Below are 456,606 nucleotides of genomic sequence, written 5' to 3' on the forward strand. Positions count from 1 at the left end.
GGTACATCACGAGCACGACCAGCGCGACCGCGAGCATCAGTTCGAACTGCACGTCGCGCACGGCGGCGCGGATCATCGTCGTGCGGTCGGTGACGATCTCCACGTCGAGCGCGGCCGGCAGCGTTTCCTGCAGCTTCGGCAGCTGCGCCTTGATCGCGTCGACGGTCGCGATCACGTTCGCGCCCGGCTGGCGCTGCACGTTCAGGATGATCGCCGGGTCGGCATTCACCCACGCGCCGAGCTTGGTGTTCTCCGAGCCGGCGACGACCGTCGCGACGTCGGTGAGCATCACCGGGCGGCCGTTCTTGTAGGCGACGACCGCGCTGTTGTACTGGTCGGCGCTCGTCAGCTGGTCGTTCGCGTTGATCGTGTACGCGCGCGTCGGGCCGTCGAAGTTGCCCTTCGGCGTGTTCACGTTCAGGTTCGAGATCGTCGTGCGCAGGTCGTCGAGGTTCATCCCGTACTTCGCGAGCGCGGTGGGGTTCGCCTGGATCCGCACGGCCGGGCGGTTGCCGCCCGACAGGCTGACGAGACCGACGCCCGCAACCTGCGAGATCTTCATCGCGAGGCGCGTGTCGGCGAGATCCTGCACCTGCGTGAGCGGCAGCGTCTTCGACTTGACGGCGAGCGTCAGCACCGGCGCATCGGCAGGGTTGACCTTCGCGTAGATCGGCGGGGCAGGGAGGTCGGACGGCAGCAGGTTGCCGGCCGCGTTGATCGCGGCCTGCACTTCCTGTTCGGCGATGTCGAGCGGCAGGTCGAGCGAGAACTGCAGCGTGATCACGGACGAGCCGGCCGAACTCTGCGACGACATCTGGTTCAGCGACGGCATCTGCCCGAACTGCCGTTCGAGCGGCGCGGTGACCGACGAGGTCATCACCTCCGGGCTCGCGCCCGGGTAGAAGGTCTGGACCTGGATCGTCGGATAGTCGACTTCCGGCAGCGCGGCGAGCGGCAGGAAGCGCAGCGCGACGAGACCGGCCAGCATGATCGCCGCCATCAGGAGGGCGGTACCGACCGGCCGGAGAATGAAGAGGCGGGATGGATTCATCGAGCGGCCCGCGCGTTACTGGGCCGCGGAGGCCGCTGCCTGCGACGCGCCGTGCTTGTGCCCGCCGCGATGGCCGCCGGCGCCCGATGCGCCCGACGCCGCACCGGCGCCGCGTGCGCCCGACGCGCCTTTCGGCTTGTCGGCCGGGATCGAGATCTTCGCGCCTTCGCGCAGGCGGTCGGAGCCGTCGGTCACCACGCGCTCGCCGAGCGACACGCCGCTGACGATGCTCGTGCGTTCGCCGTCGACCGGGCCGATCGTGACCTTGCGCACGGTCACCGTGTTGTCGGGTTTCACGACGTAGACGAACTGGCCGATCGAGCCGGTCAGCACGGCCGAGGTCGGCACGATCGTCGCGTTGCGCAGCACGTCGACGAGCAGGCGCGTGTTCACGAACTGATTCGGGAACAGCATGCCTTCCTTGTTATCGAAGTTCGCGCGCAGCTTGACCGTGCCCGTGCTCGTGTCGATCTGGTTGTCGAGCGTCGCGAGCGAGCCCGTCTCGAGCGGCACCGTGTTGTTGCGGTTGTACGCGGTGACCGACAGCTTCTGGCCCGCGTTCACCTGCTTGAGGATCTGCGGCAGGTTGTCTTCCGACGTCGTGAAGATCACGCTCATCGGCTGCAGCTGCGTGATCACGACGAGGCCGTTGGCATCGCCGGGCGTCACGTAGTTGCCGGGGTCGACCTGGCGCAGGCCGACGCGGCCCGACACCGGCGCGGTGATGCGCGCGTACGTGAGGTTCAGCTTCGCGGAATCGATCGCGGCCTGGTCGGTCTTCACCGCGCCTTCGTATTGCTTGACGAGGGAGGCCTGCGTATCGACGGTCTGCGACGCGATCGAGTCCTGCGACAGCAGCGTCTGGTAACGCTTCAGGTCGAGGCGGGCCGTCGCGAGCAGCGCCGAGTCGCGCGCGTGCGTGCCTTCGGCGTTCTCGAGCGCGACCTGGTACGGGCGCGGGTCGATCTGCGCGAGCAGGTCGCCTTTCTTGACGATCTGGCCTTCCTGGAATGCGACCGACTGCAGGTAGCCGGACAACTGCGTCTTGACCGTCACGTTCGCGAGCGGCGTGACGGTGCCGAGCGCGGACAGCACGATCGGCATTTCGCCCTGGGTCGCGGTCGCGACCTGCACGGGCTGCGGAATATTCGCCATCGCGGCGGGGCCGCCACGGCCGCGCTTTGCGCTGCCGGCGCTGGCCGCGGTACCTTGCGCCGTGCTGCCGGCCGCCGGCGTGCGGTTCCACGGATGCCACCACAGCAGGCCGCCGATGACGACGACCGCGAGCGCGCCGGCCATCAGCGTGCGGCGCGGGCGCCGCGCGGCGGGGGACGCGGGGTCTTTCGAAGGGGGCGTGGGCTTTTGTTCGTTATCCATCGTGATCTGTCAGGAAGACGGCGCGGCGGGCCGGAAATCGGACTGCTGGGCTGCGCGTGGGCGAGCGGTGCCGGGGAGGGGGCGCCCGGCTCGGTCCGGGCCCCCGCCGGCTGCGCGGGAAAAGAGCGGTGCGCACCGCGAGTGCGGCGCGACGATGGGCATGATCCTACGTCCCGTCCCCGTTACAGTCCAGTGGTCTATCTTTCAACGGGTTACGGTCGTTACAGAACGCGACAGTGCGATGACGGAACGCTTACACGCTGATGCGACGGGCCGGTGCGCCGCCGATCTCGCGGGTGATTTTCGCGATACATTCGTGCAGCGCGGGCACCACGTGTTCGTGCAGCCATTCGGGCGGGCACTGGTGCGACGCGCCACCGCAATTCACCGAATAGCGCTGGCCCGACGGGCCGACGAAACCGGCCGCGACGGCATTCAGGCCTTCGCGCCATTCGCCGATCGCGATCGCGTGGCCGTCGCGCATCGCGTCGTCCAGCGCGGGGGTCAGGCGGGCCGACACATGCGGCCAGTCGTCGCCCGCCGTGGTGCGCAGCGACTCGAGCAGCAGGCGGCGTTCGTCGTCCTCGAGTGCGGCGAGATACGCGCGGCCGACCGCGGTGCGCGCGATGTCCATCCGCGAGCCGATTTCGAGGCGCGTGACGAGCACGGCCGAGCGTGGACGGATCACGTCGATCGCGACCATGTCGAGCCGGTCGCGCACCGCGAGGTGCACGGACAGCGACGTGCGTTCGGCCAGCTCGATCATGAACGGCCGCGAACGCGCGCGGATGTCGAAGTTGCGCAGGAAGCCGTGGCTCAGTTCGAGCACCGACGCGGTGAGCACGAAGCGCTCGCTGTCGGGCAACTGGAACAGGAAGCCGGCGCTGACGAGCGTCGCGGTGATGCGCGAGACGGTCGGCTTCGGGATGCCGGTCAGTTCGGTCAGCTCGCGGTTGCTGACGGGGGCGTCGGCCGCCGCGATGCGGCGTAGCACGGCGAGGCCGCGGGCCAGGGCGGTGATCTCGTCGGGCGACGATTCACGGTCCCGCGACGCGGGAGGGGTTACAGTTGTCGACACGAGGGATTCTCTCTAATTCCGAAACTCGATTTCAATTTTGTTGGTATTGTAGGACTATTGTCAAAGGATGCATGTTCTGCGGGCGAACCGGTCATTGGATGAGATTTTACGGGTTCACCCTTGGTTTATTAGGAAAACGCTCAAATGAGCGTTGCCAGAAAGTGCATGAACCGGTGCAAATACCGCTTGACTTGTCGGGCGGAAACGGAAAGAATGTCTCACGTTTTCGAAACATCGTTTCAAGAGTTTAACCGGCAACGATGTTTCGCGCAGTCTCTCAGGTTCTAGCACGGCCCTCGGAATGGCTAGAACTTTTTTAGCGCCACGGTCTCCGTGGCGCTTTTTTTTGCCCGTTTTCCGGCGACCGCCCGGTTTGCCGCGATCGAAGGTCCGCTTCGTTGGAGCGGGGCCGGCACCGCTTGCCGCGTCCTGCACGATCCACCGCCACCCCCCGCGATTTTAATTAATTTCTGCTATCGGGAAAATTTCGGCAATACGTCGCCGGTCGTCGTGCGTCTTGCATCGGACAAATCCGGTGCCACGACGCGTCTGCCCGAACGTCGCACGTCCCATCCGTGCGGAGCATGTCGCCCCTCCGTGTGCCGGAGCCCCCCTATGCAAAAGTAGGGGGGTGACCCATCCCGGCCAGCCGCGCACCTCTGCAGAATCCAGATACGGGCCGATGCGAACACTTCGCCGGCCCGCGTCCGCAGCACAGCATGACGCCCAGCCCGTATCGCTGGTTGACCCCTTGGATGGAGGTCATATGTTCAGTACCCGCGCGTGTTGCAACAGTGTGGCGGCACTGTTGCTCCTGATGTGCGCCGTTCCCTCGTTCGCCCAGTCGTTCCGGGTCCAGTGCCCGTTCACCACGCCGTCGCACCCGACCGCGCTGGCGCCCGGTGTCGGCGAACCCGCTTACACGAAGCCGACCTATACCGGCCAGAATTCCACGTCGACCGGCACCGTGAACGGCGCGATCAAGTGCCAGCAGATCTCGGGCGGCGACGGCTATGCCACGATGGCCAACGGCGTGCAGACCTATCTGTTCGCGTTCGGCCCGCTGTCCGGGCTCGCGGACATCAAGGCCGGCCTGCCTGGCACGGAGCTCGCGTCGGTGTTCAACACCGTCGGCGACCCGAGGACGGACCCGACCTACAACGGCGCGGTCGGGCTCGCGCCCGATCCGGATGCCGGCGGCGCGCTGACCGGCCACGTCGATCCGCGCCCGATCATGGACATCGGCGTGATGAACGGCAACCAGCCCGCGCCGATGATGGCGATCGACGAGGACGACGAGTTCTTCCTCACGCTCACGAACGTCGGGATGATCATGCGCCCCGACCTGTTCGAGAAGCATACGGTGCACTTCCACGGCTATCCGAACGCGTCGTCGTTCTATGACGGCGTGCCGGACGCGTCGGTCGCGATCAACATCGGCGCGAGCTTCACGTACTACTATCTCGCGCCGGATGCGGGCACCTATTTCTGGCACTGCCACATCACGCCGCCGGAGCACCTGCAGATGGGCATGGTCGGCCAGATCTACGTGCGGCCGCGCCAGGACCGGGTGCCGAAGGGCGTGTCGCTGTACGACGCGCTCATGACGCAGCAGTCGGACCTGCGCACGCGCTGCGGCAACGACATCCTGTGCTCGACGCCGCTGCCGCCGCAGAACAACGGCCTCGTGCGGGCGGCCAACGTCAACATTCCGCCGACCACGCCGGAGACGCTGTCGCTCTACGCATACAACGACGGCGACGGCTCGACCGCGTACGACGTCGAGTATCCGATCCAGATCCATGGCTTCGATCCGAACTTCCACTTCGTCGGCATGACGTTCAATCCCGAACCGTTCACCGACATGAAGGACAAGTTCTTCCTGCTGAACGGCCGCAGCTATCCGGACACGGTGACCGAAGGGGCGATGTCGACGCCCGCTTCGGACAGCTCGATGCATCCGTCGCAACCGCTGCCGACGCTGGTCAACATTCCGGCCGGCGGCCGCGCGCTGTTGCGGATCTCGGATCTCGACGTGACCGAATACCAGACGCTGGCGTCGCTCGGCATCCCGATGCACGTGATCGCGCTGAATGCCCGCATGTTGCGCGACATGGCCGGCAACAACATGGCCTACGACACGAACTCGATCACGCTCGCGGGTGGCGAGTCGCTCGACCTGATTCTCGACGCCAGCGACAAGACGAAGTACCACTCCGGCCAGATTTTCTACCTGTACACGCCGAACCTCGATCACCTGTCGAACGATCAGGAGAACTTCGGCGGCCTGATGACCGAGGTCCACATCTGCAGCGCCGTGGACCCGCTCACGAAGCACTGCACTCTTTGATGACCAGGGCGCGCCCGCTGATGCGGGCGCGCCCGGCCGGGAAGTCCTGCCCTGAGGAGAAAAGCCGTGGGACACATCACTCATCATGCGTGGACCGCGACGCTCGCCCGTCTCGGACGGCTCGCACGCGTCGGCGTCGCGACGCTCGCCGCGTTGCTGTCGGTGCACGCGCACGCCGCCGCGCCGGGCATCACCGGCAAGGTCTTCAACCTCACGGCCCAGGAAGCGCGCATCACCCAGCCGGACGGCACGAGCGTCTATTCGTGGGGCTACGGCTGCGCGGCGACCAGCGCGACGTCGCTCGTCTTCTCGCCGTCGACGATCACCGGCGCGACCTGTCCGACGATGCAGATCCCCGGTCCGACGCTGATCGTCAGGCAGGGCGACATCATCACCGTGACACTCACCAACAACCTGCCGGCGGCAGCCGGCAACACGTCGATGCTGTTTCCCGGCTTCGTCGTGTGCACCGGCACCCTGAGCCCGGACGGCAAGACCTGCACCGGCACCTCCGGCGTTGCCGGGCTGCTCGCGCAGGAGGCGCAGCACGGCGCGACGGTCACCTACACGTTCGTCGCGGCGACGCCGGGTACGCATGCGTACTACAGCGGCACGCAGGGCGATCTGCAGATCGAGATGGGGATGTACGGCGCGATCATCGTGCTGCCGAATACGGCGGTCAACACGGCGGGCTGCATGGCGCTGCCGGATTCGGGCCGGCCGTTCGGCCAGCGCGATTTCCGCAACGCGGCGGCGGCATTCGACAACAGCGCCGCCTGCTATGACCGTGAGTATCTTTTTCAGTTCTCCGAAATGGATCCGCGCATCCATCAGCAGGCGGAGCAGCAGGTCGCGGCGAATACGTCGTGCACCAGGCCGACCGGCTGCATGACGGTCGAGACCGAGCCTTATCACCCGGCCTATTTCATGGTCAACGGCCGCTCGATGCCGGACGACATGGATCCGAACTACGCGCCGCAGTACCCGCACCAGCCGTACAACGGCAATCCGCACATGCATCCGGGCGAACTGGTGCTGCTGCGGATCATCGGCACCGGCCGCTGGCAGCATCCGTTCCACGAGCATGGCAACCACGTGCGCGTGCTGGCGCGCGACGGCAACCTGTTGCTCAGCCCGGTCGACCCGAACCACCCGGCGAACCCGCGGCTGCCGGCCGGCCCGCTGCTGTTCACGACCACCACGACGCCGGGCGCGACGATGGACGGGATTTTCTACTGGACCGGCAAGGGCCTGAACTGGGACGTCTACGCGCACTACCCGGGCGACGGCTCCGTCTGCGTGCCCGACGCGAACGGCTACTACACGACGGCGTCGAACCCGCCGGCGCCGCGCAACGCGCCGAACTACTACGAGTGGTGCCAGGACCACGGCAAGGCGCTCGAGAAGGCGCCGTTCGGCAAGGTCGCCAGCGGCGGGCCGGTCACGTTGCCGGACTCGAACATCCTGACGAACGGCTTCTGGTATGGCGGCAGTCCCTATCTCGGGCCGGACGCGACCGTGCGTGCGACGGCGCCGACCGGCACGTCGCCACCCAGCAACACGATCCTGAACCCGCCGGCGACGGAAGCAGGCTTCGCGTTCATGTGGCACTCGCATAACGAGCGCGAGATCACGACGAACAACATCTTCCCGGGCGGAATGATGATGATGATGCTCGTTGATCCTCCGGTATTTCCGATCGACGAATCCAATTAGGGGTGGGGAGAAAGACGATGAGATCCACCAAGCTCACGGCGACGCTCCTTGATCTGTTCAAGGCGGGGGTCGCGGCATCCATCTTGCTGACGGCAGGCGAAGCCTGTTTCGCGCAAGCGGTCGTCAATCTGACGGCGAAGGCGTCCACGGCGGTGATGCCGGACGGGCAGGCCGTGCCGATGTGGGGCTACAGCTGCACGCCGGCTGCCGTGGCGACGGTGCCGGCCGCGAATGCGACCTGCGCGGCGGCGAATCCGGCCGCCGGCGCGAACTGGTCGCCGGTGGTCGTCACCGTGCCGGCCGGGCAGCTGCAGATCAACCTGACGAACAACCTGCCCGCGCCCGTGCCGACCTCGCTCGTCATCGTCGGCCAGCTGGGCGGCGGTCTGGGCGACAAGCCGACGACCACGCCGAGCCCGGTCCATCCGACGCAGACCGCCACGACCTGGCCGATCGTCACGGCGACCTCGACCGCGCCGATGGCGTCGTTCGTGCCGCCCGCGCAAGGGCCGCGCGTCCAGTCGTTCGGGACCGAGGTGGCGCCGTCGACCGATCCGAAATCGCACACGACGCTCACCTGGACCAATCTCAAGCCCGGCACCTACCTGCTCGAGTCGGGCACGCACCCGTCGATCCAGGGGCCGATGGGCCTCTACGGGGTGCTGGTGGTGAAGAGCCCGAGCGTCCCCAGCTCGACGTGCGCATCGACGAAACAGGCCTATCCGAATTCGGTGTCCTGCTATGACGCCGACGTGCCGCTCGTGATGAGCGAGATCGATCCGGTGCAGAACGCCGCGGTCGCCGCGGCCGTCGCGACCAAGGGCTTCAGCGAAACCGCCGCGTGGTCGGGGCAGCCCGGCGGATGCGGCGACTCGAAGTCGGTCACGTTCGGCACCTGCTATCCGCCGGTGGTGAACTACGATCCGCGCTACTACCTGATCAACGGCGTGGCCTTCGATCGCACCAACCCGAACGCGTCGGCCTTCCCGCCGAGCGCGATGGTGCCGCCGTCGACCGGGCAGGTGCTCGTGCGCCTGGTGAATGCCGGGCTGCGCATGCACGTTCCGGCGGTGGTCGGCGCGCAAACGGGCAATCCGTCCGCTCCCGGCTTCACGCTGATCGCCGAGGACGGTAACGTGATTCCCGGCGCCGCGCGCATCCAGAACGCCGTGTTCATGGCGGCCGGCAAGACCTACGACCTGATGCTGAACGCGCCGGCCGCCGGTGCGATGCCGGTATACGACCGGCAGTTGAGCCTGTCGACCAACAACATGCGCGATGGCGGGATGCAAGGCTACATCGCGGTCAACAACGCCCAACCGTCGGCGACTGCCGGCATCGGCGAAACGCCGACCGCCGCGGGCGCGAACTATTACTTCGTGCCGGGCACGACGCTGACCGTGTCGGATCCGGCCAAGGGCGTGATCGCGAGCGACTCCGGCGTGTACGGCGTGAAGGTCCAGACGCCGCCCGCGAGCGGCACGCTCACGTTGAATACCGACGGTACGTTCACGTATCTATCGAGTAGCACTGCGAACGACAGTTTCGTCTATCAGTCGACCAACGGCACGCCGCCGGTGACGGCGAAAGTGACGTTGACCGCCTGCACCACGAGCAACAAGTGCCTGTCGGTCCCGACGGCCGGCAATGCGAGTTTCGCGAGCAACATCGCGTCGCAGATCCAGGTCGGCGCACCGGGCGTGCTCGCCAGCGCGAACGATCCGGCCGGGTTGCCGCTCACCGCGCAAATCGTCGCGTCGAGCGCGACGAACGGCACCGTGACGCTGAATCCGGACGGCTCGTTTACCGCGGTGCCGTCGACGCCGCGGGTCGGCAACGGCGCGGCCGCGCAGACGATGACGTTCCAGTACAAGGTCACCAATACGCAGATGCAGACGAGCGCGAATGCAGGGACGGTGACCGTGACCTTCAATCCCGGCAGCGGGCTGGTCGTGAACGTGATGGACGCGCCGAGCATGGCGCCGGATGCGACCGCGCCGAACAAGGCGGTCAAGCTCGCCGACTATCGCTGGATCATCGAGGAAGACCGCACGATGCAGATCGATCCGGCCTGCCAGGTGAATTCCGCGACGGGACGGCCGGCGAACTGCCCGCCGCTGCCGGTCCCGAGCCTCGGCACGAACTTCCATACGAGCTATATGCCGGTGGTGGCGTCGGGTTGCGTCGGTACCGTCGCATGCGAATCCGGCCAGACAGTGTACGACCCGGTGTCCAACACGCACGTGGCGACCGTATGCGACGTCGGCAACGGCGTGTGCCGTACCGGCCCGAACGTCTCGCAACAGGCGCCGGTCGATCCGAAGTACGTGGCGCTCGATCCGACCAAGCATTACTACATCTCGATACTGCCGGGCGATGCCGGTAACACGTTCACGAACGGCGGCGGCGTGTCGCCGGACGGCAAGCGGCCATTCAGCATCGCGCTCGACTGCCCGTCGGGCCCGAGCGGCGCGGATTTCGCGCCGGGCACCGGCAAGTGCGGCCACAGCATGGGCGGCGCGCCGATTGCGCCCGCGCAGGTCGCGGCGGCGAAGGCCGGACAGACCGGTGCGGGACAGGCCGGGCAGCTCAACGTGCTGTTGACGGAAACGCCGTACCAGACCGCGAAGCTGTCGGTGTTCGTGTTCGAGGACGATGCGCCGCTGAACGGCGAAGTGGATGTCAGCGGCGGGTCCGACGGATTCGGCACCGCACGCGAGCCGGGGCTCGGCGGATTCGAGATCAAGCTCTGGGACGATGCGGGCGGCACCGGCGACCCGACCGGACAGATGACCTACGACATGTTCAACATGCCGCTGTCGAATTCGCTGCAAGGCACCGTCGATCCGCTCACCGGGCTCAATGCGTGCCCGATCTCGACGGCGACCGACGGCCTGGTCGGCATGATTCCGACCTGCCCGAAATACGAATCGGACGGCAAGACGCTGTCGCCGCTCGTCGGCCAGGCCATCATCGCCAACCTGATGCCGGGCCGCTACGGCGTGATCGCGACACCGGCGGCCGACCGGATCGGCCGCGGCGAGGAGTGGCTGCAGACCAACACGCTCGACGGACAGAAGGCGCACGACGCGTTCATCAAGGTCGGCGGACCCGCGTACTTCCAGGAGTTCGGGCCGGCCGGCTATCACGTGTCGATCGGCTTCGCGAATCCGAAGATCATCAACGCGCGCAGGACCAACGCGGCCAAGACCGGGATATGCGACACCGGTCCGTGCCCGAACACGCTCACGGGCCGCGTGACGAACCTGCACTACAGCCGCCCGCCGAACGAGAACCTGTACAGCAGCGGATCGCGCGATTCGCTGGCGTTCTCGCAATGCTATGTGAGCGTCGGCGATCCGGACAGCGAGGACTACGGCTTCACGAAATGCGATAGCCAGGGGCGGTTCACGATCAGCGGCTTGCCGAGCGGCACGACCCGCATCACCGTGTTCGATCAATGGAACGACCAGATCGTCGACGGGCTGGCCAAGGCGGTCCAGTTGCCCGCGGCCAACGGGAGCACGACGGTCGACGTCGGCGACCTGTCCGTGCTGCAGTGGCATACGAACCTCTATACGCGGACCTTCATCGACCTGCACGGCGACGGCATCTCGCATCCGGACGACCCCGGCATCGCGCTGGCATCGGTCAACATGCGGTTCCGCGACGGCAGCTTCTCGAACTTCAACAACACGGACGGCAATGGTTACGCGCCGTTCAACGAAGTGTTTCCGCTGTTCAACTGGTACGTGGTCGACGACGACCTGACGCGCTTCAAGTCGACCGGCACGCACGTGGTGTACGACGCGGGCGGTCCGGTGGACGGCACCGGCGCTGCCGGCAGCGGGCACTCGACGGTGGCCGCGAACTTCGCGAACACGGCCGAAACCGTGCCGCTGCCGTCGAACCTGCATGTGCCGGGCGCCCGGTATTGCGCGGACGCGGATTGCGCGTCGACCGGCAGCGGTTCGACCGGGCGGGTCGATCCGCCCTGGACGGGCACGGAGGCATGGCAGGGCTTCTCCGGCCAGAACTCGTTCATCGAGTACGGCAAGACGCCGTTCGCGAAGGGCGAGAACGGCGGGATACGCGGCGAGGTGATCTACGCGTCGACGCGGCCGTTCGACGATCCGACGCTGCTGATCCACACGAAGTGGACCCCCGACGTGCCGAACGTCACGGTCAACCTGTACCAGGAGGGCACGGCCACGGACGGCACGACCAACCTGACGCTGGTGGACACGACCAAGACGGCGAGCTGGGACGACTGGGCGCAGGGCTTCCGCGCGGACGGCGTGACGCCGAACATGAACTGCCCGGGCCAGGATCCGAACGACCCGTTCTACTTCACGCTGAAGAACAGCACCAACTGGCTCGATCCGCAACATCGCCAGCTGCCCGCGAACGCACAGTACAAGTGCTACGACGGCATGCACGCGTTCAACCAGATCCAGCCGGCGCCGTATGACGGGATGTACAAGTTCCCGAGCGTGACCGCGACGGATGCGAACGGCAAGCCGGTCGCGTCGAACTGCACGATCTGCGTCGGGAAGAACCCCGTCGACGGCACGCCGATGCTGCCGGCCGGCAAGTACGTGGTCGAGATCATCGTGCCGCCGGGCTACGAGCTGGTGAAGGAGGAAGACAAGAACATCCTGATCGGCGACAACTACATCGCTCCGGTGACGCAGCAGTTCGCCGGCATCGGCGCGATCTTCATCCTGCCCGACCAGGCCGCGGTGAACTCGACGTACAACAAGAACAACCCGCAGAACCCGACCACGAACCTCGGTTCGACGCCGCATGCCGAAGGCGACACCGGCAGCGTCGAGCGGTTCTGGCCGTGCGTCGGCGAGCTGCGCATCGTGCCGGACTACATCAGCCTGTTCCCGGGATCGAAGGAAGTCGCGCCGTTCGCCGGTGCATCGCGGCATCTGTGCGATCGCAAGGAGGTGATGCTGACCGACGAGGAATCGGTGCTCGCGAAGTTCTGGATTTTCAGCTCGACGCACGTCGCGGCGCACTACACGGGCTTCATGCTTGACGACTTCTCGTCGGAGTTCGACCCGTATTCGCCGCAGTTCGGCGAGAAGTTCGCGGTGCCGAACGTGCCGATCTCGTTCAAGGATTTCTCCGGCAACGAAACCTCGCGCACCTATACGGATCAATGGGGCATCTACAACGGGCTGACGTTCTCGACCTGGGAAGTGAACCCCCCGAACCCGACCGGGTATGCGCCGACGATGATGGTCGCCTGCATGAACGATCCGGGCCCGATCCCCGATCCGCAGCACCCCGGCAAGACGATTGCCGATCCGCTGTACAACCCGGCATACAGCCAGTTCTGTTACGAGATTCCGTTCATGCCCGGACAGACGCAGTACATGGATACGCCGGTGGTGCCGGTGCAGTCCTTCGCGGACGGCTATAACCAGCCCGACTGCGCGTATCCGGATGCGACGCCGGCGATCTCGAGCGTGACCGGCGATGCGATCGGCGCCGGCGCGGGCCCGTGGGTCAGCGCGCCCGGCAAGCAACTGACGATCAACGCGCTGGGCGACCAGCAGGTGGTGAACCACGCGTATACAGGACCGAGCCAGACCACGGCGCCGTTCAACCAGAAGTTCATCACGCGCCACTACGGCTTCGGCGCGACGCAGGGCACCGGCTCGGTCACGATCGCGGGCGTCAATGCGACGGTCGTGTCGTGGAGCGACTCGAAGATCGTGGTGCTCGCGCCCGACCTGAGCCTTCCGTCGCTCCCGTCGCTGAAGGTGCCGTCGACCTGCACGATCCAGCAGATGGGCGCACCCGCGACGCAGTGCGGCGAGCTCGTGATCACGGCCGGCAACGGCAAGCGGTCGATCGATGCGGTCACGGTGACGATCGGCGGCAAGGCGCCGACCTACGTGAGCGGCGAGAACGGCGCGAGCAATGTGCTCCAGACGGCGATCAACAATGCGAGCGCGGGCGACATGATCGTCGTCGGTCCGGGCACGTACAACGAGATGCTGGTGATGTGGAAGCCGGTGCGGCTGCAAGGCGTGGGCGCAGCGTCGGTGACGATCAATGCGAATACGCATCCGTCCGGCAAGCTCGATCCGTGGCGCAGGCTGATCGCGTGCCTGTTCGGCACGTCGCTGAACGGCGGGGTGATTTCGGCCACGTACGACCCGACGAAGCCGATCTCGTCGACCAACAACCCGTACGATCCGTCAGGCACCTACCAGTGCCCGGTGCAGATGCAGGGGCACGTGGACCCGATTCCGTTCGAGCCGACCGTCGGTTGGGACAGCACGCAGAACGGCAACCTGGGCGAGCTGCTGATCGAGCCGTCGCTGCTGGGCGCGTATGAAGGCGCGGGCATCACGGTACTGGCCAAGGGTGTGCAGCCGAGCACGAACTGCACCGCGAACGGCATCTGCACGATGCTCACGGCGCACGACTGCACGACGGACCCGAACAACCCGAACTACGGCAACTTCCTGTGCAACCCGTCGCGCATCGACGGGGTCACGGTCACCAACAGCTCGCAGGGCGGCGGCGGGATCTTCCTGCACGGCTGGAACCATTACACGGAGGTATCGAACAACCGCGTGACCGGCAATGCCGGCACGCTGTCGGGCGGCATCACGGTCGGCCAGGTGGAAGTGCCGGACGGCAACATCGCCGCGGACGGCGTGACGCAGTTGCCGTTCATGTACAACACGTTCGTCAACGTTCACCACAACGCCGTCACGGCAAACGCGTCGTATGGCGACGAGATCAACTCGACCACGCCATCCTCGGCCGGCGGCGTGACCCTGTGCTCGGGCGCCGACTACTACCGCTTCAACTACAACTGGGTCTGCGGCAACATGAGCAGCGGTGACGGCGGCGGCGTCTCGCACTTCGGGTTCAGCTACAACGGCGACCTGTCGCACAACGTGGTGTTGTTCAACCAGAGCAACAACCCGACGTTGCCGACGTACGGCGGCGGGATCATCGCGCAGGGGGTGCCGCCCGACGGCACGTTCTGCGAGAACTCGACCGTCGACGTCGATTGCGCGCCGCAGCTGTCCGACGGCATCGGCCCGAATCTCGTGATCGACGGCAACCTGATCATGGGCAACACGGCGGAAAGCGGGAAGGGCGGCGGCCTGCGGCTGCAGAACGTCAACGGCACGGACGTGCAACGCAATCTCGGCAATCCGAACAACTGGTACCAGGTGCGCGTGATCAACAACATCATCGCGAACAACGTGGCCGGCTGGTCGGGCGGCGGCGTGTCGCTGCAGGATGCGGTGCGCGTCAGCTTCATCAACAACACGGTGATCGCGAACGATGCGACGGCGTCGGCGGGCGTGCTCTTCAATACGCCGGCCGCGTCGCAGTCGAACGTGGCGCCGCCGGGATGCACGAGCAGCACGACCAGCGCGGAATCGACCTGCACGAGTTTCATCGAGACATCGACGCAGCAGCCGGCCGGGCTGGAGACGACGACGCATACGCAGAACCTGATGGCGGCGTTCGTTCCGCCCGCGGGTTTCACGGGGCAAGTCACCTGTCCCGCGAACGCGCCGAACTGCACGAAGTTCTCGAATCCGGTGCTGAGCAACAACCTGTTCTGGCAAAACCGCTCGTTCTACATCTCGGTGAGTGCGCAGCCGAACCCGAACATACCCGGCTTGCAGAACGCGGTCACGCTGAACCCGGTCCTGAACCAGAAGGGGCAATCGACAGGCTTCTGCGTAACGGGCGGCGCGACTCCGCCGTTCTACTGGGACATCGGCGCGTACGGCGACACCGGGCCGGCCAATCACCAGTCGGGGCTGACCATGAACCCGCAGTACTCGATCATGACCAGCACGGCCGGCTACGCCGCGACCAACAAGGCAGCGGATCCGCAGACAACCAGCCAGTACTGCAACGGCTCGCGGGTGCCGCCGGAAGCCGGCGGGAACGGCTTTGCCGTACCGCCCGGGATCGCCGACGCGGTGTTGCCGAACCCGTTGTTCGGGCTGATGCCGTCGGCCACGCCCGATGAAGGCAACCAGTGGATCAACATGTCGTACGGGCCGCTGTCGCTGTCCAACGAGGCGCTCCAGCCGGGCAGTGCCGGCTACAACGTGATGATGGGCAACTACTCGATCAAGGGCACGTCGCCGGCGATCGGGGCGGCCACCGCGAACGGCGCGCCGAATCACGACATCTTCGGCACGCCGCGGCCGCAAGCCAACGGCTACGACATCGGCGCGGTCGAGTACGTCGCGCCTGGCCTGCTCGGCGGCCTGCTCGGCGGCGGTACGCCGATCGACCCGCTCGCATTGGGGAGCCAGCCGACCGGCCTGGCCGCGCTGATCCCCGGAGGCGGCGGAATTCCGGGCGGCGGTGGCATCCCGGGTGTCGGCGGTATTCCGGGCGGCGGTGGCATCCCGGGCGGCGGTGGAATTCCGGGTGTCGGTGGCATCCCGGGCGGCGGCGGCATCCCGGGCGGTGGTGGCATCCCGGGCGGCGGTGGAATTCCGGGTGTCGGTGGCATCCCGGGCGGTGGTGGAATTCCGGGCGGTGGAGGTATCCCGGGCATCGGCGGCATCCCGGGGATCGGCGGAATCCCGGCCATCTTCAGCCGTAACGTGCCGCTGCCGCCGATCAAGGCGCCGGCGCTGAGGCGGCCGCAGGCAGGGGCGCGGCTGGCTCCGCCGGTGACCCGGCCGCTGCCGGCCGGCGCGTTGGCGCAGTCTCCGGCGCTGGCGCGGCCGCAATCGGCTGCGCTGCTGCAGGCCCCGGCCCGGACGACGCCGCGCGGCCGCACGCAGACGCCTGGGCAGTTGCCTGCGCAGACACGCACGCAGCCGCCCGTGCGGCTGCCGGCGCCGACCCCGGCGCAGGCGCTACCCGCGCCGCTCACGGGAGCGATGCAATGAAACGGGCGGCCGTCCGTGCGGCATCGATGCTGCTGCTCGCGGGCGCTGCCTGCCTTGCCGCGGTCCGGCCTCAGCCGGCCGCGGCCGGGCAGGATGCGCCGGCCGGGCCCGCGGCCATCCGGCACTCGCCTTACCTGCCGGTGAGCCTGCCGCGGCAGGCGAAGGCCTACTACCAGATGGCGAAGGGCATCGACAACTTGCACGTGCGCAGCACCGCGTCCGGCAACCTGATCCGTTTCAGCTACCGCGTGACCGATCCCGACAAGGCGCGGCTGCTCGGCGACACGAAAGCGACCGTCTACCTGTACGGCGAAACGAGCCACGCCATGCTCGTGATTCCGGTGATGGACCAGATCGGTGCGCTGCGGCAGACCGGTCAGCTCGAGACCGGACGCGAATACTGGATGGTGTTTTCCAACAAGGGAGGGCCGATCAAGCGCGGCGAACGGGTCAGCATCCTGATCGATTCGCTGCACATCGACGGGCTGGTGGTCGAGTAATCACATACATGCGCATGCCGCCGCGCATCGGCAACGGGCGGCCTGCATGCGGGGAGAGCAGTCATGAACCGGTTTCTTTTCAAGTCGATTTCGGCGGCATGTGCCGCCGGCTTGTTGACTTGCGGCCAGGTCGCATCCGCGGCCTCGGCGGCGGGGAATGCGCAGGAGGCGTCGGCGTCGCACATGGACGCCGCGCAGATCGCCGAGCGCAATGCGGCGGCCCGTGGCGGGCTGCAGGCGTGGCGGGCGGTGTCGTCGATCAGGATGACGGGGCAGCTCGATGCGGGCGGCACGAAGAACGTCAGGCTGCCGTTCACGCTGACGTTGAAGCGTCCGCGCAAGAGCCGGCTCGAAATCCAGTTCGAGCAGCAAACGGCGCTGCAGGTGTACGACGGCTCGCAGGGCTGGCTGGTCCGGCCGTACCTCGGCCGCAACGATGTCGAGCCGTATACGCCGGCGCAACTCAAGTCCGCCGCGTCATCGGCCGAACTCGACGGGCCGCTGATCGATTACGCGGCCAAGGGCACCACGATCCAGGCGCTCGGCACGGAGCAGGTGGAAGGGCACCGCGCGTATGTGCTGAAACTGACGTCGAAGGAGGGCGCGACGCGCCGCCTGTGGGTCGACGCGTCGAGCTTTCTCGAACTGAAGATCGACGGCGAGCCGCGCGTGCTGGACGGCAAGACGCACAGCGTCGCCGTGTTCTATCGCGACTACCGGAAGGAGAACGGCCTCGTCTTGCCGCACACGCTCGAGACCGTCGTGAGCGGCGTCAAGGGAGCGCACCGGATCACGATCGAGCATGTCGCGCTCAACGAGCCGGCCGACGATGCGATGTTCGGCAAGCCGCCGCTTACCTTCGCGAAGGCGCCGAGTCACCCCGCCGAGACCCGGACGAGGTGACCACCATGGGACGGATCGGATCGTGGGTGCTCGCCGGCTGCGCGATGGCGGCCTTGTGCGGGTGCGAGCAATTGCCGGGGCAGGGCCTCGGCGTGGACCAGATCGTCGAGAAGAACATCGCGGCGAGAGGCGGGCTCGACGCGTGGCGCAAGGTCCAGACGATGGTCTGGTCGGGCCATGTGGACAGCCCGAACGCGCCGGTGCGCAACATGCCGTTCGTCCTGGCGATGAAGCGCCCGAACAAGACGCGCTTCGAGATCACCGTGCTCAACCAGAAGGCCGTGCGCGTGTTCGATGGCCGCGAAGGCTGGAAACAGGCCGCGAGCGGCAGCGCCGGCGTGCGGCCGTATACGCCGGGCGAGCTGCTGTCCGCGCGCGACGAGCAGGTGATCGACGGCCCGCTGTTCGACCACGATGCGAAGGGCATCGGCGTGACGCTGGAGGGCGTCGACCCGATCGGCGGGCACGATGCATACCGGCTGGCGGTGAAGCTGCCGTCCGGTGCGGTCCGGCATGTGTGGATCGACGGGCGGAGCTTCCTGGACGTGAAGGCCGACCGCCAGGTGCGCGGGCCGAGCGGCCCGCTCACGGTGGAGGTGAACTACGGCAACTTCAAGCTCATCGACGGCCTGCAAATCCCGCTCAGGATCGAGAGCGGAACGGCAGCCTCGCCGACCAAGGACACGCTGATCATCGACAAGGTGTCGCTGAATCCGCCGCTCGACGATGCGCTCTTCGGCCGGCCCGTATCGCCGGGCGGACGCCGGGCGGCGTCGATCGATGCGCGCGTGTCGGCGGCCCCGCCGGGCGTGGCCCGGCCGACGGCACGGCCATGAACGGCATCCGGGGGCGAGCGCGCGCCCTCGCGGCGGCGTGGCCGCCGGTCTCGCGCGGGCGGCTGGCGCGGTGGGTGGTGCTGGCCGCGCTGTGCGCAAGCGCGGGCAACGCGATCGGCGGCGAGCCGGCGGCACCCGTCGTGCCCGCGGACGCGGGAGAAGCCCTCTTCCAGCGTGGCATCCTCGGTTCCGGTGCGCCGCTCGAAGCCGTGCATCAGGACGGCGTGCGCCTGCAAGGCGCCGCTGCCGCCTGCGTCAATTGCCATCGGCGCAGCGGGCTGGGCTCGAAGGAGGGCAACAACATCATTCCGCCGATCACGTGGCGCTACCTGGTGCATCCGCGCGCGCAGACCGCCGAGGATCTCGACATCCCGTACGTTCCCGGCATGCGCACCGATCGCGAGCCGTACACGGAAGAGCGGCTCGCGCGCGCCGTGCGCGACGGGATCGACCCGGAGGGCAGGCCGCTCGGCGGACTGATGCCGCAATACGCGCTCGGCGACGCCGACATGGCCGCGCTGACGGGCTATCTGAAGCGTCTCGATCGCCGCCCGCCGTCGGGCGTGACGGACACGGTGCTGCATTTCGCGACGATCGTCACGCCGGACGCGGACCCGGTGAAACGGGCGGGCATGCTCGACGTCCTGCAGCATTACTTCGCGGACAAGAACGCGTTTCCGTTCGGCACGACGCCGCCGCTGCGTTCCACGCGAAAAATGATGTTCATGGTCAATCGCCGCTGGGAACTGCACGTGTGGGAACTGAACGGGCCGCCGGACACGTGGCGCGCGCAGTTGACGCAGTTGCTCGCCCGACAGCCGGTGCTGGCCGTGGTGTCGGGGCTCGGCGGCAGGAACTGGGCGCCCGTTCACGACTTCTGCGAGGCGCAGGCCGTGCCCTGCCTCTTTCCGAACGTCGAGGTGCCGGTCGAAGCCGAGCACGATTTCTACTCGGTGTACTTCTCGCGCGGCGTGCTGCTCGAGTCGGACCTGATCGCGAAGCGCGTGCTGGACGAAGTCGGCGCGCGGCCGGTGAAGACGGTCAGGCAAGTCTATCGCGCGGGCGACAACGGCGAGCGCGGCGCACAGGCGCTCGCCGCGGCGCTGAAGGCGCGCGGCATCGCGGTGTCGAATCATGCGCTCGCACCGCACGACGGCGTCGCGCGCGCGTTGCGCGGGATGCCGCGCGACGATGTGCTCGTGCTGTGGCTGAGGCCGCCCGATCTCGCGGCGCTCGAGCATGTGCCGCCGACGGTGGACACCGTGTTCATGTCGGGGCTGCTCGGCGGGCTCGACGGCACGCCGCTGCCGACGAGCTGGCGCGCCGTCACGCGCGTCGCCTATCCGTTCGACTTGCCCGAAGGGCGGCGCGTGCGCGTCGACTACGCGTTCGGCTGGTTCACGATCCGCAAGATTCCGATGGTCGCGCCGCAGGTGCAGGCGGATACCTATCTCGCGTGCGGCCTGCTCGCCGAGACGCTGAGCCACATGGTCGACGCGTTCGTGCGCGAGTATCTCGTCGAGCGCATCCAGGACATGCTCGAACGCCGCATCCTGACCGGCTACTACCCGCGCCTGACGCTCGCGACCGGGCAGCGCTTCGCGTCGAAGGGCGGCTATATCGTCCGGTTCGCCGGGCCGGACCGCACGAAGATCTCCGCCGACGGAGACTGGATCGTTCCCTGAGCCGTCGCGCGCCTTCGGATGGAGTAGGAAACAGGCCGCGTATGGAGGGAGTCGCCCCATGTCGGTTTCGACGCGTGCATCGCACACTGAAGACATCGTGCGACATGGCGATGTCGCGCCGGAGCATCGCGGCATACGATGCGGGGAGGGAAACCGTCATGACAACGTTCCTGGCCGGCCATGGTGTTCGACATCGCCGGGCACGTCGCGGCTGGCTGGCCGCGCTCGCGGTGCTCGCGTTGCTGCAATTGCATGTCGCGCACGCGTTGCCGATCTTCGCGCGCCAGACCGGGCAGAGCTGCGTCGCGTGCCATGCCGGCGGACAGTTTCCGGAACTCACGCCGTACGGGCGCATGTTCAAGCTGAACGGCTACACGTTCGGCGAACGAACGATTCCGCTTGCCGCGATGGCGATTGGCGACCTGAGCAAGACCCGCTACAACAGCGACTCCAGCGGCGCGCCGATCAACCCCAAGGACGGCCTGCCGATCTTCGACTTCGCGAGCGTGTTCCTCGCCGGGAAGATCACCGACCATCTCGGCGGCTTCGCGCAGTTCACCTACATCGCCCACGATCATCAGGACGGCGACGGGCGATGGAAAGGCCACTGGACGTCGGATAATACCGACTTCCGCTTCGTCGACCGGATCATGACGTCGGCGAACGACCTGATCGTCGGCTTGACGGTGCACAACAACCCGACCGTGCAGGACGTATTCAACACCGCGCCGGCATGGGGTTACCCGTACGTCTCGTCGACCATCAGCCCGGTGGCGAAGATCCCGAACCTGCCCTTGCTCGAAAGCGGGGCGCTCGCGACGCAGGCGGTCGGCACCGGCGCCTACCTGTACTGGAACAGCCTGCTGTACGCGGAGCTGACCACCTACAGCACCGCGGACGGCATCTGGTCGTTCCTGAGCCACGGGAACAACGAAGGGAACCCGAATCACCCGCAAATCTATCTGCGCGGCTACAACCCGTATGCGCGCATCGCGCTGACCCACGACTGGGGGCCGCATAGCGTGATGGTCGGCGCATTCGGCTTCAGCGTCGACGTCTACCCGAACGACGCGAACAATTTCCCGATTTTCGGGACCGGCGTCACGCGTTTTCGCGACTATGGTCTCGACGCGCAATACGAATACTTGCTCGAGCCGCACACGATCACCGCGCAGGCGCGCTACGTGCGGGAGAACATTCACGATCCGAACAATTTCATCGTGAGCGACAACACGTCCGCGAACCTGAATTCGTTGCGGCTCAAGGCGTCGTACGTCTACCAGGCCAAGTACGGCGTCAGCCTGTCGTTCTTCAATACGACGGGTACGGCCGACAGCACGGCCTACGCGGCGAGCGCGAACTTCCATCCGAATACCCAGGGCTGGACGCCGGAAATATTCTGGATGCCGGATCAACACGTGCGCATCGGCATCCAGTACACGCACTTCACCAAGTACCTCGGCGCGACGACCAACTACGACGGCAACGGGCGCAATGCGAGGGATAACGATACGTTGTTTCTCTATCTATGGCTCGCTTCCTTCTGACCTCCCGTTCGGCCTCTCCCGCGCATCCGGCTGATTGGACCCCGCGCGATGGGAGAGGAGCGCGCATTTCGCATCGCGTGTCGATGAGAATGCGCGGCGGCGCCGAACGGGATCGCATCGGAAGGTGGCAGAAAAGGCGGCAGGGAGGTCGGTGACATGAACAAAGTGGCCCATATCGTCTCGCTCGCGATGGTGCTGGCCGGGGCGGGTTGCCACGACCTGGAGCGGTCGCGGCAAGTCGACAACCCGGCCGTATCGGGCAAGACCATCGCGCTGCAGGTGTGCTCGAACTGTCACGGCGCGACCGGTGTGTCGGTGTCGCCGATGTTTCCGAAGCTCGCCGGACAGCGCAAGGAATACCTCGTCGATCAGTTGACCGACTTCAAGAGTCACGCGCGTGCCGACCCGAACGCGAAGCGGTTCATGTGGGGCTTCACGCACCTGACCGACGCGCAGATCGACGAACTCGCCACCTATTTTTCGAGTCAGCCCGCCGTGCTCGGCGAAGCCGACGATCGCGCGCTCATCGACGCGGGCCGGGCGATTTTCGTGGGGGGCCTGCCGGACAAGGGCGTTGCGGCGTGTATCGGATGTCACGGCCAGCATGGGGAAGGCGTGAGCGGTTTTCCTCGCCTCGCCGGCCAGCATGCGGATTACGTTCGGAAGCAGCTCGCGATTTTCCGGGAAACCGACACACGGCCTCGCGGCGCGATCATGAAGAGCGTATGCGCGAACATGACGGAGCAGGACATGCGCGCGGTCGCGGCATTCGTCGAGGCATTTCCGGCTGAAACCGGCGTACCGGCGAGCCCGGCGAAAGCCGGCGCATCGGTGAACCCGCCGGAAGCCGGCGCATCGGCGAACCCGCCGGAAGCCGGCCCATCGGCGAGCCCGCCGTCCGACCAATGAGCACGCCCCGCCTGATCGGCGGCGCACGTGCCGCGGCAGGCAGGCGACCGGCGCCGACCGTGATCATTTAGGTGTCTCGTCTCCCCCGGGGCGGGGCGCCTCTTTTTCTTCCAACCCAGCGCAGTTCCATTCCGGTGAATGCCATGAAAGCGATGCAATCCTCACGCGGCGGCACGGCCTCGGTCGCCAGGCTGTCGTATCTGCGACAACGCGCGTCCGCCGCGGGGCGTGCATGCGAGCCGGACCACGACCGTCCGTTCCTCGCGCGCCTGTCGTTGCTCGACTGGCTGTTCGCCCTGGCGCTCGTGGTGGGCGCGGGCCATGCGCTCGTGCACGACCACGCGCACATGGATGACTACGACAAGGCGGTGATGATCGGCACCGTGCCGGCGCTCATCGCGCTCGGCTGGCGCTGGAAGCCCGCGCGGCTGATGATGGCGTCGATCGCCGTGCTGGCGCTGCTGTCGATCCAGATCTACCAGGGCGATCTCGCGCGCGCCGATTCGGCGTTCTTCCTCAAGTACTTCCTGTCGAGCCAGTCGGCGATCCTGTGGATGAGCGCGCTGTTCGTGCTCGCAACGATTTTCTACTGGATCGGCTTGCTCGCGCGCTCGGAGTCGGGCTCCGCGATCGGCCAGAAGCTAACGTGGGTCGCCGTGCTGATGGGCTTCACCGGCCTGATGGTGCGCTGGTACGAGTCCTACCTGATCGGGGCGGACGTCGGGCACATTCCGGTATCGAACCTGTATGAAGTGTTCGTGCTGTTCAGCCTGATCACCGCGCTGCTCTATCTGTATTACGAAGGCCACTACGGCACGCGCGCGCTCGGTGCGTTCGTGCTGCTGGTGATCAGCGCGGCCGTGGGCTTCCTGATGTGGTACTCGGTCGCGCGCGACGCGCAGCAGATCCAGCCGCTCGTGCCGGCGCTGCAGAGCTGGTGGATGAAGATCCACGTGCCGGCGAACTTCATCGGCTATGGCAGCTTCGCGCTGTCGGCGATGGTGTCGGTCGCGTACCTGATGAAGGAGCGCGGCGTGCTCGCCGATCGCCTGCCGACGCTCGACGTGCTCCACGACGTGATGGTCAAGTCGATCGCGGTCGGTTTCGCGTTCTTTACGATCGCGACGATCCTCGGCGCGCTGTGGGCCGCCGAAGCATGGGGCGGCTACTGGAGCTGGGACCCGAAGGAAACCTGGGCGCTGATCGTGTGGCTCAACTACGCGGCGTGGCTGCACATGCGCCTGATGAAGGGCCTGCGCGGCACGGTGGCCGCATGGTGGGCGCTCACGGGCCTGCTCGTGACGACCTTCGCGTTCCTCGGCGTCAACATGTTCCTGTCCGGGCTGCACAGCTACGGGCGGCTCTGAGGCGCGCGCGGCGGCGCCTACCGTGTTCTACCCATGCACTTCGGCGAGCATTACCACTACAAGCCGGACGCGTGCCGAACCAGAATGTCTGAAGGGGGATCGCCGCATTGCGCGGTGACGTAGGAGGAGCCATGAGACGGGTCTACTTTCTGTTGCCGACGACGCAATGCGCGCAGTCGATCGTCGGCGAGTTGCTGTCGCTGCGAATCGAGTGGCGACATATCCATTGCCTCGCCAATCACGATGTGATGCGCGACGGGTTGCCGGAGGCGACGCTCGCGCAGCGCAGCGACCTGCTGCCGTCGCTCGCGCGCGGCACCGCGGTCGGCTTCGGGACCGGCATGCTGCTCGGGCTGCTCTTGCTGGTGTTCCCGCCCGACGGCTTGCGGATCGGCGGCGGCGTCGTCGTGGCGATCACGCTGTTCGGCGCGGCCTTCGGCGCATGGGCGGCGACGATGATCGGCGTCGACGTGCCGAGCACGCGCCTGAAGCGCTTCGAGGACGGCATCGAGCACGGTGAATTGCTGATGATGATCGACGTTCCGACCGACCGCGTTCACGAGATCGAGGATGCGATCAAGCTTCACCACACGGATGCGCATCTGCAGGGCGAAGATCCGACCATCCCCGCATTTCCCTGATCGTCGCTCGACCCGTCGGCCGGTGTCACGCCGGCCGCCATGCGCGGCCGCACGCCATCGCTCGGTGACGCCGGGCCGCGGATCGTCCGCGCGTCGCCGGCGGCACCGCGTGCCGCCCGCGTTTCAGTTCGCGGTGAGGAGCCGTTTGTAGCGCGCCAGGACGCGCGGCACGTACTCGCGCGTCTGCGGAAACGACGGAATGCGATAACCGGCCCGAATCACGGCGTTCTCCCCGGCGTTGTAGGCAGCGAGCGTGAGTTCGACGTTTTCCTTGAACAGGTCGAGCAGGAAACGCAGATACCGCGCGCCGGCCAGCACGTTGTCGCGCGGATCGAGCATGTCGCCGCCCGAGAAGCGCCGCGCCGTTTCCGGCATCAATTGCATGAGCCCGCGCGCGCCTTTGTCCGAGACCGCCTTCGGGTTGTATCCCGATTCGACGTCGATCACCGCGCGAAGGAGTTCGGGCGGAACGTTGAACGCCGCGCTTGCCTCGGTGATCACGTCCGCGAACGACGACGCGACCGCCGATTTCGGCGCGGCATGCTTCACTGCCGATGCGCTCGGCCCTTCGGCCGCGACGATCACTTTCAGATTGGCCGTGCCGGGCTCGTTGGTCAGGACGATGGCGCCATTGCTCGCCACCGTGCCGTAAATCTGCGCGTGCGCGGCGCACGACCATGCCGAGCCGATTCCCACGCATGCGGCAACGAGCGCTGTTCCCAATACGGATGAAGGGCGGCTGTGCATCTTTCTGGCCTCCTGCATCTGCATTGTCGTTGCGGGTACATCGGATCGGCAATGGGGCGACCTCCTACACTTCGATGCCGCGAAACACCCCCGCGGCGGCGCTGCAAAACTGTTACACAAGTAATGGTCGGTAGCGCCCGATAACCGGGCGAAGTTGACGATTCTTACGCGCAGAAGTTGGTTTCTCCTCAATGCGCGCGTCGTTGCAGCATGAATCGTTTCCTGCGCGGCGGAACGGATCGGATAGTCCCGCTATCCGTAGTCCTACTGATGCGACGCACCACGTCGGAGCGATTCAACCCTGCAACATTCCTGCCATCGCGCGACGTTCGCGCGGGCGCGTGTCCGGCCGGGGTGCCCGCGCGTGGCGCGGTGGCGCGATCCTTGCTCGGAAGACGGACGTGGCCTGTCGCTCGCGAGACGGGGCCATCAGACCGGATCGCGGAACGCAGCGAAGAAATCGTCCGGCACCGTGCAAACGAGGCGTCGAGATCCGACGTGGTGCAAGCGCGGAAAACTTGGGGGAAGCCGTGAATACAAAATGTCGCGTGATGATTGCAGAAGATCACGATCTGCTGCGAAACGGGCTACGGTCGATGCTTTCCGCGCAAGGCGACTACGAAGTCGTCGGCGAGGCGCGCGACGGCAAGGAAGCGTGCCACCTGGCCATGACGCTCGCGCCGGACCTGATCCTGATGGATCTGTCGATGCGCGGGATGAACGGTATCGATGCGAGCGCGACGATCAAGCGGCGGGTACCGACGATCCGCATCGTCGTGCTCACCGTGCATCAGAACGAGGAGTACGTGCGCGAGGCGCTGCGTGCAGGCGTCGAAGGCTACGTGCTCAAGGACGTTTCGTTTGACGAATTGCTGCTCGCGATGCGCATGGTCATGCAGGGAAAGCGGCACCTGAGCGCGGATGTGTACGGCTACATGGTCGACTCGTTCGTGACCGGCCGCGAAACGCCCGCGCCCAAAAAGGCGTGGGACATCCTGACCGCGCGCGAACGCAGCGTGTTGAAGCTGATCGCGGAAGGGCGCACGAACCGGCAGGTCGGCCAGTACCTGAGCCTGAGCCCGAAGACGATCGAGAAGTACCGGGCGAGCATGATGCACAAGCTCCATCTCGCGAATCTGACGGAACTGGTGCTCGTCGCGATGAACATGGGTCTGTTGACCACGCTCGCGGCGAAATGCGCGGAAACGGATGTGGCCGACGTGCCGGCCAGGCCGGTCGACGACGACGTGCAGGTGCCCGACGCCGTCGCGCGGCTGGACGACTATCCCGCTGGCGGCGCGAAGCGCTGAGCGTTGCCGGTATCAGAGCGGCCAGGTTGCCGAGACACGCGTGCCCGTCGTGGCGGACGACTGGATCCCGAACGTGCCGCCGTGCGACTCGATGCGATGCTGCATGCCGATCAGCCCGAGCCCCGCCGAGCGTGCGTCGTCGGTCGCAAGCGGATGGCGCTCGTAGCCGACGCCGTTGTCGTCGATCGTCAGCAGCAGCCCACCGGCATCGTGTTGCAGGCCGAGCACGATTTCGGTGGCCTGCGCATGCTTGACGACGTTGTGCAGCGCCTCCTGCGCGACCCGGAACATGTCCGCTTTCAGATGCTCGGGAATCTCGTCGTCGTCGACGTTGCAATTGAACTCGACCGACAACTGGCTCGCGTCACGCTCGATGCGGCGGCACAGCGACGCGAGCGCGGCCGGCAGCCCGAGCCTGTCGAGCATCGGCGGCTTCAGTTCGCCGCAGATCTGGCGCACTTCGCCGATCGTCTCACGAATCCGCAGCACGGCGACGTCGAGCAGAATCGTCGCGTCGGCGATCTCGCCGCGACGAAGCCGCATGAGCGCGTCCTCATTCATCAGCTTGATGAGCGTCAGTGCCTGGCCGAGCCCGTCGTGCAATTCCGCGGCGAGGCGATGCCGCTCCTTCTGCTGGCCCATCAGCAGATACGTGTGGCACGCATGGACGCCCGCATCGTTGGCCGCGTCGCCGCGTCGTGCGGGCTCGGGCATCGGCGATTCCTCGAACAGCGTCAGCCACAGCCCGGTGCCGGGCAGTGCCTGCCGATAGATGACGAATTGCGCGGGATGGCCGCTTCGCCCGCCGAGCATCGCCGTGAACGAATGTTGCTCGCGCGCGGCACTCGCGGCGAGATTGTCCACGAGCCCGACGTGGGCGTCGTCGGGTGCCAGGTCGCGCAGCTGCCGGCCGACGAGTTCGGCGCCTTTGTATCCGAACAGCGCGGCGGTGCTGCGATTGACCGATACGAACGTGCCGTCGTCGGCGAGAATGGCGAGCGCCGCGCCCCGTGCGTCGGTGACGACGGCGCGGCGGCGATCGTCGTGACGAAGCGCACTGCGCAGCTTGCGCATCGCGTCGATCAGATCGAGCAGCCTGATCCTTGGCCCTTCGGGCTGGCGTTCAGTCATGGTGGCTCCCGAGGCGCGTCTTCAGGAAAACGTAAGGTTTCGACCATTCTAGGACGTGACCGATGCGGGCCGCAACATGGGGATTGCGCGTGTTCGTCATAGGGAAACGCCTGCCGCGTGCATTGCGGGATCGTGCCGGGCGGGCATGTCCTACCGGCCTTTGGGGGGCGTCATCCCATGACGCTCTCCGGCAAATTCATGACACTGCATGGGCGGGGCACGGAATTGTCCGCTGCCTCGCTCGTGTCATGGAGGCCGGTATGAACAGGATCGCCAGATCGACGATGGGCGCATTCGTGGTCGCGGGCGTCGCCCTCGCCGCGGCGCCCGCATGGTGCGCGTCCGACGGCGGCGCGATGGAGAACGCCGGCGCAGCGGCGCTCGAAAGCGCGGCGGCGACCGGGAGCGCCACGGACAACCCGGCACCGGAAGCCGTCGACAGTTCGATGGACAAGGACATGCAGAACGGTGTCGAACACGCTGCCGGAAACGCAGCGGACGGCACCGACGGGAATGCCGCCGCCGGCGCGGCGATGCCCGCGCCGGCGCACCCGATGGAGCACGCGATGGAGCCGGCGAGTGACCCTGCCGCGGCGCCCGCCGCGGGACCCGCGATGGCGCCCCCGACCGACGCTCCCGCGCAGCCCGTACCGGCCGCGCCTGCCGGTAACGCGGTCGACAAGGCCGGCGCACCCGTGAGCGACGGCGCGACGGAAGCCGCGGGCATGCACATGCATCACGCGATGATGCCGGGAACCGTGCACACGATGGTCCAGTATGCGGCGCCGACGGTTCAGCTCGTGCGAGACGACGGTCGGACCGTCTTGCTGGCCAAGGAGCTCGACGACGGCCGGCCGGTGATCCTGACGTTCATCTACACCAGCTGCACGACCATCTGCCCGATGATCAGCCAGACGCTCGAGCAATTGCAGGGCGAACTCGGCGCCGACCGCGACAAGGTCCACATCATGTCGATCTCGATCGATCCGGAGGCCGACACGCCGGAGCGGCTCAAGGCTTACGCGGCACGCTTCGGCGCCGGCCCCGAATGGCAGCACTACACCGGGACCGTCGAGGCGAGCGTGGCCGCGCAGCGCGCGTTCAACGTCTTTCGCGGCGACAAGATGAACCACACGCCGGTGACGTTCGTGCGGGCCGCGCCGGGCCAGCCGTGGCTGAGGATCGACGGTTTCGCGACGCCCACCGAGCTGCTCGCTGCCTATCGCGACGTCGTCGCGTCCAACTAGTGCCTGTTCCCGCCGACAGCGGGCCGTGGGTGCCACGTTTCTGCGAGGGAGCGTCGAAATTGGACAACAAGCATCGTGTGCTGATCGTCGAGGATCAGCATCTGTTGCGCGTCGGCCTGAGTCATCTGGTTTCCGAGCTGGCCGACTACTGCATCGTCGGCGCGGCGAGCGGCGGGGTCGAGGCATGTCATCTCGCCGAGAAGACCCGACCCGACCTGGTCCTGATGGATCTGTCGATGCCGGGCGGCAGCGGCTTCGAGGCAATCGCGACGCTCAAGCGCAACGTGCCGCATGCGCGGATCATCGTCCTCACGGTTCATCACGGCGAAGACGACGTGAGCGAGGCTTTCGCCGCGGGTGCGGACGGCTACGTGCTCAAGGACTCGCCGTTCGCCGACCTGGTGCGCGAGATGCGCTTCGTGATGCAGGGCAAGTGCGTGGTCAGCCTCGACGCCTATCGCGCCCGCGCCGGCCTGCATGGGTTGCGCGACGCGAACGCGCACAAGGCGCGCTTGTGGAGCGCGCTGACCAATCGCGAGCGCACCGTGTTGCGCCTCGTCGTCGAGGGGCACACGAGCCGGCAGGTCGGCGAGTGCCTCAAGGTCAGTCCGAAAACCGTGGACAAGCACCGCGCCAATCTGATGCGCAAGCTCGGCATCGCCAACCTGACCGGCCTGGTTCATTTCGCGATCGACATCGGCGTGCTCGCGCTGAACGACGACGACCGTGTGTGAATTCCCTCCATTGCCGCATCGCCCAACTGGGGGGGATCTACCCATGGGGATGGACGGCACTCCCTACTTCTGGCGCGTACCCGCGTGAACAAGAATGCAATCAACGGCATCCGCGGCGCCGACGCCGCGGGTTGATACAGGGAGGGAAGCCGTGAGCCATGGATCGTCCTCGATGCCGGCCGGCGGGCCGGACCGGCGGCCGCGCGACGAACGAAGCGTGTGCCGCGCACGCGCGAGCCGCGGCTTCACGTTGCTCGAACTGCTTGTCGTGATGGTCATCATCGGGCTGCTGGCGGGGCTCGTCGCGCCACGGTATTTCGAACAGGTCGGCAAGTCGAACGTGAAGGTCGCGCGCGCGCAGATCGTGTCGCTCGGCCAGGCACTGGATCAGTACCGGCTCGACGTCGGTTCGTATCCGACCACCGAGGAAGGGCTCGATGCGCTCGTGAACAAGCCGCAAAGCGCATCGCGGTGGAGCGGCCCCTATCTGCAGAAGGCCGTCCCGGCGGATCCGTGGGATCGGCCCTATCAGTATCGCTCACCGGGCGAACACGGCGACTACGACCTGTTTTCGCTCGGCAAGGACGGACGCGGGGGCGGGACCGGCGAGAACGTGACGATCTCGTCGTGGTAGCGGCGCGGTCATGGTGCGCGGCGTGAGCAACCGCAAGGAGAGTCGACGTGAAATTCGTGCTGCGGGTATTCGATACGGGCGGGTCGGTGCAGACGCTGCGGATCGACAGCGATTCGCCGGCGAACGCCGCATCGCTCGCGCGCGCGCGCGGCCTGCGCGTCGTGTCGGTCAGCGCGGACGCCGCGCGGCAGCGGCGCGGCACGAACCGGTTCGGGATGCCGCGTGCGCGCTTCGACGTCGACATGTTCGCGCGCGAGCTGGCGGCGCTGCTCGATGCGGGCGTCGGCCTCGTCGACGCATTGCGCACGCTCGGCGGCAGCACCCGGCGCGAAGCGTCCGTCCAGGTGTATCACGACCTGCTGCGGCATCTCGAGGAAGGGCAGGCGCTGTCGATGGCGCTCGAGCACGCGAGCCCGATCTTTCCGCCGGTGCTGGTGGCGTGCGTGAAGGCGAGCGAGCAGACCGGCGGACTGGCCGACAGCCTCACGCGTTATTCGGTCAACAGCGCGACGCTGCGGGAGCTGCGCGCACGCGTCGTGTCGGCGGCGATCTACCCGACGGTGCTGCTGTTCGTCGGCGCGGCCGTCGTGCTGTTCCTGCTCGGCTTCGTGGTGCCGCGGTTCGCCACGCTCCTCGAACACAGCGGGCGCGAACTGCCGCTGATGTCCCGGCTGCTGATGGCGTGGGGCGGCATGGTGCACGCGCATGGCACCGGGCTGGCCGTTGGCCTGGCCGTGCTGGCGGTCGCCGCCGGGCTCGCGCTGCGGCGGCCGGCCCTGCGGATCTGGCTCGCCGATCGCCTGCTGGCGCTGCCCGGCATCGGGCAACACTTCCGCGTGTTCCGCCAGTCGCAGTTCTATCGCACGACCGCGATGCTGGTCGACGGCGGCATTCCCGCGATTCGCGCGTTCGACCTCGCGCGCGGCCTGGTGGGCCGTGCCGATCAGGCCGCGCTCGCAGCCGCGCTCCAGCAGATCCGCAACGGCGCGAAGATGTCCGATGCGTTTCAGCAGGCCGGCCTCGCGGACGCGATCGGCTATCGCCTGCTGACGGTGGCCGAAAAGACCGGCGCGCTCGGGCCCGTCCTCGACCGGATCGCCGGATTCCAGGAAGCGCAGGTTTCGCGCACGATCGACCTGATCTCGCGACTGATCGAACCCGCGATGATGATCGTGATCGGCGTGGTGATCGGCGGCATCGTCGTGTTGATGTACATGCCGATCTTCGAGATCGCGTCGAGCATTCAGTAGGCCGTCCCGGAGATTCGCATGGACACCGTCATTTCTCCCGTCGATCCCGATCCCGACGCGGATGCCGGCCAGCGCGACCTGCGCGACTTGCTTCGCACGCTCGGTGAACGCCACGGGTCCGGTATTCGCGCGCTCGAGGCATTGACCGCGCACACGGCGCTCGGCGCGGACGAAATACGCGAGCGGCTCGCCGCGCAGTTCAGGATGAAACCGATCGGCATACGCGAGCTGAACCGTCTGGAGCCGGATTTCGAGCGGGTGCCGTTCGTCGAGGCGATGGCGCGTCTCTGCGTGTGCCTGCGCGATCCCGACAGCGGCGCGCTGCTGTTCGCGATCGCCGATCCGCTCGATGCCCGCACGCGCGGCTGGGTCGAACACCGGATGCGCGCGCACCCGACGCTGCCGTACCGATGGGCGCTCGCGAGCGCGGGCGACCTGGGCGCTTATCTTGCGGTGCGCGAGAAGGACATCCGCGCGATGGATTCGCTCGCGTTCGACGACCCGATCCAGTGCGCGCCCGATCCGGCGTCGCTCGCGTTGACGCTGCAGGGCATCAGCAGCGACGACAGCCCGGTGGTGCGCCTGCTCAATTCGACGATCTACGATGCGCTCAAGATGCTGGCGAGCGACATCCACCTCGAATGCAGGGCGGCCGGCTTGATGATCAAGTGCCGCGTCGACGGCGTGCTCACGGTGGTGGGGCGGGTGGAGGGCCGCGACGTCGCGGATCAGGTGCTGTCGCGCGTGAAGGTGATTTCCGAACTCGACATCGCGGAGCGCCGCATCCCGCAGGACGGGCGCTTCAAGGCGATGTACGCGGGACGCGAAATCGATTTTCGCGTGTCGATCATGCCGAATCAGTTCGGCGAGGATGCCGTGTTGCGGATTCTCGACCGCTATCAGCTCTCCCAGGCGTCGGGCGGCCTGACGCTCGAGGCGCTGGGGTTCCAGCCGGCCGACACGCGCTTCATGCGGTCGGTCGCGTCGATGCCGTACGGCATGCTGCTCGTCACGGGGCCGACCGGCAGCGGCAAGACCACGACGCTTTACGCGATCCTCACCGAAATCAACAACGGGCTCGAGAAGATCGTGACGATCGAGGATCCGGTCGAGTACCAGCTGGGCGAGATCCTGCAGATTCCGGTCAACGAGGCGAAGGGCCTGACGTTCGCGCGCGGCTTGCGCTCGATCCTGCGGCACGACCCGGACAAGATCATGGTCGGCGAGATCCGCGATCCCGAAACCGCGCAGATCGCCGTGCAGGCGGCGCTGACCGGCCACCAGGTGTTCACCACCGTGCACGCGAACAACGTGTTCGACGTGATCGGCCGGTTCACGAACATGGAGGTCGATCCGTACAGCTTCGTATCGGCGCTGAACGGCGTCATCGCGCAGCGGCTGCTGCGCCAGTGCTGCACGGACTGTCTCGACGAGGACACGGTGGACGCGGATGCGCTCGCCCGTTCGGGCATCGACCCGGATACGGCCGGCAGCTACCTGTTTCGACGCGGCACCGGGTGCGCGATGTGCCGCGGCAGCGGCTATCGCGGCCGGCGGGCGATCGCGGAGGCGCTGCGCATGAACGACGAACTGCGGCAACTGCTGTCCGAGCGCGCGCCGCTCGGGCACATCAAGGCCGCGGCGCTGCGCTACGGGATGACGACGTTGCGGGCGGCGGCGCTCGACCTGGTCCGGCGCGGCGAAACGACGCTCGAGGAGATCAATCGTGTCACCATGGTCGAATGATCGTCTTGCCGTCGGTGTCGGGACGCGCGAGATCGCCGTCGGCATCCGCACGCGCGCATTGTGGCGGCCGGACCGGCGCGGGTTCGTCGCCGATCCGCTCAGCGTCGCCATTCCCGATGCGCAGTTCGGCAGCGAGGCGGGGATGCTCGATGCGCTGCGCGCCGCGCTGGCCGCGACGCACGATGCCGATGCCGGCGCGAAGCGGGCGCCGGTGCGCGGCGCGCATGTCGTGCTCGACGATTTCTGGTGTTGTCATGCGATCCTGCGCGGAGACTTTCGCGCGCTGCACGCACGCGAGCTGGAGGAAATCGCGCTCGCGCATTTCTCCGACACGTACGGCGTCGCCGCGGAGTCGCTGGTTGCGCGCTTCGACGTGCGGCGCGGTGGCCGGGTGCTCTTTGCCAGCGCGCTGCCGCGTACGCTGTACGACGGCATCCTCGGTACCGGTGCGGCCGGCGACGTGCCGATCCGCTGCCTGCGCGCGGCCCTTCCGGAGACGCTCGGCCGGTTCGCGGTGAAGCCGGACGGCGATGCGATGCTGCTCGTCGTCGACGAGGCGCTGCTGCAAGCGGTCATGATCGAGCACGGCGAGTGGGCCGCGTACGACACGCAGCGCCTCTTTCCGGGCGAGTCCGACGACGCGTCGCGGCTCGCCGAGCTCGCCGAGCAGCTGTTCGAGCGCTCGGCGATGCGCACGGGCCTGAAGCTCGACGCCTGCAAGGTCTATCTGTTCGGCACCGACCTGGACGTTGCGCCGTTCGACGCGCGTTTCGCCGCGGTCGCGCTGCCGGGCCGCGCGGCGCACGACGGTTCGCCCGCGCGCCGATTGCTGGAGTACGCGCCATGATCCGCACGCTCGACATCGATTTTTGCCGGCGCCGCGCGCGCATCGGCGCCGGCGGAGTGATCCTCCTCGTTGTCGCCGCGTTGCTGTGGAGCGCGTGCGCCGTCCGGCTCTGGCACACGTACGCGGAAAACGATCGCATCAGGGAGAGCCTGACGGTCGTCCAGCATCGCCTGCTCGCGCAGCAACACGTCGCGAAGCCGCCGCCGACCGCGGCCGCCCGGCTTGCGGAAAAGCAGAGCCAGGCCGTGCTGCGCGAGCTGACCGTGCCGTGGCAGACGCTCTTCTCGATCGTCGAGGACTATCCGGGCCATGACGTCGCGCTCATCGGCATCGACCAGAACCCGGCGCAGGGCCAGATTCGCATCACGGCCGAAGCGAAGGACCCGGACGCGATGATCGCGTACCTGAAGTACTTGCAGACGAGCGTCGTGCTGCGCGAGGCGACGCTCAACGGTCATCTCGTCGAGGAGAACGTGGCGGGCAAGCCGGTGCGTTTCCAGATCACGGCCGTCTGGAGGAAATCATGAAAGCCGATCGTTTCGCGGACCGCCTGCTCACGCTTCGCTTCGAGTGGCGACGCGCCTTCGGTCTGCCGGGGCTCGCCGGCGTGCTGATGCTCGGCGCGGCCGCCATCACGTATGCGGCGATCGCGGGTGTCGAGTCCGACACGCGCGCGATGCTTGCGTCGGCCAGTGTGGTGCGCGCCGCACCCGGCCATCGTCGCGTGGATGTGCGCGGCACGGCGGCGGACGCGACCCCGCTCGACGCGCTGCCCGCGCTCTTTCCGGCTTCTTCGCAAAGCGCGGAAGACATCGCGTCGATCTTCGAGCAGGCGCGCGACAGCCACCTGACGCTCGGGTCGGCCGAGTACCAGATGACGACCGAGTCGGGCGGCCGCTTCGCGCGCTACCAGGTGCTGCTGCCGGTGAAGGACCAGTACGGCGCGATCCGCCATTTTCTTGCATCGGTGCTGAACCACGTGCCGAACGCGGCGCTGCAGGAGATCCACGTCGAGCGTCCGGCAGTGGGCAGCAGCATTCTCGACGCGCGGGTGCGTTTCGAGCTCGTCTACCGGAGCGCCCAGCCATGATCTCCGCCGCCATGAAGCCCGCTTCGCGCCATCGGCTCGCACTCGCGCTGGCTTGCCTCGTCGTCGCCGGTGCCGGATATCGCGTGCTGGTGGCGGCGATGCAGCAGCCGGCGCCGGCTGCCGCAAGCATCGTGGTGCGTCACGACGGGGTGCGGGCGGCGCCCGCGCCGGCCCGTGTGCGCGTCGCGCCGGCCTCTCAGGCCGCGGCGCCCGCGCCCGCGTCGCATGCAGCGGCGGCGACCCCGCGCGAGCAGCTCGCCGCATTGCGTGCGCCCGTGTCCGTCGAAGCCGCGCACGATCCGTTCACGGCGTCGTCATGGCTGCCGCCGCCGCCCGTCGTGCCGCCGCCGCCCGAGACGCGTCCGGCGCCGCCGACCGCGCCGCCGGTGCCGTTCGTCTATCTCGGCCAGCAGGATGCCAGGTCGGCGAAGCCGCAGGTGTTCCTCGGCAACGGAGACCAGTTGCTGATTGTTTCGCCGGGTGACGTGATCGGTGGCCAGTATCGGGTCGAGTCGGTGTCCGCGTCGAACGTGGTGCTCACCTATCTGCCGCTGAACCAGGTCCAGACGGTGCTCATTCCAGTGGAAGGAAAGTAAATGAAAACCATACGTACACGGGATGCGCGCCGCGATGGGGACGACGGCCGGTCGACATGTCTTGGCTCCGCCCCCCGGGCCGCTGCGCGATCGGTGCCGCCGGCCGGCCGGTGCGCGACGAAACGCGCGCTGGCGATCGCCGTGGCGCTGCTCGCATGCGGCGGATGTGCGCATGTGCCGAACCTTCACGACGATCCGACCAATGCACAGGTGAAGATCGACGCAATGCACGACCGCAAGGAGGCCGTCGACGATCTGCTCGACAACGCGGACGCGTTTCGCCAGAAGAACGAGTTCGACGACGCGGCACGCTCCGTCTACATGGCGATGCAACTCGATCCGACCAGCGAGCGCGCGCGCCGGATCGGCACGATGATCGACCAGGACCGCAAGCATCTGGCGATTCTGCAGGAAGCGGACCGCATGATGAAGCGCGGTTCGTACGCGCAGGCGGCCGAGCGCGTGCATCGCGTGCTGGTCGAGGATCCGGCCAATGCGATGGCGGCAAGGATGCAGGCGGAGCTCGTCGAGAAGCGCCGCCAGCAACACGCGGAGCGCGACGACAAGCTCGCGGCGTCGTCGATCATGCGCACGCCGGTGTCGCTGCAGTTCCGCGACGCGAACGTGCGGATGGTGTTCGAGGCCTTGTCGCGGACATCCGGGCTGAACGTCATTTTCGATCGCGACGTGCGCGCCGATCTGAAGACGACGATCTTCGTGCAGAACGCGTCGCTGCAGGACACGGTCGACATGATCCTGTTGCAGAACCAGCTCGACAAGAAGCAGATGAACGCGAACACGCTGTTCATCTACCCGGCGACGCCGGCCAAGGAGCTCGAGTACCAGGAGCTCAAGGTGCGGACGTTCCAGTTGTCGAACGTCGACGCGAAGCAGGTGCAGTCGCTGCTGAAGAGCCTGTTGAAGGTGAAGGAAGCGGTGATCGACGAGCGCGCGAACACGGTGACGATCCGCGGCACCCCCGACATGATCAAGGTCGCCGAGGAGATGATCGCCGCCCAGGACTTGCCGGAGCCGGAAGTGATGCTCGAGGTCGAGGTACTGGAGGTGTCGCATGACCGGATGTCGCAGCTGGGCATCAACTGGCCCAGCTCGTTTACGGTGTCGACGCCGAGCTCGGCCGATACCTGGGGCGTGCTGCACCATCTGCCGATCAATGCGCTGAACGTCAGCAGCCTGTCGGCCACCGCGGACTTCAAGCTGACCGATACCGACGCGAATCTGCTCGCGAGCCCGCGCATCCGCGCGCGCAACAAGGAGAAGGCGCGCATCATGATCGGCGACAAGGTCCCGGTGATCTCGAGCTCGAGCACGCCGAGCACCAGCGGCCCGTCGTTTACGCAGATGATCCAGTACCTCGACGTGGGCATCAAGCTCGAGGTCGAGCCGCAGGTCTATCGCGACGGCGACGTCGGCATCAAGCTGAATCTCGAGGTCAGCAACATCACCAACACGATCTCGAGCGGCAACTCGCAGGGGCTGAGCTCGCTCGCCTACCAGATCGGTACGCGCAGTGCGGCGACCAGCCTGCGGCTGCGGGACGGCGAAACGCAGATCATGGGCGGCCTGATCTCGGACGAGGATCGCCGCAACGCGAACAAGGTGCCGGGTCTCGGGCAGTTGCCGGTGCTCGGCCGCCTGTTCTCCGATCACGGCGGCGATCACAAGAAGACCGAGATCGTGCTGCAGATCACGCCGCATATCGTCCGGCCGCAAGTGGCGGCGGACGCGGACACCCAGGAGGTATGGTCGGGCACCGACGTCAACGTGCACGCCGATCAGCTGCGACTCGATCCGGTTGCGCTGAACGCGGAGGCGCAGAACGCGGAGGCGCCCGCCGCGCCGACGGCGAAGGTCGTTCCGGGCAGCGTGGGAGGCGGGACGTCGGGCGGCAGGGCGCCGACCCCGTTGGAGGCTGCCGCGATCCGCGCGCAGCCGTCGCCCGAGAGCGGCGCGTTCGGACAGATGCCGGCCGCACCGCGTACGACGCCGCCCCCCGAACCTTACGGCGGGCGGTTCTCGAGGCCGCAAACGGCATTGCCTGCACCGGCCGGCGGGGGCGGCGGGGCAGCCGCGGCGGAGCCGCCGCCCGCAGGCAACGAAGTCGCGCCGGCGCCGGGCACCACCGTGACGCCGGTTGCGTCGCCCGCGCCGGCCGAGCAGCCTGCCGCGGCTGCCAATGCACCCGCCGCCGCACCGGCGGCCCCGCCTCCGACGCTGCAGATGCCGGCGGGCGACATTCCGAGCGAAAACCCGCTTCGCCCGGTCGGGAAGTGAGCCGTGGCCGCGCGCAATGCAGCGACTTGCGTCGGCCGCGGCAGCCGCATCGGCCTGCGCGGCTTCACGTTGATCGAGATGGTCATCACGCTCGCGCTCGTGGCGATCCTCGCGCTCGCGGTCATGCCGTTCTCCGAACTGCTCGTGCAGCGGCAGAAGGAACAGGCGTTGAGTGCCGCGTTGCGCGAGATCCGCACCGCGCTCGATGCGTATAAGGAGGCGAGCGACGCGGGGAAGATCGACAAGGAAGCCGAATCGTCCGGCTATCCGCCGTCGCTGACCGTGCTCGTGACGGGCGTGAAAAATGCCCGCGACCCGAAGGGCGGCCTGGTGATGTTCCTGCGCCGCGTGCCGCGCGATCCGTTCTTCACCGGCGCCCCCGATACGCCGGACGAGGACACCTGGGACGTGCGTGCATACGGCACGCCGCCGGAGCCGGCGGCGGACGGGCCTCCAGGGGGCTTCGAGCCCGGCAAGGACGTGTTCGACGTGACGTCGAAATCGGCGCGTATCGGCATCAACGGCATTCCGTACAAACAGTGGTGACCGGCCATCATGAAACTCGCTCGCATCCGCAGGATCCGCGGCTTTACGCTGATCGAAATCGTGGTCGTGATGGCGCTCATCGGACTGCTTCTGACGTTGGCCGTGCCGCGCTACATGCACAGCATCGAGCATGGCAAGGAGCAGGTGAGGCTGCAGAACCTCGCGGTGATGCGCAATGCGATCGACCAGTATTACGGCGACAACGGGCAGTATCCCGAGACGCTCGACGAGCTGGTCGCGAAGCACTATTTGCGGGCGGTGCCGGTCGATCCGGTCAACGGCGACGACAAATGGGCGACGCTTGCCTCGCCGGACGAGAACAAGCCCGGCGTGTACGACGTCGGGCCCGCGAGCGGCGCGCAGGGCGTGCTGCCGGGCGTCGCGGCAACGGCTGCGGCTGTGGCGGGGGCAGCGAAATGAAGCGGGCCGGGCGCCGCGTCGCGCGCGCGCTGCAGGCCCGCCGCCGGCGGCAGCGCGGGCTCGTGCTGCTTGCCTTGCTGATCGCGCTGATGCTGATGTCGATCGCCCTGGCCGGCGCGCTGGACGTCTGGTCGCTGCAGCGGCGTCGCGAGCAGGAGCGGCAACTGCTGTTCGTCGGCGACCAGTACCGGAAGGCCATCGTCGGCTATTACCGGCTCGCGCGCGCGTACCCGCAGACGGTCGACGATCTGCTGGAAGACACCCGCTTCGCGAAGCCCATGCACCACCTGCGCCGCGCGTATCCGGATCCGGTCAGCGGCAAGAACGACTGGTCCTTCTTGTGGCGGGGCGAGCGCTTCTACGGCGTGTTCAGCAGCTCGGACGGCGCGACGATCAAGCGCACGGGATTTCCGGATCGGTACATGGATTTCGAAGGAGCCGAGACCTATCGGCAATGGAAGTTCCTTTACCTCGCGCCCGGGCTGTCCGCGCCGCCCGCCGACGCGCCGGCGATTGCCCCGGCGATGCCGGCCAGTGCGCCGAGCCTGTCCGGTTTTCCGGGAGGCACGCTGCCGGGACAGGGCCTGGCCGGCCGGCATTGACGCGCTCGCCGCACAAAAAAAAGCGCGACGCCCGCAACGGGCATCGCGCATCAAACGGCGTGGAGCGCCGACGAATGAACGGTGATGAAGAACGGGGCCCACCAGGGGGGGCGGACCTTCCTCGCGTGACCCGGTCAGGCCTTCGCGAGCTGGATGCTGGTCTGCTCGGCCGTCAGGTAGCCGACGCTGGCGCCGAAGCGGTCCTTGAAGTTCGTGCGCACGAGCGGATCGAGCGTCGGCTTGACCTTGTCGTGCAGCGGCGATTCCCAGTCGCCCGCGTGCTGGAAGTTGCTCATGATGTAGGTCCAGCCGTTGATCTCGTCGACCGCGTGCAGGCCCGTCGATTCGGCGCCGGCCGGGCACGACAGCACGCGCACGAGCGACTTCGTGTCGACGTTGTAGGCCCACAGGAAGTTGTTCACGTGCATGCCCGAGTCTTCGCCGATGAACAGCGTGCGCAGCTTTTCGGAGAACTTCAGGTTGTCCGGGTTCGCGATCTTGTCCGGGTTCGCGAGGTTGCCGAGCCCGTCGGCCGCGGCGAGATCCTCGCCGACGAGCGCGGCCGGCGCGCCCATGTCGACCGGCACCCATTCGCTGTCGATCGCGCTGCCCGTCGTGTCGCGCTGGCTGCCCTTCAGGTTCAGCGCATAGACGGCGCCCGCGGCGATCTTCTTGTCGACCGCGACGTCGCGCGATACCGCGTTGCCCTTGACCATCGACGTCTCGATCCGCGACATCGCCGTGTAGACGATCTTGTCCTTCGCGTTCACGGTCGTGCCTTCGAGCTTCGTGAAGCCCATGCTGCCGCCGAGCAGCGCCGCGTAGCGGTGCGTCTCGAGGAACGCGGCCGCCTTTTCCATCCCCGGCTTCACGCGCATCCAGTTGAACTTGCCGCCGAAGTGGATCTTCGTGTAGCTCGCATCGTTCGGGTCGGTGGTCGTCAGGTCCATGATGTCCGACGCCTTCAGCGTGTTCGCGAGCGCCTCGATCTCGCCGCTGGTTGCGTGGCCGATCCTGATCCACGTGAGCGTCGCGGTGCCCGCGCCGGCGGACGACGTCTGCGTCCACTTCGCGACGTACAGCGTGCCGGCGGACAGGTCGGCCGCCTTGTCGGCGACGAACATGAACAGGCCGCCGTTGGTGGCGTCGTCACCCATCATCACGGTGCGCTGGTCCGGCATCACCTGGATCAGCTCGTGCGAGATGCGGCCGAGGCAGTAGTGCTTCTTCACGGTGCCCGTGCCGTCCGGATTCACGGTGATCTCGGGCAGGTGGCCGTAGTGGTAGGGGTTCGCCTTCGTCTCGTCGCCGAACGTGTTCTTGCTGAACGCCTTGAATTGCGCGTCGGTCGCGACCTTCGTCGCGTCCGGCTCGTACTCCTCGCTCGACAGGTGCGTGCCCCACGGCGACAGGCTCGCGCCGCACGTGATCCACAGGCCGTGCGCCTTCGACGTGTCGACGTTGTGGTACTTGACGACCTTCAGCGCGCCGTTGGCCGGATCCTGATCGAGCGTGATCACCGCGATCGGCGACGGCAGCTGGCCGTATTGCGAAGCGCTCGCCTGGTCGCGCGTCGTGTATTCGAACTGCACGACGGCGAACACCGTGTTGCCCTTCACGCCGGGCACGTTCGCGTTCTTCAGCGTCAGCAGCGAGCTGCCGTCCGGGCAGTCGGAATAGAACTGGCGCTCCTTGCCGGCCACCGAGCGATCGATGATCGGCTGGTTGTTGATGTCGTAGTAGCCGCCCGCGAGCGTCGTGCCGCCCTTGCCGTCCGGCACCAGGTCGCCCGTCACGAAGAACGGCCGGTACGCCAGCTTGAAGTTGCGTGCCGAGCCGTCCGAGAACGACACCGACAGCGTCGAGCCGACCGTCGTCGTGGCCATCGCGGCCGCGTTGTCGAGCGTCGGGGCGGCCATCGCCGAGAACGTCGCCGACGTGTACGCGGCGGCGACCGGGGCCGGCGTCGACGCGGGATTGTCGTCGCCGCCGCAACCCGTCAGCAGGGCCGGCAGCGCGAGGCCGGAAAGGGGAAGCATCGGCGCGCCGGCGAGGATCTTCAGGGCCTGACGACGGGCAGCATTGGGCAACGCGGGCATGTGGAGTCCAGTTTCGGTTGTTGGAAGAATGGCCTTCGCGAAGCAGGCGGTCGGCAAGCTCGGCGAAGGCAAATTGAAAACTGGACGGAAGTGTAGGGACGCTAGATGAAAGTTTTTTGAATTGAAAACGTAATGATGTGTCGGGCGGCCGTCAGGTGAACGGACGGCCGCCGGGCGCAAGCGTTTGCGCTCAATCGCGTTCGGGCGTTGCCGAGATGCGGTGGATCGACAGGTCCGCGCCGTCGAACTCGGCTTCGCGGTCGAGGCGCAGCCCGACGGTCGCTTTCAGCGCGCCGTAGACGAGCGTGCCGCCGGCGGTCGCGATCGCGATGCCGCCGAGCGTGCCGACGAGTTGCGACAGGAACGACACGCCGCCGAGACCGCCGAGCGCGGGCAGGCCGAACACGCCGGCCGCGAGGCCGCCGAGCGCGCCGCACATGCCGTGCAGCGGCCACACGCCGAGCACGTCGTCGATGCGCCACTTGTTCTGCACGCAGGTGAACATCGCGACGAACAGCGCACCGGCCGCGGCGCCCGTGACGAGCGCGCCGATCGGGTGCATCACGTCGGAGCCCGCGCACACCGCGACGAGGCCCGCGAGCGGCCCGTTGTACGTGAAGCCCGGGTCGTTGCGGCCGGCCATCCACGCGGCGAGCGTGCCGCCGACCATCGCCATCAGCGAGTTCACGGCGACGAGGCCGCTGATCTTGTCGAGCGTCTGCGCGCTCATCACGTTGAAGCCGAACCAGCCGACCGCGAGCACCCACGCGCCGAGCGCGAGGAACGGGATGTTCGACGGCGGGTGCGCGGCGATCCGGCCGTCCTTCGCATAACGGCCGTGGCGCGCGCCGAGCAGCAGCACGGCGGGCAGCGCGACCCAGCCGCCGAACGCGTGCACGACGACGGAGCCCGCGAAATCATGGAACGGCGCACCGAACGCGTGCGTGAGCCAGGCCTGCACGCCGAAACGCTCGTTCCAGGCGATCCCTTCGAAGAACGGATAGATGAAGCCGACGATGATCAGCGTCGCGACGAGCTGCGGATTGAACTTCGCGCGCTCGGCGATGCCGCCGGACACGATCGCGGGGATCGCCGCCGCGAAGGTCAGCAGGAAGAAGAAGCGCACGAGCGCATAGCCGCTGTGCTGCGACAGCGTGCCGATGTCGTCGAAGAACTCGACGCCGTACGCGATCGTGTAGCCGATGAAGAAATACGCGAGCGTCGACACCGAGAAGTCGACCAGGATCTTCACGAGCGCGTTGACCTGGTTCTTCTTGCGGACCGTGCCGAGTTCGAGAAATGCGAAGCCCGCGTGCATCGCGAGCACCATGACGGCGCCGATCAACAGGAACAGTGTGTCGACGCCGGATTTCAGACCATCCATGCCGTGGCTTCCTTGCGCAAAAAACGGGCAAGGAATGCAAGTATCGAGCCAACTTGGTGAACGGCTGCGTGGAGTTGGTGCTTCAATGCCGTGGGTTGCGGCAATCCGGTGAATCGTGCACGGGAAGGGGGCGTGGCCGGTGCGGGGGTGACGTGATGCCGGATGCACGCGTGTGGTGCGACGTGTGCGGAACTGGTGCGCGAGATATGTCGATTGGCGCGGCGTGGTGCGTGATGGTGCGTTGCCGCGCACCGTTGCGGCGCGTCAGTGGCGCGGGAACAGCGGCGGCGGCCGGCGCAGCCGCAGCGCGCACGCCGACCAGTAGGCGGCGACGGTCGTCAGCCCGAGCGCGGCAAACGCGAGTGCCGCGAAGCCCGCCAGCGACTGACCGTCGGCGGTGGGGCCGAGGATGCCTTCCGCGACGATCAGCGCGGCCGTCCAGAAGCCGATCACGGCCTGCGTGAGCAGGCGCGCGGACGCGACGCGGCGCGGGCGCCCGGATTCGGCCAGGCGGCGCGCCGACGGCGGGCGCAGGCACAGGAACAGGGTGGCGGCGAGCACGGCGGCCAGGGCGATGAGCCAGTCGACGAGGAAATCCATGAGAAAAAGGGGGCGCGTCCAAAGCGGATTGAAGCGTGCCCACTTTAGTGTCCTCGCGTGTGCGATTGAATCAGACGAGTCCGAAATTGAAAGCCATTTTTAATCACGGTGCGTGATTGGCCCTGTTCCACAGGCGGTATCATCGACGTCGGTCCAACCACGAGGCCGCGCGACGCGCGGCCGGAGATTGCTGATGAACATGAAGACATCGCGGGCGCGTCGCGTGCCCGGGTCCGTACTGGCGGCCGTGGCCGCGGGTGCGCTGTTGTTGCTTGCGGGCTGCGAGAAGTCCGGCGCGCCGGTCACGCAACCCGATACGGCCGCGAGTGCGGCCGCCGATGCCGCGAACAATGCGGCCAAGGCGCTCGACCAGGTCGCGAGCACCGTCAACCAGCAGCTCAACGCCGCGAAGGCCGGCATCGCGTCCGCGGCGTCGGCCGTGCCGCCGCTGTCCGCGAGCGGCCTCGCCTCCGCCGCGCAGGCACAGATCGACGCGGCCGCGTCCGCGGTCGTCGCGCATGCGGCTTCCGAAGCCGGCGCGAAAATCGCCGAAGCCGGCAAGAAGCTCCAGCAGTGGAGCCAGCAGAATGCGCCGGGCGCCAAGCCCGCGAGCGGAGAGTGACGCGGGCTTGCATGATCCGCTAAATGTAATTATGATGGTTACATATGTCGCCGGTTGCGGGATGGGCCGGCGTCGTCAAGTGAGTCAGGAATGAATACCAGCAGCCGGTTCGCGTTTGCCGTCCACGTGCTTGCCTTGCTGTCGATGCAGGAGGGCGTGCCGTTGTCGTCCGACATCATCGCGGGCAGCGTGAACACGAATCCGGCGCTGATCCGCCGGTTGCTGTCGATGCTGGCGGCCGCGGGGCTGACCACGTCGCAACTGGGCGCGGGCGGCGGTGCGCTGCTGGCGCGCGAGCCCGGCGCGATCACGCTGCTCGACGTGTATCGCGCGGTCGACGATGCGCAACTGTTCGCGCTGCACCGTGAGGCGCCGAATCCCGCGTGTCTCGTCGGGCGGCACATCCAGAGCGCGCTGGTCGACTACATCGGCGACGCGCAGCGGGCGATGGAAGCGTCGCTGGGCACGCGCACGCTGGCCGACGTGACGGCCGACGTGCTGGATCTGGAGCAGCGCACGCAGCAGGCGGCACGCGCCGGCGGGTGACTGGCGGCAAGGCAGGAGGCCGGACGGCGCGAGAGGCGTGGCGGCCGGCACAACGGGGGCTTTGCCCCGTTTTTTTCGGTCTTATATGTAATTAACTACGTTACATATTTTTCTTACTGGAGAATCGATATGACGCAACGTACCTTGAATATCGCGCTGTTCGGCGCCACCGGCACGATCGGCTCGCGCATCGCCGCGGAAGCGGCACGACGCGGCCATCGCGTGACCGCGCTGTCGCGCCATCCGGGTGCAGCCGGCGATGGCATCACCGCGAAGGCGGCCGACCTGTTCGACGCGGCCAGCATTGCGGCCGCGCTGCCGGGCCATGACGTCGTCGCGAGCGCGTACGGCCCGAAGCAGGAGGATGCGGCGAAGGTCGTCGCGGCTGCGAAGGCGCTGGTTGCCGGCACGCGCCAGGCGGGGCTGAAGCGGCTCGTCGTGGTGGGCGGCGCCGGTTCGCTCGAAGTTGCGCCGGGCAAGCAGCTCGTCGACAGCGAAGGTTTTCCGGAAGCGTACAAGGCGGTCGCACTCGCGCACCGCGATGCACTCGACTACCTGAAGACGGTCGGCGATCTCGACTGGACGTTCTTCGCGCCGGCCGCGCTGATCGCCCCGGGCGAGCGCACGGGTACGTTCCGCACGGGCGTCGGCAAGCTGATCGCGGACGCACAAGGCAACAGCAAGATCTCGGCGGAAGACTACGCGGTCGCGTTCGTCGACGCGCTCGAGCAAGGCAGCTTCGTGCACGAGATCGCGACGGTCGCGTATTGAGCGGTGCGCTGACGCTGGCCAGTGGCGCGTGAGCGCCGGGCTGGCTGCGATTTGCAGGAACGCCAGGCGATTCCCCTTCACGGGCGGAGTCACCTGTTTCTTTTGGCGCGTGCGGTGTGGCGGCGGATTCGCTCGCTCCGCGCGCGTGCGGGATCGGTATTTATACCGGTCGACGCGGCGAAGCCGTTTTCATATTGTTCCCCGTTGTGCAGGATGCATAGAATAAATTTCTATCGACGAGGGACTGGAGAAATGGACGCCATCGATCGCAAGCTGCTGGAGCTGTTGCAGGCGGATGCCACGCTGCCGATCGCGGAACTGGCGCAGCGCGTGAACCTGTCGCAGACGCCGTGCTGGAAGCGCGTGCAGCGGCTCAAGGAAACCGGCGCGATTCGCGCGCAGGTTGCGCTGTGCGATCCGCGCAAGCTCGGGGTCGGCACGACCGTGTTCGTCGCGATCCGCACGAACCAGCACACCGAGGAATGGGCGCAGCGTTTCACGCAGGCCGTGCGCGACATGCCGGAAGTGGTCGAGGTGTACCGGATGAGCGGCGAGACCGATTACCTGCTGCGTGTCGTGGTAACCGGCATCGACGATTACGACCGCGTCTACAAGCAGCTGATTCGCGCGGTGCCGCTGTTCGACGTCAGCTCGTCGTTTGCGATGGAGCAGATCAAGTATTCGACCGCGCTGCCCGTGCGCGATCTTGCCGAGCCGGCCTGACCCGGCAATGAAACGCGTCGTTGAAACGACCCGGGTGCGCAGCGTGCTCGCGAGTTCAGCGGCCGCGCGCCAGGGCGCGCGCGCGTTCGTCGGTCAGCGCGTCGCGGCGCACGAAATCCGCGACGAACGGGCTGGCCGGATGGTGATGCAGCGCGTACGGCGTATCCCATTGCGCGAGCTGGCCGTCCTTCATCACGCCGATCCGGTCGGCGATCGCGAACGCCTCGGCCTGGTTGTGCGTGACGAGGATCGCGGTATGGCCCGTGCGTTTCAGGATGTCGCGCAGCTCGAACGCGAGCCGTTCGCGGGTATCGACGTCGAGGTTCGAGAACGGCTCGTCGAGGAGCAGTAGCTCCGGCGACGGTGCGAGCGCACGCGCGAGTGCGACGCGCTGCTGCTGGCCGCCCGACAGCTCGTGCGGATACGCGCCGCCGGCATCGGCGAGGCCGACGAGTTCGAGCATTTCCGCGACACGCACGCGCCGTTCGGCCTTCGGCATGCGCCGCAGGCCGAACGCGACGTTGTCCGCCGCGCTCAGGTGCGGGAACAGCGCGTAATCCTGGAACATCATGCCGATGCGCCGCCGCTCGGGCGGCACGTCGAGCGATGGCGCCGCGATGGGCACGCCGTCCAGCATGATGCGTCCCATGCGCACCGGCTCGAAGCCGGCGATCGCGCGCAGCACTGTGGTCTTGCCGCAGCCGGACGCGCCGAGCAGGCAGCCGATGTCGCCGCGCGGCAGCGCGAGGCTCAGCCCGTCGACGACGGTGCGGCGGCCGTGCGGCGTGTCGTAGGCGAGGCAGAGGTCATCGAGTTCGAGCAGATTCACGGTGTCAGGCTCCGATCTTGTGGCGGGTGCGGGCGAGCAGGATCACGGGCACGAGCCCGGCCAGCACGATCGCGAGCGCGGCGACCGCGCCTTCCTCGTAGGTGCCGCGCGCGGCTTCCGCATACAGCCAGGTCGCGAGCGTGTCGAAGTTCAGCGGACGCAGCAGCAGCGTCGCCGGCAATTCCTTCATCGCGTCGACGAACACCAGCAGCGCGCTCGTCGTGAGCGCGGGCCGCAGTAGCGGCAGGTGCACGCGGCGCAGCGTGCCGCCGGCCGTCTCGCCGAGCGAGCGCGCCGCCTGTTCGAGCGACGGCGGAATGCGCGCGAGGCCGGCCTCGATGCTGCCGGCCGGGATCGCGAGAAAGCGCACGGTATAGGCGATCACGAGCGCGGCCGACGAGCCCATCAGCAGCAGCCCGTCGCGGCCGAGCGCCGCGCCGAACAGCCGGTCGGCCGCCGCGAACGGGATCAGCAGGCCGATCGCGAGCACGGTGCCGGGCACCGCATAGCCGAGGCTCGCGATTCGCGCGCACACGCGGGCCGGGCCCGCGCGGGCGCTGTCGCGTTGCGCGCGCGCGGCCCATGCGACGACGAGCCCGCACGCGAGCGTCGCGACGGTGGCGGCGGTGGCGATCGTCAGCGTGTTCGCGAGCCCGGTCATCAACTGTGCGGATACGCCGCCGACCAGATGCAGCCGCTTGGCCGTCTCGACCGCGAGGTACGCAGCCGGTGCGCCGAAACCGAGCAGCACGGGCAGCCAGCCGATCACGGCGGCGCCCAATGCGGCCGTGCCCGTCAGGCGGCGCGGCGCGATCGGCCGCATGCGCCGGCCATGCGCGTAGCGCTGGCGGCGGCGCCCGTAGCGTTCGAGGACGATCATGCCGACGACGATCGCGAGCATCGCGAGTGCGATCTGCGCGGCACCGGCGAGGTCGGAGCGCGTGATCCACGTCGTGTAGACGGATACGGTGAGCGTTTGCACACCGAGGAATTCCGACGCGCCGATGTCGTTCAGCGTTTCGAGCAGCGCGAGGCTCACGCCCACCGCGATCGCGGGCCGCGCGAGCGGCACGACGACGCGCCAGAACGTGGCGATGCGTCCCGCGCCGAGCGTGCGCGCGGCTTCGAGCAGGCTCGCGGACTGCGTGACGAACATCGCGCGCGTGCTCAGGTAAACATACGGATACAGCACGAAGCCGAGCACGAAGATCGCGCCGGGCAGCGAGCGCAGGTCGGGCAGGCGGAACTGGCGCGGGCTGTCGAAGCCGAGCAGCCAGCGGACCGCGCCCTGCACCGGGCCGATCGGGTGCAGCAGGTCGAGATAGGCGAACGCGACGATGTAGGTGGGAACCGCGAGCGGCAGCAGCAGCGCCCACGTCAGCATCCGGCGGCCGGGAAAGTCGTATGCGGTAACGAGCCACGCGCAGCCGGTGCCGACGATCGACACGATCGCGCCGACGCCCGCGAGCAGCAGCAGCGTATTGACGAGCGCCTGCGGCAGCACGAATTCGGCGAGATGGCGCCAGTGCGCGAGATCGGCGTCGAACGCGGCGGCCACGAGCACCGCGAGCGGCGCCGCCACAGCCGCGGCGATCGCCAGCGCCGCGAGCAGCCACAGGCTGCCCGCGCGCGGCAGCACGCGCGGCCGGCAGGGCGGGCGGCGCCCACCGCCGGCGGGGGTTGCGTCAGTTGTCAAAACCGACCTTGTCGACCAACTGGCTCGCCTGCTTGCGATGCTTCGCGATGTCCGCCAGCGGCAGCGGGTCGATCTTCAGCGTGCCGAAGCTGGCGATCACCGGGTCGAGCTTCACGTTCGCGCGCACCGGGTATTCGTAGTTCGCCTGCGCATACAGCGCCTGCGCTTCCGGCGACACGAGGTACTCGAGCAGTTTCACCGCGTTGGCCTTGTGCGGCGCATGCTTCGCGACCGTCGCGCCGCTGATGTTCACGTGCGTGCCGCCGCTCTTCGCGTTCGCGAACGTCGGCCGCACGACCTTGATCGCGTCGCCCCACTTGCGCGCATCGCTGCCGGGCTCCGCATTCTTCATGTGGCCGACGTAGTAAGCGTTCGCGAGGCCGACGTCACAGATGCCGCCGAGGATGTCGCGCGCGACGTCGCGGTCGCCGCCCGTCGCCTTGCGCGCGAGGTTCGCCTTCACGCTGCGCAGCCACTTCTCGGTCGCCGCTTCGCCGTCGTGCGCGATCATCGCCGCGACGAGCGCCGTGTTGTACGGGTGCTGGCCCGAGCGGATGCAGACCTTGCCCTTCCATTTCGGATCGGCGAGATCCTCGTAGCGGAACGCATCGACCTTCAGGTCCTTCTCGACGTACAGCACGCGGTCGCGCAGCGACAGCGCGTACCAGTCGCCGTTCGCGCCGCGCAGGTTCGCGGGAATCGCGTCGTCGAGCGCCTTCGAGCGCACCGGCTGCGTGAGCCCGCCGTCGACGAGGTCGAGCAGGTTGCCGACGTCGACGGTCATCAGCACGTCGGCCGGCGACTGCGCGCCTTCCGCCTTCACGCGCTCGAGCAGGCCGTCCTTCACGAACACCGTGTTGACCTTGACGCCGCTCTGCTTCGTGAAGGCATCGATGAGCGGCTGGATCAGCTTCGGTTCGCGGGTGGTGTACAGGCTCACTTCCTCGGCCGCGTGGGCCAGCGGCGCGAATGCGGCGGCGGCAAGGGCGAGGGCGCCGGCAAGCGGCAGCAGGCGGGTGCGCGGATTCGACATGAAGACTCCGGAAGGGGCAGGTGGACGATGGGAGCGTTCCGGGGCGCGCCTGCCGCCCGAGCGACCCGAAACATTACAAAATGAAAGACTCGAGATTCTAGATCGAAATGGGAACGATTATCAAATGAAAGCTTGCGGCGGGCGGGCGGAGGGCGGGGAAGGGGATCGGAAACGGCGCGTCGCAGCGGGCGCGCAAGCGCGTAGAATGCCCGCTTCGATGAATTTGACGGAGTCGCCCCGACCATGAACGATCAGCGCAAGAAGAACCCTGTCCGCAACGTGAGCATCCTGATCGTCGTGGCCGTGCTGCTCGTGATCGGGACGATCCTGTACAACGCGATTTCGCAGAAGCACGCGTACGACGAGGCCCATCCGGCCGAGGCCGCGAGCGCGGCGTCGCACTGACGTGCCGATGCGCGGCCCGCCGGGCCGCGCACGCAGGTGCAGGCGAAGGGGATGAATCCCCGGCTGTTGGCGCGCGGGATGCCGTGCGGAGCCGGGAGAGAAGCGGGCGCCGGAACCGGCGCGCCGCGTAGGCAGGTCAGTCGTGCGTCAACGTGACGCAGGGGCGAACTTCGGGCGGATCCGTGCGTAGAACACGGCCGCGAGCAGCGCGAGCCAGGCCGCGCCGACATACAGCGCGACGCGCGTGTCCTCGAACCAGCCGAGCATCACGATCACGAAGCCCATGAACGCGATCGTCAGTGCCGGCGCGACCGGCCACAACGGCACCTTGAACTTCAGCGCCGCGACTTCGGCGCTCGACAGCCGGCGGCGCATCGCGACCTGCGACAGCAGGATCATCAGCCACACCCACACGGTGGCGAACGTCGCGATCGCGGCGACCATCAGGAACACGTCCTTCGGCATCAGGTAGTTGAGCAGCACGCCGACGAGCAGCGCGACCGCCATCACGAGCACCGTGACCCACGGCACACCGTGCCGCGACGTCGTCATCAGCACGGCCGGCGCCTGGCCCTGGCGCGCCATCCCGAACATCATCCGGCCCGCGCCGAAGATGTCGCTGTTGATCGCGGAGATCGCCGCGCTGATCACCACCAGGTTGAGGATGGTTGCAGCCGACTTCACGCCGAGCGCCGAGAAGATCTGCACGAACGGGCTGCCGTCGTTGCCGACACCCGTCCACGGGCTGATCGACATCAGCACGACCATCGTCAGCACGTAGAACAGCAGGATGCGCGCGGGCACCGCGTTGATCGCGCGCGGAATCACGCGCTCCGGATCCTTCGCCTCGCCGGCGCTCATCCCGATCACCTCGATCCCGCCGTACGCGAAGATCACGACCGACAGCGACGCGATCAGCCCGCCGACGCCGTTCGGCAGGAAGCCGCCATGGTTCCACAGGTTCGCGAACGTCGGCACGTCGGCCGAATGGCCGAAGTGCATGCCGGTCAGCAGGATCGCGACGCCGCCGCCGATCATCGCGATGATCGCGCCGACCTTGATGATCGACAGCCAGAACTCGAGCTCGCCGAACACCTTCACGTGGCACAGGTTCAGCCCGCAGATGATCGCGACCACGCCGAGCACCCAGATCCATTGCGGGACATCCGGAAACCAGAAGCCCATGTAGATGCCGAACGCGGTGATGTCGGCGATCGCGACGATCACCATTTCGAGCGTGTAGGTCCAGCCGGTGACGAATCCGGCGAACGGGCCGAGGTTCTCGGTCGCGTAGTGGCCGAACGAGCCGGCGACGGGCTCGCGCACGGCCATCTCGCCGAGCGCGCGCATCACCATGTAGACGGCCGCGCCGCCCAGGATGTACGCCAGGATCACGGCGGGGCCCGCGAGCTGGATCGCGGACGCCGAACCGTAGAACAGGCCCGTGCCGATCGCCGAACCCAGCGCGAGAAAGCGGATGTGCCGCGCGCTCAGGTGGCGCTGCAAGTTTTTCATCGTGTCTCCGATATCGTTATGCGACGGACCGGGCGAGCGGGGCCGGTCCGATTGGCTCAAGTTGTATAGACAACTTAAATGTGAACAAATGATAACAAGCCGGGCCGGGTGACCGGAATCGGGTATTCCCTGACTGGCGCGACGGGCGCAATGCGGGGCGGGGCGGTCGTACCTCGAGGGCGCGGGCCGCGTGGGACGGGCGGGTCATCATGCTTTGGGGATCGCTGAATCGGGGAGCGCCGGGGCCGAGCCGCGGCATGCGCGGGCCGGCCACCGGCGGGGTAAAGCCGTAGTCAGGCAGGCAGGCGGATCACGCTCGCATCCTTGCGGATCAGCAGCGACGACGCGAGCATCTGCTTGCACTGGTGCGCGAGCACCTTCAGGTCGTGCGTGAGCTCGGCCCCCACCGCATCGGATTGCTCCGCGGACACGACCATCGCGTCGAGGTCGCGCGTGATCTGCTTCGACGCGTCGAGCTGGTCGGCGGGCGGCGGCTCGCCCGCCTCGGCCTTCTCGAGATTGTCGAGCACCGCGGCGAGGCCGCGATGCAGCGCGTCGTCGTGGAGGATGCTGCCGTCGGCCGCGCAGGCCGTGCGGATCAGCGGCGCGGCGGCCGTGATCTGCGCGCCGAGCACGTGCGTCTGCACGAGCAGGTCGTTCAGTTCGGGCACGAAGCGCTGGTGCGCCTTCGGCTCGATCATCATCCGCTGGAACGCCTGCCCGAGATTCGCGAACGCGATGTGCACGTCCTTGCGCGCGAGGCGGTAGCGGTAGTCGTCGTCGAGGGCCGTGGCCGGCGTCTCGATGGCCGCGGCGACGACCGGCACGACGGCCGCGCCGTCGGCGGTCGGCACCGGCGGCGGCGACATGCCGCGCCCGGCGCGCCACACGGCTTCGAAATACTTGCGGGTGGCGGTGAGCATGTCGGCGACCTGCTTGCCCATCAGCCGGTATTCCCAGTACGGGAACAGCCGGCTCGCGGCGATCGCGATCATGCAGCCGACCACGGTGTCGATCGCGCGCTCGCCGATGATCCGCATGCTGCCCGGCGCGAGCAGGTGGAACATCAGCAGCACGTACGACGACGTGAACACGACGCTCGCCGCGTAGTTGAACAGCAGCAGGCTGTAGCTCATCACCATCGACCCGAACATGATCGCGATCAGCAGGTGCGTATCCTTGACCGTGTAGATCAGCGCGACGCTCGCCGCGCAGCCGATCAGCGTACCGACGATACGCGCCGCGTTGCGCTGCTTGGTGAGCGAATAGCCGGGCTTCAGGATGATGATGGTGGTCATCACGATCCAGTACGCGTTCGTGAGCGGCAGCAGCCGGCCGAGCCAGAACCCGACCGCCACCGCGATCGTCACGCGCAGCGCGTGGCGGAAGCTCGGCGAGCGCATGTTCAGGTTCGAGAAGATCAGGAGCGGCGACATCCGGCGGCGCTGCAGGAAGCGCGTGAGCGCCTTGTCGATCTTCAGTTCGGTTTGCTGCGGATCGGCGTGGCCCGACAGGTTGCGGCGCATCCGGTCGATCAGGCGCGTCGCGCTCCAGATGCGCCGGAACGTGGCCAGCACGGCCGCATACGCTTCCGCATTGGTGGCCGGGAAGTTCTTCTTGCGCATCAGCTCGATCTCGTACTCGATCGCGCGCAGCTCGGCCTTCACGCTGATCCGCGAATGCGGTGCGCGGTTCTCGAGCACCGCGAGGCCGATTTCCTCGAGATCGGCAGCCGCCTTGCGGATCAGGTCGCGGTAGAAAATGATCAGATCGGAGCCGCCGAACGTGTTGCGCACCAGCGGGTAGTCGGTGTGCGCGCCGACGAACAGCTCGTGCAGGTCGACGCTGTTGATGAACAGGTTGTACATCGTCGTGCGGCCGGGGTCGAGCTTGCCGCGGCGCAGCTTCGGCAGGTTGCGCAGCACGATGTCGCGCGCGGTTTCCTGCGTTTCGACCGCCGTGATCTGCTTGGCGACGAGATTGCGGTAGCACTCGTCGAGATCGGCGTCGAGATCGTAGAACTGCGCGCGCGCGAGCAGGTAGTCGGCGCACGCGAACAGGCTCTCGGCCAACGCCTGCTGCTCGATCCGGCGCGCCTGCCATTGCGACACGAGCGTGGCCCAGTACGTGTACCAGAGGCCGCCCGCGAGAATCCAGCCGGCGTTGATGAACGCCTGCAGCGGCGTGAACTTCTCCTCGAGCGTCATCACCATCATGAACAGCGTCGCGAAGCTGATCTGCGGCCAGCGGTTGCCGTAGACGACGATCAGCGACAGCACGAAGGTGAGCGGCACGATGGTGAGCCACAGCACGAAGATGTTCGGTGTCGCGAGGCCGGTGGCGAGCGCGGCCAGAAAACCGATCACGCTGCAAGCGAGCATTTCGTTGTGCTTGTACTTGAGCGGGCCGGGCATGTCGACGACACAGGCGCCGAGCGCGCCCGTCGAGATCGTGAAGCCGAGCTCCCGGTTGTGAAACACGATCAGGCACAGCACGGCCGGCAGCGAAACGCCGACCGCGATCCGCAGGCCGCCGAAAAAGTACTGGCTGTAGAAAAACTTTCTGATTTCGACCGAATAGCGCATCGATGGGCTGAATAGCAGACGAAGACGCCCGGGGGCGGCATCTTGACTGGCGACGAGTCTATCGTATTTCGCGATCCGTAAAACCTGGCCTTCCGGACGAGGTTCGCGACGGCGGCCCATTTGCTATCCTTGGTGATCCTGTTCGCCCGGCCCGGCCGGCGCGAGGTTCCGACGCCCGCTTCATGCTCCATCTCTTCTATTCGAATCGTCACGAAACGCTGGCCGACGCGCTGCTCGAGGATCTGGCCGCGTTCCCGGCCCGCAATGGCCCGTGGGCGCCGCAACAGGTCATCGTGCCGAGCGCGGCGCTGCGCCGCCGTCTCGAGCTCGACATCGCCGCGCGCAACGGCGTGTGCGCGAACGTCGAGTTCACGTATCTCGCGCAATGGCTGTGGGCGCAGATCGGCCGCGTGCTGACGGTTCCTGCGCGTTCGCCGTTCGCGCCCGATCGCCTCGTGTGGCGCTGCTACCGGCTGTTCGCGCAGGCGGCCGACGGTGCGCCGTGGCTCGCGTCGCCGCGGCTGGCCGCGTATCTGTCCGCGTCCGACGATGCGATGCGCTACGAGCTGGCACACCGCGTCGCGGCCGTGCTCGATCATTACCTGACCTATCGCCCCGAATGGCTGGCCGCATGGCAGGCCGGCGAGTCCGTGCTCGCGGGCGACGGCGCGCCGCGCGGGATCAGCGACGCCGCGCGCGACGACGAGCGCTGGCAGGCCGCGCTGTGGCGCGCGCTACTCGCCGAGCTGAGCGACAGCGGCACGCCGCCGGCGCACCGTTTCCTCGTCGAGGCGCGCCATCTCGATCCCGAAGCCATCGCGCGCGCGGACTGGCCGGAATCGGTCAGCGTGTTCGCGCTGCCGACGATGCCGCCGCTGCACGTCGCGTTGCTGCGCGAGCTGTCGCGCTGGATCGACGTGCGCGTCTATGCGCTGAACCCGTGCCGCGAATTCTGGTTCGACATCGTGACCGCCGCGCATGCCGAGGCGCTCGATGCGGCCGGGCGGCTCGATTACCAGGAAGTCGGTCATCCGCTGCTCGCCGAATGGGGCCGGCAGACCCAGGCGCAGCTGCACATGCTGCACGAGCTGACCGAAAGCGCCGCGTCGGGCGACGCGTCGCGTTTCGTCGAGAATCCGGCGCCGACGTGGCTCGCGCGCGTGCAGAACGCGATCCTCGAACTGCAGCCGGAGGCCGAAATCGGCGACACGCCGGCCGAGCGCGGGATCGAGGTGCACGTGTGCCACAGCCTCGCGCGCCAGCTCGAGGTGCTGCACGACCGGCTGCTCGCGTGGTTCGACGCCGACGCGAGCCTGCAGCCGTCCGACGTGCTCGTCGCGGTGGCCGATCTCGCCGCGGCCGGGCCGCTGATCGACGCCGTGTTCGGCACGGCCGGCGCCGGCGGCTCGCGCGTGCCTTACCGGATCACCGGCCTGCCACCGTCGCAGGCGAACCCGGTCGCGCGCGTGCTGCTCGACTGGCTCGCGTTGCCGGAGCGGCAGGTCGGCGCGCCCGAGCTGGTCGAATGGCTGCGTGTCGACGCGGTGGCGGCGCGCTACGGCATCGATGCGGCAGCGCTGGAGACGGTGCAGACCTGGCTCGCGGCGGCCGGCGCGCGACGCGGGCTGTCGCCGCTCGTGAGCGACGATGCCGCCGTGCCGTCGCCGCGCCATACGTTCTCCGATGCGCTCGCGCGGCTCTTTCTCGGTTATGCGATGCCGGAAGGTGCGGCGCCGGTCGGCGCGTGGCTGCCGATCGAGGCGGCCACCGGCAGCGAGGCCGAACTGCTCGGCCGGCTCGCGCGCTTCACCGACGATCTCGACGGCTTCGCGCGGCGGCTGGCCGAATCGCATACGCCGCAAGGCTGGAGCGAGCTGTTCGCCGATACGCTCGCGCGGTTCTTCGATTCGGGCGCCGCGTATGCGGACGCGCTCGCGGGCGTGCGCGACGCGCTCGACGCGATGCTGGCCGCGATGACGGAGGGGGCGCCCGATGAGGCGTTGCCGGCGGCCGTCGTACGGGCGGGGCTGGCCGCCGCGCTCGACGATCCGGCGCGCGGCGGCGTGCCGTGGGGCGGCGTCACGTTCTCGTCGCTGACGAGCCTGCGCGGCCTGCCTTATCGCGTCGTCTGCCTGCTCGGGATGGACGATGGCGTGCTGCCGAGCCTCGCGCGTGCCGACGAATTCGACCTGATGGCCGTGTTGCCGAAGCTCGGCGACCGCCAGCGCCGCGACGACGAGCGCAACCTGTTTCTCGACCTGCTGCTCGCCGCGCGCGACCGGCTGATGATTGCCTACACGGGCCGCAGCATTCGCGACAACGCGCCGTTGCCGCCCGCGGCACTCGTCGACGAACTGCTCGACCATCTCGCGCTCGTCACGGCCGGGCCCTACGCGGCGCCGGACGCGGTCGATGCCGCGCGGCGCGCATTCGTCGTCGAGCATCCGCTGCAACCGTTCGCGGCCGCGTATTTCCAGCCCGGCAGCGAACTCGTTTCCTTCGACGCCGAGCGTGCGACGCTCGCGTCGCTGCTGGCCGCCGAGGCGTCGCGCGACGGGCCGCGCGAGCTGCCGTTCTTCGCGCAGCCGCTGCCGGCCGAACCGGTCGAGCCTGTCGCATTCAGCGAATTCGAACGCTTCTGGCGCCATCCCGCGCGTGCGCTGCTGCGCGCGCGGCTCGGCATCGTGCTCGCCGACGCGCAGGCCGAACTGCTCGACACCGAGCCGTTCGCGCTCGACTTCGCCGGCAGCGATGCGCTTGCCGAGCGCGTGCTGCCGTTGCTGATCGAGTCGGACGAGGGCGGCGTGCTCGATCACGCGCTGCGCATCGCGGACGCGAGCCCCGAACTGCCCGGCGGCGCGACAGGCGCCGTGTGGCGCGACCAGGCGCTCGGTTCGATGACGCAGCTCGCGTCGAACGTGCGCCGCGCGCTGGCCGACGGGATCGAGCGGCGGCCGTTCACGCTCACCGTCGTGCCGGCCTGGCCGGATACCGAACAGGCGCTGTTCGGCGCCGACGACGCGCGGCTGTCGGCCGACGCGGTGAGCGCGCCGCTCGACCTGCACGGCACGCTGAACCGGCTCACGCCGGCCGGGCAGATCATCTATCGCTATGCGCGGCCGAGTGCGCGCGACTACCTGTCCGCGTGGCTCGCGCATCTCGTCTACTGCGCGGTGGAGCCTGGCGGCCCGCGCCGCACGCTGTGGTTCGGCAGCGGCGGTGCATTCGAGCTGACCCCCGTCGCGGCGCCGCTCGAGCAGCTCGCGCCGCTGGCCGCGCTGTTTCGCGCGGGGCGGCGCATGCCGCTGCGGTTTTTCCCGCGCAGCGCGTGGGCGAGGGTGTCCGACGGCGAGGCGAAGGCCGCGAGCGTCTGGATCAACGAGCGGGTCGTGAGCGAAGCCGACGATCCGGCCATCGCGATCGCGTGGCGCGGCGCGCATGCATCGCTCGACGAGCCGTTCGGCACGCTTGCGCGGCTCGTGTTCGATCCGCTCGTCGCCCATCTGAAGGAGGTCGCATGAGCGCCGTGTCGCAGCCGCAGCAGGCGCTCGAACTCGATGTGTTCGCGTGCCCGCTCGACGGTGTCAACCAGATCGAGGCGTCGGCCGGTACCGGCAAGACCTGGAACATCTGCGCGCTGTATGTGCGCCTGCTGCTGGAGAAGGATCTCGGTGCGGATCAAATCCTCGTCGTGACCTTCACGAAAGCGGCGACCGCCGAGCTGCACGAACGGATTCGCGGCCGGCTCGCGCAGCTCGCGCACATGCTTGTCAACGGAGATGACGGTAGTGATCCGTTTGTAACGCGCTTATTCGAGACTACGCTCGGTGCAGGCGCTGCGATTGATCGCAAAATGGCCCAAAAGCGGATCGGCCGTGCGCTGCGCGCGTTCGACCAGGCCGCGATCCATACGATCCATGCGTTCTGCCAGCGCGCGCTGCAGGAAGCGCCGTTCGCGGCGGCGATGCCGTTCGCGTTCGACATGGAGGCCGACGATGCGTCGCTGCGCTTCGAACTGGCAGCGGATTTCTGGCGCACGCGCGTCGAGCCGGCAGCCGCGCGCTGGCCGGGCTTCGCGACCTGGCTCGTCGAATCGGGCGCCGGCCCGGCCGCGCTCGATGCGCAGCTCGCGCGCCGGCTGAAGAAGCCGCTTGCCGCGCTGCGGTGGGACGGCGTGGTCGAGCCGGACGAATCGGCCGAGGCGGCGGCCGCCGAATGCTTCGCCGAGGCCGAGCGGATGTGGGCCGCCGAGCGCGACGCGATCGATGCGTTGCTGCGCGTCGCGCAACCCGCGCTCAACCAGCGCTCGCACAAACCCGAGGCCGTGGCCGATGCGCTGGCTGCATGGACCGCGCATTTCGCGCAGGGCGACGCGACGGCTGCGCTGCCGAAGGCTGCGCTGAAGCTCACCCGCACCGCGCTCGTGAAGGCGACGAAAAAAGGCGGCGCGACGCCCGAACACGCATTCTTCGACGTGGCCGACGCGCTCGAAGCGGCCGTGGCCGCGGCCGAGGCCGCGCAGCGCGCGCGCTGGCTCGCGCTGATCGCCGAATGGCTCGACATGGCGCCGGGCGAGCTGGCCGAGCGCAAGCGCACGCGGCGCGTCGTCTCGTTCGACGATCTGCTCGCGAACCTGTACCACGCGCTGCATGCGCATCCGTGGCTCGCCGAGACGCTGCGCGCGCGCTATCCGGCCGCGCTGATCGACGAGTTCCAGGATACCGACCCGCTGCAGTTCGCGATCTTCGACCGGATCTTCGCGCCGGGCGGGCCGCTGTTCCTGGTCGGCGATCCGAAGCAGGCGATCTACAGCTTCCGCGCGGCCGATCTGCATACCTATCTCGCCGCACGCGCACGGGCGAGCGCGTGCTACACACTCGCGGTCAACCAGCGTTCGACGCCCGCGATCGTCGACGCGTGCAACCGTTTCTTCATGTCGAATCCGCGCGCCTTCGTGCTCGACGGGCTCGACTACTACGCGGTGCGTGCCGGCACACGCGTGCGCGCGCCGTTCGTCGACGCAACCGATCCGGGCCCGGCAGGCGACTTCCGGGTGTGGGCGTTGCCAGGCGGCGAAGGCACGTTGCTCAAGCGTGATGCACAGGCACAGGCCGCGCAGGCCTGCGCCGCCGAGATCGCACGGCTGATGCGCGGCGCGCGCGAAGGGCGCGTGCGGCTCGGCGAGACACCGCTGTCGCCGGGCGATATCGCGGTGCTCGTGCAGACGCACCGGCAGGGCAGTCTCGTGAAGCGCGTGCTGGCCACGTGGGGCATCGGCAGTGTCGAACTGGCGCAGGCCTCGGTGTTCTCGACCGGCGACGCCGAGCAGCTCGAACGCGTGCTGGCGGCGATCGATGCACCGGGCGACCTGCGGCGCCTGCGCGCGGCGCTCGCATCCGACTGGTTCGGCCTCGATGCCGGCGCGCTGTGGCGGATGGAGCAGGGCGAAGGCGACGCGCAACGGGAAGCATCGGCGGCGGACAGCGCCGACGCGATGAGCTGGGTCGAGCGCTTCTCGCGGTATCGGCTGTTGTGGCGCGAACGCGGCTTCGCGGTGATGTGGCGCACGTTCACGCGGGAGCTGCGGATTGCCGAGCGCCTGATGGCCGGCGCGGACGGCGAGCGCCGCGTGACCGACATCAACCATCTGGCCGAACTGACGCAGGCGCGCGCGTCCGCGCAGCCGGGCATCGCGCCGACGCTGCGCTGGCTCGCCGCGCAACGGCTCGACGGCGGCGGCGAGGAAGCGCAGCTGCGGCTCGAATCCGATCGCAACCTCGTGCAGATCGTCACCGTGCACAAGTCGAAAGGCCTTGAATACGCGATCGTGTTCTGTCCGTTCCTGAACGACGGCGGGTTGCGCGAGCCGCCCGCGTCCGCATTGCCCGATGCGCGCGAGTATCACGACGAGGCGGGCGACGCGGTGCTGCATTACGGCTGCGACGACGAGGCAGCCGAGCATGCGGCGCGGCAGGCGCTGCGCGAGCAGGCGGCGGAACGCGCGCGGCTCGTCTACGTGGCGCTCACGCGCGCGGTCTATCGCTGCTACGTCGTCGCCGGGCCGTACCTGTCGTCGCGCTCGACGCGTGAATCGCGGCGCAGCGTGCTCAATTGGCTCGTCGCGGGTGCCGGCCAGTCGTTCGATGCGTGGCTCGACGAGCCGCCCGACGAAGCCGCGCTCGATATGGCGTGGCAGGCGCTCGCGGGTGGCCCCGTGAGCGTCGCGCCGCTGCCGGCGCCCGTGCGCCCCGAGCGGCTCGCGGCGGGGCACGACGCGTCACAGACGCTCGCGGCGCGCCATGCGACGCGCGTGCTGCGCGATGCGTGGCGGATGGCCAGCTTCAGTTCGCTGACCGCGTCGATGGCGCGCGAGGAGGCGGGCGTCGCGGCCGTGCCCGACGACGAGCTGCGGCCCGATCACGATGCGCTTGCCGAGGTGGCGCCGGATGGCGAATGGCTCTTGGCCGATACGGTCGCGCCCGAGCCGCCGGACGACGATATCCTCGTGTTCCCGCGCGGCGCGGCGGCCGGCGAGTGCCTGCACCGCCTGTTCGAACTCAGCCGCTTCACCGAGCCCGAGTCGTGGCCCAGGGCCGCGCTCGGCGCGCTGCACGACCGGCCGGTCGAGGCCGTGCCCGAGCTGGCCGCGCGCCTGCCGGCGATGATGGTGCAGCTGGTCGACGATGTCGTGCGCACCGAGCTCGTGCCGGGCATGCGGCTCGCCGATCTCGATCCCGCGAAGCGGCTCGACGAAATGGGTTTCCTGTTCCCGGCGCCCGCGCTCGACCTGATGGCGCTGCGCCGCCTGCTGGTCGCGCACGGCTATCCGGACGTTGCACTGGAGGCGGGCATGCTCGCCGGTTTCATCAAGGGTTTCATCGACATGATCGTCGAACACGACGGCCGCTTCTGGATCGTCGACTGGAAGTCGAACCATCTCGGCACGACGCCGGACGCCTATGGGCCGCGCGCGCTCGACGTCGCGATGGCCGATCACGCGTATCACCTGCAGGCGCTGCTCTATACGGTCGCACTGCACCGCTACCTGCGCGGCCGGCTGCCCGATTACGACTACGACACGCATATCGCGGGTTACCTGTACCTGTTCGTGCGTGGTGTGCGGCCCGGCTGGCGCAGCGACGGCAAACCGGCCGGCGTGCATGCGCGGCGGCCCGAGCGCGCGCTCGTCGACGCACTCGACCGGATGATGGACGGGGGCCGCGCATGAACGCGCAGGACGACACGCTCGAATTTACCGGCGGCCTCGTCGCGCGCCTGCCCGAACCCGCCGATTTCGGCATCGCACTCGCGGAAGGTTTCGCGCGTCGCATCGGCGATCTGGCTCGTCGCGCCGGTGCGCCGGCCGCGGCCGCGCGCTGGGCGGCGCGTGCCGCGTTCGCGACGAGTCGTGCGACCGCGAGCGGCCACGTATGCGTCGCGCTCGGCGCGCTCGCGCAACGCTACGAAGCCCCGCTCGACGAAGTCCGCGCGGCGCTTGCCGCGAGCGGCGTGGTCGCGTTCGGCACGCTCGCACGCGGCGACGAGCGGCCGCTGATCGTCGATCGCCACGACCACCTGTACCTGTCGCGCTATTTCGACTACGAGCGGCGGCTTGCCGATGCGCTCGTCGCGCAGGCCGGCGTGGCCGCGCCGGACGAAGGTCTCGCGCCCGACCGGTTGCGCGACAGCCTCGCGCGTTACTTCGGGCCGGCAACCGGCGAAGTCGACTGGCAGCGCGTCGCGGCGATCGTCGCGCTGACGGGCCGCGTGACGATCGTCAGCGGCGGCCCGGGCACGGGCAAGACGACGACCGTCGTCGGCGTGCTGGCCTGTCTGCTCGACGCGCATCCGGGGCTGCGCGTCGCGCTGGCCGCACCGACCGGCAAGGCCGCGCAACGGATGCAGGAAGCGCTGCACGCACGGGCCGGCGACCTGCCGCCCGAACTCGCGGCGCGCCTGCCGGATACGTCATACACGCTGCACCGGTTGCTGGGCGGCGGCGGGGCGGCCGGGTTCCGGCATCATCGCGACAATCCGCTGCCGTACGACCTGATCGTCGTCGACGAGGCGTCGATGATCGACGTCGCGCTCGCCGCGCATCTGCTCGATGCGCTCGCGCCGGGTGCGCGGCTCGTGCTGCTCGGCGACAAGGACCAACTCGCCGCGGTCGAGGCGGGCGCCGTGTTTGCAGAGTTGAGCGCGCGGCCGGCGTTTACCGCCGCGGCGCGCACGCGCATCGCGCAGGCGCTCGGCATCGACGAGGCGGCATTCGTCGCGGCGCTGCCGGTGCAGGACGAAGCCGCGACCGCGGCGATTCCGGCTGCAGATCCGGTTTCCGCCGCGGCCCGGGCGCCGGCGCCTGCCGCGGCCACTACGCGCAAACCAGCGTCGCGACGGAAAGTCGACGTGCGGCAGGCATCGCTTTTCGACGACGAACCGCAGGATGACGACAGTGCGCCGTCCAGCGTCGCGCCGCCGCCGGCCGCAGGCCCGGTGCTGACCGAAACCGGCGAGGCTGGTGACGCTGGCGCGGCAGGCGACGCCCCTGCGTGGATCGAGGTCGACGAACTTGCGTGGCTCGACGCCGTCGAGCTGCCGCCGTTCGACGCGGGCGACGTGGCGCTTGCATCGGTCACATCGATCCTGCCGGGCGAACCCGCCGCCGCGCTAGCCACGCCCACGCCCGCACCGCTCGCCGACTGCGTGGTCTGGCTCGAACGCAATTACCGCTTCGGTCTCGATTCACCGATTGGGCGGCTGTCGCTCGCGATCCGCAGCGGCGACGTGCAGGCCGCGCTCGACGCGCTGCCCGCCGACGATTCGGCCGCCGCGTCATTCCACGACGATGCGGGCGAGTCGCTCGCGTCGTCGACGGTCGAGCGGCTCGCGCGGCGCTTCGGTGCTTACCTCGATGCGTTGCGCGACACGCTGGCCGCGCCGGTGCCCGATCCGCTGCCGCTGTTCGACGCGCTCAACCGGTTCCGGATCCTGTGCGCGACCCGCAGCGGCTTGCGCGGCGCGGAGCACGTCAATGCGCTCGTGGCCGCGCACGTGCGCCACGCGGCGCGGGTGCCGCTCGCGGTCGGCGCGCACTGGTTCACGGGGCGGCCGATCATGGTGACGCGCAACGACTATGCGCTCGGGCTGTTCAACGGCGATATCGGCATTGCGCTGCCCGACGCGCACGGCGTGCTGCGCGTGTGGTTCAGGCGCGCGGACGGCACCGCGCGCGCGGTGTCGCCGGCCGCGCTGCCGCCGCACGAAACCGCGTTCGCGCTGACGGTCCACAAGTCGCAGGGCTCGGAATTCGACGAAGCCGCGCTCGTGCTGCCGGCGTCGTTCGGCCGCGTGCTCACGCGCGAACTCGTCTATACGGCCGTCACGCGTGCCCGCACGCGTGTGCAAGTGATCGGGCCGCGGCGCGTGCTCGCGCAGGCGGTCGCGACGCGTACGCAGCGCGATTCGGGGCTCGCGGCACGCGTCGACGAGGCGCTGGAACGGCGCCGCAGGGAGGCTGCGCGATGATGATCCGCTACACGCTCGATCCGGCCGAAGTCGAATGGACGGCCGTGCGCGCGCAGGGCGCGGGCGGGCAGAACGTGAACAAGGTGTCGAGCGCGATTCACCTGCGCTTCGATATCCGCGCGTCGTCGTTGCCGCCCGTCATCAAGGAGCGGCTCCTTGCATTGTCCGACCAGCGCATCACGCGTGACGGCATCGTCGTGATCAAGTCGCAGGAATATCGCACCCAGGAGAAGAATCGCGAAGCCGCGCTGGCGCGACTCGATGCGTTGATCAGCGGCGTTGCATTCACGCCGCGCGCGCGGGTCGCCACGCGGCCGACGCGTGCGTCGAAGGAGCGGCGGCTCGAGCACAAGTCGCGCCGCAGCGTGGTGAAGTCGGGAAGAGGGAAGGTGACCGACTGACGAATGGATGAGCGGCCGAACGACGGGTGCGGTAGCCGGTCGCCCGCCGTCGCACCGGCTACCGCATCACGGTCCCGGCGCTGTCGAGCACGAAGTCGACGCAGAACACGACCAGCCGGTTCTGCGCGCGGATCGCGACGGCGGCCGTATAGCAGTCGCGGCCTTCCGTCAGCGAGAAGTGCGGGCCCATCAGCGCGACGCGTCCGGGCGCGGCGATCGCGCGCTGGAAATACGGGCGCCGCGACCAGTTGCTGTGGGTTTCCGGGAAGAGCGGCGAGAGGCGGGTGACGCCCGCCTGGCCGTCGTCGGCGCGCGCGCCGATCGACGGCAGGAACTGCTCGCCGGTTTCGTCGGTGACGAACACGCGGCGCGCGGCCGGCACCGCGAACACGCGCTGCGCGGCGTCCTGCAGGTTGCCGCTTGCGGAAAACGCCGCCGCGCCGGACAGCACGAGCCGCTCGATCGCGTCGAAGCCGGGCTGCTCGGCGACGACCGGCGCGTGCCGGCGCGCGATGAAGCGCTGCCACGCGGCGTCGAGCATCGCGGGTGCTGCCGCGCTGGCATGGGCGATCGATGCATCGGGCTGGCCGAACTGGAAACCCTGCACGAAATCGATGTCGGCTTCCATCAGCGCCTGCAGCGAGTCGTCGCTCTCGACGCCCTCGGCGAGCACCATCGCACCGGCCTGATGCAGCATCGACACGAGGTGATGCATGATGCGGCGATCGTCGGCCGAACCGGTCGAGCGTACGACGAGCGAGCGATCGAGCTTGACGATGTCGGGGCGCGCGCGCCACACGCGGTCGAAGTTCGAGAATCCCGTGCCGAAGTCGTCGATCGCGATCAGGAAGTCGCGATGCTGGATCATGTCGATCGTGCGGGCGAGCTCGGCTTCGTCGCGCGACGGCTGTTCGACGACTTCCAGCACGATGCGGTTCGGCGGCAGCGCGAAATGCCGGCACAGCGCCTCGACGAATTCGCGCTGCACGAGGCCCGAGTCGAGCACGCGCGGGTTGACGTTCAGGAACAACCAGCCGTCGCCGATGCCCTGCGCGATGAAGTTGGCCGTGTGCAGGCAGCGCGCGAGCCGGTCGAGCAGCAGCGCGTCGGCGTCGGCGCGCGTCTTGTCGAACAGCGCGGCGGGCGAGATCATTGCGCCGTTCGAATCGACGACGCGCAGCAGCGCTTCGTAGCCGACGACCCGCTTGTGCGTGATCGACAGCACGGGCTGGAACACGCTGCGCAATGTCGTGGTGCGATAGGTGGCGACCCAGCCGCCGGGCGTCGGCGTGAGGCGTTCGAGCAGGGAGTCGAGCGAGAGGTCGCGGGCGGGCTTCATGTCAACGGTGCCCGGGAATGAGCGGCGGAACGGCAGCGCGCCGCCACGCTGAAGCAGTCGCACGCGCCGGCGGACGCGAAAGGACGTGGGGCATCGAGACCGCCTTCTGCGGGTAAGTGTTCGGAGTGTAACGGGAACGCGGCCGCTCGCGTATCAGGGAAACTCCAGACGCACGCGGGAATGCGACTGCGGCCGGCGCTGCTCGCATGCGTGCCGCGCATGATCGCCGCGTAGCGTCGGGCGTCGCCGCCGCACATGACAATCCGGCCGCATGGCATGCGCGGCAAGGCGAGGCGGGAAATCCCGACAGCCGCCAAATGGCGAACGAACGTCGCCGTCAGCGGAATGCCGGCCGGACCGCGGCACTATTCGAGGGCGCGGCGATGAATAGCCGGCGCCCGGTCGTCACGCATCACGCCCGGAACGATGGCGGCGCGTGCACCCGAATGTATCGTCAGGTCGCTTCGCCGCTGCGCGGCCGGATCCCGGGAATCCGCTTGATCGCGCCGGTCGCGAGCGCGGTGCCGACGAGTACGATCGCGCAGCCTTCGATCATCACGGCCGACACGTGTTCGCCGAGGAACAGCGCGCCCCACAGCAGGCCGAACACGGGGATCACGAACGTCACGGTAATCGCGCGGGCGGGGCCGATGTGCGCGATCAGGTGGAAGAAGATGAAATATGCGATGCCGGTGCAGGCGACGCCCAGCGCGAGCACCGAGCCCCATGCGTGCGCGCTGACCGGCGCGGCCGGCCAGGTGGCGATCGCGAACGGCAGCAGCAGGACGGTCGAGCCGATCATGCTGCCGGTCGCGTTGACGAGCGGGTCGACGCCGGTCAACTTGCGCTTCGTGTAGTTGGCCGCGACGCCGTACAGCAGCGTCGCGCCGAGCGCCGCGGCGGCGGCGAGCGCGGTCGCGGCGGCGCCCGTTTCGCCGTGCGCATTCGCGATCTGGTTCCATACGAGCGTGAGCACGCCGGCGAACCCGATCACGAGGCCGAGCGCGCGCGGCAGCGACAGCTTGTCCTTCAGCCACAGGTAGGCCACGAGCGCGCCCCACAGCGGCGTCGTCGCATTGATCACCGACGTCACGCCGGCCGACAGCGTCAGTTCGGCGAACGCGAACAGACAGAACGGAATGCCCGAGTTCAGTGCGCCGACGACGAACAACGGCCACGCATGACGGCGCAGGCGGGCGCCGAGATCGGCGGGTTTGAAGCGCGTCAGCGCGAAGCAGGCGAGAAACAGCGCGCCGATGCCCACCCGCAACGCCATCAGCGGCGCGACGCCGAAATCGACGACGCCGACTCGGATGAACAGGAAGGACGCGCCCCACAGGGCGGCGAGCACGGTCAGCAGGAAAGCGTTCTTGGGTGACATCGATCGGCGAGGGCGGGACGGGATGCGAGGAATCTTACACCGCGTTACCGCCCGGTCGTTTCACGATCGGATGAAACGACAAGAAACGGCCATTCCGGCCGTTTGCCGCCGGGCGGCGCACGCCCCGCCACATGCGGCGCGGCCGATCAGGTCAGTGATGACGCCAGCCGCCGCGTCCGCCGAAGCCGAAATTGAGCGACAGCGCCGGGCCCCAATAACCGCCCCACGCTGGCGCATAGGCCGGCGCCGGATAGTAGTAGGCGGGGGCCGGATCGACATACACGGGCGCGGGCTGTACCGGCACCGGCGCCGCCGTGTAATAGCCGCCCGGATAATAGCCGTACGGGTAGTAGCAGCCGGCAAGCGTCGTGCAGGCAAGCGCCGCGGCGACGAGGGTCCTGTTCATGATGTGTCTCCGGCGGAGCCGGCTATCGGCAGATGCTTGAAGCTTAGGCCGAGTCCCGATGACACGGTATGAGAAACGGTAACCGATCATTTCCGGGGGGAGCGGCCGCGCCTGTTGCGGCACCACAGACGAAAACGGCGCTTCCGCACCGCGGAAACGCCGTTGAACCACCGGCCTGCGGCTGGGCGGCGACGCCCAGCCGGCCGATCTCGGACTGCTTACTTGCCGACCTGGTTACCGATGATGCCGCCGGCCGCCGCGCCGCCCAGCGTCGACAGCGCGTTGCCGCCGATCGCCGCGCCGGCGACACCACCGACGCCCGCACCGATTGCCGTATCGCGCTGGCGTCGCGACATCGAATCGCAGGCCGACAGGCTGGCCACTGTCGCGACGAGGAGAGCGTATACCCCAAAACGCCGAATCGAATTCATGATCGTTGTCCTTGTGGTAGTGAACGGGAAGGCGCACGACCGGCTGGCGGCCGCGCATGAACCCAATCTACGCGCCGTCCCCCGACGCTGCTGTAAGGACTTGTTAAGGCTCGCGCGGTTTCGTAATCAATTGTTTCGCATGGGCCGGCAGGCATGCGACGTGCGCAAAAAAGCCCGCTCGAAAGCGGGCTTCGTGCGTGGCGCGGCGATCCGGCGGAAGCGCCGGATCGCGCGTTCGCTTACTGGCGATGATAGATTTCGGCGCCGGTCTTCACGAACTCGACCGCCTTCACTTCCATCCCCTTCTTCAGCGCTTCGGTTTCCGACACGCCCTGCTGCGCCGCGAACTCGCGCACGTCCTGCGTGATCTTCATCGAGCAGAAGTGCGGGCCGCACATCGAGCAGAAGTGCGCGACCTTCGCCGAATCCTTCGGCAGCGTTTCGTCGTGGAATTCGCGCGCCTTGTCCGGATCGAGGCCGATGTTGAACTGGTCTTCCCAGCGGAACTCGAAGCGCGCCTTCGACAGCGCGTTGTCGCGCACCTGCGCGCCCGGGTGGCCCTTCGCGAGGTCGGCGGCGTGCGCGGCGAGCTTGTACGTGATGATGCCTTCCTTCACGTCGTCCTTGTTCGGCAGGCCCAGGTGCTCCTTCGGCGTCACGTAGCAGAGCATCGCGGTGCCGAACCAGCCGATCATCGCGGCGCCGATGCCGGACGTGATGTGGTCGTAGCCCGGTGCGATGTCGGTGGTCAGCGGCCCGAGCGTGTAGAACGGCGCTTCCTTGCACCAGTCAAGCTGGAGATCCATGTTCTCCTTGATCAGCTGCATCGGCACGTGGCCGGGGCCTTCGATCATCACCTGCACGTCGTGCTTCCACGCGATCTGCGTGAGTTCGCCGAGCGTCTTCAGCTCGCCGAGCTGCGCTTCGTCGTTCGCGTCGTAGATCGAGCCGGGGCGCAGGCCGTCACCGAGCGAGAAGCTCACGTCGTACGCCTTCATGATCTCGCAGATCTCTTCGAAGTGTTCGTACAGGAAGCTTTCCTTGTGATGCGCGAGGCACCACTTCGCCATGATCGAGCCGCCGCGCGACACGATGCCGGTCATCCGGTTCGCGGTGAGCGGCACGTATTGCAGGCGCACGCCCGCATGGATCGTGAAGTAGTCGACGCCTTGCTCGGCCTGTTCGATCAGCGTGTCGCGGAAGATTTCCCAGGTGAGGTCCTCGGCCTTGCCGTTGACCTTTTCCAGCGCCTGGTAGATCGGCACCGTGCCGATCGGCACCGGGCTGTTGCGGATGATCCACTCGCGCGTTTCATGGATGTGCTTGCCGGTCGACAGGTCCATCACCGTGTCGCCGCCCCAGCGGATCGCCCACGTCATCTTGTCGACTTCCTCGCCGATCGACGACGTGACGGCCGAGTTGCCGATGTTCGCGTTGATCTTCACGAGGAAGTTGCGGCCGATGATCATCGGCTCGGATTCCGGGTGGTTGATGTTCGCGGGGATGATCGCGCGGCCGCACGCCACTTCCGAGCGCACGAATTCCGGCGTGATCTCGGCCGGCGCGTTCGCGCCGAAGGCCGCTGCGCCGAACGCCTGGCCCGGGTGCTGGCGGCCCATCATCGCGGCGAGCTTCGCGCCGTTCGGGCCGCTCGCCTTCAGGCTCTCGAGGTACTCGGCGCGGCGCTGGTTCTCGCGGATCGCGATGTATTCCATTTCCGGCGTGATGATGCCCTGGCGCGCGTAGTGCATTTGCGTGACGTTCTTGCCGGCCCGGGCGCGGCGCGGGTTGCGGTGCAGGCCCGGGAACCGCAGGTCGGCGGTGGCCGGGTCGGCCGCGCGCTCGAGGCCGTACCGGCTCGACAGGCCGCCGAGCACTTCGGTGTCGCCGCGCGCCTCGATCCAGCCCTGACGCAGCGCGGCCAGGCCCGCGCGAATGTCGATCTTCGCGTCCGGATCGGTGTAGGGGCCCGACGTGTCGTACACGTAGATCGGCGGATTCTTTTCGCCGCCGAAGCCGGTCGGCGTGTCGGCCTGCGTGATTTCACGCATCGGCACGCGGATGTCGGGCTGGGAGCCGGTGACATAAACCTTGCGGGAATTCGGCAGCGGGGCGACGGCCGCGGCATCGACATGAGCGTCGGCGGACAGAAACTTCGGATTGGCGTTCATGCAATCTCCTGTGTGAGCGCCGGACAGGCGCTTCGGCGCTTGCCCGGAGCCCTTGACGTATGTGGGGCTCGAGCTAAGCAGGAGACGAGGCTTGGTGAGGCGGCGGATTTCGTCAGAAGGATGGCGGCGAAATCCGTACGCTTCCCTGCGCTGGCATTATCCAGATCAGGTTCAAAGGGTATTTCTCACCCGCAATGCCGGTTGTTTGACCGGGCGCATTGCAGGACCCCCGCGTTAGCAGCGCACACGATACACTGGCTTGGCGGCGGTTTCAACCGGGAGAGGATCGGCTGCCCCGGTGCGGCCGCAGCATGGCGGGCGGCACGGTGGCCCGTCGAAATGGCAGCGCGCGTCGCCGCCGCATGGCCTCCCGGCTTGGCCGGCCACGGCAATGCGGCGCAGCATGACGCGCTTGCGCGCAACTTCAAAAAAAATTTTCGCAGCGGCTGTCATTTCCCGCGACGTCGTCCGTCTATTCGGCTCCTTAAACCCATGTTGTTCTGGAGAGATGTCATGAAAAAAGTACTGATTGCCGCTTGCGTCGCCGCTTTCGCCACGATCGCCACGGGCGCGTATGCGCAGAACGATGCGATGTCGCAGCCGGGGTCGTCGATGTCGAAGGACGCGATGGGCCACGACGCGATGGCCAAGGATGCAATGGGCCACGACGCGATGAAGAAGGACGGCATGAAGAAGCATGCGATGAAGAAAGACGCGATGAAGAAGGACGCGATGTCGCACGACGAGATGGGCAAGCCGTCGGGCGACAAGATGGCGCCGTCGAACTGACGAAAGGCGGACGCGGCGCGGCCGGCGCGTGCGTCGCACGGCGGCCGCCCGCATCGCGTCCTGTCCCGTCGACTCATTCCGGGAGTCTTCATCATGCAAACCGTTCCCGCCACCGGCCGCGCGGCCGCCACGCCGCCCGCGCGCCCGATCCATCCGCTGTGGGTGCGCGCGAGCCACTGGCTCAACGCGCTCGCGGCGATCCTGATGGTGCTGTCCGGCTGGCGTATCTACGACGCGTCGCCGATCTATCCGCCGTTCACGTTCCCGCACGGGATCACGATCGGCGGCTGGCTCGGCGGCGCGCTGCAATGGCATTTCGCGGCGATGTGGCTGCTCGTCTTCAACGGACTGTTCTATCTGACGATGTCGATCGCGACGGGGCGCCTCGCGCGCAAGATGCTGCCCGTCACGCCGGCGTCGATCTGGCGCGACATCCGTGCCGCGGTGAGCGGGCGGCTGTCGCACGCCGACCTGAGCGTGTACAACGCGGTGCAGCGCGCCGCGTACCTGACCGCGATCGTCGATCTCGTCGTGCTGGTGCTGTCGGGGCTCACGATCTGGAAATCCGTGCAATTCCCGCTGCTGCGCGAATTGTTCGGCGGCTACGACAACGCGCGTGTCGTGCACTTCTGGGCGATGTCGCTGCTCGTCGGATTCATCGTCGTTCACGTTGCGATGGCGCTGCTGGTGCCGCGCTCGCTGCTCGCGATGCTGCGTGGGCGCTGACCCGTCAACCTCGGGTGAAGGAAATCATCATGTCGGAATCCGAATACACGCGCGACGGTTCGCGCTGGACGCTCGACCGGAAGTCGCTCGAACTCGACGTGCGCCGCGAGCTCGAGATGCCGTCGCGGCGGCTGTTCAACCGGCGCGTGCTGACGCTTGGCGGGCTGACGATGCTGACCGGCTGCACGCTGAAGGACGACGCGTCGGTCAACACGTTCCTCGAGACGGTGTCGCGCATGAACGACCGCGTGCAGGCCTGGCTGTTCAGCGGCGAGCGGCTCGCGCCGACCTACACCGAAGCCGACATCACGCGACCGTTCCCGTTCAACGCGTACTACGGGATCGACGACGTGCCGCACGTCGACGCGTCGACGTATCGGCTCGTGCTGTCCGGCCGCGTGACGGGCAAGCGCGTGTGGACGCTCGACGAACTGTATGCGCTGCCGCACGCGGAACAGATCACGCGGCATATCTGCGTGGAAGGGTGGAGCGCGATCGGCCGCTGGGGCGGTACGCCGTTCGGCGCGTTTCTCGCCCGCGCCGGCGCCGACACGCGGGCGAAGTACGTCGGCTTCAAGTGCGCGGACGATTACTACGAGAGCATCGACATGCCGACCGCGCTGCATCCGCAGACGCTGCTCGCATTCGACTACGACGGCCATCGGTTGCCGCCGGAGTTCGGCTTCCCGATGAAGCTGCGGATGCCGACCAAGCTCGGCTACAAGAATCCGAAGCACATCATGGAGATCTTCGTGACCGATACGTTTCCGGGCGGCTACTGGGTCGACCAGGGGTACAACTGGTTCGGCGGATCGTGAGCGGTGCATGGCGTGCGATGGCGGCGCGTGCCGCGATGCGTCGGGCGTCGCGGCATCGCACGTGACGCGTCACGCGGATTCGCGCACCTGGAGGTCGACGCGCAGGCCGACGGCCGCCGCCATGTTCACGAGCGCGTCGAGCCCGAACAGGTTGATCTTGCCGCGCATCAGGTCGGACACGCGCGGCTGCGTGACGCCCAGTCGTTCCGCAGCCTGGGCCTGACTGAGTTCGAGCTGCGCGATGCGCTGCTTGAGCGCGATCATCAGTTCGGATCGCAGCTTCATGTTCTCGGCTTCGGCCGGCTGGCCCTCGATTGCGTCCCAGACGCTTGAATAACGGTCGGTGGTCATCGTTTCCTCTCCATCGTCAGTGCGCGATAGCGCCGGGCGGCCAGTTCGATATCGGCTCGGGTGGTGCGCGTCGCTTGCTTGCGGAAGCAGTGCAGCACGTAGACGGCGTCGGCGAACGTCGCGACGTAAATGATCCGGAACGCGCCGCTCGCATCGCGCAGGCGAATTTCCCGCACGCCGACGCCGACGGTGCGCATCGGCTTCCAGTCGTCGGGTGCGAACCCGCGTTGTACCTGGTCGATCTGGTGGCCGGCTTCGCGTCGCGCAGGCAGCGGAAAGCCGCGCAGATCCGCGAGCGCGCTGCCGACGAAGACAACAGGTTTCGGCGGGAGAATGGTCGAATTATACAAAATTTTGTATGGGCGGTGCAGGTGTCGAAGGAAGGTCGTTCAGCGCATGCGGCGCGTGAGCCGACCGTCACGATAAGGGGGAAGTGCTGGCTGGCGCGCAGGACTGGCCGTTCGGCCGATGGCTGACTCGATCGCGACGGATCGCGTGAATGGCGTGAATGGCGGGTCGGATCGACACCGTGGCAACGCACGCGTGTCGCGTATCCGGCCCCCGATTTCACCTGCACGCCGGCCGGGAAATGTCGCGCGGAAACATCATTCGCGATCCTTTCAGACTGGTCCGACGATGCTTTCGAATCCTTGATGCCATAATGCCGAGCGTGCGCAGCCGAAGCGGTTGCGCGCGTTTTTTTGTCCCTCTGCCGCCGCTTGCCGGTTCTCTTTCGTCGCCGTTCGCACTGCCATGTCGTTCCGCACGTTCGCTCTGCCTTCCCGGTCCCGCCAGGGCCGTTTGCCGGCATCGCCGGTGTCTTTCAGCGGAGCACGCGGCGTGACGTGCGGGCAGGCTGCTCGATGACGCCGCTCGACCGTCTCCTCGATTTCTTCGCCCGCTTCTCGTTCCGGATCCGCCTGCCGCAAAGCCGCGGCGGCCGCGTCGCGCTGGCGCTCGTCTTCATTTATTTCGTGTGGGGTTCGACCTACAGCGGCCTGCATTTCGCGCTGCAGTCGTTCCCGCCGCTGTTGCTGTCGGGGCTGCGCAACCTGCTCGGCGGCATCGGCCTGTTCATCTTCGCGCTGCGGCGCAAGCCCGAATGGCCGACGCTGCTCGAAATCCGCAATGCGGGGATCGTCGGCACGATGCTCGTCGCGCTGTCGTCCGGCACGATCGCGCTCGGGATCAGTCTGGTCAGTAGCGGCTCGGCCGCGGTGATGGTGGCCACGGTGCCGCTGTTCGCGACCGTGATCGCCGCGGTTGCCGGGCGGCCGGTCACGAAAGGCGAGTGGTCGGCCGTGGCGCTCGGGATGGTCGGCATCGTCGTGCTGAATTCGGGCGGCGCGGCCGCGCAGAGTTCGGCGCTCGGCACGATCTGCGTGCTGGCCGGCGCCCTGTTCTGGGCCGGCGGCGCGCATCTCGCGACGCGGCTCAAGCTGCCGTCCGACCTGTTCCTGTCGACGTCGCTGCAGATCGGCCTCGGCGGCATGATCTCGACGCTCGTCGCATGGCTGGTCGGCGAACGCGTCGAGCACCTGATGGTGGGGCCGGTGTTCGCGTTCCTGTACCTGATGGTGTTCTGCACGATGGCCGCGTACGTCGCGTACGGCTACCTGATCCGCCACACGAGCCCGATCATCGCGAGCAGCTGCATGTACGTGAACCCGATCGTCGCGGTCGCGCTCGGTGCGCTGCTGCTTGGCGAGCCGGTGACGATGGCGACGGTGGTCGCGACGGTCGCGATCCTCGGCAGCGTCGGGCTGTCGTTCGTGTTCGATCCCGCGCGCCGGCCCGCGGCGCGCGCGGCGGCTGCCAGCTCGGCGGCCATGGCGGCTGCGTCGACGGCGGAGGCCGCAGCGGCGCCCGAACCGATCGCGGTGCCGGATGCGGCGCCGATCCTGGCGCCTTCCGCCGTTCCGCTGGCCGTGCCGGCGCCGGGCGCCGTGATGGATCCAGCCGCGGTCATTGAACCGGCACCGGCGTTCGCTACGCCGCCCATCGCTGAACCGGCGCCGGCGTTCGCCCCGTCACCCGCCGCCGAACCGGCCGCACCGCGCGTCGACGCGTGACGCGGCCGTGGCCGTGGCCGGTCGCGCTCAGTCGCGCCGGCCGCCGCGATGGTGGAACCAGCCCCCGAGCGCGGTGAACACCAGCCCGGTCGTGCACATCCCGATCCAGCCGAACGCGTGCCATGCGGCGACGCCGGCCGACGAGCCGAGTGCGCCGCCGATGAAATAGCACACCATGTACACCGTGTTGACGCGGCTGCGCGCCTCGGGCTTCAGCGCATAGATGCGCGACTGGTTCGAGATCTGCGCGGCCTGCACGCCGACGTCCAGCACGATCACGCCGATCACGAGCCCGACGAGGCTCGAGCCCGACAGCGCGAAGATCATGAACGACAGCGCGAGCAGCGCGATCGCGAGCGAGATGATCGCGCGCGGGCCGCGCTTGTCCGCGAAGCGGCCCGCGTACGGTGCCGCGAGCGCACCCGCCGCGCCGACGATCCCGAACAGGCCGGCTGCCTGCGGGCCGAGATGAAACGGCGCGCCGGCGAGCAGCAGCGTCAGCACGGGCCAGAACGCGCTGAATGCCGCGAACAGCGCGGCGCCCGTCAGCGATGCCTCGCGCAGCCCGCGCAATTCGACCGCCAGATGCCACATCGAGCCGAGCAGCTTGCCGTACGACAGCGTCGACGTCGGCGAGCTGCGCGGCAGCCGCAGCACGATCACGGCGGCGAGTGCGACGAGCGCCGCGACCGACGCGGAGAATACCGCGCGCCAGCCGAAATACTCGGCGACGAAACCGGCGGCCGTGCGCGCGAGCAGGATGCCGAGCAGCAGGCCGCTCATCACGGTGCCGACCGCATGCCCGCGTTCGGCCGGCGGCGCGATCTCGGCGGCGAACGGCACGGCCTGTTGCGCGATCGTCGCGAGTACGCCGATCGCGAGGCTCGCGACGGCGAGCACGGCCAGCGACGGCGCGGTGGCCGCGACGATCAGCGCGACCGACAGGCCGGCGATCTGCATCAGGATCAGCCCGCGGCGGTCGAAGCGGTCGCCGAGCGGCGCAAGCAGGAACATGCCGGCCGCATAGCCGAGCTGCGTCGCGGTCGGCACCGCGCCGATCCACGAAGCGCCGTCGGGAAATGCCGAGCGGAAGCTGTCGAGCAGCGGCTGGTTGTAGTAGATGTTCGCGACGGACACCCCCGCGATCGTCGCGAGCAGCAACAGCAGGCTGCGCGAATAGTGGGGCGAGGCGGCGTCGGTCGGACGGTCGGTGGAGGCGGTGGACATGGCTGCGCGAACGGAAGTGGGGCGGCGCAGCGCGCGGCGCACGCGGCGGGTGCGCAGGCCGGCGGGGCGCCGTCGAGGCTGCCGATCATACCGGAGCGACGGGAATCCTGCCGGACGGGGGCAGATCGGCCAAACCGGCCGAACCTGCGTAACCGGCCGGCCGCGGCCCGTCATCGTGCGTGCGTCAACCCGTCAGTCGACCAGCTCACCCGTCGGTTCATAGAACGGATAGGGCCCGGCGCCTTCATCGACATACACGTGATGCGACGTCATCCCCGCATCGGGCACATAGTGATGGACCGCGAACGCCGGCGGTTCGAGCCGGAACGCGGAGGGCCCATCGGTCCGCAGGTCGAATGCGACCTGATGGGCGGGCGACGGCACCGCGGCGGCGAGCGTGCCGCCGAAGCGCGTGAACATCGTGCGATGCACGTGGCCGCACAGCACGCGCTCGACGTTCGGATGGCCGCGCAGCAGCGCGTCGAGTTTCGCGGAAGCGGCGGGCGCGAGGCGCAGCTTGTCCATGTGGCCGATGCCCGACGCGAACGGCGGGTGATGCAGCGCGACGATCACCGGACGGTCGCGCGCGGCGTCGAGCTGCGCGGCGAGCCAGGCGAGCCGTGCATCGCAAAGGTCGCCATGGCTGGCGCCCGGCACCCGCGAATCGAGCGCGAGCACGCGCACCGCGCCGACGTCGAGCGCGTATTGCACGAATTCGCCCGCCTGCAGCTCGGCGCGATCGGCGAACGCGCGGCGCAGCCCGGCGCGGTCGTCGTGATTGCCGATCATCAGGTAGTACGGAATCTCGAGCGCGGCAAGCAACCCGCGCAGGTTGCGGTACTCCTCGTCGTGGCCGAAATCGGTCAGGTCGCCGGTGACGAGCACCGCATCCGGGCGCGGAACGAGCGCGTTCAGTTTTTCGATGCAGCGCGTGAGCGCGGCCGCGGTGTCGACGCGCCGGTACGCGAGCTGTCCCGGACGCTTGATGTGGAGATCGCTGATTTGAGCAAGCAGCATCGTCGTTCCTCGGAATTGTCTGATTGTTGTCGCGGCGTCATGCGCCGCGGTGGGGTGCTGCATGAATGATGCCGGAAGGACGGATCAGGCGCCGAGCGCGATCAGGCCTTCCGGTGCGACCGTGAGGCCGACCGCCGTGCCGCGTGCGAGCGCGATGCGGCCCGGCACGTCGATCACGAGCGCGTCGGGGGCCGCGTGCTCGATCGTGAGCCGCGTGCGCTCGCCGAGGAACGCGCATGCGCTCACGGCACCGCGCAGCGGCGCATGCGCGGGATCGGCCAGTTGCGCATCCTCGGGGCGGAAGAACCACTCGTCGGCGGCGTGCGGCGTCGCGATCGCGCCGCCCGTGGTCACCAGCGTGCCGTCGCGCCATTGCCCGGCGAGCCGGTTCAGCGTGCCGATGAACTGCGCGACCGTGCGGTTGGCCGGGTGGTAGTAGATGTCGCGCGGCGTGCCGATCTGCTCGATGCGGCCCGCGCCCATCACGACGATCCGGTCGCCGAGCTCCATCGCCTCGGCCTGGTCGTGCGTCACGTAGACCGTCGTCACGCCGAGTTCGCGCAGCAGCGCATTCATCTCGCGACGCAGCGTGTCGCGCAGCTTCGCGTCGAGCGCGGTCAGCGGCTCGTCGAGCAGCAGCACGCGCGGCCGCACCGCCAGTGCGCGGGCCAGTGCGACGCGCTGGCGCTGGCCGCCCGACAGCTGGTCGATCGGCTTGTCCGCATGCGCGTCGAGCCGCATCATCGCGAGCAGCTCGTCGACGCGCTCGCGCAGCGCGCGCGGTTCGGTCTTGCGGATCTTCAGCCCGTAGCCGACGTTGCCGCGCACCGTCAGGTTCGGAAACAGCGCGTAGTTCTGGAACACCATGCCGACCTGCCGGCGCTCGATCGGCAGCGCGGTGACGTCGTCGTTGCCGAATGCGATCGTGCCGCCGGCGTCCGGCGTGTCGAGGCCCGCGATCAGGCGCAGCGTCGTGGTCTTGCCGCAGCCCGACGGCCCGAGCAGCACGAGCGTTTCGCCCGCGCCGATCGACAGGTCGAGCGGTTCGAGCACGCGCGTGCCGCGGAACGTCTTCGCGCAGCGGGTCAGGGTGATGGGGGTGGAATCGAGTTTCATGTCTGCGAGAAATTCAGCGCGGGCGCTTCTTGAGTGCCCGCGTGCCGGACGGATCGACGCCGAGCCACTGCATCGCGACGAGCAGCGGCAGCGTCATCAGCAGGAACAGGATCGTGTACGCGCTGCCGACTTCGAGGCGCAACGACGCATACGTATCGGCGAGCCCGACCGGCAGCGTCTTGGTGTCGGGCGTATGCAGCATCCACGTGAGGTTGAATTCGCCGATCGACAGCGTGAGCACCGCGAGCGCCCCCGCGACGATGCCGGGGCGCAGGTTCGGCAGCACGATCGTGACGAAGCGCGTGACGAACGATGCGCCGAGGCTGGCCGCGCCTTCCTCGAGCGTGCGCAGGTCGGCGCCGGCCGCGACGGCCGCCACCGCACGCACCATGAACGGCAGCGTGAACACGACGTGGCCGACGACGATGAACCACAGGCTCATCCGGAACGTGGTGAAGCCGCCGTACACGACCAGCAGCGCGAGCGCCGACGCGAGGCCGGGCAGCGCGACCGGCAGCACGAGCGCCTCCTCGATCGCGCGCGCGGCGCGGCTCTTGCTGCGCGCGAGCGCATAGCCGGCCGGCACGCCGACCGCGAGCACGATCGCGAGCGTCGCGAACGCGACATAGAGCGACAGCGCGACCGAGCCGTGATACTGCTGCCACACCTGTTCGAGCCAGCGCAGCGTGAGGCCGCTCGACAGGCCGCGGAAATAGTTGACGGTGAGGCCCGCGAGCACCGACATCACGACGGGCACGATCAGGAACGCGCACAGCAGCAGCGTGACGCCCCATTGCAGCGCGGCGATCGCGCGCGCGCCGGTGACGCGCGGCGCGCGGCGGGCGACGCCGTTCGCCTGAGCGGGAGCGGGTGCCGGTGAGGGCGACGGCGCGGAAGAGCCGGAAAGCGATTGCATGCGGGAATCCTCAGGCCGCGGCGGCGGCGGTGTGGCCGGTGAAGCGGCGCGCGAGCGCGAGCACGGCCCAGGTGACGATGCCGAGCACGATCGACAGGCCGGCCGCCGTCGCGATGTTCGCGTTCAGCGTGAACTCGGTATAGATCGTCATCGGCAGCACGTTCAGGTCGGTGGCGAGCGTGAACGCGGTGCCGAACGCGCCCATCGCCGTCGCGAAGCAGATCGCGCCGGCCGCGATCAGCCCGGGCGCGAGCGCGGGCAGCACGATGTCGACGAAGATGCGCCACGGCGATGCGCCGAGCGAACGCGCGGCTTCCTCGAGCGACGCGTCGAGCTTCGACGCGGCCGCGATCACGGTGACGATCACGCGCGGAATCGAGAAGTACAGGTAGCCGATGAACAGCCCGGCGACCGAGTACGCGAACACCCACTTGTCGCCGGTGAGCTTCGCGGACAGCATGCCGATCAACCCCTGCCGGCCGGCGAGCATGATCACCATGAAGCCGACGACGACGCCCGGGAACGCGAGCGGGAACGTGAGCAGCGCGAGCAGCACGCGCTTGCCGGCGAATTCGCGGCGAGCAAGCAGGAGGCCCGAGATCGTCGACAGCGCGAGCGTCGCGAGCGTGACGCCCGCGGACAGCGCGATGGTTTCGCCGAGGCTCTTCATGTAGCGCGCATTGCCGAGCAGCGCCGCGTAGTGCGGGAAGAACGCGCCGTCGGCGGACACCTGCACGAGTGCCGCCATCGGCAGCAGCCAGAACGCGGCGAACACCGCGAGCGCCGGCGCGACGAGCGCGACGCGCCAGCGCAGCGGGAAAGTCAGGTCGAGCATCGATGAGGTCCGCCGCTTACTGCATGACCTGCAGGTATTGCTGGCCGAATGCCTGCTGGCCGGCTGCCATCTTGCCGAAGTCGACCGGTTTCGCACGCGCATATTCGCTCGCCGGCAGGAACTTCGACGCGATGTCGGCGCCGAGCGTCTGCGCGCGCACCGGACGCAGGTACGCATTGGCCCACAGCTTCTGGCCTTCGTCCGACAACACGAAGTCGAGCACCTTCTTGCCGTTCGCGTCGTGCGGGGCGCCCTTCACGAGACTCATCACGTACGGCACGGCGATCGTGCCTTCCTTCGGAATCACGAACTCGACGTTCGCGCTGTCCTTGTACTTCGCGCGATACGCGTCGAAGTCGTAGTCGAGCAGGATCGGAATTTCACCCGACAGCACGCGCGCGTACGCGGTCTGCTTCGGCACGATCGGTGCGTTCGCCTTCAGCTTCCTGAACCAGTCGAGCGCCGGCTTGAAGTTGTCGAGGCTGCCGCCGAGCGCCTGGTTCACGGCCACCGCGCCCGCATAGCCGACGAACGCGCTCGACGGGTCGAGATAGCCGACCATGCCCTTGTATTCCGGCTTCAGCAGATCGGCCCACGAGCGCGGTACCGGCTTGCCGTCGAGCGCGTCCTTGTTCACGAAGAAGCCGAGCGTGCCCGAATGGATCGCGAACCAGTAGCCTTGCGGGTCCTTCAGGTTCGCGGGGATGTCGTTCCAGTGCGAGGGCTTGTACGGCGCGATCACGCCCTTGTCCTTCGCCTGGAACGCCGACGACACGCCGAGATAGACCACGTCGGCGACCGGGCTCTTCTGCTCGGCGATCAGCTGCGCGATCGACTGGCCCGAGTTCTTGTTGTCGAACGGCACGCGGATGCCGGTCTTCTGCTTGATCGCCGCGATCTGTGCGGCCCAGTCGGCCCATTCGGGCGGGCAGTTGTAGCAGATCGCCGTTTCGTCGGCGTGGGCGGCGGGCGTGCCGGCGAGGAGCGCGGCGCAGGCGACGGGCGCTGCAAGCGCGCGCAGCAGCGAGGTCAGGCGAAAGGACACGGTAGGTCTCCGGGCGAGGGTGAGGCGCTGGGGTGGGGGGGGGTGCAGGGTGTGCGGCGCGGGTTCAGGCCTTGCGCAATTGCAGGTCGGTGGCCGGCGGCGCCACGGTTGCGCCGTCGCGTACTACGTGCGGCAGGATCAGCGACGTGCGTTCGATCGCCGCGCCGCCGATGCTTTCGACGAGACGCTGCCATGCGTGGCGGCCGATGTCGCGATTCGGCGTCGCGACGCTCGCGAGCGGCGGCGCGAGCAGTTCGCCGAGCGCGATCCCGTCGAAGCCGAGCACCGACAGGTCGTCGGGAATCGAGAAGCCCGCGCGGCGCAGGCCGCGCATCACGACCATCGCGAGCAGGTCGTTGCTGCAGAAGAGCGCGGTCGGGCGCGTCGCGTGCGCGGTGAGATGCGCGAGCACCGCGTCGGGCAGCTCGGGCGCGTTGAAGTCGACTTCGACCGGCGGCAGCGTGGTGACGCCGATTTCCTCGAGGGCCTGCGCATAGCCGAGATGACGCTGGCGTGCGCGATCCGACGCGGCGAGCGAGCCGGCCAGCATCAGCACGCGGCGGTGGCCGCGCGCGGTCAGCAGCCGCACGCCGTCGTACGCGGCACGGCGGTTGTCGACCGACACCGACGGGCGACGCTGCGTGTCGTTGTGCATCAGCACGTAGTGCGGGCCGTCGTGGTCGAGCATGTCGAGCAGCGGGTGGGTATCCGCGTCGGCGACGGTGAGGATCAGCCCTTCGACGCGCTGCTCGCGCAGCGTCTCGATCGCGTGGCGCTCGCGCGCCGCGTCGTATTCGGTCGTCATCAGGATCAGCTTGAAGCCGGCCGCGGTCGCGAGTTCGTCGATGCCTTGCAGGCAGTCGGCGAACACGGGGTTCGACAACGTCGGCACGACGACGCCGACGAGCCGCGTGCGCTCGCCGCGCAGTTGCCGGCCGAGCGGGCTCGGGCGGAACTGCAGCGTATCGATCGCGGTGCGGATCGTTTGCAGCGTGGCGGGGCTGACGGTATGCGGGGCGTTGATCGCGCGCGAGACGGTGGCGATCGAGAAGCCCGCGAGGGCAGCGACGTCCTTGATGGTCGAGGTCATGAAACCTTGCGATGTAAACGTTTTCGGCCGGGAAATTATCGAAAACGTTTGTGACTTCGCGATGACTTAGGCGACGCTTGTTTCGCAAAAAGCACGAGACAAAAGTCTGACGGATAGGGCCGTTGGACGACGCGGACTCGATTGTATCGGGGATGCTGCGGCGCGGGAGGAAATCGTTGGCGGCGGTGCGGCGGCGTCGACGACAACGGATGAATCCGTGGGGGGTGTGATGCGGCGCCGCGGAATAAGGGAACGCATGGGCAAGCAATGGTAGAATCGCGTCCGCCCTCTTGCCGGGGTGATGAAATTGGTAAACATAGCGGACTTAAACGATTGAGTGCCCGGTCGGAAACGGTCGGTGCAGAACCCTTCAAATTCGGCGAAACCCCTGATGCGCGCATCGAGGCAACGCCGAGCCAAGCCTCGCGGCATCCGCGAGGAAGGTGTAGAGACTAGACGGGGGGCGCCTAAGGCGCATGGGCAGCAGGTCAGCCCGCGCGCGACGGCGAAGGCATAGTCCAGCGCACGAACGGCATCGCGCACGCGACGCCGGCTTTGAAAGAAGCAGTGTGACGAAAATCCGCCGCCTTAACTGGCTTGCCGGTTCGAGTCCGGTCCCCGGCACCACCTAATTCAGTAGCGAAAGCTATCCTGCCTGTAGCAAACCCAATCCTACCAAGGCTTTCCGTGCTATCTTCCCGCTCCGGGAAGGTAGCCGCGTTGTAGCAAAAACAAGCCATTTTTGCACCCGCGTGCACCAGAAATGCACCACGATTTGCACCAGGGGGCAGGATGGCGACATACACGAAGCGCGGCGGCGTCTGGCGCGCGCAGGTGCGCCGCAAGGGCGTGAGCGTATCGGAGACGTTCCAGAGCAAGGCGGACGCTGTCGCCTGGGCGACACGGATCGAGCACGAAATCAACGTGGGCAAGCTGACGCCCGGCACGAAGCACACGCTCGCCGATGCGCTCCGCGAGTATGAAAAGCGCGTCAGCCCGACGAAGCGCACCGCGCGCTGGGAGGCGATCCGCTTCGCCGCGTTCATCCGGAATTTTCCTGACCTGGCTGCGATGCCGCTCGCCGATGTGACGGCTGAGCACATGGGGCGATGGCGCGATGCGCGGCTTGCCGGCGACGAGAGCGCGGGCCGCAGCAAGGTCGGCACGGCGACGGTGCTGCGCGAGATCAACCTGCTGTCGCACGTGTTCACGACGGCACGGGACGAATGGAAATGGATCACTGAAAGCCCGCTGACTGGCATGCGGCGCCCGACGGAACCTGAGCCGCGGAAGCGGCGCATCACGGATGAGGAGGTTGGGCGGTTGCTCGCCCGGCTCGGATATCGAGACGATGAGACACCAGTGACGAAGTCAGCGCGCATTGGCGCGATGCTCGTGTTCGCAATCGAGACGGCTATGCGGGCGGGAGAGATCGAGGGGATGACGTGGGATGCGGTCGACCTGAAGAAGCGCTACGTGCATCTGCCGCGCACGAAGACCGGCGTGACCCGCGACGTACCGCTGTCGCCGCGCGCGCTTGCCGTTCTGAAGCAGCTCGATCCGCTGAGGAAGGAATTCGGGGGGAATGTGTTCGGAGTCGAACCTGCGCTACGGAGCGCACTGTTCGCGAAGGCGAAGAAGGCGGTGATGCTGGATGACCTGCATTTCCACGACGCGCGCCGCGAGGCGCTGACGCGGCTTTCCAAAATTTTCAGCGTGATGGAACTGGCGAAGATCAGCGGCCACCAGGATCTGCGCATCCTGCAGGCGGTGTACTACGCGCCGCATGCCGCTGATCTTGCCGACAAGCTCCATCAGGCTTCGACGTGAGACTCGGCCCACGCGATCACGTCCTTCGCGCGCCAGAGTGGCCTAGCCCGTTCTGTCGCGCTCTTGCCTGACGGGATGCGGATCGGACGCGGGAACCCGTCCTGCGTGATGATCCACTGCCGCGTGTGCTGCTCGCTGCGGTGCAGATATTTCGCCAGTTCGGCCAGATCCCACAGCGCGTGCGGCGTCAGGCGCGCGGCAATTTCTTGAGCCAGTTCGGTGATTTCGGTCATCGTGCCCTCGTGGTCAAAGCGAGCTCGACGCGGCGGCTGATCTCGCGATCGTAGCCGGCGAGCGTGGATTGCAGGTTGGGTGCGAGACGCGGCCCGGCGGCCGGCGTGTCGAGTGGCGCGCGCGGCATGGCTGCAGGCACCACCTCGTATGCGGTGTTCGTCGTGACGCGCCGATCGATCCGGATGCGGCCTGCGTAGAACAGCGTGTCGAGGAAGCACTGCACGAACGCCGTCGACGTCTGCAGCTCGGCCGCGATCTGCCGCGCGGTGTGCGTGCCGGTGCGCAGGACGTCGAACACGGCGGTACCGTTGATGCGGCGGCTGGTCATCGGCCTTCTCCTGCGCGGGCGCCGTCAATCCCGGGCCTCATATTTGTCTTGCCGAATATGGATAGATGCCAGTTTGCGCATGCTGCGGACGTTGTGATGATGTGATGCTCGGCCTTCTTGGCGTCGCACGCCACAGCCGCATGAAGCGCTTTCCCTGCGAGATAGCCGACAAGCCAGAACCAGTCGGCCGGCGTCTTTCCAGCATCGTGCTCGCTGCTCCAACGCTGTCGCTGGTGCTCTGCCTCAATGCTCACAGCTTTCAGAAAGTCGTCGGCGTGCGGCGTATTGATGATCGCGTTAAGGCGCTCGATTTCGGCTCGAAGCTCTGTCACCTCGGCGCACGGCTCCGGCTGCTCGCACTGTTGGCACCGGAACGCCACATAGACTTCGCGGAGCGCCGACTCGACGGTCGGATATGCGACCGTGTCCCAGCACTCGGGATAATGGATCGCCTGCGCGAGTTTCGGCTCCGGCTGCTGAGCGGCGAGAAGGGCGCGACAGAACGCAAAACGGCGTTCTTCCATCGAGCTGAACGGAGTCATGCGACTTACTTCATGCTCGGCGCTCTTGATTGCATCGTGGACCTGTTGGTCCGTCAGCGTCTTATTCATGCTGGGCTCCATTCGATCAGCGGTTGGTCGGCGCGGACGTATAGTGGGTGCCGCGGTGAACCGTCCTTCGTCATACCGAGACACCACAGGCGCGCACCGGCATCGCGCAGGATCTTCGAGACGGCGGAAACTCGATCGGGTCGAGCGTTAGCACCCCATGCACACACGACGTCGTGATACTCGCGGGCGAATTTCGCCAGGTAGAGGTCGTTGTCGGGGCCGATTGGATCTTCGTGAACCCACAGCGCGGCGGGATCGGTCGAGCGAAGCGCATACAGATTCGCCACAGAAATTCCGTTGCAGTCCCACGTCTTCGCAAAACCGCGACAGCGACGGATCGTCGGGTCGTCCAAACTGGCGTCGGCCGTACTCGGATTGAGCATCAGGAATAGCGCGGTCGACTTCATGGGCGACATGCTGTCGGCCGGCCGCGAAAGCAGATAGCGGTATTGCCCGCACGGACTGATGATGGCGCTCATCGCTTGGCTCCTTCGAGAAGGTCGTCGATCTTCGAGAACAGGTCGATGACGCGCGTCGGCGGGTCGTTTTCCCACTCGACGTTGGACAGTTCCTCGCGCGCCTGGCGAAGTGCCTCCGTCAGACCTTGCCGAGTGGCGACCTGCGCGGGCGGGGCGGTGTAGACGGGAATCAATCCCCCGATTCTGTCGGCGCTTGATTTGTTGCGCGTGAAGTAGTTGCCGCCTCGTGGCTGAGCCCATCCGAACGGCTCCGCCTCTTGCCCCGCTGCCGCTGCGGCAAGGTCACGTACCGCAGAAATGATTTGATCTCGGGCTTTGATGCCGAATTCGCCTCGGTCGCGCCATTTCGGGTCGACATCGCGAAGAACGGCCTGAATGGCACGCAGGTCTTCAATGGCGGCTGCGGGCTGCGATGCTGCCGCGCGGGCTCGACGCGGACATTCAGATTCTTCGCACCACGATCCCGGATGATTGTTTCCGGGGCAAGTGCATTGCGTATCGTCGGTGTCGTCTTTGAAGCCGCGGTAATGCTCGCAGCGATCACGGAAGTCTTCGAATGATGCCGCCCGCTCATCTGCATGCCCTGCCGTCCGATAGGCGTGATGTAAGAACTCATCGACGAGAATTTTGGTCTTGTCATCACCGGGATTCGCGTCGAACTGGTCTTGATGCGTTTGGATGTAGTCCCACGCAGGAGAGAGCGTTGCGATCAAGTTGTCAAAAATCCCCTTCGGAATAGTTTTCTGGGCGTCTGCCGGCGCTGCCGCTGCATCTGCGGAGGGCGACGGAGGGGCAGCAGCGAGCATGGCATCCCATTGCACGAGTAACTGATCGCCCGGTTGCCTCCATCGATCGTCAGCTCGCAGCGCGGCCGACTTCATTCCTTCGGTCGGCTCGACTGGCACCAGCTTCCACCCCTCTGCCACCGCTCCCGCCACCTCAGTGCGAGGGGAGCGGGAAAGGGAAGCTTCCTGCTCGGCTTGCTTGCGACCGACATGCCAGTACGGCGCGAGCCAATGGTCGGCGCTCGGCGGCGGATTCGTGTTCTGGTAGCCGAAGGCCATTGCGCCGTCGATCGCCTCGCACGTCAGCTTGCGTTCGAGCTTGATTTGCTCGGGCGTCATGCTCTTGCGAATATCGGCTTCAGTCGCCCCTTCCGCCCCCGCCACATTGGGCGACGAGGCGCGGGCCGCAGCAGCGATTCGGATAGCTTCGCGAGCAAATTCGGCGCGCACCTTCGCATAGCTGCCGAACACGTTCGGTACTGTCTTCTGGATTCTCTCGAATACATCGCACCATTCTGCGTCGGACATGTCAAACGCCGCCCGCTCATCCGCCCCAGTGCCCGTGCCTTCGAGCGGGGCGGACGGCGTGTCGGGGTGCGTCACGTCGTGCAGTCGCTGTTTCAATTCGTCGACCATGTTGCGGTAACGCTGCACAAGCGCTTCAAGATGCGAGATTCGTTCACCGGCCGGCGCTTCTTCGTGCTGCTCGACAGGGAAACGAGCCTCGCGCTCGCGCTCACATGCGCCCATGCCGCAGTCGCGCGAGCATTCGGCGTCGGCGATTGCGCAAACTCGTACGGCTGCGCGGTTGTTGTCGGTGGTGGTCATGGTAGTCCTCATTCGAAATCGATCGCGCTCTGCTGAGCGAGGTTCGGTGCGGTATGGAAAAGCGATTCCTGGCGCTGCGCATCCTCGATGCGGCGGCATGCAATTTCGAAGTATTTCGGTTCGCGCTCGATGCCGATGAAGGCCCGACCTTGTTGAACGGCAGCAACTCCGGTCGTGCCGCTTCCCATGTAAGGGTCAAGAATGATTTCCGCCTCCGGGACGAACGCAATGCACCACGCCATCAGTGAAATCGGCTTCTGCGTTGGATGAACCTTTCCCGGGGTTCCGCGCGTGGCGCTCTCCTTGAAGATGGCGGCAGGGCGCGACAGGTTCGACCATGCCAGCTCAACTTGCGAGAAGTTCTCCCATGGCTGTTCCTTGTCCCAAACGAGAATTGCTCGGGCCGGAGGGAGCGGGAAATAGTTTCCGCCCCAGATGATTTGCCAATTCAACATGCTCCGCAGGGCATCGAAAGTTTCAGCACTGGGTGCAATGTCCCATTCAACATTGGACTGATTCAGCAGTCGATTCTTCAGCGTGCCGGAACCAATTTGGCGCGGCGACTTGCGCACGACCGCACCCGCGACATCACCGGCAAGATTCAGAATCCCATATGGCGGATCAGTAATCACCGCATCCACGCGCGGCAACGTTGGCAAAAGGTCTAGGCAGTCCCCGAGATAGAGCGTCGCGTCGCCGATCTGTACCTTCTCGCTCATCGTCATCCTCAATCAGTATTCATCGTGAGAGAAGGGTGAATGCTGTTGCAGCCACTCGCGGTACTTGGCCGTTTCCAAGGGCTTTAATGCGGTGTGCCCGATGGGCCATCCCATAAGCCACTCGACCCACTCGGGGTTCATTGGGCCAAGATGGCCACGTCGAGCAAGTTCTTCTGAGAGCCTCACTCCGCGGCTGCTTTCCATCATTCGTTCGCGTAGTCGTTTCTCGGCTGGGTGCCCCTTCGTATCTGTTGCCGTTGGCGTGGGCCACAACCCAGATGCGCTCGCGCAAGTGTGGAGCTTCGGTATCGGCCGCAGAAACGATTCCCCATTCCGCATCGAACCCCATCGCGGCCAAGTCTCCGAGAACTCGTCCGAGTCCCCGAGAAGTGAGCATTGGGCTGTTTTCCACTTCGACTCCGAGGGGTTGTACTTCGCGAATGATCCGAGCCATTTCGGTCCAGAGTCCGCTTCGTTCGCCGTCAAGCCCGTCGCCGGTGCCCGCTGCGCTGACGTCCTGGCATGGAAACCCGCCAGCCACGATGTCAACAATTCCTCGCCAAGGTCGGCCGTCAAAGGTTCGAACGTCATCCCAAATCGGGAACGGAGGAAAGGTGCCGTCGTTTTGCCGAGCGACAAGGACGGCTTGGGCGTAGGGATCAAATTCAACGGCGCATACGCATCTGTTTCCCTGCAGCTGACCCGCAAGGATTCCTCCACCAGCGCCCGCGAAAAGATGAAGCTCATTCACTCGTCATCCTCAATCAGTAGAACAGCATCAATGTCGTCCGCGCGGTTCGCATGTGGCAGCGTTGACATGAATAAGCCGGCGTGACGGCGCCCACCCATCACCCACGCGGACGGCATTGAAGCCGGGTTGCCGCGCGAGTGGGGCGCGCGGCAGGTGGGTCAGTGCGCTTCGTGTGCGAGGTCGCTGCCTTCGAATGGATCTCGGTCGTCGTCGTCCTGCGCATGGCCGAAAAGTCCCGGATCGACGTAGTTGTCCGGAGGCGTCAGCGTGATGCCGATCTCCTGCTGAACGCGGCGGCCGATTTTTCCGTGATCCTCATCATCTTTTGGATGGGCATTCACCTTGAACGACACCTCAACAGAACCGCCGTCCATGGTCACGAATGCGATTTCCTTGATCTCGCAGTCGGCCAGGAGAACGTCTTCGGCACCGGAGGCGCCGATGTGGAAGCGCAGCAGATAGCCCTCGTACTTGCGATCCCATGCGAGGTTGCGCATAAACGGGAAGCGCAGCTCGGTCAGGCTGTCGTGCTCCATCGGCAGCTCGCCGGCCTTCGGCTGCGGCTTGCGATACAGCGCGTTGCGCAGGCTCGCGTCGAACATTTCGAGCACTTCGCCGCCTTGGACGACGTACAGGCCGATCGAGATTGCGGCGACGCGCTCGGCGCCGTGCTTCTCGCTGACGTTCGTGCACGAGACGATCTTCGCGAGGGTGTTGTCGAGGTTGAACATGCTGTCTCCTGAGGATGAGGGTGAGTTACGTGCGAACCCAACCAGTAGCGGTCGAGCGAATCTTTCCGGCCTTACGCAGCGCTTGAAGACGACGATCGACAATGCGCCAAGATGAGACTCCAAAACGGGAGCGTGCAGTACCTTCTTCCTTCGCGATCCGCTCGCTTTCGGCACGGATTTCCCCCGCATCGACGAACGCAAACTTCTTCGGTGTTTCGTTGATCGCCGCGAGAATCAGCGCATCGAGCTTTCCGTATTTGCTTGTCGTCATATCAGGCTCCGAGCAGCACTTCGCGGCGATCCTGATACGCCTGCTCGAGCTTCACGTACTCGGCCTGCGGCAGATCGCGCGCGCTGTCGAGGACCAGGGCCAGCACTTCGGCGTCGTCCGCCTTCTGGATCTGCGCGAGCAGGTCGTCGTAGCTTGGCAGCGTCATGTCGGATTGCTGCGCTCGCTGATCGGTCAGGCCGGGCGGCGGATCGATCTCGCCGTCATCGTCCTGTTCGTCATCGGTCGGCGTGATGTAGTCGCCGTCGAGCACGGTATCGAGCGCCTGCGAGCGACCAGATGCGCCGACATCGTCGATCGCGGCCGCGCTCGCGAGCTCGATGCTCACGGGCAGGTACTTGAACAGGCGGCGCAGCACGGTCTTGCGGCCCATTTCTTCGTAGTGCTGGCCCCAGACGGTCTTTTCCTTGTCGCGTGCGAACTTGTAGTTCTGGCTGGCGTCGCGGATCTCATTGACCTGCTCGGCGCTCATCACCTCGAACGCGTGGCCCCCGCCGACCAGCTTCGCGACCGCGTAGAAGGCGATGACGCGGCCGCGCGCGGACATCGCCGGTTTGTGTTCCAGCTTCTCGTCGAGGCCGAACGCATAGTCGAAGTGATCGTGCTCGTGCACGGCGTGCGCGGCGATGCTAACGACCTGGCCGGAGCGGCGCGCGAGGTCGATCAAGCCCTTGTAGCCGATGACGATCTGCGTCTCGACCTTGTCCGTCACCCACTGGTTGCCGACTTTCTTCTTCTTCTCGAACGGGATCAGGTATGCATGGCCAAGCGGCGTGTTGGGTTCGAGGCCGAGTTGGGAGCACTGCACGACTGCACCCATCAGCGATTCGACCGTGCACTCCATCAGCTTCGGCGTCGTGCGCAACGCGCCGAGCGCGATCTTCAGCATGCGATCCGGGCTCACGTGCCGCGGCAACACTGCAGCGAGCGTCCCTTTCTGTGATTCGAAGAACTGCTTTACGCTGCCAATGCCGGCCTCGCGCGCGACCATCTTCGAGGTCGATTTCAGTTGAGCCAGGTTGGTTGTCGTTGCCATCGTTATGCCTCGTCCGTCGTGAAAGCCCATTGGGGCAGGGTGATCAAGGTGATTTCCTTCGAGTAGCCCGGCCATTCGCAGGCCGCGTCGCAGCGCGTATAGGTCGCGAGGTTGCGTGCGTAGTCGGCGCGGCCCTGCTCGCGCGACATGTCGTCAAGCATCATTGCGTGCGCGACGAACGGCCATTCCGTCTCGACCGCGACGAACACGAAGGCGCGCACTTCTTTGCTGGCCGCGTGCTCGTAGCCGTCGCTGTAGAACGCGTCCTGCACGTGGTAGCGCTTGCGCGCGGCCTGCCGGCGGAACTCGTCCGGGCTGGCGCTGCTGAAGGTCTTGACGTCAACGAGCAGCACGCTCGATTCGGTCAGGTCGTGCGCCCAGTCCGGCCGGCAGCGGCATGCCGCGCCTGTCGACGGATCGGTCCAGAACGCCGACACCTCGGCGCGGCCGCGCGACAGTGCCTCGCGGATCTCCGGCAGCGCGCGCACGGCGTCCGACTGGCGCCATGCGGTGTCGTATTGGTCCGGCTGGATCGCGATACGGCCGGCGTTCTCGTCGACGAAGTCCTTCCAGACCTTCGTGTTGCGGTTGACGCTCGGCCCGAGCACGTAGCGCTTGCCGAACTCGTCCGGCTCGAGGATCGCGCAGTGCGCAAGATTGCCTTCGAGCTGGCCGCCGCGCGTCGTCGGCGCCGGCCGGTTCGGATCGCGATGGAGCGCCCAGAAGTGCGCGGGCGACACGTTGATCGTGTCGAGCTGCGATTTCGAGATCTCGGGGCGCGAGTGGTACACGTCGATGTCGAGGTGTTCGATCAGCATCACGCCCCCCACGCGCCGCGCACAACAGGCGCTTCGAACAGCTGCGGCAACACGAGCCATGCGAACAGGAACAGGATCGCGCCGAGCACGGCCCAAAGCGACACGATCTCGACCACGTTGCGGATCAGGCGCTTCACATTGCACCTCCAGCACGCAGCGCGACAGCGAGCCACCAGAAGGCACCGATGCATGCACCTGCGCCAACGGCCGAGCCGATCTGGATCGACAGGTGCACTCGCTCGCACGCTCGGTAGAGGTCGTTGTCGTTTGCGGCGCGCATCACAGACCCTCCCCGCAGGCGCGGAAGTGCCGCACCGGCTCCGGCGCAGCCTTGCGCCCGGCCTTGATCAGGGCAGCGTCGAGGGCCATGCGGATGCCTGAGGTCAGCAGGATTGTCCCCGAGTCAGCGTCGGTCGCGATGATTTCGAGGATCTCGGCCATGTCGTTCATGCGCGTCGCGCACTCCTGCCACGCTTTCCAAGCCTTCGCGGTGTTGTCGGCCAGATACCAGCCGCAGTTGCCCGTCACCAGATGCAGCTCTTCACGCGAGGCCCATGCCTCGAACGCGTCGCGCGTCTGCTTGATCTTGTCCATGTGGTCCCTCGTTGTGATGTGCGTTACGACGCGAATGCCTTGCGTTGCGTGTCGAGCCACGTTTCAGCCCATTCGAGCGCGAGCTTCGAAGCCGCGTTGGTTTCGGGCGTATCGCCCTTACGGATCGCCATGAAGAAACGCTCGACCGGGCGCGACGCGTCTTTCGGAATGCCGAGTTCGGATGAATCGACGTCGATCCCGCGAGCGTTGGCAATCGTGCCGACGAGACAAGCGCACTCGCCCGAATAGGTCGATCCGTCGACGCGCCCAGCTTTCAGCGCATCAATGAGCGCGGGTACCTCGCGCGGTGCCTGCGAAATGACTTCGATGAAATCGGCCTTGATCGGCAGCAGGTCCGCGCCGCTCAGGTACGCGCCGCGCAGGTCCGCGCCGCTCAGGTACGCGCCGCTCAGGTACGCGCCGCGCAGGTACGCGCCGCTCAGGTCCGCGCCGCTCAGGTCCGCGCCGCGCAGGTCCGCGCCGCGCAGGTCCGCGTCGCTCAGGTCCGCGCCGCTCAGGTCCGCGCCGCTCAGGTACGCGCCGCGCAGGTCCGCGTCGCTCAGGTCCGCGCCGCTCAGGTACGCGCCGCTCAGGTACGCGCCGCGCAGGTCCGCGCCGCTCAGGTCCGCGCCGCTCAGGTCCGCGCCGCGCAGGTCCGCGCCGCTCAGGTCCGCTCCCTGCTTGCAAGCCATTTCGACGGCGATTTTCATCGAATCAGCCTCGCACTCGAAAATGACCTTTAGCGTCCAGCGGTTCAGGATTTCGATCTTCATGTGGTGCTCCGGGTGGTTGTTCAGTCGTGGTACCAATGGTCGTTTTTCTCGACGCGCTTGATCTCGCGCACGATCACGACCAGGGCGAGGATCAGCACAGCAGCGGCGCCGATCAGGAGGCGGGTGGCGGTCATGTCAGCACCAGACGACGTGTTTCCAATCGACCATGCGACGGATCGACCAGTGGCGACGCAACGCGGGCAACTCCATGTCCGGGCATGCGACTTCGAGATAGCCGCCCGCGAGCGGCACGATTTCGGTGTGGAGGCGATGGCCGTTCATGTCATGCCTCGTCGAACAGGCGAACGCGGGTCGGCACGCGCCCACCGCCGGAGTACTCGGCTATGCGCTTCGCCGCGGCAGAGAAGGCGTCTTCGAACGCAGCCATCAGCAGCCACTGAAAATGCGCGCGGTCTGAGGTGTCGCGATAGGCGTCGACGATCTTTCGTTGCTCGGATTCGTTCAGGCCGGCGAGCGCTTCGAGCACGTCGTCGAGCGTGACGACTGCGGTCGCGCGCTCGAGCGCTTCGTCGGCGTCGGCCTGCGCGTCGTTGAACTGCTGCAGCTGCCGATCCGACCAGAAGTCGGCCGCGCGTTCGGTGGTGGTGGGGTGGAGCATGGTGGCCTCGAAATGTTCGGTGCGTTGAGCACATTAAACATCACGGGTTATTTCATGTCAAGCACACTATACAAAATGATGGTTCAGAGGACGCGCTCTCTTCGTGGCGGCGAAAAAAAGCCCGCGTATGCGCGGGCTAATCTGCTTTCAGTTTGATGTCAGTTTTGGTGAAATGCCGCGCATTCGACTGTGTCGCGATTGAAAGGGCTGCTGCATTGCAAGACCAGATTCCGAACCGAGAAATCGGCCTGGGCACGTGCAATGTGCTCGATGTATTCCTTCTGGGTCAGGCACTCACCCGAGTCTGCGCGATAGGAGCACATGAACTTGTCACCCCGATCGCGAATGTCTTGCCCCCATATTCTCAAGGCTCCAATGAGAATGAGGGGGATCACTATCCATGCAATCACAGTTTTCATATGCGCTCGCTTTGCTTATGGACGATGCGCCCGATGATGAAAGTGTCCCCGTTGAGCGGGCGGTCGCGGTAGATTCGCTTGTCCTGGTTGTCGGAAGCGGCAACCCATTGGCCATCGGTGCGGAACAGGCGCTTGACGACGACCTCACCGTCGAAACTGAGCGCGAAGACAATCCCGTCCTTCGGCGTCGTGTCGGCAGAATTCACCACTACCCAGTCACCGTCATAGAGGCCCGGCTCCATGCTTGCGCCGCCCACCTTGATCGCGAGCAGCTTCGCCGGTTCGTAGCCGTTCCCCTCATACCAGCTTCGATGAAATACGATCGGGGCATGATCTTCTTCGAGAGGCTCGACGCCGAAGCCGGTGATCCCGGCGGAAATTTTGATCTTCACTCGTCTGATCGCCGGATATTCAGGGTTTTCCTGTAGGGAAATTTCCTGCAGGCTGGCTGGTTTCATCCTGCCACGCCCTGTCGCGAGCCAATTCGGCGAAACAGACAGAGCAGATGCCACTTTTAGGAGGTTCTCACCCTCCAAACTTGTGGTAGCGCCCGTCAGCCAGAACGAAACGGCACCGCGCGTCACCCCTACGCGCCGGCCGAGTTCGGACTGATTCATACGTGCTTCTTGAAGGGCCGCGCGGAGGCGGTCTGCCAGTGTTTTCATGTCTAGCAGACTAATCCCTTGTACGTTAAGTGAGCTTGACATATGATTTGTCTAGTGAGCTATACAAAGAGGCAAAAATGCTGATGACCAAGCAACAGGCGATCGACATCTTCGGTAGCGGCGCCGAACTCGGCCGTGCCGTGGGGCTGACTCGCGGCCGCATTTCTCAATGGCCCGACGAGCTTGAACAGCGAGAGACAGATCTCGTCGTCGGTGCCGCCCTTCGTTTGGGTAAGCCTCTTCCGGATGGCTTCGTCAACCAATCCGCCCAGGTGGCCGCATGAAACCCCGCGCCGAATACCGCAACGAGGTGAAAACCCGTTTGCGCGATCGCGTCTATGACGCGCTCCAGTTCTACAAGCAGTTGCATGGCATCGACTCCGATTCGGCCGCGCTCAACCGCATCGCGGAGGTGGCGCTGTTTGGCGTTGTCGGCACTTTGCCCGCGCAGCTCGTGCCCGTCAGTGCCGATGCGGGACAGGCCGGCCCGAAGGTGCGCGCATGAGTGGCGCCCGCGTGGAGCAAACGGTCGCGCTGCCTGTCATCGACGCAGCCGATCTGGCGATGCGCGCCGCGGCGCAACAGATCTCAATCCCCGATTACCTCGGCTATCACGTGCTCAGGAGCGCCTATGGCGCGATGCACCCGGTCGTGATCGCCTTCGAGCAGCGTCCCAAAATGGGACAAGCGGGGACAGAGGAGGGCGACCGTGATTGACCTCTGGATCGACGCCTTCATGGCGCTGCTGATCTCGTTCGCCTTTGGCGCGTGTTGGAGGTGGGCGTGAACGACCTCCCGAATCCTCTCACCGCCGGCGCGGAGGTTCGCCATGCGTGATTACTCGCGCGTCTCTCCGAAATTCTGGATCGGCGAGACCGGTAAGAAATTGAAGAAGTCGGGGGCCGAAGCAGTCGTCGTCGGCCTCTATCTGATGACGTCGCCGCATTCGAACATGCTCGGACTGTTCTACCAGCCCGAATTGCTCATCGCGCACGAAACTGGTTTGGGCATCGAAGGGGCATCGAAGGGGCTTCAAAGGTGTATCGAGGCCGGATTTTGCGCGTACGACCGCGAGTCGGAGATGGTCTGGGTGTTCGAAATGGCTCGTTTTCAGATCGCGGAGAAGCTGTCGGAGAGCGACAAGCGCTCAATCGGTGTGCAGAACGAATACAACCAGCTTCCCGAAAACCCTTTCCTGGCGGCCTTCTACGACCGATACGCGAAGGTCTTCAATCTCACGAAAAAACGCGAATCTAAGGCGTTCGAATTAAGCCCCTCGGAAGCCCCTTCGGAGCCCCATCGAAGCCAAGAGCAGGAACAGGAACAGGAACAGGAGGATATGTCGGGCATGCCCGACGCTGCCCGGGACATCCTGTCCTACCTCAACGAGAAAGCGAATCGAAATTTTCAGGCGGTTCCTGCGAACACGAAACTCATCGCTGCTCGCATTCGCGAAGGGGCGACAGTCGAGCAGCTGAAGGCCGTGGTGGATGCGAAGGTCAAGGACTGGTCGCATGACCCGAAGATGTGCGAGTACCTGCGTCCAGCGACGCTTTTCAACGCCGAGAAGTTCGGGCAGTACGCCGGCGCATTGGGTGCGGTCAAGCCAAACGGCGCGGATCCGGCTGGCGAGCTTGTGCGGAACGCTCGAGGCCAGTTGGTCGACAACCCCTTCGCATGATTGCCATGACCCGCTATCCCGCCAACTCCGAAGCCCTCGTCGCCATGCGCCGTCGCCGTCAGGCTCCGGCCGGCTCGGTGCTCGTTTCGTTCGTTGGATCGCTGCAGTGGTCGAACGTGACCCTGCATGCCTCGGTCAGCGAGCGCTACGACTGGCGGCCGATTGCGGCCTTGGATGTCGAGACTTTCGCTTCGGCTTCGATCGCGTTTCCTGCGCTACTGCGCTCGCTGGTCGACATGGCTGCTGCCGTGCCGCGGCGCATGGTGCTGACGTTCCGCGAAGGTCCGCGCGTTGAGCTCGGCGAATGGCGCCAGATCACCGACTTCCGTGTTTTCGACTGGTGCCCGATGGCACTCGGCGGTCCCTGCTGGGACGACGCCCGGGCACTCGCATCGCGCATCTTCGCCGAGCTCGGCAAGTCCATTCCCACCCCGTACGACGAGGCCTGCACGCTCGTCATCAAAGCCGCACAGGAGGCCCAGCAGTGGCACGCATGATTCCCGATTCGATCGACTGGAACGCCTACGTCAACGACGCAGACGACGGTCGTGCGGACGTTCGTCGAGCGTCCGAATTCTTCGACATGGTAGTGGATGCGTTCCATGGCGAGGCGCAGCTGCAGACCGGTGTGTCGACGCCGTGGTCGTCCCTTGGCAAGGATCTCGCCTTCCGTCCGGGTGAAGTCTCGCTATGGGGTGGCATCAACGGGCACGGCAAATCCGGAGTGCTCGGGCAGGTGATCCTGCATGTGATGTCGCAAGGCGAGCGTGCATGCATTGCTTCGATGGAAATGCCTCCGCACAAGACGCTCGAGCGCATGGCGCGCCAGGCCGCCTGCAACGAAGCGCCGGCACAGACGTACCTGCGTTCGCTCGAACGCTGGACCGACGATCGGCTCTGGATCTACAACCACATCGGCACCGTGCAGCGTGACCGGATGCTGGCCGTGTCGCGGTACTGCCGCAACGAGCTCGGCATCTCGCACATGGTCATCGACAGCCTGATGAAGTGCGGAATCGCGCCCGACGACTACGCCGGGCAGAAGAATTTCGTCGATCAGCTCTGCTCGCTGGCGCGCGATACGGGGCTGCACATCCACCTCGTGCACCACATCCGCAAGGGCGAGCGCGAGACCGACATTCCCGACAAATTCGACCTGAAGGGTGCTGGCGAAATCACCGATCTCGTCGACAACCTGCTCATCGTTCATCGCAACAAGCGCAAGGAAACGGAGCTGCGGAAGGATCTCGACGACGAGAAGCGCGCAATGTTCGAAGCGCAGGCCGACACGGTGCTGATCTGCGCCAAGCAGCGGCATTACACCTGGGAAGGGAATCTGAAGCTTTGGTTTGACCAAGCGTCGCTGCAGTACCGAGATAGCCGCACGGATGGGGCGCAGTTCCTTGATCTCGAAACCGGCGAATGGAGGCAGGTATGGGCACGATGAACGCATCCACTACGCCTGCGCACGTGATCCTTCCGCCCCAAAAGCCGGAGGGCGCATGACGATCATCATCGGCTGCGACCCGGGCCTCACGGGCGCGCTCACGTTCCTTGGCGCCAACGGAGAACTGCTGTCGGTCGAAGACCTGCCGACATGCCCGATCCCCACTGCCGGCCCGAAGGCGCGCGTCAAACGCAAGCTCGACGCGCGCGCGCTTCGCGAGATCCTGCGCCGCGGCGTTCCCGCTGACGAGCGCGCAATCTTCGCGATGGAGGACATGCAGCTGCTCGGCGGTTCATCCGTGCAGACCATGGGGGCGCTGGCGCATACGCGGGGTGTTCTGGAGGCTGTCGCGATCCTCTGCGACATGCGCATGGAGTACGTGACGCCGCAGCGCTGGAAGCGCTTCTATGGGCTCGGTGCGGACAAGGCGCAATGCCTAGATGCCGCGCGCCGGCTCTATCCGCATGCACCGCTCACTCGGGCGAAGGACCACAACCGTGCCGAGAGCATGCTGATTGCGCGCTGGGCGCAGAGGAACCTCGTATGAGCCCGCACTTCTGGCGCGCGAACGAGAAAGCGCTCGTCACGCGCATGTACGAGGCCGGTGCGCCCCTCCGCGAGATCGCTGCAGCCACCGACGTCAGTGAAGACGCGATCCGCGGTGCTGTGGGTCGATGGAAGCTGCACCGGCCCGAAGGGCATATCGGCATCGAGATGCGCACGAACCTCGCATGGCCGCGCATTCGCGCCGTACTCGTGGAATCCGATGGCATGACGATCGCCGAAATTCGGTCGGCAGCCGGCGTCAGCAAGCCCGCGGTGCTGAAGGCGCTGGCCGAGCACCGCGGCGAGCTGCACGTCGTGCGCTGGATTCCGACGTCGCGGAAGCCTCGCGCGGTATGGGCGCTGGGAAAGCGTATGGACGCGCCGAAGCCGGTCAGGATGCGCGCGACGAAGCAGCGTTGCGCATTGGGCCAGATGGTGGCGCAGCTTCTACGGGAGGCTGCATGATGGTCTCTGTCCTCCAGCTCGCCGGCATGCTCCCGCGCGACCCGCAGTTCCGCGAGTGGGTCGGCGGCTTCGTCGACGGCGATCCCGTCTCGGTCGACGAGGCCGCAGCATTCATCCGCGCCGTGTGCAAGGTCGAGTCGCGCCGCGAGCTGGCCACCGATACGCATGCGGCCGATCGCTTCAACCACTTCCTGCGCCGGCCGTTCGTCGACTGGCGCGACAACCAGCGGCACAACGAACGGAGAGCAGCATGAATCAACCGAATTTCTATGCAGGATTGGGTATCGGGCAGGCCAGTACCGCGTCCATTCAGTCGATCGAGCAGCACCAGAAGCAAATGGCAGCGTCCGCGCAAATTGCGCCCCCGGATACCGTGCGCAGCCTCGCAGAACGCGCGCATCAAGCTATGGAAGTGCTCGATCTCGAGCTTGCATGTCTCGCTGAGCGCTTGCAGCCGGTTAGAGAGCCGACTCCTTGCGATACGGGGGAGGCCTCGCCGCAGACGCCGGCATATCCGGAAGCGATCGCTATGCTCCGCGCGCTGGTGGATCGAATTGAAAGCCGCGCTGCGGCAGTCCGGCAGGTCAGTGCCGAACTGCGCATCTGAGCACCGCGCTACGCCGATGCGTACTCGGCCGCTGGCTCCTGCGACACGGGCGATTTCCCACATGACCGGAGCCATTCATGCCAGCCACCAGCATCGCCATCATGGCGTCGATGCAATCCAGCATCGCGGCAGCCAACGCGGCCCGCGCAGAAGCGGAGGCGCATACCGCTCGCTGTATCGCTGACGTCGGGTCGTACAACCAGGCGACTGCGGACGTGGCGCGTTCGCAGTCGTATGCCGAATGCGTGCTGTACCTCCACCCAGCCACGACTCCCAGCGAAATGCTCGCGATGAAGATCGGCATTGCCATACTGCTCGCGATGCTGGTGATCGGGATCGCGATCGGCGTGCACAAAGGGCGTCGGGATTACTGCACGGGACCATGGATAGGGGCGTTCTTCGGGGGATGTCTGGCTGGTTGCGCATGGTTAGGTGGCGTTTTGCTTTTCGCCGCATTCGCATTCCTCCTTTCGTGATCGGAGCCTGCATGAATCGCAACGACGAAATCGACGATCTGCTCGAAGACTGGTATGACTGGCAGCAGTCCTACCGTCCGAAGCTCGGTTATGGTGGGGCCGATCCTGCTTGCCGCGAATACCGCGCTGGCTGGCGCGAGTCGTCGGATCTGGCTGATGCAGCGGACATGCGCGCGCGCAAGGCGGTCTGCGAGGCCGTCGATGCATGCGTGTCGCGTCTTGATCTACGTGGCCGCGTGGCGATTCAAACCGAAATGCGCAATCGGTTCAGCGGAGCGCGTTCCTGGTCGTCGATTCGGCTGCAATCTCCGCTCCCCGACGAATACGCACGGGCGAAGGATCTGCTGCGTCCGATGTTCGAGGCGCGTGATCTGGTCGAGACGGCGCAATGAATCCCACTTGTAAACCCGATAGCAGCAGCCTATAATCCGCGCCGTGGGGGAGTCGTTCGCCCTCAGAAAACCGAATTCAGCATCCGAAAGCCCGCTTGGCATCCGCCAGCGGGCTTTTTGCTTTGGAGCATGCCATGGCGACGATGAGCACGAAGAAGCGCGACAAGCTGCCCGCGAAGGCGTTTGCGGGCCCGGACCGGTCGTATCCGGTCAACGATCGCGCTCACGCGGCGAACGCCAAGGCGCGCGCATCGCAGGCCGTCAACGCCGGCCGCATGTCCCCGAGCGAGAAGTCGAAGATCGACGCCAAGGCCGACAAGGTGCTCGGCGAGTCCCCGAAGCGCGGCGAGCGCACAGCCAAGCACAAGGCCAAGAAGTGAATCTTCCGCAAGCCGTGAGTGCGCGAACCGCGGCAGCTGTCGACGTATTGGAAGCCAGTGGTCTCCGCCGGATTCCGGAACTCGTGCTGGCGACGGGCGGCAGCAATTCCCTCAACGAACGGAGCATGACATGGACGAACTGAACGCAGCGCCGAGCAGCACCGAGCCGACGCAGGAACCGAACGCCGAGCGCGAAGCGCTTCCGGACTGGGTGAAGAACGGTCAGCCGCCCGTGCAGGAGGCTGGCACGTCCACATCGGGGGAGCAATCGAGCGTTTCTGGCGATACGAGCGCATCCGCCGAGAACGATACGGTGGACGCACCTACCATTGATGCCCCCGCAGTCGGCGGCGGCGTCGATGCCCCGTCGCACCTCCTGCTGCTCGATGCCATGCTCGCCGAGATCGAGCGCAAGATCGCCGCCGGCATTCACACGTTCGCGCACGAGGTCACCGCGGCGCGCGACCATCTGGCGAAGCTGCTTTAACGCCATGCGCACGGAAGCCACGCACGTGATTTGCTGCCCGGCGAGCCCGAACGACGGCAAGCGCGTGCGCATCGTGGCCGATCCCGGCTACAACGTGCTGGCCGATCGCGCGGATGATCCGGATTGGCTTTCGGTCGAAATGGTCGATACCGGCGTTCACGGCTCGATCGAACGCAGGTTCGTGGCGGAGATCGCCTGACGATGGCCGCGCCGTCCAAGTTCAAGCCCGAGTTCGTCGAACTCGCGCGGAACTACTGCCTGCTCGGTGCGACCGACGTCGAACTTGCGCGCTTCTTCGGCACTACAGACCGCACGATTCGCACGTGGAAGCAGCAGCATCCGGAGTTCGCGGAGGCGCTCGAGCAGGCGAAGGCAGAAGCTGACGCACAGGTGCAGAACAGCCTTTTCCGTCGCGCAAACGGGTACAGCCATCCGGAAGTCGACATCAGGGTTGTCAACGGCAAGATCGTGAAGACGGACCTGATCAAGCACTACGCGCCGGATACTGTGGCATGCATTTTCTGGCTCAAGAACCGGCGCCCGGACCAGTGGCGCGACAAGGTTGACCACGAGCACGCCGGCAAGGACGGCGGTGCCATCCAGTTCCAGCGCGTCGAGCGCCGCATCATCGATCCGAAATCGGAATGACCATCCTCGAAATCCAGACGCCGCGGGTATTTGCTCCGCTGCTCGCCCCTGCGCGCTACAAAGGCGCGCACGGCGGCCGTGGATCGGGGAAATCGCATTTCTTCGGTGAGCTGTGGCTCGAGGAAAACGTCTCAGACAAGTACGACTTCGTCTGCCTCCGCGAGACGCTGAAATCGCTCGAGTTCTCGGTGAAGAAGCTGCTCGAGGCGAAGATCGCTGCGTTCAACGCTGGCGACTACTTTGAGGTGCAAGACCGCCGCATCATGTCGCGCCACGGTGGCGTCACGATTTTCGAGGGCATGCAGAACCACACGGCCGACTCCATCAAGTCGCTGGAGGGATTCGACCGCGCGTGGTTCGAGGAAGCGCAGAACGCGTCTGAGAAAAGCCTCACGCTGCTGCGCCCGACGATCCGCAAGCCCGGTTCTCAGCTTTGGTTCGGGTGGAACCCGAGCAAGCCGACAGATCCGATTGATGTCCTGCTGCGCGGCGCCGAGCCGCCGCCGGATTCGATCGTCGTCGAGGCGAACTTCATGGACAACCCGTGGCTGCCGCGCGAACTCCACGAAGAAATGGAGTACGACAAGCGCCGCGACCCCGACAAGTACGCACATGTGTGGCTGGGCGGCTATCAGCAGCGCAGCGAAGCGCGCGTGTTCAAGAACTGGCACGTCGAGGAATTCGAGCGGCCTGCCGGCACGGTTTTCCGCCTGGGCGCCGACTGGGGCTTCGCGAGCGATCCTTCGGTGCTGATCCGCTGCGACATCGACGGGAACCGCCTGTACGTCGACTATGAGGCGTATCAGGTCGGCTGCGAGATCGTGAACCTGCCGGAATTGTTTATGGCTGTTCCGGAGGCCGAGAAGTGGCCGATTACGGCCGATTCGGCACGTCCGGAGACGATCAGCCACATGCAGAAGCACGGCTTCCCGAAGATCCGCGCCGCGATCAAGGGCGCGAAGTCGCTGGAAGAGGGCGTCGAGTTTCTGAACTCGTTCGACATCATCGTGCATCCGCGGTGCAAGCACCTGATCGATGAGCTGACGCTCTACAAGTACAAGGAAGACAAGCTGACCGGCGCCGTGCTGCCGATCCTGGAGGACAAGGACAACCACGTGATCGACGCGCTGCGCTATGCCTGCGAAGGCGCGCGCCGGGCTACCAAACCCGCGAAGTCGAAACAACCCGTCGTGCGCCGCTCTGTCATGGGCGGCGGCGCTTGGATGAGCTGATGGCCCGCAAACCGAAAGAAGATTCGAGCGCGAAGATCGTCGCCGAGGCGAAAGAGCGCTTCGAGCATTGCCAGGAGTTCGAGTCCGAGTTTCGGCAGCGCTTCGTCGAAGATCTGCGTTTCTCGAACGGGGACGCTGACAACGGATGGCAGTGGCCAGACCAGATCCGCACCACGCGGGAAGGCGATGCACGCCCGTGCCTGACGATCAACAAAGTGCGTCAGCACAACCTGCAGATCATCAACGACGCGAAGCAGAACAAGCCGAGTGTCAAGACGCTGCCGGTCGATGGCGAGGCCGACATCGAGATCGCGAAGATCCTCGACGGCATCGTGCGGCACATCGAATACAACTCGCACGCCGAAATCGTGTATGACACCGCGACAGAGTTCGCGGTGCAAGGTGGCCTCGGCTACTGGCGCATCGTCTGCGAATACGCGCACGACGGCTCCTTCGATCAGGAAATTTTCCTGCGGCGCGTCAAGGATCCGCTGACGATCTACCTCGACCCGGACATCGAGTCGGCGGACGGCTCGGATGCGAAGTTTGCCTTCGTGTTCGAGGAAATGACGAAGGCCGAGTACGAGGCGCGCTATCCGGGCGAGGAAGCGCAGAGCGTCGTGTTCGGCGACGACACGCAGAGCGACGGCTGGATCAGCAAGAACAAGATCCGCGTGTGCGAGTACTTCCGCAAGACGGCGAAGGTCGATAAGCTGGTGAATCACCCGGTCAATGGCCCGGTGCGCCTGTCGGAGATCGAGGACGCGAACGAGCGCGCGGCGATCGAGAAGGATGCGTCGATCCAGAAGCGCGAGATCACGGAGCCGCAGATCACGTGGTATCTGATCGCGGGCGACAAGATCATCGACGAGAAGCCGTGGGCAGGTCGCTACATTCCGATTGTGCGTGTGGTTGGCGAAGAAATCGTCATCAACGGCAAGGTCGAGCGCAAGGGCCATACGCGGAACCTGAAAGACGCGCAGCGCATGTATAACTACATGTCGTCGGCGAATGTCGAGTACATCGCGCTTCAGACGAAGACGCCCTTTGTCGGGCCAGCGGAAGCGTTTGAGGGCTACGAATCCGAATGGGCGAATGCGAACAAGGACAATCTGCCGTACCTGCCGTACAACTCGCGCGACGAAGCTGGAAACCCGATTGATCGTCCGCAGCGCGAACAGCCGCCAGTAGGCGCGAATGCGTACCTGACCGGCATGCAGAACGCCCAGCAGGAACTGATGATGGCCTCGGGCCAGTATCAGGAGCAGTTCGGGCAGCCGTCGAACGCGCAGGCCGGCGTGGCGATCCAGGCGCGGCAGCGTCAAGGCGATCGCGCAACGTACCACTTCATCGATAACGTGGCGCGCGCGATCCGCTACACGGGCCGCGTGCTGATCGACCTGATCCCGAAGATCTACGACACGCAACGCGTGGTGCGTATCGTCGGGGAAGACGGCACCGAGACATTCGCGACGCTCGACCCCGAGCAAAAGCAGCCGCTTCAGCAGGTGCCCCATCCGTCGATCGCCGACAAGGTGCAGTTGATCTTCAACCCGGGCATTGGCCGCTACGACGTGACGGTGGAAGTCGGCCCGAACTACGAGACGCGCCGGCAGGAAGCATTCAATGCACTCACGCAGATCATGGGCCAGGATCAGGAGCTGATGAAGGTGGCCGGCGACCTGCTGTTCAAGGCGGCTGACTTCCCGATGGCCGACGAGGTGGCCGAGCGCCTGCATCGCACAATTGACCCTTCGATCTTGGGAGAAGGCTCGACGCCTACCGAGAAGGACATGGAAGGCAAGATGCAGCAGATGGGCCAGATGATCGAGCATCTGACCGCCGAGCTTCAGAATGCGCGGCAGGGGAAGGATGCGCAGGAAACGAACATCAAGGCATACGACGCGGAAACGAAGCGCCTCGCGGCCTTGGGCCAACCGCTCGATCCGCAGATCGTTGCGCACGTCGCGACGCAGGTCGTGATGCAGATGATGGGAACCGGCGCGCCGGAGGGCGCACCACCTCCGACGCCTGACCCGATGCAGCAGCCACCCCAGAACCCGCCGAGTGCGGGTTTTTCTTTGCCCGCACCTCAAGGACAGTGACATGAGCTATCCCGGCATCCTCCAGGACCTCGGGTCCACCAGCCCGATTCAGGGCGTCTACAACATCAAGCAGACGCTCACGCCGGCGCAGGTCGCCGCGAACACCAGCGCCGAACAGACGTTCACGGTGCCGGGCTTGCAAGTCGGCGATTCGATCGACGTCAACAAGCCGTCGCATCAGGTCGGCTTGTCGATCGGCAACGTGCGCGTCTCCGCGGCGAACACGCTCGCGATCCAGTATGTGAACACGACCGCCAGCCCGATCACGCCGACGGCCGAGCAATACATCATCGGCGGCCAGCGCTAAGGCTATGAACGTCGTCCAGTTTCCTCGCGATACGACTCCCGAAACGCTTGGCGAAAACCTCACTGAGTTCGCGCGCGATGGAAATGTGAAATGGGTCGTGATGGTGATCGTCGAGGCAGACGATTCACTCCGATTCGAATGGTCGAAGTTGCCGAGCAATCTTGCAGCGCTCGGTGCCGTTGAGTTTTTGAAGCAGCACCTGATGTCGATCTAAACGACATCGCTTTTCCAGAAGGCCCGCATCCGAAAGGAGCGGGCCTTTTTGCTTTCCGTACCGGCGCGGCATCACCGGGCGCAAATCCTTGGATACGTCCATGCAAACCGAAGACAACGCAGTACCGACGGAAGTCACCGTACCGCCGACGACGGAAACCCCGGAACCGGCGCACGAGCCCGCTGAAACGAGCACGGAATCGGGCACCGAGCAACCCGCAGGAGTAGTCGACCAGCAGCCGCAGGAAAAGCCCAAGAGCGATTGGGTGCAACGGCGCATCGATCAGCTCACGCGGGAGAAGCACGAGGAAAAGCGGCAGCGCGAAGCCCTCGAGGCGCGCCTTCGTGAACTCCAGCCGGACACCGCGACACCCCATGCGCAGCCGATGACCGCGGACCAGATCCGCGCAGAGGCGAAGCGCCTCATCGAGCAAGAAAAGTTCGATGCGGCCTGCAACAAGGTGTTCGACGCCGGCAAGACTGAGTTTCCGGACTGGGACGCATCGTTGCGCACCTTCCAGATGCTCGGCGGTGCATCGCCGGAGTTCCTGGAGGCCGTCACGGCGATGGATGCCGGTCACAAGGTGCTCCATCACCTCGGCCAGCACCCCGAAGAAGCCGAACGCCTGCTGTCTCTTCCTCCGCTTCGCATGGCGCTTGAACTCGCCCGTCTGGAAACGACGGTAGGTCAGGCGAAACCCGCTCCCGTATCGAAGGCGCCCGCGCCGATCTCGCCTGTTGGCGGCAAGTCCGCTCCGGTTGAACCGGAGGAATTTGCCTCGACGGCGGATTACGTCGCATGGCGCAAACGCAACCGCTCATGAGGTTTTAAATGCCGAACACTCTTCTCACACCCGTCAAGATCCTCGACGAATCGCTGATGATTCTCGAGAACATGCTGACCTTCACGGCCCGCTCGAACCGCGACTACTCGGACGAGTTCGCAGTCAGCGGCGCGAAGATCGGCGCGACCGTCAACGCTCGCAAGCCGAACCGCTTCGTCGGTACGACCGGCCCGGCGCTGAACATCGAGAACGTGAACGAAACGTCGGTGCCGATCACGCTGACGACGCAGTTCCACGTCGACTTCACGTTCAGCTCGCAAGAACTGACCCTCATCGTCGACGAGTTCGCCGACCGCTACATCAAGCCGGCGATGGCGACGATCGCCAACAAGATCGATTTCGACGGCCTGGGTCTGGCGACGACGGTCGCGAACAACGTCGGCACGGTCGGCACCGTTCCAAACGACATCAAGGTGCTGCTCGATGCAGGCGTGAAGCTCGACAACGAAGCCGCTCCGCGCGACGGCCGCCGCACGGTCGTGTGGGATCCGGCCACGAACGGCTCGATGGTGAAGTCGGCCGCCGGCCTGTTCAATCCGTCGAACAAGATCGGCGAGCAGTACGACAGCGGCATCTTCTCGCCGTCGGGCCTCGGCTTCGACATCGGCATGGACCAGAACGTGAACACGTTCACGACCGGCACGCGCACCAACGGCACCGTCTCCGGCGCAGGCCAAACCGGCTCGACGCTGCTCGTCACGGGCCTCGGTGCCGCGGCGACGGTCAAGAAGGGCGACACGTTCACGATCGCGGGCGTCTTCGGCGTGAACCCGCAGAACCGCCAGTCGACCGGCGTGCTGCGTCAGTTCACGGTGCTCGCCGACGCGACCGCCGACGGTTCCGGCAACGCCACGCTGTCGATCTTCCCGGCGATCAATACGGCCGCGTCGAACCAGCAATACCAGACGGTCACGGCCGGCCCGGCGAATGCTGCTGCGGTCACGTGGGATATCGCTGCATCGACGCAGTACACGGCGAGCCTCGCATATCACCGTGACGCGTTCACGCTGGCAACCGCCGATCTCGAAGACGTCAGCAAGTACGGTGCCTGGGGCGCGCGTCGCGTGCACAAGGGGATCTCGATGCGGATCGCTCGTCAGTACGCGATCGGCACCGATACCGTCCCGTGCCGGATCGACGTGCTGTACGGCTGGGCGCCGGTGTACAACGAGTTGGCCTGCCGGATCGTCCGCTGATGGGCGTCCTGCTTCAGCAATCGACCCCCGCTTCGGCGGGGGTTTTTGTTTCCGGAGGCGACGTGTTCCAAGAATTCCCGATGTGGGTCAATGGCCCTGACGGTGCGCAGCAGATCGTCGAATCGCAGGCCGCGTTCGAGGCGCTCGGCGAAGGCTGGAGCAAACCGGTGCGCGTCGAACTCGTGCCGCGCGAGCAAGCGCCGGATTTCGTCGAGTATCCGAAGTGGGTCGGCGACGTCCTCGTGCACAGCGCCGAGGAAGAGGCTGCGCTCGCGCCGGCCGTCGAAGCGGATGACGAGCGGGCAGCGCTTATCCAGATCGCCGAAGAGAAGGGCATCAAGATCGACAAGCGCTGGTCGAACGACAAGATCCGCGCGGCGCTGGAGGCAGCGTGACAACCGCCGTCGACCTGATCACCCTCGCGCTGAAGGACATCGGCGCGCTGGGTATCGGGCAGTCGATCTCGCCCGATGACACCGAGGATGCGCTGAACACGCTGAACATGATGCTCGGCCAGTGGCAGGGCGAGCGTCTGAGCGTTTATCACCTCGTCGACACGGCGCTGCAATCGACCGGCGCGCAGTCGTACACGGTCGGCCCCGGCGGAAACTTCAACACGCCGTCGTGGCCGTACCAGATCAACGCAGCATACGCGCGCCTGAACCCGGGTACTGCGACGCCGATTGATTACCCGGTGACGATTATCCCGGCGCGCGAGGATTACGCCCGCATCGCGCTCAAAGCGCTGCAGTCGTTCCCGAATTACGCGTTCTACGACTCGGCATGGCCACTCGGCACGCTGTTCATGTATCCGGTACCGAACGCGAGTTTCGAGCTGCACATCGTGACGCTCGAGGAACTTCCGCAGTTCGAGACGCCGGCCGATGTGATCAATCTGCCGCCGCAGTACATGGCCGCGATCCGCTACAACCTCGCGTGCTATATCGCGCCGTCGTATCAGCTCGATCCGCAGCCGGCGCTCGTACGCCTCGCGATGAACGCGAAGCGCGCCGTCAAGCGAATGAACGTGCAGATCAAAGCGATGAGCATGCCGCGCGGGCTGGCGACGAAGCAGCGCTACAACATCTATTCGGATCGGCCTTACTGATGCGCGTCCCTCTGACCATCGGCGCGTATGCCGCGAAGAGCCTGATCGCGGAGGCGCAGCGCTGCGTGAACCTGTACGGCGAGCAGAACCCGCAGGATGCGCCAGTGCCATTTACGTATTACCCGACGCCAGGGCTCACGCTCGTGTCGACGCCCCCGGTCACGGCAGAGTCGCGCTGCATCTACACGGCTTCGAACGGAAACCGATACGAGGTCGTCGGCGCCGACGTCTACGCCGTGAACGCCTCGAACGTCTATTCGCAGATTGGGGCGCTTTCGTCGGCAAGCGGACCGGTTTCGATGGTGGACAACGGGACGTCCATGTTCATCGTCGACGGAACGACGAGTGGCTACATCGTGACGATCGCCTCAAATACGATGACACGTTGCACCGACCCAGCTTTTTACGGTGCCGACAAGGTGGACTTCGTCGACGGATATTTCATATTCAACCGGCCTGGGACCTCGCAGTTCTATATTACGAAGTATCTTGATGTCGCATTCGATTCACTCGACATCGCCTCGAAGTCGACCTACTCGGACGAGCTCGTGACGCTCGCGGTGATGCATCGCGAGATCTGGCTCTTCGGTGCGCTGACGACGGAAGTGTGGTTCAACACGGGTGCGTCTGACTTCACGTTCGGCCGGATGCCTGGCGTATTCATCGAACACGGCTGCGCCGCGAAGCACTCCATCGCAAAAATCGATTTGGCGCTGTTCTGGCTTGGCCGCGACCTTCAGGGGCAGGGCGTTGTATTCGCCGGACGGAACTATCAGGCCGAGCGCATCTCGACGCATGCGCTCGAGCAAGCGATCAGCACATACAGCCAGATCGACGATGCGATCGGCTTCTCTTATCTACAGGGCGGCCATGCGTTCTATGTACTCACGTTTCCGACTGCCAATGCGACGTGGTGTTTCGACACGGCAACTGGGCAGTGGCACCAGCGTGCGTATCTCGAGGCGGACGGCGCATTGAGTCGACACCGTATGAACTGTCATTCGTTCAATGGTGGCCGCAATCTGGTCGGAGACTGGAAAACAGGAGCCGTCTACGCGCTTGACCCCAACGCATATACCGATAATGGCGCGCCGATCCAGCGCATCCGATCCTTCCCGCATATTCTCGGGGCCGACGGCAACCGCGTGATGTTCCGCCAGTTCATCGCGGATATGGAGGTTGGCGCGGGGATGCCAGATGACGCCACCGATCCGCTCGTCAGCCTGCGATGGAGCGATGATCGCGGCGCGACGTGGGGCAATCCGGTGACGGCCACGATGGGGCGCCGCGGCGAATTCAGAACCTCGATCCAGTTCCAGCGTCTCGGCTATGCCCGTGATCGCGTGTTCGAGCTGTCGTGGTCGGAGCCCGTCCGTACGGCGCTCAACGGCGCGTGGGTGGACGTTTCGAGGGCGCGCACATGAACCTGAATGCGAATTTTCCAGCCGCCGCTCCGCTTGATTCGCAGGGGCGCCTGACGTCTGAATGGCGCATGTTCTTCATGGCGCTTTTCAATCGAGGCGGCGGAAGTACCGGTGTTGATGTTTCGGCGCTCCAGTCCCTGGTAGATGCACAAGGACTCCAGATAGCCGAGCTATTCCTGCTCGAGAACGGAAATGCGACGGGGGCCGTGATTTGTACGTTGATGGCACGCATCACGGCGCTCGAAAAATCCCTTCAGAGCTTCGCGCCTGTAACTGTCACGACGCGTTATTCCATCCCCATTCCTGAATCGGTCGCAGTGCCACTGCAGGCGTCCGATGACCTTCGAAAACTCATCGAGGCTGAAGCATGAGCGTGAACTGGAAGGAACTCTATCAAGGTGTGCTAGGAGGTGCACCGGCGGCGACATACTCGCCTGGCGCAGCCCTTCAAGGCGCAGCGCATACCGTCAATCTGTGGAACCCCACGGCGGCGGCAGTCACGGTCAATTTTTACCTCGTGCCGAATGGAGGAGCCGCCGGAGACGGTACGCGCATTCATCGCGTGTCGGTCGCGGCCGGTGCGTCGATGATGGTTCCGGAAGTGATCAATACGAAGATCGTGAACCCGGCGGCGCTCTATGCGGACGGCAACGGTGTGACGCTGACGATCACGGGTGCGGAGGCGACAGCATCGTGAAAATCACCATCGAGACGTTCACCCGCGAACTCGCAGACGAAATCGTGCCGCTCGGTCAACAGAGCTGGGATGAATGTTCGGAAATCAAGAAGGACACATGCGCGTATCACGGGCAGCGCGGTCTTGAGATCGATCCGGACATCGATCAGTACCTTTACCTGTCCGACCATCAATCGCTGATCGCATTCACTCTGCGCGACGATGAAGGCGCTCTGCATGGCTATGCCCTGGCGATCCTCTATCGGAGCCTTCACCTGAAGACTGAACTGTGCGGTAACGTCGACACATTCTTCGTGCAGCCTGATCATCGCCGCTCGATGCCGCGTCTCATGTCGAAGATAGAAGACACGCTCCGCGAGCGCGGCGTCAGCATTATCGGCTGGCCGGTCACGATGACTGGGGGGCTGTTTGAGATTCTCAAGCGCCGCGGCTATATCGCCGACGACGTCGTGATGGAACTCAAGCTCAAAGATTTGCCGGGAGGTGAAACATGTGCGTAGCTGCAGCAATTGCGGGAGCTGGTGTTGTTGGTAGCGTTGCCTCCGGCGTGATCGGTTCGAACGCTGCGGGCGACGCGGCGCAAACGCAGGCCGATGCCGCAAACAATGCGGCGGCGCTCCAAAATCAGCAGTGGCAGCAAACGCAAGCCAACCTTAAGCCCTATCTTGAGTTGGGGAGCGGCTTCATCAATCCGCTCGTTACCGCTCTCGGTTACACAATGAACGGACTCGGGAACGTTACCGGGACGATCGATTCGAATCCACTGCAACAGAAGTTTTCCTATGCAGATTTCCAAGCGCCGACAGCAGCTGAAGCTGCCGCCACTCCCGGATATCAGTTCACCCTGGACCAAGGACTGAAGTCCGTGCAGAACGGGGCAGCAGCTCGCGGCCTCGGCACTTCTGGCGCCGCAATGAAGGGTGCAGCCAATTATGCGACAGGACTCGCAGATTCGACCTACAACGACGTGTTCAACCGAGCGCTGAATACTTACAACACGAATCTCGGCAAAGCGCAGAGCACGTTCCAGACGAACTACAACAGCGCCGCGAATAATGCGAACCGCTTGCTGGGCGTCGTTGGCAACGGCCAGAACGCGGCCGCGACGAATGGCTCGCTCGGAGCGGCGGCGGTCGGCAACATCGGCAACACGCTGACTAGTGGAGCGAATGCGCAGGCTTCCGGCATTGTTGGCGGGGCGAATGCTCTCTCTGGTGCCCTGGGTAGCCTTGGCAGCGGCGCGATGACCTACGGGCTACTGAACAACAACGCACTGGCGAGCGCGACCGCCGCGAACCCAACGTATGGGACGACTGCGGCCGGCAACCCGATCTACTTCCAGGTGTGAAGATGCCGCTCGATCCTTCGATTCCGCTCCAGTTCAAGACAGCCGAATTCAACCCGCTGCAGCAGGCGCTGCAGGTCGCGCAGTTCCGCGCGATCAATGCAAGCGGGCAAGCTCAGCAGCAGCAGCTTGCTGCCAATCAGGCCGCATCCGAGGCGTTCAAGCAGTCAACCGATGCGAATGGGAATACGGACTACAACAAGTTCCGGTCGATCATGGCATCCGGTGCGGGCGCGTACAACCTGCCGCAAATCAACAATTCGATTCTTGATGCACAGCAGAAGCAGGCGACCTTAACGGGAACGAATCTGGATCAGGCGATGAAGACGCAGAGCGCGCTGCGTCAGGGCCTCGGCAGTCTACTGACGAAGCCCGATCTGTCTCCGCAGGACGTGATGAATTTCGGCGTGACGCAGCTGCAAGCCGGCGCGATCACGCCGCAAGTCTTCCAAGCCGAAATGCAGTCGATGCCGTCCGACCCGCAGGCACTCCGCGGATGGCTGCAGCAGCACTACATGTCTGCTTTGAGCGGAGAGACGCAGCTGAACGCGATGATGCCGAAGTACGCGCAGGTCAACACGGGGCCCGCGACGGTCGCAGTCAACCAGAATCCGCTCGCGGCCGGTGGCGGCGTCGGTACGGTCGGCTATACGGTGCAAAACGGCCTCTCGCCCAGCGAGGCGCTAGCGCCTGGACTCACGCTCAACAAGAACGGTCAGCCGACCACATACACGAAAGGTCAGATGGCCGGCGGACAGGTTCCGCAAGTACCCGGCGGAGGATATGCGACGGGTGCGCCGCTCGGTGCATCCGATGTCGCCAGCGGCGCGGCGACGCGCTACAACACACTGCAGACGGCAGCCTCGCAGGCCAAGCCGATGATGCAGACCTACGACCTCGCGAATCAGGCGGTGCAAGGAGCGATCGCCGCAGGCAAGGGCGCGGGTCCGATCGCATCCGCAGGTGGCGTTGTGCAGACGCTCCTCGGCGCGCTCGGCCAAAAGCCGACGGGCGATTCGGTCAAGGACTATCAGTTGGCCGTGAGCTACCTGAACAGCGCAGCAGACCAAGCAGCGCAATCGCTCGGCCTGTCGGGCAGCGATGCACGCGTGGCTGCGGCCAAGGCTGGTCAGCCCGATCCGAACAACATGAACCTGCCGGCACTTCAGGAATCGATCGCACATGCGAAGGGCCTTCAACAAGCACTGCTCGACCGTCAGCAAGCGACGACGAACTTCCTCGCGCAGAACGGCAACAACACGAGCCAGTTGCCGCAGTTCGAAGCGAAGTGGAATCAGTCATTCAATCCAGACGTTTCCTACATTCGCTCGCTCGCTGATCCGGCTGCGCAACAGGCCGCCATGCAGCAGCTGAAGGCGCAGGGCAAGTTGCAATCGTGGATGAAGGACTATCAGGCCATGAAGGCGCTTGGGGCATTCTGATGGCAGACGTTCAGGGGTTCATCCAGCAATTCGGGCCGGTGGCCGCGGCCGTCAGCCAGCGCATCGGCGTCGCGCCTGACGTGCTGCTCGGACAATGGGGTCTTGAAACGGGGTGGGGGAAGTCGATCGTGCCTGGCACGAACAACCTCGGCAACATCAAGGGCCCCGGCGTCGCCGCAAAGGACAACCAGACGGGGTCCGTCGACCAGTACCGCGCGTATCCTTCGCCGCTCGACTTTGGCAACGACTTCGTCAACATGATCGCGAATCGGTATCAGAGCGCGGTCGGGAAGGGCGCGGATGCGACGGCCTACGCAGGAGCGCTGAAGGCTGGCGGTTATGCCGAAGACCCGAAGTACGTTGGAAAGCTCTCGAGCGCGGTGGACATGGTGCGCAAGTTTGGCGATACGATCGCCTCGGCGCTATCAGGCACGGCCAACGCGAGCGAGTTGACGCCGGCACAGATGGGAGGCGCGCCCGTGATCTCAGCGACGGGACAGCGCCTGAACGGGCCGCAGACGACTGGCGCGCCGGCACCGACAGCCGCTGCGCCGACGGCGTCGACCGGCGATCCGCTGCTCGACATGGCCCATGGCATCATGGGCGGCATGCCGAAGCCCGCGAACCAAGCCCCTGCCGCAGGTGCTGTGCCCGCGAGCCAGCCTGCACAACAATCCGACGATCCGCTGATGGCGATGGCTGCCGGCGTGATGGCAGGAAAAGGCGCGTCGCAAACTGGCACCGCAGCCACGCCGGCCAGCGGGGCATCCCTCCAGCCGACCATTACCAGCCAGCCTTGGCAAACGCCTGGCTCCGTCACAATGGGGATCGGCGATGCGATCAAGGGCGGCGTTCAATCGCTCGTGCATGGTGGCGCATGGCTCGCGAACAAGATTGCTCCCGATTCGCAGTTCGCGAAGGACATCAATGCCGCGGTGCCGCAGATCGACCAGACCATTCAGGCTCAGAATGCGCAGTACGCGGCAGATCGCGCGGCGCAGCAGCCTCAGACGCTTACGGGCGTCGTGACAGGACAACGGCAAGCGCCCGGTATCGACTGGGGGCGAATGGCCGGCAACGTGATTGGAGCCGCCCCTCTGGCGGCGACGTTGCCGGCTGGGAGCGGCGTTCTTGGCAGCCTTGGCGCGGGCGCTCTGTCAGGTGCGGCAAGCAGTCTGCTTGAACCCGTCACGACGCCCGGGAATTTCCTGCAGCAGAAGCTTGGACAGGCAGCCACCGGCGCGGCCGTTGGGGGTGTCGCGAATCCATTGGTGAAGGCACTCGGTGCGGCCATTTCTCCAACCGTCGGTGCGGCCCAGCAGCGGATGCTGGATTCGGGCGTGACGATGACGCCTGGTCAAATTCTCGGGGGCGGTTTTGCGCGAACGGAAGCGAAGCTTTCGAGCGTCCCGTTTCTTGGGGACATGATCAAGAATGCCCAGCAACGCACGCTTCAGGATTTCAATCGAGCGACCTATAACGAGGTTCTCGCGCCGATTGGCGCCACTTACGAAGGGCCCGCAGGTCAAGAGGCGATCGGGGCTGTTCGCAATGCGATTCGGGATGCCTACGACGATTCGCTAGGGCGCATGTCGTTTCAGGCTGCCGATCCCGGCTTCCAAGCGGACATCCTTCGTCTGACCGATATGGCTCAGCAGCTTCCCGCTGCGCAACGACAGACATTCATGAATACGCTGCGCACTCAGATATTCGGGAAGGTCGGCCCTCAAGGAAACATGGATGGTCAAACCCTGAAGGGCGTGCAAGAAGAACTCGGCGATCTCGCGCGAGGCTACTCGGGGGACCCGTCTTTCGACAATCGCCAACTCGGGGCCGCTATCGGCGAAATTCGATCGGCCGTCGAGAATTCGCTTGCTCGGACAAATCCCGCAGATGCAGTGGAAGGGCTTGCGAATGCGAACGCCGCGTATGCGCGATTTGCGCGCATGCGTGCTGCCGCGGCATCTCAAGGTGCCATGAACAATGAAGGCATTTTCACGGCCGCCCAGCTGCAGAACGCAGTCAAGGCAGGTGATCGATCGGCCGGAAAGGGGGCAACTGCGGCCGGGAATGCGCTGATGCAGGACTTTTCGACAGCAGCTCAGTCTGTGCTTGGGTCGAAATATCCAGATTCAGGAACCGCCGGCCGCGGCTTGATGGCGCTCCTCGCGCCCGGGTCGATCGGCGCGGGCCTAGCCACAGCACCGCTATCGACCCTTGGGACGCTCGGCGGCATCGGCCTCGGGGCGCTTCCCTATACAGGCCCCGGGCAACGTCTTGCGCAGGCTCTCTTGACGGCTCGCCCCGGGTTAGCGGTCCCAGTACGGAATGGGCTTTCCCAGTTCGTCGCTCCACTCGCCGCGCCGACGGGCAATGCGCTCATCAATGCGATCGCACCAAGCAAATAGGTGTTTTTTGATGACCGGGACGGCTGCCCCAATCACGCCATATGACGCTGCAACGACGATAGCTCGAACAGTTTGGTCGTCCACTTGATTCCCCGAACCCCGCCCAGTGCGGGGTTTTTCAATTATAGGCCACCCACTGCGGTGGCCTTTTTGCTTTGAGGTAGCAATGGCTTCCATCCTTCCGAACGGGAAAACGCAGTTCATTGATCAGAACGGCAAGCCGCTCGTCGGTGGCTCTGTCACGTTCTATGTGCCGGGCACGACCACGAAGAAGGACACATGGCAGGACATCGCCATGACGGAACCGAACACGAATCCGGTCGTGCTGGATTCGCGCGGCCAAGCGACGATCATTGGAACTGGATCATATCGCCAGGTGGTTATGGACGTCTTCGGCGCGACGATCTGGGACCAGGTCGTCAGTGAGCCGACCGGGATGCTTTCCGACGGCACAGGCTCGTCGCTCGTCGGATTTATTCAGAGTGGCCCCGGCTCTGTATCTCGCACCGCCCAGGACAAAATGCGCGATAACGTCAGCATCGCCGACAAGGGCCCGTTGAACGCCGATGGCATCAACGACGATACGACTCCCGTCGAGAACGCGATTGCGACCGCGCCGAATGGTGGAACGGTAAACCTGAACGGCAAGTCGATGCGCGTAACGGGCGTCGACAACCAGTATGGGATCGAGTTCGAGGGCGGCGGTGAACTGCTGATCGCCGCGCCGCAGGGGGGCGTCTACGCGCAGAACTCCTATGGCGATCGCTTCCAGCGCTTCATCGGCAAGGAATATCTCTACCGCCTGTTCCTGCGCCTTCAGGTTGGTGGCACGCTGACGATGTTCATCTACGGCGATTCCACGGTCGCCACCGCTGCGAATGGCGGCGGCTATGCGGGCCCGGCATTCGAGCCGCAGCAGCTGCTGACCGACTATATGATCCGCGTGAAGGGCGTACGCAATCCGATCGCCTGCACGAACCGCGGTATCGGTGGAACCCGTATCGCGCAGATGAACGCGATCCCGGACATCGACGAGGTGGGCGGCACGACAGACGTGTTCTGGATCAAGTATGGCATCAACGACATTCAGGATGGCCTCGACGGCTTCAAGACGAACCTGCGCGCGAAGCTCGCCGAGATCCGCGCGCAGTCACATGGGACTGTCGATCAGCTTTCGATCATCCTCGTCGGGCCGAACGCGATCTATGACCCGCAGCACGGTCGCTCGTCGCAATGGATGGAGCAGATCCGCGGCATCTACGTGGCCGCCGCGCGCGATTACAAGTGCGCGTTCTTCGACGCGTACGCGACGATGCGAGACGCGAACTGGATGCCCGGCAAGATGCTCTCCGACGACTGGGGCAACGGGCAGGGTGTCCATCCCTTGAGCATTTTCCAAAACATGATCTGGGGCAAGCTCGTCGACGAGATCATGGGCGATGCCGAAATGCTCCCGTACTCGAGCAACGTCTGGCAGGCGCTCACGCCGCTCAACGGCTGGTCGTATTACGGTGGCAGCACACCCGGCTACTACGCGAGCATGAGCCGCGATGGCTGGGTGGACGTGCGCGGCACGATGAAGGGCGGCACGGTCGGCGCGAACGTGAAGGTCGCGCAGCTGCCTGCCAGCATGACGCCCCTCTATACGCAGATCTTCGGGTGTGGTGGCGCAAACGGGCCGTGCCTGCTGCGCGTCAACCCGGACGGATCAATCGATCAGGCCGATACGAATGCCAGCGCGACGTATATCGATCTGTCCGGTATCCGCTTCCAGATTCGGGGGTGAGATGGCAGAACCGACATCGAACATTGCCACGAGTCTCGCAAGCGCCATTCAAAGCGCGGTCGCGCAAGTTTTGGGAGCCGGCGGTCTTGCCGTTGCTGGATGGAACTGGCTGGCAGGCCATGACATCGCGTGGTTCGTGGGCGCTTCCTCGCTAGTGCTGATCTGGATGCAGATCGCTGATCGACTACGTGGGAAAGGGAGGGCGCGATGAGCAGCTTCGACAATGCGTTCGACGCACTGATCGGAAACGAGGGCGGATACTCGAACAACCCGAAGGATCCGGGCGGCGAAACGATGTGGGGCGTGACAGCGCGCGTCGCACGCGCGGCCGGCTATACCGGCGCGATGCGCGATCTGCCGCGCGATACCGCGAAAGCGATCGCGAAGCGTCTGTACTGGGATCCGCTGCATCTCGACCAGTTCGACCCGCGGGTCGCGTTTCAGATCTTCGACGCGAACTACAACGGGGGGCATCCCGTGATCTGGATGCAGGGCGGCGCCGGCGCCACCGTTGACGGCGTGCTCGGGCCGAAGACGATCGCAGCCGTTCAGGCGACCGATCCGCTGCGCTTCATCCTGCGCTGGAATGCCTTACGCCTGACCTATTTCACCTCCCTGGCGACCTGGGCGACGTTCGGCAAAGGCTGGGCGCGGCGTGTCGCCGGCAACCTCACTAAAGGAGCTGCGTGATGCCCCTGATCCCCATTGCAATGGCGCTCGCACAATTCGCGCCGATGATCGCCGGCTGGCTCGGCGGCTCGAAGGCCGAAGACGTCGCGACCAAGGTCGTCGGCGTGGCGCAGGCCGTCACGGGGCAGTCGGCTCCCGAAGCCGCGCTCGCGGCACTGCAGGCTGATCCGAACCTCGCGCTGCAGTTCCAGAAGGCCGTGCTTGAGCAGCAGGCGCAGCTCGCGCAGATCGATGCGCAGTTGCAGGAGGCCAAGCTCGGCTACGACAAGGACATTTACACGGCCGAGGCGGCCGACCGCGACAGCGCGCGCCGGCTCGCCGCGCAGCAGCCGAACGACTGGGTGCGCCCGACCGTGACGGTCGTGCTCCTTATCGGCTGCTTGGCAGTCGTGTTCCTGATGCTCGATGGCCGGGCAGCGCAGGTCATGAAGGATCCGACCGCCGCGGGCACGCTCGGCATCGTGATCGGCTACCTCTTCAATGAGCTGAAGACGGCGCTCGGCTTCTACTTCGGCATGACTAAAGATGCCTCGATGCAGACGCAGACGATCACCCAGTTCGCGGTGTCGCCTGGAAGCGTGACGCCGGCTGCCGACCAAGCCGGCAGTACGAGCACGACTACGACGCGGTGATCGTCTCAGCTCACAAATAGCGCTGCGCGAGCGCGTCGCAGGTCTCATCGTCCAGCTCATCGAGGCCCGTCGCTCGCACCCAGCAGGAGCACCCGTGGTTCGGTCGCGCGCGCATGGGCGAGCATCGCGGGTGCGTGCAGTGCGCGATGCCGGCGCCGGGTTCTGCGGTTCCGGCCCAATGCTCGCAGGTCCAACACGTGCGCATGACCGTGCGGATGTGTAGCCCGATATAGGGGGTCGCTTTGGTTTCCACGATGTAAAGCAATACTGTATGGCCGTACAGTGTAGCGCGCCGGTTCGATTCCGAAACCGGGATTGGCCGATGAATTGGGAGCAGTCGCTACAAATCTGCACCATGCTTTTTCAAGCTGTTGATTTTTATGTGATATAGCTTCCGGTCCCCGGCACCACGATCGCTTCATCGCGATTCGATAAAGGGACGAAAGCCCGCGAGAAGCCATGCGCTCGCGGGTTTTTTGTTTTTGTGGCGTGGCATCGGCGGTAGTTGCCCGCGACCGAACGGCGACGCCACTGCCATCAGAGACGCGTCGAATGGACGGGCAGGTCGGTCTGCGGCGGCATCAGGCATGTGGTGGAACTCGCGCCGCCTGACGAAGCCGCGCGCCCCACCACGCAAACGTCACGCCATGAAGTGACTCGGAGTGTACGAATCACACCGCTCGCGCACGAAGGCCAGATTGCGCGTGCGCGACGTGTCGATGCGAAAGCCCGTCACCTCGTGACCCGAGCGTTCCACCGTCACGACGCCGCGCATGACGGCCATCTGACCGGCAGGGTCGAACGTGAAAATGTCGTCGGCCACCGGCTCCAGCCGGTAGCCGGCACTGCCGGCGGCGCCGGTCATGGTGAGGGTGAGTTCACCGTTCGTCACGGCGATCGTCGCACGTGCCGCGGCATCGTGACTGTGATACGTGCCCGCCAGGCCCGCCGACGCATCGGAGAGCGACGGCGCGTGATCGGGCAAGCGCTCGAGCGTCTCCGCGTGACCGCAGTCCACCAGCTCGATCGCCGTCACGCGAGCCGCCGCCGTCGACGCTCGAGGTTTGATCAGCAGCGCTCTGCCTGTGCCGTCGTCAACCCGCAATCCGGCCGCCGTCTCGATGAGCGGCTGGGGCATCTGCTCGACGTTCTGAAAGCTCGCGTTGAGCTGCCCGTTGCGATCGCCGATCACGCAATACGTCCCGGACACACGGGAGTGGAACCTGCCGAGCAAGGTTTCGTGCCCGGCAGTTTGCAGGGGCGTGGCGGGCTTCGCGCCAAGGACGGCATCGCCCAGCACGATATCGACGATTTGCGTCGCCACTTCAACCGGATTGACTGCTGCGCCGTTCGTGAGAATGATGACGTCCAGTGCGTGCTCGGCCACCGTCAACATCTGACAAGATCCACCGAACACCCCGCCGGCATGGTGCAGCACCTCCACGTCGCGATGCGGCGTGAGCATCAGCCCGAGCGCGTAGACGCCTTCCGCGCCGCTCGAATAGTGTGGTCGGGTCAGCATCTGGCGCCAGCTTGCTTCGCTGCCGACCCGTTTGGGGCCGCGCAGATGCGCGAGCCAGCGCAGCATGTCGTCGACCGTCGACACGATCCCGCCTTCGCCGAGCACTTCCCACGTCGGAAAGAGGCCGCGCATGAATCCGCCTTTTCCATCCGGCACATGCTGGGTCGCCATGCGTGGGCGGATGCGCATGTCGTCGGCGACCGATTCCGTGTCGACCATGCCCATCACGTCGAAGATGCGCGCCTTCAGGAAGGTCTCGAAGGGGATGCCGCTGACCCGCTCGATCGCGAGCGACAGCAGGTGATATCCGCCGTTGCAGTAGATCATCCGCTCGCCCGGCGGAAAATTGACGTCGCGTTGCCGCACTTGCGCCGCCAGCACGCCGCCACGCGGCAACGTCGCGACGCCTTGCGCGAGCAGCGTGAGATCGAGATAGCAGCGGTAACCGCCCGTATGCGTCATCAGTTGGCGCAAGCTGGGGTCGCCTGCGAGCAGCGGCAGCTCGGGCAGGTACGTGCGGATCCCGGCGTCGACGTCGAGCTTGCCGTCTTCGGCGAGCAGGAGGGCGGCAAGGCAGGTGAAGTGTTTGCTCGTCGAGCCGATGCGCAAGCGCGTGGCCGGCGTGTTGGCGACGCCGTGTTCCAGGCTTGCCATGCCGAAGCCTCGCCGGTAGAGGACGTCGCCTCGATGCGCGACGGCCACGACGAGGCCGGGTTCGTCGCTCCTGTTGAAGCGGTCGAAAAGGGTATCCAGTTGCTCGACGATGTCGTGCGATGCTTGAGTCATTTTAGGTATCCCTATGATTTAGAACGGAACGGTCAGCGCCGCGCCGATCGTGCGGGGCTGAATCACGCTGACGAGCGCCGGGCCGCCCATCGGTATCAGCGACGTACCGGCGGCGATCAACGCGCGACGGTCGAACAGGTTGCGAACATAGAATGCCAGGCTGAACTTCCTGAAATCCACGCCCGCTTGCAGATCCGTGATCGCGTAGCCCGGCAACGGATAATCCGGCCGGCCCGAGCTGGCGTCGAACCCGCTATGACGTCGGCCGACAAAACGTTGGGTCACACCCGCATACGACGGATACCCTTGCGCGGTGAACAGATAGGTGCCCGAGAGCGTGGCGGCGACCTTGGCCGAGTTCGGCAAGGGCGCGCCCGCGGTCGTCCCCGCGTTGGCGTTGCCGCTCGTCAGGCTGGCGTCGATGAGCGACAGGTTCGCACTGAAGTTCCAGTGCGGGTTGGGGCGGAACGTGCCGGAGAACTCCAGGCCCTTGATGCGCGCGTTGCCGGCGTTGATGACCTGATTGACGCCATCGACCGTGCCGAGCTGCTGGATGTTCTTCCACTCGATGTCGTAGACCGACGTTTCCAGCGACAGCCGCTTGTCGAGCAGGTCGGCCTTGTAGCCCGCCTCATAGCTCCACAGCGTGTCGGGTGCGAAGGTCGGGCTACCCGCCGCGCGCATGCCGGTGAGGGGATCGATCAGCAGCGCATTCGGGCCGCCGGGCCGGTATCCGCTCGCGATGCGGACATACGCATTGCTGTTGGCGGTCAGCGCATAGCGCGCGGTGAACATGTAGGTCTTGCTGGTGTCCGACGACGGTGCCGAGATGGTCTGGGTCGGGCCGGCGAGCGTGCCGTAGGTCGTCTGCTCGTAGGTCTGGGTATTGTGGGCGATCCGCACGCCGCCGGTCAGCGAAAGCCGCGGCGTCAGGTGATAAGTGATATCGCCGTATGCCGCGTACTCGTTGTACGTGCTGGGCGCCTGGAGCTCCGACAGGTCCGGGCCGGGCGAGCCGTCGGGCAAGGTCGTCAGAAAGCCTTCGCTCGAATGGCTGCGCTCGTGCGTATAGAAGAGGCCGGCCAGCCATTCGAGTCGCTGGTTGCCTGGCGAAGTCAGGCGAAACTCCTGGGTCACCTTGTTCGTGGTGGCCACATCCTTGGCGACCACCGACCCCAGGTTCAGCCCTTGGGCGGCAAATAGCGGCCCGTAGACACCGGTCAGGTCCTGCGGCGCACTCGTGTTGACCCTTTGATACGACGTGATCGAGTTCAGGCGCGCCCAGCCGAGCTCGTATTCGATTCCGGCCGAATAGAGCTGGATGTTTTGATGAAAGGGCTGCGGGGCGAACTGTCGCGTGGTCAGGTCCCCCCAGACCGGCTTGCCGTCGGCGCCATATTCAACGTAGTTCGGATCGTTGCGATTGATGTTTTGCGAGAGCGCGGTCAGCCGGACCGTCAGATCGCGGGTGGGCGTCAGCAGTAACGACGCGCGAGCACCGTAGGTGTCGCCGCGATCGATGTGGGTGTCCGCCTTGGGGCCCACTGCGTCGACATACCCGCCATCGTGCTGGCCGAACACGGAGACGCGCAGCGCGGCAACGTCGGTCTTCAGCGGGATGTTCAACGTTGCGTTGGCCGTCCCGCTCACCCCGCCATGCGCCGTTCCCGATACGCCGGTGCCGACTTGCCCGGAAAATTGACTGGAGTCCGGTTCGTTGGTCACGTATTTCAGCAAGCCGCCCATCGCACCCGCGCCATACAACGTGCCCTGCGGACCTCGCAGGATTTCGACGTGGTTGAGGTCGAGCAGGCTCATGTCGAGCGAGAACGTTGCACTTTGGGAGAACAGCGTGCTGCCGCCGAACGCGACGTCGTCGACGTACATGCCGACCGTCGGCCCCGTCTGCACACCGGTCGTCACGCCGCGAATACTGACCTGACCGGCCCCGCTGCCGCCGCTGGCGTTCAAGTCGACCCCCGGCTCCGACGACAGGAAGTCGGACATCGTTTTCGCGCCGCTCTTCTGCAGTTCGTCGGCCGACAATACATTGACCTGCATGGGGACTTCGCGAGCCGGTTCACGTCGGCGTGTCGCGGTCACCACGACGGTATTGAGCGTCGCGCCACCCTTGCCTTGCGCCTTCGTCACCTCGGCCGCAGGGGTGTTCGGCGTCGCGGCGCCGGGCGCGGCGATGGGCGTCGCGGTGGACGCCGCGTCAGGCGCGGCGACCTGCTGCGTCGTCGCGGGCGTTCGCGCCTGTTCCTGCGCGTGCACGCCCAACGATGCCAACCCGAATACGGGGCCGACGAAGAGCGGAGCGTAACGTCTGCCGTGCCGCAGCGGTAGCGTTACCGAAACCGCCGCGTGCTTCGTCCGGTTTTTCATCTTCACCATTGTCTCCTCCTGGTTTTGCAATCGACTGAACGCGATGCCGTGTAGCGCAACTCAGGGTGAACGGTAAGTGCCGGTTATTTCTGGTTCATGTGGCGTTTGTATCGGTGCTGATACAAACGATCGGTGACGGAGCGGGGCCGCCACACGGGCCGACGCGGTGCAAAACCGGGACGAAGACTTGTTTCGGGTTTGCAATAAAGGGCTCACATGGCCCCTACATTCACGGGCGATAATCGACGCCATCGCTCGCCGTTGGCCAGGACCATGCACAAACCCCGCTTCGATTCAGCTTTCTATCGCCTGTTCTTCGTGATGATCTCGATCATCCTCGTGATGCAGATCAGTGCCGGCCTGTTGCTCTTCAAGCTCTACAGCACCGCGCCGTTCAAGCCGCCGCCCGGGATGAGCGCGGCGTTGCAGTGGGGCGCCGCGGTGATGATCCAGGTGATGCCCGCGCTGATCTCGTCCTGGATCGGCGCGCGCATGCTGGCGGCCCCGTTCCGAACGCTGGCCGTCGGCGCCGCCGAGCTGTCGAGGAATATCGATGCGCCGCCCATCCGGGAAATCGGTCCTGTCGAGGCACGTCAGGCCGCCAGCGTGTTCAACACGATGCAGGCGTCGCTGCGGCGGCAAATGAGTGAGCGCAACCGCTTCCTCGCCGCCGTATCGCACGATCTGCGCACGCCGCTGACGCGCATGAAGCTGCGTCTTCGATCCGCTCAGGATACCGAATTGAGCGAACGAATCAGGGACGATATCGACGAGATGACGCAGCTTCTGGAAGCCACCCTGTCGTTCCTGCGCAATGAAGAGGTGGTCGAGGCGTTCAGTCCGGTCGATATCAATGCACTGGTGGATGCCATCGCGGAAGATGCGGCCGAACACGGTCAAAAAGTGACGATCAGTGGTGAGGTGCCGCCGATCTCGGCGCAGCCGCTGGGCCTCAAGCGCTGCCTGACGAATCTGGTCGCCAACGCGATTCGATACGGTGAAGACGCGCACATCCGCCTGATCGACGCACCGTCGTGCGTGCGGATCCAGATCGTCGATCACGGCCCGGGCATCCCGGAGTCGCAACTGGAGCGCGCGCTGGAGCCGTTCTACCGCGTGGAAAGTTCGCGCAACCGGAACACGGGCGGGACGGGGCTGGGCCTCGCCATCGCGAACGACGTCGTGAAGCGTCACGGCGGGGAACTGGTGTTGCGCAACAGTCCGGAAGGCGGGCTGGTCGCACAGGTCACGTTGCCGCGTCGATAGGGAGAAGAGCCCGGAGCGACCGTTGGCACTGCTCTGTTTCACGCTTGATACAGACTGCTCACAAAGCGGAAATGGCGGGTGCTTATAGTCGATTCACGTCCTTCACTCCCATTCGGCAGACCTCGTCATGAAGATATTCACGGCTCAGCTTTCGACGGAAACCAATACCTTTGCCCCGTGCCCGACCGGATGGGGCGGCTTCGAAGAGTTCACGATTTTTCATGGCGACGCGAGTGTGCGCGAGCCCGACGGCGTGGGGCACGTGCTCGCGGAAGTGCGGCGCCTCGCGCAGGCCGACGGTCACTACATCGTCGAAGGCCTGTGTGCCGAAGCCCAGCCGTCTGGCCGCACGATTCGTGCGGTCTACGAATCCCTGAGGGACGAAATTCTCGATGGCGTAAAGGCCGCCTTGCCGCTGGATGCCGTGATTCTGCTGCTGCACGGCGCGATGGTGGCGGAGGGCTACGACGATTGCGAAGGCGACCTGCTCGCCGGCGTTCGCGCGGTGGTCGGCCCCGACGTGCCGATCTCGGTCACGCTCGACCCGCACTGTCACTTCACGCAATTGATGAAGGCATCGGCCGATGTCCTGATCGCTTACAAGGAGTATCCGCACATCGACGCCGTCGAGCGGGCGCGCGACGCCTATCGACTGACGCTCGATATGGCTGCCGGACGCATCCGTCCGACGATCGGCGTGTTCGACTGCCGGATGGTCGGCGCCTGGCACACCACTAGCGAGCCGATGGCGGGGTTCGTCCGGCGCATGCAGTCGTTCGAAGGGCGCGACGGCGTGCTGTCGGTGTCGCTCGGCCATGGGTTTCCGTGGGGCGACGTGCCGGAAGCCGGCGCGAAACTCTGGGTGGTGACGGACGACGATCTCGCCAAGGCCGACGCGCTGGCGGCGCAACTGGCGCGCGAGTTCTGGGAGTTGCGCGACGCGACACGCCCCGCATGGCTCGATATCGATGCCGGGCTGGATCGCGCGCTGGCGTTCGAGGGCGGGCCGGTCGTGCTGGCGGATGTCGCGGACAATCCCGGCGGCGGCGCGCCGTGCGACAGCACGTTCATTCTGCGTCGCGTGGTCGAGCGACGGATTTCCAATGTAGCGATCGGGTGCTTCTGGGATCTCGGTGCCATCCAGATCTGCAAGGACGCGGGTGTCGGGGCCACGCTGGATCTGCGCATCGGCGGCAAGTGCAGTGTGTACTCCGGCGAACCGGTGGACCTGCGCGTCACCGTCCGCAACGTGGTCGAGCGGCATACGCAAAGCATCATGGGCCTCGAGCAACCGCTTGGCCGGGCAGTGTGGGTGGAAGCGGACAACGGGCTCGACATCGCGCTGATATCGGTTCGCACCCAGGTGCTCGGCGTGGACGCATTCACCGGCCTTGGCATCGACTTCGCCGGCAAGAAGCTCGTGGTCGTGAAATCGACGCAGCATTTCCAGACCGACTTCGCGCCGCGTTCGAAAGCCGTCTTTCATATCGCCGCGCCAGGGGCGCTCACGATGAACTTTGCCGAACTGGACTATCGGCTTCGTGACCTCAACTACTGGCCGCGCGTGTCGAATCCGTTTGCGTCGGCGAGGTGAATACATGCCGGCGCGGTTCGGCGCCGGCACGTATCAGGCTTCGGCGTGTACCCGTGTGAAAACCAGATGCCGGGTACGCGCGGTATCGACGCGAAAGCCGGTCATGTCGCCGCGCGTTGCGTCGCGCGTCAACGTAAGCATTCCGGTCGTGATGTTCACTGGATCGATCGGCACCAGTTCGAAAGCATCGTGGGCCAGCGGCGTGAGGCGGTAGTCGCAATGGCCCACCGCGCCGTGCAGGCGAAGCACGATGGCTTCGTCGTCGAGCCGAATGATCGCGTGGGCATCGGCGTCGTGGCTTGCAAATGTGCCGGACATCGCAGCGGCGAGATCCGGCGTCATCGCGGGCGCTTCGCCGACGCGTGCGAACGTGTCGACATGGCCGCAATGCACGATGCGCAGGCTGGAGAGATCGTTCGGTGTGCAGGACGATCCCCACCGCAGCGCCAACAGACCGTCGCCGCTCGCTTCCAGCTGGACGTCGTCCAGTTCATCGGCGCTGTCGTAGAGCGTCATCGAGCGTCTGGGGCAAAGGGGGCCCGCCAGCACCAGCGCACCGTCATGATCCTCCAGGGCATACACGGCGCCGGTGCGGGTCGACCGGTAGCTGCCGAGGCGTGCCGCGTGATCCGCGGCGCGCGCCGCGACAGGCGGGCCATCGCCATCCAGCTCGTCCGCCAGCACGATGTCGACGACACGCTTCGACAGTTCAAGCGGTGCGTCGAGCGCGCCGTTGCTGAGCAATACGATGTCAAGCCCGTGCGCCACCGATACCAGCATCTGGCAAGTTCCACCCACGACGCCACCGGAATGCTGCATCAGCTCGACACCTCGGTAGGTGCTCTGCGTGAGACCGAGCGAGTATTGGCTGCGCAGACCGCTGGAGAATACGGGCAACGCCAGCATCTGGCGCCAGGTGTCGGCGTTGCCGACGATCTTCTCGCTGCATCGCAGGTGCGCGGTCCATCGCAGCATGTCGTCGACGGTCGAGACGATCGAGCCTTCGCCGAGCAGTTCCCACGTCGGAAAGATGCCGCGCCGGAATCCGCCCATGCCGTCAGGCACATGCATCGTCGCGATGCCGTGCTCGATCTTCATGTCGTTGGGTACACATGCGGTGTCATGCATGAGAAGGGGCGCGAAAATATGGGTCGCGAGGAACGCGTCGAACGGCATCCCGCTCGCACGTTCGACGGCAAGCGAAAGCAGGTGATAGCCGCCGTTCGAGTACATCATGCGTTCTCCCGGCGGAAAATTTTCGTCGTGCTGACGTTGCTGCGAGGCGAGGAACGCGCCAGGCGGCGACATGGCGAGACCCTGTGTCAGGAGCGCCAGATCCAGTGCGCATCGCTGCCCGCCGCGATGCGACATCAACTGCCGCAGCGTCGGGCGGCCCGCGGCCGGCGGCAGCGCCGGCAGATACGTGCCGATGGGGGCATCGGCGTCGAGCGCGCCGCGCTCGCACAGGAGCAGCACGGCGAGGCAAGTGACATGCTTGCTGACCGAGCCGATGCGCATGCGGGTGGCCGGCGTGTTGGCGATGCCGTGTTCGAGGCTGGCCAGGCCGAACGCGCGCCGATACAGCAGCTGGTCGCGATGGACGATGCCGGCGATCAATCCGGGTGCATCGGCGCGGTGATCACGCGCGAACAGCGTGTCGAGCTGCGTCGTCGTGGTGGATGAGTCGGATGTCATGTCGATGGCTCAGCGAGAGGAGGCGGGGGCGCCGGCGTGGCCCCAGACGTTGGACGGGCAGTGCAGCAGGCCGTCGGTGTACGCGACACCCGGCTCGCGATCGCGTGCGAGGAAGATCGGTCCGTCGAGATCGACGTGATCGCACAGTTGCCCGAGCAGAAACGCGGGGGCGATCGCCAGCGAGGTGCCTGCCATGCAACCGACCATCACGGACAAGCCCGCTTCGCGCACCCGCGCGGCAAGGTCGAGTGCGCGCGTCAGGCCGCCGCATTTGTCGAGCTTGAGGTTGACGATGTCGTAGCGGCGCGCGACGGCGGACAGGTCGCCGAGATCCTGAAACGATTCGTCGGCCGCGAGCGGGACCGGACAATCGATTGCTTCGAGACAGGCGTCCACGCCGATCGCAAACGGCTGTTCGAGCATGCCGACATCAAGCTGTTGCAGCACGAGGAGCATCGTGTCGAAGTGCGCGCGTGACCAGCCCTGATTCGCGTCGACGGCGAGCGGTATTTCCGGGTGCACGTCACGGATGGCGAAGAGGCGCGCGGCGTCGGCGGCGCTGCCGTCCAGCTTGACCTTCAGCGCCCGCGCGTGGGGCAATCCCTGCGCGACCCCGGCCATCGCATTCGGCGTATCCACGCCGATCGTCATCGTGGTCCGCAACGGGCGCGGCTCGGAGAGGCCCGCGATGCGCCAGGCAGGCATCGCTTGCCGTTGCGATTCGAGCGCCCACAATGCCGCATCGACCGCATTGCGTGCGCCGCCGGGCGGCAATACGTCGAGCAATCGCGCGCGCGTGATGCCCGCTTCGATCGATGGTCGGACGCGCTCGATTTGCGCGGCGATGGATTCCGGCGTTTCACCGAGGTAAAAGACCCCGGAGGCTTCGCCGTTGCCGGCGTGGTGCCCGTCGTCGACGGTCACGCTCACGAGGCGAGCGGCGTCGATGACGTGGCCGGTGATATGGAACGGCGTGGCCAACGGCCAACGTTCGATACGCAGCGAAAGTGAGAGCGGGCGGGGTGACATGGGAGCGGAAGGAGGAGGGGAATTACGCATAGCGTTCGATCGCGTCGCGCACACCACGGCCCGCCGCACGCATCAACAGGCAGGCGGCAAAGAAGCCGAACGCCGCCACGCAGACGATCGACCACAGCAAGCCCTGGCTGAACGCATGCAGACGATCCGACATGAACCCGATGAACACGGGGCTGCCGGACTGCACGATGATCGACGTCAGCGCGCCGATCGCCGCCACGCGCGAGCGCAGGTGAGCGGGGCAGATGTTCTGCATGAGGGTGGGAAACAGCACCATGCCGGCGACCATGCAGGCGAGCTGTGCGCCGAAGAGCGCGTAGACCGGCGTCAGCGAGCCCACGGCCAGATACAGGAACGACAGGCCGCCGGCGACCAGCGCGCCACATTCACACACACGCAATGGCGCGAGTACGCCGAAGCGCGCTCGCATGCGGCCTGCAACGAGTCCGCTGAGCACGCAGCCCGCGATGCCGCCGGCCATCGCCGCCACACCCATGCCGCCGCCCGCTTCAGCCGGTGTCGCGCCGAAGGTTCGCACCGCCACGACCGGCATCCATGTCGCGACACCGCCGAACGACAGGTTGACCAGCCCGATGGCGCCAAAGAACTTGAGCATCATGATGGCTTCGCGCCGGAAGTAGACCGGTGCGGACGGCAGCGGCGCGGAAGTCCGGTGACGCGCGGTGGCTGCTTCCGTATCGCCGTGCTTGCCGGGGCGGATGAGCAGAACCAGCACGGCCAGCACGGGGGCGGGCAACGCAACGGCAAAGAACGCGAGCCGCCACGGTTCGAGATCGGCGAGTCCCGCCGGCAACGCGCCGTGCGCCGCCGCGATGCCGTGCATCAGTGCGCCGCCGAGCGCCATCCCCGCCCCTGAGCCCAACAGGTTGGCGAGCGCGAAGATCGCATTGGCGAGCACGCGCCGGCGCGCAGGGAACAGATCGGGAATCAGGCCGTAGATCACCGGCACCAGTCCGGCTTCGCCGATTCCCAGCCCGACGGTGGCGATGAACAACTGCCAGAAGTGGGTGGTCATGCCGCAGATCACGGTGGCGGCGCTCCAGACGAGGACGCACGCGACCAGCACGACACGGCGATCCACGCGGTCGGCGACCCAGCCGATCGGCAACGACGCCACGCCGGCGAACAGGGCGATGCCGGCGCCTTGCATCAGGCCGATTTGCGTGTCGGTCAGCCCGAAATCGTGGCGGATGGGTTCCGTCAGCAGGATCAGCATCTGACGATCGACGAACGCGAAGAACGCCACGATCACCAGAATCGCGAGACCGAACCATGCGCGCGGCCCGGCCGGTGAATCGGATGGCGGGCTCGAGGCCGCCACGGGGGCGAGCACGTCGGGGTTGGAGTCGAACATGAGGGCTCCGTGATGAGAAGGCGGTTACTGCATGAACTGCTCGTTGCCCACGAGCCCGATGCGGTTCGCGCCGAGCCGCTGCGCGGAGGCCATGACCATGGCGACGGCGCGGTAAGGCGCCGCCTTGTCGGGTCGCAAATGCAGTTCGGTCGGCGCGGGGTCGACGGCGACGTCGTGCAAGCGCGTTTCCAGTTGCTCGCGCGAATGCAGCGTCTCGCCGTTCCATGCGATGGCGCCGTCGGCCGCGATATCGATCTGCACCACCGGCGGTGTCCGCGGCTGCGACGGCGGTGCGCCGGTCGGCATGTCCAGCTTGACCGCGTTCGTCTGGATCGGAATGGTGAGGATCAGCATGATGAGCAGGACCAGCATCACGTCGATGAGCGGTGTGGTGTTGATCTCGATCATCACGTCGGGTTCGTCGGCGTTGCCGGTGGGCATCGTCATGGCCATCTCGGGTCTCCTGGTCGGTATGAAGGGATCATTGGCGCGGCGGCGGTTCGGTGATGAAGTCGACCTTGACGATGCCCGCCCGCTGGCAGGCAAACACGACCCGGCCGATGGCGGCGTAGCGCGCGTCGAGATCGCCGCGGATGTGGACTTCCGGTTGCGGCGACTGCACGGCAACCGCCTTGAGTTTCTCGACGAGCGTTGCGGCATCGGGCACGCGCCGTTCGTCCCAGAACACGTCGCCCTCTTTTGTCACGGCGAGAATCACGTTCTGCGGCGTCGTTTGCAGCGGCTGCACGGTCTCCTTGGGCAGCGTGACCGGCACGGTGTGCGAGACCACCGGAATCGTGATGAGGAAGATGATCAGCAGCACCAGCATCACGTCGACCAGCGGCGTCGTGTTGATGGACGACATGGTCTCGTCGTGCTCGGCGCCGTCGCGGGAGCCTGTGGTCATGGCCATGGCTTACCCCACGCGGGTCAGGGCGGCGGCCTTGGTCGCGGCGGCGGCCCCGGCCGTGGTCGTGCCGGTCAGGAGGACGATGTGCAGTTCCGTCGAAAACCCGCGCACGCGTTCCATCACCGCCTTGTTGCGGCGCACGAGCCAGTTGTAGCCGAGCACGGCGGGCACCGCGACGGCCAGGCCGATGGCCGTCATGATCAGCGCTTCGCCGACCGGCCCCGCGACCTTGTCGATGGAGGCCTGACCGGCGATGCCGATCGCCGTCAGCGCGTGATAGATGCCCCACACCGTGCCGAACAGGCCGATGAACGGCGCGGTCGAACCGACGGTGCCGAGAAACGCGAGGCCGTCCTGCAGGCGGCTCGAGACGGACGTGGTCGCCCGCTCGATGGCCGCCGCGACCCACTGGTTGAGGTCGACCTGTTCGACCAGCGCGCCTTCGTGATGGTCGAACGCCGCGAGACCGGTTTCGGCGATGAAGCGGAACGGGCTGCCGGCGTCCAGTTTTTTCGTGCCTTCGCTGAGACTGCCCGCTTTCCAGAAACCCGTTTCCGCCGCCTTCGCGCGGCGCAGCACACGCGCTTGCTCGAGCAGTTTCGCGACGATGATGTACCAGCTGCCTATCGACATGACGACCAGGATGAGCAGCGTGCCTCGTGCGATGAAATCCCCGCCTTTCCAGAGCGCATCGAGGCCGTAGGGATTCGTCACCGTGTCGGTGGCGGCGTGGGCGGCGCTGGCCGCGAGGAACAGTGCCGTCGCCAGGGCGGCCTTGCGGGTTCGGTTGAGCATGAATGTCTCCTGAAATGCGTTGCCAAGTGGAAAGGGAACGGCTGTCGGGGGCAGCCTCAATCGAGCTTGAAAGAGAAGGGCACCTGCACGCGGACTTCCTCGCCCTGTGCGACGCAGTGGAACTGCCGCACGGCGTTTTCCGCGGCCCGGTCGAGAACGGGCGCGGCCGACTGGGTCACGCTCAGGTCCTTGACGTTGCCGTCGGTGCCGACCACGAACGTCACGACGACGTCGCCGGTCAGGTTGTCCTTCAGCGCTTCACGCGGATAGCGAATGGCGGCGCGGACCTGCGTCGAGTTGGGACACACCACGCCGACGCTCGTCGACACCGGCGCCGCAGGGGCGGGCGGCGCCGGCGGCGCGACGGGGGCCGACGGCGCGGGCGTGGTCGACTGCGCGGCGATCGCGTTCGGCGACTGCGGTGCCGCGACGCGCACTTCCGGGGGCGGCACGAACGGCGGCGGGGGCGCGACGTGCTTCGGCGGCGGCGGTGCGATGTGCTTCGGCGGTGGGGGTGGGGGCAGCGGCGGCTTGATCTCTTCGATGATGCGCGTCTCGATCGGCTGACGAATCACGTCCACGACTTTCGTCGCGAGACCGGTGAGCAGTGCGTAGACGATCACCGCATGCAATCCGACCACGAAGGCGATGCCGCCGATGCGCCGGACAGGCGGCTTGGGTTGTGCGTAGTTCATGTCCCGCGTGTCTCCTGCGTCGATATGACTTGGGAGCCACGTTAAAACCCGGGCATTTCTGGTTCATATCGGCTTTGTATCGGCGCTGACACAAAGTCTTTCCGGATGGGCCTTGTCGCGGCGGGACTCGGGAAACCAGACGGAGCGGCGAAGGCGGACGATGGCCAGCGGCGTCTCTTCGGGAAAATACCGGGCGGGTTATCCATGACGTGAACGCTCGTCAGGCATCCCGATCGTTCCGGATGACCTTGTGGGGCAAGGTGCCGGGGCAATTATTTCAACGCTGCAACAATTCGTGCAAAAAGCCCTTATATTGGCGGGCAATAATGAGTGAGGCACATCTCACCGCCGCAACATCGGAGACAAGACGCCGTGAACAAAGCGATTCGTATTCTCGTCGTCGACGACGACTCGCAGATTCGCAGCCTGTTGTGCGACTGCCTGGCAGACTTCGGCATGACGACCGCGCAAGCCGGCAGCGGCGCGGAAATGCATCACGCGCTCGGCGAGGGCGGCTTCGATCTCGTGGTGCTCGACCTGATGCTGCCGGACGACGACGGCCTCAATCTCTGCCGCGAGATTCGTGCGACCTCGGAGATTCCGTTGATCATCCTGACCGCGCGCGGCGAGATGACCGACCGGATCGTCGGGCTGGAACTGGGCGCCGACGACTACATCGTCAAGCCGTTCGAGCCGCGTGAACTGGTCGCGCGCATCCAGACGATCCTGCGCCGCGTGCGTGCGCAAACGCAGGGCCGGACGCGGGCGCAGGAGGAAAGCCGCTTCGCCGGATGGCGGCTTCACCAGATCGGACGCCACCTGATCGCGGCCGACAACACGGTCATTCCGTTGTCGAACGCGGAATTTCGCCTGCTCAATGCGTTCCTCGCCGCGCCGGGGCGAGTCCTCAGCCGCGAATACCTGATGGATACCGCGCGCGGCAAGTCGATCGACACGTTCGACCGCAGCATCGACGTGCAGATATCACGCTTGCGTCAGAAGTTGCGCGAGGACATCAAGGAGCCGCGCCTGATTCGCACGATTCGCGGGGAAGGGTACATGCTGGATGTCGGTCATCGTTAGGGTTGCGTGCCGATCGTGGCCGTGATCGCGTGCGGTTGTTGCGGCGCGCAGCCGAACGTGAGCCGCGGGTCGTCGTGGTCGCTCGCGGGTACGTGCCTGCCGCGATCGGGCGGGTGTGGCATCCCACCCGGGATCGGCTGATTCCCGCGTCGGCGGCACGGTGGCGATATCGTCCGACGCATTCGGTATGCGGCCGCGGCGACGCCGGCAAATTCCCGTCCGGGCCCGGTTCGAAGCGGCACGGCCACGCGTGTTCGCGCGCCACGGCGGCCCCGCCCGCTGGTCGTCCGGTGTCCGACATGGCAAATCTGCTCACCGCAATCGAGCGGCTTGGGCATCGACGTCCGCCGCCGCAAGGCATAGATTTCCGAGGTTGACGTGCCTATCCGCACGCCAACCCGCGCGCAGGCCGGCAACCGGCCGCGCGTTCCTAATCAGCGTGAGACACAATCGAGCGTGGAGACGACACGATGAGCCTGTCAGAGCCATTGCGTCTGCATGTGCCGGAGCCCACCGGGCGCCCGGGCTGCAAGACGGACTTTTCCTATCTGCATCTATCGCCGGCCGGCGCCGTTCGCCGCCCGCCGATCGACGTTGCCGCGGCGGACACCGCCGATCTCGCCCGCAGCCTCGTGCGCGTGCTCGACGACAGCGGCAAGGCCGTCGGCCCGTGGGCACCGGATCTCGACGATGCGCGGCTGATCGCCGGCCTGCGCGCGATGCTCAAGACCCGCATTTTCGACGCGCGCATGATGATCGCGCAGCGTCAGAAGAAAATCTCCTTCTACATGTTGAGCCTCGGCGAAGAGGCGATCGGCACCGCGCACACGATGGCGCTGCGCGACGGCGACATGTGCTTCCCGACCTACCGGCAGCAGAGCATCCTGATCACGCGCGACGTCCCGCTCGAACGGATGATCTGCCAGCTGATGTCGAACGAAGGCGACCCGCTGAAAGGCCGCCAGCTCCCCGTGATGTACTCGGATCGCGACGCGGGCTTCTTCTCGATCTCCGGCAACCTCGCGACGCAGTTCATCCAGGCGGTCGGCTGGGCGATGGCGTCGGCGATCAAGGGCGACACGAAGATCGCGTCCGCGTGGATCGGCGACGGCGCGACGGCCGAATCCGACTTCCATACCGCGCTCACGTTCGCGCACGTGTACCGCGCGCCGGTCGTGCTGAACGTCGTCAACAACCAGTGGGCGATCTCGACGTTCCAGGCGATCGCGGGCGGCGAAGGCACGACCTTCGCCGGGCGCGGCGTCGGCTGCGGGATCGCGTCGCTGCGCGTCGACGGCAACGACTTCCTCGCGATCTACGCGGCGTCGAGCTGGGCGGCCGAACGCGCGCGCCGCAATCTCGGCCCGACGCTGATCGAGTGGGTGACCTACCGTGCGGGCGCGCACTCGACGTCCGACGACCCGACCAAGTACCGGCCGAGCGACGACTGGTCCCATTTCCCGCTCGGCGATCCGATCGAACGCTTCAAGCGCCACCTGATCGTCAAGGGCATCTGGTCCGACAGCGCACACGAAGCGTTGACGGCCGAGCTCGAGGCCGAGGTGATCGCCGCGCAGAAGGAAGCGGAGAAATTCGGCACGCTGGCCGACGACCGGATTCCGTCGCCGGCGTCGATGTTCGACGACGTGTACAAGGAGCTGCCCGCGCACCTGCGCCGTCAGCGCCAGGAACTGGGAGCGTGATCATGGCGCAACAAGAGACAGGCACGGCAACGCAGCCGATGACGATGATCCAGGCGCTGCGCTCGGCGATGGATGTGATGCTCGGGCGCGACAGCGACGTGGTCGTGTTCGGGCAGGACGTCGGTTATTTCGGCGGCGTGTTCCGCTGCACCGAAGGACTGCAGAACAAATACGGCAAGTCGCGCGTGTTCGACGCGCCGATCTCCGAAAGCGGGATCGTCGGCGCGGCGGTGGGGATGGGCGCGTATGGGCTGCGCCCGGTGTGCGAGATCCAGTTCGCCGACTATTTCTATCCGGCGTCCGACCAGATCGTGTCGGAAGGCGCGCGGCTGCGCTATCGCTCGGCCGGCCAGTTCATCGCGCCGATGACGATCCGCATGCCCTGCGGCGGCGGCATCTACGGCGGCCAGACGCACAGCCAGAGCCCGGAGGCGATGTTCACGCAGGTGTGCGGGCTGCGCACGGTGATGCCGTCGAATCCGTACGACGCGAAGGGGCTGCTGATCGCGTCGATCGAGAACGACGATCCGGTGATCTTCCTCGAGCCGAAACGGCTGTACAACGGGCCGTTCGACGGCCATCACGACCGGCCGGTCACGTCGTGGCTCAAGCATCCGGCCAGCGCGGTGCCCGAAGGCTACTACACGGTGCCGCTCGATACGGCCGCCGTGGTGCGCCCCGGCAACGACGTGACGGTGCTGACCTACGGCACGACGGTGCACGTGTCGCTCGCCGCGGCCGAGGAGACGGGCATCGACGCGGAGGTGATCGACCTGCGCACGCTGTGGCCGCTCGATCTCGACACGATCGTCGCGTCGGTGCGCAAGACCGGCCGCTGCGTCGTCGTGCACGAGGCGACGCGCACCTGCGGCTACGGTGCGGAACTGGTGTCGCTGGTCCAGGAACATTGCTTCTACCACCTGGAGGCGCCGGTCGAGCGCACGACGGGCTGGGATACGCCGTATCCGCATGCGCAGGAGTGGGCGTACTTTCCGGGCCCGGCCCGGGTCGGTGAAGCGTTGCGACGCGTGATGGAGGCGTGAGATGGGGATTCATGTCATCAAGATGCCGGATATCGGCGAAGGGATTGCCGAGGTCGAGCTGGTGGCCTGGCACGTGGAAGTCGGGCAGACGATCAAGGAAGACCAGCCGCTCGCCGATGTGATGACCGACAAGGCGGCGGTCGAGATTCCGTCGCCGGTGACGGGCAAGGTGATCGAGCTCGGCGGCCGGATCGGCGAGATGATGGCGGTCGGCAGCGAGCTGATCCGCCTCGAGGTCGAAGGCGACGGCAACCTGAAGGCCGGCGCACCGGTGCGGGAATCAAAGGTAGCAACCGCACCGGTCGCTTCGGCGCCGTCGCAGGCGGTAGCCGAGGCGCCGGCGGAATCGTCCGCCAAGCCCGCCGCGAAGCACGCACCGGCGGAGCCGCGTCGTGCGAAGCAGGCCGAGCACGCGGAGAAAGCGGAGCCGCCGCGCGCGGCGCTCGCGCCGGGCGAACGGCCGCTCGCGTCGCCGGCGGTGCGCCAGCGCGCATGGGACATGGGCATCGAGCTGCGCTATGTGCGCGGCACCGGTGAAGCAGGGCGGATCCTGCACGCGGACCTCGATGCGTATGCGGGCACTGGCAGCGGTGCGGCGCGCGGTTCGCACGCGCAGGGCTACGCCGAACGCAACGACGAAACCGACGTGCCGGTGATCGGCCTGCGGCGCGCGATCGCACGCAAGATGCAGGAAGCGAAGCGCCGCATTCCGCACTTTAGCTACGTCGAGGAGATCGACGTCACCGAGCTCGAATCGTTGCGCACGGAACTGAATCGCCGCCACGGCGACACGCGCGGCAAGCTCACGCCGCTGCCGCTGCTGATCCGCGCGATGGTGATCGCGTTGCGCGACTTCCCGCAGATCAACGCGCGTTTCGACGACGAAGCGGGTGTCGTCACGCGCTACGGCGCGGTGCACATGGGCGTCGCGACACAGACGGACGGCGGCCTCACGGTGCCCGTGCTGCGTCATGCGGAAGCGCGCGACGTGTGGTCGATTTCCGCCGAGATCGCGCGGCTCGCCGATGCGGTGCGCACGAACCGCGCGCAGCGCGACGAGCTGAGCGGCTCGACGATCACGATCTCGAGCCTCGGTGCGCTCGGCGGCATCGTGTCGACGCCGGTCATCAATCATCCTGAAGTCGGCATCGTCGGCGTGAACCGCATCGTCGAGCGGCCGATGATTCGCGACGGCGCGGTCGTCGCGCGCAAGATGATGAACCTGTCGTCGTCGTTCGACCATCGCGTCGTCGACGGCGCGGATGCGGCCGAATTCATCCAGGCCGTGCGCGCGGTGCTCGAGCGCCCGGCACTGCTGTTCGTGGAGTGATCACGCAATGAAGAACGAACACACCACGCTGCTGGTGATCGGCGGCGGCCCGGGCGGCTATGTCGCCGCGATTCGCGCCGGCCAGCTCGGCATTCCGACCGTGCTCGTCGAGCGCGACCGGCTCGGCGGCACGTGCCTGAACATCGGCTGCATTCCGTCGAAGGCGCTGATCCACGTAGCCGATGCATTCGAACAGGCCCGCGGTCACGCGGGCGAGGGCGCACTCGGGATCCGCGTGCGCACGCCCGAGATCGACATCGGGAAAAGCGTCGCCTGGAAGGACGGCATCGTCGACCGGCTGACGCGCGGGGTCGGCGCGCTGCTCAAGAAGAACGGCGTGCGCGTGCTGCACGGCGATGCGCAGGTGGTCGACGGCAAGACCGTCGACGTCGTCGGCGGCGGCCATACGACGCGCATCAGCTGCGAGCACCTGTTGCTCGCGACCGGCTCCGAACCGGTCGCGCTGCCGTCGATGCCGTTCGGCGGGCATGTCGTGTCGTCCACCGAGGCGCTGTCGCCCGAGACGTTGCCGAAGCGGCTGGTCGTCGTCGGGGCCGGGTATATCGGGCTCGAGCTCGGGATCGTCTATCGCAAGCTCGGCGTCGACGTGAGCGTCGTCGAAGCGGCGGAGCGCGTGTTGCCCGCGTACGATGCCGAACTCGCGCGGCCGGTTGCCGATTCGCTCGCGCGGCTGGGCGTGCGGCTGTTGCTCGGCCACACGGTGCTCGGGCTCGCGGAGCACGGCGCGGTGCGCGTGCAGGCCGCCGATGGCGCGGAGCAGACGCTGCAGGCCGACCGCGTGCTGGTGGCGGTGGGCCGCCGGCCGCGCGTCGACGGCTTCGGGCTCGAGTCGCTGCCGCTCGATCGCAACGGCCGCGCGCTGTGGATCGACGACGAGTGCCGGACGTCGATGCGCAACGTCTGGGCGATCGGCGACGTCGCCGGCGAGCCGATGCTCGCGCATCGCGCGATGGCGCAGGGCGAGATGGTGGCCGAGCTGATCGCCGGCAAGCGCCGCAAGTTCGTGCCCGCATCGATCCCGGCCGTGTGCTTCACCGATCCGGAGATCGTCACGGCCGGCTGGTCGCCGGACGACGCGCGGGCGGCCGATGTCGACTGCGTGAGCGCGTCGTTCCCGTTCGCGGCGAACGGGCGCGCGATGACGCTGCAGGCGACCGACGGCTTCGTGCGTGTCGTCACGCGGCGCGACAACCACCTGATCGTCGGTTGGCAGGCGGTCGGGCGCGGCGTGTCGGAGCTGGCTGCCGCGTTCTCGCAGTCGCTGGAGATGGGCGCGCGGCTGGAGGATATCGGCGGCACGATCCATGCGCACCCGACGCTCGGCGAAGCGCTGCAGGAGGCCGCGCTGCGTGCGCTTGGGCACGCGGTGCATGTGTGACGGGCGAGCCTCCTGAAAAAGCGCCGCGGATGCGCAACGCGCGTATCCGCGGCGATATTTACGACAGGTAGACGGCAGACACGTTCATTCGATATCCGGCACGCTGCGATGCCGGTGCTCCGGGTTTCGCCTAGTCCTCCGGATCGTATTGACCGTCGTCCGTCCTGCTGCGGCCGGCGGATGCCGCCCGCATCCTCAATTCCCGCGGCGTTACGCCGAAGTGCCGCCGGATCGCGGTCGACAGGTAGCTTTGCGTGCCGAATCCGCAGTCCAGCGCGATCGACAGGATGCTGTCCGACGTATGTTCGAGCAGCAGGCGTGCGCGTTCCAGCCGCCGCTCGATGATGTATTGCGCCGGCGTGCGGGAAAACTGCATCCTGAATGCGTCGATGGTCGCACGCTCGCTCATGCCAACCAGTCGGCAGAGGTCGGCCGTGTCGATACGGCTTTCCAGCGACGCATCGATGAACCGGTTGATCGTCTGTGCGCACAGCGGCGCGCTGGCGGTGTCGGCTGTCAACGGCTGATCGGCGGCGTGCGGGTTTCGCCGGTAGGTGGCGCCGGGCGGTTCGCCGAAGCGACGGTAGTACTCCCGAATGAAGCGCGCCGTGATCGAGAATCCATGCGCATGCAATGTCGCATCGAAATCCGGCCCGTCGCCTCGCGCGAGCGCGCGGTTCACGTGGCGAAAGCGCGCTTCGTAGCGCAGCTCGGTCGATGACCGGCCTGTCAGGCGGCGGATGCCGTGCTCCAGCGCCTCGGTCGCGCAGCCGAGCACGTGCGCGATCGCGCCGAGCGTTTTCCACCGCAGCGGCGCGTCCTCGAGCATGTGGATTGCCATGCGCGTCTGGTGTTCGGGCGTGCAATGGTCGCGGTCGAACAGCGCGCCGTGGTTGTTCGCGTGGCCGGCCACCATGATCTTCAGCATGTGTTCGAGCAACGCGTCGACGGCGACGCCGGGAATGGGCGACATCCTGATCATCCGGCGCAGGCAGCCGGCCGCGGCGTTCCATTGCATCCGCAGCTCGGGCGAGACCGGTGTCAGCCCGAACTCGACCGGCTCGAGCCCCGGCCGGCCAATCCATTGTGCGAGAAAGCGGTTGACCCGGTCCGCATCGATGATGACCGACAGATGGCCGAATCCGTCGCCACCCGTCGTGCAGAACGAGTGGCCAGTCGACGAAATCGGCATGACGTCACCCGTCGCGCAGGCCGCATCGTCTCCGTTGCTTTCGTAACGAGCCTGACCACGACGGCAGGACAGGAACAGGTAATTCGGACGCGCATCGTTCGAGCGGAAGTGAAAAGGCATCAGGTAGTCGACGTCGTAGACGCCGATGCCGTTCCATTCATGTCCCGTCATGCTGACATTCCGACGAACCGCGTGCTGCGCCGTGAACTGGTTGTCGGCATAGATCGTGCCGATGAAATCGGACACTTCGTCGGGGTCGTCGCTGTGAAACCGGTGCGTCCTGTGAAGCGGGTCGCTCATGCTGGTTTCCACTCCGAACGGATGCCGGCGCGACTCGATGCCGGCGGCGGCGTGACGGGACGCACGCAACCGGCGTGCGTGCCCACTATTGCACCTTGCCGGCGCATCGTGCGTCAAGAATTGTCAAACGGGAGGCTGCACACGGAAGGCCCGTGTTGTCTGATGAAACACCGCGCGGCAACGTCGATGTGTCCGCTCGGCCGGCTTCCGGATTTTCATTTTTCCGGTACGCATTCTTGAAAGAACCGGCACGGTCGGAACGCTAATATGGTTGAACCGATTGTTAGTCAATCGTGGATAGTGCATCTCGACGCGCCACGTTCATTCGCGCCATCGGCTCGACTACACTCGATCCATCCCAATACTTTCAGTGATCCGGAGTTTTCGAATGAACACAGCATCGATGGCAGACAAGGTCGTATTGATCACTGGCGTCTCGTCCGGTCTCGGTCGCGAACTGGCGCAACGGCTGCTCGCAGAAGGTGCGCGGGTCGCGGGCACCGTACGCGGCGCGGAGCAGGTCGCCGAATTCGAACGGCTTGCGCCCGGGCGTGCGCTCGGTGTCCTGATGGACATCACGCAGCCCGACACGGTAGCGGCGGGCGTGCAGCGTGTGATCGAGCAGTTCGGCCGGATCGACGTGCTCGCCAACAATGCTGGCGTCGGCACGGTCGGCGCGGTCGAAGAGACGACCGAAGCCGATGCGCAGCAGATCTTCGACGTGAATTTTTTCGGCGGGTTGCGCCTGATCCATGCGGTCTTGCCCACCATGCGCCGCCAGCGCTCGGGGCACATCGTGCAGTTCTCGTCGATCGCCGGGTTCGCGGGCTACCCGGGGCTGGGCGTGTACGCCGCGGCCAAGGCCGCGACCGGCGTGCTCGGCGAGGCATTGGCCGGCGAGCTCGCACCGCTCGGCATTCATGTGACGGTGCTGACGATCGGCATTTTCGAAACCCAGTTCGCCGGACGTTCGCTGGCGTATACGTCGAACCGGATCGACGACTACGCGGACACGCCGGCCGGCCAGTTCCGCGGATTCATCGGCCAACTGCAAGGCAAGCAGCCCAATGTGCCGGAAAAGGGCGCACAGGCGATCGTCGATATCCTCAAGGCGGAGAAGCCGCCGGTCCATCTCGCGCTCGGTGCCGATGCGGTGGGAACGATGCTCGGCCGAGCCGAATCGATCGAGCGTGATATCCGCGCATGGGAAACCGTGTCGCGATCGACTCAGCGCGACTGAGCGGGTATCCGGTTCGTTCGGGTAAGGTCCGGATTAATAGTATCGGTGTGCTAAGTAACAGGAAGGAAACGTCGTGAATCGGCCCTCGTCGCGATCGATATCGCGCGGGCCAGGCATGCGTCCGGATGCGCTGGACGCGAAACCGTGGAGAAGCAGACATGAACAATCGAACAAGCGTGGCGATCGTGACCGGCGCATCACGAGGTATCGGCGCGGCAATCGCGCGGCGCCTGGTGGACGACGGGCTGGCCGTCGTCATCAATTACGCAGGCAAGGCGAGCGAGGCCGAGGAGCTGGCGAGCGATCTCGCGGGCGAGGGCGGGCAGGCGGTCGCGGTCCAGGCGGACGTCAGCGATCCGGCTGCCGTGGCGCGGCTGTTCGATGTGGCCGAAGCGAAGTTCGGCGGCGTCGACGTGCTGGTGAACAACGCCGGGATCATGAAGCTGGCGCCACTGGTCGATAGCGACGACGCGCTGTTCGACACGCAGATCGCCATCAACCTGAAGGGGACGTTCAACACGCTGCGCGCGGCGGCGCGCCGGCTGCGCAACGGCGGGCGCATCGTCAACCTGTCGAGCAGCGTGGTCGGACTGAGGCCCGAGACGTACGGCGTCTATACGGCCACCAAGGCAGCGGTCGAAGCGATGACGGGCATCCTGTCCAAGGAGCTGCGCGGTCGCTCGATCACCGTCAACGCCGTCGCGCCGGGGCCGACCGCGACCGACCTGTTCCTGAACGGCAAGTCGGCGGAGCTGATCGAGCGCCTGTCGAAGATGAATCCGCTGGAGCGTCTCGGTACACCGGCCGATATCGCGAACGCGGTCGCGTTCCTCGTCGGTCCGGACGGTGGCTGGATCAACGGGCAGGTGCTGCGCAGCAACGGCGGGATGGTTTGAGTCCGCACGGATCGTATCGAAGGATCGCAGTCGTCAATCAAGGAGCGTCGTCATGGGCAAGACCATTCTCATTACCGGTGCGTCGAGCGGCTTCGGCCGCCTGACGGCCGAAGCGCTGGCGGCGGCCGGCCACACCGTGTTCGCGTCGATGCGCGATACGGCCGGACGCAATGCGCCGGTCGTCGCGCAGATGGCCGCGCAGTCGAAAGCGCAGGGCATCGATCTGCGCACCGTCGAGATCGACGTGCAGTCGCAGGATTCCGTCGACGCCGGCGTCGCCAGCGTGATCGCCGAGGCCGGCCGCATCGACGTGCTGGTGCACAACGCGGGGCACATGGTGTTCGGTCCCGCCGAAGCGTTTACGCCGGAGCAGTATGCGCACCTGTACGACGTGAACGTGCTGAGTACGCAGCGCGTGAACCGCGCGGTGTTGCCGCATATGCGGAAAAGCGCCCGAGGCCTGCTGCTCTGGGTCTCCAGCAGCAGCTCGGCGGGCGGCACGCCGCCGTACCTGGCGCCGTATTTCGCGGCGAAGGCCGCAATGGATGCGATCGCGGTGCAGTATGCGCGCGAGCTGTCGCGCTGGGGCATCGAGACGTCGATCGTCGTGCCGGGCGCATTTACCGGCGGCACCAACCATTTCGCGCATGCGGGCGCGCCAGCCGACGCGTCGCGTGCGGCCGAATACGATGCGGGGCCGTATGCGGGCTTCGGCGAGCAGGTGCTGAAGGCGTTTGCGGACATCGTGCCGGCCGACGCCGACGCAAGCGAGGTGGCACGTGCGATCGTCGACATCGTGGGCATGCCGTTCGGCAAGCGTCCGTTCCGCGTGCACATCGATCCGACGCAGGACGGCGCGGCTGTCGGCTTCGCGGTGCTCGACCGCGTGCGTGCGGAGATGCTGCATCGCGTCGGCCTGTCCGACCTGCTGCAGCCGAAAGCGAATGCGTAACGTGCCGGGCGGCCGGCCGCAGCCGGCGCGGGGCCACTGATCCGGAACGTCATCTCGGACGTGGATCGAACAGCAAATGAATCAGGAGAGCGAAATGGCAAATCATGAAATCAAGGGCAAGACCGTACTGATCGCCGGCGGCGCGAAGAACCTGGGTGGCCTGATCGCACGCGATCTGGCCGCGCATGGCGCGAAGGCCGTCGCGATTCACTACAACAGCGCAAGCTCGAAGGCGGACGCGGAGACGACGGTCGCGGCGATCAAGGCGGCCGGCGCCGAGGCGGTCGCATTCCAGGCGGACCTGACGAGCGCGGCGGCCGTCGAGAAGCTGTTCGCCGATGCGGTTGCGGCGGTCGGCCGCCCGGACATCGCGATCAACACGGTCGGCAAGGTGCTGAAAAAGCCGTTCACCGAAATCAGCGAAGCGGAATACGACCAGATGAGCGCGGTGAACGCGAAGTCGGCGTTCTTTTTCCTGCGCGAAGCGGGGCGGCACGTGAACGACAACGGCAAGATCGTCTCGCTGGTGACGGCGCTGCTCGGCGCATTCACGCCTTATTACGCCGCGTATGCGGGTACGAAGGCGCCCGTCGAGCACTACACGCGCGCGGCGGCGAAGGAGTTCGGCGAGCGCGGCATTTCGGTGACGGCAGTGGGGCCCGGACCGATGGACACGCCGTTCTTCTACCCGGAGGAGGGGGCGGACGCGGTCGCGTATCACAAGACGGCCGCCGCGCTGTCGAAGTATTCGAAGACGGGGCTGACCGACATCGAGGACGTCGTGCCGTTCATTCGTCACCTGGTCAGCGACGGCTGGTGGATCACCGGCCAGACGATCCTGATCAACGGTGGCTATACGACCAAGTAACACACCTCGGCTGCCCGAGTTTCGTCCGGCGCGCGTTGCCTGCCCGTCACGGGTCGGGGCAGGACGACGGGCGGCCTTCTTTCATCGAGGATCGGCATCGTGAACACCGACATACTCCACCATCCGGTCGTGCGGCGGGCGATCGACGCGCTCCAGCAAGGCGATGGCGCGGCATGGGCCGCGCTGTTCGCGCCCGATGCGACGCTGTACGACGACGGCCGGCCACGAGACCTGCACGCATTCAACCGGGACGCGATCGGGACCGAGCGCTTCACGACGATCGATCGCGTCGACAACGACGGGCTCGAGATCCACGGCCGGTTTCATTCGGATCGCTGGGGCACGTTCCGTACGTACTTCAAGTTCCGGGTCGACGCCGATGGCCGGATTACCCGGCTCGACATCGGGCAGGCCTGAGCCGTCCGCATGCCGCCCGTTGCCGCTCCGGCCGGCGGCTTCCCCAAGGAGAACGCGACCATGTCGAACCCCTACCAGTCCGTGCTCGACGCGCAACGTGCGCGCTTCGACTCGGACGTCACGAAAACCCATGCATGGCGCATCGCGCAGCTCGACCGGATGGAGCGGATGCTGCACGATCACCAGGACGCACTGTGCGCGGCGCTGTACGAGGATTTCGGCAAGCCGCCGTTCGAGCAACTGTTCGAAATCTCCGTGCCGACCGGTGTCATCCGCTACTACCGCGAGCATCTGCACGAACTGATGGCGCCGCAGACAGTGGCGATTCCGCCCGCGCTGGAGGCGGCCGGCAACGCCGGCATGATCTACAAGGAGCCGTACGGCGTGACGCTCGTGATCGGCCCGTTCAACGCGCCGATTCTGTTGCTGCTGGATCCGGCGATCGCGGCATTGGCAGCCGGCAATACGGTGGTGCTGAAGCCGGCGAACACCACGCCCGCGACGGCCGCGCTGCTGAGCCGGCTCGTGCCGCAGTACTTCTCACCGGAGGACGTCGCCGTCGTCACGGGCGGTCGCCAGGAAATCGGCGCATTGCTGGAATTGCCGTTCGACTTCATCTTCTTCACCGGCAGCTCGGCGGTCGGCAAGGTCGTGATGCGCGCCGCCGCCGAGCATTTGACACCGGTCTTGCTGGAACTCGGCGGGCAGAACCCGTGCATCGTCGACGAAACCGCGAATCTCGACATCGCGGCCGACCGTGTCGCGTGGGGGCACAACGCGATCTCGGGACAATGGTGCATCGCGCCTGGCTATGTGTACGTGCATGAATCGGTGGCCGAGGCCTTCATCGCGAAGCTCAAGGCGTCGATCACCGCGATGTACGGCGACGATCCGCAACAAAGCCCCGATTTCGCGCGAATGATCAGCGAACACGATGCCGAACGCGTCGCGTCTTACATCGTCGCCGACAAGGTCGTGCACGGCGGCCGCCACGACATCGCGGCACGCTATGTCGAGCCGACCGTGCTGTACCCGTCGACCTGGGACGATCCGGCGATGCAACAGGAAGTGTTCGGCCCGGTGCTGCCCGTGCTGCCGTACCGTGACCTGCGCGAGATCGTCGGCATCATGAAGCGCAAGCCGAAGCCGCTCGCGTGCTACGTGTTCAGCAAGCGGCAGGCGAGCATCGACTGCGTGCTCAACAGCCTGTCGTTCGGCGGCGGATGCGTGAACCAGACCAACCTGCATTGCTGGATCGACAGTTTGCCGTTCGGCGGCGTCGGCAACAGCGGGATGGGGAAGTACTACGGCAAGGCCGGCTTCGACGCGTTGAGCAATACCAAAGCGATGCTGATCGGCAATCCCGACGCGGTGCTCGACGTGTTCCCGCCGTATGCGGGAAAGGACATCGGCAAGATGCTCGGCGTCTTCGCGTAACCGGGGGCACGATGCATACACTTTGGACGATCGTCGCCGGCGTGCTGTTGCTGGCCGTGTTCCTGTTGTTCGGACAATTGTGGGGCACGCACGCGGCATCGCTGGCGTTTGCCGCCCAGGCGTTCGTGCCGGTCTGGCTCGTTGTCTCGCTGGCCAACCTGTGGGTTGGCGTGTATCGGGCCGGCTACGGCGTACGCGAGGAGCTGCCGATCCTCGCGATCGTATTCGGCGTGCCGGCCGTGGTTGCGGTGGCTGCCACGCTGCTGTTCCAACGCACCTGAATCGCAGGAGGACGACGGGCCGTGTGCGGGCACGGCCGTCGTCGACGTGCCGCTTCCATTCACCCGTCGTTCATCTCTTCGCCATGAAGATCGATATGCCATTGTTTGCCGCGCCGCCGGCGCAGGCCGTCATCATGTTCTGGATCGATGCCGGGCCCGCGCAATGGTTCGCAAAACATCCCGATTTCGATCGCCGCTTTCGCGAGCGCTTTCTCGATACGCACCTGGCCGCTGCAAGGCGCGAGCTGGACGGCTGGTTGTCGACGCCATACGGGACGCTCGCGCTGCTGTTGCTCACCGACCAGTTTCCGCGCAATGCGTTTCGCGGCACCGCGCGCATGTATGCGACCGATGCGATCGCACGGCAGTTCGCGATGCACGCGTACGAGCACGATCAGATGGCGCAGGTCGAACGGCCGCTGCGCCTGTTCTTCTGTTTGCCGTTCGCCCATTCCGAAGACCTCGACGACCAGCGGATTTCCGTCGAACTGAACGGCAGGCTCGGCCAGCCGTGGCTGTCGCATGCGATCGGGCACCGGGAGATCGTCGCGCGCTTCGGCCGCTTCCCGCATCGCAACGCGCTGCTCGGCCGCGAGACGACGCGCGACGAGGCGCGCTTTCTCGCATCCGGCGGCTTCGCCGGATGAGCCCACCGGTTCGCGCGGCATGGCCGCCGCGGCGGCCATGCGTGCGTCAGCGCAGGAACTCGATGCCGAACGTGCCGGCCGTATCGACGATATGCCCCGCGTGCGGTGCCTCGAAATGACCGGGCAGCAGCAGTGCGCCGTGCTCGACGCAATGCGCGAGCAGCTCGAAGCGGCTCTTCGCGGCGAGCGTGCGATCGTCGCAGACCTTGCTGCTCCATTGCCAGAACGGGATCTGGATCGGCGAGTGCAGCATGTCGCCGCTGAACACGCCGCGCGAGCCCTGCGACGTCAGCTCGATGCGCACGTGACCCGGAGAATGGCCCGGCGCGTGGCGGATCAGGAACGTGTCGTCGAGCTCGTAGGTGTCGTCGAACATCGTGGCCTGGCCGGCCTCGATCACGGGCAGCACGCTGTCGTTGTACATCGGGCTGAACCACGCGGGGCCGGCGGGGCCTTCGCCCCGGATCGCGCGGACCAGGTGATCGTGCTCGACCTGCGAGATCACGTAGCGCGCGTTCGGGAAGGTCGGCACCCACACACCATTGACGAGCTGCGTGTTCCAGCCGACGTGATCGGCGTGAAGGTGGCTGCACATCACGTAGTCGATTTCCTCGGGCTGGATGCCGAGTGCGCGCATCCGGTCGAGATAGCGCGTCGACAGCCGGTGCATTTCCGGCAGCCCCGGCCGCTCCTTGTGGTTGCCGATACAACTGTCGATCAGCACCGTATGCCGGCCGGTCCGCACGATCCAGCTGTGCACGGGCATCGGGATGCGGCCGCTTTCGGGATCGTAGTGCGTCGGCGCGAGCCAGTGCTCGTGTTCCGCCACGCGTGCGCGGTCGAAGTCCGGCAGCCAGCTCTGCGCGGTTTCGCCGAGCAGCGTCGTGTCGTACAGCCGGATGATTTCGACGTTGCCGAGTGCGAGGGAGAAGGCATGCGGTTCGGCATTCGTGATGTGCGCATGGCAATGCGCATGCCCGCAGGAATGGGTCATCGGTGTCTCCTGAATGAATTGGAATGAATCGAAGCGGGGCGTGGTGCGCTGCCCCGCGCGCGACTGTCTATATCCGTGCCGTGGCGCGTGCCTGCGCCTGCGGCACCGGCACGGCTTTCCCGGTCATGAAATCCGCCGCGCGTTCGGCCATCATCATGATCAGCGCGTTGGTCGGCCCGCGGATGATGCGCGGGATCGCGGAGCCGTCGACCACCCGCAAGCCGGCCACGCCGCGCACGCGCATCTGCGTATCCACCACGGCCGCCGGATCGTTATCGCGGCCCATGCGGCACGTGCCGACCGGGTGATGAAGGGTGATCGCGATGCGGCGAATGAACGCGTCGACGTCTGCATCGCTCTGGACTTGCGGGCCCGGTGCGATCTCTGCGTCGATGAACGGGCGCAGTCCGGCCTGCGCGCCGATTTCCCGCATGCGCCGGAACATCTCCCGCGCAGCGATGCGGTCGTTCTCGGTGGCGAGGAAGTTCTGTTCGATCCGCGCATGCTCGGCCGGATCGGCCGACTTCAGCGACACGCGGCCGCGACTTTCGGGCGTGAGGAAAATGCCCTTGATCGCGAACGAATCGGCATACGCATGCTTGAACGGCTCGAAATACGGAGCGGCGTTCATCGCGCCGGCCGCGAGGATCAGCTGCACGTCCGGCAGCGGCAGGTGAGGCTGGCTCCTGACCAGGCCAAGCGCGGCGGCGGGGATCGTGCTCGAGAAGCCGTTGCCGCCGGCAAACGTGCGCACGACGTCGAACGCGATGCGATCGGCACGCATCATCCGGTGCAGCGGGCCGGGTTCCTTGCGGCTCCAGCGCAGGTCGAACACGATGTGATCGTGAAGGTTCGTGCCCACGCCGGGCAATTCGACTGTCGACGCGATGCCGTGCGCGCGCAGGCTGTCGGCCGCGCCGATGCCGGAGAGCATCAGCAGTTGCGGCGAATTGATCACGCCGCCGCAGAGGATGACTTCGCGGCGCGCATCGGCGCGGTAGTCGGATTCGCCCCGGCGATACTCGATCGCGATGGCGCGCGGCGCGCCCCGGTCGGTATCGAGCACGATGCGCTTCGCGAGGGCACCCGTCACCAGCGTGACGTTGCCGCGCGCGAGCGCCGGGCGCAGGTAGGCGACCGCGGCGCTGCAGCGCAGGCCGTTGCGGATCGTGGCCTGCATCGGCCCGAAGCCTTCGACGGATGCGCCGTTGTAGTCGTCGTTCTCGGGATAGCCGCAGGCACGTGTCGCGTCGAGGAAGCCACCCACCAACGGGTCGCGATAGTCGAGCCGGATCACGGTGAGCGGACCGCGGCCGCCGCGCAGCGCCGATTCGCCGCGCTCCCACGATTCGGAGCGCTTGAAGTACGGCAGCACCGCGTCGTAGGACCAGTCGGTCAGGCCGAATTCGTCGGCCCAGCCTTCGTAGTCTTCCCGCGCGCCGCGTGCGTAGGCCATGCCGTTGATCGACGACGAGCCGCCTACTACCTTGCCGCGCGCGCATTCGATCCGGCGGCCGTCCATGCCGGCTTCCGGCTCGGTGAAATAGCCCCAGTCGAACAGCCGGTTCTTCAGGATCTGGCCCCACGTCAGCGGCACCTTGATGTACGGCGAGCGATCCTGCTCGCCGGCCTCGATCACGAGGATGCGGACGTTCGCGTCCTCGCCGAGCCGGTAGGCGAGTGCGCAACCGGCCGAGCCGGCGCCGACGATCACGTAGTCGTACGTATCGGTTTTCATCGACGCACCTCGCGGTGCCGGGCGGCAGGGCAGGCCGGCGCGACCCGCGAACGCGGGGCGCGGCGACCGGCCGGAACAGACGTCGAACGAACCATGATGTCTCCAGGTGGGCCTGAACGCAGGCCTCTCGGTTGTGGGTTCATTCGATTGTGCGTAACCTGAAACATATCTTCCAATACGTATTACGGTGCTATCCGATACCCGGATGGCTATGGGCGAGGGGACTGTGCGCGGATTCGATTCGTATCTCACTTTTCAGAAGCTCGAGGTGTTCTGCACGGTGGTCGAGCTCGGCAGCGTCACGCGCGCGGCCGACCGCCTGTGCATCGCGCAGCCGGTCGTGACCGCGCACGTGCGCAGCATGGAGAAGCGGCTCGGCTACGCGCTCGTGAAGCGCGCCGGCCGCAACATCGCACTCACGGAAGCCGGCGAGCGCATCTATCGCTGGGCGACCGAGGTGATCACGCGCACTCGCGAGGTCGAGCGCGAACTCGCCGGTCTCGAGCAGGGCGAAATGGGCACCGCGGTGGTGGCGACGTCGATGTCGATCGGCTCGTACGCGTTGCCGCCGCTGTTCGCCGAGTTCCACCGGCGGCAGTCCGACGGGCTCGTGACCGTGCAGATCCTGACGCCGCAGGCGGCCGTCGATGCGACCCGTGTCGGCGGTTGCGATTTCGCGGTCATCCTGATCGCGGCCAATCAGGATCTCGAAGGGTTGGCGACCATTCCCGTGTGGGAGGACGAACTGCTGCTCGTGTGCGGCGCGTCGAGCCCGTGGGCCGCGCAGCCGGCCGGCGATCTCGACCTGCGCCGCGTACCGTTCGTGAGCACGCCGCGCAACCAGCCGCGCCGCGAGCTCGAAGAGGCGCGGCTGCGCGAGCGCGGCCTCGAACAGCGCAAGGTCGTGATGGAACTCGGGCATCCGGAGGCGATGAAACACGTGGTGCGCGCGAACCTCGGCGTGAGCTTCATGTTCGCGTCGGCGGTGCGTGCGGAGATCGAGCGCGGCGAACTGGTCGTGCTCGATCGCCCGGAGCTGTCGATGAAGGTGCCGATCTATCTCGTGCATCGCGACGACAAGCGCTTCTCGGCGTTCCAGGCCGAACTCGTGCAGTTCATCGTCGATTCCGCGTCGCCGGGCGCGGCAGCGGGCGTCCCGAATTCATAGTCATCGGGCTATCTGTTTGGCGATCAATAGCTAATAGACCTATGGTCGGCGCGGTCCTAAGCTGGCCGGGTGCTTGACGGTCCGCCTCGCGACGCGAAGCGGGCGTGCGCACTGCCAGTCAACCCGAAAACAGGCCGACCCATGTGTACTCTTCATCTTCAATCCGGCGGCGCAGCCGCGTATGCGGACGATGCCGGGCGTCCCGCCGATGCGCCGGATCCCGCGCTCGTCGAGGATCTCGTCTGCGCGAACCGCATCCTGTTCGACCAGGGCATCGTCGATGCCTTCGGTCACGTCAGCGTCCGTCACGACAAGGATCCGCAGCGCTTCCTGCTGGCGCGCAACATGGCGCCGGGCACCGTCGGCATCGACGACATCGTCGAATTCACGCTGGACGGCGTGCCGGTCAATGCCGGCGGGCGCGCCGTCTATCTGGAGCGTTTCATCCACGGCGAGATCTACAAAGCGCGTCCGGACGTGCACGCGATCGTGCACAGCCATTCGCCGACCGTGCTGCCGTTCAGCGTGACGCAACGCACGCCGCTGCGGCCGGTGTGCCACATGAGCGGATTTCTTGGCGCGGGTACGCCGGTGTTCGAGATTCGCGATACCGCCGGCGATGCGACGGACCTGCTCGTGCGCGACAACGCGCTCGGCGCGGCGCTGGCGCAGCGGCTCGGCAGTGCGGCGTTCGTACTGATGCGCGGTCACGGTTCGACCGTGGTCGCGCCGACGCTCAAGCAGGCCGTGTATCGCGCGGTCTACGCGGAAGTGAATGCGCGGATGCAGATCGAGGCCCTGCAACTGGGTGACGTGGTTTATCTGAGCGAGCAGGAAGCCGCGACCGCGTGCGCGAACATCGAAACGCAGGTCGAGCGCCCGTGGGCGCTGTGGAAGCGGCGCGTGCAGCACGAGCAACACACGGGCGCGCGTTGACCGGCGATCGAATCATCGAGGAGACGAGTATGGACGAGCAGTGGATAACCGGCCGTTTGCTGATCGACGGCGAACTGGTGGAAAGCGAGACCGGCGAGTGGGCGGCGTCGATCAACCCGGCTACCGAGGAAGTGATCGGCCGCGCGCCAGCCGGTTCGCGCAAGGACGTCGCGCGTGCAGTAGACGCTGCGCAGCGCGCGTGGCCTGCGTGGGCCGAACGCACCGGCGAGGAGCGCGGCGAACTGTTGCGCGGGTTTGGCGAGCGCTTGCTCGAACGCGCGGAGGCGTTGTCACGCATCGAGGTGCTCGATTCAGGCAACACCTACGTGCCGACGCTCGCGAGCATGCACGAGACGGTGCGCAGCCTGCGCTATTACGCGGGGCTCGTGCACGGGCTGCACGGCGAGACGATCCCGGCCACCGGCCGCCATCTGCACATGACCGTGTACGAGCCGTACGGCGTCGTCGGCCGGATCGCCGCGTTCAATCATCCGGCGATGTTCTCCGCGGCGCGTACCGCATCTGCGCTCGTGACCGGCAACACGGTGGTGGTGAAGCCGCCCGAAACGTCGCCGTTGTCCGTGCTCGTGCTCGGTGAGGTCGCGCGCGAGACATTGCCGGCCGGCGTGTTCAACATCGTCAACGGCACGGGCGCGGAAGTCGGCGATGCGTTGGTGCGCCATCCGGACGTGAAGCGTCTTGCGCTGATCGGGTCCGTGCCGACCGGGCAGGCGATCCAGCGCAGTGCGGCGGAGGTGGGCGTCAAGCACGTGACGCTCGAGCTGGGCGGCAAGAATCCGATGATCGTGTTTCCGGACGCGGATCCGGACGCGGCCGCCGAGAGCGCGGTGCGCGGGATGAATTTCTCGTGGCAGGGCCAGTCGTGCGGATCCAATTCGCGGCTGCTGGTGCACGACGACATTTACGACGACGTGCTCGCGCGTGTCGTCGAGCGCGTGGCCGCGATCCGCGTCGGCGATCCGATGTTGCCCGACACGGGCATGGGCCCGATCAATTCGCGCAAGAGCTACGAACACGTGATGAGCTTTCTCGACCCGGCGCAGACGCATGGCGCGCGGCTGATGACGGGCGGCCGCCGCCCGCCCGGGCACGCTTTCGAAAAAGGCTTCTGGGTCGAGCCGACCGTCTATGCCGATGTCACGCCCGAGATGCGGCTGTGGCGCGAGGAAGTCTTCGGCCCGATTCTGTCGGTCGCACGATGGCGTGATGTCGACGAAGTGGTCGCGATGGCCAACGACACGGAATACGGGCTCTCGGCAGCGATCTGGACCAACGACATCCGGCAGGCGCTCAACACCGCGCGTCGCATCCGTGCGGGCAGCGTGTTCGTCAACGGCAGCAACACGCACTTCCTCGGCGTGCCATGGGGCGGCTTCAAGAACAGCGGCGTCGACCGGGAAGAGGGGATCGAGGAAATGGTCAGCTATGTCGAGAAGAAGGTCATCAACGTGATGCTGTAACAGGCGCGACTCGCCGCCGGTCGTTCCCGTCATCGACGGGTTCGGCCGGCGACGGCGCGCGCGATCCATCAGTCGACGCCGGGTAACACGGCCCACGGCGGCGCATCGAGCGGGGAACACATATCTCGCACGCGCCGATTAGATAGTTTTACTAATAAAAATGACAGGCCGGCGTGCGGTTCGCTCGTATGCGAACGGTGCGTCGGACACTGACGGTTTGGAGACAGCATCCGTGAGAATGAAGACAATGGCCGTCGCGTTGGCGATGGTGTCGTGCCACGTGCACGCGCAGAGTTCGGTCACGCTGTTTGGTCTGGTCGACAACGGCATTTCGTACGTGAGCAATTCGGGCGGCAAGGCGCTGGTTCAGGCGATGTCCGGCATCCAGGCGCCCAACCTGATCGGGATCCGCACGGTCGAGGATCTCGGCGGCGGGTTCCAGGCGCTCGTCTTCATGGCGTCGCAGCCCGATATCAACAGCGGCACGGTGCGCGGCGGCGCACTGTCCGGACGCGAGTCCTATGTCGGCATCGTCACGCCGTACGGCACCGTGACGCTCGGCAGGCAGTTCGACTACATGTTCGACAACCTGTCGCTGCATCGCTGGGGGCACGAGATTTCGTATGTCAGCCTGTACCAGCTGCCGGGCGGCCCGTTCTCGAAACTGGGCGCGGCGCTCGGCACCTTCGACTACACGCGTACGGCGGGCGGGGGCGCAACACCGAACGCGATCAAGTTCACGTCCGCGTATTACGGCGGGTTCCGGTTCGGCGCGTTGTATGGCTTCAGCAACATCGCCGGGCAGACCGGCAGCAACAACCTGTCGAGCTTCGGCGTGTCCTACGACAACGGGCCGTTGCGGCTGGATGCGGCGTACACGTATTCGAAGGAAGAGGGAATCGACAACGGGCACCTCGGCATCCGCAATGCCGGCGCGGGCGGACGCTATACATTCGGCGACTTCGCGCTCGACGCGCTGTACGTGAATACGCGCAACACGCTGACGGGCGCGCACGTCGACACCTACGAGATCGGCGGGCTGTACCGGTTCGCGCCGGATTTCTTCGCGTATGCGAACTACCTGTACGCGAAGGGCAACCGGCAGCTGACCGGCAATCATTCGAACCAGGCCGGCATCACGCTCGATTACCTGTTGTCGAAGAAGACCGACGTCTACATGAGTGCCGTGTATCAACAGGCGAGCGGCGGCGAGGACGTGATCGCATCGGTGTGCGGCACGTTCACCGCATCGTCGGGCGCGCGGCAGGGCGTGTTGCGGGTCGGCGTTCGAACGGTGTTCTAGGCGATCCGCGCCCGGCATTCACTTTGCCGTCACCTCCCGATAGAACGCATCGATCGCCTCCACCATCTGCGACAGCCCCGGCTGTTCGAGCGGATAGTGGCCCGCGTTGTCCAGCATGACGACCTTCACCGGCACTTTCCGCACGCGCTGCAGGAACGGTTCGCTCAGGTGCAACGGCGTCCAGCGGTCCGCGGCCGGTTGCGTGAGCAGGATCGGGCACACGGCGAAATCCTCCGGCTCGACCGCCGGCCGGTACGACATGTAGGAATCGAGAAACGCGATCGTCATCGCGTTGCCGGCGGACGTGCGATCGGACAGCCACACCTTCAGCGCGTCCCGATCGTTGACGAGCGCGGACATCTTGCTGGCGAGCGTCATCGGCACGCGCATCGATTTCAGCGGGGTCATCGCGGTGAGATGCATCATCGGGCCGCCGACGCGGCTCATGAACACGCTGCGCGCGGTTTCATCGCGCACCTGCTGAAGGCGCTGGTCGAGGAAGGTCATCCCGATGATGCCCTTGACCTTGCCGTTCATCACGGCCACGTGATACGTGAGCATGCCGCCCGCGCTCAGCCCGTAGAGCACGATCGGCCGGCCGTCCTTCGCGCGCTCCGCGTCGATCAGGTCGCTGCCCGCCCGCACCCAGTCGTCATAGCGGACCAGTGTGCCCTTGGCGACTTCGGTCATCCCGTACTCGGGCATATCGACCGCGAGCGTTTCATAGCCGCGGCGCGCCAGTTGCTCGCCGAGGATCATCGACATCTGCCGGCCGTTGGTGCCCACGCCATGGAACAGGATCACCTTCACCCGCGCCTGGCGGTTGCGGTACGTGTCGAGATGCATGCGATGGCCGTGCCAGGACCACCATTCTTCCGCCGGTTGCTGGCCGTCCTTCCACTGGAAGTCGGTCGGAAGGAATGTCTGCATGTCGCGCCAGACGGGATGGTCGGCGTAGGTCTTGGGCATGGTGGCGGACTCCGGTGGATTGGGCGAAACGGCGTCGTCGGCCAGTGCCGGTGCGAGCGATGCGCTCGACAGGCCGGCGGCCAGCAGCAGCGTGCGGGCAGGACGAAAGAGCGAGGAGCGCTTCATGGGGATCGACGCCGTGCGGTTGCGATGTCGTTCATCATCGGCGCGCGGGCTCGCGCGATCCATGCTGGGGCGGGCCAACCGCTTTAGAATCTAGGCCAACCCACGTCGCGAGGCGTCTGATGAATGTCTGGAACTTTGCCCGCAGCCCGGCTTCCGTCCTGCTGATGATCGACTTCGGCCGCGACCGCAAGATCGCGCCGCAGGCGTTGCTCAAGGGGTCGCAGCTCACGCTGAAGCAGCTTGCTGACCCGGACTTCACGGTGCTGGCCGCGCAGGAACTGGCGGTGGCGTCGAACCTGCTCGACCTGACCGCCGGCGAGGCCGGCGTCGGCCTCAAGGTCGGCCTGTCGTACCAGCTTTCGGCATACGGGCTGCTCGGCTACGGGCTGCTGAGCAGCGCGACCGGCATGGACGCGATCGCGCTCGCGGGCCGCTACCTGGCGCTGACCTATACGTTCGTCGGGATGACGTTCCGCCGGGCCGGGCAGCGCGACGTGATTCAGTTCGACGCGTCGCCGGAGCTCGCAGCGAACGTGCAGCGCTTCTTCGTCGAACGCGCGATGGGCGCGACGTGCCGCGTGCTGCGCGACGTGATCGGCAGCGCGTTCGCACTCGCGACGTTCGATCTTGCGTATGGCGTCGGCCCCGGCACTGACGCTGACGCGCAGCAACCGGTGCTCGGCGCGAAGATCCGGCACGGCCAGCCCGCCAGCACGCTCACGTTCGAGCATGCGCATCTCGAGCGGCCGTTGCCGCAGGCGAATGCCGCGACCGCGGCGATGTGCGAGCGCATGTGTGCCGAGCTGATCACGCGCAGGCGGACGCGCGTCGACCTCGTGTCGTTCCTGAACGAGTACCTGGCCACGCGCCCGTTCGACCGGCCGCCGCAGCTGAAGGACATCGCGACGCTGCTCAACACCAGCGAGCGCACGTTGAAGCGCCGGCTGCAGGAGGAGGGCGCGTGCTTCCGGGACATTTCGAGCGCGGTGCGCAAGACCCGCGCGCAGGCGTTGATCGCGGAAGGGCGGCTGTCGATCAAGGAAATCGCGCAGGAACTGGGATTCAGCGACATGTCGTCGTTCTCGCAGGCGTACAAGCGCTGGACGGGTGTCGCGCCGAGCGTGTCGCGACAGGCGGCGGGTTTGTAGCGCACCCTGTAACTTTTGGAGATGTTGGAGGGTTGTCGGCGCCGAGTCGGCCGACGATCATGGGGGAAGCCGTAAGCCGGGCCGTTCCCGGCTCGCCAACGCAGGCTCTACTCGGAAGGATCGGACATGAAATTGCTGCTCGTCGGCGCGACCGGACTCGTCGGGCGTCACGTCCTCGAAGTCGCGCTCGCCGACGCGCGGGTCGATCAGGTGATCGTCGTCGCGCGCCGCCCGTTGTCGCCGCACCCGAAGATGCGCGCGCTCGAGGTCGATTTCGATCATCTGCCCGACACGGCCGACTGGTGGCACGCCGATGCCGTGATCTGCGCGCTCGGCACCACGATGCGGGCTGCGGGCTCCCAGGCGGCATTCCGGCGCGTCGACCACGACTATCCGCTCGCGATCGCGCGGCGCGCACACCGCTCCGGCACGCCGGCTTACGTGCTGAATTCCGCACTCGGCGCGGATCCGGCGTCGCGCATCTTCTACAACCGCGTGAAGGGCGAGGTCGAGCAGGCGCTCGCCGGCGTCGGGTTCGCGTCGCTCACTTACGTGCGGCCCGGCCTGATCGGCGGCAGCCGCGACGAATTCAGGCTCGGCGAGCGGCTGCTGGTGTCCGTGTTGAACGTGGCCCGGCCTGTTTTGCCGGCGAAGTGGCGCGTGAATCCCGCGTCGCGGATCGCCCGCGCGATGCTCGACGCGGCGATCGACGCGCGGCCGGGCGTGCAGGTCATTGCGTCGGACCAACTCGTCTGACGCAAAGCGGGCGGCGCGCGCCGGTCACTGATCCGCGAAGCCGTCGAGCCCGCCGAACCGTTCGGCAAGCGCCGCCGTGAACGCCGCCAGCGCTTCGCTGCCATCGCAGTTCCTTGGCGTCGCGAGCTGGAATTCGACCGTATGGCTCAGCTTGCTCGCGAGCAGCCGGCGCATCTTGCCTGCGGCGACCCACGGCGCCGCGACATGGTCGGGCAGGAAGCCGACATGCGCGCCGGACAGGATGAAGATCACGTCGGCGTCGACGTTTTCGGAGAACGCGGTCGGTTGCGCGTCGCGCGGCACCGCACCCGACGTATTCGTCTTGTAGAGCCGCGCGACGTTGCTCGCGTTCGCAATGTCGTTGACCGACACGGTCTTCTTCGCGAACAGCGGATGCCGCGCGCCGCAGTGCAGCGACTGGTGTTCGACGAACAGCGGTGCGTAGTGCAGGCCGGCCTGGTGGCCGGAAAAGTAGCCGATCGCGAGCTGCAGTTCGCCCTTCAGCAGCCGGCGCTCCAGTTCGTCGGGCGGCACCTCGATCATTTCGATCAGCACATCGGGCGCCCGTTCGCGGAAGCGGCCGACGCTCGCCGCGATCGATTCGACGACGTCCGGTGCGAGCCGCTCGGACAGCCCGATGCGCAGTTCGCCGAGCAACGTACCCGACACGTGCTGCGTATCGCGCGTGAACACGTCCATCGCGTGCAGGAGCCGCCGCGTCGACTGCAGCACGCGCTCGCCCTTCGGCGTCAGCCGGAAGCCGCTCTTGCCGCGATCGCACAGCCGGAACCCGAGGCGCGTCTCGAGCTTGGCCATCTGCGTGCTGATCGTCGAAGGCGCCATGCCGAGCGTGCCCTGCGCGGCGCTGAAGCCGCCGCTTTCGACGATCGTCAGAAAGAGCCGCAGCAACTGCAAATCCATGTCTCTCAATCGGGTCAGCATGGCGATACGTCGCGTTTCGTGAAGTCGGCTTATGTTAGTTCATATTTTTCGTCGGATGCCGTGACGGCAGAATCGGGCACGAGGTCGCGAGCCGCGCGGCCGTTTCCCACCAGACAGGAATCCGACGATGAGCCAGAACGATTTCGCCTTCACGCGCGACAGCCTCTACGGCACGCAGGCCGAACCGACCTTCGCGGGCGCGACGAGCTTCATGCGCCGGCGTTTCAGCCGCGATCTCGGCGGCGTCGACCTCGCGATCACCGGCGTGCCGTTCGACTCCGCCGCGTCGCATCGGCCCGGCACGCGCTTCGGCCCGCGCGGGTTGCGGATCGCGTCGACGGGCATCGCGTGGGAGCGCCCGTGGCCGTGGTCGTTCGATCCGTTCGACGTGCTGGCCGCGGTCGACTACGGCGATTGCGCATTCGATCTCGGGCAGCCCGAATCGGTGCCGGGTGCGATCGAGCGGCATGCGGATGCGATCCTCGCGCGCGGCTGCGCGATGCTGACGCTCGGCGGCGATCACTTCATCACGTATCCGCTGCTGAAGGCGCATGCGAAGGTGCACGGGCCGCTGTCGCTCGTGCACTTCGATGCGCATACCGACACGTGGCCCGACCGCGACGTGAAGCGCATCGATCACGGCACGATGTTCTATCACGCGGCGCGGGAAGGGTGGGTCGTGCCCGAACGGTCGGCGCAGATCGGGATCCGGACGACCAACGACGAGCCGATGGGCTTCGACATCCAGGATGCGCGCCGGGTGCATGCGTCGACGCCCGCCGCGGTCGCCGCGCGCATTCGCGAGCGGGTCGGCGACCATCCCGTGTACCTGACGTTCGACATCGACTGCCTCGATCCGGCGTTCGCGCCGGGCACGGGGACGCCGGTCTCGGGCGGGTTGTCGAGCCATCAGGCGCTCGAGATCCTGCGGCATCTGGACGGCATCAACCTGGTCGGCATGGATGTGGTCGAAGTGTCGCCGCCGTACGATCATGCGGAAATCACGTCGCTGGCCGGCGCGACGATCGCGCTGGAGCTGATCTGCCTGTACGCATCGCGCCGGCGGCGAGCCATGGAAAAATAGATTCGTAAAAGTGTTTCGTCTTACCAAACAGTAGTGCGATCGCGGCCCTGCGCTGACCTACGATGGAAACATTGCATCCATCATCCGCCGAGCCGTGTGCACTCACTACCGCGCCCCCGACGAAGACCCGGGCATCAGCGAACTGAAGATCGGCATCGGCGATCTGTATCGCCGCGACCCGTGGGCCCCCGACGTGTATCCCGACTACGCGGCGCCGATCGCGCGCGCCGCCGGCGACGGCCTCGAAGTCGTCATGGCCGTGTTCGGCTTCTGGCCGAAATTCATGCAGCCGGAGCGGCTCGACGAGAACGGCCGTAAAAAGAAGAAGCTCGACACGGTGAACGCGCGCGCGGAAACGGTCGGCTCGTCGCGGCTCTACGGCAACGCGTGGCGCAACGGCCAGCGCTGCCTGATTCCGGTGCGCTGGATCTTCGAACCCTGCTACGAAACCGGCCGCAACGTGTGGCAGCGGATCGGCGTCGACGGCTGGCAGCCGTACTGCGTCGCCGGCATCTGGCGGCGCTACGAAGGTGACAACGGCCGCGAGCGCGTGGGCATGGCGATGCTCACGGTCAACGCGGATACGCACCCGCTGTTCGCGCGGATGCATCGGCCCGGCGAAGAGAAGCGGGGCGTCGTGATGCTGCGCCGCGACGATTACGACGAATGGCTGCACGTGCGCGACATCGAGGCCGCCCGGCGCATGCTGAATCTCCTTCCCGCCGCCGACATGACGGCCGAGCCCGATCAGGCATCGCCCGCACGCGCCTGAGCTTTCATTATTCCGACATTCATCTTTCGACTGGACAGGCCGAACGTAGCCCGATCATTCGGACATTTTCGAAAATCGGCGGATTCCGGGTAATCACCGATACCTCACAAGTTGTATATACAAGATCATCCGCTGGCAATGTCGGCACACATCGTGCCGCTTGCGCGCCAGTGCGCAGACCATGCGTGCGTGGCGCATGCCGGCGATCCACGGCGCCCCGCACCCGCCGAGCCGAAAGGGCGGCTCGCAGCTTCCCGTCTCGTTCAAACCATTTGTGATCCTGAGTATTTTGGAGATTTCCCCGTGTCAACGAATCCCAGTGGAAAAGCCGGCGGCCTGATCGAAGTCCGTTCGATCGACTTCATTCCCGACGCCGAGCGCCACGGCGGCTTGCTGAGCCAGTTCACGCTGTGGCTGTCGGCGAACATGCAGATCACGGCCATCGTCACGGGCGCACTCGCGGTCGTGCTCGGCGGCGACGTGTTCTGGTCGCTGGTCGCGCTGCTGCTCGGCCAGTTCATCGGCGGCGCGGTGATGGCGCTGCATGGCGCGCAGGGGCCGCAGCTCGGGCTGCCGCAGATGATCTCGAGCCGCGTGCAGTTCGGCGTCTATGGCGCGATGATCCCGATCGTGCTCGTGTGCCTGATGTACATCGGCTTTTCCGCCAGCGGCTCGGTGCTGGCCGGGCAGGCCGTCGCGCAGTTGCTGCACATCGACGACGCGGCCGGCATCCTGCTGTTCGCGGCCGTGATCGTCGTGCTGACCGTGTTCGGCTATCGCGCGATCCACGCCGTCGGCCGGATCGCCAGCGTGGTCGGCATCGCCGCGTTCGTCTACATGTTCACGCAGCTGTTCGCGAACCACGACATCGGCGCGCTGCTCGCGAACAAGCATTTCTCGCTCGCGAGCTTCCTGCTGTCGATGTCGCTGTCCGCGTCGTGGCAGATCGCGTTCGGCCCGTACGTCGCCGACTATTCGCGCTACCTGCCGCGCTCGACGTCGTCGGTCGCGACGTTCGTCGCGGTCGGCCTGGGTTCGGTGATCGGCGCGCAGGCGGCGATGGTGTTCGGCGTGTTTGCGGCCGCGCTGGCCGGCGGCCAGTTCGCGCACCATGAGGTCGCGTATATCGTCGGTCTGGGCTCGACGGGCGCCGTGGCCGCGCTGCTGTACTTCAGCATCGCGTTCGGCAAGGTGACGGTGACGGCGCTCAACGCGTACGGCAGCTTCATGTCGATGGCGACGATCGTCAGCGGCTTTCGCGGCAAGCACGCCGTGTCGTCGCGCAGCCGCCTCGTGTACATCTTCGGGATGATCTGCGTCTCCACGCTCATCGCGCTCGCGGGCCGCCATTCGTTCCTGAAGGAATTCACCGCGTTCATCCTGTTCCTGCTCGCGTTCTTCACGCCGTGGAGCGCGATCAACCTGGTCGATTACTACTGCTTCACGCGCTCGCGCTACGACGTGCCGGCGCTGTCCGATCCGGACGGCCGCTACGGCCGCTGGAACGTGATGGCGATCACGATCTACGTGGTCGGCATCCTCGTGCAGTTGCCGTTCATGTCGACGCACATCTACACGGGGCCACTGGTCGACGCGCTCGGCGGCACCGACATCTCGTGGATCCTCGGCCTGGTCGTGCCGGCCGTGCTGTACTACATCGGCGCACGCGCATCGCGCCGCAGCATTCCCGAGCGCCTGATCCTGCCGCTCGAACGCAGCGAAGTTCACCACTGACGACACGTCACGCGCCTCGGGCCGGCCGGCTGCCGGCCTGACTGTCGCGCGAGCCGGGCGCCGCCTGCGCCCGGTTCTTCCCCACGTTTTCTTTCCCGCGATGCCGGTGCGGCGCGACTGCCGCGCCCGGTGTCGTTTCATTCTCTGACCATTGAATAGTATGACTAAACAAACGATAGCGCGCGGAAGCGATTCCCGGGCGCGGATGGTGCACACAGGGCTTCGCATGACGGTCGCGGTGGCGTGCGTCGCCGGACCGGGCGCCGCGTTCGCTCAGGACGGCGTCACGCTGTACGGCGTGATCGACGAATTCGCGCAGTACGTGAATACGGGCAACGGCTACACGGCGGCGATCAATTCGGGCGGCCAGTGGGGCAGCCGATTCGGGCTGAAGGGCGGCGAGGATCTCGGCGGCGGGCAGAAGATCGAGTTCGCGCTGGAGAACGGCTTCAATCCGAACGACGGTTCGCTCGCGAGTGCGGGCAGCCTGTTCAACCGGCAGGCGTGGGTCGGCATCGCGGGGCAGTGGGGCAAGGTGCGGGCGGGCCGCCAGAATTCGCCGCTGTTCAACGACCAGGGCGGACAGGATGCGTTCGGCGGCGTCACGCAGGCGTCCGGCATGGACAACCTGACCGTGTTCGCGTTCCGCACCAGCAATACGCTGTCGTACCAGAGCCCGGAGATTGCCGGCTTCCAGGGCGGGCTGTACTTCGGATTCGGCGATGCGGGCGGCGTGCGCTCGGCAGGCTCGAGCCAGCAGTTCGACCTGACCTACGAACACGGGCCGTTCGGCGCGTTCGTCGCGGGCCAATGGCTGAAGAACGCGACGGCGACCACGACCGATCGCACGATCATGGCCGGCGCGTCGTACGAGATCGGCAAGGCCACCGTGTACGGCGGCTTCTCCGCGGTGAAGTGGGCCGATCTCGGCATCGATTCGCGTGTGTACGGGCTGTCGGTCAAATACCAGTTCAATCCGGCGAACTACGTGGCGCTCGGCTATGCATATCTGCACGACCAGTCGTCGCAGGGCAACCATGCGGACCAGCTCGGGCTGATGTACGAGTACGACCTGTCGAAGCGCACGAGCTTCTACGGTGCGCTGTCGTACCTGCGCAACCGCAAGCAGGCCGGCTATACGCTCGCCGGTGCCGCGAACCCCGGCCTGCCGCTCGCGTATCCGGGGGCGAATGCACGGGGTGTGCAGCTGGGGATCGTTCACCGGTTCTGAAGGATGCGTCGCGCCGCGCTCACGCCGGGTCAGCGGACGGCGTGAGCGCGGCGCGCGCGTGTCGCCACGGCGACGTTCAGAATCGATGCCGGATACCCATGCCGACCAAGGCCTGCGTGTTGCCTGACGCAGGTGAAAGCGTATTGATCTGTGCTTGCGAAAACGGCGTGTCGTCGCCGTGCACGCGCTGGTAGACGGCGTCCAGATACACCTGCGTGCGCTTGGACAGCGTGTACTCGGCGAGCAGGCCGAACTGGTTCCAGTGCGGATGCTTGCCGTCCACGCTGGCTGTCGTATAGGTGTACGCGCCTCTCACGTCGACCGCGGCCGTTGCGTGGAACGTCGCATTCAGTTCGTAGTTGTTGAAGCTCAGCCCGCTCGCACCGGTGAAGGCCGGGTTCTGCCACTCGCCCGTCGGCATCTCCAGGATCGTGCGCGTCACGTTCGAGCCGATCTCGAACCGGTCGAATGCGTAGTGCGCGCCCAGCCCGAAGATGCGCTGGCGCGCGGCGGTGAAATTCGCATCGAGCACGTCCACGGCGCCCAGCGAGCCGGGTGCATCGTCGCCGGGATGGTCGAGCTGCTCGTAGACGGCGGCAAGCTTCAGGCGGCCGGTTTCGTAGGCGAGGCCGGCGGCCCACAGCCGGTTGTCGGCGAAACCGGCGCCGTGGCCCGAGGTGGCGCCCGCCTTGTTGCTGAACGCGTACATGCCGCCGAACGTGACGCCCGCCAGTTCGATGCTCTGGTACTTGACGGCGTTGTTGACCATGTAGGTCGCCCACAGATTGTCGTTGTCGTACGGATGTGCATGGAGCGCGCCGCCCCAACTGCCGGTGGCGGCGAATTCGCCGAGGTAGTCACCCACGCTGTCGAGCATGCGTCCAAGCTTGATCGTGCCCGCGCTCGCGCTGCTCAGGCCGATCCATGCATAGTCGCCGAAGATGCGGCCGCTCGGCCAGGCCGTGCCGTTGGCGATCGAGAAGGCGGAGCCGAGCTTGAAGACGACCTTGTTGCCGCCGCCGAGATCTTCCGCGCCGCGCAAGCCCCAGACGCTGGTTTCGGTTGGCGACGAAAGGAGCTGCACCGCGTGCTTGCCGCCCTGGTTGGTCGAATAGAACAGGCCGCTGTCGATCACGCCGTAGAGCGTGACGCTGCTCTGCGCGTGCGCACTCAGCGTACCAAGCGCGAGTGCGCACGGCAGGACGATTTGTTTTTTCATATGAATCGGAATCCTGATTGTATTGCGTGGGGAGTGGAATGCGATCGAAGCCGTTTCCATCACGTCATGCGCGGTCGATCTGCGCGTGCCGCGACGCGCGCGGCATGCGGTGGCGGGCTAGCGCGTAGTAGAGCGCGCCGGGCAGGGCCATGCCGACGATCCACGACACGTCGATGCCGCCGAGCAGGTGAAATAGCGGGCCCGTATAGAGTTCGGTCGACATGAACGGAATCTGCGCCAGCACGCCGACCACGTAGCACGCGATGCCGGTCGCGTTCCACTTGCCGTAGCGGCCGTTGACGTCCGACAGCGCCGCTACGTCGATCGGCTCGTGCGACACCCAGTAGTAGTCGACGAGATTGATCGCGCTCCACGGCGTGAAGAACGCGAGCAGGAACAGGATGAAGTGGGTGAAGGTGCGCAGGAACGCGTGATCGGCGACGAGCGCGAGGATCGTGTAGGTCGCGACGACGGCGAGGGTCAGCACGATCCGCGCGCCCAGTCCGATCGATTTCTTGCCGCGCAGCGCGGCGGAGATCGTGGCGACCGACATGAAGCCGCCGTACACGCACAGCGTCGACGCGATCAGCTTGCCGAACATGATCGTCAGGTACAGCGTCGTCGCAACCAGCGCGATGCCGCCCGAACCGATGCCGACCATGTAGGCGACTTCGTGCCCGGCGAACTGTTTGCCGGCCAGCGCCGCGGCGAACACGCCGAACGTCATCGCGAGCTGGGAGCCGAGCACCGAGCCGGCGCCGATCGTGAGGAAGGTGCGCAACGGCGACGTCGCGCGCGGCAGGTAGCGCGAGTAATCGGCGACGTACGGGCCGTACGTGATCTGCCACGATGCGGACAGCGATACCGCGAACAGGAAGGTCGGCCACGTGAAATGCCGGTTGGCGAGCAGCAGCGCCGCGTTGTGGCCGCGCGTCAGGCTGAACAGCAGGTAGACGAACATCAGCCCGCCGACCACGCTGTAGATGCGCCCGACCGCGTGAATGGCGCGATAACCGAACAGCGCGAGCAAGGTCACGACCACTCCGAGCATCACGATGGCCTGGGCGGGGCTCACGTGCATCAGCTGACCGAGCGCCTGGCTCATCAGCACCGTGCCGCTCGTCAGGAAGCCGATATACATCACGCAGACGAGCGCGAGCGGAATGATCGCGCCGTAGATGCCGAACTGCACGCGGCTGAGGATCATCTGCGGCAGTCCGGTTTGCGGCCCTTGCGCGCCATGCAGCGCCATGATGGTGCCGCCCGCGATCTGGCCGACGAACAGCCCGACGATCGACCAGAAGACGTCGCCGCCGAGCACGACGGTCAGCGCGCCGGTGACCGCGCAGACGACGGTCAGGTTGGCGCTGACCCACAGCGTGAACTGGCTCAACAGGCCGCCGTGGCGCTCGCTGTCGGGGACGGGTTCGATCGAGCGGTGCTCGATCAGGGTGTCCTTGTCGGACGCGGTGGTGCTCATGACGCTGTCTCCGTGGACGGATGATCCGTCGTGTCGTTATGTGCGGCGTTGAATGCCGGATGGGGCGATGCGGGGTTCGGGCGGCGCTCGTCAGCGCGTCGCGGCTGCCGCCGGCGCACTGCGTTCGTCGCGGCCGGCATGGATCGGTTCGGCGCCGGCGCCCAGCCGCGCGCGCAGGATCGATGCGAACATCGCGACGCCGATCGGCGCGACGTCGTCGTTGAAGTCGTATTCGGGGTGATGGCACATGTGGCCGCCCTGGCCGAGCAGAAAGTGGCAGCCGGGGCGTGCGTCGAGGAAGTTCGCGACGTCGTCGCCGGCCATCAGCGGCGTGACGTCGCCGATCACGTTTTCCGCGCCGACGACCTCGCGCGCGGCGTCCATCACGCACTGCACGGCGTCGGCGTGGTTGACGATCGCCGGCGTGCCGTCGAGCAGTTCGAGTTCGATGCGCGTGCGATGGGCGAGCGCGACGCCGTCGCAGATCGCCCGCATCCGCTCGAGCGCGAAGGCACGCGTGTCGTTCGACAGCGCGCGCACGGTGCCGCCGAGCACGGCTTCGTGCGGAATCACGTTGAACGCATCGCCGGCGTGAAAGCGCGCGATCGAGATCACGACGCTTTCCAGCGGATCCACCGACCGGCTCGCGATGGTTTGCAGCATCGCCACCAGGTGCGCGCCGATCGCGACCGGGTCGACGCCGAGGTGCGGCATGCCGGCGTGGGTGCCGACGCCGTGAATGCGGATCTGGAACCGGTCGGACGAGGCCTGTTGCGCGCCGGCGCGCACGCCGATCCTCGACGGCGGCAGCATCGGGTCGTTGTGGAGGCTGTAGATTTCGTCGAACGGAAATCGCTCGAGCAAGCCGTCGTCGAGCATCGCGCGGCTGCCGCAGACGATTTCCTCGGCCGGCTGGAAGATCAGCACGACGCGGCCGCGGAAGTGGCGATGCTCGGCGAGATGGCGTGCGGTGCCGAGCAGGATCGCGACGTGGCCGTCGTGACCGCAGCCGTGAAAGATGCCTTCGAACACCGACCGGTAGACCGGGCGGCCCAGCTCCCGCATCGGCAGCGCATCCATGTCGGCGCGCAACGCGACGGTGCGGCCGGCGCCGAGCGTGCCGTCGACGATGCCGACCACGCCGGTCTGTCCGACACCGGTATGAACGTCGATGCCGAATTCACGCAACCGCGTCGCGATGAAGTCGGCCGTGCCGCGTTCCTGGAAGGCGATTTCCGGTTTGCTGTGAATGAGCCGGCGCCAGTCGCGCATGTCGGCTGCCAGCGCCTGGATCGGTGGGGAAATGGGCATGATCGGGTGTCGCCTCTGCAAAATTGGTAGAGAAGCACGCTGCTGCTTCGGGGGCGGGAAACGGGGTTCCGTTGAAACCGATGCTATGTGGAGAATTTCGCGTCGGCCAATGCGAATAACCAGACGGGCGATGCAGACCTTGCATGGGCCCGGCGGGCCGCTGCCTGCGGTCAATGCGGATGTCTCGCCTGCGGGGATGGTGGTATATACAAGCCGACTGCCCCGGCTTCGGTGAAGCGGTGCGTCGGCCTTCGATGCACGTCCGTCGCCGGGCTCACCCTCCGCCGCAGTCCGTTCGACGGCAGGTCGAACCGTTGCCGTCATCCGTCCGAGGACCGTCGTGAACATCCGGAAACTTCGCCATGCGCTGGGCCTCGCCCAGCACCTGACGTTCAGCCGCGCGAGCGTCGACGTCAATCTCAGCCAGCCCGCGCTGTCCCGCAGCATCCAGTCGATCGAAGCGGAACTCGGCGTCGCGCTGTTCGACCGCCATCCGAACGGCGTGTCGCTGACGCCTTACGGCAAGGTATTCGCCGAACGCGCGCGGCGCATCGTGATGGAAGCCACGGAATTGCAGCGCGACCTGGCGCTGATGCAGCATGGCGAATTCGGCGAGCTGGCGATCGGGCTCGGCGCGACGCCGGCGATCCTGTTGACGGGGCCGCTGATGGACCATTTCCTGCGCGAGGCGCCGCAGGTGCGCGTGAGCTTCAAGCGCGGCCGTCGCGATACGCTGCTGCGACGGCTGCTCGAGGAGCACGTCGACCTTTTCATCGGCGACATCGCGCAACTCGAGGACCACACCGACCTGCAACTGACCCGGTTGCCGCGCTGGCCCAGCGGCTTCTTCTGTGCGCCCGACCATCCGCTCGCACGCCGGGGCGCGGTGACACGCGACGCGCTGCTGCAGCACCGGCTCGGCTCGATCGAGCTGTCGCCGTGGGCGCTGTCCGATCTGTGCGAGTACTTCGAGTGCGCGTTCGATGCGTCGATCTCGTTTCGCAGCGACGACTTTCGCGACGTGGAGGCCGCGGCGTCGATGGGCGGGATGGTCGTGTTCGGCAATTCGGCGGCGTTTCGCGATGCGCTGCGGCGCGGGACGCTGGTCGAGCTGCCGCTCGATCCGCCGTTTCGCCGCGAAGCGCGGCTGGGGCTCGTGACGCTGGCCGCGCGGACGCTGTCACCGGCCGCGATGCGCGCGAAGGCGCTGGCCGAATCGGTCTTCGCGGACTACGCGGCGATGGCGCTCGGGGCGGCGCAGCGATGAACGACCGGCCGACGGGCAACCGGCGGCGCCGTGCCGGCTACTTCCCCAACCGCTCCGCCAGCGAATAGCGCTGCATGCAGCGCTCCATCGCGTCGAGAAACGCGTGCTCGGCCGCGTTCATCTTGCGATCGCGATGCCACAGCAGGAACACGTCGACATCGACGAGCCCGTCGTCGGGCGGCAGCCGCCACAGTCGCTGCTGGGCGATGTCGTCGCGCACGATGTGCTCGGGCAGGCAGCCGATCCCGTAGCCGGCGAAGATCAGCCGCCGCACTTCCTCGAGGCTCGGCGACGACGCGACGATGCGCCCCGTGAAGCCCCGCTGGTCGCGAAACACGGTGAGCGGCGACAGGCTGTCGCCGATCTGGTCGCTCGTGAACGACACGAAATTCTCGGCGAGCAGATCGTCCATCCGCAGTTGCGTCTGCCCGAACAGCCGGTGATGGCGGCCGCAGTAGATCGCATAGCGCTGGCGCAGGAAGCAGCGCATCTCCAGCTTGTCGTGCGGCGTGCGGCACAGGCCGAGCCCGGCCGTGGCCGTTTTCTGCAGCAGCGAAGACAGAATGTCGGACGAGCGCATCACTTCGATCTGCAGATCGATGCGCGGGTACGCACGATGGAAGTCCGCGAGGAATTCGTCGTAGACGGGCGACTCGATGCGGCTCACCGTCAGCAGCCGGATCGATCCGGTCAGGTCGGCGGTGCTGTCGTCGATTTCGGTCTCGAGGCGCGAGATGCCGCCGTAGATGTCGCTCGCGATCCGGTAGACGGCTTCGCCGGCCGGCGTTGGCGCGAAGTGCGTGCCGCGCCGCTCGATCAGCTTGCGCTCGAGCGTGTCCTCGAGCCGCCGCAACGCCTGGCTCACGGCCGGCTGCGTGACGTGCAGGCGCGCGGCCGCGCGGCTCACGCTGCGCTCCTGGATGATTACCAGATAAGTGCGCAACAGGTTCCAGTCGAGGCGGTCGTTCAGGAACGGGGCGAGGTCGGGGCGCATCGGGTCTCCGGGCGAGCCGTCAGGGTAGGTATTAGCTGAATTTATACGGCGAATAATAACTTGAAATTTGACTAATGATTTGCGGTCGCCGATAAAGGAGGGGTGCCGCAGCGTGCGGCGCAAGGCCGCGACAGACGGCCGTCACACGAATTGCGCGTCGCCCGCAGCGGCGCGCATCAGGAGCCCGCATGACCCAGTCCCTTTCTTCCGCCCGCCAGCCGGCGCGCGCCGCGACGGCCGCATTCATCGGCACGATGATCGAGTGGTACGACTTCTACATCTACGCGACCGCCGCCGCGCTCGTGTTCGGCGAACTCTATTTTCCGTCGCATGACCGCTTCGTCAGCACGATGGCGTCGTTCGCGACGTTCGCGGTCGGCTTCTTCGCGCGGCCGCTCGGCGGCGTGATCTTCGGCCATCTTGGAGACCGCATCGGTCGCAAGAAGGCGTTGATGACGACGCTGATGATGATGGGCGTCGCGACCGTCTGCGTCGGGCTGCTGCCCGACTATTCGAAGGTCGGCATGCTCGCGCCGGTGCTGCTCGTCGCGCTGCGCGTGGTGCAGGGGATCGCGGTCGGCGGCGAATGGGGCGGTGCGGTGCTGATGGCGGGCGAGCATGCGCCGCAGGGGCGCCGCACGTTCTTCGCGTCGTTCGCGCAGCTCGGCAGCCCGGCCGGGCTGATCCTGTCGCTGATCGCGTTCCGCGCGGTCACGTCGATGGACAAGGCCGACTTCCTCGCGTGGGGCTGGCGTCTGCCGTTTCTCGCGAGTTCGGTGCTGCTCGTGGTCGGCATCCTGATCCGGCTCGGCGTGAACGAGTCGCCGGAATTCGCGCGTGTGAAGGAAGCCCACCGCACGGTGAAGCTGCCGGTCGCGGAAGTGTTCCGCTCCGCGTCGGGGCTCGTGGCGCTCTGCATCGGCGCGAACACGATCGGCATCGCGGGCGTCTACTTCACGAACACGTTCATGATCGCGTACACGACGCAGTACGTCGGCGTGTCGCGCTCGCTGATCCTCGACAGCCTGTTCGCGGTCGCGATCATCCAGTTCGTCGCGCAGCCGATCGCCGCGTGGATCGCCGAGCGCATCGGCGGCGCGCGCTTCCTGAAGCTCGCGGCGCTGCTCGCGATGCTGTCGCCGTATCCGATGTTCATGCTCGTGCAGGGCGGCACGTCCGCGTCGCTGATCGCGGGCATCGCGCTCGCGGTCGTCTGCATGGCCGGTTTCTATTCGGTGATCGCGGGCTTCGTCAGCGACGTGTTCCCCGCGCACGTGCGCTATTCGGCGATCTCGCTCGCCTACCAGGTTTGCGGTGCGATCGCGGGCGGGCTGACGCCGCTCGTCGGCACGTGGCTCGCGCATCGCTTCGCGGGCCAGTGGTGGCCGCTCGCGGTGTTCTACACGTGTCTCGCCGGCATCTCGCTGCTGTGCATCGTCGCGCTCGACGCACGCCGCGCGGCACGGCCGGCCGCCGCCGAAGCGCTCGGCTCGCAGTGACCCTCAACGAACGAATTCATCCGGAGTGCACATGAAAGACCTGCTGGAAATCGACGGCGCCCGTTTGTGGCAGAGCCTGGCGGACATGGCGCGTGTCGGCGCGACGCCGCGCGGCGGCGTGCGGCGCCTCGCGCTCACCGATGACGATCGTCGCGGGCGCGACCTGTTCGCGCAGTGGTGCCGCGACGCGGGAATGACGGTGAGCGTCGATGCCGTCGGTAACCTGTTCGCGCGGCGCGACGGCATCGATGCGCAGGCAGCGCCGGTGCTGATCGGCAGCCACCTCGACACGCAGCCCGAAGGCGGCCGCTTCGATGGCGTCTATGGCGTGCTCGCCGCGCTCGAACTCGTGCGCACGCTGAACGACGCCGGCATCGCGACCGACAGGCCGCTGGAGATCGTGTCCTGGACCAACGAGGAGGGTGCGCGCTTCGCGCCGGCGATGCTCGGCTCGGCCGTGTTCACGGGCGCGTTGCCGCTCGACGAAGCGCTCGCGAAGCAGGACGCCGACGGCGTCACGCTCGGCGCGGCACTCGACGCATGCGGCTATCGCGGCACGCGTGCGATGGGCGGCGCGGTTGATGCGTACTTCGAAGCGCATATCGAACAGGGCCCCGTGCTCGAGGCGAACGGCACGACGATCGGCATCGTCACGGGCGGACAGGCGATCCGCTGGCTCGACGTGACGGTGACGGGCGTGGCCGCGCATGCGGGCACGACGCCGATGCCGTATCGCAAGGACGCGTATTTCGCGAGCGCGCAGATGGCGCTCGAACTCGAACGGATCGTCGCCGGTCATGCGCCGCGCGGGCTCGCGACGATCGGCCAGGTCGGCATCCGCAATGCATCGCGCAACACCATTGCGGGCGACGTGACGTTCACGGTCGACCTCCGCCATCACGACGATGCGCAAGTCGATGCGATGGAGCGCGACTTGCGCGAGGCGTGCACGCGTGTCGCCGCCGCGCGCGGCGTGCAGGTCGCGATTGAGACCTGCTGGCGCAGCCCGGCGACGCCGTTCGACCGCGACTGCGTCGAACAGGTCGCGCAGGCGGCCGCCGCGTTCGGCTATACGAACGAGCGGATCGTCAGCGGCGCCGGGCACGACGCGATCCTGCTCGCGCGTTGCGTGCCGACCGCGATGGTGTTCATCCCGTGCGTCGACGGCCTGTCGCACAACGAAGCAGAGGATGCGCTGCCGGATGACGTGACGCGCGGCACGAACGTGCTGCTTCATGCGGTGCTCGCGCGCGCCGGCGTCGCGGCGGGCGTGGCCGTGGCGGCCGCCGCGCAGCACGCATGACGCGGCGAACCGGCAAGCCGACCAATCGAAACACCGACGAGGGCGAACGATGAAAACCTATTTCCACCCCGAGCAATTGCTGCACCATCCGCGCAGCTACCTGTCGCGCGGCCAGATGCGCGAGCCGCAGGAAGTCCCCGAGCGCGCGGCGCGGCTCGTCGCGGCCGTGCGGTCGCTCGACTTCGACGTGCGCGAGCCGGCCGACCGCGGCACCGCGCCGATCGCGGCCGTGCACGACATGAACTACCTGCGCTTCCTGGAAGAGGCGCATCGCGACTGGAAGCAGATGCCCGACGACTGGGGCGACGAAGTGATGTCGAACGTGTTCGTGCGCGACCCGAATCCGCTGCGCGGCGTGCTCGCGAAAGCCGCGCGCTACCTCGCCGACGGCAGCTGCCCGGTCGGCGCGAACACGTGGCGCGCCGCGTACTGGTCCGCGCAGGGCGCGCTGGCGGCCGCGGCCGACGTCAACGACGGCGCGCGCGAGGCGTACGCGCTGTGCCGGCCGCCCGGCCATCACGCACGTCGCGACGCGGCCGGCGGCTTCTGCTACCTGAACAATGCGGCGATCGCCGCGCAGTCGCTGCTCGGCCGTCACCGCCGGGTCGCGATCCTCGACACCGACATGCATCACGGGCAGGGCGTGCAGGAGATCTTCTACGGCCGCGACGACGTGCTGTACGTGTCGATCCACGGCGACCCGACCAACTTCTACCCGGTCGTCGCGGGCTATGAGGAAGAGACGGGCACCGGGGCCGGCGACGGCTTCAACCTCAACCTGCCGATGCCGCACGGTGCGCCGGAGTCGGCGTTCTTCGAGCGGCTCGACGATGCGCTGCGCGCGCTCGCGCGGTTCCAGCCCGATGCGCTCGTGCTCGCGCTCGGCTTCGATATCTACAAGGACGATCCGCAATCGCAGGTGGCCGTCACGACCGACGGTTTCGGGCGGCTCGGCGGCGCGATCGGCGCGCTCGGGTTGCCGACGGTGATCGTGCAGGAAGGCGGCTATCACCTCGACAGCCTCGATGCGAATGCGCGTGCGTTTTTCGGTGGGTTCGCCGCCGCGCGCTGACCGGCGCGGCGGCGCACGGCCACGTGCGTGCGGGTTCAGGTTTTCCGCCCGCACGCCGATAATTCGCGCATATGCTGAATGGATGCACGAAGGAGAGCCGCACGATGACAGCCGACCCAATCAGACGCGGTGCGATCGCGCTCGCGCTCGCGCTGGCCGCGCCCGGCGTAGGGTCCCTCGCGAACGCGACGGAGCCCTCGATTCCGCTGCGCGTCAGTCTCACCATTCCGGAAACGTGCACGATCGGCACCGGCGCGCCGCAGGGCGTCGCCGATACCGGCATCCCGAGTGTCAGTTGCGCGCACGGCACGCCGTTCATGCTCAGCCACGCGCCGCTGCCCGATGCGCGGTCGGCGTCGCGCGGCGTGGGCGCGGGTGCGGGCGCGCCGTCCGCATGGACCGTCATGTTTTGAGCGGGCGCGCGCCCGCTCGCTCGTACCCCTGAACGCTAGAAACTGATCGTCGCGGTGATCGTGTCGCTGTAGTTGCCGGGAGCGGGCGTCGTTTGCGCCGGCACCGCGCCGTACACGGTCACGACCTGCGACGTGCCCGTGCCGACGCCCGTGACCGTCGAACTGCCGCCCGTGCCGTCGCCCCACGCGATCGAGCGCGCGGCGTCCGTGTAAAGCCCGTAGCCGATCGCGCCGCCACCGCCGCTGCGCTGCATCTGGCGCGCCGTCACGTTGCCGCTGCCGCCGCCGTTCAGCGCGATTTGCCATGCGTCGCCGTTGGTGCACTGCGCGGTGATCGAACCGCTCGCCGTGAGCGAGCCCGACAGCAGGCTCGCGGTGCCGAAGCTCACATTGGTCGCGCTGATGTTGCAGTTGTTGACGACGTTCGCCGTCGCGCTGAACGGGAAGGTCCCGTTCGACGTCGTCAGCGACGCGCAGGTCGGCGCGCCGAGCAGGTAGAACCCGGTGTTGATCGACGTCGTGTTGCCGCCGAAGGTCTGCGAGTAGGTCGTGGTGCTGTTGCCGGTCGTCGGGACGGTCGGCTGGTTCCCGGTGATCTGTCCGTACACCGTGACCGTCGCGGACGCGCTCGTGCCGAGCGCAGGCTTGACCAGCGTGACGGACGCCGGTGTCGTGCCGGAATACACCGAGCCCCATGCGACCGAATGCCCGCCGTCGAGATAGAGGTCGTATTGCATCGCGTTGCTGCCGTTGACGAGGCTGCGCGGGCTCGTGCCGCCGAGGTTCAGGCACACGAGCACGTTCGGCGTCAGCGAGACGGCCGACCACGTGCAGGTGATGCTGACCGTACCGGTCGCGGCGACCGGCGCGTTCGAGATCGGGCTGACCGAGCCGAAGCTCACGTTCGATGCGGTCGCCGTGCAGCTTTCGGCCTGTGCGTGACGGGGCGAGCCGCACCACGCGATGAAGGCGACGAGGACCAGTAGCGCGATCCTCACGGCGTCGTCCGGCACGTGAGGGGCCCGATGGTCGGCAGTGTGCCGTTGCCGGGCGCGGTGAACGCGAATGCCGCGACACAGTGCTGCGTGCCGTAGTCGATCGCGAGGTGGTTGTCGTCCTGCAGTCCGTCGATGAACGTGAGCCCGTCGTAGCCGACGATCGTATCCGCGCCGCTTTCGGCGTGATGCACGCGCGCGCCGGCCGGCAGCGGGCGGCCGGTATCGTCGTGCAGGATCACCGATGCCGCGCGATAGCGTGACACGCCGAAATGCGTGAACACGCCCGATTGCGCCTGCGGCACGACCGTCATCGACGTGCGGGCGATCCGCGCATCGGCGGGCAGCTTCATCGCATCGATCGCGATCCGGTTGTTCTGGTACGCATTCAGGTCGGGCACAAGCAGGTGCCCGGCACGATCGGTCGTGCCGATCACGCGGTTTTCGTGCAGCACCGGGATGCCCGCGACGCCGTCGGTCGACACGAGCGCGAAGCCGTCGGTGATGCGGCGCGACAACAGGAGGCTGCCGTCCATGAACACGAGCGCGCCGCTGACGTCGAGCGACGCGCCGGTCTGGCGGTCGATGTTCTGCGTGGCCGCGATGACTTCGCCCGCATGACCGAGATAGCGGACTTGTGCCTGCCGGTACGGCACCGCGCCCGTGCCGCCCGCCTGTACGCCCCAGCCCCAGCCGCCGTCGTAGTCGGGCGGTCGGCTCGCGTCGACGGTGTAGTTCGACTGGCCGCGCTGCCGGCCGACGGTCGTATTGATCGACGTGTTGCGGCCGAGCCCGATGTTCAGCGATACGAACGCGCCGCTCGCGCCCTGCTGCGCGAAATCGCGGTACGCGCTCATGGTCAGCGACGCGAGATCGCCGAGGCCCAGCGTATACGACACGGTGCCGATCCGCGCGCTCGGGCCTTGCGGCATCCGGAAGCCGATGTAGCTGAGCGACAGTGTCTGGCGGCGGATGAAGGGCAGCGCGAGCGTCGCCTGGTCGGTGGCCGCCGGCACGGTCGCGCCGTCGCGCGAGGCGAGATCGCCGTAGCGGCCGAACGCGCGGATCGTCTGCGCGTTGATCGAGAAGCGCGGTTCGATCAACTGGTAGCCGGCGCTGACCTGCGTGCCCGGAAAGCGGCCGGCGCTGCCCGCGACCGCACCGCTCACGACGCCCGCGTAGCCGAGGCGCAGCAGCGCGCCGACGCCCGCGTTGAGCACGCCGCCGGTTGCTTCCGCATGCCCTTCGACCGTCAGCGCGTGGCTGATCCCGCGTCGCAGCGAGCCGCTGACGGCCGGCCGCGCGTCGTAGTCGAACGACTGCAGCCCGTAGTTGCGCCGCAGGAAGCCGGCCTCGAACGAATAGCTCGACAGCCCGGCGGACAGCATGCGCGTATCGACGTAGAGCGGCACGGACGTCGCGACGGTGCGCCCGAGCGCGTCGCGCGTGATGACGGTCGCCTGGCCGGCGCCCGTGATGCCCGGCACGTCGTGAATGATGAACGGGCCGCTCGGCACGTTGCCGGTGTACTGGCGCACGTTGTTGATGTACAGGTCGACGGCCGACGGCACGGCCGCGGAGCCGGCGAGCGACGGGATCGGGAACGTCACGAGATCGGGGCGCAGCGCGAAATTGCTGCGCCACTGGAAGCCGCCGAGGCGCACCGAGCGCGTCCACGCGAGCGACCCCGAGATCGCGTCGCCGATCTGCGTCGTGCTCGGCCGCGCCGGGTCCGAGTGGCTCCATGACGTATCGAAGCGCGTGTAGCGCCGCTGGCCGTTGTAGAAGGTCGCGACGCCCGTGGTGTCGAACACGCCGCCCGGATCGAAGTAGCGCACGTCGGTGTAGAGCGAGTACTGCCGGTCGCCGAGCGTCTGCGCGTACGCCTCGTAGTTGATCGCGAGGCCGCGCGACGCGCTGGCCGCCTGCGTCGGCGGCAATGCGCGGCTGTCGATCGCGTAGGGGCGGCGCAGCGTATCGGGCATCTGCAGTTCGACGCGCTGGCGTGCCGCGTCGTAGCGGTAGTGCAGGCCGGGAATCGTGTCGAGGTCGACCGTCGCCGCATCGGCGATGCCGAGCCGGTCGGTCGCGACGCCGATCGTGTGCAGGTCGGCGCCGCTCGCCGACAGATGGCCGTCGCGCTCCCGGAAGTGCGCGAGCAGCGCCGTGTTTTCGCCGTTGACGCTGACTTCGAGGATCACATCGTGCGTGCTGTCGGTCATCACGAGCGCCGAGGGTTCGTCCGCATGCGCCCAGCCGAGCGCGAAGAGGCCGCCGGCCACGACGGCCGCGACCGCGGTGCGCGGGGAGCGTCGCGGCGCACCGCGTCCGTTGGCCGGGACCGAGCCGGTGTGTGGCGAAGGGGGACGGGTCGGGCGGCGCACCGGCGGACTAGCCCGGCGGCTCCACCGCGACGACCGCGCTGGCTGGCTGCGAATTGACGGTCGCCCGCACCGTGACCTTGCCGCCGAGCGTGACGCCGGCCGGCAGCGGTACGCTCCACTGGCCCGTGCGGCCCGCGAGTGCATAGCCGAGCAGGCCGCGCGTGAGCGGGTATGTCTGCCCGTCGCCGGTCACGAGTTCGACGGACGCCAGTTGCGCGCGCCGCGTGCCGCCGTTGCGCACCCGCAGCACCCAGCCGCCGTTGTAGCGCAGCAGCGCCCAGTCGAGTCGCGGCGCGCCGTCGGCGGCAGGCTCGACGAACACCGGAATCGAATAGCGCAGCCTGATCGACACGCCACTGGCCGGCGTTTCGCCGGGCGGCGGCAATTCGTCGATCAGCAGCCGGTAGGCCTGCTCGGTGCCGGATGGCACGCGCGATGCGCGCACCACGCGGATCAGTTGCTCGGACTGTGTGCCGACCTCGATCAGCGGTGGGCTGGCCAGCAGGTCCTGCGTGGGCGTCAAGGTGTCCTGGCCATCGCTCTGGTTCCAGAGGAACACGCGCACCTGTCCGTACACCGGGCGTTCGCCCGGATTGCGCAGCGTGATGCCGCTGGCCGTGTCGTCGGCGCCGAACTCGATCGTGACGGGGGAAATCTGCAGCGACGCGGCGTGCGCGGCGCCGGCCGCGCACAGCAGCGCGACAAGCGTTCGACGGAATGCGGTCATGCGTTGCGGCGCCGGTCAGAAGTAGACGGTTGCGGTGACGGTCGTCTGATAGGTGTCCGGTTTCGGCGTCGCCTGTGCGGGCACCTGGCCATAGACGGTCAGCGATTGCGCGGCGCCCGTGCCGGTGCCGGCCACGGTGTTCGTGCCTTGCGTGTTGCCCCAGATCGTCGTGCGCCCGGCGTCCTGGTAGAGCTGGAAGTCGACGGTCGTGGTCGTGTTGCCGGTGGTCGTGCCGGCCATCAGGCGGCTCGCGACGGTCGAGCCCGTGACCGTGCCGGCGTCGAGGCCGACGTTGTACGGCGTCGTATTGGTGCAGGTGACGCTGACGGTCGTCTGCTGGTTGATCGCGGTGGCCAGCACCCCGTTGGTGCCGAACGCGAGCGGGTTCGCGGCGATCGTGCAGTTCGGCTGCAGCGTCAGCGTGACGTTGAAGGTCGCGGTCGCGGTGCCGTTCGAATAGGTGGCTGCGTCGGCGGCGGGTGTCGACAGGCCGATGGACAGCGCGAGCGACAACATCGTGGAAGCGATGGCGAGTTTCACACTGATCCCTCATCGATCGATTTTTCGTTGGATTTATGCCGCGCTTGATCGCGCTACGTTGTCGCAAATCCTGATACGAATCGGCAATTCTTTCAATCTTTAAATTCACCCTGTTTCATTTTGTTACATTTGCGGGTCTATTAATTGAATAAAGGTACGGGGAATTTCTTTTCTCGATTTCTCGTGTGGGATTGGCATAAGTCATTACCTTGCATTGCAGCAAAAACGAGTAATTCATGCGGGGTTCGGGACTATTTTTCGGGTTGATTGGAAGGATTGAGTCGGCCGGCGGGGAATGGGCTAAATAATGTGCTGGATGCGGTGAAGAAGAAATGAAAGTGAATCATTTGAATGAATTGAATCGTTTTTCATTCCGAAAACGTATTGCATCGGGAGCGCTGAAAGATTGCTGGAGATTCGGGACTTTTCCCGCTCGCGGGGCGTTGAATCGAAGTCGACCGTTGAAAACGAAAACGGCGCGCATTGCGCGGCCGTGAGCGTGGGTCGGTACGGATCGGTGGCCCGGCATGCATCTCCGGCGCGCGACGTGTCGCGCTTACGAATTCGCAGCGGCCGGTGCGCGGCGCTGCTGCGCGATCTGCACGAAGACGAGTGCGAGTCCCGCCGCGGCGATCAGTCCGCCGACGAGCGGCACGGCCGCATAACCGAAGCCCGCCGACAGCGCCGCGCCGCCGGCCGCCGCGCCGAGCGCGTTGCCGAGGTTGAACGCGCCGATGTTGACGGCCGACGCGAGCCCCGGCGCTTCGTGGGCCGCCCGCATCACGCGCATCTGCAGCGGCGGCACGACCGCGAACGTCGCGACACCCCACACGAGCAGCGTGACGGCGGCGCCCGCATGCGTGCGGGCGAGCACCGGGAACGCGGCCATCGTCGCGATCAGTAACAGCAGGAACCCGATCAGCGTGCCGTCGAGCGAGCGGTCGGCGAGGCGGCCGCCCGCGATGTTGCCGATCGAGAAGCCGACGCCGATCAGCACCAGCATCGCGGTCACGAAGCCGGGCGTCGCGCCGGTCAGGTGTTCGAGCGTCGGCGCGACATACGTGTAGAGCGTGAACATCGCGCCGGCGCCGAGCACGGTCGTCCCGAGCGCGCCGAGCACGACGGGGCGCGTCAGCACCGAGAGTTCGGCGCGCAGGTCGGGCATCTTGCCGGCTTCGCCCTTCGGCAGCGCGGCGAACAGCCCGGCGATCGCAACCAGGCCGAGGCCCGCGGTCGCCGCGAACGACATGCGCCAGCCGATGATCTGGCCGAGCCAGGTCGCTGCCGGCACGCCGCCGACGTTCGCGATCGTGAGACCCATGAACATCGTCGCGACCGCGCTCGCCTGCTTCTCGCGCGGCACGAGGCTGGCCGCGACCACCGAGCCCAGTCCGAAGAAGGCGCCATGGTTGAGGCTCGTCACGAGGCGGGCGAGCAGCAGCGTCGTGTAGTCCGGCGCGAACGCCGACAGCAGGTTGCCGATCGTGAAGATCGACATCAGCGCGATCAGCGCCGAGCGGCGCGACCAGCGCGCGAGCAGCAGCGTCATCAGCGGCGCGCCGACCATCACGCCGATCGCATAGGCGCTGATCAGCATCCCGGCTTGCGGAATCGACACGTGCACGCCGTCGGCGATCACGGGCAGCAGGCCCATCGGCGAGAACTCGGTCGTGCCGATGCCGAACGCGCCGGCGGCGAGTGCCAGCAGCGGCAGCGCGGCGCTGCCGTCCGGGCGGGAGGGAGAGGAAGTCGTGGTCTTCACGCGATGGGCTCCTGGAGTCGAGAAACAGCGAACGGCACGGACCGTTGAGGACAGGAAGAAGTGTGCCTGCATGACTTTTGCGGAAAAAGCCGTGTACGGACGAAATTATCTTGATTTCATGTCAACAATGCAGCGGGCGCTTGAGGCCGGGTGGCGCGGCGGGTGAAAGCGCTGCTTTTGTGAAAGATATTTGTAAAGTCGGGCGGGTGGCTTCAGGCCGGGAGATCGCGATCCATCGGCGCTTCGACGCGGACTGACGGTCGCTCCCGCCGGATGAACCGGAAGCCGCGTGCCGACTGCGCGGCGATGGGTGGTCGCGCGGATCGGACGGGCCGCCCAGGCGGCCGGCATCGCGCCGGGCGAATCTCGCATCGTCGCCGAAAACCCTTTGCAGACAAGGCCCGCAGGCAAAAAAAGCCCCGATCACAGGGGGACCGTGACCGGGGCGGAAACGCATCCTCTCTTTGGCACGAGGGTTGGATGCGCGCGCAGTATATTTCGGGTCATGACAATTCGAAGCGACGTTAAACGGCCGTTTTTGGTGCCAATTTAAAAACACCGGTGCTGCGGCGTCCGGTGTCGTCGTTTTGTAAGAATTTGCGCAAAAAAGATGCGGCTGTTTAGCGTGTTTCGGCAGCCGAAGCGACGGTTGGGCGGAAGGGGGGCGCCCGTCATTCGGCATCGCGAATCGGGTCGCTCAAGTGCCGGGTGAGTTCGCCGCATCTGCTGCACATTCAGCCCGCTCAGCTCGCTTCGCCGGTCGCATCACGCACGGCTTCGAGAAACCGCGCGACGACGGGCGACCGGGGCACGGCCGCACCGTCGAACACGAACTCGATGTCGAAGCGGCGCGCGAGTTCGTCGAGCGCGACGAGCCGGACCGTGTGCGGGCAGGTCGGCGACGCGCTTTCCGGCACGAATGCACAGCCCATTCCGGCCGCGACGAGGCCGATCAACGTCGGAATGTCGCTGCCCACCTGCGCGATGCGCGGCGTGAAGCCGGCACGCTGGCACTGCGCCATCAGGAACCGGTGGTGCGCGGCGGAGCGCTGCGCGTCGAACCAGACGAACGGCTCGTGCGCGACGTCGGCCAGCGTGCGCGGCGCGGTGAGGCGTCCACCCGGCGGCGCGGGCATCGCGAGCACGAAGCGGTCGCTCAGCAGCCGCACGCCCGACAGGTGCGGCGCCTCGTCCTGACGCCACGCCATGATCCCGCCGTCGAGCTGGCCGCGCATCAGCGCGTTCGCCTGTTCGGCCGACAGCATCGGCGCGATCGACAGCTTCACGTCCGGGCACGCGTCGCGAAACGCCTTGAGGACGGTGCCGACGACGGGCAGCGGCAGGCAGTTCGGCAACGCACCGAGCCGCAGCTCGCCCAGCTGGCCGGCCGCGCTGCGCAGCGCGCGCTCACGGCTGTCCTGCAGCGTCGCGAGCAGGCCGGTCGCGTCCTGCAGGAAGCTGGCGCCGGCCGCCGTGAGCGTGACGCCCGTTGCGCGGCGCACCAGCAGCGGCGTGCCGATCGCGTCCTCGAGTTCGCGGATCTGTCGCGACAGCGCGGGCTGGACGATGCCGGCCGCCCGGGCGCCGGCCATCACGCTGCCGGCTTGCGCGACGGCCACGAAGTAGCGCAGGTGACGCAATTCGATCTGGCGCATGCGGCATCCCTTCAGGTTCATTGATATACCTGTCGAGCATAGCAAATGCCATTCAATGGTATTGGAAAGTATGGGGGGCGTGCCGTACGATGACCGCCATTGCCGCCCGCCGTTGCACGTCGCGCGCGTTTCCCCCCGTTCCTCACTGGTCCCGCCCCATGCCCCTTCATATCCCGACCCCTTATCTCCGCTCGCCAATCGCCTCCCGCCGGCTCGGCAGGACCATCCGGCTGAAGCTCGATGCGCTGCAGCCGTCGGGCTCGTTCAAGCTGCGGGGCATCGGCGCCGTCTGCGAAGCGCGGCACGCGGCCGGCGCGCGGCGGTTCGTGTCGTCGTCGGGCGGCAACGCGGGCATCGCGGTCGCGTATTGCGGCCGCGAACTCGGCGTGCCGGTGCTCGTCGTCGTACCGGAAAGCGCGTCGGCCCGCGCCCGCGAGCTGATCCGCGTCGAGGGCGCCGAACTCGTCGTGCACGGGGCGAGCTGGGCCGAGGCGAATGCGTTCGCGCAGTCGGCACTCGGCGAGCATGATGCGTTCGTGCATCCGTTCGACGATCGCGTGCTGTGGCAGGGCCACGCGACGATGATCGACGAGATGGCGGCGGCCGGCCCGAAGCCCGACGCGATCGTGGTCGCGGTGGGCGGCGGCGGGCTGCTGTGCGGCGTGCTCGAAGGGCTGGCGCGCAACGGCTGGCACGACGTGCCGGTGGTCGCGGCCGAAACGGAAGGCGCCGACTGCTATGCGCGCTCCCTCGCGCAGGGGCATGCGGTCGAATTGCCGGCGATCACGAGCATCGCGACGTCGCTCGGCGCGAAGCGGCCGTGCGACGCGGCGGTCGAATGGGCCGCGCGACACGAAATTCACCCGGTCGTCGTGTCCGATGCCGAGGCGGTGGCCGCCTCGCTGCGTTTCCTCGACGAGCACCGGATCGTCGTCGAGCCCGCGTGCGGCGCCGCGCTGGCCGCGCTCGAGCGGCCGGTGACCGGGCTCGCGTCGGCGAAGGAGATCGCCGTGATCGTCTGCGGCGGCGTGACGGCGACCGTCGAGCAGATGCAGACGCTGCGCGCGACGTTGCGGTAGGCGGGGCGACCGGCCCTAGCTGGCCTGTCGGATGACGGCCGGACGGCAGCCGATCCCGGCGAACGTCGGCATCGGCTGCGCATACACCGTCGCGAAGCATCGAAGCAACCTCAGCGACACAACGGGTATGCAGCCGGCAGCACGGAAATTCCCGTGATGAATGAGGGAGAAAGGTGCGTATCGTCGCGCGGCGCCGGATGGGGCCGGGCGCGACGATACGGACGGCCGGTCAGTGGGCGGCCGGTGCGCTCGCGCCGGACGGTGCGGACGAGGCGACGGGGTTCGCGGCGGCAGGCGCGGGCGATGTGCTCGGGGGCGCCGATGCCGATACGGGGGCCGAGGCGGTGGGTGCAGGCGCCGGTGTGACCGGTGTCGGTGTTGCAGCGGCCGGTGCCGAAGCGGCCGGCGACGATGCCGGACCGGAAGCGGATGCAGGCACGGAAGCCGAAACCGGCGCGGACGCCGGTGCGGGCATCGACGACGCGGCCGCTGAAGGCGCCCCACCCGAAGCCGAACCCGACCCCGAACCCGACGACGCCACCGGCGCGGCAGCCCGCATCGCCGCCGGCGCGACCACGGCCGACGCCGCGGCCGGCACGGCGTTCGCCCCCGACTCGGGCGCGACCGCCGGCAACGAAAGCGGCACCGGCGCCGCGGGCGGCGTCGGCACGACCGGGGTCGTCATCTTCATCGGCTCGCCTTGCGGCGTCGGCGCGGGTTCGGGCAGCGGCGTGACGGGTTCCTTCTCGGCGGCCTTGACGGTCGCGCGGTCGCGGCGGGCCGGGTCGATCTTCAGGAAATGCTCGACGAGATTGAAAAAGCGCTCGTAGAACACGCCGGCGGGAATCGTCTCGCTGGCGGTCTTGACGAGCGCGTCGTCGCTCGACCCGATCGGCAGCGACAGCGAGCCGAACACGCTCAAGCCGACACTGGCCGACGTATTCGACTTCTTCAGCGTATAGCGATCCTGCACCGCGTTCACGTACGCGATGCTCGACGTGCCGTCCGCGTTCGCGTCCGCGCACACGACGTGAAACTCGATCACGACGTGCATGTCGTTGTTCGGCTGGAAATTCTTGCTGCCGTCGACCGCATCGTTGCGCGACGACGACACCACATAGCCCTGGCTCAGCAGCGCGCGCCGCGCGGCCTCGCAGGCCGCGTCGGATTTCGAGTGGAACGTATGCGCGTACGGGCTGCTGGTCGCGTCGAACTGTTCCTGCTGGTAGATCGGCTTGGGCGGCGACGAGCACGCCGCCAGCACGGTCGCGGCCGCGAGCGCGCACGAAACGGAAAACAGGCGAAATCGGTTGTGCATGGCGTCTTTCAGAAGGCTTGGCGAGAGGCCGCGCAACGGCGGTGCCTGGATGAAGCGCGCGGCAATCTCGTAAGGCCGGGGCGTCATTATAGTTTCGTTTGATGTCGCGCTCGCTTCAGTCGGCCGACGCGCCGCGTGCCGCGGCCAGCAATTGCGACGTCAGCGGATGGTGTTCGCCGCGCCGCGAGCGGATCGCGTGGATCTCCTCGGTCACGTCGCCGGCACGCCCGAGCCGCCGCAACCCGCGCAGCAGCGACGCGTCGTTCGCGCCGAGTTCGCTCAGCGGGAACACGCCGAGGCCGCGCGCCGCGAACACGGCCATCAGCGCGCTGTCCTCGAATTCCCCGGCCACGCGCGGCACGATCCGTTCACCTTCCAGCCACAGGTCGAGGCGCGCGCGCAGCGCCGAATGGGCGGTCGGCAACAGCACGGGCAGGTCGGCGAGGCACTGCGGAAAGTGCTGCCGCGCGGCCGGCGTGACGAGCGCCGCGGGGCCATACCAGTCGACCGGCGATGCGACGAGCCGCTCGCTCGTCACCCGCAGGTTCGAGCCGGACGGCGCGCCCTGGCCGGCCAGCACCAGGTCGAGATGATGCAGCGCCAGCTCCGCGAACAGCGCATCGTGCTCGCCTTCGTGGCACAGCAGCCGCAGCGTGGGCGTAGCCAGCACGGGGGCAAGGAGCGCGTGCGCGGCGAGCTTGGAGATGCCGTCCGCGAGGCCGACCGCGAGCCGCACGGTCGGCTGGCTGGCCGCCGCGCGCACTTCGTCGGGAATCAGCCGGCCCATCTCGAAGATCACCTCCGCGCGCGCAAACGCGGCCTGGCCGGCGTCGGTCATCGTGACGCCGCGCCCGGCCGGGCGCAATAACTGGTGCCCGAGCGCTTTTTCGAGCTCACGCACCTGCGCGCTAATGGTCTGCACGGCCATGTCGAGCCGCGCGGCCGCGCGCGCGAAGCCGCCTTCCTTCACGACGACCCAGAAGTAGTACAGATGTCGGAAATTGAGCATCGGAGCGATATTTCGGAAAAACCGAACCAAAAATCAGATTCTCTCTGATTTTTTCGAAGTTCGGGGCGGCCTATGATCGGGCTTTCCACTTTCGTATCGGCCCATCTCATGGACTACCTGCTGACGCTTGCCGTTGACCCCGCCGTCTGGGCGGCGCTCCTGACGCTCGTCGTGATGGAAGTCGTGCTCGGCATCGACAACCTGATCTTCATCTCGATCCTCAGCAACAAGCTGCCCGAGGCGCAGCGCGCCCGCACGCAGCGCCTCGGCATCGCGCTCGCGCTGGTGATGCGCCTCGCGCTGCTCGGCAGCGTCGCATGGATCGCGAGCCTCACCGAACCCGTGTTCACGCTGTTCGACCATGCGTTCTCGTGGCGCGACCTGATCCTGCTGTCGGGCGGCCTGTTCCTCGTGTGGAAGGCGACCACCGAGATCCATCACCACGTGTCGCGCGACGGTGAAGGCGCGGGCGGTTCGGGCGGGGCGGTCGGCCTGACGATGTGGGCCGCGATCGGCCAGATCGTGATGCTCGACATCGTGTTCTCGATCGACAGCATCGTGACCGCGATCGGCATGACCGAGCACGTGCCGATCATGTTCGTCGCCGTGATCGTCGCCGTCGCCGTGATGCTGTTCGCGGCACAGCCGCTCGCACGCTTCATCGACCGCAACCCGACCATCGTGATGCTCGCGCTGTCGTTCCTGGTCGTGATCGGCATGACGCTGATCGCCGAAGGTTTCGGTTCGCATGTGCCGAAGGGCTATATCTACGCGGCGATGGCGTTCTCGGCCTTCGTCGAAGGCATGAACATGCTGGCGCGGCGCGCGAAGGCGAAGCGCTCGGCGCCGACGGATGGTCACTGAACCGGCGCGCGTGACACGGCTGCTGCTGCAGCGGCCGGCGTTACGCGCGTCATATGGAATCCGGATGAAATTCGCACCGAAAGGAGAAGCGCGATGAAATGCCCTGTCTGCAAGACGCCCGACCTGCTGATGGCCGAGCGCCAGTCGATCGAGATCGACTACTGTCCGACCTGCCGCGGCGTGTGGCTCGACCGCGGCGAACTCGACAAGCTGATCGCGCGCGAGGCCGGCGATGCGCCAGCGCGCCGCGATGAAGCCTCCGTGCGGCACGATGCGCAAGCGCCGCGCGACCATGCTGGCGGGTGGGGGCGCGACGCTCGTTCGCACGACAGCCGTGACCGACACGATGGCCGCTCGCACGACGATCGCTACAAGCACGACGGCCAGCGTCGCAAGAAATCGGTGTTCGACCTGTTCGACTTCGACTGATCGCACCGCACGTCATAACAGAAAGCCCCGCCGGGCGCGTACCGGGCGGGGCTTCTTCATGCGTGCGTGATAACGGCACGCACCAATGCTTACGCGTTGCCGGCCGTCACGTCGATCCGGCGCGGACGCGTTTCCTCGCGGCGCGGAATCGTCAGCGTCAGCACGCCGTCGCGCAGGTTCGCGTCGATCCTCGACGTGTCGAGGTCCGGGCTCAGCACGAAGCTGCGCGCATAGCGCGTCGCACGGATTTCGGCATGCCGCACGCGCAGGTCGGCCGGCGTGTCGAGACGCGTGTCGGCTTCGATCGTCAGCGTGTTGTCGTGCACCTTCACGTCGAGGTTCTCGCGCGGCACGCCGGGCAGGTCGGCCCGCAGCGTGACGCCGAGATGATTCTCGACGATGTCGACGGCCGGCGTGATCGCGGGACGGCGGGCCGCTTCGGCGGCAGCGGGGTGGACGGTGTTGGTCTGACGCTCGGCCAGGGTCGGGTTCGCATTCATGTCGGTATCCTGAGTATTATTGAATGGTGATCGCACGCGGCTTCGATGCCTCGCGCCGGCCGACGCGAATCAGCAGGCAGCCGTTTTCGTAGCGGGCGCTGACCTGGTCGGGATCCGCGTCCCGCGGCAGCTCGACGACACGGCGGAATGCGCCGTGAAAGCGTTCCTGCGCATAGGTGCGCAGGTCGTCGCCTTCGCCGCGCGGTGCGGGCTTGCGCTCGCCGCTGATCGTCAGCAGGTCCTTGTCGATCGACACGTCGAAGTCGGCCGCGGCCATGCCGGGTGCGAACGCGACGATCTCGATCGCGCCGTCGGTGGCGCCGACGTTGAGCGCGGGAAAGGCGCCGGGGCGTACCGCGCGAATGCCGGCCGGACGATCGCCGAGCAGGTGGGCCACTTGCCGCTGCACGCGGGCGAATTCGTCGAACAGGTCGCTGCCGAAATGGATACCGCTCATGTTGGTCCTCCTGAACAGGGAACGCGGGAGACGTGACGGCGCGACGCCTGCGGCGGGCGCGTCGTGGAAGCTCCACTGGGTCGAAACGGGGCGGTGCGCTGCATGCTGCACCGCCCGACGACGCGTAATTAGTGGCAGCCGAAGCGCATTTCAAGAGGGAATCCGCAATCCGCGTCAATGCAGGCCCGCGCGATTCGATGCGACAATCGCCGCGATCTATTGGCAGACCAACGACACGGGACAATCATGGACATTCGACGCATCGCGATCGTCGGCGCCGGCGTGATCGGCGCGAGCTGGGCCGCCTTCTATCTGACGCAGGGCTTCGACGTCGTCGCGACCGATCCGGCGCCGCAAGCCGACACGCGGTTGCGCGATGCGCTGGCCGCGTTTCTCGGCGACCGGGCCGCCGAACTTTCCGCGCGGCTGTCGTTCGACGCCGATCTCGTGCGTGCGCTCGACGGCGTCGACTTCGTGCAGGAGAACGGCCCGGAGCGGCTCGACCTGAAGCGCGCGCTGTACCGGCAGATGGACGACGTGCTGCCCGCGCACGTGCCGATCGCGTCGAGCTCGTCGGGCCTGAAGATGTCGGACATCCAGACCGCGTGCGACAAGCATCCGGAGCGTTGCCTGATCGCGCATCCGTTCAATCCGCCGCACCTGATTCCGCTCGTCGAGCTGGTCGGTGGCGATGCCACCAGCCGAGACGTGATCGCGCGCGTGAAGGATTTCTACGATGCGCTCGGCAAGCAGACGATCGTCCTCAACAAGGAGATGACCGGCCACGTCGCAAACCGGCTCGCGGCCGCGCTGTTCCGCGAGGTGTATCACCTCGTCGGCGAAGGCGTCGTGAGCGTGGCCGATGCGGACAAGGCCGTCGCATGGGGCCCCGGCCTGCGCTGGGGGTTGATGGGGCAATGCCTGACCTATCACCTCGGCGGCGGCGCGGGCGGGATCGCGCACTTTCTCGAGCACCTGTCGGGGCCGATCACGAGCTGGTGGGACGATCTCGGCACGCCTTCGTTCGATCCGGACGTCGATCGCAAGCTGAACGACGCATTGCGCACGATCCAGGGCGAGCACTCGATGCAGGAACTCGCGGCCGAACGCGACCGCCTGCTCGTCGAGCTGATCGACGCGCGGCGCCGCAGCTTCCTGCCGTGATCCTGATTGCGTTGCGCCGGCGCGGCGGCGCCGGTCACTGCTGCGAAGTCGCCTGGCTGGCGGGCGGCGTGTGGGCCAGCCACGCCGGGCTCACGGCCTGCACGAGTTCGCGGTTGCGCGAACGTGTCGCGGCGTCCGGTGGGTAGTTGCCGTCGTTGGTCGGCAGTTCGCCGTCGAGATAGGCCTGCTTGAGCTGGTCGATGACTTCCGCGCGTGTCAGGCCCTGTTGTGCCGGGGCCGAAGCGTCGGTCTGGGCAAAGGCGGGGGAGAGCAAGGCGGCTGCAGCGATCGCGACGGCGAATCGCAGGACGTTGTTCATGGCGGGCTCCGATCAAGGGGACGGGTACCGGACGCGCGCGGCGGCTGGCCGTGCGTTCCGATGGGTTCCATTGTCGCGAGCGGGTGCTGCGCGGACGATGACGCGTTCCGGGCAAAGCTGTCAGGTGGGGGTGCGACGCCCCCTGCGTGGGTCGCGCCAGGCGCGGTTACAACTCCGACGCGGCGGTAATCAGCGTCGCTTCGAGTGCGAGCGTCGAACGCGACGCGGCCGTCGGCCGGTCGATCACGTATTCGAGTTCGCCGAGTTCGGGCAGCCCGGCGTCGAGCCGTGCGAGCCCGGCCGGGATCACGTAGCCGGCGAACGCGCTGACGCCGAGCCCCGCGCTCGCGGCGGCGCGCAACACCGCGACGCTGCTGCTCACGACCGCGATCCGGTACGGCCGCCCGACGGCCTCGAGCGATTCGAGCACGCGGCGGCGCGACACGCTCGGCTCCGGATGCATCGCGAGCGGCAGCACGGCCTCGTGGCCGGTGATCCGCGAATCGGGGCCCGTGCACCAGTACAGCGGCTCGCTGCGGATCACGCGGCCGCGCCGGCTGCCGGCGATGCGCTTCGCGAACACGAGATCGTGCCGCCCTTCGTCGAGCGCGTCGAACAGGTCGCCCGACAGCCCGGTCGAGATCGCGAGCTCGACTTCCGGATTGCGCTGCACGAAGCTCGCGAGCGCGGCCGTCAGGTGCGCCGACGCGAAATCCTCCGACATCGCGAGCCGCACCTTGCCCGACAGCGGTGGCCCGCACACCGACGTGACGGCCTCGTCCATCAGTTCGAGAATGCGCACCGCGTAGCGGAACAGCGCGTCGCCGTGCTGCGACAAGTGCACGTTGCGCGTGTCGCGTTCGAACAGCGGCCGGTCGAGCAGCTCCTCGAGGCGGCGGATATGCTGGCTGACGGTCGACTGCGACAGGCTCACGCGCTCGGACGCGGCGGTGAAGCTGCCGGACTGGGCGACGGCGACGAAGCTGCGCAGCAGCTCGGGCGGTAACGGACGCATTGCTAAATCCACTGAATCGGTTTCGACAACTTCATAAATGGCCGGATATTGCGGCGCTAGTATCGGATCACGCGCCGGTGCGGCCCGCAACGGGGCGCACCGGACGCGTAGCCCGCGTCGTGCCGGCGGCTGCTTCATTCAGTCTACGGCATCCGGCGTCCGGCCCGAAACCGCATCATCCCATCGACCGCCCGAGAACGTGCCCGCATGACGGGCCGCCGGGCCGCGGCGCACCGCCGCAGGAGACACGCCCGGCACGGGATCGGCGGGCACGATTCGGCTCCTGCTGGCGGCCATGCGCCCGTCACGAAGAGACTGGAGACGACTCATGATCATCTACGGAACCGCGCTACTGGCGTTCTGCCACCTCGCCGGACTGTTCCTCGGCGACCTGCTCGGCAGCGCGATCGGCGTGAAGACCAACGTCGGCGGCGTCGGCATCGCGATGCTGCTGCTGATCTGCCTGCGCCTGTGGCTGCACCGCCGCGGCTGGCTGCCGAAGGAGACCGAGGCCGGCGTCGGTTTCTGGGGCGCGATGTACATCCCCGTCGTCGTCGCGATGGCCGCGAACCAGAACGTCGTCGCCGCGCTGAAGGGCGGCCCGGTCGCGCTGCTGGCCGCCGTCGGCGCGGTCGCGATCTGCGCATGCTGCATCGCGGTACTCGTGCGCACCGGGCGCGACGACACGGCCTTCGCGGGCGTGCCGCAATTCGAGGAACAGTAACGGAGGCCGCCATGCTGCAGATGCTCGAAAAAACCGTTGCCCACAACGGGCTCGTCGCGTCGTTCGCGCTGGTCGGCCTGATCATGTGGCTGTCGTCGATCGCGTCGCGCAAGCTCACGTTCGGCCGCGTGCACGGCTCCGCGATCGCGATCGTGATCGGTCTCGTGCTGGCCTATGTCGGCGGCGCATTCACCGGCGGCGAGAAGGGGCTGGCCGACGTCAAGCTGTTCGCCGGCATCGGCCTGATGGGCGGCGCCATGCTGCGCGATTTCGCGATCGTCGCGACCGCGTTCGAAGTGCAGCCGGCCGAGGCGCGCAAGGCCGGGCTCGTCGGCGTCGTGTCGCTGCTGCTCGGTACCGTGCTGCCGTTCATCGTCGGCGCGTGCATCGCGCGCGCCTTCGGCTATACCGACGCGGTCAGCATGACGACGATCGGCGCGGGCGCCGTCACCTACATCGTCGGTCCCGTCACGGGCGCGGCGATCGGCGCAAGCTCCGACGTGATCGCGCTCAGCATCGCGACGGGGCTGGTCAAGGCGATCATCGTGATGGTCGGCACGCCGGTCGCGGCCAACTTCATGGGCCTGAAGACGCCGCGCTCCGCGATGATCTTCGGCGGCCTGGCCGGCACCGTCAGCGGCGTGAGCGCGGGGCTCGCTGCGACGGACCGACGGCTCGTCCCGTACGGCGCGCTGGTCGCGACGTTCCATACGGGCGTCGGCTGCCTGCTCGGGCCGTCGCTGCTGTTCTTCACGACGCGCGCGCTGGTCGGCGCGTAGGCCCCACCGACGGGCGGCCCGTGCGCGGGCCGCATCCATCGCGGCGTCCTCTGAGTCGCATTCGTCAACATCATCAATCGGCGGCGGCGCCAGGCTTAGAATGCCGCTGAACCATCGAAGCGGGAGAACTGTTCATGACGGGATGGAATCACGCGCGGCAGGCGCGCGATGCACGGCTCGCGGCCGGCGCGGTTTACGCGCAGGGCAAGCGGGTCGATGCGCGCGACACCGTCGCGTTGCTCGAAGCGGTGCTGCGGCCCGGCGACCGCGTCTGCCTCGAAGGCGACAACCAGAAGCAGGCCGACCTGCTCGCCACTGCGCTCGCCGACGTCGACAGCGCGAAGATCCACGACCTGCACATGGTGCAGTCGGGCGTCGTGCTGCCCGAGCATCTCGACGTGTTCGAGCGCGGCATCGCGAAGCGTCTCGACTTCGCGTATTCGGGCCCGCAGTCGCAGCGCATCGCGAAGCTGCTGTTCGGCGGCAAGATCGCGCTCGGCGCGGTGCACACCTATCTCGAGTTGTTCGCGCGCTACTTCATTGACCTCACGCCGCAGGTCGCGCTGATCGCGGCGGTCAGCGCCGACCGCGACGGCAATCTCTACACCGGCCCGAACACCGAAGACACGCCGACCGTCGTCGAAGCCACCGCGTTCAAGGACGGCATCGTGATCGCGCAGGTCGACCGCATCGTCGACAAGGTGCCGCGCGTCGACATCCCGGGCGATCGCGTGCATTTCGTCGTCGAGGCCGGCCGGCCGTTCTACGTCGAGCCGCTGTTCACGCGCGATCCGGCGGCGATCACCGAAACGCAGATCCTCACCGCGATGCTCGCGATCAAGGGCATCTACGCGCCGTACGGCATCAAGCGCCTGAACCACGGGATCGGCTTCAACACGGCCGCGATCGAGCTGCTGCTGCCGACCTACGGCGAGAAGCTCGGGCTGAAGGGCAAGGTCTGCTCGCACTGGGCGCTCAATCCGCACCCGACGCTGATTCCCGCGATCGAGTCGGGCTGGGTCGAGCAAATCCACTGCTTCGGCTCGGAAGTCGGGATGGACGACTACATCCGCGCGCGTTCCGACATCTGGTTCACGGGGCCCGACGGGTCGCTGCGCTCGAACCGCGCGTTCTGCCAGACGGCGGGCCTCTACGCGTGCGACATGTTCATCGGCTCGACGCTGCAGATCGACCTGTCCGGCCATTCGTCGACGGTCACGGCCGAGCGCATCGCCGGTTTTGGCGGCGCGCCGAACATGGGCAGCGACGCGCGCGGCCGGCGCCATCCGAGCGAGCCGTGGCTGAAGGCCGGTGCGGAAGCCGATCCCGACACGCCAGCGGCGCTCAGGCGCGGCCGCAAGCTCGTCGTGCAGATCGGCGAGACGTTCGGCGACAAGAACGTGCCGATGTTCGTCGAGAAGCTCGACGCGCTGAAGCTCGCCGACAAGCTGCAGCTCGACCTCGCGCCGATCATGGTCTACGGCGACGACGTCACGCACATCGTCACCGAGGAAGGGATCGCGAACCTGCTGATGTGCCGCGACAAGGACGAACGCGAGCACGCGATCCGCGGCGTCGCCGGCTATACGGAAGTCGGCCGCGGCCGCGACCGCAAGATGGTCGAGCGGCTGCGCGAGCGCGGCGTGATCCGTCGCCCGGAGGATCTCGGCATCGATCCGCTCGACGCCGACCGCCGCTGGCTCGCCGCGCGTTCGATCAAGGATCTCGTGCACTGGTCGGGCGGCCTGTATGCGCCGCCGGCCCGGTTCCGCAACTGGTAAGGACAACGGCATGGAACAGTTGAACTATCGCTTCACCGCGCGCGAGCGCGCGAAGGGCGAGCAGGCCGCGGCGCTCGTCGGCGTGGTGGCGTCCGGCAATCTCGAAGTGCTCGTCGAGCGCGTGCTGCCCGGCAACGAATGCGAGATCGACATCCGCACGGCGGCGGTCGGGTTCGGCGCGGTGTGGCAGGCCGTCGTCGCGGATTTCGTCGAGCGGCGCACGCCGGGCGGCCTGAAGCTGTCGATCAACGACGGCGGCGCGCGGCCCGACATGGTGTCGCTGCGGCTCGCGCAAGCCGTGCGGGCAATCGAGGGGGACGCATGACGAACGACGCGATCCACGATACGCACGATACGCCCGCGTTCGTCGCGAATGCCGCGAGTTGGTACGAAGCATCGGCGCGGCAGCGCATCGACGGGCTGCTCGACGCCGGCAGTTTCAGCGAATTCCTAAGCCCGGCCGAGCGCGTGACCAGCCCGCACCTGCCGCTGTTCGACCTGCCGCAGCAGTTCGACGACGGGATGGTGGTCGGCCACGGCCGGCTCGACGGCCAGCCGGTGTTCGTCGCCGCGCAGGAGGGTCGCTTCATGGGCGGCGCGTTCGGCGAAGTGCACGGCGCGAAGCTCACCGGGCTGCTGCGCGCCGCGCGCGACACCGGCAAGCCGGTGCTGATCCTGTTCGATACGGGGGGCGTGCGGCTGCAGGAAGCGAACGCGGGCGAACTCGCGATCGCCGAGATCATGCGCGCGCTCGTCGAAGCGCGCACGGCCGGCGTGCCGGTGATCGGGCTGATCGGCGGGCGCGCGGGCTGCTACGGCGGCGGCGGGTTGCTCGCCGCGTGCTGCTCGGCGCTCGCGGTATCGGAGCAGGGCCGCATCAGCGTGTCGGGCCCCGAAGTGATCGAGACCAATCGCGGCGTCGAGGAATTCGATGCGAAGGACCGCGCGCTGATCTGGCGCACGATGGGCGGCAAGCACCGGCGGCTGATCGGCGGTGCGGATCGCTACGTGGCCGATACGCCCGCTGCGTTCCGTGCGGCGGCGCTCGCGCTGATCGGCCGTGCGCCGAAGTTCGATGCGGCGATGCTGCGCGCGGAGCAGGCCCGCCTCGAAGCGCGCGTCGAACGGTTCGGCGCGTGCAAGGATGCGCTCGACGTGTGGCGCACGCTCGGTGCAAGCGCGCCGGAAGCGATCCCGGGCATGCCGGACGATGCGTTCGCCGCGCTCGCGGACCAACTGCAGGAGAGCTCGCATGACGCTCGATGAAGTGCTGAATTCACTGTTCCCGCAAGGCCACTCGATCGCCCGTCACGGCGGCCTGCTGACCGGCCGCGCGGAACTGGCCGGCACGCGCGTCGACGTGATCGGCGTTGCCGACCGTCTGCCGTTCGGCATCGACGAGGCGCTGACGCTCGCGTCGCACGTGCTCGACACGATCGCGCGCGGCGGCGACACGCCGATCGTCGTGCTGGTCGACAGCGACAGCCAGCGGATGAGCAAGCGCGACGAACTGCTCGGCCTGAACGAAGGGCTGTCGCATCTCGCGAAGTGCCTGATGCACGCGGATCTCGCCGGGCACCGGACGATCGGCGTGCTGTATGGCCACACGGCCGCCGGCGCGTTCATCGCGACCGCGCTCGCGACGCGCACGCTGCTCGCGGTGCCGGGCGCGGAGCCGGAGGTGATGGACCTGCCGTCGATGTCGCGCGTGACCAAGCTGCCGATCGACGTGCTGAAGGAGATGTCGCGCTCGACGCCGGTGTTCGCGCCGGGGCTTGATAACCTCGTGAAGATGGGCGCCGTCGACGCCGTGCTCGATCCGGCCCGTGCGCTCGACGCGCAGGTCGGTGAATGGCTCGGTAAGCCGGCCGACCGCGTCGACCGGCGTGCGTCACGCGGCCGGCCGGTTGCCGCCGATGTCGCCCAGCGCGTCGAGGCACTCGCGCGTGCCGCACGTTGAGCTGCCGCTGCGCCGCCACACGCTCGTCACGCTGACGGCGGCGGGGTGGGGCGCGGCATTCGCGCGCGATCCCGCGCTCGCGGCCGATGCGCTCGTGCAGGCGTGGGCCGAGCGCGGCTGGCCGCTGATCGTGCGTCGCGCGTCGCCCGACGAGGCCGATGCCGGCCGCGTGCCGCTCGGCCTGCCGCTGCCGCCTTCCGCGGGCAAGCGGCGCATCGCGCTGAACGCGACGGCCGATGCGCTCGCGACGGTCGGCCCGCTACCGGCGTTGTCCGACGTACTCGCCGCCGCGCCCGACGCGTGGCGCGCGGCGTTGCGCGAACTCGATGCGCTCGGCGCGCGTTACGGCGTGCAGGGCCGCGTGTTCGGCAGCCTCGCGTGGCAGGCGCTGACGGGCGAACCCTACCTGGGGGCGTCGTCCGATCTCGACCTCGTGTTCCCGCTGCCGGACCCTGCATCGCTCGCGCCGCTGCTCGACGGCCTCGCGGCGATCGACGCGCGCGCGCCGATGCGCATCGACGGCGAACTGCTGCGCGATGACGGCGCGGGCGTCAACTGGCGCGAACTGCATACGCGGCAGCCTGACGTCGCGGTCAAGACCGCGATCAGCGTCGAACTGATGCCGGCCGACGCATTCCTCGGAGGGGCACGATGAGCGCGTGGGCTGCCTGCCGCGTACCGGCGCCGTCCGAGGCCGAGCGCATTGCCGACCTGGCCGAGCGCAGCCTCGTGCTCGAAATCGAGACCTTTCCGAAGCCAGGGCTCGTCAGCCACGTCGACACCGGCAGTCACACTGACATGGATGCCGCGACGTTCGCCCGCAGCGCCGCCGTGCTGCGGCCGTACTTCGCCGAGTTGGCCGACGCGGGCGCACGCGATGCGGACATGGCCGTGCTGCGCAAGATCGGCCTGCGTGCCGAGCACGCGATGCTCGCCGCGACCGGTGGCGTCAACACGCATCGCGGCGCGATCTTCGGGCTCGGGCTGCTGTGTGCGGCTGCCGGTCGGCGCGCGATGCCGGGGGCCGTGCCGGTCGGAATGACGCTCGGTGCGTTCGTCTCCCTCCGCTGGGGTGCCGATATCCTCGGCGGCCCGCGCTTGCCCGACAGCCACGGCGAACGCGCGAGCCGCCGCTACGGCGTCGGCGGCGCACGTCGCGAGGCGGCCGACGGGTTCACAACGGTCTATGCGGTCGGGCTGCCCGCGCTGCGTCGCACGCAGCGTGACCTGCCGGGCGACCCGGAAGCCGCGCGCGTCGATGCATGCTTCGCGCTGATCGCCGCGCTCGACGATACGAACCTGCTGCACCGGGGCGGGCAGGCCGGCCTCGCGTTCGCGCGGGCGACCGCACGCGCGTTCGCGGCACGGGGCGGCGTGCGGGCGCGCGACTGGCGGCTGCGCGCGGCCGCCGCGCATCGTGCGTTCGTGGCACGGCGGCTCAGCCCGGGCGGCGCGGCCGACCTGCTCGCGATGAGCGTCTTCATCGATGCGCTCGAAGTTGACGAGGGCGCGCGATGACGCTGGCCATCCTCTGTTCGGGGCAGGGCGCGCAGCGCGCCGACATGTTCGACCTGACCGGCACCGCGCCGCAGGCCGACGCGCTGTTCGCGCATGCCGGTCGGCTCCTCGGCGACGATCCGCGCGCGTGGGTCCGGCAGGCCGGGCCGGATGCGCTGCGCGAAAACCGTGCCGCGCAGATTCTCTGCACGGTCCAGGCGCTTGCCGCCGCCGCGCTGCTCGACGCGGTGTGGCCGCGCCGGCGCTGCGTCGCCGGCTACAGCGTCGGCGAAGTCGCGTCGTGGAGCGTCGCGGGAATGATCGAGCCGGACGCCGCGCTCGACCTGGCCGATGCCCGTGCGCGCGCGATGGATGCCGCGAGCGGCGGCGACGAGCGGATGGTGTTCGTACGCGGCTTGACGCGCGCGCAACTCGCGCGGTTGTGCGACGGTCGCGACGCGGCGATCGCGATCGCGAATCCTGGCGACGCGTTCGTGGTCGCGGGGCGGCAGGCCGATGTCGACGCGGTGGCCGACGACGCGTCGCGCGCCGGCGCGTTGCGCGTCGCGCCCGTCTGCGTGCGGATCGCATCGCATACGCGCCGGCTCGCCGCGGCCGTGCCGGTGTTTCACGCGTCGCTCGCCGCGACCGACGTGCGGCGGCCGCTGCCCGGTACGCGGCTGTTTTCGGGGATCGATGGCGCATCGGTGCTGGACGTCGACGCCGGCCTCGACAAGCTTGCGCGGCAGATCGCGGAGCCGGTCGAGTGGGCCGCCTGTCTGGCCGCCTGCGTGGAGGCCGGTGCGACCGCGTTCCTCGAGCTCGGTCCCGGCCGCGCGCTGGCCGAGATGGCTGGCGGCGCCTATCCGGCGCTGCCGGCGCGCAGCCTCGCGGACTTCCGCTCTGTCGACGGCGTGGCGAGCTGGCTCTCACGCGTCGCGACGGGCTGATCGACCGCATGAAAGACGGGCGCTGACCCGTTCGCCGGGCCCCGGTTTTGCGCTGTGTGTTGCGCCGGCGCAGCAGCCTCTCAGGTGGGGCTTGCCACGCGAATTGGCATCGCTAAAATGGCGCCCGCCATGAGACCAGCCGCCTTCCTTCTCGCCGCGCTTTGCTGTGCGGCGAGCGCCCACGCCGCACAGATTCCGTCCGATGCCGCATCGGTCGGCACATACTTTTCGTATGACAATGCAGCGGCCGACGCGACCGTCGACCTGATCGGACAGGCACAGCGTCGCGTGCTGCTGGCCGGCTACACGCACGTGCCGCCGGCGGTGGCGAGCGCGCTGCGCGCGGCCCGCGCGCGCGGGATCGAGGTGCGTGTCGTGCTCGTGCGTTCGCCGCGCGCGGGCCGGTACAGCGGCGCGGGCTATCTGAAATCTTCCGGTATCGACGTGGCGATCGATTCGCGGCACGGCGATCCCGCGCCGCGCTTCGTGATCGTCGACGACAGCGTCGCGCTGACCACGCTGTCCGACGGCGCGGCCGCACATGCGGAAACGGTGAACGTGTTCCAGCGTGCGCCGGAGCTCGCGCAATCCTATGCCCAGTCGTTCTGGCGGCTGTACCGGCAGGCCGGCGGCCTCTGACCTTTTCCGTCGGCCCGCGCGGGCCGGTGTGACCCTGCTTGCATCGGCGCGACCGATGAACCATGCTCGTTGACAGGCGCCGACGCGGGTTTCGCGCATCCGGCGCAACGGCAGGGAGCCGATCGTGTTCGAGTGTTTTGCCGATCGCGCCGATGCCGGCCGCCAGCTGGCCGGTGCATTGCGCGAATACGCGGGGCGTGGCGATGTCGTCGTGCTCGCGTTGCCGCGCGGCGGTGTGCCCGTCGCTTATCCGGTCGCGTGTGCGCTGCATGCGCCGCTCGACGTGCTGGTCGTGCGCAAGCTCGGCGTGCCGTACGATCCCGAGCTCGCGATGGGCGCGATCGCGACGGGCGGGGCGATTCATCTGCAGCGTTCGGTGCTTCGTTCGATGAAGGTGTCCGACGCGCAGCTCGCCGACGTGATCACGCGCGAGACGGCCGAATTGCATCGCCGTGAAGCGCTGTACCGCGGTGCCGAGCCGCCGCTGCCGGTCGAAGGGCGCATCGCGATCGTCGTCGACGACGGCGTCGCGACCGGCGCATCGATGCACGTCGCGCTGCAGGCGTTACGCGAGCGTCGTCCGGCGCGGATCATCGCGGCTGCACCGGTCGCGCCGGCGGGTACACGGCACGTGTTCGACGATCTGGCCGACGCGTTCGTCACGGTGACGCTGCCACTGCCGTTCTTCGGGATCAGCCAGTTCTACGCGCGCTTCGATCAGACGAGCGACGACGAGGTGCGCGCACTGCTCGACGCGGCGCGGCGCTGATTCGGCATCACGTCCGCCGGATGCGGCGCGGGCGAGGGCGGCGGGCTTCGGCCCACGCGAACACGCGCTGCAGCATCGGATGCACGTCCCCGTGCCAGCGCGCCCCCGTGAACAGCCCGTAGTGATCGCAGTCGTCGATGTCGATGCGAAAGCGCTCGTCGTCGGCGAGGCCGCTGCACAGGTCGAGCGCCGCGTGCGTCTGGCCGGCGCCCGTGACCTTGTCGCATGCACCTTCGACGGTCAGCAGGACGAGGCCGCGCAAAGCCGCCGGCTCGACGCGCCGGCCGCCCACGTCCCACGTGCCGAGTGCAAGGCTCATGCGCTGGAACACGATGTCGACCGTATCGAGGAAATACTCGGCCGGCATGTCGAGCAGCGCCGTGTATTCGAGCAGTGCGCGCCGCGCGCCGGCGAGTCCGGTCATGTCGAAGCGCGACGCGGCCAGCGCGTACGCTTCGATCAGCGACAGGAAGCGCTGCGGGTACACGAGCGCGATCTCGCCCTGTTGCAGATAGGTGGGAAACACGTGGCGGCCGTGCCCCGCGAAGCCGGGCGGCACGACGTCGATCAGGTGGCGGCGGCACCAGCCGAGCGAATGCGCGGCAGCGGCGGTGCCGAGCGCACTCGGATTCCGGCGCGCGTCGAGCGGGCCGCCGATCAGCGTGACGCTCGCGGGCGACGGGAGACCGCGCGCCGCCCGCAGCGCGAGCGCGCCGAGCGCCGGCACGGTCGCCTGACACACGGCGACGACATGCAGCGGCCGGTCGTCGTGCCCGAGCCCGTCGACGAAGCCGTCGAGCGTCGCGACATACTCGTCGAGCCCGAAACGGCCCGACGCGAGCGGCACGTCGCGCGCATTGCGCCAGTCGGTCACGCAGACTTCGCCGTCCGCGAGCAGCGTCTCGACGGTTTCCCGCATCATCACGGCCGCATGCCCGGCGAGCGGCGCGCACAGCAGCACCGTGCGCGGCGCGTCGGCCCGCGTGAAGCGCCGCAGGTCGCAGAACGGCGTGCGCGCGACGACGCGCTCGCCGAGCGCCGGCCATCCGATGTCGAAGTGCGGGGGCCCGTCCGGCGGCCCGAGCAGCGGCTCGAACAGGTCGTCGTAGCAGGACGACGCAGCGTGCGGCAGCGTGGCCGCGGGCCAGGCGTCGAACGCATGCCGCGTCGCCGCGCGCCACGCGCGCATCCATTCCCGCTGCTGCTCGACGAGGGCATACCACATGGCGAACCTTGGGGCGGAAGGGGGGTGAACTTGCATTATGGTCACTGTGGCCGGACATCGTGAGTCTCGCGCGCGGCGGGTTGATGTGCATCAGGCGCACGGGCGCGAAGGCCGGCCGAGCACGTTCTGCTATTTCGGCAAACGCGGTCGCGGCGCCGGCCCCCGCTCGTTGCGGGCGGCAATGGGCCCTAGCCCTAGGCGATGCCGCGCGACGCTGCTACAGTCGTCGCTCCCATTCCCCTGAAGCGGAGCGTTCGCGATGAAGCTGATCGGCATGCTGGATTCCCCGTTCGTGCGTCGGGTCGCCATTTCGGCGAAACTGCTCGACCTCCCGTTCGAACACGAGTCGATCTCGGTGTTCCGTCATTTCGAGCAGTTCAGGGCGACCAACCCGGTCGTCAAGGCGCCGACGCTCGTGACCGACGACGGCGCGACGCTGCTCGATTCGTCATTGATCGTCGACTATCTCGATCGCCTGGTCGCGCCCGAGCGGCGCTTGCTGCCCGATACCGCCGATGCACGGCTGCGCGCGCTCGTGCCGGTCGGTTTCGCGCTGGCGGCCGCCGAGAAGACCGTGCAGGTCGTCTACGAGCAGGCGCTGCGGCCGGCCGACAAGCAGCATGCGCCGTGGCTCGAGCGCGTGCTGAGCCAGATCGAGGGCGCATACGGCGCACTTGAGCCGCTCGTCGCGGCCGCGAACGGCTGGTTCGGCGGCGCGCGCCTGCTGCAGTCCGACGTGACGGTCGCGGTCGCATGGCGCTTCACGCAGTTCATGGCGGCCGACTACCCGGTGCTCGCGCGGATCGATCCGGCCCGTTATCCGGCACTGGCCGCGCATTCGGCGCGGGCGGAAGCGCTGCCGGCGTTCGTCGAAACACCGCTCGTCTAGGCGTCGCGGCGGCTTGCGGCGGGGCCCCGCGCCGCGGCCCGTCGCCCGCTCAGCCTTGTCAGGCAAGGCGCTGTCGATTGTTCTCGGCGGCTGACAAGTGACTTCGCATTCGCGCTGTTTATCCGGACGCGGCCGGTCCCTAGAATCCACTCCATCGAATGACGCCTTGCCTGATGGAGCCGCAGATGAAAGCCCTGATCGAATCGAGCCTGTACCACCCGTCCCTCGTGTTGCCGCTTGCCGCGCTGACGCAGTTGATGGTCGAGCGCGATTTCAATCTGGGTCAGGTCGGGCTGATCGTCGCGGCGCGCGGTGCGCAGGCCGCCGTGTCGCGCTCGCGTGCGCTGATTTTCTGCCGCCACTGCGAAGCGCAGGCGTGAGCGCGCTGGCGTCGAATGGATGAAAAAAAGCCCGGCCGGCGCAAGCCGGTCGGGCGGATCGGGTTCGATCGGGCCCCGGCTTCGGCCGGGGCTTTTTCATGGGCGACGCTCAGGCGCGTGCCGGCGACCCGACACTGTAGATATCCGCTTCGTCGTCCTCGCGCATCTGGCGCACGAGCTGATGGGCTTCGCGACGCGACGCGACGGCCGGCGGCGAGCCCTTGAGCGGCTGGCGCGCGGTTTCGGCCAGCGCGACGACCGACACGATGCCGATCACGGCGGCGCCCATCATGTAGTACGCGGGCATCATCAGGTTGTGCGTGACGTCGACCAGCCAGGCGGTCACGAGCGGCGTCGTGCCGCCGAACAGCGACACCGACACGTTGAAGCCGATCGCGAGCGCGCCGTAGCGGATCTCGGTCGGGAACAGCGCCGGCAGCGCCGACGGCATCACGCCGGTAAAGCACGACAGCAGCACGCCGAGGATCAGCAGCCCGCCGAACACCGACGCCGTGGTGCCTGCATGGATCAGCATCATCGCCGGGATCGACAGCGCGAGCAGGCCGACGCAGCCGGCGAGCATCACGGGCTTGCGGCCGACCTTGTCCGACAGGCGGCCGGCGGCGAGCGTGAGCGGCATCATCAGCACCATCACGATCAGCACGAGCACGAGGCTGTGCGATTCGTCGAAGTGCAGCGTCGACGACATGAAGCTCGGCAGGTACGACAGCACCATGTAGTCGGTCACGTTGAAGATCAGCACGAGGCCGACGCACAGCAGCAGGGCACGCCAGTTGCGCATCAGCGTTTCGCGGAAGCGCGCCTTCGGCACGGCCTTGTCCTGCGCTTCGCGCTCTTCGGCCTGGCGCTTGAACGCGGGCGTTTCCTCGAGCCGCATCCGGATGTAGAGACCGATCAGGCCGAGCGGGCCGGCGATCAGGAACGGCACGCGCCAGCCCCACGACAGCAGCGCTTCCTGCGACAGCGACGCGGTGAGCAGCGCGACGACGCCCGCGCCCATCACGTAACCGATCAGCGTGCCGAACTCGAGGAAGCTGCCCATGAAGCCGCGGCGCTTGTCGGTGGAGAATTCGGCGATGAAGGTGGCGGCGCCGCCGTACTCGCCGCCGGTCGAGAAGCCCTGCACGAGGCGGGCGACGAGCAGGAGCACCGGCGCCATGATGCCGATCGACGCGTAGCTGGGGATCAGGCCGATCGCGAAGGTGCCGACGGCCATCATGATCATCGTGGCGGCGAGCACGCGCTGGCGGCCGATGCGGTCGCCGAGCGGGCCGAACACCATGCCGCCGAGCGGGCGCACGAGGAACGCGGCCGCGAACGTGCCGAAGGTCGCGAGCAGCTGCGCGGACGGGCTGCTGGACGGGAAGAACACCTTGCCGAGCGTGACGGCGATGTAGCTGTAGACGCCGAAGTCGAACCATTCCATTGCGTTGCCGATGGCCATGGCGCTGACGGCGCGCTTGAGGAGGCTCTGGTCGACGACGGTGATGTCGTCCGCGACGAGCGGGGCTTCGCCGGACGACGAAGCGGTGGAAGAAGCAGCGGTCGGGCTGACGTGTGTTGCGGTCAAGGTCATGCACTCCTTTGACTGCGCCGAACGGGCGGGCCGTCCGACACGGTTTGCCGGCGAGCGCGGTGTCGGATGCGGCGCGTCGGGGCAGACCTTTAAGCACTTACTGCATTGCGGGCGGTAAAGGGCCGTAAGGGGCTGCTTCGACGCGGGCCCGATGGGCCGTCGCGACAGTGCGCTCATGAAGAATGGGCCGCGTGATGCTGGCGGCAGATGCCGGTGCGGACGGTGTCCGGCGTTCCGGCAAGCGCCCCGGAGGGGCAACGAAACGAGAAAAGCGGGCCTGTCGGGCGGGCTTTTCTGTGTGTGCAATTTCGGTCGAAGCGCCGGCCCGCAACGCGCGGACGGACTTCTTTCGAAATCGAATAGACAGAGATTGAATGTTGAAACAGGCGACATGATAGCACGATGACGGATGATCGTGCAAATTGCCGGGAAACGCCCGGCTGGCGGGGCGTCCGGCGGGGGTGGCTCGGGTATGATCGGCGGCGCACGGCGGGGCCGTGCGGTCCCGGGTGACGGGGCCGAATTCACGAGGAACCGGATGACCGAACTGATGAGGATCGCGGCGCTGTTTGCCGCCACCGCGCTGGCCGAAATCGTCGGCTGTTACCTGCCGTGGCTCGTGCTGAAGGAGGGCCGGCCGGTGTGGCTGCTGGTGCCGGCCGTGCTGTCGCTCGCGCTGTTCGCGTGGCTGCTGACGCTGCACCCGAGTGCGGCGGGGCGCACCTATGCCGCGTACGGCGGCGTGTATATCGCGGTGGCGCTGGTCTGGCTGCGGGTGGTCGACGGTGTTGCGCTGACCCGCTGGGACGTGGCCGGCGCGGTGCTCGCGCTCGGCGGAATGGCGGTCATCGCGCTGCAGCCGCGCGCGTGAGCGCGGCGGCGGCGCGTGCCGCCGGCCGCCTGCTTCAAGCCGCTTCGGCGGACGTGCGCCACACGCAGGTGCCCTTGACCGACTTGTCGAGTTCGTCGAGCTGCGCCTGATGCGCGGCGAGTTCGTCGTCGCTCGCGGTCACCACGGCCAGGTCGAGCGCGGCGAGCGACACGCGCTGGCCGTTGCCCGCGCCGCCGTCGGCGCCCGCGTCGTCGAGCATGTCGATCACGAGGCTGTCCTGGCCGCGTGTCATCGCCAGATACACTTCGGCGAGCAGCTCCGAGTCGAGCAGTGCGCCGTGCAGCGTACGGTGCGCGTTGCTGATGCCGAAGCGGTCGCACAGCGCGTCGAGCGAGTTGCGCTTGCCCGGGAACATCTGCTTGGCCTGCACCAGCGTGTCGATCACGCCGCCGCAATGCTCGGTGAACGGCGGCAGGCCGAGCCGCGCGAATTCCGCATCGAGGAAGCCAAGGTCGAACGGCGCGTTGTGGATGATCAGCTCGGCATCCTTCACGAAGTCGAGGATCTGGTGGGCGACTTCCGCGAATTTCGGCTTGTCGCTCAAGAATTCGGTCGTGAGCCCGTGCACCGCCAGTGCGCCCGGATCGCTGTCGCGCTCGGGGTTCACGTAAAAGTGCAGGTTGTTGCCGGTGAGCCGCCGGTTCAGCAGCTCGACGCAGCCGATTTCGATGAGGCGGTCGCCCGTGCGGGCGTTCAGGCCGGTGGTTTCGGTATCGAGAATGATCTGGCGCATGTCGGGAAATACGTAGGAAACAGGGGGCGGCCCGTGTTCAGGCCGTGAGCGATTCGACGCCGCGATTCGCGAGTGCGTCCGCGCGCTCGTTTTCGGGATGACCCGCGTGGCCCTTGACCCAGCGCCACTCGACCTCGTGCTGCGCGACGAGCGCGTCGAGCCGCTTCCACAGGTCGGCGTTCTTCACGGGCGTCTTCGCCGCGGTGACCCAGCCTTTCTTCTTCCAGCCGTGGATCCACTCGCTGATGCCTTTCTGCACGTATTGCGAGTCGGTGTGCACGATCACCTGGCACGGCCGCTTCAGCGCTTCGAGCGCGGCGATCACGCCCATCAGCTCCATGCGGTTGTTGGTCGTGTTGGGCTCGCCGCCGAACAGCTCCTTCTCCTTGTCGCCGTAGCGCATCAGTGCGCCCCAGCCGCCGGGGCCAGGGTTGCCCTTGCAGGCGCCGTCGGTATAGATGTCGATGGTATCGGTAGTCATGAATGTTCTTGATGGGTGGTCGGGGAGGCCGCCGGCGTCAGGCCCGGTGCGAGCACGGGCTTCTTCATCCGGATCTGGCCGACGAGGCGCATGCCGCGCACGCGCTTGACGGCCGTCACCATGTAGACGGCGCCGAAGATCGGCCACCAGCGGTCGCCGGCGGCCTCCATGAAGCCGTAGCGGGCCAGCCACTTGTCGGTGACGAGCGGCGGCCGGTAGCAGCCGAAGCGGCCGCGTTCGAGGTCGAAGCCGAGCAGCTTGATCCAGTCCTTGAGCCGGATGAACGCGATCTGGTCGCGCGTGGCCGGCACGAACGGGCGGTTCGCCATGCGCCCGAACGATTGCCGCATGCCCCACAGGCTGAGCGAATTGAAGCCGGTGATCACGAGCTGGCCTTCCGGCATCAGCACGCGCTCGGCCTCGCGCAGCAGCCGGTGCGGATCGGACGTGAATTCGAGCGTGTGCGGCATCACGATCAGGTCGACGCTCTGCGACTCGAACGGCAGGTCGAGCAGGTCGCACCACGTCGTGCTGCGGCCGTCGGGCGCGTGCTCGGGCGCATGCGCTTCGCGCGCCCACGGATACTGGTACGGCGCGCTCGCGCCGCTCGCCGGATCGAGCACGAGGCCGCGATACGGCATGCGGTTCTCGCGCAGCGCGTCGAGCTGCGGCAGGCCGAGCTGCAGCGCGTGGAACCCGAAGACGTCGGACACGATCCGGTCGAGCTGCGCCTGCTCCCAGCCCAGCACGTAGCGGCCGGGCGGTGAGTCGGTCCAGGCGGGCCAGTCTATAATTTGACGGTCAGACATAACGATGATTGCGCGCCCATGAACGAGCTGGAATACGTGCCGGTTCCGGCATTCGATGACAACTATATCTGGCTCGTCTCGGACGGCCGCGATGCGATCGCCGTCGATCCGGGTGAAGCCGCGCCGGTGCGCCGGGTTCTAGCCGAACGAGGCTGGCGGTTGACCGCTATTTTACTCACGCACCACCACGCCGACCACGTTGGCGGTGTCGCGGCCCTGCGCGATAGCCAACCGGACGATGTTCCGCTCGTCGTTTACGGCCCCGCGGCCGAGGCGATCGGGGTGGTCACGCGGCCGCTTTCGGGCAGCGCGCGCGTGACGCTCGACGCGCCGGCCGCCGCGTTCGACGTGCTCGACGTGCCCGGCCATACGCGCGGCCACATCGCCTATTTCCAGGCGGCCGGGCAGCGCAACGCGGCGCCGCACGTGTTCTGCGGCGACACGCTGTTCTCGTGCGGTTGCGGGCGCCTGTTCGAGGGTACGCCCGCGCAGATGCTCGCGTCGCTCGACGCGCTCGCGGCGTTGCCGGGCGACACCCACGTGCATTGCGCACACGAATACACACTGTCCAACATCCGCTTCGCGCTCGCGTGCGAACCCGGCAATGCGGCGCTCGCCACGTGGCGCGACGACGCACAGGCGCTGCGCGCGCGCGGCGTGCCGACACTGCCCACTACGATCGCGCACGAGCGTGCCGTTAACCCGTTCATGCGGGCGGACAGCGAGGCGATCCGCGCGACGCTCGAAGCGGAACTGCATGAAACGGTGCCGGATCGTCTGACGGCGTTCACGCTGATGCGCGAGTGGAAAAACCGGTTCCGATGATGATTTCCGGAGGAATCCAAAGCTCAAGCGGTGTCTGTAAAAATTGCTCCAAATGTAGGATTTCGCTGAGTTTTCGGTGTTTTTATTGACGTGAAGCACGCACTTCCGTAGTATCGCCTGCAATTTCCAGCCGTCGGAAGCAGAGATTTTCATGCGACTTATATTGAGTGCGATGGTGGTTCTGCTGCTCGCCGCTTGTGCGAGCCAGGCCCCTGTCGCCAACAACGCCGCCGATTCGCAGGCGACGTCCACCTACCTCCGTAAATCCGCCACCGCCAAAGAAACTGTCGACGTCGACAAGCAATCCGTCGGCGATCTGACCAGCGCGGACTCCGATCTCTGGGGTCGCATCCGCCGCGGTTTCCAGATGCCCGACCTGCAGACCGACCTCGTCGACATGCAGACCACGTGGTACACGCAGCGCCCGGACTACGTGCAACGCATGACCGAGCGTTCGCAGAAGTACCTGTACCACATCGTCGAGGAACTCGAGGCACGCCACATGCCGACCGAGCTCGCGCTGCTGCCGTTCATCGAGTCCGCGTACAACCCGCAGGCGCTGTCGGTCGCGAAGGCGGCCGGCATGTGGCAGTTCATGCCCGGCACGGGCCGCACGTACAACCTGAAGCGCAACATGTGGCAGGACGAGCGCCGCGACGTGCTCGCGTCGACCAGCGCCGCGCTCGACTACCTGTCGCGCCTGCATGACATGTTCGGCGACTGGTATCTCGCGCTGGCCGCGTACAACTGGGGCGAGGGCAACGTGCAGCGCGCGATCGCCCGCAACCAGGCGGCCGGCCTGCCGACCGACTACCTGAACCTGCGGATGCCGAACGAGACGCGCAACTACGTGCCGAAGCTGCAGGCGGTGAAGAACATCATCGCGAACCCGCAGCAGTACGGCCTTGCGCTGCCGGACATCCCGAACCACCCGTATTTCGTGACGGTCACGACGTCGCGCGACATCGACGTGGCGGTGGCCGCGAAGCTCGCGAACCTGTCGCTCGACGAATTCCGCTCGCTGAACCCGTCGTTCTCGAAGCCGGTGATCCTCGGCGCGACCGAGCCGCAGATCCTGCTGCCGTTCGACAACGCGTCGGCATTCGAGAAGAACCTGAAGGCGTACAACGGCCAGCTGTCGTCGTGGACCACCTATACGGTCAGCGAGCGGGCACGGCCGGCCGCGATCGCCGAGAAGATCGGCGTGGACGCCGATACGCTGATGTCGATCAACAAGATTCCGGCCGGCATGCGCCTGAAGCCGGGCTCGACAATCGTCGTGCCGCGCGGCGATGACGACGACGAGGACATCAGCGCCGACGTCGCCGAAAACGGCGCGCTCGCGATGGAACCCGACGTACCCGACACGCGCAAGATGCTGATCCGCGTGCGCCGCAAGCAGTCGATGGCGGCGCTCGCCGGCCGCTACGGCGTGTCGGTCGGCCAGCTCAAGGCGTGGAACCGTACGCACCGCGATCTCGTGATGCCGGGCCAGGCGCTCGTGCTGCACGTGCCGGTCGGCCGTTCGGTGCCGGCGGAACCCGGCCCGGAGCGGATCGCGACGTCGGCCGGCGGGGCGCACATCGAGCGCGCGAGCCTGGCGGTGGGCGGCAAGTCGCACGGCGCGAAGCGCGGCGCGGCGAAGCCGGCGGCCAAATCGGCGAAGGCGGCCCCCGCGAAAGCGGCACCGGCCAAGGCCGCCGCGCACAAGGGCAAGAAGAAGTAACGCAGTCGCGCGCGCATCGTGCGGCCGGCCCGGTTCGCGCGGTTGCGGTATCATCCGATGAAACGCAAGAAACGCCGTCACCGAGGTGACGGCGTTTTTGTTTGTGCGCGGCGCGGGGGCGCTGCTTCGAAGGTCTTCATATAACAAGGGGAAGAGATGTCGTCGGTGCAGCTGAGGGTGCTCGCGCTGTTTTCGGTCGGGTATTTCGTGTCGTACGTGTTTCGCGGTGTCAATCTCGGCTTCGCGCCGTTCGTCACGCACGAGCTCGGGTTGTCGGCCGCCGATCTCGGCCTGCTCACCAGTCTCTATTTCCTCGGCTTCGCGGGCGCGCAGATCCCGGCGGGCGTGATGCTCGACCACTTCGGCCCGCGCCGCGTGACGGCCGGCATGCTGCTGTTCGCGGCCGCCGGCGCGGCCGTGTTCGGCGCCGCGCACGGTCTCGGCACGATGATGGTCGGCCGGCTGCTGATCGGCGTTGGCGTCTCGGTGTGTCTCGGCGCGGCGTTCAAGGCGCTCGCGCAGCATTTCCCGGTCGGCCGGCTGCCGCTCGTCAACGGCCTCGTGATGGCCGTGGGCGGCCTTGGCGGCGTGATGGTCGGCTCGCCGCTGACCTGGCTGCTCGGCTGGACGAGTTGGCGCGCGATCTGTTTCGGCCTCGCGGTACTGACGGTGATCGTCGCGGCGTCGATCGGGCTGGGCGCACCGGAAGCACAGCAGGTGCGCCACCAGGGCGGGATCGTCAGCCAGTTCAAGGGCACGTGGCATATCCTGAGCAGCCGCGCGTTCTGGAAGATCTCGTCGTTCTCCGTCGTCACGCAGGGCGTGTTCTACGCGATGCAGTCGCTGTGGGTCGGGCCGTACCTGCGCGACGTCGCGGGGTTCGATGCAGCGCATGCCGCGCGCCTCGTGTCGGTGCTCGGTTTCGCGATGATGGCCGGCTGCGTCGGCTTCGGCGCCGCGGCGCGGGTGCTCGAGCGGCGCGGCGTGTCCGTGTACGCATTCTGCGGCGTCGGCATGGCGCTGTTCGTCGCGACGCAGGCCGCGATCGTCGCGCGCGTGTCGTTGCCGCCGGCCGTGCTGTGGGCTGCATACGGAATGTTCGGCGGCGTCGGCATCCTGACCTACGCGGTGATGGCCGGGCATTTTCCCGCTCACCTGATCGGCCGCGCGAACACGACGCTCACGCTCGTGATTTTCCTGCTGATCTTTGCGTTCCAGATCGGGGTCGGCGCGGTGCTGTCGCACTGGCCGGCGGTCGACGGCCGCTACCCGGCCGCCGCGCATTTCACCGCATGGGGCGTGTTGCTCGCGCTGCAGCTCGCGAGCGCGGTCTGGTACGTCTGGCCCGCGCGCGGCGCTGGTCAAGCGCACTGATCCGGCGGTACGCTGGCAGGTAGGGCGGCCGCGTAAACGGGGCCGCAGCGCGTTGCGCCGCGTCGCCGGACGCGGCGCGCGCACGATCGGACGGCCATATCAATTGAAGATAGGGCTATTTTCAGGCTATAATTTGAAAGTTTGTGCTGATCAACCTCGCACCCTAGCGCCTACCTCATTCATCCCGTTCATCCGCCGCACGCCGCCTGCCGGGCGATGCCGCGAAGCCTCGTGCGCCACGCGCCGGGTTCGCGTCTCGACAACGCAGGTCGCGTCCAGCAAGCGACCACGCGCGCCCACGCAGCGCGGCGCTCGCGCGGCAGGGTAAACAGGTCGGCAGCAGGGTGTTCCCCAAGGAGCCTCCCGTGTTGCCGTCTTTTACTCCCGCCTTGCTTGCACTCGCCGACGGCACGGTCTTTCGTGGTTATTCGATCGGGGCCGAAGGCCACACGATCGGCGAAGTCGTGTTCAATACCGCGATCACCGGCTATCAGGAAATCCTGACTGACCCGAGCTACTCGCGCCAGATCGTCACGCTCACCTATCCGCATATCGGCAACGTCGGCGTCAACGCCGAAGACGTCGAAGCCACGAAAGTCCATGCCGCCGGCCTGATCATCCGTGATCTGCCGTCGCTCGCCTCCAACTTCCGCATGGACCGCACGCTCGGTGATTACCTGCGCGACGAAGGCGTCGTCGCGATCGCCGGCATCGACACCCGCAAGCTGACCCGTATCCTGCGCGACAAGGGCGCGCAGAACGGCTGCATCCTGACGGGCTCGGACGACGAAGCGAAGGCGATCGAGCTCGCGCGCTCGTTCCCGGGTCTCGCGGGCATGGATCTCGCGAAGGTCGTGTCGACCACGAAGCCGTTCGAGTGGAAGCAGACCGAATGGCGCCTCGAAGGCGGCTACGGCATGCAGGAGGCGCCGAAGTACCGCGTCGTCGCGTACGATTTCGGCGTCAAGTACAACATCCTGCGCATGCTCGCGGAGCGCGGCTGCCACGTGACGGTGCTGCCGGCACAGGCGAGCGCGGAAGATGCGCTCGCGCTGAATCCGGACGGCGTGTTCCTGTCGAACGGCCCCGGCGATCCGGAACCGTGCGACTACGCGATCGCGGCCACGAAGCAGTTCATCGAGCGCGGCGTGCCGACCTTCGGCATCTGCCTGGGTCACCAGATCATGGGTCTCGCGGTCGGCGCGAAGACGCTGAAGATGAAGACGGGCCACCACGGCGCGAACCACCCGGTGAAGGATCTCGGCGACGGTCGCGTGGTGATCACGTCGCAGAACCACGGCTTCGCGGTCGATGCGGATTCGCTGCCGGCCAACGCGCGCGTGACGCACGTGTCGCTGTTCGACGGCACGCTGCAGGGCTTCGAGCTGACCGACAAGCCGGCCTTCTGCTTCCAGGGCCACCCGGAAGCGTCGCCCGGCCCGCACGACATCGGCTATCTGTTCGACCGTTTCACCGCGCTGATGGACGCGGCGAAGCAGCGCAACGCCTGACGTCAACGACGCAACCGAAGAACGGGAGATTCGCATCATGTTCGGCCACGCACTCGGCATCACGGATATCTGGACCTACGTGTTCGGCGTGATCTTCATCATCCTGCTGCCGGGGCCGAACTCGATGTACGTGCTGTCGCTCGCGGCGCAGCGCGGCGTGAAGGCCGGCTATCGCGCGGCGTGCGGGGTGTTCGTCGGCGACACGGTGCTGATGGTGTTGTCCGCCGCCGGCGTCGCGTCGCTGCTGAAGGCGAACCCGCTGCTGTTCTCCGTCGTCAAGTACGGCGGCGCCGCGTATCTGCTCTACATCGGCACCGGCATGCTGCGCAGCGCGTGGCAGAAGCTGCGCGCGCCGGCGAATGCGCCGGTCGCGGCGGCGCCCGCGGTCGATGGCGAGCGGCCGTTCCGCAAGGCGCTGATCGTGAGCCTGCTGAATCCGAAGGCGATCCTGTTCTTCATCTCGTTCTTCATCCAGTTCGTCGACCCGGCATTCCCGCATCCCGCGCTGTCGTTCGTCGTGCTCGGGGCGATCGCGCAATGCGCGAGCTTCCTGTACCTGAGCACGCTGATCTTCGCGGGTGCGCGGCTTGCCGAGCACTTCCGCCGCCGCCGCAAGCTTGCAGCAGGCGCGGCGAGCAGCGTGGGCGGCCTGTTCATCGGATTTTCGGTGAAGCTCGCGCTCGCCACGATGAGCTGAGCGAGTCACCCGACGAGCGAACGCCTGCGCGTTTGCAGGTTGGGTGTCGGACCAATAAAAAGAATCGACCAATCATCCGGGGAAACCATTTTGACTGACACGCCAGGAAGCAATTCATTGAGCGAGAGCACTGCATCGATCGATTTGACGGCCGCATCCGCGGCTGCCGCACCGCGGAACGAGGCGGACGGGGCGGTCGCGCGCATTCGGACGTCGATCGACATCGAGTCGTCCACAGCCGTGCTGTCCTTCGGCGACGACGCGATGCGCGAGCTCAGCGCGTATTCGGATCGCATCCTGGCAGACGTGAAAGGCAAGGATGTAGGCGAAGCGGGGGCGCTCCTGTCGAATCTGCAGGACCAGATCCGTTCACTGGATCCGGAGTCGTTGCAGAAGCAGGGTTTCGTTTCGCGTATGCTCGGCACCGCGCAGCGGGCAGTCGAGCGTTTCGTGCGCCGCTACGAGGATGTGTCGGCCCAGATCAACGAGGTGGCGCTGCGGCTCGAGATATGGCGCGAGGCGATGCGTCGCGACATCGCGATGCTGGACGACCTGCACGCGAACGGCGTCCAGTATGTGAAGAACCTGGACACCTACATCACGGCGGGCGAGCAGTACGTCGCCGAATTCCGGCAAAGCCGTATGCCGGAACTGCAGGCCGCGATGAGCGGCTTGTCGGACGATGAGCGCGCGCTCCAGCAGGAGAAGGTGCAGGATCTCGCACGCAACATCGATCGGCTCGAGCGCAAGGTGCATGACCTGAAGCTCGCGCGAATGGTCGGGTTGCAGCGCCTGCCGCAGATCCGCATCGTGCAGAACGGCGATGCCCTGCTGGTGGACAAGATCCATACGGCGATTCATACCGCGATTCCCGCATGGAAGGCGCAGTTCATCACCGCGCTTGCGCTTGAGCGGCAGAAGCAGGCGTACGAGACGCAACAGGCCGTGGTCGACATGACCAATGAATTGCTGCGCAAGAATGCCGAGCAACTGCACCGCAGCGCTACGTCGATCGAGCAGGCAAGCCAGCGTAGCGTCATCGATATCGAATCGGTGCGTCATGCGAATGAATTGCTGCTGCGCACGGTCGGTGACGTGATGGAAATCCAGGCGGAAGGCCGGAAGAACCGCGCAGCGGTCGAGGTCGAATTGAAGAAGCTCGAATCGGATCTGCGGACGTCGTTGGCGCGTCAGGCGGCGGGGGCGTAATGCTGCGCTGGGGCGGACGTCTTCAATTGCCCAAGGTGCGGCCGAAAGGCGGCACCCGGCTTTTTGTCCGTGCGCTGTGGATGAGCTTGTGGCACGGATTCGTGGCTTACGGTTCCGCGTTCGCGGGAACGGCGGTCGGGGTCGGCGCGGCGTCGCTGGTCGCCGCAGTCGGTCTGGTGGACAAGTTGCAGGAATTCGACAAGCACGCCCGCTTCGTGGATTTTGGGCCGTGGGTGATCGCGGTGATGATTGCGGGTGCAGGCATGTCGCTCTTCCTGATGGGAGCGGTGATGGGGTTGGCGTTTCGCCACCTGTACCTGGTGCCGCGCATCCATCTTGGCATCGGGCTTCTGACCGCTTTTGCCTATTTTCTGCCGACGGTCTGGCTGAGCGTAGGATGGATCGTGTTGCCGGCTGCGCTGCTCGTCTGGTGGGGGCTGCGCGCGCTGGAAACCCCGGACTCCGCGCGGATCGAGTGGTTGTTGCACAAGTATTACCGCGGGTTCCCGGAACTGCAGGACTGGATTCGGGAATACGTCCTGACCGCGTGGATGTCGTCGTCTCGACCGGCGCCGCAGCCGTTGCAGCAAGCCGAGCTTTCGTCCGTGGCTGGTACGGCGGCGAACCGGCACGGACTGGCGTCAAGCCTCCTCGACGAACAAATGGCCGAGATGAGCCGGATGTACGAGCAACTGAAGGGCAGTGTGATCGAGGACGAATGGAGCGCGCTGATCGGGACCAGCCAGCGTATCCATCGAATGGTGGGCACCGATGCCGAGCGGTACAGCCTGTTGAACCACTTTCTCGCGTCGCAATTGCCCAACGCGATCAGGCTTGGTTGGTTTTTCATCAAGGCTGACGGATTGACGGAATCGAACCCGTCCCGAGCGGAACACATGCGTGAAATCGAGGCGGGTCTCAAGGGGCTGCTCGGGCAGTTCGAGAAGGTGCAGAACCAGATGGCGGAGAGTGATCTGGAGGGACTCCAGGCGCTACTTCGCGTCCTGAATGAAGATTTGAAGCAGGCAGAGCAGCGGGAGGCCAGCGCGCCTTCCCTGTGAAGTCGGCGGCCGGCGAACCGGTCGCGACATGCAGCATTAACGTTTATTTATTGATTGACAGAGCCATGCCAAAACGCACAGACATCAAGAGCATCCTCATCATCGGCGCCGGCCCGATCATCATCGGCCAGGCGTGCGAGTTCGACTATTCGGGCGCGCAGGCTTGCAAGGCGTTGCGTGAGGAGGGCTACAAGGTCGTTCTCGTCAACAGCAACCCGGCGACGATCATGACCGACCCGAACACGGCCGACGTGACCTACATCGAGCCGATCACGTGGGAAGTCGTCGCGCGCATCATCGAGAAGGAGCGCCCTGACGCGATCCTGCCGACGATGGGCGGCCAGACCGCGCTGAACTGCGCGCTCGACCTGCACCACCACGGCGTGCTCGAGAAGTTCGGCGTCGAGCTGATCGGCGCGTCGCCGGAAGCGATCGACAAGGCCGAAGACCGCCAGAAGTTCAAGGAAGCGATGACCAAGATCGGTCTCGGTTCCGCGAAGTCGGGCATCGCGCACTCGATGGAGGAAGCCACCCAGGTGCACGCCGAGATCATGGCGCTCACCGGCGGCAGCGGCTACCCGGTCGTGATCCGTCCGTCGTTCACGCTCGGCGGCTCGGGCGGCGGCATTGCCTACAACCGCGAAGAGTTCGAAGAGATCTGCAAGCGCGGCCTGGACCTCTCGCCCACGCGCGAGCTGCTGATCGAAGAATCGCTGCTCGGCTGGAAGGAATACGAGATGGAAGTCGTGCGCGACCGCGCCGACAACTGCATCATCGTCTGCTCGATCGAGAACCTCGACCCGATGGGCGTGCACACCGGCGACTCGATCACGGTCGCGCCGGCGCAGACGCTCACCGACAAGGAATACCAGATCCTGCGTAACGCATCGCTCGCGGTGCTGCGCGAGATCGGCGTCGACACGGGCGGCTCGAACGTGCAGTTCTCGATCAACCCGAAGGACGGCCGCATGGTCGTCATCGAGATGAACCCGCGCGTGTCGCGTTCGTCGGCGCTCGCGTCGAAGGCAACGGGCTTCCCGATCGCGAAGGTCGCGGCGAAGCTGGCGGTCGGCTACACGCTCGACGAGCTGAAGAACGAAATCACCGGCGGCCAGACCCCGGCGTCGTTCGAGCCGACGATCGACTACGTCGTCACGAAGATCCCGCGCTTCGCGTTCGAGAAATTCCGCGAAGCCGACTCGCGCCTGACCACGCAGATGAAGTCGGTCGGCGAAGTGATGGCGATCGGCCGTACGTTCCAGGAATCGTTCCAGAAGGCGCTGCGCGGTCTCGAAGTGGGCGTCGACGGTCTCGACGAGAAGTCGACCAACCGCGACGAGATCGCGATCGAGATCCACGAGCCGGGCCCGGACCGCATCTGGTACGTCGGCGATGCGTTCCGGATCGGCATGACGGCCCAGGAAATCTTCGCGGAAACCGCGATCGACCCGTGGTTCCTCGAGCAGATCGAGCAGATCATCCTGAAGGAAAAGGCGCTCGGCGGCCGCACGCTGGCATCGCTGTCGTTCGACGAACTGCGCTACCTGAAGCAGAGCGGCTTCTCCGACCGCCGCCTCGCGAAGCTGCTTGGCGCGAGCCCGGAAGACGTCCGCAAGCGCCGCGTCGAACTCAACGTGCGCCCGGTCTACAAGCGCGTCGACACCTGCGCGGCCGAGTTCGCGACGAAAACCGCATACATGTACTCGACCTATGAGGAAGAGTGCGAGGCGCAGCCGACCACCAACAAGAAGATCATGGTGCTGGGCGGCGGCCCGAACCGGATCGGCCAGGGCATCGAGTTCGACTACTGCTGCGTGCACGCGGCCCTCGCGATGCGCGAGGACGGTTACGAAACGATCATGGTCAACTGCAACCCGGAAACGGTGTCGACCGACTATGACACGTCCGACCGCCTGTACTTCGAGCCGCTGACGCTGGAAGACGTGCTCGAGATCGTCGACAAGGAAAAGCCGGTTGGCGTGATCGTCCAGTACGGCGGCCAGACGCCGCTGAAGCTCGCGCTCGACCTCGAGGCGCACGGTGTGCCGATCGTCGGCACGTCGCCGGACATGATCGACGCAGCCGAAGACCGCGAACGCTTCCAGAAGCTGCTGCAGGACCTCGGCCTGCGCCAGCCGCCGAACCGCACCGCACGCGCCGAAGACGAAGCGCTCGCGCTCGCGGAAGAGATCGGCTACCCGCTGGTCGTGCGCCCGTCGTACGTGCTGGGCGGCCGCGCGATGGAAATCGTCCACGAGCCGCGCGACCTCGAGCGCTACATGCGCGAGGCCGTGAAGGTGTCGAATGATTCGCCGGTGCTGCTCGACCGCTTCCTGAACGACGCGATCGAGTGCGACGTCGACTGCATCTGCGACGGTGAAGCCGTGTTCATCGGCGGCGTGATGGAGCACATCGAGCAGGCGGGTGTCCACTCGGGCGACTCGGCATGCTCGCTGCCGCCGTACTCGCTGTCGAAGGAAACCGTGGCCGAGCTGAAGCGCCAGACGGGCGCGATGGCGAAGGCGCTGAACGTGGTCGGCCTGATGAACGTGCAGTTCGCGATCCAGCAGGTGCCGCAGGCGGACGGTTCGAAGCAGGACATCATCTACGTGCTGGAAGTGAACCCGCGCGCCTCGCGCACAGTGCCGTACGTGTCGAAGGCGACCAGCCTGCCGCTCGCGAAGATCGCGGCGCGTGCGATGGTCGGCCAGAAGCTCGCGCAGCAGGGCGTGACGAAGGAAGTCGAGCCGCCGTACTTCAGCGTGAAGGAAGCGGTGTTCCCGTTCGTCAAGTTCCCGACCGTCGATCCGGTCCTCGGGCCTGAAATGCGTTCGACCGGCGAAGTGATGGGTGTCGGCCAGACGTTCGGCGAAGCGCTGTTCAAGTCGCAGCTCGCGGCCGGCTCGCGCCTGCCGGAATCGGGCACGGTGCTGCTGACCGTGATGGACGCCGACAAGCCGAAGGCGGTCGAAGTCGCGCGCATGCTGCACGACCTCGGCTACCCGATCGTCGCGACCAAGGGCACGGCTGCCGCGATCGAAGCGGCCGGCGTGCCGGTGAAGGTCGTGAACAAGGTGAAGGACGGCCGTCCGCACATCGTCGACATGATCAAGAACGGCGAGATCGCACTGGTGTTCACGACGGTCGACGAAACGCGCCAGGCGATCGCCGATTCGCGTTCGATCCGCATGAGCGCGCAGGCGCACAAGGTCACGTACTACACGACGATGTCGGGCGCGCGCGCGGCGGTTGAAGGCTTGCGCTACCTGAAGGATCTGGAAGTCTATGATTTACAAGGTCTTCACGCTCGCCTAAACTAAGCAGTCAGTTACCTGTCGAAGCAACACGTGCCGCGATTAGGCGGTGTTTCCAGTGCATCGGAAACGCGCTTAATCGCGGTGATTTTTTTTAAAGCCGTTTTTAGCGATTGAGCCGTTTATGAGCACCATTCCGTTGACAAAGCGTGGCGCGGAACTCCTGCGCGATGAATTGCAGCGCCTCAAGTCCGTCGAGCGGCCGGCCGTGATCAACGCGATCGCGGAGGCCCGCGCACAGGGCGACCTGTCCGAAAACGCCGAATACGATGCCGCGAAGGAAAAGCAGGGCTTCATCGAGGGTCGTATCGCGGAACTCGAATCGAAGCTGTCGGCCGCGCAAGTCATCGATCCCACCGTGCTCGATGCCGAAGGCCGCGTGGTTTTCGCATCGACCGTCGAACTCGAGGATCTCGAGTCGGGCGACACCGTCAAGTACCAGATCGTCGGTGACGACGAAGCCGATATCGACCACGGCCTGATCTCGGTCAGCTCGCCGATCGCGCGCGCACTGATCGGCAAGTCCGAAGGCGACGTCGCGGCCGTGCAGGCGCCGAGCGGCGTGCGCGAGTACGAAATCATCTCGGTCAGCTACATCTGAAGCGGGGCGACGTGATGCCGCATCGCGTGTTCCGTCTGCTGTCGGCCGTGTGGGTCGGCAGCCTGCTGACGATCGGGTATGCGGTCGCGCCCGTGCTGTTCAAGACGCTGGAGCGGATGACGGCCGGTTCGGTCGCCGCCCAGCTGTTCCGTATCGAGGCGATCCTCGGTGTCGTGTGCGGCGTGCTGCTGCTCGCGTTGTCGAACCAGCAGGTGCGGCGCGGCAGCAGCGAATATCGCCGCGTGCGCTGGGTCGTCGCCGCGATGGTCGTGTGCGTGCTGGTCGGGTATTTCGCGCTGCAGCCGTTCATGAATGCGCTGCGGGTGGCCGCGATGGACGCGGGCACCGATATCGCGAACTCGCCGTATGCGAGCCGCTTCGGGATGCTGCACGGCGTCTCGAGCGTGTTCTACCTCGTCGAGAGCGTGCTGGGGCTGATGCTGATCTGGCGTCTGCCGGCGCGCGACGCCTGACGCGAATGCCGCGCGGGCCCGGTCGAGGCCGGGCCCGCGGGCAGGGTGGCTGCACGGCGAGCCGTGCAGCCTCGATGCTTACTTGTCCTGGAACGGACGCTTCGTGCTGGCCTGGCGCTTCTTGGCGCGCTTCACGTTACCGCCTGCCGTCACGCGCTCGTTGCCGCGCACCGTGACCTTGACCGGCCGCGGGCGACGCACGGGGCTCGCGTTCGGCGATACCTTGACGACCTTGACGGTGCGCGGTGCACGGCCTTTCTTGTCGTCGACGGCTTCGGCCGCGCTGGGCACGGTGCCGGCACGACGGCCGCGAGCCGGAGCCGCTGCGGCGGCTTCGGGCTTCCAGATCACCAGCAGCTTGCCGATGTGCTGGATCGGCGCCGCGCTCAGGCGGTCGCAGATCTCGTCGTAGATCGCGATGCGTTCGTCGCGCTCGTCGCCGAACACGCGGATCTTGATCAGCTGGTGCGCGTCGAGGTGCACCTTGATTTCCTTCAGCACGGCGTCGGTGAGCCCTTCGGCGCCGATCAGCACGACGGGCTTGAGCGCATGGGCCTGGGAGCGCAGCGCGGAGCGCTCGGCGGGAGAAAGCGAAAGGGCGGGCATGGAAATGTCGAAATCTAAATAAGGGCGCGCTGACTGAATAGCGATCGCGGGAAGTTACCGCGTCAGCCGTGCGCCGAAACCACGTAAAATCGCGGCTTGGGCCTGAAAAGGGGCCGCAGCCGCGCGAAGAAGACGCGTATTATCCGCTAAAAGCGCGGCTTCACGAAGCAATAGCAGCAATCTCTCTCTCGAATGGCAAAAAACCGCTTCAACCAGCACTGGCTGCACGACCACATCAACGACCCCTACGTCAAAATGGCGCAGCGGGAGGGCTATCGCGCGCGCGCCGCGTACAAGCTGAAGGAAATCGACGAGCAGGACAAGCTGATCCGTCCGGGCCAGGTGATCGTCGACCTCGGCGCGACGCCGGGCAGCTGGAGCCAGTATGCCCGCAACAAGCTCGCGCAGGGCAAGAAGCGTGACGCGGAACGCGAAGGCGGCATCGACGGCACGATCGTGGCGCTCGACATCCTGCCGATGGAGCCGATCGCCGACGTCCACTTCCTGCAGGGCGACTTCCGGGAGGACGAAGTCCTTCATCAGCTCGAAGAAGTGCTCGAAGGGCGCGCGGTGGACCTTGTTATTTCCGACATGGCCCCCAACCTCTCTGGCGTGGCCTCGGCAGACGCGGCGCGCATCGAGCATCTGTGCGATCTGGCGCTCGAATTTGCGCAGAATCATCTGAAGCCGGATGGTGCGCTGCTCGTGAAATGCTTTCACGGCAGCGGCTACAGCCAGATCGTCGAGAAATTCAAACAGCAGTTTAAGACCGTCGCGCCGCGCAAGCCGAAGGCGTCCCGCGACAAATCGTCCGAAACGTTCATTTTGGGTCGGCATCTGAAACGTCCGCGCTGACGCGCAGCGAGGTGCCGCAAACGGGCTCCGGCCCTTGCCAGACAAGCGAAGCGCTATCGCGGCGGTTGTCAATGCTTATGGCGAGGGTGGTCGGACTGGATTAGAATGACCGAGGGGCGCCGCAAGGAAAATGTAGGCGCTCGTCTACGAGTGAAGGAGTGGTGCTTTGAACAACAATATGTTTTCGAAGGCAGCGGTGTGGCTGGTGATCGCACTGGTGCTGTTTACGGTGTTCAAGCAGTTCGACAAGCCCCGCGTCCAGGAAGGCGTGTCCTATTCGCAGTTCATGGACGACGCCAAGAACGGCAAGGTCAAGAACGTCATCGTTCAGGGGCGCAACCTCACCGTCACTCCGGCTGATGGCCAGAAATACCAGATCGTGTCGCCCGGCGACATCTGGATGGTTGGCGATCTGATGAAGTACGGCGTGCAGGTCAGCGGCAAGGCCGACGACGAGCCGAACGCGCTGATGTCCGCGCTGTACTACCTCGGGCCGACGATCCTGATCATCGTGTTCTGGTTCTACATGATGAGGCAGATGCAGGGGGGCGGCAAAGGCGGCGCATTCTCGTTCGGGAAATCGCGCGCGCGGCTGATCGACGAGAACAACAATGCGGTGAACTTCTCCGACGTCGCGGGCTGCGACGAAGCGAAGGAAGAAGTGTCCGAGCTCGTCGACTTCCTGCGTGATCCGCAGAAATTCCAGAAGCTGGGCGGCCGCATTCCGCGCGGCGTGCTGCTGGTCGGCCCTCCCGGTACCGGCAAGACGCTGCTGGCCCGCGCGATCGCGGGTGAAGCGAAGGTGCCGTTCTTCAGCATCTCGGGTTCGGACTTCGTCGAAATGTTCGTCGGTGTCGGCGCGGCGCGTGTGCGCGACATGTTCGAGCAGGCGAAGAAGCATGCACCGTGTATCGTGTTCATCGACGAAATCGACGCGGTCGGCCGTCATCGCGGCGCCGGCATGGGCGGCGGTAACGACGAGCGCGAGCAGACGCTGAACCAGATGCTCGTCGAGATGGACGGCTTCGAGGCGAACTCGGGCGTGATCGTGATCGCCGCCACCAACCGTTCCGACGTGCTCGACAAGGCGCTGCTGCGTCCGGGCCGTTTCGACCGCCAGGTCTACGTCGGTCTGCCGGATATCCGCGGCCGCGAACAGATCATGCGCGTGCACCTGCGCAAGGTGCCGATCGCGAACGACGTCGATGCGGCGGTCATCGCACGCGGCACGCCGGGTTTCTCGGGTGCCGATCTCGCGAACCTCGTGAACGAGGCGGCGCTGTTCGCCGCACGTCGCGGCAAGCGCATCGTCGAGATGCAGGATTTCGAAGACGCGAAGGACAAGATCTTCATGGGTCCGGAGCGCAAGTCGGCCGTGATCCGCGAAGAAGCGAAGCGTGCGACCGCTTATCACGAGTCGGGCCACGCGGTGATCGCGAAGCTGCTGCCGAAGGCGGACCCCGTGCACAAGGTCACGATCATCCCGCGCGGTCGCGCACTGGGTGTCACGTGGCAGTTGCCGGAGCATGACAACGAAACGTACTCGAAGGACTACCTGATGGACCGCCTTGCGATCCTGTTCGGTGGCCGGGTGGCGGAAGAGCTGTTCATGAACCTGGTCAGCACCGGCGCATCGGACGACTTCAACAAGGCAACGCAGACGGCGCGTGCGATGGTGGCTCGTTTCGGCATGACCGACGCGCTCGGGCCGATGGTCTACGTCGACGACGAGAACGATGCATCGCCGTTCGGCCGCGGCTTCACGCGCACGATCTCGGAAGCGACGCAGCAGAAGGTCGATTCGGAAATCCGCCGTGTGCTCGACGAACAGTACGGCCTTGCGCGCCGCCTGCTCGAAGAGAACCGCGACAAGGTCGAAGCGATGACCGCCGCGCTGATGGAGTGGGAGACGATCGATGCCGATCAGATCAACGACATCATGGAAGGCCGTCCGCCGCGCTCCCCGAAGAGCTCGCCGGCTGTCGGCGGCGATTCGTCGGGTGGTGGCAGCAGCGCCGAGGTGAAGCCTGCCAACGCGCCGGCGCCTGCTTCGCCGGCGGCATAATCTCCGCTTTAGCGCCGTTCACGGGCTGGTGTGGCTTCACACCGGCCCGTTTTGCATTCATTCACGCCAGTTGCTCGTGTCCGATTCCGCTGTTTCCCCATTCATTCCCGCGCCGCTCCGGTGCGGCCGCTTCGAACTGACGTTCGAACGCCCGCTCGTGATGGGCATCCTCAACGCCACGCCCGATTCGTTCTCCGACGGCGGCCGCTTCCTCGCGCGCGACGATGCGCTGCGCCAGGCCGAGCGGATGATTGCCGAAGGCGTCGACCTTCTCGATATCGGCGGCGAATCGACGCGTCCCGGCGCGCCGCCCGTGCCGCTCGACGAGGAACTCGCACGCGTGATCCCGCTCGTCGAAGCGCTGCGGCCGCTGAACGTGCCGCTGTCGATCGATACCTACAAGCCGGCCGTGATGCGTGCCGCGCTGGCCGCCGGCGCCGACCTGATCAACGATATCTGGGGGTTCCGCCAGCCGGGCGCGATCGACGCGGTGCGCGACGGCAACTGCGGGCTGTGCGCGATGCACATGCTGGGTGAGCCACAGACGATGCAGGTCGGCGAACCCGATTACGGCGACGTCGTGACCGACGTGCGCGATTTTCTCGCCGAGCGCGCGCAGGCGCTGCGCGATGCGGGGATTGCGTCGGAGCGGATCTGCGTCGATCCCGGTTTCGGATTCGGCAAGGCGGTCGTCGACGACAACTATGCGTTGCTGGCCGCGTTGCCGGACACGGCACCCTTGCGGCCCGACGGCCGTGCGTATCCGATACTCGCGGGCATGTCGCGCAAGTCGATGCTCGGCGCGGTGATCGGCGGCAAGCCGCCGATGGAGCGCGTCGCGGCGAGCGTGGCGGCCGCGGTGTGCGCGGTCGAGCGTGGGGCGGCGATCGTGCGCGTGCACGACGTCGCGGCAACGGTCGACGCGCTGAAGATCTTGAATGCCGTGCGCGAAGCCGCGCGGCAACGATAAAGCAGAAGACGAAGGAGGAAGATTCACCATGGGACGTCGATATTTCGGCACGGACGGCATTCGCGGCACGGTGGGCGAGGCGCCCATCACGCCGGATTTCGTGTTGCGTCTCGGTTACGCAGCCGGCAAGGTACTGGCCAGCTCGGCCGATGTCGCGGCAGGCTCGCGCCCGACCGTGTTGATCGGCAAGGACACGCGCGTATCCGGCTACATGCTCGAAGCCGCGCTCGAGGCCGGGTTCTCGGCGGCCGGCGTCGACGTGATGCTGGCCGGCCCGATGCCGACGCCGGGCGTCGCGTACCTGACGCGCGCGCTGCGCCTGTCGGCGGGCGTCGTGATCAGCGCATCGCACAACCCCTATCACGACAACGGGATCAAGTTTTTCTCCGCCGACGGCAACAAGCTGCCGGACGACACCGAAGCCGCGATCGAAGCGTGGCTCGACAAGCCGCTCGAGTGCGCATCGTCCGACGGTCTCGGCAAGGCGCGCCGCCTTGACGACGCGGCCGGCCGCTACATCGAGTTCTGCAAGAGCACGTTCCCTGCCGCATTCAACCTGCGCGGGCTGAAGCTCGTGATCGACTGCGCGCACGGCGCCGCGTACCAGATCGCGCCGCACGTGTTCCACGAGCTCGGGGCGGACGTGATTCCGATCGGTGTCGCGCCGAACGGCTTCAACATCAACGATGGTGTCGGTGCGACCGCGCCGGACGCGCTGGTGCGCGCGGTGCGTGCGAACCACGCCGATCTCGGCATTGCGCTCGACGGCGATGCCGACCGCCTGCAAGTGGTCGATGCCGCCGGTCGCCTGTACAACGGCGACGAGCTGCTCTACGTGCTCGTGAAGGACCGGATCGCGACCGACGGCAAGGTCGAAGGCGCGGTCGGCACGCTGATGACGAACCTCGCGGTCGAAGTCGCGCTGCAGCGCGAGGGCGTGAAGTTCGTCCGCGCGGCGGTCGGCGATCGCTACGTGCTCGAGCAGCTGCGCGAACACGGCTGGCAGCTCGGCGCGGAAGGCTCGGGCCACATCCTGTCGCTCGATCGTCACTCGACCGGCGACGGCATCGTGTCTGCGCTGCTCGTGCTGGCCGCGTTGAAGCGCAGCGGCAGGACCCTCGCGCAGATGCTCGACGGCGTCACGCTGTTCCCGCAGAAGCTGATCAACGTGCGGATGAAGCCGGGTGCCGACTGGAAGGGCAGCACGTCGATTCGCGCCGCGATCGACGCAGCCGAAGCCGCGCTCGCCGGCAGCGGCCGCGTGCTGATCCGCGCATCGGGCACGGAGCCCGTGCTGCGCGTGATGGTCGAAGCACAGCAGGCGGCCGACGCGGTGCGCCATGCGGAGACGATCGCCGACGCGGTGCGCGCGGCGACGACCTGACGCGCGGGCCCGGCGTGTCAGGTCAAACACCTGCGCGCCGGTGTTCCGGTGAATCCGTACACGGCGCCTTCGGGGCGCCGTGATTTCGTCGGACGCAAAGGTTTGCGATACCGATAAAGAGACGGGCGCGTCGCCCCCGCAATCCAGGGGCGAAAAATCGTCGGACCCCTAATATCGGGCCAGCCCCAAGCGGGGGCTTTCCCGGACGCAGACACCGCGCTACGATCCGCTCGCACCGATGTAAAACGGGACGTCTCCCGTCCCTTCCAGGCGGGCAATTCTTGCCGCCGCCGCCGTTCAGGCGCCGCCCGGGCGCCGTCTCCGCCGCACCCGATACTCCCTTTCAACCAGTCATGTTACTGTCACGCCAGTTTCATCGATTGTCACATTACCGTCATGAGGAGCCCCTAACCTTCGCGGTGCCGTAGTCATCCGCTCACACACTGGAGGTCTCATGAAATTGATGCAAACCGCGATTGCCGGCCTGGCTGGCGCGCTTTTCGCCGTCGCCGCCCACGCTGCCGACATCACGGGCGCAGGCAGCACGTTCGCGATGCCGATCTATACGAAATGGGCTGCTGACTACCAGCAGACCGGCGGCGCGAAGGTCAACTATCAAGGTATCGGCTCGTCGGGCGGCCTGAAGCAGATCGTCGCGAAGACGGTCGATTTTGCCGGCTCGGACGCTCCGCTGAAGGATGAAGAGCTCGCGAAGGAAGGCCTGTTCCAGTTCCCGACGGTGGTCGGCGGCGTGGTGCCGGTCATCAACGTGCCGGGCGTGAAGCCGGGTGAACTGACGCTGTCGGGCCCGGTGCTCGGCGACATCTACCTCGGCAAGATCAAGAAGTGGAACGACCCGGCGATCGCCGCGCTGAACCCGAAGGTCAAGCTGCCGGACACGGACATCGCCGTGGTTCGCCGCGCTGACGGCTCGGGCACGAGCTTCATCTGGACGAACTACCTGTCGAAGGTCAACGACGAGTGGAAGTCGAAGGTCGGCGAAGGCACGACGGTCAACTGGCCGACGGGCACGGGCGGCAAGGGCAACGACGGCGTCGCAGCGTTCGTGCAACGCCTGCCGGGCGCGGTCGGCTACGTCGAATGGGCGTACGCGAAGAAGAACAACATGGTCTACACGGCTCTGAAGAACTCGACGGGCACGGTGGTCGAGCCGAAGACGGAAACGTTCAAGGCCGCTGCTGCCGGCGCGAACTGGTCGAAGTCGTTCTACCAGATCCTGACGAACCAGCCGGGCAAGGAAGCATGGCCGGTCGTCGGCGCGACGTTCGTGCTGCTGCACGCGAAGCAGGACAAGCCGGAGCAGGGCGTGGAAACGCTGAAGTTCTTCAGCTGGGCGTTCAAGAACGGCGAGAAGGCTGCTGACAGCCTCGACTACATCTCGCTGCCGCCGGCAGTCGAAGCGGAAATCCGCAAGCAGTGGAAGGTCAAGGTGACGGACGCTTCGGGCAAGCCGGTCGCCGCCGAGTAAGCATTGCAGCGGTTCGCTGCCCGGCCGTGCCGGTCGGGCAGTGTGTGCGGTAAAGCCGGGCGTTACGGCGCCCGGCAATCAAAAGCAGGCACCCATGTCTGATATTTCCTATACGTCCTCACGGTCCGCCGACGTTGCGCAGCAACGCGCGCCGAGCCGCCTCGGGGATGTCGTGTTCGGCGGTCTTGCACGGCTTGCCGCGATCGTGACCCTGCTGCTGCTCGGCGGGATCATCGTTTCCCTGATCATCGCGTCGATGCCGACCATCCAGAAGTTCGGCCTCGGCTTCCTGTGGCAATCCGAGTGGGATCCCAACTCGGACATCTACGGCGCGCTCGTGCCGATCTACGGCACGATCGTGACGTCGGTCATCGCGCTCGTCATCGCGGTGCCGGTCAGCTTCGGCATCGCCCTGTTCCTCACCGAGCTGTCGCCCGTGTGGCTGCGCCGCCCGCTCGGCATCGCGATCGAGCTGCTCGCCGCGATTCCGTCGATCGTGTACGGCATGTGGGGCCTGCTCGTGTTCGCGCCGATCTTCGCGGAGTATTTCCAGAAGCCGATCGGCCGCCTGTTCAAGGACGTGTGGGTGCTCGGCCCGCTGACCGCCGGCCCGCCGATCGGTATCGGCATCCTGGCCGCCGGCGTGATCCTCGCGATCATGATCATCCCGTACATCGCATCGGTGATGCGTGACGTGTTCGAAGTCACGCCCGTGCTGCTGAAGGAATCGGCGTACGGGATCGGCTGCACGACGTGGGAAGTGATGTGGAAGGTCGTGCTGCCCTACACGAAGACCGGCGTGATCGGCGGCGTGATGCTCGGCCTCGGCCGCGCGCTCGGCGAGACGATGGCCGTGACTTTCGTGATCGGCAATACGAACCTGCTCGACAGCATTTCTCTGTTCGCGCCGGGCAACAGCATTACGTCGGCGCTTGCGAACGAATTCGCGGAAGCGCAACCGGGCCTGCATACGTCCGCGCTGATGGAACTGGGCCTGATCCTGTTCGTGATCACGTTCATCGTGCTGTCCATCTCCAAACTGCTGCTGCTTCGTCTCGAGAAGGGAGAGGGCAAGAAATGAGCGAGCCCATCATGAATTTCCCGGGTCCGGACGGCGCCGTGCTCGACGCGATGCGCAACCGCCTGCAGCGCAAGCGCAAGGCCGTCAACGCGATCGCGCTCACCGCGTCGCTCGGTGCGATGGCATTCGGCCTCTTGTGGCTCGTGTGGATTCTCTACACGACGGTGCATCTCGGCGTCGGCGGCCTGTCGCTGCAACTGTTTACGGAATCGACGCCGGCACCGAACACGGAAGGCGGCGGTCTCGCGAACGCGATCGTCGGCAGCTTGCTGCTGTGCGGTTTCGGCACGCTGGTCGGCACGCCGATCGGCATCCTGGCGGGCGTCTATCTCGCCGAATACGGCCAGAAGAACCTGCTGGCGAGCACGATCCGCTTCATCAACGACATTCTGCTGTCCGCGCCGTCGATCGTCATCGGCCTGTTCGTGTACGCGATCGTCGTTGCAAAGTCGGGGCGCTTCTCGGGCTGGGCCGGCGTGATCGCGCTCGCGCTGCTGCAGATTCCGATCGTGATCCGCACGACCGAGAACATGCTGAAGCTCGTGCCGAACGCGCTGCGCGAAGCGGCCTTCGCACTCGGCACGCCGAAGTGGCGCATGGTGCTGAAGATCACGCTGCGCGCGTCGGTCGGCGGGATCATCACGGGCGTGCTGCTCGCCGTCGCGCGGATCGCCGGCGAAACGGCGCCGCTGCTGTTCACCGCGCTGTCGAACCAGTTCTTCTCGGTCGACATGAGCCAGCCGATGGCGAACCTGCCCGTCACGATCTACAAGTTCGCGATGAGCCCGTTCGCGGAATGGCAGTCGCTCGCCTGGGCGGGCGTGTTCCTGATCACGCTGGGGGTGCTTGGACTCAACATCCTGGCGCGCTCGATCTTCTCGAAAAAGTAACGGCGGAGCAATCCGATGAATATGGCAGAAAGCCACCTGAATCCCGTCGAGCGCACCGCTGCGCCCGCCGGCACGCACGACGCGGCGCACGGCCGTCCGCTCGAGCCGCTGAACGCGAAGATCGAGGTCAACAACCTCAACTTCTTCTACAACAAGTTCCACGCGCTGAAAAACATCAACCTGAGCATTCCCGAAGGGAAGGTGACGGCGTTCATCGGCCCGTCGGGCTGCGGCAAGTCGACGCTGCTGCGCACGTTCAACAAGATGTTCGCGCTCTATCCGGAGCAGCGCGCCGAAGGCGAAATCCTGATGGACGGCGAGAACCTGCTGACGACGAAGCGCGACATCTCGCTGCTGCGCGCGCGGATCGGCATGGTGTTCCAGAAGCCGACCCCGTTCCCGATGTCGATCTACGACAACATCGCGTTCGGCGTGAAGATGTTCGAAAAGCTCACGCGCTCGGAAATGGACGATCGCGTCGAGTGGGCGCTCACGAAGGCCGCGCTGTGGAACGAAGTGAAGGACAAGCTGAGCCAGAGCGGCTACGGCCTCTCGGGCGGCCAGCAGCAGCGTCTGTGCATCGCGCGCGGCATCGCGATCCGTCCGGAAGTGCTGCTGCTCGACGAACCGTGCTCGGCGCTCGACCCGATCTCGACGGGCCGCATCGAAGAGCTGATCGCGGAGCTCAAGAGCGACTACACGGTCGTGATCGTCACGCACAACATGCAGCAGGCCGCACGCTGCTCGGATTTCACGGCCTACATGTACCTGGGCGAGCTGATCGAGTTCGGCGAGACCGAAAAGATCTTCATCAAGCCGGTGCGCAAGGAAACGGAAGACTACATCACCGGCCGCTTCGGCTGATGACGGAGAACAACAGCCATGTCGGATAAACATCTGTCGAGCCAGTTCGACGCCGATCTCAACGCGGTGTCGTCGAAAGTGCTGGAAATGGGCGGGCTCGTCGAGTCGCAGATCGTCGGCGCGATGCACGCGCTGAACGAATTCGATCGCGATGCGGCCGAGAAGGTGATCGCGAACGAAGAAGTCCTGAACACGATGGAAGTCGACATCGACCAGGAGTGCGGCAACATCATCGCGCGGAGACAGCCTGCCGCGCGTGACCTGCGCCTTTTGATGTCGATTTCGAAAACGATTACGAACCTCGAGCGCGCAGGCGACGAGGCCGAGAAGATCGCGAAGCGCGTGCGCCGCCTGGTCGACGAGCCGGCCGCGCGCACGGTCAACATCGCCGAGATCAAGGTGTCGGGCGAGATGGCCGTGACGATCCTGCGCCGCGCGCTCGACGCGTTCGCGCGTCTCGATACGGTGGCCGCCGCGCAGATCGTCAAGGACGACAAGGAAATCGACCAGGAATTCCGTGCGTTCGTGCGCAAGCTCGTGTCGTACATGCAGGAAGATCCGCGCACGATTTCGGTGGGCCTCGAGTACCTGTTCATCGCGAAGGCGATCGAGCGGATCGGCGACCACGCGAAGAACATCGCCGAATTCATCATCTACATCGTGAAGGGCACCGACGTGCGGCACCAGCCGCGCGACACGCTCGATCGCGAAGCCAACAGTTAATCGACTCCGTAAGGAAGAACAGAGGTGCCGATGCCCAGCAACATTCTCGTCGTTGAAGATGAGCCCGCGATTTCCGAACTGATCTCGGTGAATCTCCAGCACGCCGGTCACTGCCCGATTCGGGCGTACAACGCCGAACAGGCGCAGAACCTGATCAGCGACGTGCTGCCCGATCTCGTGCTGCTCGACTGGATGCTGCCGGGCAAGTCCGGTATTGCGTTCGCGCGCGACCTGCGCAACAACGAACGGACCAAGCACATCCCGATCATCATGCTGACTGCACGTGGCGATGAGCAGGACAAGGTGCTCGGCCTCGAAATCGGCGCGGACGACTACGTGACGAAGCCGTTCTCGCCGAAGGAGCTGATGGCGCGGATCAAGGCCGTGCTGCGCCGTCGCGCGCCGCAGCTGACCGAGGACGTCGTGTCGATCAACGGGCTGCGCCTCGACCCGGCCACGCATCGCGTCGCCGCGCATGCGGAAGGCAGCGAGATCAAGCTCGATCTCGGCCCGACCGAGTTCCGCCTGCTGCATTTCTTCATGACGCATCCGGAGCGCGTGCACAGCCGCACGCAACTGCTCGACCAGGTGTGGGGCGACCATGTATTCGTCGAGGAGCGCACCGTCGACGTGCACATCAAACGATTGCGCGCGGCCTTGAAACCGGCCGGCTGCGATGCGATGATCGAGACCGTGCGCGGCAGCGGCTACCGGCTCGCCAAGCACGCGTAACGTATCCACGCATGCCGTGTGCCACGGCATGCCGTTCATTCTTTCGGGCGCTGAATCATGAACATCATCTGGGCGCGCTTTCTGGTGTCGCTCGTGCTGCTCGTGCTGATCGGCGTATTGGTCGGCGTCTTCGCCGGCCCGACCGCGGGCCTCGTGTTCGTGGTCGTGATGCTGGTCGCGCAAGGCTTTTTCAGCACCTTTCATACGCAGCGTCTGTGGCGGCTGCTCGATGCACCGGTCTACGGCGAGGTGCCGAGCGCGCCGGGCATCTGGGGCGAGATCTACTATCGCCTGCACAAACTCGCGAAGCAGTGGCATGCGCAGGTGCGGCAGGTCGAGCAGCAGCATTCGCGCTTCATCCAGGCGATCCAGGCGTCGCCGAACGGCGTCGCGATGCTCGACGATCACGACCAGATCGAGTGGTGCAACGCGATCGCCGAGGTCCATTTCGGCCTCGACGCGAAGCGCGACCTGCGCCAGCACATCACCAACCTGGTTCGCCATCCGGAGTTCGTCCGCTACCTGAACGCGCAGCATTACGAGGAGACGCTCGTGATGCGCGGCATGGGCGAGTCGCGTCAGAACGTGCTGGAAGTGCAGGTGTTTCCGTACGGCGAGAATCGCAAGCTGCTGCTCACGCAGGACATCACCGAGCTCGAGCGGACCGATGCGATGCGGCGCGACTTCGTCGCGAACGTATCGCACGAGTTGAAGACGCCGCTCACCGTGCTGTCGGGGTTCCTCGAGACGATGCGCGAGCTGCCGCTGAACGAGGAGGATCGCGCGCGCTATCTCGACATGATGGAGCAGCAGGCTTCGCGGATGCGGCACATCGTGACCGACCTGCTGGTGCTCGCGAAGCTGGAGGGCGAGAGCAAGCCGCCGCTCGATCGCGCGATCGACATGCGGGCCGTGTTCGACCATCTGAAGGAGGACGCGCAGACGCTGTCGAACGGGCATCACGACATCGCGTTCTCGATCGACGAGACGCTCGGCGTCACCGGCGCGCAGACGGAGCTGTTCAGCGCGTTCGCGAATCTGGTCACCAACGCGATCCGCTATACGCCGGAAGGCGGCAAGATCGTCGTGACGTGGCGGCGCGAAGGCGCGCAGGGTGTGTTTTCCGTGACGGACAGCGGCTTCGGGATTCCGGCCGCCGACCTGCCGAGGCTCACCGAGCGCTTCTACCGCGTCGACCGCAGCCGTTCGCGCGACACCGGCGGCACGGGGCTCGGCCTTGCGATCGTCAAGCACGTGCTGCAGCGGCATGACGCGCACCTGTACGTGCAGAGCGAGGAAGGGCGCGGCAGTACGTTCACCGCGCGCTTCCCGGGCTCGCGCATCATCGCGATCCGGCCGGCCGCTTACGAGGCATGATCGCGTAACGGCAGCCGTCGCTCGTTCGGTGAGCGATGTTATGCCGGCTCCGCAATAAAAAACGCAGCCAGTCGGCTGCGTTTTTTATTGGGAGCGACGCGGCGCGCGACTTGAGCCGCACGGCCGATTCTTCAGGAGCAGAACTTCGCGAGCAACCCGAGTTGCGCGTTGCGGATCGTCTTGCCGGCGCGGCGGCGGCGGTAGTGGCCGTCGCTGTGCATCTGCCACGCCGACTGGTTGTCGCCGAGGCACACCGACAGGCCCTCGGCGATCACGCGCCGCTTGAGCTTGCGATCGCGGATCGGGAACGCGACTTCGACGCGGCGGAACAGGTTGCGGTCCATCCAGTCCGCGCTCGACAGATAGACCTCCTCGGCGCCGTTCGCGTGGAAGTAGTAGATCCGGTGGTGCTCGAGGAAGCGGCCGACGATCGAGCGCACGGTGATGTTTTCCGACAGCCCCGGCACGCCGGGTTTCAGCGCGCAGACACCGCGCACGATCAGGTCGACCTTGACGCCGGCCTGCGACGCTTCGTACAGCGCGGCGATCACCGTCGGCTCCAGCAGCGCGTTCATCTTCGCGACGACGCGTGCGCGCTTGCCGGCGCGTGCATTGTCGATCTCCGCTCGGATCGAATCGATGATGCGCGGATGCAGCGTGAACGGCGACTGCCACAGCTCGTGCAGCGTGAGTTCGCCGCCGATGCCGGTCAGTTGCTGGAACACGTGATGGACGTCCTCGCAGATCTTCTGGTCGGCCGTCATCAGCCCGAAATCGGTGTAGAGGCGTGCCGTGCGCGGATGGTAGTTGCCGGTGCCGAGGTGCACGTAGCGGCGCAGCGACGCCTTGCCGGCCTGCACGACGCGCCGCACGATCAGCATCATCTTCGCGTGGCACTTGTGGCCGACCACGCCGTACACGACATGCGCGCCGACGGCTTCGAGCTGCGACGCCCAGTTGATGTTGGTTTCCTCGTCGAAGCGCGCGAGCAGTTCGACGACGACGGTCACTTCCTTGCCGTTGCGCGCGGCTTCCATCAGCGCGTCCATCAGCGGCGAATCGGTGCCGGTGCGGTAGATCGTCTGCTTGATCGCGACGACGCTCGGATCCCTCGCGGCCTGCTGCAGCAGTTCGAGCACCGGCTGGAAGCTTTCGTACGGGTGGTGCAGCAGGATGTCGCCGTTGTCGATCGCGTCGAACATCGTCGGCGCGTTCGTGATCGCGGACGGGGTCGACGCGGTGAACGGCGTGAACTTCAGGTCGGGACGGTCGACGAGATCGGGAATCTGCATCAGCCGCACGAGGTTCACCGAACCGGCCACGCGATAGCAGTCCTTCTCGCCGAGTTCGCTTTCCACGAGCAGGCGGCGCACGATGTGCGGCGGCGAGTCGGCCGACACTTCGAGGCGCACTGCATTGCCGAGGTGGCGCGCGGGCAGTTCACCCTGCAGCGCGACGCGCAGGTTCGTGATTTCGTCTTCGTCGACGAACAGCTCGCTGTTGCGCGTGATGCGGAACTGGTTGCAGCTCTTCACCGTCAGTTGCGGGAAGAGCTCGCCGACGAAGCGCTGCATGAACGAGCTCAGCAGCACGAAGCCGTGCTCGAAGCCCGACAGCGCGTGCGGCATGCGCACGACGCGCGGCAGCGCGCGCGGCGCCTGCACGATGCCCATCACGGCCTGGCGTCCGAACGCGTCGCGGCCTTCGAGCTCGACGACGAAATTCAGGCTCTTGTTCAGCACGCGCGGGAACGGATGCGCGGGATCGAGGCCGATCGGCGTCAGCACCGGCAACAGCTCGTCGAGGAAGTAGTGCCGCGCCCATTCGAGCTGCTCGTCGTTCCACGTGTCGCTTGCGTGGAAGTAGATGCCTTCCTGTTCGAGCGCGGGCAGCACGGTTTCGTGCAGCATCGTGTACTGTCGATGGACGAGCCGCTGCGCGCGTTCGACGACGAGATCGTAAGCATGTTGTAACGACATGCCGTCGGGCGTCAGTGCGCCGGGGTTGTCGCGGATCTGCTCCTGCAGGCCGGCCATCCGGACTTCGAAGAATTCGTCGAGGTTGCTGCTGGTGATGCAGATGAAGCGGAGGCGCTCGAGCAACGGGACTTGCGGATCAGCTGCCTGGGCCAGCACGCGCTCGTTGAAACCGAGGATGCCGAGTTCACGATTGAGAAGCGGGTAACGGACGGACATCGGCAGAGTAGGGGGTGATTCAGGCGATGATTCGAAAGGACGCTCGGAAACTCTCACGGTACGATGACGTGCGAATGACAATGATGTATTTATATCGGGAAATTCTACGCTGTAACCGTTTCGTCTCATAAATGTTTCGGCTATATGCAATCGAGCAGGATGCATGCCCGTGAAGCGTGGCAATGGCAAGCGTTCCACGCTTAAAATGTCGCCTTTGATTGATCGTCCGCGGTTGCCGCACCGGCCGCCGCGGGCGAACGCGCACGGAGCCCCTTCTGATGGTTACAACCCCCCACTTGCTGGCTGCCGTGGATCTCGGCTCGAACAGCTTCCGGCTGATCGTCGGTCGTGTCGAGGAAACGCCGGCGGGCAGCCAGATCTATCCCGTCGACGCGCTGCGCGAGCCCGTCCGGCTGGCCGCGGGCCTGTCGAGCGACAAGATGCTCGATCGCGCGTCGCAGGAGCGTGGCTGGGAAGCGCTCAAGCGGTTCGGCGAGCGCCTGCGCGATTTCCATCCCGATCACGTGCGCGCGGTGGCGACCAACACGCTGCGTGTCGCGAAGAACGCGGCCGAATTTCTCGGCGAAGCCGAAGCGGCACTGGGTTTCCCGATCGAAGTGATCGCGGGCCGCGAAGAAGCGCGGCTGATCTACGCGGGCGCCGCGCACTCGGTGCCGGCGAGCGCGGGCAAGCGGCTCGTCGTCGATATCGGCGGCGGCTCCACCGAATTCATCATCGGCTCGCACTACACGCCGATCGTGATGGAGAGCCTCTACATCGGCTGCGTGAGCCACAGCCGCACCTTCTTCCCGGCCGGCAACGTCGACGAATACACGATGCGGCAGGCCGAGCTCGCGGCCAAGCGCGAGATCCAGATCATATCGAGCGAGTACAAGAAGGCCGGCTGGGACCAGGCGATCGGCTCGTCGGGCACCGCGCGTGCGCTCGCGGAACTCGTCGAGGCGAACGGCTTCAACGATCCGGGCATCACGCACGGCATTTCGCGCGGCGGCCTCGAGCGGCTCAAGCGTGCGCTGATCAAGTCGGAGAACGTCAACCGGCTGAAGCTGATCGCGCTGAAGCCCGATCGCGTGCCGGTGCTCGCGGGCGGCCTCGCGATCATGCTCGCAGTGTTCGAGGAACTCGGTGTCGACTACGTCGATACGACCGATGGCGCATTGCGCCTCGGTGTGCTGTACGACCTGCTCGGCCGGACGCAGCACGAGGACATGCGTGCGGTGACCGTCGAGGGCTTCACGCGCCGCTACGGTGTCGATCGTGCGCAGGCCGAGCGGATCGGCGCGCTGGCGGGGCGCTTCTACGACGAACTCGAGGAAGCCGACGAAGAAGCGCGCGAGGAAGGGCGGATGTTCCTCGGCTGGGCGGCCGCGTTGCACGAGATCGGTTTGTCGATCTCGCACAGCGCGTATCACAAGCACTCGGCGTATATCGCGAGCAACGCGGACATGCCGGGTTTTTCGCGCACCGACCAGGCGCGCCTCGCCGCGCTCGTGCTCGGTCACGCGGGCAAGCTCGGCAAGCTGTCGCAGGCGCGCGAGGTCGAGTGGCCGCTGCTGTTCTGCCTGCGGCTCGCGGCGCTGCTGTGCCGGCGCCGGACCGATGCCGGGCTGCCGGACATTTCCGTTTCGCAGATGAAGAAGGGCGGGTATGAAGTGCGCCTGCCGAGCGCGTGGGTCGAGCAGAACCCGTTGACCGACTACAGCCTCAGCCAGGAGGCGGCCGAGTGGGAGAAGGTCGGTATCCCGTATCGCGTGGTGTATACCGGCGCGTAACTGGCCGCAGCGAGGTCGACAGCGGGGCTGGGAGGGGCCGGGCAGCAGGCAGGCTTGGCGCCCTTCAGGCTTGCCGCGTGATCGTCGTGGCGGCCGCTCAGTCCGACGAGCAGACGATCGCAGTCAGGAACGGAAACGCCTGCTTGACGGTCGCGTCACTGCCGGCCTTGCGCACGGCTTCTTCCACCGCGCTTTTCGTGCCCCGCACCACGACGCCATAGGCCCAGTCGCCGATCGGCGTGCCGTCGCCCGGGCGGAAGATCGGATCGTTCGCCTGGTATCCGAGCACGACGTAGACGCCGAAGCCGTACGCCGTCAGCGCGTGGCTCGTGCGGAATGCATTGACCGAGTTCGATTCGACATGCATCGGCTCCGACTGGATGTCGCCGGCGGCGAGCAGCGGCGCGACGAATTTGTGGCCGGTCGAGTGGCAGTCGAGTGCGTCGTCGAGTGCCTTGGCCGACGCGGTGCCGGCAGTCGCGAGCGCGAGCAGCGATGCGCAGAGGGCGGTCTTCAGAATGTTGTTTTTCATGCGCGAAGGCGGGGTTGTCCACGCGCATTATCGCGTGTTCCGGCAAGTGCCGTATGCGGGCTGCGGATGGCGCGTTGGCCCGTATGCCGTCGGTGATTCGACGGGCCGGACAGGCTGACGCTCGATCCTTTCCTGCATTGAAAGCGCAAGGTCGTCAGCCATTTGCTTTGTGCCGGCCTTCGAAATACGGCTGCCGGGGGCAGCGTGGATCGTTGTAGCGTCGATGCCCCAATTGATCCCTACAATGAATCGAGGCGCTGCGAACCGGGAATCCCGGTTGACGCTTGAAGGGCCCAGAAACGGAAAAGGGGCTACGGTATTAACCGTAACCCCTTGATTCCTTGGTCGGAGCGATAGGATTCGAACCTACGACCCTCTGATCCCAAATCAGATGCGCTACCAGGCTGCGCTACGCTCCGACGAGCCAAAGATTGTATCGTTGAATATCCGATCCGGTCAATCCCTATATGCGGGCAAATGCCGCGGCGGCAAACGCCCGCAATTTGCGACAATTCGCCCGATCATCGGCGGCCCGCTCGCCGAAGCAAGGAGAACATCATGATGAACCTGATCCTGTGGCGCCACGCCGAAGCCGAAGACTACGCGACGAGCGATCTCGCGCGTCAGTTGACCGTCCGGGGCCGCAAGGACGCGCAGGCGATGGCCAAATGGCTGCGTGGCCGGCTCGAGACGAACGCCGTGATCCTCGCGAGCCCGGCGGCCCGCACCGTGCAGACGGTCGAGGCGCTGACCGACCAGTACCGGACGGTCGACACGCTCGCGCCGGGCGGCGGCGTCGACGACGTGCTGGCGGCGGCCGGCTGGCCGGAGGGCATCGCGCCGACGGTCGTGATCGTCGGTCACCAGCCGACGCTCGGCAGCGTTGCCGCGCAGCTGATCGCCGGCGGCGACGACAGCTGGAGCGTCAAGAAGGGCGGAATCGTGTGGCTGGCGAGCCGCACGCGTGACGGCAGCCGGCAGGCCGTATTGCGTGCGGTATTGACGCCCGACCTGCTGTGAGGCCCGCCTGAAGAGCTTTGAAGGGATTGATCATACGGTTTCGCAAGCTTTCTGCTAAAGTCAATTCGGCGACACGTCATTGAAAGGACACGGTCGTGCCACATAACGGTCACGGCCGATTACTACATTGGCGGGCATGTCGCCCTATTCCTTACGACCAGGAAAGCCTAATGCGAGAACTGCCGACGCCTACGCTCCCTTTTGCCTCGCTGCCCCTCGACACGTCGCGGCGCCACCTGCCGCGCGCTGCTGAAACCGTCACATCGGAGTATCGCCTGCGCGCCGCGTGGGCGCGTACCGAAGACGAATTGCGCGAAGCCCAGCGCCTGCGTTATAGCGTGTTCGCCGAAGAGATGGGCGCGCAGGTCAGCGGCCCCTCCGGTCTCGACGTCGATCCGTTCGATGCGTACTGCGACCACCTGCTGGTTCGCGATCTCGACACCCTGAAGGTCGTCGGTACGTATCGCGTGCTGCCGCCGCACCAGGCGGCGCGTGTCGGCCGCCTGTACGCCGAAGGCGAATTCGACCTGTCGCGCCTCACGCATCTGCGCGGCAAGATGGTCGAGGTCGGCCGCTCGTGCGTGCACAGCGACTACCGCAGCGGCGCCGTCATCATGGCGCTGTGGGGCGGCCTTGGCGCGTACATGATGCAGAACGGCTACGAGACGATGCTCGGCTGCGCGAGCGTGTCGATGGCCGACGGCGGCCACTACGCGGCGAATCTGTACCAGTCGCTGTCGGCAGGCTCGCTGACGGCGCCGGAATATCGCGCGTTCCCGCACACGGCCCTGCCGGTCGACGAACTGCAGACGGGCACCGTCGTGGCGCCGCCGCCGCTGATCAAGGGTTACCTGCGTCTCGGCGCGAAGATCTGCGGTGCGCCGGCCTGGGATCCCGACTTCAACTGCGCGGATTTCCTGACGCTGTTCCGCCTGTCCGACATCAACGCGCGCTACGCCCGCCACTTCCTGGGCTGAGCCGTCGGAATCGCGTCGCGCCCGCTCGCCCGGGCGCGCGCAAGCGAACGCCGTCGCGTGGCACGCGCCGCGCGACGGCGTTTGTCCATCTGATCAACGTGTGTGAACCGGACCCTGTTAATTCCGGCGATATGCACTCCACCGCGTGCCGGGGCGCGGCACGTTCGTGAACGGCCCGGGTATGAGCCGGACGCCAGCGGCGCGCTTAATGCTTGCGCCGCCAGTCGAGCAGGTGGTGTTCGGCCATCCAGTGGTGGATCATCCCTTCGCCTTCATGGCTGCGCTTGTATTCGCGCGACTCGAAGAACGACAGGGCGACGAGCACCATCAGACCGACGAACAGCCCGATCAGGCCGGCAATTTCTTCAGACGACATGGCAGCCTCCTTTCCACGGCACAGCGCCATGCGTACATAGTAGGACATGCGCGGCGCGACTCCGAACCGAGATTTCCGCTAGACTCGGCGCGGTCCCGGCGTGCGATGGGCGCGCCGCTTTCCGGAGCCCTACCCGATGAACCGTTTCATGCTGGCCGTGCTGGCCGCATCTTTGCTCGCCGGCTGCACCAGCGATCCGCATCAGGCCCGTCGCGGCCATCCGCCGGAAGATCCGGCCGACTATCACGGCGTGCCCACCGACATGACGCCGCCGTCGATGCTCGACGCGCCGCCGCCGAAACCCACGCAATAACGGCCGGGTCGGCCCGCCGTCAGGCGCGGGCCGCGGGCGCGTCGGCGCCGATGTGCCGCAACAGCGCCGGCAGGGAGCGCGCCAGCGTCGCGCCGCGTGCGGCCATGAACAGCAGCAGCGCGAACCAGAGGCCGTGATTGCCGAACGTGCCGACGGCGGCGAGCGTGGCCACGACGAAGATCGAGAACGACGCGACCATCGCACGCATCAGCGATTGCGTCTGCGTGGCGCCGATGAACACGCCGTCGAGCAGGAACCCCCAGACCGACACGATCGGAGAAAGCGCGGCCCACGGCAGGTAGCGCAGCGCCATTTCGCGGATCTCGGCCTGGTCGGTCAGGCGCGCGACGATCCAGCCGCCGGCGGCCCAGTACACGAGTGCGAACAGCAGCGCGCCGAGCGCCGACCAGAACAGCGTGACGCGTACGGCCTGCCGGAAAGCGCGGCGGTCGCGTGCGCCGGCCGCAGCCCCGACGAGCGCTTCGGCCGCATGCGCGAAGCCGTCGAGGCCGTACGCCATGAACGTCTGGAAATTCAGCAGCAGCGCGTTTGCCGCGAGCGTCGCATCGCCCTGTTTTGCACCGAGGTGCGCGAACCAGCCGAATGCGCCGAGCAGGCACAGCGTGCGCAGGAAGATGTCGCGATTGAGCACGATCAGCCGCTTGAGCGCGACGCGGTCGGCGAGTGCACGTACCGCGATCGGCGCAAGGCCGCGCGGCCGCAGCCGCCACAGCATCCATGCGCCGAGCGCGAAACCGCATGCGTCCGCGGTGGCCGTCGCGGCGCCGATGCCGGCGATACCCCAGCCGAAGCCATACACGTAGAGCAGCACGGCGCCGATGTTCACCGCATTGATGAACACCTGCGCGACGAGCGCGAGCCGCACGCGCTGCATGCCGAGCAGGTAGCCGAGCACGACGTAGTTCGCGAGCGCGAACGGGGCGCTCCAGATTCGCGCGTGGCTGTAGGCAAGCGCCGTGGTGCGGACGGCATCGCTGCCGCCGAGCGCGGACAGCGCACATGACAGCAGCGGCACCTGCAGCGCCAGTACCGCGGCGCCGAGTGCGAACGCGACGATCAACGCGCGCAGCAGGGTCAGGCGGATCCCGGCGGCGTCGCCGGCGCCATGCGCCTGCGCGACGAGGCCCGTCGTCCCCATCCGCAGGAAACCGAACCCCCAGAACACGAAATTGAAGAACAGCCCGCCGAGCGCGACGCCGCCCAGGTACTGCGTGCCGTCGAGGTGGCCCGCGACGGCCGTGTCGACGGCACCGAGGATCGGCTGGGTCAGGTTCGCGAGGACGATCGGGAACGCGAGCGCGAGGACACGCCGGTGCGTGACGGCGGCCGTGCCGGCCCCGTGCGGTAACGCGGCTTCGGACATGGCGGACGCGTCAGGCGCGTTCCTGCACGCAGACCCAAGGCGAGACGACGACCGCCCACAGCTCCGGGTTGCGCGCCGCGTAATCGGCAGCGGTTTCGGCCGGCATGCGCGCGACGAGGCCCGACGACAGCCAGCGCGTGACCTGCTCGGCATCGTCGTCGGCAACGGCTTCCGCGACGCTGACGAGATCGAGGTCGCGTGCGACGGACAGCAGCTTGCCCTGCGCAAAGAAGCGTTCGAGATCGCACCAGTCGATCTTGGCAGTTTCGCCGAGGAGTTTGGCGTAGAGCGGGCTGTGCGACGCGCCCGCGTCGGAGTGGTGATCAGAGGACATCGTTTTCTAGGAAAGACTGCGTGGTGGCGCCACTATAAACCATCCGGCCGGGCCGGCGGCACGGGGGCGGCCAGCCTACGCGTCGCGCAGCGCGCGGCGCACGATCTTGCCGGTCGCGGTCATCGGCAGGCTGTCGACGAACGCGATCGCGCGCGGATACTCGTGCGCGGCGAGGCGCGTGCGCACATGTGCCTGCAGCGCCTGCACGAGCGCCTCGTCGCCGGTGTGGCCGGGATTCAGCACCACGAACGCCTTGACGATCTCGGTGCGCGTCGCGTCGGGCACGCCGACGACGGCCGCCATCCGCACCGCCGGATGCGTGAGCAGGCAGTCCTCGATCGGGCCCGGGCCGATCGGGTAGCCGGCGCTCGTGATCACGTCGTCGTCGCGGCCGACGAAGCGCACGAAGCCGTCGGCGTCGATCGTGCCGGTGTCGCCAGTGAGTAGGTAGTCGCCGGCGAATTTGTCGCGCGTCGCGTCGGCGTTGCGCCAGTATTCGAGGAACATCACCGGGTCGGGGCGGCGCACCGCGATGCGCCCTTCGACGCCGGGCGGCAGCGGCGTGCCGTCCGCGTCGACGATCGCGACCGCATGGCCGGGCACCGCCTTGCCGATCGCGCCGGGCTGCGCATCGAACAGCGCGGCGCACGACGACAGCACCATGTTGCACTCGGTCTGCCCGTAGAACTCGTTGATCGTCACGCCGAGCGCGTCGCGCCCCCAGGCCGTCAGCTCGGTGCCGAGCGATTCCCCGCCGCTCGCGACGGATTTCAGCGACAGCGCGTAGCGTTCGCGCGGTGCCGCGACGGTGCGCATCAGCTTCAGCGCGGTGGGCGGCAGGAATGCGTGGGTGACACCGTGCCGCGCCATCAGCGCGAACGCCGCGTCGCCGTCGAATTTCTCGAAGCGGCGCGCAAGCACGGGCACGCCGTGATGCCATGACGGCAGCAGCACGTCGAGCAGGCCGCCGATCCATGCCCAGTCAGCGGGCGTCCAGAACAGGCCCGCGTCGCGCGGGAAACACTGCTGCGACATCTCGACGCCCGGCAGGTGGCCCAGCAGCACGCGATGCGCGTGCAGCGCGCCTTTCGGTTTGCCCGTCGTGCCGGACGTATAGATGATGACCGCCGGATCGTCGGCGGCCGTATCGGCCGGCACGAAGTCGGGTGTTTCGGCGGCGAGCGCCGCGTCGTAGCGCAGCACGCCCGGCTGATCGGGCTCATCGGGCTGATCGGGCTGATCGGGCTGATCGGGCTGATCGGGCGCATCGTCGCCGATGCAGTAGACGGTATGCAGTGCGGGCAGCCGGGCGCGCAGCGGCGCGATTTTCGCGTAGCCGGCCGCATCGGTGACGAGCGCAGCCGCCTCGCTGTTCGCGAGCCGGTATTCGAGCGCATCGACGCCGAACAGCGTGAAGAGCGGCACCGCAATGGCGCCGAGCTTGTACGCGGCGAGGTGCGCGACGGCCGTTTCGGGGCCCTGCGCGAGAAAGATGCCGATCCGGTCGCCGCGCCGAAGGCCGGCGCGCGCAAAGCTGTTCGCGAGCCGGTTAGAGGCATTCCTCAGGTCGTCGAACGTGATGCGGAAAACGTCGCCTCGTGCGGTTTCATGGATCAGCGCGAGGCGTCCGCTGCCGTCCGCCCACTTGTCGCAGACGTCCACGCCGATGTTGTAACGCGCCGGAACGTCCCACGCGAAGCGGGAGAGCAGGTCGTCGTAGTGGTCGGCGGCGGGCAGCATCGAGGTGTCTCCTGGGGACGAACGTGGCTTCACGCGAGCGGCTTACATCAGGATTTCACGCAAACGAATCCACAATGGCGTCCGAGGGTAGGGAATCTTCGTACTCGTCCAATAGCCTCGGCTCAGTGCACGATTCCACAATGACGCATAAGATCACGAAAAAATCAGTGTGTGACCATGGATTTGCTTCTGATAGCTGCGGGGTTCAGCCTGATCGGAATCGGCGTACTGGTAGCGTTTGCCCGTCACGTCGATCCGTTGTCCGGCCGGTTCACCGGACGTCTGCGCAAGCGCTGACATCACCTTTCCCGGTTTTCACCGCGACGACACGCGATGCGTGCCGGCATCGCGTGTCGTCCATCGGGTGCTCAGCGCGCCGGCAGGTAGCGTGACGGGTCGATCGATCGGCCGCCGTAGCGCAACTCGAAATGCAGCGCGACCCGATCGCTGTCGCTGTTGCCCATCTCGGCGATCGATTGCCCTTGCGTGACCGACTGGCCTTCCTTCACCAGCAGCGCGCGGTTGTGCGCGTAGGCGGTCAGGTAATCGGCGTTGTGCTTGAGGATGATCAGGTTGCCGTAGCCGCGCAGCCCGTTACCCGCATAGACCACCACACCCGGCGCAGCCGCGACCACCGGCGTGCCCGGCGAGTTCGCGATGTCGATGCCCTTCGATTTCGAGCCGTCGAACGTGCGGACCACATTGCCGGCGGCCGGCCAGATCAGCGCGATACTCGTGGCCGGCTTGACGGCCGATTCGACCGGAGCGGACGGCGCGGGGCGGGCCCGGCCGGCACTGCCGGTGCCGGTGGTCGACGGCGTCGAGGCGGTGGTCGTGCCGGGCGGCGGCACGACGCGCAGCACCTGGCCGACTTCGATCGCATCGGGGTTCGTCATCTGGTTCCAGCGCACGATGTTCGATACCGACGTGCGGTTGTCGCGCGCGATCTTGTAGAGCGTATCGCCGCGCTCGACGCGATAGAACCCGGGGCCGACGGGCGCGGAGCCGCATGCGACGAGCAGGGCGGCGCAGGCGGCTGCGAAGAGTCGCTTCGTTGTTGTTCCGAACATTGAACCTCGCAAAACCCTGCCGCGCGTGACGCGGCAGGCAACACAAAACGTCCGATTTTAACGGGTTCGACCCGCGCACCGCAGTTTGGGCCGTTATCGGGGCTGCGGCGCGCCGGTTCCACGCGTTGCCTGATGGCGTTTCAGCCTGCGTATCAGCCGGCGAGCGGAAGGACGCGAATCCGCAGCGTGGCCGTTTCGGTCGCGCCCGGTGCGAGCAGGCGCAGCCCGAGGCCGTTGTGGATCGCATCCGGCAGGCCGAGCCACGGTTCGACGCAATAGAAGTCCGAATCCGGCTTCTCGGTCCAGGTCGTCACCGCGTACCACGGGATCGAGCCCGGCACGTCGAGCGCGATCTCGATCGTGCGGCGGCGGCCCGGCATCACGATGCGCACCGGCGTGGCCGGCACGCTGTCGAGGCAGTGGAAGCGGTCGAGGATGTCCGGGTTGTCGAGGTGATAACGGGCTTCGCCCGGTTCGGGCGTGCTGATCGAACCGTCGGCCTGCTGCGCGCAACGATGCGTGGGCGGGAGCTCGAGCGTGGTGTCGGCGCGTTCGCCGTGCGGCAGCGCGAAATAGAAATGGTGGCCGGCGTAGTAGGGCAGCGGCGTGTCGCCGCGATTGGTCGTCGTCAGCGCGACTTCGAGCGTGTGCGAGTCGGCCAGCCGGTAGGTCGTTTCGAACCGGAAATCGAACGGGTAACTGGCGCGCAGCGCGTCGGTCGCGTCGAGCGTCATCGACAGCGCGGCGCCATCGGCCGACGGTTGCGCGGCGAACGGCAGGTCGCGCGCGAACCCGTGCATCGGCAGGTCGCGCACCACGCCGGCGGCATCGCGCCAGCGGCCGAGTTCGCCGTCGACGCGGTGTCGGCCGAGGAACGGGAACAGCAGCGGGTTGCCGCCGCGCACACGTGCGAGGTTGCTCCAGTCGGCCGTGTCCGGCCAGAAGATCACCGGTTCGCCGTCGACATCCCATGACAGCAGGCGGCCGCCGAATTGCGGAGCGACCCGGACGAGCGACGGGCCGGCGTGAAGTTCGTGAATGTCGTGTTGCTGGAAGGTCGGCATGGCGAATCGGGTTAGGCGGGTGGACGGGAGTGGCGCGCTCCATTATCGGGCCGTGGCGGCTCGGGGAAAACCCTTCTCGGGAAATCGCGAGTTTTTAAGACTGCCATCGGTCGGGATAATGGCTCTAAACCGGTGATGTTGCCGGGTCATGACACTTCGTGGAGGGGGCCATGGATCTGGCAATGGCAATGGGTATCGCACTGTTCGGCATGTTCACCGGCAGCACGGTATTATTTTTCTATCAGCTCGGCCGCTGACGGCAATTCCTGCCGAAGTCGAAAGGCCCGCCATGCAAATGGCGGGCTTTTTGCTTTCTGGGTGCTTACAAATTGCAAGCGTTTGTGTGCATTGCCGCAATATCCAGCCAAATGCCTTGGCGCAGTAATCCGGGCTCGGCATAATCGGGGCGCGTTTTTACGGACGCGCATCGCGTCGTCCACTTCTCTTTCCGCTTGATTTTCACTAAAAGGACCGACGCGTGAGTCTCTGGTTTCTGGTATTCCTGAGCGTCCTGCAGGGCGTCACCGAACTCTTCCCCGTCAGCAGCCTTGGCCATACGCTGCTCGTGCCGGCGCTGTTCGGCATGCACATCGACAAGCACGCACCGCAACTGCTGCCGTTCCTCGTCGCGCTGCACCTCGGCACCGCGCTGGCGCTGCTGTGGTATTTCCGCGCGCGCTGGATCGCGTTGATCAGCGGCTTCTTCGCGCAGCTCGGCGGCCGCAAGAACGACGACGGGCACCTGATGTGGGCGCTCATCATCGGTACGATCCCGACCGGCATCGTCGGGCTGCTCCTCGAGAAGCGCATCGAACGCGTGTTCCACGACCTGCGGATCGTCGCGGTCGCGCTGATCGTGAACGGCGTGCTGCTGTGGCTCGGCGATCGCATCCAGCGCAGCCGCGCGCATCAGGCTCCGGAGAAGATGACGTTCAAGCAGGCGTTCTTCGTGGGCCTCGCGCAGATCGGCGCGCTGATTCCGGGCTTCTCGCGCAGCGGGCTGACGATGATCGCCGGCAACGCCGCGGGGCTGACGGCGGAGAAGGCCGCGGAATTCTCGTTCCTGCTCGGTACGCCGATCATTTTCGCGGCGGGGGTGCTCGAGCTGCCGAAGCTGTTCCATGCGCGCGACCAGCTCGCCGATGCGCTGCTCGGCGGCGTGCTGACGGCGATCGCCGCGTATCTGAGCGTGCGGTTCCTGATGCGTTACTTCGAAGGGCGTGGCCGGCTGGCTTCGTTCGGCGTGTATTGCGTGATCGCCGGTGTGTTCTGCCTCGGCTGGTTCATGCTGCATCCGCAGCCGGTTTGAGGCTGCGAAGGTCGATCTCGCGTGATGTGGTGCGATGATCGGGTATAATTTCGGGCTCGGCTTCATGCCGGGCCCGTTTTGTTTCGGGGCTTCGAGGTTGGTGGTTCTTGCTGCCGCTTGAAGCCTTGCATCAAATGCCGCCCGCGCCGGCCGTGTCTTTTCTCCCCGACCGCCCTTAGCTCAGTTGGATAGAGCAACGGCCTTCTAAGCCGTAGGTCACACGTTCGAATCGTGTAGGGCGGGCCAGCTTGATTCCTCAAGGACCTTCACCAGTCCGCCTCGGTTACCCAGCCCCCTCACTCAACCGTCACCGATTTCGCTAGATTCCTCGGCTTGTCGATATCCGCGCCACGCAAACACGCCGCGTGATACGCAAGCAGCTGTAACGGCACCACATGCAGGATCGGCGACAACAGCCCGTAGTAATCCGGCATCCGCAGTACCGACACGCCTTCGCTGTTGTCGATCCGCGTATCGGCATCGGCGAACACGTAAAGCTGCCCGCCGCGCGCCCGCACCTCCTGCATGTTCGACTTCAGCTTCTCGAGCAACGCGTCGTTCGGCGCGATCGTGGCAACAGGCATCGTATGCGTCACGAGCGCGAGCGGCCCATGTTTCAACTCGCCCGCGGGATACGCCTCCGCATGGATATACGAAATCTCCTTCAGCTTCAGCGCGCCTTCGAGCGCGATCGGGTAGTGCAGCCCGCGCCCGAGAAACAGCGCGTTTTCGTGCTGCGAGAATTCCGCCGCCCAGCGCGCGATCTGCGGTTCGAGCCCGAGCACATCCTGGAGCGCACCCGGCAGCCGCCGTAATTGCATCGTGTAGCGCGCGAGCTGCGCATCGTCGACGTAGCCGCGCAGCCGTCCGAGCGTGACGGCGAGAATGAACAGCGCGACGAGCTGCGTCGTGAACGCCTTGGTCGACGCGACGCCGATTTCCGGGCCTGCCCGCGTCAGGAAGCGCAGGCCGGTCTGGCGCATCATCGCGCTGGTCGGCACGTTGCAGATCGCCAGCGTGTCGATATGGCCGAGCGCCTGCGCGTACTTGAGCGCGGCGAGCGTGTCGGCGGTCTCGCCGGATTGGGACACGCTGACCACCAGCGTGTTCGGCATCGCGAGCGCATCGCTGTAACGGTATTCGCTCGCGATCTCGACCTGCGCGGGGATGCGCGCGATCGTTTCGAGCCAGCGGCGCGCGGTCAGGCCGGAATAATGGCTCGTGCCGCACGCGAGAATCAGCACGTTGTCGATCTGGTCGAACGCCCGCGCGGCATCCGGGCCGAATACGGCCGGATCGAACAGCCCCGCATCCGGGATGGTCGCGGCCACGGCCTGCGGCTGCTCGAAAATTTCCTTCTGCATGAAGTGCCGGTACGGCCCGAGTTCGACCGCGGCCTGCGCGGAGGAAATGGTTTGCACCGCGCGCTCGACCGGTGCGCCGCCGCGATCGAGCACGCGTACGCCGCCCGGCGTCAACTCGACGACGTCGCCTTCCTCGAGAAAGATGAAGCGGTCGGTGATGCCGGCGAGCGCGAGCGCATCGGAGGCGAGAAAGCATTCGCCATCCTTCACGCCGACGACGAGCGGTGAGCCGACTTTCGCGCCGATCAGCCGCTGCGGCTCGTGCTTGCTGAACACGGCGATCGCGTACGCGCCATGAAGCTGTGAAGTCGCTGCACGGACGGCGGCGAGCAGATCGCCGCGGTACTGGCTGTGGATCAGGTGCGCGACGACCTCGGTGTCGGTCTGGCCGTCGAATTCGTAGTGCGCGTCGGAAAGTTGCTTGCGCAACGTTTCGTGGTTTTCGATGATGCCGTTATGCACGAGCGCGATTTCGTCGCGCGAGAAGATCGGATGCGCGTTGCAGGTTGCCGGCGCGCCATGGGTCGCCCAGCGCGTGTGCGCGATACCGGTGCTGCCGGTCAGGCCGGCGCTGCGCACGTGGGCGTCGAGATCGGCGACGCGCGACATGCTGCGCTCCCGGCGCGGCTGGCCGTTGACGACCGTCGCGACCCCGCATGAATCGTAGCCGCGATATTCAAGGCGGCGCAAACCTTCAATCAGAATCGGGACGATGTCCCGTTGCGCGACCGCGCCGACGATGCCACACATGACACGCCTCCTTCCCTGACATTTTTGCCGGATCGGATGCACGCCGTGTCAGCGCGACGCAGTCTCCGTTGCCTCCGCCGTCGTGAAGCCGCATTGAGCGGGCGCGACGGGGTCGGCCATCCTGCTTTCGAATGCGAGATAAAGCGATTCCTCCAGTACGTTCCAGTGCGCACCATGCCGGTACGGGCCCGATCGCGCATGCCAGCAGGCGACCGTGTTCCAGTCGTTCATCTTGAATGCGACCAGCGCAATCAAGCCCCATGGATAATCGCTGCCGGCCAGTTGCAGCCACGTCTTGCCGTATTTCTGCATCCACTGCGCATAGATGGCCTCGTTCGATTGATCGGGAACCTGAATCCCCGACAGGAGCGGGAAGATCTGCGCGACCTTCGCCGGATAGAAGGTCGCGTCGCTGATGCGCTGCGTGCTCGCGCGAAAGCCGGATTGCGTGCCGCGCCAGAACACCTTCAGGATCGCGGACGAGAGCCGGTCGGCGCGCTGGCGCCACGGGCTCGCGTGCGCGGTGTCGGCATGCCGGACGTAGTACGCGGCGAGCGCCTGGAATGCGCTGTGGACCTCGACGTTATCCATCAGCAGCGCGACGTGCAGTGTCGACGAGATCTGATAGACGCCGGTGGGCTTGCTGAGCAGCGTGTCCAGATGCGCGCCCGCGCGGTTCAGGCTGAGTTCCCATGCGGCGGGCATGCCGTCGGGCGGCGCGAAGCGGGAGAGCAGCTCGATCCAGGTGGCCATCATCGCGTCGTCGGCGTCGGCTTCCGCGCAAGCACTGTACTGGCCGCTCTTCAGGCAGTAGCGATCGAAGCCGCCGTCGGGGCGCTGACGCGGCAACAGCCACGCGATCCACGCGAGTGCGGCCTGGTGGGTGTCGAGCCCGGCATCGGTGGCGGCGAGCAGCGCCTTCGCCGCGAAATACGGATCGACGCCGGCGCCGTTCAGGCGCACGGTAATCGCGCCGTCGGGGCGCTGGTAGAGTCCGTTGAGCTGGAGCTCGGCGGCGCCCGCGTGCAGCGCGAAGCCGAATGCCAAGACACAGCAGGCAACGCACCACAGGCGGCATAGCCGGGCGGTGGCCGCCACGCGGGCGCGTGCGGCCGGGGAAAGCGCGGGCCGGTTCATGATCGGGGGCTCCTGCGCGGTGTTCGTGCGCAATGCTCGCCGGGCGCGGCGTTGGCCGCGTCGCGCGCCGGCGAGTGTGTCGACGTTGCGGGTCAGTTCACCTTGGCGCTGGTGAACTTGAGGCTGGTGCCGCCGTTCGCGGTGACGAGCCAGTACGTCGCATCGGTGATGACGATGCTGCCGCTGCCTTGCGTGATCAACGGCAGTGCGTAGGCCTTCTTCGGCAGCAGCCACGTCATGTTCGCCAGACTCGTCGGGTGGCTGGCGGCAAATGACCAGCCGCTGCCCGTGTCGGTGGCTGACCACGTAACGTTCAGGCGTGCCCGATCGAAGATCGTGATGTCGCTCATCGTGTACCACTTGAACTGGCCGAGCAGCTTCAGCGTATTCGCTTGCGAGAAGATTGCGTTCAACGTCGACGTATAGGACGACGCGCCGAGCGGGTGCGCATAGATCAGTCGGCTCGTACGGTTCGCGACGACGAAGTTCATCAGGGCTGCATACCAGTTGTTCACGTCGCTCGTCGGCACCGCATACTGCTGGAACTCCTCGAACGTCGCGTACTTGCCGAACGGCATCACGGGGTAAGCCCACAGGCCCGGGTTCAGCAGCGCGCCGTTGCGGTATGCGCGGGTCGGTGCCGAGCCGGTGTGGCCGGTGAAGTAGTAGCCGTTGAAGCCGTTGCTTTCGAGCCAGTTGACCGACCAGGTCGGCGTGTTGCCTTCCGGCGCCGCGTACTCGACATCGGGTTGGCCCGTGGCTGCCTGAACGGCCTGATGGTTCATCACCAGGTACTGCGTGAACGTGCTCGCGTTCGTTTCGCTCGCGTTCGCCCCCCAGTAGTCGTGAATCCAGCCACCGTGGCTGCCGACGTGATGGCCCTTGCTCAGGAAATACTTCACGAGATTCAGCGCGGTGGGGTTGTTGGCGAGGTTGATGCCGTTTCCGTCGCCGAACGTCGCTTCATCGGGGCCGGCCGTGATCACGAGCGAGAACGGCCCGTTGTTCCACACGCCGAGGTTCTTCAGCTGGAGCGCGGGCTGGATCTGGTCGCCTGCGCAGAAGTGCCAGTTGAACACCAGCCCGGCCATTGCCTTCGGCAGCGGCGACAGCGACGGCAGGTTCAGCATCTGCGTGCCGAAATAATGCAGGTAGCCGTGGATCAGCATGCCATCAGTCTGGCCGTCGAGGTAGGCGAGCGGCAGGTTGACGAACAGCACGCCGCCGTTGCCGTACGTGTTGTAGCCGGACACCAGCCCGAACGTCGGCGAGGTCAGGATCGTCGTGCCGGTGTACGTCCCCTGCGTGACGAAGCTCGGATAGGTGAGGAAGCCGTACACATAGCCGGAGATGCCTTCGAGCGTGTCGGTGGTCGTCGCCGTGGTCGACGCGAGCATGGTGGCTGCCTTGCCGGTCGTCGTGCTGACGAGCGAGTTGGCGCTATACGTACCGGACTTCACCTGCTTGCCGTTCGCGACGCCGGTCAGCTTCGGCGCCGTCTGGTTCAACAGGCCGCTGCCTGCCGGCGGCGTGTCGTACTGGAACCATGCGCCGTGGTTGTAGTTGGCGAGGCCGCCCGGGTTCGACGGGCTACCGGACAGGTAGAGCGCGGTACCGGTAGCCGGCTTCGACGAGTTGTTCGTCTTCGAGCCGCTGGTGGTCGCCGCCGCCATGACGCTGGCGGTCGTCGTGGTAGAAGCCGTCGTGGTCCATGCCATCGACTTGCCGGGAGGCACCTGGAGCGTGCGCAGCCAGCTGCTCATGCCGGTCACGTTGCCGAGGCCGATCATGTTGCCGCCCAATTGGTCATACAGTACGTAGTCCACACCGACCATGTTGCTGAAGCGGGATTTCGGGCTTACGTAGAAGCCGGCGGAATTCAGCACGCCGAAATCGTAGACGAGCATCACCTTGCCGCCGTTCAGCGCATAGTTCTGGATCGCCGTGACGAGCGTGTCGTCGGCTGTCGTATGCACCTGATCGGGCAGGATCAGGCCGGGATACTGCGACAACGATGCACCGGCCGTCATGAACTGGCTGTCGGTCATCACCGTGATCTGCAGCCCTTCCTCTTGCGCGGTGTCGAGCCATGCGGACACGCGCGGATCGGGCAACGTCAGCGTATTCGGCACCAGCAGGATGAGCTGGTTGGTGGCCGCCTGAACGCCGCCCGGACTGAATGCGAACGCGAGCGCGAACAACGCGAACAGGATCCGCAAGAACTTGCCTGACTTTGCCAACATGGTGTACTCCTCGCTCAAGGAATGGGGCGCGCGGCAGCCGTGATGCGCGTGCCGCCAGGTCGACCAGTCCTGCCCCATAGGTGTGTGCGGCTGTCCGGTGCGTCGAACATCGAGTGGTACCTGTCGATGGCAGCTGGAACAACGGGGCACGTCGGTGCGCCGCGCTGTCGTCATTGACGAAAGGACCCGATGCGACACATTGAGTGAAGCGAACAACGTGCCATTCGCTGCGGAGGCCCGGTCCTGTTGGCTTCATGTAACGCGAGTCGCGCGGCACGGCGGCAAACGCGATGGATTCGTTTCATCGCTGATACGGCGCGTTTGCGCGCGAAATCAGCAGACAGAATCGGCGCCGTTCGTCAGCGCGCCGGGCCAGCTCGCGCAGTAGGTGTAGAGCGTGACCAGCAGGCCGATCAGCAGCGGTCCGCCGAGCAGGAAATAGCAGAACGGCAGGAACAGCAACGTGCCGTGATGGATGATCATCGCGTGCAGCAGCATCACGAACGGCAGCGCGACGATGAAGTAGCCGAGTACCAGCACCGACGCACAAGCCTTCTGCAGCAGCGAGAAATCGAGCGGGTAGTACAACGCCGCCATCACCAGCGGGATCATCGCGATCGCCGCGCCGTGCAGCACGAACATGTCGCGCAGATGCAGCAACGGGACATAGGGAAACGTGCCGGGCGCGAGCCAGAAGTACGCGCAAATCAGCAACTGGGTGAAGCTCGCGATACGTAACAGATATGCAACAGGCAGCCAGTTCTTGTGTCGCATGAAGGAGGTGGCGAAGCCGATCGCGCAGAGTGCCGCGGTGGCGGCCAGCAGCACGTCGCCCGGCATGCGCGCGGCGACGTCGATCGACAGCAGCGGCACGCGCGGCGCGTCGGGCGGATAACCGATCACGATCACGTGGAGCGCAGGATCGATCTGCTGCGCGCCCCAGGCCATCACCGCGCGCCAGTAGCGCCAGGCGAGCGGCAGGCCGACCCACAGCAACGCATACAGCGCGGGTGTCAGCAGTACGATCGACAGCAGCCAGCGCTGCGGATACGCGTGGATTCGCAGCGAACGGTCGGCGGGAGGACGGACGGGACGCGTCTGCATGTCGCGCGTCCGGTTACCAGCGATAGAACACGCTCAGCTCGCCGCCGATCCGCGAGTAGTACGGGTTGTGGTAGTAGTCGAACTCGAGCTGCGTTCCCCACTTGCGCGTGAACCAGTAGCGCCATTTCGCGTCGATCTCGTGGCTGCGGAAATCGGCGATCTGCGAGCCGGAACCGGTGACCTGATAGGCCTCGCGGCCGAACCCGCCGCGCAGCACGATCACGCTCTTGCCGACTTCGCCGTAGGTGACGGCGCCGTAATAGGCGGGCGCCTTCACCGATCCGGGCGAATCGACCGTGTAGTTCGTGCCGGCCTCGAAGATCCATTTCGGCAGCGCGTACCAGATCACGCCGGCGTGATAAAGCTGATCGCGATGGCCACTGCGGTTCCATGCGTAACCGGCGCCCAGCGACACGACCAGCGAACGATCCGACAATAACTTGCGATTGATCGACAGGTCGACGCGTGCGCTCGGCAGGATCGTCCCTGACGTGGTGCCGGCGAAGCCGACACCGCCGAACCAGTCGGGGCCGATATCCTGCACGTAGGTCAGGGCGCCGAGTTGCGTGTTCTCGCCGAAGCGATGAAGCTGAGCGAGTTCGCCGAGCACGGTGCGCCCGCCGTCCTGATAGACGCCACGCAGATGCACGCCGTACCAGTCGCCGTAACCGTGCGTCAAGTGCGCGCTCGAATAGCCGAGCGACAGTTCGGTATGCGATTCTTTCGGCGCCTGGACATGCGTGACAATTGCGTCGGGCAGCGGCGGGCGGTTCGTATCGTCGGGCGTGAACTCGGCGAGCGGCACGCCGTCCGGCAGGCCGTCGGCGCTGACGCGCACGAACGTGGATTCGTCGCGCGGCCGCGGCGTGATGACGGTCGGAACGTCGGGCGCCTGCACGGGCGGCGCGGCGGCGTCATCCGGCAGGGCAGCCATTACCGGTGGCGCACCGAAGGCGACGCCGCACAGCACCGCGAGGGTGGCAACCGGCGCGCGCGGGCCGCGATGGCAGGGGCGATCGGACATGAAGGCGCTCCTTAACGGGATGCGTGGAACCAGCCGCTGCGCCACGCGACGAGGTCGCCATGCACGCATGCATGACCGGCGACCGAGACATCGCGCGCACACGCGCTGACAGGATGGCCGGCGACCCCGATGCGCGCACCGGTCAGCCGGAGCAGGCCGCCGGCCGACACGACGCCGTCGATGCAGCTCGCATCGGCGAGCAGCACGTCGTCGCGCGCGAACACGGCGCCGTGCAGCAACGCATGACGTTCGAGTTCGACGCGATGCGCCTTGACGCTGCCGCGCAGCACGCAGCCTTCCCCGAGCACGAGCGTGCCGTCGACGACGAGGTTGCCTTGCACGACCGTGTGCGCGGGCAGGCGAACATCGCAATGCAGCAGGTAGCGGCCGTGCAGGAAGCGATGCGGCAGCGTCGCGAAGTGGCGCGTGAGCGAGATCGCGCGGCGTGGTGCGACAGGCATGTCGGCAGCGCGTGTGCCCGACGCGGCACCGAAGACGATCGGTTCGCCGTACAGGCATGCGAAGCCGCCGGCGCCATGCAGGTGCACGGTGCCGCCGACCACTACGCCACGCAGCACCGCGCCGTCGATGTCGATGTCGATCCGCGGCGCGTGCGCAAGCGCACCGATCGTCGCGCCGGCATGAACGTCGATGCGTTCACCGGCGAACGCATACGCCGCTCGGGCGCCGTCGTCGAGCGTGATCGCGCGATCGGCATGGAGCACGTCGTCGCGATGCTCGTCGTGTGCGACGTGAATCATGTCGGCGTGCTGTACGGTCAGCCCGAGTGTTTGCCAGGGTGGTGCGGCGGACGGATCGGCCGGCGGTTCGCCGGCCGCGTCCGCCCGCAGCGCATCGTGCCATCGCGTGGCGAGCAATGCCTGATCGACGAACGGACCGTCGCCGATCGGCAGCGCCGCGACGTCGCTGCGCCGGATCAGTTCATGCAGCATCGGCAGGAACGGCAGGCTGAGCACACCGGCCACCGGCACCATCACATTGAAGGTCGTCATCGCTCATCGCTCCGGTTTCAGTTGCCGGCGGAAACGCTCGGTCTTGTCCCATTTCAGTTCGCGGCGGAATGCGGCGTCGAGCGTGAGCCCCCATAGCGCGGAGACGACGGCCGCGATCGTCACGCAGAAGCCGACGACGTTGATCGGCACGAGGCGCAACCGCGTCGCGCGGCCGTCGAGCCGGGCCGCGACGACGATCTCGAAGAACACGCCGAAGTTGCCGAAGGTGCTGAACGAAAACAGCGCGAACAGCGACACGATCAGGCCGAGCGCGGTCGAGTTGACGCCGTTGAACAGGTAGAGCGCGAGCGCCGCGCTCCATGCGACGGCGAGGAGCGCGGGCATCACGAACACGCCGAGCAGCAGCGCGCCGTCGAGACGGCAGCGCCGCGAGATCAGCGGATTGCGCAGCACCGGGACCAGATAGCGCAGCAACGTCTGGTTGTGGCCTTTCGCCCAGCGCGTCAATTGCCGGGCCCGCACGGCCCAGTGCTCCGGCACTTCCTCATAGCATTCGGCGTGGTTCAGGTAGACCGTGCGCCAGTCGCTCAGCAGCAGGCGATAGGTCATGTCGGTGTCCTCGGCGAGCGTGTCGTCGCGCCACCCGCCTACCGCGTCGAGCGCGCCCTTGCGGATGCCGCCGACCGTGCCGCCATACTGCGGCACCAGGCTGAGGTTGTTGCGGGCTTGCTGGTTGACCTGGTAGCCGCCCGCGCGCTCGAGGTCGAGCAGCCGCGCGAGCAGGTTGCTGTCGGCGTTCTGCGGCACGACGCGGCCCATCACCGCGCCGACTTCCGGATCGAAGAACGGCGCGACGAGTTCCTTCAGCAGCCCCGGGCGCGGCAGGTAGTCGGCGTCGAATACCACCATGATGTCGCCGCGGATGAAGTGCAGCGCATCCTTCAGCGCGGCCGCCTTGCCCGGCTTGCCCGACTCACGGTGAAAGGGCTGGATGAGGTCGGGCGCAAGTGCCTGGACCTCGTCGATCAGCGCGCGGGTGTTGTCGGTCGACCGGTCGTTGACCGGAATGATCGTCAGCCTGTCGCGCGGGTAGGTCGTCGCCAGCAGCGCCATCAGGCAATCGACGACGACGGCTTCTTCGTTGTGGGCGGCGACGAACACCGTGAGCCGCGGCCATTCGCCATGGGTAATCGTTCGGTAGGGCGCGCATTGCGGCTTGAACAGGCGGTCGATGCTGAACACGTAATGCCGTCCGGCGTAGACGCACGTCAACAGCATGAAGAGCCACAGGTACGCGACGCAGGGCATCAGCAGCAGGTCGGGGTCGAACGTGAAACCTGGCGTACCGGCGGGCGGCGGCTCGAGCGACACGTCCGCATCGTGCGATGCCGGTACGGCGACGGCGAACGGCACGTTGTCGAGGGCCGTGCGCTCGACGGCGACTGCGGCGTTTGCGGCAGGCACGATGATCCGCGCCGGTTCGGCGATCGCCTGCGATGCGGTGTCGCGCACGGCCAGCGAGAAGGCAAGCACGATCAGCAGCAGAATGCCTTGCTCGCAGAGCGACGCCATCCGCGTTTTCTTCATGTCCTGGTCCCCGATGTCCGCGACGACGACCGATGAGAGCTGAAGGCGCCCGGGGATCGCGCGGTTGTCAATGGGACGCGGCCGCCTGTTCGTCGCGCGAGGGCGGATGTCGTTCGCCCCGGCGGACGCGTCGCGTCGCCTCCCGGCTTCGTTGCATTGGCGTCCCCGTCTGTCTGCTGCTGCCGTGCGAGTGCTTCGGGACGCACCTGTCCGACATTAAGCAAGGCGTGAGCCATGGGTCGCGATGCCCCGTGCCGCAAGGGGCCGGGCGCGAGGTGCGCGCGCAGTCGCGGTCGCGGCGACGTGTTTTGATTCACTGACGAATCAGCGTAGGCGCATGCCGTTCGGCCGCAGGCAGTCTGCGGCCTGTCCCGCGTACGTCGCACGGCCGGCGGTTTGTGTGACGAGTCGCATCCTCCTTGCTCGATGCGGCTTCGCGAGAGGCACTGGCGTGCATCGTTCGCCGCGCACGCGTTGCCCCGAAGATCGAAACGGCGATCGCCGTCGTCCGTGCGGAATGGACCGGACTCCGATGTATCCGACTGCTCCGGATCCGCGTTACACATTCGCAACGTTTCCCGCACGTCCATTCGTGCGACGCAAGCGACACTGCATGCCCGATTAATCGTGCGCACGCGACCTTGGCCGGCGGTCGCGTGCACGCCGGGCGCTGCACAGACAAAAGTGCCGAATCGAGACGACGTAAAGCGTTTCGAAAGATCCAGGCGGATCGATACATGACGGGTATCGGACATGCAGTCGTGATTCATCGGACGACGTCGTCAGACGGATCGTGCGGTCGGCCGGCTGTTTATCGTTGTCGCGCCTACCCGGAGATGAGACGTCCCGTAGCAGTTGTGAAACATTCCGTTGCGCAACGCGTATGTGCGGCGCGCGTCGCGCGAACCGGGCCCGGCTGTAGTGCGGCTGGTTTGAATATTGCTGGTGTGGAAGCGACGTGACGGACAGGCGTGGTGCTCGACACAGCGAGGAACGACTCATGACGTGACTGATCAGTGCAACGAGATGCCGGTAGAACGACGATTCGCGCGGCCGGGACCGCACGGACAAGACGGCGCGCTCGCCCCTCGGCACCGCCGCGTGCTGACCGCGTGCGAGTACGGGAAGCGCCGTCCGGATACATGCTTCGCGCCACGTGCAGGGTCGTCCGCGCGAAGTGGCTAAACGAGGATAACGATGAAGAAGATTTTGCTTGTGTTCGGGACTCGGCCGGAGGCCATCAAGATGGCACCGCTGGTGCGCGCGCTGAAGGCGCAAGCGGATGTCGACGCCCGGGTGTGCGTGACCGCGCAGCATCGTGAAATGCTCGACCAGGTGCTGACGCTGTTCGACATCAAGCCCGACTACGATCTCAATCTGATGCGGCAAAGCCAGACGCTGACCGACGTGACGACCGGCATTCTTCAATCGATCGGCATGGTCTTCGACGATCTGCGTCCGGACGTCGTGCTGGTGCACGGCGATACGACGACCACGCTCGCGGTCAGCCTCGCGGCGTTTTACCGCTATCTGCCGGTCGGGCACGTGGAGGCCGGGCTGCGCAGCGGCGACATCTGGTCGCCGTGGCCGGAGGAGCTGAATCGCCGCGTGACCGACGCAGTGTCGTCGTGGCATTTCGCGCCGACCGGGCAGGCGCGTGACAACCTGCTCAGCGAGGGCGTGCCGGGTAGCGGCGTCTCGCTGACCGGCAATACCGTGATCGATGCGTTGCACGAGGTCAAACGCATGCTGGACCGAACGTCCACGCTGTCGGACAAGGTCGCCGCGTATTTTCCGTTTCTCGAGCCGTCGCGGCGCGTCGTGCTGATCACCGGCCATCGCCGCGAGAGTTTCGGCGAGCCGTTCAAGCAATTCTGCGAAGCGCTCTGTACGCTCGCGGGCCGCTATCGCGACGCGCAGTTCGTCTATCCGCTGCACATGAACCCGAACGTGCGTGAACCGGCGCGTGCCCGGCTCGGCGGTGTGCCGAACATCTACCTGATCGAGCCGCAGGAATACCTGTCGTTCGTATTCCTGATGTCCCGCGCGCACTTCATCATCACCGATTCGGGGGGCATTCAGGAAGAAGGACCGGCGCTCGGCAAGCCGGTGCTCGTCACGCGCGAGACGACCGAGCGGCCCGAAGCGATCCAGGCGGGCACCGCACGACTCGTCGGCACCGACCAGGAGCGGATCATCTGGGAGGCATCGCGCTTGTTCGACAGCGAGAGCGCCTACGAGGAAATGTCGCGCGCGAGCAATCCGTATGGCGACGGTCACGCGAGCGAGCGGATCGTTCACGCGCTGATGCGCACGCCGGGCGTGACGACGAAGACGACGAGCTTTTCGCTGGGGGCCGCGGAAATGCCGTTCAATGCGCTCACGCTGGGGTTGCAGGCGTTGCGGTCGCCGTGAGCGGGAGCACGCGATAGCGTCTTCCGTATCGTTCGCTGCCGTCGCACAAGGATCCGGTCCGGCCGCCAGGCCCGCCGGATCCTTGCATGTGTGCGACCCGGAACGCATTTTCCCGCCGGGTTCAAAACGCGGCAGTTCCTGCGCAAGCCGGTGGTGCTTGTCGGATAGCGGAAGCGATCGACGCGCGCGAGGCGCTGCATCCGGCGCGCCGGCGCGCTGGCGCAAAACCGTCGCACATCGGTTAAAGTCGGAGCTCGGCTCAATCCCCATACGAATCCGCCCGTCCGGGCCGAACGTCGCGCGCGGGTAACGGCGATCCGGCGCGCCGTTTCTGGCAGCCTCGACAGGTTCGCGTTGCCGGCGTGACGGTTTGCGTGGGGCAGAATCGGGACCCGCGGGCACCCGCCTTCGAGCGGAATCGTACGCGCGGCAGCCCTCGGCAGCGCGCAGCACCGGGAAACACATCGAGCGCCGGTTCTTCCGGCGAAGCAGTCCACCAGGCGGTGCCGGCTCGGCACCGTTCGAATCCCCACCCGGCACCCGTGGTGCGACGCGGGCGCCTCGACCAGGAGGTGAACGATGATCACGCTGACCGTCAACGGTAGCGAGCAGCACTTCGACGGCAATCCCGACATGCCGTTGCTCTGGTATCTGCGCGATGTCCTCGGCGATACCGGCACCAAGTTCGGCTGCGGCATGGCGCTGTGCGGCGCCTGCACCATACACCTCGACGGCGTTGCGATCCGCTCGTGCATCACCCCGGTCGCAGCCGCTTCCGGCAAGCGCGTGACGACGATCGAGGGACTGTCGACGAACGTCGATCATCCGCTGCAGCAGGCGTGGCAGGAACTGAACGTCGCGCAGTGCGGCTACTGCCAGTCCGGGCAGATCATGCAGGCCGTGTCGCTGCTGAAGACGAATCCCCATCCGACCGACACCGACATCGACGATGCGATGTCCGGCAACATCTGCCGCTGCGGCACCTACACGCGCATTCGTGCGGCGATCCGCCTGGCTGTGCGCCGCGGAGGTGCCGCATGAGCGCGCCCGAACTCTCCGTCCATAACGAAAGCCGTCGCGCGCTGCTGCTCGGCTTCGCATCCGGCGGGCTGCTGCTCGCGTTCGGCGTGCCGTCGCTCGTCCACGCGGCGACACCGGTGCAGCCGCCCGTCAGTGCGAATCCGCAGTATGGCGGCGCCGGGATGCCGCACGGCTTGCGCGACGATCCGCACCTGTTCGTCGCGATCGCGCCGGACGGCACGGTCACCGTGACCTGCATCCGCTCCGAGATGGGGCAGGGCGTGCGCACGAGCGTCGCGCTGGTCGTGGCGGACGAACTGGGCGCCGACTGGGCGCGCGTGAAAGTCGCGCAGGCCGTGGGCGACGAGCCGCGCTACGGCAACCAGAACACCGACGGATCGCGCAGCCTGCGCCAGAGCTTCGCGGCGCTGCGCCGCGCGGGCGCGGCCGCACGCACGATGCTCGAACAGGCGGCAGCGGCGGCGTGGGACGTCGATGCGCGTCAGGTCAAGGCGACGGTGCATGAGGTCGTCGACACGAAGAGCGGGCGCAAGCTCGGCTTCGGTGACCTGGCGGCGAAGGCAGCGGCGCTGCCGGTGCCGGATCCGGCTACGGTGGCGTTGAAGGCGCCGGCTGAATTCCGCTATATCGGCAAGGGTGAAACGGCGCTGATCGACGGGCGCGACATCGTCGGCGGCCGCGCGCACTACGGGATCGACACGCGGCTCGACGGGATGCTGTATGCGGTCGTCGCGAGGCCGCCGGCCTACGGTGACACAGTCGCATCGGTCGATGCATCGGCGGCGGAGAAACTGCCGGGTGTCGTCAAGGTCGTGCAGCTTGCGCCAACACCGCTGCCGTCCGGCTTCCAGCCGCTCGGCGGCGTGGCCGTCGTCGCGCGCGATACGTGGACCGCGATCCAGGCGCGCGCGGAACTGAAGATCGACTGGAAGCGCGGGCCCAACGCGAACTACGATTCCGCCGCGTATCGCGAGACGCTCGAAGCGGCTGCCGCGCAACCGGGCGACGTGATCCGCAACGACGGCGATGCAGCGGCAGCGCTGGCCGGCGCCGCGAAGCGCGTGCGGGCGACGTACTACATCCCGCATCTCGCGCACGCGACGATGGAGCCGCCCGCGGCCGTCGCGCGCGTGGCCGACGGCCGTTGCGAAGTGTGGACCTGCACGCAGGCGCCGCAGACCACGCGTGACGAGGTCGCGAAGGCGCTCGGGTTGCCGACGGAGCGCGTGACGGTCAACGTGACGCTGCTCGGCGGCGGTTTCGGCCGCAAGTCGAAGCCCGACTACGTGGTGGAGGCGGCGCTGCTGTCGAAGGCGGTCGGCGCACCCGTCAAGCTGACGTTCACGCGCGAGGACGACATCGCGCACGACTATTTCCACGCGGTGTCGCTCGAGGCGTTCGACGGCGGGATCGATGCGTCGGGGAAAGTGGTCGCGTGGCAGCATCGCACGGTCGCGCCGTCGATCCAGTCGACGTTCAGGGCCGGTGTCGTGCATGAGCAGCCGGGCGAGCTCGCGCAGGGGATTGCGGACCTGCCGTTTGCGATTCCGAACGTGCGGATCGAGAATCCGGCCGCGCAAGCCTACACGCGGATCGGCTGGTTCCGCTCGGTCTACAACATCCCGCATGCGTTCGGCATCCAGAGCTTCGTGTCGGAGCTGGCGCACGCGGCCGGTCGCGACCCGAAGGATTTCCTGCTCGAACTGATCGGGCCCGCGCGGCGTTTCGAGCCGCACATCACGGTGAAGAACACGAACTACGGCGAGGATCCGGCGCTGTATCCGATCGATACCGGCCGGCTGCGGCGCGTGGTCGAGACGGTCGCGCGCGGCGCCGGCTGGGGGCGCAAGCTGCCGAAGGGGCACGGGCTCGGGATCGCCGCGCATCGCAGCTTCGTGTCGTACACGGCGGTGGTGTGCGAGGTGCAGGTCGATGCCGACGGCAAGGTCACGGTGCCGCGCGTCGACATCGCGATCGACTGCGGCCCGCAGGTCAATCCGGAGCGGGTACGCTCGCAACTCGAGGGCGCGGTGGTGATGGGGCTCGGCATCGCGCTGCACGGCGAGATCACGTTCAAGGACGGCCATCCGGAGCAGAGCAACTTCAACGGCTTCCAGGTGCTGCGCATGAACGAGGCGCCGCGCGAAATCCGCGTGCATCTCGTCGCACCGGACGATTTTGCGACACCGCTCGGCGGCGTGGGCGAGCCGGGGCTGCCGCCCGTTGCGCCGGCGCTGACCAATGCGATCTTCGCGGCGACCGGCACGCGCATCCGCAGCCTGCCGGTTGCCGATCAGCTCGCGAAGCCGCACGCGGGCTGACGCACGATATTCCCCACGCCGGGCCGCATCGTGCGGCCCGGTGCACATCGACCCCTGCGCAAGGAGCGTGACGTGGCCTCTTCCGAAGTCAGTGTGAAGCAGTCGGTTTCCCCCGCCGAATGGGATGCGCGAGTCAACCTCGCGGCAGCCTATCGTCTCACCGCGCTATTCGGCTGGGACGATCTCGTATTCACCCATATTTCCGCACGCGTGCCCGGCCCGGAGCACCATTTCCTCATCAACCCGTATGGGATGATGTTCGACGAGATCACGGCATCGTCGCTGGTGAAGGTCGATCTCGACGGACGCAAGGTGTCCGAATCACCTGACGAGATCAACCCGGCCGGCTTCACCATCCACAGCGCGGTGCATGCGGCCCGCGACGACGCGCTGTGCGTGATGCATACGCATTCGATCAACGGCGTCGCCGTATCGGCGCAGGAAGGGGGCTTGCTGCCGCTGTCGCAGCAGTCGCTCGGCGTGCTGGCGTCGCTCGGCTATCACGACTACGAGGGCATTGCGCTCAACGAGGGCGAGAAGGCGCGCCTCGTGCACGACCTCGGCGCCAACACGAACCTGATGCTGCGCAACCACGGCCTGCTGACCGTCGGCGCGACGCCGGCAGACGCGTTCGTCGCGATGTACTTCTTCGAAGCAGCCTGCATGATCCAGGTCCGCGCGCAGGCCGGCGGCGCTGCGTTGTTGCCGATCGGCCAGCCGATTCTCGACGGTATCAAGCAGCAGATCGCCGCGGTTACGCGCGGGATGGGCGCCGGGGCGCTCGTCTGGCCCGGCTTGCTGCGCCGGCTCGATCGGCGCAATTCCGGTTACGCGGACTAGCGGATCCGTCGTTGTCGTTTTAGAACGACCGTGCTAAATTCCAGCCAGCACTTTCCGTCACGGAATCCTTCATTCGGCTGACGAAGCCGGCCCCGGGAGGCAGCACGATGAGCTTGTTGATGTCGCGACGCGATCTCGCGTTCCTGCTGTATGACTGGCTCGACGCGGAAGCGCTCGTCGCGCTGCCGCGCTACGCCGAGCACAGTCGCGAGACGTTCGACGCGGTGCTCGACACCAGCGAGCGGATTGCCGAAGACCTGTTCGCGCCGCACGCGGCGCGTGGCGATCGCGAGGAGCCGCAGTTCGACGGCGAGCGCGTGACGCTGATCCCCGACGTCGAACCGGCCGTGCGCGCGTTCGCGGACGCCGGGCTGATCGCCGCGGGCCACGACGAAGCGCTCGGCGGCATGCGCTTGCCGAAGCTGGTCGAAGCCGCATCGTTCCTGTTCTTCCAGGCCGCGAACATCGCCACGTCCGCCTATCCGTTCCTGACCGCCGCCAACGCGAACCTGCTCGTCGCGCACGGCAGCCCCGCGCAGATCGACGCATTTGCGCGCCCGGAGCTGGAAGGGCGCTATCTCGGCACCATGTGCCTGTCCGAGCCGCAGGCCGGTTCGTCGCTGTCCGACATCGCGACACGCGCGGATTTCGAGGGCGATTCGCCGCTCGGCCCGCGCTACCGGCTGACCGGCAACAAGATGTGGATCTCGGGTGGCGAACACGAGCTGACGGAGAACATCGTCCACCTGGTGCTCGCGAAGATTCCCGACGAACACGGCCGGCTGCTGCCCGGCACGCGCGGCATCTCGCTGTTCATCGTGCCCAAGTACCTGCCGGGCGCCGACGGCGCGGCGCAGGGCGAACACAACGACGTGGTGCTCGCCGGGCTGAACCACAAGATGGGTTACCGCGGCACCACCAACTGCCTGCTGAATTTCGGCGAAGGCACGCGCTACCGCCCGGAAGGGCGCGCAGGCGCGATCGGCTATCTGGTCGGCCAGCCGAATCACGGCCTCGCCTACATGTTCCACATGATGAACGAAGCGCGCATCGGTGTCGGCGCGGGCGCGGTGGCACTCGGCTACACGGGTTATCTGCACGCGCTCGACTATGCGCGCAACCGGCCGCAAGGGCGCCCGCTCGGGCCGACAGGCAAGGATGCCGCCGCGCCGCAGGCGCCGATCGTCGACCATCCGGACGTGCGGCGCATGCTGCTCGCGCAGAAGGCGTATGTCGAAGGCGGTCTCGCGCTGATCCTGTATTGCGCGAAGCGGGTCGACGAAGCACGCGCGCACGATGATGCGGACGTGCGCGCCGATGCCACGCGCCTGCTCGACATCCTGACGCCGATCGCGAAAAGCTGGCCGTCGCAGTGGTGTCTCGCGGCGAACGACCTCGCGATCCAGGTGCACGGCGGCTATGGCTACACGCGCGATTACGCGGTCGAGCGGCTCTATCGCGACAATCGTCTCAACCCGATCCACGAAGGTACGCACGGGATCCAGGCGCTCGACCTGCTGGGCCGCAAAGTCGCACAGGACGATGGCGCGTCGCTGCACGCGCTCGATGCGCGGATCGGCGCGACTGTCGAACGCGCGCGAGCGCTTGGTGCCGAGCTGCGCGAGCAGGCCGATGCGCTGGCGCGGCGCTGGGCGCGGCTGGTCGACGTCACGCGGCAACTCGGTGCGATCGGCGATCCGCAGGCGCGGCTCGCGAATGCGAGCGTCTACCTGGAAGCGTTCGGCCATCTCGTCGTCGCGTGGCTGTGGCTCGACGTGACGCTCGCCGCGCACGGGCACGCCGACGATTTCCACGACGGCAAGCGTGCGGCGGCCCGCTATTTCTTCAACTGGGAACTGCCTAAAGTGGATGCGCAGCTCGATCTGCTCGCGCGCGTCGACACGACGACGCTCGACATGCGCGACGCGTGGTTCTGATCATGGCTTCACCGACATTCCGGAATGCAGACGATGTCGTGGATGCCGATTCCGTCGGCTACCGCGGATTCGTCGTAAGCCGGCCGTGCGGGCGCGCCCCGCGGGATGATTCGATGCGCGGCGACGCCGCTCAAGGAGAGAGACGAACATGAAAGCCCTGTTGTGTACCGCATTCGGCCCGATCGACAGCTTGCGCATCGAGGACGTGGCGATTCCCGAGCCGGCCGCGGGGCAGGTCCGGGTTCAGGTGAAGGCCGCGTCGCTCAATTTCCCCGACGCGCTGATCGTCCAGGGGTTGTACCAGGTGAAGCCGGCGCTGCCGTTTTCGCCGGGCGCGGAATTTGCCGGCGAGATCGACGCGGTGGGCGAGGGCGTGACCGCGTGGCAGCCGGGGGATGCGGTGGTCGCGTTCACCGGGCACGGCGGCTTTGCGCAGCAGTGCGTGGCCGACGTGCACCAGCTTGCCGCGCTGCCGCCGGGGATGACATTCGAGCAGGGCGCGGCGCTCGTGCTCGCGTACGGCACGTCGCTGCACGCGTTGCAGCAGCGCGCGCGGCTGCAAGCAGGCGAGACGTTGCTCGTCCTGGGCGCGGCGGGCGGCGTTGGCCTCGCCGCGATCGAGATCGCGAAGGCACTTGGCGCGCGCGTGATCGCGGCGGCGTCGAGCGCGGACAAGCTGGCGCTGTGCCGCGAAGCGGGCGCCGACGAGACGATCGACTATGCGACCGAAGACCTGCGCCGCCGCGTGGACGAGTTGACCGGCGGGCGCGGTGCGGACGTCGTCTACGATCCGGTGGGCGGTGCCTACAGCGAAGCGGCGTTGCGCGCGACCGCGTGGCGCGGCCGGTTCCTCGTGGTCGGCTTCGCGGCCGGCGAGATTCCGAAGCTCGCGCTGAACCTGGCACTGCTCAAGGAGCGCGACATTCTGGGCGTGTTCTGGGGCGATGCGGTGCGCCGCGATCCGAAGCAGCATGTCGCGAACATGCGCCTGCTGGCCGAATGGTTCGCGGCCGGCAAGGTACGACCCGCGATCACCGAGCGTGTGTCGCTGGCCGATGCGGCCGATGCGATCGCGCGGATGGCCAAGCGGCAGGTGAAGGGCAAGGTGGTGATCCTGCCGGACGCGTGACCGGCTTTCCGCGCGCGGCGTGCCGTGTTCCGGCACACGCCGCGCGGCTGCGGTTCGGCGCTCGTGCGCGTTACGCGATCTGCTGCAGAAGGGCGGCGACCCGCTGCCCGAGCGCACGATGCTGATCGGCCGCGAAGTGAACGCCATCCACCGGGCTCACCTCGATGATCGCGCCGGCATCGAGAAAGTGCGCACCGGCGTCGCTTGCCACCTGTTCGTACTGCTTCGCGAGCTGCCGCGACTTCGCTGCGCCGCCCGCGAAGATCTCGCCGAGGAAGCCGACCTCGACGATCGGCGCAGGCGCCATCAGCACGAGCGTCGGTGACGCACCGGACGGGCCCGCACCGCACGCGGCGATCTCGGCAAGCAGCACGCCGACCGACGTCGCGATGTCGGCGGGCGTGACCGAGAAGCGTGTCTTCAGATCGTTGGTCCCGAGCATCAGCACGACGACATCGACGGGCAAGTGACTTTCGACGCACGCGCGCAGATACGACAATCCGTTCTTGTGCCGGCCTTCGATCGGATCGTCATGCACGGTCGTACGCGCGGGCAATCCTTCTTCGATGACCCGCCAGCTCGCGCCGAGCGTGTGCGCCAGCACGCCGGTCCAGCGTTCTTCGCGTGCGAACCGCTCCAGTACGCCGGCACGCGTCATCGGGCGTGTGCCGTGCGTGTTCGAATCGCCGTAGCAGAGCACGGTTTTCTGCGTCATCGTCATGTCCTCCGTCAGTCGTTCAGTCGTTCAGTCTTTCGGCAAGCGCAGCACGTCGAGCGCGTGCTGCGAGAATTCGACCCAGAACCGCTCGTTCGCGATGCCGGCCTGCAGGACCAGGTGCTGAAGGCGCTTCGTGCGCGAATCGGCGCTTTCCGAAAAGTCGCGTGCCTCGATCTGCAGATACAGGTCGAGTTTCTCCTGGTGCAGCGCGATGCGCCGCCTGATTTCGTCCTCGAGGCCGGCCGGGCCGAGCACCGCTTCCGCGCGCAGGCGCACCATCAACGCTTCGCGCAGCGGCGTCGGGTCTTCCGGTTCGGCGATCCAGCGGCGCAACTCCTTCTTGCCGGCCGGCAGGATCCGGTACGCGCGCTTGCGGCCGCGCCCCGATTCGGCCGGCAGCGATTCGATCCAGCCCGTTTCCTCGAGACGTCCCAGCTCGCGATAGATCTGCTGATGCGTCGCCTGCCAGAAATAGCCGATCGAGCGATCGAAACGGTCGGCGAGTTCGGAGCCTGAACCCGGGCGTTCGGCAAGCGCGGTGAGGAGTGCGTGGGGCAGGGACATGTCGGATCGAAGGAGGCCGCGGAATGAACCGCATCTTGCCATATCGGGGCCACAGTACAAGATGACGGATGTGTTTATGCAACGGGTTGCATAAACGAAAGCGGTCGACTACTATCTGTGCAACTTGTTGCATAAAAAATGGAGATACCCCATGACGTCGCGTTATCCGCATCTGACGACCCCGCTCGAGCTCGGCTTCACGTCACTCAGGAACCGCGTGCTGATGGGGTCGATGCACGTGGGCCTCGAGGAAGCGCCGAACGGCTTCGAGCGGATGGCGGCATTCTATGCGGAGCGGGCGCGCGGCGAGGCCGGCCTGATCGTCACGGGCGGCTTCGCGCCGAACGAGCGGGGCCGTCCGGCGCCCGGCGGCGCGATGCTGACGACCGAAGCGGAAGCCGAGCGTCATCGTGTCGTGACGCGCGCGGTGCATGCGGAGGGCGGCAAGATCGCGCTGCAGATCCTGCATTTCGGGCGCTACGCGTATCACCCGGCGCTTGCCGCGCCGAGCGCGCTGAAGGCGCCGATCAACCCGTTCACGCCGCATGCGTTGACGAGCGATGAAGTCGACGAGACGATCGCCGATTTCGTCCGATGTGCGGCGCTCGCGCAGCATGCGGGTTACGACGGCGTCGAGATCATGGGATCCGAAGGCTATCTGATCAACGAATTCATCGCGTCGCGCACGAACCATCGCGACGACGCATGGGGCGGCGCGTACGAGAACCGCATCCGTTTCCCGGTCGAGATCGTGCGGCGTGTGCGCGAGCGGGTCGGCACGAACTTCATCATCATCTACCGGTTGTCGATGCTCGATCTCGTCGAAGGCGGCTCGACGCTCGACGAAGTGATCCGGCTCGCGCAGGCGATCGAAGCGGCCGGTGCGACGATCATCAACACGGGCATCGGCTGGCACGAGGCGCGCATTCCGACCATCGCGACGAAGGTGCCGCGCGCCGCGTACGCCTGGGTCACGCGGCAGTTGATGGGCAAGGTCGGCATCCCGCTCGTCGCGACCAACCGGATCAACACGCCGGACGTCGCGGAGCAACTGCTGGCCGACGGCTATTGCGACATGGTGTCGATGGCGCGGCCGTTCCTCGCCGATGCCGAGTTCGTCCGCAAGGCGCGGGAAGGGCGCGCGGACGAAATCAACACGTGCATCGGCTGCAACCAGGCCTGCCTCGACCATACGTTCAGCGGCCGGATCACGTCGTGCCTCGTGAATCCGCGCGCGTGCCATGAAACCGAGCTCGTGATTCGCCCCGCGCAGCAGCGCAAGCGGATCGCCGTGGTCGGCGCCGGGCCGGCGGGCCTCGGCTTCGCGGTCACCGCGGCTGAACGCGGGCATGCGGTGACGCTGTACGAAGCCGGCGCCGAGATCGGCGGCCAGTTCAACATCGCGAAGAAGGTGCCCGGCAAGGAAGAGTTCAACGAGACGCTGCGCTATTTCCGCCGGCAGCTCGAATTGCGCGGCGTGACGCTACACCTCAATACGCGCGCGACCGCCGAGCTGCTGCAGCAGCGCGAATTCGACGAAGTGGTGATCGCGACGGGCATCGTGCCGCGCACACCGCCGATCGACGGGGTCGGGCACGCCAAGGCGCTCGGCTATCTCGACGTGCTGCGCGACGGCAAGGCGGTGGGCCGCAATGTTGCGATCGTCGGCGCCGGCGGGATCGGCTTCGACGTCGCGGAATATCTCGTGCATCGTGCGGGCGCCGGGCACGTCGATGCGGACCGCTTCTTCGCCGAGTGGGGTGTCGACCCGTCGTACGCGAACGCAGGCGGCTTGCGTCATGCGCACCCCGAGCCGGCGGCACGGCAAATCCATCTGCTGCAGCGCAAGGCATCGAAGGTCGGCGACGGGCTCGGCAAGACCACCGGATGGATCCACCGCACGGCGCTGAAGGCGCGTGGTGTCGGGATGTCGTCGGCGGTGACCTACCGGCGTATCGACGACGCAGGATTGCACGTGACGATCGATGGCGTCGAGCAGACGCTGCCGGTGGACCACGTCGTGATCTGCGCGGGGCAGGAGCCGTTGCGCGAACTGGCGGAGCAACTGGAGGCCGCTGGGCGCAAGGTGCACGTGATCGGCGGCGCGTACGAAGCGGCCGAGCTCGACGCGAAGCGCGCGATTCACCAGGGCACGACGCTGGCCGCGACCCTTTGAGATTTCAGACCGATTCGTTTCTTTTCCGCCCGACGATACAGGAGCCTTCGATGACGAACGCACCGCTGCACCTTCAACCCGCTGTCGCGCAATCGCTCGACACGTGGCACGCGATGGTCGAACGCAAGGATTTTGGCGCACTGGAGTCGATCGTCCATCCGGACGCCGTGTTCCGTTCGCCGATGGCGTTCAAGCCGTACGGGCCGGCGCCCGCGCTGTTGCTGGCGCTGCGCACGGTGATCACGATCCTCGAGGATTTCACCTATCACCGCCAGTTCGTCACCGACGACGGCAAGAGCGTGGTGCTGGAGTTCAGTGCGGCCATCGGCGACAAGGCGCTGAAGGGGATCGACATGATCCGCTTCGACGAAGAAGGGCGGATCGTCGAGTTCGAAGTCATGATCCGGCCGTTCAATGCGCTGCAGGCACTCGGCGCGGAAATGGGCGCGCGGCTCGCGCAGCAGTTGCCGTCGTTCAAGCTCGGCGGTTGAGTCGGGCCGCCGGGCCGCCCGGTTCCCGACCCACTGCCTGGCGTCGTCACGCCCGCGCGAACCGCTCGACGAACCAGTCGCAGACGAACGCGGTTCGCTCGGACGCATGGTTGTAGATCGTGTGCTCGCCGTCCGGCCAGACCCTGAGCGTCGCATCGCCGGACGTCGCCGCATCGAGAAACGGCTGCTGATCGTCGAGCCGGATCAGCGGGTCGTCGCCGCCGTGCAGCACCAGCAGCGGGCACGTGATGCGGTCGCGTTCGGACGAGAAGCGCATCCGCGCGAAGTTTGCCGTTACCGCATCGGGATCGTCGTTGCCGAGCATGGCCGCAGCCTGTTCGACGAACGTGCGGAACGGCAGCAGCGTCGGCGCCGCGAGTGCACCGTTCACGCAGCAGGCGGCGATCCGTTGGTCGCTCGCGGCGGTCGCGGCCGCCCACAACCCGCCGATGCTGTTTCCCCAGATACCGATCGGCCCGGGCACGCGGTCGGCGACCGCATCGACGAAACGCCGGTACGCGGCGCGCATGTCGACGTCGACGAAGATCCGCTGTTCGAGCCGCGTCTCGCCCTGGCCCGGCCCTTCAGCGAGCAGCGTCGTGACGCCGCGCGCCGCGAGCGCGCGCGCGATCGGCCAGTACGCGAAGCCCCAGCCGCTCTGGCCGCCGAACAGGATGACGGCGCCGCGTACGCGTTCGGTCGGCGGCCGGACCAGCCAGCCGATCAGGTGCGCATCGCCGAACGGCACTTCCACCCGCTCGATGCGCTTGTCGGACCAACGCGCGAGACCGTGCGACGCGTCGACCAGCCGCGCATAGAGCGCGCGTTTGCGCGGCACGTCGTGGTTGAACGCCATCTGCGCAAACAGCAGGTTCGCGATGGCCATCGCCTGCGCGTCGGCGGCCGTGACCCGGTGGCCGGCTTCCGCCGCTTGCGCGGCGCGCGCGAGCTGCGCGTCGGCCAGCGCTTCGGCCGCGATGTCCCACGGTTCGCCCGCGGACGTGCGCGCGTGCAGTGCCATTGCGTCCGCATGGTCCATCCCGCAGTCGAGCAGGCGCGTGACGGGCATCGCGCGTTGCAGGGACAGCGCGAACGGTGACAGTTCGGTCGTCATGCGCAACCCTCCTTCACGATGCGTGGGTGACGGCCGCCGAAGCTGCCGAAGCGGCGGACGGCTCGGCCGACGCGGCGGACCAGTACAGCTTGTCGCGGAGCGCATCGACGAGCGTGCCGAGGTCGCGCAGGTCGGCCACCGAGCCGAATACGATGAAATCCGGCCGCGCGAGATACGCGCCGATCCCGTGCGCGTGCATGAACGCGTGCTGTTCGCCGTCGAGGTCGACCACGGCATCCGGTGCGCTCACGTCGTCGGACAGCACGGCCACGCGACAGCCGAGCCGCGCAAGGAACGCACGCTGCGCGTCGTCGAGGTAGCGGGAAGGGTGTTCGCGCGCGACGAGCTGGAATCCGCGGCCGACCACGTCGTCGAAGCGGCCCTCGGCCGCGCCGCGGCGCACGCGCCCCTGCGGTGCGGGCGCGCCGGTCGTCGGCAGGCGCGTGCCGTCGGCTTCGTCGTGCACGATGCCGTGCTCGAGCTTCGGGAACGGCGGCATCGGCGGCATGTTGCCGGAGCGGAAGGCCGCGTCGCGCTCGGCGACCTTGCGCGGGTCGTCCTCGTTGACCACCTGCCCGAGGAACAGCGACATCTGCGTGACCGCGGTCACGTGCGGGCGACGCTCGGCTTCGAACGTGTCGAGCAGGTCGTCGGACGCACGCCCGGTCAGCACCAGGTCGAGCTTCCACGCGAGGTTGATGCCGTCGCGCATGCCGGAGCACGCGCCTTGTCCCATGTACGGCATCATCGTGTGCGCGGCATCGCCCGCGAGCAGCACGCGGCCGGCGCGCCAGCGTTCGGCCATGCGCGTCTCGAACGTGTAGACGACATGGCGCAGCAGCTTCAGGTCGTCCGGGCCGTAGCCGTAGTGGTCGTTGAGCCACTTCCAGCCGGCTTCTTCCGTTTCCCATTCGGCGGTCGATTCGTCCGGCAGCACGCGCAGCTCGAACCGCGTGCGCTTCGTGCCGATCGGCATGTGCATGTACGCGCGTGCCGGATCGCAGTAGATCGTCGTGCGCGCACAGCCGTCGCCGAGATCGCGCTGGTTCTCCGAATCGAGATTGAGCCAGCGCTCGTTGTAGCCTAAATCGGACCGTTCGATGCCGAGCGTGCGGCGCACGAAGCTGTTCGCGCCGTCGGCACCGATCACGTAGCGGGCGCGAATCGTGCGCGGCTTGCCGGTCCATTGCGCGTCCTGGCTGCCGCGCGACGGATGCGCGGTCAGCGTCACGCCGTCGTCGTCCTGCAGCAGCGTATCGACTTCCCAGCCGCGCAGGATCGTCACGTTCCTGAACGTGCTGGCGCGCGCATCGATCGCGTCCTCGATGTCGGGCTGGTAGATCGAGATGTGCGCGGGGTAGCCGCACGCGCGGCCGGCCCAGTTCAGTTCGAGCAGCAGGTCGCCGTTCGCATCGCGGTAATGGTAGGTGTCGACGGCCTTCGCGTTGCGCAGCGCGTGATCGACATCGGCACTCGCCTGCACGATGCGCGCGGTTTCGCCGTCGATGTGCGTGAGGCGCGGCAGGCCGTAGGGCGTCGGCCAGCGTTCGACGACGATCACGCGATGGCCGGCGCGGCCCAGCATCGAGGCGGCGACGAGGCCGGTCGGGCCGTAGCCGACGATGGCGACGTCGCAGTGTTCGACGGTGCTGTCGCCGTGCGCGCTTGATTCGGTGTTCATGCGGGGTGTCTCCATGACGGTATCTTTTGTTGGTTTGTCGTGTAGCCGGCTCAGCGCGCGGTCGAGCCGGGCAGGTTGCCGTCGAACGCGTCCTGCAGCAGCGCGCGCAGGCCGTCACGTTCGATCGGGCGCGGGTTCCAGTACGGATTGGCGGCCGCGAGATCGGCGGCGCGATCGAGGTCGGCTTCCTGCATGCCGATCGCCTTCAGCGCGACCGGCGCGCCGTTGTCGAGCGCCAGCGCGTAGAGGCCGCGTGCGGCGTCGTTGGTGCCGATCGCGCGGGCGATCCGCCGCATCGCGTCCGGCGCGTGCGCGGCGTTGTACGCGAGCGCATGCGGCAGCACGACCGTGTGGGTCGGCGCGTGCGGCAGGTTGAAGCTGCCGCCGAGCGTGTGACAGAGCTTGTGGTGCAGCGCCATGCCGACGTTGCCGAGCACCATGCCGCACAGCCACGCGCCGTAGAGCGCGTCGCTGCGCGCGGCGAGATCGGCAGGGTCGCGCCGCACGCCGGGCAGGCCGCGCGCGAGCGCGCGAATGCCTTCTTCGGCCACGAGGTTCATCACCGGGTTCGCGTTGTTCGCGTAGAGGCCTTCCGCCGCGTGCGCGATCGCGTTGAGGCCGCTCGTCACGGACAGCTCGACGGGCAGCGTGACGGTGAGCGCGGGATCGTAGATCACCGTTTTCGGCAACACGCGAGCGTCGGAGCCCGTGCGCTTGAGGCCGCCTTCGGTCAGGCCGTAGATCGGCGTCATCTCGCTGCCGGCGTACGTCGTCGGAATCGCGAGGATCGGCAGGCTGCTTTCGAGCGCGATCGCCTTGCCGAGGCCGATCGTCGAACCGCCGCCGATCGCGATCGCGCAATCCGCATCGCACGACCTGGCGAACGCCTGCGCATCGCGGGCGATCTCGATCGGCACGTGCATCGTCGCGCGATCGTACAGCCCGGCCGCGCGCGCACCGAGCCGCTCGACGAGGCGTTGCGCGAGGTCGCGCTGCTCCGGCGTGCAGAGCACGATCGCGCGTTGCGCGCCCAGTTCCAGCACTTCACGTTCGAGATGCTCGAGGCTGCCTGCGCCGAAGATCACGCGGGCGGGGCGGGCCTGGTAGATGAAGTTCATGTCGTTGTTACTCCGTTGCGTAGTCGACCTGATGGCGCGCGATGCGCAGGCCCGTCAGTGCGTCGCGTACGCGTGCGTGTTCAGGATGCGTCGCGTATGCGTCGAGTGCTGCGCGCGACTCGAAATCGGCGACGAGAATCAGGTCGCACGCGTGGTCGGCCGCGCTGAAATCCGCGCCGACTTCGAGGTGCGTCATGCCTGGAATCCGGCCGCGCAGGCTTTCGAAGGCGGTCTTGACGGTGGTGCGTGCCGCCGCGCGCTCGGGTTCGGTCGCGCCGGCGACGTTCCACATCACGACGTGGCGGATCATGCGGCGCGCTCCGCGGGATTGAGCACGAAGTCGTACTCGAGCGTGTAGAACGGCGTGTCCATGCGCGAGCCGTCCGGCGCGATGCCGGGCGCGTGCCGGACCCAGTCGGCGACGAGCGTCGACCGTACGCCGAACACCGCATCGGAGTCGAGATAGCGGTCGCCGTCGCGGAACACGTGCGTGATCAGCGTTTCGTAGCCGCGCGCCTCGATCATGAAGTGCAGGTGCGCGGGCCGCCACGGATGACGGCCGAGCGCGTCGAGCATCGCGCCGACGGGGCCGTCGTGCGGAATCGGATACGGCTCGGCGAGGATCGAGCGGAATGCGTAGCGACCGTCGGCATCGGTGCGCAGCCGGCCGCGCGCGCGGTGCGTGACCGAGCCGTCGTCGGCCGGAAGCTGCACGTCGTAGTGGCCGTCCTCGTCGGCTTGCCAGACTTCCAGCGAGGCGTGCGCGATCGGCAGGCCGTCGATGCCGCGCACGTGGCCCGACACGAAGCACGGCTCGCCGCAGGCGCCGTTCGCGATGTCGTCGAACATCCCGAAGTCGCGGCTGCCTTCGACGTAGAACGGACCGAATACGGTCGCCTCCGTGCAGCCGGCCGGCTTCGCGTGATTCTGCGCGGTGACGAGGGTCGACAGCCCGAGCACGTCGGACAGCAGGATGAACTCCTGGCGCTTGTCGTCGGTGATGTGGCCCACGGCCGTCAGGAAGCCGATCGCGGCTTGCCATTCGGCCTCGGTGAGCTTCGTCTCCCGGGCAAACGAGTGCAGATGCTGGACGAGGCTGGTCATCACCGTGCGCAACCGCTCGTCGCGACAGCCGCCCAGCGACGCGATCACGGCCTGTGTGATGGTGTCTTCGTTGAGATTGCGCATAGGGGGTGTCTCCTGATGTCGTTGGATAACGCGTTGACGTAACATTAATTCCTCCCCGGATCGTAAAAAAGAGGGTTTGGAGGAGTTTTGTTCTCCGCCAGGTGGAAGAATCGAACGCATGGACAAGTGGACGCAGATCGAATTTTTCGTGCAGGTCGCCGAGCTGGGCAGCCTGTCGAAGGCCGCCGAGCGGCTCGGGATGTCGAGCGCGGCGGCGAGCCGCTGCCTGAACGCGCTGGAGGAGCGGCTGGGGGCGCGGCTCGTCGAGCGCACCACGCGCCGCCTGTGGCTGACCGACGCCGGGCATGAATACCACCGGCGTTGTGTCGCGATCCTGATGGAACTGTCGGAGGCCGATGCGGCGGTCAACGAAGCGAGCGTCAATCCGGCCGGCACGCTGCGCGTGACCGCATCGGTATCGTTCGCGTCGATCTATATCGCGCCCGCGTTGCCCGAGTTCCATCGGCGCTACCCGAACCTGAACGTGCAGATCGTCGCGGCGAACCGCTATCCGGATTTCATCGAGGCCGGCATCGACGTGGCGATCCGCACGCGCGAGCATGAAGCGGATTCGGGCATCACCGTGCGCAAGCTCGCCGAGACGCGGCGCGTGCTGGCCGCGTCGCCCGGGTATCTGGCGAAGCACGGCGCGCCGGCGACGCCCGATGCGCTGTGCGACCACCGGCTGCTGGTCTACAACCTTGCGAACGATCCGTACGTGCTGCATTTCCGCCACGGCGCGAAGAAGCAGTCGGTCACGATCAAGAGCGTGCTCGATGCGAACGAAGGGCAGGTGATCCGCGCCGCGGCACTTGCCGGGCTCGGCATCCTGATCCAGCCGCTCTACATCATTCACGACGATATCGTCGCGGGGAAGCTGGTGCCGGTGCTCACCGACTGGCAACTGCCGGCGCTCACCGTCAACATCGCGTACCAGAGCCGCCGCCATCAGCCGGCGAAGATCCGCGTGTTCACCGAGTTCCTGATCGAGCGCTTCGAACGCCTCGGGCTCGCGCGCAAATGGAAGGCAGTCGGCCGCTGATCGCAGGCCGGCGCTGCACCGTCGCGTATTTCTCCGTGTGACGGAGAACTGTTCTCCCGAACGTCGTCTTTTTCGCCGCTGTCGTGCGCTTTACATTGCGTCTCCCCGGGCCTGCGATGCCCGGCTCGCGATGACACGATAACAATCCGGTCTGGAGACGACATGAGATTCACCTTGCGACGAGTACCGTTGGCACTCCTGATCGCCGGAGCCATTCAGGTTCCGGCGTCGGCCACGGAGAACGGGCAGATCAGCTATCCGTTCGGCGTCAACACGGTGCTGAACGGGCTGCTTCCGCCGCCCGGCAACACGCAGTACTTCAACTATTCGCTTTACTACGCGTCGAACCGGTTCGCCGGGCCGGACGGCGGCAATGCGGTGCCGGGGTTCCACCTGAGCGTCGTCGCGGAAACGCCGCGCGTCGTTCACACCTGGGGCGCGACGCTCGGGCCGTTCTCGCTGTCGAGCAGCGCGATCGTGCCGATCGTGCATTTGCATCTGTCGACGCCGGGCGGGACGGGAAACCGCACGTCGCTCGGCGACGTGATCCTCGAGCCGTTCATGATCAACTACGCGAACGCATCGAAGACCTTCTTCGCGTTCTTCTCGCCGTCGTTCGCGGTGCCGACCGGTGCGTATGCGGCGAACCGGATCGCGAACACCGGGCTGAACACGGTTGCGTTCCTGCCGTACGTCAGCACGACCTGGTTTCCGGGCCGCGACTGGGAGATCTCGACGACCACGCTGCTGGAGCTGAATTCGCCGAACCATGCGACGCGCTACCACTCGGGGGCGGTCGCCGTGCTCGACTACCTGATCGGCTATGCGATCGACCGGCGCGTGCAGCTCGGCGTGCAGGGCACGTTCCTGAAGCAGTTCACCGACGATACGCAGGACGGCGTCAAGGTCGCGTCGGACGGCTTTCGCGGGCAATCGGTCGCGATCGGCCCGCAACTGTGTGTCATGTGGGGGCCGGCGTCGGGCGTGGTCGTGAAGTACCAGCACGAGTTCGCGGTGCGCAACCGGCCGCAGGGCGACAAGCTGTGGGTGCAGTTCAGTTTTCCGTTGTAGGCGCGGCGTACGGCCCCGGCCGCGCACCCGGCCGGGACAACCTGACGAAATCCTGACGAATCAAGATGATATATTGTATCATCCGGGGTTTGCGCCACCGACGGGCCGGGCTGCCTGGCACGGCCGCGTGCGACGCCACCCTCCGAAGATCGATACGACGTGACGAAAACCAGACACACCCCGGCGCGCGGGGGGCGGCACCACGCCGCGTCGCGCCGGAACGCCGACGCCTGGCGCGTTCGCGCGGCCCGCGGCTGCACGACCCTGCTGGGCTGCGCGATGGCGAGCTCCGGCGCGTGGGCCGCCGAAGCGGCCGCACCCGCACCGGACGAACGGCATGCACTGCCGGCGATCAACGTCAGCGCGCCATCCGCACCGGCCGACCCGCTGACGCAACCGCTCGAAACCGGCTCGCGGCTCGGGCTCGCGAGCCTCGACACGCCCGCGAGCGTCGAGACGGTCACGGCCGGCACGATCGACGCACGCGGCGATCGCACGGTGCTCGACGCGGTGACACGCACCGCGGGTTTCTCGAGTGCGATGGCGCCCGGCACCGGCGGCACCGCATTGAGCGTGCGCGGTTTCAGCGGGCAGGAATCGGTGATGACGCTGCTCGACGGCGTGCGGCTGATGCCGGCTGCCGGCACGATCACGTTCCCGTTCGATACGTGGTCGGTCGAGCGCATCGAGGTGCTGCGCGGCCCGGCGTCGGTGCTGTACGGCGAAGGCGCGATCGGCGGTGTCGTGAACGTGGTGCCGAAGCGGCCGCAGCGCACGCGCGAGACGACGCTGCAGGTCGGTGTCGGCCTGGATGGTGCGAAGCGCGCCGCGTTCGGTACGACGGGCGCGCTCGGCCCGCGGCTGTCGTATCGCTTCCATGCAAGCGATGCGCGCGCGAACGGTCTCGCCGAGCGGGCCGATACGCATACGACGGCCGTCGGCGGCGCGCTGAAGTTCGACGTGAGCCCGACGCTCACGCTGACGCTCGACTTCGACTACGGCCGCCAGATGCCGGCGACCTACTATGGCGTGCCGGCGCCGAACGGCGTGCTCGATCCGTCGCTGCGCAAGCGCAACTACAACGTCGCCGACGCGTCGATTTCCTATTACGACCAGTGGACGCGACTGTCGGCGACCTACCGGCCGACGGCCGGCGTGACGATCGACAACCAGCTCTACTACCTGACGTCGAATCGCCACTGGCGCAACGCCGAATCGTATGCGCTCGATGCCGCGACGGGGCGCGTCACGCGCGGCGACTATCTCGACATCGGCCACCACCAGCGGCAGATCGGCGATCGGCTGAGCGCACGCTTCGACGGCACGCTGTTCGGCCGCGCGAACCGCTTCGTCGTCGGCACGGAATTCAGCCAGATCACGTTCAGCGGCACCAACAATTCGCCGTACGGCGGCGAGTCGACGGTGCCCGCGCACGGCTTCGACCCCGGCGTGTTCACGAGCCCCGACCCGACGGTGCCGCAGTTCAGCACGCGCGCACGGCAGGCCGCGGTGTTCGCCGAGAACCGGCTCGAGGTGCTGCCGCGGCTCGCGTGGGTGAGCGGGCTGCGCTACGACCACATCGCGTTCAGCCGCGAGCAGGCAGCGACCGGCGCGGGCTTCGACAAGCGTTTCGCGAATGTCGGCTGGCGCACCGGCTTCGTGTTCGAGGTCGCGCCGACACTCAGCGCGTATGCGCAGTACACGACGGGCGCGGAGGGCCTCGGCTCGCTCGTGACGCTGTCCGCGTCGCAGGCGAGCTACCGGCTCGCGACTGGCGAACAGTGGGAAGCCGGCGTCAAGCAGACGCTGCTCGACGGCCGCGCATACTGGACGTTCGCCGTGTACGACATCACGAAGCGCAACCTGCTCACCACCGATCCGTTCAATCCCGCGCTGCGCCAGCAGGTCGGCAGGCAATCGTCGCGCGGCATCGAGCTGACGGGCGGCGCGCGGCTGCCGCACGGCTGGACGGTCGATGCGAACGTCGCGCTGCTGCGCGCACGCTATGACGCGTTCAACCAGAAGGTCGGCAGCACGACGGTGTCGCGCGCCGGCAATGCGCCGGCCAACGTGCCGCAGCAGACGGCGAACCTGTGGCTCGGCTGGGCGTTTGCCGAGCACTGGCAGGCGAACGCGGGCGTGCGCTACGTCGGCGCGACCTACGGCGACGACGCGAACCGCGTGCACGTGCCGTCGTACACGGTGTTCGACGCGTCGCTGCGCTGGCAGCCGACGTCGCGCACCGAGTTGGCGCTGACCTTGCGCAACCTCGCGAACCGCACGTATGCGGTGACGACGTCGAACGGCGGCGAGCAATGGCTGCTCGGCCCGTCGCGCTCGGCGGAGCTCGTCGCGACGATGCGCTTCTGATGCGGCACGGCGCGCGTCCCGTGATGCACATGCTCGACATCGAACGCGTGAGCTGGTCGCCCGGCGGCGCGATCACCGTGCTCGATTCCGTCACGCTGTGCGTGGCCGAAGGCGAGTTCGTCGGGCTGGTCGGCCCGAACGGCAGCGGCAAGACGAGCCTGCTGCGCTGCGTGTTCCGTTACGCGCGGCCCGACACCGGCCGTGTCGCGCTCGATGCGCAGGACGTATGGCGCATGCGGCCGCGCGCGGTCGCGCAGCGCATCGCGGTGCTGCAGCAGGAGACGCCGGACGATTTCGGGCTGACGGTCGACGAGCTGGTCGGCATGGGGCGCACGCCGCACCAGCGGCCGTTCGATGCGGAGACGGCGGACGATCGCCGGATCGTCGACTCCGCGCTGCACGACGTCGGCCTCGTCGAGCGCCGTGCGCAACGCTTCGCGTCGCTGTCGGGCGGCGAGAAGCAGCGCGCGCTGCTGGCCCGCGCACTCGCTCAGCAGCCCGAACTGTTGCTGCTCGACGAACCGACCAACCATCTCGACCTGCGCCATCAGCTCGAACTGCTCGCGCGCGTGCGGCGCCTCGGCATCGCGACGCTCGCCACGATTCACGACCTCAATCTCGCGGCCGCGTATTGCGACCGGCTCCACGTGCTCGCGCACGGCAGGGTCGTCGCATCGGGCGTGCCGGCCGACGTGCTGACCGAAGCGTTGCTGCGCGACGTGTTCGGCGTCGCCGCGCTCGTCGATCGCCATCCCGTCACGGGCCGGCCGCGCATCACGCCGCTTCATCCGGAATGACTGCCATGCCGTTTCCTGTCTTGTCCCCCACGTTGTCATCTCTATCCCGCCGGCTGGTTGCCGCGACCGTGCTTGGCTGCGCGGCCGCGCATGCGTGGGCCTATCCCGTCACCGTGCGCAGCTGCGATCGCGACGTGACGTTCGAGCGCGCGCCGACGCGCGTGGTGAGCAACGACGTGAACCTGACCGAGATGATGCTCGTGCTCGGCTTGAAGGACCGGCTCGTCGGCTACACCGGGATCGGCGGCTGGAAGACGGGCACCGCGCGCGTGCGCGATGCGCTGCGCGGCGTGCCCGAACTGGCGAGCCAGTATCCGTCGCTCGAGGTGCTGGCGGCCGCGCGCGCCGACTTCTATCTCGCGGGCTGGAACTACGGGATGCATGTCGGCGGCCCGGTGACGCCCGCGACGCTCGCGCCGTTCGGCATCCGTGCGTACGAGCTGACCGAATCGTGTTCGCACGTGATGAAGCAGGCAGCCGCGTCGTTCGACGACGTGTTCCGCGACCTGAACAATCTCGGCCGGATCTTCGGCGTCGACGCGCGCGCCGCACAGGTCGTCGCGTCGATGCGCACGCGTCTCGCCGCGGTGTCGCGTGCGATCGGGCATCCGGAGCCGCTGCGCGTGTTCGTCTACGACAGCGGCACCGACAAGCCGATGACGGCCGGCGGGCTCGCGATGCCGACCGCGCTGCTGGCGGCGGCCGGCGCCAGCAACGTGATGGCCGACCTGCCGCGCAGCTGGACGCAGGTGAGCTGGGAAAGCGTGGTCGCGCGCGATCCGCAGGTGATCGTGATCGTCGACTATTCGGCCGTGACGGCCGCGCAGAAACAGCAGTTCCTGCTGAGCCAGCCGTCGCTCGCGCGCGTGGCCGCGATCCGCGACCGGCGCTTCGTCGTGATTCCGTACGATGCGGCCACGCCGGGCCCCGAGAACGTCGCGGCCGTCGAGACGCTGGCGCGCGCGCTGTATCCGGCCGCGTTCGCCGGGCCTGCGCGATGAGCATGCACGTGCGTGCAGCGCGGCCTGCCATGCGCGCGGTGCTGCCGGCGCTGGCGCTGCTGCTGATCGTGTCGATCGTCGCGTCGGCCGCGTTCGGGCCGGCGCCGATCGCGATGCCGGCGGCGGTGCGGATCGTCGCCACGCATATCGTGTCGGCGTTCGGCGAGGCCGGCGTGGCTGCGGCGGGGGCGGGCGACGACAGCATCGTCTGGCTGATCCGGATGCCGCGCGCGCTGCTGGCCGCGATCGTCGGCGCGACGCTGGCGGCGGTCGGCGTGGCGCTGCAGGCCGCGACCGCGAACCGCCTGGCCGATCCGCACCTGCTCGGCGTGAGCGCGGGGGCGATGCTCGGCGCCGTCGCGGTCACCGTGATGGCCGGTGCGGCGTTCGGCCCGTTCACGCTGTCGGCTGCCGCGTTCGCGGGCGCGCTCGCGGCGACCGCCTGCGTCGTCGCGCTCGCTTACCGGCGCGGCCGGCTCGAATCGGACCGGCTGCTGCTCGCGGGCGTCTCGGTGTCGTTCATGATGGCCGCGTTCGGCAACTTGCTGCTGTATCTCGGCGACCAGCGCGCGGCGTCCTCCGTGCTGTTCTGGATGCTGGGCGGCGTCGGGCTGGCGCGCTGGGATCTGCTGCCGGTGCCGGCCGTCTGCGCGGCGCTCGCCGGCGGCGCGTTGTATGCGCGCCGGCGCGAACTGAATGCGCTGATGTCGGGCGATGTGGCCGCGGCTGCGCTCGGCGTGCCGAGCGGGCGGATGCGGCGCGAGGTGTTCGTCGTCGCGTCGTTCGCGACGGGCGCGATGGTGGCGGTGAGCGGAGCGATCGGCTTCGTCGGGCTCGTGACGCCGCATCTGTGCCGTCGCGTCGTCGGCGCCGAGCATGGCAGGCTGCTGCCGGTGGCCGCGCTGACGGGCGCGATCCTGCTCGTCTGGGCCGATGTGGCCGCCCGCACGCTCGCGGCGCCGGAGGATCTGCCGATCGGGATCGTGACCGCGATGTTCGGCAGCCTGTTCTTCGTCGCGCTGCTGCGCCGCCGCTGAGCGGCGCGCAGGTCAGGCGAGGGCCGCCGGGGCGCCGCCCGCCGCGCGCGTCATTGCCGGGGGAGGGCCATGCCGGTGCTGCCGCCGAACGCGTCGGCATGCGCGAGGGGCTCCGGCAAGTCGAACAGGTTGTCCGGCAGCGACAGCGCGGGCAGCGTGATCACGAAGCGTGCGCCGCCGAGCGGTGAATCCTCGAGCCGCACGTCACCGCCATGCACCTGCGCGACGCGCCGCACAATCGCGAGCCCGAGCCCGAAGCCGCCGGTCTGCCGGTCGCGGCTGGAGTCGAGTCGCTGGAACGGTTCGAACACGCGGGCGCGTTCGGCGGCCGGAATGCCGGGGCCATCGTCGTCGACGCTCAACACGAGCGCGCCGGACGCGTTGCGCTCGGCGGCGAGCAGCACCGTGCGCGACGCATAACGCGCGCCGTTGCGGATCAGGTTCAGCAACGCGCGGGCGACCAGCTTCGGGTCGCATACGTGGGTCGCGGGCGCGTCGAGGGCCGACACGTCGAGCGTGATGCCGCGATCGACGATGTCGTTCGCGACGTTGCCGGCGACGCTGTCGAGCAGCGCGTCGACGACGACTTCCATCGGCGCGAGCTGGCTGGCACCCTGTTCGAGCCGGCCGATCGTCAGCAGCTCCGTGACGAGCTCGTCGAGCTCGCGCACGTCGCGCCGCAGCGCGTCGCGGCGTTCGCGCATCCGGGCCGTTTCGTCAGGCTCGGCGAGCAGCGCGAGCCCGAATTCGAGCCGCGCGAGCGGCGTCTTCAGTTCGTGCGAGATGCCGTGCATCATTTCCCGCTGCTGCTTGATCGACGCCTCGATGCGCTCGGCCATGTCGTTGAACTGCTGCGACAGCTCGTAGATGTTCGACTTGCCGGACAGCTTCACGCGCGTCGACAGCGTACCGGCGCCGAATGCGCGGGCGGCTTCCTGCAGCCTGCGCAGGTCGCGCCAGTGATAGTGAATCCACAGCACCACCGCGAACAGGGTGCTGAGCGCCAGCAGCATGTACGCATAGATCCTGATGTCGAGGCTGAATGCTTCGATCGGCCGCGCATGCAGCACCGAACCATCCGCGAGCGGCATGTAGTAATCCTTCGCGTCGTAGCTGATCGCGATCAGGCCGGCGTCGAGATCGCGCAGCGGCTCGCCGCTCAATTGCGCGCGGGCGGTGGCCATCGGCATGAAGTCGAACCGTTCGTTGCCGTGCTTCGCGAGCTCGCGCAGCGCCACCCTGCGCTGCTCGCCCGGATGGCGTTCGAGGTAGTCGTTGAGCACGAACGCGTAGGTCGTCAACGCGTCGCGCTCCGCCTGCGCGCTGCGATCGTAGAAGATCCGGTCGAACGACAGCTGGATGAAGATGATCGACGCCGCGACGAACAGGATCACGACGAGGTACAGCCGAATCAATGGGCGGAGCATTTATTCGTCCCACGCGGAAGGGCTGAACAGGTAGCCGCGGCCCCAGATCGTCTTGATCTTGTGCGGCTCCGACGACGCATCCTCGAAGCGGCGGCGCAGCTTCGAGATGCCGGAATCGACCGAGCGGTCGAGCCCGTCGAACTCGATCCCGCGCAGCTGCTTCAGGATGTCGTCGCGGCTCAGCACGGTGCCGGCCGCGCGCGCGAGGATCAGCAGCAGGTTGAATTCGGCGGTCTTCAGGTCGACCGGCTCGCCGCGCCACGTGACGGTGCGGTTCGGCGGCGAGATCGCCAGTTCGCCGAACACGAGCGCTTCGGGCGCGGCCACCGGCGCTTCCGCGACGGCCGGCTGCGCGCGGCGCAGCAGCGCGCGGGCGCGGGCGACCAGCACGCGCGGTTCGATCGGCTTCGTCACGTAGTCGTCGGCGCCCGTCTCGAGGCCCGCGACCTGGTCGTAGACATCGAGGCGCGCGGTCAGGATCAGCACGGGGACGTTGGTGAACGCGCGGATGCGCCGGCAGACTTCCATGCCGTCGAGGTTCGGCAGCATCAGGTCGAGTATCACGAGGGCCGGCTGGTGCTCGCGCACCGCGGCGACGGCGAGGTCGCCGCGCCGGACGACCGTCACCGTGAATTCATAACCGTCGAGGTATTCGCGGACGAGCTGCGCCAGGCGGTCGTCGTCCTCGATCAGCAGTACGCGGTATTTGAGCGGATCTTCGTTCATGGTCTCGTCAATGTGCACGCGCCGTTTCACACCCGGGCAGGCCGGTGCGCGGCGCGGCACGCGAATTCTATCCGGCGCATCGAAGGCCGGGGGAGCGGGGCGACAATCTCGAACAATCGAACACAATTGAGCACAGATTCCCCGAATATTCAGGACAGTCGCGGCGCGGGGCGACACCTAGACTGCGGGCTCCGTCACTTTTATCTCAATATTGTGCGCCCAATACTCCGCCGCTACCGCTATTGCATGCCGCTCGCCGGCCTGACCCTTGCCGCCGCCGCCCACGCGGAAAACCAGTATTCGCTGTCGCTGGGTGGCGGTATCGCGCCGCGCTACCCGGGCAGCAACCAGTCTCGCGGCGTCGTTGCGCCGGGGTTTGCCGCGAAGTTCGGCAATGGCTTCTTCATCGACAGCACGCAGGGCGCCGGTTACCGGCTGGACCTGCCGCACGGCGCGTTCGTGTCGGCGGCGGTGAGCTACGACGTGGGTCGAGCCGACGAGAACCGCCTCGACATGCCGGGCTCCGATTACCTGAAGGGCATGGGCCGGGTTCCGGGCTCGGTGCTGGTCGGCGTGCGCGCGGGCGTGACGCTGTTCAACGCGGCAGAATTGAGCGTCACGATCGACTCACCCGTGACGCACACGTCGCGCGGCGTGTCGGGGCACATGGATCTCGCGGTGCCGGTGTTCAAGACCGCGCAGCACGAGATCATCGTGACGGGCACCGTGCACGCGGGCTCGGGGCGCTACACGCAGACGTTCTACGGCGTGACCGATGCGCAGTCGATGACGAGCCGGTTCCGCCCGTATTCGACGCGCGGCGGGATCGACAGCGCGTCGATGGCGCTCGCGTGGAACTGGACGCTGTCGCAGCACTGGTCGGTGCTCGCGACCGGCGGTGTGACGCGGCTGCTCGGCCGCTACGGCGACAGCCCGATCGTCCAGTCGCGCAGCAACTACTACGCCATCGCGGGCGCGACCTACAAGTTCTGAGCGAATCGTCGCGGCACGCATCGTGTGGCGCAGCCGGCCTGCACGTGCCGTCACGCCGCACGGCGTGCGGTAACATGCAGGCGGCTTCGGCGGCAGGCCGAACCCGCGGCTCGGACATGCGAAATCGGCGTGGCCCGGGCGCGCGGACCGAACATGCATGCAACGCCCGGTCGGCGGGAACCCCGCACAGGTTCCACCGGGCGCAACAGGGAGTATCCGATGAAGAAGACGATCGCGGTGATGATGGCGCTGGTTGCGGGCGCAACGTTTGCGGGATGCACGGACATGAAAACGAAGAATGCGACCGCGGGCGGCATGGTGATGAATGGCGAGCCGGCACGCACGTCGCAGGCCTGCAAGGCGGACGCGGGGCCGGACGACGCGCTGGTCGGCAAGACCGAGGCCGATGCGGCGGCGCAACTGGACGGCTGCCTGTGGCGCGTGCTCGAGCGTGACGGCAAGTCGTTGCCGGGCACGATGGATTACCGGCAGGAACGCCGCAATCTCGGCATTCGCGACGGCAAGGTGATCTGGGTGCGGCGCGGGTGAGGGGGTGGCCGGTGGCGGCGTGCGTGCGGGTACACGAGCGCGCGCCGTCGACGTCGCGCTATCCGAACCGGGTGGACGACATGAACGCGCCCAAGCTGCCGCCGACCGTGGCGTAATGATCGCCGCGCGACGCGCGCGATCGGCGGTGCGCTACTTCGAGATGTACCACAGCGCATCCGCGCTGGCGCGCGACGGCTGAGCGGCTGCAGCCGGCACCTGGGCCGGCGCGGGCGGCGGCGTGTTCGACGTGATCGCGGTCGGCAGCGTGGCCGGCATGTTCGCGGTCGACGGCGAGGCCGCCGCGGTTCCCGACGTCGAAGGCGTATTCACGTACCACAGCGCATCGGCCGACGCCGTGCGTTTTGCCGCGGTCGCGGTCGCTGCGGCCGGATTGGCTGCCGTACTCGTCGCCGTATTCGCCGACTTTTTCGATCCGGCGGCCGCAGCCGCGCCCCCCGTCCCGGCCTGCGCCGTCATCCCGGCGCTATTGCCCGCGCTACGCTGCGCGCGCGCCTCGAACGGCCCGAGCTGGAAGATTAACGTTTGCGCGGGACGCGTCAGGACGGCATACGGAAACTGCAGCTCCCACGACATCAGCACGCGCCCGGACGACGTCTCGGTGAAGATCGCCGGCACGTGCTTCATGTCGCTGAACTGCACGTAGATCCGTGCGCCGTCGTCGAAGACCTGGGTCGGCTTCGCCTGGTCCGCCCCCGTGACCGTCCATCCGAAGTTGTACGAGCCGGCCGGGCCGGCGGGGCCGCCTTGCGGCGGCGGAGGCGGCGGAGCCGACGAAATCGTGCGCGGACGCGTGACCTGCTGCGGGGCGGACACGCTCAGGCTCGCGAACGGGTTGTACGCCTGGGCCTGTTGCGGCGGCGTAAAGGATGGGGGAAGGATGGGCATGGGAGTATCCGGCGAATCCGGCATGGTCCGGATTGCATCATAGACCTTGCGCGCATACGCGAGGCGCTTGTCGGGCGAGGCGGAGTTGTACGCGCCGATCGCGTTCCAGTTGGCGCCGAGCTGGCGAATGTTCTGCGACAGGATCCACGCGCCGACATACGCGTTCGTGCAGGCATCGAACAGGCTCTCCCGCGTGATGCCTTCGCGCGCGAGCGTCGGCAGCCAGGTGCTGTTGATCTGCATCAGGCCGATGTCGACCGTGCCGTTCGTGTTGGTGTTGACGGCGCTCGGATTCATGCCCGACTCGACCTGCGCGATGCCGCGCATCAGGCTGACGCTCACGTGCTGGAACGCGGCCGCGTCGTCGAGGCAATCGGCCCGCGCGACGCCGGCGAGTACGCACGACAGCGCAATCGTCGCGGCGATTTTCGGCGTTGCTCGGCTGATCGAACGGGTTGTCTGACGCGGCATGGCAGGATGGGGCGGAATCCGGCCGCCCGGTGCAAGGAAATTACGCAGACGCGAAGTGTGCCATAGCGCGCGCGCAAATGGCTCACGTCAAACTTTCCTTTGCATTTGCCCATGCGTTCGCCACGCATGTTTATCGTGTCCAATCACGCGCTTCGGCGAAGCATTGTCGGTAAAAATGGCCGAATTTCCGCGCGAATGCCAGCGTAGTGGCGCTGCCGGAATACTGACGCGTCGCGTCATTGACTCGCGAAAATCGGTGCTGAATCGAACCGGATGGAAATCGCGCGGCAGTCGCTATCCGGGTTGAAAAGGGCGATGGAAGGGCGACTCAAAAACAACGGCGGCCGGAGCCGCCGTATCGGTGAATGCGGATTCGACCGGCCGCGCGGCGCGCAGCCGGCCGTCTCGCATCAGAAGCGGTGACGCAGGCCGAGGTTGACCATCGTCTGCGAGCTCGTGCCCGCATAGCCGTACGAACCGATCGACGCCTGTGCGGCCATCGAGCCGCCCTGGCCGTCGCCGGTCTGGCCGCTGGCGTGCTGGTACGCGGCGGTCAGGTAGACGTCGGTGCGCTTCGACAGGGTGTAGTCCGCGCCGGCCGATACCTGGTGATAGGTGGCCGACGTGTCGCCGCCCGAGCGCGTATAGCTGTAGCCGACGCCGACCAGCAGCGCGTTGGTTGCCTGGTAGTTCACGAAGCCTTGCCCCGTGTTGTAGTGCTCGTTCGAGCCGAACACCGAGCTGCCATCGCGGCGGTACTGCGCGTTGCTGTAGCCGAGGCCGACCGTGAACGGGCCGGCGACGTACTGGCCCGCGATGCGCGCGATGCCGATCGAATGCGCGCTCGCGTAGCCGCTGTTGATCGGGCCGTCGAACGTGCCGTCCGACGAGCTGGTCCAGCCGGTGCGCTGCGTGTTCGACGCGGGGCTGTTGGTCGTGTGGAAGTAGCCGCCCGCGACGCTGAACGGCCCGTTGTTGTACGACACGGCGGCCGAATACGAATTCGCGGCGCCGGTGCTGCCGGCGATGCCGCCGAACGAGTACATCGCCGAGAACTGCAGGCCCGAATAGACGGCCGACGTGTACTTCACCGCGTTGTCGACGCGGAAGCTGTTGTCGTAGTTGTCGACGTCGCCCGCCGTCGCGAACACGCTGCCCAGATAGTTGTCGGCGGTGATGCCCTGCACGAGATCGACGAGCGGATCGTACTGGCGGCCGAACGTGAGCGTGCCGTAGCGGTCGCTCGTCAGGCCGACGAACGCCTGCCGGCCGAACAGGCGGCCGCCCTGGCCCATCCGGCCGTTGCTCGGGTCGAAACCGTTCTCGAGCTGGAACAGCGCTTTCAGCCCGCCGCCGAGATCCTCGGTGCCTTTCACGCCCCAGCGGCTGCCGGCCAGGTTGCCCGCGCTGCTGTTGCCGAGCATCCACGCGTTGTCCTTGCCCTGCGCATGGTTCACGTAGGTGATCGACGTGTCGATCACGCCATACAGCGTGACGCTCGACTGCGCGTGCGCGACGGGTATCGCCGCGAATGACGCGACGGAAATCAGCGAGAGGGTCGTGCGTTTCATTGTCATCTCCTTGCGCATTGGCTTGTGTGCGTGATCCGGAATGGCAGGAGACTACCGAGCCCGATAAAAACGGCAAAAATGAAATTCTCTTTTGTGGCCTGACGCAGACAGGGATGTCCTCCGATTGCCGCGATCGAGGGATTTGAATTGTTGGAAATTGCGTATCAATCAATTGGCATTTCGCGATTTGGCCATTGCGGCTTGCATATCTCGCGATAATTTCGGGCAATTCGCGGAGGAATCGGGATGGCCGGGATATTGTTATCGATCCGTCAAATAATTATTGAATGAATCGAATTGGCCCGGGTGTAATGAATGTGTTAATTACGCGGCGCGTGCGGCCGGCGATGGCCTCATGGTTGGGTGACCGATTCCTCATCATGGGTGCTGCGCGTGTGGAACGTCGTGCGTGTGTCACGCCGGCGTGACCGACAGCACCGCGCCGCCCGCCCCAGCGCAGCCGCCACCCCCGCGCACCGAAACGCCGGTCGCCGGTCTGGTTTTGTATATAATAATCATTCTCATTTACAAAATCGTTGACGCCTGCGCCTCCCGGAACCCGGCCATGTCTGCTGACAAGCTGTCTCTCCATCGAGAAATCGACGCCCTCTACACCGGCCACCACGCGTGGCTGCGCGGCTGGTTGAGCCGGAAGCTCGGTTGCGCGCACCGCGCGGCCGATCTCGCGCACGACACGTTCATGCGCCTGCTTGCGCGCGACGAGCCGATCGGCGCCGATGAGCCGCGCGCATTCCTGACGACGGTCGCGCAGCGCGTGCTGAGCAATCACTGGCGGCGCGAACAGATCGAGCGCGCGTATCTCGATGCGCTCGCGCTGCGCCCCGAAGCGCATGCGCCGTCGCCGGAGGAGCGGGCCGTCGTGCTCGAGACCCTGCTTGAAATCGACCGGCTGCTCGACGGCTTGCCGCTCGCGGCGAAGCGGGCGTTCCTGCTCGCGCAGCTCGACGGGCTCACGCAGGCCGAGATCGCGCGCGAACTCGGCGTGTCGCTGGCAACGGTGAAACGCTATCTCGTGAAGGCCGGCACGCAGTGCTTCTTCGCGATGGCGGCCTGACCGATGGCCGCCCCGGGAGCGCCGGCGGTGCCGCCGCAGGTGGCGCGGCGCGCGGTGGAATGGTGGGTCGACCGGCAGGCCGGCCGCACCGACGAAGCGTTCGACGCCGCGCTCGCGCGCTGGCGCGCCGAGGATCCGGCGCACGACGCGGCATGGCGTCATATCGAAACGATGCAGCGCAGGTTCGGCGGGCTGGCGGCCGGGCTCGACCCGCAGGCCGCGCAGGCGGCGCTGCTGCCGCCGCGGGCGGGCCGCCGCCGCGCGGCCGTGAAGGCGCTGGCCGTGCTGCTGTGCGCGGGCGGTGCCGCATGGATGGCCGAACCCGCGCGGCGTGCGGCGATCTGGCCGGCGGATCTGCGCACGGCGGTCGGCGAGCGGCGCACGGTGACGCTCGCGGATCGCACGATCGTCGTCCTCGATACCGACACGGCGCTCGACGTGCGCTTCGACGATACGACGCGCGGCCTGCGCCTGCTGCGCGGCACGATCATGGTGACGAGCGGCCACGACGATCGCGTGCCCGCGCGGCCGCTGGTCGTCGCGACGGCACAGGGCGAACTGCGGCCGCTCGGCACGCGCTTCGCGGTGCGGCAGCGCGACGGCGCGACCCGTGTCGAGGTGTTCGCCGGGGCCGTGCGCGTGCAGCCCGACGATGCGACGGCCGACGCGCGCGTGATCGCGGCCGGAGAGGGCGCGGATTTCACGCGCGACATGATCGGTGCGCCGGCGCCGCTCGATGTGTATGCGTCCGCGTGGACGGGCGGCATGCTCGTCGCATCGCGCATGCGGCTGGCCGACCTCGTCGCCGAACTCGACCGCTACCGCCGCGGCAGTCTGCGCTGCGACGCGGCCGTGGCCGACCTGCGCGTGTCGGGCACCTATCCGCTCGACGATCCCGCGCGCGTGCTCGACACGTTGAAGGCGACGCTGCCGATCGACGTTCACTACCTGACGCGCTACTGGGCGACGGTCGTACCGGCCCGTTCGTGAGCCCGTCGAAAAAATTATCCGCTGACCTGAGCTGTTTCTCGATGTTCGCGTGACATGGGTAATGAAAGCAGCACTGGCCCATCGTCCACCGACCTCCCGATCATGGTTTCCATCCGTCTCACGTATCGGCGCCGTCCGGCGCCTGCCCGACCTCTGCCGCGCGCATCGCACCCGGCCGCATCCGCCGCATCCGCCGCGCCGGGTCGCCTCGCGCGCCGGCTGGCCGGCGCCGTCCTGGTGTCGGCGCTGCTGCCGCTGCCCGCGCTGGCCGACACCGACACCGATGCGGCGCCGGCCGCGCAGCGCGCGGCGCGCCGTGCGTTCGACATTCCGGCCGGGCCGCTCGAAGCGGCGCTGAACCGGTTCGGCCGCGACGCGGGGATCCTGCTCGCGTTTCCGGCGGAGCTGACCGCCGGCCTGACGAGCGGCGGCGTGCAGGGGCGCTTCGACGTCGACGGCGCGCTCGACCGCCTGCTCGCGGGCACGGGGCTCGTCGCGTTGCGGCAATCGGGCGGCGGTTACACGCTCAAGCGCGCGGACGGTTCGGTCGCACGGCCCGCGGCGGCCGGCGTCGCGGCGGGCGCGGAGTTGCCCGCGATCAATGTACGCACCCGCGCGCTGCGTGCCGAAAGCTATCGCGCGCCGAAGGAAGCGGGTGTGCTGCGTTCCGAGATCCCGCTGCTCGACACCGCGCAGGCCGTCAACATCGTTCCCGCGCAGGTGCTGCGCGACCAGCGCCCGCGCAACCTGGACGACGCGCTCGGCAACGTCAGCGGCATCACGCAGGGCAACACGCTCGCGGGCACGCAGGACACGATCATGAAGCGCGGCTTCGGCGGCAACCGCGACGGCTCGATCATGCAAAACGGGATGCCGCTCGTGCAGGGGCGCGCGTTCAACGCGGCGGTCGACAGCGTCGAGGTGCTGAAGGGCCCGACCTCGCTGCTGTACGGGCTGATGGACCCGGGCGGCGTGGTCAACGTCGTCACCAAGCAGCCGCAGCTCAATCGCTACAACGCGATCTCGCTCGGCGCGTCGACGTTCGGGCACGGCAAGAACGGCGGCAGCGCGACCTTCGACTCGACCGGGCCGGTCGGCGATTCGCGGCTCGCGTACCGGCTGATCGTCGACCAGTCGAACGAGCAGTACTGGCGCAACTTCGGCGAATACCGGCAGACCTTCGTCGCGCCGTCGCTCGCGTGGTACGGCCGCGATACGCAGGTCGCGGTGTCCTACCAGTACCGCACATTCCATTCGCCGTTCGATCGCGGCACCGCGCTCGACCCGCGCACCAACGCGCCGCTCGACATTCCCGCGCGGCGGCGCATCGACGAGCCGTTCAACAACATGGACGGCGAATCGCACCTCGCGCAGGTGAGCGTCGATCACCAGTTCAACGCCGACTGGAGCGCGCATTTCGGCTACAGCTACAACCGCGAGACCTACGACGCGAACCAGTTGCGCACGACCGGTGTCGATCCGGTGAAGGGCACGATGACGCGCAGCAACGACGCGACGCACGGCTCGCTCAGCACCGACAGCTACGGGATCGGCTACGTGAACGGCAAGCTGGTGCTGGGCGGGATGCGGCACGACGTGCAGGTCGGCTTCGATACCGAATACCGCCGCATTTACCGCAAGGACATGCTGCGGCAGGCCGTGAAGACGCCGTTCAACTATCTCAACCCCGTCTACGGGCTGCTGCCGCCATCGAGCACGGTGTCGGCGAGCGACAGCGACCAGACCGACACGCTGCACGATGCGTCCGCGTTCGTGCAGGACACGATCCACCTGACCGACAAGTGGATCGTGTCGGGCGGGTTGCGCTACATCACGTACAACCAGGTCGCGGGGCGCGGGCGGCCATTCGTCGCGAACACCGATCTCAGCGGTTCGAAGTGGCTGCCGCGCGCGGGTGTCGTCTACAAGTGGACCGACACGTTCTCGCTGTACGGCAGCTATTCGCAGTCGCTGAAGCCGTCGTCGTCGATCGCGCCGATGACGGGCTACATCATCGACGGCGCGACGCCGCCCGAGGAAGCGACCGCGTGGGAAGTGGGCGGCAAGCTCGACCTGCCGGGCGGGATGACGGGCACGCTCGCGCTCTTCAACATCGACAAGAAGAACGTGCTCGTCTCGCAGTACAACGACGCGACCAAGCTGACCGACTGGCGCACGTCGGGCAAGGCGCGCTCGCGCGGGATCGAGCTCGACGTGTCGGGCAAGATCGGCGAGCGCGTGAACGTGATCGCGAGCTACGCGTACATCGACGCGAAGACGACTGAAGATCCGCTGTACGCGGGCAACCAGCTGTGGAACGTCGCGCGCCACACCGCGTCGCTCGCGGCCGTCTACGACTTCGGCACGGTCGCCGGCGGCGACGACCTGCGCATCGGCGCGGACATGCGCTACGTCGGCGCGCGGCCCGGCGATTCGGCGAACAGCTTCACGCTGCCGTCGTACGTGCTCGCCGATGCATTCGCCACGTACGACACGCGGATCGGCAAGCAGAAGCTGTCGTTCCAGCTCAACGTGAAGAACCTCTTCAATCGCACGTACTACCCGTCGAGCGCGAACCGTTACTTCGTCGCGATCGGCGATGCGCGGCAGGTGTCGCTGCTCACCACGCTGCAGTTCTGACCATGCAATCGCCGCGCGGCCGTCACGGCGGCGCGCGGCTTCGGAGAAGATCCAGATGAACCGGAACATGAAGACCGGCGCCGTGCGCGCCGTGGCCGCGAGCGCGCGGCGTCGCGCATTGCGCGCGATCGCGGGCTCGGTGCTCGCGATCGGCGCGGGCCTGGGCCTCGGCGCGGCGGTGGCCGCGCCCGCGTTGGCGGCCGATGCGTCGCAGGCCGCTACGCGCGTCGCGATGCTCGTGCAGCTGCGCGGGCCGAACCTGAAGGTCGACGAACGCATCAGCCAGCATCTCGGCGAGCGCGGCTACGCGGTGCGCCTGATCGACGAGTCGTCGACGCCCGATGCGGCGCGCGATGCCGACCTGGTCGTGATTTCGTCGACGGTGTCGTCGAAGAACGTGCGGCCCGGCTGGCGCACGCTCGACAAGCCGCTCGTGACCTGGGAAAACGACCTGCTCGACGATTTCGCGATGACGGGCAAGCGCCACGACGTCGACTTCGGCGAAACGGGCAAGGAGCGCTACCTGTGGCTCGTCAATGCGCCGCACCCGATCGCGGCCGGGCTGCCGGCCGGCGCGACGAACGTGTACGGCAAGCAGGCGCCGATGAGCTGGGGCAAGCCGGGGCTCGGCGCGATCACGATCGCGACCGTGTATGGCCAGCCCGACAAGGCCGCGATCTTCGCGTACGAGAAGGGCGCGACGATGGATTACGAAGCGCTCGCGCCCGCGCGTCGCGTGATGTTCTTCCTCGACAACGACACGTTCGTGAACCTGTCGCCGGCCGGTGTCGCGCTGTTCGACGCGGCCGTCGACTGGGCGGCCGGGCGGCGCTGATCGTCAGCATCGGTGCTAGGCCGGCTGCCGTGCCGCCGCTTCGATCAGTTGCGCGAGCTTCTGCGCCGGCTCCGACATCGTGCGCCGCGCGCGATGCACGAGCCCGATGTCGCGGTGGAACGTGTGATGCCCGAGGTCGATCGCGCGTACGCCGGCCGGCCAGCGGCGATACACGGCGGTCTGCGGGACGAGCGCGACGCCGACGCCGTTCTCGACCAGCTTGACGATCGCGTCGAGCTCGTCGAGCTCACACGTGTCGCGCACCGCGATATGCATCTTCCTCAGGAAGCGGTCGACCTGGCGGCCGCCGAACGACGCGCGGTCGTAGCGCACGAACGGCTCGCGCGCGAGCAGCTCGGCCCAGTCCTTGCCCTTCACGCCGCGCGGCACGATCAGCCGGAACGGTTCCTGCACGAGGGTCGTCCAGTGCAGGTCGCTCTGCAGCGAAAACGGCGGCCGGATGATCGCGGCCATGTCGATCTCGCCCGCATCGACCCGGTTGACCAGCTCGATCGACAGCCCCGGTATCACGCGCGTGCGGCACGCGGGATGGCGGCGATGGAAATCGGCGAGCGCGGCCGGCAGCAGCGCGCTCTGCACCGACGCGATCGCGCCGATCGTCACGCGCACGGCGGCGGGCGAGCCGGGCGACGTCGAACTCAGGTTCTCGTACAGGCCGATCAGTGCCTGCGCCTGGTCGAGCACGTGATGACCCATCTCGTTGAGCCGCGCCGAGCGGCCTTGCCGGTCGAACAGCGCGAAGCCGAGCTCGGCTTCGAGCCGCTGCATCTGCGCGCTGACAGCCGCCTGCGTGAGCCCGATACGGTTGCCGGCCGCGGCGAACGTGCCTTCCCGGGCGACGGCGACGAGGGTTTTCAGTTCGCGGATCATTGATCAATTCTGTTTGTGAATGATGCAACTATATATTGATTTAATTTCTGCTTGACCTTGACTACCATGGTGCCGTCCTCGCGCCACGCGAGCGTTCCATCACGAGGCCACCATGAGTCTTTCCCCGTTTCACCTGGCGATTCCCGTCTACGACCTGCCGGCCGCGCGCGATTTCTACGGCCGTGTGTTCGGGCTGGCAGAAGGGCGCTCGAGCGCGCAGTGGGTCGACTTCGACTTCTACGGGCACCAGCTCGTGATCCACGAACATCCGAAGACCGCGTCGCAGGAAGGCGCGCATACGAACGCGGTGGACGGTCACGACGTGCCGGTGCCGCATTTCGGGATCGTGCTCGACTGGCCGAGCTGGGAAGCGCTGGCCGAGCGGCTGAAGTCGTTCGGCGTGACCTTCGTGATCGAGCCGTATGTGCGGTTCCAGGGGCAGGTCGGCGAACAGGCGACGATGTTCCTGTTCGACCCGTGCGGCAACGCGCTCGAATTCAAGGCGTTCCGCGACATCGGCCAGTTGTTCGCGAAGTGACCGGCGGCGCGGTCAGCACCGATCGACATTGGGTGCGAGAATGCGGCCTCCGGCCCGGCTGCGCGCCTGCGCACCGGCCGGCGCCGCGCCGCACGGCATCCGTCCGTGCGAGCCGTTCTCCAAGGAACCCGTATGGACAGTCACATCGCTCCGGTGGAGCTGAAGAAGGCCTACCGTCTCCTCAACCACGGCCCGACCGTGCTCGTGTCGGCCCGCCACGCTGGCGTCGACAATGTGATGGCCGCCGCCTGGGCGTGCGCGCTGGACTTCCTGCCGCCGAAGCTGACGGTCGTGCTCGACAAGACCGCGAAGACGCGCGAGCTCGTCGAGCGCAGCGGCACGTTCGTGATCCAGGTGCCGACCGCCGCGCAGCTGCGGCTCACGCATGCGGTCGGCAGCCACAGTCTCGCGGAGCGGCCCGACAAGCTGCGCGAAGCGGGCGTCACGCTGTTCGACGTCGAAGGCCACGACCTGCCGTTCGTCGCCGGCTGTTCGGGCTGGCTCGCGTGCAAGCTGATTCCGGAGCCGCACAACCAGCAGACCTACGACCTGTTCATCGGCGAGGTGGTCGCGGCGTGGTCCGACACGCGCGTGTTCCGCGACGGCCACTGGTATTTCGAATCGGCCGATCCGGCGCTGCGCAGCCTGCACTACATCGCGGGCGGCAATTTCTATGCGATCGGCGAATCGCTGCACGTCGATCCGGACGCGAAGTAAGCACCGATCCGGGCGCGCGGTTCATGCGCGCTTGTTCAATTCCGTCAGCATGGTTTCTGCGAACGCCTGCGCGACGCGCGGCAGCGTGCGGCCGCGCTTCGTGACGAGCGCGATCGGCCGCACGAACGCAGGGTCGTCGATCGGCTTCGCGACCAGCTCGGGCTCGGCGCGCACCTCGCGCGCGGTTGCGGGCAGGATCGTCACGCCGAGGCCGCCGCGCACCATCGCGACGGCCGTCATCATGTAGGTGGGTTCGCACGCGATGTCGGGCGTGCAGCCGGCCGCGTCCAGCGCGGCATCGACGACGCTGCGCACGCTCGTGCCTCGTGCGGTGAGCACGAGCGGCACGGCCGCGACGTCTGCAGTGGTCAAGCGGCGCTTGCGCGCGAGCGGATGATCCTTCGGGCACACGGCGACGAGCCGGTCGGCGCCCGCATACAGCACCTCCAGCGACGCATCGAACGTGTCGCCGCCCGTCAATCCGAGATCGGCTTCCTCGTTGCGCACGAGCGCGGTGACGAGGCTCGCGACGCCGTCGCGGATCTCGAAGCCCGCAAGCGGCACCTCGCGCCGGAACGACTGGATCAGTTCGGGCAGCACGCTGGACGCGAAGGTCGGCAGGCACGCGAGCCGCACCGTGCCGCTCGTGCCTTCGCCGAGCGCACGCGCGTCGCGCAGCACGCGCTCCATGTCGTCGAGCGAGCGTTGCAGCAGCGGCAGCAGCTCGCGCCCGGTCTGCGTGAGCGCGACGCTGCGGCTGTTGCGGTCAAACAGGCGCGCGCCGACGATCTCCTCGAGCCGGCGGATCTGCACGGTCAGCGCCGGCTGCGACAGGTGCAGGCGCGCGGCCGCACGCGTGAAGTTGCCGGCCTGCGCGACGGTGACGAACGCGCGAATGTCGCGAAGATTCAGATCCATAACGGTTCGTGATTGCTGCGATCAAATCATTTCAATTGTGCTATCGCTGCGCCGACCTTACGCTCGTCTCCAACAAAAGACAAGGTAGGAGACACGGATGCTGCCGTTACTCGGGCTGGGCACGATCGTCGTGCTGCTGGCCGCGATTCTGTCGAAGCGGATGTCGCCGCTCGTCGCGCTGATCATCGTGCCGATCGCCGCGTCGCTGATCGGCGGCTTCGGGCTGCACACCAGCAAGTTCGTCATCGACGGGCTGAAGGGGCTCGCGCCCGTCGTCGGGATGTTCGTGTTCGCGATCCTCTATTTCGGGACGATCACCGACGCCGGCACGCTCGACCCGATCATCGACCGCATCCTGCGCGCGGTCGGCACGCGGCCCACGCGCATCGTGATGGGTACGACGCTGCTCGCGCTGCTGATTCACCTCGACGGCTCGGGCGCCGTCTGCTTCCTCGTGACGATTCCGGCCGTGCTGCCGCTGTACGACCGGCTGAAGATGGACCGGCGCGTGCTGGCCGCCGCGGTGTCGATGGCCGCGGGCATCAACTTCCTGCCGTGGACGGGGCCGATGATCCGCGCGTCGGCGTCGCTGCACCTGCCGGTGTCGGCGCTGTTCAATCCGCTGATCCCGGTGCAGGCGATCGGGCTCGTGTTCGTGTTCGGCGTCGCGTACTGGCTCGGGCGGCGCGAGGAGAAGCGGCTCGGCCTGTCGCGCGACGATGCGTCGATTCCGCTGCCGAAGCGCGAGCTGACGCCCGACGAGCAGGCGCTGCGCCGGCCGCACCTGTTCTGGTTCAACCTCGTGCTGACGCTCGTCGTGCTCGGCACGATGGTCGTGATGGGCGAGAAGATTCCGCCCGCGATCATGTTCATGGTCGGGCTGTGCATCGCGCTGATGGTGAACTACCCGGACGTCGACATGCAGAGAAAGCGCATCGACGCGCATGCGCGCGCCGCGCTGATGATGGCCGGCATCCTGCTCGCGGCCGGTGTGTTCACGGGGATCATGCAGGGCAGCGGAATGCTGAAGGCGATGGCGCAGGCGGCGGTCGGCTTCGTGCCGCCGTCGATGGCCGGCCACATTCCGGTGGTGCTCGGCCTCGCGTCGATGCCGCTCAGCATGCTGTTCGATCCCGATTCGTTCTACTTCGGCGTGCTGCCCGTGATCGCGGAGGTGGCAGGCCAGCTCGGCGTGCCGGCCGTGCAGGTCGGGCAGGCTGCGCTGCTCGGCCAGATGACGACCGGGTTCCCGGTCAGCCCGCTGACGCCCGCGACCTTCCTCGTCGTCGGCCTGTGCGGCATCGAGCTGGCCGAGCACCAGAAATTCACGTTCCCGCTGCTGTTCGGCGCCTCGATCGTGATGACGATCGCGTGCGTCGTGCTGGGCATCTTTTGATCTTTCCCGGCGGTGACTGCCGCCGGACGACGGTAAGGACATGACAGCAAAGCAACCTGAACGGCGCGTGCGCATCGGCGCGGGCGCCGGCTACTCGGGCGACCGGATCGAGCCCGCGGTCGAACTGGCCGAACACGGGCAGCTCGACTATCTCGTCTTCGAATGCCTGGCCGAGCGCACGATCGCGATCGCGCAGCAGGCGCGGCGCCAGGATCCGGCACTCGGCTACGACCCGCTGCTCGACGCGCGGATGCAGGCGGTGCTGCCGGTTGCAGCACCAAAGGGCGTGCGCATCGTGTCGAACATGGGCGCGGCGAATCCGCGTGCGGCCGCGCGGCGCACCGCGCAAATCGCGCAATCGCTGGGTTTCGCGAAGCTGAAGGTCGCGGCGGTCGAGGGCGACGACGTGCTCGACGTCGTGCTGCGCGGCGCATTCCGCTTCGAGGAATCGGGCGACGACGTCGCCGCGTATCGCGACCGCATCGTGTCCGCGAACGCGTACCTCGGCGCCGCGCCGATCGTCGATGCGCTCGCGGCCGGCGCGGACGTCGTGCTGACCGGGCGCGTCGCCGATCCGTCGCTGTTCGCCGCGCCGCTGATTCACGCGTTCGGCTGGCGGATGGATGACTGGGACACGCTTGGCGCCGCGACGGTCGTCGGCCACCTGCTCGAATGCGCGGGGCAGGTGACCGGCGGCTATTTCGCCGATCCCGGCTACAAGGACGTGCCGAACCTCGCGCGGCTCGGGTTTCCGATCGGCGAAGTCGCGGCCGACGGCACGGTCGTGATCACCAAGGTGCCGCACGCGGGCGGCCGCGTGAGCGCGGCGACCTGCAAGGAACAGCTGCTCTACGAGATTCACGACCCGGCGCGGTATCTGCAGCCCGATGTCGTCGCGGATTTCACGCAGGTCACCGTCGCCGAGGTCGCGACCGATCGCGTGCGCGTGACGGGCGGGCGCGGCACCGCGCGGCCCGATACGCTGAAGGTATCGGTGGCTTATATCGACGGCTGGATCGGTGAAGGCCAGATCTCGTACGGCGGCCCCGGTGCGCTCGAACGCGCGCGTCTCGCGCTCGACATTGTCCGGGAACGGCTGGCATTGACCGGCGTCGGCGCGACCGAGTTGCGCTTCGACCTGATCGGTGTCGATTCGCTGTATGGCGACGCGACGCCGGCCGTGCGCGGCGAGCCGGCCGAGGTGCGCGTGCGGGTGGCCGGCCGTGCGGCGAGCGCCGCCGAAGCGGCGCGCATCGGCAACGAAGTCGAGACGCTCTATACGAACGGGCCGGCCGGCGGCGGCGGCGCGTTCAAGTCGACGCGCGAGGTGATCGCGGTGCAGTCGGTGCTGCTGCCGCGTGCGGCCGTGACGCCGTCGTTTTTATTCGTGGAGGCATGATGCAACTGCGTGAACTTGCGCATGCGCGCACCGGCGACAAGGGCAATACGCTGAACGTGTCGGTGATCTGCCACGATCCGCGTCATTACGATCACCTGCGCACGCATCTCGATGCCGACGCCGTGAAGGCATGGCTCGCGGGCATCGTGCACGGCGACGTCGTGCGCTATGAGCTGCCGGCGCTCGGCGCATTCAATTTCGTGCTGCGCGATGCGCTCGGCGGCGGCGTCACGCGCTCGCTCGCGCTCGACGCGCACGGCAAGTCGGTCAGTTCGGCGCTGCTGGCGATCGAGGTGCCCGCCCCGGCGTGACGGATGTCGCCGCCGGAGGCGGGCAGGCGCTTACGGAATCAGCAGTTCGCGCAGGCCGTTGGCGTGCTCGATGCGCTCGCCGCCGATGGGCAGGCGCTGATCGCGGCGATAGTCGTAGACCGCGCGCGACGCGGCGAGCTGGTCGAAATCGAGTTCGACCGCATGACGCGATTCGGTATTGCCCGCCTCGAAGATCAGGTTACCGAACGGATCGGCCGCGAGGCTGCCGCCCGCGAACACGACGTCGTGCGCGCTGCCGCCGACGCGGTTGGCGACCACCGCGAACACCTGGTTCTCCATCGCCCGCGCCGTGGCCGACGTGCGGTGGACGGGGCGGTACGGCTCCATGTTGCCGTCGGTGATGAGGATCAGCTCGGCGCCGAGCGCGGCGAGCGCGCGGCCGGTTTCGGGGAATTCGTTGTCGTAGCAGATCAGCAGGCCGATCCGCACGCCGCGCCATTCGATCGTCGCGTAACGGTCGCCGGGCAGCACGACGCCGTGCTCGCTCACCCACAGATGCGTCTTGCGATAGCGCAGCGCGATGCCGTCCGGCGTGACGAAGACGGTCGTGTTGTAGAAGCGGCCGCCGTCGTTCTCGATCAGCCCGACCACGACCGCCACCTCGCGTGCGCGAGCGGCTGCCATGACCGCGCCGACGCTCGGGCCGTCGAGCGGCTCGGCGCATTCCGCGAGATTCGACGAATCGAGGAAGCCGGTGAGCTGCGCTTCAGGAAACATCACGATGTCGGTGCCCGGTGCGCAGGTGGCGATCGCGTCGAGCGTGCGTTGCAGGTTGTAGGGCGTGTTGCCGTCGCGACCGGCGAGCTGGACGATATCGAGCTTCAGTTTCATGGCGATGTCGGTATGCAGGGGCCCGTCGCCGGTGGCGCCGGAAGGGTGGGTAGGGAGGCACCAGTATGCGCCGAAGCGGCGGATTGCCCATCCCGCCGGCGCGTTAACCCTTCGGGGGTATTGATCCGTGACGCCGCCGGTGCCGGCGAGCACCGGCACGCGCGACCCTCAATGCGTGTCAGGTGCGGGCTTGCGCGTTCAGGAACAGCGAAAACAGCTCCGATTGCGAGTTGATGGCGAGCTTCCCGTAGATGTTGCGGCGATGGACCTTGACCGTTTCGGCGGAGATCGCCAGCTTGTTCGCGACTTCCTTGTTCGAGCGCCCGCTCAGGATCAGCCGGATCACGTCGAGTTCGCGCGCGGTGAGCGGCGTGCCGAGCCGCGCCATCGCGCGCTCGAAGCCGTCCTGCGCATGGTTGCCGGCCCGCGGCGGCACCGCGGCTTCGACGGCGGCCGGCTCGAACGCGAGCCGCTGCCGCATCAGCCCGGCCACCCATGGCCGGATCAGGTCGAGCAGCGCCACCTGCTCGGGGCTGAAGCGCCGCTTGCTGCCGAGCGACAGGCACAGCGTGCGCGCATCGTCGAGCACGACGTTGTACTGCACCTCGTCCTCGACGACGTTGTGCGTGAAATAGAGCGTGTAGTACTCGGTATCGCGGAAGCATTCGGGCGCGACGTCGGACAGCCGGAACAGGCCGCTCTTCGGCGCGTCGCGGTTCGCGATGTAGAACGGGTCGAGCTGGTACAGGCCCTGCACGTAGTCGCGGAACAGCGGGTCGGGGCCGCCGCCTTCGTACGGGCATTCGGCGAACACCTGCGGGCGGCCGTCGCCGAACGTCAGCGCGACCCAGCTGTCGACCGCGACGTATTCCTCGATCAGCCGGATCAGCGCCAGCCAGAAGCCCGGCTGGTCGAGCGACTCGATGAGCCGCCCGACCGAGCGGTGCCAGGCGACGTCCTGCAACGTGAGGTTCATGCGTGGGTCCATGTCGGGCAGGTGCGATGCGCGCTTGCGGTGCCGCGCCGTGCGTGTACGCTACGGGCTCGCGGGCCGATCCCCGCACGCATCGAACGGAGCCTGGGTGAAGAACGAGATCGTAACGCCGGCCGGCGCGAATGGCGAGGCCGGATGCCGCCGCCGGTTCGCGGCGGCTGTCGCCGTGCCTGCTGCGATGGCATGCCTGGGCGCGACCACCGTGCAAACGGCCGCCGCCACGCCGCCGGTGTCGTGCAATGAGCAACTGACCCGGTTGATCGTACCGGCACTGCGGCAGACCGGGATGAGCCGGCATGACATCCATGCCGACGTGGACGAGCGTGACGGCAACGTCTACCGCGTCAGGCTGTTCACGATGCCGGATCATCCGGGCACGCCGAATCGCGACGCGACGATCGGCTGGGTCACGCTCGATACGCAGGCGATGCGGGCGCTCGACGTCACGCGCGATCCCGACCGGCCGGACGTGCTGAAGATCGACCGGCGCGCGTTGTCGCGTTTCGTGTCGGCGTGCGTTGCGCCGGTTGCACCGGCCGCACCGGCTACACCCGTGCGCGACGCCGTCGATTGCGATGCGCTGAACCGCCGCGCGCAGGTGCAGGGCGATTACGTGATGGGCAGCGATGCCGGGCGCGTCGTCACCGGCAAGGGGCGCCTGCCGTTCTATTCCGCGCCGGACGACACGTGCCGGATCGACGGGCGGTTCATCGTCGAGCACGACCACGTCGATGCGCGTGCCGACTATGGCCGTTTCACGTCGGTCGTCTACCTGAATCCGCGCACGCGCGTCACCGCCGAAGGGTGGGTGCCAACCGCGCGGCTGAAGCCGGACGGCACCGGCATCGCACCACGGCAACCGTGATCGGGAAGGCCCGCCACCATTCGCTACACTTCTTTTCGACCAGAACGAACCACGTCATGACAGTCCCGCCCCGGAACACACGTCTGAAGCCGCTCGCGGCTTCGCTCGCCGCGCCTGGCGCGCTCGCGGTGCTCACCGCGCTTTCCGCGATGTCGCCCGTCCATGCGGCCGAGCCGGTCCAGCCTGATCGTCTGTTGAAGACCTTCATCCACGACACATACGGCAACTGGCGCGCGGACCGCAAGGGCTGGCAGGCGGACGGCGGCGATCTTGTCTATGCACCATGCGGTTCGCTGCGCGTCGCGACCTCGGATGGCCCGCGCACGCTGCTCGCGATGTGCGGCGAGACCGAGGCGGCCGTGCAGAACGGGATGCCGGGCATGGATTCGGACGCGACGACCGGCACGATCGACCTGTACGTGCTGAAACCGGCGGCGGACGGCAAGACGCTCGAGCCGGTCATGAAGAAAACGGAGATCGCGTCGGGCGGGCGCGGCGAGCCGGGCACGGTGCGTATCGAGCGGCTCGGGCCGCATCTGTTCGGGTTCGTCATCGGCGAAAGCGACACGCGGCAAGGCTATTCGCAACGCTTCCGCGCGATCTGGCTGCCGGTCGGCAATGCACTGGTGCTGGCGGCGGCGCGCATCGACGAGGCGCTCGACAACGCGGAGTCGACCGAATGTGCGAACGCGCGGGCGCGCTGCGAGGAACGCCGCTTCGAGATCGCGCCGGACCTGACCGGTGCCGGCGACGTCTATCCGTTGACGGTCACGGAAACGGGCACGCGCGGCGACAAGACGATCCGCGCGCGCCATACGGTGAAGTTCGACGCGGCGCGCGGCCGCTACGTCGTGCCGAAGGCATTGCGCGAAGGGTACTGATCCATCGCGCGCAGGAACGGGCGGCGTGGCGCCGCCCGCGCATCACACGTACAGATACCGCACGAGGTGGAAGAACACCGGCGCGGCGAAGCAGATCGAGTCGACGCGATCGAGCATCCCGCCGTGGCCCGCGATCATCGAGCCCCAGTCCTTGGTGCCGAGCGAGCGCTTGACGGCCGACAGCACGAGGCCGCCGACGAAGCCCGCGATCACGATCGCGAGCGAGATGCCGAACGCCGACCCGAAGCTGAACGGCGTCACGCGATACAGCGATGCGCCGCACAGCGTGGCCAGCAGGCCGCCGCCGATGAAACCCTCGATCGTCTTCGACGGCGACAGCTGCGGCGCGATCTTGCGCTTGCCGAACAGCTTGCCGACCACGTACTGCAGCACGTCGCTGATCTGCACGACGAACAGGAAGAAGAACAGCAGCAGCGCGTTCTGCCCCGCGTAGTGCGGAATGTCGAGGATCAGCACGGCCGGCGCATGGCTCAGCCCGTACACGCACACCATCAGCGCCCAGTTGATCTTCGCGTTGCGGCTCAGGAAGTCGCGCGTGTCCTGCGTGAGCGCCGACACGAGCGACATCGCGAAGAACAGGTGCACGGGCACGAAGATCGAATACATCCCGTACCAGTTGATCCCGAGCAGCAGGTATTGCACGGGGATCGCGACGAAGAACGCGATGAACAGCGTCGTGTGGTCGCTCGGCGTGGTCGGCGTGAGCGTGATGAATTCGCGCAGCGTCAGGTAGGACAGCACCGCGAACACGAGATAGGTGATGTTGTTGCCGAGGCCGATCGCGATGGCCATGATCGCGATCATCGCCCACCACGCACGGATGCGCTGGTTCAGGTTGACGATGGTCGCGCTCGTGCCGCCGCTGCGTGCGCCGAGGATCGCGCCGATCACGGTCGCGACGACGAGCACGCCCGTGACGCCCGCGACCAGTTCCCAGAAAATGGTTCGCATTATCGATATCCGGAAAGGGATGAAGAGGGCGCCGCGTTCAGCCGGCCGGCCGCTGCGGCGGCGCGAGCGCGACGACCGCGTCGCGCATGCGGGCGAGGAAAGTCGGCTTGTCCTCGTCGGCGCCGCGCTGTTCGTTCGCGCCGAAGTGCACCTTGCAGATCAGCGGCACCGGCCAGATCGCGCCCTTCGGCATGATCCGCTGCAGGTTCTCGAGATAGACGGGCGCGAGCGCGACGTCCGGAAACTCGGTCGCGAGGTGGAACAGCCCGCTCTTGAACGGCTGCGGCAGGATCTCGGCGCCGCGCGTGCCTTCCGGGAAGATGATGATCGAATGGCCGTGCTTGAGCGCGTCGCGCACGGGGTCCAGCGGGTCGCCGCCGGATTCGCGGTGGCGGTCGATCAGCACGACGTTCAGCAGCTTCTGCGCGATGTGACGCTTCATGTCGCTGCTGTCCCAGTAGTCGCGCGCGGCGACCGGCCGCACGACCGCGCGCACGTTGCGCGGCAGCGCGGCGAGGATCGCGAGCGTGTCGATGTGGCTCGTGTGGTTCGAGAAGTAGATCTTCTGCGTCGGAGACGGCGGCGCCTGATGCCAGACCGGATACGCACCGGCGACGAGCCGCACGATGGACAGCAGGAAATCGCGCTGCCAGACGTTGAGGATGTTCATCGGCGCTGCGCCTCCTGCGTGCCTGCATGGCCCGCAGCGCATGCGCGGCGGGCGGGACCCCGGAATGCCGGTGCGGCAGGATGCGCGCCGGACGGCCCTTGTTTAAATTTTTTCAAATTCGTGGCTGCCTGTCGCAGGTCCGCGATAATCGGACGATTCGCCGTCACACGCTGTTGCGTCGCGGCGAATGCGCCGGTCGGCGGCGTGATAATCGGCTGTTGCACGCGTGCCCGTTTGCAGTTCGAATGGATCTCGCCGCGATCGGGCCAGCGGATTATCGCGAGTTTCCGTCAAAAACGCCAGATTGGCGCCGCGCGTGCGGGCCGGGCGCGCGCTTGACGCATCGGGGCCGCTCGGCGACGATTAGGGCCGTCCATGGAAGGCCGTCCAAGGCCGATTCGCCGCCCGGGGCATGGCGGCGGGAAATGTATCCGACTGTGCCGCGCAAATAAAACGATGAGCCTCTACGCACTCAAACCCAAATTCCAGAACACCCTGCGCCCGTTCGCGAACTCGCTCGCCGAACGTGGTGTCACGGCCAACCAGGTCACGCTGTTCGCGGCCGGCGGCTCGATCGTCGTCGGCGCGCTCGCCGGGCTCGGCGTGTTTGCCCGCGCGCTGTTCCTGCTGATCCCGCTGTGGCTGTTCGCACGGATGGCGCTCAATGCGATCGACGGGATGCTCGCGCGCGAGCACGGCCAGAAGAGCACGCTCGGCGCCTACCTGAACGAGCTCGGCGACGTCGTGTCCGATGTCGCGCTGGTGCTGCCGTTTCTCGCGATTTCCGCGTTCGCTCCGGCAGACGTCTGGCTGTTCGCGCTGACGGCGGTGATCGTCGAATGCGCGGGGCTGATCGGTCCGCTGGTCGGCGTGAGCCGCCGCTACGACGGCCCGTTCGGCAAGAGCGACCGTGCGCTCGCGCTCGGGGCGTTCGCGCTGTGGATCGGGCTCGGCTTTCCGGTCGGCGGCGTTGCAGCATGGCTGTGGCGGCTGCTGATCGTGCTGTCGATCGTGACCGTGGTGCGGCGCGTGCAGGCCGGCATCGCGGAAAAGGGCGGTTGAAAGGGCGGTTGAAACAGTCGTCAACGCAGTTGCGGTATCGGGCGCCGGAGGGCGGCGCACCAGGATTCGAATAACGAAACGAGAGAAAAACGCATGAGCGCACGCATGGCCCGCGAGGCCGACTTCATCACGCACGACGGCGAAACGCTGTTCTATCGTCACTGGCCCGCCACGGGCCCGCGCTGCCGCGGCGCCATCGTGTTGCTGCATCGCGGCCACGAACACTCGGCGCGCGTCGCGCACCTGGTCGACGAGCTCGACCTACCCGATTTCGCATTTTTCGCATGGGATGCGCGCGGCCACGGCCGCTCGCCCGGCGCGCGCGGCTACAGCCCGAGCGCGGCCGCGTCGGTGCGTGACCTGCAGACCTTCGTCGAACATATCCGCGACACGCACGGCATCGCGATCGAGGACATGGCGGTGGTCGGCCAGAGCGTCGGCGCGGTGCTCGCGGCCACCTGGGCGCACGATTATGCGCCGCCGATCCGCGCGCTCGTCGTCGCGTCGCCGGCGTTCCACATCAAGCTCTACGTGCCGTTCGCGCGGCCGGGCCTGCGGCTGATGCACAAGCTGCGCGGGCTGTTCTACGTGAACAGCTACGTGAAGCCGAAATTCCTCACGCACGATCCCGAGCGGATCGCGAGCTATGCGTCCGATCCGCTGATCACGCGGCCGATCGCGGTCAACATGCTGCTCGACCTGCACGACACCGCGCAGCGGATCGTCGCCGACGCGGCCGCGATCACCGTGCCGACGCAACTGCTGATCTCCGGCGCCGACTGGGTCGTGCATCGCGGCCCGCAGGACCGCTTTTTCGAACGCCTCGGCGCCGCGCGCAAGGAGCGCATCGTGCTGCCGGGCTTCTATCACGACACGCTCGGCGAACGCGACCGCGCGCAGGCGCTCGCTCCGCTGCGCGCCTTCGTGCTGCGCGAATTCGATGCGCCGAGCCCGCGCGTGTCGCTTGCCGACGCCGACCGGCGCGGCGCGTTCCACGACGAATACGCGGCGCTCGGCCGGCCGCCCGCGAATGCGTTCGCGCGGGCGTACTGGGCGCTCACGCGCGCCGGCCTGAAGGCCGGCGGCGCGCTGTCGGACGGCATCGCGCTCGGGCTGCGGCTCGGCTTCGATTCGGGCTCGACGCTCGACTACGTGTACCGCAACCGCGCGCAAGGGCGGCTCGGCGTCGGCGCGCTGATCGACCGCACCTATCTCGATTCGCCGGGCTGGGTCGGCATCCGCCAGCGCAAGGTGCATCTGCAGGAGCTGATCGGCGCGGCGATCGGCCGCCTGCGCGGCCACGGCGCACCGGTGCGGATCGTCGACATCGCGGCCGGGCACGGGCGCTACGTGCTCGACGCGATCGCGTCGGCCGCCGAGCGCGACGGCGCGGCGCCCGACGACATCACGCTGCGCGACTACAGCCCGCCGAACGTCGAGGCCGGGCGCGTGCTGATCGCGCAGCGCGGCCTCGAGTCGATCGCGCGCTTCGAGCGCGGCGACGCGTTCGACGAGGCGTCGCTCGCGACGCTCGAGCCGCGGCCGACGCTCGCGATCGTGTCGGGCCTCTACGAGCTGTTCGGCGAGAACGCGCTGATCGAGCGCTCGCTGCGCGGGCTCGCGCAGGCCGTGGCGCCGGGCGGTTATCTCGTCTATACGGGGCAGCCGTGGCATCCGCAGCTCGAATTCATCGCGCGTGCGCTGAACAATCACCGCGGCGAAGCGACCTGGGTGATGCGCCGCCGCTCGCAGGCCGAGATGGACGAGCTCGTCGCGCGCGCGGGCTTCCGCAAGCTCGACCAGCGGATCGACGAAATGGGCATCTTCACGGTCAGCCTCGCGCAGCGGGTCGACGCGTCATGAGCGCGCTCGACGGCGGCGCGAGCGACCTCGCCGAACCGGCCTCCGCGGCCGATGCCGGCGCCGACGCACGCGACGCGTCATTCGCGCTGCGTTTCGGCTGGCTCGCGGTGATGGGGGCCGTGTTCTTCTCGACCTACGGCTTCGCGAACTGGCTCGCCGCGCGCCGCGCGGCGGTGCCGACCTTCGCGTTCGGCTGGGAACACGCGATCCCGTTCGTGCCGTGGACGATCGTGCCGTACTGGTCGATCGACCTGCTGTATGCGCTGTCGTTCTTCTTCTGGACGCGCCGCGCCGACCTGCTCGATCACGTGAAGCGGCTGTTGACCGTGCAACTGATCTCGGTCGCGTGCTTCATTGCGTGGCCGCTGCGCTTCGGGTTCGAGCGGCCCGACGCCGGCGGCGTGGCCGGTGCGCTGTTCACGCTGCTGATGGGCTTCGACAAGCCGTTCAACCAGGCGCCGTCGCTGCACATCGGGCTGCTCGTCGTGCTGTGGGCCGTCTATGCGCAGCACCTGCGCGGCACGTTCGCGCGCGGCGTGCTGCACCTGTGGTTCGCGGCGATCGGCGTGTCGGTGCTGACCACCTACCAGCATCACGCGATCGACGTGCCGACCGGCGCGGCCGTCGGCTGTCTCGCGCTGTTCCTGTTTCCGCTGCGCGACGCCGCGGGCCGGCTGCCGGGCGCCGATGCGTCGCCGGGCGCGGCCGGCCGTGCGCTCGCGCGTCGCTATGCGCTTGGCGCGGCGGCGCTCGCGCTCGTGGCGCTCGGGTGCGTGCCGCGCGCGCCCGGCTGGGCGCTGGCGGCAGGGTGGGTCGCGCTGGCGCTCGCCTGTGTCGCGTGGATCTACCGGCGCGGCGCGCCCGACGCTTTCCAGAAGGACGCGCTCGGGCGGTTCCCGGTCGTCATGCGCTGGCTGCTCGCGCCGACGATTGCGGGCGCGTTCGTCAATTCGCGGCTGTGGACCTTCCGGCAGCCGGCGCCGGTGCGGATCGACGAACGCGTGTCGATCGGGCGCACGCCGACCACGCGCGACGTGCGCCGCCACGGCTTCACGGCACTGGTCGACCTGACCGCCGAGATGCCGCGCTGGGCGTCGGTGGATGCGTCGCTCGCGTATGCGACGGTGCCGCAGCTCGATCTCGTCGCGCCGACGGCCGGGCAACTCGCGCAGGCCGTCGCGGCGCTCGAACGCCTGCATGGGGAAGGGCGCGACGTGCTGGTCTGCTGTGCGCTCGGCTACGGGCGCAGCGTACTGTGCGCGGCCGCGTGGCTGGCGGCGCGACGCGGGCTCGGCGATGCGCGCGACGCGCTGGCCGCGGTGCGTGCGGTGCGGCCGCACGCGGTGTGGTCGGACGACGGCGTGGCCGTGCTGCAGCAGTGGATCGATCGCCGTCGCGGCGCGGGAGGCGCGTGATGCGCGACCCGTCCGCGCCATTCAGGATTGCCGCCGCGCGCGGCGCGCTCGATGCAGGCGCGTGGGCGATCGCGGCCGCGCTGGCCGCGGCCGGTGCCGGCTGGTGGATCGCGTCGGGCTGGGCGCCGGCGACGATCGCCCGCGTGCTGCTGGCGGTGGTCAGCACCGGGTCGGGGATCGCGGCGCTGTGGTACGCGGTGCGCATCGAGATCGACCGCCGGCTGTTCGCCGCGCTCGCGCGTGCGGCCGCGGGCGACGGATCGGTCGACGACGGCCTCGCGGCGCTCGACCGCGCCCTCGCCGATCTCGGCTGGATCGATGCGTCGAAGGCCGGACGCGCACTCGACGCACGCGTGCGCGGTGCGGTCGGGCTCTGCCGGGCCGGTGTGCTCGTCGCGATCGTCCAGTGGCTCGTGGTCGGGCTCGCGATCGCCGTGCCGCAGATCGGCTAGCGCCCGTGCAAGGCAGCCGCCGCCGGCTGGTCGAGCCGCGTTACGCGTGAGCGACCCGCTGCGACCGCGTGCGTTTCACTTCATACATCGCCTGGTCCGCATGCTCGATCAGCGCGTTCATGTCGGTGCCGTCGTCGGGCAGCAGCGCGATCCCGACGCTGACGCCGAGCCGCATCGGGCGCCCCTCGAATTCGAACGGTTCACTGACCTGGCGCGCGAGCCGCGTGCTTTGCGCATGCGCATCGTCACGATTGCCGATGTTCGGCAGGATCACCGCGAATTCGTCGCCGCCGATGCGCGCGACCGTGTCCGAGCGCCGCACCGCCCCCTGCATCCGCGTGGCGATCTCGCGCAGCGCCGCGTCGCCCGCGCGATGGCCGAACCCGTCGTTGATCGGCTTCAGCCCGTCCATGTCGATGTTGAGGATGCCGAGCCGGCCGTTCGCGCGCAGCGTCGTGTGCATCGACTGCCGCAGGCGGTCGTAGAACAGCGCGCGGTTGGGCAGGCCCGTGAGCGCGTCGTGCGTCGCGCGCAGGTACAGTTCGTTCGCCTCGTTGCGCGCCGCGTGGAACATCGCGGCGGCGATCAGGTCGGCCGTCAGCCGCAGCGTGGCCGCGTCGGCTGGCGAAAAGCCGTCGACTTCCGGCGACATCACTTTCAGCACGCCGACGGTCGTGTCGGCATGGGTGAGCGGCATCACGAGCATCGAGCGCAGGCCGACCCGCCGGCAGGCGTCGCGATCGACGCGCGGGTCGGTTTCCGAATCGATGCAGTGCAGCAACGCGCCTTGCTGCACGCACAGGCCCGACAGGCTGCCCGAGCGCCGCAACCGCAGGCCGAGCATCCCGGCGGCCGTGCCCGACGCGGCGCGGTACACCATGTCGTCGCCCTCGGCGAATTCGACCGCGGCGGCGCTCGCGCCGGTGAGCTGCGGCACCTGCTCGGTTACATAGGCCATCACGCTGCCGAGATCGAGGCCGAGCTTCGCGATCTCGGTCTGCACGGTGATGATGCGCAGCAGCGTATCGGGGGACGGGGTGGCAGTGTCGACGATTTGATTCAAGTCCGTTTTCCGTGAAAGAAAGCACATCCGGCGGCGTCGGATTGCGGTAGCATACGCGCCGCCTCGCGGCCGCGCGTTCAGGCCGGGCGGTCTGCAACGGATCGCCGCCGGCCAGCCGATCCGCGCCGGCAGTATGCCGTTTGACCTGCCGGGCGACAACGGCGCAATTCTTACCATTCATCCCTCTCGCGCAGCATTTCCGACCGGATTGAGGTTTTTTCGCTTCAATGTCGCGAATCGGGGTGAGTTTTGCCCTGTTTTTGAGATAGTGTGACGAATGGGCGTGTGCCGGTGCCAGGCGCGCGTAGCACGATGCCGCGCGATTAAAGAAATCGCCGCATCGTTTCGATAAATGAATCAGGCCAGTTGGATACATATGAGGGAAGCAGTGGGGATGTTCACTCACGGGCATAGCTGCTTTGCGTGCATCGATTGCGATGCGACGGACGACCGGATGATCCTGATGAAACGGAGTGCCGCATGAAGCCGGCCGTGTCGCTGCTCGTCCTCTCGGCCGCGATGGCCGGCGCTTTTCATGCCGCCGCGCTGTCGGCCGCGCCGATGCCGGCCGTGCCGGTCGTGCCAGTTGCGGCCGCGTCCGGCGCTGCGCCGGCGCCGGTGCTCGCGGCCGCGCCCGCGGCGGTCAGCGCGACCGCGGCCGGGCTGCCGGTGACGACGGTGCGCCTGCCGTTCGCGTCGCTCGGCGCGTTCGATCCGCTGCGCCTGCGCGGCGCCGACGACGCACGCACGATCAATGCGGGCGTGCGGCTCGACCGCGTGGTCACCGGCGCGCGGCTGCGCCTGACCTACGCGTATTCGCCGTCGCTGGTGTTCCCGATGTCGCACCTGAAGGTGTCGGTGAACGGCGAGGTCATCGCGACCGTTCCGTTCGACGCCGCGCAGGCGGGCCGCACGGTCACGCAGGAGATCCCGATCGATCCGCGCTACTTCTCGGATTTCAACCAGATCGGCCTGCGCCTGATCGCGCACTACACGCTCGACCATTGCGAGGATCCGGCCAACTCGGCGCTGTGGGCCGACGTGAGCCCGAAAAGCGAGCTGATCCTCGACGAATCGCCGGTTCGTTTGCCGAACGATCTCGCGCTGCTGCCCGCGCCGTTCTTCGACCGGCGCGACAACGGCCGCGTGCGGCTGCCGTTCGTGCTGCCGGCGTCGCCCGATTCGGCGACGCTGCGCAGCGCGGGCGTGCTCGCGTCGTGGTTCGGCGCGCTGGCCGACTATCGGCATGCGCGCTTCCCGGTGTCGACCGGGTTGCCGGCCGACGACCAGGCGGTCGTGATCGGCACGGCCGCGACGCTGCCGGCCGGCCTCGCGCTGCCGTCGATCAACGGCCCGCTGCTCGCGGTGGCCGACAACCCGGCCGCGCCGGGGCGCAAGCTGCTCGTCGTCACGGGCCGCACGGCGGCAGAGGTCGACGATGCGGTCGCGACGCTCGTGCTGGGCCGCGCGGCGCTGTCGGGGCCGTCGGCGACGGTCGCGCACGTCGATCTCGGCGCGCCGCGCAAACCGTACGACGCGCCGCGCTGGCTGCCGGTGAACCGGCCGATCCCGTTCCGCGAGCTCGTCGCCGATACGCGCGAGCTGGAAGTGCGCGGCACGTCGCCCGACGCCATTCGCCTGAACCTGCGCGTGCCGTCCGACCTGCATTCGTGGAACGGCGCGGGCGTGCCGATCACGCTGCGCTACCGCTACACGGCGCCGACGGTGCAGGACAACTCGACGCTTGCCGTCGAGATCAACGACCAGCTCGTGAAGTCGTACCGGCTCGGGCCGGCCCATGCCGAGGACGCGCACGGCCGCATGCAGCTGCCGTTGCTGTCGGTGCCGGAAGGGCGCGTGACGAGCGACGTCGACATCCCGGCGTTCCGGGTCGGCAGCGGCAACCAGTTGCAGTTCCGCTTCACGCTCGACTCGCAGAAGACGGGCCTGTGCTCGAGCACGGCGACCGAGCCGCAGCGTGCGGCGATCGATCCCGATTCGACGATCGACTTCTCGCATTTCGTTCATTACGCGCAGTTGCCGAACCTCGCGTTCTTCGCGAACAGCGGCTTCCCGTTCACGCGCTTCGCCGACCTGTCGCAGACGGCCGTCGTGATGCCTGACCGGCCGTCGCCGCAGGAACTCGAGGCCTACCTGACGATGCTCGGCCACATGGGCGAATGGACCGGCTTCCCGGCGCTGCGCGTGCAGGTCGCGCGGCCCGGCGACGTCGCCGCGCTGTCGGGCAGCAAGGATCTCCTCGTGATCGACGGCTCGCCCGCGTCGCCGTTGCTCGCGCACTGGCGCTCGGCGCTGCCGCTCGTGATCGGCGAGCAGGGCAGCGCGGGCGGCGAGGGCGCCGCGCGCGTCGCCTTCTCGGTGAAGGAGCGCTGGCGCAACGGCGTCGGCCTGACCGAAGGCGGCGCGCACATCGAGCAGACGGGCTCGCTCGCGGCGCTCGCCGGGTTCGAGCTGCCGGGCAGCCGCGGGCGCAGCGTCGTCGCGCTGACGGCGACCGACCAGCCGCGCCTCGGCGATCTGCTCGACGTGTTCGAGAACGCCGGGCTCGTGTCGCAGCTGCAGGGCGACCTGGCGCTGGTGCGGCCGGGGCAGGTCGACAGCCTGCGCGTCGGCGAGCCCTACGTGGTCGGGTTCGTGCCGTGGTATGCGCGGGTGTGGACGCAGGCGGCGCGGCATCCGGTCGTGCTGGGCGCGGTCGGCGTCGTGGCGGGGCTGCTGCTCGCGCTCGGCGTGTTCAGCGTGCTGCAGCGAATCGCCGCGCGTCGACGGGGGATGTAACGGATGGCGCGGGCAATGGCGAAGCGACGGGCAACGCGGCCGGCGCGGCGCGTCGGCGCGGGTCTCGCGCTGGCGGTGGCGATGACGTGCGCGGCGGCCGGGATGGCCACGCGCGCGCAGGCCGCGGGAGCCGGTGCGGCCGACGCGGGCTGCAGTGCGGCGTGGCCGCGCTGGGACGCGTTCAAGCGCGATTTCATCTCGGCCGACGGCCGCGTGATCGACGTCGGCTCGGCTGATTCACGCACGGTATCGGAGGGGCAGGCGTATGGACTTTTCTTCGCGCTGGTCGCGAACGACCGGCGCATGTTCGACACGATCCTCGCATGGACCGAGAACAATCTCGCGCAGGGCGACCTGAGCGCGCACCTGCCCGCGTGGCTGTGGGGCCGCGCGCCCGACGGCGCGTGGCGCGTGCTCGACGCGAACGCGGCGTCGGACGCCGACCTGTGGATCGCGTATGCGCTCGTCGAGGCCGGGCGGCTGTGGCACGAACGCAGCTACACGGCGCGCGGCGCGCTGCTCGCGAAGCGCGTGCTCGACGTCGAGACGGCGACCGTGCCGGGCCTCGGCCTCACGCTGCTGCCCGCGCCGACTGGGTTCAAGCTCGCCGACGGCCAGTGGCGCGTGAACCCGAGCTATTCGCCGCCGCAGGTGATCCGTGCGCTCGGCGCGCGCCTGCCCGACGACAAGCGCTGGGCCGCGCTCGCCGCCAGCACCGGCCGCGTGCTGCTCGACACCGCACCGAAAGGCTTCTCGCCCGACTGGGCGCTGTATCGCGCGGGCACGGGTTTCGGGCCCGATCGCGACACGCAGGCGGAGAGCGCGTACAACGCGATCCGCGTGTATCTGTGGGCCGGCATGCTCGATCGCGCCGATCCGCTCGCCGCGCCGATGCTCGCGCGTTTTGCGCCGTTCGCCGACCATATCGCCGCGCATGGCGCGCCGCCGGAGAAGGTCGACACGACGACCGGCGTCGCCGGGCCGAACGACGGCAACGGCGGCTTCTCGGCGGCGGCCGTGCCGTTCCTCGACGCGCGCGGCCAGCGCGCGCTGGCCGATGCCCAGGCAGCGCGTGTCGATACGCTCGCTCGCCAGTCGCCGCCCGGTTACTACACGAGCGTGCTGACGCTGTTCGGGCTCGGCTGGCACGACGGGCGCTACCGGTTCGGCGCGGACGGCACGCTCGACACCCGCTGGGGAGGCCGCTCGTGCGCCGCCCGCTGAAGCGCGCCGCGCCGCACGTCGCGGGATTCGCATGGCTCGCGTCGTCGGTGTGCGCGGCGGCGCCGGGCACCGCCGCGCACGCGCCGCTGGCGAACCCCGCAGCGCCGGCGACTGCCGCGTCCGCCGACGCGCAGCGTCAGCTCGACACCGCGCGGATGTGGGGCGTCAAGCATCGCGACGACCTCGCGCGCGACGCGCTGCGCAAGGGGCTGCTGATCGCGCCGGGCGATCCCGAGCTGCTGGCTGAACAAGTGCGCGTGCTGCTGCGGCTCGGCGATGCGAAAGGCGCGCAGGCGTCGCTCGCGCGCCTGCAGGCGCAGTCGCCGAATGCGCCTGCCACGCGGCGGGTGGCTGACGAATATCGTGTCGCGACGAGCGGGCGCGGCGAGATGGCGCAGATTCGCCTGCTCGCGCGCAGCGGTCGCGCGGACGAAGCGGCCCGGCGGATCGTCGCGCTGTTTCCGAACGGCGCGCCGTCGGGTGCGCTCGGCGCCGAGTATTACCAGATCGTGTCGAATGCGCCGGGTGGACGCGAGCCGGCGATCGCCGCGCTGCGCCGCGCGGTCGCGGCCGATCCGCAGGACACGAGCGCGACGATGGCGCTCGCGCGGCTTTTGAACCAGCGCGCCGAGACGCGGCCGGAGGCGAACCGGATCGCCTGGGCGCTCGCGAAGCGCGCCGATGCCGACCATACGGAGGCGATGGCGCTGTGGCGGCGCGTGCTGCAGTCGGCCGGCAGCGATCCCGCGTATCTCGATGCACTGCATGCGTACCTCGTGCTCGTGCCGGACGATACCGAGTTCGTCGACCGCGTCGCGGAACTGGATCGCCAGCGCGACGCGCAGCGCCAGCTCGAACGCAATCCCGACTACATCGCGCAGCAGCGCGGCCTGCAGGCGCTCGCGCGCGGCGACCTGGCCGGCGCCGATCCGCTGCTCACGCGTGCCGCGCGGACGCGGGCGGACGACGCCGACGCGGTCGGCGGGCTCGGCCTGCTGCGCCTGCGCGAAGGGCGGCACGACGAAGCGCGCACGTTGTTCGCGCGTGCCGCGACGCTGTCGACCGACCAGCGCGGCAAATGGCAGGGCCTCGCGCGCACCGCGCAGTTCTGGGGGCTGCTCGCGCAAGGCCGCGCGGCGGCCGCGGCAGGCCGTTCGCAGGACGAGGCGCGTGCCGCACGCGCGGCACTCGCGATGCAGCCGGACAGCCCGGACGCGAAGCTGCAGCTTGCCGACGCATTGCTCGCGCAGCGCGACTGGACGCGCGCGGAGCCGTTGCTGCGCGAGTTGCTGGCCGCACGTTCGCCGGACCTCGCGGCCGTGCGCGGCACGGCCACGCTGTACGAGAACACCGGCCGCGCGGACCAGATCGGCCCGCTGCTCGATGCGCTGCAAGGCCGCGTGACGGGTCGTGACGATCGACGCGCGCTCGACGGCCTGCGTGCCGACCTCCTCGCGAACCAGGCGCGCGCGCTGGCGGACAAGGGCGAACGCGGGCCCGCCGCGCAGCGTTACGAGGCGGCCGTGCGCGCGGCGCCCGACGCGCCGTGGACGCGCTTCGCGCTCGCGCGCCTCTATCGCGACATGGGGCTGCCGCAGCTCGGCCGCACGGTGATGGACGACGGGCTGGCGCAGAGCGCGACGCCCGAGATGCGCTACGCGACCGCGCTGTACCGCAATTCGCTCGACGACGGCGCGGGCGCGCAGGCCGCGCTCGCGCCGGTCGACGACGCGCACCGTTCGGACGGGATGCGCGCGCTTGCGCGCAAGCTCGATGCGCAACGCGCGCTGGCCGACGCACGCGGCGCGCTCGCGCGCGGTGACCGCACGGCGTTTGCCGCGTCGCTCGCACAGGCGCGGGCGAGTGCGCCGGACGATCCCGACATGCTCGCCGCGATCGGCGCGCAATGGATCGACGCGGGCGAACCCGACCGCGGGCTCGCGCCGTTGCACGACTGGATCGCCGCGCACCCGCGCGACGCCGACGCGGACGTGCGGCTGCGCTACGGCGACCTGCTCGGCAGCGCGGGGCGCGACGACGCGCTCGCCGCATGGCTCGACACGCTGCGCCGGGAACCGTCGCTGACGCCCGCACAGACGGCGAGGATCGAGGACCAGTCGCTGCGGCTCGTGCTGCGTCAGACGGACGACGCGATCGCGCAGCAGGATTACGCGCAGGCACGCAAGCTGCTCGATCGCGCGAGTCCGGCCGGCCGCGCGGACAAGCGTTATGCGCTCGAACTGGCCGATCTCGAACGCGCGCAAGGCCATTACGATGCGGCGCGCGCCGCGCTTGCGCCGGCCGTCGCGCGCACGCCGGACGATGCGGATACGCAGCTCGCGCTGGCCCGCATCGACGAGGACAGCGGCAATCGGGCGGCGGCGCTTGCACGCGTGCAGGCGGTGCTGGCCCGCACGCCGGACGACGACGTCGACACGCAACTGTCGGCCGTGCGCCGCCTGAATGCGCTGCGCCGTCCGGACGAAGCCGGGCAGGTGACCGACCGGCTGCATGCCGCGTATCCGTCGCGCGCCGACGTGACGGTCGCGGCCGGCCGCGTGGCCGAGGCGCAGGGGCGCTATGACGATGCGGCGTCGCTGTACCGGTTGTCGCAGTCGCAGGAGCGCACGACGGGCGTGAGCCCGGGCCGTGACGGGCTGACGCCCGCGCAGGCCGCGTTCGCGGATCTCCAGCAGCGGCGCAATCCCGAGATCGAAACCGGCTGGACGCCCGCCTACAAGTCGGGCGACGAAGGCATCTCGTCGTATCGCGCGCAGCAGGTCCCGATCTACATGCAGATGCCGATCCGCTACGACGGGCACGTGTTCGCGCAGATCGACACCGTGCATCTCGACCCGGGCACGCTCGACACGAGCAACCCGAACGCGTATTCGCTCAGCACGTTCGGCAGCTACGCGGCGCTCAAGGCGCAGAACGCGCTGACCCCCGCATCGATCGCGAATCCGCCGGGTTCGCTGCACCAGACGGCCACCGGCGTCGCGCTCGGCGCCGGCTACCTGACGGACGCATGGCGCTTCGATCTCGGCACGTCGCCGCTCGGTTTCCCCGTGCATTACCTGGTCGGCGGCGTGCGCTATCGCTTCGACGCCGGCCCGGCCAGCTTCTCGGTGAATGCGTCGCGGCGGCCGGAAACGAGCAGCGTGCTGTCGTACTCGGGGATGCGCGACCCGTGGACGGGCGCGGTCTGGGGCGGCGTGCGCCGCGACGGCGTGACCCTGCGCGCGTCGGTCGACGTCGGCCGCACGAACCTGTTCGCGGAACTCGGCGCGGGCGTGCTGTCCGGCCGCAACGTCGAACGCAACGCGGAAGTCACGCTGCGCACCGGCTTCACGGTGCCCGTGTACGAGCGCGCGACGATGAAGCTCAGCACCGGGCTCGTCGGCAATGCATGGCACTACGCGGAGAACCTGCGCTACTACACGTACGGGCAGGGTGGCTACTACAGCCCGCAACGCTACCTGTCGCTCGGCGTGCCGATCGAATGGGCGGGGCGGCACGATGCGCTGTCGTGGGACCTGACCGTCACCGGCGGGATCTCGAACAGCTACGAGAAGGATTCGCTGTATTACCCGATGTCGTCGGACCAGCGGGCCGCGCAGGTGGCGGCCGGCTTCGTGTACACGGGCAGCTCGACGCGCGGCGTGTCGTTCTCGTACGGGATCAACGGGATCGTCGAGTACCGCGTGAACCCGCACCTGAGCGTGGGCGCGCAGTTGAAGGTCGACCGGTCGCACGACTACGCGCCGAGTTCGGCGCTCGTGTACCTGCGCTATGCGTTCGACGCGCGCGCACAACGCAGCTGGCTCGTCACGCCGACGCCGGTGCGGCTTTATTCGGATTACTAGGGGAACGCGCCGTGAATACGGAACTCGATGCCACCCGCTCCGCGCTCGGCGCCACCGGCCTGGTGGATCGCCTGCGCGCGCTGCTGCACGTGGGGCCGGCCGGCGGCCGCGCCGGCACGGTGAGCCGGCTCGCGATCGACGGCTTGCCCGATGCGTGGACGCAACTGGAAGCCGGCGGCCTGTACGCGATCTACGCGGCCGGCGGCACGCCGGCGTGCGACGCGCTCGTGTGGGAGAGCGCGCGACAGGCACGCACGCGCGACGTGACGGTCGTGCTCGCACGCGACGCGGCGCACGTCGCCGACCAGATGCAGGCGCGCGGCTTTGCAGGCGGTGCGCAGCCGGCCGGCTGGCCGCGCAACCTGAACGTGCTGGCGATGCCGCCCGCGGCCGAGCCGGCCAACGGTGACCACACCGGCACTGGCGCCGGCGCCGACGCAACCGCGGACGCCCCGCGCCGCGCGCCACCGGGCCCGTTCGCACGGCTGACCGGCGGCCTGCGCGCGCTGAAGCGCTACGGCTTTCGCGCGCGCTCGCTGTATTTCGTCGAAGGCGCGCAGCGCTGGTTCAGCTGGGACGACCCGATCGCGCTCGCCGACGAGGCGCACGCACTCGCCGACTGGTGCCGCACGCGCCGGATCGCGCTGGTGCTGCTGCTCGATCCCGAAGCGACCCGCGCGGGCGGCGCCGCGCGCACCGACGATGCGCCGCTCGTGCGCGATGCGGATCGCACGCCGCGCAGCGGTTTCCACGGTATCTGCTCGGGCGTCGCGCAGTTGCAGCGCACGCACGGCGAGCTGCTGTGGGTCGTCGATTTCTGGCGGGCGGGCGACACGCTCGCGGCCGGCGAAGTGCGGCCGCTGCGCTTCGCGCCGGGCGGCCGGCTGTCGGCGCACGTCGACGGCGGCGCGACCGAGCCCGCGCACCGGATGAAGCTCGCGAGCGACGAGGATCGTGTCGTCGTCAGCCGCGCGGTGCTCGAAGGCACGAACCGCGTGCCGGACGGCTGGGAGATCGTCGAGGACAACGCGGCCGTCGTCGCCGCCTGCGCGCATGCGCAGGCCGCCACCGCGGTGCTCGTGTTCCGCTCGCATGCGCAGCTCGAAGCGCTCTGCGCGGACGTGCACGCGCTGCGCCGGCAGTGCGGCGGCGCGCTGAAGATCGCGGTCGTCGAGCGCGGCGAAGTGCTGCGCCAGCAGTTCGAGATGCTCGTGCTGAGCGTCGGCGCGAGCCGCGTCGTCGCGCGCGACCTGCCGGTCTCGCGGATGCAGGCCGCCGTGCACGCGTTGCGCGGCCAGCTCTATGCGCGGCCCGTCGCGGCCGACTATCGCGCGGCGCTCGCGGCCGCGCTCGGCGATTCGGTGCTCGGCTACCTGCCGGTTGGCGCGTTCTGCCTGCGGATTCGCGCGGTGCTCGATCGCGGCGCCGTGCTCGCGCTGCCGCACACGCTCGCGAAGATCACGCTGCTGCCGGGCGTGTCGCACGTCGACGCGCTGCGCCATTGCAAGCCGCGCCGCGCGGGCGACGTCGTGACGGCCGATGCCGCGCACCTGTACGTGTTCCTGTTCGCGTGCGAACCGGCCGATGCGGAGGACGCGCTCGCGCGCATCTTCGACGTGCCGGTCGACACGCTGTCCGATCGCGTCGTATGCCTCGGCCACGGCAGCATCGACACCGAGCTCAATGCGCTGAAGGCGGAGAACCGGCGCGCGCCGATCGCCGACTACAGTGACCTGTTCGCGGCCACACCGCCGGCGGGCGCGACGCGCCAACCGTCCGTTCGCACCGACCCCGGCGCGGCGTTGCCCGACGCGAGCGAAGTGAGCGGCGCGATCGACGCAATCGATACGATCGTCGCGCTCGAGGCGATCGGTGCGACACCGGCGGCCGCGGCTGTCGGTGCCTCGGCGCCGGAGCCCGTCATTCCCGCCGCGCGCAAGCGCAGCGCCGTCCGCAGCGCGATGCCGCTGCGCAAGGAGGGAGTCGCATGATTGCCGAAATCGTCATCGGTTTCATCGTCGGCATCGTGATCGCGGTGCCGGTGTGGATCGTCGCGCAGCACCTCGGCATCGGCCGCGGTTTTCATGCGCCGCGCGGTATCGACCGGCGCGACGCGGTACCGTGCGAACTCGTGCCCGTCGCGCTGCGCGGGCGGCTGCTGCCCGATGCGGCGCGCGGCGAGCATAGCGGCGAGGCGGCCCGATGAGGACGATCGCCATTGCGTCGACGACGGGCGGCGCGGGCCGCACGACGCTCACGGCCGCGCTCGCGGTGCTGCTCGCGCGTCGCGGCCGGCCGGTCGTCGCCGTCGAATTCGATGCACAGAACCTGATGGGCGCGACGCTCGGCCTCGATTCGCTGGCCGAGCATGGCCTCGCGCAGAGCCTGCTCGGCGGCGGCGAGCCATGGCATGCCCATACGTGGCGTAACGCCGACGGCGTGCTGTTCGTCCCGTACGGGCAGGTCGACGCGGCCGGCGCCGCCGCGTGCGATGCGCGGCTCGCGGCCGATCCCGCGTGGCTGTCGCGCGCGCTCGACGAGATTGCGCTGCCGGCCGACGGCGTCGTGCTGATCGACACCGCGCGCTATCCGTCGACGCAGACCGAGCAGGCGATTCGCTGCGCGGACCTGACGCTCGTCGTCGTGCCGCCCGAGCCGACCGCGTGCGCGACGACGGCCGCGCGGCTCGGTGCGCTGCGGGCCGGCGGCGGCGAACTGCAGATCGTCGTGAACCGGCTGAATCCGGCGCGCGACATGCAGCGCGACGCGCTCGGCATGCTGCGCGCGGTCGCGGGGCCGGCGTCGATGCTCGAGCAGCGCATCCACGTCGATGCGGCCGTGCCCGAAGCGCTCGCGCGCGGCAGCTGGATCTTCGACGATGCGCCGTATTCGCAGGCGTCGCACGACCTGAACGGCGTCGCGAACTGGGTCGATACGTGGCTGGCGGCGGGCGCCGCCGGTCGCCGCGGAGCGGCGCGATGAACGCGGGCTTCGCGCTGCGCCTGCGTGCGCTCGGCCGTCGTGCGGCCGACTGGCTCGCACGCGGCATCGGTTTGCCGGCGCAGCGCACGCGGGTCGACTGGATCGTGCGGCTGCTCTTCCACGCGCCGCCGCCGGGCCGGCCCGATCACGTGCGCCGCTGGGTGCGCGTCGCGTCCCTTCGGCTCGCGCAGGAGTGGGGCGTGCTGCAGCCGCTCAGCCCGCGCGAATGGCTGTGGCGCGCGATCGTGCGGGCGCCGCGTGCGGCGGACAGCCGGCCCGCGCGCGATCCACTCGCGTGGTTCGACAAGTATGTCGTGCCCGTCTATCTGGCCGGGCGCGCGGTCGGCCGGCGCATCGACGCGCTGCTCGCGCGCCTGCCGTGGGTGCGCTGGGGCGGCTGGCTCGATGCGCGCGCGAACGGCGTCGGCCGACACCGCTGGCTCGCGCCGCTGCTGCTGGTGGCCGGCGCGCTGCTGTGGGCCGCGGCCGGGATGTCGCCGCTGATGCCGGGCGCACAGTTCGCGTTCTTCGCGATCGTCGCGGTGCTGGCGCTCGCGCTGCGCCGCCTGCCGGGCCATCTGCCGACGCTCGCGCTCGCGTCGCTCGCCCTGCTCGCGACGGTGCGCTACATGTGGTGGCGCACCACGCAGACGCTCGATTTCCGCAGCCCGATCGAGGCCGTCGCCGGCTATCTGCTGTACGGCGCGGAAGCCTACACGTGGATGATCCTGCTGCTCGGCTTCGTGCAGACCGCCTGGCCGCTCGACCGGCCGATCGTGCCGCTGCCCGACGATCCCGACACCTGGCCGACCGTCGACATCTACATCCCGACCTACAACGAGCCGCTGTCGGTCGTGAAGCCGACCGTCTTCGCCGCGCAGAGCATCGACTGGCCGACGGCCAAGCTGCGCGTGTATCTACTCGACGATGGCAAGCGTCCCGAATTCGAGGCGTTCGCGCGCGAGGCGGGCATCGACTACGTGACGCGCGACGACAACCGCCACGCGAAGGCCGGCAACATCAACCGCGCGCTGCCGAAGACGCACGGCGAATACATCGCGATCTTCGATTGCGATCACGTGCCGACGCGCTCGTTCCTGCAGACGACGATGGGCGTGTTCCTGCGCGACCCGAAGTGCGCGCTCGTGCAGACGCCGCACCATTTCTTCTCGCCCGATCCGTTCGAGCGCAACCTCGGCACGTTCCGCGAGATCCCGAACGAGGGCAACCTGTTCTACGGCCTCGTGCAGTCGGGTAACGACCTGTGGAACGCGACGTTCTTCTGCGGCTCGTGCGCGGTGCTCAAGCGCAGCGCGCTGGAAGAGGTGGGCGGCGTCGCGGTCGAGACCGTGACCGAGGATGCGCACACGGCGCTCAAGCTGCACCGGCGCGGCTATACGTCGGCATACCTGCCGACCGTGCAGGCGGCCGGCCTCGCGACCGAAAGCCTCGCGGGCCACGTGAAGCAGCGCACGCGCTGGGCGCGCGGGATGGCGCAGATCTTCCGCATCGACAACCCGTTCCTCGGGCGCGGGCTCGGCCTCATCCAGCGGATCTGCTACGGCAACGCGATGCTGCACTTCTTCTACGGGATTCCGCGGCTGGTGTTCCTGACGATCCCGCTCGCGTACCTGTTCTTCCACCTGTACTTCATCAACGCGTCGGCGCTCGCGCTCGCGAGCTACGTGATCCCGTATCTCGTGCTCGCGAACGTCGCGAACTCGCGGATGCAGGGGCGCTACCGCCATTCGTTCTGGGCCGAGGTCTACGAATCGGTGCTGGCGTGGTACATCGCGCTGCCGACCACCGTCGCGTTCTTCAGCCCGAAGCACGGCAAGTTCAACGTGACCGACAAGGGCGGCAAGATCGACGAAGGCTACGTCGACTGGTCGACGTCGAAGCCGTATCTGGTGCTGTTCGGGATGAACGTGCTCGCGATCCTCGCGGGCCTGTGGCGGCTCGTGGCCGACCAGGGCGACGAGGCGTCGACGATCCTGATCACGCTCGGCTGGACCGTGTACAACCTCGCGATGCTCGGCGCGGCGCTGGCCGTGGCGCGCGAGACCAAGCAGGTGCGCGTCACGCACCGGATCGCGATGCGTGTGCCGGCCATGCTGCTGCTCGCCGACGGCTCGACCGCCGCGTGCTTCACGAGCGACTACTCGACCGGCGGCCTCGGCCTCGAAGCGGTGCCGGGCCTCTCGCTCGCCGTCGGCGACACGCTGACGGTGTGCGTGACGCGCGGCGACCGGCCGTTCCCGTTCCCGGTGCGCGTGAGCCGCGTGACGCCGACTCATGTCGGCGTGAGCTTCGACGAACTCACGCTCGAACAGGAGCGCCAGCTCGTGCAATGCACGTTCGGCCGCGCGGACGCGTGGCTCGACTGGCACGAAGGCCAGCGGGTCGACACCCCGCTCGGCGGGCTGAAGGAAGTGTTGCGGATCGGCCTGGACGGCAACGTACGGATGTGGAAGGGTGCGGCGCGCGGCCTGCTGGCCATGCTGGCGCCGAAACTCGATCGGGCGCGCGACTGACGCGGCGCTCATCATGGAGTGGGTTAGATGACGTTCTGGAATCTGTATTTCATCCTGAAGTTCGCGCTGTTCGCGACCGGGCACCTGCAGCCGTTCTGGCTCGCGAACCTCGCGTTCGCGGTGGCGCTCGCGGCGAGCGCACCGATCCGGCGGCGCGCGTGGCGCATCGTCCGGCAGGTCGTGGCGATCGCGATCGCGGTGCCGCTGCTCGCACGCGAGATGCATGCACCGCCGCTCGCCCGGCTCGCCGAAGCCGCGCGCGAAGTGAGCACGTTCCGCCTCGAGTACTGGATGGAGCTGCTGCCGCGCCTGCTGCCGCCGGTGCTGTTGCTGACGGTGGCCGGCGCGCTGATCGTCTACTTCATCGTCAATCGCTGGCTGCGCGTCGCGACGTTCGTGCTGGCCGTGCTGGTCGTGATGCCGCTGTGGCAGGCCGGCACCGGGCTGATGGCGCGCGTCGTCGCACCGCTTCCGCAGCAGGCGAGCGCGACGGGCACGACGCTCGCCGGCCAGCCGGAGGATCACAACGCCGCGCTCGCGACGTTCCGCACGCAGGAATCGCAGCGGCAGGTCGCGTTCGGCCACCTCGGCAACGATCCATCCGCGCAGTTCGACGTGATCGTGCTGCACATCTGCTCGCTGTCGTGGGACGACCTCGATGCCGCGAAGGTACGCAACCACCCGATGCTGAGTCACTTCGACTACCTGTTCAATAACTTCAGCACGGCCGCGAGCTACAGCGGCCCGGCCGCGATCCGCGTGCTGCGCGCGAGCTGCGGGCAGGAGGCTCACGCCGATCTGTACAAGCCGGCGCCGCAGCAGTGCTACCTGTTCTCGCAACTGGCGAGCGCGGGCTACAAGGTGCAGTCGCTGCTGAACCACGACGGCCACTTCGACAACTTCCTGCAGGTGATCCACGACAACATCGGCGTGCCCGACGCGCCGCCGGTGTCGAACGCGGCCGCGCCCGTCGCGATGCACGCGTTCGACGGCTCGGAGATCAAGAGCGACTACGCGACACTCGCGAACTGGTACGCGCAGCGCGCGTCGGTGCCGGGCCCGGTCGCGCTGTACTACAACACGATCAGCCTGCACGACGGCAACCGCGTCGTCGGCAGCGCGCTCACGAGCATCGACTCGTATCCGCAGCGCGTGACGAAGCTGATGGACGACTTCGATCACCTGGCCGACCTGATCGCGCAATCGGGCCGCCGCGCGGTGATCGTGTTCGTGCCCGAGCACGGCGCCGCGCTGCGCGGCGACAAGTACCAGGTCGCGGGCCTGCGCGAGATCCCGACGCCGCGCATCGTGCACGGGCCGGTCGGCGTGCGGCTCGTCGGCTTTACCGGCAACCACGGCGCGACGACCGTGATCGACCAGCCGACCAGCTTCCTCGCGCTCGCGCAACTGCTGTCGAACCTCGTGTCGAACAGCCCGTTCAAGCCGGGCACGACGCTCGCGCAGTACGCGGCCGACCTGCCGCGCACGCGGATGGTGGGCGAAAACGAGGGCACGGTGACGATGCAGACGGCCGCGGGCTACGCGGTGAAAACTCCGGATGGCGTATGGATCGACGAACAGTAATGCTCCCCGCCGACAGCGACGATGATCGCCTGTCGCAACCGAACGACGTGCTCGGCCTCGCGCGGCACCTGCCCGCGCTCGATCCCGAGCGTTACGTCGACGAGCAGGCGCGCCGCGCGTTCATCGAGTCGCTCGACCGCTGGCCTACGCTCGCGAAGCTGATGGGATTGAAGCGGTAAACGCGCGACGGCCGGCATGGGAGCCGGCCGTTGCGTGGCTTGCCCGCGGGCGAACCCGCTGGCTGTGCGTTGTGACCTTACTGCGCCTTGCGTTCCGGCTGGCGCGTCCACTCGTGTTCTTCGCCCGGCACCTTGCCGAAGGTCTGATCGGCCCACGCCGCACGGGCCGCATCGATCTTCGCGCGCGCGCTCGACACGAAATTCCATTCGATGAACCGCTCGCCCGGCAGATGGGCGCCGCCGAGCAGCATCACGCGGGCGCCGTTCGTGCTGGCGAGTGTCACGGTCGCGCCCGGCTCCAGCACGGCCATCGTCGCGGCGGCGAGCGGCGTGCCGTCGATCGAGAGATCGCCGTCAACGAGGTACACGCCACGCTCCTCATGTTCGGCATCGAGCGCCAGCGTGCCGCCTGCCGCGAATTCCGCAACCGCATAGAGCGTGGGCGAGAACACGGCGACCGGCGACGTGAGCCCGAACGCGGTGCCCGCGATCACGCGCACGCTCGCACCGTCGCGCGTGAACGACGGCAGCGTGTCGGCCGCATGATGGACGAACGCGGGCGCGGTGTCTTCATGCTCGACCGGCAGCGCGACCCAGGTCTGGATCCCGTGGACCGGCTGATCGCGCGGCCGGTCTTCGTCGGGCGAGCGCTCCGAATGCACGATGCCGCGGCCGGCGGTCATCCAGTTCACGTCGCCCGGCACGATCTTCTGCCGGAAGCCGAGGCTGTCGTGGTGCATCAGCGAACCGTCGAACAGGTAGGTGACGGTCGCGAGGCCGATGTGCGGATGCGGCAGCACGTCGATGCCGCTGCCGGCCGGCAGCACGGCCGGCCCCATCTCGTCGAAGAAGATGAACGGGCCGACGACGCGGGCGGCGCGCGCGGGCAGCACGCGGCGCACGACGAGGTTGCCGATGTCGCTTTCGCGCGGCGTGAGCAGGGTCTTGATCGAGGCGGACATGGTGGGGCTCTGGTAGTCGAGGCGGGGCGCGTCAGGCGATCGCCGTGTCGATGGCGATCGGATGCGTGAGGATCTTGTGCACCGGGCACGCGTTCGCGATCTGCAGCAGCCGTTCGCGCTGTTCGCCGGACAGGTCGCCTTCGAGCGTGATGCGGCGCACGATCGTGCTGCCCGCGCTGCCCGATTCGTGCGCGAGCTTCACGTGCACTTCGGTGAGCGGCCAGCCCTTGCGCTGTGCGTACATTTTCAGCGTGATCGCGGTGCACGCGCCGAGGCTCGACAGCAGCAGCGTGACGGGCGCGGGCGCCGCATCGCCGCCGCCGAGCGACGCCGGTTCGTCGGCGCGCCACTGGTGGACGCCGTCGGTGAAGTGGACCAGGTAATCGACCGAGCCGATGCTCGCTTCGACGGACAGTTCGCTCATTGCAGTTCCATGTGAAAAAAGGGGAGGCCGGCGGCCGGGCCGGGCGTTACGGTTCGAGCAGTCGCTGCAGCCGCAGTTCCTCGAAATCGAGCTCCGATTCGATCCGGTGCAGCACGGCGTCGTCGACCTTGCCGTCGCGATGCAGGTCGAGCAGCGCGCGGCGCGACACGCCGACGAGGTCGAGTTCGACGCGCAGCATGCGCGAGCGCACGTTGGCCGGCTCGGCGCCCTGGCGATGCGCGCGGTCGTTGAAGGTGACGCGGTTCCGGTATTCGGCGAGCAGGCGGTCGAGCGACGGCCGCTCGAGAGTCGAGCCGCGCTGTTCGAGCGCGTCGAGTTCGGCGAGCGCCGCGCCGAACGCATGCGCGCGCACCGCGTGCTCGGACATCGTGTGGCGCGCGGCCGGGCGCAGCTTCAGCACGCGGATCAGCGGCGCGAGCGTGCCGCCCTGCACGACGAGCGTGGCGATGATCAGCAGGAACGTGCTGAACAGGATCAGGTCGCGGCCCGGGAAATTGGCGGGCAGCGCGATCGCGGCCGCGAGGCTCACGACGCCGCGCATGCCCGACCAGCCGAGCACGATGGCCTCACGCCACGACCACGGTGCGTGGCCGGCGCGCGGCGCGCGCAGGCGGCCCGGCAGCCACATCGCGACGAACACCCACACGATGCGCGCGGCGATCGCGGCGGCGGTGGCGGGCAGCGCGACGCGCAGGCCGGCCATCAGCACCGCGCCTTCGTGGTTCACGCGCGCGAGGATCGCGTGCAGCGCGAGGCCGATCAGGATGAACACGAGCGCGTCGAGCACGAACACGATCGCTTCCCAGGTCGCCTTCGCCTTGATCCGCATGTCGGCGTCGAATACGCGATGCTGGCGCACGCCGAGCACGAGCCCGCAGGTGACGACCGACAGCACGCCCGAGCCGTCGACGGCTTCCGCGATCCCGTAGCTGCCCCATGCCATCGCGAAGGTCACGACGATGCCGAGCATCGGGTCGCGCAGGCGCGGCAGCACCCAGCTCATTGCATGGCCGCACGCGAGGCCGACCGCGATGCCGATCAGCGTGAGCGAGAAGAACAGGCCGGTGGCGCTCGCGGCCGTGATCGACACGGCGAGCGCGGCCGATACGGCCATCTGGTACAGCAGCAGGCCCGACGCATCGTTGACGAGGCTTTCGCCTTCGAGCACCGCGACGAGCCGCGCGGGCAGCGGGTGGCGCTGCAGGATCGCCTTCGCGGCGACCGCATCGGGCGGCGACACGATCGCGCCGAGCGTGAAGCAGGCGGCCCACGGCAGCGCCGGGTTCACCGCATGCACGGCGAGCGCGACCGCGACGGTCGTGAACACCACCGCGCCGAGCGCGAGCGACGCGATCGATGCGAGCTCCTGCCGGAATTCCTTCCACGCGGTGTAGAACCCGCTCGACATCAGCAGCGGCGGCAGCACGGCCGCGAGCAGCAGCGCCGGGTCCATGTCGGGCACGCGCTTGCCGGCCACCGCGACCACGCAGCCGCCGAGCAGCAGCACGACGGCCGGCGGAATCGAGATCCGTTCGGCGAGCCAGGTGAGTGCGCCTGCCCCGCAGATCAACAGCAGCAGGTAATGAAACAGTTCGACGTTGGTCATGCGTGGCCGGTGATGAACGATTGCGTCACGACGGCTTGCGGTCGTTCGTGGCGCCGCCGGGCAGCGCGCCGAACATGTGCTGGCTGCACTTCGCGTCGCGCCATGCGGTGTTCAGCCGGTGGCCCGCGAGCATGCGTCGCACGACCGGCAGGATCTGTTCGCCGGCGAGCATGCCGAGCAGGCCGGTGAGTGCGATGATCGGCGGCGCCGGCGAATTCACGCCGATCGTGCCGTAGATGGCGCCGGCGAGGACGCCGGCGAGCAGCGACAGGACATAGGCTTTCATGATGGGCGTCTCGTGGTCTCGTGATCGAACGACGGGTGGCGACGAGTGCATCGTCGAGGGCTCTCGAAGCGTATCGGGTTTACGTGAAGAAAAAAAGGGCGGATTGCCCTTGGGCGACCACCTATTCTGGAATCCATGTGATTCCATTTTTTGGATGTTCGTGTCAGAGGATTGCGGTTTTAATGAATCGAGACGGACGAAGCCGATCAAGCGTCGTACCCAACTCGAATCCTCCCGCGTTCGCGGCGAGGAAAGATTCCCCTTCCCGTTCCAAGGATGATCACGCCATGAGCAACCCGAAGCTCGAAGTACTTACCCCGCACAACAGCCAGCTGATCTTCATCGACCAGCAGCCGCAGATGGCGTTCGGTGTGCAGTCGATCGATCGCCAGACGCTGAAGAACAACGTAGTCGGCCTTGCGAAGGCCGCGAAGGCGTTCAATATCCCGACCACGATCACGACGGTCGAGACCGAGGCGTTCTCCGGTCATACCTATCCCGAACTGCTCGACGTCTTCCCGAACCAGAAGACGCTCGAACGCACGTCGATGAACTCGTGGGACGACCAGAAGGTGCGCGACGCACTGGCCGCGAACGGCCGCAAGAAGGTGATCGTGTCGGGTCTGTGGACCGAAGTCTGCAATACGACGTTCGCGCTGTGCGCGATGCTCGAAGGCGGTTACGAGATCTACATGGTGGCCGACGCATCGGGCGGCACGTCGCAGGCCGCGCACGATTTCGCGATGCAGCGGATGGTGCAGGCCGGCGCTGTGCCCGTGACCTGGCAGCAGGTCATTCTCGAGTGGCAGCGCGACTGGGCGCGTCGCGACACGTACGACGCGGTGATGGCGGTCGTGAAGGAGCATTCGGGCGCGTACGGGATGGGCGTCGACTACGCATACACGATGGTCCACAAGGCCGCGCAGCGTACCGCGACGCCGCACGAGTCGATCCCGGCCGTGCCGGCGAAGTAACGGGCGACCGGCCGCGGGCGACCGGCTGCGGGCGCCGTATCCGATGCAAGCGGCGACCTGCGGCGATCCGCCGGCCGCCGCCCGCTCAGGCCGCGGGCAGCGCCCACGGCGCGTGCGAGAAATGTTCGGCGAGGAAATCGAGCAGCACCGTCACGCGCGCGGCACGCAGCATGCCGGGCGGCGTCATCAGGTTGACGTTGACGTCGGCGATCCTCCAGTCATGCATGACTTCTTCGAGTACGCCGCGCTGCAGTTCGTCCCACACCAGGAACTCGGGCTGAAGCGCGAGGCCGTGGCCGGCGATCAGTGCGGGGACGATCACGTCGGCGTTGTTGGTGCGGATGCGTCCGTGCACGTTCACGCCGAAGTCGTCGCCCGAGGCCGGGTGGCGAAAACGCCAGTGCTCGGGCGTCGGCAGGTTGGTGTAGGTGAGGCACACGTGCTTCTCAATGTCACGCGGATGTGTGGGCCGGCCATGCCGGGCCAGATACGCCGGCGACGCGACGAGCGGACGACGCACCGCGCACAGGCGGCGCGAGCGCAGCGACGAATCGCTGAGCTCGGCGATCCGGATCGCGACGTCGAACCCGCCGGACACGATGTCGACGATGTGGTCGGTGAGCACGAGGTCGATGTCGACGCGCGGATGGCGCTCGAGAAACGCGGGCAGCAGCGGCGACAGATGGCGCAGCCCGAACGACATCGGCGCGTTCACGCGCACGAGGCCGTGCGGTTCGAGCGCTTGCGCGGAGGCCTCGCTCTCGATCAGTTCCGCATCGGCGAGCAGGCGGATCGCGCGGTCGCGCAGCAGTTCGCCGGTCGGCGTGAGCGACAGCTTGCGCGACGTGCGGTACAGCAGCATCGCGCCGAGGCGCTTTTCGAGACGCGCGATCGCCTTCGAGACGGTCGGTTGCGACACGCCGAGGAGCTCGGCGGCTTTGGCGAACGAACCGAGCTCCGCGACGCGCGCGAAGATGGCCCAGGCTTCGAGATCAGGAAGGTGTTGCATGGTCGGACAGAGTGGCAGGGAAGCGAAGTGGATACGGCGGCGCAGCATGCGGCCGGCGCGATGCGGCTCATTCTAATCCGGCCGGGGAGAATAATCGTTATGGAATCTTATCTATTGTCGCTGTCGGCCGGCGTGCTGATCGGCGTCGTGTACAGCGTGATCAAGGTGCGCTCGCCGGCGCCGCCGCTCATTGCGCTGATCGGCCTCGCCGGCATGCTGATCGGCTCGCAGGCCATCGGCTCCATCCGTCACTGGCTCGGCTTCTGACCGCATCGAGGACATATTAATGAGTGCAACTGATAATCAACCGGATCTGATCCTGCACAACGGACGCATCACGACGCTCGACCGTGCGAACCCCGTCGCCACTGCGGTCGCGATCAAGGACGGCCGCTTCGTCGCCGTCGGCAGCGACGCGGAGGTCATGCCGCTCGCGGGCCGTGCGACGAAGGTGGTCGACCTCGGCTGCCGCCCGGCGCTGCCGGGCCTGACCGACAACCATTGCCACGTGATCCGTGGCGGCCTGAACTACAACATGGAGCTGCGCTGGGACGGCGTACGCTCGCTCGCGGTCGCGATGGAGATGCTCAAGCAGCAGGTTGCGATCACGCCGGCGCCGCAGTGGGTGCGCGTGGTCGGCGGCTTCACCGAACACCAGTTCGCCGAGAAGCGCCTGCCGACGATCGACGAGCTCAACGCGGTCGCGCCCGATACGCCGGTGTTCATCCTGCATTTGTACGACCGTGCGCTGCTGAACGCGGCCGCGCTGCGTGTCGTGGGTTATACGAAGGACACGCCCGAGCCGCCGGGCGGCACGATCCTGCGCGACGCCGCGGGCAATCCGACGGGCCTGCTGCTCGCGAACCCGAACGCGACGATCCTCTACGCAACGCTCGCGAAAGGCCCGAAGCTGCCGTTCGAGTACCAGTACAACTCGACGCGCCACTTCATGCGCGAGCTGAACCGGCTCGGCGTGACGGGCGTGATCGACGCGGGCGGCGGCTCGCAGAATTACCCCGACGATTACGAGGTGATCCGCAAGCTGCATGACGCGGGCGAGATGACGATCCGGATCGCCTACAACCTGTTCACGCAGAAGCCGAACGCGGAGAAAGAAGACTTCGTCAACTGGACGAAGAGCAGCAAGTACCACGACGGCACCGATTACTTCCGTCACAACGGCGCAGGCGAGATGCTGGTGTTCTCGGCCGCCGATTTCGAGGATTTCCGCGTCGCGCGCCCGGATCTGCCGGCGCAGATGGAAGACGATCTCGAAGGCGTCGTGCGCGTGCTTGCGCAAAACCGCTGGCCGTGGCGCATGCATGCGACCTACGATGAAACGATCAGCCGCGCGCTCGACGTGTTCGAGAAGGTCAACCAGGACATCCCGCTGGAAGGGCTGAACTGGTTCTTCGATCACGCGGAAACGATCTCCGAGAAGTCGATGGACCGGATCGCGGCGCTCGGCGGCGGCATCGCGGTGCAGCACCGGATGGCGTACCAGGGCGAGTACTTCGTCGAGCGCTACGGCGCGCAGGCGGCCGAAGCGACGCCGCCGGTCGCGAAGATGCTGTCGAAAGGCCTCAAGGTGTCGGCCGGCACCGACGCGACGCGCGTGGCGTCGTACAACCCGTGGGTGTCGCTCGCATGGCTCGTGACGGGCAAGACGGTGGGCGGGATGCGCCTGTATCCGCAGCGCAACCTGCTCGATCGCGAGACCGCGCTGCGGATGTGGACCGAGTACGTGACGTGGTTCTCGAACGAAGAGGGCAAGAAAGGGCGCATCGCGGTCGGGCAACTGGCCGACCTGATGGTCCCCGATCGCGATTTCTTCACGTGCGCGGAGGACGATATCGTCGATACGACGGCGCTGCTGACGGTGGTGGGCGGCCGGATCGTGTGGGGGGCGGGGCCGTTCACGTCGCACGACGCGCCGATTCCGCCGGCGATGCCGGACTGGTCGCCGGTGCGCGCCTACGGCGGCTACGGTGGCTGGGGCGCGACGCAGCGCGACGGCGCACCGCTGCAGCGCGCGGCGGCTGCCGCGGCGATGTGCGGTTGCGCCAGTGCGTGCGGCCTGCACGGCCATGCGCATGCCAGCGCATGGAGCCGCGCGCTGCCGACCTCGGACGCGAAGGGCTTCTGGGGCGCGTTCGGCTGTTCGTGCTGGGCGGTCTGACATGGCGACCCCGACCCAACACGTCGGCGCCGGCAACCCGGCGTGGGTCCGCGCGCTGCTCGCGCAGCCGTGGGTCCTGCCGCTCGCGCGGCTGGCGCTGGTGTCCGCGTACCTGATCGGCGGTATCGCGAAGGCGCTGGACTTCCATGGCGCGGTCGCCGAGCAGGCGCATTTCGGGCTGCAGCCGGCCGCGCTGTGGGCGGCGCTCGCGATCGCAGTCGAGATCGCCGGCTCGCTGTGCATCGTGCTGGGCCGCTTCACGCGGCTCGGCGCGGGCAGCCTCGGTATGCTGACGCTGGTCGCGATGGGGGTGGCCAACGATTTCTGGAACCGTACGGGCGCCGAGCATTTCATGGCGCTCAACAGCTTTTTCGAGCATCTCGGGCTGATCGCCGCACTCGTGCTCGCGACCGTGCTCGCCGATGCGAAGCGCGTGGACGGCGATGTCCGCGCGTGACCGATTGCACTATTCGATGACACAACAAGGAAACCTGATCATGATGACCATTCGATCCGCACTGTGCGCGCTGACGATCGCGGCCGGCTGCGTCGCGGCGCCGGCGTCGTTCGCGAAGCCGCCGGTGCCGCCGGCGGCCACGCCGACGGTGGCCGTCGGCCCGCAATACGACACGACACACGTGTGCGTGGCGCCGGAAGACTTCGACCGCTTCACCGACAGCTTCGTCGCGACGTTCGGCGGCAAGAAGTCGAAGCAGGGCGTGTTCCAGGTCACGCCCACGCCGAGCCAGACGATGTCGCAGCTCGTGCTCACGCCGGTCGGCACGATCTCGGTGTTCGGCTTCAAGACGCCGATCCCGTATCCGTTCTGCGCGGAGCGCACCGGTTATCTCGTCACCGACATGGACGTCGCGATGAAGACGGCGCGCGCGCACGGTGCAGACGTGATCGTCGACACGTTCCCCGATCCGATCGGCCGCGACGCGATCATCCGCTGGACCGGTGGCCTGAACATGCAGCTCTATTGGCATACCGAAGCGCCGCGCTACGACACGCTGGAGACGGTGCCCGAGAACCGCGTGTACGTGTCGCCGGAAAGCGTGCGCAAGCTGGTGCACGATTTCGTGAAGTTCTCGAACGGCAAGGTGGTATCCGACACCCTCAAGGCGCCCGGGATCGAGATCGGCCGGCCGAACGACACGTATCGCCGCATCCGCATCGAATCGGGTTTCGGCAAGATGACCGTGCTCGTGACCGACGGCCACCTGCCTTACCCGTTCGGGCGCGAGATGACCGGTTACGAAGTGCACGATCTCGCCGCGACGCTGGAGAAAGCCAAGGCAGCCGGCGTGACCGTGCTCGTGCCGCCGTTCACGTCGGACGGCCGTGACGCGGCGCTCGTGCAGTTCCCGGGTGGCTACGTCGCCGAAATCCACGCGAGCGCGGCGCGATGAAGCACGAGGATACGATCCTTGCCGCGGTGGCTGGCTTCGTCGATACGCTGAGCTTCGTCGCGCTGTTCGGGCTGTTCACCGCGCACGTGACGGGCAACTTCGTGCTGATCGGCGCGGGCATCGCGGGCTTCGGCCAGGGCATCGTGCTGAAGCTCAGCGTGTTTCCCGCGTTCGTCTGCGGCGTGATCGCGAGCAGCCTGATCGCACGGGCGATGTCCGGGCGCCCCGCCTGGCAGGGCGCGCGCACGCTGCATGCGGTGCAGGCCGTGCTGCTGCTCGGCTTCTGCGCGGCTGGCGTATGGGCGACGCCCGTCACGCAGCCCGACAGCCTGCCGGCGCTCGTGGCCGGCATCGTCGGCACGTTCGCGATGGGCGTGCAGAACGCGCATCCGCGCGTGATCGCGCGCGCCGGCGGCGTGCCGAACACGGTGATGACCGGCAACGTGACGCAGGCGATCCTCGACGCGGTCGACCTGCTGTCGGCCGGCACCGCCGAGGCCGCGCGCGCGGCGGCGCGGGCGCGCTTCGGCAAGATGCTGCCGGCGATCGTCGCGTTCGCGCTCGGTGCCGCATGCGGCGCGCTCGGGTTCCGCTTCGTCGGGTTTTTCGCGCTGCTCGCGCCGGTCGGCGCGCTCGCGACGCTTGCCCTGTGCGCGGCACAAACGGCGGGTACGACCACACAGGAGCGCGCATGATCGAGCGGGGACGGGGAAGGCATCACGGCCCGCACGCCGCACGGGCCGCGCGCGCGTCGATCGTCGCGGGGCTGCTGTTCGCGGGCGCCGACGCGGCATGCGCGCAAACGGCGCCGGCATCGACGCCGGCTTCCACGCCGGTGCAGGAGCCGGCGGCGGCCGCGTCAACGGCAACGCCAACGACATCGGCAACGCCAACCGCCGCTGCCGCATCGACCTGCACGGCCAAGCGCCCCGTGGTGCTGTTCAACCGCTGGCAGGAAGACTGGTCGGTGCTCGCGAATCCGTGCGTGCCGCGCGCACCCCTCGACGGCTTGAAATACCTTCCGCTCGGCAACGATCCGTCCTCCTATCTGTCGCTCGGCGTGAACCTGCGCGAGCGTCTCGAGACCAATGACGCGCCGCTGTTCGGCATCGGTTCAGCGCAATCGGATACGTACCTGATCCAGCGCATCGAAGTGCATGCCGATGCGCATCTCGGCCAGCACTGGCAGTTCTTCGTGCAGTTGCAGGACGCCCGCGCGTTCGGCAAGAACACCGTGTCGCCGGTCGACAAGAACCCGCTCGATCTCGAGCAGGCGTTCGCGACCTACACGGGCGCGCTCGGCGGCGGCACGTTCAAGTTCCGCGTCGGCCGCCAGGAGATGGCGTTCGACTTGCAGCGTTTCATCGCCACGCGCGACGGCCCGAACGTACGGCAGGCGTTCGATGCGGTCTGGGCCGTCTACGAGTACCAGAAGTGGCGCTTCATCGGCTATGCGACGCAGCCGGTGCAGAACCGCAACGCGTCCGATTTCGACGACGTGTCGAATCGCGACCTCACGTTCAGCGGCGTGCGCTTCGAGCGGCAGTCGGTCGGGCCGGGCGACCTGTCCGGCTACTGGTCGCGCTACAACCGCAACAACGCGCGGTTCCTCGACGCGAGCGGTCCCGAGCATCGCGACGTGTGGGACGTGCGCTACACGGGCACGCTGGGGCGCTTCGACTGGGACCTCGAAACGATGCTGCAGACCGGCACGGTCGGCAACGCGACGATCGGGGCGTGGGCCGTCGGGTCGATCGCCGGCTACAAGCTCGATGCGCCGTGGTCGCCGCGTATCGCGCTGCAGGTCGACGCGGCGTCGGGCGACCGGCATCCGCACGATGGCCGCGTGAGCACCTTCAACCCGCTGTTTCCGAACGGCTATTACTTCACGCTGGCCGGCTATACGAGCTACGCGAACCTGATTCACGTGAAGCCGTCCGTGACGCTGAAGCCGTCGGCGAACCTGTCGCTGCTCGGTGCGCTCGGCTTCCAGTGGCGCGAGACGACCGGCGACGCCGTCTATCAGCAGCCGAACATCCCGGTGCCGGGCACGGCGGGCAAGGGCGGGTTGTGGACCGGGATGTACGTGCAGCTGCGCGCGGACTGGACGATTGCCGCGAACCTCATCGGTGCGATCGAGGCCGTGCATTTCCAGGTTGGCGATGCGATCCGCCAGGCGGGCGGGCACAACGCCGACTATGTCGGCGTCGAGCTGAAGTATGGGTGGTGACGGCGGCGCGCAGCCACCCGCACGCGACGTGAAAAAGGGCAGCCCCGTGGGGCTGCCCTTCGTTCGTCCGGGGCGGCGGCGTGGCCGGCCCGTTCGCGGTGACGGCGATGCCGTTACAGGTTCGGCGACAGTTGCAGCGCGTTCGTCAGGTCGCCCATCGGCTGCGCGCCGTTGGCCTTCAGCGCGTCGTCGCGCTGTTGCAGGCCCGCGAGGCGCGGCAGCGAGAAGCGGCGCGTGATGAAGCGCAGGATCGAGCCCGTGTCGTATTGCGTATGGTCGACGAAGCCCTTCTTCGCGTACGGCGACACGATCAGCGCCGGAATGCGGGTGCCCGGGCCCCAGCGGTCGGCATTCGGCGGCGCGGCATGATCCCAGAAGCCGCCGTTTTCGTCGTACGTGACGACCACGACCATGTTCTTCCACTGCGGGCTTGCCTGCAGGTGCGCGATCACGTCGGCGATGTGCTGGTCGCCGGACGTGACGTCGGTGTAGCCCGGGTGCTCGTTCAGGTTGCCCTGCGGCTTGTAGAACGTGACCTGCGGCAGCGTGCCCGCATCGATCGCCTTGATGAACTCGGCGCCGTTCGCGCCGCCGTCGAGCAGGTGCTGCGCGCGGCTCGCGGTGCCCGGCGCCTGGTTCGCGAAGTAGTTGAACGGCTGGTGGTGCGGCTGGAAGTTCGGCGTCGACAGATCGGCACCGTAGATCACGTTCGACGTGCCGTTCTGGCTCGCCTGCAGCGCCTGGCCCCACGCGCCGCTGTACCACGCCCACGACACGCCCGCGTTGGTCATCAGGTCGCCGATGTTGGTCGCCGTCTGCGGCGGCATCGTCGACGGATTGGCCGGGTCGGCGAGCAGCGGATCGCCGCCCGTGGCCGCCTTGTTGCCGCTCGGCTGGTACGCCGGCTGCATCGTGTTGATGCCGTAGAAGTCAGGCGTCAGCGCGCCGTCGTTGACGAACTTCGGCGGCCCGCTCAGCGCCGAGGCCGGCGAGTTCGCGGCGACCTTCAGCGACTTGCCGTCAGCGTTCAGGACTGCGATCTTGCCGGCCGCCGGGCTCTTGTCCGCGTTCGCATAGAACGGCGCGCACGCGCAGATCAGGTACTGGTGGTTCAGGAACGAGCCGCCGAACGCACCCATGAAGAAATTGTCGGCCAGCACGTACTGCTGCGCGATCTTCCACAGCGGCAGCTTCGACGGATCGGCGGTGTAGTGGCCCATCGTCAGGCCGCCCGCATCGGTCCACGCGGCATACATGTCGTTCTTGCCGCCGTTGATCTGCATCTGGTCCTGGTAGAAACGGTGCACGATGTCGCGCGTCGCGATGCTCATCGACTGGTTGAAGCCTTTCGGATCGTCGATCGCGAACGGCGTGTTCGGCAGGTTCGCCGTCATCGCCTCGGTCACCGCCGGCGTGATGCCGGTCGCGGTCAGGCCGCCCCAGATCTTCGGCAGCGTCGCCATCGTCGAGCCGTCGCGATCCTTTTGCACCGAGTTCGCGGCCGTTGCGTTCTGCAGGCCGTTCGCGCCGGGGAAGTTGCCATACAGGTTGTCGAAGCTGCGGTTTTCCGCGTAGATCACGACCACGTTCTTGACGGCCGACAGGCCTTGCTGCGTGACATCGTCGCCGCCGCAGGCGGTCAGGCTGAGCGCGGCCGCGAGGGCGATCGGCGTATAGCGAATCCAGGCGTGCTTCTTCATGCGATGTTCTCTCTTTCGTCGTTTGTCGCGTGTGGGAACCGGGTTGATGTACGGCCGGTGCGGGCATTGCGAGGCACCGACCGGTTGCGCGCATTATCTGGAACCGATTTGACAGGCGGGTGTAGGGCTGCTTTCAATTGACTGTCGGTGGAACGTCATGCAACGGTCATGGAACTGACATAAGCTCCGGCCGATTGCCCACCGCTACAAGAAGAACGACGATGCACAGCCTTCTGAAACCCCGCGCGTTCGCGCGATCGTTGACCCCTGCCGCGGCCGCGCTGGCGCTGGCCGCCGGGCTCGCGGCGCTCGCCGGCTGCGATGCGCGGCCCGGCGCGACTACGCCGGCCGCGTCCGTCGTGCCGGCGGCGCAAGCGGCCCCGGCCGCGCCCGCGGTGGCGCCGGCCAGCCAGCCGCAGACGCGCGCGCAGGTATTCGAGGGCGTCAAGCAGATGACGGCGCTTGGCAAGCAGTTGTTCTTCGATCCGTCGCTGTCGGGCTCCGGCAAGCTCGCCTGCGCGTCGTGCCATAGCGCCGAGCATGCGTTCGGGCCGCCGAACGCGCTGTCGGTGCAGCTCGGCGGCGACGACATGCACCGCACGGGCTTTCGCGCGGTGCCGTCGCTGAAGTACCTGCGCGGCATCCCGCCGTTCAGCGAGCACTTCCACGATTCGCCGGACGAAGGTGACGAAAGCATCGACGCGGGTCCGACCGGCGGGCTGACCTGGGACGGCCGCGTCGACACGCGCGACGCGCAGGCGCGCATTCCGCTCACGTCGCCATTCGAGATGAGCAGCTCGCCGGCGAGGGTCGCGCAGGCGGTTCGCGCCGCCCCTTATGCGGACGCGTTCCGCCAGGCGTTCGGCGCTCAGGTGCTCGGCGACGACCAGGCGACCTTCGACGCGGTGCTGCGCGCGCTCGACGCCTTCCAGCAACAGCCGGCGCTGTTCGATCCGTACACGAGCAAGTACGACGCGTACCTGGCCGGCCATGCGCAGCTCACGCCCGCGGAGTTGCGCGGGCTGCAGCTGTTCAACGACGAGAAGAAGGGCAACTGCGCGAGCTGCCACATCAGCCAGCGCACGCTCGAAGGTGGCCCGCCGCAGTTCAGCGATTTCGGGCTGATCGCGATCGCGGTGCCGCGCAACCGTGCGCTGCCCGTCAATCACGACCCGCGTTTCCACGATCTCGGCGCCTGCGGCCCCGAGCGTACCGACCTGAAGGGCCGCGACGAATTCTGCGGGCTGTTCCGCACGCCGTCGCTGCGCAACGTCGCGCTGCGCAAGACGTTCTTCCACAACGGCGTGTATCACTCGCTCGAGGACGTGATGCGCTTCTACGTCGAACGCGACATCCACCCGGAGAAGTTCTATCCGGTCGTGCACGGCAAGGTGCAGATCTACGACGATTTGCCGAAGCGCTACTGGCCGAACATCAACCGCGAGCCGCCGTTCGACCGCAAGCGCGGCGACCAGCCGGCGCTGAACGCGGCCGAGATCAAGGACGTGATCGCGTTCCTCGGCACGCTGACTGACGGATATCAGCAAACGGCCGCGCCGGCCAAGCCGTAGAGGCATTCATTACAGCACGCATGCTATGCTCGCTCGCTGACGGGCGTGGTGCGTGCCGGATGGCCGGCCCCCGGTTCGCCGGCATGCACCGCGCCGTTCGATCGAACATCCAAGGAGAAAAAACATGTCGATGCGTGCATCCCTTTCCGTCGTCACGCGCGTGCTGGCCGGCGCCGCGTGCGCAGCCGCGATGCTGCCCGCCCATGCGCAGAACAACCTGAACTTCCTGAACGACACGCCGATCAGCTACTTCAGCAAGACCGACCGCGCATCGCTGTCCAAGGCGGTCGTGCAGGTGCGCGACGAAGGCAAGGACGGCGAAACCACGACGTGGCAGAGCAGCGGCCGCGGCACGCAGATCGATGCGAAGCTCACGCCGAGCACGACCGAGACGGACGGCAAGACCTGCCGCGAAATCGCGACCGAGATCACCGCGAAGGGCCAGACGATGACGCTCAAGCCCGTCTATTGCAAGACGGCCGCGGGCAAGTGGCAGCTGCAGAAGCGCTGAGCACGCGCGTGATGAAGCGGGGCGCCGCGCCGCGCACGGTGTCGTGCGGCGTCGTGATCCTCGATGCGGCCGGCCGCGTGTTCCTCGCGCACGCAACGGACACCACGCACTGGGACATCCCGAAGGGGCAGGGCGAGCCGGGCGAGACGCCGGCCGACGCGGCGCTGCGTGAACTGCTCGAGGAAACCGGCATCGTGATCGGCGCCGAGCGGCTGCTCGATCTTGGCCGCTTCGCGTACCGGCACGACAAGGATCTGCACCTGTTCGCGGTGCGCGTGGCCGACGACGAAGTCGATCTCGCGCACTGTACGTGCACGTCGCTGTTTCCGAGCCGTCGCGACGGCTCGATGATCCCCGAGATGGATGCGTATCGCTGGACCGTGCCCGCCGACATCGACGCGTATGCGAGCCGCAGCCTCGCGCGGCTGTTTCGCACGAAGCTGTCGCTCGCGGATTTGCATCGGCGGTTGATGGGTGGGTGAACGGGCGCGGCGGCTTCCGCTGCTCCGTGACCGTGCTTCGCTTCAAGGCACGCAACAAAAAACCGGCCCTGGAGCCGGTTTTTTCATGGTCGCGCGACGGCGGCTTGCGAAGCCGCACACCGCGCGCGAAGCATGCCGTCAAGCCGGCTTGCCCCAGCTGTCGCGCAGCCCGACGATCCGGTTGAACACCGGCTTGCCCGGCTTCGAATCGACCCGATCGGCGACGAAGTAGCCGTGACGCTCGAACTGCAGGCGCGTTTCCGGTGCGATGTCGTCGTTGCCCGGTTCGATGTAGGCCTGCACGATCTTCTTCGAGTCGGGATTCAGCGCCTCGAGGAAGTTCGCGCCGCCCGCGTCCGGATGCGGCTCCTTGAACAGGCGGTCGTAGATCCGTACTTCGGCCGGCTGCGCATGCTTCGCGCTGACCCAGTGGATGTTGCCCTTGACCTTGTACGTGTTCGCGCCTTCGGTGCCCGACTTGCTGTCCGGGAAGTAGTTGCAGTGCACGGCCGTCACGTTGCCGTCGGCATCCTTGTCGAAGCCCGTGCATTCGATCACGTAGCCGTAGCGCAGGCGCACCTTGTTGCCCGGGAACAGGCGGAAATAGCCCTTCGGCGGGTTCTCGACGAAATCCTCGCGCTCGATCCACAGCTCGCGCGAGATCGGGAACGTGCGCACGCCGCGATCCGGGTGGTGCGGGTGCACGGGCGCCGTGCATGCTTCCTCGAGATCTTCCGGATAGTTGTCGATCACGAGCTTCAGCGGATCGAGCACGGCGACGGTACGCGCTGCCTTGTCGTCGAGGTCGTCGCGCAGCGCGCCTTCGAAGATGCTCATGTCGATCCACGAGTCGATCTTCGTCACGCCGATCCGCTCGCAGAACAGGTGGATGCTCTCCGGCGTGAAGCCGCGGCGGCGCACGCCGACGATCGTCGGCATCCGCGGGTCGTCCCAGCCGTCGACGTGGCCCTCGGTCACGAGCTGCAGCAGCTTGCGCTTGCTGGTGATCGCGTACGTGAGGTTCAGTCGCGAGAATTCGATCTGTTGCGGCAGCGGGCGCGTGAACATGCCGGCTTCCGCGAGTTCGTTCAGCACCCAGTCGTACAGCGGGCGGTGATCCTCGAATTCGAGCGTGCACAGCGAATGCGTGATGCCTTCGAGCGCATCCGAGATGCAGTGCGTGTAGTCGTACATCGGGTACACGCACCATGCGTCGCCGGTGCGGTAGTGGTGCGCGTAGCGGATCCGGTAGATCACCGGGTCGCGCATGTTCATGTTCGGCGAAGCCATGTCGATCTTCGCGCGCAGCACGTGCTCGCCTTCCTTGAACTCGCCGGCCTTCATGCGGCGGAACAGGTCGAGGTTTTCTGCCGGCGTGCGATCGCGGAACGGCGACGGCTTGCCGCCTTCCGTCAGCGAGCCGCGGTTCGCGCGCATTTCATCGGCGCTCTGGCTGTCGACATAGGCCTTGCCGCGCTGGATCAGCAGCTCGGCGAACTCGTACAGCTTGTCGTAGTAGTCGCTCGCGAAGTACTGGTGATCGACCGCGTCCTTGCGCCAGTCGAAGCCGAGCCAGCGCACCGCGTCGACGATCGAGTCGACGTACTCGACGCTTTCCTTTTCCGGGTTCGTATCGTCGAAGCGCAGGTGGCACACGCCGCCGTAGTCGCGCGCGACGCTGAAGTTCAGGCAGATGCTCTTGGCATGGCCAATGTGCAGATAGCCGTTCGGCTCGGGCGGAAAGCGCGTCTCGACGCGGCCGCCCCATTTGCCGGTGCGGTTGTCGTCGTCGATGATGTTGCGGATGAAATTGGAAGCCGCGGGGGCGTCGTTGCGTTCGGTGCTCATGCGGATGGCGTCAGGTTGTGTCGGCGCGTCGCGCCGGTTTAATCCCGTGATTCTACCTGACCGGGGTCCGTCCCGCGCGGCTTGCGGCATGACGGGGGCGGGTTTCGACCGATTATCTCGATATTGTGTCGGCTGTAACACGACGTAAATCGGATTGCCCGGGCCGTTTGGCGTTGCCTATGATGGCTTCACCGAATCAATGCCGCCGTTCGGGATGCCGCGCGGCGGGAGGACAAAAAAATCATGATGAAGAAGACCACGTTTATCGTTCGTACCGCCGTGATCGTCGCGGCCCTGTCGCAACTCGGCGCGTGCGCCATGACGCATACGCAGCGCAATGCCGGTATCGGCGCAGCCGCGGGCGGCGCGCTCGGCTACCTGGTCACGGGCGGCCCGCTCGGCACGGTCGCCGGCGCAGCGGCAGGCGGTATCGTCGGCGCGAACGTGCGCTGACCGATGACATGACGCGAGCCGCCTGCAAAACGGCGGCTTGACGTCCGGTCGCGACGCTGCGCTCAGCGCGTCCCGACCCCACGCACATCCTTCCGGTATCAGACAGGCAGCATCAGGGAGGAACGGGTGTGCGACACTGCGCCGACGCCATATAACGATTTCACTCGTCGACGCACTTTCCATGAGCCGATTCCCCGTTCTCGTCCTGCCGGGCTACGCCAATTCGGGCCCGCTTCACTGGCAGAGCCGCTGGGAGCGTGCCGACGCACGCTTCTCGCGCGTCGCGATGCCCGACTGGGACCGCGCGTTCCGCAACGGCTGGTGTCGCGCGCTCGATCGCGCGGTTGAAGCCGCGCGCGGGCCGGTGCTGATTGCCGGCCACAGCCTCGGTACGCTGACCACCGCGTGGTGGGCGACGCGCTATGCGCGCCCGGCCGCGCTCGCCAAAGTGCGCGGCGCGCTGCTCGTCGCGTTGCCCGATCCCGACGGTCCCGCGTTTCCGGCCGACGCGCACGGCTTCGGGCCCGTGCCGTATGAACGGCTGCCGTTTCCGACCTGCGTCGTCGCCAGCAGCGACGATCCGTATGGCTCGCTCGCGTTCGCCCGACACTGCGCGAATGCATGGGGCAGCGCCTTCCACGACATCGGCCCGCGCGGCCACATCAACGCGGACAGCGGGCTGGGCGACTGGCCCGAGGCGCGCGGCTGGCTCGACGCGCTCGCCCGTCGCGATTGACAGATCGATTGACCGCTCGATTGACCGCGCGGGGCGGGGCGGCGGTTGAGGCCGCTGCCACGCCGGCCGTCCGCACCCGCACCACCCACCGCGTTCAGATCGCCTGTTTCGCCCGCAGCGCGGCGATTTTCGCGTCGTCGTAGCCGAGCATGTCGCGCAGCACGTCGTCGGTCTGCGCGCCGAGCAGCGGCGGGGCCGTGTGTGCTTCGGGCGGCGTCGCGCTCATCCGGATCGGATTGCGCACGAGCTTCGCGTCCGCGCCGCACGGGTGCGGTAGCGACACCTGCATCCCGCGCGCGACCACCTGCTCGTTGTCGAACACCTCGTCGAGATCGTTGATCGGGCCGCACGGCACGCCGGCCGCTTCGAGCGCACCGATCCAGTCGGCCTTGTCGCGCGCCTTCACCATCTCCGCGAGGATCGGCACCAGCGTGTCGCGATGGCGCACGCGCGACGGGTTCGTCGCGAACCGCTCGTCGTCCGCCAGCTCGGGCCGGCCGCCGGCCTCGACGAACTTGCGGAACTGCCCGTCGTTGCCGACCGCGACGATGATCCACCCGTCGCGGGTCTGGAACGTCTGGTACGGCACGATGTTCGGATGCGCGTTGCCCCAGCGCACCGGCGGCTTGCCGCTCGCGAGGAAGTTGGTGTTCATGTTCGCGAGCAGCGCGACCTGCACGTCGAGCAGCGCCATGTCGATGTACTGGCCTTCGCCGGTCCGGTCGCGGTGCGCGAGCGCGGCGAGCACCGCGATCGTCGAGTAGAGGCCGGTCGCGAGGTCGGCGATCGCGACGCCGGCCTTCTGCGGGCCGCCGCCCGGCGCGCCGTCGCGCTCGCCGGTGATGCTCATGAAGCCGCCGATCCCCTGGATGATGAAGTCGTAGCCCGCGCGGTGCGCGTACGGGCCGGTCTGGCCGAACCCGGTGACCGAGCAGTAGACGAGGTCGGGCTTCACCGCGCGCAGCGAGTCGTAGTCGAGCCCGTATTTCTTCAGCTGGCCGACCTTGTAGTTCTCGAGCACGACGTCGCTCTGCGCGGCGAGCTCGCGCACGATCTGCTGGCCCTCGGGCGTCGCGATGTCGACCGTCACCGAGCGCTTGTTGCGGTTCGCCGCGAGGTAGTACGCGGCCTCGGCGGTATCCGCGCCGTCCGCGTCCTTCAGGTACGGCGGCCCCCAGTGACGCGTGTCGTCGCCGGCGCCCGGGCGCTCGACCTTGATCACGTCCGCGCCGAAATCGGCAAGCGTCTGCGCGCACCACGGGCCCGCGAGCACGCGGGTGAGGTCCAGCACGCGGATATGGCTCAGGGCACCCATCGTCGAATCGTCTCCTTTCATGGCTCGCCTGGTCGGGCAAGGCCGGTTGGCATGCCGAGCATCTTAAGGCGAATCGGCTGCGCGAGTGGCCCACCCGGCCCGGCGCGAGGGGCGAGCCGCTTTCCGCCGCTTTGCCCGGAAGCCGGCCCCGATCCCGTATAATCGATCGTTTCCGAATCCATGCCGCCGCGCGCCCCGACAAGGGCGCCGGCGTTTGAAGCCGTCTTTGCCAGACTGTCCCCGCACGCCATGAAAGCTGCCGAAATCCGCGAGAAATTCCTCAAATTCTTCGAATCGAAGGGCCACACGATCGTCCGCTCGTCGAGCCTCGTGCCCGGTAACGACCCCACGCTGATGTTCACGAACTCGGGCATGGTCCAGTTCAAGGACGTGTTCCTCGGCACGGACCCGCGTCCGTACTCGCGCGCCACGACGGCGCAGCGCAGCGTGCGCGCGGGCGGCAAGCACAACGACCTCGAGAACGTCGGCTACACGGCGCGCCACCACACGTTCTTCGAGATGCTCGGCAACTTCTCGTTCGGCGACTACTTCAAGCACGACGCGATCAAGTTCGCGTGGGAACTGCTGACCACGGTCTACCAGCTGCCGAAGGAGAAGCTGTGGGTCACGGTCTACCAGGAAGACGACGAGGCGTACGACATCTGGGCGAAGGAAGTCGGCGTGCCGACCGAGCGCATCATCCGCATCGGCGACAACAAGGGCGCGCGCTACGCGTCGGACAACTTCTGGACGATGGGCGACACCGGCCCGTGCGGCCCGTGTACCGAAATCTTCTACGACCACGGCCCGGACGTGTGGGGCGGCCCGCCGGGGTCGCCTGAAGAAGACGGCGACCGCTACATCGAGATCTGGAACCTCGTGTTCATGCAGTTCAACCGCGATGCGCAGGGGAACATGACGCGCCTGCCGAAGCAGTCGGTCGACACCGGCATGGGCCTCGAGCGTCTCGCCGCGGTGCTGCAGCACGTGCACAGCAACTACGAGATCGACCTGTTCCAGAACCTGATCAAGGCCGCCGCGCGCGTGACCGAAATCAGCGACCTCACGAACAACTCGCTGAAGGTGATCGCCGATCACATCCGCGCGTGCTCGTTCCTGATCGTCGACGGCGTGATTCCCGGCAACGAAGGCCGCGGCTACGTGCTGCGCCGGATCGTGCGCCGCGCGATCCGCCACGGCTACAAGCTCGGCCGCAAGGGCTCGTTCTTCCACAAGCTGGTGGCCGACCTCGTCGCCGAGATGGGCACGGCCTATCCGGAACTGAAGGAAGCCGAACAGCGCGTGACCGACGTGCTGCGCCAGGAGGAAGAGCGCTTCTTCGAGACGATCGAGCACGGCATGTCGATCCTCGAAGCCGCGCTGGCCGACGTCGAGGCGAAAGGCGGCAAGGTGCTCGACGGCGAGCTCGCGTTCAAGCTGCACGACACCTACGGCTTCCCGCTCGACCTCACGGCCGACGTGTGCCGCGAGCGCGGGATGACGGTCGACGAGCCGGCATTCGACGACGCGATGGCGCGCCAGCGCGAGCAGGCGCGTGCGGCCGGCAAGTTCAAGGCCGCGCAGGGCCTCGAATACACGGGCGCGAAGACTACCTTCCACGGCTATGAAGAAATCGCGTTCGACGACGCGAAGGTCGTCGCGCTGTACGTCGACGGTTCGTCGGTCAACGAAGTGAAGACGGGCCAGGACGCGGTCGTCGTGCTCGACCACACGCCGTTCTACGCGGAATCGGGCGGCCAGGTCGGCGACCAGGGCGTGCTCGCGAACGCCGCGACGCGCTTCGCGGTGGCCGACACGCTGAAGGTGCAGGCCGACGTGATCGGCCACCACGGCACGCTGGAGCAGGGCACGCTGAAGGTCGGCGACGTGCTGCGCGCGGAAATCGACGCGCATCGCCGCGCCCGCACGCAGCGCAACCACTCGGCCACCCACCTGATGCACAAGGCGCTGCGCGAAGTGCTCGGCGCGCACGTGCAGCAGAAGGGTTCGCTGGTCGACGCGGAAAAGACCCGTTTCGACTTCGCGCACAACGCGCCGATGACCGACGACGAAATCCGTCGCGTCGAGCAGATCGTCAACAACGAAATCCTGGCCAACGCGCCGGGCATCGTGCGCGTGATGCCGTACGACGAAGCGGTGAAGGGCGGCGCGATGGCGCTGTTCGGCGAGAAGTACGGCGATGAAGTGCGCGTGCTCGACCTCGGCTTCTCGCGCGAACTGTGCGGCGGTACGCACGTGCATCGCACCGGCGACATCGGCTTGTTCAAGATCGTCGTCGAAGGCGGCGTCGCGGCCGGCATCCGCCGCGTCGAGGCGATCACTGGCGACAACGCGGTGCGCTACGTGCAGGAACTCGACGCCCGCGTGAACGAAGCCGCGGCCGCGCTGAAGGCGCAGCCGTCGGAGCTCACGCAGCGGATCGCGCAGGTGCAGGACCAGGTGAAGTCGCTCGAGAAGGAGCTGGGCGCGCTGAAGTCGAAGCTCGCATCGAGCCAGGGCGACGAGCTCGCGCAGCAGGCGGTCGAAATCGGCGGCGTGTTCGTGCTGGCCGCGACGCTCGACGGCGCCGATGCGAAGACGCTGCGCGAAACGGTCGACAAGCTGAAGGACAAGCTGAAGAGCGCGGCGATCGTGCTGGCCGCCGTCGAAGGCGGCAAGGTCAGCCTGATCGCGGGTGTCACGCCCGACGCGAGCAAGAAGGTCAAGGCCGGCGAGCTCGTGAACTTCGTCGCGCAGCAGGTCGGCGGCAAGGGGGGCGGCCGTCCGGACATGGCGCAGGCAGGCGGCACCGAGCCGGCGAACCTGCCGGGCGCGCTGGCCGGCGTGAAGGGCTGGGTCGAAGAGCGGCTCTGATCGTCGCGACCGATGCGATGCCGTCTCGTTACGGCATCGCTTGAATCAAGAAAGACCCGATCGGCATGGGCCGGTCGGGTCTTTTTGTTGGTACGCCGGAACGATGCGTGCCGGCCGCCGCACGACGATTCAGGCCGGCACGGTGACCGGCGGCTTCGCCGCACCATCCGCCTGCCGTGCGGCGTCGGTGAGCGCATCGCGCAACGCGGCCAACGCGGCCGACGCATACCCCTGGCGCCACGCGAGCAGCGTATCGATGCCTTCCAGTTCGGGGATCACGTGCGCGGTGATGGTGCCGGTCTCGGGCTGCAGGTCGAGCACCGAACGCGGCGCGACCGCGATGCCGGCACCCGCCGCGACGCACGCGACGATCGCGTGATACGACCCGAGCTCGAGCACGCGCGCCGGCTTGACGCCGTGCCCCGCGTACCACTGCTCGACGTACTTGCGATACGTGCAGCCGCGCTCGAACGCGATCAGCGTCGGCAGGATCACGTCGCGCGGCGTGCGTACCGGCGGGTGGCCGCGCGGCGTGAGCAGCACCAGGTCCTCGCGGAAGACCGGCACCGTCTCGAACGTGTCGGGGAGCGTCTCCGGCGCGGGCGGGCGGGCGAACAGCGCGGCGTCGATCTCGAAGTCGCGCACGCGGTCGATCAGCCAGCCCGTCGTGCCCGTCAGCAGTTCGAGCGACACGTCGGGCCACGCGTGGTGATAGCGCGCGAGTATGGTCGGCAATCGGCTCGCGGCCGTGCTCTCCATCGTGCCGAGCCGCAGCCGCCCGCGCGGCGTGTCCTCGCGCACCGCGTCGCGCGCCTCGTCGGCGAGCGCGAGCAGGCGCTCCGCATACGGCAGCAGCGTATGGCCGGCCGGCGTCAGCACGAGTCGACGGCCGTCGCGCACGAACAGCGCCGCGCCGAGTTCCTCCTCGAGCTGCTTGATGCGCGTCGTGACGTTCGACTGCACGCGATTGAGCTTGGCCGCCGCACGCGTCACGCCGTTCTCGCGCACCACGGCCCGGAAAATCGCCAGCGCCGCCAGGTCCATGATTCTCTCCGAGCGATGATTGGATTCTCAATTATTCATTTTTCGAGAACGTTTGGTCAAGCTAGGATGGAAGCATTCCGATTTCCGATCCGGCCGGCGCATTGAACGCCGGTCCTTGCCGCCATGTCCCGCTCCGATGCCCCGACCGCCGCCGCCGGCGCGCCTTTCGTCGATGATGCCGACCGCCGCGCCCGCGCGGCCGCGCTGGCCTGCATGGTCGGCCTCGCGGTCGTGCTCGGCGTCGGCCGCTTCGCGTTCACGCCCTTGTTGCCGCTGATGCTCGCGGACGGCTCGATTGGCCTGAAGGCCGGCGGCTGGCTCGCGTCGGCGAACTACGCGGGCTACTTCGTCGGTGCGGTCAGTTGCGCGGCGCTGCGGGTGGCGCCCGCGCGCATGGTGCGCGTCGGGCTCGTGGCCACCGTGCTGCTTACCGCCGCGATGGGTGTCGGCCACCTGCTGCCGGTGTGGCTCGCGGTGCGCTTCGTCGCGGGCGTCGTCAGCGCATGGACGTTCGTGTTCGTGTCGCAATGGGGGCTGCGCCGGCTAGCCGACCTGCACGCGCCCGAGTGGAGCGGGGTGATCTACGCGGGGCCCGGCGTCGGCATCGTCGTGACGGGGCTGATCGGCAGCGCACTGGCCGGCCAGCGCGCGGCGTCGGGCTGGCTCGGTTTTGCCGCGCTGTCCGCGGTGCTGTCGGTCGTGATCTGGCGCACGTTTGCGGCCACCCCGGCGCAAGCCGTGCCGTCGGGCGGCGCCGCACCGCAGGCGGCTGCCGCAACCGCGTCGCACCACGCGCACCAGCGCCGCCATCGCGCGGACGCCGCATGGCTCGTCGTGCTGTACGGGATGCCGGGCTTCGGCTACATCATCACCGCGACGTTCCTGCCGGTGATCGCGCGCGCGGCGCTGCCGGCCGGCTCGCCGTGGCCCGACCTGTTCTGGCCGATGTTCGGCGCGGCGCTGATCGTCGGCGCGATCACCGCCGCGCGGCTGCCCGGGCACTGGGACAACCGGCTGCTGCTGGCGGCCGGTTGCGCGACGCAGGCGCTCGGCATTGCCGCCGGGATCGTGTGGCCGAACGCGGCCGGCTTCTCGGTCGGCAGCGCGCTGCTCGGCCTGCCGTTCACCGCGATCACGCTGTTCGCGATGCGCGAGGCGCGGCGTCTGCACGGCGAACGGGCTGCCGGGCTGATGGGCTATGCGACCGCGTCGTACGGGGTCGGGCAGATTCTCGGCCCGCTCGTCGCGGCGCCGCTGGCCGCGCGCTTCGGGTCGTTTTCCCCCGCGCTGTGGGTCGCGGTGGCCGCGCTGCTGCTGGGCGCCGCCGGTTTCGCGGCGACCGCCGCGCGCGGGCGCCGGCAACCCTGATGTCGGCGGGGCCGGATCGTCTGCGGCACGGGCAAACTCGCTAGAATGAAGCCTTTCCCGCGCCGAGCGGGTGCGCGGGCAGCCGGCAGGCGGCCGTCCGGCGCCTGCCAGATCCCCATCGATGACCACCGCCGATTACCGCTTTTGCCCGCGCTGCGCGAGCCCGCTCACCGAGCGCGCCGATCCCGACCATGAAGGCGGCCGCATTCGCCAGGCGTGCCCCGACGACAGCTGCGGCTATGTGCACTGGAACAACCCGCTGCCCGTCGTCGCGGCGATCGTCGAGCTCGACGGCAAGATCCTGCTCGCGCGCAACGCGGCCTGGCCCGAAGGCATGTTCGCGCTGATCACCGGCTTCCTCGAGAACGGCGAGACGCCCGAGGACGGCATCGCGCGCGAGGTGTTCGAGGAAACGGCGCTGAAGGCCGAGCACGTGTCGCTGGTCGGCGTCTACGAATTCATCCGCAAGAACGAGCTGATCATCGCGTACCACGTGCGGGCGTCGGGCACGGTCGCGCTGTCGCCGGAACTGCTCGAATACAAGCTCGTCGATCCGCCGCTGCTGCGCCCGTGGCGCGCCGGCACGGGCGTCGCGCTCGCCGACTGGATGCGGGCGCGCGGCCTCGACTTCGAGTTCGTCGACCGGCCGGGGCAGTGACGGGCCGGCCCGTCAGCCGCGTTGCCTCCGCCGTGCCGCGCGCGATCGCGGCGCGGCGTTCCGCTTCTTGCCGGTGCGCCGTGTCCCGCGGCCGCCGCGCGTCGTCCACCTCGCTTCCCTCGTCCTGACCACCATCGCCATGTCCGACAAGCCGCAACCGCACCCGCGCGACGCCTATCGCCACTTCCTGCCGATCACGACCCGCTGGATGGACAACGACGTCTACGGGCACGTGAACAACGTCGTCTACTACAGCTACTTCGACACGGTCGTGAACGAATACCTGATCCGCGCCGGCGTGCTCGACGTCGAGCACGGCCAGACGATCGGCCTCGTGGTTGAGACGCAGTGCAACTACTTCGCGCCGCTCGTGTTCCCGCAGTCGGTTGATGCAGGATTGCGGGTCGTGAAGCTCGGCACGTCGAGCGTGCGCTACGAGGTCGGGCTGTTCGCGCAGGGCGAAGCCACGCCCGCCGCGCAGGGGCACTTCGTGCACGTGTACGTCGATCGCGGCACGCGCCGGCCGGTGCCGCTGCCCGACGCGCTGCGCGCCGCGCTCGAGCCGCTCGCGGCCTGACGGCGCGGTGCACGCGTTCGTGCTCCAGGCCTTCAACGGCCTCAGCTACGGCTTGCTGCTGTTCATGCTGTCGGCCGGCCTCACGCTGATCTTCAGCGTGCAGGGCGTGCTCAATTTCGCGCATGCGAGCTTCTACATGCTCGGCGCGTACGTCGGCTACAGCATCGCGGCCGGCGCGGGCTTCTGGCCCGCGCTGGTGCTCGCGCCGCTCGCGGTCGGGCTGCTCGGCGCCGGCTGCGAACGCATGCTGCTGCGCCGCGTGCAGGCGCGCGGCCATACGAGCGAACTGCTGCTGACCTTCGGCCTCGCGTACCTGATCGGCGAGGGCGCAAAACTCGTGTGGGGCCTCGCGCCGTTGCCGGCGCCCGTGCCGGCGCTGTTCGACGGCGCGCCCGTGACCGTATTCGGCCTCGCGCTGCCGCGCTACCGGCTGTTCATGATGGGGATGTCCACGGCGATGCTGGTCGCGCTCGGCGCGCTGCTGCGCGCGTCGCGCATCGGGCTCGTCGTGCGCGCGGCGCTCACGCACCGCGCGGCCGTCGAGGCGCTCGGCTATGACGTGCCGCGCGTGATGACGGCGCTGTTCGGCGCGGGCACCGCGCTCGCGGCGCTGGCCGGCGTGATCGGCGCACCGCTCGCGGTGATCGAACCCGCGCTGGCCGAAACGGTCGGGTCGGTCGTGTTCGCGGTCGTCGTGATCGGCGGGCTCGGCTCGCTCGGCGGCGCGTTCGCGGCATCGCTCGCGGTCGGCTTCGCACAGACCTTCGCGGCCGCGAGCGACACGTCGCTGCGCGACCTCACGGAATGGGCCGGCATCGCGCTGCCCGACAGCGTGGCCGCGGTGTCGATCGCGCAGCTGGCGCCGCTGGTGCCGTACCTGCTGCTCGTCGCGGTGCTGGTCGCGCGGCCGCGCGGGCTGTTCGGCGAGCGTGCCGATGCGTAACCGCATGCTCGTCGGCGTCATGCGCTGGTCCCTGTTCGCCGCATGCGTCGTGCTGCCCGCGTGGCTGTGGCCGCATGGCGCGGTGCTCGGCTATCTCGCGCAGACGGCCGCGCTCGTCGTGCTCGCCCTGTCGTACAACCTGCAGCTCGGCACGACCGGGCTGCTGTCGTTCGGGCACGCGGCGTTCGCGGGCCTCGGCGCGTTCGCGGCCGCGCACTGGTTCAACCACTTTGGCGGCCCGCTGCCGCTGTTGCCGCTCGTCGGCGGCGTGGCCGGCGCCGCTTTCGGCTTCGCCGCCGGGCTGCTCGCGACGCGCCGCTCGGGCACCGCGTTCGCGATGATCACGCTCGGGCTCGGCGAATGCGTCGCGGCCGCCGCGTGGAGCGTGCCGGCCTGGTTCGGCGGAATCGGCGGCGTGCCGATCGACCGCGCGAGCGGCACGCCGTGGGGCGGCTGGCATTTCGGCGCACCCGTCCAGGCGTATGCGGTGATCGCCGCGTGGTGCCTCGCGTCGGCGTGGGCGATGCACGCGCTGACGCGCACGCCGCTCGCGCGGCTCGCGAATGCGGTGCGCGACAACCCGGTGCGCGTCGCCGCGCTCGGGTCCGATCCGCGCCGCGTGCGGCTCGCGATGGTCACCTGCGCGTCGTTCTTCGCCGGCGTCGCCGGCACGCTGACGCTGATCGACGTCGAGATCGCGACGCCCGACAGCGTATCGATGGCGCGCTCGGCGACCGTGCTGATCGCCGCGGTGATCGGCGGCACCGGCGCGTTCTTCGGGCCGGCGGCCGGTGCGGCCGTCCTCACGGTGCTGAGCCTCGTCGTCGCGGGCGTGTCGCGCGCGTGGGCGCTGTATCTCGGCGTGCTGTTCGTCGCGGTCGTCGTGGCCGCGCCGCGCGGGATCGCCGGGATCGTGCCAGCGCTCGCGCAGGCATTGCGGCGCGGCGCGCCGGCGGCCGAGCGGTGGCGCATGCTGTGCGCGGTCGGCGCGTGCGTGTTCTGGGGCGTCGCTGTCGTCTGCGCGGCCGAGCTCGGCTACGCGTGGCGTTTCGCGCAGGACGACGGCGCGGGCTTTGCATTCGGCGCCTGGCGCATCGACGCCGATACGCCGGCCGGCTGGGCCGTCGCGGGCTCGGCGTTCGGCATCGGCACGCTGCTGTGGGGCTGGCGCGCGCGGCTCGCGCCGGGCCGGCAGGCCGGCCAGCGGGAGGACGGGCGATGAACGGCAACGCGATCGCGCTTCACGGCGTGGTGCAGCGCTTCGGCGCGCAGACGGTGCTCGACGGCGTCGAACTGAGCATCGCGGCCGGCGAGCGTCACGCGCTGATCGGGCCGAACGGCGCGGGCAAGTCGACGCTGTTCGGCGTGATCGCCGGTGCGGTGCGGCCCATGCGCGGGCGCGTCGTGCTGCACGGCGTCGAGCTGCGCGGGCGCGGGCCGGTCGTCGCGAGCCGGCTCGGCATCGGCCGCAGTTTCCAGCAGACGAGCGCGTTCGCGCGACTGACCGTGTTCGACAACCTGCGCTGCGCGGCGCTGCATGCGCCGGCTGAGCGGCGGCGCTGGTGGAACCGGCTGCGCGAAGCGGCGTCGGTCGATCTCGCGGCCGCTCGCGTGCTGCACGACATCGGCCTCGATGCGCACCGCGACACGCTGGCCGGCGAACTGAGCTATGCGGAACAGCGTGCGCTCGATCTCGGGATCGCACTCGCGAGCGGCGCGCGCACGCTGCTGCTCGACGAGCCGACGGCCGGGATGAGCCGCGCGCAGGCAGCGCGGATGATCGCGCTGATTCGCGCGACCACGCAGGGGCGCACGGTCCTGCTGATCGAACACGACATGGATGCGGTGTTCGGTTTCGCCGAACGCATCACGGTGCTCGTGCGCGGCACGGTGGTCGCGACCGGCGCGCCCGATGCGATCCGCACCGATCCGGCCGTGCGGGCCGCCTATCTGGGCGAGGGCGGCCCATGAGCGCGTTGCTCGACATTCGCGATCTGCGCGCGTGGTACGGGCTGCAACCCGTGCTCGACGGCGTCGATCTCGCGCTGGCGCCGGGCGAGACGCTCGCGCTGCTCGGCCGCAACGGCTCGGGGCGCTCGACCCTTGCGAAGGCCGTGATGGGGCTCGTGCGCACGGCCGGCTCGGTGCGCATCGCCGGTGCCGAATGCGTGGGGGCACGCACGTTCGAGATCGCGCGGCGCGGCGTGGCTTACGTCGCCGAAAGCCGCGACGTGTTCCCGCTGCTGACGGTACGCGACAACCTGCGGCTCGGGCTGCGCGGCGCCAGCGGCGCGGCCGAACGCGCGGCGCTCGAACGGCTGTTCGAGCGCTTTCCGTTGCTGGCCGCGCGCGCGGACGTGAAAGCGGGGCGGCTGTCGGGCGGCGAGCAGCAGGTGCTCGCGCTGGTACGGGCGCTGGCCGGCCAACCGCGCGTGCTGATCGTCGACGAACCGGCCGAAGGGCTCGCGCCGCTGGCCGTCGACGAAGTCGGCGCATGCCTTGCCGCGCTGCAGGCCGACGGCGTCGCGATCGTGCTGATCGAGCAGCGGCTGCAGTTCGCGCCGCGGCTCGCGCGGCGCGTCGCGGTCATGGGGCGTGGACGGATCGTCTACGACGGTGCGCTCGACGGCCTGGGCGGCGAGGTGGCGAACGCATGGCTGAGCGCCGGCTGACGGCGCGCGCGCGATTGTTCGGAAAACGCTGCCAGTCAATTCGTGTCGAGCCGCTTTATCGTCGCCGTACCGCACAGTAAATTGCCAGCCATACCGGTCGCACATCGACGCAACGAGCAACGACGCGGCAACCGGCACCCTCCATCGAAAGTCTTGGACTGAGGAATGAGATCATGAGCAAGCTGGCAAACAAGGTAGCGATCGTCACGGGCGGTTCGAAGGGCATCGGCGCGGCGATCGCGAAGGCACTGGCCGCGGAAGGCGCGTCGGTGGTCGTCAACTACGCGAGCAGCAAGGCGGGCGCCGATGCGGTCGTGAGCGCGATCGTCGAAGCCGGCGGCCGCGCGGTCGCTGTGGGCGGCGACGTGTCGAAGGCAGCCGACGCACAGCGCATCGTCGATACCGCAATCGACACGTACGGGCGTCTGGACGTGCTCGTCAACAATTCCGGCGTGTACGAATTCGCGCCGATCGAAGCGATCACCGAAGAGCACTACCGCCGGCAGTTCGACACGAACGTGTTCGGCGTGCTGCTGACCACGCAGGCAGCGGTCAAGCATCTCGGCGAAGGCGCGAGCATCATCAACATCAGTTCGGTGGTGACCAGCATCACGCCGCCCGCGAGCGCGGTCTACAGCGGCACCAAGGGCGCGGTCGACGCGATCACCGGCGTGCTCGCGCTGGAACTCGGCCCGCGCAAGATCCGCGTGAACGCGATCAACCCGGGGATGATCGTGACCGAGGGCACGCACAGCGCGGGCATCATCGGCTCCGATCTCGAAGCGCAGGTGCTCGGCCAGACGCCGCTCGGCCGCCTCGGCGAGCCGGACGACATCGCGTCGGTCGCCGTGTTCCTCGCATCGGACGATGCGCGCTGGATGACCGGCGAGCACGTCGTCGTGAGCGGCGGGTTGAACTGACCGGATCGTGCCGCGCCGACGGCACGCGTGTTGAAGTGGTGAAATCCGGCGGACGCCGCGTCGAGCTTGCTTCGGCAGATCGCGCTGCGGGCCGCCGGTTGTCGTGCGATCCACGACATTCGATGGACGAATGCGGCACGGACACGATTCCTAGAGGCCACCCTCAGATCCCGCATCGCACCGCGGCATAAAACTGTCATGCGACGTGCGTGGCAACGGTGCATGCCGCCTGCCGCGCGTGACTGAAGTCATCCCCCCGAATGCTCCTCGACTGCCCGCCGCGCAAGGCTGACGGGCGTTTCTCGTGCATCGCCGCCGTATCGACGGGGGCCGGTCCGGTGCGCGCCGCGCATGCCACCCATTCAAGTTGCGAATGTGTGCATCGCAACAATCCATTTCATCCGCGGCGCGCCGAGCGGTATGGTGAACGCACGTTCGACATTCATCGACCGATGCACATTCACCACGCGAAGGCGCCATGAAAACGACTCACGATCGATCCGGGCACGCGGCACGTCCGACCGCCGGTGGTCCGCCCGAAGGCGGCGACGACCGACGCAACGCAGGTCTGCGCCTGCCGGCGAAGCTGGTCGGTCCGATCGTGCTCGGCACGCTGCTCAACGCGCTGAACTCGTCGATGATCGCGGTCGCGCTCGTGAGCATCCAGCAGGCATTCGCGCCGCACGGCGCCGCGCAGGCGCGCATCGATACGCTGTGGCTCGTGTCGGGTCTCTATCTGGCGACGGCCGCCGGCCAGCCGACGATGGGGCGGCTCGCCGATCGCTTCGGGGCGAAGCGGATCTTCTGTATCGGCCTCGCGATCGTGCTGGTCGCGTCGTCGCTCGCGCCGTTCGCGCCGACGCTCGGCTGGCTGATCGCCTCGCGCGTCGCGCTCGGCATCGGCACGTCCGCCGCCTATCCGGCCGGCATGGCGATGATTCGTGCGTGGTCGCAGCGGCACGCGAACGGCGCGACGCCGACGGGCGGCCTCGGCGCGATCTCGATCGCGGCACAGGTGGCCGTGGCGTTCGGCCCGCCGCTCGGCGGCGCGCTCGTGCAGTTCGCCGGCTGGCGCGCGATCTTCTGGATCAACGTGCCGATCGTGCTGGCCGCATTCCTGTTCGCGTGGCTGTGGATCCCGGCCGACCCCGTGCGTCGCGGCGCGCACGCACGCGACACGCTGAAGGAGCTGGACTTGCCGGGCGTCGTGCTGTTCGTGCTGACACTCGCGAGCCTGCTGCTGTTCCTGCAATCGGTGACACGCGAACCCGACTGGCTGCTGCTGGCCGCGACGCTGGTGCTGGTGCCGCTCCTGATCCACCGCGAGCGCCAGGCCGCGGCGCCGCTGATCGATATTCGCATGCTGGCGGACAACCGTCCGCTGCTCGGCACGTACCTGCGCTGCGTCGGCACCTATGCGGTGTTCTACGCGATCTTCTACGCGCTGCCGATGTGGCTGCAGGAGGCGCGGGGGCTGTCGGCCGCCGATGCCGGCCTCGTGATGCTGCCGGTCGCCGGTATCGGCACGGTCACGACGATGCTCGCGACCCGCATCGTGCACCGTCACGGCCCGCGCCCGGTGCTGGTCATCGGTTCCGCGATGCTCTGCATCGGCAGCGTCGTGATGAGCCTGATGACGAGCAGCCTGCCGATCGCGGCGATCGTCCTGCTGTCCATCGTGTTCGGTATTCCTAATGGTTTCAACAATCTCGGCAACCAGGCCACGCTCTACCAGAGCACGCCGCACGACCGGATCGGCACGGCCTCGGGGCTGTACCGCACCGCGCAGTACGTCGGCGGCAGCCTGTCGTTCGCGCTCGTCGGTCTCGCGCTCGGTCATCCGGCGAGCGATCACGGCCTGCGCGAGCTTGCCGTCGTCCTGGCGGTCATCAGTGTGGTGCTGTTGCTCAATGCCGTATCGAGCCGGCACCTCGACGCCGCCGTTTCTTCCGTTCCACAACAAAAGTGAGGGTTTTACATGTCCATTCCGACGCTCAATCGCACCGCCGCGCTCGTCGCCATCGATCTGCAGAACGGCATCGTCTCGCTACCGGTCACGCCCTATACCGGTGCGCAGGTGGTCGCGAAGACGGTCGAGCTGGCGGCGGCTTTCCGCGCGCTGGGGCTGCCCGTGATCTACGTGCACACGAGCTACCGGCCTGACGGCGGCGTCGCGCTGAAGGTGAAGACGGATGCGCCGTCGTCGCCGCCGAATCTCGATCCCGAATGGAGCGCGTTCGCGCCGGCGCTCGGCGTGCAGCCGTCCGACATCGTCGTGACGAAGCATCAGTGGGGCGCGTTCACCGGCACCGACCTGGACGTGCAGCTGCGCCGCCGCGGCATCACCGACATCGTGCTGACGGGGATCGCGACCAACATCGGCGTCGAATCGACAGCGCGCCAGGCATACGAAAACAACTACAACGTCGTCATCGTGAGCGACGCGGTCAGCACCTCGTCGGCCGATGCGCAGACGTTCGCGCTGACCCAGATCTTCCCGAAGCTCGGGCAGGTCGCCGCGGCGGCAGACGTGGAGGCGGCACTCGAGCAGGCCCAATCGCGCTGAAGCCGGCGAATCGTTCGGCGCGCTGTTGCAAACATCAATCGCTTACCGAGGAATGACGATGATCAAGACCGATGCATGGGTTCTCTACGCGGGACCGGAACCGACCCGACAGCAGCCGCCCGTCGCGGGCGAGCTGCGCCGCGAAACCTTTGAATTTTCCAGTCTCGAAGCCGACGAGGTGCTCGTCGAGCCGCTGTACGGATCGTGGGAAGCGAACCTCGACCACGCGCTGTCGCGCAACCCGGTCGATATCTGCCGCCAGCGCCGCGAGGACAAGATCGTGCTGGGCAACGGCGCGCTGGTGCGCGTGCTCGAGCGCGGCAGCGCGGTCAGTGCGCTGAAGGACGGCGAGATCTGCATGGTGATGCCGTTCGGCAAGCGCGACGAATACGGGTTCGCCGAACTCGTCTACGCGTACGACGCGCCGGGCACGATCGGCGTGATGGCGCAGCGCACCAAGATGCGCGCCGACAACCTGGTGCCGGTGCCGACCGACAGCCGCCACTCGCTGCTGCAATGGGCGACCTACGGCCGCTACTTCACCGCATGGGACAACTGGAAGGTCGCGTCGGCGTGCTGGCGTTCGCAACTGCCGGACGTCGATCCGGCCGACAACCTGGTGTTCGGCTGGGGCGGCGGCACGACGCTTGCCGAGCTGCAGCTGGCGAAGCGCGAGGGCTTTCGCGTCGCGATGACGGCGAGCAACGATCGCCGGCTCGAGGAACTCGCGAAGCTCGGCATCACGCCGGTCGACCGCCGCAAGTTTCCGGATCTCGCGTATGACGAGGCACGCTACCGGGCCGATCCGGAATATCAGGCACGCTACCGGGAGTCGGAGCGCGTGTTCGCCGACACGATCGCCGAGCTGAGCGGCGGCCGCGGCGTCTCGATCTTCCTCGACAATCTCGGCGGCGCACTGTATCGCGCGACGATGCGCGTGACAGGCCGCACCGGCATCGTCGCAACCGTCGGCTGGAAAACCGGGATGCGCCTGTGGAACCTGCGCGCGACGGAGTGCATCAACCGCCGCCTGCACATCCACACGCACGCGTGGCGTTACGACGACAGCATCACGATCCGCGACTTCCAGGAGTCGACCGGCTGGATCGGCCAGGAACCGACCGAGATCTTCGATTTCGACGACGTGCCGAAGCTGGCGTCCGATTACCTGAACGGGAAGATCGAGACGTATTTCCCGATCTATCGGATCAACGCGGTCTAAGCCGCGGGTCGCGCGCCGTGCCTGCCTCGTCGCACGATGATTAGTCATGCAGACGATGGCGGCGCACGGCGCGCCCGTGCAATCCATCTCGCAGGAGAAGGCCATGGCCTCTGTGGAAACCGGGGAAGTCGACGCCGACACGGCGTCGGACAGCGCCAGCCGCGCGCCGCTCGGCGGCATTCGCGTGATCGACGCCGCGACGCTGTTCGCCGGCCCGCTCGCGGCGACGATGCTCGCCGACTACGGTGCCGACGTGATCAAGGTGGAGCATCCGACGGGCGATCCGGCGCGCAAGTACGGCGCGCGCCGCGATGACGTCCCGTTGTGGTGGAAAGTGGTCGCGCGCAACAAGCGCGCGGTCACGCTGAATCTCGGCACGGCCGACGGCCAGCGGATCTTCCGCGAGCTGGCGGCGCAGGCCGACGTGGTGGTCGAGAATTTCCGGCCCGGCACGCTGGAGCGCTGGGGGCTCGGCTACGACGTGCTGTCCGCGATCAATCCGCGGCTCGTGCTCGTGCGGGTGACGGGCTTCGGCCAGTTCGGCCCGTATGCGCGCCGCCCCGGCTTCGGCACGCTCGCGGAGGCGATGAGCGGGCTGGCGGCGGCGACCGGCGAGGCGGACGGGCCGCCGCTGTTGCCGTCGTTTCCGCTGGCGGACACGGTGGCGGGGCTGACCGCCGCGTTCGCGATCATGACGGCGCTGAAGGCGCGCGATCGCACGGGACGCGGGCAGGTGGTCGATCTCGCGATCATCGAGACGATGCTCGCGGCGATGGGCGCGCAGGTCGCGAGCTACGACCAGACGGGGCGCGTGCCCGAACGCACCGGCAACCGCTCGCCGAACAATTCGCCGCGCGGCGTGTATCGGACGTCGGATGGCAAGTGGGTCGCGCTGTCGACTTCGGCGCACAGCATCGCCGAGCGCGTGATGCGGCTCGTCGGCCGCGCCGACCTGATCGACCAGCCGTGGTTCGCGAACGGCGTCGAGCGCGCGAAGCATGCGGACGAGCTGGACGCGGCGGTGGGCGGCTGGATCGGGCAGCGCACGCGCGCCGAGGTGCTCGATGAGTTCGAACGCGCGGAGGCGGCTGTCGCACCGATCTACGACGTGGCCGACGTGCTCGACGATCCGCAGTATGCGGCGCTCGGCTCGGTCGTCTCGGTGGCCGACGCCGAACTGGGCGCGTTCCGCACGCACAACGTGCCGTTCCGGCTGTCCGATACCCCCGGCGCGATCCGCTGGGGCGGGCCGTCGCGCGGCGCGCACAACGATGAAGTATTCGGCGCATTGGGACTGGAACCGCAGGACCTGGCCGATTTGACCGAACGAGGTGTGATTTGAAACAGAGCGCAACCTGCCGCAGCTATCTGTACGTGCCTGCGCACAAGACGCAGGTGGTCGAGAAGGCCTACGCGAGCGACGCCGATGCGATCGTGCTGGATCTCGAGGACGCCGTGCCGGCGAGCCACAAGATCGACGCCCGCAAGGCCGCCGCCGCGATCCTCGCGGGCCGCCCGCCGAAGCCGACCTACGTGCGCGTCAACCCGATCGGGAGTCCATGGTGCCGCGACGACGTCGAGGCGATCGCACTGCCCGCGCTGCAGGCGCTGCGCCTGCCGAAGTGCGATTTTCCCGCGCATATCCAGGAAGTCGCGGGCTGGCTCGATGCGCTCGGCAGCGACGCGGGGATCCAGATCCTGATCGAATCGGCGTATGGCGTGGAGACGGCCTACCAGCTCGCGACCGCGTCGCCGCGGCTGGAGCGGATCGGGCTCGGCGAAAGCGACCTGCGCGCCGACCTGCGGATCGGCGTCGACAACTTCACGCTCGAAGTGTGTCGCGCGCGCTGCGTGGTGGTGTCGCGCGCGGCCGGGCTGAACGGGCCGATTCAGACGGTTTATCACACGCTGAACGATCTCGACGGCCTGAAGGAGTCGACGTTGCGCGCGAAATCGATGGGGTTCGTCGGCCGCTTCGCGATTCATCCTTCGCAGATTCCGGTCATCAACGCGGTGTTCACGCCGTCGGACGAAGACATTCGCGCGGCCGAGCGGGTGCTGGAGGCCGTCGCTGCGGCGGACGGCGAATCGTCGGTGTTCGTGCTGCCCGACGGCCGCGTGGTGGCGCCGCCGCTGATCGCGAACGCGCGCGTGACGCTCGCGCTGGCGACCCATCTCCGGCGCGACGGAGCACCGGCATGAACGCGCCCGACACGCTTTCCGCACCGGCCGCGGCCGCCGGGCCCGTGAGTCCGGACGGCATCGTCGGCGCGCTCGGTCGCTTCGCGGCGGCGGTGCGCAACGATGGGCTCGACCGCACGCTGCGCGTCGAGGCCGCCGCGCGCGTGCTCGACCTGGTCGGCAACAGCCTGATCGCGCACGACGAACCGGTCGCACAGTCCGTGCTGCAGGTCGCGCGGCGCTGGGCCGGCAACGGCCCGGCGACCGTGATCGGCGCGCCCGACCGGCTGCCCGCCGCGAGCGCCGCGCTCGTCAACGGCACGCTTGCGCACGCGATGGATTTCGACGACTCGCACATGCTGTCGGTGCTGCATCCGAGCGCGTCGGTGATTCCGGCCGCGCTTGCCGCCGCACAGGCGAGCGGCGCATCGGGCACGGCGTTGCTCGATGCGATCACGGTCGGCACCGAGATCTGCATCCGGCTGGGCGTGGCCGCCTACAACCCGCAGATCGGCAATTCGGTGTTCTTCGAGCGCGGCCAGCATGCGACGTCGATCTGCGGGACGGTCGGCGCCGCCGCGGCCGCGGCGATGCTGCTCGGGCTCGACGCCGCGCAAATCGCCGCCGCGCTCGGCATTGCCGCGAGCATGGGCGCGGGCCTGCTCGAAGCCAATCGCACCGGCGGCTCCGTGAAGCGGATCCACTGCGGCTGGGCTGCGCATGCGGGCGTGAGCGCGGCGGAACTGGCGAGCGCGGGCGTGACCGCGCCGCCGACCGCGCTCGAAGGCCGCTTCGGCTTCTTCCGCGCGTGGTGCGGCGAGCTGGCCGACGTCGACGCGGTGCTGCGCGAACTCGGTGTCGACTGGGAGACGAGCCGGATCATCTTCAAGCCGTATCCGTGCAACCACTTCACGCATCCGGGCATCGACGCGGCATTGCAGTTGAAGGCGCAGGGCGTGACGGCCGACGACGTGGTGTCCGCCGAGCTGCGGGTCGCGACGTCGACGCTGCGCACGATCGGCGAGCCCGCCGCGCTGAAGGCCAACCCGCCGGACGGGTACGCGGCGGCGTTCTCGGGGCCGTACACCGTCGCGGCCGCGCTGCTCGGCGGCGGCGGGCTCGGGGTCTGGTTCGACGATTTCGACGACAAGCTCGTGCGGGATCCCGCGCGCCGTGCGCTGGCCGCGAAGGTGCGTTGCGTCGGCGATCCGTGGTGCGACGAGCGGTTCCCGCATTTCCTGCCCGCCGTGCTGCGGGTGGAGCGGCGCGACGGACAGGTGCTCGAGGCGCGCGTCGAGTCGAGCAAGGGCACCAATGCGCGGCCGCTGACCGAACAGGAACTCGTCGCGAAGTTCGTGCTCGCGGCGAGTTCGACGATCGGCCTGCCTCGTGCGCTCGAACTGCGCGACGCGGTGCAGGCGCTCGCCGACGACGCACCGCTCGACGGGCTGGCGGCGTTGACGTCCGGCGCGCATGCGAACCTGGAAGGAGGAGATCCATCTTGAGCACACCCCGCTGGAACAAGCGGCCGCCCGGCTCGAACTGGGGCGATTTCGGTCCGGACGACCAGAAAGGGCGGCTGAACTGGCTGACCCCGGACAACGTGCGGCAGGGCGTCGCCGAGGTGCGCGAAGGCCTGTCGTTCTCGCTGAGCCTGCCGCTCGACGTGCCGCGCGGCGGCGGCCTGAACGCGCGCCGCCGGCCGCCGGCGATCATGCCGGCGTTGCTGGGCGGCAAGCCGTACTTCGGTTATCGCGCGGATGAACAGGTTGCAAACGCAACCGACGTGGTCTGCGACGATTCCTTCTGCATGCATTCGCAGTTCTCGACGCAATGGGACGGTCTCGCGCATGTCGGCGGCGTATTCGATGCGGACGGCGACGGCGTGCCCGAGATCGTGTTCTACAACGGCTTCCGGATGGGCGAGCATCTGCGGGTGCCGCAGGAAGGCGACGCCACCGGCGGCGCGCGCGCGCTCGGCATCGAGGTGATGGCACGGACGGGCGTGCAGGGGCGCGGCGTGCTGATCGACCTGCGGCATCACTTCGGCGATGCCCGCACGAAAGTCGGCTACGCGCAGCTGATGCGCGTGATGGAAGAAGACGACGTGCGTGTCGAGCAGGGCGACATCGTCTGCATTCACACCGGTTTCGCCGATCTGTTGCTGAACGACGAAAGCGGGTCGCCCGCGACCGTCGCGAGTGCGTGCGTGCTGGACAGCAGCGACGCCCGCCTGCTGCAGTGGATCGACGAGTCGCGGCTCGCCGCGCTCGTGGCCGACAACCATGCGATCGAGGAACGGCCGCAGCAGGCGCAGCCGCTCGCGCAGCCGGGTGCGCTGATGCCGCTGCACGAGCTGTGCCTGTTCAAGCTCGGCATCCACCTCGGCGAGCTGTGGCATCTGACGCCGCTCGCGAACTGGTTGCGTGCGCATCGGCGCAACCGGTTCCTGCTGACCGCGCCCCCGCTGCATATACGGGGCCTGGTCGGTGCGCCGGTGAATCCGGTCGCGACGGTCTGATACGCGGGCAGGCAGCGGCTCGTGCACGATGGCCGGAGCGAACCGTTTCCACCATCGATGGCTGATTTCGATTGACTCGTTTTTCAGAAAAATTCCTGGAAAACGGGTCATTTAAATCAAAAACCGAATCAATGGCGGCAGGTATATAAAAAATATTGAAACGTCAAGATTGGACTATTCTCGTTTATTGCACTAAATATCAGGGGAATTCCCCATTGCGATAATCGTGAGCCGGGGAGGGCGATTAACCCGTTTAGTGGATGGTCACAATCATGAATCTACGTTCGATCGACCTGAACCTGCTGGTCATACTCGATGCACTGCTGACCGAGAAACAGGTGACACGGGCCGGCCTGAAGGTCGGCCTGACGCAGCCGGCCGTCAGCAATGCGCTGTCGCGCCTGCGGTATCTGTTCAACGACGAGATCCTCGCGCGCGGCGCGACAGGGCTGGAACTGACCCCGCGCGCGCAGGCGCTGATCTCGCCGGTCCGGAAAATCATGCAACAAATCGAAGAATTGTTTGAATCGGATTATCAATTCCATCCTTTTACATCGGAACGTCATTTCACGGTCCGCATGTCGGATCTGACCGAATTGCTTCTGCTGCCCGCATTGCTGCGGCGCATGCGCACGGCGGCGCCGAATATCAGCCTGGACGTCGTGCATCCGAGCGCGGCCAAGACGGCCGAAGCGCTTGAGGCAGGGCGGCTCGACATGGCGATCAGCGCGGGCCTCGAGCATTCCGGCACGCTGTCGTCGGAAACCGTGTTTCACGACCGGCTGGTCTGCATGCTGAGCCGCAACCATCCCGACGCGGACAAGCCGCTGACGCTCGAACGGTTCCTCGCGCTCGACTTCCTCAACGTATCGATCAACCCGGTCGACCACAGCCTGATCGACAACCTGCTCGCGAACATGGGCTGCAAACGCCGCATCGTGCTCAACGTGCCGCACTGGCTCGTCGTGCCGAACATGCTCGATGCGCTGCCGTACGCGGTGATCATGTCGGAGCGGCACGCGCTGAGCCTCGGCGATCCGCGCCTCGTGATCCGCGAACTGCCGCTCGCGATGGAGCCGGTCACGTGGTCGCTGTACTGGCATCACCGGTACGATGCGAGCAACGCGCACGGCTGGATGCGTCGCATGATCATCGCGGTCGCGGAGTCGCTCGAGGACGACGTCGCGGCGGACGCGTTCAGCGTCGGCTGAGCGTGAAGCCGCGTGGTGCCGACCGTGCCCGGGTCAGCCCATGACGAGCAGCGGCGGCAGCGTCGCGACGTCGGGCTGTTCGTCGAGCCGCCACAGATAATCGAGCGCGGCACGCGTCCGTGCCGCGCTCCAGTGCGGCCGGCAATTCTTCATGAACTTCGCTTCGTAGTCGTCGCGCTGCATCGGTCGCGTCGGCGACCCCGGCAGGTCGTCCACCTGCTTTGCATGAATCGCGCCGTCGTCGCACACGGCCGTCACGCGATTCGGCGCATGCGCGGGATAGCGGGCCGTCAGCGCCGGATCGGCACTGACCGTGATGGCTCCGATCAGCGCGCGCAAGGCCGGATCGCGCAGCGCGGCGCTCGCATAGCTTCGGGTCGTGATGTCGCCGTCGAGCATCGCCCGCGCGACGATGTAAGGCAGGCTGTGATCGGCGGTCTCGTGGGTCGACGGCGCCCATTTCTCCGGATCGCGGCCGGCCGTCACGTAGCCGACTTCGGTCGTGTGGATCTCGATGCGGCGGATGCGCCGCAGGTCGCCGACCTGGGCGGCGACCGCGAGCGCGGCCGGAATCGCCGTTTGCGTGAGCCCTTGCGCGGGATAGAGCTTCACGAAGCATCGGCCGATCCGGAACGTGCCGCCGCGCCCGCCGAATTCGCCCGTATCGAGCGTGAACGGCCCGGATACCCGCTCGAAGAACCCGGCCGCCCCCTCGAAGATCGGCGCGGGGCCGGTGAGACCGGCGCGGGCGAGTTCGGTCGAAAACACCGCGTTGCGCGCCGCGTCCGCGTCGGCGAGCGCCTTCCAGTTGGACAACTGCTGCACCCGTGTCTGGTTCAGCGCGAGATGGCTGTTGATCGACAGGTTGACCGCCTGCACGAGTTGCGGCGCGCTCAGGCGCATCAGTTTCCCCGTGGCGAGCGCGACGGCGGGCAGGCTGTAGCAGGTGTGGTCCCAGCCGCGCGGGCTGATGGCGGCGGCGTCCATCAGCCGGCACGCGATTTCGTACGCGATCGCGATCGACAGGATCAGGTCGCGGCCGGGGGCGTGCTGCGCTTCGGCGACCGCGAGGCACGCGGCGACGTTGTCGCTTGGATGGCCGGTCTCCTTGCCGGCATACGCATCGTTGAAATCGAAGTAGCGCAGCGCCGTGCCGGTGGCGAATGCGGCGAGATCGGGGCTCGTGCGCCGGTCCGTCCCGATCACGGTCGCGACGCCGCCGGGCGAGGCGAGCGCCGCATTGCGCGCGATGCGCACGGGCGGCTCGTCGTACGCGGCGATCGCGCAGCCGAGTGCGTCGATCAGATGCGCCTTGATCGTCTCGACGGTCGCGGCGTCGAGGTCGCGATACCGCAGCCCGGCTGCGTAGTCGGCGAGCTGCCGCGCGAGTTCGGGCTGGTCGGTGTCGCGCAGGTCGGCACGCACGGTGCCGCTGGCGGCAGGTGACGCGTCGGCGCGGGCGCGCATCACGGGCAGCGTCAACGCAGCGCCGGTCAGGGCGGAAAGGAAGTGGCGGCGGTTCATGGTTCTGGACTCCGAAAGTTGGGGGGCGGCGATGTCAGAACGCCTTGCGCAGGCCGAGCGCGACGCCCGCGCTGCCCGAGCGATCGGCGGCGAGCGAGTAGTGCAGGAAGCTGTAGTTGTCGTTGTCGAAATCGAGCGCGGCGCGATGCGCGTAGCCGCCCGCCAGGTACAGCGTCACCGTCTTCGACACGAAGTAGTTCAACTGCAACGTGACCTGTTGCGGACTGACGGGACGCGACGCCGGCGCGGGTGCATGGGCAGGATTCCGCGCACGGATGTGTTCGTAATAGACCGCGCCGATCACCTGCAGGAAATCGGTGACGGCGTAGCGGACGCCGGCCCACCAGAACGTGAAGTGCGTCACGACCGACGGCGCGGCGATGTCGCTGCGCGCGTGTTCGACACCGGCCAGCAGTTGGGCGCGGCCGAGCGGCACGAGCGCGGAAGCGGCGTAGCGGCGGAAATGCGCGAAGCCGCCGGGCTGCGGGGTGTGGACGTCGTCGAACGCCGCGGCGAACGAGAACGCGTCGCCGGCATAGTCGAAGCCCGCGCCGTACGCGGCGTTCGACTGGAACGCGCCCGCCGTGCCGCCGAGTGCGTAGTGGGTTTCGAGCGTCAGCGCGCCGAGCTTCGCCAGATATTTGACGACGTTGTTCTCGCGATAGTTGATGCCGACGATCGCGCCGTCCGGCTCGTACAGCGTCGAATAGGCGCCCGTCGGAGAATAGCGCTCCATGATGTCGAACAGCGTCGTGTACTGGCGGCCGAGCCGCAGCGCGCCCCAGCGGTCGTGCTGCAGTGCGACCCACGCGGAGCGGTCGAAGCCGCCCGAGCCGGCACCGGTGCCGTTGGTCAGGTTGATGCTGCTTTCGACGCGAAACGCCGCCTGCCAGCCGCCGCCGAGATCCTCGACGCCCTTCAGGCCCCAGCGCGAACCGCTCTTGCCGCCCGACGCCATCCGCACGAGCGATGCCGATGATTTGCCGTCCGGCGCGGCCTGCCCGGTGAGGAATTCGGTGTAGACGTCGGCGACGCCATACAGCGTGAGGCTGGTTTGCGCGCAGGCGCCGGCCGATACGAGGCCCAGTCCGCACAATGCGGACATTCGCTTGCCCATGGGGCTGTCTCCTTGTTTGGGGTTGTTGTTCTTCATGCGCCGCGCGGGTCGAGAGGCGCACCGCCGCAGCGCTATCCGGGGCGGACGGCGAACGGGGCGTGCCGCGCCGGGCCGCTCGCGCGCGCCGGGCGACGTACGCGGGCGAGGCCAGGCTGCGGGATCGCGCGGGGGGACGGGCGCATCGCAGGCTCGTCGCGCGGGTCAGCGTGCGCGCGTGCGTACGGCGGCGTCGCGCGCGAGCACGCGTGCCGCCTGGGCGACGCCGGCGGCATCGACCATCCGGCCGTCGATGCGCAATGCGCCGCGGCCGTTGGCACGCGCGTCGTCGTAGGCGGCGAGCACGGCGCGTGCGTCGCGCACCGCATCGTCGTCGGGGCGGAACGCGCGGTTCAGCGCATCGACCTGCAGCGGATGGATGCAGGTGGCGCCCGCATAGCCGAATGCCGCGGACGTGTGGGCGATGCGCTCGAACGCATCGAGATCGCGCAGTTCGTCGAGACCGTCGACCAGGCCGAGCGGCAGGATGCCGGCCGCTCGCGCGGCGATGATCAGCAACTGCTTCGGCACCCGCAGCACGTCGGCGCCGGTGCCGCTTTCGCAGTTCAGCGCGAAGTCGCCGCCGCCGAGCATCATCGCGACGACGCGCGGCGACGCGCGCGCGATTCGGTCCATCGCCTGGAACGCGCGCGGCGTTTCGATGATCGCGACGATACGCGTGCTGCCGGGCGCGGCACCGGCTTCGTCCTCGAGCGTGCCCAGCAGTTCGTCGATCGCCTCGACGTGCGAGCCGCCACGCACCTTCGGCAGCACGACGCCGTGCACGCCGGCCCGCACGGCCGCACGCAGGTCCGGCACCAGCAGGTCGAGCGGGCCGTTGGCGCGGACCAGCACGTCGCAGCCGGCGCCGCGCAGCATCGGCACGGCGTCGGCGAGGCCGGCGCGGGCGTCGGGCTTGCACGCGAACGGGACGCTGTCCTCGAGGTCGAGGATCAGCGCATCGGCTGCGCTGGTCGCGGCTTTCGCGACGAAACGGGGGACGTGGGCGGGGACGTAGAGGAGCGAGCGCCAGACCGGTTGGGAAGCAGAATTCATCGTCGTTCTCGTAAAATAAAAGTCACTTTCATTTTTGTGACTGATTGGCGCATTCGTCAAGATTATCGTTAACGCCTATAAATAACGGGAATTGAAAGAAGATGAACGATCTGTGCCATGCGAAATCATGTTGATGTCATCGGCTCCCTGCGTATAATGAAAGCGACTTTCATTTTTATGATCCTGGGCGAGGCGGGTCGCCGGTCGCCCGGCACAGCGTGAGGCGGACATGAGCAAGGTGGAGACGAACAATCCGGCGGAAGGCGGCGTGGCCGCGGTCAATCGCGCGCTGACCGCGCTTCTCGCTTTCTCCGGCGCACCCGGCGGGCTGATGCTCGCGCAGGTCAGCGACGCGACCGGGCTCAACATGAGCACGCTGCTGCGGATGTTCGAATCGCTCGAACAGTTCCGCTTCATCAAGCGTCTGCCCGACGGGCGCTACGTGCTGGGACCGGCCGTATTCCAGCTCGGCGTGATGTACCGCGAGTCGTTCCAGCTGCGCGAGCACGTGATGCCGATCCTGTCGACGCTGTCGGCGCAGACCGGCGAAACCGCCGCGTTCTACGTGCGCGAGGGCGACCAGCGCGTCTGCCTGTTCCGCATCCAGGCCCAGCGCGCGGTGCGCACGCATCTGCGCGAAGGCGACCGTTTTCCACTCGACGTCGGCGCGGCGGGGCGCGTGCTGCTCGCGTTTTCCGGCACGCGCGGCGGCGAGTACGAGAAGACGGCCGAGCAAGGCTACACGGTGTCGATTGCCGAGCGCGATCCGGAGAGCGCGGCGATCGCATGTCCGGCGTTCGGCGTCGGCCGCGTGCTGAGCGGGGCGATCTCGCTCGGCGTGCCGCGCTATCGCTTCAACAAGAAAGTGCTGGCCGATTACCTGCCGTACGTGCAGGCCGCCGCTGCCGAGCTGACGCATGCGCTCGGCGGCGACCTGCCCGCGGCGGGTGCGCCGTTCCCGGCGGCCGACCAGCTTGGCGCGCTGCTCGAATAGCGCAGGCGCGCGGCGCGCGCATCCCTGACCCACCGACAGACACCTACCAGGAGACAGTCATGTCCGTAACCGACACGCAGGCCGCCCGTGCGGCCGGCGCGCATCGTCGCGCGCCCACCGGTCCGATCCGTCAGAAATCGTTCGACGCAGGCGCGGGCGGGCCGCTGTCCGGCGTGCGCGTGGTCGACCTGTCGCGATTGATGGCCGGCAACATGCTGAGCGTGCAGCTCGCCGACTTCGGCGCGGACGTCGTGAAGGTCGAAAGCGAGCGCGGGGATACGCTGCGCGCGGTCGGCGCGGGCGGAATCAGCACGAACTGGAAGGTGTACGGACGCAACAAGCGCAGCGTGTGCGTCGATCTGCGTTCGCCGCAGGGCGTCGACATCGTGCGCCGGCTGGTGCGCGACGCGGATGTGTTCGTCGAGAGCTTCAAGCCGGGCGTCGCGGAGCGGATGGGGCTCGGGCCCGACGACCTGCTCGCGATCCGGCCGGATCTGGTGATCGCGCGGATTTCCGGCTGGGGGCAGACCGGCCCGTATCGCCACAAGCCGGGCTTCGGCACGCTCGCCGAAGGCTATGCGGGCTTCGCCGCGATCAACGGGTTCGCCGATCGCGAGCCGGTCCTTCCGCCGATGTTTCTTGCCGACATGACGGCCGGGATGTCCGGCGCGCTCGCCGTGCTGGTCGCGCTGCATGCGCGCGGGACGCAGCATGCGGCGGGGCAGGTGATCGACGTGTCGTTGTTCGAGCCGCTGCTGTCGATTCTCGGGCCGGCCGCGGCGAACTACGTGATGACCGGCGAGATCAAGCCGCGCACCGGCAGCCGCTCGACGAACACCGCGCCGCGCAATGCGTATCGCACCCGCGACGGCAAATGGCTGTGCCTGTCGAGTTCGACGCAGGCGATGGCCGAACGGTTGTTCCGCGCGATCGGCCGCGCGGACCTGGTCGACGATCCGCGCTATGCCACCAACGTGCTGCGCGTGCGGCATGCGGAGGCGCTCGACGCGATCGTCGGCGAATTCATTGCCGCACGCGATCTCGATGCCAATCTGGCCTTCTTCGAGGAAGCGGGCGTGACGGTCGGGCCGATCCAGGACATCGCGCAGATCGTCGCGGATCGCTACGTGATCGAGCGGGAGGCGCTGGTCGAGCTGCCCGACGACGACGTCGGCAGCCTGCCGATGCACAACGTCACGCCGCGCCTGTCGGGCACGCCCGGCGCGTTCCGCCGGCCCGCGCCCGCGCTCGGCGAACACAACCGCGAGATCCTCGAGCCGCTGCTCGGCGAGCTCGAGTACGCGCGGCTCGCTGCGCTGGGCGTGATCCGTTCGCGGTAAGCGGAGCGCGCAACGACGGAAACCGGATGCACCGGACATTGCATGGAGGAGACACCATGAATCCGCGTTGGACCCATCGGCCGCCCGGCTCGAACTGGGGCGATTTCGGCCCGGACGACCAGAAAGGGCGCCTGAACTGGCTGACGCCCGACGCCGTGCTGCGCGGCGTCGCGGAAGTGCGCGAAGGCCGCGTTTTTTCGCTGAGCCTGCCGCTCGACGTGCCGCGCGGCGGCGGACTGAACGCACGGCGGCGTCCGCCGGCGATCATGCCGGCGCTGGCGGGCGACAAGCCTTACTTCGGCTATCGCGCGGACGAACAGGTTGCGAACGCAACCGATGTCGTGTGCGACGACGCGTTCTGCATGCATTCGCAGTTCTCGACGCAATGGGACGCGCTGTCGCACGTCGGCTCGCTGTTCGATCCGGCGGGCGACGGTGAAAAGACCCGGGTGTTCTACAACGGCTACCGGATGGGCGAGCATATCCGCGTGCCGGAGGCCGGTGCGCCGGAAGGCGGCGCACGGGCGCTCGGCATCGAGGTGATGGCGCGGACGGGCGTGCAGGGGCGCGGCGTGATGGTCGACCTGCGCCGTCACTTCGGCGACGCGCGGCGCAAGGTCGGCTTCGACGACTGGATGGCGGTGCTGCGCGCGGATGACGTGAGCGTCGAGCGCGGCGATATCGTATGCGTGCATACGGGCTTCGCCGACCGTCTGCTGGAAGCGGCCGCGCGCGGCGAGACCGGTGCGCCGCACGCCTGCTGCGTGCTGGATGGTGCCGACGCGCGCCTGCTGAACTGGATCGACGCGTCGGGGCTCGCGGCGCTCGCGGCCGACAACCACGCGGTCGAGGAGCGCCCGCGCGACGCGCAGCCGTTCGCTCAACCAGGTGCGCTGATGCCGCTGCACGAGCTGTGCCTGTTCAAGCTCGGCATCCATCTCGGCGAACTGTGGCACCTGACGCCGCTCGCGGACTGGCTGCACGCACATCACCGCAGCCGCTTCCTGCTGACCGCGCCGCCGCTGCATCTGCGCGGGCTCGTCGGCTCGCCGGTCAATCCGGTTGCCACCGTGTGATTGCCACGCCGCGCGGCCGGCGCCGCGCCATCACCGCCGTCCCGCGCGCCGCGCGGGCGACCACCGAGGACACGCCATGTCTGACACCCTTGCGGCATCGCTCGCCGCGCGCATCGATCGCCTGCCCGCGACAGCCGGTATCTGGAAGCTCGTGCTGTGCCTGAGCGTCGGCGGCTTTTTCGAGGTCTACGACCTGTTCCAGATGACCTATCTGCCGCCCGGGCTGATTCGCGACGGCATCTTTCACACCGGCGCGCGCGGCGTGCTCGGCATGTCGGACCAGGGCGCGCTCGGCGCGGCGACGTTCATCGGGCTGTTCATCGGCGAAATGTTCGTGTCGCGCCTGGCGGACCGCTACGGGCGCCGCGCGCTGTTCACCGGTGCGCTGCTGCTCTATACCGCGGCGAGCCTGATGATGTGCGTGCAGTCGGGCGCGCTCGGCGTGCTCGTGTGCCGCTTCGTCGCAGGCTGCGGCGTCGGCGCGGAGCTGATCACGATCGGCGCGTTCCTGACCGAGCTGGTGCCGAAGGCGGTACGGGGCCGGGCGTTCGCCGTCTGCTTCGCCGTCGGCTACGTGGCGATGCCGGTGCTGGCGCTCGTGTCGTGGCTCTGGGTGCCGCACGATCCGCTCGGCTGGTCCGGATGGCGCTGGGTCGTGCTGCTCGGCGGAAGCGGGGCGGTGGTCGTCTGGTGGCTGCAGTCGCGCTTGCCGGAGTCGCCGCGCTGGCTCGTCGGCGTGGGCCGGCAAGCCGAGGCCGAACGCATCGTGCGGCAACTCGAGCAGGTGGTGGAGCGCGAATCCGGCCGGCCGCTGCCCGCGGTCCGGCTACCGGCTGCCGCCACGCCACTTGCGCCGGGTGCGCCGTCGATGTGGGGGGCGCGATACCGCGGCCGCACCGCGATGCTGATTGCATTCAACGGATTCCTGAGCATCGGCTTTTTCGGCTTCAGCCAATGGCTGCCGACGCTGCTCGCCGCCCAGGGCGCAACCGTCGCGAAGAGTCTCGGCTATGCGTTCGTGATCGCGTTCGCCTATCCGGTGTCGCCGCTCGTCGCCGGCCTGATCGCGGACCGGATCGAGCGGAAGTGGCTGATCGTCGCGTCGGCGTTCGGCGTCGCGCTGTTCGGCAGTGCGTTCGCGATGTCGGCGCAAGCGCCGTTCGTGATTGCATTCGGCCTGCTCGTCACGCTGTCGAGCACGGTGCTCGCGAGCAACGGCACCGCGTACCAGTCGGAACTGTTTCCGACCGCGATCCGCGGGCGCGCGCTCGGCTTCGTGCATTCGATCGGCCGACTGACCGGGGCCGTCAGCAGTTTCATCGTCGCGCTGCTGCTTGAGCGCGCGGGCGTGTCGGCGGTGTTCGCGCTGATCGGCGGCAGCATGCTGATCGTGATGCTGTCGATCGGCGCGTTCGGGCCGCGCACCAACAACCGGTCGCTCGACGATATCCCGGACGAGGCGGCCGACGCCGCCGTCGCGCAACGGCCGGGGCGCTCGCTCGACGTGTTGCCGCCGCGCCGTTCGTGACGGCTGGCGGCGTGATGGCGCAACGGCGGCTACGTGCTCATCGCAAGCGCGTTCGCGCCGACGTGCCACTGCAGGCTCTCGACGACGAGCGCGTGATTGTGCTCGGAGTCGAGCCCCGCGATCGTCATCGCGCCGACGATGCCGGCTCCGGCGATCCGCAGCGGCACGCCGCCGCCGTCGAGCGCATAGTCGTGATCCGACAGCCCCTGCGACTGCAGCGACCAGCCGGCGCGGCGAAACCGCTCGCCGACCGCGAGCGAACTGAGGCCGAAGCGCAACACCGTGTTCTGTCGCCGGCGGATCGCGTCGCTGTCGCCGGCGTCGCTGCCGTCGAGCGCGCAGTAGAACAGCGGCGCCTGCTCGCCGACGATGCTCACCGCGATCGGCAGCCCGCGGCGCGACGCAAGGTTGACAGCGATTTCACCCATCCGGCGGGCGACGGCCGCATCGAAGCGCGGCAGCGCCGGGTTCGACGCGTCGTCGTCGAAGGGATGGGGTTCGAGGCGAAAGAGGGTCGTCACCATGGCGGCTCCGTGGCGTCGCCGGCGCTGGGTGCGCGTGCCGGGCGTCGCATCGTCGCGGGCCGCGCGCGGGCCCGTCTTTCCATCAGCGCTTCGGGGCGTCGAGCATCCACTCGTGCGCGGGATCGTTCTTGAACGCCCACGCGCGGCTCGGCCCGGCCATCACGTTCAGGTAGTACAGGTTGTAGCCGTGCGGCGCGACTACCGGGTGGTAGCCGCGCGGCACCATCACGACGTCGTGGTCCTCGACCGCGCACGCTTCGTCGAGGCTGCGGTCGTCCGTGTACACGCGCTGGAACGCGAAGCCTTGCGGCGGATCGATCCGGTGGTAGTAGGTTTCCTCGAGCGACGTTTCTTCCGGTGCCGCGTCGCGGTCGTGCTTGTGCGGCGGATAGCTGCTCGAATGGCTGGCCGGCGTGACGACCTCGACCACGAGCAGCCGGTCGGCCGCCGGGTTGTCACCCATCAGGATGTCGCACACGTAGCGCGTGTTGGTGCCTTGCCCGCGTACCGAGCGGCGCATCCGCTCGCCGTCGAGGCGTTGCACGGGCTTGTCGCCGCTCGCGTACGGCGCGCTGCACAGCGCGACTTCCGCATCGCGCGTCGCGACCAGCTTGACCGTCTTGCCGCCCGGCACGTACAGCGCGTCCGGCGACATGTCCTCGAACACGCTGTCGCGCTTGCCGAGCGCGTCGTAGGTGGCACCGTCGACCTCCGCACGCACCGTGCCGGTGAGCACGACGACGCACAGCTCGCGCGCGCCTGTGTCGAGCGTTTCGGTGTCGCCGGCCTTCAGGCGCAGCGCACGGAAGCCGACGTGCTTCCAGCCGGCCGATTCGGGCGTGACGTTGCAGATCTCGCGGTCGGCCGCGGCCTTGATCAGCAGGGGAGAAATCGTCATGGGGTGGGGCTCCGCAACAGGGTAGGGCTCATGCGTTCACGCGTTCATACGTTCACGCGCTCAACCGGTCGACGATCGCGCGCAGCGATTCGTATCCCTTCTTCGCATACGCATAGCTCGGCGCGACAGCCGGATCCTGCTCGGCCTCGACGACGAGCCAGCCTTCGTAGCCGGCGTCCTTCAGCGTACGGAGCGTCGCCTCGTAGTCGAGCGCGCCGTCGCCCGGCACGGTGAAGGTGCCGTTGATCACGCCGTTCAGGAAGCTCCAGCCGTCGTTGCGCGCCTGCGTGACGACCTGCGGCCGCACGTCCTTGCAATGGACGTGAACCACGCGCGACACATGCTTCTTCAGCAGCGTGACCGGGTCGGCCGCGCCGCCGAAATACGCGTGGCCGGTGTCGAACAGCAGGAACACTTTCGACGGGTCGGTGAGCGCCATCAGCCGGTCGACGTCGTCGGGCGACTCGACGTACGCGCCCATGTGATGATGGTACGCAAGCTTGATGCCGTACGTGTCGAGCAGGTGCGCGCCGAACGCGTCGAGGCGCGCCGCGTAGCGTCGCCAGGCTGCGTCGTCGACGAAGCGCGGGCGCTTCGCGACCGGCGTGTCGATGTTGCCCTGGATTGTGCCCGCGCATTCGCCGTAGACCACCACTTTCACGTCGTTGACCTGCAGCTTCGTCAGGTGCGCGCGGCAGCGCTCGATCTCGGCGGCGACCGCGTCGGCGTCGCTCATGCCCGGCTCGACCTCGGCGAGGAAGCCCGAATACCAGCCCGACACGCACACGAGCCCGAACTCGGCGAGCTTCGCCTTCAGCTCGGGGCCGGTCTTCGGAAACTTGTTGCCGAGCTCGAAGCCCGCATAGCCGATTTCGGCGCCTTCCTTCAGTGCCGTTTCGAGCGGCGTCTCGCCGCCGAGCGACGGCAGGTCGTCGTTCATCCACGACAGGGGATTGATACCGATGCGGACGTTCCAGCTCATGACGTGCTTCCTTGGTTCGAATGTGTTTTTCGCGGGGAGGGATCGTGGGTCGTGCGTGCCATCAGCGCCGCTGCCGGGTCTTCGCATCGAGATACGCGCGGTGCGCTGCATCGACGCCGGCGCGTTCGGATACTTGCGGCACCGCGACTTCCCACCATGCGCCGCCGTCGTCGGTCGTGCGGCGGTGCGTGGTGTCGATCACGAGCACCTGGCTCTTCGTCGCCGCGCGGGCGCGTTTCATCTCGCTGCGCAGCTCGCCGATGTCGCGCACGTGCACGGCTTCGGCGCCCATCGCGCGCGCATGCATCGCGAAGTCGATCGTCGAGCGCTCGCCGCCTTCCGGCACGCAGTCGTCGAGCATGTTGTTGAAGCTCGCGCCGCCGCAATTCAGTTGCAGCCGCTCGATGCAGCCGTAGCCGCGGTTGTCGAGGATCACGACGATGAGCTTGCGGCCGAGCATCACCGACGTCGCGAGTTCCGCGTTGAGCATCATGTACGAGCCGTCGCCGACGATCACGATCACTTCGCGTTCGGGCCGCGCGAGCTTCGCGCCGAGGCCGCCCGCGACCTCGTAGCCCATGCACGAGTACGCGTAGTCCATGTGGTAGTTGCCCGGCACGCCGCTGCGCCACAGCTTGTGCAGCTCGGCCGGCAGCGTGCCGGCCGCGCACACGACGAGGTCGTCGCGCGCGCTGTCGCGGCCCGCGTCCGCTGCGGAGTCGCGCACCGCGCCGATCACTTCCGCGTCGTACGGCAGCGCGTCCTTCGGAATGCGGGTCGTGAGCTCGGTCACGCGCGCGTTCCACGCGGCGGCCTGGTCGCGGTTGCTGGCGGTCCACGCCGGATCGGCTTGCCAGCCGGCCAGCGCGGCCGACAGCTGGCCGAGGCCCGTGCGCGCATCGGCCACCAGTTGACGGCCGCGTTTCTTGCCTGCGTCGAACGGCTGCACGTTCAGGCTCAAGAGCGTCGCATGGCCGTAGAGCGCATGCGAGCCGGTCGTGAAGTCCTGCAGCCGCGTGCCGACCGCGAACACCACGTCGGCCTGCGCGGCCGCGCGATTCGCGGCTGGCGAGCCCGTCACGCCGATCGACCCGAGATTCAGCGGATGGTCCCACGCGAGGCTGCCCTTGCCGGCCTGCGATTCGGCGACCGGCACGCCATGCGTATCGGCGAACGCGCGCAGCGCATCCCACGCCTGGCTGTACAGCACGCCGCCGCCCGCGACGATCAGCGGCTTCTTCGCGGCCTTCAGCACGTCGAGCGCATCGGCGAGTTCGAGCGCGTCGGCCGGCGGCCGGCGCATCCGGATCACCGGCGGCGCGAAGAAATCCTCGGGCCAGTCGTATGCGAAGGTCTGCACGTCCTGCGGCAACGCGAGGCACACGGGGCCGCACTGCGCGGGGTCGGTCATCACCTGGATCGCGCGCGGCAGCGCGACGAGCAGTTGCTCGGGCGACGTGATCCGGTCGAAGTAGCGCGTCACTGGCCGGAAGCAGTCGTTCGCGCTGACGTCGCCCTGTTCGAAATCCTCGACCTGCTGCAGCACGGGGTCGGGCAGCCGCGACACGAACACGTCGCCGGGCAGCAGCAACAGCGGCAGCCGGCCGACGTGCGCGAGCGCGGCCGACGTCAGCATGTTGGTCGCGCCGGGGCCGATGCTCGACGTCGCGGCCATCATCCGCTGGCGGAAGTTCGCCTTCGCGAATGCGATGGCCGCATTGGCCATCCCTTGCTCGTTGTGCGCGCGGAAGGTCGGCAGGCGGTCCTTTTCCGCGTGTAGCGCCTCGCCGAGCCCGGCCACGTTGCCGTGGCCGAAGATCGCGAACACGCCGCCGCAGTACGGCAGGATCTCGGTGCGGCCGTCGGGCTGGACGACTTCGGCGCGCAGGGCGGCCAGGTAGCGCACGAGCGCCTGGCTGACGGTCAGTCTCACGGTAGAGGTCATGTCGGTCGGTGAAGAGGAAAGGGTCATCGCAGGCGTCGCGTCAGGCCGCGGCGGCGCGGGCGGCCGCGGCACGGCGGCCGAGCCACGCGTCGACCAGTTGCGCGAAGTTGCCGGCGACTTCGTCGATCAGCGCCTGGTCGTCGATCCGGCCGGCGAACCAGTTCAGCGACGCATCCGCCCACAGCGTGCGCCCGACCATGAAGCCCTTGACGACCGGGTTGGTCGCCGAGCGGAAGCTGTCGACCAAGTATTGCAGCGGCTGGTTCAGCCCGAGGATCACCGCGCCCCGGCAGTGCGGGTCGCGCTCGGCGATCAGTGCGGCGAGCCGCGTCCAGCCGTCGGCGGTGAGCGGCGTGAGCTTCCACCATTCGGGCTTCACGCCGAGGTTGTAGAAGCGCGCGATCGTGCGCAGCACCGCGTCGTCCTCGGTGCCGGCCGGCGTGACCGCGCGCGGCGGAATCATTTCCAGCAGCAGTTCGTTGCCGCTGGCGCGCGTGGCTTCCCAGAGTTCCAGCACGCGCTGCTCCTGTTCGACGCGCAGGTCGACCGAATCGTCCGGGTGATAGTGCACGAGGCATTTCACGACCTGTTCGGTCGGCCAGTGCGTGAGCGACGAGCCGACCGAGCGCGTTTCGTCGAAACGCAGCGGCCGCGAGCCCGGCAGCTCGACCGGGCGGCCGACCCACCAGCCGCGTCCGGTCGCCGACGCCAGCGCGTCGCTGCCGTAGCCGCCGCCGTCGATCAGCACGCCCACATGGCCTTCGATCTGGCGATCGCGCTCGACCTGTTCGACCGCGCGCACGAGCAGGCGCTTCAAGGTCTTGATCCGGGATTCGTCCGCGCCGGCCTGCACCGCGAGTTCATAGAACTGGCTGCGATGGTCGAACGCCATCACGCACAGGTCGTCCCATTCGCGGCGCGGCACCGTCACGCGATGCAGATGCGCGAGCGTGTGGTCGGCGTCGACCACCGGATTGCGGCTGCCGTCGAACCAGTGTGCCAGCTCGGCCGGCGTCGGCATCGCGGCGGAGCATGCATGGCGCGACACGACGATCGCGCCGCACGCGTTCGCGATGCGCGTCGACTCGGCCCAGTCGCGCCCGCGCAGCAGCCCCGACAGCAGGCCCGACAGGAACGCGTCGCCCGCGCCGAGTACGTTGAGCACCTCGACGCGCTCACCGAGATAGGTCGGCGCATCGTCGATGCGCTCGGGAATGTCGCCCTCGATCACGCAGCAGCCGAGCGCGCCGCGCTTGACGACCAGCGTCGCGTTCGTGATCTTGCGCACCGCCTGCAACGAGCCGATCACGTCGTGCGGCACGCCGCCGGCGATCAGGAATTCCTCTTCGGTGCCGACCAGCAGGTCGAATTCGCCGAGCACCTGCTGCAACTGCCGCGTCACCTGCGCGTCCGGCACGTAGCGGTTTTCGCCCGCGCCGCGTGAAGTTAGCCCCCACAGCACCGGCCGGTAGTCGATGTCGAGAATCCGCACGACGCCATGGCGGCGCGCATAGCCGAGCGCGGTCAGCGACGCCTCGCGCGTGCCCGGCGTCGACAGGTGCGTGCCGGTGATCGCGAGCGCGCGGCAGCCGGCGATGAAGTCCTCGCTGATCTCGTCGGCGCGCACGGCCATGTCCGCGCAGTTCTCGCGCACGAACAGCAGCGGGAACGTGTCGCGGTCCTTCAGCCCGAGCAGCACCAGCGCGGTGAGGCGCTCGCGGTCGGTCTGCAGCTGGCTCGTGTCGCAGCCTTCGCGCTCGAGCGTCTCGCGCAGGAAGCGGCCCATCTGCTCGTCGCCGACGCGCGAGATCATCGCGGTCTTCAGCCCGAGCCGGGCCACGCCGAACGCGACGTTGCCGGACGAGCCGCCGAGATACATCTGGAAACTGCGCGCATCTTCCAGGCGGCTGCCGTACTGCTGCGCATAGAGATCCACGGCCACGCGGCCGAGGCAGGCGAGATCGATGGGGCGGTCACTCGGAAAGGTCAGCAGGCTCATATCACGTGTCACGCTCGCGGCCGGCGGTCGGCGATGCCGGCGGATTAGGGGACCGAACCTCGGGCGACGATTCGCACCGTGTGGGGCACGACGCGGGACTGCCTGCCGCAAGGAATCGGGCTACGGAACGGAGTCTAGACTTTTTGGAAATCCAGTTCCCTAGGTGAAATCACGTAGAAATAAATTTCCAAATTTTCGAGGAAGTGATCTACAGTTTCATCCGGATGCTTCAGTCCGTATCGGATTCGATCGGACTCGGCCCGGCGGCGCGCAACGCGCCGTCTTCCGCCCCCCGGAGATGAGGAGACAGATTGATCATGAAGACCAAGCTGATGGCCGTCGCGGCCGCCGCGATCCTGGCTGCGCCGCTCGCGCATGCCGAGAAGATCGGCGTGACGATGGCGTCGTTCGACGACACGTTCCTGACCATCCTGCGCAACAGCATCGCCGATTCGGCGAAGAAGGACGGCGCGACGGTGCAGATCGAGGACGGCGGCAACGACGTCGGCAAGCAGTTGAGCCAGGTCCAGAACATGATCGCGCAGAAGGTCGACGCGATCATCGTGAACGCGGTCGATACCGACGCGACGCCGAAGATCACCAAGATGGTGACGGCCGCGAAGATCCCGCTCGTGTACGTGAACCGCAAGCCGGTCGATTTCGACAAGCTGCCGGCGGGCGTCGCGGTGGTCGCGTCCGACGAGAAGCAGTCGGGCACGCTGCAGGCGCGCCAGGTGTGCAAGCTGCTCGGCGGCAAGGGCGACCTTCTCGTGCTGATGGGCGAGCTGTCCAACGAGTCGGCGCGTGCCCGCACCAAGGACATCGAGGACGTGATCGCGACGAAGGATTGCGCGGGCATGAAGATCGTCGACAAGCGCGAAGGCAAGTGGAGCCGTACGCAGGGCCAGGACATCACGATGAACTGGCTCAGCTCCGGCACGAAGTTCGACGCGATCATCTCCAACAACGACGAGATGGCGATCGGCGCGATCAACGCGCTGAAGGCCGCGCGCAAGCTGACGCCGAAGACGATCGTCGCCGGCATCGACGCGACGCCGGACGGCCTCGCGTCGATGAAGAGCGGCGAGCTGAAGGTGTCGGTGTACCAGAATGCATCCGGGCAGGGGCAGCAGGCCGTCGCGGCCGCGCTCAAGCTCGCGAAGAAACAGCCCGTCGACCGCTACGTGAACGTGCCGTTCGAGCTCGTGACGCCCGAGAACATGAACCAGTACGCGAAGCACTGACCGGTGATCCGTTGAATGGCGCGGGCCCGGCACGACCGGGTTCGCGCACGACTTGTCGAGGAACGTCCATGTTTACAGCCAGAGTCGCACGCCCAATGGCCGGCGACGATGCGCGGGCCGCTTCGGCCGGCTCGACCGGCGCGTCGGCCCCGCCGGCTTCTTCCGCGGCCGACTGCGTGCTCGAGGTGCGCGGTGTCGGCAAGTCCTTTCCGGGCGTCGTCGCGCTCGACGGCGTGCAGTTCCGCGTGCGGCGCGGCACCGTCCACGCACTGATGGGCGAGAACGGCGCGGGCAAGTCGACGCTGATGAAGATCATTGCCGGCGTCTACACGCCCGACCAGGGCGAGATCCTGATCAACGGCGAGCCGGTCGTGCTGAACGGCCCGCTCGATGCGCTCGACCGCGGCATCGCGATGATTCACCAGGAACTCAACCTGATGCCGTACATGACGGTCGCGGAGAACATCTGGATCCGCCGCGAACCGAAGAACCGCTTCGGCCTGATCGATCACGCGGCGTTGCGCCGCCAGACGGCCGAGCTGTTCGAGCGGCTGTCGATCGACATCGACCCGGAAACCGACGTGCGCACGCTGACGGTCGCGAGCCGCCAGATGGTCGAGATCGCGAAGGCCGTGTCGTTCGACTCCGACGTGCTGATCATGGACGAGCCGACTTCCGCGCTGACCGACAAGGAAGTCACGCACCTGTTCCGGATCATTCGCCAGCTGCGCGAGCAGGGCAAGGGCATCGTCTACATCACGCACAAGATGAACGAGCTGTTCGAGATCGCCGACGAGTTCTCGGTGTTCCGCGACGGCAAGTACATCGGCACGCATGCATCGAGCGACGTCACGCGCGACGACATCATCCGCATGATGGTTGGGCGAGAGATCACGCAGATGTTCCCGAAGGAAGAGGTGCCGATCGGCGACGTCGTGCTGTCGGTGCGGAACCTCGGCGTCGACGGCGTGTTCCGCGACGTGAGCTTCGAGCTGCGCGCGGGCGAGATCCTCGGCGTGGCCGGCCTCGTCGGCTCGGGGCGCTCGAACGTCGCGGAGGCGCTGTTCGGCGTCGTGCCGGCCACGGCGGGCGAGATCCGCATCGACGGCAAGCCGGTGCGCATCACGACGCCCGCGCAGGCGATGAAGCACGGGATGGCCTTCCTCACCGAAGACCGCAAGGACACCGGCTGCTTCCTGAATCTCGACCTGCTCGCGAACATGGAAGCGGCGGTGCTCAGCCACCGCTACGTGAAGTTCAATTTCGTGCGGCAGGCGCAGCTGAAGCGCGACTGCGAGGCAATGAGCCGGATGCTGCGCGTGAAGTCGCCCGGGTTGCACGAGGAGATCCAGAACCTGTCGGGCGGCAACCAGCAGAAGGTGCTGATCGGCCGGTGGCTGCTCACGCAGCCGCGCATCCTGATCCTCGACGAACCGACGCGCGGCATCGACGTCGGCGCGAAGGCCGAGATCCACCGGCTCGTCAGCGCGCTCGCCGGCAAGGGCGTCGCGGTGCTGATGATCTCGTCGGAGATGCCGGAAGTGCTGGGAATGAGCGATCGCGTGATGGTGATGCACGAAGGGCGCATGACCGGCATCGTCGATCGCAAGGACGCCGACCAGGTCCGCATCATGGATCTCGCGTCGCGCTGAGCCGAACCAAGATTGGAGACAAAGCAATGGGCAACCTGAACCCGGTCGCGGATGCGCAGACCATGACCCTCAAGACGCGGCACACGAAGTGGCCGCCCGAGCTGAGCATCTTCCTCGTGCTCGTCGGCATCAGCCTGTTCTTCGAGATCGTCGGCTGGATCGTCGTCGGCCAGAGCTTCCTGTTCAACACCGAGCGGCTCGAGATCATCGTGCTGCAGATGGCCGTGATCGGCATCATCGCGGTCGGCGTGAACCTCGTGATCATCACCAGCGGGATCGACCTCTCCTCGGGCTCGGTCGTGGCCGCCGCGGCGGTCGTGTCGGCCAGTCTCGCGCAGGTGTCCGACTTCCCGCGCGCGGTGTTTCCGCACCTGACCGACCTGCCGATCATCTGGCCCGTGCTCGCCGGCGTGTGCGTCGGGCTGCTGGTCGGCCTGCTGAACGGCTCGCTGATCGCGATGACGGGCATCCCGCCGTTCATCGCGACGCTCGGCACGATGGTCGCCGCGCGCGGCTTCGCGAAGTGGTTCACCAACGGGATGCCGGTGTCGATGCTGACCGATCAGTTCGCCGCCATCGGCGCCGGTGCCAACCCGGTGATCATCTTTCTCGTGATCGCCGCGATCTTCCACGTCGTGCTGCGCTATACGCGCTTCGGCAAGTACACGTATGCGATCGGCGCGAACCGTCATGCGGCGGTCGTATCGGGCATCAACGTCACGCGCCACCTGATCTTCGTCTACGCGATCGCGGGTCTGCTGAGCGGGATCGCCGGCACCGTGACGGCCGCGCGCGCGATCTCCGGCCAGTCGGGCATGGGCGTGATGTACGAGCTCGATGCGATCGCGGCGGTCGTGATCGGCGGCACGTCGCTGTCGGGCGGCCTCGGCCGCGTGACGGGCACCGTGATCGGCGTGCTGATCCTCGGCGTGATGACGTCGGGCTTCACGTTCATCCGCATCGACGCGTATTACCAGGAGATGGTCAAGGGCGCGATCATCGTCGCGGCCGTGATCGCCGACCAGTACCGCAACAAGAAGAAGCGCCGCTGACCCTTCGTGCATCGCCGGGCGGGGGCGGCACGTGCCGTCGCCTGCGTCCGGCACCCGCTACCTGCCATCGTCGAGGATATTCGATGAAGATCGCGCTGGACCCCTACATGATTCGCCACCTGCCGCTCGACCGCCTGCCGCACGCGGTGGCCGAGCTCGGCTACGACCAGATCGAGCTGTCGCCGCGCAGCGACTTTCTCGACTGGTGGGTGATGCCGCGCGCGACGCGCGAGCGGATGGCCGCGTTCCGGCAGGCGATGCGCGCGAGCGGCGTCGGCCTTGCGTCGCTGCAGCCGATGTATCGCTGGGCGAGCCCGTTCGAGGACGAGCGGCAATGGGCGGTGCGCTGCTGGAAGCAGGCGATCGAGGTGGCGGTCGAGATGGAGTGCGCGCTGATGGTGTCGGAGTTCGGACGCGGCGCATCGCCTGAGCGCTCGGTCGGCGAACGGCCGGGGGCGAACCCGAAGGAGCTGTGCGAAGCCGCGTGGTTCCGGTCGATGGACGAGCTGCTGCCGATCCTCGAGCGCGAACGCATCGTGCTGTCGGTCGAGCCGCATCCGGAGGACTGGATCGAGCAGCTGCAGCCGGCGATCGACATCGTCACGAACCTCGGCTCGCCGTCGCTGAAGCTGTCGTACATCGCGCCGCACACGTTCTACTACGGCGACGACATGGCCGCGATGATCGCGCAGGCCGCGCCGATCCTCGCGCACGTGCGCGTGGCCGACACCTTCGACCATCGCAAGAGCAGCCAGCTGCGCTACATCGTGAACCCGCCGGGCTCGAACCAGATCCGCGTGCACCAGCATCTCGACATCGGGCAGGGCGAGATCGACTGGGACGTGTTCTTTCGCGCGCTCGGCGCGGCAGGCTTCGACGGCGTGATGTCGTCGTGCGTGTTCGCGTGGGAGGACCGCGCGGAAGCATCGTCGCGCTACATGCGCGACACGATCCAGCGCTACGTCGATCGTCATTTCGATCGTACCGCGCGCTGACGGATGACTGACCGGTGCGGCGCGTGCCGCACCGCCAATGAACGACTGGAGACTGTTAGATGACCTTGCAAATCGGCGTGATCGGCTGCGGTGCGATCGGCCAGGACCATATTCGCAGACTGACCCGCACGCTGTCCGGCGCGCGCGTCGTGGCCGTCAACGACATCGATCCGCGGCAGGCGCGCGACGCGGTGGCGAAGTATGGGCTCGACGCGGAGATCTACGGCGACGGCCACGAGGTGGTCGCCGCCGCCGACGTGCAGGCCGTGCTCGTCACGTCGTGGGGGCCGACGCATGAAGCGTTCGTGCTCGACGCGATCGCGCACGGCAAGCCGGTGTTCTGCGAGAAGCCGCTCGCCGTGACCGCCGAAGGCTGCATGCGGATCGTCGAAGCCGAAGTCGCGCACGGCAAGCGGCTCGTGCAGGTCGGCTTCATGCGGCCGTACGACGAAGGCTATCGCGCGCTGAAGCGCGTGATCGACAGCGGCGAGATCGGCGCACCGCTGATGCTGCATTGCGCGCACCGCAACCAGTCGGTCGGCGAGCGCTACACGACCGACATGGCGATCACCGACACGCTGATCCACGAGCTCGACGTGCTGCGCTGGCTGCTCGGCGAGGACTACGTGAGCACGCAGGTCGTCTATCCGAGGAAGACGCGCCATGCGTCCGCGCATCTCGCCGATCCGCAGATCGTGCTGCTGGAAACCGCGAGCGGCGTGCGCATCGACGTCGAGATCTTCGTGAACTGCCAGTACGGCTACGACATCCAGTGCGAGGTGGTGGGCGAGCAGGGCATCGCGAAGCTGCCCGATCCGCCGGCCGTGGGGCTCAAGCATGCGGCGCGGCAGTCGGTCGAGATCATGACCGACTGGAAGGAGCGCTTCATCGCGTCGTACGACGTCGAGCTGCAGGCGTTCATCGACGGCGTGCGCGCGCATGCGCTCACCGGGCCGTCGGCGTGGGACGGCTACGCGGCGGCGGTCGCGGCCGACGCCTGCGTGCGTGCGCAAAAGAGCGGGGCGGTCGAGCCGATCGCGATGGCCGAACGCCCTGCGTTCTATCGCGGCTGAACCGCAGCCGCCTACCTGCCGGACTGACCGACATGACGATGAAGATGGGTTGCGCACCGTGCTGCTGGGGTGTCGACGACGTGAAGAATCCGCACCTGCCGCCCTGGCGGCAGGTGCTTGCCGAAGCCGCCGAGGCCGGCTACTCGGGCATCGAGCTCGGGCCGTACGGCTACATCCCGCTCGAACTCGACGTGGTGAGCGCGGAGCTCGAGCGGCAGCGCCTGAGCATCACCGCCGGCACGATCTTCGACGATCTGGTGTCGCCGGAGAACCTGCCGAACCTGTTGCGCCAGACGCGCGAGATCTGCGCGCTGATCACGCGGCTGCCGAAGCTGCCCACGCAGGACGGCCAGCGCTACGCGGCGCCGTACCTCGTCGTGATGGACTGGGGCCACGACGAACGCGACTACGCGGCGGGCCACGGTGAGCGCGCACCACGGCTGTCGGACGAAAGCTGGGCGGCGATGGTCGACCACATCCGGCAGATCGCGACGATCGCGCGCGACGAATACGGCGTGCGCACGGTGATTCATCCGCATGCGGGCGGCTACATCGAGTTCGCGGACGAGATCGACCGGATCGTCGCCGACATTCCGGCCGACACGGCCGGCCTCTGTCTCGACACGGGCCACCTGTACTACTCGGGCATGGATCCGCAGGCGTGGCTGCGCCGCCACGCGGCGCGCCTCGACTACGTGCATTTCAAGGACATCGACGCGGCCGTGTACGACGCGGTGATGGGCGAGCACATCGCGTTCTTCGCCGCCTGCGCGCGCGGCGTGATGTGCCCGATCGGCACCGGCGTGCTCGACTACCGGTCGATCCGGCAGGCGCTCGACGACATCGGCTACGCGGGATACATCACGATCGAGCAGGAGCGCGACCCGCGCAATGCCGGCACGAGCCTGCGCGACGTCGCCGCGAGCCGCGCGTTTCTCGCATCGGCCGGCTTCGCGTGATCCGCCGCACCACGCACCCTCTGAACTGAACACGGACCAGGAACACCCTCATCATGATTGACGGACAGATTCTGCTTGGACATTCGATTCGCTGGGGCATGGTCGGCGGCGGCCTCGGCAGCCAGATCGGCTACAGCCACCGGTCGGCCGCGCTGCGCGACGGCAGCTTCCAGCTGGTCGCGGGCGCGTTCGACATCGATCCCGAACGCGGCCGCCAGTTCGGCGTGAAGCTCGGCGTCGCGGCCGAGCGCTGCTATCCCGACTACGCGACGATGTTCGACGCCGAGGCGCGCCGCCCGGACGGCATTCGCGCGGTATCGATCGCGACGCCGAACAATACGCACTTCGAGATCTGCCGCGCCGCGCTGAACGCGGGGCTGCACGTGGTCTGCGAGAAGCCGCTGTGCTTCACGACCGAGGAGGCCGAGGCGCTGCAGCGGCTGTCGGTCGAGAAGAACCGGATCGTCGGCGTCGCGTACGGTTATTCCGGACACCAGATGATCGAGCAGGCGCGCGAGATGATCGCGCGCGGCGATCTCGGCGAGATCCGCATCGTGCAGATGCAGTTCGCGCACGGGTTCCACAGCGAGGGTGTCGAGGCCGCGAGCGCGGCCGCGCGCTGGCGCGTCGACCCGAAGTTCGCGGGCCCGAGCTACGTGCTCGGCGACATCGGCACGCATCCGCTGTACATCTCCGAGGTGATGGCGCCCGAGCTGAAGATCCGGCGCCTGATGTGTTCGCGGCAGAGCTTCGTGAAGAGCCGCGCGCCGCTGGAAGACAACGCGTTCACGATCATGGAATACGACACGGGTGCGGTCGGCTACGTGTGGTCGAGCGCGGTAAACGCGGGCTCGATGCACGGCCAGAAGGTGCGCGTGATCGGCTCGAAGGCGAGCGTCGAGTGGTGGGACGAGCATCCGAACCAGCTGCGCTACGAAGTGCAGGGGCAGCCCGCGCAGGTGCTCGATCGCGGGATGGGTTATCTGCATCCGCACGCATTGCGCGAGGATCGCATCGGCGCCGGGCATCCGGAAGGGCTGTTCGAGGCCTGGTCGAATCTGTATGCGCGCTTCGCGCTCGCGATGGATGCGGCCGACCGTGGCGACGTCGCGGCACTGAAGAACATCCGCTATCCGGACGTCCATGCGGGCGTGGAAGGCGTGCGCTGGGTCGAGAACTGCGTGCGCTCCGCCGATGCGGGCGGCGTGTGGGTCGACTATCGTTGAACCGGCGGCATGGGCCGGCCGCCGCGCGCCCGTCGCGCAAGGCTTTGCGCCGTCGGCCGGCGTTGGTAGACACCCTAATCTTTACGACGCCGCGAGCGCGTTGGACAATCGCTTCCAGTGTTGCCGTGGAGCGTAGGCAAGTGATGATCGAGCGCGTGGGAGCGAGTACGCGGCGCGGGCCGTGCCGCAAACGTGATTAAATTCGCCCTTCATGCATGTATCCAGGTGAGCCCCGGGCCGCGTTCGTCAACATCGCGCGCACGTCGGGGCCGTCAACTTCGCGCTATCCGATGAGTTCATCCGAGAAACCTCCCGCCACCGTCGAGCAGTTCCTGCAGCACCTGACGCAGGAATACGACGGTCTCAGCAATCGCCTGAAGGTGATTGCGCGCCACGTGGAAACGCATCGGGACCAGCTTGGCCTGGAGGGCATCCAGTCGCTCGCGGAAGCGTGCGGCGTCCAGCCGTCGGCCGTCGTGCGCTTCGCGAAGCATTTCGGCTTTTCCGGCTTCTCCGAGATGCAGAAGCTGTTCCGCGAGGGGCTCGCGCAGCAGATTGCACCGGGGCGCGCGTACAACCTGCGGCTGCGCGACGTGATCGAAGCGGGCTCGTCGAGCCTGCAGCCCGAGCAGATCGCCGACGAATTCATCAAGGGCAGCATCGCCGGGATGCAGCAGCTGCGGCAGACGCTCGATTCCCAGGCGCTCGCGCAGGCCGTCGACTTGCTCGCCGAGACGCAGGCGATCTGGATCGCGGGCTCGCGGCGCGCGTTTCCGATTGCGGTCTATCTCGACTATGCGCTGCAGCACACCGACAAGCGCATCGGGCTGTTCAGCGCGCTCGGCAGCATGCATCTCGGGCAGATCCGTTCGGTGCGCGAGGGCGACGTGATGATCGTCATCTCGTTCATGCCGTATGCGGAGGAAACCGTGCAGGTGGCGCAGCAGGCCGTGCAGCGCGGCGCACGGCTGATCGCGATCACCGACAGCCGGATGAGCCCGCTGGCGCGGGAGGCCGAGGTGACGCTGATGGTGCAGGACAGCGCGACCTTCGGCTTCCGCGCGTTGACGGCCACGATGGGTCTTGCACAGAGCCTGTTCGTCGCGCTCGCGTACCGGCTCGAACTGTCGTACCTGCCGACCGCCGACGGCGCGCACGGCACGCAGGCCGGCTGACGCTTCCTGCCGGTGCTGCCGGCGCACCGCCCGCGCGACGGCGCAGCGGGCGGCGTGCCGTCTGACGGTTACTTCGCGGTCGGCATCGCGAATTCGGCGCCCTTGCCGATGCTCGACGACCAGCGCTGCATCACCGACTTCTGGCGCGTGTAGAAGCGCACGCCTTCCTCGCCGTACGCATGCATGTCGCCGAACAGGCTCTTCTTCCAGCCGCCGAAGCCATGCCACGCCATCGGCACCGGAATCGGCACGTTGATGCCCACCATGCCGACCTGGATGCGCCGCGCGAACTCGCGCGCGATGCCGCCGTCGCTCGTGAAGCACGACACGCCGTTACCGAATTCATGCGCGTTGATCAGGTCGACCGCTTCGCCGAAGTCCTTCACGCGCACGCAGCCGAGCACGGGCCCGAAGATTTCTTCCTTGTAGATGCGCATGTCGGGCGTCACGTGATCGAACAGCGTGCCGCCGGTGAAGAAGCCGGCCTCGCGGCCCGGCACACGCAGCCCGCGGCCGTCGACGACCAGTTGCGCGCCTTCGTTCACGCCTTGCTCGATATAGCCTTCGATGCGCTTGAGTGCTTCGCCGGTGACGATCGGACCCATCTCGACTTCCGGCGACATGCCGTCGCCGATCACCAGCTTGCGCGCGCGCTCGGCCACCAGCGGCACGATCTGGTCCGCGATGTCGCCCACCAGCACCGCGACGCTGATCGCCATGCAGCGTTCGCCGGCCGAGCCGTACGCGGCGCCGATCAGTGCATCGACGGCCTGCTCGAGGTTCGCGTCGGGCATCACGACGAGGTGGTTCTTCGCGCCGCCGAGCGCCTGCACGCGCTTGCCGGATTGCACGGCGCGCTGCTGCACGTAGGCCGCGATCGGCGTCGAGCCGACGAAGCTGACGGCCTGCACGTCGGGGTGGTCGAGCAGCGCGTCGACCGCGCCCTTGTCGCCCTGCACGACGTTGAACACGCCGGCCGGGAGACCTGCCTGCGTGAGCAGGTCGGCGATGAACAGGGCCGCCGACGGGTCGCGCTCGCTCGGCTTCAGCACGAACGTGTTGCCCGTCGCGATCGCGACCGGGAACATCCAGCACGGCACCATGCACGGGAAGTTGAACGGCGTGATGCCCGCGACGACGCCGAGCGGCTGGCGCATCGTCCAGTTGTCGATGCCGGTGCTGACCTGGTCGGTGAAGTCGCCCTTCAGCAGTTGCGGCACGCCGCACGCGAATTCGATGATGTCGATGCCGCGGGCGACTTCGCCTTGCGCATCGGAGAACACCTTGCCGTGCTCGGCCGTGATGATCGCCGCGAGGGTGTCGCGGTGCTCGTTCATCAGTTGCAGGAAGCGGTGCAGCACGCGCGCGCGGCGGATCGGCGGCGTCGCGGCCCAGTCCGGGAACGCGGCGTGGGCGGACGCGACGGCCTGCTCGACTTCGTCGTTGCCGGCGAGCGCCACGCGGCGCACCGCGCGGCCGAGCGCCGGGTTGAGGACGTCCTGGAAGCGGCCGCTGCGGCCGGCGACGGGCGCGCCGTCGACATAGTGGCCGACGTCGGCGTCGGAGGTGTACGCGGGAACCGGATTCATCGTGTCTCCTGGGGGATCGGGTGAGGGTGGACAGCACCCAGTCTAGGCAAACGGGCAGGGCGGGAGAAGGCCGCGCAGCTTGATTCACTGTTCAGAATTCTGAATAATCACCGGATGAATCAGCAAAATGTCCAGGCGCTCTGGCCGCATATCCATTCGCTGACGGTGCTGGCCGCGGCCGGCAGTTTCACGGCCGCCGCGCAGCGGCTCGGCATCAGCAAGGCCGCGATGAGCCAGCGCATTGCCGATCTCGAAAAGGCGGCCGGCGTGCCGCTCGTGCGGCGCACGACGCGCAGCGTGCGGCTCACCGACGCGGGCCAGACGCTCGTCGACAGCACGCGCGATGCGTTCGAGTCGATCGGGCAGCACTTCGCGCGCGTGAAGGACCTGGCCGGCGAGCCGCGCGGCCTGCTGCGCCTTACGGTGCCGGTCGCGCTCGGGCGCCAGCAGGTCGTGCCGCACCTGCCCGATTTCCTGCGGCAGCATCCGGGCGTGCAGATCGAGCTCGACCTGTCGGACCGGCTGCATTCGCTGACGCAGGAGGGTTTCGACCTCGCGATCCGCCATACGACCACCGCGCCGCAGACCCACGTTGCGTGGAAGCTGTGCGACACGCGCTCGCTGCTCGTCGCGAGCCGCGACTATCTCGACGCGCGCGGCGCGCCGCGGCACCCGAGCGAACTCGTCGAGCACAGCTGCCTGTGCTACCTGCGCGACAACGAGCCGGCCGCCTGGAGCTTCGAGCCGCACGGCCGGCGGCGCGAGCGCGTGAGCGTGCCGGTGCGCGGCAGCTTCGCGGCGAACAACAGCGAGGCGATGCGCGAGGCCGCGCTCGGCGGGCTCGGCATCGCGCTGCTGCCGGATTTCAGCGCGCAGCGCGATCTCGACGCCGGCCGGCTGGTCGCGCTGCTCGACGGCTGGCGGCCGTCGGGCGCGTTCGGCGACCACATCTTCGCGATCCGTCCGTACAGCCCGGTCGTGCCGAGCGCGGTGCGCGCGCTCGTGCGGCACCTGCGCGAACGGCTCGCGGGCGGCTTTTCGGGCACCTGAGCCCGGTGTCCGCGGGCGTCGGGCTGCTGGCGGCCCGGGCAGGCGCGGCGGCGCTGCGGTAAAATCACGGCTTCTCTCCGCGCCTTGAATGGCGCGTCATTCGAAGGTCGACAGCCGATGCAGATTCACAAGGAAGTGGACGCGCGCGGGCTCAATTGCCCGTTGCCGATCCTGCGTGCCAAGAAAGCGCTCGCCGATATGGAAAGCGGGCAGATCCTCAAGGTGCTCGCGACCGATCCCGGCTCGCAGCGCGATTTCGCCGCGTTCGCGAAGCAGACGGGCAACGAGATCGTCGAATCGACGACGCAGGACAAGACCTTCGTGTTCCTGATGCGCCGCCGCTGACGGCCCGTATCGCGGTGCCGGCAGCGCCTGGCGCCGGTCACACTTTTCTGACAATTCTTAAACCTCGCTGCGTGATCGGCTGCGTATACTGATCCGGCCGGTCGTCCGCTCCCAGCGGATGCGCCGGCCACGGTACGTCGTACGGCGGGCACGGGGGCCATGCCTGATGCTACCGTCGTACAACGGGGAGAGGACATGTCCTTCAGACCAGGGACCATTCGAAGTCCGTCCGGAGCGGAACGCAGCGTATCGGGACTGAGCCGTATCGAGCTCGACCCGCAACAGGATCGCCACGCGCGTGCCGCGCTGGAGGCCTACGCGGATTCCGCCGCGGCCGAGATGCCGTGGCTGGCCGAGTGGCTCGACGAACGCCTGCGCGATGCCGCGCAGGACGACGGCTCGGGCCTGACCTACTGCGGTGCGACGATCGAGCGCGTGTTCGATCTGGCGCAGGCGTGGGCGGCGAGCCAGCCGGACTACGCGGCCGCCGCGTGGGAGCGCGTGCGCGGCCAGCTGCAGCGGATGCTTGTAAAACCGGCGCGTCCGGAGCCGCTGTCGCATCGCGTACCGGCCGACGACGTCGCCGAGCCGGTGGCGGGCATCGCGGGCGCCGATTAGACGCTCGATTGCGCGGCAGGAAGGATTATTCGAAGAAAAGACGGTAGTCCGCGCAATTTATTGGCGAATTTCATACTACTATGATGAAATCGCCGGTTCGTCCGTGCCCCGTTTTTGAGATATTTGCCGGGGTCGCCGGTTTGCGCAGGTGACGCGAGCGGCGAACGACGGCCCGCCGGCCGGTATCCGGAAGCCGCGCACGTGCTGCGCGGCCGGGTGGGGCGGGGAGCTGAACAGGACGAATCGATTTCGATTTGCGGGGTGCTATGAGAATTGCTGTACTGGATGACGATCCGGCCCAGACGGATTTCGTCAGTCAAACGCTGACGGCCGTTGGCCATACGTGCTACGCGTTCAAGGAAGGCAAGGCCCTGAAGAAGCGCCTGCAGCGCGAGACGTTCGATCTGCTGGTGCTCGACTGGAACGTGCCCGACATGTCCGGCGAGGAAGTGCTGAAGTGGGTGCGCGCCAATCAGACCGAGCACAGCCTGCCGATCATCTTCATGACGAGCCGTGACGACGAGGCGGGGATCACGCAGATCCTCAACGCCGGCGCCGACGACTACGTGGTCAAGCCGGTGTCGGGCCCGATCCTGCGCGCGCGCATCGGCTCGCTGCTGCGTCGCGCGTATCCGGTCAACGCCGAGGCCACCGTTCGCGAATTCGATCAATTCCGTTTCGACGTGAACCTGAAGCAGGCCTACGTCGGCGACAAGGCCGTGAGCCTCACGCAGAAGGAATTCGAACTCGCGCTGCTGCTGTTCCAGCACCTCGACCGGCCGCTGTCGCGCGCGCACATTCTCGATCTGGTCTGGAAGCAGGCGACCGACATCCCGTCGCGCACGATGGATACGCACATCTCGATGCTGCGCACCAAGCTCGGCCTGCGGCCCGAAAACGGTTATCGCCTCGCGCCGATCTACGGCTACGGCTACCGGCTCGAACGGGTCGGGCAGGGAGAACCGGAGTGACCACGGGAATCACGCAGCGCACGGCGAACCTGCGCACGGTCGCGCGGCGCGCAGCCTGCGCGGTCGCGTTTGCGTTCGCCGCGCAGCATGCGGCGGCCCAGCCGCCCGCGGCGGCGGGCAAGATGGTCGTCTACCGCACGCAGGCGGGCGACACGCTGTACGATGTCGCCGCGCGCTATCTGCAGGGCGCGGACGACTGGCAACTGCTGCAACAGATCAACGGCGTGCCCGCGCCGAAGCACCTGCAGCCCGGCATCGCGCTGAAGCTGCCGGTGGCGCGCCTGCGCAAGGAAAAGCTGACCGCGCGCGTCATCGCGGTGCAGGGCACGGCCGAACGCGCGTCCGGCGATGCATTTGCGCCGCTCGCGAACGACGCGACGCTCGCCGAGGGCGATCGCGTGCGCACGGGCCCGAACGGCTTCGTGACGCTCGAGCTCGCCGACGGCACGCACATGAGCCTGCCGCCCGACAGCCAGCTCGACCTGAAGGCGCTGCGCCGCACGGTGCTGACCGGCACGCTCGATCGTGAGTTCGAACTCACGCGCGGCTCGGTCGACAGCGAGGTCACCCATCTGAAGAAACGCGACGACCGCTTCCAGATCCGGTCGCCGTCGGTCGTGGCCGGCGTGCGCGGCACGCACTTTCGCGTGAACTACGACGCGGCCGGCAATGCGTCGACGCGCGTCGAAGTGCTCGACGGCACCGTCGGCGTCGCGGGCGGCCGGAAGCCCGCCGATCCGACGCTCGTGCATGCGAATTTCGGCAGCGTCGCGACGTCGTCCGGCGCGGTCGGCGCGCCCGTCGAGCTGCTGCCCGCGCCGGCGCTCGCGCATCCCGACAAGGTGCAGGACGAGCCCGAGGTCGCCTTCGACGTCGCGCCGCTCGCCGACGCGCATGCGTACCGCGTGCAACTCGCGCACGACGCCGGGCTGCTCGACCTGTTCCGCGAAACGCGCACCGATTCGCCGCGCGCGGTTTTCCGCGACGTCCCGAACGGGAACTACTTCGTGCGGGTCGCCGCGATCGACGCGAACGGTCTCGAGGGCCGGCCCCGGACGTACGCGTTCGAACGCCGCGTGATGGGGCTCGACGCAAGCGCGTCGCCTGGCGCCGGCGGCTACGAGTTCCGCTGGTCGCCGAACGGGTCGGGCAAGAATGCGCGCTACCGGTTCGTGCTGTCGCGCTCGAAGGACCTGAGCGCGCCGGTCGTCGACCAGGTCGGCCTGCATACGCGCCAGATCACCGTCGCGCACCTGCCGCCGGGCGAGTATTTCTGGGCCGTGACCGTCGAGGAGTTCGAGGGCGGCAAGTTCTACGAGAAGACCAGTCCGGTCAGCGCGTTCACGCTGTCGCGCTGATCCGCGGCGCATGAAACCCGATTCCGTTTCTCCGCGGCGGCACCTCGGCCGCCGCTTCCTGATCGAATGGATCGCGATCGGCTGCCTCGGGATCGCGGTGATCCTCGCGTGCGCGCTCGGCCGGCTGTCGGCGAGCGTTGACGGCCTGATCTACGACCGGCTGCTGATGCTGCGCAGCCTGCCGCTGTCACCCGACGTGGTCGTCGTCGACATCGACAACCAGAGCGTGTCCGCGCTCGGCCGCTGGCCGTGGTCGCGCGACGTGCATGCACGGCTGCTCGACACGCTGGCGCGCGCGCAGCCGGCCGCCGTCGTCTACGACGTGCTGTTTACCGAACCGTCGCCGGAAGATCGCGCGTTCGCGGACGCCATGACCCACGTGCCGACCTTCCTGCCGGTGCTGCTGAGCCCCGAGCAGGCGGACGGCACGCGCGCGGTCGATCCGCCGGTGGCCGCGCTCGCGGCGCGCGCGGTCGGGCTCGGCCACATCAACCTCGAAGTCGACCGCGACGGCATCGTACGCAGCGTGGCGCTGTACGAAAGCGACGGCCGCGTGCGCTGGCCGCAGCTGATGGTGCCCGTCTACCGCGCGATCCTGGGCGGCCAGCTGCATCCGGTCGGCGGTGCGCCCGGCGCGCATGCGCACGACCTGTCGCGCGACGCGACCAGCGAGGGCCGCTACCTGATCCCGTTCAGCCGCAACACGCCCGCGTATCCGACGCTGTCGTTCGACGACGTCCTCGAAGGGCGCGTGAAACCCGACGCGCTGCGCGGCAAGATCGTCGTCGTCGGCGTGACGGCGTCGGGGCTGTACGACCGCTTCGCCACGCCCGTATCCGGCGAGTTCGGGCCGCTCGCCGGCGTGTATATCCATGCCAACGTGCTCGACATGCTGGCGACCGGCAGCGCGATCTCGCCGGCGTCGCGCGCCGGGCTGTTCGTTGCGTCGCTGCTGCCGCTCGCCGTGCTGCTGGGCGGCTTCCTGATGCTGTCGCCGTGGCGCGCGCTGCTGCTGACGCTGAGCCTGGCCGCGCTGGCCGTCGTCGCGAGCATGGCGCTGCTGTTCGAGGCGCGCATCTGGCTGTCGCCGGCGCCCGCGATCTTCGGGCTGATCGCCGTCTACCCGATCTGGAACTGGCGGCGTCTGGAAATGACGATGTCGTATCTGCGCCGCGAGCTGCAGCGGCTCGCCGACGAGCCGCACCTGCTGCCCGAGGCGCCGCGCACGCGCAGCGTCGGCGGCGACGTGCTCGAGCGGCAGATGGCGCTGATGGCGCAAGCCGCGCAGCGCGTGCAGGACATGAAGCGCTTCGTGTGGGACAGCCTCGACAGCATGCCCGAGCCGATCTTCGTGACCGACCTGGCCGGCACCGTGCTGATCGCGAACCATGCGGCCAAGCGCTACGGGTCGCGCCTGTCGCTGCCGCTGCCGGAAGGCCGGCCGCTGCGCACCGCGCTCGGCGAGCTGACCTTCATGAAGACCGTCGACGGCAACGCCGAACACGACGCGGCGATCCGCGAACACTGGCCGGCCGCACTCGACCCGACGCTCGAGGCCGAGCACGACGCGATGGCGCGCGGCATCGAGGTGCGCGATCGTGACGGGCTCGACCATCTGCTACGCTACGCGGCGTGTACGAACGCGCAGGGCCGCGTGACGGGCTGGATCGCCGGCCTCGTCGACGTGACCGAACTGCACGCGGCCGAGCGGCAGCGCGAGGAAGCGCTGCACCTGCTGTCGCACGACATGCGCTCGCCGCAGTCGTCGATTCTCGCGCTCGTCGAGATCGAGCGCGACCGTGCCGAGACCGACGCGATGCGCGGGCTGCTCGCGCGGATCGAGCGCTATGCGCACCGCGCGCTGTCGCTGGCCGACGAGTTCGTGCAGCTGGCGCGCGCGGAGTCGCAGGTGTACCAGCTCGAGGTGACGAGCCTCGTCGACGTGCTGATCGATGCGAGCGACGAGGTGTGGCCGCAGGCGCAGGCGAAGCACATTCGCGTCGACACCGACGTCGGCACCGAGATGTGCTGGGTGCGCGCGGACCGCTCGCTGATCACGCGCGCGTTCGTGAACCTGCTGAACAATGCAGTCAAATACAGTCCGTCCGATACCGTGATCACGTGTACGCTGGCGGTCGAGCACGCGTCGAAACGGATGTTCTGTACGATTCGCGATCAGGGATACGGCATTGCGCCGGAAGATCAGCGGCATCTGTTCGAGCGTTTCAAGCGATTCCATGCCGGCGAGCGGCCCGAAATCTCGGGCTCCGGGCTCGGCATGGCATTCGTGAAGACGGTCGTCACGCGCCATGGGGGCAGCGTGTCGGTCGACAGCGAGGTGGGTGTCGGCACCGCGGTGACGGTGTCGCTGCCCGCGATCGACGAGCCGTCCGCCTGACAGGGCCGGGCGCGACGGCAGGCATTTGGGGAAAGCCATGAGAAAGGAATGGGCAGCGACCGCGCTGGCGGCGTCGCTGTTGACGGGTTGCGCCGGCGTGACGAGCGGCGTCAGTGCGGTCGGGCAGCCGAACGCGTTCGCATCCGGTGCGCACGGCTACGATTTCGTGCGGACGGCCGCGCAGGCCGATGATGCCGAATACCGGCAGATCGAGACGCTCGTGCGTGACGAACTCGCGCACCGCGGCTTCGATGCGAAGCCGCTCGCGGCCGCGCGCTACCGGCTGTCGATCGCGTATGCGACGCAGCCGGCCTCGGTCGCGGCGCGCGCCGACGGGTGCGGGGCCGCGAGCAGCGCATGCGTGACGGTCGACGGGCCGGCGCCGTTCGCGCTGCCGTTCATGGGCCGCGTGTATCGCCATGTGCTGACGTTGCGCTTCGTCGACGCGAAATCGGGCGCCGACGTCTACCGGGTTTCGGCCGCGCTGCGCGATCGCGATCCCGGCACGCAGCAGGCCGCGCCGGCGCTCGTGAAGAGCGCACTCGCGAAGCTGCCGTTCGGCGACGGCGGCGGCTGGCTCGTCAAGACGAAAAAAGACGACGCGGGCGGGATGCCGGGCGTCGTCTCGGTGAAGCCGGCCGAAGCGCGCTGAGCGTCGGCCGGTGAGGTGAGGGCGGGCTCGCCGGAGCGGGCCCTTGCCCTTGCCGCGTTCAGGCGGCCGGGTGTGCGCCGTCGCGCGTGCGCAGGTACGCGTCGAACTCCGCGCCGACTTCCGCGTGGCGCAGCGCGAATTCGACCGTCGCCTTCAGGTAGCCGAGCTTGCTGCCGCAGTCGTAGCGCGTGCCCTGGTACTTGTAGGCCAGCACTTGCTCGTCGGCGAGCAGCGCCTGGATCGCGTCGGTGAGCTGCAGCTCGCCGCCCGCGCCGGGCTTCAGCGCACGCAGGTGCTCGAAGATCCGCGGCTTCAGGATGTAGCGGCCGACCACGCCGAGGTTCGACGGCGCGACTTCCGGCGCCGGCTTCTCGACGATCGCCGACATCTTGACGATCGACTCTTCCCACTCCTTGCCGTCGACGATCCCGTACGACTTCGTCTCCGACGGCGGGATCTCTTCGACGCCGATCACCGAGCTGTGATAGTGGTCGAACACGTCGACCATCTGTTTCATCACGGGCGGGTTGCCGTCGAGCAGGTCGTCCGCGAGGATCACCGCGAACGGGTTGTCGGCCACCAGCTTTTCCGCGCACAGCACCGCATGACCGAGGCCGAGCGCTTCCGGCTGGCGCACGTAGAAGCAGTCGACATGGCTCGGCTTGATGCTGCGCACCAGTTCGAGCAGCTTTTCCTTGCCGCGCGCCTCGAGTTCGGCCTCGACCTCGTACGACTTGTCGAAGTGGTCCTCGATCGCGCGCTTGCTGCGCCCGGTGACGAAGATCATCTCGGTGATGCCGGCGGCGATCGCTTCTTCGACCGCGTACTGGATCAGCGGCTTGTCGACGACCGGCAGCATTTCCTTGGGGCTCGCTTTCGTTGCCGGGAGGAACCGCGTGCCGAGACCAGCAACGGGGAACACTGCCTTGGTAACTTTCAACATGATCGAACCTTTATTCCTGTAATCGACTTGTCAGATGGTCTATGTTCACGTCCCCATTATAGTGAACGCAAACGACCTTACCCTTTGTTACGCAGGCAACCGATCGAGCTGCGCGCGCAGTTTGTCCAGCGTGCTCTGGAATTCCGCGACGCGCTTCTGCTCCTGTTCGACCACGGCCGGCGGCGCTTTCGCGACGAACGCCTCGTTGCCGAGCTTGGCATTGCACTTCGTGATCTCGTTCGTCAGGCGCGTGATTTCCTTCGACAGGCGCTCGCGTTCGGCCGCGACGTCGATCTCGACCTTCAGCACCAGCTTGTTCGGCCCGACGATCGCGATCGGCGCGCCGTGCGCTTCCTTGTCGAGCGTCGCTTCGTCCGCGAGGATCTGCACCTCCGACAGGCGCGCGAGCGCCTGGACGTACGGCGCGAACGAGCGCAGGCGCTCGGCATCGCCGGCTGCGAGCAGCGGCACCTTGGTGGCCGGCGACAGGTTCATCTCGCCGCGCAGGTTGCGGCACGCGTCGACGATCGCCTTCAGGTCGGCCGCCCACTGTTCGGACACCTCGTCGATCTTCTGCAGGTTCGCGACCGGGTACGCCTGCGTCATCAGCGACGCTTCGCCTTCGGCCAAGCCCCGCGGATACCGGCCCGCGAGCGGTGCGACCTTCTGCCAGAGCGCTTCGGTGATGAACGGGATGATCGGATGCGCGAGGCGCAGCACCGTCTCGAGCACGCGCAGCAGCGTGCGGCGCGTCGCGCGCTGCTGTTCCGGCGTGCCGTTCTGGATCTGCACCTTCGCGAGTTCGAGATACCAGTCGCAGTACTCGTCCCACACGAACTTGTAGATGCCGCTGGCGATGTTGTCGAAGCGGTAATCGGCGAAGCCCTTCGCGATGTCGGCCTCCGTGCGCTGCAGCAGCGACACGATCCAGCGGTCGGCCGCCGAGAAGTCGAGGTAGCCGCCCGGGCCGCAATCGCCCGCGCCGCAGACTTCCGGCTTGTCGCTGCCGCAGTCGTGGCCTTCGCAGTTCATCAGCACGAAGCGCGTGGCGTTCCACAGCTTGTTGCAGAAGTTGCGATAGCCTTCGCAGCGCGCGAGGTCGAAGTTCACGTTGCGGCCGAGCGTCGCCATCGACGCCATCGTGAAGCGCAGCGCGTCGGTGCCGAACGCGGCGATGCCGTCCGGGAATTCCTTGCGCGTCTTCTTCTCGATCGTCGCGGCCTGCTTCGGGTTCATCAGGCCCGTCGTGCGCTTCGCGACCAGCGTGTCGAGGTCGATGCCGTCGACGATGTCGATCGGGTCGAGCGTGTTGCCCTTGCTCTTCGACATCTTCTGGCCTTCCGCGTCGCGCACGAGGCCGTGCACGTAGACGGTGTGGAACGGCACCTTGCCCGTGAAGTGCGTGGTCATCATCACCATCCGGGCGACCCAGAAGAAGATGATGTCGAAGCCCGTGACGAGCACCGACGACGGCAGGAAGTGCTTCAGTTCAGGCGTTTCGTTCGGCCAGCCGAGCGACGAGAACGGCACGAGCGCCGACGAGAACCACGTATCGAGCACGTCTTCGTCGCGCTTCAGCGCACCCGTGTAGCCCTTCGCGGCAGCCTGCGCGCGCGCTTCTTCCTCGTTGCGCGCGACGAACACCTCGCCGTTCTCGCCATACCACGCGGGAATCTGATGGCCCCACCACAGCTGGCGCGAGATGCACCAGTCCTGGATGTTCTCGAGCCACTGGTAGTAGGTGGTCGTCCAGTTTTCCGGGACGAACTTGATCTGGCCGCTGCGCACGACGTCGAGCGACGTTTCCGTGATCGACTTGCCCGGATTGAACGTGCCTTCCGGCGCCGGCTTCGTCATCGCGACGAACCACTGGTCGGTCAGCATCGGCTCGATCACGACGCCCGTGCGGTCGCCGCGCGGCACCATCAGCTTGTGCGGCTTCACCGAGTCGAGGAAACCCGCTGCGTCGAGGTCGGCGACGATCGCCTTGCGCGCGTCGAAGCGGTCGAGGCCGCGATACTGCTCGGGGCCGTTGTCGTTGATCTTCGCGTCGAGCGTCAGGATCTCGATCGGCGCGAGCTTGTGGCGCTGGCCGACCTGGTAGTCGTTGAAGTCGTGCGCGGGCGTGACCTTCACGACGCCCGTGCCGAACTCGCGATCGACGTAGTCGTCGGCGATCACCGGGATCTGGCGGCCCGTCAGCGGCAGCGTGACGAGCTTGCCGATCAGGTGCGCGTAGCGCTCGTCTTCCGGGTGGACCATCAGCGCGACGTCGCCGAGCATCGTTTCCGGGCGCGTCGTGGCCACGGTCAGCGAACCCGAGCCGTCGACGAGCGGGTAGCGGATGTGCCACAGGTGGCCGTTTTCCTCTTCGCTCACGACTTCGAGGTCGGACACGGCGGTCAGCAGCACCGGATCCCAGTTCACGAGGCGCTTGCCGCGGTAGATCAGGCCCTGTTCAAAGAGCGTGACGAACACGTCGCGCACGGCGGCCGACATCTTGTCGTCCATCGTGAAGTATTCGCGCGACCAGTCGGTCGACGCGCCGAGGCGGCGCACCTGGCCGGTGATCGTCGAGCCCGACTTTTCCTTCCATTCCCACACGCGTTCGACGAACTTCTCGCGGCCGAGGTCGTGGCGCGATACGCCCTGTGCATCGAGCTGGCGCTCGACGACGATCTGGGTCGCGATCCCCGCGTGGTCGGTGCCGGGCACCCACAGCGTATTCTCGCCGAGCATCCGGTGGTAGCGGGTGAGGCCGTCCATGATCGTCTGGTTGAACGCGTGGCCCATGTGCAGCGTGCCCGTCACGTTCGGCGGCGGCAACTGGATCGAGAAATCGGGGCGGGCCGGATCGAAGGCCGGGGCCGCGTAGCCGCGCTTTTCCCACTCCGGCCCCCATTGGGACTCGATGGTGTGGGGCTCGAAGCTCTTCGCAAGCGTGTTGTCGCTCATGTTGGAAATCTGCCGAAAAATGCGTGAATTGGATGCCGAATCTGACAATTATATCGATGCGTCGATATCGAAGGCGAGTTTGCGATATAGACGCGTCTATATTTGCTCGCCATGACGGTCCTCGCATCGGCGCGCTGCGGCCGTTGCCGCAGGTTCGAGCGATCGCGAACGGCAAGCTTCCCGTCGGACTTATAATGGCGGGTCCGTTTTTCTCACGCCCGTCCGCTGCCGCTCCATGCCCGACCTGCTCGCCAATCTGAACCCCGAACAACTCGCCGCCGTCACGTTGCCGAACGAACCGGCGCTGATCCTTGCAGGGGCGGGCAGCGGCAAGACCCGCGTGCTGATCACCCGCATCGCGTGGCTGATCCAGCAGGGCTACGCGTCGCCGCCCACCGTGCTCGCCGTGACCTTCACGAACAAGGCCGCGCGCGAGATGATGGCGCGCCTGTCGGCGATGATGCCGATCGACACGCGCGGGATGTGGATCGGCACGTTCCACGGCCTGTGCAACCGGATGCTGCGCACGCACTGGCGCGATGCCGGCCTGCCGCAGACCTTCCAGATCCTCGATACGGCCGACCAGCTGTCCGCGATCAAGCGGCTGATGAAGGCGGCGAACGTCGATGATGAAAAGTACCCGCCGAAGAACGTCCAGTACTTCATCAACAACGCGAAGGAGCAGGGGCTGCGTCCCGACAAGGTCGACGCGTCCGACAACTTCAACCGCAAGTTCGTCGAGCTGTACCAGGCGTACGACCAGCAGTGCCAGCGCGAGGGCGTCGTCGATTTCCCCGAGCTGCTGCTGCGCTGCTACGAACTGCTCGCGTACAACGCGCCGCTGCGCGCGCACTACCAGGCGCGCTTCCGCCACATTCTCGTCGACGAGTTCCAGGACACCAACAAGCTGCAGTACGCGTGGCTCAAGATGCTCGCGGGCGGCGAAAACGCGATCTTCGCGGTCGGCGACGACGACCAGTCGATCTACGCGTTCCGCGGCGCGAACGTCGGCAACATGCGCGACTTCGAAGACGAATTCCGCGTGCGCAACCTGATCAAGCTCGAGCAGAACTACCGGTCGCACGGCAACATCCTCGACGCGGCGAACCAGCTGATCTCGAACAACGCGCACCGCCTCGGCAAGAACCTGCGCACCGATGCGGGCCACGGCGAGCCCGTGCGCGTGTACGAAGCGAGCACCGATTCGCAGGAAGCCGGCTGGATCGTCGAGGAGATCCGCTCGCTGATCAATACCGGGATGGCGCGCAGCGAAGTGGCCGTCCTGTACCGCAGCAACGCGCAGTCGCGCTCGATCGAGCACACGCTGATGTCGTCGGGCATCCCGTACCGCGTGTACGGCGGCCTGCGCTTCTTCGAGCGCCAGGAAGTGAAGCATGCGCTCGCGTACCTGCGCCTGATCGACAACCCGAACGACGACACCGCGTTCGTGCGCGTCGTGAACTTCCCGACCCGCGGCATCGGCGCGCGCTCGATCGAGCAGCTGGCCGACGCCGCGCGCCTGTACGGCTGCTCGATGGCCGCCGCGATTCCGTACGTGACGGGCAAGGCCGGCACGAGCCTCGGCGGGTTCGCGAACCTGGTCGCGAAGATGCGCGCCGACACGCAGCACATGAACCTGCCCGACACCGTCGAGCACATCGTGCGCGCCAGCGGCCTCGCCGATTTCTACCAGGGCGAGCGCGAAGGCCAGGACCGTCTCGAGAACTTGCAGGAACTCGTGAATGCGGCTACCGCGTTCATCGCCGAGGAAGGCTACGGGCTCGACACGCCGGCCCGTTCGATCCCGCTGCGCGCGGGTGCGATCGCAGCGCCCGAGCTCGGCACCGCGACGGACGATCCGGCGGTCGACGTGCTCGACCCGGTATTGCCCGCCGATCCGGCGCAGAACCCCGACACGATGACGCCGCTCGCCGGCTTCCTGTCGCATGCATCGCTGGAGGCCGGCGACAACCAGGCGCAGGCCGGGCAGGACGCCGTGCAGCTGATGACGGTGCACGCGGCGAAGGGGCTCGAATTCTCGGCCGTGTTCATCACGGGCCTCGAGGAAGGGCTGTTCCCGCACGAGAACAGCGTGCTCGAATCGGACGGCCTCGAGGAAGAGCGGCGGCTGATGTACGTCGCGATCACGCGCGCGAAGGAGCGGCTCTACCTGTCGTTCGCGCAGAGCCGGATGCTGCATGGCCAGACGCGCTACAACGTGCGCTCGCGCTTCTTCGACGAACTGCCCGAGCACGTGTTGAAGTGGCTGACGCCGAAGGTCGAGGCCGGTTCGCGCTGGGGCGGCCGGTCGGACAACGCCGGGTACGGGCGCGACTGGTTCGCGCGGCCGGGCGGCGGCAGTCGCGAGCAGATCGTCGACCCGGCCGTATCCGCGCCGCTGCCGGCGTTCGCGGACAAGCAGCGCGCGGCCGATGCCGGCTTCCGGGTCGGCCAGCAGGTGTTCCACACCAAGTTCGGCGAAGGCACGGTCACCGCGCTCGAGGGCAACGGCACCGATGCGAAGGCGCAGGTGAAATTCAAGCGGCACGGCGAAAAGTGGCTCGCGCTCGCGGTCGCGAAACTGCAGGCGGTGGAATGATGGGCATCGACCTGGATGTGACGCCTGCGGCTCGTCCGCTCGGTATTCTGGCCGCGTTGCCCGAGGAACTCGGCGACCTGATCGCGGCGATGCGCGCCGACGGCGCGATGAAGACGGTCACGCTCGGCCGTCGCGATTATCACGTCGGCACCGTGCACGGCGCGGCCTGCGTCGTGACGCTCGCACGGGTCGGCAAGGTCGCGGCCGCCGCGACGGTCAGCGCGCTGATCCACGTGTTCGGCGTGGCGGGCGTCGTGTTCACCGGCGTCGCGGGCGGCGTATCGCGCACGGTGCGCGTGGGCGATGTCGTCGTGGCCGATACGCTGCTGCAGCACGATCTCGATGCGTCGCCGCTCTTTCCGCGCTACGAGGTGCCGCTGCTCGGCATCACGCGTTTCGCGACCGACGCGGCGCTGACCGCCAGCCTGCGGGCGGCGTGCACGCAGTTCGTCGAGGAAGAGGGCGAGCAGTTCGCCGCGCGCTTCGGCCTGGCCGGTGCGACGCTGCATGCGGGGCTCATCATCAGCGGCGACCGCTTCGTGTCGAGCGAGCGCGAGGTCGTCGCGCTGCGCGATGCGCTGCCGGATGCGCTCGCGGTCGAGATGGAAGGCGCCGCGATCGCGCAGGTGTGCGCGGAGCACGACGTGCCGTTCGCGCTTGTGCGCACGATCTCCGATACGGCCGACGATCATGCGACGCAGTCGTTCTCGCACTTCCTGTCGGCGATCGCGAGCAGCTATTCGTCGGGCATCCTCAAGCGTTTCCTGACGCTGCATGCGACGACGGCGGCCTGAAGCCGCCGCCGTTTTCTTCATTCCTTCATTCGAGCCGTTCGACCGGCCGCGGCGCGCACGCCGCGGCCGGTGCGTCACGCCTGCTTGCGCCGGCTGCTTTCGAGGTTCGGCAGGAACACGGTGAGTACGCCGATCAGCGGCAGGAACGAGCACACCTTGTAGACGAACGGGATGCTCGTCGCGTCCGCGAGCTGGCCGAGCACGGCCGCGCCGACCCCACCGAGGCCGAATGCGAAGCCGAAGAACAGGCCCGCGACCATCCCGACCTTGCCGGGCATCAGCTCCGTCGCATAGACGAGGATCGCGGCGAACGCCGACGCGAGCACGACGCCGATGATCACGGTCAGCACGCTGGTCCAGAACAGGTTCGCGTACGGCAGCAGCATCGTGAACGGCGCGACGCCGAGGATCGACACCCAGATCACGTACTTGCGGCCGATCCGGTCGCCCACCGGCCCGCCGATCAGCGTGCCGGCCGCCACGGCCGCGAGGAACACGAACAGGTGGATCTGCGCGGCCTGCACCGACAGGTGGAACTTGTCGATCAGGTAGAACGTGAAATAGCTGTTGATGCTCGCGAGGTAGAAGTACTTCGAGAACACGAGCAGCACCAGCACGCCGATCGCGCCCAGCACGCGGCCGCGCGACAGCGTCGGGTGGCCGGCCGCCGCGGCCTTCTTCTTCATCGACGGATGCTTCTTGTACCAGTGGCCGATCTGCGTGAGCACGATCATCGCGACGAGCGCGGCCGCCGAGAACCACGCGATGCTGTGCTGGCCGTGCGGAATGATCACCAGTGCGGCGAGCAGCGGCCCGAGCGCGGAGCCCGCGTTGCCGCCGACCTGGAACACCGACTGCGCGAGCCCGTGCTGGCCGCCCGACGCCATCCGCGCGACGCGCGACGACTCGGGATGGAACACCGACGAGCCGCAGCCGACCAGCGCCGCGGCCACCAGCAGCATCGGGAAATTCGGCGCGACCGACATCAGCAGCAGCCCCGCGAGCGTGAAGCCCATGCCGACCGGCAGCGAATACGGTTTCGGACGCTTGTCGGTATAGAGGCCGATGAGCGGCTGCAGCAGCGACGCGGTGATCTGGTAGGTGAGCGTGATCAGGCCGATCTGCGCGAACGACAGCGCGAACTGGCTCTTGAGCATCGGATAGATCGCGAGGATCAACGACTGGATCATGTCGTTGAGCATGTGCGAGAAGCTGATCGCGCCGAGCACCGGGTACACGGTGCGGGCGACGGGGGGCGTGGATGGCTGGGCGGCGGCTGCGCCGGCGGAGCCGGTGTCGAGGCTGGTTTCCATGTGAGAGCTGAACGAGTTGAGGTGGTGGGCGCGCTCTGCTGGGGATTGGCGCGTCTTGAATCGTTGCTGCGTCAAAGAAGTGTAATGTGGCGTATCGAGAATGTCCGGACAACTTTTATCGTGAATCGGACATTCATCTGATGGATCGTGAAGTGCGCGTTTTTTTGACCGGGTATAACGCTGGCGGCGCGCCTGCCCGTCATGGGAGGGCGCGCCCGGGGCCGGTGCGTGGTTTCCCGGACTCAAGAAACGGCGGTGGCGGCCGTAGAACGACCCAATGACAACAGGCGCGCCGCGCCCGGCACCGGCTATCCGCCGGGGCGGGCGCAGGACGCGCGGCAAGGCCAGCCATCGCGGGAATGCCGGGACCGACCTTTCCGGCCGCGTGATCAATACGGGGATAGTTCGATGAAAGCAGCATCTTTGCATCCACAGCCGGGTGCGGCCGCCGCCGCACCCGACGTTGCCGCCGGCCGTGCCGCACGGCGCCTGCGCGCGGCGCGTCGCGAGCGCCGGCAGTGGACCGTCAAGGCGACGTTGCGCGCCGCCTTCGCGATCCTGCTCGCCGGCACGCTGGCGATCGGCATGTTTTCGCTCTGGCAGATCAGCCGGCTGAATGCGTCGATCGCGTCGGTCTACGAGCAGGGCCACGTCGCGAGCCGCGCGGCCGCGGAGGTTCGGGCCGAAGTGCTGCGCGCGAGCCGTGCCCAGAAGATGCTGCTGACCGCGACCACCGCGAAGGAGCGCGACGAACTGGGCGCCGACGTGGGCGCGGGGCTCGCGTCGATCGGCCAGGCGCTCGGCACGCTGCAGCGCTACGCGGATCCGGCCGACGCCGACGATTCGGCGCGGCTGCACGCGTTCTCGACGGCGGTCGGCACCTGGAGCGCGCATCTGCGCGATTTCGTCGAACTCGTGCGTGCGCAGCCGCTCGACCTGTCGCAGATGAACTGGCAGGTCGGCACGCAGGACGTGTCGCTGCTGGTCGAAACCGGCAAGCTCGAGAAACTCGTCGCCGAACTCGTGAAGACGCGCGGCGCGAAGTCGAAGGCGACGCTCGATGCGTCCGCCACCATTTTCTCGTCGTCGTTCGCGATGATCGCGGCGATGACGGTTGCACTGATCGTGCTCGCGATCGTGATCGCCGAGCGCGTCGTGCGCCGTCTCGCGTCGCAGCTGGGCGGCGAGCCCGCGCACGCGAAGGCGATCGCCGCGGACATCGCGCGCGGCGACCTGACGCGACCGATCACGCTGGGCCGGCACGACCGCGACAGCATGGTGCGTGCGCTGGCCGAGATGCAGACCGGGCTCGCGGCGACCGTCGGCGAGATCGCCGTCAGCGCCGAGGCGATCGCGGCGGCGTCGGGCGAGATCTCCACCGGCAACCTCGACCTGTCGAAGCGTACCGAGCAGCAGGCCGTCGCGCTCGAACGCACCGCGGCCAGCATGGAGCAGCTCACGTCGACCGTACGCCAGAACGCCGAGAACGCGCGGCAGGCGAGCGCGCTCGCGGCCAATGCGTCGGCCGTCGCGGAGACGGGCGGGGAAGTCGTCGGGCGTGTGGTGGCGACGATGAGCGAGATCGACGACAGCGCGAAGAACATCCGCGACATCATCGGCACCATCGAGGGGATCGCGTTCCAGACCAACATTCTCGCGTTGAACGCGGCGGTCGAGGCGGCGCGCGCGGGCGAACAGGGGCGTGGCTTCTCGGTGGTCGCGGGCGAGGTGCGGTTGCTCGCGCAGCGCTCGGCGACCGCGGCGAAGGAGATTCGCGAGTTGATCGGTGCGTCGGTGGAGCGCGTCGCGAACGGTGCGACGCTCGCGCATGACGCGGGCCGCACGATGGGCGACGTCGTGCGTGCGGTCAAGCGTGTGACCGACATCATCGGTGAAATTTCCGCCGCGTCGGACGAGCAGAGCGCCGGGATCGACGAGATCGGCCGCGCGGTCACGCAGATGGACGCCGGCACCCAGCAGAACGCAGCGCTCGTCGAGCAGGCGGCCGCCGCGGCGAATGCGCTCGACGAGCAGGCGCAGGCGTTGAAGTCACTGGTCGGGCGCTTTCGCATCGCGGCCTGAGCGTGCCCGGCCGTCCCGCGTTTACGACTTCTTCTGCTTGTCCGGATCGATGATGACCGTGCAGGTCGTGCCCGCCGACAGCACCACGTCGGCCGGCACGTCGTCGATCTTGATGCGTACCGGCACGCGCTGCGCAAGGCGCACCCAGTTGAAGGTCGGGTTCACGTCCGCGACGAGGTCGCGGCTCTGCGGGTTGTCGCGATCGTAGATGCCGCGCGAGATGCTTTCGACGTGGCCCTTCATCACGCCGCCGCTCATCAGCCGCATCTCGGCCGGCGCACCGATCTTCACGCGCGGCAGCTTGGTTTCCTCGAAGTAGCCGTAGACCCAGAACGAGTGGCTGTCGACGATCGCGAGCTTCGCCTGGCCGGCCACCGCGTAATTGCCCTTGAAGGTCTGCAGGTTCGTGATGTAGCCGTCGACCGGCGCGACGACGCGCGTGCGCTCGAGGTTGAGCTTCGCGGCATCGAGCGCGGCGATCGCCTGCTGGTACTGCGCATCGGCGCTCGACGCGCTGTGCGCGGCGTTCTCGCGGTTTTCCTTCGACACGACGAGCGCATCGAGATCCGCGCGGCGGGCCGCGTCGTCGCGGCGCATCTGCAGTTCCGCGCGGCGGGCGGCGACGGCCGCCTGCGCCTGCTCGACCGCGATCTGGTAGTGCGACGGGTCGATCTGCATGATCAGGTCGCCTTTCTTGACGAGCTGGTTGTCATGCACGGGCAGCTCGACGATCGCGCCCGACACGTCCGGCGCGACGTTGACGATCTCGGCGCGTACGCGCCCGTCGCGCGTCCACGGATCGTCCATGTAGTGCACCCACAGCGAGCGCCCGATCAGGATCGCGACGAGAAGGATGATGGCGGTCGCGACGAAGCCGAAGAGTTTTCTGAGAATCATGATGGTTCGGAATCAACGGTAAACGGCAAGACTCAGTCCGCCGCAAATGCAGACGAGAAGGCAGGCCCGGAACAGCGACGGGTGCCAGACGAGTCGGTAGAGGCCCGTGTAGGCGAGCAGGCGGTCGACGGCCCAGGTCGCGAGCGCGCCGAGGACGAACATCAGCACCACCGTGGGCATGTAGGCATCGAGAATGGCGATTTCACGCGGCATCATGACGAGGCTCCTGGTTGGGGACGCACGGGGCGGTTGCGGTTGAGCGCGGCGAGCGGCGATTCGGGATCGAGCAGGGCCGTGCGCACGAAATGCAGGTGGCTCAGGATCCGCTGCAGCCGGTGGCGTTCCTCGCGCGTCGGCGTGAACGCGTCGAGCGTCTGCCGGGTCGCGTCGATCGCAGCGTTGACCGCGGCGAGCGTGGCGTCGAAGCGTTCGGTGTCCGGCCGGGCGAACAGCGACGACAGCGCGGCGCGCATCGTCTCGATCGCACGTCGCCACGGCGTCGTCGGCGCATAGCGCGGATCGGACGGCAGCGTGGCCAGCTCGTGGCGCAGGTCGATGGCCGCGTTGCCGGTTTCGAGCACCGCGAACATCCAGCGCAGCGCGTCGCGCTGCACGTCGGGCTGGTCGGCCGACAGCGTGTGCGCCTGGTACATCAGGTCGCGCGCGCCGCTCTCGAAGCGCGTGCGCAAGCCGGCGAGCCGCGCATGGCAGGCCGCGACGGCCTGGTGGCGCAGGTCGGCGAGCAGCCGCTTCTTGAGCCACGGCGCGGTCGGCGGGAACAGCACGGCGAACGCGATCGCCGATACCAGCATCGACAGCAGCAGCGCGAGCGCGTCGTTCATGAAGCTCATCGGATCGTAGTGCGTGATGCTGTCCGGGCCGGCGAGGAAGCAGAAGAAGATCAGGTAGCCCATGCCGTAGCCCGCGAGCTTCGGCTTCAGCGTCATGTAGATGCCGATCGCGAGCAACGGCGCGAGCGCCGCGCACAGCAGCCAGAAGCCGTCGATCCGCGGGTAGATGCCGAACATCAGCAGGAAGCCGGTGCAAACGGCCAGCGCCGTGCCCATCCCCATCTGCGCGGCCATCGCGGTCGGGCGCGGTGCCGACGACGCGAGCGCGCAGGTCGCCGCGGCGTTCAGCACCAGCATCACGCCGCTCGGCCACGCGGTCTCGATCCAGAACCAGCCGAGCGCGAGAATCACCGTCGCGGTGCGGATCCCCGCGATCGTGGCGGCCGTCCGGTTGGTGCGCGGCTCGTAGCGCTCGATCCAGCGTTCGCGCTCGTGCGTCGCGGTCGCGAGCGACGCATAGGTCGCCGCGTATTCCTGCAGGTCGGTGATGAAGCGGTACAGCAGCTCGGCGGCCGTGTCGAAGTCGAGCAGCGGGAAGCCGGGCTGCGTTTCGAGCTCCGCGCGCGTCGCGCGGATGCGGCGCGGCAGCGCGTCGCGCCACGCGAGCAGTTGCTCGGCCGAGTGCGCGGCGTCGATCGACGTGCGCACGGGTTCGCCATGGCGCGTGAGCAGCGGTGCGATTTCGCGGAAATACGGCTCGATCGCATCGATCGCGGCCTGCGCACCGGCCGCGTGCAGCCGGTTCATCAACTGATGCAGCGCGTGAAAGCGGCTCGACGCGCTCATGAACTCGCTGTTCAGCCGCGCGAGCCGGCCGCTGCGCATGCGCGTGTCCGGATTCTCGAACACGGCCATGCTGCGCGCGGCCTCGAAGCCGACCACGTCGGCGACGAAGCGCGTGTGGATCGTCTCGATGTGCGCGCGGTCGAGCTGGCCCGACAGCGCCGATGCGACGTAGTCCACGAAGCTGCCGAAGCGCTTGCGCACCGTCGTGCGCATCTGCTCGCCGGTGTACTGCGGAAACACGAGCGCGCTGACGACACCGGCCGACACGATCCCGATGATGACTTCGGAGACGCGCGTCATCGCGCTCATGAAGGCGCCGTCCGGATGCTGCGACGCGGGCAGGCCGATCAGCGCGGTCGTATAGCCGGCGAGCAGGAAGCCGTAGCTGCGGAAGTTGCGGTTGCGCGCGGCGCCGGCGGTGCACAGCGCGATCCAGATGGCGATCGCCAGCAGGAACAGCTGCGGCTGCTGCGGGAACAGCCCGACGAACGTGAGCGTCGCGATGAGCCCGAAGATCGTGCCGGCGACCCGGTAGAAGCTCTTCGCGAGCACGGCGCCGCTTTGCGGCTGCATCACGATGAAGACGGTCGTCATCGCCGTCTTCGGTGCCGGCAGGTCGAGCCGCATCGACACGCCGAGCGCGATGAAGGTCGCGAGCAGCGCCTTGAACAGATAGAGCCACGCGGCGCCGTCGGTGCGGGCCCAGTCGCCGAACGCGGCGGCCCAGGCCGCGAACGGGCCGCCGGCGGGTGTGGAAGCGGGGGAGGAGGCTGACATGGCGGCTCTCCGCGTTACCGTGCGGCCGGCACGCCGGACGCACCGGCGGCGGCCACCTGCGCGGGCCGGGCGACGGCCGCCACGGGCTTCGCACCCGACGCGGCGGCAGGCGCGGCTGCGCCGGTGGCGGATTCGTCATGCGGCGGATGGTCGCCCCGCACATCGGTACCCGTCTCGATCCCACCGCCGAGCGCGGCCATCAACTGCGCATGCGCGGCGAGGCGTTCCGCATCGATGCGGGCGGCCGTTTCCTGCGCGCGCAGCAACTGCTGCTGCGCGACCAGCACGTTCACGTAGTCGGTCAGCCCGCGGCGGAAGCCTTCGCGCGACAGCTGGTAGCTGCGGTCGTTGGCGGCCACCGAGCGTGCGGCGTCCTTCTTCTGCGTATCGAGCGAACGGATCCGCACGACCTGGTCGGCGATGTCCTTGAGCGCGCCGACGATTGTCTGGTTGTAGCGCTCGACTGCCTGGTCGTAGCCGGCATTCGCAGCGCCGAGCTGCGCACGCAGCCGGCCGCCTTCGAAGATCGGCAGCGACAGCGCGGGGCCGGCCGTCCAGCCGCCGTTCATCGCGCGCAGGAAGTCGGTGAATGGCGCGGTCACGCCGAAGCCGCCGACCGTCGCGAGCAGGTCGATGTTCGGGTAGAACGACGCCTTCGCGACATCGATGCCGCGCGCCTGCGCGTCGACCGTCCAGCGCGCCGCGACGACGTCGGGGCGGCGGCCGAGCAGGTCGGCCGGCATCGCCGACGGCAGGCCGGCCGGTGCGTCGAGCGACAGCTGCGGCCGCTTGATCGCATCGCCCGCGCCGGGGCCCTTGCCGGCAAGCGCGGCGAGCTGATGCCGTGCGAGCTGGATCGCTTCCTCATAGCTGTCGATCTGGCGCTCATAATCGGGCAGCGTCGATTCCGCCTGGCTCACTTCGAGCTGCGTGCCGAGGCCGGCCTGCAGCCGCTTGTGCGCCAGATCGGCGAGCGAGCGCTGGCGTTCGAACGTTTCGTGCGCGAGGTCGAGCAGCGCGTAGTTCATCGACATGCCGACGTACGCGCGCACGACGTTGACTTCGAGCTCGAGCTTGGCCGCACGCGCGTCGGCGGCGGTTGCATGCGCGGTGTCGAGTGCGCGCTCGGTCGCGTTCTTGTCCTTGCCCCACAGGTCGAGGTGGTACGACAGGCCGAGCGTGCCGGTGTTGTTCCAGGTATCGGTGTTCGCGAGCGGGCCGGGGCCGTAGTACACGTTGTCCGGCCAGTGCTGGCGCATCAGCGACAGGTTGCCGTTGATCTGCGGCAGCTCGGCCGAGCGGGCCACGCGCGCCATCGCCTGCGCTTCGCGCACCCGTGCCTCGGCGGCCGCGAGCGTCGGGTTGCCGGCCTGGGCGTTGGCGATCCAGGCGTCGAGTTGCGGATCGCGGTAGGCGCGCCACCAGTCGGCCGCGGGCCAGCCTGCGTCACGGTCGGCCGCGCGGATGGCGGCGCCGGCGTCGAGCGCGTTCGCCTCGATGCGGGCCGACTGCGGCTTGTTGTCGCCCATGCTCGCGCATCCGGCCATTATTAATGAGACTGCAAGAACCGCCAGTGCGAGCGTCCCTTTTGTCGCCGGAGACTGCACGATTTTCTCCCTTTCGGATATAGATGAGTCGGATGCGATTATATTTTTCAGTGATTCCTGAATAAATGGACAAGGGTGCAAGTCATTTTTACGAATCCTGAGACAATACTTGTTCGCCTCTGTGCAACAATCCGTCCGGATTCAAACGGGCAATGGGATGGATACGTTACAAAACATGCGGGTGTTCGTCCGCGTGGTCGACGCGGGAAGTTTTACCGCGGCCGCCCAGCAGATGAATTCGACTACCGCCTACGCGTCGCGCGCGGTCTCGGATCTCGAGGCGCACCTGCGCACGCGTCTCCTGAACCGCACGACGCGCCGGATCGCGCTGACCGAAGCCGGCGAGCGTTATCTGCAGCGCTGCGAAGAGATCCTCGCGTATGTCGACCAGGCCGAAGCCGAGGCGGGCGACGCGCATGCGCGCCCGTCGGGCAAGCTGAAGGTGCATTGCTTCACGAGCCTCGGCCAGCACTACCTGGTGCCGGCCATCGCGCGCTATCGCGAGCGCTACCCGGACGTGCACGTCGAGCTGACCCTCGCGCAGCGGATGCCCGATTTGCTCGACGAGGGGTATGACGTCGCGATCGTCGTCGGCCGCGACCTGCCCGATTCGGGGCTCGTGTCGCAGCGGCTCGGTGTGAGCTACAGCGTCGTGTGCGCATCGCCCGGCTATGTCGAGTCGCACGGCGTGCCGCAGCGGCCGGCCGACCTCGCGCAGCATGTGTGCCTCGGGATGATCGCGCCGGGCTTTCACTTCGACGAATGGGCGCTATCGGGGCCGAACGGCGACGAGGTCGTGCCGGTCACGGCGCCGCCGTTTCGCGTGAACGTCGCCGAGGCGCTCGCGGTGGCCGTGCGGGAAGGGATGGGGATCGGCGGCCTGCCGCTCTATTCGGCGATCGGCTGGCTGCGCAGCGGGCACATCGTGCGCGTGATGCCCGAGTACCGGTCGCACGTGATGAACATCTACGCGCTGTATCCGTCGCGCCAGTACCTCGACGCGAAAATTCGCACCTGGGTCGATTTCCTGCGCGACGAACTGCCGGCCACGCTTGCCGCCGACGAAGCCGCGCTCGAGCAGTACACGCGTGCGACATGACAGCGCGGTTGACCGCGATCTGACGAGATTTGTCCTTCACGCAACATTTTTTTACGAACGCGTGTCAGACAGTTTGATACTGTGGGAATTAACGAGATACGCAACCCCGGAGTAGCAATGGATACGCACCTGATGATCGGCCTTGGAGTCCTGCTGGGCGCGGCCGCGGCCGCCGCGGCGACCCGCGACCTGCTGCGCGCGATGAAGGCGAAGGCGCAGATGAAGCCGGTGCCGGTGCGGGTGCGCGAGCAACGCCGCCCCGGCCGCTGATCCGGCCGTCACGCCCCGGGTTGAAAAAGGCCGCGCAACGCGGCCGCGCGGGCCGGCGTTCAGCCGAGCTCGACGACCTTGTCCCACGTGAACGCGGTATTTTCCAGTTCGCCGGTGCGCCGGTGGATGTAGCCGCGCGGGTTGCACACCACGCGCGTGCCGCCGTCCGCCACATAGTCGAATGACGTATGCGTGTGGCCGTGGAGCCACAGATTGACCGGCGGCCGCACGAGCTCCGCCATGTCCGTTACGAATCCCGCCGACGCAAGATCTTCCGCATAGCGCTCCGCCAGCGAGCGCCGGTGCGGCGCATGGTGGGTCACGACGATCGTCTGGCCCGCGAACGGTGTGGCGAGCTGCGCTTCGAGCCACGCGCGACTGCGTCGATGCAGCGCGATCGCGTCCGCCGGCGAGAAATCCCGCTCCGGCGTGCCCGGCGCCGCATGCAGCGCCGCATCGTGCGGCCAGGTCACCTGGATCAATCCCTTGAAATCGAGCATCACGCGCTGCCCGGCCTCGATCGAACCGGCAACGCTGGCTTCGTCGGCGCCGAACAGCGAAAAATCGGCCCACAGCGTCGTGCCGAGCACGCGGTAGCGCTGCCCGGGATCGACGTAGACGTCGTTGTTCAGGTAATGCACGTTGTCGAGCGCCTGCGCCGCATCGCGCATCGCCGACTCCAGCGCGCCGAATTCCCCGTCGTAGTACTCGTGGTTGCCCGGCACGTAGATCACCGGCACCGCGGGATCGAACGTTTCGGCGGCCCAGCGCAGGCCTTCCGCGTGATTGTGGATGTCGCCGGCGAGCACGACGAGATCCGCGTCGGCATGCGGGATCACGTCGGGCAGGTTGCTTTCGAGATGCAGGTCGGACAGGACGCGGACTTTCACGGGCGGGGCTCCGGAGTGGACGGCTTCAGCGCAGGACCTTGCCGGGATTCATCAGGCCGCGCGGATCGAGCGCGGTCTTCAGCGTGCGCATCAGCGCCGTTTCGACCGGCGACTTGTAACGCTGCGCGTCGTCGATCTTCAGCTGGCCGATGCCGTGCTCCGCGCTGATCGTGCCGTGGTGGCGATGCACGTTGTCGTAGACGATCCGGTTGATCGGCGCCTGGAACGCGGCCAGGAACGCTTTCGGGTCGCCGCCTTCGGGCATCTGCACGTTGTAGTGGAGATTGCCGTCGCCGAGGTGGCCGAACGTGACCATCCGCGCGCCCGGCGCGGCTTGCTGGATCGCCGCGTCGGTCTCGTCGATGAAGCGCGCGATCGACGAAATCGGCACCGCGATGTCGTGCTTGATGTTGAGCCCCTCGTCGGCCTGCGCGAGCGGGATGTGTTCGCGCAGGTCCCAGAACGCGCGCGACTGCGCGAGATTCTCCGCGACCACCGCGTCGACCACGAGCCCGGCCTCGAACGCTTCTTCCATCAGTTTCTCGAACAGCGCGCGCGCATGCGCTTCGCTTTCGTTGTCGGACAGTTCGAGCAGCACCGTCTGCGCATGCGTCTGCGCGAACGGGTAGCGCAGTTGCGGGTAGTGCTTGCCGACGAGCTGCATGCAGAAGTCCGACATCAGCTCGAAGCCGGTCAGCAGCGGCCCGGCCGCGCGCTGCGCGAGGGCGAGGAAATCGAGCGCCGCGTGCGGCGATTCCAGCGCGGCGAGGGCAGTGACCTGCGCGGCCGGCAGCGGATGCAGCTTCATCACGGCCGCCGTGATGATCCCGAGCGTGCCTTCCGCGCCGATGAACAGGTCGCGCAGGTCGTAGCCCGTATTGTCCTTGCGCAGCCCGCGCAGGCCGTCCCAGATTTCACCTTGCGGCGTCACGACCTCGAGCCCGAGACACAGCTCGCGCGCGTTGCCGTAGCGCAGCACCGCCGTGCCGCCCGCGTTGGTCGACAGGTTGCCGCCGATCGTGCAGCTGCCTTCCGCCGCGAGGCTCAGCGCGAACAGCCGGCCGCCTTCGCGGGCGCGCGCCTGCACGTCGGCGAGGATCACGCCGGCTTCGACGGTGATCGTGTTGTTGTGCGGATCGAGCGCGCGCACGCGGTTCAGGCGCGCAACGCTCAGCACGGCCTGGCTGCCGCTCGCGTCGGGCGTGGCGCCGCCGGCCAGGCCCGTGTTGCCGCCTTGCGGCACGAGCGCGATGCCGTGTGCGTTGGCCAGCTTGACGAGCGCGGCGACTTCGGCTGTGTTCGCGGGCTTCAGCACCGCGCACGCGGCACCCTTGTAGCGGCGGCGCCAGTCGGTCAGGAATGGTTCGGTATCGTGCGGGTCGGTCAGCACATGATCGGCGCCGATCGCGTCACGGCACGCGGAAACGAAAGCTTCGGAGGACATCATCACCTTGTCGCGTAAGGGTCAGGACGCGGCGCGCGACTTTTTCGCCGCGCGCTTGAACGGCGCGACGTACGCCAGCGCCGCCACGAAGAAGACGACGGCGAGCGCGGTCTCGCACCAGCCGAGCGTCGCGGACAGCCCGCGATCGGACATGCCGCGCACGACGCCTTCGGCGAAATAGACGAGTATCAGCATGCTCGCCCACTGCATCGTATAGATGTTACGCCGCCAGACGCCGGGCAGCGCGAGCGCGAGCGGGATCGCCTTGAGCATCAGCGCGGAGCCGCCCGGGCGCAGCGGCGCGAGCCACAGCTCCCACGCGAGCGACAGCGCGATCAGTGCGACGAGGCACGCGGTGGCGATCAGCGCGTGGCGCGGCCGGGCCGTGACGGCAGGGCGGGCGGGGGCGTTCATGCGGTCTCGGCGGCCTGGGCGCTGGACAGGGCGGCCGCCGCGCGCGCGAGCCGCACGCCGAGCGCGGCCGCGAGCGCCTTTTCGTCCGCCGACAGCCCGGCGGCTGCCGAGCGATCGTGCTGCGCGACGTGCGATGCGCCGTAGGGCGTGCCGCCGGTGCGCGTCGTGGTGAGCGCGGATTCCGTGTACGGAATCCCGACGATCATCATCCCGTGATGGAGCAGCGGCAGCATCATCGACAGCAACGTCGATTCCTGGCCGCCGTGCAGGCTGCCCGTCGACGTGAACACGCAGGCCGGCTTGCCGGTCAGGGCGCCCGACAGCCATTGCGGTGTGGTGCCGTCGAGGAAATACTTGAGTGCGGCGGCCATGTTGCCGAAGCGGGTCGGCGAGCCGAGCGCGAGGCCCGCGCATTCCTCGAGATCCCGCAGTTCCGCGTACGGCGGGCCGTCGGCGGGGATGTCGGGGGCAGTGGCTTCGCAGACGGCCGACACGGGCGGCACGGTGCGGATGCGGGCCTGCATGCCCGGCACGCTGTCGATGCCGTTCGCGATCGCGAGCGCGAGATCGCGCGTGGCGCCGTGGCGGCTGTAATAGAGGACGAGGATGTCTTTCATGGGGCGACGGAGCCGCGTGCGGCCGCGCGCGTGCCCGGTGCAGTCGGCCCCTGCTGGAATCGAGCGGCTATTATAGGGGCTGAAGCCGTCGCGCAGCGCGGCGGCGGCGCGCCGTCGGGCGCGCGGCATCAAGAAGGAGAAGTCGTTTGCCGAAGTTGAGCGTCGATCTCGACACCATCAAGCGCCTCGCGCAGTTCGCGGCCCGGCGCAGCGCCGAGGATCGCATCCCGCAAGTGGCGGGCAGCCTCACATTCACGACGATGTTGGCGCTCGTGCCGCTCGTGACGGTCGCGTTCGCGCTGTTCACCGCGTTCCCGATGTTCGCGTCGTTCCAGATCTCGCTGCAGGGGTTCCTCGCGGATCACCTGATGCCCGCGCAGTTCAACGTCCAGATCTTCAAGTACCTGAACCAGTTCGCGTCGAAGGCGAAGGGGCTGACGACAGCCGGCCTGATCGTGCTCGTCGTCACGTCGGTGATGACGATGATGACGATCGAGTCGGCGTTCAACCTGATCTGGCGGGTGCGCAAGCCGCGGCCGTTCGCGCAGCGCGTGCTCGCGTACTGGGCGCTGATCACGCTCGGCCCGTTGCTGTTCGGCGTGAGCCTGTCGATCTCGTCGTACCTGTTCACGCAGTCGCTGGCGTTTACCGGCGCCGCGCCGTCCACGTCGATCGTCGAGTGGCTGCTCGCGCTCGTCTCGCTGCCGCTGACGGTGCTCGCGTTCACGCTGCTGTACGTATACCTGCCGAACTGCACGGTCGCATGGCGCGACGCGGTGATCGGCGGGCTGTTCGCGGCCGTCGCGTTCGAGCTCGCGAAGCGCGGCTTCGGCTACTACGTGCGGCGCATTCCGACCTACACGGCCGTCTATGGCGCGTTCGCGGCGCTGCCCGTGTTCCTGTTGTGGGTGTACCTGAGCTGGTTCATCGCGCTGCTCGGCGCGATGGTGGCGTCCGCGCTGCCGGCGATCCGCGTCGGCCAGTTCCACCGCATCCACTACCCGGGCAGCGACCTGCTCGACGCGCTGGAAATGCTCGCGCGGCTGGCCGAAGCGCGCACGGCCGGCAAGCGCGGCTACACGGCGATGCGGCTCGCGACCATGTTGCGCTGCGACATGGAAACCGCGCAGCGCCTGCTGACGACGATGGAGGAGCGGGAATGGATTGCGCGGCTCGACGGCGGCGGCGAGACTACGCCGCGCTACATCCTGCTCGCGAATCCGGAGCAGCTGACGCTTGCGCAGCTGTTCGACGTGCTGGTGATCGACCGCACGGAACTGACCTACCAGCTGCAGCGGCGCCGCAGCCATGTCGACGGTGCGGCGCTGCTCGCGGTGCTGTCGAGCGACCGCTTCGACGTGTCGCTCGCGACGCTGATTGCCGCCCACCGGCTTGCGGGGGCGCAGCCGACGGCGATGCCGGGGCAGGCGCCGGGCGCCGTGCCCGATCCGCACGCGCGGCCGCCGCGCCCCGCGTGAGCGGGATGCCCGGCCGCGTTATAACGGGATCTTGCCCGTACAGATATCCTTGAACATCACCCAGTCGCCCATCAGGCTGTAGATCGGGTGCCGGAACGTGGCCGGGCGGTTCTTCTCGAAGAAGAAGTGCCCGACCCACGCGAAGCCGTAGCCGCAGACGATCGCCGCAGGCAGCCACAGCCAGTCGCCGGTCGCGACCGCCATCGCGACACAGCCGATCACACCGAGCGAGCCGACGAAGTGCAGCCGCCGCGACGTCCGGTTCTGGTGTTCATTCAGGTAATACGGGTAGAAATCGGCGAAGCTGGCGAATTGCTCCGAATGCGTATGCGCCATGGACGTCTCCTCTGGCCGCTGTTCATGGGGCCATTGTGCTGCCGGTAGTCCGCTTCCGCAAGCGGGGGCGGCGGCCCGCCGCGCGGGCCCGCGCTTTCCTTTTGACAGGCTTTCCGATAGGATCGAAAGAGGTTTTGCATTCAAGCATGAGGGGACTACGATGCGCGTCAGCGATATTCTGAAAGTGAAGGGCAACACGCTGTTTACGGTGACGCCCGATAAGCCGCTGCGCGAAGCGGTCGATACGATGGCCGAACACGACATCGGTTCGCTCGTCGTGATGGAGTACGGCGATCTCGTCGGGATGCTGACGTTCCGCGAGATCATCCTGCGTCTGCACGTGAACGGCGGCGCGATCGGCGACGTGCAGGTGCGCAAGGTGATGGACGAGCCGCTCACGTGCACGCCGGAAACGGACGTCAACGAAGTGCGCCGGATGATGCTCGAGCGCCATGCGCGCTACATGCCGGTGCTCGACAAGAAGGTGCTGATGGGCGTCATTTCGTTCTACGACGTCGCGAAGACGGTCGTCGAGGCGCAGAGCTTCGAGAACCGGATGCTGAAGGCATACATCCGCGACTGGCCGGAATCGGAAGCCGAAGCGCACAAGTCGTGAACCACGCCGCGCCCGTCGCCGTCACGCGCGGGCGCCGCCACCCGGCACGCGGCGGCGCAGGTTGGTCCTGCGCCGCCTTTTTTCAATGACCACACGAGGCCCGCGCAGCGCTGCCCAGACGGCGCGCGCGTATTCCGCATGAGCGATCAAACGCAAGCCACTTCCAGGCGGCGTGACGAACGGCGCGCGCACGCGTCGCAGTTCGACCTGCTGCGCGAGCGCCGTTTCGCGCCGTTCTTCACGACCCAGTTCCTCGGCGCGCTGAACGACAACGTCTTCAAGATCGGCTTCACGTCGCTCGTCACCTATCACACCGCGCGGTTCGCCGGTGTCGATGCGAAGACGGCGGCCTTCCTGATTTCCGCGATCTTCATCTTGCCGTTCGTGCTGTTCTCGGCGACGTCCGGCCAGATCGCCGACAAGTACGACAAGGCGACCCTCACGCGTTTCGTGAAGACCTTCGAGATCGTGCTGATGCTGGTCGGCGCGGCCGGCTTCGTCACGCACAGCGCGCCGCTGCTGTATCTGTGCACGTTCATGATGGGGATGCACTCGACGCTGTTCGGGCCCGTCAAGTATTCGTACCTGCCGCAGCATCTCGGCGAGCACGAACTGGTGGGCGGCAACGGCCTCGTCGAGATGGGCACGTTCATCGCGATCCTGATCGGCACGATCATCGGCGGTGCGGCCGCGGGCATCGAGGGCAACGGCGAGCGCGTGCTCGCGGTGAGCGTCGTCGTCATCGCGCTCGCGGGGCGGTGCGTCGCGCAGCGCGTGCCGTCCACGCCGGCGCCGCAGCCCGATCTCGTGATCAACTGGAATCCGGTCAGCGAGACCTGGCGCAACCTCGGGCTCGCCCGGCAGAACCGCACCGTGTTCCTGAGCCTGCTCGGCATCTCGTGGCTATGGTTCGTCGGCGCGACGTTCCTCACGTCGTTCTTCAATTTCGCGAAGGACGTGCTGTCCGCCAGCCCCGACGTCGTCACGGTCCTGCTCGCGACGTTCTCGGTCGGTATCGGCCTCGGCTCGCTGTTGTGCGAACGCCTGTCGCAGCGGCGCGTCGAGATCGGCCTCGTGCCGCTCGGCTCGATCGGCATCAGCGTGTTCGCGATCGAGCTGTATTTCGCGAGCCATGCGCTGCCGTCGCCCGGCCATCTGCTGTCGGTCGGCGAGTTCCTGGCCGGTGCGCGCCACTGGCGCATCCTGGCGGACCTGTTCCTGCTCGCGATGTTCGGCGGCTTCTACAGCGTGCCGCTGTACGCGCTGATCCAGAGCCGCAGCGCGCCGACGCACCGTGCGCGGATCATCGCCGCGAACAACATCCTGAACGCGCTGTTCATGATCCTGTCGGCCGTGATGGCGATGGGGCTGACCAAGGCCGGCGTCGACATCCCGGGGCTGTTCCTCGTCACCGCGCTGCTGAACGTGATCGTCGCCGCGTATATCTATCTGCTCGTGCCCGAGTTCCTGCTGCGCTTCGTCGCATGGGTGCTCGTGCATACGTTCTACCGGATTCGCCTCGTGCACGCGGAGCGGATTCCGGCGGAAGGGGCGGCCGTGCTCGTGTGCAACCACGTCAGCTACGTCGATGCGCTCGTGCTGGCCGCCGCGAGCCCGCGCCCGATCCGTTTCGTGATGGACCACCGGATCTTCAAGACGCGCTTCGCAAGCTGGGTGTTCCGGCATGCGAAGGCGATCCCGATCGCACCGCGCCACGAGGATCCCGCGATGCTCGCGCGCGCGTACGACGCATGCGAGGCCGCGCTGAAGGAAGGCGAACTCGTGTGCATCTTCCCGGAAGGCAAGCTGACGAAGACGGGCGACATCAACACGTTCCACCACGGCATCACCGAGATCCTGGGCCGCACGCCGGCACCGGTGATCCCGATGGCGCTGCGCGGGCTGTGGGGCAGCTATTTTTCGCGGCATTCCGATGCGCGGATGCCGCGGCCCATCAAGCGCGGCGTGATGAGCCGGCTGACGCTGGCGGTCGGCGAGCCGATCCCGGCGTCGGTCGCGACACCCGAAGTGCTGCAGGCGGCAGTCACCGAACTGCGCGGCGCGCGGAAGTAGGCGGGGCGGGCCCGGCGGCATCGCCCCGGGCCGTCATGGCCGCCGTGAACGGGCCCGTTCGACCGGAACGGCGCGGGTCGGCAAGCGACGCCCGGGGCCGTTCCCGTGGCCGGCCGGTGTGGTCCGAACGGTTCACACGGCCCGCGTGCCCGGGACGGCTGGCATAATAGCGGCTTACCTCTTTTTCTCGACCGGCAAACGATCGACCTGCCTGCGGCCCGGGCAGCGCATCGGTTTGTCCATTTCTCTTTGGGCGGTTCCATCATGTCCGGCAATACCCTCGGCACGCTTTTCACTGTCACGACCTTCGGCGAATCGCACGGTCCCGCGATCGGCTGCGTGATCGACGGCTGCCCGCCGGGAATGGGGCTGACCGAAGCCGACATCCAGGTCGAACTCGATCGCCGCAAGCCCGGCACGTCGCGCCACGTGACGCAGCGACAGGAGGCCGACGAGGTCGAGATCCTGTCGGGCGTGTTCGAAGGTGTGACGACCGGTACGCCGATCGCGCTGCTGATCCGCAACACCGACCAGCGCAGCAAGGACTACGGCAACATCGTCGAGACGTTCCGTCCCGGCCACGCCGACTATACCTACTGGCAGAAATACGGCATCCGCGACTATCGCGGCGGCGGCCGCTCGTCCGCGCGCCTGACCGCGCCGATCGTCGGCGCGGGTGCGGTCGCGAAGAAGTGGCTGCGCGAGCGCTTCGGCGTCGAGGTGCGCGGCTACATGAGCGGCCTCGGCGAGATCGACGTGCCGTTCGTCGACTGGTCGCACGTCCATGAGAATCCGTTCTTCTCGCCGAATGCGGCCGTCGTGCCGGAGCTCGAGGCGTACATGGATGCGCTGCGCAAGGATGGCGATTCGATCGGCGCGCGCATCGACGTCGTCGCATCGGGTGTGCCGGTCGGCTGGGGCGAGCCGGTGTTCGACCGTCTCGATGCGGACATCGCAAAGGCGATGATGAGCATCAACGCGGTGAAGGGCGTCGAGATCGGTGCGGGCTTCGACAGCGTCGCGCAGCGTGGCTCGGTGCACGGCGACGAGCTGACGCCGGGCGGTTTCGTCGGCAACCACGCGGGCGGCGTGCTCGGCGGGATTTCGACGGGGCAGGACATCACCGTGTCGATCGCGATCAAGCCGACGTCGAGCATCCGCACGCCGCGCCGTTCGATCACGAAGGCCGGCGAGGAGGCGACGGTGGAAACGTTCGGCCGCCACGATCCGTGCGTCGGCATTCGTGCGACGCCGATCGCGGAGTCGATGCTCGCGCTGGTGCTGATCGACCATGCATTGCGCCATCGCGCGCAGTGCGGCGATGTAGAGACGCCGACGCCGAAGATCGCGGGCAGCGCGACCTGACGCAAGCGGGCGGGGCGCAGCGCGTCTCGCCGGCAGTTGCGCGGAGCATGCAAAACGGGGCGCTGCATCAAGCAGCGCCCCGTTTCGTTTACGGCACCCAAAAAAGCGCGCCGCTCGTGGCGGCGCGTTCCGGCCATTACATGTTCGGGTAATTCGGCCCGCCACCGCCTTCCGGCGTGACCCACACGATGTTCTGCGTCGGGTCCTTGATGTCGCAGGTCTTGCAGTGCACGCAGTTCTGCGCGTTGATCACCAGGCGATCGCTGCCGTCGTCGTTCTTCACGAACTCGTACACGGCCGCCGGGCAGAAGCGCCCCTCCGGCCCCGCGTACGTGCGCAGGTTCACGTTCACCGGCACGTTCGCATCCTTCAGCGTCAGGTGCGCCGGCTGGTTCTCCTCGTGGTTCGTGTTCGAGATGAACACCGACGAGAGGCGATCGAACGTCAGCTTGCCGTCCGGCTTCGGATACTCGATCGGCTGGCATTGCGACGCCGGCTTCAGCATCTCGTGGTCCGCATGCTTGTGATGCAGCGTCCACGGCACGTTGCCGCCCATCACCTTCTGCTCGAGCCCGACCATCAGCGTGCCGAGGTACAGCCCCTTCGCCATCCACTGCTTGAAGTTGCGCGCGCGGTACAGCTCCGTGTACAGCCACGACTGCTTGAAGGCGTCCGGGTACGCGTTGAGCTCGTCCGACTGGCGGCCGGCCTGCACCGCGTCGAATGCGGCGTCGGCGGCCAGCATGCCGGTCTTGATCGCCGCGTGGCTGCCCTTGATCCGCGATGCGTTCAGGAAGCCCGCGTCGTCGCCGATCAGCGCGCCGCCCGGGAACACCGTCTTCGGCAGCGACAGCAGTCCGCCGGCCGTGATCGCGCGCGCGCCGTACGACACGCGCTTGCCGCCTTCCAGGAACGCACGGATCGACGGGTGCGTCTTGTAGCGCTGGAATTCCTCGAACGGCGACAGGTACGGGTTCGTGTAGCCGAGGCCGACCACGAAGCCGACCACGACCTGGTTGTTGTCCATGTGATACAGGAACGAGCCGCCGTAGGTATCCGACTTCAGCGGCCAGCCGGCCGTGTGGATCACGAGGCCCGGCTTGTGCTTGGCCGGGTCGATTTCCCACAGTTCCTTGATGCCGATCCCGTAGGCCTGCGGATCCGCGTTTGCGTCGAGCTTGAACTTCGAGATCAGCTGGCGGCCCAGATGGCCGCGGCAGCCTTCGGCGAACAGCGTGTACTTCGCATGCAGTTCCATGCCGAGCTGGAAGTTCTCGGTCGGCTCGCCGTCCTTGCCCACGCCCATGTTGCCGGTGGCGACGCCTTTGACCGAGCCGTCGTCGTTGTAGAGAATCTCCGCGGCCGGGAAGCCCGGAAAGATCTCGACGCCCAGCGCCTCGGCCTGCTGTCCAAGCCAGCGCGTGACGTTGCCCAGTGAAATCACGTAGTTGCCGTGGTTCTGGAAGTTCGCGGGCAGCGCCCAGTTCGGCGTGGTGACCGCGCTCTTCTCGGACAGGAACAGGAAGCGGTCTTCCGTCACCTCGACGTCGAGCGGTGCGCCGCGTTCCTTCCAGTCGGGAAACAGCTCGTTGATCGCGCGCGGGTCCATCACCGCGCCCGACAGGATGTGCGCGCCGATCTCGGAACCCTTCTCGAGCACGCACACGCCGATTTCGGTGCCTTTCTCGGCGGCCAGCTGCTTGAGCCGGATCGCCGCCGACAGCCCGGCGGGGCCGCCGCCGACGATCACGACGTCGTATTCCATCGATTCGCGCGGGCCGTACTGCTCGATGAGGCTTGCGGGGGTCATTGGCGTTCCTCTAACCGTTAGAATGCTTTTATTCGGGAGCGTATTGTCTGCGAAACGAAACGCTTGCCGCAACAGCATGCGGCTAGATTAGCACGATCGTTCTATTTTAGTGCCAGGGTAATGCCGCTCGGGCTGTGCTGTCCGTAGCGGCGAAACGACATCGAAAGGGGAAGTGCAAATGGGTCGGTCGATCAATCTGGAAGGCAAGGTTGCGCTGGTCACGGGCGCGTCGAGCGGCCTTGGGCAGCGCTTTGCGCAGGTGCTGTCGCAGGCCGGTGCGAAGGTCGTGCTCGCGAGCCGTCGGGTCGAGCGCCTGAAGGAGCTGCGTGCCGAGATCGAGGCGGCGGGCGGCGCCGCGCACGTCGTGTCGCTCGACGTCACCGACGTCCAGAGCATCAAGGCGGCGGTCGCGCATGCGGAGACGGAAGCCGGTACGATCGACATCCTCGTGAACAATTCGGGCGTCTCGACGATGCAGAAGCTCGTCGACGTGACGCCGGCGGATTTCGAGTTCGTATTCGACACCAACACGCGCGGCGCGTTTTTCGTCGCACAGGAAGTCGCGAAGCGGATGATCATGCGCGCGAACGGAAGCGGCAACGGCAAGCCGCCGTGCCGGATCATCAACATCGCGTCGGTGGCCGGGTTGCGCGTGTTTCCGCAGATCGGGCTGTTCGCGATGAGCAAGGCCGCGGTCGTGCAGATGACGCGCGCGATGGCGCTCGAATGGGGGCGCCACGGGATCAACGTCAACGCGATCTGTCCGGGCTATATCGATACCGAAATCAATCATTATCTGTGGGAAACCGAGCAGGGCCAGAAGCTGCAGTCGATGCTGCCGCGCCGGCGCGTCGGCAAGCCGCAGGATCTCGACGGGCTGTTGTTGCTGCTCGCGGCCGACGAGTCGCAGTTCATCAATGGCTCGATTATCTCCGCCGACGACGGCTTCGGCCTCGCCTGAGCGGACGACATACCGCCACAAAGAAGACTGCAATGAGTGATTATTCCCCCGTTTTTGAGATGTCGATGCCGATCCGCTGGGGCGACATGGACGCGTTCGGCCATGTGAACAACACGGTCTATTTCCGCTACATGGAGCAGGCGCGGATCTCGTGGTTCGAGGAGCTCGGCATCGCCGGCGGCAACGGCGAGGGGCAGGGGCCCGTCATCGTCACGGCGTCGATGGAATTTCTCAAGCAACTGCACTATCCGGGCGACGTGATCGCGAAGATGTCGGCTGCAAAACCCGGCCGCAGCAGCTTCGACACGGGTTTCGAGCTGACGCGCGCCGACGATCCGCAGCATGTCTATGCGCGCGGCAATGCACGCTGCGTGTGGGTCGACTACGCGCTCGGCAAGTCGGTGCCGCTGCCCCAGTTGCTGCGCGACACGATCGAGCGCGCGCTCGCGGCGAAGGTCGGCTGAGCGTCGAGTCGGCGCGTCCGGGCCGGCACAAGGTCGCCGGGGCGGCACGCCATACCCGTTGTTTCCGGAATCGGCCGCCATGTGCGGCCGATTGTCATCCGGGTGCCGTCACTCACTGCCCGAGCAGGCGCTGCAGCAGCTCCGGCGTATTGTTGGTCCCGTACTTGCGCATCAGCCGTGCGCGGTAGATGTCGACCGTACGCGAGCTGATGTCGAGCACGCGCCCGATCTGCTTGCTGGTCTTGCCGGTCGCGAGCTGCGCGGCGATCTCGCGCTCGCGCGGGGTCAGTTCGACGGCGACCCGGCGCGTCGCGCTCAAATCCTCGAAGGTCCACACGCCCGCCGCAAGCGGGGCGGTGCGGTCGATCGCGCGGCCGGTGACGTGGCACCAGAACAGCTCGCCGTCCGCCCGTTTCATGATTCTGTCATCCGAGTAGATGCCGTTCGCGGCCATCACGCGCGCGATGCGTTCGCCGATGCGCTGGAATTCGTCCGTCGACGGGTAGAGCACCTCGTACGATTTCCCGATCAGGTCGGCCCGCGCGCAGCGGAAGATCGACGCGAGCGCGTCGTTGCAGTCCTCGATCACGCGGTCGCGCGACAGCACGAGGCCGAGCGGCGCGAGGAGGAAGGCGGTTTGGTAATCGAGAGCGGGCATGGCGCAGGCAAGCGGAGGCAAACGCTTATGTATTTTTGCGTATTGTGCCGCATCCGCGCCGCATCGTACCCTTTCAGGCATCTCGTGGCGGTTTGCCGCGGTATAAAAACAGCGCGCCTCGACGCAGGCATCGCCGTGCATGCATAGAATGATGCGGCGGGCTTGCGGGCCACGTGGGCGCGTGAACCGGTTTCGCTGGTTTCCATAGAGGAAGGGACAACTGATGAACAAAGTCTATCCAAGCGCGGCTGCCGCGCTGGAAGGGATCGTCCGCGACGGACAGACCTTCGCGGTGGGCGGCTTCGGCCTGTGCGGGATTCCCGAGGCGCTGATCGCGGCGTTGCGCGATACGGCCGTCAAGGGCATCACCTGCATCAGCAACAACGCGGGCGTCGACGGTTTCGGCCTCGGCCTGCTGCTGGAAACGCGCCAGATCAAGAAGATGATCTCGTCGTACGTCGGCGAGAACAAGGAGTTCGAGCGCCAGTACCTGGCCGGCGAACTCGAGCTCGAATTCACGCCGCAAGGCACGCTCGCCGAAAAGCTGCGCGCGGGCGGTGCGGGCATCCCGGCGTTCTTCACGAACACGGGCTACGGCACCGTGATCGCGGAAGGCAAGGAAACGCGCCAGTTCGGCGATCGCCACTACGTGCTCGAGCCGTCGCTGACGGCCGATGTCGCGCTCGTGAAGGCTTGGAAGGCCGACAAGTCGGGCAACCTGATCTTTCGCCGCACCGCGCGCAACTTCAACCCGATGTGCGCGATGGCCGGCAAGATCACCATCGCCGAGGTCGAGGAGATCGTCGAGAACGGCGCGCTCGATCCGGACCACATCCACACGCCGGGGATTTTCGTGCAACGCATCGTGCTGAACGCGACGCCCGAAAAACGCATCGAACAACGCGTCGTACGCGCGAAAGGAGACTGACATGGCCTGGAATCGTGACCAGATGGCCGCGCGCGCGGCGAAGGAATTGCAGGACGGCTTCTACGTGAACCTCGGCATCGGCCTGCCGACGCTCGTTGCGAACCACGTGCCGGAAGGTGTCGAGGTGTGGCTGCAGTCGGAGAACGGCCTGCTCGGCATCGGCCCGTCGCCGACCGAAGACGAAGTCGACGCCGATCTCATCAACGCCGGCAAGCAGACCGTCACGACGCTGCCGGGTTCGTCGATCTTCTCGTCGGCCGATTCGTTCGCGATGATCCGCGGCGGCCACATCAACCTGGCGATCCTCGGTGCAATGCAGGTCAGCAAGCAGGGCGATCTCGCGAACTGGATGATCCCCGGCAAGATGATCAAGGGGATGGGCGGCGCGATGGATCTCGTCGCCGGCGTGAAGCGCGTCGTCGTGCTGATGGAGCATGTCGCGAAGGGCGACCAGCACAAGATCCTCGAGGAATGCAACCTGCCGCTGACGGGCGTCGGCGTGGTCGACCTGATCATCACCGATCTCGGCGTGATCGAAGTGACGCCGTCCGGCCTGAAGGTGCTTGAACTCGCCGACGGCGTGAGCGCCGACGAGATCCAGGCGAAGACGGGCGCGCCGCTCGACATCAGCGCGGTCGCATAAGGTTCCGCGCGTACGCGCAGCGTCGACGCCCCGCATGCCGGACGACGGCATGCGGGGCGTTTTTCATGGTGTCCTCCGTCAGGCCGATCGTCGGGTGCCCGACGAGCGGACCCGTGCGGCTGAAGCGGTTTACAATCGTTCGCATCGGGCGTCGCAAGCGTTGCCCTGCGCGTCGCCCCCGTTCGACAGGATGCCAACGATGCCAACGACCCCAGCGAATTCCCAGGTTCCTCGCCAGCGGCGCGTGCAGTGTGCGAGCGCTGCCGGCCTTCACCACGTCGCCTATACCGAGTGGGGTGATCCCGCCAACCCGCGCGTGCTGGTCTGCGTGCATGGGCTGACCCGTTCCGGGCGCGATTTTGACCGGCTCGCCGCGGCGCTGTCCGATACGTATCGCGTCGTCTGCCCCGATGTCGTCGGGCGCGGCCAGTCGGACTGGCTGGCCGATCCGCGGCTCTATGCGATCCCGCAATACGTGTCCGACATGGTGACGCTGATCGCGCGGCTCGACGTCGAATCGGTCGACTGGTTCGGCACGTCGATGGGCGGGTTGATCGGCATGGCGTTCGCGGGGCTGCCGGGTTCGCCGCTGCGCCGGATGATCGTCAACGACGTCGGCCCGCGCATCGAACCCGAGTCGCTCACGCGCATCGGCGAATATCTCGGCGTGCAGCCGCGCTTTGCGACCCGGCAGGAGGGCATCGACTATCTGACGTCGCTGTCGCTGCCGTTCGGGGCGCTGACCGCCGACGAATGGCGCGAGATCAACGGGCCGCTGCTGCGCGAGCTGCCCGAAGGGGGCTGGACGGTTCGCTACGATCCGCGCATCGCCGAACCGTTCAAGGCGACGACGCCCGAATTGGCGGCGCTCGGCGAGGCCGCGCTGTGGCGCGCGATCGAGACGACGAACGCGTCGTTGCTGGTCGTGCGCGGCGAGACGTCCGACCTGCTGTCGCGCGAGACGGTGGCCGACATGGAGCGTCGCGGCCGGCATGTGACACACGCCGAGATCCCAGGGGCGGGCCACGCGCCGGCGTTCATCGACGCAAGCCAGATTGCGCTCGCGCGGCGGTTTTTCGTCGAAGGCGGCGCATAAACGCGTCATAATATGCGGTTCGGCGGCACGCGGGCCGTGCCGCCGCCCGAATCTCCATCCACTTACGACCGGAACATTCCATGGCAGTCATTCGTCACCACGTCGGGGCTCGTCTCTCCGAAACCGCGATCCACAACGGTACCGTGTATCTGGCCGGCCAGATCGCCGAAGACACCACACAGGACATCAAGGGCCAGACGCGCGAAGTGCTCGGCCACATCGATCGCCTGCTCGCCGAAGCGAACAGCGACAAGGCGCATCTGCTGTCGGTTCAGATCTACATCTCGGATCTGGCGAACTTCGAAGGCATGAATGCGGAGTGGGATGCATGGGTCGCGCACGGCAACACGCCGCCGCGCGCCACCGTCGAGGCGAAGCTCGCGGATCCGGCACTGCTCGTCGAGATCGTGGTCGTCGCTGCGCAGCGGAGCTGAACTGAACGCAACCCGACGATGATCGCATTCCGCCAGGCCGAGCAATGACCGAGTCCGTTTCCGCCTCCCCCGTCGCGGCGCCGTCGTTCGACGACGTGCTCGCGTTCGTGCGCGAGCGGGCCGGCGACGTGCGCCTGTCGTCGGGCGAACTGCTCGCCGATCACTCGGCGGGCACGGCGTCGATCATGCGCACGCTGAATGTCGATCCGTCCGCGATGCAGGCGGCCGCGCTGTTCGTGCTGACGCCGCACCTGAGCGACCCCGAGCGCGAGCTCACCGAGCGTTTCGGCGACGAAGTGGCGCGGCTCGTGTCCGACGTGCGCAAGCTGTTGCGGCTCGGTACCGTCAGCCTGCGTGCCGCGCAGAACGCGGGGGCTGACGCCGGGCGCGATGCGGCCGAAGAGCGGCGCACGCAGATCGAGGCGCTGCGCAAGATGCTGCTGGCGTTCGCGCAAGACATCCGCGTGGTGCTGATCCGGCTCGCGTCGCGCTTGCAGTCGCTGCGCTACTACGCGGCCGCGAAGATCGACCCGCCGCCCGACGTCGCGCGCGAGACGCTCGAGATCTACGCGCCGCTCGCGAACCGTCTCGGCATCTGGCAGTTGAAGTGGGAGCTCGAGGATCTCGCGTTCCGCTTCGAGGATCCCGTCACCTACAAGCGGATCGCGAAGCTGCTCGACGAGAAACGCATCGAGCGCGAAGCGTACGTCACGCAGGCGATCGACCGGTTGCAGCAAGAGCTGGCGGATGCGCACATCCAGGCCGACGTGAGCGGCCGGCCGAAGCATATCTACAGCATCTGGCGCAAGATGCGCGGCAAGGAACTCGACTTCTCCGAGCTCTACGACGTGCGCGCGTTTCGCGTGATCGTGCCGGACATCAAGGATTGCTACGCGGTGCTCGGCATCGTGCATCACCTGTGGCAGCCGGTGCCGAAGGAATTCGACGACTACATCTCGCGACCGAAGCCGAACGGCTACAAGTCGCTGCACACGGTCGTGATCGGCGACGATGGCCGTGCGTTCGAAGTGCAGATCCGCACGCAGGAGATGCACCGTTTCGCCGAGTACGGCGTCGCCGCGCACTGGCGCTACAAGGAAGCCGGCGCGCGCGGCTACGGCGGCCAGTTCTCGGCAAGCGACAAGTACGACGAGAAGATTGCATGGCTGCGCCAGCTGCTCGCGTGGAAGGATGACGTCGAGGACGGTGCGGAAAAGTCCGGCGACAAGGCGTGGGCGCAATTGCGCGAGACGTCGCTCGACGACGATCACATCTACGTACTGACGCCGCAGGCGCGCGTGATCGCGTTGCCGCAGGGCGCGACGCCGGTCGATTTCGCATACCACCTGCACAGCGAGCTGGGTCATCGCTGCCGTGGCGCCCGCGTCGACGGCGCGATGGTGCCGCTCAACACGCCGCTCGCAAACGGCCAGACGGTCGAGATCGTCGCGGTGAAGGAGGGCGGGCCGTCGCGCGACTGGCTGAACCTGCAGCTCGGCTATATGAAGAGCCCGCGCGCGCGTCAGAAAGTGCGGGCGTGGTTCAACTCGATCGAGCAGGAAGAAAACGTCGCGCATGGCCGCGCGCTCGTCGAAAAGACGCTGCAACGCGAGGGCAAGACGTCGGTCAGCCTGGACAATCTCGCCGCGAAGCTCGGCTTCAAGTCGCCCGAGGAGTTGTTCTCGGTCGTCGGCAAGGAAGAGTTCAGCCTGCGCAATGTCGAGCACGCGCTGTCCGATGCGCCGCCGCCCGAACCGGCGCCCGAGGCGCCTGCCGATTTCGAGAAGCGCAGCAGCGGCGCGAGCGTGGCGCATGGCGCGTCGACCGGTGTGCTGGTCGTGGGCGTCGACGCGCTGCTGACCCAGCTCGCGCGCTGCTGCCGTCCGGCGCCGCCCGATCCGATCAGCGGTTTCGTCACGCGCGGCAAGGGGATGTCGATCCACCGCACCGATTGCCCGACGTTCCGCAGGATGGTCGAGCGCGCGCCGGAGCGCGTGCTGCAGACGACCTGGTCGGCCGACGTGCTCGGCGGGCGCGGTGCGTCCGTCTATCCGGTCGACCTGATGATCGAGGCGAGCGACCGGCAAGGGTTGCTGCGCGACATCTCCGAAGTGTTCGCGCGCGAGAAGATGAACGTGGTGGGCGTGAAGACGCAGAGCCGTCGCAATGCAGCATTCATGCAGTTCACGGTCGAGGTGTCGAACTCGGCGCAGGTGCAGCGCGCGTGCACGCTGCTCGGCGAAGTGCAAGGCGTCGTGCGGGCGGGGCGGAAGGCCTGATGTGGGGTTCGAACACCGTTATTTTGCTGCGGCCGCATAAAAATACTTGCCAAGCGGGTAACGGCTCCATATAATCTTAGCTTCACTAGGCTCGTAGCTCAGCTGGTTAGAGCACCACCTTGACATGGTGGGGGTCGTTGGTTCGAGTCCAATCGAGCCTACCAACGAATTGAGAATGCCCGGTCTCCGGGTGTTCGATGCAGCAAATAACTCAACGCGAACAAGGCGAATACGGTTATGACACCGCGAACGTTGACCGAAACCTTTTCGGAGCGACGCTAGTCGAGGAACCCTTTCGCCCTTTCAGTTTGAGTGAAGTATCGAATGCGGCCCCTCGAAAGCGGGGCCGCATTTTTTTTGTCGCGACATTTTCCCGCGTGATTTTTATATCGCGTACCTGGTCTGCCGCCCACTGTCGGCATCACGGAGATTGCTATGGTTTCGATACGCTTGCCTGACGGCTCAGTTCGACAATACGAGCATCCGGTGACAGTTGCCGAGGTTGCAGCCTCGATCGGTCCCGGCCTTGCGAAGGCTGCGCTTGGTGGCAAGCTCGATGGCGAGCTCGTCGATACGTCGGCCGTGATCGACCGCGATGCGTCGCTCGCGATCGTGACCGACAAGGACGCCGACGGCCTCGACATCATCCGTCACTCGACGGCGCACTTGCTCGCGTACGCGGTGAAGGAACTGTATCCGGACGCGCAGGTGACGATCGGCCCGGTGATCGACAACGGTTTCTATTACGACTTCTCATACAACCGCCCGTTTACGCCCGAAGATCTGGAAAAGATCGAAAAGCGCATGCAGGAGCTCGTGAAGAAGGACGAGCCCGTGACGCGCCGAGTCGTGTCGCGTGACGAAGCGGCGGGCTACTTCCGCAGCATCGGCGAGAAGTACAAGGCCGAGATCATCGAGTCGATTCCGCAAAGCGACGAAATCAAGCTGTATTCGCACGGCGGCTTTACCGATCTGTGCCGTGGCCCGCACGTGCCGTCCACCGGCAAGCTGAAGGTGTTCAAGCTGATGAAGGTCGCCGGCGCGTACTGGCGCGGCGATTCGAAGAACGAGCAGCTGCAGCGCATCTACGGCACGGCCTGGACGAAGAAGGAAGACCAGGATCAGTACCTGCACATGCTCGAGGAAGCGGAAAAGCGCGACCACCGCAAGCTCGGCAAGCAGCTCGACCTGTTCCACATGCAGGAAGAGTCGCCGGGCATGGTGTTCTGGCATCCGAAGGGCTGGGCGCTGTGGCAGCAGGTCGAGCAGTACATGCGCCGCCGCGTGAACGAAGCCGGCTACCTCGAGATCAAGACGCCGATGATCATGGACCGCTCGCTGTGGGAAGCGTCGGGTCACTGGCAGAACTACCGCGAGAACATGTTCACGACGGAGTCGGAGAAGCGCGACTACGCGATCAAGCCGATGAACTGCCCGGGCCACGTCCAGGTGTTCAAGCACGGCCTGCGCTCGTACCGCGACCTGCCGCTGCGTTACGCGGAATTCGGTTCGTGCCACCGCAACGAGGCGTCGGGCGCGCTGCACGGCCTGATGCGCGTGCGCGGCTTCGTGCAGGACGATGCGCACATCTTCTGTACGGAAGACCAGTTCATCTCGGAGTCGATCGCGTTCAACACGCTGGCGATGAGCGTGTACAAGGACTTCGGTTTCGATCACATCGACATCAAGCTGTCGCTGCGCCCGGAGCAGCGCGCGGGTACGGACGAAACCTGGGATCGCGCCGAGCAGGGCCTGCGCGACGCGCTGACGGCGTGCGGCCTCACGTGGGAAGAGCTGCCGGGTGAAGGCGCGTTCTACGGTCCGAAGATCGAGTACCACATCAAGGATGCGCTCGGCCGTTCGTGGCAGTGCGGTACGCTGCAGCTCGACATGGTGCTGCCGGAGCGCCTCGGCGCCGAGTATGTCGCGGATGACAGCAGCCGTCGCCGTCCGGTGATGCTGCACCGTGCGATCGTCGGTTCGATGGAGCGTTTCCTCGGCATTTTGATCGAGCACCACGCTGGTGCGATGCCGGCCTGGCTCGCGCCGTTCCAGGCAGTTGTGCTCAATATCGCCGAAAGTCAGGCCGAATATGCGCAATCTCTGGCCCAATCGTTGCAAAAACAAGGGGTTAGAGTGACAGCCGATTTGCGCAATGAGAAGATTAGCTATAAAATACGCGAGCACACGCTGGAAAAGGTGCCTTATCTCCTCGTCGTGGGGGATAAGGAGCGTGATGCGCAAACGGTAGCCGTGCGTGCCCGTGGCGGCGTCGATCTTGGCGTGATGCCGGTCGAAGCCTTCGTTGAGCGTTTGCAGGAAGACCTGCGCTCGTTCAAGTAACCGCCCTGGCAGCGCGGCTCGTTTTTTTAATTTTTAGAGGAAACGTAACATCGCTACTGATAAGTCGTCGCACCGCATCAACGGTGAAATCACTGCGCCGGAAGTGCGCCTGGTCGGGATCGAGAACGAACCGCTCGGTATCGTAAAACTCGCTGATGCTTTCCGTAAATCGGAAGAACTGGATGTTGACCTGGTGGAAATCGCGCCGCAAGCGGTTCCCCCGGTTTGCCGTCTGATGGATTACGGCAAGTTCAAGTACCAGGAGTCGAAGAAGCAGCACGAAGCGAAGCTGAAGCAGAAGGTCATCCAGGTCAAGGAAGTCAAGTTCCGCCCGGGTACCGATGACGGTGACTACAACGTCAAGCTCCGCAATCTCGTGCGCTTCCTCGAAGAAGGCGACAAGACGAAGATCACGTTGCGTTTCCGCGGCCGTGAAATGGCTCACCAGGAAATCGGTATGCGGATGCTTGAGCGTCTGCGCACGGATCTCGAGGAAGTCGGCCAGGTCGAGCAGATGCCGAAGATGGAAGGGCGCCAGATGATCATGGTGCTCTCGCCGAAGAAAAAGAAGTAACGGGCCCGCGCGCGTCGCGCGCAGGTTCGCAGAGGTTCGGCGCGTTGCCCGGTCAAGGCGGCGCGCCAACAATGACGGCGGCTGCGCAAGCGGTTCGCCGTACACAAGTGGACTGGGTTTCGAAGGGCGGGTCAAGGGCGCAAGCCAACCGCACACCCATCGCCATCTAATAAACTGGAGTTGTTCGTCATGCCTAAGATGAAGACCAAGAAGAGTGCTGCAAAGCGCTTCGTGGTGCGTCCGGGCGGTACCGTCAAGCGCGGTCAAGCCTTCAAGCGTCACATCCTGACCAAGAAAACCACGAAGAACAAGCGTCACCTGCGCGGCGCAACGGCAGTTCATGATTCCGATCTGAACTCCGTCCGCGCGATGCTGCCGTTCGCGTAACCCCTAACTGATACTCTAAGGAGAGAAACATGCCTCGAGTCAAACGTGGGGTAACCGCACGGGCCCGCCACAAGAAGATCATCAACCTGGCCAAGGGTTATCGCGGCCGCCGCAATAACGTCTACCGCATCGCCAAGCAGGCGGTGATGCGCGCTGGTCAGTACGCGTACCGCGATCGCCGCAACAAGAAGCGTGTGTTCCGCGCACTGTGGATCACGCGTATCAACGCGGCAGTTCGCCAGCACGACATGACCTACAGCGTGTTCATCAACGGCCTGAAGAAGGCGTCGATCGAACTCGACCGTAAGGTTCTGGCCGACATGGCGGTGTTCGACAAGGCTGCTTTTGCTGCGATCGTCAAGCAGGTGAAAGCCGCCGTTGCAGCCTAATTGCGAAATTAGCACTGCGTGGTTAGTTGCAGCGAGGTTCCGGTAGTCTCGGCCGCTGCAGCGAAAACGGGGCTCTTCCGAGCCCCTTTTTTGTTTGGTGGGCGATTTCGCTCGCCAAGACCGAATGACGTTGGAAATGATGGGATCTATGGATCTGGACCAGATTGTCGCCGACGCGCAGCAGTCCTTCGAACAGGCTGCCGACATCACCACGCTCGAAAACGAGAAAGCACGATTTCTCGGCAAGTCGGGTGCGCTGACCGAGTTGCTGAAGGGCCTCGGCAAGCTCGATCCCGAAGCACGCAAGACCGAAGGCGCACGCATCAACGTCGCGAAGCAGCAGGTTGAAGCCGCGCTGACCGCCCGCCGCCAGGCACTGGCCGACGCGCTGCTGAATCAGCGCCTCACCGCCGAGGCGATCGACGTGACGTTGCCGGGCCGCGGCGCCGGTGCAGGCAGCCTGCACCCCGTGATGCGCACGTGGGAGCGTGTCGAACAGATTTTCGGCTCGATCGGTTTCGATGTGGCCGACGGCCCCGAAATCGAGACCGACTGGTACAACTTCACGTCGCTGAACAGCCCGGAGAACCATCCGGCGCGTTCGATGCAGGACACCTTCTACGTCGAAGGCAAGGATGCCGACGGCCGCCAGCTGTTGCTGCGCACGCACACGAGCCCGATGCAGGTGCGTTACGCGCGCATGAACCGTCCGCCGATCAAGGTGATCGCGCCGGGCCGCACGTATCGCGTCGACAGCGATGCGACCCACTCGCCGATGTTCAATCAGGTCGAGGGGCTGTGGATCGACGAAAACATCAGCTTCGCCGACCTCAAGGGCGTCTATACCGACTTCCTGAAAAAATTCTTCGAGCGCGACGACATTCTCGTGCGCTTCCGTCCGTCGTATTTCCCGTTCACGGAACCGTCGGCCGAGATCGACATGATGTTCGAGCAAGGCAAGAACGCGGGCAAGTGGCTCGAGATCTCCGGTTCGGGGCAGGTGCATCCGACCGTGATTCGCAACATGGGCCTCGATCCCGAGCGCTACATCGGCTTTGCGTTCGGCAGCGGCCTCGAGCGCCTGACGATGCTGCGCTACGGCGTCCAGGATCTCCGGCTGTTCTTCGAGAACGACCTGCGTTTCCTGCGCCAGTTCGCGTAACGCCGCGCGCCGCGCCGACCTGTGCCCGTGCACGCCCCGACGGACGTTTCCGAGGGGCCCGGGCGTCGATCTAACCTGTTTCGAACGTAGACATCCATGCAATTCCCTGAATCCTGGTTGAGAACCTTTGTCGACCCGCAGCTGACGACCGACGAGCTGTCGCACGCGCTGACGATGGCGGGGCTCGAAGTCGAATCGCTGAGCAAGGCTGCGCCGCCGACGTCGAAGATCGTCGTCGGCCGCGTGCTCGAAGTCGTCAAGCATCCGGATGCGGACAAGCTCAATGTCTGCCAGGTCGACGCCGGCACCGGCGCGACGCTGAATATCGTCTGCGGCGCGCCGAACGTCGCGCCCGGCATCAAGGTACCGGTCGCGCTGGTCGGCGCGGAACTGCCGCCGGCGGAAGAGGGCGGCAAGCCGTTCGCGATCAAGCTGTCGAAGCTGCGCGGCGTGGAGAGCCAGGGGATGCTGTGCTCGGCGCGCGAGCTGAAGCTGTCCGACGATCACAGCGGCCTGATGGTGCTGCCGGAAGACACGCCGGTCGGCCAGGACATCCGCGAGACGCTCAATCTCGACGACACGATCTTCGAAATCAAGCTGACGCCGAACAAGGCCGACTGCCTGTCCGTGTTCGGCATCGCCCGCGAGACGGCCGCGATCACCGGCGCACCGCTGACGCCGGTCGACATCCGCCCGGTGCGCGTCGAACTCGACGAAACGCTGCCGGTGCGCATTGCCGCGCCCGATTTGTGCGGCCGCTTCTCGGGTCGCGTGATCCGCGGCGTGAACGCGCATGCGAAGACCCCGCAGTGGATGGTCGAGCGCCTCGAGCGCTCCGGCCAGCGCAGCGTGTCGGCGCTCGTCGACATCTCGAACTACGTGATGTTCGAGCTCGGCCGTCCGTCGCACGTGTTCGATCTCGACAAGATCCACGGCGGCATCGAGGTGCGCTGGGGCAAGCGCGGCGAATCGCTGAAGCTGCTCAACGGCAACACGGTCGAACTCGACGAAACGGTCGGCGTGATTTCGGACGACCGTCAGGTCGAAAGCCTGGCCGGCATCATGGGCGGTGACAGCACGGCCGTCACGCTCGATACGACCAACATCTACCTGGAAGCCGCATTCTGGTGGCCGGACAGCATCCGCGGCCGCGCGCGCAAGTACAACTTCTCGACCGATGCGGCGCATCGCTTCGAGCGCGGCGTCGACTACGCGACGACCGTCGAGCACGTCGAGCGCATCACGCAACTGATTCTCGAGATCTGCGGCGGCAAGGCCGGCCCGGTCGACGATCAGTCCGTGAACCTGCCGCAGCGCGCGCCGGTGAAGATGCGCGTGTCGCGCGCAAATCGCATCATCGGCGTGCAGATCGGCGCCGACGAGATCGCGAGCATCTTCACGCGCCTCGGGCTGCCGTTCGAGCGTGAAGACGACGCATTCCTCGTCACGCCGCCGTCGCATCGCTTCGACATCGAGATCGAGGAAGACCTGATCGAGGAAGTGGCGCGCATCTACGGCTTCGAAAAGATCCCGGCGCGTCCGCCGGTCGCGACGAGCGAAATGCGCGCGACCAACGAGACGCGGCGTTCGATCCACGACATCCGTCACGCGCTCGCCGCGCGCGACTACGCGGAAACCGTCAACTTCAGCTTCGTCGATGCGGAGTGGGAGCAGGATTTCGCGGGCAACGACCAACCCATCCGTCTGCTGAACCCGATCGCGAGCCAGCTGTCGGTGATGCGTACGACGCTGTTCGGCAGCCTGATTTCCGTGCTGCGCCACAACCTGAACCGCCGCGCGGATCGTGTGCGCGTGTTCGAGGCTGGCCGCGTGTACCTCGCCGATACGGCGGCGAAGGCCGGCGAGCTGACGGTCGAGGGCTACGTGCAGCCGAAGCGCGTCGGTGCGCTTGCCTACGGTCCGGCGCTCGACGAGCAATGGGGCACGGCAACCCGCGCGGTCGATTTCTTCGACGTGAAAGGCGATCTCGAGGCACTGCTCGCGCCCGCAACCGCACGCTTCGTGAAGGCAGAGCATCCGGCCCTCCACCCGGGACGCAGCGCGCGCATCGAAGTCGATGGCCGTGCGGTCGGCTGGGTCGGCGAACTGCACCCGCGCTTGATGCAGAAGTACGAGCTGCCGCACGCGCCGGTGATGTTCGAGGTGGACGCGGACGCGCTGATTGCACGTGCGTTGCCCGCGCCGACCGACGTATCGAAATTCCCGCCGGTTCGTCGCGATATCGCCGTTGTCGTCGATCAGGCGGTCGAGGTTCAGGCACTTTTCGACGAAATGAAGAAGGCGCTTGCCGAAGAGGCCTGCCGATTCGTTCAGAAGGTTGTACTCTTCGACGAATTTCGTGCAAAATCAAATACTTCCGGTGGTCTTGCCGCGCACGAGAAGAGCCTTGCCTTCCGCGTGACGCTGCAGGACGCGGCTGGCACGCTGCAGGATGAGGTCGTCGATCAGGCGATCCAGACGCTGGTCGAGCGGATGGCTCGCGCCGGTGCGCGCCTGCGCGGCTAAGGAGGAGGTCCGCCCGCTCGCGGGCGGCCTTTTCCGATCGTAAGTTTTGATTTAACGCGCTGTATGGCAGATATGAACGACATGACCTCGAGTGAATTCGAAGCCCTCCTGACGGCGCAACGCAGCGCCATGAACCGCGACGCTTCGGCGCCGGCGTCCACCGAGACGCCCACGCTGACGAAGGCGGAACTGGCGGAGCTGCTGTTCGACAGCGTCGGGCTGAACAAGCGTGAAGCGAAGGACATGGTCGAGGCGTTTTTCGAGGTGATCCGTGACGCGCTCGAAAACGGCGAGAGCGTCAAGCTGTCGGGGTTCGGCAATTTCCAGTTGCGCGACAAGCCGCAGCGCCCGGGCCGCAATCCGAAGACGGGCGAGGCGATTCCGATCGCGGCCCGCCGGGTGGTAACCTTCCACGCGAGCCAGAAGCTGAAGGCGCTGGTCGAAAACGGCGCGGAGTAAGCCCCGCGCACTGACGTCTCCGCGCGGCCGCCGCGCACCCTTTACCGACGGTTAACCGACGATGACCACTACGGTTGAGAAAGTCGTCTTGCCTCCGATTCCCGCGAAGCGTTACTTCACGATCGGTGAAGTCAGCGAGCTGTGCGGGGTCAAGCCGCATGTGCTGCGTTATTGGGAACAGGAATTCACTCAACTGCGGCCGGTGAAGCGGCGTGGCAATCGTCGGTATTACCAGCACCACGAAGTGCTGTTGATCCGGCGGATTCGCGAGTTGCTGTACGAGCAGGGATTCACGATCAACGGCGCGCGCAACCGGCTCGATTCGCCGGCCGGCGAGCGGGCTGCGGCAGCACCCGTCGAGCCGGAGGCGCAGGCCGCCGATGCACGCCCATCGGGCAAGCCAGGCACGACCGTCGACGTCATTGCATTGCGGCAGGCGCTGCTCGACGTGCTCGACGGACTGAAGCACGACTGAGTGCGAAGCGCGAAGAATGAAATGAAAAGCCCGGTTGGCAGCGTGCCACCGGGCTTTTTTTATGCGTGCCGCGTGCGTTTCAGCGTGACGCGAGCGGGTTCTTCTGCCCCATGTCGACGACCAGCGTACCGTCCGGCAGCATCCGCACCGAGCCCTGCGCGACCTGGCTGCGGTAGCCGTACAGGTCGAAACGCATCGGGCCGGCCTCGGCCGAATTCCGGATCAGCGCGCGCACGTTCAGTTCGAGCACGTTGAACATCTTCATGTCGCCGCCTTCCATCCACATGTAGCTCGGTGCATCGATCTGCGGCCGTTGCGGCGCGGGCGCGCCTGCCATGCGCCTGAACGTGAGGCGCAGCCCGTCGCGCTCGACCGTTGCCTGTCCGAGCTTGCCGTTCAGCACGGGGGGCGGGAATACCGTGTACTGGTCGAGCACGAGCGTGTCGCCACGCAGTTCCGCGCCGCGCCGCTGCAACGGCGTCAGCGAAGCGAGCTCGATGCCGAGCGAACGCAGCAGCTTCGCCTGCGGGATGCCGAGCACCGACACCTGGGACGGTTTGAATGCGAGATGCCGGTCGTCGAGCACGGACAGCGTGCCCTTCATGTCGGTCGGCAGCCAGACGCCCGGCACGTGGTTCCACAGCTTGATGCCGCCCTGGACGCGCAGGTTCGTGCCATCCGCGCTCAGTTGCAGGTCGTTGAGCGAGCGGGGTGAGTAGTCGAGCAGATAGTTGTTGAAGAGCGCCGACATCGCCTTCCACGACTCGACGACGGTGCCGCCGAGAATGCGGATGTCGTACTGGTTCGGATCGTCGAGGTCGACGGGTTCGCCGGGCCGCTTCGATACGAGCTCGACGTCGAGGTCCTCGACGTGAAAGCCGATATCCCCGGACAGGTTGAAGTCGACGTTGCGCAGATGGATCGTCGGGTTGCGGTTCGACACGTGCCGTTCGTTGAATGGCGTGGTCGACGTGCGCCGCATCGCGACCTTCTGCATGCCGGGGCGGGCGGGGTTCGCCGCGAGTGCGTAGGCTTCCCAGTGCTGGCGTATGTCGCGCAACGCACTCTGTTGCGCGGCGAGGAAGCTGTCGTTCAGGCGCGCGGTCGCGTTGCCGAGCAACGCGCCGCTGGCCGGGCCCGCATACGACGGCATCCGGATCGCCATCGCGCCGCTTTCGTCGAAATTGAAGTAGCCGGCCGACACCTGGTCGCGATAGTGATACAGGTCGAACACGAAAGTCTGGTCACGTTTCGTGGAATCGACCGGACCGATCAGGATGTCCGCGTTCATCGGCATCGAGCGCATGAACTTCACGTCGCCGCCGCGAATGTACATCGCTTGCTGCGGCGCGTTCGCGGGCATCGCGAAGCCGGCATGCGTGCCGTCGTCGAGCTTCAGGTCGAGCCCGGCCGGCGTCACGCGCAGCGCGGTGATCGTGAGTTTCAGGCGCGGCGGCGGCATCAGCTTGTCGACCGACATCACGAGGTCGTCGCCGGCGAGTTGCGCGATCGGCGTCTGGACTTTCAGCAGGTCGGCCATTTTCACGTTGGCCGCGCGCATCACCGGCTGCGCGTTGATGCCCGATACGCGCACGCCCGTCGGATGGAACACGAGCTGGCTGCCGTCACGGATCGCGAGCGTACCGGTCAGCGAGAACGGCACCCAGCCGTCGCGCTGCATCTCGCCTTGCAGGTGGATCACGCCGTCGCCGGCCGACACGGCGAGCTTGCGCAGCGGCGCGTTGCGGTAGCCGAAGATGTATGTGTTGAAGAGGGCGGTGAGCTTCGCGTCGTCGAGCGTGACCGTGCCTTCATGCACGTCGATCTGGAAACTGGTCGGATCGTCGAACACGATCGGCGCGCCGGCTTGCGTCGGTACCAGCGTGGCCGACAGCTGATGGATGAAGAAGCCGAGGTTGTTGACGATGCGGAAATCGACGTCGCGCAAGAACGTCATCGCGCCGTTCTGGCCCGAGTCGCGCAGCGTGAACGGGCGCGGTTGCGTGAGGCTGATCGATGCGAGCGACGGCACGGTGCGTGCGACCTGCTGCTCGCGGGCGAGGCGTTCGGCCTTGGTGCGTTCGATCTTTGTCGACGCGGCCGACGTGTTGCCGTCACGCTGCGCGGATGATTCCGCGCAACCGGCACACAGCAGCGCGAGCGCCAGCACACCGCAGCCGAACACGCGGGGCGTCGTGGGCGAGCGGGGGCGGGCCGCGCGTGGCGGGCCGGAAATCCAGTCGAAAATTGCCAAAGGCGAGCGATGGCCGCGCCGGACCGCATTCCGCATCGTCTGTCTCCATGTCTTGTCGTGATCGACGGCGGCGCGCGCCACTGCACGGCGCGAGCGTCGATGCCGTGCAGTGTGGCATAGCGCGCTAGAGCGGCGTTACCAAACAACGGGCGCCGGGGTGCGGCCGTCCGGCGGGCTGCGGGACAATGGATTCGGGGTGGTTGGGCGGCCGGATCAAACGGTCGTTTGGTTTGCGCGGCCCGTCGTCGGCGAATGTTGCTGCGACCGGGAAAATGCGCCGCAGCCTTGGCCGATGCGGGTTTCGCCGAATGCAACGGGCAGCGGCCGCGGCGGTCGAAGCGGGGATGCGATCCGGCCCCGTCGCAGCGGCCGCGGGGCGGTCAGACCAGCATGTGCCGCCGGATTGCGTTCAGCGTTGCCTGGTCGAGTTGCAGCCCGTTTGCGATATACGACGTCATCGAGCCGTACGACGCGGCGGCCTGGTCGAATGCCGCCTGCAGATAGTCGGTGTGCGCGCCTTGCAGCGCGGTCATCATGTCTGCCGCATTTTGCCCGCCGGCTTTCTGCGCCTGGGCGACCGAAGCGGCGATTTCCGATGCGCTATAGACGTTCGTCAGCAGATAGTCGGCGAGTATCGTCTGCTCGGACGCGCCCAGGATCGTGTGCAGGATGGCGGTTGCCCAGCCCGTGCGATCCTTGCCGGCCGTGCAGTGGAACACCAGGTTTTCGCCGGAGCCGGCGAAGCCGGTGAAGAGCGCGTGATAGCTGGCATGCGCGGTGTCCGACGTGACGAACGCGCGGTACATGCTCAACATGAATGCCGTCGCGGTGGCGCCGGTGGTCGGGATCGGATCGATGCTGGCAGCCCCGAGCACGTTGAGGTTTTGCCAGGTGGCGCCCGCCAGCGGCACATCCGGTTGCGTCTTGATCTCGGCGGGTGTGCGCAGGTCGCAGACCTGCCTGATGTCGAGCGTGCCGACGGTGGCGATGTCCGCGGCCGACAACGCGAGCGCGGATGAACGATAGAGCACGCCTTTTTTCATCTTCGCGCCGCTCGTTGTCACGTAGCCGGTTCCGTCCGGCCCGGCCGTGTCGCGAAAATTCGATGCGGAACTCAGCCGAGGTGTCGTGACCGGCGCGACCGAAATCGAGTCGCCTCCGCATGCCGACAGAAGCGATGCGCTTCCCAGCGCCACGCCTATCGTGCCGGCGCCCAGCCGGAGAAAATGTCGACGGGAAAATTCGTTTTTCTGATGCATTCAATGCCCTGTGTCGAAGACGGTTACAAGAGGTCGCGACTGCGGTGGTGACCGAAGTCGCCCCTGTATCACGCGACGCGGCAAAGCCGGGGCGGGCCGGATCGATCGGCATGCAGTCGGACGGTTCGCCCATGCGCATCGATCTCGCGCCGGGTAACCGCACGGTAGCGATTTGCGTCGAACCGGCCATCGTCCTTTTCGATTAGGTCGGAATGCGGGTTGCCGGGGTCGGCTGCGCGTTGTCGACAGGTAGGATCGGCGGCAGCAGCGAGGTAAGATCGGCATCAGTGGCTGTATCGACCAAAGCACAGTAGCCATCACGGGGAAACGTCATGGATCTCAAGGAAGTCGACGTATTGGGTGCGGGCGTGGGCGATCACTGGTACTACGCGTCGAAGGCGAGTGCGATCCGTCGGTTCCTGGGGGTGCCAGGTGCAAACCGGATACTCGATGTCGGTGCAGGCTCAGGCTTCTTCTCGAAGCACTTGCTGGAGCGTACGCAGGCGACGGAGGCGTGGTGTGTCGATACGAGCTATGCGGACGATACCGACGGCGAAGCGTCCGGCAAGCCCATCCACTTTCGGCGATCCATTGATCGATTCGACGCCGATCTCGTGTTGCTGATGGACGTGCTCGAGCATGTCGACGACGATGTCGGTCTGCTCACGCAGTATGTAAAGGGTGCGCCTTCGGGTAGCCGCTTTCTGATCACGGTTCCCGCGTTCCAGTTCCTCTGGAGCGGTCATGACGATTTTCTCGAACACAAGCGCCGATATACGCTGAGCAGTCTCGAGGACGTGGTGCGTCGCTCGGGGCTCGACGTCGAGCACGGCGCCTATTATTTCGGTCTCACGTTTCCGCTTGCGGCAGCGTTGCGGCTCGGCGAGCGGGTGCGTCGGCAGCCGAGCGAGCCGGCGTCGCAATTGCGTCGTCACCATCCGTTCGTCAACGGCGTGCTCAAGTCGATCTGTCGGATCGAGTTACCGATATTCCGTTTCAACCGCGTCGCCGGGCTGACGGTCATCTGCGTTGCGCGCAAGCGGTGAAGGCGAGGCGGAGTCGGGTGGTTGGTGCGCAATTCGTCCATGCCATGCGCGTCGTTGCTCGCATCGGCGCCTTCACGCCAAAAAATTTCACAAGAATATCCACAAAATGCATGCGACCCGTTCTAAATCGGAAAACTGTCTGTTATAATTTTTTTCTTTCGGGGCGTAGCGCAGCCTGGTAGCGTACCTGCATGGGGTGCAGGTGGTCGGAGGTTCAAATCCTCTCGCCCCGACCAGACAAAGAACCCGCGTCAGCTCAAGCTGACGCGGGTTTTTTCTTGCCGGTCGCTTTTTTGCACATCGCGGCGCGGCCCCGGTAAAATGCAAGGTTGATCCACGGAAAGCGCCGTGATTTAGCGGAAGAGGATTCCCCGAACATGACTGATCTTCGTCTTACCATGCGGTTCGCTGCAGTGCTCGCCACCGGCGCGCTCGTCGCCGGTTGCGGTACGTCGTCGCCCACGAAAGTGGACTACAAGAGCGATTCGAAATCGAAGGAAGCGTCGCTCGCAGTGCCGCCCAACATGCTCGACGAGACGGCCGATCAGCGTTCGCTGCCGCCCCAGGGCGGCGCGACTTCCCTGTCCGCGCTTCAGCAGGTCCAGCAGGCAGCGCCTGCGCTGGACACCGTTGCTCCGGCCGTCGCCGGCATGCATATCCAGCGCGACGGCACCGAGAGCTGGCTCGTGATCGACGGCAAGCAGCCCGCCGCCGTCTGGCCGCAGGTTCGCCGCTTCTGGCAGGAGCAGGGCTTCCTGCTCGTCGTCGACCAGCGCGACAAGGGCGTGATGGAAACCGACTGGAACGAAACCCATCCGCAGATCAACGACGGCCTGATCCGTAGCGTGATCTCGAAGGCGATGGGCAACTCGTACGTGACGGCCGAGCGCAACAAGTACCGTACGCGCCTCGATTCGGCGCCGAATGGCGGCACCTACGTGTTCATCAGCCAGAAGGGGATGCGCGAAGCAATCACGGGCTCGAACAACGATTCGAGCAAGTGGGAACCGAAGCCGAATGATCCGGCGCTCGAGACCGAATACCTGAAGCGTTTGATGGCGGTGCTCGCACAGAACGAGCAGCGCGCGAAGAACGGCGAGCCGCCAATCGCGAACATCAAGGACAACACGGTACCGGTGGCCAAGGACAAGAAGGCCGACGACGCATCGTCGAAGGCTGCTGCAGCGATTGCCGCGCAAAACGTCTCCCGCACGTCGGCGCAAGGCACCGATGCGGCCGATGCTGCCGTCCCGACGGAAGTCACGCTCGGCGAGCCATACGACCGGTCGTGGCTGCACGTCGGTCTCGCGCTCGATCGTGCGAACTTCACCGTCGACGATCGTGATCGCACGAAGGGCCTGTATTTCGTGCGCTATGTCGATCCGAAGGATCTGACCTCGGCCGAGCAGGGCTTCTGGAGCCAGTTGTTCCACGGCAAGAAGGAAAAGCAGGCGAAGCAGTACCGTGTCAACGTGAAGGCACTCACGGCCGACCAGACGCGCATCGCGGTCGTCGACGATGCGGGTGCGATCGATACGTCGTCGCCGGCTCGCCAGATCATGGGGCTGCTCGTGAATCAGCTTCGCTGATCTCGGCGTTTCTCCGCATCAATGAAAAGCCCGCCACATGGCGGGCTTTTTTCATTGCCGCTCGCGGGTGCGCATGTGTGCTGGAGGTTCGGTCCCTCCTCGTGACGTTACGTAACATCCGCGCGTTACGGCGGCAAAACCCATGTCGCATCGTCGAAGGTCAAAAATTTATCCTTTTAAATCAACGGGGTGGTCGGTTCGTGGTGGCTGGCACGCAACCTGCTTTATATGTTGGAATTGTTGAAACAGGGGGGATGGCGTCAGATGCCGGGGGTGCGCCGCGAGCGCCTGATCATCGGTATCGACGTCTTCGAATGCCGACGCGACAAGCGTCGGCGCAACGGATGACGATCCGCGCCAGCGTGCGGATCTCGATGGCCCCGTCGCCTATCCTCGTAGGGCGACGGTTTCGCCCGCGCTTCTCTGAAGCGCGGGCTATTTTTTTGGGGCCGTCGTGTGACGCCGTGCTGGCGCAGCCGCTGCACGATTCGCGTATTCTCGGACTTTTCCAGACGAAGGGGCGAGCGGGAATGGCGGAAATTGCAGTGGTGGCGCTGATCGTGGCGAAGCCGGGCGCGGAGGAGAAGTTGCGTGCCCAGCTCGAAGGGATCGTCGAGCCGACCCGCAACGAAGCGGGAGCGTTGCAGTACGACCTGCATCGGGACTTGAAGGAGCCGGCGCGATTCGTATTCGTCGAGCGCTGGGAAAGCGAGGAGGCGCTGGCTGCTCATGCGCGTTCCGCGCACATTCTCGCTTATCGGGAAGCGGCCGCGGACTGGATCGAGCGCTCCGAAATCCGCGTGCTGTCGAAGCTCGTCTGAGCCGGGCAGGGCGACCGGACGTGTCCGGTCGCGGGATGCGTCAGTGCGACGTGTTGGGTACGTCGAGGATCAGGATGATCGTCCAGTCGGCGTCGCCGTCGTGATGGTACTGGCGTTCGGCGACGATGAACGGTTGCTGCTTGCCTTGCGGGCCGAGGAAAAGCACGTCGCCCTCCATCGGCAGGCACTCGATCGGCGGCAGCGCGAGGAACGCGTCAGCCGAGCCGCGGGGCATCAGTTGCTTGATCTGGCGAGTGGCGGCTTCGGTCCACTCGATGTCGAGTTGAATGTTGCTCATGCTGTCCTCCGCACCGGGGTGCGCACGGGTGGAAAATTTCGGTGCGCGACTTTAGCACAGCGCACGGGCACCGCAACCAAAAAAGCCGAACCCGGTTGCCCGGATTCGGCTTTTCGCTTGTGCGGTGCCGCCGAACTTACTGGCTAGCAGCGTCTGCGGCCTTGGCAGCCTTCTTGCCGGCCTTCTTCGCAGCTGCCTTGTGGTGAGCAGCCTTCTTGCCGTGGTGATGCTCTTCCTGCACCGCCGGCTGAGCGGCTTCAGCCGCTTGCTGCTGCTGCAGCGCCTGTGCGCGCTGCTCGATCTCGGAGATCTTGGCCGGATCGGTAATCGTCTTGATTTCCGTGCTCTCTTGCGCATACGCTGCGCCAGTCAGCGCCGACATCGCTACCAGGATAGCCAGGGACGTCTTCTTCATTGCTTTACCTCCGCTAAGTGGTGATGAACCCGAGTGTTGCCGTTTTGTCTGGCGACTGCAATCGAGTGCGTGTCGAGTGTAACAAAAGTGACGGATCAATGTGCACCGGATCGTGGCGCGACGCAAGGCCCCGTTGAAGTCGCGCAACACTTCGCACGCTTCGTCACGCGGCTGCCATCGACGTCGCCGCCGTCATTTGCGCTCCGGTTTCCCCGGAACCGTCAGAACCACCCGAGCCATCGATAGACATGGAACTGCACGATGCCGACCAGTTCGTGCAGCGCCTGCTCGGCGTTGACTACATTGCGCCAGCGCGGCAGCCAGCCTGTTTGTGCACGCCGGCGATTCGCATAAACGGGCTGCGGATCGATCCCGAAACGGTGGAAATCGAGCAATGCGCGGCGCATCTGATATGAGGAAGTGACGAGAATGCGTGCGTCGTCATACTGGGAGCGTAGTATAGACGCAGTGAATTTCGCGTTTTCGTAGGTTGTGCGGCTATCCGGTTCCAGAACGAGGTCCGCGGGCGCGACGCCTTCGGCGACGAGTTGGCGCCCGTAAACGGCAGCCTCGGTTTCGCCGTGATGCTGCGGGTCGCCGCCCGACATCACTACGGTGCAGCGCTCGGCTTGCTGCCGGCAGGTGCGGTAGAGCGCTGCGACCTTGTGGATACGGGCGGTTCCGTCAAGTGGTGGCCGCAGCCCGGCGTCGGTGTGCTTCGTCCCTGCGCCGATGAGAATCAGTGTGGTCCGTCCATGCATGTCCGGGTGCTCGACGGGGGCGACGCCCGCCTCGGTCCAGGCGATCAGCGGCGCGGCGAGCCAGCCTGTCGCGAGCAGCCAGAACAGCGCAACGGCGGCGATCGAGATGATTCGTCGCCGTTTGCGGCAGAGCATGAAACAGATGAAGAGAAGTACAAATGAATCGAACAGAATCAATTTGATTGGGGTATGGTGTCTTTTTATGGACGGCTGACGATCCGGCCCTGACGCGACGCCGAACGTCGGCGTCCAGAATCGGTGGCGGTATCGGCGGGCGGAGACGCCGCCCGGCGCGCCGCTTCGCATTGTCGCTGCACTTTAAGAAAGAATCGAGATGGCCACGTATTCCAACGAAGCGGTGCTCGACGCATTGAGACGAGTGCAGTACCGCCAGGTACCGTGGGCACGCCGCCCGGGCGTGTTCGAGTATCTCCGCTCGCTCGGGCTGATGGACACGGTCAGGCAGAAAACCGTTGCCCCCGCACCGGGCTTCCATGCGCCGGTCGACATTGCCGTGCTGACCGAAAGCGGTCGAGCCGAATTCTCGCGCCTCGAGCGCGACGAGAAATTACTTTCCTGGACCGATCGCCGCATGGCCGACTACGCATTGAGCGAAGCGAGTGCCGTGGCGATTCTCGAAAGCCGCCTGTAGCGGTCGATCATCCCGCCTTGCGCATTGCCGTGCGGCTGGCAATGCGCCAAAAAAAAGCCCGTATCGCGAGGATACGGGCGTACCGGATACTTTTGCTGTTGCCACGCTGTGCTCATGGCAACGTTGAGACTCGTCGCATGCGGCGCAGTTCCCCGCCGCGGGCATTTTCTTTGGCGAAATCCCGAAATTGGCAGGACTACGGATGACGCGGTACGTCGGTCGGCTGCGAGCCGATGCGCGCTCGCGCGTTGCTGGCGATGTCGCCGCGCAGGTCGCCACGCGGCACGGTTTGCCGGCTGGGCGGATTGGCGGACGGCGGCTGGCGGAGAGTGTTCCGATGATCCTGCTGGCGATGGGGCGGCTTCACGCGATCGTCGGCGTGGGCTGGAGCCGACAACGCCACGGAAATGACAATGCCGCATGCAACGAGCAGTGACATTGGTTTCATGGCGGGGCTCCCTTCAAGCCGTCGACGCGGCCTGTTGATATTTCGCTAAGGTAAGCGTGGGAGTGCAGGCTTGCTGTAAATATTGGTAAATAGATGTATCGCGGCACGACAACGGTAATCGACGGCAACGCGGGCGTCGCGAACAGGTCGCGTCGCTGAAAGAAACCGGGCGGCCGAAGCCGCCCGATCGAGTATTCGTTATGCCATCTTGACGGGCGCGCGCCAGGATTCCGGATTGGTCCAGAAGGCGCCGCGCAGCCGGTCGCGGCTCGGCGGTGCGGGCGGCTTCGCGGCGCTTGCGCCGATGCGCCCGCGTAGGGAGATCTGCCGGCCGCTCGTGCCGAGTCGCTTCACGATTTCGGCGAGCGTGCCGTCCGCCTGCCATTCGTCGAAGCGACGGCGGCAAGTCGGCGGCGACGGATAGCGGCCCGGCAGCTTCGACCAGCCTTCACCCGTCGACAGCACCCACAGCACGGCGTTCACCACCGAGCGGGCTTCCACGCGGGGGCGGCCGCGCCGCTCACTCCGTGCGGGTTCAGAGCAAAACAGACCCTCGACCAGCGCCCACTCGTTATCTCTCAAATCGTCGAACAGCATCATGTCCTCACCTCAGCGAAGCTAACTCCGGTGCGCTGCCCTGCGCCGCGCACTCTTCAGGCACTCGATCGTCGAGTGCCGGGTGGGGGCGTCCGGTTGGCCGGCAGCGGCGTTTCTGCTCTTCCGTCCGACCAAACCTGCGCCCTGTGCGCCAGGTAATGCACGAAGCGTGCCATGTCGGAGGTAATTCCCTCGAGAGCCGCTTGGCAGCGAGCTAACGGCTAAGTCAGCTAGGGGCGTATAAGACGCCAAAATAACCCGCCAGCAAATCGGGACAATCACCAATCTTGTGCAGTTCGCCCGCACCACGTGCGTTCGCGGATGTATTGCAC

The 456,606-nt window shown here is 67.3% G+C and carries 415 protein-coding genes, 4 tRNA genes, 1 pseudogene and 1 riboswitch (1 of these 421 running past the window's edge); of the genes and pseudogenes, 267 read left to right on the top strand and 153 right to left on the bottom strand.

Going from position 1 to position 456,606, the window contains the following annotated elements; all coding sequences use genetic code 11:
• The 3 genes from CFB43_RS06050 to CFB43_RS06060 all read right to left on the bottom strand — a co-directional run.
• Positions 1-1,051, bottom strand: partial view of an MdtB/MuxB family multidrug efflux RND transporter permease subunit gene (locus CFB43_RS06050; RefSeq protein ID WP_089494419.1) — the 5' portion only. 2,063 nt of this gene lie to the left of the window's left edge; only the first 1,051 of its 3,114 coding nucleotides appear in the window; it begins with the start codon at positions 1,049-1,051; the stop codon falls past the left edge of the window.
• 15 nt (positions 1,052-1,066) lie between these two features.
• Positions 1,067-2,428 carry an MdtA/MuxA family multidrug efflux RND transporter periplasmic adaptor subunit gene (locus CFB43_RS06055; protein ID WP_089494420.1) on the bottom strand — a complete coding sequence of 454 codons (1,362 nt, stop codon included), beginning with the start codon at positions 2,426-2,428 and terminating at the stop codon, positions 1,067-1,069.
• A gap of 253 nt (positions 2,429-2,681) precedes the next feature.
• Positions 2,682-3,506, bottom strand: coding sequence for an IclR family transcriptional regulator (locus CFB43_RS06060; RefSeq protein WP_089494421.1), 825 nt, complete (start codon positions 3,504-3,506; stop codon positions 2,682-2,684).
• Positions 3,507-4,272: 766 nt separating this feature from the next.
• Here CFB43_RS06060 and CFB43_RS06065 point away from each other — a divergent pair.
• The 11 genes from CFB43_RS06065 to CFB43_RS06115 all read left to right on the top strand — a co-directional run bounded on the left by CFB43_RS06065 (position 4,273) and on the right by CFB43_RS06115 (position 24,869).
• On the top strand, positions 4,273-5,856 hold the full coding sequence (locus tag CFB43_RS06065; RefSeq protein ID WP_089494422.1) for a multicopper oxidase domain-containing protein: 1,584 nt from the start codon (positions 4,273-4,275) through the stop codon (positions 5,854-5,856).
• A 66-nt stretch (positions 5,857-5,922) separates the two neighbouring features.
• Positions 5,923-7,572: a multicopper oxidase domain-containing protein gene (locus CFB43_RS06070; RefSeq protein WP_089494423.1), complete on the top strand. Its 1,650-nt coding sequence runs from the start codon at positions 5,923-5,925 to the stop codon at positions 7,570-7,572.
• A gap of 17 nt (positions 7,573-7,589) precedes the next feature.
• Positions 7,590-16,481: a choice-of-anchor Q domain-containing protein gene (locus tag CFB43_RS06075; protein WP_256989929.1), complete on the top strand. Its 8,892-nt coding sequence runs from the start codon at positions 7,590-7,592 to the stop codon at positions 16,479-16,481.
• Complete coding sequence (locus CFB43_RS06080; protein ID WP_089494424.1) at positions 16,478-16,981, top strand: hypothetical protein; 504 nt, start codon at positions 16,478-16,480, stop codon at positions 16,979-16,981. The genes CFB43_RS06075 and CFB43_RS06080 overlap by 4 nt, the downstream gene beginning before the upstream one ends.
• A 63-nt stretch (positions 16,982-17,044) precedes the next feature.
• Positions 17,045-17,884, top strand: coding sequence for an outer membrane lipoprotein-sorting protein (locus CFB43_RS06085; protein WP_089494425.1), 840 nt, complete (start codon positions 17,045-17,047; stop codon positions 17,882-17,884).
• A gap of 5 nt (positions 17,885-17,889) precedes the next feature.
• A complete protein-coding gene (locus CFB43_RS06090; protein WP_089439602.1) occupies positions 17,890-18,720 on the top strand; it encodes a hypothetical protein in 831 nt (276 codons plus the stop codon).
• A complete protein-coding gene (locus CFB43_RS06095; protein ID WP_089494426.1) occupies positions 18,717-20,405 on the top strand; it encodes a c-type cytochrome in 1,689 nt (562 codons plus the stop codon). Before CFB43_RS06090 ends, CFB43_RS06095 begins: the two co-directional genes overlap by 4 nt.
• Positions 20,406-20,563: 158 nt before the next feature.
• The gene (locus tag CFB43_RS06100; protein ID WP_089495261.1) at positions 20,564-21,952 is read left to right on the top strand and encodes a cytochrome C; all 1,389 of its coding nucleotides are present in this window, start codon (positions 20,564-20,566) and stop codon (positions 21,950-21,952) included.
• Between the two features lie 156 nt (positions 21,953-22,108).
• Positions 22,109-22,861, top strand: coding sequence for a c-type cytochrome (locus tag CFB43_RS06105; protein ID WP_089494427.1), 753 nt, complete (start codon positions 22,109-22,111; stop codon positions 22,859-22,861).
• A gap of 152 nt (positions 22,862-23,013) precedes the next feature.
• Positions 23,014-24,228 (top strand): c-type cytochrome biogenesis protein CcsB, encoded by a 1,215-nt coding sequence (gene ccsB / locus CFB43_RS06110; RefSeq protein ID WP_089494428.1) that lies wholly within the window; start codon positions 23,014-23,016, stop codon positions 24,226-24,228.
• A 131-nt stretch (positions 24,229-24,359) separates the two neighbouring features.
• On the top strand, positions 24,360-24,869 hold the full coding sequence (locus CFB43_RS06115) for a DUF1269 domain-containing protein (protein ID WP_089494429.1): 510 nt from the start codon (positions 24,360-24,362) through the stop codon (positions 24,867-24,869).
• A 123-nt stretch (positions 24,870-24,992) separates the two neighbouring features.
• Here the strand turns inward: CFB43_RS06115 and CFB43_RS06120 are convergent, their stop codons facing one another.
• The gene (locus CFB43_RS06120; protein WP_089494430.1) at positions 24,993-25,616 is read right to left on the bottom strand and encodes a lytic transglycosylase domain-containing protein; all 624 of its coding nucleotides are present in this window, start codon (positions 25,614-25,616) and stop codon (positions 24,993-24,995) included.
• Between the two features lie 530 nt (positions 25,617-26,146).
• Between CFB43_RS06120 and CFB43_RS06125 the strand changes: the two genes are divergently transcribed.
• Positions 26,147-26,926 (top strand): response regulator, encoded by a 780-nt coding sequence (locus CFB43_RS06125; RefSeq protein ID WP_089494431.1) that lies wholly within the window; start codon positions 26,147-26,149, stop codon positions 26,924-26,926.
• A gap of 12 nt (positions 26,927-26,938) precedes the next feature.
• On the opposite strand, the gene CFB43_RS06130 is transcribed toward CFB43_RS06125, so the two are convergent.
• On the bottom strand, positions 26,939-28,057 hold the full coding sequence (locus CFB43_RS06130; protein WP_089494432.1) for a sensor histidine kinase: 1,119 nt from the start codon (positions 28,055-28,057) through the stop codon (positions 26,939-26,941).
• Between the two features lie 614 nt (positions 28,058-28,671).
• On the opposite strand from CFB43_RS06130, the gene CFB43_RS39115 reads away from it, so the two are divergent.
• From CFB43_RS39115 to CFB43_RS06195, 13 genes are all read left to right on the top strand, one after another.
• Positions 28,672-29,304: an SCO family protein gene (locus CFB43_RS39115; RefSeq protein ID WP_373452537.1), complete on the top strand. Its 633-nt coding sequence runs from the start codon at positions 28,672-28,674 to the stop codon at positions 29,302-29,304.
• Between the two features lie 59 nt (positions 29,305-29,363).
• Entirely contained in the window at positions 29,364-30,038 is a 675-nt protein-coding gene (locus tag CFB43_RS06140; RefSeq protein ID WP_089494434.1) for a response regulator, read from the top strand.
• A 172-nt stretch (positions 30,039-30,210) separates the two neighbouring features.
• On the top strand, positions 30,211-30,672 hold the full coding sequence (gspG, locus tag CFB43_RS06145; protein ID WP_089494435.1) for a type II secretion system major pseudopilin GspG: 462 nt from the start codon (positions 30,211-30,213) through the stop codon (positions 30,670-30,672).
• A 47-nt stretch (positions 30,673-30,719) separates the two neighbouring features.
• Positions 30,720-31,922 (top strand): type II secretion system F family protein, encoded by a 1,203-nt coding sequence (locus CFB43_RS06150; RefSeq protein ID WP_089494436.1) that lies wholly within the window; start codon positions 30,720-30,722, stop codon positions 31,920-31,922.
• An 18-nt stretch (positions 31,923-31,940) separates the two neighbouring features.
• A complete protein-coding gene (locus CFB43_RS06155; RefSeq protein WP_089494437.1) occupies positions 31,941-33,668 on the top strand; it encodes a GspE/PulE family protein in 1,728 nt (575 codons plus the stop codon).
• Positions 33,649-34,515: a hypothetical protein gene (locus tag CFB43_RS06160; protein ID WP_089494438.1), complete on the top strand. Its 867-nt coding sequence runs from the start codon at positions 33,649-33,651 to the stop codon at positions 34,513-34,515. The genes CFB43_RS06155 and CFB43_RS06160 overlap by 20 nt, the downstream gene beginning before the upstream one ends.
• On the top strand, positions 34,512-35,042 hold the full coding sequence (locus CFB43_RS06165) for a hypothetical protein (RefSeq protein ID WP_089494439.1): 531 nt from the start codon (positions 34,512-34,514) through the stop codon (positions 35,040-35,042). The genes CFB43_RS06160 and CFB43_RS06165 overlap by 4 nt, the downstream gene beginning before the upstream one ends.
• On the top strand, positions 35,039-35,605 hold the full coding sequence (locus tag CFB43_RS06170; RefSeq protein WP_089494440.1) for a hypothetical protein: 567 nt from the start codon (positions 35,039-35,041) through the stop codon (positions 35,603-35,605). The genes CFB43_RS06165 and CFB43_RS06170 overlap by 4 nt, the downstream gene beginning before the upstream one ends.
• Positions 35,602-36,201, top strand: coding sequence for a hypothetical protein (locus CFB43_RS06175; RefSeq protein WP_089494441.1), 600 nt, complete (start codon positions 35,602-35,604; stop codon positions 36,199-36,201). The genes CFB43_RS06170 and CFB43_RS06175 overlap by 4 nt, the downstream gene beginning before the upstream one ends.
• Positions 36,202-36,375: 174 nt before the next feature.
• Entirely contained in the window at positions 36,376-38,496 is a 2,121-nt protein-coding gene (locus CFB43_RS06180; protein ID WP_373452531.1) for a secretin N-terminal domain-containing protein, read from the top strand.
• 3 nt (positions 38,497-38,499) lie between these two features.
• Positions 38,500-39,042, top strand: coding sequence for a type II secretion system protein (locus CFB43_RS06185; RefSeq protein ID WP_089494443.1), 543 nt, complete (start codon positions 38,500-38,502; stop codon positions 39,040-39,042).
• A gap of 9 nt (positions 39,043-39,051) precedes the next feature.
• A complete protein-coding gene (locus CFB43_RS06190) occupies positions 39,052-39,462 on the top strand; it encodes a type II secretion system protein (RefSeq protein WP_089494444.1) in 411 nt (136 codons plus the stop codon).
• A 74-nt stretch (positions 39,463-39,536) separates the two neighbouring features.
• On the top strand, positions 39,537-40,064 hold the full coding sequence (locus CFB43_RS06195) for a type II secretion system protein (protein WP_226206680.1): 528 nt from the start codon (positions 39,537-39,539) through the stop codon (positions 40,062-40,064).
• A gap of 134 nt (positions 40,065-40,198) precedes the next feature.
• On the opposite strand, the gene CFB43_RS06200 is transcribed toward CFB43_RS06195, so the two are convergent.
• The 3 genes from CFB43_RS06200 to CFB43_RS06210 all read right to left on the bottom strand — a co-directional run bounded on the left by CFB43_RS06200 (position 40,199) and on the right by CFB43_RS06210 (position 44,147).
• Positions 40,199-42,163 carry a PhoX family protein gene (locus tag CFB43_RS06200; protein WP_089494446.1) on the bottom strand — a complete coding sequence of 655 codons (1,965 nt, stop codon included), beginning with the start codon at positions 42,161-42,163 and terminating at the stop codon, positions 40,199-40,201.
• A gap of 190 nt (positions 42,164-42,353) precedes the next feature.
• Positions 42,354-43,547: an ammonium transporter gene (locus CFB43_RS06205; protein WP_069256214.1), complete on the bottom strand. Its 1,194-nt coding sequence runs from the start codon at positions 43,545-43,547 to the stop codon at positions 42,354-42,356.
• Between the two features lie 264 nt (positions 43,548-43,811).
• Positions 43,812-44,147, bottom strand: a complete 336-nt coding sequence (locus CFB43_RS06210; protein ID WP_089494447.1) for a hypothetical protein — start codon at positions 44,145-44,147, stop codon at positions 43,812-43,814.
• A 193-nt stretch (positions 44,148-44,340) separates the two neighbouring features.
• On the opposite strand from CFB43_RS06210, the gene CFB43_RS06215 reads away from it, so the two are divergent.
• The 4 genes from CFB43_RS06215 (at position 44,341) to CFB43_RS06230 (ending at position 46,809) form a co-directional block, all read left to right on the top strand.
• The gene (locus CFB43_RS06215) at positions 44,341-44,769 is read left to right on the top strand and encodes a hypothetical protein (protein ID WP_089494448.1); all 429 of its coding nucleotides are present in this window, start codon (positions 44,341-44,343) and stop codon (positions 44,767-44,769) included.
• 90 nt (positions 44,770-44,859) lie between these two features.
• Positions 44,860-45,315 carry an Rrf2 family transcriptional regulator gene (locus CFB43_RS06220; protein ID WP_089494449.1) on the top strand — a complete coding sequence of 152 codons (456 nt, stop codon included), beginning with the start codon at positions 44,860-44,862 and terminating at the stop codon, positions 45,313-45,315.
• A 129-nt stretch (positions 45,316-45,444) separates the two neighbouring features.
• Positions 45,445-46,086, top strand: a complete 642-nt coding sequence (locus CFB43_RS06225; RefSeq protein ID WP_089494450.1) for an NAD(P)-dependent oxidoreductase — start codon at positions 45,445-45,447, stop codon at positions 46,084-46,086.
• 252 nt (positions 46,087-46,338) lie between these two features.
• A complete protein-coding gene (locus CFB43_RS06230; RefSeq protein ID WP_069247564.1) occupies positions 46,339-46,809 on the top strand; it encodes an Lrp/AsnC family transcriptional regulator in 471 nt (156 codons plus the stop codon).
• A gap of 55 nt (positions 46,810-46,864) precedes the next feature.
• Here CFB43_RS06230 and CFB43_RS06235 read toward each other — a convergent pair whose 3' ends face one another.
• The 3 genes from CFB43_RS06235 to CFB43_RS06245 are packed head-to-tail and all read right to left on the bottom strand — an operon-like array spanning position 46,865 to position 50,367.
• A complete protein-coding gene (locus tag CFB43_RS06235; RefSeq protein WP_089494451.1) occupies positions 46,865-47,638 on the bottom strand; it encodes an ABC transporter ATP-binding protein in 774 nt (257 codons plus the stop codon).
• A 4-nt stretch (positions 47,639-47,642) separates the two neighbouring features.
• Positions 47,643-49,334, bottom strand: a complete 1,692-nt coding sequence (locus CFB43_RS06240; protein WP_089494452.1) for an ABC transporter permease — start codon at positions 49,332-49,334, stop codon at positions 47,643-47,645.
• Entirely contained in the window at positions 49,324-50,367 is a 1,044-nt protein-coding gene (locus CFB43_RS06245) for a Fe(3+) ABC transporter substrate-binding protein (protein ID WP_089494453.1), read from the bottom strand. The genes CFB43_RS06240 and CFB43_RS06245 overlap by 11 nt, the downstream gene beginning before the upstream one ends.
• Before the next feature lie 243 nt (positions 50,368-50,610).
• On the opposite strand from CFB43_RS06245, the gene CFB43_RS06255 reads away from it, so the two are divergent.
• Positions 50,611-50,772 (top strand): hypothetical protein, encoded by a 162-nt coding sequence (locus tag CFB43_RS06255; RefSeq protein WP_006476417.1) that lies wholly within the window; start codon positions 50,611-50,613, stop codon positions 50,770-50,772.
• A gap of 147 nt (positions 50,773-50,919) precedes the next feature.
• Here the strand turns inward: CFB43_RS06255 and CFB43_RS06260 are convergent, their stop codons facing one another.
• Both CFB43_RS06260 and CFB43_RS06265 read right to left on the bottom strand, forming a co-directional pair.
• The gene (locus tag CFB43_RS06260; RefSeq protein WP_089494455.1) at positions 50,920-52,287 is read right to left on the bottom strand and encodes an amino acid permease; all 1,368 of its coding nucleotides are present in this window, start codon (positions 52,285-52,287) and stop codon (positions 50,920-50,922) included.
• A gap of 293 nt (positions 52,288-52,580) precedes the next feature.
• Positions 52,581-54,872, bottom strand: a complete 2,292-nt coding sequence (locus CFB43_RS06265; protein ID WP_089494456.1) for an FUSC family protein — start codon at positions 54,870-54,872, stop codon at positions 52,581-52,583.
• Between the two features lie 182 nt (positions 54,873-55,054).
• On the opposite strand from CFB43_RS06265, the gene recC reads away from it, so the two are divergent.
• Genes recC through arfB form a run of 4 tightly spaced genes read left to right on the top strand, consistent with a single transcriptional unit; the run spans position 55,055 to position 64,798 of the window.
• Positions 55,055-58,393 (top strand): exodeoxyribonuclease V subunit gamma, encoded by a 3,339-nt coding sequence (recC, locus tag CFB43_RS06270; protein WP_089494457.1) that lies wholly within the window; start codon positions 55,055-55,057, stop codon positions 58,391-58,393.
• Complete coding sequence (gene recB, locus CFB43_RS06275) at positions 58,390-62,100, top strand: exodeoxyribonuclease V subunit beta (protein WP_089494458.1); 3,711 nt, start codon at positions 58,390-58,392, stop codon at positions 62,098-62,100. Before recC ends, recB begins: the two co-directional genes overlap by 4 nt.
• A complete protein-coding gene (locus CFB43_RS06280; protein WP_089494459.1) occupies positions 62,097-64,397 on the top strand; it encodes an AAA family ATPase in 2,301 nt (766 codons plus the stop codon). The genes recB and CFB43_RS06280 overlap by 4 nt, the downstream gene beginning before the upstream one ends.
• Positions 64,394-64,798 carry an alternative ribosome rescue aminoacyl-tRNA hydrolase ArfB gene (gene arfB, locus CFB43_RS06285; RefSeq protein WP_011351491.1) on the top strand — a complete coding sequence of 135 codons (405 nt, stop codon included), beginning with the start codon at positions 64,394-64,396 and terminating at the stop codon, positions 64,796-64,798. The genes CFB43_RS06280 and arfB overlap by 4 nt, the downstream gene beginning before the upstream one ends.
• A gap of 58 nt (positions 64,799-64,856) precedes the next feature.
• Here the strand turns inward: arfB and CFB43_RS06290 are convergent, their stop codons facing one another.
• The 5 genes from CFB43_RS06290 to thiC form a co-directional block, all read right to left on the bottom strand.
• Entirely contained in the window at positions 64,857-66,137 is a 1,281-nt protein-coding gene (locus tag CFB43_RS06290; protein ID WP_089495262.1) for a sensor domain-containing phosphodiesterase, read from the bottom strand.
• A gap of 454 nt (positions 66,138-66,591) precedes the next feature.
• A complete protein-coding gene (locus CFB43_RS06295; protein ID WP_089494460.1) occupies positions 66,592-67,518 on the bottom strand; it encodes a DMT family transporter in 927 nt (308 codons plus the stop codon).
• A 151-nt stretch (positions 67,519-67,669) separates the two neighbouring features.
• Positions 67,670-67,924: a hypothetical protein gene (locus CFB43_RS06300; protein ID WP_089424922.1), complete on the bottom strand. Its 255-nt coding sequence runs from the start codon at positions 67,922-67,924 to the stop codon at positions 67,670-67,672.
• A 218-nt stretch (positions 67,925-68,142) separates the two neighbouring features.
• Positions 68,143-68,355, bottom strand: a complete 213-nt coding sequence (locus CFB43_RS06305; protein ID WP_069247576.1) for a glycine zipper 2TM domain-containing protein — start codon at positions 68,353-68,355, stop codon at positions 68,143-68,145.
• Between the two features lie 239 nt (positions 68,356-68,594).
• The gene (thiC, locus tag CFB43_RS06310) at positions 68,595-70,526 is read right to left on the bottom strand and encodes a phosphomethylpyrimidine synthase ThiC (RefSeq protein ID WP_089494461.1); all 1,932 of its coding nucleotides are present in this window, start codon (positions 70,524-70,526) and stop codon (positions 68,595-68,597) included.
• Positions 70,527-70,650: 124 nt separating this feature from the next.
• Positions 70,651-70,767, bottom strand: a riboswitch (TPP riboswitch).
• A 272-nt stretch (positions 70,768-71,039) separates the two neighbouring features.
• Here thiC and CFB43_RS06315 point away from each other — a divergent pair.
• From CFB43_RS06315 to CFB43_RS06325, 3 genes are all read left to right on the top strand, one after another.
• Positions 71,040-71,315 carry a pentapeptide MXKDX repeat protein gene (locus CFB43_RS06315; RefSeq protein ID WP_011351498.1) on the top strand — a complete coding sequence of 92 codons (276 nt, stop codon included), beginning with the start codon at positions 71,040-71,042 and terminating at the stop codon, positions 71,313-71,315.
• 93 nt (positions 71,316-71,408) lie between these two features.
• The gene (locus CFB43_RS06320; RefSeq protein ID WP_089494462.1) at positions 71,409-72,041 is read left to right on the top strand and encodes a cytochrome b/b6 domain-containing protein; all 633 of its coding nucleotides are present in this window, start codon (positions 71,409-71,411) and stop codon (positions 72,039-72,041) included.
• Positions 72,042-72,070: 29 nt separating this feature from the next.
• Positions 72,071-72,859, top strand: coding sequence for a molybdopterin-dependent oxidoreductase (locus tag CFB43_RS06325; protein ID WP_089494463.1), 789 nt, complete (start codon positions 72,071-72,073; stop codon positions 72,857-72,859).
• A 69-nt stretch (positions 72,860-72,928) separates the two neighbouring features.
• Here the strand turns inward: CFB43_RS06325 and CFB43_RS06330 are convergent, their stop codons facing one another.
• On the bottom strand, positions 72,929-73,210 hold the full coding sequence (locus CFB43_RS06330) for a helix-turn-helix domain-containing protein (RefSeq protein WP_089439637.1): 282 nt from the start codon (positions 73,208-73,210) through the stop codon (positions 72,929-72,931).
• Entirely contained in the window at positions 73,207-73,560 is a 354-nt protein-coding gene (locus tag CFB43_RS06335; RefSeq protein ID WP_089439638.1) for a type II toxin-antitoxin system RelE/ParE family toxin, read from the bottom strand. Before CFB43_RS06335 ends, CFB43_RS06330 begins: the two co-directional genes overlap by 4 nt.
• 513 nt (positions 73,561-74,073) lie before the next feature.
• Here CFB43_RS06335 and CFB43_RS06345 point away from each other — a divergent pair.
• Positions 74,074-75,282 carry an EamA family transporter gene (locus CFB43_RS06345; RefSeq protein ID WP_089494464.1) on the top strand — a complete coding sequence of 403 codons (1,209 nt, stop codon included), beginning with the start codon at positions 74,074-74,076 and terminating at the stop codon, positions 75,280-75,282.
• A gap of 27 nt (positions 75,283-75,309) precedes the next feature.
• On the opposite strand, the gene CFB43_RS06350 is transcribed toward CFB43_RS06345, so the two are convergent.
• The 7 genes from CFB43_RS06350 to CFB43_RS06380 form a co-directional block, all read right to left on the bottom strand.
• Entirely contained in the window at positions 75,310-76,509 is a 1,200-nt protein-coding gene (locus CFB43_RS06350; RefSeq protein ID WP_089494465.1) for an MFS transporter, read from the bottom strand.
• A gap of 192 nt (positions 76,510-76,701) precedes the next feature.
• Positions 76,702-77,526 carry a phosphodiesterase gene (locus CFB43_RS06355; protein ID WP_089494466.1) on the bottom strand — a complete coding sequence of 275 codons (825 nt, stop codon included), beginning with the start codon at positions 77,524-77,526 and terminating at the stop codon, positions 76,702-76,704.
• A gap of 84 nt (positions 77,527-77,610) precedes the next feature.
• Positions 77,611-78,642: an ABC transporter ATP-binding protein gene (locus CFB43_RS06360; protein WP_089460689.1), complete on the bottom strand. Its 1,032-nt coding sequence runs from the start codon at positions 78,640-78,642 to the stop codon at positions 77,611-77,613.
• A 13-nt stretch (positions 78,643-78,655) separates the two neighbouring features.
• Positions 78,656-79,558, bottom strand: a complete 903-nt coding sequence (locus CFB43_RS06365; RefSeq protein WP_089494467.1) for an ABC transporter permease — start codon at positions 79,556-79,558, stop codon at positions 78,656-78,658.
• A 10-nt stretch (positions 79,559-79,568) separates the two neighbouring features.
• Positions 79,569-80,393 (bottom strand): ABC transporter permease, encoded by an 825-nt coding sequence (locus CFB43_RS06370; protein ID WP_089430828.1) that lies wholly within the window; start codon positions 80,391-80,393, stop codon positions 79,569-79,571.
• Between the two features lie 16 nt (positions 80,394-80,409).
• Positions 80,410-81,438: an ABC transporter substrate-binding protein gene (locus CFB43_RS06375; protein ID WP_089494468.1), complete on the bottom strand. Its 1,029-nt coding sequence runs from the start codon at positions 81,436-81,438 to the stop codon at positions 80,410-80,412.
• A gap of 64 nt (positions 81,439-81,502) precedes the next feature.
• Positions 81,503-82,528 (bottom strand): LacI family DNA-binding transcriptional regulator, encoded by a 1,026-nt coding sequence (locus CFB43_RS06380; RefSeq protein ID WP_089494469.1) that lies wholly within the window; start codon positions 82,526-82,528, stop codon positions 81,503-81,505.
• Between the two features lie 834 nt (positions 82,529-83,362).
• Here CFB43_RS06380 and CFB43_RS06395 point away from each other — a divergent pair.
• Complete coding sequence (locus tag CFB43_RS06395) at positions 83,363-84,358, top strand: tyrosine-type recombinase/integrase (RefSeq protein ID WP_256989930.1); 996 nt, start codon at positions 83,363-83,365, stop codon at positions 84,356-84,358.
• Here CFB43_RS06395 and CFB43_RS06400 read toward each other — a convergent pair.
• The 17 genes from CFB43_RS06400 to CFB43_RS06475 all read right to left on the bottom strand — a co-directional run bounded on the left by CFB43_RS06400 (position 84,343) and on the right by CFB43_RS06475 (position 95,079).
• The gene (locus tag CFB43_RS06400) at positions 84,343-84,591 is read right to left on the bottom strand and encodes a helix-turn-helix transcriptional regulator (protein ID WP_085503833.1); all 249 of its coding nucleotides are present in this window, start codon (positions 84,589-84,591) and stop codon (positions 84,343-84,345) included. The genes CFB43_RS06395 and CFB43_RS06400 overlap by 16 nt on opposite strands.
• Positions 84,588-84,920, bottom strand: a complete 333-nt coding sequence (locus tag CFB43_RS06405) for a DNA-binding protein (protein WP_089494472.1) — start codon at positions 84,918-84,920, stop codon at positions 84,588-84,590. The genes CFB43_RS06400 and CFB43_RS06405 overlap by 4 nt, the downstream gene beginning before the upstream one ends.
• Positions 84,917-85,531: a hypothetical protein gene (locus tag CFB43_RS38330; RefSeq protein WP_179254799.1), complete on the bottom strand. Its 615-nt coding sequence runs from the start codon at positions 85,529-85,531 to the stop codon at positions 84,917-84,919. The genes CFB43_RS06405 and CFB43_RS38330 overlap by 4 nt, the downstream gene beginning before the upstream one ends.
• Positions 85,528-86,010 (bottom strand): DUF1643 domain-containing protein, encoded by a 483-nt coding sequence (locus tag CFB43_RS06415; RefSeq protein WP_089494473.1) that lies wholly within the window; start codon positions 86,008-86,010, stop codon positions 85,528-85,530. The genes CFB43_RS38330 and CFB43_RS06415 overlap by 4 nt, the downstream gene beginning before the upstream one ends.
• On the bottom strand, positions 86,007-87,623 hold the full coding sequence (locus CFB43_RS06420; RefSeq protein ID WP_144023043.1) for a hypothetical protein: 1,617 nt from the start codon (positions 87,621-87,623) through the stop codon (positions 86,007-86,009). Before CFB43_RS06420 ends, CFB43_RS06415 begins: the two co-directional genes overlap by 4 nt.
• A gap of 8 nt (positions 87,624-87,631) precedes the next feature.
• Positions 87,632-88,342, bottom strand: coding sequence for a DNA-methyltransferase (locus CFB43_RS06425; RefSeq protein ID WP_089495263.1), 711 nt, complete (start codon positions 88,340-88,342; stop codon positions 87,632-87,634).
• A 19-nt stretch (positions 88,343-88,361) separates the two neighbouring features.
• A complete protein-coding gene (locus CFB43_RS39180; protein ID WP_089494475.1) occupies positions 88,362-89,093 on the bottom strand; it encodes a DNA cytosine methyltransferase in 732 nt (243 codons plus the stop codon).
• Between the two features lie 158 nt (positions 89,094-89,251).
• The gene (locus CFB43_RS06435; RefSeq protein ID WP_089494476.1) at positions 89,252-89,824 is read right to left on the bottom strand and encodes a hypothetical protein; all 573 of its coding nucleotides are present in this window, start codon (positions 89,822-89,824) and stop codon (positions 89,252-89,254) included.
• Positions 89,825-89,849: 25 nt separating this feature from the next.
• Complete coding sequence (locus CFB43_RS06440) at positions 89,850-90,095, bottom strand: hypothetical protein (RefSeq protein ID WP_089494477.1); 246 nt, start codon at positions 90,093-90,095, stop codon at positions 89,850-89,852.
• A gap of 1 nt (position 90,096) precedes the next feature.
• Positions 90,097-91,149, bottom strand: coding sequence for a recombinase RecT (locus CFB43_RS06445; protein ID WP_089494478.1), 1,053 nt, complete (start codon positions 91,147-91,149; stop codon positions 90,097-90,099).
• Between the two features lie 2 nt (positions 91,150-91,151).
• Positions 91,152-91,967 (bottom strand): PD-(D/E)XK nuclease-like domain-containing protein, encoded by an 816-nt coding sequence (locus CFB43_RS06450; RefSeq protein WP_089494479.1) that lies wholly within the window; start codon positions 91,965-91,967, stop codon positions 91,152-91,154.
• Complete coding sequence (locus CFB43_RS38335) at positions 91,967-92,104, bottom strand: hypothetical protein (RefSeq protein ID WP_179254800.1); 138 nt, start codon at positions 92,102-92,104, stop codon at positions 91,967-91,969. Before CFB43_RS38335 ends, CFB43_RS06450 begins: the two co-directional genes overlap by 1 nt.
• A 142-nt stretch (positions 92,105-92,246) precedes the next feature.
• Entirely contained in the window at positions 92,247-92,561 is a 315-nt protein-coding gene (locus CFB43_RS06455; RefSeq protein WP_089494480.1) for a hypothetical protein, read from the bottom strand.
• Positions 92,562-92,584: 23 nt separating this feature from the next.
• The gene (locus tag CFB43_RS38765) at positions 92,585-93,334 is read right to left on the bottom strand and encodes a pentapeptide repeat-containing protein (protein ID WP_256989932.1); all 750 of its coding nucleotides are present in this window, start codon (positions 93,332-93,334) and stop codon (positions 92,585-92,587) included.
• 135 nt (positions 93,335-93,469) lie between these two features.
• The gene (locus CFB43_RS38350) at positions 93,470-93,616 is read right to left on the bottom strand and encodes a hypothetical protein (protein ID WP_179254801.1); all 147 of its coding nucleotides are present in this window, start codon (positions 93,614-93,616) and stop codon (positions 93,470-93,472) included.
• 1 nt (position 93,617) lies between these two features.
• Positions 93,618-93,953, bottom strand: coding sequence for a hypothetical protein (locus CFB43_RS06465; protein ID WP_089494481.1), 336 nt, complete (start codon positions 93,951-93,953; stop codon positions 93,618-93,620).
• 415 nt (positions 93,954-94,368) lie between these two features.
• Positions 94,369-95,079, bottom strand: a complete 711-nt coding sequence (locus CFB43_RS06475) for an XRE family transcriptional regulator (RefSeq protein ID WP_089494483.1) — start codon at positions 95,077-95,079, stop codon at positions 94,369-94,371.
• Positions 95,080-95,114: 35 nt separating this feature from the next.
• Between CFB43_RS06475 and CFB43_RS06480 the strand changes: the two genes are divergently transcribed.
• The 34 genes from CFB43_RS06480 to CFB43_RS06640 all read left to right on the top strand — a co-directional run bounded on the left by CFB43_RS06480 (position 95,115) and on the right by CFB43_RS06640 (position 119,596).
• On the top strand, positions 95,115-95,321 hold the full coding sequence (locus CFB43_RS06480) for a hypothetical protein (protein ID WP_089494484.1): 207 nt from the start codon (positions 95,115-95,117) through the stop codon (positions 95,319-95,321).
• On the top strand, positions 95,318-95,542 hold the full coding sequence (locus CFB43_RS06485) for a hypothetical protein (RefSeq protein WP_089494485.1): 225 nt from the start codon (positions 95,318-95,320) through the stop codon (positions 95,540-95,542). Before CFB43_RS06480 ends, CFB43_RS06485 begins: the two co-directional genes overlap by 4 nt.
• A complete protein-coding gene (locus tag CFB43_RS06490; protein WP_089494486.1) occupies positions 95,539-95,754 on the top strand; it encodes a hypothetical protein in 216 nt (71 codons plus the stop codon). Before CFB43_RS06485 ends, CFB43_RS06490 begins: the two co-directional genes overlap by 4 nt.
• Before the next feature lie 112 nt (positions 95,755-95,866).
• Positions 95,867-96,718 (top strand): conserved phage C-terminal domain-containing protein, encoded by an 852-nt coding sequence (locus CFB43_RS06495; protein WP_089494487.1) that lies wholly within the window; start codon positions 95,867-95,869, stop codon positions 96,716-96,718.
• Positions 96,715-97,215, top strand: a complete 501-nt coding sequence (locus CFB43_RS06500; RefSeq protein WP_256989934.1) for a histidine ammonia-lyase — start codon at positions 96,715-96,717, stop codon at positions 97,213-97,215. Before CFB43_RS06495 ends, CFB43_RS06500 begins: the two co-directional genes overlap by 4 nt.
• Positions 97,212-98,165: an AAA family ATPase gene (locus CFB43_RS06505; RefSeq protein WP_306427102.1), complete on the top strand. Its 954-nt coding sequence runs from the start codon at positions 97,212-97,214 to the stop codon at positions 98,163-98,165. Before CFB43_RS06500 ends, CFB43_RS06505 begins: the two co-directional genes overlap by 4 nt.
• 55 nt (positions 98,166-98,220) lie before the next feature.
• Entirely contained in the window at positions 98,221-98,712 is a 492-nt protein-coding gene (locus CFB43_RS06510) for a hypothetical protein (protein ID WP_089494489.1), read from the top strand.
• Entirely contained in the window at positions 98,709-99,176 is a 468-nt protein-coding gene (locus tag CFB43_RS06515) for a hypothetical protein (RefSeq protein ID WP_089494490.1), read from the top strand. The genes CFB43_RS06510 and CFB43_RS06515 overlap by 4 nt, the downstream gene beginning before the upstream one ends.
• Entirely contained in the window at positions 99,173-99,430 is a 258-nt protein-coding gene (locus CFB43_RS06520) for a hypothetical protein (RefSeq protein WP_089494491.1), read from the top strand. Before CFB43_RS06515 ends, CFB43_RS06520 begins: the two co-directional genes overlap by 4 nt.
• Entirely contained in the window at positions 99,427-99,783 is a 357-nt protein-coding gene (locus CFB43_RS06525) for a hypothetical protein (RefSeq protein WP_089494492.1), read from the top strand. The genes CFB43_RS06520 and CFB43_RS06525 overlap by 4 nt, the downstream gene beginning before the upstream one ends.
• 77 nt (positions 99,784-99,860) lie before the next feature.
• Positions 99,861-100,259, top strand: a complete 399-nt coding sequence (locus CFB43_RS06530; protein WP_089494493.1) for a hypothetical protein — start codon at positions 99,861-99,863, stop codon at positions 100,257-100,259.
• Between the two features lie 11 nt (positions 100,260-100,270).
• Positions 100,271-100,651: a hypothetical protein gene (locus CFB43_RS06535; RefSeq protein ID WP_089494494.1), complete on the top strand. Its 381-nt coding sequence runs from the start codon at positions 100,271-100,273 to the stop codon at positions 100,649-100,651.
• Between the two features lie 95 nt (positions 100,652-100,746).
• The gene (locus CFB43_RS06540; RefSeq protein ID WP_208606995.1) at positions 100,747-101,031 is read left to right on the top strand and encodes a hypothetical protein; all 285 of its coding nucleotides are present in this window, start codon (positions 100,747-100,749) and stop codon (positions 101,029-101,031) included.
• Positions 101,032-101,161: 130 nt separating this feature from the next.
• Positions 101,162-101,518, top strand: coding sequence for a hypothetical protein (locus CFB43_RS06545; RefSeq protein WP_089494495.1), 357 nt, complete (start codon positions 101,162-101,164; stop codon positions 101,516-101,518).
• A gap of 64 nt (positions 101,519-101,582) precedes the next feature.
• Positions 101,583-101,717: a hypothetical protein gene (locus CFB43_RS38770; protein WP_256989935.1), complete on the top strand. Its 135-nt coding sequence runs from the start codon at positions 101,583-101,585 to the stop codon at positions 101,715-101,717.
• 2 nt (positions 101,718-101,719) lie between these two features.
• Positions 101,720-102,166, top strand: a complete 447-nt coding sequence (locus tag CFB43_RS06555) for a terminase (protein WP_089494497.1) — start codon at positions 101,720-101,722, stop codon at positions 102,164-102,166.
• Positions 102,163-103,398 (top strand): PBSX family phage terminase large subunit, encoded by a 1,236-nt coding sequence (locus CFB43_RS06560; protein WP_089494498.1) that lies wholly within the window; start codon positions 102,163-102,165, stop codon positions 103,396-103,398. The genes CFB43_RS06555 and CFB43_RS06560 overlap by 4 nt, the downstream gene beginning before the upstream one ends.
• Positions 103,398-105,503, top strand: a complete 2,106-nt coding sequence (locus tag CFB43_RS06565; protein ID WP_089494499.1) for a portal protein — start codon at positions 103,398-103,400, stop codon at positions 105,501-105,503. Before CFB43_RS06560 ends, CFB43_RS06565 begins: the two co-directional genes overlap by 1 nt.
• A gap of 1 nt (position 105,504) precedes the next feature.
• Positions 105,505-105,810 carry a hypothetical protein gene (locus CFB43_RS06570; protein WP_089494500.1) on the top strand — a complete coding sequence of 102 codons (306 nt, stop codon included), beginning with the start codon at positions 105,505-105,507 and terminating at the stop codon, positions 105,808-105,810.
• A gap of 4 nt (positions 105,811-105,814) precedes the next feature.
• Positions 105,815-106,024 (top strand): hypothetical protein, encoded by a 210-nt coding sequence (locus tag CFB43_RS37580; protein WP_144023044.1) that lies wholly within the window; start codon positions 105,815-105,817, stop codon positions 106,022-106,024.
• 100 nt (positions 106,025-106,124) lie between these two features.
• Positions 106,125-106,847: a hypothetical protein gene (locus CFB43_RS06575; protein WP_089494501.1), complete on the top strand. Its 723-nt coding sequence runs from the start codon at positions 106,125-106,127 to the stop codon at positions 106,845-106,847.
• 8 nt (positions 106,848-106,855) lie between these two features.
• Positions 106,856-108,064, top strand: coding sequence for a P22 phage major capsid protein family protein (locus CFB43_RS06580; protein WP_089494502.1), 1,209 nt, complete (start codon positions 106,856-106,858; stop codon positions 108,062-108,064).
• A gap of 62 nt (positions 108,065-108,126) precedes the next feature.
• Positions 108,127-108,459: a hypothetical protein gene (locus tag CFB43_RS06585; RefSeq protein WP_089494503.1), complete on the top strand. Its 333-nt coding sequence runs from the start codon at positions 108,127-108,129 to the stop codon at positions 108,457-108,459.
• Complete coding sequence (locus tag CFB43_RS06590; protein WP_089494504.1) at positions 108,456-109,172, top strand: packaged DNA stabilization gp4 family protein; 717 nt, start codon at positions 108,456-108,458, stop codon at positions 109,170-109,172. Before CFB43_RS06585 ends, CFB43_RS06590 begins: the two co-directional genes overlap by 4 nt.
• Positions 109,172-110,596, top strand: coding sequence for a packaged DNA stabilization protein (locus CFB43_RS06595; protein WP_089494505.1), 1,425 nt, complete (start codon positions 109,172-109,174; stop codon positions 110,594-110,596). Before CFB43_RS06590 ends, CFB43_RS06595 begins: the two co-directional genes overlap by 1 nt.
• Positions 110,593-110,967, top strand: coding sequence for a hypothetical protein (locus tag CFB43_RS06600; RefSeq protein WP_144023045.1), 375 nt, complete (start codon positions 110,593-110,595; stop codon positions 110,965-110,967). Before CFB43_RS06595 ends, CFB43_RS06600 begins: the two co-directional genes overlap by 4 nt.
• Complete coding sequence (locus CFB43_RS37585) at positions 110,964-111,293, top strand: hypothetical protein (RefSeq protein ID WP_144023046.1); 330 nt, start codon at positions 110,964-110,966, stop codon at positions 111,291-111,293. Before CFB43_RS06600 ends, CFB43_RS37585 begins: the two co-directional genes overlap by 4 nt.
• Entirely contained in the window at positions 111,290-111,793 is a 504-nt protein-coding gene (locus CFB43_RS06605; protein WP_089494507.1) for a GNAT family N-acetyltransferase, read from the top strand. The genes CFB43_RS37585 and CFB43_RS06605 overlap by 4 nt, the downstream gene beginning before the upstream one ends.
• The gene (locus tag CFB43_RS37590) at positions 111,784-112,641 is read left to right on the top strand and encodes a hypothetical protein (protein ID WP_144023047.1); all 858 of its coding nucleotides are present in this window, start codon (positions 111,784-111,786) and stop codon (positions 112,639-112,641) included. The genes CFB43_RS06605 and CFB43_RS37590 overlap by 10 nt, the downstream gene beginning before the upstream one ends.
• 2 nt (positions 112,642-112,643) lie before the next feature.
• Positions 112,644-114,080 carry a hypothetical protein gene (locus tag CFB43_RS06615; RefSeq protein ID WP_089494509.1) on the top strand — a complete coding sequence of 479 codons (1,437 nt, stop codon included), beginning with the start codon at positions 112,644-112,646 and terminating at the stop codon, positions 114,078-114,080.
• Positions 114,080-116,488 (top strand): glucosaminidase domain-containing protein, encoded by a 2,409-nt coding sequence (locus CFB43_RS06620; protein WP_089494510.1) that lies wholly within the window; start codon positions 114,080-114,082, stop codon positions 116,486-116,488. Before CFB43_RS06615 ends, CFB43_RS06620 begins: the two co-directional genes overlap by 1 nt.
• 166 nt (positions 116,489-116,654) lie before the next feature.
• Positions 116,655-118,274: an SGNH/GDSL hydrolase family protein gene (locus tag CFB43_RS06625; protein WP_089494511.1), complete on the top strand. Its 1,620-nt coding sequence runs from the start codon at positions 116,655-116,657 to the stop codon at positions 118,272-118,274.
• Positions 118,275-118,481: 207 nt separating this feature from the next.
• Entirely contained in the window at positions 118,482-118,964 is a 483-nt protein-coding gene (locus tag CFB43_RS06635; RefSeq protein ID WP_089494513.1) for a glycoside hydrolase family 108 protein, read from the top strand.
• Entirely contained in the window at positions 118,964-119,596 is a 633-nt protein-coding gene (locus tag CFB43_RS06640) for a hypothetical protein (protein ID WP_089494514.1), read from the top strand. The genes CFB43_RS06635 and CFB43_RS06640 overlap by 1 nt, the downstream gene beginning before the upstream one ends.
• A gap of 640 nt (positions 119,597-120,236) precedes the next feature.
• Here the strand turns inward: CFB43_RS06640 and CFB43_RS06645 are convergent.
• Positions 120,237-121,904 (bottom strand): serine hydrolase domain-containing protein, encoded by a 1,668-nt coding sequence (locus CFB43_RS06645; RefSeq protein ID WP_089494515.1) that lies wholly within the window; start codon positions 121,902-121,904, stop codon positions 120,237-120,239.
• 18 nt (positions 121,905-121,922) lie between these two features.
• A complete protein-coding gene (locus tag CFB43_RS06650) occupies positions 121,923-124,301 on the bottom strand; it encodes a TonB-dependent receptor (RefSeq protein ID WP_089494516.1) in 2,379 nt (792 codons plus the stop codon).
• A 264-nt stretch (positions 124,302-124,565) separates the two neighbouring features.
• Between CFB43_RS06650 and CFB43_RS06655 the strand changes: the two genes are divergently transcribed.
• The gene (locus tag CFB43_RS06655) at positions 124,566-125,558 is read left to right on the top strand and encodes an ATP-binding protein (RefSeq protein ID WP_089494517.1); all 993 of its coding nucleotides are present in this window, start codon (positions 124,566-124,568) and stop codon (positions 125,556-125,558) included.
• A gap of 127 nt (positions 125,559-125,685) precedes the next feature.
• A complete protein-coding gene (locus tag CFB43_RS06660; protein WP_089494518.1) occupies positions 125,686-127,152 on the top strand; it encodes a M81 family metallopeptidase in 1,467 nt (488 codons plus the stop codon).
• Between the two features lie 33 nt (positions 127,153-127,185).
• On the opposite strand, the gene CFB43_RS06665 is transcribed toward CFB43_RS06660, so the two are convergent.
• Genes CFB43_RS06665 through CFB43_RS06695 form a run of 7 tightly spaced genes read right to left on the bottom strand, consistent with a single transcriptional unit; the run spans position 127,186 to position 133,660 of the window.
• On the bottom strand, positions 127,186-128,847 hold the full coding sequence (locus CFB43_RS06665) for a serine hydrolase domain-containing protein (RefSeq protein WP_089494519.1): 1,662 nt from the start codon (positions 128,845-128,847) through the stop codon (positions 127,186-127,188).
• Positions 128,848-128,856: 9 nt separating this feature from the next.
• Positions 128,857-129,930: a dipeptide epimerase gene (locus CFB43_RS06670; protein WP_256989938.1), complete on the bottom strand. Its 1,074-nt coding sequence runs from the start codon at positions 129,928-129,930 to the stop codon at positions 128,857-128,859.
• On the bottom strand, positions 129,899-131,260 hold the full coding sequence (locus CFB43_RS06675; protein ID WP_089494521.1) for an MFS transporter: 1,362 nt from the start codon (positions 131,258-131,260) through the stop codon (positions 129,899-129,901). Before CFB43_RS06675 ends, CFB43_RS06670 begins: the two co-directional genes overlap by 32 nt.
• 24 nt (positions 131,261-131,284) lie before the next feature.
• Positions 131,285-131,713 carry an ExbD/TolR family protein gene (locus CFB43_RS06680; protein ID WP_089494522.1) on the bottom strand — a complete coding sequence of 143 codons (429 nt, stop codon included), beginning with the start codon at positions 131,711-131,713 and terminating at the stop codon, positions 131,285-131,287.
• 28 nt (positions 131,714-131,741) lie between these two features.
• On the bottom strand, positions 131,742-132,173 hold the full coding sequence (locus CFB43_RS06685; protein WP_089494523.1) for an ExbD/TolR family protein: 432 nt from the start codon (positions 132,171-132,173) through the stop codon (positions 131,742-131,744).
• A 3-nt stretch (positions 132,174-132,176) separates the two neighbouring features.
• Positions 132,177-132,965, bottom strand: a complete 789-nt coding sequence (locus CFB43_RS06690; RefSeq protein ID WP_089494524.1) for a MotA/TolQ/ExbB proton channel family protein — start codon at positions 132,963-132,965, stop codon at positions 132,177-132,179.
• A 56-nt stretch (positions 132,966-133,021) separates the two neighbouring features.
• Positions 133,022-133,660, bottom strand: a complete 639-nt coding sequence (locus CFB43_RS06695; protein ID WP_089494525.1) for an energy transducer TonB — start codon at positions 133,658-133,660, stop codon at positions 133,022-133,024.
• Between the two features lie 372 nt (positions 133,661-134,032).
• Between CFB43_RS06695 and CFB43_RS06700 the strand changes: the two genes are divergently transcribed.
• The 5 genes from CFB43_RS06700 to lpdA all read left to right on the top strand — a co-directional run bounded on the left by CFB43_RS06700 (position 134,033) and on the right by lpdA (position 140,218).
• Entirely contained in the window at positions 134,033-134,743 is a 711-nt protein-coding gene (locus tag CFB43_RS06700) for a response regulator (protein ID WP_197523792.1), read from the top strand.
• A 470-nt stretch (positions 134,744-135,213) separates the two neighbouring features.
• Positions 135,214-136,446 (top strand): 3-methyl-2-oxobutanoate dehydrogenase (2-methylpropanoyl-transferring) subunit alpha, encoded by a 1,233-nt coding sequence (locus tag CFB43_RS06705; protein ID WP_089424947.1) that lies wholly within the window; start codon positions 135,214-135,216, stop codon positions 136,444-136,446.
• Positions 136,447-136,448: 2 nt separating this feature from the next.
• A complete protein-coding gene (locus tag CFB43_RS06710) occupies positions 136,449-137,489 on the top strand; it encodes an alpha-ketoacid dehydrogenase subunit beta (protein ID WP_043182180.1) in 1,041 nt (346 codons plus the stop codon).
• A 1-nt stretch (position 137,490) separates the two neighbouring features.
• Positions 137,491-138,819, top strand: coding sequence for a dihydrolipoamide acetyltransferase family protein (locus CFB43_RS06715; protein WP_089494526.1), 1,329 nt, complete (start codon positions 137,491-137,493; stop codon positions 138,817-138,819).
• A 7-nt stretch (positions 138,820-138,826) separates the two neighbouring features.
• Positions 138,827-140,218, top strand: a complete 1,392-nt coding sequence (gene lpdA, locus CFB43_RS06720; protein WP_089494527.1) for a dihydrolipoyl dehydrogenase — start codon at positions 138,827-138,829, stop codon at positions 140,216-140,218.
• 130 nt (positions 140,219-140,348) lie between these two features.
• Here lpdA and CFB43_RS06725 read toward each other — a convergent pair whose 3' ends face one another.
• A complete protein-coding gene (locus tag CFB43_RS06725; RefSeq protein ID WP_089494528.1) occupies positions 140,349-141,710 on the bottom strand; it encodes an AraC family transcriptional regulator in 1,362 nt (453 codons plus the stop codon).
• A 388-nt stretch (positions 141,711-142,098) separates the two neighbouring features.
• Between CFB43_RS06725 and CFB43_RS06730 the strand changes: the two genes are divergently transcribed.
• The 8 genes from CFB43_RS06730 to CFB43_RS06765 all read left to right on the top strand — a co-directional run bounded on the left by CFB43_RS06730 (position 142,099) and on the right by CFB43_RS06765 (position 148,448).
• Entirely contained in the window at positions 142,099-142,950 is an 852-nt protein-coding gene (locus CFB43_RS06730) for an oxidoreductase (protein ID WP_174975752.1), read from the top strand.
• Positions 142,951-143,108: 158 nt separating this feature from the next.
• Entirely contained in the window at positions 143,109-143,846 is a 738-nt protein-coding gene (locus CFB43_RS06735) for an SDR family oxidoreductase (protein ID WP_069353671.1), read from the top strand.
• A gap of 52 nt (positions 143,847-143,898) precedes the next feature.
• Positions 143,899-144,798 (top strand): SDR family oxidoreductase, encoded by a 900-nt coding sequence (locus CFB43_RS06740; protein WP_069353672.1) that lies wholly within the window; start codon positions 143,899-143,901, stop codon positions 144,796-144,798.
• A gap of 94 nt (positions 144,799-144,892) precedes the next feature.
• Positions 144,893-145,666 (top strand): SDR family oxidoreductase, encoded by a 774-nt coding sequence (locus CFB43_RS06745; RefSeq protein WP_069353701.1) that lies wholly within the window; start codon positions 144,893-144,895, stop codon positions 145,664-145,666.
• A 99-nt stretch (positions 145,667-145,765) separates the two neighbouring features.
• On the top strand, positions 145,766-146,083 hold the full coding sequence (locus CFB43_RS06750; protein ID WP_069353673.1) for a nuclear transport factor 2 family protein: 318 nt from the start codon (positions 145,766-145,768) through the stop codon (positions 146,081-146,083).
• A 60-nt stretch (positions 146,084-146,143) separates the two neighbouring features.
• A complete protein-coding gene (locus tag CFB43_RS06755; protein WP_089494529.1) occupies positions 146,144-147,520 on the top strand; it encodes an aldehyde dehydrogenase family protein in 1,377 nt (458 codons plus the stop codon).
• A gap of 11 nt (positions 147,521-147,531) precedes the next feature.
• Positions 147,532-147,801, top strand: coding sequence for a hypothetical protein (locus CFB43_RS06760; protein WP_089494530.1), 270 nt, complete (start codon positions 147,532-147,534; stop codon positions 147,799-147,801).
• An 83-nt stretch (positions 147,802-147,884) separates the two neighbouring features.
• Positions 147,885-148,448, top strand: coding sequence for a DUF924 family protein (locus CFB43_RS06765; RefSeq protein WP_089495266.1), 564 nt, complete (start codon positions 147,885-147,887; stop codon positions 148,446-148,448).
• A gap of 46 nt (positions 148,449-148,494) precedes the next feature.
• Here CFB43_RS06765 and CFB43_RS06770 read toward each other — a convergent pair whose 3' ends face one another.
• Together CFB43_RS06770 and CFB43_RS06775 are read right to left on the bottom strand one after the other, a co-directional pair.
• A complete protein-coding gene (locus CFB43_RS06770) occupies positions 148,495-149,442 on the bottom strand; it encodes an MBL fold metallo-hydrolase (protein ID WP_089430852.1) in 948 nt (315 codons plus the stop codon).
• 67 nt (positions 149,443-149,509) lie between these two features.
• Complete coding sequence (locus tag CFB43_RS06775; RefSeq protein ID WP_089494531.1) at positions 149,510-151,180, bottom strand: GMC family oxidoreductase; 1,671 nt, start codon at positions 151,178-151,180, stop codon at positions 149,510-149,512.
• A gap of 211 nt (positions 151,181-151,391) precedes the next feature.
• Between CFB43_RS06775 and CFB43_RS06780 the strand changes: the two genes are divergently transcribed.
• The 4 genes from CFB43_RS06780 to CFB43_RS06795 all read left to right on the top strand — a co-directional run bounded on the left by CFB43_RS06780 (position 151,392) and on the right by CFB43_RS06795 (position 156,068).
• The gene (locus CFB43_RS06780) at positions 151,392-152,348 is read left to right on the top strand and encodes a LysR family transcriptional regulator (protein WP_256989942.1); all 957 of its coding nucleotides are present in this window, start codon (positions 151,392-151,394) and stop codon (positions 152,346-152,348) included.
• Between the two features lie 141 nt (positions 152,349-152,489).
• Positions 152,490-153,284, top strand: coding sequence for a class II aldolase/adducin family protein (locus CFB43_RS06785; protein WP_089494533.1), 795 nt, complete (start codon positions 152,490-152,492; stop codon positions 153,282-153,284).
• A 29-nt stretch (positions 153,285-153,313) separates the two neighbouring features.
• Complete coding sequence (locus tag CFB43_RS06790; protein ID WP_089494534.1) at positions 153,314-154,765, top strand: aldehyde dehydrogenase family protein; 1,452 nt, start codon at positions 153,314-153,316, stop codon at positions 154,763-154,765.
• 238 nt (positions 154,766-155,003) lie between these two features.
• On the top strand, positions 155,004-156,068 hold the full coding sequence (locus CFB43_RS06795) for a porin (protein ID WP_256989981.1): 1,065 nt from the start codon (positions 155,004-155,006) through the stop codon (positions 156,066-156,068).
• 18 nt (positions 156,069-156,086) lie between these two features.
• Here the strand turns inward: CFB43_RS06795 and CFB43_RS06800 are convergent, their stop codons facing one another.
• A complete protein-coding gene (locus CFB43_RS06800) occupies positions 156,087-157,037 on the bottom strand; it encodes an alpha/beta hydrolase (protein ID WP_089495267.1) in 951 nt (316 codons plus the stop codon).
• Positions 157,038-157,282: 245 nt separating this feature from the next.
• Here CFB43_RS06800 and CFB43_RS06805 point away from each other — a divergent pair, with 245 nt between their 5' ends.
• Both CFB43_RS06805 and CFB43_RS06810 read left to right on the top strand, forming a co-directional pair.
• Positions 157,283-158,311, top strand: coding sequence for an AraC family transcriptional regulator (locus CFB43_RS06805; protein ID WP_089494536.1), 1,029 nt, complete (start codon positions 157,283-157,285; stop codon positions 158,309-158,311).
• 126 nt (positions 158,312-158,437) lie between these two features.
• Positions 158,438-159,067, top strand: a complete 630-nt coding sequence (locus CFB43_RS06810) for an NAD(P)H-binding protein (protein WP_089494537.1) — start codon at positions 158,438-158,440, stop codon at positions 159,065-159,067.
• A gap of 24 nt (positions 159,068-159,091) precedes the next feature.
• Here CFB43_RS06810 and CFB43_RS06815 read toward each other — a convergent pair whose 3' ends face one another.
• Entirely contained in the window at positions 159,092-160,009 is a 918-nt protein-coding gene (locus CFB43_RS06815; protein WP_089494538.1) for a LysR family transcriptional regulator, read from the bottom strand.
• A 127-nt stretch (positions 160,010-160,136) separates the two neighbouring features.
• Here CFB43_RS06815 and speB point away from each other — a divergent pair, with 127 nt between their 5' ends.
• The 4 genes from speB (at position 160,137) to CFB43_RS06840 (ending at position 164,830) form a co-directional block, all read left to right on the top strand.
• The gene (gene speB / locus CFB43_RS06820; RefSeq protein WP_089494539.1) at positions 160,137-161,093 is read left to right on the top strand and encodes an agmatinase; all 957 of its coding nucleotides are present in this window, start codon (positions 160,137-160,139) and stop codon (positions 161,091-161,093) included.
• 94 nt (positions 161,094-161,187) lie between these two features.
• Positions 161,188-161,865: an SOS response-associated peptidase family protein gene (locus CFB43_RS06825; protein WP_089494540.1), complete on the top strand. Its 678-nt coding sequence runs from the start codon at positions 161,188-161,190 to the stop codon at positions 161,863-161,865.
• Positions 161,866-162,168: 303 nt separating this feature from the next.
• The gene (locus CFB43_RS06835) at positions 162,169-163,599 is read left to right on the top strand and encodes a purine-cytosine permease family protein (RefSeq protein ID WP_089494541.1); all 1,431 of its coding nucleotides are present in this window, start codon (positions 162,169-162,171) and stop codon (positions 163,597-163,599) included.
• Between the two features lie 160 nt (positions 163,600-163,759).
• Positions 163,760-164,830: a porin gene (locus CFB43_RS06840; RefSeq protein WP_089494542.1), complete on the top strand. Its 1,071-nt coding sequence runs from the start codon at positions 163,760-163,762 to the stop codon at positions 164,828-164,830.
• Between the two features lie 76 nt (positions 164,831-164,906).
• On the opposite strand, the gene CFB43_RS06845 is transcribed toward CFB43_RS06840, so the two are convergent.
• The 3 genes from CFB43_RS06845 to CFB43_RS06855 form a co-directional block, all read right to left on the bottom strand.
• A complete protein-coding gene (locus CFB43_RS06845) occupies positions 164,907-166,049 on the bottom strand; it encodes a porin (protein WP_089494543.1) in 1,143 nt (380 codons plus the stop codon).
• Positions 166,050-166,113: 64 nt separating this feature from the next.
• A complete protein-coding gene (locus CFB43_RS06850) occupies positions 166,114-167,529 on the bottom strand; it encodes a purine-cytosine permease family protein (protein WP_089494544.1) in 1,416 nt (471 codons plus the stop codon).
• Between the two features lie 90 nt (positions 167,530-167,619).
• Positions 167,620-168,840 (bottom strand): amidohydrolase, encoded by a 1,221-nt coding sequence (locus CFB43_RS06855; RefSeq protein WP_089472492.1) that lies wholly within the window; start codon positions 168,838-168,840, stop codon positions 167,620-167,622.
• Between the two features lie 340 nt (positions 168,841-169,180).
• Here CFB43_RS06855 and CFB43_RS06860 point away from each other — a divergent pair, with 340 nt between their 5' ends.
• Entirely contained in the window at positions 169,181-170,107 is a 927-nt protein-coding gene (locus CFB43_RS06860; RefSeq protein ID WP_089494545.1) for a LysR family transcriptional regulator, read from the top strand.
• A gap of 37 nt (positions 170,108-170,144) precedes the next feature.
• Here the strand turns inward: CFB43_RS06860 and CFB43_RS06865 are convergent, their stop codons facing one another.
• Positions 170,145-171,101, bottom strand: a complete 957-nt coding sequence (locus CFB43_RS06865) for a LysR family transcriptional regulator (protein WP_069256256.1) — start codon at positions 171,099-171,101, stop codon at positions 170,145-170,147.
• 188 nt (positions 171,102-171,289) lie between these two features.
• Here CFB43_RS06865 and CFB43_RS06870 point away from each other — a divergent pair, with 188 nt between their 5' ends.
• The 4 genes from CFB43_RS06870 to CFB43_RS06885 all read left to right on the top strand — a co-directional run bounded on the left by CFB43_RS06870 (position 171,290) and on the right by CFB43_RS06885 (position 175,388).
• Positions 171,290-172,600 (top strand): MFS transporter, encoded by a 1,311-nt coding sequence (locus tag CFB43_RS06870; protein ID WP_089424965.1) that lies wholly within the window; start codon positions 171,290-171,292, stop codon positions 172,598-172,600.
• A 31-nt stretch (positions 172,601-172,631) separates the two neighbouring features.
• On the top strand, positions 172,632-173,903 hold the full coding sequence (locus tag CFB43_RS06875) for a Zn-dependent hydrolase (RefSeq protein WP_089494546.1): 1,272 nt from the start codon (positions 172,632-172,634) through the stop codon (positions 173,901-173,903).
• A 49-nt stretch (positions 173,904-173,952) separates the two neighbouring features.
• Positions 173,953-174,975, top strand: a complete 1,023-nt coding sequence (locus CFB43_RS06880; protein WP_089445302.1) for a histone deacetylase family protein — start codon at positions 173,953-173,955, stop codon at positions 174,973-174,975.
• A 104-nt stretch (positions 174,976-175,079) separates the two neighbouring features.
• The gene (locus CFB43_RS06885) at positions 175,080-175,388 is read left to right on the top strand and encodes a hypothetical protein (protein WP_089494547.1); all 309 of its coding nucleotides are present in this window, start codon (positions 175,080-175,082) and stop codon (positions 175,386-175,388) included.
• Between the two features lie 35 nt (positions 175,389-175,423).
• Here the strand turns inward: CFB43_RS06885 and CFB43_RS06890 are convergent, their stop codons facing one another.
• The 6 genes from CFB43_RS06890 to CFB43_RS06915 all read right to left on the bottom strand — a co-directional run bounded on the left by CFB43_RS06890 (position 175,424) and on the right by CFB43_RS06915 (position 183,451).
• Positions 175,424-176,401 carry a Csu type fimbrial protein gene (locus CFB43_RS06890; protein WP_306427103.1) on the bottom strand — a complete coding sequence of 326 codons (978 nt, stop codon included), beginning with the start codon at positions 176,399-176,401 and terminating at the stop codon, positions 175,424-175,426.
• Positions 176,383-178,767: a fimbria/pilus outer membrane usher protein gene (locus CFB43_RS06895; RefSeq protein WP_089494548.1), complete on the bottom strand. Its 2,385-nt coding sequence runs from the start codon at positions 178,765-178,767 to the stop codon at positions 176,383-176,385. The genes CFB43_RS06890 and CFB43_RS06895 overlap by 19 nt, the downstream gene beginning before the upstream one ends.
• Before the next feature lie 7 nt (positions 178,768-178,774).
• Positions 178,775-179,494 (bottom strand): fimbrial biogenesis chaperone, encoded by a 720-nt coding sequence (locus CFB43_RS06900; protein ID WP_089494549.1) that lies wholly within the window; start codon positions 179,492-179,494, stop codon positions 178,775-178,777.
• Positions 179,495-179,509: 15 nt separating this feature from the next.
• The gene (locus CFB43_RS06905) at positions 179,510-180,010 is read right to left on the bottom strand and encodes a Csu type fimbrial protein (RefSeq protein ID WP_089495269.1); all 501 of its coding nucleotides are present in this window, start codon (positions 180,008-180,010) and stop codon (positions 179,510-179,512) included.
• Positions 180,011-180,590: 580 nt separating this feature from the next.
• Complete coding sequence (locus CFB43_RS06910) at positions 180,591-181,796, bottom strand: MFS transporter (RefSeq protein ID WP_089494550.1); 1,206 nt, start codon at positions 181,794-181,796, stop codon at positions 180,591-180,593.
• Between the two features lie 743 nt (positions 181,797-182,539).
• Positions 182,540-183,451 (bottom strand): LysR family transcriptional regulator, encoded by a 912-nt coding sequence (locus CFB43_RS06915; protein WP_089495270.1) that lies wholly within the window; start codon positions 183,449-183,451, stop codon positions 182,540-182,542.
• A 158-nt stretch (positions 183,452-183,609) separates the two neighbouring features.
• Here CFB43_RS06915 and CFB43_RS06920 point away from each other — a divergent pair, with 158 nt between their 5' ends.
• Entirely contained in the window at positions 183,610-184,530 is a 921-nt protein-coding gene (locus CFB43_RS06920) for a pyridoxal-phosphate dependent enzyme (RefSeq protein WP_089494551.1), read from the top strand.
• Between the two features lie 229 nt (positions 184,531-184,759).
• Here CFB43_RS06920 and CFB43_RS06925 read toward each other — a convergent pair whose 3' ends face one another.
• Entirely contained in the window at positions 184,760-185,848 is a 1,089-nt protein-coding gene (locus CFB43_RS06925; protein ID WP_089495271.1) for a DUF2242 domain-containing protein, read from the bottom strand.
• Between the two features lie 115 nt (positions 185,849-185,963).
• Positions 185,964-186,857, bottom strand: coding sequence for a LysR family transcriptional regulator (locus tag CFB43_RS06930; RefSeq protein WP_089494552.1), 894 nt, complete (start codon positions 186,855-186,857; stop codon positions 185,964-185,966).
• 108 nt (positions 186,858-186,965) lie between these two features.
• Between CFB43_RS06930 and CFB43_RS06935 the strand changes: the two genes are divergently transcribed.
• Positions 186,966-187,721 carry a TerC family protein gene (locus CFB43_RS06935; protein ID WP_089460756.1) on the top strand — a complete coding sequence of 252 codons (756 nt, stop codon included), beginning with the start codon at positions 186,966-186,968 and terminating at the stop codon, positions 187,719-187,721.
• A gap of 93 nt (positions 187,722-187,814) precedes the next feature.
• The gene (locus tag CFB43_RS06940) at positions 187,815-188,150 is read left to right on the top strand and encodes a TFIIB-type zinc ribbon-containing protein (protein ID WP_089494553.1); all 336 of its coding nucleotides are present in this window, start codon (positions 187,815-187,817) and stop codon (positions 188,148-188,150) included.
• Between the two features lie 89 nt (positions 188,151-188,239).
• On the opposite strand, the gene CFB43_RS06945 is transcribed toward CFB43_RS06940, so the two are convergent.
• Positions 188,240-188,650 carry an Hsp20/alpha crystallin family protein gene (locus CFB43_RS06945; protein WP_089494554.1) on the bottom strand — a complete coding sequence of 137 codons (411 nt, stop codon included), beginning with the start codon at positions 188,648-188,650 and terminating at the stop codon, positions 188,240-188,242.
• A gap of 16 nt (positions 188,651-188,666) precedes the next feature.
• Positions 188,667-189,107 carry an Hsp20/alpha crystallin family protein gene (locus CFB43_RS06950; RefSeq protein WP_089494555.1) on the bottom strand — a complete coding sequence of 147 codons (441 nt, stop codon included), beginning with the start codon at positions 189,105-189,107 and terminating at the stop codon, positions 188,667-188,669.
• Positions 189,108-189,353: 246 nt separating this feature from the next.
• Between CFB43_RS06950 and CFB43_RS06955 the strand changes: the two genes are divergently transcribed.
• Positions 189,354-190,271: a 3-hydroxyacyl-CoA dehydrogenase NAD-binding domain-containing protein gene (locus CFB43_RS06955; protein WP_089494556.1), complete on the top strand. Its 918-nt coding sequence runs from the start codon at positions 189,354-189,356 to the stop codon at positions 190,269-190,271.
• A gap of 34 nt (positions 190,272-190,305) precedes the next feature.
• Here the strand turns inward: CFB43_RS06955 and CFB43_RS06960 are convergent, their stop codons facing one another.
• Together CFB43_RS06960 and CFB43_RS06965 are read right to left on the bottom strand one after the other, a co-directional pair.
• Positions 190,306-190,590: a DUF4148 domain-containing protein gene (locus CFB43_RS06960; protein ID WP_089494557.1), complete on the bottom strand. Its 285-nt coding sequence runs from the start codon at positions 190,588-190,590 to the stop codon at positions 190,306-190,308.
• 166 nt (positions 190,591-190,756) lie between these two features.
• Entirely contained in the window at positions 190,757-191,605 is an 849-nt protein-coding gene (locus tag CFB43_RS06965) for a LysR substrate-binding domain-containing protein (RefSeq protein WP_085040476.1), read from the bottom strand.
• A gap of 328 nt (positions 191,606-191,933) precedes the next feature.
• On the opposite strand from CFB43_RS06965, the gene madL reads away from it, so the two are divergent.
• From madL to CFB43_RS07020, 11 genes are all read left to right on the top strand, one after another.
• A complete protein-coding gene (gene madL, locus CFB43_RS06970; protein WP_034186756.1) occupies positions 191,934-192,329 on the top strand; it encodes a malonate transporter subunit MadL in 396 nt (131 codons plus the stop codon).
• 11 nt (positions 192,330-192,340) lie between these two features.
• Entirely contained in the window at positions 192,341-193,108 is a 768-nt protein-coding gene (gene madM, locus CFB43_RS06975) for a malonate transporter subunit MadM (RefSeq protein ID WP_089439681.1), read from the top strand.
• 134 nt (positions 193,109-193,242) lie between these two features.
• Positions 193,243-194,889, top strand: coding sequence for a malonate decarboxylase subunit alpha (gene mdcA / locus CFB43_RS06980; RefSeq protein WP_089494558.1), 1,647 nt, complete (start codon positions 193,243-193,245; stop codon positions 194,887-194,889).
• A gap of 10 nt (positions 194,890-194,899) precedes the next feature.
• On the top strand, positions 194,900-195,214 hold the full coding sequence (mdcC, locus tag CFB43_RS06985; RefSeq protein ID WP_047900325.1) for a malonate decarboxylase acyl carrier protein: 315 nt from the start codon (positions 194,900-194,902) through the stop codon (positions 195,212-195,214).
• A complete protein-coding gene (locus CFB43_RS06990) occupies positions 195,211-196,155 on the top strand; it encodes a biotin-independent malonate decarboxylase subunit beta (RefSeq protein WP_089494559.1) in 945 nt (314 codons plus the stop codon). Before mdcC ends, CFB43_RS06990 begins: the two co-directional genes overlap by 4 nt.
• Complete coding sequence (gene mdcE / locus CFB43_RS06995) at positions 196,142-196,849, top strand: biotin-independent malonate decarboxylase subunit gamma (RefSeq protein ID WP_089494560.1); 708 nt, start codon at positions 196,142-196,144, stop codon at positions 196,847-196,849. The genes CFB43_RS06990 and mdcE overlap by 14 nt, the downstream gene beginning before the upstream one ends.
• Positions 196,836-197,504, top strand: coding sequence for a malonate decarboxylase holo-[acyl-carrier-protein] synthase (gene mdcG, locus CFB43_RS07000; protein ID WP_089494561.1), 669 nt, complete (start codon positions 196,836-196,838; stop codon positions 197,502-197,504). The genes mdcE and mdcG overlap by 14 nt, the downstream gene beginning before the upstream one ends.
• Entirely contained in the window at positions 197,501-198,367 is an 867-nt protein-coding gene (gene mdcB, locus CFB43_RS07005; RefSeq protein ID WP_089494562.1) for a triphosphoribosyl-dephospho-CoA synthase MdcB, read from the top strand. Before mdcG ends, mdcB begins: the two co-directional genes overlap by 4 nt.
• On the top strand, positions 198,364-199,296 hold the full coding sequence (gene mdcH / locus CFB43_RS07010; RefSeq protein ID WP_089494563.1) for a malonate decarboxylase subunit epsilon: 933 nt from the start codon (positions 198,364-198,366) through the stop codon (positions 199,294-199,296). Before mdcB ends, mdcH begins: the two co-directional genes overlap by 4 nt.
• Before the next feature lie 117 nt (positions 199,297-199,413).
• Complete coding sequence (locus CFB43_RS07015; protein ID WP_089494564.1) at positions 199,414-199,935, top strand: phospholipase D-like domain-containing protein; 522 nt, start codon at positions 199,414-199,416, stop codon at positions 199,933-199,935.
• Between the two features lie 124 nt (positions 199,936-200,059).
• Positions 200,060-200,704, top strand: coding sequence for a phosphoribosyltransferase (locus CFB43_RS07020; RefSeq protein ID WP_089494565.1), 645 nt, complete (start codon positions 200,060-200,062; stop codon positions 200,702-200,704).
• Between the two features lie 7 nt (positions 200,705-200,711).
• Here the strand turns inward: CFB43_RS07020 and CFB43_RS07025 are convergent, their stop codons facing one another.
• Positions 200,712-201,929, bottom strand: coding sequence for a polyhydroxyalkanoate depolymerase (locus tag CFB43_RS07025; RefSeq protein ID WP_089494566.1), 1,218 nt, complete (start codon positions 201,927-201,929; stop codon positions 200,712-200,714).
• 259 nt (positions 201,930-202,188) lie between these two features.
• Between CFB43_RS07025 and CFB43_RS07030 the strand changes: the two genes are divergently transcribed.
• Together CFB43_RS07030 and CFB43_RS07035 are read left to right on the top strand one after the other, a co-directional pair.
• Entirely contained in the window at positions 202,189-202,818 is a 630-nt protein-coding gene (locus CFB43_RS07030; protein ID WP_089494567.1) for a glutathione S-transferase family protein, read from the top strand.
• Between the two features lie 185 nt (positions 202,819-203,003).
• Positions 203,004-203,198, top strand: a complete 195-nt coding sequence (locus CFB43_RS07035; RefSeq protein ID WP_069249260.1) for a hypothetical protein — start codon at positions 203,004-203,006, stop codon at positions 203,196-203,198.
• A 109-nt stretch (positions 203,199-203,307) separates the two neighbouring features.
• Here CFB43_RS07035 and proP read toward each other — a convergent pair whose 3' ends face one another.
• Positions 203,308-204,795, bottom strand: a complete 1,488-nt coding sequence (gene proP / locus CFB43_RS07040) for a glycine betaine/L-proline transporter ProP (RefSeq protein ID WP_089495272.1) — start codon at positions 204,793-204,795, stop codon at positions 203,308-203,310.
• A gap of 538 nt (positions 204,796-205,333) precedes the next feature.
• Between proP and CFB43_RS07050 the strand changes: the two genes are divergently transcribed.
• Positions 205,334-205,666 carry a YnfA family protein gene (locus CFB43_RS07050; RefSeq protein WP_089494568.1) on the top strand — a complete coding sequence of 111 codons (333 nt, stop codon included), beginning with the start codon at positions 205,334-205,336 and terminating at the stop codon, positions 205,664-205,666.
• A gap of 34 nt (positions 205,667-205,700) precedes the next feature.
• On the opposite strand, the gene dnaQ is transcribed toward CFB43_RS07050, so the two are convergent.
• The 3 genes from dnaQ to CFB43_RS07065 are packed head-to-tail and all read right to left on the bottom strand — an operon-like array spanning position 205,701 to position 207,710.
• The gene (gene dnaQ / locus CFB43_RS07055; protein ID WP_089494569.1) at positions 205,701-206,420 is read right to left on the bottom strand and encodes a DNA polymerase III subunit epsilon; all 720 of its coding nucleotides are present in this window, start codon (positions 206,418-206,420) and stop codon (positions 205,701-205,703) included.
• 37 nt (positions 206,421-206,457) lie between these two features.
• Positions 206,458-206,901, bottom strand: a complete 444-nt coding sequence (rnhA, locus tag CFB43_RS07060) for a ribonuclease HI (RefSeq protein ID WP_039347704.1) — start codon at positions 206,899-206,901, stop codon at positions 206,458-206,460.
• Positions 206,898-207,710 carry a class I SAM-dependent methyltransferase gene (locus CFB43_RS07065; RefSeq protein ID WP_089430881.1) on the bottom strand — a complete coding sequence of 271 codons (813 nt, stop codon included), beginning with the start codon at positions 207,708-207,710 and terminating at the stop codon, positions 206,898-206,900. Before CFB43_RS07065 ends, rnhA begins: the two co-directional genes overlap by 4 nt.
• Before the next feature lie 18 nt (positions 207,711-207,728).
• Here CFB43_RS07065 and gloB point away from each other — a divergent pair, with 18 nt between their 5' ends.
• From gloB to CFB43_RS07120, 10 genes are all read left to right on the top strand, one after another.
• Positions 207,729-208,535, top strand: a complete 807-nt coding sequence (gene gloB / locus CFB43_RS07070; RefSeq protein ID WP_089494570.1) for a hydroxyacylglutathione hydrolase — start codon at positions 207,729-207,731, stop codon at positions 208,533-208,535.
• Positions 208,536-208,686: 151 nt separating this feature from the next.
• Positions 208,687-210,261, top strand: a complete 1,575-nt coding sequence (locus CFB43_RS07075) for a transglycosylase SLT domain-containing protein (RefSeq protein ID WP_089424996.1) — start codon at positions 208,687-208,689, stop codon at positions 210,259-210,261.
• Positions 210,262-210,417: 156 nt separating this feature from the next.
• Positions 210,418-211,635 carry an MFS transporter gene (locus CFB43_RS07080; RefSeq protein ID WP_089494571.1) on the top strand — a complete coding sequence of 406 codons (1,218 nt, stop codon included), beginning with the start codon at positions 210,418-210,420 and terminating at the stop codon, positions 211,633-211,635.
• Between the two features lie 365 nt (positions 211,636-212,000).
• Positions 212,001-213,146, top strand: a complete 1,146-nt coding sequence (gene carA / locus CFB43_RS07090; protein ID WP_041492797.1) for a glutamine-hydrolyzing carbamoyl-phosphate synthase small subunit — start codon at positions 212,001-212,003, stop codon at positions 213,144-213,146.
• 37 nt (positions 213,147-213,183) lie between these two features.
• Positions 213,184-213,843, top strand: coding sequence for a leucine efflux protein LeuE (leuE, locus tag CFB43_RS07095; protein ID WP_089494572.1), 660 nt, complete (start codon positions 213,184-213,186; stop codon positions 213,841-213,843).
• Between the two features lie 39 nt (positions 213,844-213,882).
• Entirely contained in the window at positions 213,883-215,052 is a 1,170-nt protein-coding gene (locus CFB43_RS07100) for a toxic anion resistance protein (RefSeq protein ID WP_179254803.1), read from the top strand.
• Positions 215,052-216,113, top strand: coding sequence for a 5-bromo-4-chloroindolyl phosphate hydrolysis family protein (locus CFB43_RS07105; RefSeq protein WP_089494574.1), 1,062 nt, complete (start codon positions 215,052-215,054; stop codon positions 216,111-216,113). Before CFB43_RS07100 ends, CFB43_RS07105 begins: the two co-directional genes overlap by 1 nt.
• A 65-nt stretch (positions 216,114-216,178) precedes the next feature.
• The gene (gene carB, locus CFB43_RS07110; protein WP_089494575.1) at positions 216,179-219,433 is read left to right on the top strand and encodes a carbamoyl-phosphate synthase large subunit; all 3,255 of its coding nucleotides are present in this window, start codon (positions 216,179-216,181) and stop codon (positions 219,431-219,433) included.
• Positions 219,434-219,551: 118 nt separating this feature from the next.
• Positions 219,552-220,028, top strand: coding sequence for a transcription elongation factor GreA (greA, locus tag CFB43_RS07115; RefSeq protein ID WP_057927897.1), 477 nt, complete (start codon positions 219,552-219,554; stop codon positions 220,026-220,028).
• A gap of 14 nt (positions 220,029-220,042) precedes the next feature.
• Positions 220,043-220,501 (top strand): DUF4149 domain-containing protein, encoded by a 459-nt coding sequence (locus tag CFB43_RS07120; RefSeq protein ID WP_021163361.1) that lies wholly within the window; start codon positions 220,043-220,045, stop codon positions 220,499-220,501.
• Positions 220,502-220,579: 78 nt separating this feature from the next.
• On the opposite strand, the gene CFB43_RS07125 is transcribed toward CFB43_RS07120, so the two are convergent.
• Positions 220,580-221,107: a YhbY family RNA-binding protein gene (locus CFB43_RS07125; RefSeq protein WP_089439703.1), complete on the bottom strand. Its 528-nt coding sequence runs from the start codon at positions 221,105-221,107 to the stop codon at positions 220,580-220,582.
• A 192-nt stretch (positions 221,108-221,299) separates the two neighbouring features.
• Here CFB43_RS07125 and CFB43_RS07130 point away from each other — a divergent pair, with 192 nt between their 5' ends.
• The 11 genes from CFB43_RS07130 (at position 221,300) to phoR (ending at position 233,537) form a co-directional block, all read left to right on the top strand.
• A complete protein-coding gene (locus CFB43_RS07130) occupies positions 221,300-221,962 on the top strand; it encodes an RlmE family RNA methyltransferase (RefSeq protein ID WP_046545366.1) in 663 nt (220 codons plus the stop codon).
• Between the two features lie 166 nt (positions 221,963-222,128).
• Complete coding sequence (gene ftsH, locus CFB43_RS07135) at positions 222,129-224,027, top strand: ATP-dependent zinc metalloprotease FtsH (RefSeq protein WP_039347669.1); 1,899 nt, start codon at positions 222,129-222,131, stop codon at positions 224,025-224,027.
• Positions 224,028-224,103: 76 nt separating this feature from the next.
• The gene (gene folP, locus CFB43_RS07140; protein WP_441299735.1) at positions 224,104-224,997 is read left to right on the top strand and encodes a dihydropteroate synthase; all 894 of its coding nucleotides are present in this window, start codon (positions 224,104-224,106) and stop codon (positions 224,995-224,997) included.
• Between the two features lie 28 nt (positions 224,998-225,025).
• Complete coding sequence (gene glmM / locus CFB43_RS07145; RefSeq protein WP_089494577.1) at positions 225,026-226,381, top strand: phosphoglucosamine mutase; 1,356 nt, start codon at positions 225,026-225,028, stop codon at positions 226,379-226,381.
• A gap of 454 nt (positions 226,382-226,835) precedes the next feature.
• Positions 226,836-227,870, top strand: a complete 1,035-nt coding sequence (gene pstS, locus CFB43_RS07155) for a phosphate ABC transporter substrate-binding protein PstS (protein ID WP_089455968.1) — start codon at positions 226,836-226,838, stop codon at positions 227,868-227,870.
• 94 nt (positions 227,871-227,964) lie between these two features.
• Positions 227,965-228,951, top strand: a complete 987-nt coding sequence (pstC, locus tag CFB43_RS07160; RefSeq protein ID WP_089494578.1) for a phosphate ABC transporter permease PstC — start codon at positions 227,965-227,967, stop codon at positions 228,949-228,951.
• Complete coding sequence (gene pstA / locus CFB43_RS07165; protein WP_089460774.1) at positions 228,948-229,841, top strand: phosphate ABC transporter permease PstA; 894 nt, start codon at positions 228,948-228,950, stop codon at positions 229,839-229,841. Before pstC ends, pstA begins: the two co-directional genes overlap by 4 nt.
• A 15-nt stretch (positions 229,842-229,856) precedes the next feature.
• Positions 229,857-230,705 carry a phosphate ABC transporter ATP-binding protein PstB gene (gene pstB / locus CFB43_RS07170; RefSeq protein WP_089425006.1) on the top strand — a complete coding sequence of 283 codons (849 nt, stop codon included), beginning with the start codon at positions 229,857-229,859 and terminating at the stop codon, positions 230,703-230,705.
• 18 nt (positions 230,706-230,723) lie between these two features.
• Positions 230,724-231,428 (top strand): phosphate signaling complex protein PhoU, encoded by a 705-nt coding sequence (phoU, locus tag CFB43_RS07175; protein WP_089425007.1) that lies wholly within the window; start codon positions 230,724-230,726, stop codon positions 231,426-231,428.
• Positions 231,429-231,458: 30 nt separating this feature from the next.
• Positions 231,459-232,160 (top strand): phosphate regulon transcriptional regulator PhoB, encoded by a 702-nt coding sequence (phoB, locus tag CFB43_RS07180; RefSeq protein WP_027787869.1) that lies wholly within the window; start codon positions 231,459-231,461, stop codon positions 232,158-232,160.
• A 57-nt stretch (positions 232,161-232,217) separates the two neighbouring features.
• Positions 232,218-233,537, top strand: a complete 1,320-nt coding sequence (phoR, locus tag CFB43_RS07185; RefSeq protein WP_089460775.1) for a phosphate regulon sensor histidine kinase PhoR — start codon at positions 232,218-232,220, stop codon at positions 233,535-233,537.
• 131 nt (positions 233,538-233,668) lie between these two features.
• Here phoR and ppk1 read toward each other — a convergent pair whose 3' ends face one another.
• On the bottom strand, positions 233,669-235,732 hold the full coding sequence (gene ppk1 / locus CFB43_RS07190; RefSeq protein WP_089494579.1) for a polyphosphate kinase 1: 2,064 nt from the start codon (positions 235,730-235,732) through the stop codon (positions 233,669-233,671).
• Positions 235,733-236,010: 278 nt separating this feature from the next.
• On the opposite strand from ppk1, the gene ppx reads away from it, so the two are divergent.
• On the top strand, positions 236,011-237,525 hold the full coding sequence (gene ppx, locus CFB43_RS07195; RefSeq protein WP_089455972.1) for an exopolyphosphatase: 1,515 nt from the start codon (positions 236,011-236,013) through the stop codon (positions 237,523-237,525).
• 97 nt (positions 237,526-237,622) lie between these two features.
• Here the strand turns inward: ppx and CFB43_RS07200 are convergent, their stop codons facing one another.
• Both CFB43_RS07200 and CFB43_RS07205 read right to left on the bottom strand, forming a co-directional pair.
• Positions 237,623-238,057 (bottom strand): hypothetical protein, encoded by a 435-nt coding sequence (locus tag CFB43_RS07200; protein ID WP_089425010.1) that lies wholly within the window; start codon positions 238,055-238,057, stop codon positions 237,623-237,625.
• A gap of 342 nt (positions 238,058-238,399) precedes the next feature.
• Positions 238,400-238,476: transfer RNA gene (locus CFB43_RS07205), tRNA-Pro, on the bottom strand.
• Between the two features lie 139 nt (positions 238,477-238,615).
• On the opposite strand from CFB43_RS07205, the gene sixA reads away from it, so the two are divergent.
• Positions 238,616-239,077: a phosphohistidine phosphatase SixA gene (gene sixA, locus CFB43_RS07210; protein WP_089461378.1), complete on the top strand. Its 462-nt coding sequence runs from the start codon at positions 238,616-238,618 to the stop codon at positions 239,075-239,077.
• 170 nt (positions 239,078-239,247) lie between these two features.
• On the top strand, positions 239,248-240,054 hold the full coding sequence (locus CFB43_RS07215; protein ID WP_011351620.1) for a GNAT family N-acetyltransferase: 807 nt from the start codon (positions 239,248-239,250) through the stop codon (positions 240,052-240,054).
• Positions 240,055-240,259: 205 nt separating this feature from the next.
• Here the strand turns inward: CFB43_RS07215 and CFB43_RS07220 are convergent, their stop codons facing one another.
• Complete coding sequence (locus CFB43_RS07220) at positions 240,260-240,430, bottom strand: hypothetical protein (RefSeq protein WP_011351621.1); 171 nt, start codon at positions 240,428-240,430, stop codon at positions 240,260-240,262.
• Positions 240,431-240,566: 136 nt separating this feature from the next.
• Here CFB43_RS07220 and CFB43_RS38355 point away from each other — a divergent pair, with 136 nt between their 5' ends.
• Complete coding sequence (locus CFB43_RS38355; RefSeq protein WP_089439761.1) at positions 240,567-240,743, top strand: hypothetical protein; 177 nt, start codon at positions 240,567-240,569, stop codon at positions 240,741-240,743.
• Positions 240,744-240,762: 19 nt separating this feature from the next.
• Here CFB43_RS38355 and CFB43_RS07230 read toward each other — a convergent pair whose 3' ends face one another.
• From CFB43_RS07230 to CFB43_RS07250, 5 genes are all read right to left on the bottom strand, one after another.
• Complete coding sequence (locus tag CFB43_RS07230) at positions 240,763-242,127, bottom strand: MATE family efflux transporter (RefSeq protein WP_089494580.1); 1,365 nt, start codon at positions 242,125-242,127, stop codon at positions 240,763-240,765.
• A gap of 10 nt (positions 242,128-242,137) precedes the next feature.
• Positions 242,138-242,461 (bottom strand): DUF2288 domain-containing protein, encoded by a 324-nt coding sequence (locus CFB43_RS07235; RefSeq protein ID WP_043182308.1) that lies wholly within the window; start codon positions 242,459-242,461, stop codon positions 242,138-242,140.
• A gap of 75 nt (positions 242,462-242,536) precedes the next feature.
• Complete coding sequence (locus CFB43_RS07240; RefSeq protein ID WP_089494581.1) at positions 242,537-244,201, bottom strand: AMP-binding protein; 1,665 nt, start codon at positions 244,199-244,201, stop codon at positions 242,537-242,539.
• Positions 244,202-244,569: 368 nt separating this feature from the next.
• Positions 244,570-245,271 carry a peptidoglycan DD-metalloendopeptidase family protein gene (locus CFB43_RS07245; protein WP_089494582.1) on the bottom strand — a complete coding sequence of 234 codons (702 nt, stop codon included), beginning with the start codon at positions 245,269-245,271 and terminating at the stop codon, positions 244,570-244,572.
• Positions 245,272-245,423: 152 nt separating this feature from the next.
• On the bottom strand, positions 245,424-246,335 hold the full coding sequence (locus tag CFB43_RS07250) for an aldose epimerase family protein (RefSeq protein ID WP_089494583.1): 912 nt from the start codon (positions 246,333-246,335) through the stop codon (positions 245,424-245,426).
• Positions 246,336-246,813: 478 nt separating this feature from the next.
• On the opposite strand from CFB43_RS07250, the gene CFB43_RS07255 reads away from it, so the two are divergent.
• Together CFB43_RS07255 and CFB43_RS07260 are read left to right on the top strand one after the other, a co-directional pair.
• Positions 246,814-247,644: an undecaprenyl-diphosphate phosphatase gene (locus CFB43_RS07255; protein WP_039347620.1), complete on the top strand. Its 831-nt coding sequence runs from the start codon at positions 246,814-246,816 to the stop codon at positions 247,642-247,644.
• A gap of 169 nt (positions 247,645-247,813) precedes the next feature.
• Positions 247,814-247,890 (top strand) — tRNA-Arg (locus CFB43_RS07260).
• Positions 247,891-247,940: 50 nt separating this feature from the next.
• On the opposite strand, the gene glmS is transcribed toward CFB43_RS07260, so the two are convergent.
• The 7 genes from glmS to CFB43_RS07295 form a co-directional block, all read right to left on the bottom strand.
• Positions 247,941-249,758 carry a glutamine--fructose-6-phosphate transaminase (isomerizing) gene (gene glmS, locus CFB43_RS07265; protein ID WP_089494584.1) on the bottom strand — a complete coding sequence of 606 codons (1,818 nt, stop codon included), beginning with the start codon at positions 249,756-249,758 and terminating at the stop codon, positions 247,941-247,943.
• A gap of 48 nt (positions 249,759-249,806) precedes the next feature.
• A complete protein-coding gene (locus CFB43_RS07270) occupies positions 249,807-250,895 on the bottom strand; it encodes a hypothetical protein (protein WP_089494585.1) in 1,089 nt (362 codons plus the stop codon).
• A gap of 92 nt (positions 250,896-250,987) precedes the next feature.
• Positions 250,988-253,138, bottom strand: a complete 2,151-nt coding sequence (locus CFB43_RS07275; RefSeq protein ID WP_089494586.1) for a polysaccharide deacetylase family protein — start codon at positions 253,136-253,138, stop codon at positions 250,988-250,990.
• A gap of 333 nt (positions 253,139-253,471) precedes the next feature.
• Positions 253,472-254,242, bottom strand: a complete 771-nt coding sequence (locus tag CFB43_RS07280) for a hypothetical protein (protein WP_089494587.1) — start codon at positions 254,240-254,242, stop codon at positions 253,472-253,474.
• A gap of 13 nt (positions 254,243-254,255) precedes the next feature.
• Positions 254,256-255,266, bottom strand: a complete 1,011-nt coding sequence (locus CFB43_RS07285) for a YaiO family outer membrane beta-barrel protein (RefSeq protein ID WP_089494588.1) — start codon at positions 255,264-255,266, stop codon at positions 254,256-254,258.
• 11 nt (positions 255,267-255,277) lie between these two features.
• Positions 255,278-256,279: a polymer-forming cytoskeletal protein gene (locus CFB43_RS07290; protein ID WP_089494589.1), complete on the bottom strand. Its 1,002-nt coding sequence runs from the start codon at positions 256,277-256,279 to the stop codon at positions 255,278-255,280.
• Between the two features lie 3 nt (positions 256,280-256,282).
• Entirely contained in the window at positions 256,283-257,827 is a 1,545-nt protein-coding gene (locus tag CFB43_RS07295) for a glycosyltransferase family 2 protein (protein ID WP_089494590.1), read from the bottom strand.
• A gap of 1,197 nt (positions 257,828-259,024) precedes the next feature.
• Here CFB43_RS07295 and wecB point away from each other — a divergent pair.
• The 6 genes from wecB to CFB43_RS07325 all read left to right on the top strand — a co-directional run bounded on the left by wecB (position 259,025) and on the right by CFB43_RS07325 (position 267,510).
• Positions 259,025-260,242 (top strand): non-hydrolyzing UDP-N-acetylglucosamine 2-epimerase, encoded by a 1,218-nt coding sequence (gene wecB / locus CFB43_RS07300; protein ID WP_089494591.1) that lies wholly within the window; start codon positions 259,025-259,027, stop codon positions 260,240-260,242.
• A gap of 579 nt (positions 260,243-260,821) precedes the next feature.
• The gene (locus CFB43_RS07305) at positions 260,822-261,283 is read left to right on the top strand and encodes a (2Fe-2S)-binding protein (RefSeq protein ID WP_089494592.1); all 462 of its coding nucleotides are present in this window, start codon (positions 260,822-260,824) and stop codon (positions 261,281-261,283) included.
• Positions 261,280-263,604 (top strand): xanthine dehydrogenase family protein molybdopterin-binding subunit, encoded by a 2,325-nt coding sequence (locus CFB43_RS07310; RefSeq protein WP_089494593.1) that lies wholly within the window; start codon positions 261,280-261,282, stop codon positions 263,602-263,604. The genes CFB43_RS07305 and CFB43_RS07310 overlap by 4 nt, the downstream gene beginning before the upstream one ends.
• Before the next feature lie 72 nt (positions 263,605-263,676).
• Positions 263,677-264,444 carry a class II aldolase/adducin family protein gene (locus tag CFB43_RS07315; RefSeq protein WP_089494594.1) on the top strand — a complete coding sequence of 256 codons (768 nt, stop codon included), beginning with the start codon at positions 263,677-263,679 and terminating at the stop codon, positions 264,442-264,444.
• Positions 264,445-264,551: 107 nt separating this feature from the next.
• On the top strand, positions 264,552-266,381 hold the full coding sequence (locus CFB43_RS07320; protein WP_089494595.1) for an acyl-CoA dehydrogenase: 1,830 nt from the start codon (positions 264,552-264,554) through the stop codon (positions 266,379-266,381).
• Positions 266,382-266,529: 148 nt separating this feature from the next.
• Positions 266,530-267,510 (top strand): NADPH:quinone oxidoreductase family protein, encoded by a 981-nt coding sequence (locus CFB43_RS07325; RefSeq protein WP_089494596.1) that lies wholly within the window; start codon positions 266,530-266,532, stop codon positions 267,508-267,510.
• 70 nt (positions 267,511-267,580) lie between these two features.
• Here CFB43_RS07325 and CFB43_RS07330 read toward each other — a convergent pair whose 3' ends face one another.
• Complete coding sequence (locus tag CFB43_RS07330) at positions 267,581-268,225, bottom strand: SGNH/GDSL hydrolase family protein (protein ID WP_089495273.1); 645 nt, start codon at positions 268,223-268,225, stop codon at positions 267,581-267,583.
• A 30-nt stretch (positions 268,226-268,255) separates the two neighbouring features.
• A complete protein-coding gene (locus tag CFB43_RS07335; protein WP_174975641.1) occupies positions 268,256-268,792 on the bottom strand; it encodes a PadR family transcriptional regulator in 537 nt (178 codons plus the stop codon).
• 151 nt (positions 268,793-268,943) lie between these two features.
• Here CFB43_RS07335 and CFB43_RS07340 point away from each other — a divergent pair, with 151 nt between their 5' ends.
• Both CFB43_RS07340 and CFB43_RS07345 read left to right on the top strand, forming a co-directional pair.
• Positions 268,944-270,968: an oxidoreductase gene (locus CFB43_RS07340; RefSeq protein ID WP_089494597.1), complete on the top strand. Its 2,025-nt coding sequence runs from the start codon at positions 268,944-268,946 to the stop codon at positions 270,966-270,968.
• Positions 270,969-271,018: 50 nt separating this feature from the next.
• The gene (locus CFB43_RS07345; RefSeq protein ID WP_089494598.1) at positions 271,019-271,459 is read left to right on the top strand and encodes a nuclear transport factor 2 family protein; all 441 of its coding nucleotides are present in this window, start codon (positions 271,019-271,021) and stop codon (positions 271,457-271,459) included.
• A 46-nt stretch (positions 271,460-271,505) separates the two neighbouring features.
• Here CFB43_RS07345 and CFB43_RS07350 read toward each other — a convergent pair whose 3' ends face one another.
• Genes CFB43_RS07350 through CFB43_RS07370 form a run of 5 tightly spaced genes read right to left on the bottom strand, consistent with a single transcriptional unit; the run spans position 271,506 to position 276,560 of the window.
• Positions 271,506-272,573, bottom strand: coding sequence for an alpha/beta hydrolase (locus tag CFB43_RS07350; protein WP_089494599.1), 1,068 nt, complete (start codon positions 272,571-272,573; stop codon positions 271,506-271,508).
• 13 nt (positions 272,574-272,586) lie between these two features.
• A complete protein-coding gene (gene mhpA, locus CFB43_RS07355) occupies positions 272,587-274,254 on the bottom strand; it encodes a bifunctional 3-(3-hydroxy-phenyl)propionate/3-hydroxycinnamic acid hydroxylase MhpA (protein ID WP_089494600.1) in 1,668 nt (555 codons plus the stop codon).
• 50 nt (positions 274,255-274,304) lie between these two features.
• A complete protein-coding gene (locus CFB43_RS07360; protein WP_089494601.1) occupies positions 274,305-275,372 on the bottom strand; it encodes a maleylacetate reductase in 1,068 nt (355 codons plus the stop codon).
• Between the two features lie 7 nt (positions 275,373-275,379).
• Entirely contained in the window at positions 275,380-275,682 is a 303-nt protein-coding gene (locus tag CFB43_RS07365; RefSeq protein ID WP_089494602.1) for a Dabb family protein, read from the bottom strand.
• Positions 275,679-276,560 carry an intradiol ring-cleavage dioxygenase gene (locus CFB43_RS07370; protein ID WP_089494603.1) on the bottom strand — a complete coding sequence of 294 codons (882 nt, stop codon included), beginning with the start codon at positions 276,558-276,560 and terminating at the stop codon, positions 275,679-275,681. Before CFB43_RS07370 ends, CFB43_RS07365 begins: the two co-directional genes overlap by 4 nt.
• Before the next feature lie 118 nt (positions 276,561-276,678).
• Here CFB43_RS07370 and CFB43_RS07375 point away from each other — a divergent pair, with 118 nt between their 5' ends.
• The 6 genes from CFB43_RS07375 (at position 276,679) to CFB43_RS07400 (ending at position 283,878) form a co-directional block, all read left to right on the top strand.
• A complete protein-coding gene (locus tag CFB43_RS07375) occupies positions 276,679-277,602 on the top strand; it encodes a LysR family transcriptional regulator (RefSeq protein ID WP_089494604.1) in 924 nt (307 codons plus the stop codon).
• Between the two features lie 162 nt (positions 277,603-277,764).
• Positions 277,765-278,673: a SphA family protein gene (locus CFB43_RS07380; RefSeq protein WP_089494605.1), complete on the top strand. Its 909-nt coding sequence runs from the start codon at positions 277,765-277,767 to the stop codon at positions 278,671-278,673.
• Between the two features lie 159 nt (positions 278,674-278,832).
• On the top strand, positions 278,833-281,043 hold the full coding sequence (locus CFB43_RS07385; protein WP_441299736.1) for a TonB-dependent receptor: 2,211 nt from the start codon (positions 278,833-278,835) through the stop codon (positions 281,041-281,043).
• Positions 281,044-281,066: 23 nt separating this feature from the next.
• Positions 281,067-281,840, top strand: a complete 774-nt coding sequence (locus CFB43_RS07390; RefSeq protein WP_089495274.1) for an ABC transporter ATP-binding protein — start codon at positions 281,067-281,069, stop codon at positions 281,838-281,840.
• Positions 281,841-281,845: 5 nt separating this feature from the next.
• Positions 281,846-282,841: an ABC transporter substrate-binding protein gene (locus tag CFB43_RS07395; RefSeq protein WP_373452534.1), complete on the top strand. Its 996-nt coding sequence runs from the start codon at positions 281,846-281,848 to the stop codon at positions 282,839-282,841.
• Positions 282,838-283,878: a FecCD family ABC transporter permease gene (locus CFB43_RS07400; RefSeq protein WP_179254804.1), complete on the top strand. Its 1,041-nt coding sequence runs from the start codon at positions 282,838-282,840 to the stop codon at positions 283,876-283,878. Before CFB43_RS07395 ends, CFB43_RS07400 begins: the two co-directional genes overlap by 4 nt.
• 50 nt (positions 283,879-283,928) lie before the next feature.
• Here the strand turns inward: CFB43_RS07400 and CFB43_RS07405 are convergent, their stop codons facing one another.
• Together CFB43_RS07405 and CFB43_RS07410 are read right to left on the bottom strand one after the other, a co-directional pair.
• On the bottom strand, positions 283,929-285,305 hold the full coding sequence (locus CFB43_RS07405; RefSeq protein WP_089494609.1) for an ATP-binding protein: 1,377 nt from the start codon (positions 285,303-285,305) through the stop codon (positions 283,929-283,931).
• Entirely contained in the window at positions 285,306-286,031 is a 726-nt protein-coding gene (locus CFB43_RS07410) for a response regulator (RefSeq protein ID WP_089472565.1), read from the bottom strand.
• A gap of 246 nt (positions 286,032-286,277) precedes the next feature.
• On the opposite strand from CFB43_RS07410, the gene CFB43_RS07415 reads away from it, so the two are divergent.
• Both CFB43_RS07415 and CFB43_RS07420 read left to right on the top strand, forming a co-directional pair.
• Complete coding sequence (locus CFB43_RS07415; protein WP_089494610.1) at positions 286,278-287,024, top strand: MipA/OmpV family protein; 747 nt, start codon at positions 286,278-286,280, stop codon at positions 287,022-287,024.
• A gap of 219 nt (positions 287,025-287,243) precedes the next feature.
• A complete protein-coding gene (locus CFB43_RS07420; protein WP_089494611.1) occupies positions 287,244-287,573 on the top strand; it encodes a hypothetical protein in 330 nt (109 codons plus the stop codon).
• Between the two features lie 150 nt (positions 287,574-287,723).
• Here the strand turns inward: CFB43_RS07420 and CFB43_RS07425 are convergent, their stop codons facing one another.
• On the bottom strand, positions 287,724-288,950 hold the full coding sequence (locus CFB43_RS07425; protein ID WP_089494612.1) for a transglycosylase SLT domain-containing protein: 1,227 nt from the start codon (positions 288,948-288,950) through the stop codon (positions 287,724-287,726).
• A gap of 410 nt (positions 288,951-289,360) precedes the next feature.
• Complete coding sequence (locus tag CFB43_RS07430; protein ID WP_089494613.1) at positions 289,361-290,521, bottom strand: porin; 1,161 nt, start codon at positions 290,519-290,521, stop codon at positions 289,361-289,363.
• A gap of 565 nt (positions 290,522-291,086) precedes the next feature.
• Between CFB43_RS07430 and CFB43_RS07435 the strand changes: the two genes are divergently transcribed.
• The 4 genes from CFB43_RS07435 to CFB43_RS07450 are packed head-to-tail and all read left to right on the top strand — an operon-like array spanning position 291,087 to position 296,061.
• Complete coding sequence (locus tag CFB43_RS07435) at positions 291,087-291,596, top strand: sigma-70 family RNA polymerase sigma factor (RefSeq protein ID WP_089425105.1); 510 nt, start codon at positions 291,087-291,089, stop codon at positions 291,594-291,596.
• Between the two features lie 3 nt (positions 291,597-291,599).
• Complete coding sequence (locus tag CFB43_RS07440) at positions 291,600-292,586, top strand: FecR domain-containing protein (RefSeq protein WP_089494614.1); 987 nt, start codon at positions 291,600-291,602, stop codon at positions 292,584-292,586.
• 54 nt (positions 292,587-292,640) lie between these two features.
• Positions 292,641-295,226: a TonB-dependent siderophore receptor gene (locus CFB43_RS07445; RefSeq protein ID WP_089494615.1), complete on the top strand. Its 2,586-nt coding sequence runs from the start codon at positions 292,641-292,643 to the stop codon at positions 295,224-295,226.
• 55 nt (positions 295,227-295,281) lie between these two features.
• The gene (locus CFB43_RS07450) at positions 295,282-296,061 is read left to right on the top strand and encodes a hypothetical protein (protein WP_089494616.1); all 780 of its coding nucleotides are present in this window, start codon (positions 295,282-295,284) and stop codon (positions 296,059-296,061) included.
• Positions 296,062-296,076: 15 nt separating this feature from the next.
• Here CFB43_RS07450 and CFB43_RS07455 read toward each other — a convergent pair whose 3' ends face one another.
• A complete protein-coding gene (locus CFB43_RS07455) occupies positions 296,077-296,952 on the bottom strand; it encodes a LysR family transcriptional regulator (protein WP_089494617.1) in 876 nt (291 codons plus the stop codon).
• Between the two features lie 112 nt (positions 296,953-297,064).
• Between CFB43_RS07455 and CFB43_RS07460 the strand changes: the two genes are divergently transcribed.
• Entirely contained in the window at positions 297,065-297,490 is a 426-nt protein-coding gene (locus CFB43_RS07460) for a VOC family protein (RefSeq protein ID WP_011351673.1), read from the top strand.
• Positions 297,491-297,622: 132 nt separating this feature from the next.
• Positions 297,623-298,207 carry a flavin reductase family protein gene (locus tag CFB43_RS07465; protein WP_089472574.1) on the top strand — a complete coding sequence of 195 codons (585 nt, stop codon included), beginning with the start codon at positions 297,623-297,625 and terminating at the stop codon, positions 298,205-298,207.
• A gap of 21 nt (positions 298,208-298,228) precedes the next feature.
• Here CFB43_RS07465 and CFB43_RS07470 read toward each other — a convergent pair whose 3' ends face one another.
• On the bottom strand, positions 298,229-299,125 hold the full coding sequence (locus CFB43_RS07470; RefSeq protein ID WP_089494618.1) for a LysR family transcriptional regulator: 897 nt from the start codon (positions 299,123-299,125) through the stop codon (positions 298,229-298,231).
• A 97-nt stretch (positions 299,126-299,222) separates the two neighbouring features.
• On the opposite strand from CFB43_RS07470, the gene CFB43_RS07475 reads away from it, so the two are divergent.
• Genes CFB43_RS07475 through CFB43_RS07485 form a run of 3 tightly spaced genes read left to right on the top strand, consistent with a single transcriptional unit; the run spans position 299,223 to position 302,231 of the window.
• A complete protein-coding gene (locus CFB43_RS07475) occupies positions 299,223-300,521 on the top strand; it encodes a CitMHS family transporter (RefSeq protein WP_089430929.1) in 1,299 nt (432 codons plus the stop codon).
• A gap of 40 nt (positions 300,522-300,561) precedes the next feature.
• Positions 300,562-301,920 (top strand): acyclic terpene utilization AtuA family protein, encoded by a 1,359-nt coding sequence (locus CFB43_RS07480; protein WP_089494619.1) that lies wholly within the window; start codon positions 300,562-300,564, stop codon positions 301,918-301,920.
• Positions 301,920-302,231: an AtuA-related protein gene (locus CFB43_RS07485; RefSeq protein WP_089425890.1), complete on the top strand. Its 312-nt coding sequence runs from the start codon at positions 301,920-301,922 to the stop codon at positions 302,229-302,231. Before CFB43_RS07480 ends, CFB43_RS07485 begins: the two co-directional genes overlap by 1 nt.
• 30 nt (positions 302,232-302,261) lie before the next feature.
• Here the strand turns inward: CFB43_RS07485 and CFB43_RS07490 are convergent, their stop codons facing one another.
• Entirely contained in the window at positions 302,262-303,083 is an 822-nt protein-coding gene (locus CFB43_RS07490; protein WP_089494620.1) for a nitrilase-related carbon-nitrogen hydrolase, read from the bottom strand.
• 178 nt (positions 303,084-303,261) lie between these two features.
• The gene (locus CFB43_RS07495; RefSeq protein WP_089494621.1) at positions 303,262-304,059 is read right to left on the bottom strand and encodes a response regulator transcription factor; all 798 of its coding nucleotides are present in this window, start codon (positions 304,057-304,059) and stop codon (positions 303,262-303,264) included.
• A gap of 106 nt (positions 304,060-304,165) precedes the next feature.
• Between CFB43_RS07495 and CFB43_RS07500 the strand changes: the two genes are divergently transcribed.
• Complete coding sequence (locus CFB43_RS07500; RefSeq protein WP_256989948.1) at positions 304,166-304,942, top strand: hypothetical protein; 777 nt, start codon at positions 304,166-304,168, stop codon at positions 304,940-304,942.
• A gap of 56 nt (positions 304,943-304,998) precedes the next feature.
• The gene (locus tag CFB43_RS07505; RefSeq protein ID WP_089494622.1) at positions 304,999-305,823 is read left to right on the top strand and encodes a topoisomerase IV; all 825 of its coding nucleotides are present in this window, start codon (positions 304,999-305,001) and stop codon (positions 305,821-305,823) included.
• A gap of 42 nt (positions 305,824-305,865) precedes the next feature.
• On the opposite strand, the gene CFB43_RS07510 is transcribed toward CFB43_RS07505, so the two are convergent.
• Positions 305,866-306,795 carry a phosphatidate cytidylyltransferase gene (locus CFB43_RS07510; RefSeq protein ID WP_089425119.1) on the bottom strand — a complete coding sequence of 310 codons (930 nt, stop codon included), beginning with the start codon at positions 306,793-306,795 and terminating at the stop codon, positions 305,866-305,868.
• Positions 306,796-306,832: 37 nt separating this feature from the next.
• Positions 306,833-307,465: a lysophospholipid acyltransferase family protein gene (locus tag CFB43_RS07515; protein ID WP_089494623.1), complete on the bottom strand. Its 633-nt coding sequence runs from the start codon at positions 307,463-307,465 to the stop codon at positions 306,833-306,835.
• A 456-nt stretch (positions 307,466-307,921) separates the two neighbouring features.
• Between CFB43_RS07515 and CFB43_RS07525 the strand changes: the two genes are divergently transcribed.
• The 4 genes from CFB43_RS07525 to CFB43_RS07540 all read left to right on the top strand — a co-directional run bounded on the left by CFB43_RS07525 (position 307,922) and on the right by CFB43_RS07540 (position 312,257).
• Positions 307,922-308,527 (top strand): CDP-alcohol phosphatidyltransferase family protein, encoded by a 606-nt coding sequence (locus tag CFB43_RS07525; protein ID WP_089494624.1) that lies wholly within the window; start codon positions 307,922-307,924, stop codon positions 308,525-308,527.
• A gap of 93 nt (positions 308,528-308,620) precedes the next feature.
• On the top strand, positions 308,621-310,390 hold the full coding sequence (locus CFB43_RS07530; RefSeq protein WP_089494625.1) for a bifunctional alpha/beta hydrolase/class I SAM-dependent methyltransferase: 1,770 nt from the start codon (positions 308,621-308,623) through the stop codon (positions 310,388-310,390).
• Positions 310,387-311,805 (top strand): phosphatase PAP2/dual specificity phosphatase family protein, encoded by a 1,419-nt coding sequence (locus CFB43_RS07535; RefSeq protein WP_089494626.1) that lies wholly within the window; start codon positions 310,387-310,389, stop codon positions 311,803-311,805. Before CFB43_RS07530 ends, CFB43_RS07535 begins: the two co-directional genes overlap by 4 nt.
• Complete coding sequence (locus CFB43_RS07540) at positions 311,805-312,257, top strand: hypothetical protein (protein WP_089472586.1); 453 nt, start codon at positions 311,805-311,807, stop codon at positions 312,255-312,257. Before CFB43_RS07535 ends, CFB43_RS07540 begins: the two co-directional genes overlap by 1 nt.
• Positions 312,258-312,297: 40 nt before the next feature.
• Here CFB43_RS07540 and CFB43_RS07545 read toward each other — a convergent pair whose 3' ends face one another.
• On the bottom strand, positions 312,298-313,320 hold the full coding sequence (locus CFB43_RS07545) for a diguanylate cyclase domain-containing protein (RefSeq protein WP_373452535.1): 1,023 nt from the start codon (positions 313,318-313,320) through the stop codon (positions 312,298-312,300).
• 480 nt (positions 313,321-313,800) lie between these two features.
• On the opposite strand from CFB43_RS07545, the gene bcsB reads away from it, so the two are divergent.
• Genes bcsB through CFB43_RS07590 form a run of 9 tightly spaced genes read left to right on the top strand, consistent with a single transcriptional unit; the run spans position 313,801 to position 328,488 of the window.
• Positions 313,801-316,119: a cellulose biosynthesis cyclic di-GMP-binding regulatory protein BcsB gene (gene bcsB, locus CFB43_RS07550; RefSeq protein WP_089494628.1), complete on the top strand. Its 2,319-nt coding sequence runs from the start codon at positions 313,801-313,803 to the stop codon at positions 316,117-316,119.
• 3 nt (positions 316,120-316,122) lie between these two features.
• Positions 316,123-317,343: a cellulose synthase complex periplasmic endoglucanase BcsZ gene (bcsZ, locus tag CFB43_RS07555; RefSeq protein WP_089494629.1), complete on the top strand. Its 1,221-nt coding sequence runs from the start codon at positions 316,123-316,125 to the stop codon at positions 317,341-317,343.
• Positions 317,328-321,209, top strand: a complete 3,882-nt coding sequence (locus tag CFB43_RS07560) for a cellulose synthase subunit BcsC-related outer membrane protein (protein WP_089494630.1) — start codon at positions 317,328-317,330, stop codon at positions 321,207-321,209. The genes bcsZ and CFB43_RS07560 overlap by 16 nt, the downstream gene beginning before the upstream one ends.
• An 11-nt stretch (positions 321,210-321,220) precedes the next feature.
• On the top strand, positions 321,221-323,200 hold the full coding sequence (bcsE, locus tag CFB43_RS07565; protein ID WP_089494631.1) for a cellulose biosynthesis protein BcsE: 1,980 nt from the start codon (positions 321,221-321,223) through the stop codon (positions 323,198-323,200).
• Complete coding sequence (locus tag CFB43_RS07570; protein WP_089439809.1) at positions 323,197-323,415, top strand: hypothetical protein; 219 nt, start codon at positions 323,197-323,199, stop codon at positions 323,413-323,415. The genes bcsE and CFB43_RS07570 overlap by 4 nt, the downstream gene beginning before the upstream one ends.
• The gene (gene bcsQ / locus CFB43_RS07575; protein ID WP_089494632.1) at positions 323,412-324,191 is read left to right on the top strand and encodes a cellulose biosynthesis protein BcsQ; all 780 of its coding nucleotides are present in this window, start codon (positions 323,412-323,414) and stop codon (positions 324,189-324,191) included. The genes CFB43_RS07570 and bcsQ overlap by 4 nt, the downstream gene beginning before the upstream one ends.
• Positions 324,188-326,725: a UDP-forming cellulose synthase catalytic subunit gene (gene bcsA, locus CFB43_RS07580; protein ID WP_089495276.1), complete on the top strand. Its 2,538-nt coding sequence runs from the start codon at positions 324,188-324,190 to the stop codon at positions 326,723-326,725. The genes bcsQ and bcsA overlap by 4 nt, the downstream gene beginning before the upstream one ends.
• Before the next feature lie 27 nt (positions 326,726-326,752).
• Positions 326,753-328,309: a cellulose biosynthesis protein BcsG gene (gene bcsG, locus CFB43_RS07585; RefSeq protein ID WP_089494633.1), complete on the top strand. Its 1,557-nt coding sequence runs from the start codon at positions 326,753-326,755 to the stop codon at positions 328,307-328,309.
• On the top strand, positions 328,291-328,488 hold the full coding sequence (locus CFB43_RS07590; RefSeq protein ID WP_089425132.1) for a hypothetical protein: 198 nt from the start codon (positions 328,291-328,293) through the stop codon (positions 328,486-328,488). Before bcsG ends, CFB43_RS07590 begins: the two co-directional genes overlap by 19 nt.
• Before the next feature lie 77 nt (positions 328,489-328,565).
• Here CFB43_RS07590 and CFB43_RS07595 read toward each other — a convergent pair whose 3' ends face one another.
• The 4 genes from CFB43_RS07595 to CFB43_RS07610 are packed head-to-tail and all read right to left on the bottom strand — an operon-like array spanning position 328,566 to position 331,787.
• Complete coding sequence (locus CFB43_RS07595) at positions 328,566-329,450, bottom strand: pirin family protein (RefSeq protein ID WP_089494634.1); 885 nt, start codon at positions 329,448-329,450, stop codon at positions 328,566-328,568.
• 31 nt (positions 329,451-329,481) lie between these two features.
• Positions 329,482-329,874: an OsmC family protein gene (locus CFB43_RS07600; RefSeq protein WP_089494635.1), complete on the bottom strand. Its 393-nt coding sequence runs from the start codon at positions 329,872-329,874 to the stop codon at positions 329,482-329,484.
• A 46-nt stretch (positions 329,875-329,920) separates the two neighbouring features.
• A complete protein-coding gene (locus tag CFB43_RS07605; protein ID WP_089494636.1) occupies positions 329,921-331,501 on the bottom strand; it encodes a cation:proton antiporter in 1,581 nt (526 codons plus the stop codon).
• A 25-nt stretch (positions 331,502-331,526) separates the two neighbouring features.
• A complete protein-coding gene (locus CFB43_RS07610; protein WP_089494637.1) occupies positions 331,527-331,787 on the bottom strand; it encodes a XapX domain-containing protein in 261 nt (86 codons plus the stop codon).
• A 287-nt stretch (positions 331,788-332,074) separates the two neighbouring features.
• On the opposite strand from CFB43_RS07610, the gene CFB43_RS07615 reads away from it, so the two are divergent.
• The gene (locus CFB43_RS07615) at positions 332,075-332,761 is read left to right on the top strand and encodes a hydrolase (RefSeq protein WP_089494638.1); all 687 of its coding nucleotides are present in this window, start codon (positions 332,075-332,077) and stop codon (positions 332,759-332,761) included.
• An 85-nt stretch (positions 332,762-332,846) separates the two neighbouring features.
• On the opposite strand, the gene CFB43_RS07620 is transcribed toward CFB43_RS07615, so the two are convergent.
• A complete protein-coding gene (locus tag CFB43_RS07620; RefSeq protein ID WP_089425137.1) occupies positions 332,847-333,770 on the bottom strand; it encodes a LysR family transcriptional regulator in 924 nt (307 codons plus the stop codon).
• A gap of 99 nt (positions 333,771-333,869) precedes the next feature.
• On the opposite strand from CFB43_RS07620, the gene CFB43_RS07625 reads away from it, so the two are divergent.
• The 6 genes from CFB43_RS07625 to CFB43_RS07650 are packed head-to-tail and all read left to right on the top strand — an operon-like array spanning position 333,870 to position 339,591.
• Positions 333,870-334,037: a DUF1427 family protein gene (locus CFB43_RS07625; protein ID WP_089494639.1), complete on the top strand. Its 168-nt coding sequence runs from the start codon at positions 333,870-333,872 to the stop codon at positions 334,035-334,037.
• A gap of 19 nt (positions 334,038-334,056) precedes the next feature.
• Positions 334,057-335,949 (top strand): amidohydrolase, encoded by a 1,893-nt coding sequence (locus CFB43_RS07630; RefSeq protein ID WP_089494640.1) that lies wholly within the window; start codon positions 334,057-334,059, stop codon positions 335,947-335,949.
• Position 335,950: 1 nt separating this feature from the next.
• Positions 335,951-336,406 (top strand): DoxX family protein, encoded by a 456-nt coding sequence (locus CFB43_RS07635; protein WP_089494641.1) that lies wholly within the window; start codon positions 335,951-335,953, stop codon positions 336,404-336,406.
• Positions 336,407-336,446: 40 nt separating this feature from the next.
• Positions 336,447-337,361, top strand: a complete 915-nt coding sequence (locus CFB43_RS07640) for a VOC family protein (RefSeq protein ID WP_089494642.1) — start codon at positions 336,447-336,449, stop codon at positions 337,359-337,361.
• The gene (locus tag CFB43_RS07645; RefSeq protein WP_089494643.1) at positions 337,358-338,056 is read left to right on the top strand and encodes a YoaK family protein; all 699 of its coding nucleotides are present in this window, start codon (positions 337,358-337,360) and stop codon (positions 338,054-338,056) included. The genes CFB43_RS07640 and CFB43_RS07645 overlap by 4 nt, the downstream gene beginning before the upstream one ends.
• The gene (locus CFB43_RS07650) at positions 338,053-339,591 is read left to right on the top strand and encodes an alginate export family protein (protein ID WP_089494644.1); all 1,539 of its coding nucleotides are present in this window, start codon (positions 338,053-338,055) and stop codon (positions 339,589-339,591) included. Before CFB43_RS07645 ends, CFB43_RS07650 begins: the two co-directional genes overlap by 4 nt.
• A 113-nt stretch (positions 339,592-339,704) precedes the next feature.
• On the opposite strand, the gene CFB43_RS07655 is transcribed toward CFB43_RS07650, so the two are convergent.
• The gene (locus tag CFB43_RS07655) at positions 339,705-341,291 is read right to left on the bottom strand and encodes an acid phosphatase (RefSeq protein ID WP_179254805.1); all 1,587 of its coding nucleotides are present in this window, start codon (positions 341,289-341,291) and stop codon (positions 339,705-339,707) included.
• Between the two features lie 221 nt (positions 341,292-341,512).
• On the opposite strand from CFB43_RS07655, the gene CFB43_RS07660 reads away from it, so the two are divergent.
• The 3 genes from CFB43_RS07660 (at position 341,513) to CFB43_RS07670 (ending at position 343,855) form a co-directional block, all read left to right on the top strand.
• Positions 341,513-342,862: a cytochrome-c peroxidase gene (locus CFB43_RS07660; RefSeq protein WP_089494646.1), complete on the top strand. Its 1,350-nt coding sequence runs from the start codon at positions 341,513-341,515 to the stop codon at positions 342,860-342,862.
• A 124-nt stretch (positions 342,863-342,986) separates the two neighbouring features.
• Positions 342,987-343,373 carry a hypothetical protein gene (locus CFB43_RS07665; protein ID WP_089425147.1) on the top strand — a complete coding sequence of 129 codons (387 nt, stop codon included), beginning with the start codon at positions 342,987-342,989 and terminating at the stop codon, positions 343,371-343,373.
• Positions 343,374-343,384: 11 nt separating this feature from the next.
• Positions 343,385-343,855 (top strand): NUDIX hydrolase, encoded by a 471-nt coding sequence (locus tag CFB43_RS07670; protein ID WP_089494647.1) that lies wholly within the window; start codon positions 343,385-343,387, stop codon positions 343,853-343,855.
• A 138-nt stretch (positions 343,856-343,993) separates the two neighbouring features.
• On the opposite strand, the gene CFB43_RS07675 is transcribed toward CFB43_RS07670, so the two are convergent.
• Complete coding sequence (locus CFB43_RS07675) at positions 343,994-345,703, bottom strand: glutamine--tRNA ligase/YqeY domain fusion protein (protein WP_089425149.1); 1,710 nt, start codon at positions 345,701-345,703, stop codon at positions 343,994-343,996.
• Positions 345,704-345,946: 243 nt separating this feature from the next.
• Here CFB43_RS07675 and CFB43_RS07680 point away from each other — a divergent pair, with 243 nt between their 5' ends.
• A complete protein-coding gene (locus tag CFB43_RS07680; protein ID WP_011351716.1) occupies positions 345,947-346,156 on the top strand; it encodes an ornithine acetyltransferase in 210 nt (69 codons plus the stop codon).
• Between the two features lie 181 nt (positions 346,157-346,337).
• Positions 346,338-346,892, top strand: a complete 555-nt coding sequence (locus CFB43_RS07685; RefSeq protein ID WP_089494648.1) for an RBBP9/YdeN family alpha/beta hydrolase — start codon at positions 346,338-346,340, stop codon at positions 346,890-346,892.
• A 94-nt stretch (positions 346,893-346,986) separates the two neighbouring features.
• Here the strand turns inward: CFB43_RS07685 and CFB43_RS07690 are convergent, their stop codons facing one another.
• On the bottom strand, positions 346,987-348,207 hold the full coding sequence (locus tag CFB43_RS07690) for a CaiB/BaiF CoA transferase family protein (protein ID WP_089494649.1): 1,221 nt from the start codon (positions 348,205-348,207) through the stop codon (positions 346,987-346,989).
• Positions 348,208-348,456: 249 nt separating this feature from the next.
• Here CFB43_RS07690 and alaS point away from each other — a divergent pair, with 249 nt between their 5' ends.
• Positions 348,457-351,081 (top strand): alanine--tRNA ligase, encoded by a 2,625-nt coding sequence (gene alaS, locus CFB43_RS07700; RefSeq protein WP_089494650.1) that lies wholly within the window; start codon positions 348,457-348,459, stop codon positions 351,079-351,081.
• 129 nt (positions 351,082-351,210) lie between these two features.
• Here alaS and CFB43_RS07705 read toward each other — a convergent pair whose 3' ends face one another.
• A complete protein-coding gene (locus tag CFB43_RS07705; RefSeq protein ID WP_089494651.1) occupies positions 351,211-352,125 on the bottom strand; it encodes a LysR family transcriptional regulator in 915 nt (304 codons plus the stop codon).
• A gap of 123 nt (positions 352,126-352,248) precedes the next feature.
• Between CFB43_RS07705 and CFB43_RS07710 the strand changes: the two genes are divergently transcribed.
• From CFB43_RS07710 to CFB43_RS07785, 16 genes are all read left to right on the top strand, one after another.
• A complete protein-coding gene (locus CFB43_RS07710) occupies positions 352,249-353,493 on the top strand; it encodes a YbfB/YjiJ family MFS transporter (protein WP_089494652.1) in 1,245 nt (414 codons plus the stop codon).
• A 121-nt stretch (positions 353,494-353,614) separates the two neighbouring features.
• Positions 353,615-354,151 carry an NUDIX domain-containing protein gene (locus CFB43_RS07715; protein WP_089456050.1) on the top strand — a complete coding sequence of 179 codons (537 nt, stop codon included), beginning with the start codon at positions 353,615-353,617 and terminating at the stop codon, positions 354,149-354,151.
• Between the two features lie 139 nt (positions 354,152-354,290).
• A complete protein-coding gene (locus CFB43_RS07720) occupies positions 354,291-354,728 on the top strand; it encodes an acyl-CoA thioesterase (RefSeq protein WP_089494653.1) in 438 nt (145 codons plus the stop codon).
• 7 nt (positions 354,729-354,735) lie between these two features.
• Entirely contained in the window at positions 354,736-355,671 is a 936-nt protein-coding gene (locus CFB43_RS07725) for a branched-chain amino acid ABC transporter permease (protein WP_089494654.1), read from the top strand.
• Complete coding sequence (locus CFB43_RS07730) at positions 355,664-356,893, top strand: branched-chain amino acid ABC transporter permease (RefSeq protein ID WP_089494655.1); 1,230 nt, start codon at positions 355,664-355,666, stop codon at positions 356,891-356,893. Before CFB43_RS07725 ends, CFB43_RS07730 begins: the two co-directional genes overlap by 8 nt.
• Positions 356,890-357,642, top strand: a complete 753-nt coding sequence (locus CFB43_RS07735; protein ID WP_089494656.1) for an ABC transporter ATP-binding protein — start codon at positions 356,890-356,892, stop codon at positions 357,640-357,642. The genes CFB43_RS07730 and CFB43_RS07735 overlap by 4 nt, the downstream gene beginning before the upstream one ends.
• Positions 357,639-358,343: an ABC transporter ATP-binding protein gene (locus tag CFB43_RS07740; protein WP_089494657.1), complete on the top strand. Its 705-nt coding sequence runs from the start codon at positions 357,639-357,641 to the stop codon at positions 358,341-358,343. Before CFB43_RS07735 ends, CFB43_RS07740 begins: the two co-directional genes overlap by 4 nt.
• Positions 358,344-358,516: 173 nt before the next feature.
• The gene (locus CFB43_RS07745; RefSeq protein WP_089494658.1) at positions 358,517-359,263 is read left to right on the top strand and encodes a glucose 1-dehydrogenase; all 747 of its coding nucleotides are present in this window, start codon (positions 358,517-358,519) and stop codon (positions 359,261-359,263) included.
• A gap of 478 nt (positions 359,264-359,741) precedes the next feature.
• Positions 359,742-361,232, top strand: a complete 1,491-nt coding sequence (locus CFB43_RS07750; RefSeq protein ID WP_089494659.1) for an MFS transporter — start codon at positions 359,742-359,744, stop codon at positions 361,230-361,232.
• A 9-nt stretch (positions 361,233-361,241) separates the two neighbouring features.
• The gene (locus CFB43_RS07755; protein WP_089494660.1) at positions 361,242-361,829 is read left to right on the top strand and encodes a hydrolase; all 588 of its coding nucleotides are present in this window, start codon (positions 361,242-361,244) and stop codon (positions 361,827-361,829) included.
• A gap of 58 nt (positions 361,830-361,887) precedes the next feature.
• Positions 361,888-363,051: a quinone oxidoreductase family protein gene (locus tag CFB43_RS07760; RefSeq protein ID WP_089495277.1), complete on the top strand. Its 1,164-nt coding sequence runs from the start codon at positions 361,888-361,890 to the stop codon at positions 363,049-363,051.
• A 103-nt stretch (positions 363,052-363,154) separates the two neighbouring features.
• Positions 363,155-364,393: a CaiB/BaiF CoA transferase family protein gene (locus CFB43_RS07765; RefSeq protein ID WP_089495278.1), complete on the top strand. Its 1,239-nt coding sequence runs from the start codon at positions 363,155-363,157 to the stop codon at positions 364,391-364,393.
• Positions 364,390-365,253, top strand: coding sequence for an HpcH/HpaI aldolase/citrate lyase family protein (locus CFB43_RS07770; protein WP_089494661.1), 864 nt, complete (start codon positions 364,390-364,392; stop codon positions 365,251-365,253). The genes CFB43_RS07765 and CFB43_RS07770 overlap by 4 nt, the downstream gene beginning before the upstream one ends.
• Complete coding sequence (locus CFB43_RS07775; RefSeq protein ID WP_089494662.1) at positions 365,250-366,737, top strand: MmgE/PrpD family protein; 1,488 nt, start codon at positions 365,250-365,252, stop codon at positions 366,735-366,737. The genes CFB43_RS07770 and CFB43_RS07775 overlap by 4 nt, the downstream gene beginning before the upstream one ends.
• The gene (locus tag CFB43_RS07780) at positions 366,734-367,753 is read left to right on the top strand and encodes a cyclase family protein (RefSeq protein ID WP_089494663.1); all 1,020 of its coding nucleotides are present in this window, start codon (positions 366,734-366,736) and stop codon (positions 367,751-367,753) included. The genes CFB43_RS07775 and CFB43_RS07780 overlap by 4 nt, the downstream gene beginning before the upstream one ends.
• 272 nt (positions 367,754-368,025) lie before the next feature.
• Positions 368,026-368,964: a LysR family transcriptional regulator gene (locus tag CFB43_RS07785; RefSeq protein ID WP_089494664.1), complete on the top strand. Its 939-nt coding sequence runs from the start codon at positions 368,026-368,028 to the stop codon at positions 368,962-368,964.
• 33 nt (positions 368,965-368,997) lie between these two features.
• Here CFB43_RS07785 and CFB43_RS07790 read toward each other — a convergent pair whose 3' ends face one another.
• From CFB43_RS07790 to CFB43_RS07800, 3 genes are all read right to left on the bottom strand, one after another.
• Entirely contained in the window at positions 368,998-370,488 is a 1,491-nt protein-coding gene (locus tag CFB43_RS07790) for an MmgE/PrpD family protein (RefSeq protein ID WP_179254806.1), read from the bottom strand.
• 34 nt (positions 370,489-370,522) lie between these two features.
• The gene (locus CFB43_RS07795) at positions 370,523-371,605 is read right to left on the bottom strand and encodes a porin (RefSeq protein WP_089494665.1); all 1,083 of its coding nucleotides are present in this window, start codon (positions 371,603-371,605) and stop codon (positions 370,523-370,525) included.
• A gap of 201 nt (positions 371,606-371,806) precedes the next feature.
• Entirely contained in the window at positions 371,807-372,697 is an 891-nt protein-coding gene (locus CFB43_RS07800) for an HpcH/HpaI aldolase/citrate lyase family protein (protein ID WP_089494666.1), read from the bottom strand.
• A 229-nt stretch (positions 372,698-372,926) separates the two neighbouring features.
• On the opposite strand from CFB43_RS07800, the gene CFB43_RS07805 reads away from it, so the two are divergent.
• From CFB43_RS07805 to CFB43_RS07820, 4 genes are all read left to right on the top strand, one after another.
• Entirely contained in the window at positions 372,927-373,691 is a 765-nt protein-coding gene (locus CFB43_RS07805; protein ID WP_089460937.1) for an IclR family transcriptional regulator, read from the top strand.
• A 59-nt stretch (positions 373,692-373,750) separates the two neighbouring features.
• The gene (locus tag CFB43_RS07810) at positions 373,751-375,031 is read left to right on the top strand and encodes a CaiB/BaiF CoA transferase family protein (protein WP_089494667.1); all 1,281 of its coding nucleotides are present in this window, start codon (positions 373,751-373,753) and stop codon (positions 375,029-375,031) included.
• A gap of 56 nt (positions 375,032-375,087) precedes the next feature.
• Positions 375,088-376,107, top strand: a complete 1,020-nt coding sequence (locus CFB43_RS07815; protein WP_089494668.1) for a cyclase family protein — start codon at positions 375,088-375,090, stop codon at positions 376,105-376,107.
• Between the two features lie 76 nt (positions 376,108-376,183).
• A complete protein-coding gene (locus CFB43_RS07820) occupies positions 376,184-377,635 on the top strand; it encodes an MFS transporter (RefSeq protein ID WP_089494669.1) in 1,452 nt (483 codons plus the stop codon).
• Between the two features lie 29 nt (positions 377,636-377,664).
• On the opposite strand, the gene CFB43_RS07825 is transcribed toward CFB43_RS07820, so the two are convergent.
• From CFB43_RS07825 to CFB43_RS07845, 5 genes are all read right to left on the bottom strand, one after another.
• On the bottom strand, positions 377,665-378,159 hold the full coding sequence (locus tag CFB43_RS07825) for a heme-degrading domain-containing protein (RefSeq protein WP_089494670.1): 495 nt from the start codon (positions 378,157-378,159) through the stop codon (positions 377,665-377,667).
• A gap of 82 nt (positions 378,160-378,241) precedes the next feature.
• Entirely contained in the window at positions 378,242-379,057 is an 816-nt protein-coding gene (iolB, locus tag CFB43_RS07830) for a 5-deoxy-glucuronate isomerase (RefSeq protein WP_089494671.1), read from the bottom strand.
• A gap of 52 nt (positions 379,058-379,109) precedes the next feature.
• The gene (gene iolE / locus CFB43_RS07835; protein WP_089494672.1) at positions 379,110-380,039 is read right to left on the bottom strand and encodes a myo-inosose-2 dehydratase; all 930 of its coding nucleotides are present in this window, start codon (positions 380,037-380,039) and stop codon (positions 379,110-379,112) included.
• 61 nt (positions 380,040-380,100) lie between these two features.
• On the bottom strand, positions 380,101-381,984 hold the full coding sequence (iolD, locus tag CFB43_RS07840; protein ID WP_089494673.1) for a 3D-(3,5/4)-trihydroxycyclohexane-1,2-dione acylhydrolase (decyclizing): 1,884 nt from the start codon (positions 381,982-381,984) through the stop codon (positions 380,101-380,103).
• A gap of 40 nt (positions 381,985-382,024) precedes the next feature.
• A complete protein-coding gene (locus tag CFB43_RS07845) occupies positions 382,025-383,983 on the bottom strand; it encodes a bifunctional 5-dehydro-2-deoxygluconokinase/5-dehydro-2-deoxyphosphogluconate aldolase (RefSeq protein WP_089494674.1) in 1,959 nt (652 codons plus the stop codon).
• 317 nt (positions 383,984-384,300) lie between these two features.
• On the opposite strand from CFB43_RS07845, the gene CFB43_RS07850 reads away from it, so the two are divergent.
• The 8 genes from CFB43_RS07850 (at position 384,301) to CFB43_RS07885 (ending at position 393,359) form a co-directional block, all read left to right on the top strand.
• The gene (locus CFB43_RS07850; protein WP_089495280.1) at positions 384,301-385,227 is read left to right on the top strand and encodes a sugar ABC transporter substrate-binding protein; all 927 of its coding nucleotides are present in this window, start codon (positions 384,301-384,303) and stop codon (positions 385,225-385,227) included.
• A gap of 68 nt (positions 385,228-385,295) precedes the next feature.
• Entirely contained in the window at positions 385,296-386,879 is a 1,584-nt protein-coding gene (locus tag CFB43_RS07855; protein WP_089494675.1) for a sugar ABC transporter ATP-binding protein, read from the top strand.
• A 26-nt stretch (positions 386,880-386,905) separates the two neighbouring features.
• Positions 386,906-387,931 (top strand): ABC transporter permease, encoded by a 1,026-nt coding sequence (locus CFB43_RS07860; protein ID WP_089425167.1) that lies wholly within the window; start codon positions 386,906-386,908, stop codon positions 387,929-387,931.
• An 83-nt stretch (positions 387,932-388,014) separates the two neighbouring features.
• The gene (locus tag CFB43_RS07865; protein WP_089494676.1) at positions 388,015-388,926 is read left to right on the top strand and encodes a sugar phosphate isomerase/epimerase family protein; all 912 of its coding nucleotides are present in this window, start codon (positions 388,015-388,017) and stop codon (positions 388,924-388,926) included.
• Between the two features lie 59 nt (positions 388,927-388,985).
• Complete coding sequence (locus tag CFB43_RS07870) at positions 388,986-389,999, top strand: Gfo/Idh/MocA family protein (protein WP_089494677.1); 1,014 nt, start codon at positions 388,986-388,988, stop codon at positions 389,997-389,999.
• A gap of 32 nt (positions 390,000-390,031) precedes the next feature.
• Positions 390,032-390,958, top strand: a complete 927-nt coding sequence (locus tag CFB43_RS07875; RefSeq protein WP_089494678.1) for a TIM barrel protein — start codon at positions 390,032-390,034, stop codon at positions 390,956-390,958.
• A 53-nt stretch (positions 390,959-391,011) separates the two neighbouring features.
• Complete coding sequence (locus tag CFB43_RS07880; RefSeq protein WP_089494679.1) at positions 391,012-392,184, top strand: Gfo/Idh/MocA family protein; 1,173 nt, start codon at positions 391,012-391,014, stop codon at positions 392,182-392,184.
• 290 nt (positions 392,185-392,474) lie between these two features.
• The gene (locus CFB43_RS07885) at positions 392,475-393,359 is read left to right on the top strand and encodes a MurR/RpiR family transcriptional regulator (RefSeq protein WP_089495281.1); all 885 of its coding nucleotides are present in this window, start codon (positions 392,475-392,477) and stop codon (positions 393,357-393,359) included.
• A 68-nt stretch (positions 393,360-393,427) separates the two neighbouring features.
• On the opposite strand, the gene CFB43_RS07890 is transcribed toward CFB43_RS07885, so the two are convergent.
• The gene (locus tag CFB43_RS07890; protein ID WP_089494680.1) at positions 393,428-394,948 is read right to left on the bottom strand and encodes a CoA-acylating methylmalonate-semialdehyde dehydrogenase; all 1,521 of its coding nucleotides are present in this window, start codon (positions 394,946-394,948) and stop codon (positions 393,428-393,430) included.
• A gap of 114 nt (positions 394,949-395,062) precedes the next feature.
• On the opposite strand from CFB43_RS07890, the gene CFB43_RS07895 reads away from it, so the two are divergent.
• From CFB43_RS07895 to CFB43_RS07925, 7 genes are all read left to right on the top strand, one after another.
• Positions 395,063-395,998 carry a LysR family transcriptional regulator gene (locus CFB43_RS07895; RefSeq protein ID WP_089439849.1) on the top strand — a complete coding sequence of 312 codons (936 nt, stop codon included), beginning with the start codon at positions 395,063-395,065 and terminating at the stop codon, positions 395,996-395,998.
• 117 nt (positions 395,999-396,115) lie between these two features.
• Positions 396,116-396,343 (top strand): sulfurtransferase TusA family protein, encoded by a 228-nt coding sequence (locus CFB43_RS07900; protein ID WP_006402122.1) that lies wholly within the window; start codon positions 396,116-396,118, stop codon positions 396,341-396,343.
• A 195-nt stretch (positions 396,344-396,538) separates the two neighbouring features.
• Positions 396,539-396,961, top strand: a complete 423-nt coding sequence (locus CFB43_RS07905) for a peptidase (RefSeq protein WP_089494681.1) — start codon at positions 396,539-396,541, stop codon at positions 396,959-396,961.
• 266 nt (positions 396,962-397,227) lie between these two features.
• Positions 397,228-397,932: a response regulator transcription factor gene (locus tag CFB43_RS07910; RefSeq protein ID WP_006490421.1), complete on the top strand. Its 705-nt coding sequence runs from the start codon at positions 397,228-397,230 to the stop codon at positions 397,930-397,932.
• The gene (locus tag CFB43_RS07915; protein WP_089494682.1) at positions 397,929-399,290 is read left to right on the top strand and encodes a FecR family protein; all 1,362 of its coding nucleotides are present in this window, start codon (positions 397,929-397,931) and stop codon (positions 399,288-399,290) included. Before CFB43_RS07910 ends, CFB43_RS07915 begins: the two co-directional genes overlap by 4 nt.
• Before the next feature lie 10 nt (positions 399,291-399,300).
• Positions 399,301-401,688, top strand: coding sequence for a CHASE2 domain-containing protein (locus CFB43_RS07920; RefSeq protein ID WP_089494683.1), 2,388 nt, complete (start codon positions 399,301-399,303; stop codon positions 401,686-401,688).
• A 37-nt stretch (positions 401,689-401,725) separates the two neighbouring features.
• The gene (locus CFB43_RS07925; protein WP_089494684.1) at positions 401,726-402,340 is read left to right on the top strand and encodes a DUF4136 domain-containing protein; all 615 of its coding nucleotides are present in this window, start codon (positions 401,726-401,728) and stop codon (positions 402,338-402,340) included.
• A 58-nt stretch (positions 402,341-402,398) separates the two neighbouring features.
• On the opposite strand, the gene galU is transcribed toward CFB43_RS07925, so the two are convergent.
• Complete coding sequence (galU, locus tag CFB43_RS07930; protein ID WP_089425179.1) at positions 402,399-403,283, bottom strand: UTP--glucose-1-phosphate uridylyltransferase GalU; 885 nt, start codon at positions 403,281-403,283, stop codon at positions 402,399-402,401.
• 87 nt (positions 403,284-403,370) lie between these two features.
• A complete protein-coding gene (locus CFB43_RS07935; protein ID WP_089494685.1) occupies positions 403,371-406,238 on the bottom strand; it encodes a valine--tRNA ligase in 2,868 nt (955 codons plus the stop codon).
• Positions 406,239-406,473: 235 nt separating this feature from the next.
• On the opposite strand from CFB43_RS07935, the gene CFB43_RS07945 reads away from it, so the two are divergent.
• Both CFB43_RS07945 and CFB43_RS07950 read left to right on the top strand, forming a co-directional pair.
• Positions 406,474-408,837, top strand: coding sequence for a UvrD-helicase domain-containing protein (locus CFB43_RS07945; RefSeq protein ID WP_089494686.1), 2,364 nt, complete (start codon positions 406,474-406,476; stop codon positions 408,835-408,837).
• Positions 408,834-409,631, top strand: a complete 798-nt coding sequence (locus CFB43_RS07950; protein ID WP_089494687.1) for a 5'-methylthioadenosine/adenosylhomocysteine nucleosidase — start codon at positions 408,834-408,836, stop codon at positions 409,629-409,631. The genes CFB43_RS07945 and CFB43_RS07950 overlap by 4 nt, the downstream gene beginning before the upstream one ends.
• Before the next feature lie 74 nt (positions 409,632-409,705).
• Here the strand turns inward: CFB43_RS07950 and CFB43_RS07955 are convergent, their stop codons facing one another.
• Positions 409,706-410,944, bottom strand: a complete 1,239-nt coding sequence (locus CFB43_RS07955; RefSeq protein ID WP_089425183.1) for an MFS transporter — start codon at positions 410,942-410,944, stop codon at positions 409,706-409,708.
• A gap of 408 nt (positions 410,945-411,352) precedes the next feature.
• Here CFB43_RS07955 and CFB43_RS07960 point away from each other — a divergent pair, with 408 nt between their 5' ends.
• A complete protein-coding gene (locus tag CFB43_RS07960; RefSeq protein ID WP_089494688.1) occupies positions 411,353-413,026 on the top strand; it encodes a methyl-accepting chemotaxis protein in 1,674 nt (557 codons plus the stop codon).
• A 21-nt stretch (positions 413,027-413,047) separates the two neighbouring features.
• On the opposite strand, the gene CFB43_RS07965 is transcribed toward CFB43_RS07960, so the two are convergent.
• From CFB43_RS07965 to CFB43_RS07980, 4 genes are read right to left on the bottom strand one after another with little or no spacing between them, the layout of a single operon-like run.
• Positions 413,048-413,923 (bottom strand): efflux RND transporter periplasmic adaptor subunit, encoded by an 876-nt coding sequence (locus CFB43_RS07965; RefSeq protein WP_089439860.1) that lies wholly within the window; start codon positions 413,921-413,923, stop codon positions 413,048-413,050.
• Between the two features lie 12 nt (positions 413,924-413,935).
• The gene (locus tag CFB43_RS07970; RefSeq protein WP_011351756.1) at positions 413,936-414,139 is read right to left on the bottom strand and encodes a DUF1656 domain-containing protein; all 204 of its coding nucleotides are present in this window, start codon (positions 414,137-414,139) and stop codon (positions 413,936-413,938) included.
• Complete coding sequence (locus CFB43_RS07975) at positions 414,136-416,337, bottom strand: FUSC family protein (protein WP_089494689.1); 2,202 nt, start codon at positions 416,335-416,337, stop codon at positions 414,136-414,138. Before CFB43_RS07975 ends, CFB43_RS07970 begins: the two co-directional genes overlap by 4 nt.
• A 14-nt stretch (positions 416,338-416,351) precedes the next feature.
• Positions 416,352-417,944, bottom strand: coding sequence for an efflux transporter outer membrane subunit (locus CFB43_RS07980; protein ID WP_089494690.1), 1,593 nt, complete (start codon positions 417,942-417,944; stop codon positions 416,352-416,354).
• Positions 417,945-418,101: 157 nt separating this feature from the next.
• Between CFB43_RS07980 and CFB43_RS07985 the strand changes: the two genes are divergently transcribed.
• Positions 418,102-419,043 carry a LysR family transcriptional regulator gene (locus CFB43_RS07985; protein ID WP_089425187.1) on the top strand — a complete coding sequence of 314 codons (942 nt, stop codon included), beginning with the start codon at positions 418,102-418,104 and terminating at the stop codon, positions 419,041-419,043.
• A 117-nt stretch (positions 419,044-419,160) separates the two neighbouring features.
• Positions 419,161-419,313, top strand: a complete 153-nt coding sequence (locus CFB43_RS38360; protein ID WP_163008969.1) for a hypothetical protein — start codon at positions 419,161-419,163, stop codon at positions 419,311-419,313.
• A gap of 59 nt (positions 419,314-419,372) precedes the next feature.
• On the opposite strand, the gene CFB43_RS07990 is transcribed toward CFB43_RS38360, so the two are convergent.
• From CFB43_RS07990 to wrbA, 4 genes are read right to left on the bottom strand one after another with little or no spacing between them, the layout of a single operon-like run.
• Entirely contained in the window at positions 419,373-420,203 is an 831-nt protein-coding gene (locus CFB43_RS07990) for a metallophosphoesterase (RefSeq protein WP_089494691.1), read from the bottom strand.
• Between the two features lie 25 nt (positions 420,204-420,228).
• Positions 420,229-421,650: an FAD-binding oxidoreductase gene (locus CFB43_RS07995; RefSeq protein WP_089494692.1), complete on the bottom strand. Its 1,422-nt coding sequence runs from the start codon at positions 421,648-421,650 to the stop codon at positions 420,229-420,231.
• An 18-nt stretch (positions 421,651-421,668) separates the two neighbouring features.
• Positions 421,669-422,061 carry a DUF2069 domain-containing protein gene (locus tag CFB43_RS08000; RefSeq protein ID WP_089494693.1) on the bottom strand — a complete coding sequence of 131 codons (393 nt, stop codon included), beginning with the start codon at positions 422,059-422,061 and terminating at the stop codon, positions 421,669-421,671.
• Complete coding sequence (wrbA, locus tag CFB43_RS08005) at positions 422,058-422,678, bottom strand: NAD(P)H:quinone oxidoreductase (RefSeq protein ID WP_089494694.1); 621 nt, start codon at positions 422,676-422,678, stop codon at positions 422,058-422,060. The genes CFB43_RS08000 and wrbA overlap by 4 nt, the downstream gene beginning before the upstream one ends.
• Positions 422,679-422,824: 146 nt before the next feature.
• Between wrbA and CFB43_RS08010 the strand changes: the two genes are divergently transcribed.
• The gene (locus CFB43_RS08010) at positions 422,825-424,156 is read left to right on the top strand and encodes a YihY family inner membrane protein (RefSeq protein ID WP_089494695.1); all 1,332 of its coding nucleotides are present in this window, start codon (positions 422,825-422,827) and stop codon (positions 424,154-424,156) included.
• Between the two features lie 18 nt (positions 424,157-424,174).
• Here CFB43_RS08010 and CFB43_RS08015 read toward each other — a convergent pair whose 3' ends face one another.
• The gene (locus tag CFB43_RS08015; RefSeq protein ID WP_089494696.1) at positions 424,175-424,492 is read right to left on the bottom strand and encodes an Mpo1-like protein; all 318 of its coding nucleotides are present in this window, start codon (positions 424,490-424,492) and stop codon (positions 424,175-424,177) included.
• 160 nt (positions 424,493-424,652) lie between these two features.
• Here CFB43_RS08015 and CFB43_RS08020 point away from each other — a divergent pair, with 160 nt between their 5' ends.
• The 3 genes from CFB43_RS08020 (at position 424,653) to aroC (ending at position 428,546) form a co-directional block, all read left to right on the top strand.
• Positions 424,653-425,108, top strand: a complete 456-nt coding sequence (locus CFB43_RS08020; protein ID WP_006755543.1) for a CBS domain-containing protein — start codon at positions 424,653-424,655, stop codon at positions 425,106-425,108.
• Between the two features lie 138 nt (positions 425,109-425,246).
• On the top strand, positions 425,247-427,181 hold the full coding sequence (locus tag CFB43_RS08025) for an MFS transporter (protein WP_089494697.1): 1,935 nt from the start codon (positions 425,247-425,249) through the stop codon (positions 427,179-427,181).
• Positions 427,182-427,445: 264 nt separating this feature from the next.
• Positions 427,446-428,546, top strand: a complete 1,101-nt coding sequence (aroC, locus tag CFB43_RS08030) for a chorismate synthase (RefSeq protein ID WP_089425194.1) — start codon at positions 427,446-427,448, stop codon at positions 428,544-428,546.
• Positions 428,547-428,682: 136 nt separating this feature from the next.
• Here the strand turns inward: aroC and CFB43_RS08035 are convergent, their stop codons facing one another.
• Positions 428,683-430,356: an electron transfer flavoprotein-ubiquinone oxidoreductase gene (locus CFB43_RS08035; protein ID WP_089494698.1), complete on the bottom strand. Its 1,674-nt coding sequence runs from the start codon at positions 430,354-430,356 to the stop codon at positions 428,683-428,685.
• 178 nt (positions 430,357-430,534) lie between these two features.
• Between CFB43_RS08035 and CFB43_RS08040 the strand changes: the two genes are divergently transcribed.
• Positions 430,535-431,317, top strand: a complete 783-nt coding sequence (locus CFB43_RS08040; RefSeq protein ID WP_089425196.1) for an SDR family oxidoreductase — start codon at positions 430,535-430,537, stop codon at positions 431,315-431,317.
• 32 nt (positions 431,318-431,349) lie between these two features.
• Positions 431,350-431,781, top strand: a complete 432-nt coding sequence (locus CFB43_RS08045) for an acyl-CoA thioesterase (protein ID WP_069247799.1) — start codon at positions 431,350-431,352, stop codon at positions 431,779-431,781.
• 112 nt (positions 431,782-431,893) lie between these two features.
• Here the strand turns inward: CFB43_RS08045 and CFB43_RS08050 are convergent, their stop codons facing one another.
• Positions 431,894-432,439: a LuxR C-terminal-related transcriptional regulator gene (locus CFB43_RS08050; RefSeq protein WP_011351772.1), complete on the bottom strand. Its 546-nt coding sequence runs from the start codon at positions 432,437-432,439 to the stop codon at positions 431,894-431,896.
• 223 nt (positions 432,440-432,662) lie between these two features.
• Between CFB43_RS08050 and CFB43_RS08055 the strand changes: the two genes are divergently transcribed.
• The 14 genes from CFB43_RS08055 to CFB43_RS08125 all read left to right on the top strand — a co-directional run bounded on the left by CFB43_RS08055 (position 432,663) and on the right by CFB43_RS08125 (position 446,134).
• The gene (locus CFB43_RS08055; RefSeq protein WP_089494699.1) at positions 432,663-433,367 is read left to right on the top strand and encodes a CoA transferase subunit A; all 705 of its coding nucleotides are present in this window, start codon (positions 432,663-432,665) and stop codon (positions 433,365-433,367) included.
• 1 nt (position 433,368) lies between these two features.
• The gene (locus tag CFB43_RS08060; RefSeq protein ID WP_011351774.1) at positions 433,369-434,010 is read left to right on the top strand and encodes a CoA transferase subunit B; all 642 of its coding nucleotides are present in this window, start codon (positions 433,369-433,371) and stop codon (positions 434,008-434,010) included.
• A 199-nt stretch (positions 434,011-434,209) separates the two neighbouring features.
• Positions 434,210-435,106 (top strand): alpha/beta fold hydrolase, encoded by an 897-nt coding sequence (locus CFB43_RS08065; protein WP_089494700.1) that lies wholly within the window; start codon positions 434,210-434,212, stop codon positions 435,104-435,106.
• Between the two features lie 80 nt (positions 435,107-435,186).
• Complete coding sequence (locus tag CFB43_RS08070) at positions 435,187-435,540, top strand: RidA family protein (protein ID WP_011351776.1); 354 nt, start codon at positions 435,187-435,189, stop codon at positions 435,538-435,540.
• Between the two features lie 44 nt (positions 435,541-435,584).
• Positions 435,585-437,819, top strand: coding sequence for a RelA/SpoT family protein (locus CFB43_RS08075; protein ID WP_089456086.1), 2,235 nt, complete (start codon positions 435,585-435,587; stop codon positions 437,817-437,819).
• Positions 437,820-437,906: 87 nt separating this feature from the next.
• Positions 437,907-437,983: transfer RNA gene (locus CFB43_RS08080), tRNA-Val, on the top strand.
• A gap of 271 nt (positions 437,984-438,254) precedes the next feature.
• Positions 438,255-440,162: a threonine--tRNA ligase gene (gene thrS, locus CFB43_RS08090; protein WP_069247806.1), complete on the top strand. Its 1,908-nt coding sequence runs from the start codon at positions 438,255-438,257 to the stop codon at positions 440,160-440,162.
• 49 nt (positions 440,163-440,211) lie between these two features.
• Complete coding sequence (infC, locus tag CFB43_RS08095) at positions 440,212-440,736, top strand: translation initiation factor IF-3 (RefSeq protein ID WP_071734130.1); 525 nt, start codon at positions 440,212-440,214, stop codon at positions 440,734-440,736.
• 189 nt (positions 440,737-440,925) lie between these two features.
• On the top strand, positions 440,926-441,123 hold the full coding sequence (gene rpmI / locus CFB43_RS08100; RefSeq protein WP_004191477.1) for a 50S ribosomal protein L35: 198 nt from the start codon (positions 440,926-440,928) through the stop codon (positions 441,121-441,123).
• Between the two features lie 29 nt (positions 441,124-441,152).
• The gene (gene rplT, locus CFB43_RS08105) at positions 441,153-441,512 is read left to right on the top strand and encodes a 50S ribosomal protein L20 (RefSeq protein ID WP_004192938.1); all 360 of its coding nucleotides are present in this window, start codon (positions 441,153-441,155) and stop codon (positions 441,510-441,512) included.
• A 148-nt stretch (positions 441,513-441,660) separates the two neighbouring features.
• Positions 441,661-442,674: a phenylalanine--tRNA ligase subunit alpha gene (gene pheS / locus CFB43_RS08110; RefSeq protein ID WP_006486107.1), complete on the top strand. Its 1,014-nt coding sequence runs from the start codon at positions 441,661-441,663 to the stop codon at positions 442,672-442,674.
• Between the two features lie 96 nt (positions 442,675-442,770).
• A complete protein-coding gene (pheT, locus tag CFB43_RS08115; RefSeq protein WP_089494701.1) occupies positions 442,771-445,200 on the top strand; it encodes a phenylalanine--tRNA ligase subunit beta in 2,430 nt (809 codons plus the stop codon).
• A 72-nt stretch (positions 445,201-445,272) separates the two neighbouring features.
• Complete coding sequence (locus CFB43_RS08120; RefSeq protein ID WP_006486093.1) at positions 445,273-445,659, top strand: integration host factor subunit alpha; 387 nt, start codon at positions 445,273-445,275, stop codon at positions 445,657-445,659.
• Positions 445,660-445,720: 61 nt separating this feature from the next.
• Positions 445,721-446,134 carry a MerR family transcriptional regulator gene (locus tag CFB43_RS08125; RefSeq protein ID WP_089494702.1) on the top strand — a complete coding sequence of 138 codons (414 nt, stop codon included), beginning with the start codon at positions 445,721-445,723 and terminating at the stop codon, positions 446,132-446,134.
• A 79-nt stretch (positions 446,135-446,213) separates the two neighbouring features.
• On the opposite strand, the gene CFB43_RS08130 is transcribed toward CFB43_RS08125, so the two are convergent.
• Both CFB43_RS08130 and CFB43_RS08135 read right to left on the bottom strand, forming a co-directional pair.
• Positions 446,214-448,424 carry a hypothetical protein gene (locus tag CFB43_RS08130; RefSeq protein ID WP_089494703.1) on the bottom strand — a complete coding sequence of 737 codons (2,211 nt, stop codon included), beginning with the start codon at positions 448,422-448,424 and terminating at the stop codon, positions 446,214-446,216.
• 344 nt (positions 448,425-448,768) lie between these two features.
• Positions 448,769-449,584 (bottom strand): tyrosine-protein phosphatase, encoded by an 816-nt coding sequence (locus CFB43_RS08135; RefSeq protein WP_256989950.1) that lies wholly within the window; start codon positions 449,582-449,584, stop codon positions 448,769-448,771.
• Between CFB43_RS08135 and CFB43_RS38365 the strand changes: the two genes are divergently transcribed.
• The 5 genes from CFB43_RS38365 to CFB43_RS08155 all read left to right on the top strand — a co-directional run bounded on the left by CFB43_RS38365 (position 449,551) and on the right by CFB43_RS08155 (position 453,103).
• Entirely contained in the window at positions 449,551-449,853 is a 303-nt protein-coding gene (locus tag CFB43_RS38365; protein ID WP_179254790.1) for a hypothetical protein, read from the top strand. The genes CFB43_RS08135 and CFB43_RS38365 overlap by 34 nt on opposite strands.
• Before the next feature lie 126 nt (positions 449,854-449,979).
• Positions 449,980-450,693 (top strand): class I SAM-dependent methyltransferase, encoded by a 714-nt coding sequence (locus tag CFB43_RS08140; RefSeq protein WP_089494705.1) that lies wholly within the window; start codon positions 449,980-449,982, stop codon positions 450,691-450,693.
• A gap of 159 nt (positions 450,694-450,852) precedes the next feature.
• Positions 450,853-450,929, top strand: a tRNA-Pro gene (locus tag CFB43_RS08145).
• A 141-nt stretch (positions 450,930-451,070) separates the two neighbouring features.
• Positions 451,071-452,282 (top strand): outer membrane protein assembly factor BamC, encoded by a 1,212-nt coding sequence (bamC, locus tag CFB43_RS08150; protein ID WP_089494706.1) that lies wholly within the window; start codon positions 451,071-451,073, stop codon positions 452,280-452,282.
• Between the two features lie 530 nt (positions 452,283-452,812).
• Positions 452,813-453,103, top strand: a complete 291-nt coding sequence (locus tag CFB43_RS08155; protein WP_039339313.1) for a putative quinol monooxygenase — start codon at positions 452,813-452,815, stop codon at positions 453,101-453,103.
• A 40-nt stretch (positions 453,104-453,143) separates the two neighbouring features.
• On the opposite strand, the gene CFB43_RS08160 is transcribed toward CFB43_RS08155, so the two are convergent.
• The 3 genes from CFB43_RS08160 to CFB43_RS08170 form a co-directional block, all read right to left on the bottom strand.
• Positions 453,144-453,401 (bottom strand): hypothetical protein, encoded by a 258-nt coding sequence (locus CFB43_RS08160; protein ID WP_021162409.1) that lies wholly within the window; start codon positions 453,399-453,401, stop codon positions 453,144-453,146.
• A gap of 136 nt (positions 453,402-453,537) precedes the next feature.
• Positions 453,538-453,816: a hypothetical protein gene (locus tag CFB43_RS08165; RefSeq protein ID WP_039339310.1), complete on the bottom strand. Its 279-nt coding sequence runs from the start codon at positions 453,814-453,816 to the stop codon at positions 453,538-453,540.
• A gap of 221 nt (positions 453,817-454,037) precedes the next feature.
• Positions 454,038-454,754, bottom strand: coding sequence for a YdcF family protein (locus CFB43_RS08170; RefSeq protein WP_089494707.1), 717 nt, complete (start codon positions 454,752-454,754; stop codon positions 454,038-454,040).
• 157 nt (positions 454,755-454,911) lie between these two features.
• On the opposite strand from CFB43_RS08170, the gene CFB43_RS08175 reads away from it, so the two are divergent.
• A complete protein-coding gene (locus CFB43_RS08175; protein WP_011351791.1) occupies positions 454,912-455,229 on the top strand; it encodes a hypothetical protein in 318 nt (105 codons plus the stop codon).
• Between the two features lie 196 nt (positions 455,230-455,425).
• Here CFB43_RS08175 and CFB43_RS38775 read toward each other — a convergent pair whose 3' ends face one another.
• Positions 455,426-455,677 (bottom strand): hypothetical protein, encoded by a 252-nt coding sequence (locus CFB43_RS38775; protein WP_039339307.1) that lies wholly within the window; start codon positions 455,675-455,677, stop codon positions 455,426-455,428.
• 201 nt (positions 455,678-455,878) lie between these two features.
• Positions 455,879-456,274 (bottom strand): annotated as a pseudogene (locus CFB43_RS08185) (transposase); the annotation flags it as partial.
• Between the last annotated feature and the right edge of the window lie 332 nt (positions 456,275-456,606).

It is taken from the genome of Burkholderia sp. AU15512 (assembly GCF_002223325.1).
In the GTDB taxonomy this organism is placed as follows: Bacteria; Pseudomonadota; Gammaproteobacteria; order Burkholderiales; family Burkholderiaceae; genus Burkholderia.

What these genes read in the sequence shown, in the direction of transcription:
- CFB43_RS06055 (WP_089494420.1), bottom strand. Translation starts at nt 2,428, where the DNA reads ATGGATAACGAACAAAAGCCCACGCCCCCTTCGAAAGACCCCGCGTCC.
- CFB43_RS06065 (WP_089494422.1), top strand. Translation starts at nt 4,273, where the DNA reads ATGTTCAGTACCCGCGCGTGTTGCAACAGTGTGGCGGCACTGTTGCTC.
- CFB43_RS06075 (WP_256989929.1), top strand. Translation starts at nt 7,590, where the DNA reads ATGAGATCCACCAAGCTCACGGCGACGCTCCTTGATCTGTTCAAGGCG.
- CFB43_RS06080 (WP_089494424.1), top strand. Translation starts at nt 16,478, where the DNA reads ATGAAACGGGCGGCCGTCCGTGCGGCATCGATGCTGCTGCTCGCGGGC.
- CFB43_RS06085 (WP_089494425.1), top strand. Translation starts at nt 17,045, where the DNA reads ATGAACCGGTTTCTTTTCAAGTCGATTTCGGCGGCATGTGCCGCCGGC.
- CFB43_RS06090 (WP_089439602.1), top strand. Translation starts at nt 17,890, where the DNA reads ATGGGACGGATCGGATCGTGGGTGCTCGCCGGCTGCGCGATGGCGGCC.
- CFB43_RS06095 (WP_089494426.1), top strand. Translation starts at nt 18,717, where the DNA reads ATGAACGGCATCCGGGGGCGAGCGCGCGCCCTCGCGGCGGCGTGGCCG.
- CFB43_RS06100 (WP_089495261.1), top strand. Translation starts at nt 20,564, where the DNA reads ATGACAACGTTCCTGGCCGGCCATGGTGTTCGACATCGCCGGGCACGT.
- CFB43_RS06105 (WP_089494427.1), top strand. Translation starts at nt 22,109, where the DNA reads ATGAACAAAGTGGCCCATATCGTCTCGCTCGCGATGGTGCTGGCCGGG.
- ccsB (WP_089494428.1), top strand. Translation starts at nt 23,014, where the DNA reads ATGCAATCCTCACGCGGCGGCACGGCCTCGGTCGCCAGGCTGTCGTAT.
- CFB43_RS06115 (WP_089494429.1), top strand. Translation starts at nt 24,360, where the DNA reads ATGAGACGGGTCTACTTTCTGTTGCCGACGACGCAATGCGCGCAGTCG.
- CFB43_RS06120 (WP_089494430.1), bottom strand. Translation starts at nt 25,616, where the DNA reads ATGCACAGCCGCCCTTCATCCGTATTGGGAACAGCGCTCGTTGCCGCA.
- CFB43_RS06130 (WP_089494432.1), bottom strand. Translation starts at nt 28,057, where the DNA reads ATGACTGAACGCCAGCCCGAAGGGCCAAGGATCAGGCTGCTCGATCTG.
- CFB43_RS39115 (WP_373452537.1), top strand. Translation starts at nt 28,672, where the DNA reads ATGGCGCCCCCGACCGACGCTCCCGCGCAGCCCGTACCGGCCGCGCCT.
- gspG (WP_089494435.1), top strand. Translation starts at nt 30,211, where the DNA reads ATGCCGGCCGGCGGGCCGGACCGGCGGCCGCGCGACGAACGAAGCGTG.
- CFB43_RS06155 (WP_089494437.1), top strand. Translation starts at nt 31,941, where the DNA reads ATGGACACCGTCATTTCTCCCGTCGATCCCGATCCCGACGCGGATGCC.
- CFB43_RS06165 (WP_089494439.1), top strand. Translation starts at nt 34,512, where the DNA reads ATGATCCGCACGCTCGACATCGATTTTTGCCGGCGCCGCGCGCGCATC.
- CFB43_RS06170 (WP_089494440.1), top strand. Translation starts at nt 35,039, where the DNA reads ATGAAAGCCGATCGTTTCGCGGACCGCCTGCTCACGCTTCGCTTCGAG.
- CFB43_RS06175 (WP_089494441.1), top strand. Translation starts at nt 35,602, where the DNA reads ATGATCTCCGCCGCCATGAAGCCCGCTTCGCGCCATCGGCTCGCACTC.
- CFB43_RS06190 (WP_089494444.1), top strand. Translation starts at nt 39,052, where the DNA reads ATGAAACTCGCTCGCATCCGCAGGATCCGCGGCTTTACGCTGATCGAA.
- CFB43_RS06200 (WP_089494446.1), bottom strand. Translation starts at nt 42,163, where the DNA reads ATGCCCGCGTTGCCCAATGCTGCCCGTCGTCAGGCCCTGAAGATCCTC.
- CFB43_RS06205 (WP_069256214.1), bottom strand. Translation starts at nt 43,547, where the DNA reads ATGGATGGTCTGAAATCCGGCGTCGACACACTGTTCCTGTTGATCGGC.
- CFB43_RS06210 (WP_089494447.1), bottom strand. Translation starts at nt 44,147, where the DNA reads ATGGATTTCCTCGTCGACTGGCTCATCGCCCTGGCCGCCGTGCTCGCC.
- CFB43_RS06215 (WP_089494448.1), top strand. Translation starts at nt 44,341, where the DNA reads ATGAACATGAAGACATCGCGGGCGCGTCGCGTGCCCGGGTCCGTACTG.
- CFB43_RS06220 (WP_089494449.1), top strand. Translation starts at nt 44,860, where the DNA reads ATGAATACCAGCAGCCGGTTCGCGTTTGCCGTCCACGTGCTTGCCTTG.
- CFB43_RS06225 (WP_089494450.1), top strand. Translation starts at nt 45,445, where the DNA reads ATGACGCAACGTACCTTGAATATCGCGCTGTTCGGCGCCACCGGCACG.
- CFB43_RS06230 (WP_069247564.1), top strand. Translation starts at nt 46,339, where the DNA reads ATGGACGCCATCGATCGCAAGCTGCTGGAGCTGTTGCAGGCGGATGCC.
- CFB43_RS06245 (WP_089494453.1), bottom strand. Translation starts at nt 50,367, where the DNA reads ATGTCGAATCCGCGCACCCGCCTGCTGCCGCTTGCCGGCGCCCTCGCC.
- CFB43_RS06255 (WP_006476417.1), top strand. Translation starts at nt 50,611, where the DNA reads ATGAACGATCAGCGCAAGAAGAACCCTGTCCGCAACGTGAGCATCCTG.
- CFB43_RS06260 (WP_089494455.1), bottom strand. Translation starts at nt 52,287, where the DNA reads ATGAAAAACTTGCAGCGCCACCTGAGCGCGCGGCACATCCGCTTTCTC.
- CFB43_RS06265 (WP_089494456.1), bottom strand. Translation starts at nt 54,872, where the DNA reads ATGCGCTATTCGGTCGAAATCAGAAAGTTTTTCTACAGCCAGTACTTT.
- recC (WP_089494457.1), top strand. Translation starts at nt 55,055, where the DNA reads ATGCTCCATCTCTTCTATTCGAATCGTCACGAAACGCTGGCCGACGCG.
- recB (WP_089494458.1), top strand. Translation starts at nt 58,390, where the DNA reads ATGAGCGCCGTGTCGCAGCCGCAGCAGGCGCTCGAACTCGATGTGTTC.
- CFB43_RS06280 (WP_089494459.1), top strand. Translation starts at nt 62,097, where the DNA reads ATGAACGCGCAGGACGACACGCTCGAATTTACCGGCGGCCTCGTCGCG.
- arfB (WP_011351491.1), top strand. Translation starts at nt 64,394, where the DNA reads ATGATGATCCGCTACACGCTCGATCCGGCCGAAGTCGAATGGACGGCC.
- CFB43_RS06290 (WP_089495262.1), bottom strand. Translation starts at nt 66,137, where the DNA reads ATGAAGCCCGCCCGCGACCTCTCGCTCGACTCCCTGCTCGAACGCCTC.
- CFB43_RS06295 (WP_089494460.1), bottom strand. Translation starts at nt 67,518, where the DNA reads ATGTCACCCAAGAACGCTTTCCTGCTGACCGTGCTCGCCGCCCTGTGG.
- CFB43_RS06300 (WP_089424922.1), bottom strand. Translation starts at nt 67,924, where the DNA reads ATGAACAGGACCCTCGTCGCCGCGGCGCTTGCCTGCACGACGCTTGCC.
- CFB43_RS06305 (WP_069247576.1), bottom strand. Translation starts at nt 68,355, where the DNA reads ATGAATTCGATTCGGCGTTTTGGGGTATACGCTCTCCTCGTCGCGACA.
- thiC (WP_089494461.1), bottom strand. Translation starts at nt 70,526, where the DNA reads ATGAACGCCAATCCGAAGTTTCTGTCCGCCGACGCTCATGTCGATGCC.
- CFB43_RS06315 (WP_011351498.1), top strand. Translation starts at nt 71,040, where the DNA reads ATGAAAAAAGTACTGATTGCCGCTTGCGTCGCCGCTTTCGCCACGATC.
- CFB43_RS06320 (WP_089494462.1), top strand. Translation starts at nt 71,409, where the DNA reads ATGCAAACCGTTCCCGCCACCGGCCGCGCGGCCGCCACGCCGCCCGCG.
- CFB43_RS06325 (WP_089494463.1), top strand. Translation starts at nt 72,071, where the DNA reads ATGTCGGAATCCGAATACACGCGCGACGGTTCGCGCTGGACGCTCGAC.
- CFB43_RS06330 (WP_089439637.1), bottom strand. Translation starts at nt 73,210, where the DNA reads ATGACCACCGACCGTTATTCAAGCGTCTGGGACGCAATCGAGGGCCAG.
- CFB43_RS06345 (WP_089494464.1), top strand. Translation starts at nt 74,074, where the DNA reads ATGACGCCGCTCGACCGTCTCCTCGATTTCTTCGCCCGCTTCTCGTTC.
- CFB43_RS06350 (WP_089494465.1), bottom strand. Translation starts at nt 76,509, where the DNA reads ATGTCCACCGCCTCCACCGACCGTCCGACCGACGCCGCCTCGCCCCAC.
- CFB43_RS06355 (WP_089494466.1), bottom strand. Translation starts at nt 77,526, where the DNA reads ATGCTGCTTGCTCAAATCAGCGATCTCCACATCAAGCGTCCGGGACAG.
- CFB43_RS06360 (WP_089460689.1), bottom strand. Translation starts at nt 78,642, where the DNA reads ATGAAACTCGATTCCACCCCCATCACCCTGACCCGCTGCGCGAAGACG.
- CFB43_RS06365 (WP_089494467.1), bottom strand. Translation starts at nt 79,558, where the DNA reads ATGCAATCGCTTTCCGGCTCTTCCGCGCCGTCGCCCTCACCGGCACCC.
- CFB43_RS06370 (WP_089430828.1), bottom strand. Translation starts at nt 80,393, where the DNA reads ATGCTCGACCTGACTTTCCCGCTGCGCTGGCGCGTCGCGCTCGTCGCG.
- CFB43_RS06380 (WP_089494469.1), bottom strand. Translation starts at nt 82,528, where the DNA reads ATGACCTCGACCATCAAGGACGTCGCTGCCCTCGCGGGCTTCTCGATC.
- CFB43_RS06400 (WP_085503833.1), bottom strand. Translation starts at nt 84,591, where the DNA reads ATGACCGAAATCACCGAACTGGCTCAAGAAATTGCCGCGCGCCTGACG.
- CFB43_RS06405 (WP_089494472.1), bottom strand. Translation starts at nt 84,920, where the DNA reads ATGACCAGCCGCCGCATCAACGGTACCGCCGTGTTCGACGTCCTGCGC.
- CFB43_RS38330 (WP_179254799.1), bottom strand. Translation starts at nt 85,531, where the DNA reads ATGAATAAGACGCTGACGGACCAACAGGTCCACGATGCAATCAAGAGC.
- CFB43_RS06415 (WP_089494473.1), bottom strand. Translation starts at nt 86,010, where the DNA reads ATGAGCGCCATCATCAGTCCGTGCGGGCAATACCGCTATCTGCTTTCG.
- CFB43_RS06420 (WP_144023043.1), bottom strand. Translation starts at nt 87,623, where the DNA reads ATGACCACCACCGACAACAACCGCGCAGCCGTACGAGTTTGCGCAATC.
- CFB43_RS06425 (WP_089495263.1), bottom strand. Translation starts at nt 88,342, where the DNA reads ATGAGCGAGAAGGTACAGATCGGCGACGCGACGCTCTATCTCGGGGAC.
- CFB43_RS06435 (WP_089494476.1), bottom strand. Translation starts at nt 89,824, where the DNA reads ATGTTCAACCTCGACAACACCCTCGCGAAGATCGTCTCGTGCACGAAC.
- CFB43_RS06440 (WP_089494477.1), bottom strand. Translation starts at nt 90,095, where the DNA reads ATGACGACAAGCAAATACGGAAAGCTCGATGCGCTGATTCTCGCGGCG.
- CFB43_RS06445 (WP_089494478.1), bottom strand. Translation starts at nt 91,149, where the DNA reads ATGGCAACGACAACCAACCTGGCTCAACTGAAATCGACCTCGAAGATG.
- CFB43_RS06450 (WP_089494479.1), bottom strand. Translation starts at nt 91,967, where the DNA reads ATGCTGATCGAACACCTCGACATCGACGTGTACCACTCGCGCCCCGAG.
- CFB43_RS06455 (WP_089494480.1), bottom strand. Translation starts at nt 92,561, where the DNA reads ATGGACAAGATCAAGCAGACGCGCGACGCGTTCGAGGCATGGGCCTCG.
- CFB43_RS38765 (WP_256989932.1), bottom strand. Translation starts at nt 93,334, where the DNA reads ATGAAGATCGAAATCCTGAACCGCTGGACGCTAAAGGTCATTTTCGAG.
- CFB43_RS38350 (WP_179254801.1), bottom strand. Translation starts at nt 93,616, where the DNA reads ATGAACGGCCATCGCCTCCACACCGAAATCGTGCCGCTCGCGGGCGGC.
- CFB43_RS06465 (WP_089494481.1), bottom strand. Translation starts at nt 93,953, where the DNA reads ATGCTCCACCCCACCACCACCGAACGCGCGGCCGACTTCTGGTCGGAT.
- CFB43_RS06475 (WP_089494483.1), bottom strand. Translation starts at nt 95,079, where the DNA reads ATGTCAAGCTCACTTAACGTACAAGGGATTAGTCTGCTAGACATGAAA.
- CFB43_RS06480 (WP_089494484.1), top strand. Translation starts at nt 95,115, where the DNA reads ATGCTGATGACCAAGCAACAGGCGATCGACATCTTCGGTAGCGGCGCC.
- CFB43_RS06485 (WP_089494485.1), top strand. Translation starts at nt 95,318, where the DNA reads ATGAAACCCCGCGCCGAATACCGCAACGAGGTGAAAACCCGTTTGCGC.
- CFB43_RS06490 (WP_089494486.1), top strand. Translation starts at nt 95,539, where the DNA reads ATGAGTGGCGCCCGCGTGGAGCAAACGGTCGCGCTGCCTGTCATCGAC.
- CFB43_RS06495 (WP_089494487.1), top strand. Translation starts at nt 95,867, where the DNA reads ATGCGTGATTACTCGCGCGTCTCTCCGAAATTCTGGATCGGCGAGACC.
- CFB43_RS06500 (WP_256989934.1), top strand. Translation starts at nt 96,715, where the DNA reads ATGATTGCCATGACCCGCTATCCCGCCAACTCCGAAGCCCTCGTCGCC.
- CFB43_RS06505 (WP_306427102.1), top strand. Translation starts at nt 97,212, where the DNA reads ATGATTCCCGATTCGATCGACTGGAACGCCTACGTCAACGACGCAGAC.
- CFB43_RS06510 (WP_089494489.1), top strand. Translation starts at nt 98,221, where the DNA reads ATGACGATCATCATCGGCTGCGACCCGGGCCTCACGGGCGCGCTCACG.
- CFB43_RS06515 (WP_089494490.1), top strand. Translation starts at nt 98,709, where the DNA reads ATGAGCCCGCACTTCTGGCGCGCGAACGAGAAAGCGCTCGTCACGCGC.
- CFB43_RS06520 (WP_089494491.1), top strand. Translation starts at nt 99,173, where the DNA reads ATGATGGTCTCTGTCCTCCAGCTCGCCGGCATGCTCCCGCGCGACCCG.
- CFB43_RS06525 (WP_089494492.1), top strand. Translation starts at nt 99,427, where the DNA reads ATGAATCAACCGAATTTCTATGCAGGATTGGGTATCGGGCAGGCCAGT.
- CFB43_RS06530 (WP_089494493.1), top strand. Translation starts at nt 99,861, where the DNA reads ATGCCAGCCACCAGCATCGCCATCATGGCGTCGATGCAATCCAGCATC.
- CFB43_RS06535 (WP_089494494.1), top strand. Translation starts at nt 100,271, where the DNA reads ATGAATCGCAACGACGAAATCGACGATCTGCTCGAAGACTGGTATGAC.
- CFB43_RS06545 (WP_089494495.1), top strand. Translation starts at nt 101,162, where the DNA reads ATGGACGAACTGAACGCAGCGCCGAGCAGCACCGAGCCGACGCAGGAA.
- CFB43_RS06555 (WP_089494497.1), top strand. Translation starts at nt 101,720, where the DNA reads ATGGCCGCGCCGTCCAAGTTCAAGCCCGAGTTCGTCGAACTCGCGCGG.
- CFB43_RS06560 (WP_089494498.1), top strand. Translation starts at nt 102,163, where the DNA reads ATGACCATCCTCGAAATCCAGACGCCGCGGGTATTTGCTCCGCTGCTC.
- CFB43_RS06565 (WP_089494499.1), top strand. Translation starts at nt 103,398, where the DNA reads ATGGCCCGCAAACCGAAAGAAGATTCGAGCGCGAAGATCGTCGCCGAG.
- CFB43_RS06570 (WP_089494500.1), top strand. Translation starts at nt 105,505, where the DNA reads ATGAGCTATCCCGGCATCCTCCAGGACCTCGGGTCCACCAGCCCGATT.
- CFB43_RS37580 (WP_144023044.1), top strand. Translation starts at nt 105,815, where the DNA reads ATGAACGTCGTCCAGTTTCCTCGCGATACGACTCCCGAAACGCTTGGC.
- CFB43_RS06575 (WP_089494501.1), top strand. Translation starts at nt 106,125, where the DNA reads ATGCAAACCGAAGACAACGCAGTACCGACGGAAGTCACCGTACCGCCG.
- CFB43_RS06580 (WP_089494502.1), top strand. Translation starts at nt 106,856, where the DNA reads ATGCCGAACACTCTTCTCACACCCGTCAAGATCCTCGACGAATCGCTG.
- CFB43_RS06595 (WP_089494505.1), top strand. Translation starts at nt 109,172, where the DNA reads ATGCGCGTCCCTCTGACCATCGGCGCGTATGCCGCGAAGAGCCTGATC.
- CFB43_RS06600 (WP_144023045.1), top strand. Translation starts at nt 110,593, where the DNA reads ATGAACCTGAATGCGAATTTTCCAGCCGCCGCTCCGCTTGATTCGCAG.
- CFB43_RS37585 (WP_144023046.1), top strand. Translation starts at nt 110,964, where the DNA reads ATGAGCGTGAACTGGAAGGAACTCTATCAAGGTGTGCTAGGAGGTGCA.
- CFB43_RS37590 (WP_144023047.1), top strand. Translation starts at nt 111,784, where the DNA reads ATGTGCGTAGCTGCAGCAATTGCGGGAGCTGGTGTTGTTGGTAGCGTT.
- CFB43_RS06615 (WP_089494509.1), top strand. Translation starts at nt 112,644, where the DNA reads ATGCCGCTCGATCCTTCGATTCCGCTCCAGTTCAAGACAGCCGAATTC.
- CFB43_RS06620 (WP_089494510.1), top strand. Translation starts at nt 114,080, where the DNA reads ATGGCAGACGTTCAGGGGTTCATCCAGCAATTCGGGCCGGTGGCCGCG.
- CFB43_RS06625 (WP_089494511.1), top strand. Translation starts at nt 116,655, where the DNA reads ATGGCTTCCATCCTTCCGAACGGGAAAACGCAGTTCATTGATCAGAAC.
- CFB43_RS06635 (WP_089494513.1), top strand. Translation starts at nt 118,482, where the DNA reads ATGAGCAGCTTCGACAATGCGTTCGACGCACTGATCGGAAACGAGGGC.
- CFB43_RS06640 (WP_089494514.1), top strand. Translation starts at nt 118,964, where the DNA reads ATGCCCCTGATCCCCATTGCAATGGCGCTCGCACAATTCGCGCCGATG.
- CFB43_RS06645 (WP_089494515.1), bottom strand. Translation starts at nt 121,904, where the DNA reads ATGACTCAAGCATCGCACGACATCGTCGAGCAACTGGATACCCTTTTC.
- CFB43_RS06650 (WP_089494516.1), bottom strand. Translation starts at nt 124,301, where the DNA reads ATGGTGAAGATGAAAAACCGGACGAAGCACGCGGCGGTTTCGGTAACG.
- CFB43_RS06655 (WP_089494517.1), top strand. Translation starts at nt 124,566, where the DNA reads ATGCACAAACCCCGCTTCGATTCAGCTTTCTATCGCCTGTTCTTCGTG.
- CFB43_RS06660 (WP_089494518.1), top strand. Translation starts at nt 125,686, where the DNA reads ATGAAGATATTCACGGCTCAGCTTTCGACGGAAACCAATACCTTTGCC.
- CFB43_RS06665 (WP_089494519.1), bottom strand. Translation starts at nt 128,847, where the DNA reads ATGACATCCGACTCATCCACCACGACGACGCAGCTCGACACGCTGTTC.
- CFB43_RS06675 (WP_089494521.1), bottom strand. Translation starts at nt 131,260, where the DNA reads ATGTTCGACTCCAACCCCGACGTGCTCGCCCCCGTGGCGGCCTCGAGC.
- CFB43_RS06680 (WP_089494522.1), bottom strand. Translation starts at nt 131,713, where the DNA reads ATGGCCATGACGATGCCCACCGGCAACGCCGACGAACCCGACGTGATG.
- CFB43_RS06685 (WP_089494523.1), bottom strand. Translation starts at nt 132,173, where the DNA reads ATGGCCATGACCACAGGCTCCCGCGACGGCGCCGAGCACGACGAGACC.
- CFB43_RS06690 (WP_089494524.1), bottom strand. Translation starts at nt 132,965, where the DNA reads ATGCTCAACCGAACCCGCAAGGCCGCCCTGGCGACGGCACTGTTCCTC.
- CFB43_RS06695 (WP_089494525.1), bottom strand. Translation starts at nt 133,660, where the DNA reads ATGAACTACGCACAACCCAAGCCGCCTGTCCGGCGCATCGGCGGCATC.
- CFB43_RS06705 (WP_089424947.1), top strand. Translation starts at nt 135,214, where the DNA reads ATGAGCCTGTCAGAGCCATTGCGTCTGCATGTGCCGGAGCCCACCGGG.
- CFB43_RS06710 (WP_043182180.1), top strand. Translation starts at nt 136,449, where the DNA reads ATGGCGCAACAAGAGACAGGCACGGCAACGCAGCCGATGACGATGATC.
- CFB43_RS06715 (WP_089494526.1), top strand. Translation starts at nt 137,491, where the DNA reads ATGGGGATTCATGTCATCAAGATGCCGGATATCGGCGAAGGGATTGCC.
- lpdA (WP_089494527.1), top strand. Translation starts at nt 138,827, where the DNA reads ATGAAGAACGAACACACCACGCTGCTGGTGATCGGCGGCGGCCCGGGC.
- CFB43_RS06725 (WP_089494528.1), bottom strand. Translation starts at nt 141,710, where the DNA reads ATGAGCGACCCGCTTCACAGGACGCACCGGTTTCACAGCGACGACCCC.
- CFB43_RS06730 (WP_174975752.1), top strand. Translation starts at nt 142,099, where the DNA reads ATGAACACAGCATCGATGGCAGACAAGGTCGTATTGATCACTGGCGTC.
- CFB43_RS06735 (WP_069353671.1), top strand. Translation starts at nt 143,109, where the DNA reads ATGAACAATCGAACAAGCGTGGCGATCGTGACCGGCGCATCACGAGGT.
- CFB43_RS06740 (WP_069353672.1), top strand. Translation starts at nt 143,899, where the DNA reads ATGGGCAAGACCATTCTCATTACCGGTGCGTCGAGCGGCTTCGGCCGC.
- CFB43_RS06745 (WP_069353701.1), top strand. Translation starts at nt 144,893, where the DNA reads ATGGCAAATCATGAAATCAAGGGCAAGACCGTACTGATCGCCGGCGGC.
- CFB43_RS06755 (WP_089494529.1), top strand. Translation starts at nt 146,144, where the DNA reads ATGTCGAACCCCTACCAGTCCGTGCTCGACGCGCAACGTGCGCGCTTC.
- CFB43_RS06760 (WP_089494530.1), top strand. Translation starts at nt 147,532, where the DNA reads ATGCATACACTTTGGACGATCGTCGCCGGCGTGCTGTTGCTGGCCGTG.
- CFB43_RS06765 (WP_089495266.1), top strand. Translation starts at nt 147,885, where the DNA reads ATGAAGATCGATATGCCATTGTTTGCCGCGCCGCCGGCGCAGGCCGTC.
- CFB43_RS06770 (WP_089430852.1), bottom strand. Translation starts at nt 149,442, where the DNA reads ATGACCCATTCCTGCGGGCATGCGCATTGCCATGCGCACATCACGAAT.
- CFB43_RS06775 (WP_089494531.1), bottom strand. Translation starts at nt 151,180, where the DNA reads ATGAAAACCGATACGTACGACTACGTGATCGTCGGCGCCGGCTCGGCC.
- CFB43_RS06780 (WP_256989942.1), top strand. Translation starts at nt 151,392, where the DNA reads ATGGGCGAGGGGACTGTGCGCGGATTCGATTCGTATCTCACTTTTCAG.
- CFB43_RS06785 (WP_089494533.1), top strand. Translation starts at nt 152,490, where the DNA reads ATGTGTACTCTTCATCTTCAATCCGGCGGCGCAGCCGCGTATGCGGAC.
- CFB43_RS06790 (WP_089494534.1), top strand. Translation starts at nt 153,314, where the DNA reads ATGGACGAGCAGTGGATAACCGGCCGTTTGCTGATCGACGGCGAACTG.
- CFB43_RS06795 (WP_256989981.1), top strand. Translation starts at nt 155,004, where the DNA reads ATGAAGACAATGGCCGTCGCGTTGGCGATGGTGTCGTGCCACGTGCAC.
- CFB43_RS06800 (WP_089495267.1), bottom strand. Translation starts at nt 157,037, where the DNA reads ATGCCCAAGACCTACGCCGACCATCCCGTCTGGCGCGACATGCAGACA.
- CFB43_RS06805 (WP_089494536.1), top strand. Translation starts at nt 157,283, where the DNA reads ATGAATGTCTGGAACTTTGCCCGCAGCCCGGCTTCCGTCCTGCTGATG.
- CFB43_RS06810 (WP_089494537.1), top strand. Translation starts at nt 158,438, where the DNA reads ATGAAATTGCTGCTCGTCGGCGCGACCGGACTCGTCGGGCGTCACGTC.
- CFB43_RS06815 (WP_089494538.1), bottom strand. Translation starts at nt 160,009, where the DNA reads ATGCTGACCCGATTGAGAGACATGGATTTGCAGTTGCTGCGGCTCTTT.
- speB (WP_089494539.1), top strand. Translation starts at nt 160,137, where the DNA reads ATGAGCCAGAACGATTTCGCCTTCACGCGCGACAGCCTCTACGGCACG.
- CFB43_RS06840 (WP_089494542.1), top strand. Translation starts at nt 163,760, where the DNA reads ATGACTAAACAAACGATAGCGCGCGGAAGCGATTCCCGGGCGCGGATG.
- CFB43_RS06845 (WP_089494543.1), bottom strand. Translation starts at nt 166,049, where the DNA reads ATGAAAAAACAAATCGTCCTGCCGTGCGCACTCGCGCTTGGTACGCTG.
- CFB43_RS06850 (WP_089494544.1), bottom strand. Translation starts at nt 167,529, where the DNA reads ATGAGCACCACCGCGTCCGACAAGGACACCCTGATCGAGCACCGCTCG.
- CFB43_RS06855 (WP_089472492.1), bottom strand. Translation starts at nt 168,840, where the DNA reads ATGCCCATTTCCCCACCGATCCAGGCGCTGGCAGCCGACATGCGCGAC.
- CFB43_RS06865 (WP_069256256.1), bottom strand. Translation starts at nt 171,101, where the DNA reads ATGCGCCCCGACCTCGCCCCGTTCCTGAACGACCGCCTCGACTGGAAC.
- CFB43_RS06870 (WP_089424965.1), top strand. Translation starts at nt 171,290, where the DNA reads ATGACCCAGTCCCTTTCTTCCGCCCGCCAGCCGGCGCGCGCCGCGACG.
- CFB43_RS06875 (WP_089494546.1), top strand. Translation starts at nt 172,632, where the DNA reads ATGAAAGACCTGCTGGAAATCGACGGCGCCCGTTTGTGGCAGAGCCTG.
- CFB43_RS06880 (WP_089445302.1), top strand. Translation starts at nt 173,953, where the DNA reads ATGAAAACCTATTTCCACCCCGAGCAATTGCTGCACCATCCGCGCAGC.
- CFB43_RS06885 (WP_089494547.1), top strand. Translation starts at nt 175,080, where the DNA reads ATGACAGCCGACCCAATCAGACGCGGTGCGATCGCGCTCGCGCTCGCG.
- CFB43_RS06900 (WP_089494549.1), bottom strand. Translation starts at nt 179,494, where the DNA reads ATGACCGCATTCCGTCGAACGCTTGTCGCGCTGCTGTGCGCGGCCGGC.
- CFB43_RS06905 (WP_089495269.1), bottom strand. Translation starts at nt 180,010, where the DNA reads ATGTTGTCGCTCGCGCTGTCCATCGGCCTGTCGACACCCGCCGCCGAC.
- CFB43_RS06915 (WP_089495270.1), bottom strand. Translation starts at nt 183,451, where the DNA reads ATGCGCCAGATCGAATTGCGTCACCTGCGCTACTTCGTGGCCGTCGCG.
- CFB43_RS06920 (WP_089494551.1), top strand. Translation starts at nt 183,610, where the DNA reads ATGCCCCTTCATATCCCGACCCCTTATCTCCGCTCGCCAATCGCCTCC.
- CFB43_RS06925 (WP_089495271.1), bottom strand. Translation starts at nt 185,848, where the DNA reads ATGCACAACCGATTTCGCCTGTTTTCCGTTTCGTGCGCGCTCGCGGCC.
- CFB43_RS06930 (WP_089494552.1), bottom strand. Translation starts at nt 186,857, where the DNA reads ATGCTCAATTTCCGACATCTGTACTACTTCTGGGTCGTCGTGAAGGAA.
- CFB43_RS06935 (WP_089460756.1), top strand. Translation starts at nt 186,966, where the DNA reads ATGGACTACCTGCTGACGCTTGCCGTTGACCCCGCCGTCTGGGCGGCG.
- CFB43_RS06940 (WP_089494553.1), top strand. Translation starts at nt 187,815, where the DNA reads ATGAAATGCCCTGTCTGCAAGACGCCCGACCTGCTGATGGCCGAGCGC.
- CFB43_RS06945 (WP_089494554.1), bottom strand. Translation starts at nt 188,650, where the DNA reads ATGAATGCGAACCCGACCCTGGCCGAGCGTCAGACCAACACCGTCCAC.
- CFB43_RS06950 (WP_089494555.1), bottom strand. Translation starts at nt 189,107, where the DNA reads ATGAGCGGTATCCATTTCGGCAGCGACCTGTTCGACGAATTCGCCCGC.
- CFB43_RS06955 (WP_089494556.1), top strand. Translation starts at nt 189,354, where the DNA reads ATGGACATTCGACGCATCGCGATCGTCGGCGCCGGCGTGATCGGCGCG.
- CFB43_RS06960 (WP_089494557.1), bottom strand. Translation starts at nt 190,590, where the DNA reads ATGAACAACGTCCTGCGATTCGCCGTCGCGATCGCTGCAGCCGCCTTG.
- CFB43_RS06965 (WP_085040476.1), bottom strand. Translation starts at nt 191,605, where the DNA reads ATGCGTCCGTTACCGCCCGAGCTGCTGCGCAGCTTCGTCGCCGTCGCC.
- madL (WP_034186756.1), top strand. Translation starts at nt 191,934, where the DNA reads ATGATCATCTACGGAACCGCGCTACTGGCGTTCTGCCACCTCGCCGGA.
- madM (WP_089439681.1), top strand. Translation starts at nt 192,341, where the DNA reads ATGCTGCAGATGCTCGAAAAAACCGTTGCCCACAACGGGCTCGTCGCG.
- mdcA (WP_089494558.1), top strand. Translation starts at nt 193,243, where the DNA reads ATGACGGGATGGAATCACGCGCGGCAGGCGCGCGATGCACGGCTCGCG.
- mdcC (WP_047900325.1), top strand. Translation starts at nt 194,900, where the DNA reads ATGGAACAGTTGAACTATCGCTTCACCGCGCGCGAGCGCGCGAAGGGC.
- CFB43_RS06990 (WP_089494559.1), top strand. Translation starts at nt 195,211, where the DNA reads ATGACGAACGACGCGATCCACGATACGCACGATACGCCCGCGTTCGTC.
- mdcE (WP_089494560.1), top strand. Translation starts at nt 196,142, where the DNA reads ATGACGCTCGATGAAGTGCTGAATTCACTGTTCCCGCAAGGCCACTCG.
- mdcB (WP_089494562.1), top strand. Translation starts at nt 197,501, where the DNA reads ATGAGCGCGTGGGCTGCCTGCCGCGTACCGGCGCCGTCCGAGGCCGAG.
- mdcH (WP_089494563.1), top strand. Translation starts at nt 198,364, where the DNA reads ATGACGCTGGCCATCCTCTGTTCGGGGCAGGGCGCGCAGCGCGCCGAC.
- CFB43_RS07015 (WP_089494564.1), top strand. Translation starts at nt 199,414, where the DNA reads ATGGCGCCCGCCATGAGACCAGCCGCCTTCCTTCTCGCCGCGCTTTGC.
- CFB43_RS07025 (WP_089494566.1), bottom strand. Translation starts at nt 201,929, where the DNA reads ATGTGGTATGCCCTCGTCGAGCAGCAGCGGGAATGGATGCGCGCGTGG.
- CFB43_RS07030 (WP_089494567.1), top strand. Translation starts at nt 202,189, where the DNA reads ATGAAGCTGATCGGCATGCTGGATTCCCCGTTCGTGCGTCGGGTCGCC.
- CFB43_RS07035 (WP_069249260.1), top strand. Translation starts at nt 203,004, where the DNA reads ATGAAAGCCCTGATCGAATCGAGCCTGTACCACCCGTCCCTCGTGTTG.
- proP (WP_089495272.1), bottom strand. Translation starts at nt 204,795, where the DNA reads ATGACCTTGACCGCAACACACGTCAGCCCGACCGCTGCTTCTTCCACC.
- CFB43_RS07050 (WP_089494568.1), top strand. Translation starts at nt 205,334, where the DNA reads ATGACCGAACTGATGAGGATCGCGGCGCTGTTTGCCGCCACCGCGCTG.
- dnaQ (WP_089494569.1), bottom strand. Translation starts at nt 206,420, where the DNA reads ATGCGCCAGATCATTCTCGATACCGAAACCACCGGCCTGAACGCCCGC.
- rnhA (WP_039347704.1), bottom strand. Translation starts at nt 206,901, where the DNA reads ATGACTACCGATACCATCGACATCTATACCGACGGCGCCTGCAAGGGC.
- CFB43_RS07065 (WP_089430881.1), bottom strand. Translation starts at nt 207,710, where the DNA reads ATGTCTGACCGTCAAATTATAGACTGGCCCGCCTGGACCGACTCACCG.
- gloB (WP_089494570.1), top strand. Translation starts at nt 207,729, where the DNA reads ATGAACGAGCTGGAATACGTGCCGGTTCCGGCATTCGATGACAACTAT.
- CFB43_RS07075 (WP_089424996.1), top strand. Translation starts at nt 208,687, where the DNA reads ATGCGACTTATATTGAGTGCGATGGTGGTTCTGCTGCTCGCCGCTTGT.
- CFB43_RS07080 (WP_089494571.1), top strand. Translation starts at nt 210,418, where the DNA reads ATGTCGTCGGTGCAGCTGAGGGTGCTCGCGCTGTTTTCGGTCGGGTAT.
- leuE (WP_089494572.1), top strand. Translation starts at nt 213,184, where the DNA reads ATGTTCGGCCACGCACTCGGCATCACGGATATCTGGACCTACGTGTTC.
- CFB43_RS07105 (WP_089494574.1), top strand. Translation starts at nt 215,052, where the DNA reads ATGCTGCGCTGGGGCGGACGTCTTCAATTGCCCAAGGTGCGGCCGAAA.
- carB (WP_089494575.1), top strand. Translation starts at nt 216,179, where the DNA reads ATGCCAAAACGCACAGACATCAAGAGCATCCTCATCATCGGCGCCGGC.
- greA (WP_057927897.1), top strand. Translation starts at nt 219,552, where the DNA reads ATGAGCACCATTCCGTTGACAAAGCGTGGCGCGGAACTCCTGCGCGAT.
- CFB43_RS07120 (WP_021163361.1), top strand. Translation starts at nt 220,043, where the DNA reads ATGCCGCATCGCGTGTTCCGTCTGCTGTCGGCCGTGTGGGTCGGCAGC.
- CFB43_RS07125 (WP_089439703.1), bottom strand. Translation starts at nt 221,107, where the DNA reads ATGCCCGCCCTTTCGCTTTCTCCCGCCGAGCGCTCCGCGCTGCGCTCC.
- CFB43_RS07130 (WP_046545366.1), top strand. Translation starts at nt 221,300, where the DNA reads ATGGCAAAAAACCGCTTCAACCAGCACTGGCTGCACGACCACATCAAC.
- glmM (WP_089494577.1), top strand. Translation starts at nt 225,026, where the DNA reads ATGGGACGTCGATATTTCGGCACGGACGGCATTCGCGGCACGGTGGGC.
- pstS (WP_089455968.1), top strand. Translation starts at nt 226,836, where the DNA reads ATGAAATTGATGCAAACCGCGATTGCCGGCCTGGCTGGCGCGCTTTTC.
- pstC (WP_089494578.1), top strand. Translation starts at nt 227,965, where the DNA reads ATGTCTGATATTTCCTATACGTCCTCACGGTCCGCCGACGTTGCGCAG.
- pstA (WP_089460774.1), top strand. Translation starts at nt 228,948, where the DNA reads ATGAGCGAGCCCATCATGAATTTCCCGGGTCCGGACGGCGCCGTGCTC.
- pstB (WP_089425006.1), top strand. Translation starts at nt 229,857, where the DNA reads ATGAATATGGCAGAAAGCCACCTGAATCCCGTCGAGCGCACCGCTGCG.
- phoU (WP_089425007.1), top strand. Translation starts at nt 230,724, where the DNA reads ATGTCGGATAAACATCTGTCGAGCCAGTTCGACGCCGATCTCAACGCG.
- phoB (WP_027787869.1), top strand. Translation starts at nt 231,459, where the DNA reads ATGCCCAGCAACATTCTCGTCGTTGAAGATGAGCCCGCGATTTCCGAA.
- phoR (WP_089460775.1), top strand. Translation starts at nt 232,218, where the DNA reads ATGAACATCATCTGGGCGCGCTTTCTGGTGTCGCTCGTGCTGCTCGTG.
- ppk1 (WP_089494579.1), bottom strand. Translation starts at nt 235,732, where the DNA reads ATGTCCGTCCGTTACCCGCTTCTCAATCGTGAACTCGGCATCCTCGGT.
- ppx (WP_089455972.1), top strand. Translation starts at nt 236,011, where the DNA reads ATGGTTACAACCCCCCACTTGCTGGCTGCCGTGGATCTCGGCTCGAAC.
- CFB43_RS07200 (WP_089425010.1), bottom strand. Translation starts at nt 238,057, where the DNA reads ATGAAAAACAACATTCTGAAGACCGCCCTCTGCGCATCGCTGCTCGCG.
- sixA (WP_089461378.1), top strand. Translation starts at nt 238,616, where the DNA reads ATGATGAACCTGATCCTGTGGCGCCACGCCGAAGCCGAAGACTACGCG.
- CFB43_RS07215 (WP_011351620.1), top strand. Translation starts at nt 239,248, where the DNA reads ATGCGAGAACTGCCGACGCCTACGCTCCCTTTTGCCTCGCTGCCCCTC.
- CFB43_RS07220 (WP_011351621.1), bottom strand. Translation starts at nt 240,430, where the DNA reads ATGTCGTCTGAAGAAATTGCCGGCCTGATCGGGCTGTTCGTCGGTCTG.
- CFB43_RS38355 (WP_089439761.1), top strand. Translation starts at nt 240,567, where the DNA reads ATGAACCGTTTCATGCTGGCCGTGCTGGCCGCATCTTTGCTCGCCGGC.
- CFB43_RS07230 (WP_089494580.1), bottom strand. Translation starts at nt 242,127, where the DNA reads ATGTCCGAAGCCGCGTTACCGCACGGGGCCGGCACGGCCGCCGTCACG.
- CFB43_RS07235 (WP_043182308.1), bottom strand. Translation starts at nt 242,461, where the DNA reads ATGTCCTCTGATCACCACTCCGACGCGGGCGCGTCGCACAGCCCGCTC.
- CFB43_RS07240 (WP_089494581.1), bottom strand. Translation starts at nt 244,201, where the DNA reads ATGCTGCCCGCCGCCGACCACTACGACGACCTGCTCTCCCGCTTCGCG.
- CFB43_RS07245 (WP_089494582.1), bottom strand. Translation starts at nt 245,271, where the DNA reads ATGTTCGGAACAACAACGAAGCGACTCTTCGCAGCCGCCTGCGCCGCC.
- CFB43_RS07250 (WP_089494583.1), bottom strand. Translation starts at nt 246,335, where the DNA reads ATGCCGACCTTCCAGCAACACGACATTCACGAACTTCACGCCGGCCCG.
- glmS (WP_089494584.1), bottom strand. Translation starts at nt 249,758, where the DNA reads ATGTGTGGCATCGTCGGCGCGGTCGCGCAACGGGACATCGTCCCGATT.
- CFB43_RS07270 (WP_089494585.1), bottom strand. Translation starts at nt 250,895, where the DNA reads ATGAACCGGCCCGCGCTTTCCCCGGCCGCACGCGCCCGCGTGGCGGCC.
- CFB43_RS07275 (WP_089494586.1), bottom strand. Translation starts at nt 253,138, where the DNA reads ATGTTGGCAAAGTCAGGCAAGTTCTTGCGGATCCTGTTCGCGTTGTTC.
- CFB43_RS07280 (WP_089494587.1), bottom strand. Translation starts at nt 254,242, where the DNA reads ATGCAGACGCGTCCCGTCCGTCCTCCCGCCGACCGTTCGCTGCGAATC.
- CFB43_RS07285 (WP_089494588.1), bottom strand. Translation starts at nt 255,266, where the DNA reads ATGTCCGATCGCCCCTGCCATCGCGGCCCGCGCGCGCCGGTTGCCACC.
- CFB43_RS07290 (WP_089494589.1), bottom strand. Translation starts at nt 256,279, where the DNA reads ATGACGACCTTCAATGTGATGGTGCCGGTGGCCGGTGTGCTCAGCCTG.
- CFB43_RS07295 (WP_089494590.1), bottom strand. Translation starts at nt 257,827, where the DNA reads ATGAAGAAAACGCGGATGGCGTCGCTCTGCGAGCAAGGCATTCTGCTG.
- wecB (WP_089494591.1), top strand. Translation starts at nt 259,025, where the DNA reads ATGAAGAAGATTTTGCTTGTGTTCGGGACTCGGCCGGAGGCCATCAAG.
- CFB43_RS07305 (WP_089494592.1), top strand. Translation starts at nt 260,822, where the DNA reads ATGATCACGCTGACCGTCAACGGTAGCGAGCAGCACTTCGACGGCAAT.
- CFB43_RS07310 (WP_089494593.1), top strand. Translation starts at nt 261,280, where the DNA reads ATGAGCGCGCCCGAACTCTCCGTCCATAACGAAAGCCGTCGCGCGCTG.
- CFB43_RS07320 (WP_089494595.1), top strand. Translation starts at nt 264,552, where the DNA reads ATGAGCTTGTTGATGTCGCGACGCGATCTCGCGTTCCTGCTGTATGAC.
- CFB43_RS07325 (WP_089494596.1), top strand. Translation starts at nt 266,530, where the DNA reads ATGAAAGCCCTGTTGTGTACCGCATTCGGCCCGATCGACAGCTTGCGC.
- CFB43_RS07330 (WP_089495273.1), bottom strand. Translation starts at nt 268,225, where the DNA reads ATGACGCAGAAAACCGTGCTCTGCTACGGCGATTCGAACACGCACGGC.
- CFB43_RS07335 (WP_174975641.1), bottom strand. Translation starts at nt 268,792, where the DNA reads ATGTCCCTGCCCCACGCACTCCTCACCGCGCTTGCCGAACGCCCGGGT.
- CFB43_RS07340 (WP_089494597.1), top strand. Translation starts at nt 268,944, where the DNA reads ATGACGTCGCGTTATCCGCATCTGACGACCCCGCTCGAGCTCGGCTTC.
- CFB43_RS07345 (WP_089494598.1), top strand. Translation starts at nt 271,019, where the DNA reads ATGACGAACGCACCGCTGCACCTTCAACCCGCTGTCGCGCAATCGCTC.
- CFB43_RS07350 (WP_089494599.1), bottom strand. Translation starts at nt 272,573, where the DNA reads ATGACGACCGAACTGTCACCGTTCGCGCTGTCCCTGCAACGCGCGATG.
- mhpA (WP_089494600.1), bottom strand. Translation starts at nt 274,254, where the DNA reads ATGAACACCGAATCAAGCGCGCACGGCGACAGCACCGTCGAACACTGC.
- CFB43_RS07360 (WP_089494601.1), bottom strand. Translation starts at nt 275,372, where the DNA reads ATGAACTTCATCTACCAGGCCCGCCCCGCCCGCGTGATCTTCGGCGCA.
- CFB43_RS07365 (WP_089494602.1), bottom strand. Translation starts at nt 275,682, where the DNA reads ATGATCCGCCACGTCGTGATGTGGAACGTCGCCGGCGCGACCGAACCC.
- CFB43_RS07370 (WP_089494603.1), bottom strand. Translation starts at nt 276,560, where the DNA reads ATGCGCAATCTCAACGAAGACACCATCACACAGGCCGTGATCGCGTCG.
- CFB43_RS07375 (WP_089494604.1), top strand. Translation starts at nt 276,679, where the DNA reads ATGGACAAGTGGACGCAGATCGAATTTTTCGTGCAGGTCGCCGAGCTG.
- CFB43_RS07380 (WP_089494605.1), top strand. Translation starts at nt 277,765, where the DNA reads ATGAGATTCACCTTGCGACGAGTACCGTTGGCACTCCTGATCGCCGGA.
- CFB43_RS07390 (WP_089495274.1), top strand. Translation starts at nt 281,067, where the DNA reads ATGCACATGCTCGACATCGAACGCGTGAGCTGGTCGCCCGGCGGCGCG.
- CFB43_RS07395 (WP_373452534.1), top strand. Translation starts at nt 281,846, where the DNA reads ATGCCGTTTCCTGTCTTGTCCCCCACGTTGTCATCTCTATCCCGCCGG.
- CFB43_RS07400 (WP_179254804.1), top strand. Translation starts at nt 282,838, where the DNA reads ATGAGCATGCACGTGCGTGCAGCGCGGCCTGCCATGCGCGCGGTGCTG.
- CFB43_RS07405 (WP_089494609.1), bottom strand. Translation starts at nt 285,305, where the DNA reads ATGCTCCGCCCATTGATTCGGCTGTACCTCGTCGTGATCCTGTTCGTC.
- CFB43_RS07410 (WP_089472565.1), bottom strand. Translation starts at nt 286,031, where the DNA reads ATGAACGAAGATCCGCTCAAATACCGCGTACTGCTGATCGAGGACGAC.
- CFB43_RS07415 (WP_089494610.1), top strand. Translation starts at nt 286,278, where the DNA reads ATGCCGCTCGCCGGCCTGACCCTTGCCGCCGCCGCCCACGCGGAAAAC.
- CFB43_RS07420 (WP_089494611.1), top strand. Translation starts at nt 287,244, where the DNA reads ATGAAGAAGACGATCGCGGTGATGATGGCGCTGGTTGCGGGCGCAACG.
- CFB43_RS07425 (WP_089494612.1), bottom strand. Translation starts at nt 288,950, where the DNA reads ATGCCGCGTCAGACAACCCGTTCGATCAGCCGAGCAACGCCGAAAATC.
- CFB43_RS07430 (WP_089494613.1), bottom strand. Translation starts at nt 290,521, where the DNA reads ATGAAACGCACGACCCTCTCGCTGATTTCCGTCGCGTCATTCGCGGCG.
- CFB43_RS07435 (WP_089425105.1), top strand. Translation starts at nt 291,087, where the DNA reads ATGTCTGCTGACAAGCTGTCTCTCCATCGAGAAATCGACGCCCTCTAC.
- CFB43_RS07440 (WP_089494614.1), top strand. Translation starts at nt 291,600, where the DNA reads ATGGCCGCCCCGGGAGCGCCGGCGGTGCCGCCGCAGGTGGCGCGGCGC.
- CFB43_RS07445 (WP_089494615.1), top strand. Translation starts at nt 292,641, where the DNA reads ATGGGTAATGAAAGCAGCACTGGCCCATCGTCCACCGACCTCCCGATC.
- CFB43_RS07450 (WP_089494616.1), top strand. Translation starts at nt 295,282, where the DNA reads ATGAACCGGAACATGAAGACCGGCGCCGTGCGCGCCGTGGCCGCGAGC.
- CFB43_RS07455 (WP_089494617.1), bottom strand. Translation starts at nt 296,952, where the DNA reads ATGATCCGCGAACTGAAAACCCTCGTCGCCGTCGCCCGGGAAGGCACG.
- CFB43_RS07460 (WP_011351673.1), top strand. Translation starts at nt 297,065, where the DNA reads ATGAGTCTTTCCCCGTTTCACCTGGCGATTCCCGTCTACGACCTGCCG.
- CFB43_RS07465 (WP_089472574.1), top strand. Translation starts at nt 297,623, where the DNA reads ATGGACAGTCACATCGCTCCGGTGGAGCTGAAGAAGGCCTACCGTCTC.
- CFB43_RS07470 (WP_089494618.1), bottom strand. Translation starts at nt 299,125, where the DNA reads ATGGATCTGAATCTTCGCGACATTCGCGCGTTCGTCACCGTCGCGCAG.
- CFB43_RS07475 (WP_089430929.1), top strand. Translation starts at nt 299,223, where the DNA reads ATGCTGCCGTTACTCGGGCTGGGCACGATCGTCGTGCTGCTGGCCGCG.
- CFB43_RS07480 (WP_089494619.1), top strand. Translation starts at nt 300,562, where the DNA reads ATGACAGCAAAGCAACCTGAACGGCGCGTGCGCATCGGCGCGGGCGCC.
- CFB43_RS07485 (WP_089425890.1), top strand. Translation starts at nt 301,920, where the DNA reads ATGCAACTGCGTGAACTTGCGCATGCGCGCACCGGCGACAAGGGCAAT.
- CFB43_RS07490 (WP_089494620.1), bottom strand. Translation starts at nt 303,083, where the DNA reads ATGAAACTGAAGCTCGATATCGTCCAGCTCGCCGGTCGCGACGGCAAC.
- CFB43_RS07495 (WP_089494621.1), bottom strand. Translation starts at nt 304,059, where the DNA reads ATGAACCTCACGTTGCAGGACGTCGCCTGGCACCGCTCGGTCGGGCGG.
- CFB43_RS07505 (WP_089494622.1), top strand. Translation starts at nt 304,999, where the DNA reads ATGACAGTCCCGCCCCGGAACACACGTCTGAAGCCGCTCGCGGCTTCG.
- CFB43_RS07510 (WP_089425119.1), bottom strand. Translation starts at nt 306,795, where the DNA reads ATGCGAACCATTTTCTGGGAACTGGTCGCGGGCGTCACGGGCGTGCTC.
- CFB43_RS07515 (WP_089494623.1), bottom strand. Translation starts at nt 307,465, where the DNA reads ATGAACATCCTCAACGTCTGGCAGCGCGATTTCCTGCTGTCCATCGTG.
- CFB43_RS07525 (WP_089494624.1), top strand. Translation starts at nt 307,922, where the DNA reads ATGAGCCTCTACGCACTCAAACCCAAATTCCAGAACACCCTGCGCCCG.
- CFB43_RS07530 (WP_089494625.1), top strand. Translation starts at nt 308,621, where the DNA reads ATGAGCGCACGCATGGCCCGCGAGGCCGACTTCATCACGCACGACGGC.
- CFB43_RS07535 (WP_089494626.1), top strand. Translation starts at nt 310,387, where the DNA reads ATGAGCGCGCTCGACGGCGGCGCGAGCGACCTCGCCGAACCGGCCTCC.
- CFB43_RS07540 (WP_089472586.1), top strand. Translation starts at nt 311,805, where the DNA reads ATGCGCGACCCGTCCGCGCCATTCAGGATTGCCGCCGCGCGCGGCGCG.
- bcsB (WP_089494628.1), top strand. Translation starts at nt 313,801, where the DNA reads ATGAAGCCGGCCGTGTCGCTGCTCGTCCTCTCGGCCGCGATGGCCGGC.
- bcsZ (WP_089494629.1), top strand. Translation starts at nt 316,123, where the DNA reads ATGGCGCGGGCAATGGCGAAGCGACGGGCAACGCGGCCGGCGCGGCGC.
- CFB43_RS07570 (WP_089439809.1), top strand. Translation starts at nt 323,197, where the DNA reads ATGATTGCCGAAATCGTCATCGGTTTCATCGTCGGCATCGTGATCGCG.
- bcsQ (WP_089494632.1), top strand. Translation starts at nt 323,412, where the DNA reads ATGAGGACGATCGCCATTGCGTCGACGACGGGCGGCGCGGGCCGCACG.
- bcsA (WP_089495276.1), top strand. Translation starts at nt 324,188, where the DNA reads ATGAACGCGGGCTTCGCGCTGCGCCTGCGTGCGCTCGGCCGTCGTGCG.
- bcsG (WP_089494633.1), top strand. Translation starts at nt 326,753, where the DNA reads ATGACGTTCTGGAATCTGTATTTCATCCTGAAGTTCGCGCTGTTCGCG.
- CFB43_RS07590 (WP_089425132.1), top strand. Translation starts at nt 328,291, where the DNA reads ATGGATCGACGAACAGTAATGCTCCCCGCCGACAGCGACGATGATCGC.
- CFB43_RS07595 (WP_089494634.1), bottom strand. Translation starts at nt 329,450, where the DNA reads ATGTCCGCCTCGATCAAGACCCTGCTCACGCCGCGCGAAAGCGACATC.
- CFB43_RS07600 (WP_089494635.1), bottom strand. Translation starts at nt 329,874, where the DNA reads ATGAGCGAACTGTCCGTCGAAGCGAGCATCGGCTCGGTCGATTACCTG.
- CFB43_RS07605 (WP_089494636.1), bottom strand. Translation starts at nt 331,501, where the DNA reads ATGACCAACGTCGAACTGTTTCATTACCTGCTGCTGTTGATCTGCGGG.
- CFB43_RS07610 (WP_089494637.1), bottom strand. Translation starts at nt 331,787, where the DNA reads ATGAAAGCCTATGTCCTGTCGCTGCTCGCCGGCGTCCTCGCCGGCGCC.
- CFB43_RS07615 (WP_089494638.1), top strand. Translation starts at nt 332,075, where the DNA reads ATGAGCAACCCGAAGCTCGAAGTACTTACCCCGCACAACAGCCAGCTG.
- CFB43_RS07620 (WP_089425137.1), bottom strand. Translation starts at nt 333,770, where the DNA reads ATGCAACACCTTCCTGATCTCGAAGCCTGGGCCATCTTCGCGCGCGTC.
- CFB43_RS07625 (WP_089494639.1), top strand. Translation starts at nt 333,870, where the DNA reads ATGGAATCTTATCTATTGTCGCTGTCGGCCGGCGTGCTGATCGGCGTC.
- CFB43_RS07630 (WP_089494640.1), top strand. Translation starts at nt 334,057, where the DNA reads ATGAGTGCAACTGATAATCAACCGGATCTGATCCTGCACAACGGACGC.
- CFB43_RS07635 (WP_089494641.1), top strand. Translation starts at nt 335,951, where the DNA reads ATGGCGACCCCGACCCAACACGTCGGCGCCGGCAACCCGGCGTGGGTC.
- CFB43_RS07640 (WP_089494642.1), top strand. Translation starts at nt 336,447, where the DNA reads ATGATGACCATTCGATCCGCACTGTGCGCGCTGACGATCGCGGCCGGC.
- CFB43_RS07645 (WP_089494643.1), top strand. Translation starts at nt 337,358, where the DNA reads ATGAAGCACGAGGATACGATCCTTGCCGCGGTGGCTGGCTTCGTCGAT.
- CFB43_RS07650 (WP_089494644.1), top strand. Translation starts at nt 338,053, where the DNA reads ATGATCGAGCGGGGACGGGGAAGGCATCACGGCCCGCACGCCGCACGG.
- CFB43_RS07655 (WP_179254805.1), bottom strand. Translation starts at nt 341,291, where the DNA reads ATGAAGAAGCACGCCTGGATTCGCTATACGCCGATCGCCCTCGCGGCC.
- CFB43_RS07660 (WP_089494646.1), top strand. Translation starts at nt 341,513, where the DNA reads ATGCACAGCCTTCTGAAACCCCGCGCGTTCGCGCGATCGTTGACCCCT.
- CFB43_RS07665 (WP_089425147.1), top strand. Translation starts at nt 342,987, where the DNA reads ATGTCGATGCGTGCATCCCTTTCCGTCGTCACGCGCGTGCTGGCCGGC.
- CFB43_RS07670 (WP_089494647.1), top strand. Translation starts at nt 343,385, where the DNA reads ATGAAGCGGGGCGCCGCGCCGCGCACGGTGTCGTGCGGCGTCGTGATC.
- CFB43_RS07675 (WP_089425149.1), bottom strand. Translation starts at nt 345,703, where the DNA reads ATGAGCACCGAACGCAACGACGCCCCCGCGGCTTCCAATTTCATCCGC.
- CFB43_RS07680 (WP_011351716.1), top strand. Translation starts at nt 345,947, where the DNA reads ATGATGAAGAAGACCACGTTTATCGTTCGTACCGCCGTGATCGTCGCG.
- CFB43_RS07685 (WP_089494648.1), top strand. Translation starts at nt 346,338, where the DNA reads ATGAGCCGATTCCCCGTTCTCGTCCTGCCGGGCTACGCCAATTCGGGC.
- CFB43_RS07690 (WP_089494649.1), bottom strand. Translation starts at nt 348,207, where the DNA reads ATGGGTGCCCTGAGCCATATCCGCGTGCTGGACCTCACCCGCGTGCTC.
- alaS (WP_089494650.1), top strand. Translation starts at nt 348,457, where the DNA reads ATGAAAGCTGCCGAAATCCGCGAGAAATTCCTCAAATTCTTCGAATCG.
- CFB43_RS07705 (WP_089494651.1), bottom strand. Translation starts at nt 352,125, where the DNA reads ATGGACCTGGCGGCGCTGGCGATTTTCCGGGCCGTGGTGCGCGAGAAC.
- CFB43_RS07710 (WP_089494652.1), top strand. Translation starts at nt 352,249, where the DNA reads ATGTCCCGCTCCGATGCCCCGACCGCCGCCGCCGGCGCGCCTTTCGTC.
- CFB43_RS07715 (WP_089456050.1), top strand. Translation starts at nt 353,615, where the DNA reads ATGACCACCGCCGATTACCGCTTTTGCCCGCGCTGCGCGAGCCCGCTC.
- CFB43_RS07720 (WP_089494653.1), top strand. Translation starts at nt 354,291, where the DNA reads ATGTCCGACAAGCCGCAACCGCACCCGCGCGACGCCTATCGCCACTTC.
- CFB43_RS07730 (WP_089494655.1), top strand. Translation starts at nt 355,664, where the DNA reads ATGCGTAACCGCATGCTCGTCGGCGTCATGCGCTGGTCCCTGTTCGCC.
- CFB43_RS07735 (WP_089494656.1), top strand. Translation starts at nt 356,890, where the DNA reads ATGAACGGCAACGCGATCGCGCTTCACGGCGTGGTGCAGCGCTTCGGC.
- CFB43_RS07740 (WP_089494657.1), top strand. Translation starts at nt 357,639, where the DNA reads ATGAGCGCGTTGCTCGACATTCGCGATCTGCGCGCGTGGTACGGGCTG.
- CFB43_RS07745 (WP_089494658.1), top strand. Translation starts at nt 358,517, where the DNA reads ATGAGCAAGCTGGCAAACAAGGTAGCGATCGTCACGGGCGGTTCGAAG.
- CFB43_RS07750 (WP_089494659.1), top strand. Translation starts at nt 359,742, where the DNA reads ATGAAAACGACTCACGATCGATCCGGGCACGCGGCACGTCCGACCGCC.
- CFB43_RS07755 (WP_089494660.1), top strand. Translation starts at nt 361,242, where the DNA reads ATGTCCATTCCGACGCTCAATCGCACCGCCGCGCTCGTCGCCATCGAT.
- CFB43_RS07760 (WP_089495277.1), top strand. Translation starts at nt 361,888, where the DNA reads ATGATCAAGACCGATGCATGGGTTCTCTACGCGGGACCGGAACCGACC.
- CFB43_RS07765 (WP_089495278.1), top strand. Translation starts at nt 363,155, where the DNA reads ATGGCCTCTGTGGAAACCGGGGAAGTCGACGCCGACACGGCGTCGGAC.
- CFB43_RS07775 (WP_089494662.1), top strand. Translation starts at nt 365,250, where the DNA reads ATGAACGCGCCCGACACGCTTTCCGCACCGGCCGCGGCCGCCGGGCCC.
- CFB43_RS07785 (WP_089494664.1), top strand. Translation starts at nt 368,026, where the DNA reads ATGAATCTACGTTCGATCGACCTGAACCTGCTGGTCATACTCGATGCA.
- CFB43_RS07790 (WP_179254806.1), bottom strand. Translation starts at nt 370,488, where the DNA reads ATGAACCGCCGCCACTTCCTTTCCGCCCTGACCGGCGCTGCGTTGACG.
- CFB43_RS07795 (WP_089494665.1), bottom strand. Translation starts at nt 371,605, where the DNA reads ATGGGCAAGCGAATGTCCGCATTGTGCGGACTGGGCCTCGTATCGGCC.
- CFB43_RS07800 (WP_089494666.1), bottom strand. Translation starts at nt 372,697, where the DNA reads ATGAATTCTGCTTCCCAACCGGTCTGGCGCTCGCTCCTCTACGTCCCC.
- CFB43_RS07805 (WP_089460937.1), top strand. Translation starts at nt 372,927, where the DNA reads ATGAGCAAGGTGGAGACGAACAATCCGGCGGAAGGCGGCGTGGCCGCG.
- CFB43_RS07810 (WP_089494667.1), top strand. Translation starts at nt 373,751, where the DNA reads ATGTCCGTAACCGACACGCAGGCCGCCCGTGCGGCCGGCGCGCATCGT.
- CFB43_RS07815 (WP_089494668.1), top strand. Translation starts at nt 375,088, where the DNA reads ATGAATCCGCGTTGGACCCATCGGCCGCCCGGCTCGAACTGGGGCGAT.
- CFB43_RS07820 (WP_089494669.1), top strand. Translation starts at nt 376,184, where the DNA reads ATGTCTGACACCCTTGCGGCATCGCTCGCCGCGCGCATCGATCGCCTG.
- CFB43_RS07825 (WP_089494670.1), bottom strand. Translation starts at nt 378,159, where the DNA reads ATGGTGACGACCCTCTTTCGCCTCGAACCCCATCCCTTCGACGACGAC.
- iolB (WP_089494671.1), bottom strand. Translation starts at nt 379,057, where the DNA reads ATGACGATTTCTCCCCTGCTGATCAAGGCCGCGGCCGACCGCGAGATC.
- iolE (WP_089494672.1), bottom strand. Translation starts at nt 380,039, where the DNA reads ATGAGCTGGAACGTCCGCATCGGTATCAATCCCCTGTCGTGGATGAAC.
- iolD (WP_089494673.1), bottom strand. Translation starts at nt 381,984, where the DNA reads ATGACCTCTACCGTGAGACTGACCGTCAGCCAGGCGCTCGTGCGCTAC.
- CFB43_RS07845 (WP_089494674.1), bottom strand. Translation starts at nt 383,983, where the DNA reads ATGAGCCTGCTGACCTTTCCGAGTGACCGCCCCATCGATCTCGCCTGC.
- CFB43_RS07850 (WP_089495280.1), top strand. Translation starts at nt 384,301, where the DNA reads ATGAAGACCAAGCTGATGGCCGTCGCGGCCGCCGCGATCCTGGCTGCG.
- CFB43_RS07855 (WP_089494675.1), top strand. Translation starts at nt 385,296, where the DNA reads ATGTTTACAGCCAGAGTCGCACGCCCAATGGCCGGCGACGATGCGCGG.
- CFB43_RS07860 (WP_089425167.1), top strand. Translation starts at nt 386,906, where the DNA reads ATGGGCAACCTGAACCCGGTCGCGGATGCGCAGACCATGACCCTCAAG.
- CFB43_RS07865 (WP_089494676.1), top strand. Translation starts at nt 388,015, where the DNA reads ATGAAGATCGCGCTGGACCCCTACATGATTCGCCACCTGCCGCTCGAC.
- CFB43_RS07870 (WP_089494677.1), top strand. Translation starts at nt 388,986, where the DNA reads ATGACCTTGCAAATCGGCGTGATCGGCTGCGGTGCGATCGGCCAGGAC.
- CFB43_RS07875 (WP_089494678.1), top strand. Translation starts at nt 390,032, where the DNA reads ATGACGATGAAGATGGGTTGCGCACCGTGCTGCTGGGGTGTCGACGAC.
- CFB43_RS07880 (WP_089494679.1), top strand. Translation starts at nt 391,012, where the DNA reads ATGATTGACGGACAGATTCTGCTTGGACATTCGATTCGCTGGGGCATG.
- CFB43_RS07885 (WP_089495281.1), top strand. Translation starts at nt 392,475, where the DNA reads ATGAGTTCATCCGAGAAACCTCCCGCCACCGTCGAGCAGTTCCTGCAG.
- CFB43_RS07890 (WP_089494680.1), bottom strand. Translation starts at nt 394,948, where the DNA reads ATGAATCCGGTTCCCGCGTACACCTCCGACGCCGACGTCGGCCACTAT.
- CFB43_RS07895 (WP_089439849.1), top strand. Translation starts at nt 395,063, where the DNA reads ATGAATCAGCAAAATGTCCAGGCGCTCTGGCCGCATATCCATTCGCTG.
- CFB43_RS07900 (WP_006402122.1), top strand. Translation starts at nt 396,116, where the DNA reads ATGCAGATTCACAAGGAAGTGGACGCGCGCGGGCTCAATTGCCCGTTG.
- CFB43_RS07905 (WP_089494681.1), top strand. Translation starts at nt 396,539, where the DNA reads ATGTCCTTCAGACCAGGGACCATTCGAAGTCCGTCCGGAGCGGAACGC.
- CFB43_RS07910 (WP_006490421.1), top strand. Translation starts at nt 397,228, where the DNA reads ATGAGAATTGCTGTACTGGATGACGATCCGGCCCAGACGGATTTCGTC.
- CFB43_RS07920 (WP_089494683.1), top strand. Translation starts at nt 399,301, where the DNA reads ATGAAACCCGATTCCGTTTCTCCGCGGCGGCACCTCGGCCGCCGCTTC.
- CFB43_RS07925 (WP_089494684.1), top strand. Translation starts at nt 401,726, where the DNA reads ATGAGAAAGGAATGGGCAGCGACCGCGCTGGCGGCGTCGCTGTTGACG.
- galU (WP_089425179.1), bottom strand. Translation starts at nt 403,283, where the DNA reads ATGTTGAAAGTTACCAAGGCAGTGTTCCCCGTTGCTGGTCTCGGCACG.
- CFB43_RS07935 (WP_089494685.1), bottom strand. Translation starts at nt 406,238, where the DNA reads ATGAGCGACAACACGCTTGCGAAGAGCTTCGAGCCCCACACCATCGAG.
- CFB43_RS07945 (WP_089494686.1), top strand. Translation starts at nt 406,474, where the DNA reads ATGCCCGACCTGCTCGCCAATCTGAACCCCGAACAACTCGCCGCCGTC.
- CFB43_RS07950 (WP_089494687.1), top strand. Translation starts at nt 408,834, where the DNA reads ATGATGGGCATCGACCTGGATGTGACGCCTGCGGCTCGTCCGCTCGGT.
- CFB43_RS07955 (WP_089425183.1), bottom strand. Translation starts at nt 410,944, where the DNA reads ATGGAAACCAGCCTCGACACCGGCTCCGCCGGCGCAGCCGCCGCCCAG.
- CFB43_RS07960 (WP_089494688.1), top strand. Translation starts at nt 411,353, where the DNA reads ATGAAAGCAGCATCTTTGCATCCACAGCCGGGTGCGGCCGCCGCCGCA.
- CFB43_RS07965 (WP_089439860.1), bottom strand. Translation starts at nt 413,923, where the DNA reads ATGATTCTCAGAAAACTCTTCGGCTTCGTCGCGACCGCCATCATCCTT.
- CFB43_RS07970 (WP_011351756.1), bottom strand. Translation starts at nt 414,139, where the DNA reads ATGATGCCGCGTGAAATCGCCATTCTCGATGCCTACATGCCCACGGTG.
- CFB43_RS07975 (WP_089494689.1), bottom strand. Translation starts at nt 416,337, where the DNA reads ATGTCAGCCTCCTCCCCCGCTTCCACACCCGCCGGCGGCCCGTTCGCG.
- CFB43_RS07985 (WP_089425187.1), top strand. Translation starts at nt 418,102, where the DNA reads ATGGATACGTTACAAAACATGCGGGTGTTCGTCCGCGTGGTCGACGCG.
- CFB43_RS38360 (WP_163008969.1), top strand. Translation starts at nt 419,161, where the DNA reads ATGGATACGCACCTGATGATCGGCCTTGGAGTCCTGCTGGGCGCGGCC.
- CFB43_RS07995 (WP_089494692.1), bottom strand. Translation starts at nt 421,650, where the DNA reads ATGATGTCCTCCGAAGCTTTCGTTTCCGCGTGCCGTGACGCGATCGGC.
- CFB43_RS08000 (WP_089494693.1), bottom strand. Translation starts at nt 422,061, where the DNA reads ATGAACGCCCCCGCCCGCCCTGCCGTCACGGCCCGGCCGCGCCACGCG.
- wrbA (WP_089494694.1), bottom strand. Translation starts at nt 422,678, where the DNA reads ATGAAAGACATCCTCGTCCTCTATTACAGCCGCCACGGCGCCACGCGC.
- CFB43_RS08015 (WP_089494696.1), bottom strand. Translation starts at nt 424,492, where the DNA reads ATGGCGCATACGCATTCGGAGCAATTCGCCAGCTTCGCCGATTTCTAC.
- CFB43_RS08020 (WP_006755543.1), top strand. Translation starts at nt 424,653, where the DNA reads ATGCGCGTCAGCGATATTCTGAAAGTGAAGGGCAACACGCTGTTTACG.
- CFB43_RS08025 (WP_089494697.1), top strand. Translation starts at nt 425,247, where the DNA reads ATGAGCGATCAAACGCAAGCCACTTCCAGGCGGCGTGACGAACGGCGC.
- aroC (WP_089425194.1), top strand. Translation starts at nt 427,446, where the DNA reads ATGTCCGGCAATACCCTCGGCACGCTTTTCACTGTCACGACCTTCGGC.
- CFB43_RS08035 (WP_089494698.1), bottom strand. Translation starts at nt 430,356, where the DNA reads ATGACCCCCGCAAGCCTCATCGAGCAGTACGGCCCGCGCGAATCGATG.
- CFB43_RS08040 (WP_089425196.1), top strand. Translation starts at nt 430,535, where the DNA reads ATGGGTCGGTCGATCAATCTGGAAGGCAAGGTTGCGCTGGTCACGGGC.
- CFB43_RS08045 (WP_069247799.1), top strand. Translation starts at nt 431,350, where the DNA reads ATGAGTGATTATTCCCCCGTTTTTGAGATGTCGATGCCGATCCGCTGG.
- CFB43_RS08050 (WP_011351772.1), bottom strand. Translation starts at nt 432,439, where the DNA reads ATGCCCGCTCTCGATTACCAAACCGCCTTCCTCCTCGCGCCGCTCGGC.
- CFB43_RS08055 (WP_089494699.1), top strand. Translation starts at nt 432,663, where the DNA reads ATGAACAAAGTCTATCCAAGCGCGGCTGCCGCGCTGGAAGGGATCGTC.
- CFB43_RS08060 (WP_011351774.1), top strand. Translation starts at nt 433,369, where the DNA reads ATGGCCTGGAATCGTGACCAGATGGCCGCGCGCGCGGCGAAGGAATTG.
- CFB43_RS08065 (WP_089494700.1), top strand. Translation starts at nt 434,210, where the DNA reads ATGCCAACGACCCCAGCGAATTCCCAGGTTCCTCGCCAGCGGCGCGTG.
- CFB43_RS08070 (WP_011351776.1), top strand. Translation starts at nt 435,187, where the DNA reads ATGGCAGTCATTCGTCACCACGTCGGGGCTCGTCTCTCCGAAACCGCG.
- CFB43_RS08075 (WP_089456086.1), top strand. Translation starts at nt 435,585, where the DNA reads ATGACCGAGTCCGTTTCCGCCTCCCCCGTCGCGGCGCCGTCGTTCGAC.
- thrS (WP_069247806.1), top strand. Translation starts at nt 438,255, where the DNA reads ATGGTTTCGATACGCTTGCCTGACGGCTCAGTTCGACAATACGAGCAT.
- rpmI (WP_004191477.1), top strand. Translation starts at nt 440,926, where the DNA reads ATGCCTAAGATGAAGACCAAGAAGAGTGCTGCAAAGCGCTTCGTGGTG.
- rplT (WP_004192938.1), top strand. Translation starts at nt 441,153, where the DNA reads ATGCCTCGAGTCAAACGTGGGGTAACCGCACGGGCCCGCCACAAGAAG.
- pheS (WP_006486107.1), top strand. Translation starts at nt 441,661, where the DNA reads ATGGATCTGGACCAGATTGTCGCCGACGCGCAGCAGTCCTTCGAACAG.
- pheT (WP_089494701.1), top strand. Translation starts at nt 442,771, where the DNA reads ATGCAATTCCCTGAATCCTGGTTGAGAACCTTTGTCGACCCGCAGCTG.
- CFB43_RS08120 (WP_006486093.1), top strand. Translation starts at nt 445,273, where the DNA reads ATGAACGACATGACCTCGAGTGAATTCGAAGCCCTCCTGACGGCGCAA.
- CFB43_RS08125 (WP_089494702.1), top strand. Translation starts at nt 445,721, where the DNA reads ATGACCACTACGGTTGAGAAAGTCGTCTTGCCTCCGATTCCCGCGAAG.
- CFB43_RS08130 (WP_089494703.1), bottom strand. Translation starts at nt 448,424, where the DNA reads ATGCGGAATGCGGTCCGGCGCGGCCATCGCTCGCCTTTGGCAATTTTC.
- CFB43_RS38365 (WP_179254790.1), top strand. Translation starts at nt 449,551, where the DNA reads ATGCCGACAGAAGCGATGCGCTTCCCAGCGCCACGCCTATCGTGCCGG.
- CFB43_RS08140 (WP_089494705.1), top strand. Translation starts at nt 449,980, where the DNA reads ATGGATCTCAAGGAAGTCGACGTATTGGGTGCGGGCGTGGGCGATCAC.
- bamC (WP_089494706.1), top strand. Translation starts at nt 451,071, where the DNA reads ATGACTGATCTTCGTCTTACCATGCGGTTCGCTGCAGTGCTCGCCACC.
- CFB43_RS08155 (WP_039339313.1), top strand. Translation starts at nt 452,813, where the DNA reads ATGGCGGAAATTGCAGTGGTGGCGCTGATCGTGGCGAAGCCGGGCGCG.
- CFB43_RS08160 (WP_021162409.1), bottom strand. Translation starts at nt 453,401, where the DNA reads ATGAGCAACATTCAACTCGACATCGAGTGGACCGAAGCCGCCACTCGC.
- CFB43_RS08165 (WP_039339310.1), bottom strand. Translation starts at nt 453,816, where the DNA reads ATGAAGAAGACGTCCCTGGCTATCCTGGTAGCGATGTCGGCGCTGACT.
- CFB43_RS08175 (WP_011351791.1), top strand. Translation starts at nt 454,912, where the DNA reads ATGGCCACGTATTCCAACGAAGCGGTGCTCGACGCATTGAGACGAGTG.
- CFB43_RS38775 (WP_039339307.1), bottom strand. Translation starts at nt 455,677, where the DNA reads ATGAAACCAATGTCACTGCTCGTTGCATGCGGCATTGTCATTTCCGTG.